Below are 446,878 nucleotides of genomic sequence, written 5' to 3'. Positions count from 1 at the left end.
CGTCTCGACGGGCGCGGAGGACGCCGAAGTCGAGCTGTGGTTCGCCCACGACGGCGCGGAGTACCGGATCGAGCGCCGCGTCCGCGCGACCGGTGAGCGCGCGACGACCGCGACTTGCGTCCTCGAGACGCCCGAGCACACGATCGAGGGTGCGCGCGACGTCGAGAGCGCGGTCGTCGATCTCCTGCGCATGGACGCCGAGGCGTTCGTCAACTGTGCGTACGTCCGGCAGGGCGAGGTCAACAAGCTAATCCACGCGACGCCGAGCGAGCGCCAGGACACGATCGACGAGCTGCTCCAGCTCGGGGCCCTCGAAGAGTACCGCGACCGGGCCGGCGATGCACGGCTCGCCGTCGAGGACGAACTCGGCGAGCTCCAGGGCGCCGTCACCGACGTCGAGAAGCAGATCGAGGAGAAGGAGGCGGCCGACCTCCACGCTCAGCTCAACGAGCTCGAGACGGATTTGGGGGAAGTCGAAGAGCAAATCGAACACGTCGAGTCCCAGATCGAGCAGGCCGAGGAGACGAAAGCCAACGCGGACGACGTCCTCGAGTCGTTCGCAGAGAAACGCGAGGAACTCGAGGAGCTCCGGGAGGGGATCGAGGATCTCGAAGACCGGATCGCCGACACCGCCGAGGAACGCGAGGAGCTCCAGGAACGGCTCTCGGCGTGTCGCGATCGGCGGGAGGAGCTGCAGGACGAGCGCGACGAACTGCTCGCGGAGAGCGAGCTCGACGTCGACGGTGGCGAGCCGGACGCGGCGACCGTCGAGGACGCACTCGAGGAGGTAGCCGAACGCGACGACGAACTCCGTGACGAACTCGAGGAACAGCGACTTGCCATTCAGGAGCTCTCGAGCGACGCCGAAGACGCTGAGGCCGACGCGGCGGAGTTCGAGGAGGAAGCCGAGTCCACGCGCGAGCGGGCCGAGGAGCTCGACACGGAGATCGAGGACGACGAGGCGACGCTCGCCGAGCGCCGAAAGAGTCTCGAAGATCTGGAAGCCGAGCGCGCAGAGTTGCTGGAGCGCTTCGAGGACGCGCCCGCGGACCCGGACGGGGCCGAGTCCCATCGCGACGAGATCGAGGACGAACTCGACGACGTCGAGGGGTCGATCGCTGATCTGCGCGCGGATCGCGAGGCCGTCGTCGACCGCATCGAGCGTGGCGAAGAACTCCTCGAGGAGGGGAAATGTCCCGAATGCGGGCAGCCCGTCGAGGACTCGCCACACGTCGACGCGCTGGGCGAGGATCGCGAGCGACGCGAGGAGATCGAAACCGAACTCGACGAGCTCGAGGAGCAGCGGGAGACCCTCGAGGAGCGACTCGATCGCGCCGAGTCGCTGGTCGAGGCCGCGAGCGAGATCGACCGCATCGAGGAGCGACGGGAGTCCGTGACCGAGCTGCTCTCCGAGCGCGAGGCGACGATCGAGGACAAGCGCGAGCGCGTCGAGACGCTCTGCGAAGAGGCCGCGGAGCTCGAGACCGAGGCCGAGGAAGCACGGGAGACTGCCGAGGAGAACCGCGAGGCAGCCGAGGAGGAGCGCGAAGCGATCGCGGCCCTCAACGCCGAGCGGAAGGAACTCCGCGAGCGCGAGGAGCGACTCGACGCGCTCGCCGACGCGATCGAGAACCTGGCGGACATCGACGACGAGATGGACTCGATCCGCGAGCGACGGGAGCTGCTCGCCGACCAGAACGAAGAGCGCCGCGACGCCCTCCGGGAGCGTCGCGAGCGCGTCCAGGACATCGAGGACACGTACGACGAGGACCGGATCGAGGACGCCCGGGAGGACAGGGACCGCGCCGAGTCGTACCTCGACGACGCGACGGAGGAACTGGGGACGCTGCAAGAAAACCGGGACGAGCTACAGAGCCGGATCGGCAGCGTCGAGGCCCAGATCGAGGAGCTGGAGGCGCTCCGGGAGCGGCAGGCGGCGCTCGCGGAGGAACGGGACGCTCTGGAATCCCTGAAAGCCGAAGCCGAGGAGCTGGAAGCGACGTACGGCGAGCTTCGCGCCGAACTGCGCCAGCGCAACGTCGCCCACCTCGAGCGACTGCTCAACGAGACGTTCGAGCTGGTCTACCGCAACGACGCCTACGACCGGATCGAACTCTCCGGCGACTACGAACTCACCGTCTACCAGCGCGACGGCGAGCCGCTCGCGCCGACGCAGCTCTCCGGCGGCGAGCGCGCGCTGTTCAACCTCAGCCTCCGGTGTGCGATCTACCGACTGCTCGCGGAGGGGATCGAGGGCGCCGCGCCGATGCCGCCGCTGATCCTCGACGAACCGACCGTGTTCCTCGACTCAGGCCACGTCGGCCAGCTCGTCGAGCTGGTCGACGCGATGACGGAGCTGGGCGTCGAGCAGATCCTCGTCGTGAGTCACGACGACGAACTGCTGGACGCCGCGGACGCACACGTTCGCGTACGGAAGGACCCCAGCACCAATCGGGCATCAGTGGAACGGGGCCCGATCGACCTCGCCGCACTGGACGACTGACCCGATTGCCGGTCGACCTGACCACTCGGCGGGCGTTCAGGCCGTGCGCAGTTGCTCGACGGCCTGGATCGCGAGTTCCGTCGCTTCGTATCCTCGCTCGCCAGCGACTGTCGTCTCGGCGAGCAGTCCCGCGGCGACCAGCTCCGCGATCGCACCGTGGAGATCCGACTCGCAGAGCGTCGTTTCGTCGAGGAGCGTCCGCACGCCGACGGCCTCGCGATCGACGATCGTGACGACGAGCCCGAGCACGCGGTCGTTCGGCACAGCGGTGAGGAGCGTCCGTACCGATGGCGAGATGCCCTGGGCTGCGGTCGCCAGGGAGTCGGCGTCGGCGACGATCGAGAGGTCGGCCGGATCGCGGTAGTTCTCCTCGCCAGTCTCGGGATCTCGGACGAGCCACGCGTCGCTCGAGCGCTTCCGGAGGACGAACCGCCGTCCGCGCTCGTCCTCGACGGTTTCCATGGGCGGACTCGGCGCTACAGCTGGGTACTCTTTTCGAAGCACGCCGAGGCGATGGTCGCGAGGAAGCGCACCTGTGGCCGTTCCACGCGATCAGCCGTCCGCTCCATCGCCGTCGAACGATCGCACCCGCCACAGCAGGCGAACGCTCGCGACGGCTGTCACGAGCCCGAGCCCAGCGGCGAGGGCGATCCTGCCCTGGAAGTAGGCGAGCATGATCCCCAGACTGAGCGAGAGCAGTGCGATCTTGAGGAGGACGACCATCTCCCAGAAGGAACGACGGACGTCGCTGGATACCTCCGACCCGGAGGGCAGGTCGTCGACGAGGTCCTCGCCGGTCGTGACGTCGAAGCTCGGCGGGTCCGGTTCGTGCGGGCTCGCTTCGAACCGTCCCTCGACGAAGTCGGCCGACTGCCCGTCGGCAGTATCGTCGGCGTCATCGCTGACGGCCGAGTCGTTCGCTTCGTCGCGATCGTCCTCGAGCACGCTGGTCGCGTCGAGGTCCGCTCGAAGAATAAGCGCACCGCCTCGGACGTGCCAGCCGCCAGTATTCCCACTGGAACGGCTTCCTGCGTGGTCGTCTGTCCTGGTCCTCAGAGCGTCTCGTCGAGTGGCACCACTCGATCGGACTCGAGCCACGCGAGCGGGTTGTCGACGTCGTAGAACACGATCCCGTCGTCAGTGTCGTACGTTTCCACGAAGTCGACCGTCTCCTCCGGCGGCCGCTCCTCGGGCTCGATCTCGGCGCCGTCGGACGGCGGGGTTTCTGGCATCGTCGTCACCTACAGGTGGAGATGGTGGTATCGAATAAAGCCCTTACCGCCGCGCCCTCTGGTGGTGTTTAACCCTTCGGGCCGTTCGACCGATCGGGTGGTATATGGGTTTCGGCCCCGCGCCGGCTTGCGATTCGATTCTCTCGCGTGATAGGCACGTTCGACCCGAGTGATAGCTGCGGCGGTGAGACGGCAATACGAGGCGTTCTCTCTGCTCGACAACGATCCTCGACGGATTTCAGGGAGTAATCGCGAGCTTCCCGAGGAACGACTCGTCCAGCACGGCGTTCTGGGCAGCGGCAGCCTCGTCGAGTGCGTAGGTCTCGGCGACCTCGATCTGGAGGTCGTCCTCGCCGAGCAGCGCTGCGACGCGGGCGAGGGGATCGGCGAGCCGCGGCGTGTTGAACATGCTCATGAACTGGACCTGGAGGTCCTTGGACCGGGCGGCGCCGTCGTTCTCGAGGCCGATCGCCGGATCGTTCTCGCCGATCCCGACGACGCGCCCCTCGTGGGCTGCGACGTCGGCGTCGAACTGGAAGTAGTCGTCCAGTCGGTGGTCCACGGTGAGATCCACGCCACCATCGGCAGCCTCGACGACGGCGTCCGCGAGGTCGTCGCGTTTGTAGTCGAGCACGACGTCGGCGCCGAGTGCCGCGAGCCTGTCGTGGTACTCTGGAGCCGCCGTGGTGATGACGGTCGCCCCGGCCGCTGCTGCGATCTGGACCGCAGCGTGACCGACGCCGCCACTGCCGCCGTGGATCAGGCAGTGTTCCGTGGGTCGGAGCCCGCCGTGATCGATCAGTGCCCGCCAGGCGGTGACCGCGACGACGCCGGCAGCTCCTGCTTCGATAAGGTCGACGCCGTCGGGCAGGTGCGCGAGACGATCGGTCGGGACGGCGACCCGCTCGGCGTAGCCGCCGAACTGGTCCTTGCCGAGCCCGGTTGCGATCACGCGGTCGCCGTTTTCGTACGCTTCGACGCCCTCGCCGACCGATTCGACAGTGCCCGCGGCGTCGACGCCGGGGATCATCGGAAGCGTGAACGGCTCGTACGCACCGCTCCGGAAGTAGGTGTCGACGGGGTTGACGCCCGCGGACTCGACGGCAATCACGACCTCGTCGGCCGCCGGGGTGGGGTCGGGTATCTCGTCGACCTGGAGCACGGACGCGTCGCCGTGTTCGTGGAATCTGACTGCCTGCATGGCCCGACCTTCGGCCAGCGCGGTGTTAAAGCCGCGTGACGGGGAAGCACCGGCGTGCGTCGGCGTCGTATCGATCGGCGATCGGGGTCGCGACGGCTGTCGATCCCCCGAGGCAGGGACGAAATGCACGGGGCGCTGCACGGAGCCCCGCCGGAATCCCCGGTGTTTTTGTCGGGGCTCACCTAGTCACTGATCATGACTGACGCGGGCCAGCAGGACCTCTCGTCGTGGGCCGAATCGGGCGAGGACGCCCGGCCCGCCGCCGAGGCCGAGTACGTCGCCGGCGCGGACGGCGGCGGGACCGAGGACGTCGTCGATCCGATGGTCGAGACGCTCCCCGACGCCGACGGAACGGTCGATCTCCGCGTGATGCAGGTCGACTACACGATCGAGGGCACCGGGAGCGACGAGCACCCGATCGTGCACGTCTTCGGCAGGACGAGCGAGGGCGCACGCGAGCACGTTCGCGTCCGCGGCTTCCAGCCGTACTTCTACGTCCCCGTCGACTCCGTCGATCCGTCCGAGTTCGCGAGCCACGACGGGATCGTCGATTACGAGGAAGGCTACGAGTCGATCCGCGGCGACGAGCTGTACAAGGTGTTCGGACAGACGCCGCGCGACGTCGGGCAGGTCCGGGACGAGTTCGATCACTACGAGGCCGACGTGCTGTTCCCGAATCGCCTCCTGATCGACAAGGGCATCGAGAGCGGGATCCGGGCGCCGACGCGGCGGGAGAACGGTGGTGCCAGCGAAACTGGTGGGGCCGAGGGGACCCCCCGCGAGCCGATCACGATCCACCACGGGGAGATCGAGCCGGTCGACGTCGTCGCCGAGCCCCGCGTGCACACGCTCGACATCGAGGTCGACGACCGCCACGGCTTCCCGGAGGACGGCGAGGAGCCGATCGTCTGTCTCACGACGCACGACTCCGTCCGCGACGAGTACGTCGGGTGGATCTTCCCGGGCGAGGACGCCGAGTGGAGCGGCGACGTGGACGAGCTCGAGTACGACCCGATCACCGACGATGCGGCGATCGAGATTCGTGCGTTCGAGAGCGAGGCCGCAATGCTGGACTCGTACCTGCAGTACGTCGAGGACACCGACCCCGACATCCTGACCGGCTGGAACTTCGACGACTTCGACATGCCGTACGTCCTTGACCGGCTGGAGGAACTCGACGGACGCTTCGACGTCGACGCCGATCTCTCGATCGAGCGCCTCTCCCGGGTCGACGAGGTCTGGCGCTCGAACTGGGGCGCGCCGGACGTGAAGGGGCGCGTGGTGTTCGACCTCCTCTACGCCTACCAGCGAACGCAGTTCTCCGAACTGGATTCCTACCGCCTCGACGCCGTTGCGGAAGAAGAGCTCGGCGTTGGGAAGGAACGCTACACCGGCGATCTCGGTGACCTCTGGGAGCAGGATCCCGAGCGCCTGCTCGAGTACAACGTTCGCGACGTCGAACTCTGCGTCGAACTCGACCGCAAGCAGGACGTGATCGCGTTCTGGGACGAGGTCCGCACGTTCGTCGGCTGCAAGCTCGAGGACGCGACGACGCCGGGCGACGCCGTCGACATGTACGTCCTCCACAAGGTCAACGGCGAGTTCGTGCTGCCCTCGAAGGGCCAGCAGGAGAGTGAGGACTACGAGGGCGGTGCGGTCTTCGATCCGATCACGGGCGTGCGCGAGATGGTGAGCGTGCTCGACCTCAAGAGCCTGTACCCGATGTGCATGGTGACGACGAACGCGTCACCGGAGACGAAGGTCGATCCGTCCGGGTACGACGGCGAGACGTTCGTCGCGCCGAATGGGACCCACTTCCGGAAGGAGCCCGACGGCATCATCCGCGAGATGGTCGACGAGCTCCTCTCCGAACGCGAATCGAAGAAGGGAGCGCGCAACGAGCACGATCCGTCCTCGGCGGACTACCAGCGCTACGATCGCCAGCAGCAGGCCGTGAAGGTGATCATGAATTCGCTGTACGGTGTGCTGGGCTGGGAGCGGTTCCGGCTCTACGACAAGGAGATGGGCGCGGCGGTCACGGCGACTGGCCGCGAGGTCATCGAGTTCACGGAGGAGGCGGCCAACGAGATCGGCCACGACGTCGTCTACGGCGACACCGACTCCGTAATGCTGGAGCTCGGTGGTGACGTTTCCACGGAGGCAGCCATCGAGCAGTCCTTCGAGATCGAGGAGCACATCAACGACGCCTACGACGAGTTCGCGGCGGAGGAGCTCAACGCCGACGAACACCGGTTCCAGATCGAGTTCGAGAAGCTCTACCGACGGTTCTTCCAGGCGGGCAAGAAGAAGCGCTACGCCGGTCACATCGTCTGGAAGGAGGGGAAGGAAGTCGACGACGTGGACATCACCGGCTTCGAGTACCAGCGCTCGGACATCGCACCGGTCACGAAGGAGGTCCAACTGGAGGTGATCGACATGATCGTGCGCGGGGAGGAGATCGACGACGTCACGGACTACGTCCACGAGCGCATCGAGGAGTTCAAATCCGGCAACGCGGATCCCGCCGAAATCGGCATCCCTGGCGGCATCGGCAAGCGGCTGGACAACTACGACACCGACACGGCGCAGGTCCGCGGCGCGAAGTTCGCGAACATGCTGCTGGGGACGAACTTCGATCGCGGCAGCAAGCCGAAGCGGCTCTACCTCGAGGACGTCCACCCCGAGTTCTTCCGCCGGATGGAGAACGAGCGGGGGTTCAACCCGCAGGAGAACGACATGTATCTCCAGTTCAAGCGGGACGTCGAGGCCGGCGACGGCGTCATCTGTATCGAGTACGCAGACCAGCTTCCCGACGAGTTCGAGATCGACTGGGAGAAGATGCTCGACAAGACGTTGAAGGGGCCGATCGAGCGCATCCTCGAGGCGCTCGACGTCTCCTGGGAGGAAGTCGAGAGCGGGCAGGAACAGACCGGGCTGTCCGGGTTCATGTAGCGCCCGTCGCGTCGATACGAGCGACCCACAGGCAAAGGATTGCCATCGGCAATAACCTTTAGTATTTTTCGTGAAAAATTCACCTCTGTGGTCTGGAATCATTCCGGCGATGGCCCCTCCCGACGCCAACTGATCGCGACTGCCGGTGCCTCGATCGGTGCCATCGGCCTCGGCGGCGTCGCACTGTCTGGCGCCGACGCAGAGTGCACGGGCGTCACGTATCAGTCCGCGTCCCTCCACGCTGGCGAGGTGATCGGTACGGTGCCCGGCGAACGCTACTGCAACGTCGAGCGCGACCTCGCCGAGAGTCTCGGCGTTACTGCCGGTGACCAGCTCCGGATCGGTGCCCAGTCTCCCGAACTGGAGCCGGAGCTTCCGGAGATGCTGTTCACCGTCGCGTCCCTGTTCGACTGCGGACCGACGGGCATCGTGGCACGGCAGGCGGATCTGTCGGTGCTCGGCGTCGACGACTCCGGAACCGGCGACGTGTCGGCGACGATCCCCCATCCCTGCTACGACACCGAGGCGGCGGCGAAGGAACACCACGAACTCGTCGAGCGAACGTGCAACGACGGCGGGAGCGGCGCCTCGCTCGCAGTGCTCGCACCCCACGGCGACTTCATCGAACTGGGGACCGGCCAGCAGGCCGCCTACGCCGCTTCCGAGTACCAGCTTCCGGCGTGGATTTGCTACGCCGCCAACGACGGCGGTGGCACGTACGACCGGTGGCACGTTTCCTCCGTCGCATTGAGCAGGGACTCCTTCCCGAAACTCGACACCTTCGCCACCGGTGGCTACGAGGCCGCGGTCGCGTTTCACGGCCGGTCGTTCGACGCGGACGAGACGCCGGCCGTCGGCATCGGGGGTCGCGCGACCGCTTACAAGGTCGCTGTCAGGGATGCCCTCCAGACTGCCTATGCGGAGGCAGGTGTGGACGTCCCCGTCGAACTCTACGATCCGGCCCAGCGTGCCTATGGCGGGACGGATCCGGACAACGTCGTCAACTGGATCACGAAGACCGGGAACGGAGGCGTCCAGCTCGAACAGCCACAGACGATCAGAACCGATCACTGGCAGTTGACGGCGAGGACGGCCGTCGAGGCCGTCATCGACCAGCTCGGAGCGGGCTAACGGCTACCGTCAACGCCAATCCTGTGACGGCGTCGAATGCAGAGTTGCAAAAATATTTTTCCGATTCTGAAAGCGATGTGCCGTCGATTACGAAAGCATTATGGGCCGCTCGGACTTCTAGTCGACCGACAAGATGGCACGACTCGAACTCAGCAACCTCCAGGCCGAAGTGGCCGAAGAGGACGGCGAAGTGATCCTCGAAGGCGTCGATCTCGAGGTCGAGGCCGGCGAGATTCACGCACTGATGGGCCCCAACGGGAGCGGGAAGTCCACGACGGCGAAGGTCATCGCTGGCCATCCCGCCTACGAGGTCACGGGCGGTGAGGTCCTCCTGCACCTCGACGACGGTGACTTCGGCGGCGACGTGGAGATCCCCGACGACAAGCAGACGTGGAACCTGCTCGAGCTCGAACCCAACGAACGCGCCGCACTCGGCGTGTTCCTCGCCTTCCAGTACCCTGCGGAGATCGAGGGCGTCACGATGGCGAACTTCCTCCGCACCGCGCTGAACGCCAAACTCGGGGAGCGCGAGGAGTTGTTCGAAGACGAGGAGGGCGAGGAAGCCGAAGCCGACGAGGACCAGGCGGACGACGAGGACGCGGGGTACGACACCTCCCCGATGGAGGGTCCCGCCGACGAGGGCGAGGTCGGCGTCGCCGAGTTCCAGCAGATCCTCCAGGAGAAGATGGAGCTGCTGGACATGGACGAGTCCTTCGCCCAGCGCTACCTGAACGCCGGCTTCTCCGGCGGGGAGAAGAAGCAAAACGAGGTGCTCCAGGCCGCGATCCTCGAGCCCGAGATCGCCGTACTCGACGAGATCGACTCCGGGCTGGACATCGACCGCCTGCAGGACGTCTCCGACGGCATCAACGCGCTCCGCGACGAGCAGGGCACCGGCGTCCTCCAGATCACCCACTACCAGCGCATCCTCGACTACGTCGAGCCTGACCGCGTTCACGTCATGCTCGACGGCAAGATCGCGATGAGCGGCGGTCCCGAGCTCGCAGAGAAGCTCGAGGACCGCGGCTACGACTGGGTGCGCGAGGAAGTCTACGAGACTGCGTAACCGATGATGGTTTCGAACAGTCAGCACCGTGAACAGGACTATACCCCCAGCGACCCCATGATCGATCAATGAGCTCAGAAGACGACGAACTCCAGCAGACGAACACCGAGGAACGGTTCGACTTCCGCAAAGAGGAGGCCTCCGCGGTCACCTCCGGGAAGGGTCTCGACGAGGAGACCATCCACCTCATCTCCGAGGACAAGGACGAGCCCGACTGGATGCTCGAGCGTCGCCTCCGCGCCCTCGAGCAGTACCACGAACTCCCGATGCCCGACGACTGGCCGGGCGCGCCCGACCTCTCGGGGCTCGACATCGAGGAGATCGTCCCGTACATCCGACCGGACGTCGAGGCACGCGACGCCACCGACGACTGGGACGACCTCCCCGAGGACATCCAGGACACCTTCGACAAGCTGGGCATCCCCGAGGCCGAGAAGAAGGCCCTCTCCGGCGTCGGCGCCCAGTACGAATCGGAGGTCGTCTACCAGAACATGCAGGAGCAGTGGGAGGAGAAGGGCGTCGTCTTCTGCAACATGGACGAGGCCGTCCAGGAGCACGAGGAGATCGTCAAGGAGTACTTCATGACGAAGTGCGTCCCGCCGAGCGACAACAAGTTCGCGGCGCTCCACGGCGCGGTCTGGTCCGGCGGCTCGTTCGTCTACGTCCCCGAGGACGTCACGGTCCAGATGCCCGTCCAGGCCTACTTCCGGATGAACTCCGAGGGGATGGGCCAGTTCGAGCACACGCTGATCATCGCCGAGGAGGGCTCCGAGGTCCACTACATCGAGGGCTGCTCGGCACCGAAGTACGCCGCACACAACCTCCACTCCGGCGGCGTCGAGGTGTTCGTGAAGGAGGACGCCCACGTGCAGTACTCGACCGTGCAGAACTGGTCGAAGAACACGTACAACCTCAACACCAAGCGCGCGATCGCCGAGAAGGGCGCTCGCATGGAGTGGGTCTCCGGATCGATGGGATCCAAGGCCACGATGCTCTACCCCTCGACGATCCTCAAGGGGCGGGGCGCCAGCGACAACCACATCACCATCGCCTTCGCGGGCGAGGGCCAGGACATCGACACCGGCGCGAAGGTCTACCACAACGCACCGGACACCCGCTCGACCGTCGAGTCCAAGTCCATCTCCAAGGACGGCGGCCGCACGAACTACCGCGGACTCGTCCACATCGCCGACGGCGCCGAGGACTCCTCGACCGCCGTCGAGTGCGACGCGCTGATGTTCGACAACGAGTCGACCAGCGACACCATGCCCTACATGGAGATCGAGGAGTCGAAGGTCGACGTCGCCCACGAGGCGACCGTCGGCAAGATCGGCGACGAGGACGTGTTCTATCTCCAGAGTCGCGGGCTGGACGACGACGACGCCAAGCAGATGATCGTCTCGGGGTTCATCGAGCCGATCACGGAGGAACTGCCGATCGAGTACGCCGTCGAGCTCAACCGCCTCATCGAGCTCGAGATGGAGGGGAGCCTCGGGTAAGATGTCCGCCATGAGCACGCAGGTACACACCGCGGTCGACGAAAGCACAGTCCGCCAGATTTCCGAGGAGCTGGGGGAGCCCGAGTGGCTCCTCGAGACCCGTCTCGAGGCACTCGACGCGCTGTCGGAGCTCGAGATGCCCGACGTCATCCGGACGCCGGGCCGGACCTGGACGAACCTCTACGATCTGGACTACGAGTCCTTCGTCGACCCGCTGAACGCTGCCGAGGAGAAGGACCAGGAGGGTCCCGGCGACGTCGAGGTGCTCTCGATGGCCGAAGCCGTCGAGCAGCTGCCCGACGTGCTGGAGGAGCACTTCGGCTCCGTCGTCGATCCCGAGGAGAACTACCTCACGGCGCTTTCCACGGCGTTGTTCTCCACGGGCACAGTGATCTACGTCCCCGAAGAAGTCGACGCCGAGGACGTCGCGATCCGAACGCGGATGAACTCCTCGTCGCTGTTCAACTACACGCTGGTCGTGACGGAGAAATCGTCCTCGGTGACGATCCTCGAGCGGCAGTCCACCGGCGAGGCGGACGTTTCCGGCGAGCGATTCTACAGCGGAATCGTGGAGGTCGCTGCCGGTGAGAACTCCCACGTCCAGTACGGGGCGCTGCAGAACCTCGACGACGACACCTACAACTACACGCTCAAGCGCGCGGACGCCGGCACCTACTCGACGGTGTCGTTCGTCGACGGCAACCTCGGCTCCCGCCTCACGAAGACGGAGGTCTCGACGGAGCTCAACGGCGACGGCGCCGAGACGAAGATCGTCGGTGCCTTCTTCGGCAACGACGACCAGCACTTCGACCTCGACTCGAAGGTCTGGCACCGCGCCGAGCACACCACCGCCGACCTCGTCATGCGCGGCGTCGTCGACGACGTCGCCCGCTCCGTCTACGAGGGCGTCCAGGACGTCGGCTCGATGGCCTGGGACACGAACTCCTACCAGCGTGAGAACACGCTAATGCTCTCCGACGAATCGGAGGCAGACGCGTCCCCGAAGCTGATCATCAACAACCACGACACGGAGGCCTCCCACTCCGCGACGGTCGGCCAGGTCGACCAGGAGGACCTCTTCTACATGATCTCCCGCGGCGTCGACCCGAAGGCAGCCCGCGACATGCTCGTCGAGGGCTTCTTCGTTCCCGTCCTCGAGGAAATCGAGGTCGAGGAGCTCCGGGACGACATCCAGAAGCTCATCGCACAGCGGCTCGACGAATAGCGGCGCTTTCGGCAGTTCGGTCGGTTTCGATTCCGCGATCGAATTTCCTGTGATTGCTTCGACTACTGGGTATTGCAAATCGCTAACCGCGGAGTGAGCTGGACGGCAACCCGCTTGGAAGCCCCCTCCCGCTCGACGATCCTACCTCGCTGTCGTCCGAGAGAGCAGAGCTCTCTCGTGATCAGACGGGAGCAAAGCTCCCGTCGACCTCGCGGGATCGAAGATCCCGCTCAGTCACGAAAGACGCTTTGCGTCTTTCGAACGACGGTCCTCAGTCGCTGCGCTCCTTGCGGTCCTTACGTCGGTACGATCGCCGAGCGGTCGGCCCCTTCCAGTCCCGCCCGATGAATTTTGGGTCGGGCTACGCTCCGGTGGATCGCCACCGAGCGGAGACCGCCGGGCGATCTGACGGGGATCTCGATCGGGACGGCCAAGCTCATGAAGCGGTTCGCGGACAGGAACATCGAGAACGTCAGGCACGGGCTCGTCTCGGTCTCGACGCTACTGCAGTATCTCGACGTGGAGACCGTGTTCAAGTTCCTTCACATCTACACCAACAGGGTGCAATCGAGCGAAGGCATCGCCGTCTTCACGCTCGACGACGACAGCCACGACCCCCAGACCGTGAACACGCTGACCGGCGAGTTCGACGGGGTCGTCCAGCTACGCGAGACCGACGACGGCACCGTCGAGTATCGCGTCCGCGGGTTTGGGCAGTCGCCGTCGGGCTGGAAACCCCTACAGTGAGAACGTCCGCAGGTTAGCCGTCCATGCGCTCGGCGGCCCGCTCGAGTGCCTCGACGCCGACCAGCCCCTCGCCGGTCAGCGCGCGCAGATACGCACCGCCGGCGATCGAGAGGTGGTCGAAACCGTTCTCGTCGAGGCCGTACATCGACACCGTTCGCGAGGTATCGCCACCGCCGACGACGCAGAAGGCGTCCGACTCGCCTGCGGCCCGCAGCACCTCCACGGTTCCGTAGCTGAAGCGCTCGTCCTCGAACACGCCAAGTGCGCCCTTGACGAGGACGGCCGCGGAATCCTCGACGATCGGCTGGTACAGGTCGACGGTCTCGTGGCCGATGTCCATGTAGGAGACCGTCTTCTCCTCGATGTCCTCGACCGCGTGCTCGGCGCGCTCGCCGTGCTCGTCCTCGAAGGCGAGATCGACGGGCGTCTCGATGCGGTCGCCGAAGCGATCGAGGACGTCCTCGATGAGGTCGGCGTTCTTCTCGTAGTTCTCGTCGTAGAGGTCCGGGCCGTCTTCGAGGTCGTGCCCGACGGGATACCCCTTCGCACGGAGGAACAGTTCGCCGACGACGCCGCCCAGCAAGAAGGTGTCCACCGTGTCTTCGAGGTTGTCAATCGCGGCGATGACGTCCTCGGCCTTCGTGCCGCCGAGCACCATCGTCACGTCGCCGTCGAACTCCCGGCGCTCGATCGAGGTGTTGTACTCGTACTCGTCGGTCATGACGGGGCCGGCGTAGGCGTCCATGACTTCCGGGAAGCCGACGATCGAGGCGTGCGAGCGATGGGCGACGGAGTAGCCGTCGTTGACGTACGCGTCGAAAGCGTTCGCGAGCGTCCGGACGAAATCGGTCTGGGCCTTGACCTCCGGAGGCTCCTCGGGCAGCTCGCCGTCGGTCATCCGGACGTTTTCGAGGAGGATCGCATCGCCAGTCGTATCGACATCGTCGCCATCGGCGTCCGCCGCAGCTGTGCCTCCGGATCCCGTCTCGAGCCCGGTGATCGCCTCCACGGCCGCCTCGCCGAACGTCGAGGGGACATACGTGATCTCCTCGCCCACGAGGTCCGAGAGGATGTCCGCGTGCTGTTCGAGCGTGACGAAGGAGTCCCGTCCAGGCCGGCCCTGGTGGGCCATGATCGCGAGGGCGTGGCCCGCGTCGAGGAGTTCGCGGATCGATTCGGCGTGCCGCTCGAACCGGCGCGTGGACTGCACGCTACCGTCTTCGATCGGCGCGTTGACGTCGATCCGGACCAGCAGCCGCTGGCCGGCGTCGAGGTCGTCGGTGGTGTGGAAGCCTGCCATACTCGTTACTCCACCCGAACGGGGCAAAAAAGCGCCGGATCCGTGGACCGGGCGGTCGGTTCGCTGGCGGCGACGCAGCTCGAGACGGGGCCGCGATCAGGCCTCGGCAGTAGCTTCGGCGGTGACGTAGGCGGCGAGGTCGAGCATCCGGTTCGCGAAGCCGAACTCGTTGTCGTACCAGGCCAGCACCTTCACCTGATCGCCCATGACCATGGTCGACTCGGCGTCGACGATCGAAGAGTAGGGCTCACCGACGATGTCCGAGGAGACGACCTCGTCCTCGGTGTAGCCGAGGACGCCCTCGAGGTCGCCAGCGGCGGCCTGCTCGAGCGCAGCGTTGACCTCGGCTTCGGTCACGTCCGCCTCCAAGTTGACGACGAAGTCCGTGATCGAGCCGTCGGGAACGGGGACGCGCATCGCCATCCCGTCGAGCTTGCCCTCGAGCTGGGGCAGGACCTCGGTCGTCGCCTGTGCGGCGCCGGTCGAGGTCGGAACGATGTTCTCCGCGGCTGCGCGGCCGCGGCGGCGCTTGGCCTTCGGGCCGTCGATGAGGTTCTGGGAGCCCGTGTATGCGTGCGTCGTCGTGAGGACGCCCGACTCGATGCCGAACTCGTCGTCGAGCACCTTCGCGACCGGCGAGATGGAGTTCGTCGTGCAGGAGGCGTTCGAGACGACGTCCTCGCCGTCGTACTCGTCGTGGTTGACGCCGTAGACGATCGTCAGGACGTCCGTCTCGCCCTTGGGCGGCGCGGAGATGATCGTCTTGTCCGCGCCGGCCTCGACGTGCTTGTACGCGTCCTCGTGGGTCCGGAAGAGTCCCGTCGCCTCGAACGCGACGTCGACGTCCAGGTCGTCCCAGGGGAGTGCTGCCGGGTCTTTCTCGGAGAACGTCGGGTACGTCGTCCCGTCGACGACGACGTCCTCGCCGTCGACCTCGACGCCCTCGGTGGTCCCGTGGACGGTGTCGTACTCGAGGAGATAGGCCATGTCGTCGACGTCCATGACGTCGTTGATGCCCACGATCTCGACGGTGTCGTCGTCCAGTGCTGCACGGAAAACGTTGCGTCCGATGCGTCCGAAGCCGTTCAGTCCGACGCGCACGGAATCGCTCGACGTGCTCATGGTCGATGGTTCGTGCAGTGCGGGTAAAGTATTTGTCTAATGGACTGGCGCGTACGCCACTGGGCGACTGTGGCGGCTGCGCTGCTCGTCGAGATCCCGCCAGCCCCGTCCCGGCGTCGATCGCGCAGGAACGCGCTGGACCCCTTCGCCCTCTCCCGGGTACTCTATTCCGAGTAGGAATCTATAATGATTTTTAGGAATATTTATGGGGCCGGCTGCCGGACTGTGTCCCATGGTAGGCGTCGGCGTCAACGGCTACGGCACCATCGGCAAACGCGTCGCGGACGCGATTGCAGCACAGCCCGACATGGACGTGGCGGGCGTCGCGAAACGGTCGCCGGACGCCGGAGCCCGGAGCGCGCTGTCGAAGGGGTTCTCCCTGTACGCGCCGGCCGACCGAACCGATCGCTTCGGGGACGCTTCGCTCCCGCTCGCCGGAACCGTCGACGACCTGATCGCTCGCAGCGACGTCGTCGTCGACGCGACGCCCGGCGGCGTCGGTGCGACGAACGCACCGCGCTACGGAGCCCGGGACACGCCAGCGATCTTCCAGGGCGCCGAAGACGCCTCCGTCGCGGAGACGAGCTTCGTCGCCCGGGCGAACTTCGAGGCCGCCACGGGAGCAGACCGGGTGCGGGTCGTTTCCTGTAACACGACCGGGCTGGCGCGACTGCTCGCCCCGCTCGACGACGCCTGGGGGATCGAGCGCGCCCGCGTTACACTGATCCGCCGGGGCGGGGATCCGGCCCAGCCAGATCGGGGCCCGATCGACGACATCCTTCCCGATCCGATCGAGGTGCCGTCCCACCACGGCCCCGACGTGCAGACCGTCCTTCCCGACGTCCCGATCGAGACGATGGGGGTGACGGTCCCCGCGACGCGGATGCACCTCCACGCGGTCTCGATCACGCTCGAGGACGACGGAGCTGTGGAGGCCGGCGAGGGCTCGACGGGCATCGACGCGGCGACCGTCAGCGAGCGTCTCGCGGCCGAGCCACGCATCTTCCTGATCCCCGGCGACCTCGGCGTCGAAAGCTGCGGCGGGCTGAAGGAGGTCGCGAAGGACGCCGGACGCCCCCGCGGCGACGTCTGGGAGAACTGCGTCTGGGCGGACTCGATCTCCGTCGACGACGGCGAGATCAGCTGTTTCCAGGCGATCCACCAGGAGGCCGACGTCGTGCCCGAGAACGTCGACGCCGTACGGGCGGTCGCTGGACTCGCCGGCCCCGAACGCAGTCGGCGGCTCACGAACGCCGCACTGGGACTGGACGACCGTCCGGTCGAGACTGGCCGCGGCGTTGCGGGCGTGAGCGCCGCCGACGACTGACGCGCCGGATCGATGGGCTGGCGACCTGCGTCTCGACGTCGTGCGCTTGCCAGTCTCGACGTCGTGCACTGGCCCGTCTGGCTGTCGTACGATGACCCGTCTCGACGCGGCTCCTCCTGGTGGCTGGACACCCACCGGCTCTTCCCCTGAGTATCGATGAACTCACGCTCGTTATTCGTGACAATACGAATGCTATCCGGCGATTGTCGAACTCAGTTCTACTGGATGAGAACGAAGCGATAACACTTTTTAGCACTCGTTGACACGAAGTTCACATGAGCGCATCCCTCGGTGACGACTCCAACGGCGACGATCCCGAGGAGGCCGAGCGACCCGGGGATGCGCCCGCTATCTCGCCACCCACGGTCCTGATCGCCGACGGCCCCCACCGTGCCGATCGCTACGCGTCCTGGCTCGAGGCTCCGTTCCCCGTCGAGACGGCGAACTCGCCCGCCGCCGCCCAGCAAAAGATCGCGCCGAAAGTCGGCGTCATCGTCCTCGGCGCGGGCGTCTCCGACGACAGCAAGCGGAAGCTCCTCGAGACCCTCGACGTCCGCAACCCCTTCGCGCGCTCGATCCTCGTCCAGGGCGACGACGAGCCGCCGATGCTCGACGGCGCCGGCTACGACGTCTGCCTGTTCACGCCGCTCGAGAAGGACGACCTGCAGGAGGCCGTCGCTCGGCTCGCACGCATCGCGACCTACGAGCGAGCCGTCTCCGCCTTCTTCGAGTACACGACCCACGCCGCGAACATGCAGGTCGGGCGCGATGACGGGGCGCTCGACGGCGACGAACAGTATCAGGACATCCAGCAGCGGATCGACCAGACGAAGGCCGCACTCGAGCGAATCCGCGCGTCGATGGACGAGACGGACCGACGGATCCTGGTGGAGTCCCTGGAGGCCGATCCCGGAGCGGGCTTCGCTGACGAGGCCGGCTCGGGTGGCGGTCGTCACCCGGACAAGTGCACGGAGTGCGGGGCAGAGTGGGGGAGCGAGAGCAGCCAGGGAACGGGCTACGAACAGCTCGGTGCGTTCGTCTGGAAGTGCACCCACTGCGGTGGCGTCCAGCAAGCCGCGAGTGCGAGCCACCGCTGGCTCGCGCGCAGGTGAGCTGCTTCCTCCTCGCTTTCCTCGGCTCCCCGATTCGCGTGTGAAACGATTGCACGGGACAGAAGGCTTTTGCCGGGTGCGCTACCACCCACGCCTATGCGCCGCGACGATCGGGACGATCCCTTCGACGACATTTTCCGCGAGATCGAGCGGTTGATGGACGACGTCATGGCTGGCGGCGCCTCCACGATCGACGAGACGGGCTTCGGCGCCGACGCGCACGTGGACGTCCACGAGACCGAGGACGAGGTGCGCCTGATCGCCGACCTGCCCGGCGTCGAGCGCGACGACCTCTCACTGCGCTGTGACGGCGAGGTCCTCACTCTCGACGTCGAGAGCGAACAACGCACCATGCAAGAGCACGTGACGCTCCCGGCGACGGTCGACGAGCACTCCGCGGAGGCATCGTTCAACAACGGCGTCCTCGAGGTCACCTTCGAGCGCACCGACGACTCCGCGTCGATCAGTCTCTAGGCTGGGCTTCGGGCCCGTTCGACCCGAGATCCGTCTCCGTGCACGTTCAGGACTGGTCAGCCGTTCGCTCGATCGCCGCCGCGAGCCGATCGAAAAAGTCAGGCTCGTACTTGCTCGCGTCGTCGACCGTCGGGCGCGCGTTCGTCTCGGAGACGACGGCGCCGTCGTCGGTGACGAGGAGATCGACGCCGAGCAGGTCGATATCGAGCAGCGCTGCGACCGACTCGGCGAGCGCGCTGTACTCGGGATCGAGGTCGATACCTGTCGCTTCGGCACCGCGGTGGACGTTGTGTCGCCAGCCGTCGTCGCCGCGACTCCGCTCGACGGCACCGACGTACTCCCCGTCGATGGTCATGGCGCGAACGTCCCGCGCCTTCGGCACGAACGACTGGACGAGATAGGACTTGTCGCCCGTGGCGGGGAACTCGTGGACGAGTTCGAGGTAGTCCGCGACGCCCAGTGCCGAGTCCGCGTCGCCGACCTTCGCGACGCCGACGCCGCGAGTCGTCGACGTGGGCTTGATCACCGCGGGGGTGCCGACCCGCTCGACCGCGTCGCGGATCGCCGCTTCGTCGACGGGATTCGACACGAGCACGGTGTCGGGTACCGGGAGTCCGGCGTCGGCACAGCGAGCGAGCACCGCCGCTTTGTTCCGCGACGTCTGGACGTCGTCCCGGCCGTTGAGCCAGGGGACGTCGAGGAGTGCGTCCGCGACGGCGCCCTCGACGTCCCGCGGCGGATAGACGTAGCCGACGTCCGGATCCACGTCGCCGAACGCTCCAGTGGCGGGGTTCGACCCGTCGTCGGCGGTGAGCGGGATGGTCCGCTCCCTGGTCTGCAGGTGGCGGACCTCGATCCCCCGATCGGCGAGTGGCTCGACCAGCCGCTCGTAGGTCTCCGCCTGCGTCGTGAGGGCGAGACGTAGCACGTCCGCTCGCTGGTCCCGGGCCGGCAAATGAATTCCGCTCGGGCGGGGCTCTCCGAGCCGTCGGGGGTTGGATTCTCGTAGTTCACTCGGTCGCGCCTCGCAGTCCACTCGGTCGGACGTCGGTCTCCCCGCCACTCTCAGGGATCGGGAACGAACGGGACGGTTTTTGTATCTCTCACCACTACTCGATCCCAGTGCCAGCATCGATGTACGGCGATTTACCCACCGACCGACGCAGCGTCCTGACGGCGGCGGGCGGCGCTATTGCCGCCGCTCTCGCCGGCTGTCTGGGCGGCAACCCCGCCAGCGCGACCAGCGACGACTGGGAGTACCTCGAGGACGGCCCGGACTACGACGGCTGGTTCGACAGTACGAGCAACTTCGAAGGGACCGTGGACTGGACCGGGCGGGACGAGGTGACCGTCGACGTGGGCGCCGGCGACAAGGGCCGACTGTTCGCGCCCCCGGCTACCCGCGTCGATGTGGGCACGACCGTCGTCTGGAAGTGGTCCGGCGCCGGCGGTCCCCACAACGTCGTCGCCCAGAACGGGACGTTCGACTCCGGCACGACGACGGCCAGCGGCGACGCCACCTTCGAGTTCACGTTCGAGTCGACCGGGACGTACCGCTACGTCTGTACGCCACACCAGAACAACGGCATGGTCGGTGCGATCGACGTCGTCTGAGCTGGCGGCGTCGACCTGCTCGCGACACGGCTCGGTCATCGTCGGCCTCCCGGCAGAGTTCGGAGTCACGTGGATGGTCCAGGACGGCTGTGGCCGCACACTTCTGGTCCGTCTGACCCGAACTGGTTCCCCTCTCTTCTCACGGTGCGGGAACGGACGACGACCCCTTTCGGCGCGGCCGAATAGTTTCGGCCGCACATGCCTGATCCGAAGACATCGACGCGACCGATCGGTCGTCGCGGCTTCCTGACTGCAGCCGGCGGCGTCGCACTGAGTGCGACGCTCGCGGGCTGTTCGGGCGGCGGAGACGGCGGCGATAGCGACGGAGACAGCGACGGCGGTGATGGCGGCGGCGACAACGGTGGCGGCGGCAACGGCGGCTACGAGTACCTCGACGAGGAGCCGGACTACGGTGACTGGTTCGCCGACACGGACCTCTACGAAGGGACCGTGGACTGGACCGGCGAAAGCGCGGTCTCCGTCGACGTCGGTGCCGGATCGAACGGCTACCAGTTCGGCCCGCCCGCGATCGCCGTCGACAGCGGGACGACCGTCACCTGGGAATGGACTGGCGAGGGCCAGGCCCACAACGTCGTCGCGGAGGACGGGCCGTTCGACTCTGGGGATCCCCAGGCAGGCGACGACGTCACTTTCGAGTACACCTTCGAGTCGACGGGCACCTACCGGTACATCTGCGTTCCCCACCAGACAACCGGGATGGTCGGCGCCGTTCACGTCGTCTGATCCGGACCGAGGTTCTCTCGCCGGCATCCGCTCTCTCCGCTTCTCTCACTCCTCCATAGTCGCTCACTCACTCTTGCTCTCGCACACACTTTCTCTTGCTCTCATACACTCACTCTTCCTCCGCTCTTTCATTCTCTCACTCACACTCTCGCAGATACTCTCACTCTTCCTCTCGGTGGGGAAATCGATCCGCCCGCTCCTCGCCCGCGACCCCACCGGCTTTGTACGGCCTGTTCGTACCCCGATCCATGACCCTTCGGCTCCCCGAGGAGATCGTCGCCGAGCGGTTCGTCCCGACGGCCCGGGCGATGCTCGCATGTGAGCTCGACGATCGGGGACTGACCCAGCAGGCGATCGCGGACCGGCTCGGGATCACCCAGGCAGCAGTTAGCAACCAGCTCAACGGCAAGGTCGAGATCGCCGAGCCGATCGCCGAGCATCCGCGGATGGTGGCGACCGTCGAGCGGATCGCCGACGGGTTCGCCGACGGCTCGATGGACGAGGTCGACGCGCTCGCGGAGCTGATCGCCACCGTGCGCGAGTTCGAGGACCGCGGGCCGATCTGTGAGCTCCACGAAGCGGAGATGCCCGCGCTCGCGGGCCTGGGCTGTGATCTCTGCGTGCGTGGCACCGACGACGCCGTCGCAGCGGAGCGGGAGGCGCTCGCTGCCGTCCGGCGCGGCGCTCGCCGACTCGGTGCCACCCCGGAGATGGCACCGCTCGTTCCGAACGTCGGCACGAACGTCGCGAACGCGGTCCCCGGCGCGGCCGAGCCGGCGGACGTCGCCGCTGTGCCGGGCCGGCTCATCAGGATGCGCGGCGGGATCGAGGTGCCGGCGAACCCCGAGTTCGGCGCGTCGCGGAACGTCGCGGCTGCCGTGCTCGCGGCGATGGCCGTCGATCCCGACGTTCGGGGCGCGATCAACCTCGCCCTCGACGACGCTTTCCTCGACGCCGCGCGCGACCGCGGAATCGAGCCGTTGGAGTTCGATCCGGAGTACGACGACCGCCGCGAGCGGCTCACCGCGCTGTTCGAGGAGCGGGGTTCGGTGCCTGCAGTCTGCTACCACGGCGGCGCGTTCGGCGTCGAACCGATCTGTTACGTGTTCGGTGAGACCGCCGAGGACGCGATCGAGCTCGCGATCGAACTGCACGATTCGGCCCAGTGACCGCGTGCGTCGGCACCGCGGTCGAGTGAGCGGGCGCTGCTGTAGCGGTAGCCAGCCCGGTTGCCGTCGGTTCGGTCACTCCGCGCCGTAGGAGCGCCCGAGCAGGAGCGCGAGCACGTGGGCGAACAGGAGGGTCGCGAAGATCCACGCTCGCCGTCTGGTGTCCAGGCCGAGCAGGAGCAGGGGGACGTACACGAAAGGGAGGAGGGTTGCACTCCAGAATGCGATCGCCCTGACCGGGCCACCGACTGCAGCGGTCGCGTGTCTGGCCGACCGTGCCCACGAACTGTGGGGCGGTGACGCTACGTCGTCCTGGGAGGGGTCTGGTGAACCGTTCGACATGGAGGGCCTGTGCAGTGGCTACGCATGCCACTCGCAAATACGTTCGTACCTCTCCAGAACTCGAAACGAGCGAGGCTCGATGGCTCCGGGGTCGCCGGCGCGCTCCTCAGCTCAGCCCCAGCTTCTCCCCCATCGCACTGGAGAGGTCGGTGAGGTAGATCCCGCCCCATATCGCGACGATGAGGCCACCGACGGTGTTGAAGGTGAGGTCTTTGAGCGTGTCCTCGATGCCGTACTGTGTGAGGATACCCTGGATCCCGAGCAGGTCTGCGCTGATCCCGATCGCGAACTCCAGTAGCTCCCAGAGCACGCCGAAGGCGAGCACGAAGATCAGGATGACCACGGCGGCGAACCGCGGAGGGATCTGCACGTCGTCGGAGTGAATGTCGACGGCCCGGACCGTCGCGTAGCCCGCCGCCGCGACGACCGACGCCGACAGGGAGTGGGTGACGTGATCCCACCACCACAGCCCCTTGTAGAAGGTCCAGCCCATGCCGGGGATTCCGACGACGCCGACGGCGTGGAGGAAGGCTGCAGTAGAGATCCACAGCGTGAGTCGGGCGTCCATCGGGAGTCCGTAGTCCCGCTGGAGGATCGCCGGCAGCTGCATGACGGCCAGCGCGACGCCGGTGTTGACGATGATGCCCGGGTTGCCCCGCTCGAGCCCGATGAACAGCAGCCCGATCAGGGCGATCTCCATCGCCCGCGTGAGCTGGCGTTGCCGGTGCTCGGAAGGGAGAACCTTCGCGACCCTAGACATCGTCGTTCACCTCCGCTGCGTCCTCGCCGCCGTTCGCTCCGCTGTTCTGGGTGCTCCCCGCCGAACCGTCGCCAGCTCGGGATTGCTCGACCTGGTCCTGAACCTCGACGGGCACGCGCTCCCCGAGCGAAACCCGGCGGAAGTAGGCCCAGAACAGTCCGCCGGCCCCGAACCCGGCGAGCGTGGCGTAGACGAACTCGATCATGAGCTCGTCATTGGTGGTGTCGTAGCTCCGATCGAGCAGCATCGACGCGTACCACTGGAGCAGCTCCCAGGTCGCGGAGGCTGCCATGGTCGCCGCGACCACGAGCACGAGCGCGAAAGCGGGCGACATGCGGACCGACGTGAACGAATCGAGCTCGACGACGATCACGAGCCCGACCGCAGCGATCGCGAGATACGCGAACAGCGGCCCCGTGAGCTGGTGTGCGCCGATGGCGAGGCCGATCAGCGGCAGCACCGCCATCGCCAGCACCTCCCAGGGGAGCATGACGTAGCGGGACCGGTAGACGATCGGCGGAAGCACTGCCAGCGCGACGATCGCCAGCGCGAACACGGACCAGAGCGGCCCGGCGACGATCACGCCACCGAACCAGGCGGCTGCCGCGATGCCGACGAGCAGCCACGACGCGGCGGCGTTCCGACGCCCGTCCGCGAGCAGCTCTCCGAGGCCGCTTGTTGCCATGGATTCCCTTATGGAAGTGTTCGTTATAACGTTGTGTGAACTGACTGGGGTACCTGCGGCAAGGAGGATCGGACGCTGGGAGGCCTGGGACGGAGTCGTCCAGCACCGGGAACCGACGGCACCGAGGAAGGTGGATCAGTCACCGACGAGATGGATCGGCCAACGGCGAGAGAAGCAGTCGATGACGCGAGAATCAGCCGACGACGAGATAGACCACCGCGTAGCTCCCGAGCGCGACGGCGATGCCGGCCAGCGCGGTGAACGTGGTCCGGAGGGCCGCCTCGGGATCCCCGATCAGCCGGTGGTAGAGCGAGCGCAGGGAGTACGGCGCTCGCCGGGATCGACGGATTCCGCCACAAACGATCCCGACCGTCAGGATCGAGAACACGAACTGGTAGGAGACGTGGATCGTCGGCGGGACCATCAGCACCGCCGCCCCGCCGTAGAGGGCACCGACGGCGGCCCGGCGATCGACGAGGCGGCGCGGTGCCAGCCCGGCGTGGTGGGCGACGACGGCCGCTGCGAGGGCGACGACGGCGAGTTCGATGGCGAACGCGCCCAGCAGGTGGAGCGTGGGATCGGCACTGAGTACGATCCGGCTGGTCAGCACGTCGAAGTCCAGCGGGTAGAACAGTGCGGGCGGCTCGCCGGTCACGAGGTCGCCCCAGGGGTGGGACGCGATCCCAGCGACTGCGGCGATGGCGACCACGCGCGGTGAGAGGCCGAGATACCGTCGCGAGGCCGCCGCGATCGCGAGGCCGCCCAGCACGAAGGCTGTCATGACGAACCCGCCGACGAACCCGCTCGCGAGGACGGCAGCACCGACGAGCGCGGCCAGCGCCACGATCGCGACAGCGGCGCCCGCGAGGCGTCGGCGGTCGAGCGATGCGATGCTCCGGGTGGCGTTCTTGGTCTCCTCTCCCTCACTAGCAGCAGTCTGTCGGCCGGCGTTCCGAAGCGTCCAGAGCCCGAATGCCGGTCCGGCGATCGCCGCCGCGACGAGCGAGTGCGTCATCGAGCGGTGGACGCCGTGTGCACTGCCCCAGAACTCGCCCGGCCGGATCTGCGTTCCGGCGACGAGCTCGCTGGGGTTCATCGCGACGACGGCCCAGAGCACGTCGACGTCCGGGAGCGCGGCGAAGAGTCCGGCCGCGACGCCCAGCGCCAGCGCTCGGTGGGCTGGCCAGCCTCGCCACTCCGCGACCAGCGCCGCGAGGGCGAACGCCAGGAGTGCGTGGCCGATGAACAACGTATCGAAATTTCGTGGTCAGCACGCTTAAGCGTCGCGCCCGATCGTGTGACGTGCCAACAGCGGGGGTGCGTGTGGGTGACAGCCAGGGGCTATCGACGAGGTGGCTATCCGCAAGAAAGCTATCCGCGAACTCTTTGCAAGGAGACTATCTGTGCTAGGTCGACTGTCGGGAGCAACGCGAATCGAGCGGCTGGTCGGTCCGATTCAGGCGTAGCGCTCGAGCTCCGGGCGGTCGAGGTCCTCGAGGACCTCGTCGGCGGTCTCGTCCAGCAGCGCACGGCCGTCGTCGGAGACGATGCGACCCTCGGAGCCGGCCTGCTCGACGAGGCCCTCCTCCTCGAGGTCCTGGAGGATCGTCCGAATCACGTTCTTGGAGCCGTCCTCGCGGCTCGCGGGGGAGACGACGTAGCGGTTGGAGCCGCGCTTGGTGCCGCCGTAGGCCGTCGAGAGGCGCTCGACGCCGACGGGGCCGTCGGTGGCGACCTTTCGCAGGACGCTGGCGGCGCGTCGGGACCAGAAGTCCTCCTGTTCGGGGGGCAGCTCGTTGTCGTTGCCGGTCTTCGCGAACTGTGCCCACTCCGGTTCCTCGAGTCGGTCCGCGAGGTCCTCGGCGACAGCGTCGATGAGGTCCTCGGCGGGGACGTCGTAGAGCGTCGTCATGGCGTCAGCTTCCCCGGCGCGGCATTAAAGGGCATCGGATTCCGGGTGGGGCTCGGCTCGCACTGCATCGGGGCACTGGATACGGCGGCTCGAGTGGCAGGCACACAGTTTTGTGGGTTCGGGCCGTCTACGCGGAAACGAGACGACCGATGCCATCCGAGCCCACGGAACCCCAGCCCACCGCAGACCGAGCGAGCACGCTCGACCACGTGAGGGACGTCTACGCCGACCAGGCGTCGACGATGGCCCGGTTCGCCGTCCTGAACCGGTTCTTCACGGGGCGGTACCGGCGTCGAGCGTTCGCGGACGCGGAGGGACGCGTGCTCGACGTCGCATGCGGATTGGCCGCGAATCGACGGTACCTGCCCGACGACACGGAGTACGTCGGAATCGACGTCAGTCCCGACATGCTCGCGCAGGCCGCGGACGCCCACGACGACCTCGAGCTGGGCGAGGATCTGCTGGAGATGGACGCACAGGACCTCGCCTTCGAGAACGACAGCTTCGACACCGTGCTCTCCTCGCTCTCGACGTGTACGTTTCCCGATCCCGGCGCCGCGCTGGCGGAGATGAATCGAGTGTGTCGGCCCGACGGCACGGTGCTCCTGCTCGAACACGGCCGGAGTAGCGTCGGCCCGATCGCCAGATTCCAGGACTGGCGTGCGGACGCTCACTTCGAGAAGCACGCCTGTCGCTGGAATCAGGAGCCACTGGCGGTCGTTGCGGACTCGCCACTGGAGGTCCAGCGCCACTGGACCGCACTCGTTGGAATCCTGACCGGGATCGAAGCTACCCCGGAGTGAGGCGAGGACTCCCGCGGCCGAGACTCGACCCTCGACGAGGAGACTGGGTGGTTGCACAGGTGTGAGAGGACGTATCCCTTCACAAGGTAGATGCCTCCCCACGCCGTCGATTGGACCGTGAACGCTATCGACGCCCAGCACCTCGAGGTGACCTACAGCGACGGGACCGAGGCCGTTCGCGACGTGACGTTGGAGATCCCCGAGGGCGAGTTCTTCGGCTTCCTCGGTGCGAACGGAGCGGGGAAGACGACCACGATCAAGGCGCTCGTCACGCTGCTCAGTCCGACGAGCGGGACCGTGACCGTCAACGGGTTCGACGTGGTCGAGGAGCCCCGGGCCGTCCGCGAGTCGATCGGCTACATGGCCCAGGAGACGAGCATCGATCCGGAGCTCACCGCCCGCGAGAACGTTCGATTCGCGTGCGAGGCCTACGGCGTCGCCGCCAGCGAACGCAAGGGTCGCATCGACGACCTGCTCGATCTCGTCGATCTCGTCGATGTCGCGGACAAGGTCGCGAAGGACTTCTCCGGCGGGATGAAGAAGCGACTCGACGTCGCGACCGCGCTCGTCCACGAGCCGCCGGTCGTCTTCCTCGACGAGCCGACGACGGGACTGGATCCCAAGGCCAGGAACCGCCTGTGGGAGTACTTCGAGCGCATCAACGACCGCGGAACCACTGTCTTCCTGACCACCCAGTATCTCGAGGAGGCGGACCAGCTCTGCGAGCGGATCAGCGTCATCCGCGAGGGGACGATCGTCGTCTCCGGCTCGCCCGCGGAGCTCAAACAGCGGGTCGGCGGCTCGGTGCTGGAGATCGAACTCGCCAATCCGGACGAGGCGACGCTCGATCGCGCCCGGGAGATCGTCACCCAGGCCGACTACTTCGCGGACGCCGACGTCGACGTCTCCGGGGACGGCATCGCCGTGCGCTCGCCCGACGCGCGCCAGCGCGGGACCGACCTTCTGGTTGCCCTCGCCGAGGCGGAGCTGACCGTCGTCGGCTTCAACGTCCGGGACCCGACGCTCGACGACGTCTTCCTCGAGATCACTGGGGAGCCCGCCGACGATGGCGATGCGAGCGACGGCGTGATGGACGGTAGCGACGGTGAGACTGAAAGTCCGGTCACCGCGTCGGAGGTGGAGCGATGAGCACCGACCGGACGGGAGCCGGCCAGGGAAGCGCCGGCAAATCGAGTAGCGACCGTAGCGCGTCCGAGCGGGACGCGCGCAAGACGGCGGGCAACGGGTTCGCGAGGGACACCTGGATCAATCTCAAGCGGTGGCTGTTGAAGACGGTGCGAAACCCGTTCGTGGTCACCTCCTCGCTGTTGAACCCGATCATCTTCCTCGTCCTCTTCACCGAGGTCTTCGGCGGGATCGCCGAGGGCGCCATCGGCCAGAGTCTCGGCACGGAGGTCAGCTACGTCGTCTTCCTCGTGCCCGCGATCGTGATTCAGACGGCGCTGATCGCCGCGACGACCTCCGGCATCGGCCTCGTCGACGACATCGAGAACGGCATGTTCGAGAAGGTCCTCGTCTCGCCGATGCACCGGGGCGCCGTGTTCCTCGGGAAGTCGCTCTCGGAGGTCCTGCGGATCGTGGTGCAGGTCGCGATCGTCCTCACGCTCGGCTACGTGCTCCTCTATCTCGACACCGGTGCCGCGCCGACCGAGTTCGTTGCGACGGGCGCGCTCGGGGTTCTCGGGATCGTCGCCGTCGCGATCGTCTTCTCGATCTGGTTCACGGCGTTCTCGAACGTCATGGCGCTGTGGACTCGCGACCAGGAGTCGACGATCATCGCCGTGAACCTCCTCCAGTTCCCACTACTCTTCCTCTCGAGTGCGTTCCTGCCGCTGGAATCTCTCCCGAACTGGGTGCAGACGGTCGCCGCGCTCAACCCGATCACGTACGGCGTCGACGCGACGCGAGCGCTGATGCTCGGCGAGGACGTGATGACCGTGATCGAGATCTCCGCCTTCGGCGGGATCTGGAACACCCTCGTTCCCGCGCTCGCGGTGCTCGTCGCGCTCGACGTGATCCTGGGCGGGATCGCCGTCTACTTCCTGAACAGCGCGTCGAGTTCGGACGTCCGCTGATCGGAGCGGCCGTCGGGAGAGTAGACGGCCGGCGTCCGTTGCCGACCGCCCCTTTTAGGAGACGGCCCGCCCAGTTCACATCCAGAGAACCATGGACGAGCGATCGGCCCTCCGGATGCTCGGGGAGACGCTGCCCCACGCGGGGGACGACGCGGCAGTCGTGGACGGCCAGGTCGTGACGACGGACATGCTCCACGATACGACGGACTTCCCCGACGGAACGACCCGCTACACCGCGGGCTGGCGCGCCGTCGGCGCCTCGCTCTCGGACGTCGCGGCGATGGGCGCGGCCGCGACCTCCGCCGTCGCCGTCTACGCCGCGCCGACGTTCGAAGACGAGGAACTCCGGGCGTTCGTCGCGGGGGCCAGCGACGTCTGCGAATCCGTCGACGCCGCGTACGTCGGCGGCGATCTCGACCAGCACGTCGAGTTCACCGTCGCGACGACGGCACTCGGCGAGACGGACGATCCGGTCCGCAGGAGCGGCGCCGAACCTGACGACGCGATCTGCGTGACCGGGGGGCTGGGCCGTTCGGCTGCCGGATTCCGGTACTTCCAGCGCGGTCGACCGGACGGCGCCGAGCGGACGAGCGAGGACGAGCGAGCCATCGAACGAGCAAACGAACTGTTCCAGTTCCCGCCACGCGTCGGTGCCGGCCAGGCACTCGCCGCGTACGCGACCTCGATGATGGACAGCAGCGACGGGCTCGCACGGTCGCTCCACCAGCTCGCGGAGGCGAGTGGCTGCGGCGCGACGATCGAGTCCGAACGGCTGCCGATTCACGACGCCGTCGACGCGGTCGCCGCGGACGCCGACGATCGCCTCGAACTCGGCGCGTTCTTCGGCGAGGACTTCGAGCTGGTCTGTACGATCCCCGCCGCGGAGATCGACGCCGCGCGCGAGGCCTGTCCGGTGTCGCTCACGCGGATCGGAACCGTCGTCGAGGCGAGCGATGGATCTGGGCCCGGGCTCACGATGGACGGGGAGGAACTTCCGGATCGCGGCTACACCCACGGGGACGGCTGATCGGACGCGCCGGCTGATCGGACGCGCCGGCTGATCGAACGTCACGGTGCTCGATCGCCGCGGCCGCTCGACGGACGCGACAGCTCGGTCGGGGCGATCGTCACACGATCGCGATCGGAACCGGCGCGAAGCAGGTCAGTCCGACGGCGAACGTCGCGATCCCGACGAGCCGCCGCTTGCCGTCGAGGGTCGTGTCGTCGTCCATCGGCGTCGCCGGGCCGAGGAAGGCCAGTCCGAGCGCGATCGTCCCCCAGACCACCCACAGGAGGACGTTGCGCGGCGCGACGTTCCGGACCACCAGGAGGTAGGCAGCGAGCCCGTAGAGCAGCGGCGGGATCGCGAGCGAAACTGCCTGCTGATAGGCCGGTGCGAGCGAGCGGACGACGTGGCCGCCGTCGAGCTGTCCGACGGGGATGAGATTCAGGAACGTGACGAACATCCCGACCCAGCCGGCGATGACCAGCGGGTGAACGCTCGTCATCGGGTCGCCGGAGTAGAGCGGCTGCCCCGTGGCCCACGCGAGGAACTGGAGCAGTGGCGGGAAGCCGATCGCGATCTCCTGGGTACCCTCCGCGTTCGCGAGCGAGGCCGGTGCAGTCACCGGATCGAGGTGCAGTCCGATCACCGTGACGACGATCGTCGCGACGATCCCGGCGATCGGGCCGGCGACGCCGATGTCGAACAGCGCCTTGCGGTTCGGCATCCGTCCCTTCATCCGGATCACCGCGCCCATCGTTCCGATGAGCGTCGGCACGGGGATGAAGTACGGGAGCGTCGCGTCCACGTCGTGTCTGCGCGTCATCGCGTAGTGGCCGAGCTCGTGGACGCCCAGGACGGTCATGATCCCGACCGAAAACGGCCAGCCGCGCCAGATCTGGCCGGGCTCCTGCACCGGATCGACGTAGAACCAGTAGGAGCCGGCGATCAGCGTCGAGCCGATCGTCAGCAGGAAGAGCAGCAGGTGCGTCCAGGGGACGCCGCCGTCGGTCGTCTGCGGCCTGGCAACGACGACGTCCTCGCCGGCGCGTTCGACGTGTGAGATCTCGTAGCCCGCGCGCTCGAACGTCGAACCGAGCGCTCGCGCGAGCCCCTCGTCGACGAGCGCGTGGCCGAAGTAGTACACCCGATCGCCTTCGGATCGGACCTCCGTCACGTGGAACGCGTGTTCGATATCGCGGGGGGACGGTGGCGGCGCCGTCGCGTCGCCGGATCGATCGCGCTGCCCCGCGGCCCATTCGTCACCGGTTCCGTAGTCCGTCCCGTCGACCGTCCCGCCGTTGGCCGCGGCGTCGCTGGAAACGGCGTGGCGATCCCGCGAGCGCGAGGCACGATCCCCCTGATCGGGTGGACCGCCGGACTCGCCGTCGTCACCGCCCGACGGATCCGATCCGCGCCGGGGGTCCTCGGGAGGCATCGACGGATCGTAGCGCCTCACACCTGATAAACCCTGTACGCCGTCCAGGGCGAGAAGGGGCGTCGATTGCCGCAAGAGTTCTGTGAACCCCTCTCCCGCAGAGCAACCGAACGAGGTCACCGGACGGGGGCAGTGGCGGCGGAGCGCCGGAGCCCGCGACCGCTCAGGGCTCGAGCGTGAACGACTCGTCGCCGTCGAGCACGTGAACTTCGGCGTCGCTGCCGGTGCCCTTCACCTCGTTGACGAAATCCTGCGTGTCGATCTCGATCGGCGGGAAGGAGTCGTAGTGCATCGGGAAGGCGTGGTCGACGTCGAGCCAGTCCACGGCGATCGCTGCCTGCTGGGGGCCCATCGTGAAGTGGTCGCCACAGGGGACCGCCGCGGCGTCGGGCTGGAGGAAGGGCCCGATCACGTCCCGCATCTCGGTCATCAGCGCGGTGTCGCCGGCGTGATAGAACGTCTCGCTCTCCTCGTCGTCGAGCTGCGTGGGTTTCGTGTCGCTGATCACGTAGCCCGCGGGGACGCCGGCCTCGTGCTCGTAGCCCGTGTTGATCCCGTTCGTGTGCATCGCCTGGACCATCGTGACGTAGGCGTCGCCGCACTCGATCGTCCCGCCGAGGTTCATGCCGATCGCGTCGTCGACGCCGTGCTCGTCCTCGAGATAGCCGGTGAGCTCGGGCGTCCCGACGATCGTCGCGTCCGTGAACTCGCCAGCGTGGGCGATGTGGTCGGCGTGACCGTGGGTCAACAGGAGGTAGTCCGGTGCGTCGATGTCGCCCGGACTCGCGTCGGTGTGGGGGTTGTCGAAGAACGGGTCGATCAAGAGGTCTGTGCCGCCGACGGAGACGTGCCACGTCGAGTGGCCGTGCCAGGTAAGCTCCATAATACAGCCACAGATACGGTCGAGACGCCCTTAACCGTGGGTGGTCGTGGCAGGGAAAACTGGCGTCGCGTCGGTCGACGCCGGGCCTTCGATCAGCTGCTGCCCGGAATGCCGAGCCGGAGCAGAATCGTCTCGTTCGCGGTTCCGGCGGCCCAGACGAGATCGAGCACCGTTCCCGGATCCGGCGTCGAGTCGGTCTCGAAGCGATCGCCCGAGGAGACGGGTCCCGACCAGGCTTCGGTCGTCTCCTCGCCGTCGACGACGTACTCCACAGTGACGTTCTCGACCGCCGGCCCGCCGTCGTGAACGATCTCGACGGTTCCGTCGTCGAGCAGTGAGGCCGACCAGCTCACGCGCGGCGGCGCCTCCCGCCCCAGATCCGCCGGATCGATCGGGGACGTGAGGTCGGCGTACGCCGGGACTGGGACCGCCCGGCGGAGGAGCACAGGTCGGTCCTGCAACGTCGCCGTCGACACCGCGCCTTCGATGCGGACCGACCGGCCACTCCGGCTGACCGTCCACTCGCCTTCGGCGAAGTGGCCGTCCGCTACGGCCGCCTCCGTGGCGGACTGCACGGCGTCGACGGCAGCCGGCCGGCCCCGCCGATACCGCAGGACGCGGGTCACGGTCGTCGTCTCGCCCCCGACGTTCGCTGCGATGCCCGCTGCGAGGAGCGATGCCGCGGTGTCGTCGTAGGCCTGGGTTCCGGTGTCGGGCCGTTCCGCGACGAGGTCGAACGCAGCCGCCAGGGTTGCGGTCGTCTCGGACTCGTCGCTGCTCGTCGCGTCCGTCAACGCTCTCACGGTCGCGTGGAGGTTCGGCGAAGGGTACTGGTTCGCGTCGAACCCGTCGTTCAGGCCGTCGATCGCCGCGTTCGCGAGCGCGGTCGCGTCGATCTCGGTCACCTGCCGATTGCCGAAGGTAAGCGTCGCGTCGCTGGCCGTGAACGCTTCGACGGCCTGTCCGCCGTTACCGAACCGGCGGTAGCCCCGGGCGTCGCCGAGATCCGAGAGCTGGTCCTGGGCCGCCAGCCAGCTCGCTGCACCCTCGACGTCGATGGCGCCCTCGATCACGAGGTCGTTGCCCTTCGGCGACGCGAGGGAGAGGTTGCCAGTGTGGCCGACCTGGCGAACGTTCTGACCGACGAGTCGATCGACGTCCGCGACGGCAGTCCCGTCCATCTCGCCGACGATCGCGAGGAACTCGCCGGCGAGCGCGGGCATCGGATCGGCACCGAGCTCGTTCCGCAGCACGACCGGGTCGTAGCTGTACGCTGCGTGGAAGCTCGGCGAGACGTGCGGTTGCGGATCGGCGAGCTGGGCGAGGAACCCGCCGTCGTCACCGGCGTCGCCCCCGTCGCCACCGGCTCCGGGAAGCGAACAGCCCGCCGCACTCGCCAGCGTCGCTGCTCCCAGTGCGCCAGCGCCACGACGCAAAACGGCTCTGCGATCGATCACTGTCGAAACAGGTAGCGCCAGCGCAATACGTCCACCGGCCAGTTCGGGGAGTTCAGCTGGCCGAGTGGAGCCGTGGAGTTCCGGGGTTCCAGGGCGAATGGAGATACAGGGTGGCCGCAATCGGCAAATCCGGTCGATTCGACCCGATCTCATCCACCGATTTCCGTCGCCGGTGTGCGACAGCGTTTTGGCCGATGCCGATCCGAATTCGCACGTGCTTCGCGGCAGGGTACTCGAGGTCGGCGACGTCCGGGAGGTCACCACCCAGCGCGGGACCAGCGACCTCGTCGAGGTGACGCTTCGGAGCGACGAGTACGGGCCCGTCGACGTGACCCTCTGGAACAGCTGGGCGGAAACGGCCGCCTACCTCGAACCCGGGATGGAACTCGGCGTGACCGACCCCGACTGGGAGGAGTCGCCCGAGCCCGACGCCGCGACGAGTTCGACCGATTCGAACCCTGCCGACGATCCGGAACCGACGACGGACGGCGGAACTGCCACCAGCTCAGCCACTGGAACCGTCCACTCCGCGTCGACGGCGCCCGACTCCCTCGTGGTCGTCGAGCCGGACTTCCTGGTCGACGTCACCGACGTCCGCGAGTGGGTGCAGTGCCCGCGCCAGTACTACCTCTCGAAGATCGACGACGCGGAGCTCGCCGAGCCGCTCGTACTGGGGACGATCGTCCACGAGGTGTTCGGCGACCTCCTCCGTGGCGTCGACGTCTCCACGGCTGTCGAGGATCGCATCGAGGAGTCCGGGCTCCAGATCGGGCTGCTCGACCTCGACGTCGACGCCGTGACCGACACCGTGACCCAGCACGCCGAGGCGATCCAGGGCTGGCTGGACCAGGGGACCCTGACCGAGGGCGACGACTGGCGCAGCGAGCAGCTGCTCATCTCCCGCCGGCTGGGCCTCAAGGGGCGCGCCGACGCCGTCCGCCGCGGGATGCCCGTCGAGCTGAAGACCGGGAAGAACACCCGATCCGATCCCCGCTTCCACGACAAGATCCAGGCCGCGATGTACGCGCTCGTGCTGCGCGAGCGCGGCGTTCCCGTCGACACCGGTATCTTGCTCTATACGAAGAACGCGACCCTCGACCGTGCCGAGACCGGCGGCGACCTCTCGCCGGCCAAGGAGTTCAGCCTCTCCGACGGCCTGCTGGATTTCGCGCTCCGCGCACGGAACGAGCTCGCCGCGATGGAGCACGACGTCGACGTGCCGACCGGTCACGAGGCCGACGCGAACTGCGATCGCTGCTTCGTCCAGGACACCTGCATGGTCGTCGCGGGCCGGCTCGGCCAGGAGTCGAAGGCCGGCGCGATCGGCCGACAGGTCCCCGACGCCGAGCGGGACTACTTCGACGCGTTCTACCGCGCGATCGAACTGGAACGGCGCGCAATCCACGACGAGTACCGCAAGCTCTGGGAGCAGACGCCCGCCGAGCGCGCCGAGGACGACCGCGCGCTCGTCGATCTGGAGTTCGAGGGCAAGGAGCCCCTGCCGGGCGGCCGGTGGCGCCTCACTGCCCGGCGACCGAGCGCCGCCGTCTCGAAGCTCCGCGAGGGCGACTTCGCGCTCGCGAGCGACGACGACCCGATCGAGGGCCACGCCGAGTTCTGCCGGATCCAGACGCTGGATCCCGAACTGGTCGTGGTGACGGCGGACGAGCCGGTCGAACTGACGCGGCTGGATCAGTACCCCTCCGAGATCACCGCGGATCGACTCGTCTCCGCGCTGATGGAGGGGATCCTCAAGGGCGACGAGCGCCGGAAAGACGTGCTCTTCGAGCGCGCGGAGCCCGAGTTCGACGAGGCGATCCTCGGCGACGAGTCCGACGACGCCGGCGAGACCTTCGTCCCAAACAACGACGCCCAGAACGCCGCCGTCCAGCGAGCCGTCGCCGCGGAGGACTTCTCCTTGATCCACGGGCCGCCGGGGACCGGCAAGACCTACACGATCGCCAGACTTGTCCGCGCGTTCGTCGATCGCGGCGACCGCGTCCTCCTCTCGGCGTTCACCAACCGCGCCGTCGACAACGCGCTCGAAGCCCTCCAGGACCAGGGGTTCGACGACGCGATTCGCGTCGGCTCCGCCAATGGCGTTCGCGAGGACATGCAGGACGTCAGGCTGGAACGCCGCGGTGATCCCGACGAGCTGGTCGAGGCGCTGGAATCGGCGCCGGTCGTCGCCGCCACTGCGGCCTCCTGCGGATCGACGATCATGAGCGAGCAGTCTTTCGACGTCGCCGTCGTCGACGAAGCCTCACAGCTCACGGAGCCCGGTACGCTCGCCGCGATCGAGCGGGCGGACCGGTTCGTGCTCGTCGGCGATCACGAGCAGCTCCCGCCGGTCGTCCAGGCCGAATCCGGACCACAGGAGGCCCCGAGCACGCCCTTCGAAGTCGATCTCTCGACCTCGCTCTTTCAGCGCCTCCTCGAGACCTACCCCGAGGCGGGCGTCTCTCTGGAGGAGCAGTATCGGATGGCCCAGGCGATCCAGGCCTTCTCCTCCCGGGAGTTCTACGACGGCGCGCTTCGCCCCGCGACGCCGGCGGTCGCCGGGCACGCGCTGGCCGATCTCGACGGCGTCGAGACCGACGGACTTCCCGCCGACGTCGCCGATCGCGTCAGCTTCCTCGACGTCGGCGGCGACGACGCCGGACGCACCGACGCCGTCGAGGCCGACCGTATCGCCGACCTGATCGATCGGTATCTCGACGCCGGGATGGATCCGAGTGACGTCGGCGTCATCGCGCCCTACCGAGCGCAGGTCGCGACGATCGGCGACCGACTGGAGGATCGGTTCGGCGACGACGAGCGCGTCAGCGAGAACTCCATTGCCGTCGACACCGTCGATCGCTTCCAGGGCTCCAGCAAGGAGGTGATCGTCGTCTCCTTCGTCGCGACCGGGGATCTCGACAGCCCGATCTTCGAGGACTACCGGCGCGTCAACGTCGCGCTCACGCGAGCGAAACGCCAGCTCGTCCTCGTCGGCGATGCCGAGGCACTGGCAACGGATCCGGTGTACGCCCGGATGGTCGAGTGGGCGAGCAGCTAGGGACCGTCGTCGCCCGGGCCGGCCCTGGGTGATCGGTGCGCACCGTTTTTGCCCACGCCCCGCGGAGAGCGAGCCATGCAGCTTCCGCTCGGCGAGGGGACGATCGACGTCGAGCTACCGGACTGCGACGTTACGGTCGCGGAGCCTGCTGGCGGCGAGCCGGTCGACGTCGCCGCCGCTGCCGAGCGGGCGCTCGACCGACCCCTCGGTCCACCGATCGCCGACCGCGTCGATGCCGTCGACGAGGTCGCGATCGTCGTCACCGACGTCACGCGGGCGACGCCCGACGACGTACTCCTCGACGCGCTGTTCGGTCGCCTCGATGCGGCCGGTGTCGACCGCGAGGACGTGACGATCGTCGTCGGCCTCGGCCTCCACCGGCCGCTCACGGACGCGGAGCTTGCCGACGCCTACGGCGAGTTCGCCGACCTCGCGATCAACCACGATCCCGACGCAGCGGTACAGGTGGGCGCCGTGGACGGGGTTTCGGTCGAGGTCCACCCCGCCGTGGCGTCGGCCGATCTCGTCCTCGCGACGGGGATGGTCGAGCCCCACCAGTACGCGGGCTTCTCCGGCGGCGCGAAGACCGTCGCGGTGGGAGCGGGCGGCGAGCCGCTCATTCGGCACACCCACGGCCCGGAGCTGCTGGGCCAGGACGGCGTCCGGCTCGGCCGCGTCGAGGACAATCCGTTCCGGGCGTTCGTCGACCGCGCTGGGCAGCTCGTCGGCCCCGATTTCTGTGTAAACGTCACGCACGGGCCGAGTGGAATCCTCGACGTCGCTGCGGGATCGCCACGCGCCGTCGTTCGCGAGCTGGCAGCGTCCGCGCGCGAGGCGCTCGCAGTGCCGATCGACCGGGCATACGACGCCGTCGTCGCGGGCGTCGGCGCGCCCAAGGACGCGAACCTCTACCAGGCGAGCCGGGCGGCGACCTACGTCGCGCTCGGGGATCGAAACCCCCTGCGCGATGGTGGGCGGATCGTAATCCCTGCCGCGCTCCCCGAGGGCGCAGGCGAGGGGACGGGCGAGCAGCGATTCGAACGCTGGCTCTCGAACGCCGCCGATCCCGCGAGCCTCTACGCGACGATGTCGAAGGGGTACGAGCCGGGCGCACAACGAGCATTCGTGCTCGCACGCGTCCTTCGAACGCACGACGTGTTCGTGACGAACTGCACCAGCCCCGACGCGTCAGCGACCGTCGAGGCGTGTCTCATGCAGGCGCGCGAGACCGTGGCCGACGCCGTCGAGCCGGGCAGCGACGTGCTCGTCGTACCCGACGCGATCGACACACTGCTGGTCGAGGCCGACTCCTCGCGGTGACGACTGCTGACGCGAATCCCGCAGGGCGGCGGAATCGGGCCGTACAGATTGCCCGCCCACATCAACAGATAGAAAAACCGCGCTGGAGTAGCCCAGATAAGACCATGCGCGTTCCAACCGACCTCAGCTCGTACGTTCGGGTGCTCAAGATGGCGAGCACCCCGTCCTGGGAGGAGTTCTCCCAGGTCGCCAAGATCGCAGGAGCTGGCATCTTGCTGATCGGTACGCTCGGCTTCGCAATCTACCTCCTCATGAGCGTCCTTCCCTCCTGACAATGGCAATCTTCCACGTCAAAACCACGGCCAGTCAGGAGCAGACAGTCGCCGACATGATCATCAACCGTGAGGAGGAGACGATCCACGCCGTCCTCGCGCCGGACTCCGTCACGAGCTACGTGATGGTCGAGGCCGACAGCGCGGCGGTGTTCGAGCGCATCCTCGACGAGATTCCCCACGCTCGCGGCGTCGTCCAGCGCGACGGCGAAGCGGCGGGTAGCGGGTTCTCCGAGGTCGAGCACTTCCTCTCGCCCAAGCCCGACGTCGAGGGGATCGCCGAGGGCGACATCGTCGAACTCGTCGCCGGACCGTTCAAGGGCGAGAAGGCGCAGGTCCAGCGCCTCGACGAGGGCAAGGACCAGGTCACCGTCGAGCTCTACGAGGCGACGGTTCCGATTCCGGTCACCGTCCGCGGGGACCAGATTCGCGTGCTGGACTCGGAGGAACGCTGAGGCGTTCCGCAGCCTCCAAGGTCGGTGTGGTTGCTGTGGAGTAGTTGTTTTTCCCGACACCATCAGCGCACGCTCTCACGAGCCGTGCCTCGTTGCACTCTGCACGACCACGTTTTGCGGCGAGCGGGTGCGCCAGCACCCGCGAGCAGGAAACGGTGGTTGTCACTCCTCAGGGACGGCGCCACCGCTGACTGTATCGCGATCGACGACCGAATCGCGCCAGGTGCCACGCAGGAACCACGGTACCGCGACGATCGCGCCGACGATGTCGCCGACCGACATGCCGATCCAGATCCCGAGCGCGCCCCAGTCGAGCACCATGGCGAGCCCGTAGGTCGCGGGGATGCGGGCACCCCACAGGATCAAGAGTGCGATCGCGAGGGCGTGTTTGGTGTTGCCAGCGCCGCGGAATCCGCCGAGGATGACCTGGAGAACGCCCATGAACGCGAACTCGACGGACCGGATCCGGAGGTACTGACTGCCGAGCCGGATCGACTCCTCGGTGTGCTCGGAGTCGGCGCCGAGGATCGACGCCACGATCGGCTCGGGGAACGCCGCCGCTATGACGGCGACGACGACCATCGTCCCGCCGACGACCGCCGCGCCGAGCCACACCGCCCGCTCGGCACGGTCCGGCTTCTTCGCACCGAGGTTCTGCCCCACGACGGTCTCGGTCGCCTGCCCGACGCCGATCGCCGGGAGGACCACGAGTGAGACCAGCCGGTTGACGACGCCGTAGGCCGCCGCGACAGGCGGTGCGAACAGCGCGACGAGTGCCGTAAGGAGCACCATCGCGAACGCGACCATCGACTGCTCGAGCGCGGTCGGCGTGCCGATCCGGACGATCTCCGAAACTGTCTCGCGCTCCAGCCGGAGATCCGGGAGAGCGATGTCCGGCCCGCGGTTCGTCCGGAAGAGCACGTACATCCCCGCCACCGTCGCGAGGCCCCGGGAGAACACCGACGCCATCGCGGCCCCCTCGATACCGAGTTCGGGGACGGGACCGAGCCCGAAGATCGCGATCGGATCGAGGACGACGTTGATGGCGACGCTGATCGCCATGATCCGCATCGGCGTGTAGGTGTCGCCGTACCCCCGCATGAGCGCCGTGAACACGTAGAACCCAAAGATGAAGGGTGTCCCGAGGAAGGTGATCGTCAGGTAGTCGCCCATCAGCGGGAGCACGGTCGCGCCCGTTTCGGCGTCGGCCGGGAGGAATGCGAGGAGCGGATCGGTCACCAGCACGCCCAGGAGTCCGAGCCCCAGCGAGAGGAGGCCGACGAACGCCAGCGACTGTCCGGCGATCCGCCCGGCGTCTTCCGTGCCCTCCGCACCGGTGTACTGCGCGACGAGGATCGCCGCTGCCGTCGTGAACCCGCCCGCGACGGAGAGCAACAGAAAGAGGATGGGAAACGCGAGGCTGATCGCCGCGACAGCCGTCGGGTCGTACCAGCCGAGGTAGATGGTGTCGGCGAGGTTGTAGGTCACCTGGAGGAGCTGGATCGTGACGATGGGCCAGGCGAGGTGGAACAGCGGACGAGCCAGGCTCCCCTCCGTAAGATTTCGCCGACGTTGCGATCCGGGCACTGCACCCGTCTCCGGAGCCCCACCGTATCAATCTTCCAGTCGCCGACGGTTCGGCCGGGAACTGCTCGATCTCGGTGCCAGATCGGTCGCTCCTGCGCAGTCATGGTGACCGTCGCAGATGGGCGGTGTCGTTGACGACGGCAATGCCAGCGCGGCACAGCGCCGCCGAACCGGTGGGCTGACGGTCCACGCTCACGAACCTGGTGCCGATGGTCGATCGGGTATCACTCTACCCAGCGCCGACGACGGTCGCCGACGCCGAACCGCTCGCCGAGTGGCTCGACGCGCGCGTCGATGCAGCGGTCGACGTTCGCGACCGGTTTCTCGACGAGCACCGGAGCGAGCCCCTCCCCGAGCGGTTCGCGGAAGCACGGGTCGCCGATCCCCACGATCCGTCCACCGGGAACACGATGCTCGGGATCGTTCGGTACGAGGAGCGGGCGCTCGAGGACCCCGAGCGCGAGGGCGGCGTCCTCTACGACGGCAACGCCGTCCAGTCCGCACTGAACGCCGCGATTCCAGCCGAGGAAGCGGGGCTGGACCACCTCCACGTCGCGCTGCTCGATCGCGCGATCGGCACCTGGGGCGACCACGACGGCCGGTGGCACAAGCGCGTGGCGGTCCTCGGCCAGCCCGCGGTGCTCTCCGTACCCGGGCTCTACGAGGCGCCGGCGAAACCAGAGGCGTACTACAAGGAGAAGCAACGACACGCGCTCGTCTCCGGAGATTCGCCGCCACGAGAGGTCCTCGAGAACCAGGTCGAGGGCGACTTTCTGGTCGAAGACGATCCACGGACGACGGAGGCGCTCCGTGGCTACGTGCTCGCCGCAGTGCATCTCCTCGAGACCGGCGAGGCGTTCTGTGCGAGCGAGGGCTGTCGGCTCTTCGACGCCCACTACCAGGCGGACCTGATCGAGGCCCAGCTCCGCGACCCCGAGTTCTGCGAACGCCACCGCGAGCGCTACGGCGAGTAGCCGATCGGTGGTGGGCGAAGGAGTTGTCGACGCCACCGGCGAGACGCTCGCCCACCGCCGGCTTGATGGCCCAGGCAGTCGAGGTCGACCCATGGCCGTCACAAAGGAGATCGACGTTCGGTTCCGCGACCTCGACGTCGTCGGACACGTCAACAACGCAGTGATCTCGACCTACGTCGAGGAGGCCCGATTGCAGTACCTAGAGGACGTGTTCGAGGTCGGCTTCGACGAGTACACGTTCGTGATCGCACGCATCGAGATCGACTTCGAGCGCCCGATCCAGACCGAGGGCTCTGTCGAGGTCACCGCCGAGGTCCCGGAGCTCGGGACGAGCAGCGTGCCGATGCGCTACGAGATCGTCGCCGACGGCGAGCGCGCGGCGACGGCCGAGACGACCCTGGTGTTCCTCGACCAGCAGGGGGAGAACACCGTCCCCATCCCCGACGACGTCCGAGAGCGGATCGAGACCCACGAGGGATTGTAGCCCCCAGAGCGCAGCACCTCTCCAGACACGGTAGCTCCCCGCCGCTTCAGCCCCGCCGTCCAGCGGTCAGCTCCACGAGGTCGAACAGGTGTGACTCCGTGAGCGTGGGCGCAGTCCGATCGCGAACTGCGTCGCCGGCCGCCCGCACCCGCTGGTCGAGCACTCCTGAGAGGTCTCGTTCGTAGCGGAGTTTCCCGGTGGGCGGCGTCGAGCAGATCGTGAACAGTCGCAGTGCCCGGTTCGCGATCGGCGCGATGGCGTGCTCGCTCCGCCGGAGGTGGAGGAGCGCGACGTGCCCGCCGGGCGCGAGGTGGTCGATCCAGTCCTCGACCGCGGCTGCCGGATCCTCGAGCATGCCGACGACGAACGTCGCGAGGACGCCGTCGACGCCGGTGTCCCCCGCGTCTCTCTCGCCGCTGATCGCCACGCGGTCGCTGCCGAGTGGAAGCTTCGTGCCGTCGGCACGGAGAACCTCGATCTGGGGGTAGCTGCGGGCCCTACGCCGGGCGCGTTCGAGTACGCCCCGGGAGCGATCGATCCCGATCACGGTGCCCGTGGGACCGACGACTCGGGCGAGCAGCGGCAGGTTCGCGCCGGTGCCACAGCCGACCTCGATCACGGTGTCGCCGCGTTCGAGGCGGAGCGCGTCGATCGCGCGACGGCGGAGTCGACCGACGCAGGGGGCGTGACTGGCGACCGGGTCGTAGAGCCCCGCCCAGCGGTCGTAGAACGCGGTCGCGTCGTCGCGACCGTCACGTCCGGACGCCGATCGGGTGGCCGCGGTCGCGTCCGCGGAGGGCTTCGAACCGGGGGTCGATTCCGACGGCACCGTCACGCTCCACAGAGCTCTCTGACGGTCCGGGCGAGCGATTCGGGATCCTCGCCGAGCAGGTAGACGTTCGGTTCGACGCCGAACCCGCCGGTCTGGTAGGCGACGGTGGCGTCGGGAGCGGTCTCGATGACGGTGCCGACTGCCTCGGCAGTGTCCTCCTCTGCCGGGAACTCGATCGTCTCGTGGCCGAGCGATTCGAGCGTCGCGACGATCTCGGGATCGTAGCGGACGTTGATCGCGGCGCGGGCTTCGCTCCCGGCTGCCCGCGCGGCGAGCAGGACGCCGGCGACGTGCTCGCTGACGCCGAACTCCGGATCGCCCGCGCCCGTGGCGCGCCCCTTCACGTCCACGATGCGGCCCGGCACCGCCGCGACGTCGTCGATCGTGGTCGCGCCGGGGACGCAGGCGACGAGGTTCGAGCCGACGTTCGGCAGGAGCCCGGCGAAGCCGGACGTCGATTCGAGCGTGCGCAGTCCGCGCCGGAGCGAGGCGAGCGTGCGCTCGCTCGTTCGCAGTTCGCTGTCCGGATCGTGGACGCGGAAGCCGCCGCCGTGCTCTGCGAGTTCGGGAACCGCAGCCTCGTGCATCGTGGCGAGCAGATCGCCGTCCTCCAGCTCGCGGATCAGTACCTCCAGCTCGATCAGCGCCTGGACGCGGGTGATTTCGCCGCTCGCGAGCCCCTCCGCGAGGTCGTCGACGATCTCGCGGACCCGTTCGTCGGATTCGATCCGCTCGGTACGCTCGACGCCGCCACCGGCGTACTTCGAGACGGCGCTCTGGCTGATTCCGAGCAGCTCCGCGACCTCGCGCTGGGTGCGCCCGGCCTCGAGCAGCCGTTCGGCGAGCATCGCGCGAACCGTCGGCAGGAAGGCGTCGGCGACGATCTCTTCGACGAATCGCATACTATCCGGAGCATCGTCCCCGCTGGCATTAACTCCACGGCACCGGGCGTGGGCGAACGGCATCCCTGGGGTGGTGCGCGGCCGACCGACCCCACCGCTTACGTCGGCGGCGGGCCGTAGATGCCGCTCGTGTTCGCCGGCTCGGAGGAGTACTGGCTGGTTCGCTTCGTCCTCCAGCGCGGGCTGGCGCTGCTCTACCTGCTGGCATTCCTCGTCGTCGCGAACCAGTTCCGGCCGCTCGCTGGCGAAGACGGGATCCTCCCGCTCGATCGATACGTCGAGAAGGCAGAGTTCGCGGATCGCCCAAGCCTCTTCTACTACGTTCCGAGCGACCGCGCGATCGCGATCGTCGCCTGGAGCGGCGTGGTCCTGTCGGCGATCGCGCTGCTCGCTGGGCCGTACTGGCTCGCGATCTGGCTTCCGGGCTGGGTCGCGATCGGGGCGTCGATGGCGCTCTGGCTGGCACTCTGGGGGCTCTACCTCTCCTTCGTCAACGCCGGCCAGCTGTTCTACGGCTACGGCTGGGAGTCGATGCTGCTCGAGACGGGGTTCCTCGCGGTCTTCCTGGGTGCGGGACCCGCGGGACCGCCCGTCGTCGTGATCTGGCTCGTGAAGTGGGTCTGCTTCCGCAACATGTTCGGAGCGGGGCTGATCAAGCTCCGCGGCGACGACTGCTGGCGCGATCTGACGGCGATGGATTATCATTACGAGACCCAGCCCATCCCGAACCCCGGCTCGTGGTTCGCCCATCACCTGCCGGATCGGTTCCACCGGCTGGAGGTGCTCGGCAACCACGTCGTCGAGCTCGCGATCCCGTTCCTGCTGTTCGCACCACAGCCGTGGTCCTCGGTCGGCGGCGCGGCGATCGTCGGATTCCAGGCCTGGCTCATGCTCACAGGGAACTTCTCCTGGCTGAACGCGCTGACGATCGTGCAGGCGATCGCGGCGTTCAGCGATCGGGTGCTCGCCGCTGCGTTCGTCCCGGTCGGTGCGATCACGAGCGTGCTCCCAGCCGGGCCGTCCGCCGTCGGTATCGCGCCGGCCCCACCGATCCCGCTCCAGATCGCGGCGGTCGCACTGGCGCTGGTCGTCGCTGCGCTGAGCGTCCGTCCGGTCCGGAATATGCTCTCCGAACGCCAGGTGATGAACACGGCCTACGATCCGCTCAGTCTGGTGAACACTTACGGCGCGTTCGGCTCGATCACGCGCGATCGCTACGAGCTGGTGATCCAGGGAACGACGGACGAGCAGCTCACCGAGGACACTGAATGGCGGACCTACCGGTTCAAAGGCAAACCGACCGATCCGGAGCGGCGTCCCCGCCAGATCGCCCCCTATCACCTCCGGCTGGACTGGCAGCTGTGGTTCGCCGCGATGCGACGGACCCCGCGCAGGATTCCGTGGTTCTCGCGGTTCCTCGGGAAGCTCCTCGAAGCTGACGACGCGACGCTCGCGCTGCTCGCCGAGGACCCCTTCGACGGCGAGGCGCCGACGTACGTCCGCGTCGAGCGCTATCGCTACCGGTTCACGACGCCGGCGGAGCGCGCCGAGACGGGGGGACTGGTGGGTCCGCAAACGCGAGAACACCTACGTCCCGCCGGTCTCGGCAGCGGACCTCCCGTCGAGACGGTCGGGGCGTCGGTGAGGGAAGCAGCGGGGAAGGAAGCGGAGGAGAGGAAGTGGAGGGGAGGAAGCGGGAGCGCGAGGCGGCGGCGTTGGCCCGACCGATCAGCTTCGGTCCCGCGCCGGCGGCGGCCGCGAGACGACCTTTCCGAGCAGGTCCCGGTTGTCCGCCACCCAGCGATAGGCTGCCTCGCGGAGCCGGTCGTACTCCTCGAAGCCGCGCCCGAACCGCGCGACGTCCGCGAGCGGACCGCCCATCTCCGCGCGGAGAAACGCCTCCTCCATCGCCGCGCCACAGGAGTAGATCTCTCCGTCCGCGAGGAGGTGAGCGCACTCCTCGTAGTCCTCGGGGAGCTGCTCCCGGAGCTCCCCGGAGAGTTCCGAGAACCCGACGATCGCGAGGTCGGATCGCTCGGCGACGAGCTCGACCCAGTAGGTGCAGAATCCGCAGTCGTCGTCGAAGACCAGCGTCGGCGTATCCATGATTCGTGGATTCCGCTACGTGGCCGGGCCTCAAATGCGTGTTCCGGGCCAACACCGAAGTGCGCCGGCGACCGACCGGTCGGTATGGAGCGTTCGGTCCAGCTGATCGTCGCCGGCGGGCTGGCGATCCTCGCGGGGTTGTGGCTGCTGGCTGCCGGCGATCGGATCGGCCAGTGGTACGTCGGCGGGATCCCGGTCGCGCTCGCCGGTGCTGTCCTGCTGGCGGTCGGCATCGCCCGCGATCTGACGCATGGACCGTTCGCGGAGTGAGCTGGCTACAAATGAGGGGACGGTGGGCCTCACACGTTCCCGCAACCCCGCTCCTCGCAAGCGCAACACATAGGGGTACCCTGCACGGACACACGCACAATGGAGATCAGCTCGCGCCACCACCTGCGCAGCGACGAGGTGTCGGAGGTCGAGGCGGCGATGGCCGACCAGCTCGGCGTCGACGTCGACGGCGACAGCTACGAACTCGTCGAGCTCGCCGACAGCGAGTTCGACCTCGTACTCGTCGACGGCGAGCCCGACGTACTCTACGTCGAGGACGCGGACGGCGAGCCGGAGCCGTTCCTGACCGTTCGCGGTGCGAACAACCATCCGCCGGAAACCCACGTGGTGACCGTGGACGCTGGTGCCGTGTCGTTCGTCTCCGACGGCGCCGACGTCATGCGCCCGGGGATCGTCGAGGCCGACGAGACGATCAGCGAGGGCGACCTCGTCGCGATCGCCGAGGAGTCCCACGGCAAGGTGCTGGGGATCGGGCGCGCGATGGTCGGCGGCGAGGAGATGGTCGGCGACAGCGGGAAGGTCGTGAAGTCCGTCCACCACGTCGGCGACGACCTCTACGAGTTCGTGGTGTAGGGATCGTCCTCGCTGCCGGTACTCGAATCGCTGCAGTAGGGATCAGTCCGGAACTCCACCAGCCCCTCGCAGTTGGTGCAGGCGCATCGACTGGCGGCTCACCGGGAGCACGCGGCGGCGTCGACCTCGACGAGATCGCCGATTCACGCGGTCACTCGCCGTTCGCTGCGTCCATATCGTCCTCCTCGTAGGCGTCCGCGTACCGTTCCAGGGTCGCCTCGTAGCTCTCGCGGGCCAGCTCGTAGGTCTCGCGGAGGTCTTCTATCGGGGTCTCGCTCGCGTCGACCCGGAGGTCGTCGTAGGACGGTTCGACGGCTCGGTCCTCGGTGCTGGTGACGAGCAGGGCGGCCGACTGGACGTGCAGATCCTCGCGCTTGTCGCCGCCCTCGGCGTGGCCAGCGGCGAGTGCTTCGATCAGTCGCTCGGCGAGCGGGGCGTGGTCGCCGTCGCGATCCGGGCCAGCGGGCTCGTGGTGGCGAGCGTCGGCGTACGCCTCCGCGGTCGCGTCGACGACCGCCTCGCCGGTGAGGAGGTTCCCCGCGACGGTGAAGCCGTCCTCTTCGCGGTGGCCGTACCAGGGGTTGCACTCCTCGCCGGAGAACGCGAAGGTGTCGTCCCGGTCGACGCCGTGGAGCTGCCGTTGTGGGGCACCGTCGTCCGCGGCGAGGAGGCCACCGAGCGCGTCCTCGACGCCGAGCCCGTCCGCGAGATACTCGATCCCACGTTCGCCGAGTTCGACGTTGACGAGGCTCTGCGTGGCGACCGCGCCGTGATCGTTCGCGAACGGACAGAGCGTCCCCACCGCCGCGAGGCGGGTCGTGACTGCGACGCCGAAGCGGTACTGCTCCTCGCCGTCGGGATCGGTGTAGCGCTCCCGGACGCAGATGCTGAACGTCACGACCCGGCTTCGTCGTGCAGCACCGTCAGCGCTGTGCAGCCAAACGGTACTGCCGGCTGTCGCCCGGGCCGTGGCGCCGAAGGCGTTGGCCGCGAATCTCCGATCGGGTACCGTCGCGTCGATCCGTCGGACTCCGTCTGACGTAAGACCTTTACCGGTTCCGGCGGTCCTGACGCCTATGGGATTGATGAGCAAGATCCTCGGCGGACGGGGCTCCCGGGAGCTCGACGACTACGCCGAGCTCGACGTCGGGGGCGTCGACACCACGGTCGAGGAGGCCTCCATGCAAGTCTACGTCGCGGAGATCGCCGACCAGCAAGACGCTCTGGAAATCAAGGACGCCGTCTACGACGGTCACCTCGTCGTCGCGGACATCACGCGCCTCCGGACCGAGGACCAGACCACCGAACACATCGTCGAGGACCTCCGGCAGGTCGCCGACGAGGTCAGCGGCGACATCGTCAAGAAGGGTGACGACCAGCTGATCGTTACCCCCGCGGGCGTGAAGATCAGCCGCGAGAAGCTCGGGACGCAGTAGCTTCCCGAGGGTCGTAGCGCACGGATCGACACGACGATTCGCATAGCAGATCGCAGGCCTGTTATCCAGCGATTCCTCCCGCTCTACGACCAGCGACCGCCCTTTACGTCGCCGCGGCCGCCCTCCGTCCGGTCGATGCCCATGATCGACTCCTCCTGATCGACGCCGAAGGACTCGCCGCTCTCGGGGACCCGGACGGTGATCTCGTCGATCTCCTCCCAGGTGATCAGCTCCTCCTCGATGTTCCCGGAGGTGATGTCGCCGACGTCACAGCCCGCACAGCCGCCGCCGAGTTCGATGACGACCTCGCCGGTCTCCGGATCCGCCTTGCGGACGTTGGAGGTCCCACCGTGCATCTGGATGATCGGCATCTGGCGAGCGAGCCACTCTTCGACACGCTCGGCCAGTTCCTCGTCGCGGACCTCGCTCATATCACGATGGTAGGCGTTCGCGCTCCAAAGGGGTTCTGTTTGGAGAACGGTCGCGAATGAACGGTTGGCACCTACGCTTCTGGGACTCGACCGCTTCCGCGTGTTTGGAAGCCCCCTCCCGCTCGACCGGCCGCGGCTCGCTGCGCTCCTCGCTCACTCCGTTCGCTGCGGTGCTTGCGTCGCCGGGGCCGGGTCGACCGGTCGGCCCCTTCCAGTTCCGGAAGAGCAAGCTCTTCCGACCTTCGCAGAATCGAAGATTCTTCTCAGTCCCACCCTCTCGAGGTGTCGGGGGAGCGAAAACTCTGTGGACGGCGTCGTCGAGTGTCGTTTCGGTGGTGGTCGGAGTGCTCAACAGTCCGGAAGCGACTCGCCGTCCGCGGAGGTGGCGGTCAGGTCCGGCGGATTGGACTGCTGGCCAGCTCGGTCCGGGAAGACGTAGACGCGGCCCTGGATCGAGTCGTCGAAGCCGCCGGCGTTCCCCGCGCTGCTGGCGACGAAGTGCTCCCCAGGAACGGCGCTCTGTGCCGTCCAGAATGAGGCTTCGTCGGGATCCCGCCACCACGCGAGCTCCTCGGGCGATCGCGGGTCGCTCACGTCGTGGATCTTGACGCCGCCGAAGTACCACGAGGAGTAGCACCTGCCGTTCCGGAGGTCGAAGTTGTGCGCAGTGGTGAACTGCCCCTGTCGGGAGCTGTCGCCTGGTTGGGGCGGGTCGATTGTCGCGAGGAGCGTGATGTTCGCGGGATCGCTGGCGTCGTAGAGGTCGATGCCGCCCGGACCGCCGCGTACACACGCGTCCTCGCCCCGCACGGTCCAGGCCTCCCGTCCGACCGCGAGCAGGTCACCGGACTCGTCGGGCTGGGCGAAGTGGTCGTTTCCGGGCAGCGCCAGGAGCTCTCGCTGGAAGCTCGGAACGTCACTGGCGTCGATCTCGTCCGGATCGAGGCCGCCCGTCTGTCCGATGTGAGTCGGGTCGGACGGGTCGCTCACGTCGAGGAGGTAGGTACCGGCGTCCCAGTAGGGAAGGTAGGCGACGTCGTCCTGTACGACCACGTCGTGAAGCTGCCAGAGGCCGTTGGGGACGTCAGCCCAGGCGGGCTCCACGTCGAGGAGCGACCAGCGGCCGACCTCGGTCAGTTGGTCCCCGCTCGCGTCGAGGAGCAGGAGTGGATTTCCGCCCTCGCCGTAGGACGTGAGGTACGCGGTGCCGTCCTCGAAATCGCAGTTGTGAATCTGGGACTCGGTACGGGCAGTGTCGAGAAGCCGTGGATCGGCGGGATCGGTGACGTCGTAGAGCAGGGCCGCGTGGAGTGAGGACCCGGCGACCCTGTTCGCGGGCCCGGCCGCGAGCAGCCGATCGCCGTCGACGGAGACGTCCCACAGGAATCGGAGCGGGCCGTCCGGATCGTCGGCGAGCAGCCCGCGACGTTCGGCGAGCACCGCCGGCGCCGCCGGGTCCGAGAGATCGACGGTCGCGATGCCGTCGTCCACGGCGAGGTAGCCGACGGTGCCGTCGTCGCTGGTCACGAGCTCCCGGGCGCCGTCGACGTCGACGGAGCCGGTCGGTTCGTAGGACCCGGATTCGCCGCCGAGGAGGAGTGATCCGGCTCCCAGCACTCCGATCGCCCCGACGGTTCCTGCGATCCCGGCCAGGGCGTCACGTCGTCGCATCGCGAATCCGTACCCACCGACGACGCCTAAAGCTGTCCGTCGGTGCGATGGGCTGCTGGACGACCGTCGGTCGGCGCGAACCGGCAGGCGCCCGTCCACGGCGGTCCGTTGCCGTCGACGGTCGACCGCGGATGCGTGGCCTTTTGGGCACTCGCCGGGTATCCTGGCCCATGATCTTCGAGGGGCTCCCCGGAACGCCCACTGCCGAGGAGCTCGAGGACCAGGCGTTCTCCCGGGCGGCCAGGGCCGGCCGTGCGAAATCCGGTGTGGACGCCCAGCTCTCGATGCTCCAGACTTCGGCGAACGTGATCGGGGACAACCTTCAGAACGTCGTCAAGGGCTGGCCCGACTTCGAGGAGATGGACCCCTTCTACTACGAGCTGGCCGACGCGGTCCTCGCGGGGGAAGGGATCGCTCGACGGGGGACGGACGAGGACGGCGAACCGACGGAGACGACCGGTATCGACGCGCTACGACAGGCCCTCTCCCAGGTCGGGTGGGCGAGCCGGAAGGCGACCGAGCTCCGCGACGAGTACCAGTCACGGGTCGCCAAAGGGGGCGACGCGTCGCGCAAACACCGCAAGCAGGCGTTCGCTCGGCTCGCGGACGTCGTCGAGCAGGTCGACGACGACCTCACGCTGATCCGCGACGCTCGCGAGCACCTCCGGACACTTCCCGAACTGAACCCCGAGGAGCCCGCGATCGTCGTCGCCGGCTACCCCAACGTCGGCAAGTCTTCCTTCGTCAACGCCGTCACGCGAGCGCGCAACGAGACCGCGTCATACCCGTTCACCACGACCGGGATCGGCGTCGGCCACTTCGAGCGCGACCACGCCCGCTACCAGCTCGTCGACACGCCCGGACTGCTCGATCGACCGGCAGAGGACCGCAACGAGATCGAGTCCCAGGCGGTCAGCGCACTCGAGCACCTCGCGGACTGCGTCCTCGTGTTCGTCGACGCCTCCGAGTCATGTGGCTACCCGCTCGAGGACCAGCTCGCGCTGCGGGACGACCTCGCAGAGTCCTTCGCCGTGCCGGTCCTGACGATCTGCAACAAGGCGGATCTCTCCGAGGACGTCGACGCGGACCACTACGTCAGCGTCACCGAAAACGAGGGGCTCGAGGAGCTGATCGACGACGCCGTCGAGCGGATCGGCTTCGAGCCGGAGCTTCCCTACGACGGATAGATCCGGGAACGAGCAGCTCTCGCGCTATCGTCGCGTCTCCGGCCCGCTGTCACCACCTAGCGCTCCTCGCCTGCAGTCTGGAACTCCAGATACCGTACCTCTACGGCCACGTCCTCACCGAGCCGCTCTCGGATGCGTTCCCGTAGTATCTCCGCGATGTCCGGTGGCTGTGTGTCCGCCGGTTTCCCGATCGTGACGACTGCCCGATCCGGCGTCCCGCGGAGTGGATGCTGATTCCCCTCGACCTCGACGCTCAACAGCGAGAGCTGCTCGTACTCGGCGACCGTCGAATCGGCGGTGTCGGTGATCTGCTGCTCGGCGACCGCACCCTGGTAGCCGGCGAAGGTGACGGCGCCGAGGAACACCGAAAGGACGACGATGACGCCAGCGAGCACCGCGATCCGGGTGAGCGTCATCGTGCGGACGTCGCGTGCCCGGAACCAGCGGTCGGGCCGGTAGCCCTGGTACCACAGGACCGCCAGCGCCGCGAGATTGATCGAGAGCACGTTGACGAGCACGAGCACCGCCGATCCCATCGCGAGCGTGGGCTCTCCCCAGGCGAGGCCGATGCCGACGACCGCCGCTGGCGGGATCAACGCCACGGCGATCATGACGCCGACGAGCGCCGCCGAGACGCCCGTCGAGAGCGAGAGCGCGCCCGCGACGCCGGCGCCGAGCGCGATCGCCAGTGAGAGGAAGTCCGGCGCGAGCCGCTCGCGGATCTCTTCGACCGCGAGGACGTCCAGCCCTGGCGGTACGAGGTTCGTCGCCTGGACGAAGAAGGCGAAGACTGCCGCGCTGACGACGGCAGCCAGCACGCCCGTCACCTGATAGATCACGCCGCGCGTCCGCATCTCGGGATCGTCGATCACGGTGCCGACGCTCGCCGCGAGCGCAGGCCCGACGAGCGGAGCGATCACCATCGAGCCGACGACGGTCGCTGGCGAGTCCAACAGGAGTCCCGCGGTCGCGACGATCGCGCTCACGATCGTCAACACGAGGTAGTTCCGTCTCGCCGGAATCAGGCCGTTCGCGGCGGACTGGAGCTCCTGTCTCGCGATGCGATCCTCGTCCGCGTCCTCGGCGTACTCGGCTTCGAGTTCGTCGAAGCGTCGGGAGATAACCGTGTTCGCTTCGACGACGATCGTGTAGGAATCCTCGTCCAGACCCTCCGAACGCAGCCGCTCGAGAATCGGCTCGACGGCGTTGGGTGGCAGCGGAAAGTGAGCGACGGCCGCGTACTCGCGCCCGCTGGTCTCGTCGGACAGCACGTAGTCGACGCCCTCGTCCTCGAGGGCGTCGGTGACGGCCTGTCGCTTGCCCGTCGGGATCGTGACCTGGACGAGTCGCACAGCGCTGGCATCGGACTGGGGAGCGAAAAACCCCCTGCATCGTGGCGAAGTTCCGGCTCTCTCGATGGTCCGCTGTCCCGCACCCCGCCGCTGTTCCCGGCGAGCAGGTGGCTATCCGGCGGCACGACGAGGGGGAACCGCGGAGGCTATCCGATTCGACTCCCTCTCCACGGCTATGATCGAGGAGCGGCCCGACCGATCGGCCGAAGTCGTCCTGCTCGGGCGCTCGAACGTCGGGAAATCGACGCTCATGCGCGAGCTGACCGGGCACAGCTTCGACACCGGCCGACGACCTGGCGTCACGCAGGCCGCGAACCACTACGACTGGGCCGGCCCCGACTTCGTGCTCACCGACCTCCCAGGCTTCGGGTTCATGGAGGGCGTCGAGGAGTCCCGCCGCGAGGAGATCAAGACCGCGATCGTCCAGTATCTCGAGGAATACGCCGACGAGATTCTCGTCGGTATCCTCGTGCTCGACGCCAACAGCGCCGTGGAGATCATCGACCGCCACGAGGACCGGGGTGAGATTCCCCACGACGTCGAGCTGTTCGGCTTCCTCCAGGAGCTGGGGATCCCGACCGTCGTCGCCGTCAACAAGATGGACAAGGCCGAGGACCGCGACGAGACGCTCGACGCGATCGCCGAACGGCTCGGACTCCATCCGCCCTGGAAGCAGTGGCAGGACACGATCGCACCGATCACCGCCAAACGCGGCTCGATCGATCCGCTGACCGAGGCCGTCGGCAACCACCTCCGCGAGCAAAAACGCGAGGAGCTGCTCCAGTTCTTCAGCTGAGTGGACAACGGCTGCGCCAGGCTGACTGAAAAACTGCCCGTCGAACGAAAAACAGCTTCCATGGACCGCCTAACGGAACATTAGTGAACTGTCCAGGGAAACCGGGCAGTCAGTTCGCTGGATTCTCGTCGTCGCGTTGGTCGGCCGCGTTCTCCCTTGCTTCCTCGGCTCGACCGACATCTTCCGCCTCGTCGTCTGCCGATTGCTCTTCGCCAGCGGTTTCGGGCTCCGGGATCGCCGTGTTCTCCTCGTCGGCGTCGACCGTCGACGCGTCGGGAGCCGCCGATCGCGACGTGCTCGGAGCGGTGATCGGCTCCTCACGGCCGGGGATGACCTCCTTGGGATCGGGGCCACTCGGCGTCGTGTCGGTCGTTCCGAGCCGTTCGGCCCACGAATCCGAGTACGCCGGGAGCACCGACACGAGGAGCATCGCGAGCACGGCGAGGCCCATCGCGATGCCACCGGCGATCCCCGCGTTCGCGATCAGCTCCTGTCGGCCGAACCCGAAGACGAGCGGCAGCGCGTCGATCATGCGAGAGGCTGGGGAGGCTGCACCACTAAGCGTTTCGGACCGCCCCCACGGTCGGGAGCCCGCAGTGTCGGGGGACGATCGTCGTGAACGTCGTCCGGTCGTGCACGCCGACAGTCGTTCAGCGTCAGCGTTTTTCCGTGCAGGCACGTATCCCCGATCGATGAGCAACACGGAAGACGGCGAAATCGAGTCGATCCGGGAGGAGAACCGCGAGGAACTCGTCGAATCTGGGGCCAGCGCCGACGACGCTGAGAGCGCACCCGGCGCGCCGATCCACGTCGAGGACGAGGCGCACTTCGAGGAGCTGCTGGGGAGCAACGACGTGGTCCTCGTCGACTTCTACGCCGACTGGTGTGGTCCCTGCGACATGCTCGAGCCGATCGTCGAGGACGTCGCCGCCGAGAGCGACGCCACAGTCGCGAAGCTCGACATCGATCAGCACCAGCAGATCGCGCAATCCTACGGCGTCCGGAGCGTCCCGACGCTGATCGTCTTCGCCGACGGCGAGCAGGCCGAACAGCTCGTCGGCGTCCAGGAGAAGGGCACGATCCTCGACCTGATCGGGCGCGTCTCCTGAAGCCCGGTTCGTCTCACTCCGTCCGGCGTACCGACGACCGGTCCCCGAGCGCGAACGATCGGGTCCACCAGCGTGGCCGATTTTCACGACGGAGATCCGAGTACCGCCCCCAGCGACCGTTTTCGATCGTTCAATCCGGCTAAACTGGCGTTAAGCGTCCTGAATTCGGTGCGTCGGCCGTCCCGGTTCATGTATCGCTGGTGCCTGGGACGGTGTACATGCAACAGAACGACGCGACCCCCGACTCGCTACTCGACCGGCGTGCGTACCTCCGCCTCGCTGGCACGCTCGCGGCAGGGGCGACGGCCGGGCTCGCTGGCTGCGCGGAAACGCTGCCAGGGAGCGACTCCGAGAACTCCAACGGCGACGGATCGTCGAGCACCGGGCTCCTCTCGACGGCGGTCTCGGACGATCCCGGCGACATCGGTGATTTCGAGTCCTGCATCGTGACCCTGGACGGCATCTGGGTCGGCCCGAAAACTGACGGCAGCGGCGAGAACGCTGACGAAGAAGATGAGGAGGAGGAGGAGGACGATACTGAGGATTCTGACGACGAGGAATCCGGGGTGGAGTCGGGGACGGGCGACGGCGAGGCTGGACAGGGCGACGGCGGGAACGGTTCGCCCGAGCAGGCCGGGAGCACCGGGAACAGTGCCACGGACGACACCGCGTCTGGCTCACAGGACGACGAGACGGACGGTACGAACGGAACCGATCCCGACGGCGACGTCGATGACGACGGCAGCGACTCGACGGATGACGATGGAAGCGACTCCGCGGAGGACGAAACGGAGGGGTCCGACGACGAAGGCGATGGAGACGACGCCGACGACGCGGACGACGGCTCCGGCGGTCGGACCTACTACGAGTTCGAGGAGCCCCAGAAGGCCGACCTCACGGAGCTCCAGGGCGACGCCCAGCAGCTCGTCGGCGAGCACGAACTCCCGGTCGGCACGTACCAGTTCCTCCAGCTCGACATCGGTGGGATCAGCGGCACCCTCACCGACGGCAGCGAGGCGTCGGTCGAAACGCCCGGGAACGCGCCGCTCAAATTCAACCAGTCGTTCGACGTCCGCGAGGGCTACCGCACGACGTTCCTCGCCGACTTCACGCCCGTGAAGCGGGGGAACGGCTCCTACCTGTTCAAACCCGTCGCCACCGAAACGGAGGTCAGCTACGTGAAGATCGAGTCCGACGACTCGACGAACGACGACGGCAACGTCACGGACGGGAGCGGAAACACTACCGATGGAAGCGGAAACACCACCGACGGGAGCGGGAACACGACGGACGCCGGTGACGCCACTGGGTCCGGGAACACGACAAATTCCACGAACACCACCAGCTCCGGTGGCAACGAGTCGACGAGCAGCGGCAACGATACCTCCGTCTGAGCGGGACGCGGTCGCCGTCGAACGCGCTAATCGTTCTCAGTCGGTCGGTTCCGTTTCGGTCACGGTCACGCTTTCCGTTCCGGGCCGTAGGGATCCAGTCTCGACGTAGACGCCAGTGAGCAACACGAGTCCCGCGATTGCAGGCAACAGCGCACACGCCGCGTAGATCCCGCCGAACCCGACGGCGTCGACTAGCGGCAGCGAGACGAGCGGTCCGAGTCCCCCGCCGACGTCGCCGAAGACGTTGTTCGTCCCCATCGCTCGGCCGGTCCGCTCCGCTGGCGTGAGGTCCGCGAGGAGCGCGGTCATGGGGCCGCTGACGCCGCCCTGGCCGGCTCCGACGAGCACGCACGCGACGCCGAGCGCGATCGCCGGGTGGACGAGTCCGTCCGTCGCACCGGCGTCGACCGCCGCGAGCAGGAGGAACCCGACGACGGAGACGCCGAGAAAGCCGAGCAAGATCGGCACGCGGGAGTCGAGGACGTCGCTGGCCTTGCCGCCGCCGAGCATGCACACCGCGGCGGCGAGCACGGTGATAGCCATGTAGACGCCCGAGGAGCCCTGTGCGTCGAGCCCGAGCACGCCCACGTCGATCGCGTCGAGGAAGAGCACGAGCGTCGCGAACAGGGCGCCGATGTAGGCGAAGAGGACGGCGAAGTTCACCACGCCGACGGTCAGCGTCGGGATCGCAGTGTCGACGTCCCAGGGTTTGACGGCGTCCCGTTCGGTCTCGACGTGGGTCTCGGGGACGGTGATCCAGGCGAGGACGCTCGCGAACAGCGCGAACGCCGCGGCGATCCAGAACGCTGCCTGGACGCTCGCCAGTTCGCTGACGACGCCCCCGAGAACGAGTCCAGCGGGGAAGCCGAGCAGGATGCCGCCGCGAACGATTCCCATGTCCAGCCCGCGGGAGCCGTCGGACGAGACGTCCGTCGCGATGGTGTAGGCGGTCGCGAAGACGAGCGCGCTGCCCAGGCCCCAGCAGATCCGCGCGAGGATGAACCACCACTCAGCGGCCGTGAGATCGACGCCAGCGACGAAAATTGGCCCCGCTGGATCCATCCGGAGCGCGAGGACGTAGCCTGTCGTCGCGATCCCTTCGATCGCCAGTCCGACCACGAACGGCGTTCTGGTGCCGATCCGGTCGACGACCGCGCCAGCGGGCGCGTTGGCGACGAGGCGAACGAACCGGTTGGTGCTCAGAATGATCCCGACCAGAAACGGCGAGATCCCCAGCACGGCACCGAGATTCGGCAGTATCGGAAAGACCACGCCACCGCCGAAGCCGACGAAGAAGGTGCTCGCGACCACGGCTGCGAGGACCCGCCGGTCGCTACCCACCGGCGAACACCCCAGCGCTCACTGATTGGCGTCCACTGCCGAGGGAGTGCGTCGCCGTGAACGCCGCCGGGACCATCACGATCACACGTCCGGCCAGTTCGCGAAAGTCGGTTTCGGTTCGAAGTATCGACGACCGTCTGTAGTCCTGGAACGCGAGTACGTGGGAGAACAGGCCGCCGGCTGGCGGTCAGTGGGCGCAGACGCTTCTGGAATCTGACGGTCCTGGCCGCAGCCGGTCACGGGTCGCCTCAGACGTCCCGATCGACGACGAACTCGGTGAACGACCGGAGATCCGCCTCGGGGCCGTCCGCGAGCTCCAGCCCGTCGAGCTGTTCCCGTGCGTCCGCGGCGAGTTCGAGCGCGGTTTCCCGCGCGAACGCGACGCTGCCTGCGGACTGGAGAATCTCGATCGCCTCGCGGATCTCCTCGTCGGTGTTGCTGTCGGCGGCGAGGATGGCTGCCAGCCGGTCCGCTTCGGCCGCGGGCGCGTGCTCGATGGCGTGGATCGCCATCAGCGTCTTCTTGCCCTCGCGAACGTCGTTGCCGAACTCCTTGCCGAACTCTCCGGCCTCGCCCAGGGAGTGTTCGACGTCGAGGATGTCGTCGCCGATCTGGAAGGCGACGGAAACCTGCTCGGCGTACTGGGCCACCGCTCGCTCGACCCGTTCGTCCTGGCCGGTCACGATCGCCGCGAGGCGGGCGACGATCCGACCGAGACAGCCGGTCTTGCACGCGCACATCTCGAGGTACTCCGCCTCGTCGATGCGGATCTCCTGTTCGTTGTGCCAGCAGATGTCCATCCCCTGGCCGAGATGCGTGCGGTTGAGCTCGTGCATCAGCATCTCGTAGGCCTGGAGGCGGGTGTCGCCGTCGAGATCGCCCGGATCGTGGGTGACGATCTTCAGCGGGATGAAGTACATCGCGTTGCCAGCGTTGAGCGCGACGTCCTGTCCGAACTCGTGGTGGAGTGCTGGCGCACCGCGGCGCATCGAGGCGCCGTCCTCGACGTCGTCGACGATGATCGTGCCGTTGTGGAGGATTTCCGGAATCGTCGCGTAGGGCAGGTACTCCTCGGGATCCTCCCCGAAGGCGTCGACGAACACCAGGAAGAGCACAGCACGCCAGCGCTTGCCGCCCCGATCGAGCAGTTCCCAGATCGGGTCGGCGAGCGCGGTCTGGATCGCGTGGGGGTCGTAGCTGTAGGTGGGTTCGCCGAAGTACTCCTCAAGGTATGCTTCGTCGATCTCTCGTGGGAGGACCTCCTCGATGGCCTCGTCCACGACGGGCCGCCACTCGGCGAGGGTCTCCCGCATACTCCGCAGTGGATCGGGGAGGTGCAAAAAGGTTCAGACACGCGGGCGCGAGGCTCGATCGGCCCGGATCGATGCCCTGCGCTCCCGACAGCCGGTCTCGCCCCTCTGCACGAACGAGCGTAGGAGGCGCGCGCCGCGGAGACGAGCGCCTCGACGGCCGGTCCACGTCGCATATAACCGGGGAGTGCAAAGCGAGCGCCATGACGGACGACGCTCCCGTGATCGGCGTGGTGGCGGCAGACGACGCGCCCGATCGGGAGCACCTCGCTGTCGCGATCGAGGCCGCCGGCGCGACATCGGAGGTTCTGGAACGCAGCGATCCGATGGCCGACCAGGCGGAAGCAGCCGAGTTCCTGGCGATCGTCGCGGTCGGTCCGTCGGCACTCCGTGCCGTCGTCGATCGCGGTCCGACCACACCGGTCCTTCCGGTCGACGTGGACTGTGGTCTGCCGAGCGTCTCGGCCGCCGATCTCGAGCCGGCGATCCGGCGCGTCGTCGAGGGCGGCGCGCAGCGTTGGGACGCCCCGCTGCTCGACGTCGCCGTCGACGGCGAGGTGCTCGCCACGGCGTTCCGCGAGGTGACGACGATCACTGCGGAGCCGGCGCGCATCTCCGAGTTCGCCATCGAGCACGACCGCGTCGGGACGATCGACACGGTACGGGCCGACGGCGTCGTCGTCGCGACGCCTGCCGGCAGTTACAGCTACGCTGCCGCCGGGGACGGGCCACTGCTCGAGCCCGATACCGGGCTCGCGATCGTCCCGGTCGCGCCGTTTCGCACCGACAGGGACCGCTGGGTCGTCCCCGACGGCCGGATTAGCGTCTGCGTTCAGCGCGACGAGGCCGCCGTCACCGTCGAGGCCGACGGTGCCGTCGTCGCGACGGTCGGCCGCGACGCCGAAGTGTCGCTCAGCCCGGCCGGCAAACTGGGGGTTCTCGCTGTCGAGGAGAGCGCCCGCGATCCCCGGTGACCGATCGAACCCCGCTTCGGGCCGCGTTCTGGCCCCGGAGCCGTCGACGAGGCTCCCGTTCCCACCCGAGATTGGAAAGACACTAATGGGTCGCCCGTCCTTTGCTCGAACATGGATCCGACCTCGATCTTCGGGCCGCTGGATCTCCTCTATCCGCACGTGGCGTACGTGCTCCTGGCGCTCGTGCTCCTCAACGCGATCACGCGGTGGATCGCCCACCGGCGACACGTCAGCCAGTACGAGGAGGACGGCGCGGAGGCCGTCGAGCGGTTCGCGCCCCACACTGTCTCGAACGTCCTGTTGCTCCTCGCTGCCGTCTACTACACGACGGTGAAGCTGGAGGCAGGCACCATCGTGCTCGTCCTCGTCGTCGGCATCGTCATCACCGACTACTTCGAGTTCGAGTCGCGGCTCGCGGAGGCACGAACCGATCGCTCGCTCGAGCTCCCCAAGGGCGCGCTGGCAGCGTGGGCGGTCGCCGCCATCTACATCGGCTACAAGTCCCTCCGGTTCATCGTCGAGCCGCTCTGGGGCGTCATCGGCGCCTAGTCGGTCGGTTTCACAGCAAATTCGTTCTCACTCGTCGTCGCCGCCGTCGTAGCTTCTGCTCGACCGGTCCTGTCGTCGTCATCGGCAGCACCGCCCGCTGGTCCGGCCCGACCCTGTGCATTCAAGGGCTCGCGGCACTCCCAATCAGCCAATGCGTCACGACCACGTGCTCACCGCCAGGCAGCTCTCGCGGGGGGACGTCGAGGAGGTCCTCGACCGCGCCGCGGAGATCGCCGAGGACCCTTCGGCCGTCGCGGACCGCCACGCCGGCGCACTGCTGGGCCTCTGTTTCTTCGAGCCGAGTACGCGTACGAAGATGAGCTTCGAGGCCGCGATCAAGCGCCTCGGGGGCGACGTCGTCGACATGGGCTCCGTCGAGTCCTCGAGCGTGAAGAAAGGGGAGAGCCTCGCGGACACCATCCGCGTGATCGAGGGGTACGCCGACGCGCTGGTCCTCCGGCACCCCCGGCAGGGCGCCGCGAAGATGGCGTCGGAGTTCGTCGACGTCCCGCTGCTCAACGCGGGTGACGGCGCGGGCCACCACCCGACGCAGACGCTGCTCGACCTCTTCACCATCCGGGAGGCCCACGGCCTCGACGACCTGACGATCGGCATCATGGGCGACCTGAAGTACGGCCGAACGGTCCACTCGCTGGCCCACGCGCTGACGACGTTCGACGCGCGCCAGCACTTCATCAGTCCGGAGAGCCTCCAGCTCCCTCGCGGCGTTCGGTACGACCTCCACGAGGCCGGCGCGCAGGTCCGCGAGCACACCGAACTCGAGGACGTGTTGCCGTCGCTCGACGTGCTCTACGTCACGCGGATTCAGCGCGAGCGGTTCCCCGACGAGAACGAGTACCGTCAGGTCGCGGGCGAGTACCGGATCGATTCGGAGACGCTGGATGCTGCCAGCGACGATCTCGCGGTGCTGCACCCGCTGCCCCGCGTGGACGAGATCGCCCCGGAGATCGACGACACCGAGCACGCACAGTACTTCCAGCAGGCTCACAACGGCGTGCCCGTCCGGATGGCACTGCTCGATCTGCTGCTCTCGGAGGCAGACGCAAGCGATGCCGACGACGCCGTCGCGACGGACGGCGGATTCACCGCTCCGTCCGGAGGTGATTCAGCGTGAGCGACCGCGAACTCCGCATCTCGAAGATCCAGAACGGCACCGTCATCGATCACGTCCCCGGCGGCGAGGCGTTGAACGTCCTCGCGGTGCTCGGGATCGACGGCACCGGCGGCGAGACGGTCTCGATCGGGATGAACGTCGAGAGCGACGCGCTCGGGCGCAAGGACGTCGTAAAGGTCGAGGATCGCGAACTCAGCCAGGACGAGGTCGACGTCATCAGCCTGATCGCCCCCGACGCGACGATCAACATCATCCGGGACTACGAGGTCATCGAGAAGAAGCGTCTCGACAGGCCCGAGTCCGTGACGGGCGTGCTCGCCTGTCCGAACCACGATTGTATCACGGCCGACGACGAACCGGTCGCGACGACGTTCGAGGTGCTCGACGACGGCGTCCGCTGCGTCTACTGCGAGACGATCATTCGCGAGGACATCACCGATCACATCGTGCGGTAGCCGGGACTGTCCGCTTCGCCAACGCGAGAGTGTTCTGCGGGACTCGCCGACCACGAACCTATTTCCCGCTGCCGACCGCCATACGCAGTATGTTCGTCCTCGTCAATCTCAAGGCCTACGACTGCGACCCAGTCGAGATCGCGACGGCCGCGGCGGACGTCGCCGACGACGCCGACGCTCGCATTGCCGTGGCTCCACAGGCCGCGGACCTCCGAGCAGTCGCCGAGACTGGCGTCGAGACCTGGGCCCAGCACGTCAGCCCCGTCGAGTACGGCTCGAACACCGGCTCGACGCTCGCGGAGTCGGTCGCGGCCGCCGGTGCAGCGGGAACGCTCCTCAACCACTCCGAGCGGCGACTGACGCTCGCCGACCTCGACGCCGGGATCGACGCCGCGGAGCGCGCCGACCTGGACGTCGTCGCCTGTGCGAACAACCCCGAGCAGGTCGCGGCCGTCGCGGCGCTGGGCCCCGACGCCGTCGCAGTCGAACCGCCCGCGCTCATCGGCACCGGAACCCCGGTCAATCAGGCCGACCCGGACGTCGTGGAGGGTGCGGTCGCCGCTGCTGCAGACGTCGATCCGGACGTCGAGGTGTACTGCGGCGCTGGGATCTCGACCGGCGACGACGTCGTCGCTGCGGGGGAGCTTGGTGCCGAGGGCGTGCTGCTGGCCAGCGGCGTTGCCAAGGCGGCGGACCCCGCGGCGGCGCTCCGGGATCTCGTCTCCGGGCTGTGAACTGAGCACTCTTCTGTGCGGACGGTCGGGCTTCCGGTCGGTGCAGGAACGGGATTCGGGCGCTCCTCCCTCGAACTGTGAGCAACTGCTGTCGACGGAATCGATCGATTGGCCGGGGCAGGCTCCGTCGTTACAGCCGGGCCGGTTCCGGTATCAATCCACGGTGAGCGCTCCGGTTCGAGACGTCCCCGAACCGCTCGTTCCGATTATCTTCAGCAGAAAAACGGGGGTCGACGGACCTCAGTAGCCCCGCTCGATCAGGTAGTCGGCCGTCTGCTCCAGCAGCTTTCGCGCGTCGTTGTCGGGCAGCACGTCCAGATGTGACTTCCCGGAATCGACGAGCGTTTCCGCACGATCGCGGGCGAACTCGATGCTGCCGGCGTCCTCGAGCGTCGCGACGGCCTCGTCGATCTCGGCCTCGGTCACCGCTTCGACCGAGTCCGTCTCTACGAGGTTCGCGATGTCGACGCCCTGTTCGCGGGCGTGCAGCGTGATGAGCGTCCGCTTGTTCTCGACGAGGTCCGAGCCGCGCTGTTTCCCGAGCTTTTCAGAGGGCACCGTCAGATCGAGGACGTCGTCCTGGATCTGGAACCCCCGTCCGACGTCGAGCCCGTACTGGTAGAGCGCGTCGATCGTCTCGTCGTCAGCACCCATCAGGACCGCAGGGAGACTCGCCGCCGCGCCGTAGAGCACCGCCGTCTTCTGCTCGATCATGTGGAGGTACTCCTCGATGGCGACGTCCTCGCGATCCTCGAACTCGACGTCGAGCGCCTGGCCCTCACAGATCTCGGTGCAGGTCTTGGCAAGGACGTCCAGCGCGCGGACGCTCCGGTCGTCGGCAGCACCGGTGCCGAGCATGATCTCGAAGGCCTTCGAGTAGAGCGTGTCGCCAGCGAGAATCGCGGTCTCGAGGTCGAACTCGCGGTGGACCGCCGGAACGCCACGCCGGAGGTCGTCGTCGTCCATGATGTCGTCGTGAATCAACGTGAACGACTGGATGACCTCGACGGAGACGGCCGCGGAGAGCACGTCGATCTCGGGATACTCCGCGGAGAGCGTGGGGAACTCCCGATATCCGGTCGAACCCGGTTCGACGTCGGCGAGTGACTCCGCGACGAGCAGGGAGATCGTCGGACGGAGTCGCTTGCCACCGGCGTCCAGCAGGTAGCGTGAGGCCTGGTAGAGTCGCTCGGGCGCAGCGATGGGGATCTCCTCGGGAATGGCGTCGTTGACGATCTCGCGTCGCTCGCGGATCGTCGCGAGCACGGTCGCTTCCCGGGCCTCCTGGTCGGTCATCGCTACTCGACGAGCTGGATGAGGTTTCCGTTGCGCGTGACGTGGAGGTCACGACCCATCTTGTAGCCCTGGTCCTCGGCGAGGTTGACGTAGTCCGAGTAGCCGCTCATGTCCTGGTGGGCGGGGATGACGTGCTGGGGCTGGAGCGCGTCGAGCATCTCGTAGTGGCCCTCCTTGTTCAGGTGGCCGGAGACGTGGATCTCGTCGTAGATCCGTGCGCCCTGCATGCCCAGGAGCTTCTCGGCCTGGTAGCGCTGGCCCTCGTTGGTCGGCTCGGGGATGACCCGCGCCGAGAAGACGACCTTGTCGCCAGCGTCCAGCTCGTAGGGGGTCTGGCCGCGGGCCATGCGGGTGAGCATCGCGCGGGGCTCGCCCTGGTGACCGGTGACGACGGGCAGGTAGTCTTCCTTGCCCTCGTTCATGATCCGCTTGAACGTGCGGTCGACGGACTTCCGGTGGCCGAACATCCCGAGGTCCTCGGGGAAGTCGACGAAGTCGAGTCGCTCGGCGGTGCCCGAGTACTTCTCCATCGAGCGGCCCAGCAGCACTGGCTGGCGCCCGATGTCCTTCGCGAACTCGACGAGGGAGCTAACCCGCGCGATGTGGGACGAGAAGGTCGTGGCGACGATGCCGCCGTCGTAGTCCTCCATCGAGTAGAGTGCGTCCTTGAGGTGGCGGCGAGCGACGGACTCGCTCGGGGTTCGCCCTTTCTTCCCGGCGTTCGTACAGTCCTCGATGTAACAGAGGACGCCGTTGTCCTCGCGCCCGATCTCCCGGAACCGCTTCATGTCGATCGGATCGCCGATGACCGGCGTGTGGTCCATGCGCTTGTCGAGTCCGTAGACGATCGACCCCTCCGGCGTGTGGAGGACCGGATTGATCGCGTCGATGATGGAGTGGGTGACGTTGACGAACTCGAGTTCGACACCCGAATCGCCGATGGACATCGTTCCGCCGGCCTCCATCTTCACGAGGTCGTTCTCGGAGCCGAACTTCTGCTCGCTCTCGAACTCCTGCTTGACGAGCTCGATCGTGAAGGGCGTCGCGACGACGGGTGCGTCGTAGCGATGGGCCAGCTTCGAGATAGCGCCGATGTGGTCGAGGTGGCCGTGCGTCGGTACGATGGCCTGCACGTCGCCCTCGAGCTCGCTCATGATCCGATCGTCCGGGATCGCTCCCATGTCGATCAGATCGAGGCTGTGCATCCGCTCGGTTTCGACGTTGTCGTGGATCAGGACCTTCGAGAGGTTCAGACCCATGTCGAAGACGACGACGTCGTCGCCCGCTCGCACCGCAGTCATCTGGCGGCCGACTTCCTCGTAGCCGCCGATCGTGGCAATTTCGATTTCCATAGTTGGTGTCCGAGGCGGACACCCCGTTCGCGAGGACCGGCGCCCACAGCACGGTTGGCTACGCCAACCGGCCGCAGGATCCCGACTGCGTCGAGACGTCCGCCGTCGGGCGACGTGGGCACGTGCCCAGCAGTCGCCGTCGACCGGCGAAGCGCCGGTCGCCCGCGTCGTCCCGGGGCGACCGTTTGCTCGGTTGTCTCGGACTATTCGGGCGAGCGTGATAAAGGGCGTGGGTACGGCGTCCGTCGCGGCTGTGTGCCCGAATGGGCCATACCTGACGCACGTTTGGCTAGGGGCGACCGTCGCTGACCGGTGGCCACTCTCGTCGTCGTGAGCGCCGCCGAACTACAGCTCTACGTCGGTGTCGTATTTGACGTAGTTGCCGAGCCAGCCACCGAGCGCACCGCCCCCGACGAAGTAAACGAAGCTCAGCACCACGAACAGGACCAGGAAGAGCGCACCGACGAATCCGGCGATGCCCAGGCCTGGACCGCCCGGCCCGAAGACGCCGAGCCCGAAGCCGAGTCCCAGCACGCCGAAGATACTCGAGATCACGAAGGCGAGCACCAGTAGTGGCACGAACGCGACGAACCCGGAGTACGCACCGACGCGCATCCCGTCACGGCGGCTTCCACCTTCGAGATAGCCTGCGACGGCGCCGCCGAGAACCGGCGCGAGCGGTACGAAGTTCCCGGTGAAGAACGTGATCGCGCCGCCGACCAGGGCGTTCGCCAGCGTATCGCCTTCCTCCATAGCAGCGTCGTCGTCGCGGCCACTGTTAGGTGTTTTCCTCGCGCACGTGGCCGTCCGTCTGCCCGACGGCGCCCCGGCGATCGACGAGCGGTGGGCCGGAGCCGGCGTGTCGGGCAGGATCAGGCCGATTCGCCCACGGTGGTCCCCGGCCGCTCGCCGGCGAGAAACGCCGGCAGGTCGTCGAGTCCGAAGATCGACGCCTGTCCACCGAGCGCGAGCAGCTCCCGGACCTTCGCCGCCATGCCACCGCTGACGTCCGTGGCATCGCTCGCTCCGAGCAGCGATTCCACGTCCTCGAAGACGCCGATCGAATCGACGACGTCTCCATCGTCGTCCAGCACCCCAGGAACCGTCGAGCAGACGCCGACCCGATCGGCAGCGAGCGATTCCGCCAGCGAAACGACGATCTCGTCGCCGCTGAGGACGGAGACGCCTTCGCCGGCGTGGGCGACGCCGTCGCCGTGGAGCACCGGAACGAACCCCTCCTCGAGCAGCGTCGCGACCTGTCCCGTGGGGAGCGTCAGCGCCCCGCTGGCGTCGCGGTCGGCGACCGACAGCGGATGGACCGGCACTGCCGGGACCTCGTGCTCGCGGAGACGCTGGACGACGAACCGGTTCAGCGTCGTCATCGCGCCGTGGATCGCGAGCACTGCCTCGGGATCGTGGGTGCCGTCGGTCGTCGACACGCCGTGGGCCTCCGCGTGGTGGTGACCGAAGCTGCCGCCGCCATGGACGACGACGAGGTCCGCAGGGTCGATGCCGGCTGCGCTCGCGTCGTCAGCACTGCCGGGACGGACCGACGCGGCGACCTCGCCGATCGCAGCCCCTGCCGTATCCAGCGCTGGACCGTCCAGCGTCTCCGGCCGGTCCTTCTCCGTGATGACGCTCCCGCCGAGCTTCAGGACGGTCGTCACGACGACCGCCTCCGCGGACGACGGTCATGGTCTCGAGCCCGTCGCGACCGCTGGTCGCTCGGGCTCACTCCCGACGCACCCCGTCCTCGGCGAGTTCGGCCCGGAACGCCTCCTCACAGCCCGGCGTGTACTCGAGCGCGGTCTGACTCTCGTCGGTGTCGTCGAGCGCGACGATACAGCCACCGCCGCCGGCGCCGACGAGCTTCGCGCCCTTCGCGCCGGCGTCCCGGGCCGCCCAGACCATCGCGTCGAGCGATCTGGAGGAGACGCCGAGCGCGGAGAGCAGCCCGTGGTTCACGTCCATCAGCTGACCGAGCTCGTCGAGATCGCCGTCGGCGAGGACCGTTTCACCCTCCCGGACGAGCTCGCCGATCGACTCGACGGTGTCCGCCGCGAACTCGTAGCGATCGCGGAGCTCACGGACACCCGACACGAGCTTCCCCGTGTCGCCAGCGCCCCCGTCGTAGCCGACCACCAGCGGGAGGTCCGGGGCCGGGATAGATTCGCCGCCGTCGCCCTCGACGCGGACCGCTCCACCCATCGCGGACGTGAACGTGTCCGCGCGGGAGGCCTGGCCGTCCTGCACCGTGTGCTCGACCTGGTAGGCCCGGTCGGCGATCTCCTCGCGATCGAGTTCGACGCCGAGCTCCCGGGTCGCCGCGTCGATCGCCGCCACCACGACCGCCGCCGAGGAGCCGAGTCCCGCACCCAGCGGAATGTCGCTGTGGATCGTGACTTCGAAGCCGGCGTCGGGCGCGTCCGCCGCGTCGCGGGCCTGCGCGACTGCCTCGTCGACGTAGCCCGTCGCCGCCTCCAGGAGGTGTTCGGGGACATCGACGTTCGTGTCCTCGCCAGCGGTCGCGCCGTACTCGATCGTGAAGCCGTCGAGTGTCAGGTCCTCCGAGTCCACCCGGAGGCCGCCGTCGGATCGCTCCTCGACGGTCACGCGGGCCCGTCGCTCGACCGCACAGAGGACCGCCGGCTCGCCGTAGACGACTGCGTGCTCTCCCATGACGTAGATCTTCCCGGGAGCGCTCGAGGTTGCCATGGACGCTCGTTGTGAGGGCTAGGGTATCAGGCTTTGCGAAAGGGGCTGGGGAAATTAATCGGTGGTAGAAAAGCTAGAGCTCTCCTCCACGTTATCCGGGCGCCGCAACCGCCTACGGAAGCCCCCTCCCGCTCGTCGATTCTAACTCGCTGCGCTCCTCGCTCCCTTCAATCGCTGCGGTGCTTGCTTCGTTACGATCGACGACCGGTCGGCCCCTTCCGGAGCCCTGTCCGGGGTAATTTCCTCAATATCGCGATACTCCGCTGGGGTCACTCTGGCGCGCGCTGGCGGGGCTGCGAGCCACGAAGCGGGCGAGCAGCCCTCGCAAGCCAGCGTGCGAGGGCCGAGCGATGCTGGATCGGAGATCCAGCAAGTCTGAGGCTTCGCCTCGGCAGCGCAGCGGTGAGCGAAGCGATCCCGAGCAGCGCAGAAGGCTGGGGAGGAATGAGGCGGGTGGACATCGAAAGGGGCCGATCGCTCGACGGTGCGTGGCGAAGTAAGGACCGCAGAGAGCGAAAGCGACCGAGGACCGCAGCGAGCCGCAGCCCTCGAGCGATCGGGGCTTTCGGATCGGACAGGTCGCTGTCCATCATCACGATCCGCCTCAATTGCCAATACATTATTGCCAGATTACATCCAACCATGGTTCATGGCTATTGGAGGAGTCGGACCGGATGTCCTACGCCTCGTCGAGGAATGGGTCCCCAGCGAGGTCCAAAGTCACGAACGAGAGTATCAGGCGGAACTCCAATCGTATCTCGACGAACAGTTGAACGGAAATCAATCTGGTCCGGTTGGGGGTTTCGGTGGGCCATCTGGTGGCTATGCTGTTTCGACTGAACACGGAACCAGCTATGGAGATGTTGTGGTAGACGATACTGTGGGTATCGAACTGAAGCGGAACTTCACAAACTCCCAGAAGAAGAAGCTTCGGGGCCAGTTAGAGGACTATGCAGACAACTATAGCTACGTGATCGCCTGTGCGTGTGGAATTGAGGATAGAGATGGTTGGAGAGAACTGGAGAACCGATACTCCGGGGGAGGTGGTCTCGGGATGAATCAGACCCAGTTTGCGTTCGTTATTAAGGAACGTGATCGGATGGGGTCGGGGGGAAGGCCAGGACAACAGGGAGGTTTCCTAGATGGAGTATTCGGAGGTAACGACGACAGCGGATTCTTTTGAGTACTACCGAATTCCTGCTACGGCACACATTTCATCGACCGCGCCAAAAGCACCAATATGCCACTCCCGATCGACCCCACGCAGATCGACCCCGAGGACTACGGCGAACACCAGACGACACTCGCAATGCCCCACGACGAGGCGATCGAGCACGTTCGCGAGGTCTGTCTCGACGTCGGCTTCGGCATCCCCGTCGAGTTCTCGCCGTCGGAGCTGCTCAACGAGAAGGTCGACGCCGACCGCGATCCCTACTACGTCCTCGGCGCGTGCAACCCCGCCGTCGCCGATCGGGTCCTCGACGTGACCCCGAAGCTGGGCGGCCTCTTCCCCTGTAACGTGGTGATCTGGGAGGAGGAACCGGGCGTCCAGCGAGTCTACCACGTCTCCATCATGCGGATCGCCCGACTGGTCGGGATCGCGCCCGACGACGAGGAGATGCAGGCCGTCGTCGACCAGACTGGCGACCTCGTCGCGGAGACGTTCGACCGGCTCGAGGACGCCTGAGTCGAGACTTCGCTTCGTCGACGGCCCCGTCGACTCAGAATCGGCCGTCGACGTCGATCGCGAGCCACTCCTTGAGCAGGAACTCTACCGCGTTGACGACGTAGTGGGCTATCACGACGAGCAGGAGGCTGTTCGTCAGGACGAACGCCACGCCGAGCGCCCCACCGAGCAGTCCGGTCACGGCGATCCCGCCCTTGCCCTGGAGCCCGTGGCCGAGCGCGAACGCGACCGTCGCCGGAACAACGAACAGCCAGGGCGACGCGCCGATCGCCGTCGCGGCCACGCCGATCAGTACGGCACGGAAGAGCAGCTCCTCGAACCCCGCGACGAGCGGCAGGATGACGCCCAGCAGGACGAGCCAGCCAACGGCCGACTCCGGCGCGAGCGCGCTCCGGAGGTTCTCGCTGTACTCGACGCCGATCCGATCGAGTGAGGCGGCGAGTCCGACGTTCGTCGCGGCGAGTGCCAGCCCGGATCCGAGGCCACCCAGCACGGCGAGATATCCGGTGCTCAACGTGGTCCCGGCGACGCCGAGCGCGGCGGCGGGGATTCCAGTCAGCGCAGCAGCGCCCAGCAGGAGGACGCCGAGCCCCCCGTGGGTCAGCGCGACGTTGGCGAGCAGCGCCGTCGTCGGGATGGACTCGACGCCGCCCGTAGTGCCCGTCGTGAGACGATCTGAAGCGGGATCGGTGACCGCCTCCGGGTCGCGGTCGCTCCCGAAACGCCCGTCTGGAGAATCGGCGTTGCGCTCGACAGTTCCGGAATCCGCTGGCGGTGGGGCACGCTGGGAACCGTCCCCGGATGATTCTCGGCGCCCGCCGAGCGCACCGCTCGTGATCCAGGCGAGTCCGAGAACGAGAAACAGTACGAGCCCGGCGACGGCCCCGAAGGCCGTCCAGTCGGGCACGTTACTGCGGGCTCGGCGATCCGCTGCCGATCTGTTGATCCAGCGTGCTGCCTGTGATCGACTTGAGGCGCTCGACCAGACCGTCCTTCTCGGTCTCACCGATCAGCGCCACGTCGAGAACCTCACTGATGTGCGAGACGGGAATGATCTCGATCATGTCCTCGTACTCGTCCTCGATCATCACGTCCTGCTCGTTGGCCTTCGGGATGATCACGCGATCCATGCCGGCCTTCGCGGCGGCCTCGATCTTGTGCGTGACGCCGCCGACGGGGAGCACGTCGCCCCGGACCGACAGCGAGCCGGTCATCGCGAGCGACTGGTCGATCGGGACGTTCTCCAGCGCGGAGATCACCGCCGTCGCGACGGTGATCGACGCGGAGTCGCCGTCGACGCCCTGGCGACCGGCCTGGACGAACTGGATGTGAACGTCCTTCTCCGAGAGGTCCTCGTCGGAGAACTTCTTGATGATCGCGGAGACGTTCTGGACGGCCTCCTGGGCCATCTCCTTGAGCTGGCCCGTCGCGATCGTCTCGCCCGCTCCGTGTGCGGGCGTGACCTCGGCCATGACGGGGAGGACGATCCCCGAGTCGCCGCCCATGACCGCGAGGCCGTTGACGCGGCCGACGACCGAGCCCTCGGAGACGCTGAGCTCGTAGTCCTTCCGGCGCTGGATGAACTCGTCGGCGAGCTGTTGCTCGATCGACCGAGAGCGCTTCTTGGCACGAAGCACGTGCTCGCGGCTCACCACGTCGGCGTCCTCGGCGCGGGCGATATCGCCCGCCACGCGAATGAGCCCGCCGACGTTCCGCAGCTTCAGCGTCAGGTGATCCTTCCGGCCCGACCGCCGCTTGGCCTCGAGGATGACCTCCTCGGCGGCCTCGCGAGTGTAGTGTGGAAGGCGGCCGTCCTTCTCGACCTCCTGGGCGATGAAGCGGGCGTACTTCCGGCGCATCTCGGGCGTGTCGTCGATGGTGTCCTCGAAGTACACCTCGTAGCCGTATCCCTTGATGCGGGAGCGCAGCGCGGGGTGCATGTTCTCCATCGCGTCCATGTTCCCGGCCGCGACCATGACGAAGTCCGTCGGGACGGGCTCGGTCTGGACCATCGCACCCGAGGAGCGCTCGGACTGGCCCGTGATCGCGAACTCGCCCTCCTGGATCGCCGTCATCAGCTTCTGCTGGGTCCGGATGTCGAGCGTGTTGATCTCGTCGACGAACAGGACGCCCTTGTTCGCCTTGTGGATCGACCCAGGCTCGACGCGGTCGTGGCTGGGCGTCTCCATCCCGCCGGACTGGAACGGGTCGTGGCGGACGTCGCCCAGCAGCGCGCCGGCGTGGGCGCCGGTCGCGTCCTCGAACGGCGCGACCGTCTGGTCGGCGTTGTTGACGATCATGTTCGGGATGTTCGCGTCCGACCCCCGCTGCATGTAGCGGAAGACGAAGTAGACCGCGATGGCCGCGATCAGCCCGAGGAGGATGTTCGTCGGCGTCAGGATGGTGTACCCGAGGATGATCGCGACGATGATCAGCATCAGGAACATCCGCATCTGGTTGCGCTTGTTGGCCTCCTCCTTGTGGGCCTCTATGATCTGATCGCCCTTCCCCGCCGGGACCGTCCGGACCTTCGGCTCGTTGCCGTCGTCGGGGTTGTGGTAGACGAGGACGTCCTGGAGCTCCTCCTTGGGGAGCAGCTGACTCATCGCCTTGGCCAGCATGGACTTCCCGGTACCGGGCGGCCCGATCATCATCACGTGGCGGCGCTGCTTGGCCGCCTTGATGACGATGTCGCGGGCGTCGTCCTGCCCGATCACCTGATCGACCAGGCGGTCGGGAATCGGGATATCCTCGGTCGAGTCGATGTCGAGGCCACCGAGCAGGTCGTCGTCGGTCTCCGGGTCGTAGTCCTCGTCGATGAGTTCTTCCTGAACGTCCTCGCCGAGCACGTCGCCGTCGGCTTCGGAGAGCTGTTCGGGCCCTTCCTCCTGCGGGAAGGCAGCACCTTCCCCGTGGTCGGTGCTGTCGTCGTCCCCGAACCGCTCGTCCCAGGACTGACCGTCCGAGTCTCCAGTTCCGTCGCTGGGGCCGTCGGACGCGGTCTGCTCGTCATCGTTCGTCTCCTCGTGGGGTGCTGTCGGACGGCGAGCGTCGCCGTCGCTTCCCGCGGGGCCGCCGCTCTCGCCGTCGCGGGAGCCGTCTCCTGATCGACGGGCGTCGTTCCCGTCGTCACTCGGAGCGTCGGCCTCGTCGGCGCGGTGCTCGTCACCACCTCCGTCGGGTGCGTCGGGCGGGGGTGCGTCGCCCTCGCCGCCGGCCCCGGAATCGGAGGGCTCGTCGTCGGGTTCCGTATCCTTGCTCATAGACCGTTGTCGCTAGATCGGGAGAGGGTAGCGCGACTGATATACTTTCTCCCCCGATGTACCGCTCGTGACCGAACGCTATCGACAGGAAGAGGTGCTCTACCGGCAATATCGGTGAATCGGCCCCACTCGCCATACTTATAAATGAAGCGTACAGACGGGGACACATGTCCCGGGGATTCTACGTGGGTCGGTTCCAGCCCCTCCACGAGGGCCACGAAGCCGTACTCCGCGAGATCGCCACCGAGCGCGACGAACTCGTCGTCGGGATCGGCAGCGCCGACAAGTCACACAGCGTCGACAACCCGTTCACCGCCGGCGAACGCCACGTGATGCTCACGCGAACGCTCGACGAACTCGACGTCGACGCGTACGTCGTTCCGATCGTCGACGTCGATCGGAACGCGCTCTGGACGAGTCACGTGGAGAGTCTCTGTCCGCCCTTCGACGTCGTCTACTCCAACAATCCGCTCGTGACGCGGCTGTTCGAAGAGGTGGGCGTCGAGGTCCGTGAGCTGCCGATGTTCAACCGGCAGGAGTACGAGGGCACCGGTATCCGCGAGCGGATGCTCTCCGGCGATCCCTGGGAACACCTCGTTCCCGATTCCGTCGTCGACGCGATCGAGGAGGTCGACGGCGTCGGCCGGCTGCAGGAAGTCGCCTCCGACGACGGTGCGGAGGCGTAGCTACCTGATAGCTGAACTCACTCACTGCACCGATGCTCACGCTCGCCTCCGACTTCGGCTCGCCGTATCCGGCGGCGATGCGCGCTGCGATCCGCCAGCACTGCGACGCCGAGATCCTCGACGTCGCGCACGACTTCCCGCGACAGGACGTGCGGACCGCGGCCTTCTGGCTGCGCGAGGTGTTGCCGTACGCGCCGCCCGCAGTTCACTGCGCCGTCGTCGATCCGGGCGTCGGCTCCGACCGCTCGGCGATCGCCGTTCGGGTCGGCGAGCACGCGCTGGTCGCGCCGGACAACGGGCTGGCACTCCCGGCCGCCCGGGGACTGCTGGATCCGCCACCCGTCGCCGGCAGTGGGCTGCGCGGCGTGGCTGGCCGAAATTCGGCGACAGACGCTGGCACCGTCGAACCGGGCGGGCCAGGCGAGTCGCCGGTGATCGAGGTGTTCGAGATCCTCGTCGACGACGCGGCGAGTTCGACGTTCCACGGCCGGGACGTGTTCGCGCCCGCTGCGGCGCTGATCCACGAACGCGGCGTCGACCAGATGGAGACGTGCCCGTTCCTCGAACCGACGGAGTCGTTCGTCGATCTCCGGTTTCCTGACCCAGTGATCGGCGGCGACGCTGGGGGTACCGGGAGTGAGGCGGAACGGATCGGGGGCGAGGTGCTCGTCGTCGACGGCTTCGGCAACGCCATCACGAACGTGCCGGGGGACGTGCTCGCCGGCCGCGATCGCGTCGATATCGATGGCAGGACCTGGCCCGTCGCGGACCACTACGCGGCAGAAAGCGTCGGCGACGGCCTGGTCACGGTCGGCAGTCACGGCAACGTGGAACTCGCCGTCAACCGTGGCCGTGGTGCCGATCGCTTCGGGGTCGCCGTCGGTGATTCGATTACCCTTCGCTAGGGGTGGCTGTGGCCGACGCGATCCTCCTCGTCGTCGCCGCTGGCGAGCTCCTTGCCCAGCAGCGCCAGCGCGAACAGGATCGGCACGAGGAACACGCCAGTCACCGCGGCGAAGGTGCTGGAGCCGATGGCTCCGTCGCCGCCTGCGCCACTTCCCCCGCCGCCCGCGCCGCTCCCGCTGCCCACGACGACAGCACCCTTCATGCCAGCTCCCTGGTGGGGTTCGCAGACGTAGCGGGCGACCCCTGCCTCCTCGAACGTCTGCTCGAAGGTCGTGCCCGCTTCCGGCGTGGCGTCGCCCGAGCGGAACGCGCCGTCGACTTCTGAGACGTTGTGCGGGCCGCCGTTGCCGGTCCACTCCCAGGTGACCGTCGTTCCGGGATCGACGTGGATCGCAGCGGGGCCGAAGGCCAGCCCGTTGCCGGCGCCGACGTCGACGGTTACGGCGTCCTCACCGCGGAGGTCCGCGACGCCGTCGTAGTTGTTCGCGCCCGCGAGGAACTCCTCGACCTGCGCCGCCGGATCGACGCCCCCACCGCCGCCACCGACGACGACTGCACCCTTCATGCCCGCTCCCTGGTGGGGCTCGCAGACGTACCGGAACTCTCCGGCTTCCTCGAACGTTCGCTCGTAAGTCGTGCCCGCTTCCGGCGTGGTGTCGCCCGACCTGAACGAACCGTCGACGGCGGAGACGTTGTGTGGGCCGCCGTTACCGGTCCACTCCCACGTCACCGTCGTCCCCGGGTCCACGCGGATCGCCGCCGGACCGAACGCGAGGCCGTTACCGGCGCCGACGTCGACGGTCACCTGCTCCTGGCCGGTGAAGTCCTGAATCCCGTCGTAGTTGTTCGCGCCCGAGAGCCACGACTCGAGATCGTCGGACTGGGCCGTCGCTGCACCGGGAACAGCGGCAGCGGCCGCCAGCCCCGCGCCCGCTGCAAGTACCGCACGGCGGTCCATGGAAGGATCGACCTGTGACATTACAGGTGGAGGTTCCGGCTACACCCAAGAAAGGGGGTCGTCGATCCCCATTTGCGGGGAATCGGCCCAAACATGTTCGGGTACGTGTGGAGCAATCGCTCACGATTCGGGGTCGCCGACTCGACGGTCTGGCCACGTAGACCGTCGGTTCACGTCGAATTACTGTCGCGAGAACGGAAGTATCGTCGCCGAACAGGTTCGGAACGGGAGCTGAACCGCTCCTGGCGACGGTTACTCGGCGGAGATGACGTCGTCGATGCGGACGATCATCGTCGAGGCTTCGGTCGCGCTCTCGACGGCCTCCTGCTTGACCGTCGCGGGGTCGAGGACGCCGTGCTCGACGGGATCGCCGACCTCGGCCTCGCGGTCCTCGGCGATCAGACCCGCTCGACCCTTGGACTCGTGACGTGCGCGCAGGTCGACGAGCGTGTCGATCGGGTCAGCGCCGGCGTTCTCGGCGAGCGTTCGCGGGATCGCGTCCATCGCGTCGGCGAAGGCGTCGACGGCGAGCTGCTTGCGCCCCTCGACGCTGGCGGACTCCTCGCGCACGCGGTCGGCGATCGCGATCTCGGTCGCACCGGCACCGGGAACGACCTCGCCGGTCTCGGCGGCCGCGGTGACGACGTCCAGCGCGTCCTCGATGGCACGCTCGACCTCGTCGACGACGTGCTCGGTGCCACCCCGGCAGAAGATGGTGACGGCCTTGGCTGCCGCGCCACCTTCGACGAAGGCCAGGTCGTCGTCCTCGTAGGACTCCGTGCGGACGGTTTCGACGTGACCGAGGTCGGACTCCTCGAGGTCGTCGAGGTCACCGACGCGCGTCGCGCCGGTGGCGTTGGCGACCGCGGTTGCGTCGGAGCCGCCGAGGCTCTCGAAGGCGAGGATGCCCGCGCGGCCCAGCTGGGCGGCGACGCGGTCGTCGATGTCCTCCGTCGTGAACACGACGTCCACGCCAGCGTTCTGCAGCGTCTCGACGTGTCGCTTGAGCTCGCCCTCCTCGGCCTCCATCGCCGCGGTGAGCTGATCGACGCTCTCGACGGTGTACTCCGCGTCGACGTCGCCGCTCCGGACGCCGAGCTCGACGTCGAGCACGGCGACGCTGGCGTCCTCGACGGTCTTTGGCATCTGCGGGTTGGCGGCCTCCTCGTCGAGGACGATGCCCTCGACGAGCTCCGTCGCTGCGGAGGAGGCGCCGGCCTGCGTGTGGACCGTGATGTTCTCTCGTGCGACGTCCTCGCCGTCGCGGACCTGGGTGACGGCGTCGACGACGACCTCGGCGAGGGACTCGGCGGTGACCCCGCCCGTGCCCTTGCCCGTCATGGAGGACTCCGCGACGGTGCGGAGGACCTCCTCGTCGACGGCCGCGTCGATCGCGATGTCCTCGATGGCTTCCGCGGCGATCTCGGCGGCGCGGTGGTAGCCCTCGACGATCGTCGTCGGGTGGACGTCGTCGTCGAAGAGGTCCTCGGCCTGCGCGAGCAGGCGCCCGGTCAGGATCGCGGCGGTCGTCGTACCGTCGCCGACCTCCTCCTGCTGGGTCTGGGAGACCTCGACGATCATGTCCGCCGCGGGGTGCTCGATGTCCATCTCCTCGAGGATGGTGGCCCCGTCGTTCGTGATGACGACGTCGCCGTCGCTGACGAGCATCTTGTCCATGCCGCGCGGGCCCAGTGTCGTCCGGACGGCCTCGGCGATGGCCTTCCCCGCGGAGATGTTGGCCTGGCGGGCGTCCCGGCCACTCGTTCGAGAACTGTCCTCGTTGAGCACGAACATGGGCTGTCCGCCCATGCGTCGCTGCTGTGATTCGGACATTGTAGTCGATAGGACCTACTTAGCAATTCTATATAAATCTTTCTCGTTCGGTAGACGATAGTGGGTCCCTGCCGCGATCGAGCTCCGGTCAGTGGACGCCTACAAGAGTATCGAAACGGCCGACAGCGTGACGCGGCTCACAGCAGTGGCCAATCCCACAGTGCAACGTCGATCGAGACGTTCCCGTGAGGCTTCCGTTGGCGATCGGTACGACGGCTCTCGAAGCCTCCGGAACTGTTGTATGGGGCGACGAACAACTGCCGAGCAATGCTGCTGGTCCTCTGCGTCGACCTCGACGACGACATCGGCCGGAAGACCGGCATCGAGACGCCGGTCGTCGGGCGCGATGGCGTCGAGGAGGCCGCCGTGGCGCTCGCGACGGCCGATCCCGAGGACTCCGACGTGAACGTCCTGTTCAAGGGCGTCAACGTCGCGACGGAGGTCACCGACGAGACCGTCGTCGTGGCGGCCGTCGCCGGCGAGAACGGCGACGACGTCCGGGCGAATCGCCGGGTCGGCGAGGAGGTCGACGAGATCCTCGCGGGCCTGGAGACCGGCGAGGAGGTGCGGGCGCTCGTCGTCACCGACGGCGCACAGGACGAGAGCGTCATGCCGGTGATCCGCTCGCGTATCTCCGTCGACGGCGTCCGGCGCGTCGTCGTTCGCCAGGCCCAGGACCTCGAGTCGATGTACTACACGATCAAGCAGGTGCTCGACGATCCGGAGACGCGCGGGACGCTCCTCGTTCCGCTGGGAATCCTGCTGATGATCTATCCGCTGGCAGTCATCGCGAGCTACTTCGACATGCCGGGCGTGGTTCTGGGCCTGACGTCGGGACTCATCGGCCTCTATCTCCTGGGTCGCGGACTCGGGTTGGGGTCGACGCTCGACAGGACCGTCGATCGCCTTCGCAACGGGCTCTACGACGGGCGCGTGACGATCGTGACCACGCTCGTCGCGGCGGTCATCCTCCTCGTCGGCGGGATCAACGGCCTCGACCAGCTCGAATCAGTACGTGCAGACGCGAACACGGCACTGGGCGCTATCGAGGTCGGTGCCGCGATCCTCTACGGCGCGATCGGCTGGTTCGCTGCCGCCGGACTCACCACGAGCTTCGGGCAGATCACCGACGAGTATCTCGCCGGCACCCTCGAGTGGCGCTATCTGAACGCTCCGTTCTACGTCGGTGCGATCGCACTCGTGCTCTACGCCGCCAGCGGCTACGTCCTCGGCGAGGTGGAACTCTCGGCGCTCGCGGTCGCGCTCGCTGGCGCCTTCCTCCTCGGCGTCTCGAGTACGCTCGCCTTCGCGATCGCGGAGTCCCGGTTCCCACGCGACGCCGATCCAACGTCCTGAGAGCATACAGCGTCCTGAGAGCATACAGCGTCCCGAGAGGATACAGCGTCACGATAGGATACAGCGTCACGAGGAGACCCCTCCGCGCGGCGCCGCGATCGCGACGAACCGCTATCGCTCTCTCACGACGACGAACTCCGCGAGATCCCGCAGATACCCTTCCGCGGTGTCGTTCGCGAGCTCGAGGCGGTCGAGCGCGGCGAGCGCGCGGTCGGCCTCCTCGCGTGCTCTCGCGTTCGCGGCGTCGGGGTCGAGGTCCGTGACGTGGACGACGGACGGCCGATCCATCGCGGCGTCCTGGCCGGTCGGTTTGCCCAGGTCGTCGGCCTCCGCGGTCGCGTCCAGCACGTCGTCCCGGATCTGGAACGCCACACCGACGCGCTCGGCGTACTCGCCGAAGGCGTCGATCGTCTCCTGGTCCGCTTCGGCTGCGATAGCACCCAGTTCGGCAGCCGCCCGGAACAGTGCGCCCGTCTTCCGGCGCGCGAGTTCGAGGTACTCGGCTTCTCCGTCGGGGATCGCCTGCAGCTCCGTCGCTTCGCCTTCGCCGAGTTCGACCATCGCGGCAGTGACGACCGAGGTCGCCTGTCCGTCGGCGGCGAAGAGGTGGAACGCCTCGCCGAGCAGCCCGTCGCTTGCGACGATTGCCGGGCCGTGTCCGAACGCGAGCCACGCGCTATCCGTGCCGCGGCGAACCTCCGAGCGATCGATGATGTCGTCGATGACCAGCGAGGCGTTGTGGACGAGTTCGACGCCGACGCCGAAGTCGACGGCGTCCTCTGGCTCGCCGCCGGCCGCCTCGCAGGCGAGGATCGTCACCATCGGACGGACCCGCTTTCCGCCGGCGAGGGCGACGTGTTCCATCTCGGCGGAGAGCTCCGCCGGATCCACCGATTCGACGACCTCGGTGAGGCGGTCTTCCACCAGTGATCGACGACGCTGGAGGAACTCCATCTACCGGACGTTCGGACAATTCAGCCAAGAGGGTGTCGAAAGCGGTCCGTGGGCGGTCCGGGGGCTCCGTGCTGATCCGGCGAGTTCACGCAGCACTCGGCAGTGGGGGTACCCGTCAGTCGGATCGGCCGATCGATCCTGAACGAACGACCAGGAGTCCTGGCTCGCCGATGGGCTCACCGGAGATCGTCGTATGCGGCGGGTTCGAGTTCGTCGGGATCGGTGGCTGCGGCGCGCGCTTCGGTCATCGTCATCTCGCCGAGGACTTCCTGGAAGGAGCGCTCGTCCGGAATGGCGTAGAGGTCGCAGTTGATCTCCCGGCCCGCGGCGCGAACGGTCGCGTCGAGGAGGAAGGCGTGCTCCTGGCTGGCGTCGAGACGGTCGACGAGCGAGGAGAGCGTCGCGGCGGCCGTGTCTTCGACGAGCTCCGGTGGGTCGTGCTGGATCTTCCGGTCGAGCGCGTTCGCCCAGCCGTCGATGAACCCGCTGGTCATGATATTCCCGATCTCCTCGATCGCCGATCGGTGCTGATCGGTGAGACCGTCCTCCTCGGATTCGATCGGGAGCAGTGCGTCTCCGACGGTGATCGCCGAGTGCAGATCGAAGAGGATCACGATGAATCCTCCGGGAGCTGCCTGGAGCGTCGCAACCGAGCCGATCCGCGGCTCGTCGGCAGCCTGTCGCGACACGTCGTCGATCGGGACGAACGTCGTCCGTCCGACTTCCACGTCGATCTGGATCCCCGTCATGCCGCTAATCTTGTCGGCTGCCCGGCCCGCTCCCCGTTTGGTCATCTCGGTAAACGCCGAGAGCTTCTCGATCGAGATCGGGAACTCCTGGTCGGGCACGGCTTCGCCGACGACGGCTGCGAAGGAGCTCCGCTCGGGGAACATGTAGATGTGAAAGTCGATGTCGGCGTCGGGATCTGTGTCGTCGGCTGCGGCTGGAGTACCGTCCGTTCCAGCCACCCCAGCCCCGGCTCCTGGGGCGCCCGCTCCCACTCCTGGCGTCTGAAGCTGGCTCGTGAACGTGAGCGCGGTTCGGCGTTCGTCCCAGGTCGGGACGCTGCCGGGGATGACGTCCGCAGCCGCGCCCGCGATGTACGTCGGCGGACCGAGCTGCAGGCGCGTGCCGAAGTGGTTCGCCCAGGCGTCGACGAATCCGCCGACCATGATGTTCGAGACCTCGCTGACGGTGCTCCGATCGAGCGTCGCGTCGACGTCGTCCCAGTGCTGGGGTACGATCCGTTCGAGGAGCCGTCCTGCGCTCTCCCTGTCGAACACCAGCACGATCGAGCCCTCCATGCCGCCCTCGAATCCGATCTCGACGCCGACGAACGTCGCGCCGTCGTCGAAGCGATCGGCGATGTCACCGACCGGAACGAGGTCGGCGCTCGTGGCACCGACCGTCGTCTCGGTGTCGCTGAGCTGGGCGAGCGAGCTGGCCGCGCTGCTGGCCCCGCGGTTCGCGAGCTCGTTGAACGTGCCGAGCGTCTTGAGGTCGACGCGCATGATCAGGCGTTGACGGCGTCGTCTATCGCCTCGAGGACGTTGGGTTTCTGGAAGGGCTTGGTGATGTAGCCGTCCGCGCCGGCCTTGATCGCCTCTTTCATCATCTCCTCCTGCTCGACGGACGTGCACATGATGACGCTCGTGCCTGGGGCCTCCTCCTTGATCTCGGCCGTCGCGTCGATGCCGTCACGGATCGGCATCGCGATGTCCATCATGACCACGTTCGGCTGTGACTCCTTGTAGCGCTCGACCGCCTCGACGCCGTTCTCGGCTTCGCCGACGATCTGGTGTTCTTCATCGAGAATTTCCCGCAGGAGGTTTCGCATGAAGTCCGAATCGTCGACGATCAACACGTTCTCTGCCATCGGTTACCGGTCCTTTCGCGGACCGGGTGATAAGGGTATCCGCCCCGTTATCACGCGCTAAAATCTCGGCGGGCAATCGAGACCGCTCCGCGGAGCTGGGTGAGTGTGGAGCGGGTGCGCCAGGGAGTGAGTCAGTCGTGAGGGACGACCGGACAGCTGCGTCTCAAAACGAGGAAGCCGGCCAGTGAGGCAGCGGAGCGACCCGTCAGCGCTGCAGCCAGCGGTTGTCGCCGTCGTCCCACGACGCGAGGACGTTCTCCTGGACGTCGCCGGTGATCCGGGCCACGTACCGGAGGCTCGTGGTGTGGTGGTCCATGGTCAGCGCGCCGGCGTCCTCGGCGTCGTTCCCGGCGCCGCCTTCGGGGTGGCCGTCGACGAACTCCCGGAGCTGGTCGGCGGCGCGGTGGCCGACCCAGCCGACGTTCTCGTAGTAGGTGATCGCGCGGTGGGCGCCCGACGGGCTGCTCTCGGTCACGAGGAACTCGACCCACTCCATGACGAGGAGGTCCGAGACGTACCCGGAGGGGAGCTGTCGGAGGTACGGCTTCTCGCCACCGGCCCCAGCGACGGGCTGGCGAGCACCGTCCCGTGGCGGCGTCTGCGGGCTCGGTTGGGCTGCGGGCTGTGGGGCGGGCTGCTGGGCGACGGCGTCGTCAGGGTCGGCGGCCTGCTGATCGGCCTCGTCGAAGAGCCCGTCGACGCGCCCGTCGTCGACCGTCTCCTCGTCGTCCTCGGATCCGGCCTCCGCTTCGTCGTCGAGGTCGGAGCCATCCTCCTCGAGCGTTTCGTCCTCCGTCTCGGCAGCGTCGGCGTCGTCCTCCTCGTCTTCTTCGCTCCACTCGGCGCCGTCCTCGTACTCCTCGCGGAGTTCGTCGAAGCTCTTTGCTCCGCCCTCTTCGTCAGTCGGTGCGTCGTCGCTCTGTGCCATGGGTTCCTCGGATGCTTCCGCATCGGCCTCCGCCTGGTCCTCCTCGTCAGCTTCCGCGTCGATCTCTTCCTCGTCCTCGAAGTCGTCGTCGAAGAACTCCTCGGCGTCGGCGTCGGTGACGTCCGGGTCGAGGTCCTCGGCCTCTTCTTCGTCATCGTCGTCCTGGTCGAAGAGCCCGAGCGACGATCCGTCGGCCCCAGCGAACCCGCCGCCACCGTCCTCGTCGACGAACGGGTTGACGCCCTTGGTCACCATCTTGTAGATGTCCAGCAGCTTGCGAACGTTCTCCTCGATGTCGTCGACGGACTCGCTGATCTGTTCGTTCTCGGTCCTGACCGTCGAGACGGTCGAGGAGATGCTCGAGACCTCGTCCTCCAGCTCGTCCATACGAGACTCGAGCTCTCGGACCTGCGCGCCACCACCGCCACCGCCTTCCTCGTCCATGCCCCCCACGTCGAACTCGTCGAACGCGTCGTCGCCACCGTCGTCGTCGAATGCGAACTCGTCACCGCCGTCGTCGCCCGCGATACCACCGTCGCCCGCAGTCTCGGGCTCGTCGAACATCCCGCTCCCACCGTCGCCCGGGGGCTGCTCGGTCGACTCCGGTGGCTCGTCGTCACCGAGGATCCAGTCGGTGACGCCGAGCAAACCGAGCGCCGCGAGCGAGCCGACGGCGAGCGTCGGGCTCGCAATCGCGACTTCACCGATCGGTGCGGGATCGAGCGCCAGCATTGTACTCTAAAGCGGGCCGATTATCACTTCAATATTTCGGCTGTTTTTCCGACATTCAGTTGCTCTCTCGCCGGATTCCGGAACGATATACGCGATCAGTGCCCTCCTCGATCACCAAATCGACTCCTCGCAGTCCTGCGATTTCATCCGTTCTCGCCCTCGAACTCGGCGATCGTTCCGGCAAGCGATCGCCCGGTTCGAATCGGCCGAAATTATCTGCAGAGATAATTCTGCTCGCCGACAGATCGCGATCGGGCCTCTCGGCAGTCCGAGCGACAGAAACGCCGATCCGGCATCGGGCGCCGGGCTGGCCGGGGGACGGCGCGGCGATGGTGCCGGAACTGATATGTGACGCCGTGTCGAATCCGCAACGAACGTCGATGTCCGGATCCGTGGTCGCGGACTTCGTCGCCGAGGCGCTGTACGACGGTGCCGCCGGTGACGAGCCGTTGCAAGCCAGAGTGCTCCTCTCGGAGGATCAGCTCGTGCTCGCGAGCGACAGCGGCCGGACCGTCGTCGACCTCGACGACGTGTTCGACGTCGTCGTGAGCAAGATTCCGGAGGATCTGGGCAGCTTCTTCGACCAGTCCGTACTCGTCGCGTACGCGGACGGTGCCGACCGACGGACAGCGCTGATCCGGGGCGAACACGATCGCATCGATCGGTTCGCGCTGTTCCTCTACAAGGCGATCCTCCGTGGACATCCGGGCGAGATTCGACATCCAGCTCGTGAGGGCGGGCGCGTCCTCGATACGGGGCTCGAATCGGTGGCCGTCGTTCCGAAGGACGACTCGCTTCGGTTCCGGGGCCAGGAAACCGACCTGACGATTTCGCTCGACGACGTCGTGGGGGTCGAGTATCGCCGGGACGGCGAGGACGGTGGCCGACCGCTCCTGGCGGTGACTCACCGGGACGGAGACGCCGTCGTCACGACGGAGATCTACCACGACGCGTCGAATCGACTGAACGTCCTCGCACGGATCCTCCGATCCGAGTTCTATCGAGCGGACGAGGTCCTCGAGGACGTTGAACTGGGCGAGATCGAGAAACGGGCGCTCGTCGCTCTCTACGCGGGCGTCCCGGTCGAATCGCTGCCGCGAGTGCTCGCAGAATCCGACCGCGCCGTCGGTGCCGACCGGCGAGCCAGTGAGGCGGATCCAGAGCAGTCGATCGACGCCGAGGCGATACTCGAGAAGCTCGCTGGCGAGGGGCTCGTCGCCGACGTCGATACCGGGAGTCTCTCACACGACGGTGCGCTGGTCGCAATCCACCGTATCGACGACGTGGAGTCCTGAGGTCCAGCTCCCGACGCTCGGAACGCTCCTTCGCTTACCCCTCCGACAGTCTACGCATTCCGAAGCACCACCGCGCCCGATCAACCGGGTCGCTGTCCGGCTCACTCGTCGCTCATCGCGCCGCCAGCGATCTTGCGTCCGCGTGCGGTGAGTTCGACTTCGCGCCGCATGCGGACTTCGTTGAGCGCGTCGAGGTCGACGAGGCGCTCGTAGATCTCCTCGACGCGGTCGACCTTCATGTCGACGAACTCCGGGATTTCGAACGGGGAGACGCCGGAATGCAGCGCCATCAACACCTGCTTCTCGTCGACGGTGAGATCGACGCCGATCGCAGAGCGGGCTTCGCCCTCGCGGAGCAGCGATTCGAGGAATCGGACCTGCCGTGCGGTGCCAGAGAGGTACGTCTGGACGCTCGTCCCGTCCGGTTTCGAGTGCTCGACCTTCAGCACGCGTCGCTCTTCCGCGTCGAGATTGCCGACGGAGAGCGTCTGTTCGGCGGCCGTCAGCTCGGAAATGTCGTCGAGTTCGACTTCGGCGAGCGTCCCGTTGGTCAGGGCGACGTTGAGGACGTCCGACTCGGTCTTGAGCTGGGCGGTGTGCCACTCCGTTCCCTGGAGGACGCCTCCTTCGACGGCGGGGTGACGAGCGAAGACGCGTTCGTGGTCGAGGAGTGCGCTGTAGAGCTTCTCCTCGAGTTGCTCGGGATCGGCTGCAGTGGTGACGAGGAGCACCTGATCGCCCACGCGGACGCTCGTGTAGTGTGGAACCCTGGTGATCGCCTGATTGACGTCGTGTCGGCCGCCGAACTCGTCGACGTCCTCGAGCTGGATCGTCCGCGTCCCCTCGTTGCCCGCGAGCACGAGTCGCTCGCTCGAGAGGAGGATGCGGCCCTCGATCCAGTTCGCGTCGTCGATGGTCCGGCCGTCCTTGACGACCTGGAGAAATCGGCCGGTTCCATCCAGCAAGATGCGCTCAGTTCGACTCATGCAGCCGCTCGCTCGGAAGGTTGATCCACTGCGATAATAGCGCTTGCGGCAGTGGCCGGCCACACACCCCACCACCGGCCCGCCGCGGCGGTCCGTCAGATCCCACAGTGGATCGGTGTGTCAGGATACGACAACTGCGTGCCAGCAGCTACGTCACCGACGAGCCGTCGCCGCGGCCGGTAATCCGAAGTAGCTGTTTCGCCCGATCGCGCTTCGCGAGGAGCACTTCCGTCAGCGCCGGCGGGTTCTCGATCCGCGTCTCGTCGACGACGGACTCGGGGAGCAACAGTGTGTCCCGTGGCACGCCGTCCTCGCCGTGTACGGGCACGTGTTGCTCGTGAATCTTCATGACCAGCGGCGCGTCGAGGCGTTCGAGCCCCTCGCCGGTCGCGTAGAGGTCGCGATTGACCTGCTCGTGCTGGTCACGGTCGATCACTGCTGCGCTGGCGTCGGTCGGCTGTACGTACAGCCGGCCGAGGTAGTAGCCGCTCGAGAACTCCTCGAACATGTGGTCCAACTGTGTGAAAGAATCACATACACATGAACGTGTCCGCCAAGGTTTATGTAGTATCTCAATGCCATGGACGTGGATTCGGTGCTCGCCGAGTTTCTCCCGGTCGCGTGACTCGCCTCCGTCCCCGTTCTCCTCTCTCCGCTCTCCCTTCTCCGTCTCCGTTCTCCTCCTCCGCCCCCGCTCTCCCCTTTCCGCACCAGCTCAGCGCCGCGACCTTCTCCCGCCTGCTCTGCTCGGCTTCTCTTCTCTTCGTCGAGGGCCTCACGCGAAGTCCCGGTCGTCACCTGCCGAAACCGGTGCAGATTCGTTCGTGAACGCTCTCCGGACCGTAGCGGCGCGCGTTAGTCTCTCGTGAACGATCGGAACGAACGCAGCTATTTTTCTTGGTCGGGCCACAGTATCGGATACATGCGAACTCGCGTCGCCCTCGTCCTCTGTCTCCTGGCGGTGGCCTCACTCGCGGTTGCACTGCCCGTCGTCGCCCAGGACGACGCCACGAGCGACGGAAACGACAGCGTCGAGAACGTCACCCTCGGACAGTCGATCTCCGGCTTCATGCAGTCGACCGAAGCCAACGCGGAGGGCGACGTCGAGCAAGGCGTCTACGAGGCCAAGTACGCGGCTGCGAACGAGAGCGAGCAGGCCGCGCTCGTCGAGGCACAGACGCAAGATCTCGCCGATCGGCTCGCCGCCGTCGAGGAGCGCGTCGCGGAGCTCCAGGCCCAGCGCGACGGGATGAATCCGACCGCCTACCGGGCCCAGATGAGCGCCGCTGCCGCCCGGCTCCAGGCGATCGAGACGAGTGCGAACGTGACCGAGGCAGACGCCGTCGCCTCCGGAGTGAACACGACGCAGCTGGAGAGGCTCCGGGAGAACGCCAGCGAACTCTCCGGCCAGGAAGTCGCTGCGATCGCACGCAGCCTCGCGGGCGCTTCCTCACAGAATCCTGGCAACGGACCGCCGGAGAACCCGGGCAACGGAAACGGTCAGGGACCACCCAACGGCACCCCCGGCGATTCGGGAAACGGTCCCCCTGACGGTCCTGGTGCCGGAGCGGGCAACGGAACTGCTGGCAACGGGAACGGGACGGGTCCCGGGAACGGCGCCGGTAACGCTGGCGGAGCGGGGAACGGCGCCGGTAACGGAAACGGCGCAGGCAACGGGAACGGAGCGGGAGACGGTGCGGGGAACGGCAACGGTGCAGGTAATGGAAACAGCGCTGGCAACGGGAGTGGAGCAGGGGACGGCGCTGGCAACGGGAACGGTGGAGAAAATGGCGCTGGCAACGGCAACGGCGCCCCTACGAACGGGACGGGCGGCGCATCGTCTGGCCCGGGACAGGGGCCGAACGGTGGCGGTCAAGGGCCGGGAAACGCTGAGAGCTCCGGTGGCCCCGGGAACGGCGTGGTCGGAGCGATCGTCGCCTCGGTCGCGGTCCCCGTTTGAACGTCGCACCGGACCGATCGCCTCCCGCGGTTCAGACGGCCGTTTCGACGCCCGCTCTCACTCCGTGCAGACACCCTTTTGCCGTCAGGGTCGTAAGCTACGCGTAGATGGACTCCGCCGCGCTGCTGGACCTGCTGGGCAACGAGAATCGGCGCCGGATCCTCCGCCTGCTCGCCCGCAAGCCCTGCTACGTGACGGAGATCAGCGAGTATCTCGGCGTCAGTCCGAAAGCCGTCATCGACCACCTCCGGAAGCTCGAGGACGCCGGGCTCGTCGAGAGCCGCATGGACGAGCGGCGCCGGAAGTACTTCCACATCTCGCGGAACCTTAGGCTGGAGGTCAACGTCTCTCCCTACGAGTTCGGCGCCAAGAGCGCCTATCCCGCGAGCCGTAGCTTCGACATCACGGCCTGGCGGTATCTCACAGTCGACGTCTCCCTCGACGAGGACGGCCACGCTCCAGGCGAACTCGCGACGGAACTCAGCCAGCTGCAGGCCCTCGAGAACGAACTGTCGATGGCCCAGCGCTGGGTCCAGGGCCGCATCACCGAGACCGTCGAGGAGCTGTGCGACGCGGTCGACGGCGACGCCGACGGCGACGGCCGGCTGCACGCAGATCTGCTCGTGCGACTCGCCGACGGCCCCATGGACACGACCGAGCTATCGGAGGCCGTCGACGCCCCTCCGGCCGTCGTCGAGGACGGGCTCGTCGCGCTCGCAGAGCAGGGGATCGTCGACCGCGACGAGGACGGCTGGTATCTCCGCGAGGACTGAGAATTTTCGACGGGTTCGTCTGCGCGCACGCACCTCTTGTCGGCTTCCGGTAGGAACCGTACCTCCCATAGGGACTCTACCTCGTGGAGGGAGCGCGGCGGCGCGCGATTCACGACCGTCGACACTGCTACGGCGCGTAGGTGTTCTTCAGGAGCGACGCGAACGGCGGCTCGGAGCGAACCGACGTGCGTGGTCAGGCCGTTTCGCCACCGAATTCCTCGATCAGCGCGGGGACGACCTCGAAGAGGTCGCCGACGATGCCGTAGTCCGCGATGTCGAAGATCGGCGCGTCGGGATCGGTGTTGATCGCGACGATCGTGTCCGCGCCCTTCATCCCGGCGACGTGCTGGACTGCGCCGGAGATCCCGATGGCGATGTAGACGTCCGGGGTCACGGTCTTGCCCGACTGGCCGACCTGCCGGTTCTTCGGGAGCCACTCGTTGTCGACGACTGGCCGGGAGGCCGCGAGCGTCGCGCCGGTCGCGTCCACCAGCCGTTCGATGAGTTCGAGGTTCTCCTCTTCCTCGATCCCACGGCCGATCGAGACGACGAAGTCGGCTTCGGAGATGTCGACGTCGCCGGCGCCGACCTCCTGGAAGCCGGTGACGGTGCTGTGGATCGCCGACTCGTCGATGCCGGGATCGAAGGACTCGACGGTCGCGTCGCCGACGCCATCCGCGGGCGGCCATTCGCCGTCCCGGATCGAGACGACGGCGCCGTTCTCGTCGTCGACGGCCACCGTCGTCTCGACCTTCGAGCCGTACCGCTCGCGAGTGACCTCGAGCTGCCCGTCAACCGAGCAGTCGATCGCGTCGGTGACGAGCGGGAGGTCGAGGCGCTGGGCGATCGCGGGGACGTAGTCGAGCCCGTTGACCGAGTTCGGAGCGAGCAAGTAGCTCGCGTCGATCGCCGACCAGAGCGCGTCGAGGCTCTCGACGGTGACGTCGTGGTTGAACTCCTCCCCGTCGGAGATCGTGTGGATCACGTCGACGCCCTCGCGGTCCAGCGAATCGGCGTAGGACTCGACGTCGCCGCTGATCACTGCGACGTGGAGGTCCCCGCCGGATGCGTCCGCCAGCTCTCGACCGACCGTGAGCAGTTCGTGACTGACCGGCCGGAGGTCGCCGCGTCGGTGTTCCGCGACTGCAAGTACGTCGCTCATCCCTCGATCACCCCCGAATCACGCAGGAAATCGGCGAGCTGCCCGGCGGTTGTCGCCGCGTCACCCTCCCAGATCTCCGCGTCGCTGGTCGTCTCCGGCTCGTAGAGACCGGTCGTCTCGAGGTCGCCGGTGACGGTCTCGGGCGACACCCCGAGTGCTCCGAGGTCGAGCACCTCGAGCTCTTTCGACTGCGCCTGTCGGATCCCCCGCAGGCTCGCGTAGCGCGGCTCGTTGATCCCGGTCTGGATCGTGAGGACGGCGGGCAGTGGCACGTCGGTCAGCTCCTCGAGTCCCCCCTCGAGTTCCCGGTGAACCGAGGCGGTCCCCGCGTCGGGATCGATCTCGAGGTCGTTGACGACGGCTGCCCATGCGTCGTCGATTTCCTCGGCCAGCGCGACGCCGGTCGAGGCAAAGGCCGCGTCCGCGGACTGGACGCCTGTCAGGACGAGATCCGGCTCCTCGCGATCGACGATGGCCGAGAGGAGTTCCACGCGGACTCGCGTGTCCATGAGCCCGTCTGCGGGGGTGGCGTCGGATCCCTCGGCCGCGAGTGCGTCGTCCCAGACCCGAACGGCGCGATCGGCGCCTTTGGCCAGCGCCATCCTGATGGTTTCCTCGCTGCGCTCGGGACCGATCGTCGCCGTGACGACCTCGACGTCGTCGAACGTCTCCGACAGCTGCACGGCGGATTCGAGCGCGTACTCGTCCCACTCGTTGAGGTCGTATTCGAGTGCCGACTCGGCGATTTCGCCGTCTTCGATGACGACTTCGTCGCCTAGCTGGCCGACCTCCTTGACCGTGACCAGAATCTGCATACGCGAACGGTGGGCCGGTCGGGAGATAAATCCTTGCGGAACTGGAAGCAACGCTCCCGGCGTTGCTGTCGTGGTTGGAAATCGCCGATTTCGTTCAAAACCGACCGTTATCGTCGATCGACCGACTAAGTAAACCGATCGGCGGTTCTTCCGTTCCCGGATCGATCAGACGACGTCCGGTCCGTGCGGTGCCGTCGGGCTCACTCCTGGTCCGTCACGTCGACGTCCGGGAGTGTGATGAGGTTCTCCCGACCGATTCTGAGCTTGTCGATCTGCTCGTCTTCGTCCATGCGGGAGAGCAACTGGGAGACCTTGGCGTTCGACCAGCCGGTCTCGGTCACGATGTTCGCCTGCTTCATTCGACCGCCGTTTTCATCGAGGAGCTGGAGGACCCGTTCCTCGTCGGAGAGGAGCTCAGGGTCGACCGACTCGGTTTGGGATTCAGTCTCGGGTGCGCCCTGCGTTGCCGTTCCGCCGGAATCGGCGGCAGGCGAGGGCTGGGCATCGGCGACGGCCGTGGTCCCGTCCACCGCATCCGCCGTCGTCCCGTCCGATTCGGATCCGCCGTTTGACTGCCCGCCGCGGGTCGACTCGTCCCCGACGGCGGGGAGCGTCGCAACGTACTCCCGCACTCTGTCTCCGAAATCTCCGGTGGAATCGTCGTCAGAACTGTCGTTGGCGGCTTGCCAGCCGACGATCAGCAGCGTCAGAACGACGAGCCCGCCGACGAGACCGAGCAGGAACGTCGATCCGAACGACGAGCTACCGGACGACTCCTCGAACGTCGCTCTGAGGTCGTCCTCGCCGAAGGTGACCGGCCCCTCCCAGACGAGCGCGTCGTCGTCGATCTGGGGGCCGGAGGGGCTCTCCGTGACCGAGTATCCCTCTGGGGCCTGGATTCGAAGTTGCTGGTTGCTGGAGAGTCCACCCAGCCAGTGCCCCTGGCCCGTCTGGAAGGCGTCACCAACGGTGAGATTCCCCTCGTTGACGTTCGCGAAGTTCGTCCAGGTGAACCGATACTCGAGGGTACCGACGCCCTCGCCACGGCTCGTTTCCGGTCCATTCTCTATCAGGTCCATGTCCCGTCCCGTCTCTTGGGCCACCTCGTCGACGATCGACTGGTAGGCGCCGTAGCCGAGGCGGCCGTGGTCGCCGTTCTCGTACTCGGCCGCGAGTTGCTCGAAGGCGGCACTCTGGTTGGCCGTTTCCGTCGGGAACTCCTTCGAGAGCACGAACCGGGCGTCCCCATCGGACTGGACCGCGATCTCGATCGTCTCCGGACTCGTGAGGTTGGCGTTCCCGTCCGACTGGGCAAGCGAGCCGTCTGCGGTGGCTATCACATTGGCTCCACCTGCCAGAGTGGCTCCACCGTCGCTCGTGGCTGTGGAGGCGGCGGGTGACCCGGTGACGACCGCCGCGCCAGCCAGGGCGGCGATCAGGAGGCAGCAGATCAGGGCGGCCGCGGTGGTCCGCATACCTCCGCATCCACGATCCGGGGGCAAAATGCTTTCTATGGCCGATAAAACGTCTCAGGCCGTTTGAAACCGTCTCGTGGCCTCTGCACCGTCCTCCTGGGCGGATAACCGCCGTCTAGTGCCGGCAGCATCTGCAGGATCCTCACCGATCGTCGTCGGCCGCCGTCCGTGCCGAGCGTCGCTCGTCGCGGAGCGTCTGCTGTCGTCCCCGTCGCTGGTCGTCTCCCGTCGGTTAGCTTATATGGAACGTGCGTATATCCAGTCCCATATGCAGCCCTCCACGCGGCCGCGGGTCGCAGTTGCAACCTGTCTGGTGTTGCTGCTGGCTCTCGCGGCACCCGGTGCTGCCGGTCCCCAGCTCGCGGCGGATTCGGCGTCTGTTGGGGCCACGACGGATCACACGGTACAACCCCAGCCAGCAGGGGACCTCGCGCTTCCCGAGCGAGTCGTTCTCCCGGGGGACGCGAGTCACGGGTCGGTGGTCATCGGCGCCGAGGCGGGCGCAGCGCTCGACAGCGGTGGCGCGGGCCTCGAAGGGGCCTACGAGCGAAACCTTCTGCTGGAGCGATTCGAGAGCGCGGAGAGCGACGCTGCCAAGCGTTCCGTCCTGCAGAATGCAGTGAACGCTCTCGAAACTGACGCCGATCAGCTTCGATCTCGCGAACGATCCGCCCGGATCGCCTACACGAACGGGGAGCTGAGCGAACGCGGCTTCCTGATCGAACTCGTCAGCATCCACGAGCGTGCCCAGGAACTAGAACAGACTGCCGACCTGATCGCGCCCACCGCCGAGGACGGGCTCGCCGACGAGGTGTCGGCAACCGACGTCGCTGCGCAGGTCAGGGCGCTTCAGGGGAGCCTCCTCGCCCGACAGGGACCTGTTCGCTCGCACGTGAGCGACGCGATGACTGGTGATAGTCCACCACAGCGCGTTTATCTGTCCGTCTCCACCAACGGCACCGTCCTCTCGATGATCGAGGATGGCAATTACCACCGCGAGGCCAGCAGGGACGACTTGCTCGTCGACGGGCCGGAGCAGGGAATCAGCTATTCCGAGGCGTTCGATCTCACCCAGAACGAACTCTATTCACAGTACGCCTCGAACTACGACTTCACGACGGTAGGACGGGGTTCGGACGGCGTTATCGGGCAATTCTACCTCGTCCTCGGCGAGGGTGACGCCAGCTACGAGCACGGAACGCTCCGGAGCTACATCGACGCCGTCTCGGAGAACGTGTTCTGGGAGTACCAGCGGATGGAGCTCGACGAGGACCTGCCGATCGCGGAACCGTCCGAGACGACCGCAGGGAACCTCACGCTTGCCGTCCAGCCGACGTATCCGAGCGGGCCCGCTGCCGTGACCGTGACCGAAGGCGGCGAGCCCGTGTCGAACGTCTCGGTGACGGTCGGGGGCACGCCGGTCGCACAGACCGACGAGAACGGGAAGGCCTGGGTCGTCCTGCCGTACGATTCGCCGGTGGTGTCCGTCGCGTCGAACGGGGCTGCTGTGAGTACGTCCGTCGAGTGGACTGCTCAGTACGCGACCGGAACTGACTGATCGGCACGCCCCAAGGCGATGATTCACGCTTCGAAACGATAGATCCCGCTCTAGAACGACTGATCCGCACGGCCCGAACCACCATCCGTTCGCTTCGAATCGAACGATCCTCGATACTCTGAACGGACTGACGCTCGTCGCGTCGCGCCGACTGGCAGGTGCGTTATTCGGGGACCTGGGCCATCGAAATCACCGCGACGTCCGGTTTGTGCGAGGGACCGTCAGTCCAGTGTTCGACTGCCTCGAATCCAGCTGCCTCGAACATCCTGTCGGCCTCCTCCTCGCTATAGAACAGCATGATCGCGTTCGCGAGGGCGCGCCCGACCCGAGATTTCGGCTCGTTCGGGCCGACGATCAGCACCGTTCCACCCGGTCGGCAGACGCGACGAATTTCGCGGAGCGTCTGGACCGGCTCGGGCCAGTATTCGATCGATCCGGAGGACCAGACCGCGTCGAAGCTGTCGGTCTCGTAGGGGAGTCGCTCGGCGTCGCCCATGTGGAACTCCACTCGCTCGTCGTCGCCGAGCTTGCCGAGCGCACGTTCGAGCTGGTGTGGGCTCTGGTCGAGCCCGTAGACGTCGTCGGTCTCCTCGACCAGGGCCTGCGTCGCGAAGCCGGTTCCACAGCCGACGTCGAGGACGCGATCGCCAGCGCCGACGTCGAAGCGGTCGATCGCCTCGTCGCGCATCGACTCCGTCCAGATGAACGGGTTGATCCGGTCGTAGATCCGCGAGAGGTACTTGTAGAACAGCCGGGCCCGGCCCTTGTCCTCGAGGAATCCCATCGCCCCCGGATTCGAGGAGGGGCGGCATAACGCTGGCTATGCGTTTCTCCCGATAGCGCCAGTCTCGAGTCCGTGCTGCCGGTTCCCACGCCGAGCGGATTCGCAACCGGTATAAGCTGGTCCTGACAAATCACGGCTGCGTATCGCATATGCCGAGGCCAGAAGTCCTGGAACGAGTCAAGGAGGCCGAGCGGGAGGCCGACGAGATCGTCGCAGAGGCCGAGGCTGATCGCGAGGAGCGCCTCGCGGAAGCCCGCGAGCGCGCCGAGGAGATCCGCGAGGAAGCGGAGGCGGAGGCGCGCGATCTGCGCGAGCGACGACTCGAGGCTGCCCGCGAGGAGATCGAACAGGAGCGAGACCAAATTCTCGAGGACGGCCGCGACGACCGGGAGGAGCTCGAAGCCGCTGCGGAAGAGCGCCTGGACGACGTGGTCGACGATGTCCTCGACCTTGTAGAGACGGCGGTGCATGCTCAGACCTGAGCGGATGAGCAAGGTCGCGGTGACCGGCTCCAAGTCCGTCATGGACGAGGTCATCGAGGCCATGCACGAACTCAACCGGGTCCACCTCACGGACTACGACGGGTCCTGGGAGGCCTTCGACAACGGCGACCCCATCGAGGGCGCCGACGAAGCCTCCGAACAGCTCGTCACGGTCCGCGGACTCGAGAGTACGCTCGATCTCGACGCGGACGAGGTGCGTCCCGAGCGCGGGTTCGATCCCTCGACGCTCGGCGAGCGACTCGCCTCGGTCCGGTCCGAGGTCAACGAACTCGACGACCGCCGGCAGGAGCTCCGCCAGGAGCTCCGGGAGGTCGAAGAACGGATCGGTGCACTTGAGCCGTTCGCGCGGCTCGGCATCGATCTGGATCTCCTCTCCGGCTACGACGAAATCGAAGTCGTCGTCGGTGAGGGCGACGAGACGACCGTCCACGAGGCCTATCGGGCCTCCGAGGACGTTCGAGCCGTCGACGTCTTCGGCGGCGACGGCGTCGTCGCGGCTGCCGTTGCGCCAGCGGAGGGCGTCGACCTCGAGGACGCAGCGAGCGAGCCGCTGGTCGGCGTCGACTTCACGCGGCTCGAGGTCCCCGAGACGGACGGGGCACCCGAAGACGCCGTCGAAGAGCTCCGGCACGAGAAACGACAGCTCGAGGCGGAACTCGAGAGCCTGGACGCCGACCTCGAGGAGCTAAAAATCGAGGTCGGTGGGTTCCTCCTCGCCGCGGAGAGGCACCTCTCGACTCAGGTCCAGAAGGCGGAGGCGCCGCTGCGTTTCGCGACGACGGAGAACAGCTTCGTCGCCGAGGGGTGGATCCCGACGGACGATCTCACGTCCGTCGAGGCTGCCCTGCGGGACGCAGTCGGCGATCGGATCGAGTTCGAGGAGCTCGAACGCGCCGAGTACGACCGTCACGGCGGCGTCGCCAACCACGACGACGTCTCCGGCGACGGCGACGCCAAATCGAGCGCCGGCGCGGCTGCAGGCGGTGCAGCCGGTACCGAGGCAGCCGACGACGCGTCGGAAGAGGTCGCGGCCGACGGCGGTGTCGTCACCGTTCGTGACGATCCGCCGTCGGTCCAGAACAACCCGGAGCCAACGACCTCGTTCGAGGTCCTCGTTCAGGCGGTCGGTCGCCCGAACTACTCCGAGCTCGACCCGACGATCGTCCTCTTCCTGACGTTCCCCGTCTTCTTCGGCTTCATGATCGGGGACGTCGGGTACGGCGTGATCTACGCGCTGATCGGGCTCTTCGCCATGCGCCGGTTCGACAGCGACGCCATCAAGCAGTTCGGGATGGTCGTCGTGTGGGCCGGCGTCTTCACGATCGCCTTCGGCGTGTTGTACGGCGAGATATTCGGGCTTCACATGCTCGGCGACTGGATCTGGGGCGGACATCCACCGCTCCGGAAAGGACTTAGCTACGGCGAGTGGGCAACGGGCTGGCTCGTCGTCGCGGTCCTGGCCGGGTGGATCCACCTCACGATCGGCTGGCTCTTCGACTTCGTCGACAACTACACGCTGCACGGCCTGAAAGACGCCGTGCTGGAGTCGGGTTCGTGGCTCGCGATGCTGACCGGCATCTGGGTGTGGGTGTTCAGCACCCACCTCGAGGGCACGAAGCCCGAACTCCTCTTCACGACCTTCGACGGCCACCCGTTCGCGTTCGGGTTCACCGGCTTTCCCCCCGTCGTGGGGTACGTGGGCATCGGCCTGCTCGTACTCGGGATCGGCCTGCTGATCGTGGGTCCGGTCCACGAGCTGCCGGAGGTCGCCCAACCGTTCGCGCACACGCTGTCGTACACCCGACTGACGGCAGTGTTGCTCTCGAAGGCAGGGATGGCGCTGGTCGTGAACATGCTGTACTTCGGCGCCTACCAGGACGAGAAGGGAGCGTATCACTACATGATTGACCACGGCCCTCACTACGCTGAGACCCACGAGGGCGCGGAGATCGTGTTCTCCGGGCTCTGGCACGCAGGCCCAGCCGGCCAGATCGGCGGGCTGCTGGTGTTGCTGATTGGCCACCTCGTCGTACTCGCGATCGGCGTAAGCGCCATGATTCAGGCGATTCGCCTGGAGTACGTCGAGTTCTTTGGGAAGTTTTATGAGGGCAGTGGGGAGAACTACGATCCGTTCGGTTCCGATCGAGATTCGACTGAGAGGCCTACGTAAACTCAATCCATGATCGACACAATCGACGCCGCGAGCATCGTACTGCAGCAGGAAAGCGTCCAGAAGCTGTTCCTGAACAACAAGGGTGCGGCCGCTATCGCGGTCGGACTCGCCGCGATCGGTACGGGCTACGCCCAGCGTGGGATCGGTTCGGCTGCCGTCGGCGCCGTCGCCGAGGACAGCGACAACCTGGTCCCCGGGCTGATCTTCACCGCACTCCCGGAGACGCTCATCATTATCGCGCTCGTGACCATCTTCGTCGTCCCGTAACGAGGACGGTTTTCCACAATGAGTCTTGACACGGTCGTCGAAGACATCAAGGGGCAAGCCCACGCGCGCGCCGACGAAATCGGCGAGGACGCCGAGGAGCGCGCTGAGGAGCTCCTCGAGGCGGCCCGCGAGGACGCCGAACGCATCCGCGAGGAGGCCGAGGAATCGGTCGAGCGCGAGATCGAGCAGGAGCGCGAGCAGCGCCTCTCCGCCGCCGAACTCGAGGCCAAGCAGGAGCGCCTCGAGGCCCGTCGAGAGCTTCTCGAGCGGGTACACGACCGCGTCGAGGCGGAGCTGGTTGCGCTCGAGGGCGAACGCCGCGAGGAACTGACCGCAGCGCTGCTGGAGGACGCAGCCGAGGAGTTCGACGACGGCGCCGACGTGTCGGTCTACTGCCGACCCGACGACGCCGAACTCGTCTCGTCGCTGTGTGAGGACTACGACGGCTTCGAACAGGCCGGGGAGTACGACTGCCTCGGCGGCGTAGTCGTCGAGAGCGACGCCTCCAGGGTTCGCATCAACAACACCTTCGACTCGATCCTCGAGGACGTCTGGGAGGACAACTTACAGACCGTCAGCGAGCGACTGTTCGAGCAATGACATCCACCAGCACGACTCGCGACTCGACGGGAAGTTCGAACCCCGAGTTCGTCAACGCCCGCGTCCGGTCGCGTCGTGCGGCGCTGTTCGACGACGAGGACTATCGGAAGCTCGTTCGCATGGGTCCGGGCGGCATCGCCCGGTTCATGGAGGAGTCCGAGTACGAGGCGGAGATCAACGCACTGGCGTCACGTCACGACGGCGTGGACCTGATCGAGTACGCGCTCAACAGGAATCTCGCCAAGCACTTCGACGATCTCCTTCGCTGGTCGGAGGGCGATCTCAACGAGCAGATCGCGAAGTACCTTCGACGGTACGACGCCTGGAACGTGAAGACGGCGATTCGCGGCGTCTACTCGGGCTCCTCACCCGAGGAGATCCGTGACGATCTGATCCTGGCCGGCGAACTCGACGACGCCGTTCTCGATCGGATCGTCGAAGCTGATTCGATCGAGGCGATCGTCGAGGCCCTCGAGGCCACTATGTTCGGGGAACCACTCGAGGGGTCCTACGATCAGTTCGAGAGCCAGAACGTTCTCGTGCCCCTCGAGAACGCCGTCGATCGTGCGTTCTACTCGGAGCTACTGGCCGACGTCGATACCGCAGGCCACAGCGAGGGTCCTCTCGCGCTGTACGAGGAGTTCCTCGTCGCCGAGATCGACTTCCTGAACGCGCGGAACGCACTCCGGGTTGCTCGAAGCGGTGCAGAAATCGATCCGGAGGACTACGTCATCGAGGGCGGCGAGCTGTTCAGCGCCGACGAACTGCGAGGTGTCGGGAGCGATCCGGACCAGCTCGTCGAGCTCCTTCGCGACAGCGAGTACGGCGAGGAGCTCTCTGCGCCGCTCGACCAGCTCCGCGAGGCCGACAGTCTCATCGAGTTCGAACACGCGCTCGACGCCGCGCTGCTCGAGTACACCGACCACCTCTCGAACGTCTACCCCGTCTCGATCACCGCAGTGATGTCCTACGTCCTCGCGAAGACTCGCGAGGTCGAGAACATCCGGGCGATCGCACGAGGGAAGGAGGTCGGGCTCGACCAGCAACAGATCGAAGAGGAGCTGGTGATCCTATGAGCCAGGAGATCGCAGTCATCGGCAGTCCCGAGTTCACGACCGGCTTCCGGCTCGCCGGCGTCCGACGGTTCGCGAACGTTCCCGACGACGACAAGGAGGCGGAGCTCGACGACGCGGTCGAGGACACCCTGGCCGACGACGGCGTCGGTATCGTCGTCATGCACCAGGACGACCTCGAGTATCTCTCGCGTGGGGTTCGTGAGGCCGTCGAGACGAGCGTCGAACCGGTCGTCGTCACCATCGGCGGTGACGCGGGTGGCGGCGCGCTGCGCGACCAGATCAAGCGAGCCATCGGTATCGACCTGATGGACTAACACACTATGAGCACGACAACTGACACTGACACCGTTCGCGAGGACGGGCAGATCGAGAGCGTCAGCGGACCGGTCGTCACCGCGACCGGCCTCGGGGCCCGGATGAACGACGTCGTCTACGTCGGTACCGAGGGCCTCATGGGCGAGGTCATCGAGATCGAGGGCGACGTCACGACGATCCAGGTCTACGAAGAGACCTCCGGCGTCTCCCCCGGCGAACCCGTCGAGAACACGGGTGCGCCACTCTCCGTCGACCTCGGCCCCGGCCTGCTGGACACCATCTACGACGGCGTCCAGCGACCGCTCGACGAGCTCGAGGAGCTGATGGGCTCTGCCTTCCTCGACCGCGGCGTCGACGCACCCGGGATCGATCTCGATCGAACCTGGGAGTTCACGCCGACGGTCGAGGAGGGCGATACGGTCGAGCCCGGCGACGTCCTCGGAACGGTTCCCGAAACCGAGAGCATCGAACACAAGGTACTGGTGCCGCCCCGATCGGAGGGCGGCGAGGTCGTTGCGGCCGAGTCCGGTTCCTTCGACGTCGAGGAGACGGTCGTCGAGCTGGACTCCGGCGAGGAGATCTCCATGCGTCAGGAGTGGCCGGTTCGCCGGCAGCGTCCCGCGGAGGAGAAGCGGACGCCGCGTGAACCCCTGGTCTCTGGACAGCGCATCCAGGACGGCCTGTTCCCGCTCGCGAAGGGCGGGACGGCGGCGATTCCCGGGCCCTTCGGCTCGGGGAAGACCGTCACCCAGCAGCAGCTCGCCAAGTGGGCCGACGCGGACATCGTCGTCTACATCGGCTGTGGCGAGCGCGGTAACGAGATGACCGAGGTCATCGAGGACTTCCCGGACCTGCAGGACCCGAAGACCGGCAAGCCCCTGATGGCCCGGACGTGTCTCATCGCCAACACCTCGAACATGCCCGTCGCAGCCCGTGAGTCCTGTATCTACACGGGGATCACGATCGCGGAGTACTACCGCGACATGGGCTACGACGTCGCGCTGATGGCCGACTCCACCTCTCGGTGGGCAGAGGCCATGCGCGAGATCTCCTCCCGACTGGAGGAGATGCCCGGCGAGGAGGGCTACCCGGCCTACCTCGCCGCGCGTCTCGCGGAGTTCTACGAGCGCGCCGGCAAGTTCGAGACGATCAACGGCGACGAGGGGTCGATCTCCGCGATCGGCGCCGTCTCGCCGCCGGGCGGTGACTTCTCCGAGCCGGTCACCCAGAACACGCTGCGCATCGTGAAGACGTTCTGGGCGCTCGACGCCGACCTCGCAGAGCGCCGCCACTTCCCGGCGATCAACTGGAACGAGTCCTACTCGCTCTACCGGAGCCAGCTCGACCCCTGGTTCGAGGAGAACGTCGACGAGGACTGGCCCGAGATCCGACAGTGGGCCATCGACACGCTCGACGAGGAGGACGAACTCCAGGAGATCGTTCAGCTCGTCGGACGCGACGCGCTCCCGGCCGACCAGCAGCTCACGCTCGAGGTCGCCCGGTACCTGCGCGAGGCGTTCCTCCAGCAGAACGCGCTCCACGACGTGGACACGTTCTGCCCGCCGGAGAAGTCGTTCCGCATCCTCGAGGGGATCAAGACGTTCAACGACGAGGCGTTCGAGGCACTCGACAACGGCGTCCCGATCGACGAGATCACGGACATCGACGCCGCGAACCGCCTCAACCGCATCGGTACGACCCCCGACGACGAGGCCGACGAGTTCGTCTCCGACATCGAGGACGACATCGCCGCGGAACTCCAGGAGCTGTACTAACCATGAAGGAATACCAGACGATCACCGAGGTCAGCGGACCGCTGGTGTTCGCCGAAGTCGACGAGCCGATCGGCTACGACGAGATCGTCGAGATCGAGACGCCCAACGGCGAGACAAAGCGCGGCCAGGTCCTCGAGAGTTCGAGTGGCGTCGTCGCAATCCAGGTCTTCGAGGGGACGGAAGGCATCAACCGCGAGGCCTCCGTCCGCTTCCTGGGCGAGACGATGAAGATGCCCGTCACCGAGGACCTCCTCGGGCGGGTGCTCGACGGTTCCGGCCGGCCGATCGACGGCGGTCCGGACATCGTCCCCGAGGAGCGCCGCGACATCGTCGGCGAGGCGATCAACCCCTACTCCCGGGAGTACCCCGAGGAGTTCATCCAGACCGGCGTGTCCGCCATCGACGGCATGAACACGCTGGTGCGCGGCCAGAAGCTCCCGATCTTCTCCAGCTCCGGCCAGCCTCACAGCGACCTGGCCCTCCAGATCGCACGGCAGGCGAGCGTCCCGGAGGACGCGTCCGACGAGGGCGAGGAGGACTCGGAGTTCGCGGTGATCTTCGGTGCGATGGGGATCACCCAGGAGGAGGCCAACGAGTTCATGCAGGACTTCGAGCGCACCGGCGCGCTCGAGCGCTCGGTCGTCTTCATGAACCTCGCGGACGATCCCGCAGTCGAGCGGACTGTCACGCCGCGGATGGCGCTGACGACGGCCGAGTACCTGGCCTTCGACAAGGACTACCACGTCCTGGTCATCCTCACGGACATGACCAACTACTGCGAGGCGCTGCGAGAGATCGGCGCCGCGCGGGAGGAGGTCCCCGGTCGCCGGGGCTACCCAGGGTACATGTACACCGACCTGGCACAGCTCTACGAGCGTGCCGGCCGGATCGAGGGCGAGGAGGGATCGGTGACGCAGATTCCGATCCTCACGATGCCGAGCGACGACATCACCCACCCGATCCCGGACCTGACCGGCTACATTACGGAGGGCCAGATCATCGTCGACCCCGACCTGAACTCCCAGGGCATCGAGCCCCCGATCAACGTGCTTCCCAGCCTCTCACGGCTGATGGACGACGGGATCGGCGAGGGGCTCACGCGCGAGGACCACGGCGACGTCTCCGACCAGCTCTACGCAGCGTACGCGGAGGGTGAGGACCTGCGCGACCTCGTGAACATCGTCGGTCGCGAGGCACTCAGCGAGCGGGACAACCGCTTCCTCGACTTCGCGGACCGCTTCGAGGAGGAGTTCGTCCAGCAGGGCTTTACCACCGACCGCGAGATCGAAGAGACGCTCGACGTCGGCTGGGATCTGCTCTCGATGCTCCCTCGCGACGAGCTCAACCGGATCGACGAGGAGCTCATCGACGAGCACTACGAAGACGAAGCCGCCGAAGAAGTCACCGCGGACTAGCGGTCTTCTACTTCCATCACTCGGTTTCGGTCGTTCGGTCGTTACAGCGTTCGGCGCCGATGGTATCTGAGTCGTTGCCCTGTCCCTCGTGATCGATTTCTTCACACCCTGGCTGGCGCTGTTGCAGGGGTACCAGTGAGTAAACTATTTGGTGGTCCGTGTGAATTGTACTCGTGATGCGAAGCCGACTCGACGCGTTTCGGGAGTACGCCACCTACACGCTACTCCTGTGGGTGGTGATCAACTTCGTCGTGTTCCGGTTCGTCGCTGGAACCGACCTCTTCCTCGAGTCGGTGCTGTCGCTCGCGCTCGCGGGTCCACTGGGCTATCTCGTCTTCGGGTACAGCACGTCGCGACTACCCGGGACGGAGCCGGTCGAACGTCGCTAGGCCGGGGCGGACTGCCCCCGTGACCGAGATCGCCCGTGCTCGCCGGTGGCCAATCGTAAGGACTACCCCCCTCCGTCGGCAACTCTCCGCCAATGGCCAAGGACGTCAAACCCACCCGGAAGAACCTCATGGAGATCGAGGACCGGATCGAGCTCTCCGAGCGTGGGCACGACACCCTGGAGAAGAAGCGAGACGGGCTGATCATGGAGTTCAAGGAGATTCTCGATCAGGCCCAGTCCGTTCGGGAGAACGTCGAGGCCGACTACGAGGAGGCCCAGCAGACCATCGACATGGCCCGCGCGATGGAAGGAGACGTGGCCGTCCGCGGCGCGGCGACCGCGCTCAAGGACCACCCCGAGATCTCCACCGAGGCGAAGAACATCATGGGCGTCGTGGTCCCTCAGATCGAGTCGACCAGCGTCCAGAAGAGCCTCGACCAGCGCGGCTACGGCGTCCTCGGCACCAGCGCGCGCATCGACGAGACCGCCGCAGCGTACGAGCAGCTCCTCGAATCCATCATCCTCGCCGCCGAGGTCGAGACGGCGATGAAGAAGATGCTCGACGAAATCGAGAAGACGAAGCGTCGGGTCAACGCGCTGGAGTTCAAACTCCTCCCCGAGCTCCACGACAACAAGGAGTACATCGAGCAGAAGCTCGAGGAGCAAGAGCGCGAGGAGATCTTCCGGATGAAGAAGATCAAGGACAAGAAAGAGGAGGCCGAGAAGGCCGAGCGCGAGGAAGCGGAGGCTACCGAGCACGAAGAGGCGGTTGCGGCCGGCACCTCGAAGTAAACTGCTACAGTTCGTTTTACAGTCTCGTCGAGCGTCCCGAGCCGATACTGCGTCGTCCGGGATTCCTTGCCCATTTACCGCCTCGTCCCACAGACACCGAGTATGCCATGCTCTCGATGCGAGGCGGCGACGGTCGGCTGTTCCGTGCCCGATTCGCTCCAGCTCTACGCTCCCGATGCGACGATCTCGATCTGCACGAACTGCCTGACGATCGAACCCGGTGAGGGCGATTCCACTGCCGACGATCTCGACGCAGTCAGCGAGGAACTCCCCGACGGCGACGCTGGCGTTGGTGTCGTGCTCCTCGTCGATCTCCTCGATTCCCTGGCGACCAACCGTGCAGACATCGAGGCGTTGATCGACGACCTCGAGGACGACGGAAGCGACCCGATGCTGGCGCTCGATCGACTGGCGGAGGACTCGGAACTCGATCCTGCCGTGGACATCTCTCGGCGATCGACGCAGCTGGAGCAGCTGGTGCTGTAGGGCGAAGGTTTCTGGCCCGTCCCGTGACGTTCGGTGCAGGAATCGAACCGAAACGAGACGTGCTCACTCGCTACGCTCGTTGCGCTCGACTCGTAGGGTTCGATTCTCGCCTTCCGGCTTCACCGCTCGTCACTACATTCCTCGCGGAGAAGTCCGGGTGCGAGAATCGAACCCGCGTCTCAGCCTCCACAAGGCTGAAGGATAACCACTACCCCAACCCGGACACGCATTCGATTGTACCCCGTGGCGCGGTGTTATAGGTTACGACTGGTCCCGGCGCGTGCCACGGATTCCCGCCCGTTCTCGGTCGATCGAGCTCCACCGACGTGACGTGGCGCTTTTGCCCCTCCTCTGCCTACCCGGTGCCAACGTGGCGATCACCGACAAGATCTACGTGAAGAACCACCGCCAGCTCTCGAGTCAGCTCGAGACCTCGATCCCGCGTGGTGCCTTCTCCGGTGCGACCCTCGATCTCCTCTTCCAGGGGGACGGCATGGAGAAGCTCGACGAGGCCACGCGAGAGAAGGTGCTGGACTTCGCGGAGGACTTCCTCGACTGCGACTGCGACGCGAACCCCTACTGTGGCTGTCCGGAGGAGAAGTTCCTGGTCTACCTGCTCGAACTGCGAGAGGAGGGCCACTCGCCCGAGGCCATCGTCGACGTCATGTCCGCCGAATACATGGTCTACGCGTACTCCGGCGACGTGCTGTCCTTTCTCGATCGCGCGGTTCGGACCCTCGAGGCCGTCGAAGATCTGGCCGCCGTCGAGAGCGACGACGAGGCCCGCCGTCGGGCAGCAGCCGCGATGCGTCGTCTCGAGGGGTAGTCCCGGCGGGAGTCACGCCCGCTTCAGCCGAGACGAAAGGGTTCGTCCGTCTCACCTCGGTCCTCGTCCAGCTCCTCGAGGTGGATGACGTCCTCGCCGTCCTCGGTGGATTCGAGCTCCTCACGCAGTGCCGTGACGTACTGCTTGTGCTCGTCGAGCTGCTCGCGAAGGTGCTCGGCTTCGAGTTCGAGACGCTCGTGCTCGCGGACGAAGCTCTTCGGCACGGTGACTTTCGGCGGGAACTCCGACGTCGCTTCCTCGGCGCTGTCCCGCACTTCGTGCTCGGGGACGACCTCGACCTGCCCGTCGTGAGCGACCAGCATGTCGACGTAATCCCGGAACACGGCGGAGAGGGAGATGTCCCGCTCCTCCGCGATCTCCCGGAGGGTCTCGAAGGAGTCCTCGTTGACCCGGAAAGAGATCGTCTTGTTCTTGTTGCCCATGGTGTCGTCTATATGGGATGTCCTCGTACTTAGTCGTTCGTCAGACGTGCGTCTAGCGTTTGAAAGAAAAATCTTCGATGGGTGCTGATCTTGAACAGGTACCACAGCAACTACAGCCGCCTTGGAAGCCCCCTCCCGCTCGCGTCCGCTCGCTCGTTGCGCGCTTCGGCTCTCTCACTTCGTTCGCTCGCCTGCAGTGCTTGACTTCGCGAGCGGACGCGACCGGTCGGCCCCTTCCAGTCCCACCCGATGGTGATCGTGGCCTCGAGTGTAGCGGCCTGGTGAGGTTCGCTGCGTTCGTTGGGTTGACCGTTCGCTGTCGCTGTGCGAAAGGAAGGGGAGCGTCGCCGGGATATCTCCCGGCGGAGCGTGAGAATCGCGGGGACCTAGGGCGTCGGTGCCGCTTCGCCCTCGATGGTCTCGAGCGCCTCGATGGCGGCCTCGAGGTACTCCGACGCGTCGTCGCCGTACTCCTCGCGAGCCATCGTGGCGTACTCGCTGGTCTCGTCGTCGAAGGCCTCGACGCGCTCGATGGTGCGCTCGGCGGCTTCGACGACCCAGCGGTCACGGGTGGGCTGGTCGACGACGGTGATCGACTCCGGTCGCACGGAGACGTTCACCTGGCCCTCCTCGGTCTCGTAGGTCCGTGGCTTGCCAGCGACGGCGACGTACTCGGGGGCTTCGAGCTCTCGGAGCATCGACGCGGCGTCGGGCTGGTACTGCCCGGCGTAGACGAAGAACGTGCCGGAGGGGTCGACGATGCGGCCACGCCAGTACTCGCTATCGTCGCCGACGTCCTCCTTCTCGGTGAGGGTGCCGACGAAGAACACGCGATTTGCGCGTTCTCCCGTCGGGAGCAGCGCGTAGTTGGGCGCGCGCTCGTCGTCGGACTCCTTGAACGTGTAGCTGGCGTCGTTGAACTCTCGTGCGAAGACGCGCCGCGCGACCTCGCGGGTGGGTGCACTGGACATGTCAGATCGACCTCGCCTTGATGAGGGTGTCCTCGATGGAATCCGGCGCGCCGAGGCGCTCCATCTCGTCGACGAGCAGGTAGCGCCCGAACGTCGGGCCGGAGACGCGGTAGTACCGCCCGAGCACGTCGGTCGTCATCTCTTCGGCGACGACCTCCGTGTCGAGGGCGTCCATCGCCATGTCCTTGGCCTCCTCGAGCTCGATGCCCGTGAGCGCCTCGGTGGCGTCCTGGTCGAAGATGACCTCGCGGGCCTCACGGCCGTCGTCGAGGACTGCCTTGATCCGGAGGTCGAACTCGCCCTCCACGTCGCCGTGTTCGGAGCACCGCCCGTTCTGGAGGACGCGGGTGCACTCCTCCTCGGGGCAGCGTTTGATCAGTCCGGAACCGGACTGGACGTCGATGAGCGCGCCGTCGATCTCCTCGGAATCGTCGCCGACTTCGATCTCTTCGTCCAGCTCCTCGATGGTAGTCGTGCGGTTGAGCTTCACCGAGAACTGGCCCTCGTACTCGTCGGTGACGACGTTACCGAGGCGATAGGCCTGGCCCTCCTCGAGTTCGTCGAGGTCGGAGGTCGCCCACTTGGTGAACTTCACCGTGCCAGTGGGGTCGCCCAGCAGGCCGACCTGGGCGATCGAATCGCTGCGGGGTTCCCAGAGCTCGACCACGACGGCCTCGACGGTCACCCACTCCTCGGGTGCGTCGATCGTCGTGATCTCGACGAGGTCGCTGGAGCCGCCAGCGACCTCCTCGCGCTCGATCCCTGCTTCCTCGCGGTAGCTGCTCTCGACGCTACGCCGGGCCTCCTCGACGGGGACCGTGTACTGCTCGACGAGCGTCTCGAGTTTCTCCTGTACCTCCTCGACGTCGACGTCGAGGTGATCGTCAAACCGGTCGCGGATTTCCTCCGCGTGTTCGCGTAGGTCTGCCATAGTTTGCTCTGCCTCCTCGTGTGTTTGGGTGGGAGGCAGGCAGGGCTAGGTCGCTATCGCATATAAACCAGTGGAAGCCGTGGTGAAAGTGAAAAAGTAGAGGAGAAGGCCGGTGCTCCGCGTTCGGTACGGTGAGGCGGCGAAATGCGGAAGTGACGAGCCCGATCGATAGTGCCGGGTGCAGCGAGATTAGTAGTCGCTCTCGACGGCCAGCTCGGCGTCGAGATCGTCCACGCGGAGGACGAAAGATCCGTCCTCGACGTTGTGGGGCGGTTCGGGGTCGGTGACGCCGAGCTCCTCGGCGGCGAGCTCGAGGGTGACGGTCGTCGTCTCGTCGGCGTCGACCTCGACGCGCTCGAATCCTTTGAGTTCGCGAATCGGAGTGACGCGCGTGCTCCACTCGTCGGTCACGTACAGCTGGACGACCTCGCTGCTCGTGCGGTCGCCGGTGTTCTCGACGGTGACGTCGACCTCGACGGTGCCGCCGGGACCGATCGTCGTCTCGGAGAGTTCGAGACCTGTCGTTTCGATTTCGGCGTAACCCAGCCCGTGGCCGAACTCGAACAGCGGGTCGTAGGAGTCGGTGTGCTCGTCGCCGCCGATCGGGCGCGGGTGCCGGAGGTAGTTGAAGTAGCTCGGCAGGTGGCCCGTGGACTTGGGGATCGACATCGGGAGTCGCCCCGCGGGCTCGATCTCGCCTGTGAGTGCTTCGGCGAGTACCTCGCCGCCTTCGCTGCCGGGGAAGTAGGCCATCATGAGCGCGTCGAGGTGCTCGGCCATCCAGGGCGTCGCGAGCGGGCGACCGGTGACGAGCACGCCGACGGTCGGCGTGCCGGTCTCCTGGATCGCCTTCACCAGCTCGATCTGGGGATCGGGCAGCTCGAGCTCCGTGCGCGTCGGGAACTCGCCGGTCGGGTGACCGGCGTCCTGCTGTGGCCCGAACTCGTGGATGTACCAGTCCTCACCGACGGCGACGACGGCGGCGTCAGCCTCGGCGGCCTTCTCCGCTGCGGCCTCGACGTCGTCGTACTCCGCGATACCCGCACCTCTCTCGTAGGTAACGGTCGCGTCGGAGACCGTTTCGAGTCCCTCGCGGATCGTCTTCCCGGGGACGCCGTCCTCGTCCATGACCGACCAGCCGCCGATCTGTGCGATCAGGTCGTCGGCGTTGGGACCGCCAACGAAGATCTCGTCGGGATCGTCGAGCGGCAGCACGTCGCCGTCGTTCTGGAGCAGCGTGAGCGATTTGCGGATGCTCTCGCGGGACGCTTCGACGTGCTCCTCGTCGCGGAGCGTCGATTCGGCGTGGTCGGGATCGGCCGATCCGCCCTCGAAGAGCCCGAGTTCGAACTTCGCGCGGAGCACGCGCCGGACGCTCTCGTCGATCTGGGCCTCGGAGAGCTCTTCGGACTCGACGAGCTCGACCGTGTGCTCGGCGTGCCGGCCCATCCCCACGGAGATGACGTCGAGACCGGCATTCCGTGTGAGCCGGGAGCTCGCCTCGCTGTCGGGCGTCACCTTGTGGTCGTTTTGGAGGTGGTCGACACCGCCCCAGTCAGAGACGACGTGGCCGTCGAAGCCGAGTTCCTCCCGGAGCAGCTCGGTGAGGAACCGACGCGAGCCGTGGACGGCCTCGCCGTCGATCGAGTTGTAACACGGCATGACGGAGCCGACGCCGGCGTCGACGGCGGCTTCGAAGGACGGCAGGAAGACCCGACGGAGCGTGGAGTTCGAGACCTCGACGGGCGCGGCGTCCTCGCCGCGTCGTGGCTCGCCGTAGGCCGGGAAGTGCTTCGCCGTCGCGATGACCGAGTCGTCGTCGACGTCGCCGTACTCTCCCTGGAGGCCCGTGACCTCCGCACCGACGAGCTCCTTCACGAGATAGGGGCTCTCGCCGTAGGTCTCGTGTGCCCGACCCCAGCGTGGGTCGCGACCGACGTCGCAGGTCGGGCCGTAGTTCTGGTGGATCCCGGTCGCGCGGAGTTCGCTCCCGGTGACCTGGCCGACGCGCTCGGTGAGGTCGGTGTCCCACGTCGCTGCCATCCCCAGTCCGTTCGGGAAGGTTGTAGCGCCCTTCACGTAGGCGTGGCCGTGGACGGCGTCGGCGGTGAACAACAGCGGGATCCCGAGGCGGGTGTTCTCGCGGGCGTACTCCTGGAGTTCGCGGGCGGTCTCGGCGCACTCTTCGGGCGTCCAGTAGAAGGCGCCGCCCCACCCGAACGGTGCGACCGAGCCGAGGTTGTGGTCGTCGATGAGGTCCTTGGCCTCGTCGACGTCGCGTCCCCGGTCGAAGTCGCCCAGGGGCATCCCCACGAGCTGGCCTGCTTTCTCCTCGAGCGTCATCCGGTCGAGGAGGTCGTCGATCCGCTCCTCCGTCGGCAGGGAGGGATCCTCGAAGGGCCTCCTGGCCTCGGATTCTGACATGGGTGTGAGGAGATACCACTGGGTAAAAAGGCTTTCTTGCTGTCGCGAGCGGACGTGTATTGCCGGTATTCTCCCATCCGTTGGATCGGCGGTCTATGCAGCGAATTCGCTCCCTGGAGCAGTACGTTCGTGCGTCAGACCCGCCACCATGAGGACGATTCGACCCGATCACTTCCCTGTCCCTCTCCTTTTTCACGACCGATCTGCAAGGGAGAGCAATGGCTGGGTGGTCCGCGTGAGCGAGGACGACGACACGAACCGGACCAGGGAGAGCGAGGACGATTCGAGCGGCTTCCTGGGTAACATCAAGAACGCCCGGGGCCAGCTCGGCGACGCGAAGGACGCCTTCTCGAATGCACGCGGCGCTGGCTCGCTTCCCACGGACGAAGAGGGTCGCGTTCGACTCGTCTGCAGGCGGTACGAGGAACAACGACTCGCACCCCTTGACGACAAGGGGCGACCGTCGTGCTACGAGGCAGGAAACGAGGATTGCGAGGAATGCGTCGAGGCCGTCCGCGATGGAGACGTCGAGACCTGGTGAAGGAGATCGCTGGTTTCCGGTTTCGAGCGATTCCCGACTTGCACCGCTTCAGCTCCGCGTCCGGCCGCCGTCGATCGGGATCGTCGCCCCTGTGACGAAGCTCGCCCGCTCGCTGGCGAGAAATGCGACGAAGTCCCCGAGTTCCATCGGATCGCCGATGCGATCCAGCGGGATCGGCGCCGCCCAGTCTTCGAGCCCCGCCTCGTAGCTGTCGTACTCGCCGCGCTCCATCGCCTGCTCGATGAGCTCTTCGATCCGCGGCGTTTCGTGCGCACCGGGCATCACGACGTTCGCGCGGACGCCAGGCGCCCACTCGCGCGCGATCGTGTCCATCGTCCCGACGACGGCCCGCCGGACCGCGTTCGAGAGCACGAGGCCGTCGATCGCCTCCCGGACGCTCGTCGACGTGATCGAAACGACCGATCCCGCGTCACTCTCCACGAGGTGGGGATGGGCCGCCCTGAGCGTCCAGACGTGACTCATGACGAGCATGTCGTAGGCGCGATACCAGTCGCGATCGTCGGTGTCGAGGAAGGCGCCGCTGGGCACGCCGCCGGCGGAGGTGACGACGTGGTCGATGCCGCCGTACGCCTCCGCCGTGGTGTCGACGAGATCCTCCACGTCGTCGGGGTCTGTGATGTCGGCCTGTCGGGCCATGACGTCGCCACGCGCTTCGGCTTCGATCGTCTCCTTGGCAGCTTCGAGGTCCGACTTCGTGCGTCCACAGATGGTGACGTTCACGCCTTCGCGTGCGAGTGCCCGTGCGCTTGCGAGGCCGAGGCCGCTCGTGCTCGCCGTGACCAGTGCCGCGTTGCCGTCGAGTCCAAGATCCATGCGCGAGACGACGGGTTCCTTGCGCATATCTCCCGGGGTCGAAACGGCGTCTGCACCGCGCGCCGCGGCAAGCCGACGCTGGTCCGGAACGTCAGCCTTACCGAACGGCGGTCCCGAGACGGGTGCATGCAGTCGCCTTGCGTCCGCGCTCCGCGCACCGATGGGGAGGCCGTCCGCCAGCAGCTGGAGGACGCGGAGCTCCTCGATCGGGATCGTCGGATCGCCGTCGAGGGCGAAGACATCTTCGTGCCGATCGTGGATCCCGACGCCGTCCCCGCGGATCTCGAGGTCGTCGATCACGCCACGGGCGAGCGCGAGACCCAGACGATGCCTGCGGATCTGCTCGCGTTCGAGCCGAGCTACGAACGCGTCGGCGAGGTCGTCGTGATCGACGAAGACGATCCCGAGCGGGCACGGGCGCTGGCGGACGCGATCGTCGCATCGGACGTCCCCGTCGCGTCGGTGCTCAACCGCGCCTCGAAAATCGAGGGCGAGCTCCGCGTGCGCGAGTGGGAGGTCCTCTATGGCGACTCGACGGAGACGGTCCACCGCGAGTACGGTTGTGAGTACGCGGTCGATCTCGCGCAAGTGTTCTTCTCGCCGCGGCTCGCAACGGAGCGCCACCGCGTCACCGAGCAGGTCGAGTCCGGCGAGCAGGTCTTCGACATGTTCGCAGGCGTCGGTCCGTTCGTGATCCCCGCAGCGAAGCGCGGCGCGGAGTCCGTCGGCGTCGACAAGAACCCCGTCGCGATCGAGTACCTCGACGCCAACGCCGAGCGCAACGGCGTCGCCGAGCAGGTGACTGGAATCACCGCCGACGTTCGCGAGACGACCAACGAGTACGCAGATTGGGCGGATCGGCTTGTGATGAATCTCCCCCATAGCGCGGACGAGTTCCTCGACGCGGCAATGGTGCTGGCTGGCGAGGAGTGCGTGCTCCACTACTACGACATCCAGCACGAGGACGATCCGTTCGGACCTGGAATCGAGGCGATCGAGGCTGCTGCGGACGCTGCCGGTGAGGAGGATACCCCCGGCTATGACGTCACGGTCGAGACCGAGCGCGTGGTGCGCTCCTACGCGCCTCACGAGGTGAACGTGTGTCTCGACGTCCGCCTCTCCCGTCGGTGAGCCCGCACGGACTTTCGGAACCCTTATTTCCCGAACTTGGGTACGGAGGAGTGCACGCCGGTGTAGCTCAGACTGGCTAGAGCGAATCCTTCGTAAGGATTAGGCCGAGGGTTCAAATCCCTCCACCGGCTTCTCGCTCTGAACGACAGTGAAGAGCGGAAGCCACGGGAGGGATTTGAATCAGGGAACACGCAGCGTCGAGCGATAGCGAGACGATCGTGTGACCGTGGTTCAAATCCCTCCACCCGAGAATTGCAGTTGGCTGAGGCTTTGGACAACTGAAGCAGCCGTCGCCCCGTCACTCCACAGCCTCGAGCCGCCAGACCCCACCACCGCCATCACCGGAGCCGAGCACGTACAGCTCCCCGTCCCCGTCCCGCCCAAACGCGAAGATCGACTGTAACTCGCCGCCATCGACCCCGATCGTCTCGATCGGCCAGAGTCCCTCACCGTCGCCCTCGGCGGTGACGAAGAGCCGACTCTGCGCACTCAGATCGCCGAAGACGTAGGTCCCCTCGAGTCCGGGAATCGCGTCGCCGGTGTAGACGTGGCCGCCGATGACGGAGCTGCCGGTGATTCCATCGCCTTCGTGGGGATACTCGACGATCGGATCGAGAAGCGGCTCGCCGCCGCGGACGTCTGCCGGCGTCGCGTCGGGACACTCCTCGGCCTGGAAGCAGTGCGTGCCCTCCCGCACGTTCCAGCCGTAGTTCCCGCCGGCTTCGACGAGGTTCACCTCTTCGTAGCTGTTCTGGCCGACGTCCGCGACGTAGAACTCCGTCCCGTCGCCGTGCTCGTGGAAGGAGATGCCCCACGGATTGCGCAGCCCCCACGCGTAGTGCTCGTCGAGGCCGTCGGTGCCGACGAGCGGATTGTCATCGGGGATGGCGTAGGCCTGGGTGCCGCTGGCGCCACCGTTGTCCGATCCGTCGCCGTCCGGTTCGCTATCGACGTCGATCCGAAGGATGCTCCCGAGCAGATTCTCGGTGACGTCCTGGCCGTTGCCGCCGTCGACGGCGTCGTACCAGTCCTCGACGTGCCCCGCTCCCTGGTCGTTGCCGGCGCCGCCGTCGCCCACCGGCACATAGAGGTAGCCGTCGGGACCGAACGCGATGTCGCCGGCGTTGTGGTTGGCCTGCGGTTCGGGAATTTCGAGGATCGTGCGCTCGCTGTCGGGCAGGAACTGCGTGCCGTCGTCGGTGGCTTCGAACTCCGCGAGGACGAACGTGTGGCTGTAGCCATCGGGCGTCCCCTCCCGCACTGGCGCGCTGTAGCGCAGGAAAGCGCGGCGATTGCTCGCGAACTCGGGGTGGAGCGCGATCCCGAGCAGCCCCTGTTCGTATCCGTCCGATTCGACGGAATCGCCGAGGTCGAGCACCGGCGAGTCGAGCCGGCCGTCGGCGTCGACGCCCACGACGCGTCCGGACTGGAGGACGACGTACTGTAGCGATCCCTCGGGGGCGAACGCCGTCCCGACGGGCTGGTCGACGTCCTCGAGGACCGGCTCGAGCGAGACGCTGTCGGGTACGTCGGCGAGGGCGTCGCTCTGGCCGCCGCCGGTCCCGTCGTCGGAGCCGTCGTCTGCGCCGTCGCCGTCGTCGCTACTGTCTCCGAGGCAGCCGGCAGTCCCGACGCCGATGCCGATTCCCGTCATTCGCAGTGCTCGTCTGCGCGTCACGGAGGCCGTGGAGGGCGTCATCCCGTGGTCGTAGGCCGTCCCGGTCCCTAAGGGCTCGGCCGCTGACGCCCGCTGGCGAGAAGTGTCCGGAACGACGGCTCCCCGTCGTCCGAACGGGAGGGTTCAAGAGCCGCGGGCCGGAACGCGGAGGCATGAACGCAGGCGACCGGGTCCGCGTCGATCGAGCGGACCAGACCTACGAGGGCGTCGTGTTGCCCTCTTCGACGCGCGAGCACATCGTCGTGAAGCTCGAGGGCGGCTACAACGTGGGCATCGACCGCGAGGACGCGAGCGTGGAGGTCCTCGAGTCCGGCGTCCACGAGATCGAGGACGCACAGACGGACGACGGAGCCGCGGGCCGCACCGAGGTCTCCTTCGATTCCGACCTGCCGACGATCGCGCTCATCTCGACGGGCGGGACCATCGCCTCGACGGTAGACTACCGGACGGGTGCGGTGACCGCTCGGTTCGACGCCGAGGACGTGCTCCGGGCAGTGCCGGATCTCGCGGGTCGCGCGAACTACCGCGGCCGCGTCGTGGCGAACATCCTCTCGGAGAACATGACGCCCGACGTCTGGCAGGAGCTCGCCCGTGCCGTCCACGAGGAGATCGAGGCCGGCGCCGACGGCGTCGTCGTCATGCACGGCACGGACACGATGCAGTACTCCGCCGCCGCGCTCGCCTTCATGCTCGACACGCCGGTCCCGATCGTCTTCACGGGGAGCCAGCGCTCCGCGGACCGGCCCTCCTCCGATAACGTCATGAACGCGGTCTGTGCGGTCGAGGCTGCGAAATCCGACTGTGCGGAGGTGCTCGTCTGCATGCACGCCTCCGAGTCCGACGACGTCTGTGCGCTCCATCGCGGCACGCGCGCACGGAAGAACCACACCTCCCGCCGCGACGCCTTCGAGACGATCGGCGCGAAACCGCTGGGGGAGGTCGAGTACGCCGACGCCGGAGCTGCCGATCCCGGTGGTGACGAGACGGTCGACCCGACGGGCGCGGGCGTCAACTTCCGTCGCGAGCACGCCCAGCGCGACGAGATTGAGCTCGCGCTCCACGACGAGATCGAGTCGAACGTCGACCTCGTGAAGTTCGCTCCGGGGATGAACGAGCGGATCGTCGAGACCGCCGCCGAGGACGCCAGCGGGCTCGTGATCGAGGGGACCGGCCTCGGTCACGTCAACACGGACATCGTGCCGATTCTCGAGGACGCGGTCGACGACGACACGCCCGTCGTCATGACCAGCCAGTGCATCGACGGTCGCGTCTGCGATCGGGTCTACGACACCGGGCGGGATCTCCTCGACGCCGGCGTGATCGAGGGCGAGGACCTCCTCCCCGGTACTGCGACGGTGAAGCTGATGTGGACGCTGGCGAACCGCCCCGACGCCGTCGCCGAGACGATGCGGACGCCGATCGGCGGCGAGTTGACCGAGCGATCGACGCCCTGGGAATGAGCCCGCGTTTCGAGGTACGCGACGCGAGGATCGACGACGCCGACGCAGTCGCGGCGATCGGCGCCGAGTCGTGGCCGGATCGGGAGGGCCTCGAGTATCTGCCGCAAGTATTCGAGTCCTGGCTGGAGAAGGAGCACGCCCGCACGCTCGTCGCCGAAGTCACGGACGCCGACGCGGTGCCCGACGACGCCCCAGCCGTCGCCGGGATCGCACAGGTCGTGTTGCTCTCCGAGGAAGAGGCCTGGGCACAGGGCATGCGCGTCCATCCGGCCTACCGCGGCGAAGGCGTCGGCAGCCGGATCGTCGAAACTGGCTTCGACTGGGCACGCGAGCAGGGCGCGACCGTCGCCCGGAACATGGTTTTCTCCTGGAACAGCGCCGGTCTCGGCCAGTCTCGCGCGACAGGGTTCGAGCCCGCGACGGAGCTGCGCTTCGCCAGTCCCGAGCCAGCTGCCGGCGCCGACCCGTCCGATCACGGTCCCGCCGACGCCGAGGGCGTCGTCGATCCCGCGGCCGCCTGGCGCTACTGGACCCACAGCGACGCTCGACAGCAGCTCTCGGGACTCGCCGCGGACGACGAGGAACGCTGGGCGGTTCGCGAGCTGACCCGGGAGGATCTGGACCGCGTCGCCGAGGACGACGGTGCGATCGCGATTCGGACCGGCGAGGGGATCGTCGCGATGGCCGTCCGGTCGCGAATCGACCGACGAAGCGGCGACGAGGACGATCACGAGGATCAGGAGGGCGAAGGAGACGATGCAACCGGGACCACTGCAGTCTACGGTGCCGCGGCCTGGGACGACCAGGACGCCTGCGCCGCACTGCTCTCCGCGATCGCCGCCGACGCGGCTGCGGTCGGAGCCGACGATACGAGGCTCCTGCTCCCCGAGACTGCTCGCCACGTCAGCGACGTTGCGGCCTGCCGGGCCGAGATCGGCGACGAGCCGGACTTCGTGCTCGCTGCGGATCTCACCGCCCAGTGATTCGAGCGGGGGACCGATTGTACCCGCACAATTTGCGGGCGTGACACAGCCTCGTTCGACGATTGCCGGGCGGACCAGAACCCCTACTTCCCGGATTCGAGTCGTCCCAGTCGCTGCTCGACGGAGGGGAGTAACAGTAGGTACCGCGATACGCGATCGATCTCCTCGCCCCCGGAGCGCTCGAACTGTCGCTCCATCGCCGTTCGGAGCTGTTGGCTACCGACGACGTCTGCGACGCGCTGGTCTGCCCGGTAGATCAGCCGGTGGCCGACCACGAACCCGAACGCTTCGCTGCAGAGTATCACGACCGTCAGGGCCATGACGGCCCCCGAGAGCTCGTTCGAGGTGTAGAGTGCGAGCGCATCGAAGTGAACGAACATCGTTACGAGACTGCCAACGAGCAGGGAGCGCACGACGATACGGAGCGCTCGAAAGCCCGATGGCGTCGTGAGCTGGACCAGCGTCGTTTCGAACACGTCGGGGTCCATCGTCTCGAGGCTGTCCTCGGGGACGAACACGTGCGAGCGCGACCGAAGGCCTCGGGCGAAGGGTCGCGGAAGTTCGACTTCCGGCTGGTCGGCGATCAGATGCACGCGTTCCATCGGGAATCCCGTTTGCTCGAGCGCCCGCGCGATGCGCTCTCGTTCCGCGTCCGTCGGCTCACGGATCGGCTGTCCCCACAGCACGCCGTACGCGAGCAGCTGTGCGCCGACGAACGTGGCCACGATCGGGACGAGGATCGCGACGGCTGGATGTGGCGCTGCGACCACGCCGACGAACACGAGCACGGCGAGTGCGAGGATCGCTGTGACGAAGAACGAATCCTTGACGGCGAGCGTAACGACCCTCGCGGTGGACTCCTCGTCGTCCAGGTTCACCTGTTGGAACGCCGTGATCAGGTGCGAGCAGACGATCCCCGGCACTGCGACGACGGATCCGAGCACGAAGACGCCGATCCCGGCGACGCTGGGATCGAGCGGCGGCGCGTCGTACACGATCGCCTCCAGCACCGGTTCCCAGACGCCGGTCGCGACGAGGCCCGCGATCCCGACGACGTGTGCGAGCCCGATCACGAGTCGCTTGACGATCGACCGCCGCGCGACCGAGGCGTCCGCTGGCAGCCTGTAGACCACGAGTAGCGTTGCGAACCCTGTGACGAGTCCGGTGACTGCAAGCAGTCCCGCGAGGACGAGTAGCTGACTCAACATCGATAGCGCAGCCTTCTGGGCGATCCCTTTTCGTTGTTTTCGTTACCTTCTTGAAGAAATACTGTCGGATGGCGACGAAACCAACGCGACCACGAGGACGGGTTCGCCCGGGAGGTCACGGGTCGCTGTCTGTTCGAGTGGGTCGAGTGCGTGAAACCATCACCCGCCGCTGACCGGCGGAAACAGCGCCAGTTCGTCGCCGTCGTCCAGCTCGGTAGCCAGCCCGGCCTCGGTCGCGGTCACGTCGGTTCCGTTCCGGAGGACGTTGACGTGTGCGTAGACGCTCCCGTCGTCGTCGTCGTCCCGCACCCGATCGGCGAGGGCCGGCCGATCAGCGAGCAGCGCGTCGAGTGCGTCGTCGACGGTGGCGAGCTCGCCGTCCGCCCCTGGCTCGCCGTCGATCTCGACGACGTCGCTGCCGGCGACCTCTGCGAGATCCGCGAAGAGCTTCCACTGCATGTGCCAGGATCGGCGGTGCCGGCCCAAAGGAATGTCGGGTCGAACCGATGCTCAGTCGTCCCGGTCCGGTGAGGCGGCGGTCGCCCTCGTCCCGTCCGACTGGCCAGCACCCTCCGGTCCGTCGGAGCCGCCGGACTCCCCGGTGGCCGGATCCCCGTCGCCGGCTTTGCCTCGCGTCTCCAGCCGACGGATGCCATCTGGGCGCCCGACGACGTAGACCGTCTCGCCAGCGTCGAGCACTCGGTCGCCCGGGGGGATCGCGGAGACGTCACCGTTGCTCTGGAGTGCCACGACGGTCAGGTCGATCGATTCGACGGACGAGCCGTCGAGGTCGCTCCCCGCTTCGACGGTGATCGATCCCATCGTCTCGTCGGCGCTCCGGAGCAAGGAGGCGAACTCCCGCTCGGTCTGCACGGACGCGGGGAGCGTGACGAGCCGGTATCGAACGTCGTCGTCCAGCAGGTCGGCGTCGCTCTCGTCGACGGCGATCGTCACTACTTCACCGACGGTTGCGCGGAGCTCGCCGGTGGTGACCTGCGTCGGCTCGCTGGCCGGCGCGTCGGCTCCGTTCGCTACACCCGAATCGTGGACCGATTCGTCGTCGGCCTCCTCGAGTTTTTCTTCGGGCATCTCTGCCGACACTGCCTGTGCTGACTCGGGCGGTCGCCAGATCTGCACCCGATCGCCGGGGGTCGCGGTGAACGCAGGATCGGCCCGGATCGCGACTGCGACAGTTCCCGGCGCGAGCGTCTGTCCCACGCCCGCGAGACGGCGACCCAGGGCGAGATACTCGACGCTGCCGTCCTCGGCGAGTTCGACGTCGACGTGACCGACCTCGTAGTCGCGCTTGAGGCGTTCGACGAGGCGCTCTCGTAGCTCGCCGACGGTCATGCGACGTGGGAAGAGGAACGTCGTACCCGCGAGGTCGGCCTTGACCTCCTTCGGGACGGGCTCGTACCCGTCGATGTCCTCGATCGTCTCGGGAACGCGGACGCGGATCACCCGCCCCGCAGCGCGGACGAGCGAGCCGACGTCCGATTCCATCGTCCGGACGGACTCCACGCTCGGGAGGTCGCCGGCGAGGTGCTCACCGGCCCGCCGCCCTGCGTCCGCGGCGATCGTACCGACGGCGAACGCCGCGAGCGTGTACCCCGCCGCAGAGCCACCGACGAGTTCGTCAGCGACGAGGCTCTTCTGGAGGGTCGCGGTCGTGTTGAGCGCCGTCGCGACGATCGAGACGCCGAGGAGGATCGGGACTCCCTCCGGTATCGAACCGCCGCTGTACCAGCGATAGGCCAGCGAGGCCGCCGCGGCGACGCTCGCCGATCCGATCGCCATCGCGAGAATCCGTGCGGCTGCGGGAACCACGTCGATCGACTCGTGGATCACGAGGCCTCACCCCGTATCGCGTCGATCGCGCTGCGCGAGCCGACGACGAACAGCTCGTCTCCAGCCGTCAGCAACGTCGAGCCGTCCGGGGAGAACGACCAGGATCGCTTGCCGGTGTCGGCGCGAACGCTCCGGACAGCGAGGACGGCGACGTCCTGGGTATCCCGGATCGCTGCCGCACCGATCGAGGTTCCGTCGAGCGGCCCGCCGCCCTGGACGGTGAGCTTCGCGATTCGCTTGCCGGAACGCCGGAACAGCGAGAGGAGCTCGAACTCACGTCGCGTTCCTCGCGATCGAACCACGACGCGTCCTCGATCGCAGGCCAGCAGCTCCAGCGCTCTCGCTCTGGGGAGTGCGACCGTTACGCGACCGTCGCCGCCGGTGGTCGTCGGTGCGCTGCTTGACGCCGGCACGCTGGAGGTAACGGTGGGGGTTCCGCCGTCGGTTGCGGGAGTGCTCCCGCCGTCCGTCGCGACTGGCTCACCGGATCCGAGTGGTGACGATCGTGCAGAAACGACCACGCCCTCGAACCGATCGTCGCCGGCCTCGATCCGCACCAGCTCGCCGCGGGCGATCCCGGTCGGGACGAGTGCTGCCACGGAGACTGCGCGGTGGCCGGACGGCACACGCCGAGAGAGTCCGCCCATCGGGGGTGCTGCCGCGATCGAGGCTCGCCCCCGGTCGTCCATCGAGACGGTCACGTCCGCGAGGTCGTAGTCGGTACGGAGCCGATCCTCGAGTCGCAGTTCGAGTTCGGCGATCGGGAGGTCCGCGGGGAGATCCCAGGAGCCCTCGGAGAGCTCGGCGCGGAGCTCCGGGCCGAGCGGTGGGTAGCCTTCCACGTCGTCCACCTCGCCGACGGGCGTGACCGTTACCTGGCCGATTCCACCCACGACGCTGATTACGTCCGTCGAGAGCGTCTGCTTGCGAAGCGTCCGCAACGAGAACCGTCTGGGCATCGTCGCGCCGAGCTTGTCGCCCTGGCTGTGCGCGTAGAGCGCGAGCATCATGATGACGACGAGGGCGACGAGCAGTCGCGGCGACTGGGAGACCGTCGGATCGACCAGTCCGAGCAGGCCACCGTTGACGCCAGCGATTGCGACCGCGAGCACGACGACACCGAGGCCCGGGAGCGTCACGCCGGTGAAGTACTTGAACACGAACCCCAGGACGCCGGAGACCAGCGCCGGGATGATCCCCGTCAGCAGGCCGATGTAGAGGCCGAGCACGAACTCGGCGGGGAGGCTCATGCGACCACAGACCGACGCCACGGATAAACCAGTACCGGCAGCGGCCGGCTCCTCGGGGATCCCGACGGATCCGAGCCAGTCTCGGCCCGAACGCCAGGCTCCGCTCGCTCAGGGCCGTCCGGCGTGGACGACCAGCAGGTCGGTATCGACGGTGTGGACGCGCTCGTAGGTCGGCGGAGAGAGCATCCGCGAGACCGGGCTGCGGTCCGTGCTGGCGCCGAGGACGATCAGGTCGTTCGCCGGCGCGTGGTCGCCAAGGAACGCCTCGACGTCCGCCCGCGCCACCAGCGTCTCGAATCGGCCGTCGTACGCGTCGACGACGTTGGCACACATCGCTTCGGCCTTCCGACGCTCCTTCTCCGAGTCGATGCAGTGGGCCACCGTGACCCGTCCGGCTGGGCCGGCGATCCGCCGAGCGAGATCGACCTTCCGATGGGCCAGGTCGCCAGCGGATCGGATCGGGACGAGCACCTGCAGCCAGCGCTGGCGCTCGACCCGGGCCGCCGCGACGTCGAGCTCACTGGCGAACAGCGAGGTGACGAACCCGTCTTCGTCGGGGCCGTGGAACGGAGCCAGGATCAGGTCACAACCCGTTTCCCGGGCGGTTTCTCGGGTGACCGTGGCGGGGTCGGACCCCCGGGCGACGACGACTTCGCAATTGGCGCCGGTGGCCTCCCTGAGTTCGTCAGCCTGCGCTTCGAGCCGCTCCACGATGGCGTGTTCGGCGGACGCCTGCGACGCTGCTCGGGACGGTTCGGGGTCGTCTCCCGCCCGGGACTCGTCGGCACGATCGCCGACGCCCCCGTCGGTCCCGTCTTCGGCTCCGCTGGCGTCGACGGCCGGATCGGTCTCGTCAACGGCACCGCTGACGTCGACGGCCGGATCGATTCCGTCTTCGGCTTCGCTCGCGTCGGCAGCCGACGACTGGTCCACGTCCCCGGACGTGCTTCCGCCCTTGGCGTTCGGTGACGGTACCTCGCCGCCGCCGGTGCGTTCCTCTGGTCCGTTCGCGAACCCCAGCAGTACGAGCCGCCCCTGCTCGTGCCCACTCGCGATGCGGGCGCCGAGGCGAGCGATCGAATCGGAGCCGTCGAGCATCGGCACGAGCACGTCGTCGTCGCGGCCGGTCGTCGCGTAGAGGAACTCGGCTCGGCGCTCGTAGATCGTGTCGTGCCACGTGACGTACACGACGGCGACGATGGTACTGGCGACGGCCACGCTCAGGACGTAGAGCGTCGGCGGTGCCTCCTGGACGAGCAAGAGGAGCGCCGCGGAGTAGCCGCTCGGCTCTTCGACGTCGAGCGCCCACGTGGCGGTGCCGGTCAGGAGCACCGCGAGCATCGCCGCCCAGGCGTTGACATCGCCGCTGCCGGGGCTCCCGAGGGTCACCAGCGCGATCCAGCCACAGACCGAACCGATGGTCAGCCCCGCGACGAACCGGATCGGCGAGGCGTACCGACCCTCCGGATCCGCAAAGAGCGTGTATGCGCCCGAGGCCAGCGGGGGAAAGAGCAGGAAGGATAGCGAGGGGATCGAGTTCGCGAGCGCCGTGACCCCGGCGATCGTGAGCGGCACGAAAAGGAGGACCGAGGCGTGGATCAGGTTGTCCGTGTCCTCGATCCACCGACGGAGTGCGGACTGCTCGCGCCGTTCGATCCGGCGAAGCCGTCGTCGCAGCCGTCGGAGCCGCTCGCGTGCGTCGAACATCGTTCGCTTCGTCTCCGATCCGTACCCCGTCACCTTGTCCCGTTCGGTCTGGGAGTCCTTCCGGGAGACCCGGGGTCGCTCGCCGCTACTATCGATCTGTTGCTACCGAGCAGCCGCTCGCCGATTCGACTTCGCCGCTCGCGGGGCTCGGTCTACAGCTCCGCCGTCGCTTCCAGTGCGATGTGGATCGCCCGATCGACGTTGTCGCGGGCCTTCGGCGGCAGCTCCTCGTCGTCTGTCTCGCCTTTCTGGGTCCCTTCGACGAGGTTCCCGTCGACGGTACAGATCGCGCCCGCTCGCACGTCGTGGCGCCGTGCGAGCGTGAACAGCGCAGCGGCTTCCATCTCGACGGCGAGCAGCCCCGCAGCCTCCCACGCCTCGACGTACTCCTCAGTCTCGGCGTAGAACGCGTCGTCGGTGGCAATGGGGCCAACGTGTACGTCCTCGTCGTTGGCTCGGGCCGCCGCGACGAGCTCGGTCAGGACGTCGTAGTCGGGGACGGCCGGGACGGTCTCGGACTCGTAGCGCTTCGTCGTCCCCTCGTCTTTCGCCGCGCCCGTCGCGACGACCATGTCGCCGATCTCGATGCCGGACTGCAACGCACCCGTCGTCCCGACCCGAAGGAGGGTGTCGACGCCGACTTCGGCGAGCTCTTCGGCCGCGATCGCCGCGGACGGGCTGCCGATCCCGGTCGAGCAGATCGTCAGCGGGCGGTCCTCGTAGACCGCGTTCGCGACGGTGTACTCACGGTTCGAGGCGACCCACTCGACGTCCGTGCAGTGCTCGGCGATCCGCTCGACGCGATCGGGATCCCCGGGCACCAGCGCGACGTCGGTGACGTCGCCCTCCTCGATCATGAGGTGGGGCTGCTTGGCCATGTCGCCGGCTTCGGCGGGTCGGGAGAAAAACCCCACCACTCCGTCGTGGCGGACGCAGTCGCTACACCGTCACTCCAGAAACGACGCCAGCACGTCGGGATCGAGGTCGCTCCGGGCGCCGACCTGGCGGCTCGCGATCGCGCCGCAGGCGTTCCCCACTTTGAGCGCGCGGCCGTACGCCTCGCTGTCGAGCCAGACGGAGAGGAAGCCGGCGACGAAGGCGTCGCCGGCACCGGTGGTGTCGACGACGTCGACCTCGAAGCCGGGATGGGACTGCTCGCCGCCACCGGGGACGGCACACGCCGCACCCCCGGCGCCGCTGGTCTCGACGACGAGCAGCTCGTCCATGTGGGCGTTCGCGCCAGTCCCATCGAACAGCGCAGCGATCTCCCGGTCCGTTCCGAACGCCAGGTCGACGTGCTCGAGCACGTCAGCGTAGTCCCGCTCGTCGGCACGTCGCCCAGGATCGAGGCTCACGGTGCAGCCGGCCGCCGTGGCGAGTTCCGCGAGCCGCTCGGCCGTCGCCACGCGCTGGCCGGTGAGGTGGACGTGTTCGACGTCGGCGACGTCGTCGGGTCCGACGTCGTCGGGCCGGAGCGCTTCGTTGACGCCGTCGAGGCCGAGGACGCCGACGTCCTCGCCAGCGACGAGGAGATACTTGGTGCTCGTTTCACCGCGGGTGATCCGGACGTCCTCGACGTCGACGCCGCGCTCGGCGAGCGCCTCGCGTGCGAGCCGTCCGGGCTCGTCGTCGCCGACGCTCCCCAGCAGGGAGGGCTCCACCGAGAGCGCTGTCAGTCCGGCGGCGACGTTCGCGGCGCTGCCGCCACCGCCCCGGTGGCGCTCGCGGATCGGCGACTCCTCGTCGGCTGCCGGGAGTCGATCGACGACCAGCGTCACGTCCCAGTTGACGTGGCCGGCGACGAGGACGTCGGGCATTGGCTACTCCTCAGCGTGGCCCGACAAAAAATCGGCCGGTCCGATCCGGCCCTGCAGGGGGAAGGCACTGTCGTCGGGCGACGGCTCAGCCCGAGACGGCGAACAGGATCACGTTGTTCATCCCGGGACCGAGGCCGAGCGCAGCGACGGCGGCGAGCGCGAGGCGGGCTTCCTGTGGTTCCTCCCGGAGCCACTCTCGAAAGAGGACGACGATCACCGACGCGACGAGGAGTTTCACCAGCACGAACAGCCAGCCGGCGCCGATGAACTCCGCGGTCGGGAGCGCCGAACCGGCCTCGAGGATCGCCTCGGAGGCTGGCGATCGCTCGTGCACGTCGAGCATGTCGTAGCCGACCGCCGTCGAGACGCCGTCGAGGGCGTGTGCCGCGACGACGACCATGCCGGTCCACGACGCGAGTGCGGCGGAGTCGGTGAACCGCACCCCGATGATCGCCCAGGTGATCGCGGCTGCGATCCCGGTCGCGGCGATCGTGACGGCCACTGGCAGCGCGTCGAGCGTCCCGTTCTGGAACGCCTCGATGAGGCCGAGCATCGTGAACGTCACCACGACGCCCGTCCCGATCACGCCGAGGTGCCGGTTCGGCGATCCCTGTGTCATCGCGGAGTACAGCGTCGTCATCACCCAGATAAATCCAGCGACGACGGCGACCGTCGCGTAGACCGCCGGCGTTCCGAAGAGCGGCGCTGCCCAGTCGGGAAACTCCCTGACCTGGTGGAGCGCGTGGAGCACACCGCCGGTCATCATCCACGGGGTCAGCGCGACGACGGTGGCGTTCGTTACTGGGGGCGACAGCGTCCAGAGCAGCGCCCCCACCGTGAGCAATCCGAGGAGCAGTGCCGCGACGTACGGTAGCGGCGGCAGCCCGAACCCGTCGGGGAGCACACCACCCAGCTGCAGGACCGTTCCCCCGAACGTTCCGGGCCCGACTGCTCCAACCACGACAGACGGGTTCATTCTTCTCAAGGCAACACGGGGGAGATATATAACGAACGGGGTTCGGCGACGCTATGGTGTGGCAATGCACGGTGCTGTGATCCTCGGGTTCGGAAACGCGAAACTGGGCTCCCGGTGGTCGGCTGGCGCTGCCCCCTCAACGCGTTCCAGGAAGGACTATTGGACCCGCTGCCGAGCGAACCGATATGACGGACTCCGCTTCCGATCCCACCGACGGTCGTCGGAACGACCCGGCGAGCGTCCCCGACCTTCCATCGCGGATCGACCACACGATCCTCGGGCCGACGACCACGCCTGACGACGTCGATCGCGCCGCCGGGACGGCCCGACGCCTCGGGACCAACGTCTGCGTCCCTCCCTGCTACGTCGATCGAGCCAGCGAGACGATGCACTCCGGCGGTGCCGACGCCGATGCCGGTGCGGTCGTTACCGTCGTCGGATTTCCTCACGGCCAGTACGCCACGGCGACCGTCGTCGCGGAAGCGAGAGCCGCAGCGGCCGACGGTGCGGACGAGCTCGACGCCGTCGTGAACGCGGGTCGCATCACAGCGGGCGAGTCCGCGGCCGTGCGCGAGGATATCGCGGCGATAGTGGCTGCGACTACACTGCCCGTGAAGGCGATCGTCTGCGCGCCGCTCCTCGACCGGGACGAACTGGAACTTGCCTGCGAGATCGCAGTCGACGCCGGCTGTTCGCACGTCAAGACTGCGACGGGGTTCAACGGCGGCGGGGCCACCGTCGAGGACGTCCGAGTCATGGCCGACTATCTGCCGGTCAAAGCGAGCGGCGGGATCGGTTCGTGGACGGAGGCCGCGGCGATGTTCGAGGCTGGTGCAGTCCGGATCGGCGCCTCCAGCGGCGACGCGATCGTCGCGGAGTGGCGCGAGGCGATCGAGACCTCGGACTGAGAGGAGTCACCTGTCGCGAACCGCTCCGGCCCGTCACCGATACCGGTGGTAGACGATCGCGAAGAGGAGTCCGGCGTAGGCGAGCGCACCGAGCACCGCGAGCCCGCGTCCCCCGTCGATGGCGAGGCTCGCGAGGCTCCCCGGCTGTCCGTTCCCAGCCAGCACGCCGATCAGCTCGAGTGCGAGGCCGCCGCCGAGCAACAGTAGTGACGCAGCAGCGACGTCGTCTCCGTACTCGCCAGCGACTGCCGGCGGGTAGAAGTGGTAGACGACGCCGACGATCGTCAGTCCGAGGAAGCCCAGCACGCCGAGGCGCGGGTGGACTCCGTAGAGCTCGGGATACCTGCCGAGCCCAAGCAGGCCCCCGGCGCCGACGGTCAGGACGCCGCCGATCGCTCCCGCGAGGACTCCGTACACGCCGAGTCGCGGTGCCGGTGCCCGTCGAACCAGCACACCGACGAGTGCGGCGTGTCCGAGCACTGCGATCGCGAGCAGCGCGATCGCACCGTGAAGGACGCCGTTGGCGGAGCGGCCACCGATCCCCGGATCGAACCACGCGACCAGCAGCGCTGGACCGAGCACGCCGGCTACGAGCACGACAGTCGCCAGTGCGTCCGGCGTTTCGGCACGGAGCAGTCGCGGGAGCAAGCGGGCGCCGATGGCGAAGACGAGCAGCGCAGCGGTGCCGACGGCCAGCAGGTGCGAGATCGCGATCGTGCTCTCGATCGGCGTCGGAAGCGCGCTCGCGACCGGCGCCGCGTCGACCGTCGCGAAGATCGCGTAGGTGGCGAGTGCGAGATAACCAAGCGCGAACGGCATCGCGGCGTTGGCGACGCGATCGAGCCGCGCGCGGTCGGCCTTCGCCTCGGACGTCCCCGTCTCGGCACCTGTGGGATTGTCCCGGATCGTGACCGCGATCGTCGCGAGGAACACGGTCGCACCGAGCGCCCATAGAATAGCACCGAGATCGCCTGCGGCAGCCGGGTCCACGGGGAGTCGGTCGGCCGCCGTGCTACCGGGCGTCACCGCGAGACAGAACGCTCCGACCGCCGAGAAGGGTAGCTGGAGGAGCGGCGCACGCGGAACGGCGAGATCGCGATCGAAGTAGGCAGGAAGCAAGCCGTACGCCTTTCCGAAGACGGTGTGGAGGACGAAGCCGTAGAGCCCGAACGCGACGACCGTGCTCCGGGGCTCCCCCGCGAACGCTGCGAGCGTGCAGGCGACCAGGAAGCCTCCTCCCGCGAGCACGAACCCGCGTGCACCCCGGGAGATCGTCGCTGCACTGGACACGGGTGGACATCGGACGCCGCGCACCTAATGGTCCGGGACGAATCTGTTCGGTCGGCACGTCGTGTCAGGCCCGGTCCACGTGGTAGTGGCTCGACCGATCGGTAGCGGAGAGATCACGGGGTCCACGCTCGATCCGTCGAGACGTGCTACCCGTCGATCCGGGCGACAGCGCGAGCCCCGCGGGGGATCCACGGATATATTCCAGCCCGCACCGTGGTCTCGCGCGTGCTATCACTCCAGCTCGAGGAGTTCGCGATCGAACTGAAGGAGGGCTCGATCAAGAACGTCGGCGCACCCAACAAGGCCGGTACTGCGAAGCTCTACGACGTCGAAACCGTCGAAGCGCGACCGTTCGGCGACGAGCGGATCAAACTCGCGTTTTCCGACGCGGACGGCAACGAGATCGAAGTCGCGCTCGCGCCCGACCACGCCGACGCAATCGGCGAGCAGCTCGCGTCGCTCGCGGTCGAGGACGACTCTGGTGAGTAGATCCGTCGCCGGGGAACACCGGCCGCTGCGAGCGGTCTCTCGGTCGATGCGGTCCGGAAAGGATGTGGGAGTGTCGACGCGCTCCCCTGGTGCACTCTGTAGGGGTCAGTGTCGGCGTGGCCGTTCCGGGCACCCGTCAGTACGTCGGGTGCTCAGGCGTTGTTCATCCGCTGACTGTCGCGTTCGCCACACCGCTGGCATTCGGCGACCCGATAGGGCTCTCGGGAGAACTCCACGTTCTCCGGGTTTCTACTCTCGGCGAGGATCTGCACTGACACCTGGTGGAGGGTGTCACTCTCGCACGTCTCGCAGTACTCCGTGAGCCCGTCGAACGCGCCGTCGGTCGTCGCCATGCCACCCGATCGGAAGCGAACTCGGAGTATAAGTACCCCCGGCCGTTCTGGGAGTTTTTGACCGTTCATCGCACGAGGGCGACGGTATTTTTCGAACGACGAGTCCTGACGCGCTCTAATCGTTCAGGAAGCGATCTCGTGGCTTGTTTCACCATCGCGGTCCGTCGCAGCAGAAACTTTTATAAGGGGATTGGGCCGTCGGGTGCCGGCGCCACCCCGGTCGTTACTGCGGCGCCACCAGCGCTACGCCGGTCGCCGAGACGCCGATCAACAGAGGCGGCGTTCGCCCACGTCGCCGGACGGCAAACTCCTTGGTTCCGGCTCGTGAGGTAGCGCGCATGGACCAGGTGTTCGCGCCGTGGCGCATCGAGTGGATCGAGCGCGAGGAGCCCAACGACGCGATCGACGACTGCGTCTTCTGTGAGTTGCCAGCTATGGACGATGATCGCGAGAACCTGATCGTCGCCCGGAGCGAGCACGCCTTCGTCATGCTGAACAACTATCCCTACAGCCCGGGGCACGTGATGGTCATCCCCAGCGCCCACGGCGGCGATCTTCGCGATCTCGACGACGAGACCATGCTCGACCACGCAAAGCTGCGGGCGAGCACGATCGACGCCCTCGAAACCGCGTTCGATCCCGTCGGCTTCAACGTCGGGCTCAATCTCGGCGGCGACGCGGCGGGTGGCTCGATCGACGACCACGTGCACACCCACGTCGTCCCGCGCTGGACCGGCGACACGAACTTCATGCCGGTCATCGCGGATACGACCGTGATCGTCGAGGCCCTGGATGCGACCTATGATCGACTCCACGCGGCGTTCCAGACACAGGCGGTGGCGGTCGAGGACGGCGATAGCACCGACGCCGTCCGGATCCGCTTCGAGTAACGCTGGGGATCGGTCGGTTCGTTCGGACCGGTGGTCGTCACCCAGTGAACCACGTTCGCGTCGTTTTGTGGCGCACTGCGAGCGACGTAGTTCGATCAGGAGAGCGTGATTCGGACGACGGTTCCACGCGGCTCGTTCTCGACGATCGAGATCTCGCCGTCGGCCTGCACGACGACCGACCGCGCGATCCAGAGCCCGAGCCCCTCCGAGTGGAACATCGGGCTCTCCATTCCCTCCTCGAGCACTGCTCGCTCCATCTCCGGCATCCCGGGGCCGTCGTCGGCGACGTCGAGGTGGATCGTCCCGTCCGGTTGCTGGTTCAGGTCGACGCGCACCGACGGCGAGTCGTGATCGCTGTGCTCGACTGCGTTCTCGAGGAGTTCGTCGAGGGCCTTGTGGAGTCGAGGATCGGTTTCGGCGGTGACGGAGTTGCCGATCGAGTCCGCGACGGTGACCGTGAAGGACGCCTCTGGATACCGTTCGCGGGCCACGTCGACGCGGTCGGAGACGAGCGTCGTGAGGTCGATCCGTTCCTCGTCTGGTTCCTCGAGCACGAGGTCCCGTAGCAGTCGCGTCTTCTCGGTGATCGTCACGAGCTGTTCGGTCTGCTCCCGGATGATCTCGAGATGCTCCTCGGATTCGGGATCGGGTCCACGACCGTCTTCGTCGACGTGGGAGGCGACGAGTTCGGTGTTACCGGCGATCACGTTGCAGCTGTTCCGGAGATTGTGCCGGAGAATCCGATGGAGCACGGTCGTCTGCTGGAGCGCACGATCGAGGCGCTCGTTCGTCTGTTGCCGGGATCGCTGGCCGTGTCTGACGAGCCCGAACAACAGCACGGACGAGCCAGCCACGAACAGCCATCCCTTCGCCGTCTGGACCGTGCTGGCTAGCTCGGGATCGTCGATCAGGACGGCCACGAGTTGATCCGAGAGGAGTATCCACCCGGCGCTCACCACGCCGTAGACGACGGCGATATCGAGCGCCGAACCGGAGTACGGCAGGGAATCGACCACACCAATCTCTGTTGTACCGATTCGTATCACGAGCCTAATGCCTTGTGGGCGGTTATCGCCGACGGTATTCGACAGCTGTCGGGATGGCTCGCCGTCGGCGCTGCAGGGGTCACGATCGCGTTTCGGATCGGTACTCCCTTGACGTGGGTTCACCAAGCCTGCAGCGTGTCGAGTCGTCAGGCGCTCCGGCGGGCAGGGGCCGTCGTGCTCGCCGTCAACGTCGCCCTCGTGCTCGCGAAGGGGTCTGCGTGGTATCTCTCCGGATCGCTCGCCGTCGGCTCCGAGGCGATCAACAGTCTCGCCGACGCGTCCTACAGCCTCGTCATTCTCGGCGGGCTCTACCTGACGACCCAGCCGCCGGATCTCGAACATCCCCACGGCCACGAGCGGATCGAACCGTTCGTCTCGCTGTTCGTTGCTGGAGCGATCGTGCTCGCTGGCGTGGCAATCTTCTACGGTGCTGCTACGGCCGCTCTCGCGGGCGACCTCGAACCGCCGGCGGGTGCCAGCGCGGTCGCCGTGCTCGTCGTCGCCGTGGCCGCGAAACTCTGGCTTTACCGGTACTGTAAACGCGTCGCGGAACGCGAGGGGTCTCCTGCGGTCGCTGCGACTGCCGTCGACAACCGGAACGACGTGCTCGCCTCCGGCGCCGCGCTATTCGGGGTCGCTGGCGCGCAGGCAGGCTACCCGCTCCTCGATCCGATCGCGGCCGCGGTCGTCGCCGTCTTCGTCTGCTACTCGGGGATCGACATCGTTCGGGACAACCTCAACTACCTGCTGGGCGCGGCGCCGCCGGAGCACCTGCGCGAGGAGATCGTCGATCGCGCGCTCGCCCATCCGGACGTCGAGGGCGTCCACGACGTGATCGCTCACTACGTCGGCCCCGAGATCGACGTCTCCCTGCACATCGAGGTCGAGGGCGATCGCACGCTCGCGGAAGCACACGACATCGAGTCCGCAGTCGTCGAAGCGATCCGCGACCTCGGCCCCGTCGACGACGTGTTCGTCCACGTCGATCCGAAGGAGCTGGGCGAGTGGAAGGCGGCCTCCGACGACCCTGACGAATCGGGGGAGTAGCGCCCGTCGTGGTCGGCTACGGCTCGCGAACGACGTTACGGAGCGTCCCGACGCCCTCGTAGGTGATCTCGACGTCGTCGCCCGGCTCGACGAGTCCCGGGTTCTCGGGACTGCCGAAGGCCACGACGTCGCCGGGACGGAGCGTGAACCGCTCGGAGAGATAGGCGACGATCTCCTCGACCCCGAAGAGCATCGTCTCCGTGTTCGCCGACTGGCGACGTTCGCCCGCGACGTCGGTGTGGACGTCGATCGCCGAGGGATCGAGCTCCGTTTCGATCCACGGCCCGAGCGGGGCGGAGCCGTCGAACGCCTTCCGTGCGGTCCGGCCCTGTTGATCGAGTGCGTCGACGTCGTTCATGATCGTGTAGCCGCGGACGACGGACGCGACCTCGGTTTCGTCGACGTTCCTGCAGCGTTCGCCGATCACCGCTGCGAGCTCGCCGGCGTAGGTGAGTTCGTCCGTGAACGAGGGGTAGGGAATCGGCTGTTCGTGGGCGAGCAGTGCAGCCGGGGGCTTGATGAAGAAATCCGGCTCGTCGGGCCGTTCGTAGTCCATCTGGTCGAGCGTCGCCGCGTAGTTGCGACCGACGCAGTACAGCGCTGACGGCTCGCACGGCGGGAGCAGGCGGCCGTCGCGGCCCACCTCGTAGCGACCGTCCTCGGCGTGGACGACGCCGTCGACGTACTCGCCGGCGACGGGGCCATTCGTCGTCAGCAATCGAGCGATGCGCATGCTCACTGGAGCGGACGCCGGCGAGAAAGGCCTGACGCTCGGGCCGTGGCTGGCCGGAGTCGCAGTACTGCGAGCTACTCGAGGTCCTCGACCTCGTCGACCAGCTCGTCGGCGACGCCGGTGTAGCCCGCCGGCGTCAGTGCCTTCAGCTCCTCCCGTACGTCCCCGGGCACGTCGAGGTCCTCGAACAGCTCGTGGAAGTCCTCGATCGTGACGGATTTGCCCCGAGTCAGCTCCTTGACCCGCTCGTAGGCGTCGCCGTGGCCTTCGCGGCGGAGGATCGTCTGTACTGCTTCGCCGATGACCTCCGGCGTGGCCTCCAGCTCCTCGCGCATGACCTGCTCGTTCGGGACGACCTTTCCGAGCCCGTCGAGCGTCTTGGAGTAGCCGATCAGACAGTGCGCGAAGGCGGCGCCGACGTTGCGCTTGACCGTCGAGTCCGAGAGGTCCCGCTGGAGTCGCGATGTCGTCACGTACTCCGCGAGGAACTCGAGATCGGCGTTCGCCTTCGAGAGGTTCCCCTCCGCGTTCTCGAAGTCGATCGGGTTGACCTTGTGGGGCATCGTCGAGGAGCCCGTCTCGCCGGCTGCCGCCTCCTGGCCGAGGTAGCGATCGGAGACGTAGAGCCAGGCGTCCAGCTCCAGGTCCAGCAGGCAGTTGTTGACGCGTACGAGCGCGTGGAAGGCCCGGGCGAGGTCGTCACAAGGGTTGACCTGCGTCGTGAGCGGGGTGAATTCGAGGCCGAGCCCCTCGACGAACTCGCGGGCGAAGGATCGCCAGTCGACGTCGGGGTAGGCCGCGACGTGGGCCGCGTAGGTGCCCGAGGCACCGCCGAGCTTCCCCGAGAGTTGCTGTCGGGCTTGCCGCACGTCCGCGTGGAGATCCGCGAGTCGGCCGGCGTAGACGGCCATCTCCTTGCCGAAGGTAGTAGGCGTCGCGGGCTGGCCGTGGGTCCTGGCGAGCATCGGTACTGACCGGTACTCGCGGGCGAGGTCGGCGAGCTCGTTCCGAACCTCGACGATCGTCGGCTCGACCACCTCGGCCAGCGCGTCGCGGACCAGGAGGCGGTGAGCGAGATTGTTGACGTCCTCGCTCGTCAGCCCGAAGTGGATCCAGTTCGCGGCGTCGAGATCCGCTGGCAGTCCCTCGCGGACGAAGTACTCGATGGCCTTCACGTCGTGATTGGTGGCGCTGTAGCCGCGGGCGCCTTCGGTTTCGATACGCTTGACCAGGTCAGCGTCGTCGGCGTCGAAATCTTCGTAGCACGAGCGGAGCGTCTCCCGCTGTTCGTCGTCGATCGACAGCGGCGTCGCGTCGAGGTCGGCCAGCGCGAGCAGGTACTCGACCTCGACCTGCACGCGGGCTCGCATGAGCGCGGCTTCGCTGGCGTACTCCCGCAACGGCTCGGTGCGGCCGGCGTACCGGCCGTCGAGCGGCGAGACGGCGTAGAGCGGATCTGTCATGGCCGAAGCGTCGCGTGGCCGCGTCAAAGTGCTGTCGAAGGCTGACGATCGCTGCCGCCGGGCCGAAAGCGGCGTATCCCCACCGATGGCGGGCCGTCTCCGATGGATTGATTCCAGCAGGCGAGGTACCGACCCCGTGGCCCGCAGGGACCTCCTCGCGACCGCAGTGGGACTCGCGGTAGCGGCAGCCGTGTTTGCGGTCATGTTCTGGATCGTCGACGCCGGGGCCGTCTTCGGTGAGATGCGAAACGCGGACCTCCGGCTCCTCCTCGTCGTTGCAGGGCTCATTCTGCTCTGGAACGTCTCCTGGGGGATCGCGCTCTGGAACGTCCTCCGCGGGCTCGACGTCCACGTTCCGATCCAGCTTGCGATGTTGATCCACGCGGCGGCTGCCTTCGCAAACCACGTCACGCCGTTCGGCCAGGCTGGCGGTGAACCGGTCACGGCGTTGCTCCTCACGCGCACGACAGACACGGAGTACGAGGTCAGCCTGGCGTCGATCGCCAGCCTCGACGCGATCAACGTCGTCCCGTCGCTCGTCTTCGCCGCCGTCGGTGCCCTCTACTTCCTCCTCGCGGAGGGGCAGGGCACCGAACTCGGCACGTTGCCGATCGTCGTCCTGGGTGCGGCGATTCTCCTTCCGACGATCTCGCTCGCGACCTGGCGGTACCGTCGCCGGCTCGGCGGGATCGTCCGCGGTCCCGCACGCGCCGTCGCCGAGCGACTCGTCGGTCCGGTCCCGCGCCTGACGCCGACCCACCTCGACGGCGTCGGCGAGCGCGTTACGGGATTCGTCGCCGCGATCGAACGTCTCGCCGGGAACCGAGGGCGGCTCGCGGCTGCGCTTTCCTTCTCCGCGCTCGGCTGGGCGCTGCAGTCCGTCGGCCTCTGGGTGACGTTCCTCGCGCTCGACGTGCACGTACCGCTGTACGTAGCCTTCTTCGTGATCCCGCTCGGTCGGGTCGGGAGCGCGTTCCCAACACCCGGTGGCCTCGGCGGGACCGAGGCGATCAACGTGGCGCTACTCGCAGTGTTGACCAGTGCCGGCGCCGCGACGATCACCGCAGCCGTCACCATCCACAGCGTCGGTGGCTATCTGCTCACGACGAGCGTCGGCGGTGCCGCGGCCAGCGCGTTGCTCGTCCGCGAGTAATCGCGGGCGTCGATCGGTCACACCAGGTCGATACCGAACGACCGACCGCCGCTCAAATCTGCCCTCCACAGCTTGAAGTACGATCGGGCGGCGACCCCGTGGCGTGACAGTCGTCATCGGTCGCGAAGCGCCCGCGGACGCCGGTCCGACGGGTCGCGTCGGCTCCTACAGGGCGCTCGACGGGAGTAGCGGCGCGCCGGTCGAACTCGACCTCGACGGCCCCCACGCCGCTCTGATCGTCGGGAAGCGTGGCTACGGGAAGTCCTACACGCTCGGCGTGCTCGCCGAAGAGCTGGCGCGAACGGCAGGTCTGGCGCCCGTCGTGATCGATCCGATGGGCGTCTTCGACACTCTCGCCGTGGAGCGCGAGGGCGCACCGAACGCCGAGTCGTCTGTGGAAACGCGGGTCGTCACGTCGCCTCGCGTCGCGCCCTCGGCGCTCGATCCCCGATCCTGGTGTGCGCTGCTCGGACTCTCACCGGAAAGTGGCGCTGGCGGGCTGGTCTGGCAGGCCGCCCGCCGAGCCGACTCCGTCGAGGCGATGCGTGCGGTCGTCGAGGCGGCCGACGCCCCGGGGAGCGATCGCCGGGCAGCCAGCAATCACCTCGCACTCGCAGCGGACTGGAACGTCTTCGATCCGGGAGGACTCGACGCCGCCGCGCTCGGCGGCGGCGAAGCGACCGTCGTCGACGTGTCCGGGCTCGACGACGCGCCGATGAACGCGGTCGTCCGCGGGATCGCCGAGGGGCTCTATCGTGCCCGCGTCGACGAGCGCATCCCTCGCCTGCCGTGGCTGGCGATCGACGAGGCACACACATTCTTCGACGGCGTGGCGGCGCCGGCACTCGAGACGGTGCTCACGCGCGGGCGGGCTCCCGGCGTGAGCCTCGTCATGGCGACCCAGCGGCCAGGCGTCGTCCCCGACGTCGCGATCTCACAGTCGGACCTCCTGCTGGCGCACCGGCTCACCGACGAACGCGGGATCGAGGCGCTCGAAGCCGCCCAGCCGACCTACCTCTCGGGAAGTCTCGTGGAGCGGCTCCCGAACGAGCCGGGCGAGGTGCTCGCGATCGACGACGCGACGGAGAGCGTCCACGCGCTGGGGATTCGACAGCGCCACACCGTCCACGGTGGGGACTCGCCCGCCGCCAGCGAGGTGACCGTCGACGAGCGATCCGCAGCCGGGGCGGCCGATCCGGGAACCGACTGACCGTTCCATCAGGAAACGGTACCGTTATACACCTCTGTGTGTATGATCGTACTAACAGCATGTCGGAACAGACCGACGGGAGGCGTGATTGATGTCGGCGATCGAGCAGTTCGTCGACGTCGTGACGAATCGTAGCAAGAGCGTCATCGTCGCGATTCTCCTGCTAACCGCGGTGATGGGTGGGGGAATGGCGATGGTCAGCCAGGAATCCGGGTTGAATCAGTTCGGCTTCGGCTCCGATGCCGAGAAAGCCCAAGAATACGTCACCGAGAACTTCCAGGCGACCGACGAGAACACCACGAACGCACAGATCATTTTCCGAGGCGGTGAGGACGGCAATGCCCTCTCACAGGACGCACTGATCCGGGAGATCGAACTCCAGCAGAGCTTCCGCGAAGACGAGGAGGTCAACTCGACGTTGGGCCAGAATGCGTTCAATGGCTTGTCGAACGCCGTCGCCCAGGCCGTGATCACCCAACAGCAGGGTGAGGCTGCGGCACGATCCGCGACGCTCGAAGAGCAGCGCGCGGCGCTGCAGGGGATGAACGGGACGACGTTCAACCAGACCATCGCCACCCTGCTCGCCGAGAACGGAGGTCAAACCGCGCTGTTCGCTTTCGTTCCGAACGGCTACGAACCCGGATCGACCACAGCGGAGGCCCGGATGATGCTCGTGACCCAGCAGGTCCCACCCGGTGAGAGCACCGGACAGGGCGCTGCACCGCCGAGCATCGTCGACGCGCAGCTTGCGATGGACGAGATCGTCGAACAGCGCTACGACGGTAACGCGTTCACCTTCGGCGCCGGCATCGTGAGCGACGAACTCAGTGGCTCGATGAACGACAGTTTGGCGATCGTCATGCCGCTGGCGCTGTTGTTCGTCGTGGTGGTGCTGACGATCGCGTACCGCGACCTGTTCGACATCTTGATCGGCGTGGTCGGTATCGCACTGGTCCTGATCTGGACGTTCGGCTTCATGGGCTGGTCGGGGATCGCGTTCAGTCAGCTGATGATCACCGTCCCCGTGTTGTTGATCGGGCTATCTATCGACTACGCGATCCACGTGCTGATGCGTCACCGCGAGCAGCGCGAAGAAGCCGACAACGGCGGTGCCAGGAAGGCGATGCGACCGGCGCTGCTCGGCGTCGGCGGTGCGCTCATCTGGGTGACCATCACCGCGGTGATCGGCTTCCTCTCGAACCTGACGAGTCCGCTCCCGCCGCTCCAGAACTTCGGAATCGTGAGCGCGTTCGGGATCGCATCGACGCTGTTGATCTACGGGACGTTCGTCCCGGCAGTCAAAATCGAGGTCGACGAGTTCCTCGAAGGCCGCGGCTGGGATCGAAAGAAGCGAGCCTTCGGTACGGGCGGCGGCGCCTTCTCGTCGTTCCTTTCCGGTGGCAAGACGTTCGCCCAGCGTGCACCCTGGGCCGTCGTCGCGGTTGCACTCCTGTTGACCGTCGGCGGTGCCTACGGCGCCACGCAGATCGACACGAGCTTCCAGACGGAGGACTTCATCGCGGAGGATCCGCCGGACTACCTCGACAATCTGCCAGAGCCGTTCGCGCCCGGCGACTACCAGATCAAGAGTCAGCTCGAGTACGTCGGCCAGCACTTCAGCCAGGATCAGACGTCGACGATACTGATACGGGGAGAGGTAGCCACGCCAGAGGCGTTAGCGGAGATGGATGCGGCGGAGCAACTGGCTGCTGAATCCAGCGCGTTCAACACGTTCCCGAACGGTCAGGCAGAGCTGAAGAGTCCGCTCCGTGGGATGCAGACGTACGCGGCCGAGAACCCCAACTCGTCGTTTGCCGGTGAGTTCGCAGACGCAGACACTGACGGCGACAACGTCCCCGATCAGAACGTCGAGGCGTTGTACGCTGCCTACTACGATGCCGCACCAGCCCAGGCCTCTAGCACGATCTACGTCAACGAGGACGGCGAGTACGAGGCGGTGCAGATGGTCGTCACGAAGGCTGGCCAGGCGAGCAGAGGTGAGACCACCTCTGCGACCTACGATCTCGCGGATAGCTTCGGCGAGACCGGTGCCACGGCGACGGCCACCGGCGACCTCGTCGTGTTCAGCGTCATCGAAGAGGAGCTGCTGAACACGGTGATCCAGACCCTGATCGTCACGATCGTGGCCGTGATCGCGTTCCTGATGATCGCCTACTGGTACGTCCACGACAGTGCGATCCTTGGAGCCGTCACGCTCCTCCCGATCGTGTTGAGCGTCGCCTGGATCCTCGGCACGATGTGGCTCATGGACATCGGGTTCAACATCATCACCGGGACGATCACGAGCCTGACGATCGGGCTCGGCGTGGCCTACAACATCCACATCGCCGAGCGCTACATGCTCGAACTGGGCCGTGGCAAGGGCACCTGGGACGCGATTCAGGACGCCGTCACCGGGACTGGTGGCGCGCTGCTCGGCAGCGCCGGCACCACGGTCGGTGGCTTCGGCGTGCTCGCGTTCGCGATCGTCCCGCCGATCCAGCAGTTCGGCATCATCACCGGGATTACGATCATCTACGCGTTCCTCGGGAGCGTGTTCGTGCTCCCGAGCTTCCTGGTGCTCTGGACGAAGTACCTCGGACCGTCCGAGGCTTTCGAGGAGAATACGGACGAGGTCGGGACCGGCGAGGTGGCTCCAGCAAATGAGTGAGCCGGCCGTCGCGAACGAATCGGGCCGAAACCGTGCAGGACCCGCGGTAGGGAGCACGATCAGATGACGGAGCCGACTGCGGCGCTCCAGCGGCTCGGCCTCTCGAAGTATGAAGCCGAGGTGTTCGTCGCGCTCCAGCAGATCGATAGCGGGACCGCGAGCGAGGTCGCGGATCTGGCCGACGTCCCTCGATCCCAGGTCTACGGCGCTGCGGAGGATCTGGAGGATCGCGGGCTCGTCGACGTCCAGCACGCCTCGCCCAAGCGCTACCGCGCCGTCACGCTGGAGGAGGCGCGCGAGCAGCTCCGTCGGGACTTCGAGCGCGAGCACGAGCGGGCGTTCGACGCGCTCGAATCCATCGAGGATCGGTTCGGCGACACTCAGGAGCGCCAGGAGGCAATCTGGACGCTCCGGGGCAGCGAGACCATCGACGCTCGCATCCAGACCCTGCTCGACGACGCCGAATCGTCCATCACGTTCGGCGGTGACGCGTCGCTCGCCTCGGAGTCGTTGATCGCCGCGCTGATCGAGGCTGCCGAGGACGTCGACGTGCTGGTCGTGAGTGAGGACGCCACGTTCCTCGAGTCCTTCGCGGACACCGACGTCGAGACGGCCGTTCCGCCGGACAAGATCGACTCCGACGAGACGCCGAACGGTCGGTTCGTAATCATCGACCGCCGGACGGTGCTGTTCGCGGTCGTCGGCCCAGACGACGAGGAGTCGGCGTTCTGGAGCAGCGGCACGACGTTCGCCAAGTGGCACGTCCGGATGCTGGACGGATTCTTCTCACATCACATCGACCTCTGATCCGGTCGGTGAGTGCGGGCCGTCCGGATCCTCTCCTGTCTGTGGAACCGTTCGATCGGCGTGGATCGTGCAATCGGCTGTCGCCTGTGACAGGCCAGATCGACCGACTCGCTCCGTCTACCGATCGGTCGGAGGATCGCAGTTCCTTTGTACCGACGCAGCGGTTCCACAGATATGACGCGCATCGCGGGTCTCGCGAGCAACCGGGGGCGCAATCTGATCAACGTACACGAGCGGTCACCGGGCGGCGCAGAGTTGGGTGTCGTCCTCACCAACGACGCCGACGCGCCGGTTCTCGAGAAGGCAGCCGATCGCGGGATTCCGACGGCAGTCGTCGAGCGTGAGGAAGGGGAGAGCCGCGCGAGCCACGAGCAGCGGATCAACGAGGCACTCGCCGACCACGAGTTCGACCTCGTCTGCCTCGACGGCTACATGCGGATTCTCACCGACGCGTTCCTCGACGCCCAGCCGGCGACGCTCAACGTGCACCCGTCGCTGCTCCCCTCCTTCCCGGGGATGGACGCGTGGGGCGACGCACTGGACGCCGGCGTGGATCTGACGGGCTGTACGGTCCACGTCGTCACGGACGCGACCGACGACGAGGGCAACGTCGTCGAGGACCTCGTCGACGCCGGCCCGGTGGTTACCCAGGAGCCGGTGCCGGTCTACGACGGCGACGACGCCGACGACCTCGCGGATCGCGTCCTCTACGAGGGCGAGTTCGCCGCGTACCCCCGCGCAGTCAAGTGGTTCGCCGAGGATCGCGTGGACGTCGATCGCGAGGCCGGCACCGTCTCGACGCCCGGGAACAGCGACGAGCAGCTGCCACTGCGATTCCTCGCGACCGGCGACCGCGCCGCGGACCTCCGTTACGGCGAGAACCCCCACCAGGACGCCGCACTCTATGCCGATTACACCTGCGAGGAGGCGACCGTCGTGGGAGCTCCGCAGCTCAACGAGGGTGCAAAGGCCTGTTCGTACAACAACTACAACGACGCCGACGCGGCGCTCGGCCTGGTCAAGGAGTTCGACGAGCCAGCGGCGGCGGTCATCAAACACACCAACCCTGCCGGCGCAGCCGTCGCCGACTCGCTCGCCGACGCGTACCGCGACGCGCTCTCGACGGACGCCAAGAGCGCGTTTGGGGGGATCGTCGCGTTGAATCGTGAGTGCGACGCCGAGACCGCCGCCGAGATCACGGACTCGTTCAAGGAGGTCGTCGTCGCACCGGGGTACACCGACGACGCCCTCGAGGCGCTGTTCGAGAAGGACAATCTCCGCGTGCTCGACGTCGGCTCGCTCGACTCGCCAACGGAGCAGTTCACGGAGAAGCGCCTCGCCGGCGGGCGACTGATCCAGGAGCGAGACACGCAGGCACCGACGCCGGAGGATCTCGAGGTGGTGACCGAGGCCGAGCCCACCGACGAGCAGATCGCCTCGATGCGGTTCGCCTGGCAGACGATCAAACACGTCAAATCCAACGCGATCCTCTTCGCGACAGGCACGGAGACCGTCGGCGTCGGCGCCGGCCAGGTTTCCCGCGTCGACGCCGTCGAGATCGCGAAGATGAAAGCCGAGAGCGACGCCGAGGGAAAGTCTGCCGACGGCGCCGTGATGGCCTCCGACGCGTTCTTCCCCTTCCCGGACGCCGTCGAGGCCGCCGCCGAAGCGGGCATCGAGGCGATCGTCCAGCCCGGCGGCTCGGTCAACGACGACGACGTGATCGAAGCGGCCGACGAGCACGGCATCGCGATGGTGTTTACCGGGAGCCGGGCGTTCCGTCACGACTGAGCTGGCAACCGGGTCGGCGCCGCCACCTTCGATCGATCCCGAACTGGGCGCGGCCCGGTTTCCACTTCCGGCAGCACTAACTCCCTCTGTTGCCAATTCTCCGTAGATGCGACGGCAGTTGACGATCGTGGGCGCCGCCCTCGGCGTCGCGACGGTGACGATTCTCCTGCTCGCTGCAGTCGCGCCGCCGACGCCGGCCCCGCCGGAGCCCCTCACAGAAGAACATCGAGACCGCCGGATCAGCTTCGACGGCTACGAGAGCGGCGCCTGGCCGTATCTCAGCTCCGAGCAGAGCTTCCGACGCACGAGCCCGATCAACGTCGTCGTCCGCGGCGAGACAGACGCCGTGCTTCGAATGCTCCGCGACGGTGACGGCGGCGACTTCGAGGACCTCCCGCCCGAAGAGGAGGCCGAAGGGCCGGGTCCACCCGGGACGGGCGCCAGCGGTCCGCTCAACGGAACGAGGGGAGAGAATCTCGCGATCGACTGGGAGTCCACCGAGGGCGCCACCCGGTACGCGTACGTCGACGACGGGAGCGAGGACGGTGGCCAGTGGATCGACGAGACCGCCCAGCTCCAGGACGGCACGTACTACGGCCACCGCTACCACGTTCGGATGTACGAGTCGCCCAACGACGACGAGCCCTGGGTCGCGATGCAGGCCCACAGCGAACATTTCGACTGGTTCACGCTCCGCCACGAGGTCCACGGCAGCGACTCCGCGCAGGATCGCGTCGAGAGCGTCTTCCTCGGCGACGCCCGCGTCGACGACATCTGGCGATCCTACGTCGGTAACGACGACAGCTCCGACTCCGACGGCTGGGCGTCGATAGTGGTACTGTTCCTGGGGCTCTCTGTCGCCGGCGGCCTCGCCGTCGACGTGGATCGGTTCCTCCAGCGCAGCCTGACGCCCGTCGACCGACGGCGGCTCCGTGCGGTCAGGGACAGACTCTCCACGCGCCTGGGGCTGCTCGTCGCGGTCAACGTCGCCATCGTGCTCGGCGTCCGCTTCGGGGGGATCGCACTCGAGCGACACGCCACTTTCCTCACGATGCACCAGATCGCGGGACTGCTCTACCCCGTGCTGGCACTGGGGCTGCCGATCGCGACCTACGCGCTCGCGAGCGGAATCGAACGTCGGATCGACGCGTCCGTCGCCGCCTCGGCGGGCCTCGCGATCGGCATCGTCGCCGACTACACCTACCTCGGCGTCGAGATGATCTCGATCCCGGTGTTGCTCCAGCGCCTCGCGATCATCCTCGCACTCGGACTCATCGCGGCCGGGGCCGCGCGACGGGCGGCTCGCAAGGGCCGGATCAACGGCCTCGTCACGGCCGGCCTCGTCATCTGGGTGACGCTGCTCGCGGCGACGCTCCTCGAGATCATCTGAAGCCCGATCGCTCGGCGCCACCGATCCCGGCACGTCACGGGTTCCGACAGGATAAAGCGCGACGCGAAAGTGACCGTTCGTATGGAGTATCCAGAGGCCTCGAACTTCCTCTTTGGCCTCCGGCGGTTCGGCCCCAAGACCGGGACCGAGTCGACCGCGGACCTGCTCGCCGAGCTCGACGATCCTCACGAGACCGTCGACTTCGTCCAGGTCGCTGGTTCGAACGGCAAGGGGTCGACGGCCCGCATGACCGAGCGCGTGCTGCGGGAGGCCGGCTGTTCGGTCGGCCTGTTCACGTCGCCACATCTCGAGGACTTTCGTGAGCGGATCCGCGTCGACGGGCGAACGATCCCCCAGCGGGCCGTGACGCGGTTCGTCGAACGAACGCGGGAGTACGTCGTCGACCGGGGCGTCGAGGGCGCGTCGCCGACCTTCTTCGAGACGACGACGGCGATGGCGCTGTGGCACTTCGCTCAGCAGGACGTCGACGTAGCGATTCTCGAGGTCGGCATCGGCGGGAGGCTCGACGCGACGAGCGTCGTCGATCCGATTGCGAGCGCGGTCACCAACGTCAGTCTGGAGCACACGGAGCTGCTCGGCGAGTCCGTCGAGGAGATCGCCCGGGACAAAGCCCACGTCGCACCCGCAGATCGGCCGCTCGTGACTGCTGCGGAGGGAGCCGCGCTCGAGACACTTCAGGAGGCGGCCGGCGATCTCGTGACCGTTGGACTCGAAGACGACCGGACAGACGCGAGCGACTGGACGCCCCCAGAGGCGTGGCCCGACGTCGTCGCGAGCTACGGCGGTCGCGTCAACCACACGGAGGCGGCGATCGAACTCTCCGGTGCGTTGCATCGGGATGGCCGTCGCGAGTGGCCTCTCGACGTGGAGACTCGACTGCCTGTCCTCGGCGCACACCAGGCCGAAAACGCCGGCGTCGCGGCGGTCCTGGCCGGACAGGTGCTCGCTGCCCGCGACGAGTCACTCGAGGACGCGGACCTCGCTCGCGGGCTCCGCCAGGCCCACTGGCCTGCGCGCTTCGAAGTGCTCTCGCAGGAGCCACTGGTCGTCCTCGACGGCGCGCACAACGCCAGTGCGTGCGAGCGTCTCGCGGAGGTGCTCGCGGAGTTCGAGTACGAGGAGCTTCACCTTGCGACCGGGATCATGCACGACAAGCCCCAGAGCGAGATGGCCGCGGCCCTCCCACACTGCGATCGGGTCGTGACCTGCCGGCCCGACCTGGACAGGGCCGAGGATCCGGCCGTCCTCGCAGGCGTCTTCGAGGAGGCCGGCGCCGATCGAGTCGAGGTCGGCGGCTCCGTCCAGGGTGCGGTCGACACCGTCCTCGAGGGAGCCGATTCCAAGGACTGTGTCCTCGTCACCGGCTCGCTGTTCACCGTGGCCGAGGCGCGAGCCAGGTGGACCCGGCTCCAGACGCCGAAACAGGTCGATAGCCTCGGCGAGGCTCGGACGACGCTCGAGAAAGCGGGCGTCACCGACGCCGGCGTCTGGCGCATGCGCGGCAAGGCCGTTCACCGCGTGGTCGAGACGCGCCTCCAGCGCCGACAGGCCGAGTACGTCAAGCAGGAGCTGCTCGCCCTCGGCGGCGAATGTGCGGTCTCGGACGTGACCCACGACGGCGAGTTGCTCCGGGTCGTCCTCATGGGGACGCTCTCGCAGTTCCGCCAGCTCGGCAAAGCCCTCGCCGAACAGCCATACGGTCTCCCGCAGATCGGAGAGGAACTCCACCGCCAGCTCGGCATCCAGGTCCCCGAACCGGAGCCGAACTACCCCTGGCAGGAGGGAACGGCGGTGATGGGGATCTGCAATGTCACGCCCGACAGTTTCCACGACGGCGGGGAGTACGACCGCGTCGAGGTGGCCGTCGAGCGCGCCGAGGCGATGGTCGAGGCCGGCGCCGACGTCGTCGACGTCGGCGGCGAGTCCACGCGCCCCGGCGCGGATCCGGTGTCGAACGACGAGGAGATCGACCGGGTCGTCCCGGTGATCGAGCGGATCGCCGACCTCGACGCGATGATCTCGATCGACACGCGGAAGGCCGAGGTCGCGGCTGCCGCGCTCGAGGCTGGTGCGGACATCGTCAACGACGTTTCGGGGCTGGAGGATCCGGCGATGCGCTTCGTCGCCGCCGAGCACGACGCGCCGCTGGTCCTGATGCACAGCATCGACGCACCCGTGGATCCGGACCGGGACGTCGAGTACGACGACGTCGTCCGGGACGTGATCGAGTCACTCCACGAGCGGGTGCTCCTCGCCCAGCAGGCCGGACTGGATCGCGAGCAGATTCTCGTCGATCCCGGCCTCGGCTTTGGCAAGTCAGCCGAGGAGAGCTTCGAGCTGCTCGATCGACTGCCGGAGCTACAGGCGTTGCAGTGCCCGGTTCTCGTCGGCCACTCCCACAAGTCTCTGTTCGAGACGGCGGGCTACGAGCACGGCGACCGACTGGAGCCGACGATCGCCGGCACTGCCCTGGCCGCCGAACGCGGTGCAGACGTCGTCCGCGTCCACGACGTGCCCGAGAACGTCGCTGCCGTGCGCACGGTCGAAGCAGCCCATTCTACGGGCGGTCAGTAAGGGAAATTTGGTGGTTTTGTACGTTCGAGCGTCCGTTGCGCCGGTCCAGCGCCCCGCGACGCCGGTCAATTCAGGAATCCTTATAGGGGAGAGCGGAAAACGCCAATCTGTATGGCAGATCTGATTGTCAAAGCCGCCGTGAAGGAAGCGCTCGCTGACAAGAACGTCGCCTCCGACTTCTACGACGAGCTCGACGCCGAGGTCGAGGAGCTCCTCGAGGAGGCCGCCGCACGCGCAGAGGCCAACGACCGGAAGACGGTCCAGCCCCGCGACCTGTAAACCGGGGTCTTCCTCCGATTCCTCCCCGATCGCGAGCGGCTGCACTGGCTCTCTCGTCCGCCGATCTGCTGTCCATCTCGGATAGCCCCCGGTCGGCGTCACCGGCGAATCATCGCGGTGTGCCCGTTTCACACGGTGCGGAACCCTTTTCCTCCGCGTCTCCCTACGACGGTTCAACGATGAGCATGGGCTCGGACATGTACCGTCAGCAGATCCTCGATCACTACAAGAATCCCCGCAACTACGGGGAACTCGAGGATCCCACCTACACGCACGTCGGGGAGAACCCGATGTGCGGCGACGAGATCACGGTCGACGTCGAGCTCGTCGACGGCCAGATCGAGCGGATCGCCTTCCGCGGCGACGGCTGTGCGATCAGCCAGGCGTCTGCGTCGATGCTCTCCGAGCGTCTCACGGGCGCGAGCGTCGAGGAACTCGTCGACATGGACCGCGACGACGTCATCGACATGCTCGGCGTCGACATCTCGCCGATGCGCGTGAAGTGTGCCGTACTGGCTGAGAAGGTCGCTCAGGACGGGTACGAGATCTACGAGGGGGAGAAGGACGCCGATCGCACGACGACGGAGTAGCCCTTTCGCCGTCGTTTCGCTCGTTCTCTCGCTATCGCTTTCGTCCGCTCCCGGATCAGCGCGTACCTTTTTGCGCATTCCGCCCGACAGTTCCACACATAGCCCGGAACGGCAGTGCCAGCACGCGCCGGATGCCGCCGGGAATGACTCAGCCACTATGTCCCGAACGACGCAGACCAGACGCGAACTGCTCGGACGACTCGGCACCACGGGCGCCGCTACGCTCGGCGTCGCAGTCGCCGGCTGCATGGGCGGCGGCGACGACGGCGGAGGCGGAGACGGCAACACGATCGGCATGGATTCTCGCGAGTTCCAACCAGCCAGTCTCACCGTGGCAACGGGAACGACGGTGACCTGGGAGAACGAGAGCAACATCGGCCACACTGTCACCGCCTACGGCGACGAGATTCCCGACGGAGCGGCCTACTTCGCGTCCGGAGACTTCGAGTCCGAACAAGACGCGAGGGACGGGTACACCACGGGCGGCCTGATCGAGCGGGGCGAGTCCTTCGAGCACACGTTCGAGATCGCCGGCACGTACGAGTACTTCTGCATCCCACACGAGGGACAGGGAATGACGGGGACGATCACCGTCGAGGCGGCTTCAGAGGAGTAGGAGCCAGCGGTAGATCCAGCGAGGCGGGTAGCATCGTTCCGGTCGCGGTGCCGGCGGTTGAAGTGCGGAACGGAAGCCGTTGCGGTGCGGTGGTTAGCGCGGCTTTTTCATGAACGTTTTTGCGCCGAGCGGTCGCGCGCAGCGCGACCGCGACGGCGCAAAAAGGTTCTCAGTAGAACTCCCGAACGAGATCCATCGCGCCCTCGGGCGCGCCATCGGGGATCTCGGCCATGTTCTCGTCGACGCCGTGGAGCTCGTTGAACGGAACTGAGTCCTCGTCCTGGTAGATGATGCCCATGTGCTCGGTCTCGCCGTCCATGATGACCTCCTTGGCCTGCTGTTCGTCGGTCGGGTCGTGGTCGGTCTCACCGAGGTCGACGAGCGAGTCGCGGAAGTAGTCGTACGTGTCGACGTCGTTGAACGTGACACACGGCGAGAACACGTTGACGAAGCCGAAGCCGTCGTGTTCGATGGCCTCCTGAACGATCTCGGTGTGTCGCTGTGCGTCCGAGGAGAAGGACTGTGCGATGAACGTCGCGCCCGCGGCGTGGGCGAGCGCGAGGGGGTTGACCGGGGGCTGCTTCGGTCCCTCGGGCGAGGTCGACGTCTCGAAGTCCTCGCGGGAGGTCGGTGACGCCTGGCCCTTCGTCAGGCCGTAGATCCGGTTGTCCATGACGACGTAGGTCATGTCGACGTTCCGGCGTACGGCGTGGACGAAGTGGCCCGCGCCGATGGAGTAGCCGTCGCCGTCGCCGCCGGCGACCATGACCTCGAGGTCGGGGTTGGCGATCTTGACGCCGCTCCCGACGGGCAACGCCCGGCCGTGGACGCCGTGGAGCGCGTAGCTGTGCATGTACGTCCCAATCTTGCCCGAACAGCCGATGCCGGCGACGACGAACGTGTTGTCGGGGTCGTTCCCGGTGTTCGCCAGCGCCTTCATCATGCCGTTCATCGTCCCGAAGTCGCCGCAGCCGGGACACCAGGTGGGCTGCTTGTCGGATTTGAAGTCGGTGAATCGAACGTCGGAGCTCATGCTGTCACCTCGTCGGTCTCGGCGGAACCATCGGTCGCGTCGCGGATCGCCGCCGCCAGCTCGTCGGCGTCGAACCGAACGCCGTCGAACTTCGTGACGCGCTGGACGCGCTCGAGCACGTCGTGCTCGATCAGGTCGGCGAACTGCCCCTCGGCGTTACACTCGACCACGATGGTGCGCCCGGCTGCCTCGATCTCCTCGCTGAGGTCCGGCCGCGGGAAGATGTAGGGGACGGACAGGAAGCGGACGCCGATGCCCTCGTCCTCCAGCGCATCCATCGCTTCCACGATGGCGCCCTCGTTCGAGCCCCAGGAGATGACCAGCGTATCCGCGTTGGCGTCGCCGAACTCGCGGTAGGACCAGTCCTCCTCTCGCTTCGCGGTCTCGACCTTCCGCTGGCGCTTCTCGACCTGGTCGATGCGCTCGTCGGTGTCCTCGGTTCGGCGACCGAGCTCGTCGTGTTCGAGGCCGGTGGACATGTGCGCGCCGCCGTCGGTCCCGGGGAGCGCTCGCGGGCTGACGCCGTCGGCGGCGTCGTAGTGGGGCTGGAAGCGTTCCTGCTCGTCGAGATATTCGTCGATGGAGTCCTCGTCGACGATCTTGCCGCGGTCGATCTCGACCTCGTCCATGTCGAACTCCTCGGGGGCGAACGTCTGCTCGGTGACCGCCATCGCGAGGTCGGAGACGAGGTAGACCGGCGTCTGGTACTGCTCGGCGAGGTTGAACGCCTCGATCGTCTTGTGGAAACACTCCGAGATCGTCGTCGGCGCGACGACGAACCGCGGGATTTCGCCGTGACCGCCGTACAGCAGCATGTTGAGGTCGCCCTGCTCCTGCTTCGTCGGCATCCCCGTCGAGGGGCCTGCTCGCATGACGTCGCAGATGACGAGTGGCGTCTCAGACGTCGCCACGAGACCGAACGTCTCGGTCATCAGGTCGATCCCGGGGCCGGACGTCGCGGTCATGGACCGGGCACCCGCGCGCGCCGCGCCCAGCGCCATGTTGATCGCGGAGAGCTCGTCCTCGGCCTGGACGACGTGGCCGCCGAACTGGTCGATCCGTCCGGTGAGATACTCCATCACGTCCGTCGCGGGCGTGATCGGGTAGCCGGCGTAAAACCGACAGCCTGCAGCGATGGCGCCCATGCCGATCGCCTCGTCGCCGTTCAGCAGGACGTAGTCCGAGTCGGTCGTCTCGAGAGAGTAGTCGAACCCGTCGTACTCCTCTTCGACGTAGTCCGCGCCCTTCCGGGCGGCCGTCTTGTTGTTCTCGACGATCTTCTCGCCCTTGCCGCCGAAGCGCTTCTCGAGGGCCTCGTCGAGCTTTTCGACGGGAAAGTCCACGATCGAGCAGACGGCCCCCAGCGCGACGACGTTGCGCATGATCGCGCCGCCGGCGTCCTCCGCGAGGGATTTGAGCGGCACGTCGACGCCCGTGATTTCGTCGGGGATCTCGGCTTCCCATGATCGCTCGCCGTCGTAGACCACGACGCTTCCGTCGTGGAGTTCGTCCAGGTTCTCGTCGATCGTCCGCTGTGTCAGTGCGACGAGCACGTCCAGCCGGTTCACCACGCTCTGGACTCGCTCCGTCGAGGAGCGGATCTTGTAGGCGGTGTAGCCGCCGCGGATCCGCGACGCGAAGTCCTTGGAGGTGAACACGTGCCGGCCGGCCCGCGACTGCGCCTGGGCGAAGATCTTCCCGGTGGAGTCGATGCCATCGCCGGCCTCGCCACCGATTGCCCAGTTCAGGTCCTCGGCCATTTGTGAGCGGGCGTAGCTATCGCCGGGAGAAAAGACTTCTGAACGTGGAGTGTGCAGACACAGCGTCGTCGAGAGTTACAGTTCTCGGGCGGCTGCTCGTAGTATTTGCCCCAATCGGTAGCAACGGGTTCGGCACACGGCCACTCCACCGCCGATTCGGCGGACGACCGTCCCCTTCGCTGGACTCCCCGGAGAGCCCGATTCCCGGCAGATCTGTCCGTCTTCGATCGCGCGCTGACGCTCGCCGGGGCAGCTCTGCTGCTCCTGTTCGGTCGTTCGTCCAGTTCTCGACCATCTAGTATCGCCCGTCTGGTCGGATCTCGCCAGTCTCGTTTCGGCACGCCCCCGCCGATTCCACCCGCCAGTCTCGCCAGTCGGCTGGTCCGTTTTCGATCGTCGGTCCTCGTCGTCGCTCCTCATCGGTCCCCGTCGTTGCCATCCTCGTCGCTTCTCGGAGCGGGCGAAGCCAACCCTCAAGAGTCCGCTGGGACTACCGTTCTTCATGGACGCGACGCAGGTAACGGTACGCGACGTGGCCGACGTCGGAGCGGATACGATCGCCATCACGCTCGCCACGCCATCGAAGTTCGACGCCGATCCTGGCGAGTTCGTCCTCGTCCGCGCGACGGTCGACGGCGAGGAGCTCGCCCGCCACTACACGCTCTCCTCGCCGACGGTCGGAGACACGTTCGAGATCACCGTCGGAATCGATCCCGACGGCGACCTGACGCCGTGGCTCTCCGACCTGGAGGCCGGCGACGCGATCACGATCGAGGGGCCCTTCGGCAACGTGACGTACGAGGGCGAGGGCGACGTCGTCGTGCTCGCTGGCGGTCCGGGCGTCGGCCCCGCCGTCGGGATCGCAGAGCGTGCCCACGGCGCTGGTCACGACGCCTCGCTCGTCTACCTCGACGAGACGCCCGCCCACGAGGCCCGTCTCTCCGCGCTCTCGGAGGGCGGGGCGTCCGTCGCGATCACGAGCGACGACGCAGCCTTCGTATCGGCGGTCGCCGACGTCGCGACGGCCGGGCAGGTCTACGTGTTCGGCTTCGAATCGTTCTGCGAGCTGTCGCTCGACGCGCTCGAGGACGCCGGCGTCGATTCCGACGACGCACTCGTCGAGAGCTTCGGGTAACCCTGCGGATCGCCCTGGAACGCCTGCGGTACGGACACCTCGACGGGCCGGAGGCGCTTCACTCCGAGACGAACTCGACGAGCACGCCAGCGGTATCGCTGGGATGGAGGAAAGCGACGTCGTGGCCCGCGGCGCCGGGCCGTGGCTCCTCGTCGATCGGCTCGATGCCGAGGGAGCGCGCGCGGTCGATGGCTCCGCGCAGGTCGTCCGTCGCGAAGGCGAGGTGGTGGATCCCCGGGCCGTCGTGGTCGAGGTACCGCGAAATCGGTCCGTCGTCGGTCGGTTCCAGCACCTCGAGTAGCCCACCGTCGGCGTCGAGAAAGACGACGTTGAGGTCGTCGAGGGACTCCTCGTGGACGATCTCCGTCTCGAGGAGATCGGCGAACAGCGCCGCCGTCGCAGCACCGTCCTCCGTGGCGATCCCCGCGTGGTGGAACTCCATGGGCGCACTGTGGCCCGCCGGTACCGAGTGGGTTTCGGTGATCGTTTCGATCAACAGCGCGACGATCGAGGCCATTCAGTCCGCCTCGACCTGATCGACGCGGTCACGGACATACCGAAACGCACCCGAGATGAATGCGGGTGAATATAAGGTGGATCCCGCCGACCCCTCGCGCATGGACGAACCGGTAGCCGTCATCGGCGCGTCGATGACGCAGTTCGGCGAGCGCGACGCCTGGATCCAGGAACTGCTCGCACAGGCGGGCGCGGAGTGTCTGGAGGACGCTGGCGTCGCGCCGAGCGAGGTAGAGCACGTCTACGCGGCGAACATGTCCAGCGGCGAGTTCGAGGGACAGGGCGGCGTGATGAACGCCCTCGCGCACGACCTCGACCTTATGCCAGCTTACAGTCAGCGGGTCGACCAGACCTCTTCCTCCGGCGGTGCGGGGATCTACGCCGCGTGGCAGTCCGTCGCTTCCGGCGCCAGCGAGATGACGCTGCTCGTCGGCGGCGAGAAGATGACCCACCGGACGACGGGCGAGGCGACGGACGTGATCGCCTCGATCACGCATCCGGCGGAGTACAAACACGGCGTCACGCTCCCCTCGTTCGCGGGCATGACTGCCCGGCACTACCTCGAGAAGTACGACGCACCCCGGGAGAGCCTCGCGAAGGTCGCGGTCAAGAACCACAAGAACGGCGTGGATAACCCGCACGCCCAGTTCCGGAAGGAGGTCGACCTCGAGACGGTGCTCGAGTCGCCGATCGTCGCCGACCCGCTCCGCCTCTACGACTTCTGCCCGATCACCGACGGCTCCGCGGCGCTCGTGCTCTGTCCGGAGTCCGTCGCGCAGGAGTACACCGACGAGTACGCGATCGTCTCCGGGATCGCCGGCGCGACGGACACCCACGTCGTCCACGAACGTGAGGACCCGACGACGATGGGTGGCGTCGTCGACAGCAGCGACGAGGCCTACGAGATGGCGGGGATCGGTCCGGACGACGTCGACGTCGCCGAACTCCACGACATGTTCACGATCCTCGAGTTCCTCCAGATGGAGGGCCTCGGATTCGCCGAGCCCGGGGAGGCCTGGGAGCACGTCGAGGACGGCCGCACCGAACGGGACGGCGAACTCCCGATCAACACCTCCGGCGGCCTCAAGTCCAAGGGCCATCCGCTGGGCGCCAGCGGCGTCGCGCAGGGCGTGGAGATCTACGAGCAGGTTATCGGCGAGGCCGGTCCCCGGCAGGTCGACGCCGACGTCGGGCTGGCCTGCAACGTCGGCGGCTTCGGGAACTGCGTGATTACGACGATCCTCGAGTCCGGAGGTGAGGCGGCATGAGCGACGACGCTCCCGGTCTGCTGGCCACCCGCTACGAGAGCGGCGCGATCACCTATCCCGGCCACCCGATCGGCCCGGAGGGAACCGAGCCCGTGGAGGAGGTCGACCTCTCGGAGTACACCGCGGAGGTCGTCACATGGACGACGAGCACCGCGACCCCGCCGGGCGTTCGCCAGCCGAACCACCTCGCGATCGTCGAGTTCGCGGTGCCCGACCCCGATGGCGACGGCGTGCAGACGGTCCGCGCGCTCGGCCAGCTGACGACCGACGACGTGGTCTCCGGCGACGAGGTCCGACCCGTCTACGCGGAAGAACTCCGCGAGCCAGGCGTCGGCATCAAGGACGAAGACAGCGCCCAGGACTGGGACGGCTACCGGTTCGAGCCGATCTGAACCGCTCGGTCACGCCCACTGTTTCTGCTACTGGATCGCACGTCGGGAGACTTACGACCCGGACTCGCCTGGAGCGACGCGGGGACCTCCCCGGACGATCCGGATATACCTTTCTTCGCACGAAGATACTTTGTAATGGGAGACAACCACACGCACATGTCGTTCGCCCTTTCCGACGAGCACGAAGCGATCCGCGCCGCCGTCCGCGAGTTCGGCGAGAACGAGATCGAGCCGGTCGCCGCGGAGCACGACCAGAACAAGGAGTACCCGGAGGAGATCCGGCGCAAGGCGGCGGAGTACGACTTCGTCGGCGCGAGCATTCCGACGGAGTACGGCGGTGCCGGCATGGACAAGCTGTCCTCGATCATCGTCACCGAGGAGCTCTGGCGTGCGGATCCGGGCATCGGGTCCGCCGTCGGGAGTGCCTCCTTCGGGACGAACATGATCGTCCGCTTCGGCGACGAGTGGATGAAGGAGGAGTGGCTGCCGAAAATCGCCAGCGGCGAGACGGCCTCGGCGTCGGCGATCTCCGAACCAGCGCACGGCTCCGACGTCGCCGGCATGGAGACGACCGCCGAGAAGGACGGCGACGAGTTCGTCATCGACGGCAACAAGACGTGGATCACGAACGGCACTGTCGCCGACGTCGCCGTGATCATGGCGAAGACGACCCCCGGCGCGGGCCACAAGGGGATCACTGCCTTCCTCGTGCCGACGGATATCGAGGGGTTCACCGCGGAGAAGATCGACAACAAGCTCGGGATTCGAGCCTCTGACCTCGGTGAGCTCTTCCTCGACGACGTCCGCGTCCCCGAAGAGAACGTCATCGGCGAGGTCGACCGTGGTTTCTACCAGCTCATGGAGTTCTTCGCCGTCGGGCGTACTGGCGTCGCGGCCCAGGCGGTCGGCTGCGCGCAGGGCGCGCTCGACGCGGCGATGGAGTACGCGGACGAGCGCGAGCAGTTCGGGCAGAAAATCAGGGAGTTCCAGGCGATCGAACACAAGATCGCGGACATGGCGACGAAGGTCGAGGCCGCGCGATCGCTCACCTACCGGGCAGCCAGCCAGATCGAGCAAGGCAACCAGGACGTCGCCGCGAAGTACTCCAGCATGGCGAAGCTCTTCGCCAGCGAGATCTCCGTCGAGGTCGCCGACGAGGGCGTCCAGGTCCACGGCGGTGCCGGCTTCGTCACGGACTTCCCAGCCGAGCGCTACTACCGCGACGCCCGGATCACGAAGATCTACGAGGGGACTTCCGAGATCCAGAAGAACATCATCTCGGATCAGCTCTTCTGAGCGAGCCGTCGTCGTGGTCGGGATTCCCTCGCGCCGCATCCGAATTTCACCTCGCAGACTGTGGCACTCTCGCTGCCGATTTCGAGGGCCGAGTCCTGCCGAGTCGGTCGCCAGTACGCTCTGACAGCCGGAAGGATTACCCGGGTGGACCGGGGTTTTCTACAGCATGTCTCGGGCAGTTCGGGTCCTCCACGTCGACGAGGAGGAGCCGCTGCTCGACCGGACCGCGAGGGCGCTCGAGCGCGAGCACGATCGGTTCGACGTCGTCTCCGAAACCAGTCCTCGGGACGCGCTGGACCGCATCGAGGACGAAGCGTTCGACTGCGTCGTCAGCGGCTATCAGTTGCCTGAACTCGACGGGCTGGCGTTCCTCGAACGAGTCCGAGAGTCCCATCCCGACCTGCCGTTCGTCCTCTTTACGGGCCAGGGCTCCGAGGAAATCGCGAGCGACGCGATCACCCTGGGCGCGACGGACTATCTGCGGAAGCAGCCCGAAACTGACCAGTACCAGTCGCTGGCCGACCGGATCGAGCGCGCCGTAGCGAGCAACCGTGCACGGCGGGAGCTGTCCAGATACGAGGCCCTCGTGGAGACCGTCGGCGATCCGATGTTCGTCCTCGAGGAAGACGGCGTGGTCTCGACCGCGAACGGTGCGATGGCCGGAATGCTCGGTACCGGTGACGTGGCGTCGGTCGAGGGCACCCACGCCAGCGAGTTTCTCGCAGACGGAGATTACGAGCGCGGGACCGAGATCATCGTCGAGCTGTTGGGTGATCCCGACCGCGACAGTGCCACCTACGAGGTGACCGTCCAGACGGCGGCGGGAGCGGACGTCCTCGCTGAGATCAACGTCGCTCCGCTGTGCACCGAGACCGGGGAGTACCAGGCGACCGTCGGCGTGGTCCGTGACATCTCGGAGCGGAAGCGACGCGAACGGCGGCTCCTCGAACGGAAGGAGGAGCTGGAACGCTACGAGGCGATCGTCAAGGCGTTCCCGGACGAAGTGATCACGCTCGACACGGACGGCAAGTTCACGGCGCTCGAGGCGCCAACCGGCCAGGAGCGCACGAACTCGGGCTACTACCCCGAGGAGCTCCTCGGCGAACCGGTGTCCACCGTGCTCGACGAGGACGACCTCGCGACCGGCGAAGAGCGCATCACGGAGCTACTCCAGTCGGCCGACCGCGAGACGGCATCCTTCGAGATGGACGTCGTCACGAAGAACGGGGATCGGCTCCCCCACGAGAACCACCTCGCGCTGTTGCAGGACTCCGAAGACGGCTCGATCCGCGGCACGGTCGGCGTCCTCCGGGACATCTCCCACCGGAAGCAACGCGAGAAGGAGCTCGAACGCCAGAACGAGCGCCTCGAGGAGTTCGCGCACATCGCGTCCCACGACCTGCGGAACCCGCTCAACGTCGCGTCCGGGCGGCTGGAGCTCGCCAGGGAGGACTGCGACAGCGAACACCTCGACGCCATCGACTCTGCGCTGGCGCGGATGGAGACGCTCATCGAAGACACCCTCGCGATGGCGCCAGGGCGAGCCCGTCACCGATCCCGAGCCGATCGAGCTCGCGACGGTTGCCACCCAGTGCTGGGAGGCGGTCGCGTGCAACGAGTCTCGACTCGACGTCACCGGCGACGCGACGATCGAGGCAGACCCCGATCGGTTCCGCCAGGTCCTCGAGAACCTCTTTCGAAACGCCGTCGAACACGGTTCGACGACCCCCCGTTCGCCGGTGCCTCACGAGGACGCAGTCGAGCATAGCTCGACGAGTCGTCGCTCACCAGCAACTCGCGACGACGCCGTCGAACACGGTTCGACGAGCCCTCGTTCGCCGGTGCCTCACGAGGACGCAGTCGAGCATAGCTCGACGAGTCGTCGCTCACCAGCAACTCGCGACGACGCCGTCGAACACGGTTCGACGAGCCCTCGTTCGCCGGTGCCTCACGAGGACGCAGTCGAGCATAGCTCGACGAGTCGTCGCTCACCAGCAACTCGCGACGACGCCGTCGAACACGGTTCGACGAGCCCTCGTTCGCCGGTGCCTCACGAGGACGCCGTCGAGCACGGCTCGACGGGCAGTCGTTCGCCAGAATCTCACGACGCCACAGACGGGCACGACAGCGACGGCGTCACCGTTCGGATCGGTCCCACAGGTGACGGCGGGCTCTTCGTCGAGGACGACGGTGCCGGCATCTCCGAGGAAGTGCGCGAGGACCTGTTCACGCCGGGATTCACGACGGCCGAGGACGGTACCGGATTCGGCCTGGCGATCGTCCAGCAGATCGTCGAGGCACACGGTTGGGAGATCCGGGCGATGGAGAGCGAGGCTGGCGGTGCGCGATTCGAGATCACCGGGGCGACGATCGGTACGGACAGCTAACGCCGGCACCCCCGCGCCACCTCGTCGGTCCTGTCTCGGGATCGGGATCCCCGCCCGTTTCGAGCCCCTCGTCCCAATCGAGCTTCCTCGTCAGTCCTGCAGTGGCTGGAACTTCACGCCGTACCGCGTCACGCCCTCCTGCGTGTAGATTCGCCGGATCGTCGCTTCGACGCGGTCCTCGATTTCCACGGACTCGTCACCGACGGTGACGACCTGGGCAGGCGTGGAGACGGCATCGGTCCGATCGTCGTCGGCTCCGTCAGGCCCGTCGAGCGCGACGACGGCGCTGACGTAGGATCCGCTCCGGGCCTGCTGCTCGACGAACTCCGGCGGCGCACCGCCCTGTCCGATCTCGGTCGCAGCCTCGACGGTCCCCGTGCCGGGGAGGCGGACCTCGTCGTACTCGTCGAGCGTGCCGCAGTCCGTGCAGGCTCCGGTGGGCGGGAAGACGAGTTCGCCACAGTTCCGACAGCGTCCCGCGACGAGTCGATGGCGCTGTGGAATCGTGCGTTTCCAGCTCGGAACGCTGACGTAGGCGCCGCCGCCCGCGGGCTCGCCGGACGTGAGCTCGCCGCGGATTCGGAGGTACGCGGAATACGAGAGCGACTCTTCGGCTGCCAGTGACGTCTCGACCGGAACGTCGGCCGCGTCGATACTGAGCGCGATCGCACCGCCGCCGGAGCCGTACCCGATCACTCCGATGTCGTCGTAACCGTCCGCGCGAGCACTCGCGAACCCCAGCAGCGGACTGGCGGTGCCGGTGTCTCCGAGGTCGTGGACGGTCGTTCCCGCACGGATGGCGTCGGTCTCGACGCCGAGTGGGCCAGCGGCACGGTAGGGGAGTTTTCCGTCGGGCGACTGGAGGGCGACGGTGTCGGCGCTCCCGAGATCGTCCTCGAGTCGACCGGCAGCTGTCTCGACGGTCTCGCGGAATGCCTGCCGGTCGTACCCGGTGACGCCGAGGCCGGTCGTCTCTGCGGAGCCGGCAGGCCGGAATCGGGTGCCGGGGAACGGACTGACCTGTTCGGCCCGATCGAGCACGGTCCCTGGGCCGCCAGGCCCCACCACGATCGCCGCCGAGCCCGCTCCGGCGGCGTGTTCGATCGCGTCGTCGGGTGCTCCTCGGGGCGCGTCGCTGGCGACGACGAGATAGGGCGCCTCGGAAGTCCCATCCCCTGTCTCTTCGCCGCCGGCAGTCCTGCCCTCGTCCGTCGAATCCAGGGCTGCGACGAGCGCTGCCACTCCGGCGCGCGTGCTTCCGGTTAACTGCCGCGTCTCGATGTCGTCGCCGAGTCCGAGCGTGCTCGCGAGCCGTGGAGTGAGCGCCTCCTCTTCGACGGACGGGGTCGTCGTCGCGAGATACAGTCCAGCGATTTCACTCCCGTCGCGCTCGGCTGCTGTGAGCGCGAGCGCCCCTGCCTCGTGGGCCATCGTCAGCGCGTCCTCGTCGGCGTCGGGGACAGCGGTCCGTTCGACCCCGGCGGCCTGGAACTGTCCGAGGGCTGCCTCGACGGCGTCTGCGTCGACGCGATAGGCCGGGGCGTAGGCGCCGACGCCTTCGATCCCCGTCATCGAACCACCCCTTCCTGTTCGAAGACGTGGACGACCGCTGCGCCGCCGCTTCCACCGACGTTGTGAGTCAGCCCGAGCCCGGGGATCGTCGAGCTGGCGCTCGCCGGCAGCGTCGGTCAGCTGGTCGAAGACCTCGACGACCTGTCCGGTCCCGGTTGCGCCGATCGGGTGGCCCTTGGACTTGAGCCCGCCGGAGGTGTTGACGGGGAGATCGCTGTCGGGATCGGTGACGCCCGCTCGGAGCAGCTCGGCGGCCTCGCCGCGTTCACAGAACCCGAGATCCTCGTACGCCAGCAGCTCCGCGATGGCGAAGCAGTCGTGGACTTCGGCGAAATCGAGCGCCTCGGCCGTGACGTCCGCTCGCCGGTACGCAGTCTCGGCGGCACTCGCGCTCGCCGGGATCGAGGTGTAGCTGTCGCGGTCGGCCAGCCCCACACTATCGCTCGCTGCGCCGACGCCGGCGATCCGCACACGCTCGTCGGTGTACTCGTCGACGACCTCCTCGCTGGCGAGCAGTGCGACCGCCGCGCCATCCGAGGTCGGACAGCAGTGATAGAGGTTGAGCGGCGCGGCCACCTCCGGGGCGTCGACGGCGTCCTCGAGCGAGCACGCGAAATCGAGGTGCGCTTTCGGGTTGTTCGCGCCGTTGGCGTGGTTCTTCACTGCCACCCGCGAGAGGTCCTCCGTCGTCGCGTCGTAGGCGTCGAGATACGCGTCCGCCATCTGGGCGTAGACGCCGGAGAACGTCGTGCCGGTCAGGCGCTCCCACTCCGTCTCGCCGCTGACGCCGAGCCAGTAGTTCGTCACGTCGTCGGAGAGGTCGGTCATCACCTCGAAGCCGCCCGCGAGGACGACGTCGGCGAACCCGCTCCGGATCGCCTGCACGCCCTGCCGGACGGCGGAGCCGCCGGCTGCGCAGGCGTTCTCGATCCGGGAACAGGGGACGCCGTGCAGCCCGACGTGCTCGGTCACGGCCGGTCCCGGGAGTCCCAACTGTCGCCCGCCGACGCCGAGGTTCCCGACGACCGCCTCGTCGACGTCCTCGGCGTCGACGCCGTGGTCGACCGACGCCCGTGCTGCCTCGTAGGCCTCCGCGAACAGGTCCCGGTAGCTCCGGTCCGGGAACGCACCGAACGGCGTCTGTCCCGCGCCGACGACGTAGACGTCGCGCATGTCCCTGGCGTCGTCGCGGCGGAGTATATAGATTCGGCCGGGTGACTGGTGATGACGGGACGGACTGTGAGGATACGCGGCCGGTCCGCGGACGCCGCGTGTCGGCCCCGGGTTCGCCGATCGCCGATCGACCAGCGTGGCGACGCGCCAGTTGAACCGCCGATCCCGCTCAGTGGATGCCGATGTACGCGTCGCGGACGTACTCGTTGTCCCGGAACTCGGCGGACGATCCTTCGAGTTCGATCTCTCCGTTCTCGATCAGGGAGAGCCGATCGGCGTGCCGGAGCGCGAACGTCGAGTTCTGCTCGGCGAGCAGGATCGTCAGCCCCTCGTCCTGGAGCCGTTCGATGCTGTCGCTGATGTCGTCGACGATCACCGGCGCGAGCCCGAGCGTCGGCTCGTCGAGCATGAGCAGCTCCGGATCGCCCATGAGCGCGCGTCCGATCGCCAGCATCTGCTGTTCGCCCCCGCTCATGGTCTCTGCCTCCTGCTCGCGACGCTCCTCGAGCCGCGGGAACAGGTCGTAGACCATCTCGAGGTCGTCCTCGACGTTCTCCTGGTCGTCGCGTGCCTGCGCTCCCATCTGCAGATTCTCGTGGACGCTGAAGTACGGGAAGAGGTCGCGGTCCTCGGTGCAGTAGATCAGGCCTTCGCCGACGGCGGCCTGTGTCCCGAGCGCGGCCACGTCTTTGCCGTCGAACGTGATGGTCCCGTCGTAGGCTTTGAACCCGGCGATCGCGTCCAGCAGCGTCGTCTTGCCCGCACCGTTCGGGCCAATCAGTCCCACGATCTCGCCACGGTCGACGGACAGGGAGACGTCGGATAGCGCCTGGGTCTTGCCGTAGAAGACGTCGACGTCCTCGACGGCGAGGAGGGGATCGTCTGCCATCGCTAGATCCCCCCGTGTTCGCCCGCGAGATAGGCGTCCTGGACGTCCTGGTTCTCGACGATCTCTTCGGGCGGGCCCTCGGCGAGCTTCTGTCCGCTCGAGAGCACGACGACGCGGTCGACGAGCTGCATCAGCCCGCGCATGTTGTGGTCGACGACGACCATCGAGATGCCCTCGTCGCGGAACCCCTCGATCTGCTCGGAGAGCTCGCGGATCTCCGCCTGGTTCATCCCGGCGAACGGCTCGTCGAGCAAGAGGAGGTCCGGATCGGTGGCGAGCGCCTTCGCGATCCCGAGGCGGCGCACGTCCGCGTGGGCCAGCGAGTCGGGCGTCTCTTCGATCTTGTCGCCGAGGCCGACGCGCTCGGCGTACTCGACCACGCCCGGGCCGTCGTCGGTCATCCGTGCCATGACCGTGTCCGGAAGCGCACAGAGCAGGAAGCTGTTCGGCAGCATGAACAGCTTGATGTTGCCACCGACGGGGAGGAGATCGATCGGATTCGACTCCTGTGAGACCCGGGAGAGCCCGTCGTTGACGATCTCGTGGGTCCTGTCGTGGGTGATGTCCGTTCCTTCGAAGCGGATCTCGCCGTCGCTCGCGGAGTACGTGCTCATGATGCAGTTGAACACCGTCGTCTTGCCGGAGCCGTTCGGGCCGATCAGCCCCACGATCTCGCCGTCGTCGACGTCGAAGGAGAGGTCGTCGACCGCGAGCAGGCCGCCGAAACGTTTCGTCAGACCGTCGACCTCGAGGAGCGTCACTCCGAATCACCCCGTACGGAGCCGAGCCCGTGCCAGATGGCGCGGAAGATGCCGTTCCGAGTGAACACGAGCACCGCCAATACGAACGTCCAGAGCACCAGCGCCCGGACGGACGATTCGTCGAAGAACTGTCTGAGCAGCTCCTCTTCGAGGAAGAAGAAGAGAAAGGAGCCAAACAGCGGTCCGAGGATCGACCCCATCCCGCCGATCACGGCGATGGCGATGATCTCGATGCTGTTCTGCAGGTCGACGAAGCTGGTCGGGGTGATGGCCCGGCCGTAGTAGACCAGCAGGGCCCCTCCGATCCCCATCGGCACGGAGCTGAGCACGAACGACGAAATCTTGAACTTGGTCGGGTCGAGGCCGGCGTCCGACACGGCGGGCTCGTTCTCGCGGATCGCCAGCAGCACCGTTCCCACGTTCGACCGGGCGACGTAGGTTAGCCCGATGGCGATCAGCAGCATCGGGATCGCCATGTAGTAGTACCTGATCCACGGCTCGTAAGTGAACGGCTCCACCTTGTTGATCCCGAGCTCGCCGTTGGTCCAGTCGCTGAACGCGAAGATGAGGTTCGTGAACAGGAGCACGCCCACGAGCGTGATGAGCGAGAAGTAGGGGCCCCTGAGCCTGAGCGCCGGTACCGCGATCACGAGGCCGAGCAGCAACGACGCCAGTACCGCGAGTGGGATCGCCACCGCGGGTCCCATAGAGGGATCGTAGTGCAGGATGAGCAGCCCGATCGTGTAGCCGGCCGCCCCCGAGAGCGCGGAGTGGCCGAAGCTGATGTAGCCGGTGTAGCCGCTCTGGATGTCCCAGCTCATCGCGAAGATCGCCCAGATCGAGGCCATCGCGAACGTGATGTTCAACGTCTCCGTGTACAGTGGGCTCCAGAACGGGACCGTCGCGATCAGCCCGAAGCCCAGCGAGATGACGCCGAACTGGAGCCCGGTCATCGTTCCGAAGTGATGTCCGAGCAGCCGGTTGTACGCGTTCGCGATCGGCTGCAGCCCCCGGTCGATCGGCGCGAGCAGTTTGCAAACGACGTTCCACAGCGGCAACAGCAGTGTGTGGAGCGCTGCTCTCGCGCGCTCGACCACGCGGACGAACGACGAGTCGTTACTCATGGTGGAACTCCCTCCCGAACAGTCCCTGTGGTAGCAGGAACAGGACGATCACGAGCAACACGAGCGAGAGGATCCCCCGGAAGTTCTGGCCCAGGTACTCCCCCACGCCCGTCTGCAAGAATCCGATCAGATACGCGGCGACGATGGATCCCTTGATCGAGCCGATCCCGCCGATGACGACGATGATGAACGCCAGCGACAGCGGATGAAGCCACATCTGCGGCGTCGCCTGGGAGGATGCGCCGAGGAAGACGCCGCCGATGCCGGCGAGCGCGCCGGCGATGAGCCAGGTGCGTGCGCGCACCGAGTGGATGTTCACGCCGGTGAGCTGCGCCCCGCGTTCGCTCATCGACGCCGCGCGGATCGCGCGTCCGCTGTTCGTCTTCGTGACGTAGAGCCACAGCGCAGCGATCGTGATCCAGGAGACGACGAAGCCGACGACGCTGACGGTTCGGATGCCCGTGACCGGTCCGAGGTCGATCGTCGACGGAAGGAGCCCGTCCGGGATGGGCGTGTAGGTGTGGGACGCCGATCCGGCGTAGTGCAGGGTTAGCTCCGTGGCCGCGATGGCGACGACGATCGTCGTGAGGAAAGTCGTGACCGGATTGTCCTCGACGAACTGAACGATCACGATGTACAGCAAGTAGGATAGTACTGCGACCGTCGCGACGGCCAACAGGAACGCGGGAAACGGGTGGAGCGTGACCGACTCCAGGACCGGGACGGAGATCGTGTCGCGCGCCAGGAGCAGGTATGCGTAGGCGCCTGCCATGAGCAGGGCTCCGTGGGCGAGGTTGAGTACGCCGCCGACGCCGAAGATCATCGTGAAGCCGATCGCGATCAGCGCGTAGAGCGCACTGATCAGTGCCGCGTTGACGAGTACCGTTGGAAGTCCGCTGAGCATCGATACCTACCAGACTGTCGGCATGTGGTCTGCAGTGGCGTGTTGCTCGGGGTAGACGCATTCGAGGTCCCCCTCCGGCTGCCACTGGGTGATCGGGAAGTTCGAGATGACGCCCTGGTCGTTCCGCGTCTCGACGGCGTCGTGTGGGTAGTCGGCGTCCTCCCCGTACAGCTGGATGTTCCCGGCGACGCCAGTGTGATCGGTCGCCAGCATCGCGTCAACGATGCTGTCGAGATCGCTCCCGTAGTTCCAGGTTCCGCCCCGCTCCACGGCCTCGGCGTACACGTTGACCGCGTCGTAGGTGTTGAACCCCATGTACATCGGGTGTCCGACGGGTGGATCGCTGTTCGCGAACCGTTCGCGATAGGACTCGACGAACGGAATCGTGTTCTCCGTGATGGCGGTCGTACCGCCGGCACCGGACTGCGAGGTCGTTTCGTAGGTCGCTGCACCCTCTGTCAACTGCGCGTAGGCGGGGTGCATCCCGGTGACGTGAATCCCCTCGACTCCGAAGGTGAGCTCGCGCTGCGCCCGTTCGACCAGGAACGCCGACGCGTCGATGTGGGCGAAGAATCGGAAGACGGCGTCGGCACCGGAGTCGACCACGTCGTTGATGACCGGGCTGAAGTCGTCGATGCTGATGTTGAGCCGCTCCTGGTGGACCAGATCGAATCCCTCCTCGTCGAACGCGTCGGGGAGGTAGTTTACGAACGGTTCACACCAGGCAGCGTTGTCCGCCAGGAGGGCGAAAGTGTCCCAGCCGTGGAGCTCGTTGAGGTGATTGGCGTAGTTGACCATCCCCTCGGCCTGGAAGTCCGAGTTGATCGGTCCCGTCCGGAAGAAGTTCCTGTACTGGTCGTAGTCCTGTCCGATGTATTCGGTGACGGTGCTCGGGGCAGCCGATCCGGTGACGATGAAGGGGATGTTCTCGTTCGCGACGTAGGGGAGGATCGCCTGCGTTACTTCGCTGACGAACGTCCCGATGATGACGTCGACGTTGTCCTGGGTAACCAGTCGCTGTACCTCCGTGTCGGCCGTTCCGGGGTCGCCCCTGGTGTCGGCGTGGACGATGTCGACTTCCTCGTCCATGATGCCCCCGTTCTCCGATAGCTGATCGACGGCCATGTTTGCGGTTCGGCGAGACCCGACCCCGAGCGGGTTCTCCAGCGGCGCGAGATGCCCGATCGTGATCGGCCCTCCCGAGCCACCGTCGTCACCGCCGCCCGGGACGCAGCCTGCGAGTGCCGACATGCCGGCCGTCGCCCCTGCCGCCTGCAGGAACCGCCGTCGACCGACGAAACTCGTCGACGTCGTTCCGCCGTTTTCCGCGTTCTGCGCCTTCCCGTTCGTGGCTGTGTTGTCCGTCATGGAGTCACCCGGTGGATACCGAGCTTTCCTTCATGGTCTTTCTAAATAAATATGTGGGCCTGTATACCTCGTCACACGGTAAACTATAACACACGAACTCGGCGTTTCTTCTCCGTTCGTTCGCTTCGACGTAGTTGCCCCTCACGCGGGCGAACGTCGCCACCTCGACGTGCGGGCGGTGACCTGGTCAGTATCGATCAAGCGGTCCCTGAACTGGTACCGACGACGTACTGGCGCGTTTCGCTGGCGTTACTCGCGACCGTCACACCATCGCCCGGCAACGGCTCCGTCGTCGAATCTGGCTCTATTGTCGGAGCTAGCCCTATGGCCGATGCTGGCCTCGTGATCGAAGACGACCCCGCGTCGGCGAGATCCGTGACCGTCACCGAAGCAGCGAGAGGAACTTGCAGGCGAGTACGGTCTCGTCGCGCTGATTCTGGACAGAGACCTCGTACCGGACGACACCCGTCGCGACTGGGTGGTCCCGCGGTTCCTTTTCCACGACCTCGTGTTCCACGTGGATCGTGTCCCCGATGAAACACGGTCGGACGAACCGCAGGTGATCGACGCCGTAGAAGGCGACGACGTGTTCGCGTTCCGCGTCGTCGCGCTCCTGCCACAGCAGCCCCGTTGCCACCGAGAACACGAGCGCCCCGTGAGCGATTCGTTCCCCGTACTCGGTCTCGGCCATCACCTCGGCGTCGGTGTGGAGGTGGTTGAAATCGCCGCTGACGCCCGCGAAGTTCGTCACGTCGGCCTCGGTGATCGTACGTCCACCGGTCGTCGTGCGATCGCCGACCTCGATGGCGTCGTAGCCACCACTCATTCGTCTCCACCCCTGAAGAGGCGGTAGGTTGTGCTGCCGACGGCGACGGTGTCTTCACCGTCCGGCGTGGGTGCCGTTACCTCGACGTCCGTGACGCCCATCGACCCGCCGGCCCGGACGACGTCGGCCGTCGCGCGGAGATCCCCCGTTGCCGGCCGTAGGTAGGACACGTCCAGGTTCGTGGTGGTGAGGCTGGCCGCCGTCGGGTCCTCGAACGTCGTGCGTAACGCGAACGCGCTGGCCGAGTCGATCAGCGTCGCGAGGACCCCGCCGTGGATCGGTGTTGCCTCGTTCTGGCCCACGTTCCGTAGCTTCTCGTGATCGGGGACGACCAGAACCGCCCTGTCCGTCTCGAGGTGCTCGACTCGCAGATCAAGCCACGAGAGGAAGCCGTGGTCGGCGATCTCCCCAGTGAGTGCAGCGAGCTCGGCGTCGGTCACGGGGCGTCCACCCCCCGGCGCTGGCCGCACGGCGACACCCATTGACGACTCGTCGGCCGATCCCCCGGGTGCTGCTCGTGGTCCCGAACGCCCTGGGGAACCACCTCGGTTCGTGCCATACACGTCTGGGGTGTATCCACCTCGTCTTAACTCCATGGACCACGGTACCGAGTCACAGGTGTCGATCCACGTTCTGGGCTGGTGTTCTCCCGGTTTTTCGCCTGGTTTTATGCCGCCCCACGTCGAGTACATCGGTAGCTTTTCACATGACTGATGATGCCACTGAGCGGTTCGAGATCGACGGAAAGCGTGCGATCGTGACGGGCGCGTCCAGCGGAATCGGGCGGGCGATCGCCGAGCAGTTCGCTGCCGGCGGCGCAGACGTCGCGATCTGTTCTCGGGAGCAGGAGAACGTCGATCCCGTCGCGGAGGAGATCGCCGAGAGCGACCGTCCGGGAGAGGCGCTCGCGGTCGAGTGTGACGTGACCGACCGCGACGCGGTCGACGCGCTCGTCGAGGCGACCGTCGAAACGTTCGGTGGGCTCGACGTCCTCGTCAACAACGCCGGCGCGAGTTTCATGGCCGAGTTCGACGACATCAGTCCGAACGGCTGGCAGACGATCGTCGACATCAATCTCACCGGCACGTATCACTGCACGCACGCAGCTGCGGACGCGCTCGCGGACGGCGGCGGCAGCGTCATCAACCTCGCCAGCATCGCCGGGCAGGACGGCTCGCCGCTGATGAGTCCCTACGGTGCTGCCAAGGCCGGCGTGATCAATCTCACGACGTCGCTCGCTGCGGAGTGGGCTGACAAGGGCGTGCGCGTCAACTGCATCGCGCCTGGGCTGGTCGCCACGCCCGGCGTAGCGTCACAGATGGGGATCACCGCCGACGAGGTCGACCGATCGGAGGTCGATCGGGAGATCGGCCGAAGCGAGGAGATCGCCGACCTCGCGCAGTTCCTCGCGAGCCCGGCGTCTTCGTACATGGTCGGCGAGACAATCAGCGCGGCCGGCGTTCCCAGGGTGCAGGAAGGCGTCGTCTAATCGAGCACTCGGCGACCGACGCTGCCGCTACTGCGGATCCGCGCGAATCGAGCGCTAGGCCGGATCAGTCCCCAACGCCGAGCAGCGCGGGAACGTCGTGGAGGGCCTCGACCCGGTAATCGACTGCGGGGCCGTCTTCGGCACCGTAGGCGATCGTTCCGAGACCACAGTCCGCGGCGCCTTCGACGTCGTGCTCGTAGCGATCGCCGATCATCACGGCTGCCGCCGGTTCGACGCCCGCTTTCTCCAGTGCGGTCTCGAACATCGCCGGGTCCGGCTTGGTCCGTCCGACTTCCTCCGACGTCGTCACCGAGTCGAACAGCTCGAGGACGCCGAACTGTTCGATGAGCCACCTACCCTCCTTCTCGTCGACGTCGCTGACTACCCCGACGTGGAGCGGCGACGCCGCGAGGCGCTCGATCGCGTCCACCGCGCCGGGGTTGGCCCGCGCGTGGGTCTCGAGAACAGTGCGGAACGTGGATCGCCAGCGCTCCTCCGGAACAGGTTCGTCGAGGATCTCGGCGACGGCGAGCCGGTACCCCTCCCGTGCCGACCGGAACTCCGTCCCGTCGCGTTCCCGGAAGTGGTCCCCGACCGTCGTCCGCCACGTCTCGATCGCCTGCTCGGCAGTCTGGGTCGTCTCGTGCTCGGCGACGAGTTGCTCGACGAACTCGCGATGGGCCGCTTGCACCGAGTCGAGCGAGAGAATCACGCCGCCGATGTCCCAGAAGACGGCCTCGACGGTCGGATTGCCGGTCGCGTCGTCGGTCATGGACCTGCGTTCGTCCCTCGCTTGTGTGAATCTATCGCACCGGACGGCTCGCCCAGATCGCGGTATCTCCAGCCACGTGCCGCTTTCGCGGCCGAGAACGGAGCCAACGCTTTTGGTCCGGCCCGTGGGACGTTCACACAATGTTCTCCTTCGACGACTCCGAAACGGCCGAAGAACTCGCCGATCGCGCGGAGCGCCTGATGGACGAGGTCGTCATCCCGGCCGAGCGAGAACTCGCCGGCGGGATGGGCGTCTCGGACGCGACGATCCGCGAACTCCGGGAGGCGGCCAGGGAGTACGGCGTCTACGCGCCCCAGATCGGCGAGGAGCACGGCGGGATGGGCTACGACTTCCGCGACGTGCTGCCGACCTTCGAGCAGGCAGGGCGGAGCATCCTCGGCCCGACCGCGATGCGGGTCGACGCTCCCGATGAAGGGAACATGCACCTCCTCGAGATGCAGGGAACCGAGCTCCAGCAGGAGCAGTACCTCGAGCCACTCGTCGACGGCGAGATCAGGTCCGGTTTCTCGATGACCGAACCGATGCAGGGCGCGGGATCCGATCCCAAGATGATCCGGACGACCGCGGAGAAGGACGGCGACGACTGGATCATCGACGGCCACAAGTGGTGGACGACGCAGGGGATCGAGGCCGACGTCCTTCTGGTGCTCGCCCGCACGGACCCGGACGCCCATCCCTACGAGGGCTGTTCGGTGTTCGTCGTTCCAGCGGACGCAGATGGCGTCGAGGTGGTTCGCGACATCCCCCATCTCGGCGGGAACTCGATCGGCGTCGGCCACGCCGAGATCAAGTACGACAACGTCCGCGTCCCGGAGGAGCACCTCGTCGGCCAGGAGGGCGAGGGGTTCACCCACGTTCAGGAGCGACTCGGTCCCGCGCGATTGACCCACTGTATGCGGTTCTCGGGGATGGCAGAGCGCGCGCTCTCGATCGCACGAGCCTACACGGCCGAGCGGGAGGCGTTCGGCTCGACGCTCGCCGAGAAACAGCGGGCTCGCTTCGAAATCGCCGAGCGAGAAACCCAGGTGCAGGCTGCGCGGTCGATGGTCCGCGCCGCTGCCGACGCGATCGACGCCGGGCACGAAGCCAGGACCGAAGTCTCGGCGAGCAAGGTGTTCGCAGCGCGAGCGACAGGCCAGGCCATCGACACCGCCGTCCAGTACTGCGGCGCGAACGGCATCGGTCGCGACCTGCCGCTGGCGGACTTCTACGAGAGCGTCCGCACCTTCCGCATCGTCGACGGCGCCGACGAGGTTCACCTCCGGACGATCGCCCGCGAACTCTTCGAGGACGTCGACGAGGACGAACTCGAGCCCGTCCTCCGATACGGGGAGTGAGAGGACGATATTGAGACTGAGAGCGACTCGACAGTCACGCTCCCGCCCGTTTCTATCGTCGAACCGAATGCAGGACGCTCACTCGCCGGTGAACTCGGGGTCGCGATCCTCCGCAAACGCCGCGGTTCCCTCCGTCGCGTCGTCAGTCGTCAACAGGAGCGCGAACGCCTGGCTCTCGAGGTCGAGTCCGGCGTCGAGGTCCTCGTCGCGTCCCTCGTTCATGACGCGCTTGGCTTTCCGGAGCGCGATCGGCGGCCCGGACACGAGGTCGTCGGTGAACTCCTCGGCGACGTCGTCGTAGGAGTCGGGATCGACCGCGCGGTTGATCAGCCCCCAGTTCTCGGCGCGCTCGGCGGAGATGTGTTCGCCCCGGAAGACGAGCTCCTTGGCGCGAGCGTCGCTGAGCATCCGGATCGCGCGCTGGGTGCCGCCGCCGCCCGGCAGCAGGCCGAGGTTGATCTCTGGGAAGCCGAACTCGGAGCCGGTGGTGGCGATGCGGAGGTCACAGGCCAGCGCGATCTCGAGGCCGCCGCCCAGGCAGTAGCCGTCGATCTTCGCGAGCGTCGGTCGCGGGAACGAGGCGACCACGTCGAAGACCTCCGTCGGCTCGGAAGACTTGGCCGGCTGGATGGAGGCAAAGCCCGAGACGTCTGCGCCGGCACAGAACGCCCGATCGCCAGCGCCCTCGAAGGTCACCGCGCGGACCGCCTCCTCGTCGACGCTGGTGAGGAGGTCGACGATCGCGTCGCTCATGTCGTCGTTGAGGGCGTTCAGTCGCTCGGGGCGGTCGAGTTCGATCTCGAGGAGCCCGTCGTCGTGGAGCTCCCAGTTGAGGGCTCGGTACTCGCTGGGCCCCGATCCGGTGTCGTACTCGTAGAACCCCTGGCCTGCCTCTTCGCCGGTGTGGCCCGCCTCCACGAGCTCGACGAGGTACTCTGCGGGCTCGTAGCGTGCCTCGTCGTATGTCTCGTAGAGCTCGCGGAGTTTCGAGACGATCCGGTCGAGGCCCAGCTTGTCCGCACGCCTGCAGGTGCCCTCGGGGAACCCCGCGCCGAGGCGCATGCCGGTGTCCACGGCATCCGGGGTCGCGACGTCGTTCCCGACGAGCTTGGCGGCTTCGTTGGCCATCGTCGCCTCGACGCGGAACCAGTCGAAATCGTCGACGTCGTCGGGGCCGTAGTCGGCACCGTCGCCGTCCTCGTAGTCGTAGTACCCCTTGCCGGTCTTCCGCCCGAGGTCGTTCGCGTCCACCTTCTCCTGCATCAGCGGCGGGATCGGGATGCCCGCCTCCGTCCGGACGTGGTAGCCGATGTCGATCCCGTTCATGTCGCCCAGCTCGAAGGGACCCATCGGATAACCTCGCTCGTGGACCATCGTGGCGTCCGCCTCGCGGATAGTGGCCTCGTCCCGGGAGACCATCCACGCGGGCTCGCTCGAGAACGGTCCGAGGACGGAGTTGACGACGAACCCCTGGACGTCCTTCCGCACGCGGATCGGGGTCTTGTCGATCGACTCGACGAACTCGTAGCCCGCGTCGGCGGTCTCGTCGCTGGTCTCCTCGCCGTAGATGACCTCGACGAGATCCATCTTGACCGGTGGATTGAAGAAGTGCAGCCCGAGCACCTGCTCTGGCCGGTCGGTCCCCTCGGCGATCTTCGTGATCGACAGCGATGAGGTGTTCGAGGCGAGGATCGCGTCCTCGGGCGCCGCCGCGTCGAGTTCGCCGAAGATATCGTGTTTCAGGTCGAGCCGCTCGGGCGCGGCCTCGATGACGAGGTCGGCGCCCGTGGCTGCAGCCTCGAGGTCCGTCGTGGTGTCGATGCGGTCGAGCACGTCCTCGGGCGCCTGATCGATCAGTCCCTTCTCGGAGAGCTTCTCCAGGGACCATTCGATGTTCTCGTACCCGTCCTGGACGAGCTCCGTCTCGATGTCGCGCATCACCACCTCGTACCCGGCGAGGGCGACGACCTCCGTGATGCCGTGCCCCATGTTCCCCGCACCGATCACTCCGACTCGCTCGATCGCGTCACTGTCGACGACCATGTGAACGTCTTCTAATCCACCACAATCAACCATTAAGATTGCCCCGCGATCGCGGCAACGAACGAGCGCGGCTCACTGGGGTTACTCGGCGGGGAAGCGCCGAACGAAGACGTTGGACGTCCAGGAGAGGACGAGCGTTCCGTCCGCGGTGCGCGTCTCGACCTCGGACGTGACCAGGCCGCGCTCGGGATCGCTCTCCAGGGGACGCTTGCCGATCACCTCGACCCGCACGCTGAGCACGTCGCCGGGCCGCACGGGCTCGTGCCAGCGCAGTTCGTCGAGGCCCGGTGAGCCGAGATTGTCGCCGTCTCGGAACTGGTTCTCGACGAGCATGCGCATGGTCGCCGCGCAGGTGTGCCACCCCGAGGCGATCAGCCCGCCGTAGGGGTACTCCGCGGCAGCCTCCGGATCGACGTGGAAGGGCTGGGGATCGTACTGCTCGGCGAAGTCGATCATCTCGGCTTCGGTCATCTCGTAGCTGCCGAACTCGTCGACGTCCCCGACCTCCACGGCGTCGTATCTCACCGGTCTCGCCCCCGTCGCGGTATCGAGCGGTCGGTCATAGCGGCTCCTCCCCCTCGATGATGCGGACCGCGCGATCGGCCAACGCTGGGACGCGATCCTCCATCTTCGGGTACATCGGGTTGTCGGAGTTCCCTTCGAGGTACCGTCGGTAGAACATCTCACCCAGGCCTGCCAGCTTGTAGACCGCAAGCGTGCGGTAGAACCGGTCGTGTTCCTCGGCGTACTCCAGGCCGGTCCGTTCCTCCCAGCGCTCGACCAGTTCCCGGCGCGTGGGGTAGTCCGAACGTGCCATGAAGTCGGTCACGAGCTCCTCGATCACTGGATCGGGGTCCTTCGCGTCCCGCCAGTAGGAGAGCATCCAGCCGACGTCACAGCGCGGGTCGCCCCGCGTCGCCATCTCCCAGTCGAAGACAGCCACGAGTTCGACGGGCCGCTGGGGGCCGAACATCACGTTGTCGAGTTTGTAGTCGCCGTGGACGAGCGTCTGGGGGTGGTCGGTCGGACAGTGGTCCGCGAGCCAGTCGCCGACGCGGTCCAGTTCGGGGACCTCACGCTCCTCGGCAGTGACCTCGAACGCCCAGGCGAGCTGCTTGCCCCAGCGCTCGACCTGCCGTTGCGTGTACCCCTCCGGATGCCCGTACTCGTCGAGGCCGACGGACGCCGCGTCGACGCCGTGGATCTCCGCGAGCGAGTCGACGAGCTGGGTGCCGACGCGCTCCCTCGCGTCCGCGTCAGCGAACGCCTCCGGCTCGCGCTCCCGGAGGACCGTCCCGTCGACCCGCTCCATGACGTAGAAGTCGCTGCCGATGACGGAATGATCCTCGCACGCCGTCACCGTCGGCGGCACCGGAACGTCGGTGTCCTGGAGCGCGTCGATGAAGGCGTACTCTCTGAGCACGTCGTGTGCGGTGTCAGCTGTCGAGCCGGGCGGTGGTCGCCGAAGGACGAGCTCGGCGTCGCCCCAGTCGACGAAGAGCGTCTCGTTGGAGTGGCCCTGCTCGTGACGCTCCACCTCGTAGTGGTCTACTGCGCCGAGCTCCGCTTCGAGAAACGCCTCGAGTGCGTCCAGGTCGACGAGGCGGTCGAAGTACTCTCGTTGCTGGTCGGCCATGCCAGCGGTTTCGCGGGCCCGGTAGGAAAGTGTGCGGGTCGGTACCGTAGCGTTCGTATCGTCCAGTTCGGTGCCGGGACGGCCCGTCGTCGACGACTTACCGCCCCTCGAACTCCGGATCGCGATCCTCGAGGAACGCGTTCACGCCTTCCTCGTGGTCGTGCGTGTCGAAGACGATGCCCTGCGCCGTCGCCTCGTCCTGCAGGGCCCGGGGCAGCGACTTCTCGAGCCCGTCCTGGATGAGCCGCTTGGTGTGCCGGAACGCGACGGTGGGACCGCTCGCGATCTGTTCGGTCTTCGCCGCAACCGCGTCGTCGAACTCGTCCTCGTCGTAGACGTGGTTGAAGAGCCCGAGTCGCTTTGCTCGCTCGGCGTCGCAGATCTCGCCGGTGAACACCAGCTCCTTGGCGACGTTCACGCCGACCACGCGCGGCAGGAGATACGACGTTCCGCCGTCGACGCTGAGGCCGACCTGATTGAACGTGAAGCCGATCGACGCGGACTCGCTGGCGAGGACGACGTCGCAGGCGATGGCGAGGTTGGCACCGGCACCGACGGCCGGCCCGTCGACTTTCGCCACTGTCGGGTACGAACAGCCGACGAGGTTGACCATCGTGTCGCTCAGCCCCCGTTCGAGGCTGGCGGCGGACCGATCGAGCGACAGGTCGGACTCGAGGCGGTCCTTCATGCCCTGGATGTCGCCGCCGGCCGAGAACGCCCTGCCGCTCCCCTCGAGAACCACGCAGCGAACGTCCTCGCGCTCCTCGAGGTCGTCGATCCGATCGCCGAGGGCCTCCGATATGGGCCCCGTCAGCGGGTTCATTCGCTTTGGTCGGTTCAGCGTCAGCGTGGCAATCCCGTCCTCGACCTCCAGCAGTACCGCGTCATTCATCGCCAGTCACCTGGGTGTGTGGCATGGTAGCGTGGTCGGCCGGCCCCAGAATAAAGCTTCGCCACCTGGGGGTGACACGCGTTTCCGCAACGGAGACTGGCCGCGACGGTGGACACTACCCTCATCGGCGATCGAGGGGGTCAGACGTCGAACAGTTGGGATCGGGTCGGGCGTCGCTAGACCCTCTCAGGCGGATCAACGAAACAAACATCAGATATCCGACTGAAGAGTAGATTAATCTACATTGAGGATCGTTATCAATCCGTATGCCAGGCGGAGCCAACCTCAACCTTCGATCGTTCCTGTGGCGTGGTGAGCGAATCTACCCCGACCAGGAGATCGTCTCGCGAACGCATCAGGGAATGCACCGATACACGTTCGACGAGTACGCCGACCGCTGCCGTCAGCTCGCGTCTGCGCTCGAGCAGGCGGGGATCGAGCGCGGCGACCGCGTCGCGACGTTCGCGTGGAACAACCACTGGCACCACGAGTGCTACTACGGGATCCCCTGCATGGGCGCACAGATCCACATGATCAACCTGCTATTGCCGGATTCGCACATCCAGCACATCGTGGCGGATGCCGAGGATCGAATGCTCGTCGTCGATCCCGTGATGCTCGAACGGCTCGAGGAGGCCTACGACGAGGACGCGTTCGCGTCGGTGGAGCAGTACGTCGTGATGGGCGATCAGGTGCCCGAGACGTCGCTGGAGCCGGTGGTCGACTACGAGTCGTTCATCGCCGACGGCGACCCGAACTACGAGTTCCCGGAACTGCCCGAGGACCAGCCCGCGGGCATGTGCTACACGTCGGGGACAACGGGAAAACCGAAGGGCGTCGAGTACACGCAGAAGATGTACTGGACCCAGGTGATGGCGATCATGACCGGCGAGGTGGGCATCGGTTCGGAGGACGTGGAGCTGACCTACGTCCCGATGTTCCACGTGAGCGGCTGGTCGCGACCGTTCGCGACGATCGCCGCCGGCGCGAAGACGGTCCTGCCCGGTACCGCGCCCGAGCCCGGGGACCTCGCCCGGATGATCGATGAGGAGGACGTGACTCTCTCGGCGGCGGTCCCGACGGTATTCATGGACCTCCTCGAGTACGCCCGTGAGAACGAGGTCGACTTCTCCACTATCCGCTACTTCACGAGCGGCGGCTCCTCGACGCCGGAGTCCCTCATCCGCGAGTACCGCGAGGAGTTCGACGTGGATCTCGTCTCGGGCTACGGCATGACGGAGACAACGCCTGTCACTCACGCCTACGAGCCCAAGCCAGGCCGAGACCCTTCGGGCGACGAACTCGACGAGATCCGGTCGTACTCCGCGGGCGTCTCGCTTCCCGGGGTCGAGTTCAAGGTCGTCGACGACGACGGCGAGGAGGTTCCCTGGGACGGCGAGAGTCTCGGGGAGCTCTGGATGCGCGGGCCGTGGATCAGCACCGAGTACTTCAACGCCCCGGAGGCGACCGAGGCGTCCGTCACCGAGGACGGCTACCTGAAGACGGGCGACATCGTGCGCGTCTCGGAGGAGGGCTACGTCGACGTGGTCGATCGCCTCGACGACCTCGTCAAGAGCGGCGGCGAGTGGATCGCCAGCGTCGAGGTCGAGAACCGCATCATGGGCCACGAGGACGTCGTAGAGGCAGCCGTCGTGCCCGTTCCCCACGAGCGATGGGACGAACGTCCGGCCGCCTTCGTCGTTCCGCGCGAGGGCGTTGACGAGGACGCGCTCCGCGAGGACGTCCGGGCGATCGTCGCCGAAGAGTACCCCCGCTGGTGGGCACCCGACGCAGTCCGGTTCATCGACGAGATTCCGAAGGGATCGACCGGGAAATTCTCGAAACGGACGCTGCGTGACGAGTACGTCGACGACGAACTCGCCGAAAGCGTGGCGGCAAACGCGCCATCGTCGTCCTGAGCGTACCGACCAGAATCCAATCTGGGCGACTCATTTCTGGGAACTCGACGCGACGAGTGTCGATCGTCTCGATGGGAACGGCCATCCTCCGGGTCGCATCCGCCATCGCACCGTCGGCCTCGTGCGTGCATTTTTGTCACACCTCGCCGAAGTGACGGCTACATGCGCGCAGCTGTCCTCGAGGAACACGGCGAACCGCTCTCGGTGCAGGAGGTCGACTATCCGGAGCCCGGCCCGGATCAGGTCGTCGTCGAGACCGAGGCCTGTGGCATCTGCCGGAGCGACTGGCACGCCTGGCGCGGCGACTGGGAGTGGATGGGAATATCGCCCTCTCCGGGGCAGATCCTCGGCCACGAGCCGGCAGGAGTGGTTTCCTCGGTCGGGGGCGATGTCGAGACGCTTTCCGAAGGCGATCGCGTCACCGTCCCGTTCCACCTCGGCGACGGCACCTGTCCCTACTGTCAGAACGGCCACTCGAACGTCTGCGAAACGTCGATGCCGCTCGGCTTCCTCGACGCCGCACCGGGTGCCTTCGCCGAGGCGTTCCCCGTTCGTGAGGCGGATTTCAACGCGACGAAGCTCCCCGAGGGCGTCGCGTTCGAGGAGATGGCTGCCCTGGGCTGTCGGTTCATGACTGCCTACCACGGTCTGGTGGATCGTGCCGAGATCAGGCCCGGTGATTCGGTCGCCATCCACGGCTGCGGCGGGGTGGGTCTCTCGGCGGTCCATATCGCGGACGCCCTCGGCGCCGTCCCGATCGCCGTCGACGTCCAGGACGAGAAGCTCGATCGCGCCCGCGAGCTCGGCGCCGCGGCCACCGTCAACGGCGCGGAGGTCGACAACGTCCCCGGCGAGGTCCAGATCGCCAACGACGGGCAGGGCGTCGACGTCGCCGTCGACGCGCTGGGAATCCAGGAGACCTGCAGCAACGCCGTCAAGTCACTCGGCAAGACCGGAACGCACGTCCAGATCGGACTCACGGAGGGCGACACCGGCGGCGAGCTGTCGTTGCCCGTCGATCAGATGACGCTCCAGGAGATCGACTTCCACGGCAGCTACGGCATGCCGCTCGTCCGTTACGACGAACTGTTCCGGCTCATCGAGCGCGGGACGCTCGAACCCCAGAAGATCATCGGCGAGACGCTCTCCCTCGACGAGGCGCCCCAGACGCTCGCGTCGATGGACGACTTCGAGACGATCGGGATCCCAGTCATCAACGAGTTCTAACGCCCACCTTTTTTCGTGGAGGGTTTCCTCGCTCGCTCCCCACGGTCGCTCGCTGTGGGAACCCTCCTCGAAAAAATCTGGACCAAAAAAGGCCGGACGCTCGGCTTTCAGCCTCGCGTCCGGTGAACCGCGCTCGCTCCCTTCGGTCGCTCGCCCGGATGCTAATCGACCAGGTCGTAGTCGCGCTCCTCGTGCTGGACCGAGATCCACTTCGTCTCGAGCAGTTCGTCGACGATCCACTCGCCGTTGTACCGGCCAAGACCGGACTGTTTCATCCCGCCGAAGGGCGCGTTCGGCTCGTCCTGGATCGGGTGGTCGTTGATATGGACCATCCCTGCGTCGATCTGATCTGCGAGCCTGCGAGCGCGCTCAACGTCGTCGCACTGGATCGCCGCGGAGAGACCGTATTCGGTGTCGTTGGCCAGTTCGACCGCCTCCTCGTCGTCCGAGATGGGAATCACCGGTGCGACCGGACCGAAATGCTCGTTGCACGCTGCGGCCATGTCGTTGGTCGCGTCCGAGAGCACAGTCGGCCGGAAGAACAGCTCCTCGTCGTGGCCGCCGGTCTCGAGCGTCGCGCCCTGCTCGACCGATCGCTCGACGAACTCGATCAGGTCGCCGCGCTGGCTCTCGTTGACGACGGGGCCGAAGTCGACGGACGGGTCCGCGGACGGATCGCCGATCTTCAGGGATTCGGCGTGCTCGACGAGCAGGTCGACGTACTCGTCGTAGACGTCCTCGTGGACGAGGTGGCGGTTGACCGAGATGCAGACCTGTCCCTGGTGGGTGAACGATCCGACCGCGCCGATTTTGGCGGCTCGCTCGACGTCGACGTCCTCCGTCACGACGTTCGGTGCGTTCCCGCCCAGTTCGAGCGCCGGCAGTGTGATCGAGCTGCCGGCCTGGCTGGCGACGGACCTGCCAACGTCCGTCGAGCCGGTGAAGGAGAGCACCCGCGGAATCGGGTGGCCCGCCATCTGATCCCCGATCTCCGAACCGCGGCCCGTGACGACGTTGACGACGCCGTCGGGGAACCCCGCTTCCTCAGCGATCTCGGCGAGGAGGAGGCCGCCGGTGATCGGCGTGTCCGATGCGGGCTTGAGCACCACCGTGTTCCCGAGTGCCAGCGCGGGCGCAAGTGCTCTCGTGGAGAGGTGGAGGGGGTAGTTCCAGGGCGAAATGATCCCGACCACGCCGACCGGTTCGCGGACGATGTGGTGGGTCTTGCTCTCCCCGAAGAACGCCGAATCTCGTTCCTCGTCGGCGGGCGGTTCTTCCGTAAGTGCGGTGCGGAAGTCCGATACCGATATCGCGACCTCGCCGCCAGCCTTCCCGGCAGCGCTCCCTCCCTCCTGGGCGAGGAGGCCGACGACCTCGTCGTAGCGTTCCTGCAGCGCGTCTTTGGCCGCCTCGACGTACTCGAGGCGTTCCTCCCGTTCCAGCGCCGCCCACTCTGGCTGGGCCGCAGCTGCAGCCTCGTACGCCGCGTCGACGTCCGCCTCGGTCCCCGCCGGAACGTCAGCGAATGCCTCCCGCGTGGCCGGGTTCTCGACGGGGATCGTTTCGCCGCTCGATGCCTCGCGCCACTCGCCGTCGACGTAGATCCGGTCCCACCCGGTCTCGGTCTCGTGTTCGGGTGTCGCCATCACGACTAGGGACGGTCCAATCGGTGAAAGACCTTTGGCAACCGTGAACACACTGCCAGCGGTTGACGCGTCCCGCTCACCCTTTCTTGAGCGCCGAGCCCCACTGCCGACTTGAAGATCGAACCCGAACCAGAAGACCGAACCCGGACCTGAAGACCGCGGCCTAGCGCTCCCCACGCCACTCCGCGCGGAACCGTTCTGCGAACGTCTCCAAAAATTCGATCCGGTCCGCCGCGATCTCGCGGGCGGTCTCGGTGTTGCACTCGTCCTCGAGTTTGAACAGTTTCTCGTCGAAGTGACCGAGGACGCAGGGGTCGTCTCCCTCGCCCGGCCGCCACAGCGGCAGCCCGCGATCGCCGCCGAAGGCGAAGCAGCGGCCGACGCCGACGGCGCCGAGCGCGTCGAGGTTGTCGGCGTCCTGCAACACTGCGGCTTCGACGGTCTCCGGCGTTCGTGGATCGTCACGGTACTCGTAGTCGTCGTGGACGGCGACGCAGTGCTGGACGGGCTCGATCGTCGACTCGTCGGTCACGCCGGCCGACGTCAGGATGGCCTCGACGTCCTCCAGCGTCGCCTCGGGATGGACGAACTCGTGCCCGTTCACGACCCGGTGGTGGTCGTGGACGAGCGCGGCGAGGCCGACGACGTGGGGATCGGCGTCCTCTTCGGCGGCGATGGACTGGCCGAGACTGAACACGCGCCAGGCGTGTGCGAGGTCGTGGCCGGAGGAGTCACCTGCGAGGGTCGTCTGCATCTCGGCCGCGACGGCCGGATTGGGCTGCTCCGTCGCACCGGGCACGTCCCAGTCCGGGAGCACGTCGATCGATTCGGACATGGCACATAGCGCGGCGAGATTCCACTTCAACGGTTCGGGACCGGACGGTGAATGTGAATCTGAACCCGACCCTGCACCCTGGGTCGGTCGTCAGATTCTCGGCACTGGCAGACGGAGCGACCGTTCATGGCCGCGATCGGTGACCACGTCCGATCGGATGGGACCGCAGTATCGCCTGGAGTCTACCGCGTCGTCGGGACGGGGGACGAGGTGACGCTCCTGCGAGTCGCGGACCCCGATGGGCGTCGACGGCATACTGGCGAGCTGATTCACGTGTCCGTGGCGGCGCTCGACACCGACTTTGAACCAACAGCTGACCCGGACGCCGGTATCGCCCCACGGGCACGGATCCGAAACGCAGTCCAGGGGCTCTACTGGTCGGTACGCAGATTTTTCTAGGGTGCTGGGAACATCTGGGCCACTCGATCGCCAATTTTGATCGATCTGCGGCGGCAACACGGCGGTTTTCCGGTTCCACATTTATGCCGGAGGCTGCCGAATTGCCAGGCAGGATGGCCCACACTGATCTACAGGAGGACGGCGCTGGCTCCGGCGTCGTCGCCGCGCGCAACGTCAGCCGGACGTACTTCCTCGGGGAGCCGGTCCACGCCCTTCGAGACGTGTCTCTGACGCTCGAGGAGGGATCTTTCACGGCGGTCATGGGGCCGAGCGGCTCCGGCAAGAGCACGCTGATGAATCTCCTCGGCTGTCTGGACACGCCCGACGAGGGGACAATCGAGATCGACGGCCGCTCCGTCGGCGAGCTGTCGGGTGCCGAGCGAGCGAAGCTGCGCGGCACGAAGATCGGCTTCGTCTTCCAGACGTTCAATCTGATGCCGCGGCTCTCCGCCGCCGAGAACGTCACGCTCCCGATGGTGTTCAACAACGTTGCCGACGCGGATCGCCGCCAGCGTGCAGAGACGCTCCTTGATCGCGTCGGGCTCGGCGACCGTCTCGACCACGCGCCGAACGAACTCTCCGGCGGGCAGCGCCAGCGCGTCGCCATCGCCCGCGCGCTCGCCAACGAACCGACGCTACTCCTCGCCGACGAGCCGACGGGAAACCTCGACAGCGAGACCGGCGCCGAGATCATGGACCTCTTCGACGAGCTCCACGCCGAGGGCCGGACGATTCTCATGGTGACCCACGAGCGCCACATCGCCGAGCGCGCCGAGCGCATCGTCACCCTCGTCGACGGGCGGATCGAGCGGATCGAAGACGTGTCCGACGTCGTTCCCTCGGGGCCGTCTGTGCTTCACGAACGCGACGATGCTACCGGCTCTACCGAACCGGATGGCGAGGGTGAGAGCGCGTGAACCTTCGCGAGAGCCTCAGGATCAGCTGGCGCGCGATCACCGGTCACAAGCTCCGGTCGACGCTCACGACGATCGGGATCGTGATCGGCATCGGGAGTATCATCGCGTTCATGGTGCTCGGTGGCGCGTTCGAGGAGGAGGCCCTCGGCGGGTTCGACACCGACGACCAGTCGTTCGTGCTCGTCCAGACCCAGGGGAACGTCGAGGGCGGTTTCGGCTTCCAGACGTTCCAGGACCCGATCTACACCCAGCACGACGTCGAACAGATCGAGGCGATGGACGGCGTGGAGTACGTCGACCCCGACGGAACGATACCAGCGTCGCAGGTCCGGCACGCGAACGGGAGCACGGTGTCGTTCACCGTTCGAATCTCCAGACCGGAGAGCTTCCGGAAGAACGTCACGGGGAGCTTCGTCGCCGGCGAGGCGTTCGCCGGGCCCGGCGAGGCCGTGATCGACACCGAACTCGCCGAATCGCTCGGCGGCAACGTGTCCGTCGGGGACGAAATCCAGGTGTCCTTCACCGACGGCACGCGAGAGACGTTCACGGTCTCGGGCATCTTCGCGCTCGACAACCAGGCGCCGGGCACCGATACGGCGATCTACGTACCCGCGGATCCCTACTACAACCAGACCGTCGAGACGTCGCGCGGGACCGAAGAACTCGCCTACACCTCGCTGACCATCTGGGTCGAGAGCATCGAAGACATCGAAGACGTCCGGTCGTCCGTCGACGCGTACTTCAGCTCCGGCGAGTCCGACGCCGAGCAGCTCGTCGACGACGACAAGCGCATCGCCGTCCAGACGCTGGACGACCTTCTGAGCCAGGTCGGCGAGATCTTCGATCAGGTGACGATCTTGATCGCCGGGATCGCCGGCATCGCGCTGATCGTCGGGGCGATCGGGATCGCGAACATCATGATCGTGAGCGTCACCGAGCGGACGCGAGAGATCGGGATCATGAAAGCCGTCGGCGCGCGACAGCGCGACATCGTCCAGCTGTTCCTCGTCGAGTCGCTGATACTGGGAATCTTCGGGGCGATCGGCGGGGTCGCCCTCGGCATCGGGGGCGGCTATCTCCTCGTCACGCTCGCTGGATTCCCGATGATCTACCCGCTCGACTGGGTCGTGATCGCCGTGTTCGTCGGCATCGGCGTCGGGATCGTCTCCGGTCTGTACCCGGCCTGGCGCGCGGCACGGGTGGATCCGATCGAGGCGCTCCGGCGGGAGTAGTCGCTCCCGCCTGGGGGTTCGTTCGCGGTTCGGTCGCCGAAAGATCCGGCTCCCCGCGTCTCAGAGGTCCATCCCGCCGTTGACGTCGAGCACTTCGCCGGTAATGTAGGAAGAGTCCTCGCTCGCGAGGAACTCCACGACGCAGGCGACGTCGTCGATCGTGCCGAACCGGTCCAGTGGGATGTCCTCGAGGATCACGTCCCGCACGCGATCGGGCACCGTCTCGAGCATGGAGGTCTCTGTGAAGCCCGGCGCGACGCAGTTCGCGGTCGATCCCGATTCGGCCAGTTCGAGCGCGAGCGTGCGAACGAACCCGAACAGTCCGCTCTTGGCGGCGGCGTAGTTCGCCTGCCCGAAGTTGCCCTGCTTGCCGACGATCGAGGAGATGCAGATGAGTCGGCCCTCCTCGGCCTGTTTGACGTCCTCGAAGAACGTCTGCGTGCAGTTGAACGCGCCGCCGAGGTGGACGTCGATCACCTGGTCCCACTCGTCGCGGGTCATCTCCTCGAACTTCGTGTCCTGGGTGATCCCGGCGTTGTTGACGAGCACGTCGATCGGGCCGAACGCGTCGTGGATCTCCTCCTTCATCGATTCGACCTCGCGCCGGCCGGTCACGTCGGCCCGCGTGGCGATCGCCGAGCCGCCAGCGGCCTCGATCGCGTCGACGACTGTCTCGGCTTCGTCGACGGACGAACGGTAGTTGACGGCGACGTTCGCGCCGGACTCGCCCAGGTGTTCGGCGATGCCGCGGCCGATCCCTCTCGATGCGCCGGTGACCAGACAGGTGCGTCCTTCCATGATGTAGCCTCGTTAGTGCCCGACCGGGGACTCCGGGTCCCCGCTGTCACTGGTCCAACAAAGGACGATACCGGCAATAAAAGGTGGCCTCCAGTTCGCTGCCGTCGGCGTCCACATGCCACTCTCCCCACTGCAGCTCGGTCCTGGCCCGGATCAGCTGCTGGTCAGCTGTTCGGCCTGTTCGATCCAGGAGAGGATCCGATTGGGCGCGACCTCGGTGTCGGCGGCGAGTGCGGCCGCGTCGGCCGCGGCGAGCTCGGCGAGCGTGGTGACGCCAGCGTCCTCGAGCCGGTCCTCGTAGGCTGGCCCGATGCCGTCAACGTCCTGGAGGGTCGCATCGACAGCAGCGTCGTCGGCTGCGTCGGCGTCCGACCCGCCGGCAGCGGCGGCGTCCGCGGCTGCAGTCTCGGACTCGCCGTCGTCAGCTTCGCTGCTCTCGGCGGTCTCGGAGGCTGCGTCGCTCGCAGCTGCCTGCTGTTCGGCCTCGTCCGTGGCTGCCGGTCGGGCTTCCGCGTCGTCTTCGACCTGTGAACGATCCTCGAACCACTCGCAGACGTCCGGCCAGAGCTTCGCGTGGGACCGCGAGGAGACGCTCATCCCGATGTGGCCGGTCGGGAACTCCATCGTCGTCACGTCGTCGGTGCCGACGACGTCGTTGAACGGCTTGGAGGCGCTCGGCGGGATGAGGTGGTCGTACTCGGCGACGATCTGCAGGACGGACACGTCGATATTCTCGACGTCAACGTGGCGGTCGCCGAGGTAGAGCTCGTTTTCGTAGAGCTTGTTCTCCTGGTAGATGTCCTCGATGAACTCCTCGAAGGCGTCGCCAGCGACGTCGATCCCGTCGCCGAGCCACTCCTCCATGCGCGCGAAGTTCTCCACGAACTCCTCGTCCTCCATGTTCTCGTAGAACCGGACGTACTTCGTCACGTAGTTCTCGACGGGGTCCATCAGCGCGAACCCGGTGTCGAGGAACTCCGCGGGGACGTTCCCGAACGTGTCGGTGACTGCGTCGGGATCGAAGTAGTCTTCGTCGCCCCACAGCTCGAGGATGCCGCCGCTGCCGGCGAAGCAGAGGCCGGCGGCCATGAGCCCGAGGTTGCGGACCTTCTCCGGGTAGAGCGCGGTGTACATGGAGGACATCGTCCCACCCATGCAGTAGCCCAGGACGTTGATCGAGTCCTGCCCGGATCGCTCGCGGACCTCGTCCACGCAGTTGTCGACGTACCGGACGACGTAGTCCTCGAGCGTGAGGGAGGTGTCGAGGAGCGACGGCTCGCCCCAGTCGATCATGTAGACGTCGAACCCGTTCTCCAGCAGCGTGCGGACCACGGAGCGGTCGGGCTGGAGGTCGAGAATGTACGGCCGATTGATCAGCGCGTAGACGATGAGGATCGGAACGTCGTGTTGTTCCTCGGTCTGGGACTCGTAGTGGAGGAGCTGGAGCTTGTTCTCCTCGTAGACGACCTCGCTAGGCGTCTCGCCGACGTCGACCTCGGCGATCGCCTCGTTGGCGTCGGGGGCTGCACCGAGCTTCTCGGCTGCCTCCGTTGCCTGCTCCCAGGCCGAACGCTGTGCGTCCAGGAAGCCGGCGTAGGGGTTCTGCATCGTTGTCACCTGCAATTACTCCTCGTCCTCGACGGCGTCGAGCACGCGGTCGAGTTTCTCCTCGATGGCGTGCTGGCGCCGCTCCAGTTCGACGAGCCGGTCGCCGACCTCGCGAATGTCGCGTTCGGTCGCCATGCCGAGCGCGTGGAGCGTCTCCTGGGCGTTTTCGTCGGCGGTCTGGCGGAGCTCGAGGGCGTCCTCGACCGTCTCGCCGGTCACTGCCGCGAACGCGCTCGTGGACATGACCTCCTTGAACGCTTCGTTTGCGCTGGACAGCCAGAGGTCGCGGGCGTCCTCGGGAGCGACCTGTCCGCCCTCCTCGGAGACCTGGTCGGCCATCTCCTCGGCGGCGTCCATCCAGACCTGATAGGCGCGGGCGTAGCCTTCGACGCCCTCACCGAAGCGTTCGTCGTCTGTGCCTTCTGCCAGCGTCTCTGCCCAGGTCTCGACGAACTGGGACTGGGCCTCGACGTTCGCCTCGAACGCGTCGACCATCTGCTCGTTCATGTTCTCGACGAACTCGGTCCAGTTCTCCTGTGCGGGCGGGGTGGTGGATTGTTCACTCATGGTGGGATCGGTCGCTCGTGGTGGGATAACGGGCCGCAGGTAGTTCAAAAGGGGGCTCAGTCGGCGGAGACGTCGATCTCCTCGAACTCCTCGGCGCTCTCCTCGACCTGCTCGTGGGCCGAGAGGAACGTGTCGAAGGAGCTGTCGACGAACTCGCCGTAGTTGTCGGCCGCGGTCTCGAAGCTCTCGACGCTCTCGTCGGCTGCCTCGTGGATCGCGGACCAGGACTCGGCCTGGATCTCCTCGGCGTTCTCGAAGCCGTCGTCGACGAGCGCGCGGAGGTCCTCGAGGTCGGCCTCGGGGACGGACTGCTCGATGGCGTCCAGGTAGGCGTGGGCGGCCTCCTGGCTGAGCTGTGCGCTCTGTTCGCTGACCTGCTCGAGCGTGTCGAGCCCGTCGGCGAAGGCGTTGACGGCGGTCTTCTGGGCCTCGAGCGTCTCGACGGTCAGCTGGTGGGACTGTTCGATCGCACTGCGCTGGAAGTCGAACGCGGTCGTCAGGGGGTTGGTGTCGGTCATGGTAGGGTCACTCGCTGTCTCGATCACGTTTGACGGGGACGACGATCGTCTGGACGATGTCACCCTCCTCGATGTCGAGGGCCTCGCGCTCGGCGTCCGGGATCGAGATCCGGCCGCCGCTCTGGACGCGAGATTTGAACGTCGCGGTTCCGGTGCTCAACGCGCTGAGGTCGGAGAGCCCGCCACTGGCGCCGTTGGCGCCCGCGGAGAGCCACTGCTCGTACAGCTCCTGCTGCCGTTCAACGGCGTCTTCGCTTGCTTCCTGGAACTGCTCGGCGAACATCGCCGGCGGCCAGGGGAACCCAGCGTTGTCGTCCGTCATCACTCACGTATAGACCGGCGGGATGCATAAGGCTTCCCCTCAGATGGTATTCAGTGGTATTGAGTGGTATAGCGGGGATCGGTTCGGTTCAGTACGTCGGTTTCGGCTGCTGGCACTCCCCCAGCCGCTGGCAACGCACTCGTTCGACGCAACGATTCTGCAATTTGGCAACTCGCCCGCCGGAGCCTCCGGACACTGTCGCTGAGCGACGAAAATAGCCGCGTCGTTGACACGAGCCAATGCACACAAGTACCCGGACACTCCTACGGATCGTATGTCCGACACGAGCAGGGCGAGTGGCTTTGCGGGCGTTGCCGACGCCTGGATGGACCTGACGAACACTGTCGTACGGAGTACTGCGGCCGCGAACCGTGCTGCCTTCTCTGCGTTCGTCACGGAGGACGGTGCGACCGAGGAGGAGTTCGCGGACTCCACGATCCCCTCCGTCGCTGGCGAGGAGTCCGACTGGACGTTCGAACGCTCCGTCGATCGGCGCGAGGATATCGGCGTCGGCGACACGGTCACCTTCTCGAAGCGACTTACCGACGAGGACGTTCACGCGTTCGCCCGAGCGAGCGGTGACACGAACCGGCTTCACCTCGACGACGACTTCGCCCAGCAGACCCGCTTCGGGGGCCGCATCGTCCACGGAACGCTCGCCTCCGGGCTGATCAGTGCCGCACTCGCCCGCCTCCCCGGTCTCACGATCTACCTCTCACAGGACCTCAAGTTCAGTGCACCCGTCGGCATCGGCGACCGGGTCAGTGCGAACGTCGAGGTCGTCGAGGATCTCGGCGAGAACCAGTATCGCCTCACGACGGAGATCCACGACGAGGACGAGGACACGACGATCATCGACGGCGAGGCGGTCGTCCTCATCGACGACCTTCCCGAGGAGTAGCGTCGCCGGCCGTTCCCAGGGCAACTGTTTCTCCGAGCGAGTCGATCGAGCCAGTTCGGCCAGCCTGGGGGTTTAGGAAAGCCTAAAGCCCTTCGCACGAAATCGGTGTCACAAGAGAGCTGCAACCGATCGGTTCCGGAATCGTTCCGGCCGACGCCGGTGCAGTGAGCAATGGATACACATGGCTGCCGACGATCACCCAGCAGATGGCCGGCGGATCGACGCGACGTCACGGGCCGCGACCACCGGGCTGGAGCGGCAGGCCACGACGGACGCCGACCGCGACGGCGTCGGCGCACCCGACCCGGCCGACGACCGGGAGGAGGCCGACGCCGAGGGCGAGCGAATCCTCGAAATAGAGGGGCTGCGCAAAGAGTTCGGCCCCGAGTGTGCCGTGGACGGCCTCTCCCTCTCTGTCAGGGACGGCGAGCTCGTCACGCTGCTTGGCCCCTCGGGTTGTGGTAAGACGACGACGCTGCGAACGATCGCCGGCCTCGAACGCCCGGACTCCGGCTCGATCACGATCGACGGCGACTGCGTCGCCGACGGCGACGGTGCGACGGCGCCCGAGGCTCGCGACGTCGGACTCGTGTTCCAGGACTTCGCACTCTTTCCACACCTCACCGCCGCGGAGAACGTCGCGTTCGGCATCAAGGGCTGGGCCAGCGAGGAGCGCTCCCAGCGCGTCGACGAACTCCTCGAACTGGTCGGCCTGAGCGATCAGCGCGACAGTCAGCCGGCGGAGCTCTCCGGCGGCCAGCAACAGCGGATCGCGCTCGCCCGAGCGCTCGCGCCCGAACCGGACCTCCTGTTGCTCGACGAACCATTCTCGAACCTCGACAAGGACCTCCGGGTTCGCACGCGCGAAGAAGTCCGCCGAATCCTGATCGAGGCCGGCGTTACCGCGGTGTTCGTCACGCACGACCAGGAGGAGGCGCTCTCGATCTCCGACCGCGTCGCGGTGATGCACCAGGGATCGATCGAGCAGGTTGGACACCCCGAGCAGGTGTTCCAGCATCCGACATCGCGGTTCGTCGCGGGCTTCCTCGGCCACGCCTCCTTCCTCTCCGCGTACGTCCACGACGACGTCGTCGAGACCGAAATCGGCGAGCTGTCCCGGGACCGGATCCACGGACTCGCGCCGGCCTACGACCGAACGACCGTCGACGTGCTCGTCCGTCCGGACGACGTCGTCGCCCGACCGTGTCCGGACGCGGTCGAGCCCGACGGGAGGGTCACCTACCGTCGGTATCTCGGCCCGACGGTGCTCTATCGGGTCGAACTCCACAACGGCGACACCGTCGAGTGTATGCACAACCACTCCGCGAACGTCGACCTCGAGCAGGACGTCTGCGTGGACCTCACGGCGACCCACGACCTCGCGTGGTTCCCCCGGGAAGCCCACACCGAGTGAGCGGGCGCTGCGTCGGTCGCAAGGCAGTCAGCCGAAAGCAACTGCGTTGGTCCCTCGGGATCTGGAACACGTAACTTGAAGGCGCGGGCCCCGTCACCACCAGCTATGAACCGCCGTGCAACGGCGATCCGAGCAGGGATCGTCGCGCCGCCGATCGCGCTCGTCGGCATTCTGCTCGCGACGATCGTAGATCCCTCGTTCTCGTGGCTCGACAGTGCGCTCTCACACACCGGCGAGATGCCGCCAGGCCGTACGATCTCGGTCGACCTCCTCGTCGACCGGCCGTCCTTCTTCCTGTTCAACGGGAGCCTGCTTCTCGCGGGGCTCGGCGGGCTGCCGTTCGCAGCGCTTCTCTACCGCGAGGCCGAGCATCCGCTGAAGCGGTCGGGAATCGTCACGCTCGTTGTCGCGTTGCTCTCCCTCGCCGCAGTCGGCGTCTTCCACCTTCCACACAGCTGGCACGCTCCAGCTGCGATCGTCCACTTCATCGCGACGATGGGGTTTCTGTTGATCTACGGTCTCGGGCTCGCCGAGACCGGCGAGGTGCGCCGCGGGGCGGTGACGGCCGGACTCGGCGTGCTCGTGCTCGGGACCTGGCTGCTCTGGACGCTCGTGCTGACCGACGCCGGCATCGCGATCCCGGAGATGGTCGGTGCACTGGCTCTCGGCGGCTGGGTCGTCACCGAGGCATTCAGAGCGCTGGAGGCCACCGAGCGATCCACTGTGCGCGACGGGCTCGGTTCCTGAACTGCGCCGCGGCGACTTGTGACTCCGGTCACCGGGGCACGGGACGATGCCGCCTTCGCGTCGCTGCTTCGGATACCGTTCGCTCCGCGTGCGCGTCCGTTACTTCTCGTAGGTCCAGACCTGGCCGCTGTTCACCGCGTCGACCTGTTTGAGCGACTCGCGAACGCACCGCCACCAGCCGGCGGCGCTTTCGTAGCCCGCCGGCCAGTCCTCGTACAGTTCGTCGACGAAGTCCTGCTTTCTGGCGCGACCCTCGTCGTGGAGGTACGCGAGCGCGCGGCCGACGACGACGCGACGTGCATCGACCAGCCCCTGGGTCCGTCCGGGGACGTCGATCCGGTCGAGGTCGGCGAGATCTTCACCGGGCCGGACGTCCGAGTCGTCGAGCGTCGTCGCCGAGGAGTAATCGAGTCCGGTCTCGACCTCGCGATCGAGCTGTTTCCGGGTCTCCGCGACCGCACGCCGGCTCATCTCGTCCAGGCGATCCGTCTCGACGGTTTTGAGCGACCCGGCGTCCTCGGTCACGGGATCCTCCCGGACGCGCTGGACGCGCTCGGGCTGGAGGTGCATCGACGTGATCTCCGACTCCGTGCTGACGCCGCCGTCGGAAGCGGCCCGAGGCTCGTCGGCCGTCGACTCCTCGGCTGCGGATCCGGGGCTCCCACCGGCCGAGGCGTCGGATGCCGTCCCGCCAGTATCGACGGAGGAGCCCCGATCTGCACTCGTCTGAATGGTATCGACGTTCGATCTGGATTTCGAGGTCTGGGACAGCGTCGAGGCGGCGCGTTCGGTCGAGGCCGCTCCGTCGGTGTCTTTCGCGCTCCGCGGGCTCGCACCGCTACCTGCAGTCCCGCCGTCTGCCGTCCCGCCACTGCTCGCTGTGGAATGATCCGCGGTCGCGCCGCGTGAACTGCTGGCGTCGGTTCTCCGTGAACTGCCGCCACTGGCCGAAGCTGCGTCCGCCGGCGTGGCGTTCGAAATCGGATCTGAATCTGCGTCGACGGCCGCAGGATCGACGCCTTCGGCCGCGAGTCGCTCTTCGAGGGCGACCAGCCGGTCGCGGTAGGATTCGAGGAGCTCCGCGGACTCGGTTCCCTGTTCGATCGCGGCGCGGTTGTCGACGATCCACGCGAGATAGTTCTCGGAGTCCCGAAATCCGAGGAGATCGGTCTCGGTCTGGAGGGCGTCCGCGGTCTCGTCGTCGACCGCGACGCGGAACTCGGGCATTAGAAATCACTACGGAATGGAGGTACAAAAACTATCGTCAGACGCTCCGCGGGCTGGCGGTGGCGATCCGTCGACCGCCATCGAGCGGCCCCGGCTCCAGCGGACTTCGGTGTTCGTCGAATCGAACTTCTACGGACGACGATCGGATTGCCGTTCGATCGCCATGTGGCATGCTACCGCGTATGAAACAACCCTTAACTGCCGAACCTGCATATCGGGCTTCAACATGCACAAGGACGAGCTTCTGGAGCTTCACGAACAGATGGTGACGATCATGCGCCACTTCAGAGAACGCGAGGACGTCGACCCCGAGCTGTTCGAGCCCTACGCGCAGCTCGACATCGAGCCCGACCACGTCCACAAGTCCAAGAACGAGCACAAGCACGCCGTGTTCGTCCTCGGTAACGCGCTCGCCTCGGCGATGAGTGAAGACGAGTTCTCCTCGGCTGGCCGGATCGGCAAGCGGATGGAGGAGCTCGCTGACGACGCCGAACGGAAGATCTGAGTCGGCACGCTGCGCGACGAACGCGTTCGTTTTGCATCCCTCATCTCGCATTCTCTCCACGTTTCTTCCCCCACCTGCTCTCATCTCCCCACCCGCCCACTCACCAACTCGTCCACTCACCAACTCGTCCACTCACCCACTCACCAACTCATCCACTCACCCATTCACCAACTCATCCACTCACCCATTCACCCACTCACCCACTCACCAACTCATCCACTCACCCATTCACCCACTCACCCACTCACCAACTCATCCACTCACCCATTCACCCACTCACCCACTCACCAACTCATCCACTCACCCACCCACTTCCGCCCTCGTCGTGCTTCGAGTGAACTGCTCGATTTGCCGTAGCTGAACCGCGTTGCTCGGTTCCACGAACCGGAGGGGCTTCCTGGTTGCCGGATCCCGGTTGGCGGAAAGTATTTGGGTGGACTCCGGCTTGTCGTGGGTATGGAGCGACGCATCGAATCGGACGTCGAGGGCTGGCCAACCCGGCCGTTCGAGGACGGGTACGACGGCCTCCGGCAGCTCGCGTCCGCGGACTTCTCGGGTGTCGTGCGCGCCGGCGGCACCTGGTTGTTCTTCGTCAACGGCAAGATCGTGGGCGTGTTCGAAGGCGAACTTGAGGACGTTGAGGACGCCCAGGGCACCGCGCACAAAGCACCACACCCCTCCTTACCACTCCTCTACGCGATGCAGGTGACGGGTGGCGACACCCGGGCGAAGTACTACACGAACGACACGCCGATCTCCGAGGTCCACGAGACCCTCTCTTCGGGCTCGTTCACTGGCTACGTCGAACTCAGTGAGAACGTGCTCAGCGGCGACTACTACCAGCTCTACCACGGCGGCGCCTCGATGAGCGTCGCGTTCGTCGGCAACAGCGGGAAGATGATCACCGGCGACGACGCGTTCGAACGAGCCGACGACGAGGTCGGAATCTACGAGGTCGTCGACGTCGACTTCGAGGTCACCGAGGTACCGGAGCCGGAGCCAGCCGAATCGAGCGATTCCGCCGATTCGTCCGACTCCACTGGTTCTACCGACTCCGCCGACGCAGTCGACGCCGCCGGCGCAGCCGCAGTAGGGGCCGCCGATGGAGACGCAGCTGCCGATCAGCCGGCCGCCGGCGACGCAGGCGGCGACGTTACGGACGACGCTGCTGCCACGGACGAAGCGAGCTCGACTGCAACCCGGTCGGAAGCAGCAAATTCGGAGTCAGCTCATACGGAGGCAGCTGGTTCGGACGCAGCCAGTTCGAACGCGACGCGATCCGACGCAGCCGACTCGCCGGACGACGGTGCTTCGGCAAGCCGGAGCGACGGCCCCGACGATCCCAACGGCGCCGACACTGCTGGGTCGTCTCCCGACTCCCCGCCGTCGACTTCCTCGGGGGCGACGCCGGCCCCGCCGGCCACCGACGCAGACGTCGCGGACTCGCCGGAAGCAGAGCCCACCCGCGATGCCGACGCCAGCGACGACGCGACGGAGACTCCAGACGCGGAGACACCGGGCGCCTCGAACGAGAGCGGCGACGAGACCCGAGCACGCGCTCCAGGCAGTCGAGCCGAGCGCGAGCGATCTGCTGCCACGGAAGACGACGCCTCCTCGCCCGGCGCCGAGACGACTGCGCCCCTTTCGCGAGGCTCCGCCACCGACGGTACGGGGAGTCGAACTGCCGGAACGGATTCCGGCCGAGGGTCCGACGCGGCGGGACAGTCTCCCAGTGCATCCCCAGACGCCGGCTCGCCCCGAGGTGACGATCCTCAGCGATCCGAGAGCGCGTGGCGCGAGGCGACGACGGTACCGTCGCTCGATCCCGAAAATAGCGACGAGCCGGAACCGCCGGTGGCCACCCAGAGCACCGGGTCAGAGGGGCGGACGCGTTCGGCACAGCAGTCGAAGGCTCGGTCCGATGCGAACGCGCAGTCTCGGTCCCAACGACAGTCCCGTTCGAACCAACAGCGCGGCACTGCCCAGCAATCGGGGTCGGCTCAGGAGTCCTCCGCTGCTGGACAGCGCGGGGCGACGAACGCGCAGTCCTCGACAGGCCGGTCCGGTGACGTCGACGATACGCTCGAACAGGAGGTGCTCGAGCGCGAGGACCGGATCGATCGACTCCAGCAGCGCGTCGAGAACCTCGAGGAGGATCGCGACGAGATCGCGGACGAACGCGATCGGCTCTCCGAACGCGTCGACTCGCTGACCGAGGAGAACGAGTCGCTCCGGGGGGAGATCCGATCCCTCGAGGAGGAAATCGAGGAGCTCGAGGCCGCGGCCGAGCGGGCGGAGGCGGCTGGCGGTGCAGGCGACGCTGCAAGCGGTTCCGGTGGCAGCGCCGGCGGTGCGATGACTCCGCGAGCAGCGCTCGAAGGCACCGATCTGTTCGTTCGCTACGATTCCAAGAGCGCACCGACGCTCGAAGCCGCACACGACGGGAGCGCAGACGCTGGCGAGGTCAATCAGAACCTCCGCCTCGACGTGCACACGCAGTTCGAGAACGAGGGCACGACCGTCGAGGGCGAGCCCTTCGAGGCGTTCCTCGAGGAAACGATGGCCTACCGGTTCGTCGAGTGGCTCGTGCGGACGCTTCCCTACGAGATCAGGGAGACGGACTCCGCCTCGGAGCTCCGCGACCTCTACGACGCGCTCCCCGAGGTCGACCGGGTCGAGTTCCACGGGGAGGTCGCCCGCGATACCGTCGACGACGAAGAGGGCGCCCCGAGCGAGACGTTCGATGTCGTCGTCCGGGACAAGATGGGCGAAGCGCTGTTCGTCGCGAACATGAACGACGCCCGGGATCCGGCGACGGGTCGGATGATCGTCGACCTGCAGGAGGCGGCGAGTCGCGTCAAGGAACACTCGATGGCGCTCTCGAGTGCCTTCTTCGTCACGCGAAGCTTCTTCGAGCCCGCGGCCCTGGAAACGGCCTCGGAGGCGACGAGCGGGAGTTTGCTAAGCCGCGATTCACGCAAGAGCTACGTCAAACTCTCCCGCAAGCAGGGGTACCACCTCTGCCTGGTCGAGGCTCGTGGCGACGACCTGCATCTCAACGCTCCGGAGCTGTGAGGCGGTGACGGCGGCTGGAGCGTGCCGCCGGTTCGCTCTGGATCACACGTTTTACTCACGTCACAAGTCGGTAGCAAGCGTCCTCGGATTGGCCGGCTGAGCGGTCGCAAGCTGCTGTCCTTGGACGTCGTGTGAGAATAGGTATCCGATCGTACTCCGTCGACGGAGCTCGCGGGGCAGGGCGGGTTCGAGCGACGATCGGCGACGTGAATCGCGTTCGACTCTCGGAATCCGCGTTCGATCAGGACTCGAGTTCGGCGGCGTCCTCGAGTTTCATTCCTTCGAGCGTATCGACGGTCTCGTCGATCTTGCCGTCGAGTTCGTCGATGAACTCGGCGGTTCGCTCGGTCGTGATCGCACCCTGACTCGAGGGCTCGATGAGGTTCTCCTCTTCGAGGACCCGGAGCGAGTAGCGTACCTTGTGATGCGGGTAGCCCGTCTCGTTGGACATCTTCACGATGCCGATGGGCTCGTTCTCGATGACCATCCGCAGCACCTGCAGATGGCGTTCCAGCATGTCTACCTCCTTTTCGAGCCGATCTATCATGGCACGTGTTAACTTGTCGTTGGGGGCTTTAAATGTTGTCGTCAGGAACGGGGACGCTCGGTCGACGCACCGCGGTAGTGATTCGAATCTCTCCCGTGGGAGTGGTTAACGGTTCCGATCCTGGAGGCCCGTCCCGTACCGGAACCGTGGCGTGCATCCGGTTACAGCCCCTGGAACGTGCCTGTCCGTTCGGTTACGCGAGCGCCGTTTACTGGCCTGGTCCCATGGGCGGCCCCCAGAAACGCTCCGTGCCGGGTACATCGTAATTCGTTTATCCGGCGACGCGAAATCTCGCCTCGTAATGACTGTCACCATCGTCGGCGCGCAGCTCGGCGACGAGGGGAAGGGCGGCATCGTTGACGTGTTCGGCGAGTCTGCCGACGTGGTCGCGCGGTATCAGGGCGGTGACAACGCTGGTCACACCGTCGTACACGGCGGGGAGACGTACAAGCTCTCGCTGGTTCCGAGCGGTGCGGTACGGGGCAAGGTAGGTGTGCTCGGGAACGGCTGCGTCGTCAACCCGGCAACGCTGTTCGACGAGCTCGACGATCTCCGGGAGCAGGGGCTCGATCCCGCCGTTCGCGTCGCGGAGCGGGCGCACGTGATCATGCCCTACCACCGGATCCTCGATAACCTCGAGGAGGACGTTCGCAGCGACGACGACCTGAAGGTCGGCACCACGGGCCGGGGTATCGGCCCGACGTACGAGGACAAGGCGGGTCGCCGCGGCGTCCGCGTTGGCGACCTGCTCGATCCCGAGGTCCTTCGCGACCGCCTGGAGTACGTGATTCCACAGAAGCGTCGGCTGATCGAGGACGTCTACGAGATCGACCTCGGATCCGTCGACCTCGCGTTCGACGGCTTCTCTGCAACGGACGCGTTCGACGTCGACGCCGTCTTCGAGCGATACCGGGCCTACGGCGAGCGCCTCGCGGAGGAAGGGATGCCGGTCGTCGCTGGCGAGTTCCTCTCCGATTCGATCGCGGACGGCGAGCAGGTCATGCTGGAGGGCGCACAGGGAACGCTGCTCGACGTCGATCACGGCAATTTCCCCTACGTCACGTCCTCGAACCCCACTGCGGGCTACGCTGCCACCGGCTCCGGACTGGGCGTGACGACCGTCGGCGACGGCGAAGTCGTCGGCGTCGTCAAGGGCTACCTCTCCCGCGTTGGCACCGGGCCGATGCCGACCGAACTGGGCCCGAGCGAGGGCGGGCACGGCGTGGACGCCGGTGACGAGGCGGCTGCGACCGGCGCCGACCCATCCGCCGAAGACCTGGCGTCCTACATCCGCGAGGAGGGCGGCGAGTACGGGACGGTCACTGGCCGCCCCCGCCGCGTCGGATGGATCGACCTTCCGATGCTCCGCCACGCGGCCCGCGCGAGTGGGTTCACCGGATTCGCCGTCAACCACGTCGACGTGCTCGCTGGCCTCGAGACCGTGAAGGTCGGCGATAGCTACGAACTCGACGGCGAGACGGTCGAGACGATCCCGTCGACGACCGAGCGCTGGGCGGCCTGCGAGCCGAACCTCCGCTCCTTCGACGGCTGGCCAGAGGTCGACTGGACCGACGTAGCGGCGGAGGGGTACGAGGCGCTCCCCGAGAACGCCCGGACCTATCTCGAGTACGTCGCCGACGAGATCGACACGCCGCTGTACGCCGTGGGCCTGGGTCCCGAGCGCGAACAGACCGTCGTGCTCGAGCATCCGTTCGAGTAATCGTCGCTCGTTCGGGATCTCGATTTTCCGCACGCGGTCTGGCTCCCAAGCGTTGAACACGCTGCCGCTCGAGCACCAAGTATGATCTTCGTTCCCGGCGCTTTCGTCTCGGACGTCGCCGACACCACCGTCGATCGCTTCGCGACGTGGGTCGAGACGTCGGTCCCGACGTTGCTCCGCGTGCTGCTCGTCCTGTTTCTAGCGTACCTCGGGATCAAACTCGCTTTATTCGTCCTCCGGCGGGTGCTCGGTCGGCTCTACGGCGAGCGAGAGGCGCTGGTCGTCGACCTCGCCGTGACGATCGTCGGGATCTTCCTCTGGTTCAGCGTCGCGCTCTCGATCCTGTCGATGCTGGGGATGGGCGAGATCGCGGCGAGCATGGGCACGACGACCGGGTTCGTTGCGTTGGGCGTCGCCTACGCGCTCTCGGAGATGATCGAGGACACCGTCGCAGGTGTCTACTTGTTGCGGGATCCCGACTTCGAGGTCGGGGACCGCGTCGTGACCGAGAAGGGCGAGGGCCTCGTCCGCTCCATCGAGCTCCGGAAGTGCAGGCTCGAGCAGGACGACGGATCGATGCTGGTCGTCGCGAACGGCGACGTGGAGAAGAAGTGGACGCGGAAGGAGGCCGAGGGAACGGCGGGGTCGGCCGCCGAGCCCTAATTCGCGGGAACCGTAACCTGAAAGCGGCCACGGTGCCAGCGTCGTCGTAATGAGCGATCTGGACGCGGAGGTGCAGGACCCTGCCGACGTCGGCGACGAGGGACCGCCGATCGCCGAGAAGCCCTACAAGATCATCTTCGAGGCCAACGCCTGCTTCGGCGCGGGCAAGTGCGCGGAGGTCGCGGACAACTGGGAGATGGACATTCTGAGCGGGATGGCCAAGCCGAACTCGTACTTCATTGGTGAGGACGAACTCGACGAAAACGTCAGGGCCGCCGTGGTCTGCCCTGCGAAGAAAGGCGACGGGTGCATCCACGTGGTGGACCGCCGGACCGACGAAGAGATCGCGCCGGATCCCCACGGTGACGGCACGATCAGCGTCGACTGGTAGCGCGATATCGCCGTGCCGTAGGCGAAACCGACTTGTCCGGGTGTGTGAAATGGCCGGACGCGCGAGGGTGGCCGAGCCTGGCCAAAGGCGGCGGGCTTAAGACCCGCTCTCGTAGGAGTTCGTGGGTTCGAATCCCATCCCTCGCATTCGAGCCGCGACCGAAGGGAGCGGCTCGGAGACGCGAACGGCGAACGGAGTGAGCCGTGAGGGACTGTCGCGAGCACTTTCGCGAGCGACAGCAATCGTTCAGATGGGTTCGAACCCTGGAAGTCGCAGTGCGCGCAGCGAGCTACGCGAGCGAGCACAACCGTCTTCCTCCGGTTCGAATCCCATCCCTCGCATTCGAGCCGCGACCGGCGGGAGCGGCTCGTCTAGGCGAACGGCGTCCTGCGCGAGCCCCAGCGAGCGCAGGGCTCGGGAGGCGACCGAAGGAAGCCTCCCGGCGAACGGAGTGAGCCGTGATTGCTGTGTCTGTTCTACCACCATCACCGGTTCCGCTGATCGCCCGTTCCCCCCAGCAGGCTGCATGCCAATCCCTGACAATGGGCAAGTAGATACACTACAGTGCACTAAGATACATTATCCATGTCGTCGGACGAGTTCGTCGTCGAGGAGGGCACTGCATTCTACGGGCGCACGTTCGAGGAGTACTGCGAACTGTTCGATCTCGATGGCCGCGATCTGGTCGGTCGACGGATCCTCGACTGCCCGGGTGGTCCCGGATCGTTCACGGCAGCTGCAGCACGGATCGGTTCCGATGCCGTCGCTGCCGATCCGGTGTACGGGCCACCTGTCGAGAAACTCGACCGACGGTGCTCGGGAGCGATCGACGAGATCGTCGAGCAGGTTCGCGGGAAGACCGACTTCTTCGACTGGTCGTTCTACGGGGACGTCGACACGCGAGAGCGCTACGCCCGGGCCGCTGCCACGCGCTTCCTCGCCGATTACGCCAGATCACCGGATCGATACGTGGACGCCGCGCTGCCGTCGCTCCCCTTCGAGGACGGCGCGTTCGATCTCGTCTGCTCGGCGAACCTCCTCTTCCTCTACGACGACCGGTTCGACCGCGACTTCCACCGGGATGCAGCGCTCGAGTTGGCACGCGTCACCGCTGCGGAGTGTCGAATCGCAGGGCTGCAGTCCCTCGACGCCGAGCGCTCAGTTTTCGTCGAGCCCGTGGTGGAAGCGCTCCGCGGGGCGGGCTGTTCAGTCGAGTGCCGAGATGTCGAGTACCGGTTCCAGCCCGGGCCGACGGAGGTGCTCGTCGTGACAGACGTCGAAGACGTCCGCTCCTGATCCGTTGCGGTGATCTCGCGGCGAACAGCCGAGGAATCGTGAGACTATCCGGCTCGCATGAGGTGGCTCCGGAGCACGTCCGAATCCAGCGATCCCGCGCCGGTGTTGAGCAAGACCACGGTGTCGTCGAGGTCGAACGCGCCGTCGATGCAGAGCTCCCACGCACCTGCTGCGGCGGCACCGCCCGCGACGCTCGCCTCGAGCCCCTCGGCCGCGGCGATCCGGCAGGCCGAGGCGAGGATGCCTTCGTCGTCGACGGCGATCGCGCTTCCGCCGGTGTCCCGAACCGCCTGGAGCGCTCGATCGCCGAGCGCGGGGGCGGAGACCTCCAGCGCCCCGCAGATCGTGTCCGGGGCCTCCCACGTCGCGACGGAATCTGCCCCCGTTCCTGCGGCGTCGACGATCGGTGCACAGCCCTCCGCCTGCACCGCGTGGAGTGCTGGAATCTCCTCGACGACGCCGAGATCGGCCAGTAGGCTCGCCGCAGCGTGCAGCCCCACGATCGCTTCGCCGTGGCCAGTGGGAACGACGACGTGGTCGGGCGTCGCGCCGTCCAGTGTCGCGACGATCTCGGGGTAGGCCGTCGCCACACCGGCCGTCCGGAGCGGTGCGTTGGCGGGATCGATCGCCACCCAGTCTTCCTCGGCCAGGGCCGACTGGAACGCGTCGTCTGCGTCCGGGAGCCGTCCCTCGACGACGGACATGTCGCCGCCGTGGACGTTGATCATCGCCTTGGTGGTGTGCGTGGACCGGGTCGGAACGAACGCGTGCGCGTCGAGGTCGGCACGCGCGGCGTACGCCGCTGCCGCGACGCCATCGGCACCAGTCGTCGGAAGCGCGACGTCCGCCGCACCGGTTTCGCGAGCGATCGATACCGCGACCGAGCACGCGCGGTCGGCGAGGGTGCCCGTCGGGTTGTGCCCCTCGTCCTTGATCGCCAGCGTTCCGACCTCGAGTTCGTCCGCGAGCGTCGGGCAGTCCACCAGGGGCGTCGCGCCCTCGCCGAGCGTCGCTGCCGCCACGACGTCGTCAGGGAGCAGTTCGCTGTCCCACTGGGAGTCGATCCGATCGCCCGCCCCCAGCTTCTCGGCGTCGATGGCATCGGCGTGGTACTGTGGAGCGAGCTGGCCGTCGCACTCTGGACAGCGTGAGTGCGCGATGTCGTCGCCGCGCCAGGCACAGTCTCCACAGGCGAGTGACAGTCCATCGGCAGCGTCCATGGCCGTGGCTGGGGAGGCGTCGCACAAAGCGCTGTTCTTCCCGGTCCGGAGTTGGCCGGTCGTGTACGCCGCTCGTGTACGCCGACCGAATCCCCTCGTCTACAGCGTGTAGTCGGCGTCCTCGGGATCGTCGACGACTTCGATCCCGCGATTGTTCACGGCGTCGGCGTCGAGCCCGACTTCGCCGAGGAACTGCCGGTACTCGCGCTCGCACTGTTCAGCGTCGCGTTCCTTGTCCGAGGCACGATCGCACAGCGCCACGAGGTCCTCGGGCACGTCGTTGGTGTGGACGATCCAGTGGTTGATCAGGTCCGAGAGGCGCCGGATGGGGCTCGTGAAGTGGCCGTAGATCTCGAAGTTCAACGCGTGGTGGCCGCCGAAGGGATCGTTCATGTACTTCGCCGCGGGCATGACCTTCATCACTGCCCACTGGATGTCCGAGAGCTGGCGCTCGGGTGCGGACTCGAGGGTAGCGTTGACGGCCTTTCGCGGCTCGTCCCACTTGTCGCCGGGGACCGAGACGCCGTCGAGCTCCTGGATCTCCTGGAGGGCTTCGCCCCACTCGTCGGGACTCGGCTGGGGATGCACGCGATACATCGCCTCGACGCCGCGGTCCCACATGAGTTCGTGCGTGACCGCCTTGTTGGCCTTGAGCATGCACTCTTCGACGATCGTGTGTGCGCGATCGCGCCGCGGGTTCAACACGAGCGAGCCGTCCTCCTTGCGCTGCTCGTGCATCCGGTCGGCGAGCTCGAAGGCGAGTTCGATGCGCTCCCCGAGGTCGACCTCCGGGTCCTCGAGATAGTCACCGGCGGTTTCGGGCTCGTCGAGGAGCGCCTCACACTCCGTGTACGTGAGCCGGGAGTCGCTCCGGACGACGGACTTGTAGATCTCGATGTTTTCGTAGGAGAGCGTCTCCCCGTCGAGTTCCATCTCCACGGTGTGGGCAAGTCGATCCTCGTTTGGGACGATCGAGCAGACGGTCTCGGCGAGCACCGGCGGGAGCATGTGGACGGTGTAGCCGGGGAGATAGACCGTGTTCGCGCGCTCGACGGCCGAATCCCACATCGCCGAGTCTGGGTGGACGTAGTGGGTGACGTCCGCGATGTGGACCCAGAGCCGGAAGTCGTCGCCCTCGCGCTGGATCGAGATCGCGTCGTCGAAGTCCTGGGCGTCCACGGGGTCGACGGTCCAGGTCGTGAGGTCCCGGAGATCCTGGCGCTCCTCGACCTCCGCTTCGATCTCGGAGCCGACGTCCTCCGTGCGGGCCTCCGCCTCTTCGAGGACTTCCGGCGGGAAGCCGTCGGGAATCTCGAACTTCTCCAGGAGCTCCTCGCGCTTGTTCTCGACGTGGCGCATGAACGCCTCGTCGATGCGGACGGGTCCCTGGTCGTCGGGGTCGGTCGTGGACTCGGCCTGCGCGTCTGACTCCCCGTCGCCCCCGGTCTCGGTCTCCGCGTCCGCTTCCGCGTCGGTCATGGTCCGCGATACGGCGGAGCCACCCATATGCGTGTCGGGGCGCGCCGAGCGTCGGCATCGGACCAGTATCGCCGTTGGAACCGGATCAACTAAACGCGGAGCGCTGGCATCGTGTACTGATGCCCGCGATCGAACTCGACGGCGTCTCGAAGGCGTTCGGGAACGTCGTCGCCCTCCGCGACGTCGATCTCACGGTCGAACGCGGCGAGGTGTTCGGCTTCCTCGGCCCCAACGGTGCCGGGAAGTCGACCACCATCGACCTCCTGATCGACTACGCCAGACCGACGCACGGCGAGGTGTCGGTTCTCGGCCACGACGCACAGCGCGAGCCAGTAACCGTCCGTCAGAAGACGGGGATTCTCCCGGAAGGCTACCGACCGATGCGGGAGACGACCGGCCGCGAACACGTCGAGTTCGCGATCGACGCCCGCGACGCCGACGCCGATCCAGACGAGATCCTCGAGCGAGTCGGCCTCACCGGCGAGGGCCACCGCGAGGCGACCGGCTACTCGAAGGGGATGGCCCAGCGGCTCGCCCTCGGAATGGCGCTCGTCGACGACCCCGAGCTGCTCATCCTCGACGAGCCATCGACCGGGCTCGACCCACACGGCGTCCGGCGCATGCGCGAGATCGTGCAGGACGCGGCCGACCGCGGCGCGACGGTCTTCTTCTCGAGTCACATCCTCGAGCAGGTCGAGGCCGTCGCCGACAGGGTCGGCATCCTCCGTGACGGCGAACTGATCACGGTGAACTCGATCGAGGGCCTCCGCCAGAGCGTCGGGGCACAGGCCCAGCTCTCGATCACGCTCGACCGGCCCGCCGACGGCGCGGTCGAGAGCGTCAGGGCGCTGGAGGGGATCACCGTCGTCGGCGTCACGGACGCGACCATCACCGTCTCCTGTCCGGACGCGCGGAAGGTCGAGGTGCTCGACGCAGTGCGACGGGACGGAGCCAGCGTCGTCGACTTCGAGACCAAAGAGCGCTCGCTCGAGGACCTCTTCGTCGCGACGACGGGTGAGGCCGCGTGAGCTGGCGTCTCGTCGCCCGCCAGGGAGTTCGCGAGTCCTGGCGGAACTGGGAGCTTCGCGGGACGATCACCGCGTACCTCCTCATCTTCGGCCTCGTGGGATACTGGACGGGGCCGCAAGCGCTGGACTCCGGGAGCGACGTCTCCGCCCTGTTCGGACTGCTGACCGGTCTGATGCTCGTGTTGATCCCGGCGACCGCGGTCGCGATCGCCCACGACGACGTGGCGGGGCGTCGCGAAGACGGTCGGCTTCGACTGCTCCTCGGCCAGCCGCTCTCCCGCCGATCGATCGTGATCGGCCAGTACCTCGCGACCGGCGTGACCGTCGCCTCCTCGGTGCTGGTTGGCGTCTGCACGGTCCTCCTCGTCGCCAGCGTCCGCGCTGGTACGCTCGCCCCGCCGCAGCTGGCGTCGTCGCTGCTCGGCGTCGGCCTCCTCCTCGGCGCCGCTTACCTCGGGATCGGCATCGCGATCTCGACGGCGCTGAAGACGACGAACTTCAGCGGTACGATCGCCTTCGGTGCCTTCCTCGTGTTCACCTTCGTCTGGTCGCTGGTCCCACGCTCCGTGATCTGGACGATTAACCGGGTCGTCGAGATCGACTCGAGTCCGTGGTGGCTCGTTTACGTGGACACTATCTCGCCCGTCATGGCGACCGGACGCGTGATGGCTCCGGGAACCTCCTACGAAGCACTCGCCGGGACCGATCAGGTCTCGGTGATGATCTTCGCCGGGGTCGTGCTCTGCTGGTGGATCGTCCTGCTGCCAGCGCTGGCGCTCAAGCGCTTCGAAGTGACGGATCTCTGAGCGAGTCGAAACGACTCAGGGCTCCTCCGTTGCTCGCTCTTCGAGCTGTCCGCAGAGCCGGCCCAGGAACTCCTCGTCGTCGCACTCGCCAGCGCCGCTGGCGACGAGATCCGCCTCGAGACCGCGCCGTGGTTGGTGTGAGCGGTCGCGGTCACAGGATTTGCAGAAGTACTCGAAGGTCTTTGCCTCGCGGTCCCAGCGGTCGCCCTGCTTGTCGTACTCCCGGGCGGCCGACCGGGGCAGCTCCGCCCCGCAGGCGATGCAGGTGACGGCCTCGTCGTCCCCGTCGCCAAACATACTCCTACTTGGGAGGTGTGGATACTTAGCTATTCACCCGCTCTGGAGCGGCCGATTGCGCCGATCCGGCGTGCTCGATCCGTCGGGCTTTTGCCCGCGTCCCGGCTAGACCGACCAACCTACCGATGGCCCGCTACCACATCGAAACCTACGGCTGCACCTCGAACCGCGGGGAGAGCCGCAGGATCGAGCGGGCCCTCCGCGACGGCGGACACAACCCGGCACCCGGGCCACAGGACGCTGACGTTGCGATTCTCAACACCTGCACCGTCGTCGAGAAGACCGAACGCAACATGCTCGCCAGGGCACAGGAGCTCGACGATGAGACGCCCGCGGACCTCGTGGTTACTGGCTGCATGGCGCTGGCCCAGGGCGAGGCGTTCCGCGACGCTGGCGTCGACGCCGAGGTGCTCCACTGGGACGAGGTGCCCGAGCACGTGCGCAACGGCGAGTGCCCGACGACGACGCCCGACGCCGAGCCGATCCTCGACGGCGTCGTCGGTATCCTCCCGATCGCTCGCGGCTGCATGAGCGACTGCTCGTACTGCATCACGAAGCAGGCGACGGGGAAGATCGACTCGCCGCCGATCCAGGAGAACGTCGATCACGCACGGGCGCTGGTCCACGCCGGTGCGAAGGAGCTCCGGATCACCGGCCAGGACACCGGCGTCTACGGCTGGGACAATGGCGAGCGGAGCCTCCACCGTCTCCTCGATCGCATTTGTACCGAGATCGACGGCGACTTTCGCGTCCGCGTCGGGATGGCGAACCCCAAGGGCGTCCACGGAATCCGCGAGGAGCTCGCCGACGTCTTTGCCGCGCACGACGAGCTCTACAACTTCCTGCACGCGCCGGTGCAGTCCGGTTCGGACGACGTGCTGGGGGACATGCGCCGCCAGCACCAGGTCTCGGAGTTCCTCGAGGTCGTCGAGACGTTCGACGAAACGCTCGGGGAGTGGACGCTCTCGACGGACTTCATCTGTGGCTTCCCGACGGAGACCGACGCCGATCACGAGCAGTCGATGGCGCTCCTGCGGGAGGTCCGCCCGGAGAAGGTCAACGTCACGCGCTTCTCGAAGCGTCCTGGGACCGACGCGGCCGACATGAAGGGGCTCGGCGGGACGGTGAAGAAGGAACGCTCGAAGGAGATGAGCGCGGTCAAGCGCGAGCTCGTCGGCAATGTCTACGAGGAGATGGTCGGGGAACGACGATCGGTCCTCGTCGTCGAGGAGGGAACCGCCGACTCCGTGAAGTGCCGGGACGGCGCCTACCGACAGATCATCGTCCAGAACGCGGGCGAGCGTGGCATCGAGCCCGGCGACTGGCTCACCGTCGAGGTGACCGGTCACCAGACGATGTACGCCTTCGGCGAGCCGGTCTGACGTCTGCGCGGGTGCGGACGCTGGCGGGAATCAGCTCTGGCGAACAGGCGGCGGGGCTCCAGCCGATCGGTGTGCCGCACTATCGCGTGGCCGATCGGGTCGCTCGTCAGTACACGACCCTGGTTCGTCGCGGTTCCGGCCTTGAACCTGTGGACGCCACGTCGAATCGGGGCCAGCAGCTTCACGGCGGTCAGACGGGGCTGTCGGTCGCCGGTGTTCGCCGTGGCCAGGAGTCCGCCGCAGGCCGGCTCCGTCGAAAACGTTCTTGCCTGGACCGACCGATCACTACGTCATGTACGCCGTAGTCGGTTGCACGGAATGTTCGTCGCTGTGGGTGCTCGAGGTCGGGGCGGATTCGGCCACTTGCCCGCGATGTGGGAAGCGTCACCGGACCGAGCGACTCCGACACTTCGCGGAGACGGAAGACGCCGACGACGCCCGGGACGCCCGCGCAGCGCTGGTCGCGAACCGCCGCGACGCTGGCGACGACGCTCCCGCTTTCAGCGAGCTGGAAGCGTCGATCGACGAGGATGTCGTAGACGATGCCGAACGCCTCGAAGCCGCGGGGATCGATCCGGACGCCGTCGCGGCGGCGGGCGAACGAGCCAGTGAGAGCAACCGCGACGATCGGAGTCAACGCGAGATCGTGCTCGACGCGTTCGAGGTTCACGACCAGCCCTCGGCGGACGCGATCCGGAGCTACGCCGACGACCACGGCGTTTCGCGGGACTACGTCGATCGGATGCTCCGGAAGCTCGAACGTAGTGGAGAGGTCGTGGAGACGACGAACGGCTATCGGAGAATCTGATCCGGGATCGGGGTCCGTCACGGGATCGCATCCGGACTCAGAAGCCACTTACCCGACGCCGGACAAGCGCGACCATGACCGATGATCCGGACGCGGGCGAGTCGCCCGACGCCGGGAGTCGCGCGGCCGAGCGTTCGGCAGCGGCAGCGTCACAGCCGGGAGTGCCCTCCTGGCCACCAGGTGGGCACGTCGAGTGGCGACCGTGGGGACAGGACGCCTTCGACGCGGCCGCCGACGCCGAACAGCCAGTTTTGCTCTCGCTGACTGCCACGTGGTCCGAGGAGTGCCGCAGAATGGACGCGGAGACCTACGGCGAGCCCCGGGTAGCCGCGGCGATCGACGACGGGTTCGTCCCGGTGCGTGTGGACGTCGATCGACACCCACGCGTCGCGAACCGCTACGCGATGGGCGGCGTGCCGTCGACGGCGTTCCTGACGCCCGACGGCGAGGTGCTCAACGCGGCCGGGCCGCTGACGTCCTCGGGGATGCGCGGTGCGATCGAGGGCGTGCGACGAACGTGGACGGAACAGGGAGCTGTTGCGGGGCGGATTCCCCGCGCGCTCGCCGACGAGGAGCCGCCGGGCGGCACACTCGACGCGTCGATCGAGGGGCATCTCCTCGAGACGCTCCGGGAGAACTTCGACGAGCAGGCCGGCGGCTGGGGGACGGGAGCGAAGTTCCCGATGCCACGCGCCGTGGAGTTCGCACTCAAGCGCGATCGCGAGATGGCGCTCCGGACGCTCGACGCGGTGGCTGCGAACCTCGAAGACGAACACGACGGCGGCTTCCACCGGAGCGCCGCCGAGCGCAACTGGAGCGGAGTCAGTTACGAGAAGCTCCTCGACGCCAACGCGGGGTTGATCCGAGCGTTCGCCGCGGCGTATCGCTACACCGGCGACGAGGCGTACCGTCGCTCGGCCGAGCGCGGCGTCGAGTTTCTGACGACGACGCTGTGGACCGACGCCGGGCCCGGGGATCGCGGGGCGTTCGCCGCGAGTCAGGCGGCGGGAAGCGGCGCGGACTACTACGCGCTGGAATCCGGTGAGCGCGAGCGGGCGGAGGCTCCGCACGTCGACGACACCGTCCTCGCGGACTGGAACGCACTCGCGATCGACGCGCTGCTCTCCGTCGCGGCCGTCACCGACGACGAGACGGCGAGTGCATTCGCCGAGCGTGCGCTCGCGACACTGACCGTGGAGCTTCTCGAGGACGGCGAGACGATCCACTTCCGCGATCCCGAAGGCGACGGGCCGTCGGCGTCCGTCGAGGGCGAACGCGGACTCCTCCTCGACGCCGCGCGAACGATTCGAACGCTGGTGACCGCTCGCGCGGTGCTGGGTCCCGGCGCCGACGTCGGCGAGCCAGCAGTTTCGGGAGCCGCGACGACCGGTTCCGGGCCGATCGCGCTCGCGCGGACGCTCGCCGATGCGGCCATCGAACGGCGTCGACCAGGCGAGACGTTCGTCGACGGCCCGGCGACCGGCGCTGGCCTGCTCGACCGCCCGTTGCGACCGCTCGACGCCAACGTCGAACTCGCCGGCGCCCTCCTCGACCTCGCGGAGGTCACGGGCGAGGAGCGATACCGAGCCGTGGCTCGCGAGACGACCGAGGCCTTCGCAGGCGCCCACGAGCGCTTCGGCCCGCAGGCCGCCGCCTTCGGTACGGTCGCCGGGCGGCTGTTGCGCGGCACCGTTCGGATCGACCTGACTGCTCCCGTCGGCAGCGATCTCCACCGGGCTGCGCTCCGTCTCGCCGACCACGAGGCGATCGTCGTGCCCGGGATCGGTTCGAGCGGCGAACCGGTGGAACGCGATCCGGATCTGGCGGCCGACGCCGCGTACGTCGTTACCGACGGGGAGCGGTCTGCACCTGCCTACGATCCGGAAGCGCTGAGCGATCGGGTCGCCGAGCAGCTCTGAAGGGTCGGCGTTTCGGGCGGACGCCACGGCGGTCGCCTCCGCCGTAAACAACCAACGCAGTGTTTATGTTCCACCGTCGCTCACTCCGTGATATGGCGAGTCTCAGGGATCTCGGCCTCTCCGAGTACGAAGCTCGCGCCTACCGTGCCCTCCTCAACACCGGTCCCGCAACGGCGAAGGAGTTGTCACGGGCGAGCGACGTCCCGATGGGCCGGATCTACGACGTGTTGAACAGCCTCGAACAGTACAACCTCGTCCGGAGCCAGACGGCCAGCCGACCGAAGAAGTACGTCGCGGTCGAACCCGCCACTGCGCTCGATCGGCTCCTCGAGGACAAGAAGCGGGAACTCGACGCGCAGGCCGAACAGTACGAGGAGATCGTCGATGACCTCTCCGCGGAGCTCGACGCTGCCGAACCAGTCGAAGAGCAGTTCTGGACGGCTGCAGTCGGCGCCGAGAACGCCGTCGACCTCCTCATCGAACGCCTCGCTGCGGCCGAGGAGCGGATCGTCGTCGTCGCCTCGGATCGCTCGGCGCTGTTCGACGTGTCGGAGCTGGGGATCCTCGCGGTCGACGAGCTGGAGTCGGCACTGGACCGCGGCGTCGACGTCGAAGTCCTGCTGACGCCAGGCCTCGTCGACTCCCTCCCGGAGGCCGTCGGCGAGCGACACCGGACGACGCTCTCGGAGCATCCCAGCTACGAGGTCCGGACGACGCCCGACGTGGTCGGCACGTTCAACCTGATCGACGCGGCTGAGGTGACGATCCACGTGCCCCATCCGCTGGAGCCCGACGAACCCTTCGGCGTCATCGACCTCAAGGACCCCGAGTTCGCGGCGGATGTCCAGGAGCTCTACGCCCCGCGCTGGGACTCGGCACGTCCGCTCTCCTTCTGAGGAGCTGATTCGCGGCGGTCCGGCGGCTTCCTTCGAACGCGTCAGCTGCTATCGAGCGTCTAAAAGAAGTGATCCGCCGGGGGTCGAGAAATGCGATCTACGCGCCGGCCTGCTCGAGCGCGTCCTCGAGGTCCTCGCGCTGGGTGACGCCGACGAAGCGCTCGACGACGCCCTCGTCGTTCTCCACGATCAGCGTGGGCAGCGAGCGTACCTGGTACTCGTTGGCAATCTCCTGTTCCTCGTCGACGTTGACTTTCTCGACTGCGAAGCGGTCTCCCCACTCCTCGGAGAGCTCCTCGAGGATCGGATCCTGCGTCTTACACGGCCCGCACCAGTCCGCGTAGAAGTCTTTCAGCGTGACGCTCATGATACGGAGTCGGCTTTCGGCGCAGGTCGCAAAAGGGTTTCCCACGCGGCAGTGTCGATCGGGATCGGAGTAACGTGGGCGCAGGTGCGAGTAGCCTTCCGTTACCCGGCGTCTGGCTTCGAACGCACCGATTCCGAACGGCTCAGCGGTCAGTCCCAGAAGGACTTCGTCCGGGCGTACTGGCGCTCCTCTTCGAGAATGTCGCGATAGAAGTCGGCCTCCTCTTCGCGGTGTTTGTTGATGATCCGGGCTGCGGTGTCGGGACCGACGCCGCGTGCGGCCATCGCGATCACGGCGACCTTGCCGTGGTGCTGAACGAGGCTCGCAGAGCGGTAGGCACGCTCGGTCCGCTTCTCCTGTTCGTCGTCCTTCTCGTCGGTTCGGATCGCCGCGACGGCGTCGTCGGCCCACGGGTGGAGCGCGGCGATCATCGTCGAGTCGCAGTGGGGGCAGGAGGGTTCCTCGCGGACGCGCTCGACTGGCTTCACGCGATCGTAGTCCTGGCAGTGCACACAGAAGAGCCGTACGTCGTCGCCGTGGATGCGATCCTTGACCTGCTCGACGACGCCGGCGTCGGCGTTCTCGGGAACGAGCAGCTCCATGTTCGAGCTCCGCCCGGCAGTGCCGATCGGCGTGCGCCCGCCGACGAGTTCGATCTCGATCTCGCCGGACTGGATCGATCGCAGCACGTCGGCCGCAGCTTCGACGTCGAGGTCCTCGTGGAACACCTCTCGCTTGGCCTCGTCGTAGGCGGGCGTGTCGGCGAGGTACTGTCGGAGTCTGCTCGCTGGCGGGCTCGAGTCCCCCTGCCAGGATTTGATCGCTCCGAAGTGTTCGGCGACCTGCGAGAGCCGGAACGCGAGCGCCTCCGAGCGATCGAGCGACAGTTCCAGCAACGGTTCGACGTGGTCGGGGTCGGTCTCCTCGAGGACGGCGATCACGTCACTGCCGTCGACGACGCCGGGGACCTCGAGGTCGATGCGGTAGGGATCGACGTCCAGTCCGACCGAGGAGCCGGTGCGCTGGCCCAGCAGTGCGGAGAGCATCCGCCCCAGCGTCTCGTTGGCGTCGTGCCCGAAGGGTGCGTTCAGGACGATCTTGCCACCCTCGCGCTCGATCAGGATTCGCCGATCCGTCGGGAACGGAGCCGCGCCAGCGTGACGTTCGATTGGATCGAGCGCCCGCGCGACGTGCTCGGCCTCGATCGGATAGCGACTCGCGAGGTCCCGGGCGACCGCAGCGCGATCGGCACCGCGCTCGAACTGCTCACCGTCGGACTCGCCGTGCTCGTCCGACGAGGCCAGCTTCGCTCCGCTCAGCTGACCGCCCGCGACGCCACGGAGTTCCCCCACCTCCTCGGCGACCGCTCTGGGGACCGGGATCTCCTCGCCGATCCAGGAAGGAATCTCCCCGGAGGGGTCCTCGATCGGCGAGACAGTCAGCGAGCCATCGTCGTCGTCCACGTTCGTCACGCGCCACATCTGGCCGCCCTGGATGAACGCCGCGCCGGGCTCGGCGAACGTCGCGACGAACCGTTCGTCGAGCGTGCCGATCTGGGAGCCGGAGGCGACGTCCTCGACGGCGTAGGTCTCCTCGTCGGGGATCATCGAGAGGTTCTCGTAGACGTAGCGCCAGGTCCCGGAGGACTCGATGCGGTCGGCGTCTTCGTCGAGGTAGACGATCCGGTTCTTCGACAGCTCGCGAACGACGTCCTTGAACGTCTCCTGGTCGAGGTCGCGGAACGGGTAGGCGCCGGTGACGATTTCGAAGGCCCGCCGGGCGTGGACGCCGCCCTGTCCCTCGACGATGCCGCCGATCTGGTTCGCGACGACGTCGAGACTCCCGTCGTGGATCGGCGCCGGCTCGACCTCGCCGTCGAGCGAGCGCCGCGCGATCGCCATCGCCTCCAGCGCGTCGTCCGATCTGGTCGCAACGACAGTTCCCGCGGACACCTTGTCGCTCCGGTGACCGGCCCGCCCGACCCGCTGGAGCAATCGGGTGACCTGCCGCGGGCTCTGGTACTGGACGACGTGGTCGACGTGGCCGACGTCGATCCCCAGTTCCATCGAGGAGGTACAGAGCAGCCCGTCGAGCTCGCCGTTCTTGAACGACTCCTCGATCTCGATCCGGGCGGACTTCGCGAGCGATCCGTGGTGGACGCCGACGTCGACCGTCTCACTGCCCCCGGCCGTCGGATCTGCCTCGTCGGCAGCGGCGTCGCCGTCGCTGTCCGCAGCGAGCTGCGTGAATCGCGAGCCCATCGCCTCGGCGGTCTGGCGGGTGTTCACGAAGATCAGCGTGGACTCGTTGGCAGCGACGACGTCACGAATCGCCCGGACGTGGCTCGCGAACTCCTCCTCGATCATGAGCTCGCTCGCGAGCGCCTCGTCCTCGTCACGGACCGCCGGCACTTGCACGTCGAGGGAGAGACGACTGCCCACGTCGACCTCACGGATCGCACAGCCCCGGTCGCCACTGAGAAAGGCGCCGACGGTCTCGGGATCACCGACGGTCGCGGAGAGGCCGACTCGCTGGAACGGCCCGGCAAGCGCGCGGAGCCGTTCGAGCGCAACGGCGAGCTGTGCCCCACGTTTCGAGGCCGCGAGCTCGTGGATCTCGTCGATGACGACGTGCTCGACGTCTTCGAGCGCGCGCCGGAGCTTTTTGCCCGTGAACATCGCCTGGAGGGTCTCCGGCGTCGTCACGAGCACGTCCGGCGGGTCGTCTGCCTGTTTGCTGCGCTGGTAGTCCGAGGTGTCGCCGTGACGGACGTCGATGTCGAGGTCGAGTTGGTCGCCCCACCAGTCCAGGCGGTCGCGCATGTCGCGGTTGAGTGCCCTCAGCGGGGTGACGTACAGCGCCGAGATCCCGAAGCTGTGCTCGGCCTCGGCGACGGCGTCGAATACGGGCAACATCGCGGTCTCTGTCTTGCCGGTCCCCGTCGGCGCGACGACGAGCGTGTGACGACCGTCCGCAATCGGTGGAATCGCGAGACGCTGTGGCTCGGTGGGCGTCGAGAACCCGCGCTGGGAGAGCGCAGCGCGGACTGCCGGCCCGAGCTCCGAAAATGCGTCAGCCCCCGACTCCCGACTCATCGGGCGGTCTAGCGGTGCAGCGCCGTTAAGGACAGCGGTCGCCCTCGGCGATTCCGGCCGAGACGTCTGCTACCAGTGCCCTCCCGTCGGTCTGTGCCGGGCCGTTACTCGCGCGGGACGGAGATGTTCCGGAGGGTCTTCGAGCAGTCCTCGCACTCGCCGCGGTCGCTCGATCGGCTGCCACACGACGGACATTCGAAGGTGGGATCGGTCGGCTCGTAGGGGTCGATGCCGTGCATGGACGAGAACGTTCGTCGAGGATAGATAACTTCGGCCCTAATACTGTATTCTGCTCCTCTAATCTGTCAGTATTTTGGACGAATGTGGGATACTGTCGCAGATGGCCCGCTGTCGGTCCACTTCGTGACGGGAATGGGCACTCGTCCACGGTTCAGCTCGAGGGGCGACCGAAGAATTGAGATTACATTGTTATCTCTTCTAAAGAACCACGTCTGTTTTTGTATTCTAGAATATAGTGAAGAATCTGCCGCAATAACGATTTATAGGTGACCGTCTGCCCTATCTTTATTTGTCGACGGAGTCCCGTCGACCGTGAACAGGACTGTCCAAACAACCAGCGCACCTGCCTCCTGCTTCGGGTCGGGATTTCGTGGCTGGGGTCCCGACCCCGTACTTCTGTCGCACTGCCGATCGACGCCGTGGAAGCAGCCGATCCGTTGCAATCCCCGATCCGCCCCGACTGTTCGATCGGTCCCGACCGCCCGACCACTCAGACCGATCGATAGTCTCCCAGGCGCGTGCCGTCGAGCAAGAACGCCTCCCCGCTGGCGAGTCCGGCCGGAAGAAACGGGGCGAGGAACTCCTGCCCCTCGACGTTGACCCACGTCCCGCCGGCGAGCTCGTTGAATGCCGGCAGTACGACCAGCTCCGGTGTTGACCACTCGAGATCCGGATCTCGCTCGACGAAGGGCTCCCGTGCCATCGGACCGCGAAGCCAGATCCGCTCGACCCGGCTACCGCCGACCTCGTCCGCGAGCCGGACCTGTGGATGCTCGTGGCCGACGCAGACGACGTCGGCCTCGACGACCTCGGGGGCGGGCCACGTGTGCCCGTGTGCGAAACCGAACTCGCCGAGACGAACGCCAGTACCGTCGGTCACCTCGACCCGCGGAACCCAGTCTTCGATCGCCCCGTCGTGGTTGCCCTTGACCAGCGTGATCGGAACGTCCGGGAGCGCCTCGACGAGCGCCTCGATTTCGTCGCGCTCGCGACCGCCCGGGTCGCCGATCGAGTGCATGAGATCGCCGAGGACGAGCAGCCGATCCGGCACAGTCCGTTCGACGAGCTCGACGAGCCGCTCGCGGCGCTGGTCGGCGCGAGACTCGATCTCGATCCCGCGCTCGATCGCGAGCGCAACCTCGATGCCGGCGTGGTAGTCCGCGACCACGAGAGTACGCTCGTCGCCGATTCGCGCGGTCGCAGCGGGCGCGTCGGGCACCGGCTCGAGCGTCGCCATCAGATCGGCTTGAGCGTCCCTTCGCTGGGCTCGTAACACTGTCCGCTCATCAGCAGGTCGTCGATCGCGTCGTCGATCGCGTCGGCATCGGCACCGGTCTCCTCGGCGACGGCGTCGATCAGTGCGGCGCGATCCGCGCCGTCGCCGTCGTCGAGTGCGTCCATCTCCTCGACGAGAATTGCTTCCAGATCGACGTCGCTATCGGCGTCGTCCGATTCGTCCCCTGAGCCGTCGTCGCCGTCGGCGGCTGCTTCCTCCTCGTCGCCAGCGCCGTCGGCTTCGTCGGCTCCACCTTCGGATTCGTCGCTCGCATCGGGTGACGCCTCGTCGCTATCGTCCGCTCCCGGCGGCGCGTCCTCCGTGTCGATGTCGGCTTCGCCGGCAGGGTCGACCTCGGTGCCGCTCTGGAACTCGACGCCGTGTTCTTCCTCGATCTGCTCGCGTTCCTCCTCGTCGAACTCGTAGATCTCGTCGCCGGCAGCTTGCTCTGCGTTCTCGGCGGGTTCCTCGGCCGCAGTCTCGCTGGTCTCCGGTTCCGGTTCGGACGGCGTTTCGTCCGATACAGACGCCGCTGTGTCGGATTCCTCTGCTTCGGATTCCTCCACTTCGGATTCCTTCGTATCGGCGGCCTCCTCGGCCTCGGCAGCGGTTTCAGCCACGGCGGTCTCGCTCGTCTCCGGCTCCGGATCTGCCGATTCCTCTCCGTCGTCGGCGGAGTGTGCTTCGGTACCGTCGGTACCGGATTCGGCTGCTTCGTCGGCCGGTGATGCTGTCGTCTCGCTCGAATCGACGTCGGAGTCCGCCGTCTCCTGGGTTGCCGGCTCTTCGTCCACCGACTCGGTGGCCTCGGAATCGGCGTCGGTCGATTCGGCAGCTGTCGGTTCGGGACCGTCGTCCCCCACGAGCGCGTCCACGTCGACGTCGCCGGCTGCCCGCGTGACTGCGCGGCGATCGTCGCCGAGCAGCTCCGCGAGATCGGCGGCGGTCACCGCTCCGTCGCCGGCGTCGGGCTCGTGCTCGAGGGCCTCCACCTCGGAGCGCTCCCCGGCGACGACCTCCAGCGACTGCACCGCGAGGTCGCGGAGCGCGCCGAGGTAGTCCGCCGTCGTGTCGTAGTGGTCGATCGCTCTCGCGATGCCCTCCGCGAAGCCGGGATCGACGTCGTCGCGGAGGAGGGCGACACGCAGTGCATCGCCCCGCTCGTCCTTCCCGAGCGCACCGGCTGCGGTCTGGATCCTCGCGAGCGTGTGCTCGGCGGTCGCAGTCACCCAGCGGTCGCGCGTCTCCGCGTCGACCTCGGTGACGCTCTCGGGGCGGACGGAGGTCAGCACGCGGTCGGAGCCTTCCGGCGAGAACGTGTTCGCCTTCCCGGTCACTGCGACGAATGCCGGTGCTTCGAGGGACTGCAGTGCGGCGAGTTCGTCCGGCTGGTACTGGCCGGCGTAGACGACGAACGCGCCGGTGGGGTCGGCGATCCGTGCCCGGATGGTGTCGTCGTTGACCTGTTCGACGGCAGTCAGCACACCGACGACGAACAGGCGGTTGATCCGCGTGCCGCTCGGGGTGACCACGTAGTTCGGCGCGCGCTCCTCGTCGCTCTCGGCGTACTCGAGGGTTGCGTCGTCGTACTCCGCCGCGAAGACCCGGTGGGCGACCTCGCGGCGGCCCGGTCCGGCGCTGCTCATCGGCCCACCTCCGCGAGGAGGTCGGCAGCGCGATCGGCTGGCTCGTCGTCGGACTCCTCGAACTCGGATGCGTCGAGGGTCGCGCCGTAGTCGTCGACGGAGAGGTGGCCGCGGACGCGGTACTCCCGGCCGACGATCTCCTCGGCGATCTGCTCGCCGACGACGGTCTGGTCCATCGCGTCGCGAGCGGCTTCTCTGGCCTTCTCCAGCCCGCCGCCGTAGATCTCCTCGGTCTTGTCGGGCCCGAGGACGATGGTGACGGTGTCGGTACCGTCGTCGAGGATCGCACGCACGCGCAAATCGTCTTCGCCCTCGACCTCGCCGTGGGAGCGACACTGGCCGTTCTGGATGACGCGTCCGCACTCGGGGCAGCGCTCGATCAACCCAGAGCCGTCCCGGACGTCGACGACGTTGCCGATCACCTCGACGTCGTAGATGCCGCCGGTCGCGACGGCCTCGCGGATCGATCGACGGGTGACCTCCTCGCCGACCTCGATTTCGCGATCGACGATGTCGACGGTCGCGCGCTCGGAGAGACTCACTTCGGGCACGCCGCGGAACTCCCGGACGTGGACGTTCTCCGCGCGGATCGCGACGCCAGCTTCCAGTTCGTCGCGGTTGCCCCAGTCCGTGAACGGCAGCCGTCCGGACTCGTCGCCGAACACGCCGGACTTGATCGTCGTCTCGCCGTCCCGGCCGTCGATCTCTCTGGTCTCGACCTCCTCGACGAGCACCTCGACCGTTCGGCCGGCATCGCCGACCTGCAGGTCCGTAAGCGAGCGCTCGGGCCCGATCTCGTAGGGAACCTCGAGGTCCTCCTCTTCGAAGGTGACTGTCGTCGAGGAGCCGAGATTCACCTGTGCGTTCCCGCGGAACTCCCTGATGCCGGCGTTGCCGACGGTGATCGTGTCCCCGGCCTCGAGGCCGAAGTCCTCCCAGGCGGTGTACTCGATGATCCCCGAGTCGTCGGCCAGGTCACCCTCGCGGATGACCTGCTGCTCGCCGTCGATCGAGATCTCGCGGGAGCCGACGGTGAGCACGCGGGCGGTGAGGTTGACACTGCCCGTGTCCGTGTCGATCTCCGCGATCGAATCGACGGAGGGCGTGGAGCTACCGCCGCCTCCGCCGCCACCGCCGTACTTCCGGCGGAGGCTCTCTTTGGCCTCGTCGACGGGGACGCTGTACTCTACGAGGTTCTCCAGGTCCGCTTTGACCTCCTCTTTGTCGACACCGAGGTCGGAGGCGAGCTCCTCGGCGTGATCGTCGAGCGACATGGTCGCGCTTCGGTGGGGGTGTGCAAAAAGGTGTCTTACCGACGGGCGGCCCTCCGGACCGACGTTTCCTCCACCGACGCATCGGCGATCGCACGGACGGACGACGCGTTCGTGAGGACCGCGTTGGGGCCGCGTGGGGGGAACGGCTTTCACTCGGACGTGCGTGACATCGGATAGATGGACACCGTCACCGCTGGCGACGCCGAGATCCCGGCCCTTGGTCTCGGCACGTGGCAGAACACCGGGCCTGGCTGTGCCGAAACGGTCGAAACGGCGCTCGAACTGGGCTACCGCCACGTCGACACCGCCCAGATGTACGACAACGAGGCGCAAGTCGGCGAGGGGATCGCGCGTTCGAACGTCGATCGCGACGACGTCTTCCTGACGACGAAGCTCGATCGCGGGAATCTCCGCGCGGACGACGCACGCGAATCGTTCGAGCAGAGCCTCGAGAAGCTCGACACCGACTACGTCGACCTCCTCCTGATCCACTGGCCACATCCTCGCGTGCCCTTCGAGGAGACGCTCGGCGTGATGGACGACCTGTACCAGGAGGGCAACGTCCGCCAGCTCGGCGTGAGCAACTTCACGACCGACCAGCTACGGGAGGCCCGCGAGATCGCCGACGCGCCGATCGCGACCGACCAGGTGCTCTACAATCCCTACAAGGACCAGTCGAACCTGCTCGACTACTGTCAGCGGGAGGGCGTCGCCCTGACAGCCTACAGCCCGCTGGGTCGCGGCGAGGCGATCACGGACGGTACCCTCGCCGAAATCGGCGATACGTACGACAAATCCGCTGCGCAGGTCGCGCTCCGGTGGCTCGTCCAGCAGGAGAACGTCGTTGCGATCCCGAAGGCGAGCAGTAGGGACCATCTCGAGGCGAACCTCGCAGTGTTCGACTTCGAGCTAACTGGCGCCGAGATGGAACGGATCGCCGGACTCGACGGTAGCATTCGACGACGGCTCTGGAACCGACTCCCCGGGCTGATGCGCAAGGTGCCGTTCTGAGAGTGGCGATTCGACGGATCCCTCTCCCAGGGTCGCTGGAAGCGAGCTGTTTCACGGCTCGATCCGGACGAACGACCATTGGGGCGCGGCTGGTTCGCAATAATTGCACGATCGAACGTCGATCACGCCCTCCGATTCCACGAACTCGTGGAACGACAGGGACAGGCTTATGTAGGCAGGTTCGTTCTGTAACGAACACAATGTCGCATTCCGACGACTCGTCTGGCACCAGCCAGGCGGATCGAGTTCTTCCAGGGCACACTGGATTCAACTGACGAGATCGAGACGGCGCGCGTTTTCGACACGACGCTCAGAGACGGGGAACAGTCGCCTCGCACGTCCTTCTCATACGAGGACAAACGCGAGATAGCGGCGATCCTCGACGAGATGGGCACCCACGTCATCGAGGCCGGGTTCCCGGTGAACTCCGACGCGGAGTTCGAGGCAGTCAGAGATATCGCGAAGAGCACCAGCAACGACGTCTGTGGGCTGGCGCGAGTCGTCGACAAGGACATCGAAGCCGCCCTCGATACGGGCGCGGAGATGGTCCACGTCTTCGTCTCGACCAGCGACGTCCAGATCGAGGACTCCATGCACGCGACGCGCGAGGAAGTCCGCGCGAACGCCGTCGAGGCGGTCGAACGGGTCGTCGATGCGGGCGCGACCTGCATGTTCTCCCCGATGGACGCCACGCGGACAGACGAGGAGTTCCTGCTCGACGTGATCGAAGCCGTCACCGAGGCGGGCACCGACTGGATCAACATTCCCGACACGTGCGGGGTCGCCGCGCCGCGGCGGTTCTACGACCTGATCGACACGGTCACGGACCACACCGACGCGCGGATCGACGTGCACACGCACGACGACTTCGGGATGGCGACCGCCAACGCGATCTCCGGGATCGAGGCCGGTGCCGAGCAGGCGCAGGTCTCGGTGAACTCCATCGGCGAGCGCGCCGGCAACGCCGCCTACGAGGAGTACGTCATGTCCCTGGAGTCGCTGTTCCAGGTCGACACGGGGATCGACACGACGCGGATCACCGAGCTGTCCCGCGTCGTCGAGGAGAAGTCGGACATGCCGGTCCCGGCCAACAAGCCGGTCGTCGGCGCGAACGCCTTCTCTCACGAGAGCGGCATCCACGCTGCCGGCGTGATCGAGAACTCCGACACGTTCGAGCCCGGCGTCATGACCCCCGAGATGGTGGGCGCGCAGCGCGAACTGGTGCTGGGCAAGCACACGGGGACGCACTCCGTCCGGGAGCGCCTGGAGGGCGCGGGCTTTGCCCCCTCCGAAGAGGAAGTCCGGGCGGTCACCCGACGGGTCAAGGACTACGGTGCCGAGGGCGACCGGGTCACCGAGGCGGAGCTGGAGCGCTTCGCCCGCGAGGTCGGCGTATCCCTCGAGGAAGAGGAGGTCCGGGCGTAGGTGATTCCAATGTCCCGGGCCGCACACCACACCCCCAGTAGCGAGCAGCGGAGTTCCAGCGGCCGCAGTGCTGCGGGCCGCTCCCGTTCGTTCGGATGGCAGTCTCCGAAAGGAACATATACACCGAGGTCTCATCTGGGTTCACGAAATGACGCGACGCGCTCGCTCCCGGTCCGCACTCCCGGCGAGCAGCGACGTCGTCGCGATTATTGTAGGGGCTTCCTAGCCCCTGTACTCACCCTTTCCTCCGGCTGTCGCCCAGTGTTCGACCAGCAGCGTCGTCCGTCCACGCGTCCATCCATGACCCCAACACCACGTCCACCAATCACACGCCAACGTCGACCGCATCGCCCGCCGACCAGTCGACGACAGTCCACTACCCGAGGGTGTCGTCCGCATGCGCCCACGCATTCGAGACCGACGGGCCAGCACCGATCGACAGGTGAGTACCGATGACCGGGCACGAATCGACCGACTCCACCGACGATGCCGGCGGAAGTGCCACCGACGCAGTCCCCGATGGCGGCGAGGCGACCGCCAGCCAGACCGGTACGAGCGCGCCCGGGTCCGCCGCCGAGCGCGGCGCTGGCGACGAGGGATCCGAGCCTGACCTCGGCGACGAGGAGCCACCGGCCGAGGAGCCCAACGCGGAGACGGGCCAGCGTCCCGTCACCAGTGGCGCCCAGTCGGTCGTCCGCGCGCTCGAGAACGCGGGCATCGAGTACCTCTTCGGCGTCCAGGGCGGCGCGATCATGCCGGTCTACGACGCGCTCTATGACTCCGAGCAGCTGAATCACGTCACGATGGCCCACGAGCAGGGCGCGTCCCACGCCGCGGACGCCTACGGGATCGTCTCCGGCGAGCCTGGCGTCTGTCTCGCCACTTCCGGGCCAGGCGCGACGAATCTCGTGACGGGGATCGCCGACGCGGACATGGACTCGGATCCGATGATCGCGCTGACCGGTCAGGTTTCCACGGAGATGGTCGGCAACGACGCGTTCCAGGAGACCGACACCACCGGCGTCACCGACCCGATCACGAAGCACAACAGCTTCGCGACGGACGCCGATTCCGTCGGCGACGACGTCGGCGAGGCGCTCGCGCTGGCCGGAACTGGCCGTCCCGGTCCGACGCTGGTCGACTTACCGAAGGACGTCACCAACGGCGAGACCGACCGTGAGCCCGGCGCGCCCCAGACGCCCGAGACGTACACCGTTCAGGAGTCCGCGGATCGAACGAACGTCGTCGAGGCAGCACGGGCGATCGAGGACGCCGAGCGCCCCGCGATCCTGGCCGGCGGCGGGATCATCAAGGGCGAGGCCAGCGAGGCGCTCTACGAGTTCGCGACCGAGTACGAAATTCCGGTCGTGACGACGATGCCCGCGCTGGGTTCCTTCCCGGAGGACCACGAGCTGTCGATGTCGATGGCCGGCATGCACGGCACCGGGTTCGCCAACATGGCGATCACCCACACCGACCTGCTGATCGGCATCGGCACCCGGTTCGACGACCGGCTGACCGGCGGCATCGAGACGTTTGCACCCGACGCCGAGGTCGTCCACGTGGACATCGACCCCGCGGAGATTAGCAAGAACATCCACGCGGACTATCCGCTGATCGGCGACGCTGGCACGGTGATCGAGCAGCTCCACGACCAGATCGACCGGAAACCCGACGCCGACGAGTGGCGCGAGCAATGCCGGACCTGGAAGGAGGAGTACCCGATGGACTACCCGATCCCGGAGGACCGCCCGCTCCAGCCGGAGTTCGTCGTCGAAGCGCTCGACGAAGCAACTGGCGACGACGCGATCGTCGCGACCGGCGTCGGCCAACACCAGATGTGGGCCTGCCAGTACTGGGAGTTCACCGAGCCCCGGACGTGGGTCTCCAGTCACGGACTGGGGACGATGGGCTACGGCATGCCCGCCGCGATCGGTGCGCGACTGGCAGCCGACGACGACCAGGACGTCGTCTGCTTCGAGGGCGACGGCTCCTTCCTGATGACGATGCAGGAGTTGTCCGTCGCCGTCCGCGAGGAGCTCGACGTCACCGTCGCCGTGCTCAACAACGAGTACGTCGGCATGGTCCGCCAGTGGCAGGACGCCTTCTTCGAGGGCCGCCACGCGGCTTCGGAGTACGGCTGGTGTCCCGAGTTCGACAAGCTGGCGGAGGCGTTCGGCGCGCGCGGCTGGGCGGTCGACGAGTACGACGAGGTCGCCGACGCCGTCGAGGACGCCGTCGCGTACGACGGTCCGAGCGTGATCGACTTCCGGATCGACCCACAGGCGAACGTCTACCCGATGGTCCCCAGCGGCGGAGACAACGGGAAGTTCGCACTGTCGGAGGGGCAGCTCTGAGGTGATTCGATATGAGCAACGAATCCACCACGAACGCCGACGGCGACTCGAAGGCGCTGGAGGGACCGCGACCCGAGGAACGACCCGAACCCAAGGGGAAGCGCAACCCGCAGGGGATCCGCATCGACCCCGAGGCGGAGGCCGAGCTCAAACCCGAGCACGTGACGCTCTCGGCGCTGGTGCTCCACGAGCCCGGCGTGCTCGCGCAGGTCTCCTCGCTGTTCAGCCGGCGGCAGTTCAACATCGAGAGCTTGACCGTCGGTCCGACGGAGAACCCCGACCGCGCGCGGATCACGCTGGCCATCGAGGAGACGCGACCGGGAATCGAGCAGGCCAAGAAGCAGCTCGCGAAACTCGTGCCCGTCGCAGCGGTTCGCGAGCTCGAACGCGACGCGACGCTCCGCGAGCTCGCACTCATCAAGGTGAGCGGCGAGCACCCCGACAAGGTGCAGGCGCTGGCCGAGATGTACGGCGGCCAGGCCGTCGACGCGGGCGCGGAGACCATCACGGTCGAGATCACGGGGCAGCGCCCGCAGATCGAGAACGCAGTCGAGGCGTTCCAACGCTTCGGCGTCCGGGAGGTCACACGCACCGGCACCGCGGCGCTGGCGCGGGGAACCACCGAGACCGCGGACGAGGGCCACCCGCCGAACGCGCCGATGAACGACGATTAGATCGCCCGGACGATCACATCCACACCCACAGACACCAATCCGATCACACCACGATTTCAGATCCCAACAATGGCAGACGAATTCACCACGACGGTATACTACGACGACGACGCGGACAGCTCGCACATCGACGACAAGACAGTGGCCGTGCTTGGCTTCGGGAGCCAGGGCCACGCGCACGCGCTGAACCTCCACGAGTCGGGGGTCGACGTGGTCGTCGGACTCCGTGAGGACTCCTCTTCGCGAGCCGACGCCGAGGACGCTGGCCTGACGGTCACGACGCCCGCTGACGCGGCCGCGCAGGCTGACGTCGTCTCAGTGCTCGTCCCCGACACGGTCCAGCCCGACGTCTACGAGAATGCGATCGAGCCGAACCTCGACGCCGGCGACACGCTCCAGTTCGCCCACGGGTTCAACATCCACTACAACCAGATCGAGCCTCCGGAGGACGTCGACGTGACGATGGTCGCCCCGAAGAGTCCGGGCCACCTCGTGCGCCGGAACTACGAGCGCGACCAGGGGACGCCCGCGCTGCTCGCGGTCTACCAGGACGCGACCGACGACGCCCACGACACCGGGCTGGCCTACGCCCAGGGCATCGGCTGTGCCCGCGCGGGCGTCATCGAGACCAGCTTCCAGGAGGAGGTCGAGTCCGACCTCTTCGGCGAGCAGGCCGTCCTCTGTGGCGGCGTCACCTCGCTGGTCAAGCACGGCTACGAGACGCTCGTCGACAACGGCTACTCTCCCGAGATCGCCTACTTCGAGTGCCTGAACGAGCTGAAGCTCATCGTCGACCTGATGTACGAAGGTGGGCACGCCGAGATGTGGAACTCCGTCTCGGACACCGCCGAGTACGGCGGGCTCGTCCGCGGCGACGAGATCGTCGACGACCACGTTCGCGAGAACATGGAGGAGACCCTCGAAGCCGTCCAGGACGGCACCTTCGCACGCGAGTGGATCGCGGAGAACCAGGCCGGCCGGCCCAGCTACACCCAGCTGCGCCGCGCCGAGATGAACCACGAGATCGAGGACGTCGGCGAGCGCCTCCGCGCCCTCTTCGCCTGGGCCGACGAGAACGAGCCCGAGGCCGCCGAAGCGCCCGCGGACGACTGAGCCCGACACTGTCACCCACCACTGACACCCCACCGAACCCCGACACAGACCGATGACACCCGACACACCAACCGAGAACCGACCGACCGACTCCGAGGACAGCACCGACCGCCCCAGGATGGGCGGCGTCGACCACACCCACCCCGAGCGGAACACCACGTTCGGTTCCATCTTCGGCCGCGGCCCGAGCGTCGCGGCGGATGGAGGCGAGCCTGCCCCGGCCCCAGAGGCTGGGGACGATGACGACGCCGCGATGGAGGACGTCGACCACGACGCACCCAGTGAGACCGGGCCGAACGCGACGTTCGAGCGTGGCGCAGAGCACGCGGCGGAGTCCGATCCAGCGGACGCCGCCGATCCCGCCGACGTAACCGATCCCGTAGACGAGGCTCCGACGGATGAGTGAGGGAACGCTCTACGACAAGGTCTGGGATCAGCACAAGGTCACGACGCTGCCCAACGGCCAGGACCAGCTGTTCGTCGGGCTCCACCTCATCCACGAGGTCACGAGCCCGCAGGCGTTCGGGATGCTCCAGGAGCGCGGCCTCGAGGTCGCGCGACCGGACCTGACTCACGCGACGGTCGACCACATCGTTCCGACGGCCGACCAGTCCCGTCCCTACGGCGACGACGCGGCCGAGCGCATGATGGCCGAGCTCGAGGAGAACGTCCGCGACGCGGGGATCCAGTTCTCGGACCCCACCACCGGCGATCAGGGGATCGTCCACGTCATCGGCCCGGAGCAGGGGATCACCCAGCCCGGCAAGACGATCGTCTGTGGCGACTCCCACACCTCGACCCACGGCGCCTTCGGCGCGCTGGCGTTCGGGATCGGCACGTCCCAGATCCGGGACGTGCTCGCGACCCAGACCATCGCGATGGAGAAACAGAAGGTCCGTCGTATCGAGGTCACCGGTGAACTCGAGGAGGGCGTCGAGGCCAAGGACATTATCCTCGAGATCATCCGCCGACTCGGCACCGAGGGTGGCGTCGGCTACGTCTACGAGTACGCTGGCGAGACGATCGAGAATCTCGGCATGGAGGGTCGGATGTCCATCTGCAACATGTCCATCGAGGGCGGCGCTCGTGCGGGCTACGTACAGCCCGACGAGACCACGGCGGCCTGGATGAAGGAGACCGACTACTTCCAGGAACACCCCGAGGAGTTCGAGCAGCTGAAGCCGTACTGGGAATCGATCCGTTCGGACGAAGACGCCGAGTACGATGACGTGGTCGAGATCGACGCGGGCTCGCTCGACCCCGTCGTCACCTGGGGCACCACGCCCGGCCAGGGCGTCGGCATCGACGACCCGATCCCAGCGCCGGAGGACCTGCCCGAAGCGAAGCAGGACACGGCACGTCGCGCCCAGGAACACATGCGCGTCGAGCCCGGCGAGACGATGAACGGATACGAGATCGACGTCGCGTTCCTGGGATCCTGCACGAACGCACGCTTGCCAGACCTGCGCCGCGCGGCGCGGATCGTCAAGGGCCGCGAGGTCGACGATGACGTTCGCGCGTTCGTCGTCCCCGGCAGCCAGCGCGTCCAGGAGGCCGCGAGGAAGGAAGGGCTGAAGGACGTCTTCGAGGAGGCCGGCTTCGAGTGGCGCAACGCGGGCTGCTCGATGTGTCTCGGCATGAACGAGGATCAGCTCGAGGGCGACGAGGCCTGTGCCTCCTCCTCGAACCGCAACTTCGTCGGCCGCCAGGGCTCGAAGGATGGGCGGACCGTCCTGATGAACCCGCGGATGGTCGCCGCGGCGGCGATCACCGGAGAAGTGAGTGACGTACGCGACGTGACGGAGGTGTCCCTGGCATGAGCCCCGACGAATCCAGCGGCGACGCCACCGAGGACATTCCCTCCGTCGAGCACGTTTCGGGCTCCGGCGTCCCGATCCGTGGCAACGACATCGACACCGACCAGATCATCCCGGCGCGCTTCATGAAGGTCGTCACCTTCGACGGGCTCGGTCAGTTCTCCTTCTTCGACCTACGCTTCGACGATGACGACGAGCCCAAAGAGCATCCGATGAACGAGGAGCGGTTCCAGGACGCCTCGGTCATGGTCGTCAACGACAATTTCGGCTGTGGCTCCTCGCGCGAGCACGCGCCCCAAGCCCTGATGCGCTGGGGCATCGACGCCTTCGTCGGCGAAGGGTTCGCGGAGATCTTCGCGGGCAACTGTCTCGCGTTGGGCATGCCGACCGTGACGGCCGATCACGAGTCGATCAATCACCTCCAGCAGTGGGTGGAGGACAACCCCGACGGCGACATCGACGTCGACGTCGCAGCCGAGACCGTCACCTACGGCGGCAACGAGATCAGCGTCAGCGTCGACGACGCTCAGCGACAGGCCCTCGTCGAGGGCATCTGGGACACGACGGCGCTGATGAAGGCCAACGGGAACGCGATCGAGGAGACCGCGGCGTCGCTGCCGTACCTCTGAGGTCACTGTCGACTCGTCGCGCAGTTCTCACTCGTACTCACCGACGCCCGGTGCTATCTTCGCGCAGCCTGGCCCAAACCCAGCCGATGGTACGTACCACTCGTCCTTCGCCCATGCTTGCGAGTACCATCAGTCCGATCCATAGCGAGAGAAGTCCCAGAAAGCCAGCGAATGGATTGCCGGGGCCGCCCTGGTTCGCTTCGGCGACGATCCAGAGGTACGTGGCGAGTCCCAGGACGATCGCGGGCGTGATGCGACGGCGCCTGGCGAGCAGGTAGGTCGGGACGGCTCCTGCCGCTACGAGCAACAGGATTGGATAGAGCTCCATCGGGTGATCAATGCCGAACTCCGGGTGACCCCGTCCGTTTGCGTACCAGACGGCAGCAACGCAGTACGCCGCTCCCGATAGCGCGCTCAGCACGACCGACGTGGAAGTCAGATCGGGAAGTTCGGTCGAGTTCGACACGGTTCGTCGTAGCGTCTCCATCGACGAAAAATCGGGTGTATTCGGACAGGTCGGTCGAGCCGCTGACGGCAAACCGTTTCTGGTGGAAGCATTAATTGATATACCGAGTTACCGATTAGTCATGACCGCGTCAGTCAAGGTCGACGATGAGGCGAAAGATCGCCTCGAGGAACTCCAGGCTGAGATCCGGCTCGAGACCGGGACCGACGTCACGCAACAGGAGTTGCTGAGTCGACTGATCGACGACGCCTACTCCTCGCAAGCCGAGATCGTGGATTCGTTTCGCTCGTCTGGCGTGCCGCTCTCCTCGAAGGAGAAAGAAGCGATGGCTCGCAGACGGTTCGCCTCTGGCACCGAGACCGACGAAGAGGACATCGACGAGATCCTGTACAGATGAGCGTCCTCGTCGACCGCACGGCGCCGTCCGATCGATAACCGTTAGCACGAACATAGCCAGCGGCTGTCCGATGCCGAGTTCCGGCGATATCGAGCAGTAAATCTCTGTGAGCGTGATCGGACCGATGGTCGTCGCGGACCGTCCGACGGTAGGATCTCGTTACTCGACGTGACGTGCTCCAGTTCCTGTATTGGCTACAATGGAGGGTGCGAAACGCGAGGCCAGTATGTGAATATTATTGGGAGACGAGTCGTGGGCAACTGGCGTTCACGTGGATCGGAGACGTACCCAATCTGCCGTCGAAGTTAACTCAGGTAGTCGTTGATTACGGGCAGAAATGGGAGCGTACCGGCGCCGATGGATGGTCGCTGCTGGGGTAATCGTTGCCTTACTCACTCTCCCAGTGCTCGGTGCCAGTTTCGGTGGAGTGGGTATCGGCGGCTGGCAGGACGCCGGATCAGCATCGGAATCTACAGGCCAGGCGGCCGGTTCATCGACAAGCTTTGCCACGCTGGGCCCGCCGAACTGGCCCTCCGAGCCGCTCGATCCAACGGACGTACCAGGGCGCTTCGACGTGAGCAATACGAGCGAGTATCCGTACGCTACCATCGGTACGGTCGGTAGCGCGACCGGTGTGCTCGTCTCGGAGTATCACGTTCTCACGGCGGCACACGTCGTGACTGACGACGACGGCGACCCGTACGACACCGGATCGATGACGTTCACGCCTGGCTACCGAGACGCTCCTGAGGAGCCCGCGGGGGCTCCCTTCGGTCGCGCGAACGTCACCGACGTCTACGTGCACCCCGACTGGAACGGTGACCCACCGGTGAACGACCTCGCGTTGCTGGTGCTGGATCGGCCCATCGGCGCGGAGGCCGGATCGATGGCGCTGCCCGACGGAGCACTTGGAGACCTCCACTCGCGGGACCTGAATCAGGCGGGCTACGTTCACAACGTCACCGGAACGCGCCAAATCGGCTCGACGCCGACGCCCCAGCCCTCCGCCCGCGGCACGAACGACGGCTACCTCTACTACTGCGGGCCGCTCTCCCACGGGGACAGTGGCGCACCGGTCTGGACGTACGTCGACGGGCGCGCGACGCTCGTCACGATCAACTCCGCGTGGCACTCCTCGAACGACTGCGACGACGCGGCGGTCGGGGTTCGCCTGGACGAGCAGCGACTCGATCGGATTCGGGACTGGATGGAACGGGACGAGCGACCGGCGTCGAAGGACGGCGTCGCTCCCGATAGCGGGTCGTGAGAATCGAAGCAGCGTCTCGAAGCGGGCCCCGTGGATGGAATCGCTCGGCCTGCTGTCTCTGTCAAAAGGATCTGACAGTCTCTGTCGAAGCGATCGCGGCGTGCCCTCGGCGTTGGGAGCAACCTCTCCAGACCGATGGCCCCGAACCGAACCACTTTCCCCCTCGCTTTCCGTCCGACCAGGCATGACTCACGAGATCGCCGTGATCCCTGGCGACGGGATCGGCCAGGAGGTCACGCCCGCCGCCGTCGAGGTACTGGAGGCACTGCCGGTCGACTTCGAGTTCGTCGAGGGTGAGGCGGGCGACGCCGTCGCCGAACGGACGGGCGAGGCGCTCCCACAGGAGACGCGCGCGCTCGCTGCTGACGCCGACGCGACGCTGTTCGGGGCTGCCGGCGAGACGGCAGCGGACGTCATCCTCCCGCTCCGTTCGGTCGTCGATTCGTTTGCGAACGTCCGTCCCGCGCGATCCTACCCCGGGCTGGACGCGATCCAGCCGGAGACGGACATCGTCTTCATCCGGGAGAACACCGAGGGCGTCTACACCGGCATCGAGAGCGAGATCACCGACGGCGTGCGGACGCTGACCCGCGTCGTCACGGAGGAGGCGTCCCGCGACATCGCGGAGTACGGCTTCGAGTACGCCCGCAAGAACGACTTCGAAAACGTGACGATCGCCCACAAGGCCAACGTGATGCGAGAGACGGACGGCCTGTTCCTCGAGGTCGCGAAATCGGTCGGTGACGAGTTCGACGTCGAGTACGACACCGCGCTCATGGACGCGCTCGCGATGCACCTCGTCCAGCGCCCGGAGGAGTACGGCGTCGTCATCTGCCCGAACCTCGCCGGCGACATGCTCTCGGACCTCTCGGCGGGCCTGGTCGGCGGGCTCGGTCTGCTGCCCTCCGCCAACGTCGGCGAGGAGAACGCTCTCTTCGAGCCGGTCCACGGCTCTGCACCCGACATCGCCGGTGACGGTATCGCGAACCCCGCGGCGATGATCCTCTCCGCAGCGATGCTCCTCGAACACCTCGAGTTTGGCGAGGAGGCAGCGAACGTGCGATCTGCAGTCGAGGGCGTCCTCGCCGAGGGGCCGCGGACGCCGGATCTTGGTGGCGACGCCGGCACGGAAGACGTGACGGCGGCCGTCGTCGACCGTCTCTGATTCAGCGAACGATCGGTTTCGCGGAATCGCCGACTGCAGCCGTCAGCGACGCCGATCGGCGTCGTCAGTCGTCGCCGGACGCGGCCATCGGCCGGAGCGACTCGGCAGCGGCGTCCGCCGACTCGCCCTCGTAGACGACCTGTTCCAGTGCGTCGAGCATCCGTTCGGGTCGCTCGCGCTGCCAGACGTTGCGGCCGACCGCCAGTCCAGCGACGCCAGCGTCGATCGCGCCCTCGACGGTCTCGAGGAACCCCACGTCGTCGGTCTTCGAGCCGCCGCTCATCAGCACGTTCACGTCCGCAGCTGCGTCGACCGCGCGTGAAAGCGCGTCCGCGCTGCCGGGGTACTTGACCTTCGTGAAGTCGGCTCCGAGTTCGAGTCCGATGCGGGCGGCGTAGGCCACCGTTTCGGGCGTTCGCGTCCGCTTTATCGGCTGCCCCCGAGCGTAGGACCAGAGTGCGACGGGCAGGTCGTGCTCGCGGGCGGCTTCCTGGACGGCAGTGAACTCCTCGATCATCTCACACTCTCGGTTACTGCCGGGATAGACGGTGTAACCGATCGCCGCAGCACCGAGTTCTGCCGCGTAGTCCACCGAGCAGGTCTGGGGCGAGTACGGCTCGCCGCTCCAGAGGTTGCTCGTGCCGTTGCACTTCAGGAGGACGTCGACCTCGGGGTAGGAGGGGCAGTACGTCTCGGCGAGGCCTTTCTGGACGGCCAGGCAACCGACCGCGTCGTGGGTAGCGAGCTCGAAGATCGTCTCGGGATCGAGCCGCTCGGGTACCTCCGTGAACCCCTCGGGCCCGTGCTCGAGCCCGTGGTCGTGGGCGAGGACGATCGTGCGGCCGTCGCGGGTGAGTTGGGTTGCCGTTCCGGGGCGCATGTACGCACCGATACAACTCTATTCGTTAAATGAGTTGTGTATCTCATTCTCAAATTGGGTAGTAAACGTGAGCAGGTACCAAGCAGCTGTCGGTCGAGGAGCAGTCGGTCGCCACAGCGACACCCGACGGCGATCGCCCGATCAGTGGCTCCGGACGCGAACCCTCCGACAGCTACCGGTCTTCGACGATCGAACTGCGCCAGGAAGCAACGACCTCGACCCGCTTGACAGTTACTCGTCGTTCACGTCGTCGGAGTCGGTCGTGGTCTCGGAGGGCTCCTGGTCGGCTCCCGCGCCGACGTTCTCACCGCGTTCTGCGTCGTCGATCGAGGCAGCGACCTCACACGCCCGTTCCCACTTCCCCTGCTTCTCGAGGTGGTCCTGAAACTGCTGGGCGTACTCGTCGGCGAGTGCGGCCGCAGCCTCGGCTCGGTGTTCGCTCTCGTCGTCGCCGCCCATGCCCAACGACTTCTTGATCGAACCGAACAGGCCGCTGCCACCGCGCTTCGAGTCGTCGTCTGCTCCGGCACTCCCGCCACCAGACCCGGGCGCACCGCCCATTCCCATCCCGCCCTGCATCTGCTCGATAGCAGGAAGGACCTGGTCGATCTTGCTGGTGTCGGCAACCACTCTCGCGTCCTCGGGCGAGGATGGATTCTCGACGTGGAACTCGACCGCGGTCATGATCGTTCCCCACTCCTGGCTCGAGAACTCGGACGCTGCGACGCGCTGAGAGAACTCGCGGTCGACAGCCATCCGATCGCCCACGAACTGGTCCGTCCATGCGCTCATGCGAGCAACTCCGGCTGGCAGTCGTTTTAGCGTTGCGCACCGTTCTCCGGATGCGCGGACTGAGCGGCGGCGTCGACCGGCGGCGCTCCCGTGAACTCGAATCGAGCGCCGCCCGACGCCGCGTCCGTCGCCCGCACCGACCAGCCGTGGGCCTCGGCGATGCCCTGGACGATCGAGAGCCCGAGGCCGGTGCCTTTGTTCGAGGAGGTGTGTCCCGGTTCGAAGATCTCCTCCAGCCGATCCGCGGGGATCCCGACGCCGTCGTCCTCGACGAAGAACCCCCACTCGTCTCGAGCGGGGACGTGATCGCCGTCCGGACTGATCGGACCGACCCGAACCGTCAGGTGGCTCGCGTCGGGTGCCCCGTTCCGCTGACGGTCGCCGTCGGCACGATTTCCACCATCCGCACCCGCTTCGGAGACGTCCGGCTCGGGGTGGCCAGCAGGATTCGTGGCTCCGTGTTCCACCGCGTTTCGAAAGAGGTTCTCGAGGAGTCGCTGGAGGCGTTGCACGTCCGCGCCGAACGTAACGTCCGCGTCGCACCGGAGCGTGGCGCCGTGTGTGTCGACCTGTTCCCAGGCAGTGGCGGCGACCTCTTCCAGCGACACCGGTTCCCGATGTTCGATGTGGGACCCCTCGCGAGCTAGCGTCAACACGTCCTCGATGATCGTGTTCATCCGCTCCAGCGACTCTTCGACGGCCTCGAAGTACTCTTCGTCGCCGGTATCCCGCGCCATCGGGAGGTATCCTTCCGCGACGCTCAACGGGTTCCGGAGGTCGTGCGAGACGACGCTCGCGAACTGCTCGAGCTGTTCGTTCTGGCGCTCGAGCTCCTGTCGGCTCTGTTCCCGTTCGGTCACGTCGTGGAAGACGAGGACGCGTCCGTGTTTCGTTCCCCGCTGGTCCTGGACGGGCGTCACGCGAATCTCGTAGACGCGTACGTCGTCACCGACGGGAAGCCGGACGATCCGCTTCGTCTGGATCGCGTTCCTGACGACCTCGACGACGTCGTCGTTGTCGAACGCGTCAGCGAACTCGGTTCCGATCACCCCACCTTCCGGACTCCCGAGCAAACTGGCACCGGCTTCGTTCAGGTCCGTGATCCTGTCCTCGTCGTCGAGCACGATCACGGGGTCGGGGAGCGTGTCGACGACTTGATCGCGCGCGATGGGTACGAGGTCAATCAGCCGGTTCTGCGTGATCGCCCACGCAACCGCGGCGCCGGTGATCGCGAACGCGATCGGCGTGAAGTCCCTCGCCGTCGCGCCGAGGAGCCAGAGCACTTGCGCAACGAATGGGGCCGTCACGCCCAGCAGAATGAACCCCGCCTGGCGACGGTATATCGCCTTGGTCCGGAACGTCTGCTGGACGAGGAGACCGATACCGATCAGGAGGAGACCGAACGAGTAGATGGTGTGTCCCACGAACGCTGGGCCCAACTGGCCGGCCTCTTCGACGGAGGACCACATGAGCCCGTGCCAGGGGTTCGTCGCAGTCAGCGCCACGACCAACACTGGCTCGACTGCCAACAGGGCTATCGACCGGTGGGTCAGGAGATGGCTTCGGCCGGTAAACTCGAGGACGAGGGTCAGGAAGCCGGTGACACACCCCGCGACGCCGAGATACGTCGTCACCTGTGTGGCCCACAGGAGGGTGCGATCTGTGCTGACGATCTGCAGGCCGTGGGAGGCGTTCCAGATCGCGACACCGAGCAAGAGCACCGCCAGGGACGTCGCGCCAGGAGTCCCCCGGCGCTCCCAGGCGTAGTGGCTCAACACGGCCGACCCCGCGCCGATCGCGATGATACTGGTAGCGAATGCGATCTCGATCGTCGAGGTGTGCTCCAGCGCCACCTGTATTCCCCGGCGGTTCGCGCGCCTGCCCTATATGTGCACTGGCGGTGGTATCGGGTTCGGTGGGGTGAAAGAAACGACGGGCTGCTTCGGTCGCGTGGCCGGCTCCGTTGCTCCAGCGACTACAGCTCGACCTCGGCGTAGAGCGAGGACTTCAGCGCGTCGTGGACCTTGCAGAGTTCGTTGGCGCGCTCGACGATCGCGTCTGCCGTCCCGGCGTCGAGGTCGGCGTCGGTCTCGACGTCAAACTCGATGGCGTCGAGCTTGTCGTCGTCGTTGAGCTCGCCGGTGACGTCGATGGCGACCTCGCCGAGGTCGCCTGCGTCGCGCTGTTCGGCCGCAACGCGCAGTGCGGGGACGTAGCAGGACGCATAATCCGCGATGAGCACCTCGAGCGTGTCCGGTGCGGATTCGCCGGTCGCGTCGATCGTGAGCTCGAAGTCGCGGATGTGGTTCTCGGAGCTGAACCCTTCGGTCGAGACGGTGTGAGCGGTTTTTGCCATTGCAACTGTGGAGTTGCTCCGCCCGGACCGTAAGTGTAGGCGATCCCGGAACGCTCACCGTCGGGTTCGACCGGCTCCTTTGGCGTCGAGAAACGGAGGCTACTGGATCGATCGCACGTCGGCTTCGACGTGGATCTGGTCGGGGAACTCCCGCGTCGCGATCGAACTCGCGAGTTCGTCGTGGCCGACGATCTCGACCGTGCGCGTGTAGACCGTGTAGGACCAGGATTCGTACTGACCGCCCCGCTCGAGGCTCCCGTAGAGTGGAACCGAGAGATCCTCCGGCGGGGGCGTGTGCGGTCCCTTGAACTCCGCGCCCTTGCGCTCGACGGTCTCCTTGATGTCCGCGACGACGGAGTCGAGTGCCCGCCGATCGCCGCTCTCGAGTTCGAGGGTCGTCACGAACGTCATCTGTACGTCGATGCGTCACTCGACGCTAAAAGGGCTGCTAATCTCCGATCGGTTCGGCTCCTCGGTAGACGTGGCTCTGTCACCGCGTGCTCCCCCCGCTCGCGGTTCCGGCGCCGACACCGACTTGTGAGCGTGCAGTGTACATTATTCTCATGGGGTCGCTCTCGGCGCGCACGCTCGAGCGGCAGTTGCTGGCGCTCGACGGCGACGCGTTCGTCGAGTTCGTCGCCGCGCTCTGGCGGGCGTCCGGTTGGACAGTCCGGCGTGACGGCTCGGTCCTCCACGCGTCGCGTCACGGAGCGTCCAAGCGGCTTCTCGTGCTACCGCCACAGCGGATCGCGCCCAGTCTGCGACGGGGCCCCACGACGACCGCCCCGGTCGACGTGGTGGTCGCTCCGTTCTCGGTGGCGAGTACCTCGGAACTGCCGCGGGGGACGCCCGACGCGGAGATCGTCGACGTAGCGGGACTCCGCGACCGACTCTATTACGCGCTCAACGACGAGACGCGAACACGGTTGCTCGCGTCGCACCTTGGAGTCACGTCGAACGAGGACGGCCCGTCCGGGAGGTTCGGACCGTTCCCCGTCCTCAGAGCGCCAGCGCCCGGGCGGGCGACCGTAGCGAGCGTTGGAACGATTCTTTTGCTCGCGGGTGCGCTCTTGCTGGTCGTCGCGACCGGCGTTCCCTTCGGCGGATCGAGTTCGTCGGGCATGGTCGACGCGACCGAGCCCGCGACGGCGGGAGGCTACTCGACGGCTGCTGCATCGGTGTACGATGCCCACCGAACCTGCGAACGCGGTCCCGGCGAAGTGGTCCGGATCTCGACGGAGGCGGTGCGTGGATCGAGCCTCAGCCGCGGGCTGGTCGTGATGGGTGACTTCTGGAACCCGCGACTCGTCCAGGCGATGCCGACTGGCGTCTGGTACGAACGGATGCAAAGCGAGGATCGCCAGCCCTTCTACGCCGCAAGCGAGGTCACGCTCGCGGCACCGACGATCGACGGCGACGACGCCGTCGTCAACGCGACGGCGACCGTCGACGGTCAACAGCGAGCGTACGCGTTCTCCCTCAGCAAGACCTCGACGGCGTCTGGGGAGTCCTGCTGGGTGATCGATCAGTTCGCCCCCGCGTGAGCGCGGCGTGCTCCTACTTCTCTCCGTTGCGAGCGCAGTCGGCATCTTCCCGGACACCGGGCCCACCCGGCGAAAGCGATAACCCCTGGGGCTGAGAACGCTCGGGCAGATGCTCGAGGGAGTCTCGGTCGCGCTCGGCGTCACTGGCAGCATCGCAGCGGTGCGTACCGTCGAACTCGCACACGAGCTGCGACGCCGGGGCGCCGAGGTGCGCGCAGTGTGTACCGACGCCTCCCGTGGGATCGTCCACCCGAACGCGCTGGAGTACGCGACGGGCCACGAGCCCGTCACGGAGCTGACCGGGGCGGTCGAACACGTCGAACTCTGCGGTCGCGACGGCTGGGCGGACGTCCTCCTGATCGCACCGGCGACGGCCAACACGATCGGGAAGATGGCGGCGACGATCGACGACTCGCCGGTCACGACCTGTGCGACGACGGCATTGGGCGCGGACGTACCCGTGGTGCTCGCCCCCGCGATGCACGAGCCGATGTACGACCACCCTGGCGTCCCACAGGCGATCGGGACGCTGGAATCCTGGGGCGTCGAGTTCGTCGATCCGCGGATCGAGGAAGGCAAGGCCAAGATCGCGACCGAAGACGCGATCGCGCTCGCGACGGCCCGTGCCGCCCGGGCAGCGGTGGGGGACGACGACCTCGCGGGCGAGTCCATCGTCGTGACGACAGGGGCGACCGCCGAGCCGATCGACCCGGTCCGGGTGCTGACGAATCGCTCCTCCGGGAAGATGGGCCGTGCCGTCGCACGATCCTGCTACGTCCTGGGTGCAGACGTCACCGTCATCCACGGCCCGGTCGGGCCGCGAGCGTTCTCCGACGCCGGCGCCGACCCGAAGGCCGACGACCCGGGCGTTCCCTACGCCGCCCTCGTCGAGGTCGAGGACTCCGAGGCGATGCTCGAGGCGCTCCAGGACGCGATCGTCGACGCCGACGCGCTCGTCGCCGCGGCAGCGGTCGGCGACTACACGACGCCCGAACACGCGGACAAACTCCGGTCGGGGGAGTCGCGTTCGCTCGACCTCGAGCCGACGCCGAAGCTCGTCGACGGCGCTCGCGACGCCCGGCCCGACCTGCCGATCGTCGGGTTCAAGACCGAGACCAGCGGGGACGACGACGCGATGGTCGCGGCAGCGCGGGCGATCATGGAGCGAGCCGACCTCGACCTCGTCGTGGCCAACGACGCCAGCGTCATGGGCGCGGATTCGACGCGCGCACTGTTCGTCGACGCCGTCGAAGACGCGGACGGGTCGCCGGTCGAGAGCGCCTCCGGGTCGAAGGCCGCGGTCGGCGACGTGGTCGCGGAGTGGGTCGCGCGCCTGCTGGGGTAGCAACTGCAGATCGATCGAGGTGCCGATCCGCCGGCGCCGTCGTGTTGCCTCTCGACGTTCCTGGAGACTGGCGGCGAAACGAGCGTCCAACCGCTCCGGTCCTCGCTGAACGTCCGTCGAACTGCGTCCGTCCGAATCCGGCGACGGGCGCGGGAGAACGAAACCGTTTTCGGCGGATCACATGAAGGGCGAGCAACGGAGGACTCCCAGGAGCATGCGCCAGACTATCGGCGACGACGGTCGGGGGGACACGCCAGCGGCGGAACGGTCCGTGCTGGTCCCAGTCGCCCCATCGGCGACGCTCCGAGAGACCATCGAGTACGTCGTGGAATCGACGTTCGACGACGGCGTCGAGGCCACCGATTCGACCGACGCGACGGCAGCCACGGACCAGCCAGCGGTGCAGGGAACAGACGAGTCCGGTCCAGACGTCGACGCCGGTCGTCCCACCGTCCACTTCGTCTACGTCCACGCGCCGGAGGAGTTCGATCCCGACGACGAGGCGCCCGAACTCGACGACGCCGAGGAGCTCCTCGACCGCGTCAGGGTGTGGGCAACGGAGGACGCCGGGGGCGAGGGCCGCATCGAGATCCACACTGGACACGTCGGCACCGACCGGTACCTGTTCAGTCCGGCAGACGTCGCAGCCTCACTGATCGACGCCGCGCGCGACGCCGGTGCAGACAGGATCGTCCTCGATCCCGAGTACGATCCCGGTATCGGCGCGCCGTTGCTCCGGCCACTCGCCTACGAACTCTCCCGTGACGCCACGTTGTCGATCGAGGAGGCACCGGTCCAGCAGCGGGTTCGACGCGCGCCGCTCGTCGGCCGTTCGAGTGCGCGACGCATCGGGGCGCTCGCCGGGCTATCCTTCCTGTTCTATCAGATGCTCGCGGGTGCGTTGACGCCGTTCGACGTCGTCACCGGTTCGATCACGGCGATCGTCGTCGCGGGGACGCTCTCGCGGATCTCGTTCAGTCGCGATCCGACGCCGACACAGACGCCGCTGCGGCTCGCGCGATTCGTGCTCTACGTGCCGTATCTCCTCTGGGAGATCGTCGTGGCGAATCTCGTCGTCGCGGCGGTCATCCTGGATCCGCGCAAGGAGATCGACCCGAAGATGGCACGCATCGAGCCTGCCGTCTACGGTGCGCTCCCCGTGACGTCGCTCGCGAACTCGATCACGCTCACGCCGGGAACGCTGACGGTCCGCGTCCAGGGGCGGGAGCTGTTGATTCACACCCTGCTCCCCGCCTCGCGCGAGGACCTCTTCGACGGCTCACTCGAGCGGGCGATCAGGTTCGTGTTCTACGGCCGTCGCGCGATGCGCATCGACAGCCTGCGGGAGCGTGGCGTCGCCGAAATCGTTCCCAGCAGCAACGAGGATGCGGCCGCCACCGAGGGAGGTGAGGGCTCGTGACCGTTCCGTTGCTGCTCGGGAGCGATCCCGACGCGTTCGTCGCAGACGCGTTCCTCGCCGCCGCAGCACTGTTCGTCGTCCTCGCGATCGCACTGCTCTACCGCGTGGTTCGCGGCCCGACGATGCAGGATCGCGTGCTCGCGGTGAACGTCCTCGGGACGAACACCGTCGTCGTGCTCGCCCTGCTCTCCGTCGGGCTCGGCGAGGAGTCGCTGCTCGACGTCGCGCTGATCTACGCACTGTTGAACTTCCTGATGGCGGTCGCCATCTCGAAGTTCACAGTCGATCGCGGGGGTGTCATCTGATGCACGAACTCCGCGCCGTCGCGATCCTCGTGTGCGTGGCCGTCGGCCTGTTCTTCACGCTCGTGTCGACGGTCGGCGTGCTCAGGCTCCCCGACATCTACACGCGAGCCCACACCGCGTCGCAGGCGGACACGCTCGGTGCTGGGTTCGCCCTCGCTGGCGTCGCGCTCGCGATTGGGGTGGATTCCACGGCGATCAAGACCGTCCTGCTCCTGTTTTTCATCTTCGTGACGAACCCGACCGCCGCGCACGCGATCGCGCGGGCTGCCCACGAGGAGGGATTCGTCCCCTGGACTGCCGACGACGGATCGGACGGGGCGGGCGCTGGCACCGGGGGCGGCGTTGCAGGTGCCGGCGCTGAAGGGGCCGCCGAGGCTTCTGGCGGGTCGACCGACACCGGAGGTGACCAGTAGTGACGCCGGGCGCCATCGAGCTGGCGCTGTTCGCGTTCGTCCTCCTGACCGCACTGGCGACCGCCGCGTTCCGGGACGTGCTGGCCGCGATCATCGTCTTCGCGGCCTACAGTCTCGGGATGGCGATCTACTACGCCGTGTTGCTCGCGCCCGACGTCGCGATGACCGAGGCAGCCATCGGGGCGGGCGTGACGACGCTGTTGCTCCTCTTGACGATCGCCAAGACCGTGCGTCCCGGTCGCGACGAGCTGTTCGAGTCGGTCCACTGGCCGGGGCTGCTCGTCGTCGGCGCATTCACGACCGTGATCCTCGTGACGGTGACCTCCTTCCCCGAGATCGGGGCCCCCGACGCGCCGATCGTTTCCAATCCCGAGGTCTCGCAGTACTACGTCGAGGAGGCCTACCACGACACCGGGGTCGAGAACGCCGTCACGGCCGTCCTCGCCGGCTACCGTGGGTTCGACACGTTCGGCGAGGCGGTCGTCGTGTTCGCCGCAGGCGTCGCGACGATGGTGGTGCTCCACGCGGAGGTGTTCACTCGTGAGTGACGAGACCGACGAAGCGACGGACGACGTGGAATCGAGTTCCAACGGCGGACCTGCGTCGACCACCGACGCACAGCGACCGACGGAAACGGACGCGATGGGTGAGGGTGGCACCTACGTCGAGAGCCAGGTGATCATGACCACCGTCCGCGTCGTCGCGCCGTTCGCCTTCACCTACGGACTGTTCCTCACCTTCCACGGCGGCGGTTCGCCGGGTGGCGGGTTCCAGGGCGGTGCGATCGTCGGGACGACGATCCTCATGATCGCGTTCGCGTTCGGGATCGAACCGACCCGGGACTGGCTCGCGAACCGCGTGGTCGTCGGACTGGCCAGTGGCGGCGTGCTCGCGTTCGCACTGATCGGACTGCTTCCGCTGCTCGTCGACGGTCGGTTTCTCGAACACGCCGTCTACAGCGACGAGTTCGGCCTCTACCACGGGAAGAAGTACGCGCTCGAAGGCGTCGAGATCGTCGGGATCGCACCGATCGTCTCCGCGATCGTGATCGGCCTGTTCTTCACGATCGCCGCGGGCTTCGTCGACCAGGGCGCCGCCTGGCAGAGTTCCGGCCCTGGCTCGTATCCCGAGCACGACCTCGACGGAGGTGACGAGGAGTGAGTCCGATCGTCGAAATGCTCACCAGTCGGTACGCGTACGTCCTCTTTGCCCTGCTGCTGGGCATCGGTCTCTACATGATCGTCTCCAGCCAGAACCTCGTCAAGAAAGTGATCGGACTCAACCTCTTCCAGACTGCCCTCTTCCTGTTCTTCATTGCCAGCGCGTACCTCGCCGGGGGGGAGGCGCCGATCATCAACGAGGGCAGCGAAGCGACCTACGTCAGCCCGCTCCCCCACGTGATCGTGCTGACCGCGATCGTCGTCGGGATCGCGGTGACCGCCGTCGCGCTCGCGTTGCTCGTCCGGATCTACGCGGAGTACGGCACGCTCGAAGAGGACGTCCTCCAGGAGGTGCGTTCGGATGACTGATCCGACGATCGCCCCGGTCCTGCTCATCGCGCTCCCGATCGTCGCGGCCGCGATCGTCCTGCTCGCTGGCCTGCGCTGGTCCCGTGCCGGCTGGCCGATCGCGCTCGTGGCGCTCCTCGCCGAAGCGGGGCTCGCGGCGTGGCTCGCCAGCGCTGTCTTCGGCGATACGGGTCGGCTGGTCCACGAACTCGGCGCGTACGGGCGTCCGGGTCCGAACGAGTTCGCGGTCGGTATCGAACTCGTCGCCGACGCGCTCTCTGCCACGATGGTCGCCCTCGTCGCCCTCGTCGCCGTTGCCGTGCTCGCGGTGACCCGTCGCGGTGGCCCGCGGGGCGTGCCGTTCTACGCAGCCTATCTCATGCTGATCGGTGGGCTGATGGGCGTCTCGCTGACCGGCGACGTGTTCAACCTGTTCGTGTTCCTCGAGATCACCGGGATCGCGACGTACACGCTGGTCGCGTCGAACCGGAGCGCGCCGGCGGCGGTCGCCTCGCTCAAGTACCTCATCGTCGGCACCACCGGCGCGTCGATGTATCTCCTCGGCGTCGGCTACCTGCTGATGGCCACCGGGACGCTCAACATGGCCGACCTCGCCGCGACGCTCGCCGGCGAGCCGTCGTTCGTCGACGGCCCGATGTACACCGACCCGCTCGTGCTCGCGAGCTTCGCGTTCATCGCCACTGGACTGTTCGTGAAGGCCGCGATCTTTCCGCTCCACACCTGGCAGCCGGACGCTTACGCGGAGGCGCCAGACGGCGTGACAGTGCTGATCTCCGCGCTCGTCTCGACGATCGGCGCTTACGCCTTCCTTCGGCTCTCGCTGTCGGTGTTCACGCCGGCCTTTTTCGAGGCGACCCCGATCGTCGCGACCGTCGTCGTGACGGTGGCGTCGGTGAGCGTCGTCGCGGGCAGTGCGCTCGCGGTGATGCAATCCCGGATCAAGCGGATGTTCGCGTACTCCTCGGTTTCGCAGTTCGGTCTGGTCGTGGTCGCCGTCGGGATCGCGGTCCACCCCGCCGCGGGTGCCGACGCCGCGGAGGCGGCGCTGATCGGAGCGGTGATCCACCTCGTCGGCCACGCCGTCATCAAGGGCGGGCTGTTCACGGCGGCGATGGGCCTCTCGCTCGATTCCGGCGCTCGCAGGGTCGACGAGCTCGCCGGTCTCGGCCGACGCTCCCCGGTACTGTCCGCGTCGATGGCGCTCCTGGGACTGACGCTCGTCGGCGTCCCGCCGGCGGTCGGCTTCCTGGGGAAGTGGCACATCGCAGTCGGCGCGATGGACGCCGGCGTCTGGCCGGTCGCAGTCGTCGTCCTCCTCTCTACCGTGCTCACACTCGCCTACGTCGCTCGACTCCTGGAACAGCTGTACTTCACGCCCGCGCCGAGCGGTGACGCGACGGACCTCGACGTCGGATCGCCGACCGACGCCGCCGGCGGCCACGCCGTCGCCGCGGACGGCGGCGACGGTGCGTCGGACGAATCGACCGGGGCGGACCAGTCTGGATCCGGCACCGAGTCCGACGAGTCGGGTGGCGCAGGTACGATCGAGGCACCACTCGGCGTGGTCGCTGTTGCGGTCAGCGCCGCCATCCTCGCGATCCTGCTTGGGTTCGCCGGCAGCGAGTTCGCCGAAGCGCTCGAGCCGTTCGTCACGGAGGTGCTCGGCCAGTGAGCACCGTCGAGTCGATTCGCCCGTTGCTCGCCGTGGCGATCTCGACGGTCGCGATTCCGCTGATCGTCGCGAGCTACCGCCGCCCGAACGTCCGCGACTCCATCTCCGTGCTCACGGCGCTGGGGAAGTTCGCGATCGTCGCGAGCATGCTCCCCGCCGTACTGAATGGCGACGAGTTCCGGTGGTCGCTGGGGACGTACGCACCGGGGGTCGAGTTCGCGCTGCGTGCCGATCCGCTCGGCATGCTGTTCGCGCTGCTCTCGAGTCTGCTCTGGGTGTTCACCGCCTTCTACGCGATCGGCTACATGCGCGGGCTCGACGAGCACTCACAGACGCGCTTTTTCGCCGCGTTCGCAGGAAGCCTCGCGGCGGCCGTCGGGATCGCGTTCGCGGAGAACCTCCTGACGATCTTCGTGTTCTACGAGCTGCTCTCCGTGGCGACCTACCCGCTGGTCGCCCACGACGAGACCGACGAGGCGCGGGCCGCCGGCCGGAAATATCTCCTCTACACGTTCTTCGGCGGTGGCGTGCTCGTGCTCGGTGGCGCCGCGCTCGTCTACGTGCTGGCCGGAACGACGACCTTCGGTGCGACGGCCGAGGGACTTTCGACGGCCGATCCCACGCTCGCCAAGGCAGCGTTCGCGATGCTCGCCGCCGGCTTCGGGATCAAGGCCGGGTTGATGCCCGCTCACTCGTGGCTCCCCGACGCGATGGTCGCGCCGACGCCGGTGTCGGGACTCCTCCACGCAGTGGCGGTCGTCAAGGCCGGCGCGTTCGGTGTCGCGCGGGTGATACTGGACGTCTACGGTCCCGACCTGGTCGGTGATCTGGGGGTGGGACTACCGCTCGCGGCGGTGGCGGCGTTCACCTTGCTCGCGGCGAGCGTGATCGCCCTCCGGCAGGACCACCTCAAGCGCAGACTGGCATACTCGACGATCAGTCAGCTCTCCTACATCGTGCTCGGTCTGGCACTACTTGGACCGACGGCGATCACGGGCGGGCTGCTCCACATCCCCGCTCACGCGTTCATGAAGCTCACGCTGTTCTTCTGTGCGGGGATCATCCACGTCGAGACGCACACCGACTACATCCCGGAGATGGACGGGATCGGAAAACGGATGCCGCTGACGATGACGGCGTTCGCCGTCGCGGCTGCGGGGATGGCGGGTATCCCGCTCGTCGCCGGGTTCGTCAGCAAGTGGTACATCCTGATCGGGGCGATCGAGGTGAACGAGGCGATCTTCGCCGTCGCGCTGCTCGTCTCGGGCGTTCTCAACATCGCGTACTTCTGGCCGATCGTTTACGGCGCGTTCTTCGAGTCGCCTGACGCCGCGGACGAGAAGCCACTCGTCTCCGGACCGCTCGGCGGACGCGAGGGGCCGCGATCGGTCCAGCTCCTGAAGCCCGCCGGTTCGCACGGCTCTCTCGGCGAGGGCTCCGCTAGCGGCGTGGGCGGGCCGCTCGCGGGATCGACGGACGGGCGCGACGACCCCGCACCGCTGGAAGACGGCGACTACGCCGTGGATCGCCATCCGAGCGATCACGCCGGCGACACCGAATCCCACAGCCCCGAGGATAGCGCAAGTATCGACGATCACGACGACCACGCCGATCACGGTCACCACGGTGGCCCTGGCCCCGACGGCTGGGAGCACCGCCGCTGGACTGGCGAGGAGAGCACCTGGCTGATGCTCGGGCCGATCCTCGCCGTCGCCGCCGGGGCGGTCGTGTTGGGGATCGTGCCCTACGAGGCGCAGTTCCTGGAGCTCGTCGAGGTCATCGTCGAGGGGGTGAGCGCCTGATGGTGCTCGAGAGCATCCATCCGGCGGCGCTCGTGCTGGTGGCCGCGCTGTTGACCTGGAAGCTACCGCGGACGATCGGGCACGCGCTGGGGGTCCTTGCGACGGCCAGCGCCGCAGCGATCGCGTGGTTCGCGCCGAAGGGAACGCACTACTCCGTCGAGCTGTTCGGGGCTGTCGGCGGTTCGACGGGCTTCGAGGCCGTGCTGTTCAACGTCGACCAGTTCTCGGCGCTGATGGGCCTGATCTTCGGCTTTATCGGCGCAGTGGCGGTGCTGTACTCCTGGGCCAGCGGCGCGGATCGCGTGCAGACGGCCTTCGCGCTCTCCTACGTCGGGACCAGCCTCGGCACCGTGTTCGCCGGCGACTGGCTAACCCTGATCTTCTGCTGGGAGCTGATGGCAGTCACCTCGACGCTGCTCGTCTGGCACTACGGCGGCGCGGCGGTCCGGGCCGGCTTCCGCTATGCGCTGCTCCACGGCATCGGCGGCAGCCTGCTGCTCGGCGCGATCGTCTGGCACTACGCCGAGGTCGGGAGTCTGCTGTTCTCGGCGAGTTCGGGCATGGAGGGCACCGTCGCGCAGGTTCTAGCCGCGATCGGCATCGGCGTCAACGTCGGGTTCGTCGGGCTCCACGCGTGGCTGCCGGACACCTACCCGCGCCCCCACGTCGCGGCGAGCGTGTTCCTTTGCGTCTTCACGACGAAGACCGGCGTCTACGGCATGTACCGGGCGTTCCCGGACGGCCACCTCTGGATCGCGTACATGGGCGGTGCGATGGCGGTGTTCGGCGCGTTTGCGGCGCTACTCCAGTCGGACATGCGCCGGCTCCTCTCCTACCACATCCAGTCCCAGGTAGGATACATGATCGCCGGCGTCGGGATCGGCTCGACGCTCGCGGTCGCGGGCGCGTTCGGCCACGTGTTCAACCACATTCTCTACAAGAGCCTGCTGTTCATGGCGGTCGGCGTCGTGATCTACCGGACCGGCGAGGAGTCACTCGATCACGTCGGTGGGCTCGGCCGCAAGATGCCGTTCACGGCGATCGTGTTCACCGTCGCAGCGCTGTCGATCGCCGGCTTCCCCGGGTTCAACGGGTTCGTCTCGAAGGGGATCGTGATCGCGGAGGCCCATCACTACGAGAAGTACGAGGCGCTCTGGTATCTGCTCCTCATTGGCGGCGTCGGGACCTTCCTCTCGTTCATCAAACTCGGCTATTTCGCGTTCGTCGAGGGGAGCTACGACGGCGAGGTCCGCGACGCGAACCTCGGCCAGCGCGTCGGAATGGGGCTCGTCGCCGTGCTCTGTATCGTGTTCGGGATCTACCCCGCCGCCCTCTACCGGGTCCTGCCCGGTGGGGAGATCCTGGGCTGGCAGACGTTCGAGGCCGGCCACTACCAGTTCGAGGTGTTCACCACGGGCCACCTCGTCGAAGGCTTTGGCCTGGCCCTGGCGGGGCTCGTCGGCTTCGCGATCCTGCGTGCGCCGCTCCACCGGATCGGCCAGGTTCCCGACGTCGACGCACTCTACAACCGCGTCGGGTTCTACGGCGGCCGGTGGCTCGTGATCGGCGTCACAGAACTGTACGCGCTGGTCGATCGCGGTGCCGTCCTGCTCGCCGACACCTCGATGGCGGTCGCGCGCGATCCGGAGGGCTACGTCCGCCGGGTCCCCGGCAGCGAAGCGATGCTCGGCGACCCCGGCGAACGGTACGAGCCACTGCGATCGGACATCGGCCGGAGTATTCTCCTCGTCGTCCTCGTGGTAACGGCCGTCCTCGTGGCTGTGCTGAGTGGCTGAGGACTGCGCGAGCGCCCGGGCAGGCTAGCGGCGACGTAGTTTGGGGCGGCCGTCCGCCGCCCAGCTTCACCCCTCGACGCACCGGGATGGTAAGACATTACAGTCCGTTCGAGCAAGTACAGCCATGGCCGACTCCGACGTCGCGCGCGGACTTGAGGGAATCACAGTCGCCGGGACGCGCCTGAGTGACATCGACGGCGAGCAGGGCGAGCTCGTCATCGGCGGCTTCCCGCTCGCCGAGCTGGCGGGCAACGCGACCTACGAGGAAACCGTCTTCCTGCTGTTCGAGGACAGGCTGCCGGACGCCGACGAGCTCGATGCGTTCCGATCCGACCTCGCCGGGCGCCGCGAGATCGGCGACGAGGTACGGAGCGTCCTCGAGCAGGCAGCAGCGGAGGACAAGCCCGCGATGGACGCGCTCCGGATGGGTGCCGCGGCAGCGAACCTCGGTAGCGGCGAGGAGGATCCCGAGACCGACGCACGTCGCGTGATCGCCGTCTTCCCGACGATCGTTGCGACCTACTGGCGTTATCGACAGAGTGAGGAGCCCATCGAGCCTCGCGAGGACCTCCGCCACGCCGCGAACTACCTCTGGATGCTGAACGGCGAGGAGCCCGCGGACGCCGAAGCGCGCGGGCTCGAAACGTACCTCAACACCGTCGTCGATCACGGCCTGAACGCCTCGACGTTCTCTGCGCGGGTCGTCGTCTCGACGGAGTCCGACGTCGTCTCCGCTGCTACAGCCGCCGTCGGCACGCTCAAGGGGCCGCTCCACGGCGGCGCGCCCGGACCTGTCCTGCAGGATCTCCAGGCCGTCTACGAGTCTGGCGATCCGGAGGGCTACGTGCAGGACAAACTCGACGCTGGCGAGCGCATAATGGGCTTCGGCCACCGCGTCTACCGCGTCCGGGACCCCCGCGCTGCCGTCCTCTCCGAAGCCGCCGAGCAGTTCTACCGCGAGGGTGGGGCTGGCGACCCGGCATTCTTCGACGCCGCCGAGCGCTACGAGGAGGTGGCGGTCGAGGCGCTGGAAGAACACAAGCCCGACCGCCGACTCGAGACGAACGTCGAGTTCTACACCGCCGCGCTCCTCCACGGCGTCGGCATCCCCCGCCAGCTCTTCACCGCGACCTTCGGCATCTCTCGTTCCGGCGGCTGGATGGCCCACGCTCTCGAACAGCTGGAGGACAACCGGCTGATTCGCCCGACCTCGAACTACGTCGGCGAGAACGGCCGAAGCTGGACGCCCGTCGACGAGCGATAGCTGTTTTCCTCCGTCTGTCGCTACGCTGATTGCAGTTCCTTCCGGAGCTCGCTGGCCGTTTCCTCGACGTAATCCGCGAGCCCCCGGGCTCGCCGTGCGACGTCATGTGGAAGGTCGCGGTCGCCACGCTGGAGATGCAATGCCCGGAGGTAGAACACACCGTTGACGACGCTGAGCCGCCGCAGCTTCGCGTCCAGGTCTGCCGGGACCGATCGTACCGAGGCGTAGCCGTCAAGGAACGTCGATCGACCGTCGGGATTGTGGACTGCGTTCGGCGGCCCGAACATCGGGCCGATAGTCCGCAAGAGGTCGAACACCGGCGGCCCCACGACCGAGTGTTCGAAATCGAGGACGCGGACGACCGTCGCGGGCTCGACAGATCTGTCGACTCCGACGTGCTCGGGGAGCGCGTTTCCGTGGAGCAGGGATGGGGAGCCGACGTCGTCGAACGCTTCGGGAACGGCATCGACGAGGCCGAGGACCTCAGTCGCCACGTCGCCATACCCGCGAGGTTCGAGGAAGCGGCGGCGATCCTCGAGGAGTGCGCGGAGCGTGTCGCTCCAATGGTCATCGGTTCGGACCGCCAGCGCGTCGCCCTGGACCGCAAGGCGGCCCGGCACGTCAAAGCGATCGCTGGCCGCCTCGTGAAGCCGTGCGAGGCTCGTGCCCATCGCCTGACACCTCGTCGCGTCGACGGTCGGATCCGCCGGCAGGTCCTGGCACCAACCGGCAAGGAAGTGTTCTTCGCCGACCGCTATGACAGGCGGGACGGGTACGGGGGTCTCCTCACCGACGTACTCAAGGATCCGTCCTTCGAGTTCCGGATCGCCAATGGGATGCTGGGCGATCTTGCAGACAGCCCGGCGCCCGTCGAAGGTCACTTCATAGACCTCGTGCGGGCGCACGTCGTGCAGCCGTCGATGCACCGTAGTCTCGACGGGATACGATGCGAGCGCGTCGTGGACTGATCTCGTCATAGTCGTGCCGCGTTCGTGCGGCCGTCGGCCGTATCGCTGCTGCTCCGGCCTCAAAGAAGGACAGTGGTCGATATTTTGCCAACCTACTTCCTTCTTTCCGTCGCCGACGACGGATCCGCGCTATTTTTTCCCGGTGGCGAACAAGCACCGTCGATGGACTGCCGGCGTTGTGCCGAACCCCTCGACCGACCAGGCGATTACTGCCTGGTCTGTAATACCGCCAACGCCGACGCAGTCGTGATCGATGCCGACCGAGAGCGCGCGACGTTGACGATGCTCGACGAGGACGCCGTCGTCGGATCCAGCGTCGTCCGGACGACCGAGGAGGACGGCGAGAACGCGATCAAGGAGTTACGCAACTACGCCGGCCAGATCGCCGACGAGCTCCACCGCAAGCGGCCCGAGACCGTCTACGCCGCCGGCGAGCGCGAGGTGCTCCGGGAGATCCAGGGCGAGAGCCAGTACGAGCTGCTTCGCGTCGTCGGTGACGATCCAGTCGAGACCGCGATCGGGCGGAGGGGCGACCGCAGTCTCGACGTCGTCGATCGGCCGCCGATGGAGAAGATCGGTGGCTCGCACTCGACGCTCATCGGCGACCGCGAGGGGATGCGCGCGATCCGAACCGTCGCCGGTCATCCCCACGTCAAGAAGGTCATCCCGGGCCCGATCGACGCGGGCGGAAAGGGCTCGCAGTCAGGACTGCGCGCCAAGGCCACCCGCGCGGACGCTGGCGGAAACGTTCGCATGCTGCTGCGCGACGGGTCCTCCGTCCAGGAGAACCGCGTCGTCACCACCGCTCGCGACGCCGAGGGTGGGGAGCTCGTTCGCGAGGATCTCAACGTAGCTCTCGAAGAGGCCGACCTCCAGTGAGCGATTCGCGACTCGGCCGTCCGCCGTTCGGCGTGGACGGACCCGAGCGGGAGGGCTTCCAAGGCGTTTGCCCCGCTGGACCGGCGGCTACTGACTCGAACGTTCCACAGGTGGGTTCGCAGCCTTTATCAGCGCGCCACGGATACCAGAATTCACTATGGCCAGTAATTCGAGTCGGACCGGCAGCGCCGGCCGATTCGGCGCTCGCTACGGGCGCGTCGCCCGCAAGCGCGTCGCCGAGATCGAGGCGGACACGAACGCCGATCACGAGTGTCCCGAGTGTGGAGAAGAGCGCGTCGTTCGGACCGATACCGGCATCTGGGCGTGCGAGGCGTGTGACCACACGTTCACCGGCGGTGCCTACCGCCCCCAGACTCCTGCAGGGGAGACAGTGCGACGGTCGATCCGTGCAGCGCTCGCCGAGGACGAGGAAGACGACGCTGCCGAAGCATGAGCGCGTACAAGTGCTCCCGGTGCAAGCGTGACGTCTCCCTCGACGAGTACGGTGGCGTTCGCTGCCCGTACTGTGGTCACCGCGTCCTGCTGAAGGAACGCGGCGCCGACGTCAAGGAGATCAGCGTCCAGTAACGCCGTGGCGATCGAAGCCACGCTCGAATTTTCGTATGCGGATTCCGCAGTTGCTGAGATCGTCGAGCGTGCCGTGCGTCTCGACGCCGGAGCGATCGACGGCGACCGCTCAGGGGCCGTCGTCGCACGCACCGATGCAACGGTGATCGTCGAGATCGAAGCTGCGGATCCGGCCGCGCTGCGCGCAGCAAAGCGGACCTGGTGCTCGCTGGTCGGCGCGGCGGAGGAGACGGCGGTCACAGCCCGGTAAGCCGCGCGGTTGCGGCTCCCATTCGATTCCCGAAATCGCCCTCTGTCCAGCGTTTCTGTACCGGCCTACGGGAGTCGCGCCTCCTGATCGATAATGCGGGGGTTTTTCAGTGCACGGACCGATTTCCGATCCATGCAGGGTAGTCTGCCGCCGGAGGCACAGGAGAAAGTCGAGGAACTGCAGGATCTCCAGGAGACGGCACAGGAAGTCGCCGTCCAGAAGAACGAGGCCGAGACCTCGCTCACGGAGTCCCAGTCAGCTCTCGAGGAGCTCGAGGACGTGGACCCCGATACCGTCATGTACCGGGAGGTCGGTGAGCTCCTCCTCGAGACGGACTACGAGACCGCGAAGGACGAACTCGAGGAGAAGGTCGATAGCCTCGAGATCCGCGTCGAGACGCTCCAGAAGCAGGAGGAGCGCGTCCAGGAGCAGTTCGAAGAGCTCCAGGAGGAGCTCCAGGAGATGCTCCAGGGCGGCGGTGGCCCGATGGGCGGCATGGGCGGCGGTCCCGGCGCTGGCGGCGACTAAACATGAACGCCTCGGACGGCACGGACGACGGTTCGGCGGACGGAACCGCCGAGATCTCCGACGACGAGGTCGTCCAGACGGCCGCCGAGGCAGCCGAGCGGGTCGTCTTCTCGCGGTTCAGTCGTAGCGAGGTACAGGACGTCGACATCTCCGTGAGCTTCGAGGACGGTGTGCTCGAGGTCGACGTCTACATCGAGGCCGACGGCGACGCCGATCCCGAGCAGGTCGCCGACGACGCGGCGCTGGCGGCGCAGGGCGCAGTAGACGACCTCTTCGACGAGCCCTAGCTCCCGCTGCGATCGCCGTTCGGTCAGTACGACGGATCGTAGTGGCGTCGCTCTGACGAGCGAGGACCACTGGCAGTCAGTGCGACTGCCGATTCACTCGGCCACGGGCGGCCGATTACTCACAGATCGCGACGAAGTTCTCGAACAGCGCTTGCCCCTCCTCTGTGTGCGCGACCTCGGGATGCCACTGGACGCCGTAAAGGTCCCGCTCGGGGTCGCTCATCGATTCCACGTCACAGACGTCGCTCTCGCCGGTAAGCGTGAACCCGTCGGGGAGCACTTTGACCTCGTCGGCGTGACTCGCCCAGACTCGTGTCTCGGGGTAGAGTGAACCGGTGAGCGGGTCGTCTTCCTCGAGGACGTCGACGGTGACGTCGGCGTAGCCGCCGTAGTCGCCACCACCGATCTCGCCGCCGAGTTCGAGCGCCATCGCCTGCATGCCCAGGCAGATGCCGAGCACTGGAACGTCGAGGTCGAGGTACTCGCCGCAGCGACCCCGCTCGTCCATGTCGGGGCCACCGGAGAGCACGAGTCCGTCCGCGTCGATCTCCGACGGCGGGGTGTCGTTGTCGATGATCTCACAGTCGATCCCCAGATCGCGAAGCGCTCGCTGTTCTAGGTGGGTGAACTGGCCGTGGTTGTCCACCACGTCGATCCGCGTCATTGGTGACGGGTAGACGGACGGGGGAGAAAAGGGGTCCGATAGCTGCAGCGACGTATCTCGGTGCCGGGGCAAAGCCTAATTGGGTGTCCACGGAATCCTGGGTATGGAGCTATCTGCAGTTCGCGAGCGAATCGATCATCCGGCGTTCGCGACGACTGTCGGAGCCCTTGCGGGGTACGCCTTGATCCTGCTCGTCGTGTTCGGCGTACTGTTCGTCCTGCCGTGGCTACTGCTGGCCTTCCTCTGAGTAGCACAGCCAGGCGGCGAACGGCACGAATCGAGCACGTCCGAGAGTGAGAGAAAGAGAGAGAGTGGGTGAGAGTTCAGACTCGGGAGTGCCGTTCAGGGAAACAGCCAGAAACTAAAGCCGACGGCGTAGGCGTGCGAACGATCGGGAAAACGGTTCGATCAGGCGAAGGTCTTCGAGACGTCGTCCTCGGACTCGTCGGCCTGCACTTTGTCCCAGGCGTTCCGGAAGTCGGCTTCGCGGACCTCGGTCCGGTCGTCGCGGATCGCAAACATCCCCGCTTCCGTACAGATCGCCTTGATGTCGGCACCGGAGGCGTCCTCGGTCATCGCCGCCAGCTGCTCGAAGGCGACGTCGTCGGCCACGTTCATGTCGCGGGTGTGGATCTCGAAGATCTTCCGGCGGCCCTCTTCGTTGGGTTTGGGGACTTCGATGAGCCGGTCGAAGCGGCCGGGCCGGAGGATCGCGCGATCGAGCATGTCGAAGCGGTTCGTGGCCGCGATGATCCGGATCTCGCCACGGTCTTCGAAGCCGTCCATCTCCGAGAGGAGCTGCATCATCGTCCGCTGGACCTCCGCGTCACCGGAGGTCTTCGAGTCCGTCCGCTTGGCCGCGATGGCGTCGATCTCGTCGATGAAGATGACGGCGGGCTCGTGCTCGCGGGCGACCTGGAAGAGGTCGCGGACGAGCTTGGCACCCTCGCCGATGAACTTGTGGACGAGCTCGGAGCCGGCCATCTTGATGAAGGTCGCGTCGGTCTCTTCGGCGACGGCCTTCGCGAGCATCGTCTTCCCGGTCCCGGGTGGGCCGTGGAGCAGGACGCCGCTCGGGGGCTCGATGCCGACGGTCTCGAAGTCCTGGGGTTTGATGAGCGGCATCTCGACGGTCTCGCGAACTTCGAGGAGCTGTTCTTCGAGCCCGCCGATGTCGCTGTAGGTGACGCCGGGCGACTCCTCGACCTGCATCACGCGAGCCCGGACGTCGGTCTCGTCCTCCAGCGCCTTGACGATCGACCGGGAGTTGTTGAGGGCGACGCGGCTGTCGGGATCGAGCCGGTCGCGAAGCTCCTCGGTGACCTCCGTGAGCATCTCCTGGTTGTTGCCGTGTTGTTTGACGATCACGCCCTCGTCGGTGACCTCCTGGACCGTCGCGACGAACAGTGGCGACTGCTTGAGCTTCTTGTTCTCGTGGGTCAGCCGCTCGAGTTTCTGCTGGTACTTGTTGTTCTCGGCGTTCGCGTCCAGCAGCTTGTCCCGCATCTCCTCGTTCTGAGACTCCAGCACCTCCAGACGTTCTTGCAGCGCCTCGATCTTGTCGGACAGGGAGGCCTCCTGCTCGTCGTAGGGGAACTCGACCTCCTCCGCGGTGTCACTCATTGATGGCGAAGTAGGCGGTTGGTTCATAAGAGACTTCGGGTGACGACAGTTGCAACCACCGTCCTGGCAGGAGCATCACGGGGACCTGCGCAGGAACGTCGGGCAACTCGAACTCGAATGAATGTCTGAAGGTAATATTTCGAAAGAGGAAATATTATTAGACGGCATCCAGTATTCAGGAGTACGATGAGTGCATCCGAGTCCGCGCTGGCCGACGCAGACGGGTCGACAGCGTCCTGGGACGACGTCCGCGATCTGCCCCCGAGCGCCAAACTCGTCGCCAAGGTGCTCGAGTACAACGATACGCTGACCCAGAGTCAGCTCGCCGACGAGACGCTGCTTCCCCCGCGAACGGTTCGGTACGCCCTGAACCGACTCGAGGAGGAGGGCGCCGTCGACTCGCGATTCTCCTTCTCCGACGCCCGCAAACGTCTCTACACGCTCTCGATCGAGGAGTAAGTACCTCGTTGCGGTCGTTCGTTCCCGATTTCCCCTTTCTGCTCCTTTCGCTCCGTTCATCACACAAAGGCACACGCATACGCACACACCTCTCTCCATTTCTCTATCTCTCCATCTCTCTCGGCTCTCAGCTGCCCCGTTCGATCGGCAGTGGTGTATCGGGTCGGACGGGACGGCCACTGTCCCGATCTGGCAGCGCAGGGTCGCTGCTTGATCCCTACCCCTTCGCCGCGGTTCCGACCGGCCCGGTCGCCGCTCGCTTCATCACTGCGGCCTCTGCTTTGCGGAGGTGCTCGGCTGCAGTGCTCGGTGCACACCCGAGCTGGGATGCGATCGCTTCGATCGACGCTTCGCTGGGCTCCTCGTAGTAGCCCGCGTCGACCGCCGTCGCGACCACTTCTCGCTGGCGTTCGGTCAGTTCTCCGGCGGCCCGGAACGATCGCTGGGCGTACGGCTGGAGCGCGAGCACTTCGGGATCGAACGTCGCTGGGATCGCGTCGACCGTCGCGGAGAGTGCCTCGGCGGGGCCGACCAGCGATGCTGCCATCGTCCCGTCCATGCGGTACTCGAGCGGCGGTACCAGGATGACGCCGGGGCGGTCCACGGCGCCCGCGAGTCCGCGGTCGACGTCGCGGAGTTCGGCGTGGGTGTAGAGGTAGAATCCGTCGCCAGCGGCCTCCGTGACCGAGTGCGTGGCGTCGGTGGCGTGTTCTTCGAGCGCCGCGAGGTACGGATCGACCGGCCCCTCGACGTAGAAGAGGATCGTCATCCCCTCCTCGGGTCGCCCTTGCCAGTGAAGCTGCCAGTAGGCGCCGTAGCCACCGTGCTCGATCGCGAACTGGTGCATGGGGTGTCTGTCGGCAGGTGGGACGCTGAGGGAGAGGCGCACGTGCCGCATCGCACGGTGGAACAAGTCCTGTATGTATAAATGGACCACTCTGGACCGGCAGCAGATCCAGCGCCGCGCCCACCGTGGGCACTACCGTGAGCAGACAACGCCAGCAGCGACGACCGGACCCCGGGGAGGGGCGCTCTGAGGCTACAGACTCCCGTTCCACGGGAGCCGGGAAGAGGCTCCCTTCGTGGCTCCCCGCCTCCGTGGCCGAGCGAGTCCTCGACACAGACGACCACGCGAACGCGCCGGCGATCGTCGTCCGCCCCGACGACGTAGAGTCCGTACTCACGGCGCTCCGGACCGAGGCCGGGTTCGATCACTGCGCGTGCGTCACTGCCCAGCAGTACGACGACCGGTACGAGACGATCTACCACCTCAGGCGGTACGCCGATCCCACCGACGAGCTGAGCGTGGTCGTTCCGACGACGGCCGAATCGCCGACGAGCGAGTCCGGCGCAGCCGCCTTCGACACCGTACGCTGGCACGAGCGGGAGGCCTACGACCTCCTCGGCGTCGAGTACCAGGCCCATTCGAATCTCGAGCGGATCCTGCTCCCCGAAACGTGGCAGGGCCACCCGCTTCGGGAGGACTACGACCAGGATCGACCGCAGATCGTCACGCTTCGGGAGCACGCGAACCCGCTCGCGGAGGACCACCGGCAAAGATCGGATGCGGACGGCTCGGACACGATGTTCCTCAACGTCGGCCCGCACCACCCGGCGACCCACGGCGTGCTCCACCTGGAGGTCGCACTCGACGGCGAGCAGGTCCTCGACGTCGAGCCCGACATCGGCTACATCCACCGCTGTGAGGAGCAGATGTGCCAACAGGGCACCTACCGTCACCAGATCATGCCGTACCCGGATCGCTGGGACTGGTCCGGCGCCGGGCTTTGCAACGAGTGGGCCTACGCTCGGGTTGCCGAGGACCTCGCCGACCTCGACGTGCCGGAGTACGCCCAGGTCATCCGGACGATGTCCGCGGAACTCTCCCGGATGCTCGGCCACCTCCTCGCCGCGGGCACGTACGCGCTGGACATCGTCGGCGACTTCACGGCGCTGTTCATGTGGTCGATGCGCGAGCGCGAGCGGGTCCAGTCCGTCCTCGAGGAGCTCACCGGCCAGCGACTGATGTTCAACTACTTTCGGCTCGGTGGCGTCGCCTGGGACCTCCCCGAGCCTCGCGAAGCGTTCTTCGAACGGACCCGCGAGGTGCTCGAGGGCATCCCCGACGCGATCGAGGAGTACCACTCCCTGCTGACGAACAACGAGGTGATGCAGCTCCGGACGATCGACACCGGGCGGCTGGAACCGTCGGTCGCCAAGTCCTACGGCTGCACCGGTCCCGTCGCCCGGGGATCGGGCATCGACTACGACCTCCGTCGCGACGACCCCTACGGCTACTACGACGAGCTCGACTGGGAAGTCTGCGTCGAGGAGGGGTGTGACAACTACGCCCGGGTGCTGGTCCGGCTCCGCGAACTCGAGCAGTCCGCGAGGATCGTCGAGCAGTGCATCGATCTCCTCGAGGCCTGGCCCGACGCCGATCGGGAGATCCAGTCGAACGTACCCCGGACGATCAAACCCGAACGCGACGCGGAGCTCTACCGTGCCGTCGAAGGCGCGAAAGGGGAACTCGGCATCTACCTCCGCTCCGACGGCACCGACACGCCCGCCCGCTTCAAGATTCGCGGCCCGTCTTTCTCGAACCTCCAGGCGTTGCCGGAGATGGCCGAGGGCGGCTATCTCGCAGACCTCGTCGCGACGCTCGGTAGTCTCGACCCCATCATGGGCGACGTCGATCGGTGAGCCCGCCGATCCGTTCGACGGCCGGGTCGTTCGCCAGCTCGATTCTACGGGCCCGGCGCTCCACACCCTCAAGGGGAATACCGCAGCCAACCCTGTTCAATGCCGCTGCCCTCCGTGGCGCCCGTCGCCGACCTCCAGCTGACCTGCTTCTTGCTCGCCGCGATCTCCGCGGGAACGGTGCTGGGCACACTGACCGGGCTCGTTCCGGGACTCCACGCCAACAACGTCGCGCTCGTGCTCGCGAGCGTGGCCGTGGGGCTTCCCGGGCCGCCACTCGCCATCGCAGCGGCGATGCTCGCTGCCGGCGTCGCCCACACGTTCTTGAACGCGATTCCGGCCCTGGCGATCGGCGTCCCCGACGCGGAGATGGCCGTCTCGGCGCTTCCTGGCCATCGACTCGTTCGGAACGGACGCGGGCGGGAGGCCATCCGGCTCTCCGTGCTCGGGAGCGCCCTCGCGGTCGTGGTCGCCGTTCCGCTCGCGATTCCGATCACCGGCATCATGCTTCGTGGCTACCCCCTGATCATTGCGAACCTGCAGGTCGTCCTGGCGGTCGTCGTGGTCGGAATGCTGGCGATGGAGCACTCGCGACGCTCGCGCATTGGCGGCGCGTTGACTTTCCTCGGCTCGGCAGCGCTGGGATGGGGGTTTCTCGACGCCGATCCCGCCGCGCCGCTCGCCGCGGGTGGCGTGCTCGCACCGCTGTTCGCCGGGCTGTTCGGCGCGCCGATCCTGCTGGAGGCGATGCGCGGCGGGGGTGTGCCGCCGCAAGGTGACGCGGCGATCTGCTCGTCGCCGGGTGGCGTCGGCGCGACGGCACTCGCCGGAACGCTGGCGGGCGCGATCGTCGGCTATCTCCCCGGAATCTCGGCGGCGATCGCGGCCGTCGCAGTCCTCGTCGCGATGCCCGGCGACATTTCCGACCGCGGCTACCTCGTCGCGACGAGCGGCGTGGACACTGCCAACAGCATCTTCGCGCTGTTCGCGCTCTGGGCGATCGGCAGCCCGCGGACCGGCGTTCTGGTGGGCGTCGATCGCCTCGGTGCCCCGCTCAACGTTCCGGTGCTGACCGCCAGCGTCCTGCTGGCCGGCGGGCTCTCCGCGGCAGTCACACTCACCGTTGGCGACCGGTATCTGGCCGTCGTTGGCGGGCTGGACCACCGCGTCGTCGCTGGCGGCGTACTGGCGCTGCTCGTCGGCATCTCGTTCCTGTTTGCCGGTCCGCTGGGTGTCGGCCTCTTCGTCGCTGCGACGCTCGTCGGGATGGTCCCCGTCCGCGCCAGTGCGTTTCGCGTGCACTGCATGGGCGTGCTGATCGGGCCGTTGTTGCTAGCGGCGTGAATGGAGCGGTCTCCGTGTGAGTTCGTCACAGTCCGTTCGGCCCGCTTGCGGGCGGAAAGACAACCCTTAACCCCGATGCTGTGGAATCGGTTTCTATGAGCGAGTCCCAACAGAAGCGAGCGCAGAAGTGCGTCTCGTGTGGGATCAACGTCGCTGGCACGAACGCCGCGTCGTTCGACTGCCCCGACTGTGGCACCGGGATCCACCGGTGCGCGAAGTGCCGCAAGCAGAGCAACCTCTACAAGTGCCCGTCCTGCGGGTTCACGGGGCCCTAATCATGGGGAAGGTCGCCGCGCAGATCAAGGTCATGCCCCAGAGCCCCGACGTCGACCTCGACGACCTCGAGGAACGACTGGCCGACGCTCTTCCGGAGGGCGCGGAGATCAACGGTTTCGGCCGCGACGACGTCGCCTTCGGCCTCGTCGCCCTGCTCCCGACCGTCATCGTCGCCGACGGCGCCGGTGGCACCGAGCCCGTCGAGGAGGCCTTCGCGAGCGTCGACGGCGTCGAGTCCGTCGAAGTGCAGGAGACCGGCCGGCTGTAACGCCGGCGCCCGCTCCGCGGTTTTTCGGTTCACTGCCCTCGTAGCCGAAGCTGGATCGGTCGCTGGGGAACACTACGAGCGAGCGGCTGGGAATCGTCTCTGGCGGCTGCAGGCGGAGAACCCGGACCCGCGGGCCGTCCGCTCTATTCGGACCGCGTCGTCACTTCACAGCCGTCCTCGGTGACGATGACGGTGTGTTCCTTCTGGCTGACCATCGTCCCCTCCGCTTCCTGGAGCACGGGGTAGCCGTGTACGATGTCCTGTTGCTGGAGCCGTCGGAGCGCCATCTCCGGGCGGCGGACGTCGAGCCAGCGCGTCGCGAATGGCAGGGTTCGGAACTCCTCGGTGATCTGCTCGAGAGCCTTCCGGGCGTCGCGGTTCCGGATCGACCCCTCGTGTTCCAGTGCGAAAATCTCCTCGTGGGTGCCCTCCGAAACCTTGCCGCGCCCGTCCGTCGCGAACGGTTCGATTGCGACCACGTCGCCGGCCTCGAGCGTCGTGCCCTGTGAGACCTCGCGGTTGGGAATGTTCGGGGCGGCGTGTTGCTCCCAGCGTCCCAGCCCGTGCCCGGTGAGGTTGACGACGGGATTGTAGCCGCGGTCGTCGATGGCGGCCTCGATAGCGGCGCCGATCTCGCCGGTCTCGACGCCGGCCTCGATCTCGTCGATTGCGGCGTCGAGGGCCTCCGCGCTCGCGGCGACGAGGTCATCCCACTCGCCGGTGAGATCGACCGTCACCGCGGAGTCGGCCAGCCAGCCGTCGACGTGAACGCCGATGTCGATGTTGACGAGCTCCTCGCCGATCGTCCGGTCGTCGTCGACCGTGGCGGTCGCGTGGGCCGCCTCGTGATCGATCGAGATGTTGAGCGGGAAGGCGGGCTCGCCGCCCAGCTCGCGAATCCGGTCCTCCGCGAACGCCGCGATCTCGGCGTGGGATGCACCGACCTCGAGACGATCCACGGTGTCCGCACGTGCCTCTGCGAGAATTTCTCCGGCCTCGCGGTGTTTCTCGTACTGCTCGGCGTCCAGATCCGGATCGCTGTCCGTCATTGGCCGCGTTTCGACGGACGGCTGCAAAGGCGTTCCGACTCGGGGGGTCCCGACGGTGGCCAGGGGGCGCTACGGACGGCAGTCTCACCGATCGCTGGCGAACCGGACGCCCACGAACTCGAATCGCGCGCCGCCGCGGTCGCTCCCGGTGAGAGAGACGCCCCAGCCGTGTCCGCTCGCGATCGAGCGCACGATCGCCAGTCCAAGCCCCGTCCCGCTGCTGGAGGTCGTGTACCCCGACTCGAAGACGTCGGCGGCCTCCGAGTCGGAGATCCCGACGCCGTCGTCCTCGAGGTAGAAGCCGCCCCGATCGGCGAGCCGCCCGACGGTGACGGTGAGCGCCGGCCCCGCGGCCACGTCGCTGTCGCCGTCGGTTTCGATCGTTTCAGGGCCCGTGTCGCCGTCCGTCACTCCGACCGGCTGGGTCTCCAGCTCGTCCTCGTCGGGTGCCCCGTGTTCGACCGCGTTCCGGAAGAGATTCCCGAGGAGCTCCTGGAACCGATCCGGATCGGCGTAACACTCGAAGTCGGCGTCGTCGGCGACCTCGAGGGTCGCGCCGGCAGTCGGCGCCTCGTCCCAGGCCGCCTGGACGACGTCGAGGAAGGAGACCAGCTCGACTTCGTCGACGGTCTGCCCTTCGCGAGCGAGCGTCAGGAGGTCCTCGATGAGAGCTTCCATGTCGTCCATCGCTTCGATCGACCGTTCGAGCGCGTCGAAGTCCCGTTCGTCCCGGGCGAGCTCGGCGAACCCCTGGGCGACGTTCAGCGGGTTCCGGAGGTCGTGGGAGACCACGCTCGTGAACTGCTCGAGCTGTGCGTTCTTGCGCTCGAGCTCTGCGCGGTGCTCCTCGAGCTCCGTGACGTCCCGGAGGACGAGCATCGAGCCGCGGACTCGCTCGTGTCTGTCCCGGATGACAGTGTCGGTGAGGTCGAACGTCGCCACGCCGCCGTCCGTCGAGAGCTCGACGGTTCCCCCGTCTTCCCCCATCGCACTCGCGAGTGCAGGGCTGATCTCGCGGACGTGGGCGCGGTCGTCGGCCTCGTCGAGCCCCAGCGCCGCAGCGGCCGATTCGTTGTAATCGACCAGGCGGTCCCGCTCGTCGAGCACCACGAGAGGGTCCGCCATCTGCTGGATGTAGAGCTCGGTCGCGATCGGGGAGACGCTGAGGAAGTCGTATCTGAAGAGCGCCCACCCGACGACGATCGACTGGAGGACGAAGGCGACGGGGGTGAGATCCATCGCCTGGTGTGGTGCGAACTCCGTCCAGAAGAGGACGTACGCTGCGGTCGGCAACAGCGCCCCCAGGAAGATCGTCGCGGTCTGCTTGCGGTGGACGTTGCGCGTCCGGAGGAACAGGTGGCCCAGCAACGCGAAGCTGAAGATCACGAGCAGGACGATGTAGACGAGTTCGAATTGTCCGATCGGATGGTAGGTCACCGATACCAGCGTCAAACCGCCGTAACTGACGGTCTCGGTGCTGACGATGGCGCCGTGCCAGGGGTTGGTGATGACGCCGAGACTGTAGACCGCGGGCTGGCCCCAGAGCAAGGCGTGTCCCCACCACCGTAGCCGATCCCAGTACCCGGCGTACTCGATAGTGAAGAGGACCCACGTGACGCCGACAGCCACCGCCGCCACGCTCGCGAAGAGGTAGAGCCCGGTCGCGAAGCGCGGTCCGGGACTGAGAAACACGCCGAGCGTCCCCAGCAGATAGAGGAGCTGCGCGCCGAGGAACAGGTGGAACGTCTTCGTCCCCGGGGTGTTGCGTCGGCGCCACGCGACCAGAGCGAGCCCGAACGTGGTGATGCCGCCGGCGACGAGGAGGGCGATGACCGCGACGGCGATCGACGAGCTACTTGCCACGCATGAAATGGAGGGCGATTGCTGATTGAAGGTTTCGGCCAACGGTGTCTCTCAGGCTGCCGACAGACGTGCGCTCCCCGGCAACGGACGCCGTCTCCGGCGTCGTTATCGACGCCGGGTCGATTCGATCCAGGAACAGTTCGGACAGTCCCTCAAGCCGTGGACGTAGATCGACGTGGCGCCACACCGCGGACATCGCTCCGCACTGTCGGGGTCGATCCGGCGGGATTCGCCGGCACCGGTCCCGGTGTTCTCGGGCTGGACGGGCTCGGGCATCGTACGTCGCGATGGATACGACGACAATAAAACTGTGCTACGACGATCGTCGAATCCCGGGATCTACGGTGTCGACGCGCCGGTCCTGTTCCGGCCGGATACGTACCGATCAATAGTCGTCAACACCCCTATTATAAACCCTTTCAGCGGTAGCTGGCCCTCCATCGCGTAGATGGCGACAGCGCCCCTCACGTTCGGTTCAGACGTCGATCACCGACGGTTCGACCTCGACGCGTACGAGGACTGCTACGTCGTCGGTGACGTGCACGGTTGCATCGACCGGCTCGAGGCTCTGATCGAGCGTCTCGACCCTGCTCCGGCGGACCTGCTCGTGTTCGTCGGCGATCTCGTTCGAAAGGGCCCCGACAGCGCAGCAGTCCTCGAGTGGGTTCGCGAACGTCCCAACGCGCACACGGTTCTCGGCAATAACGAGGCGAAAGTCCTGGATGGCGTGACGACCCAGCCACCGATCCCCGAGTCCGGGCGATCGTATCTCCGGGACCTCCCGGACGTGATTACGTTCGACGACGCGATCGTCGCCCACGGGGGAATCGATCCCGGGACGCCGCTCACCGAACAGGACGCGGAAACGCTCAAGGAGATTCGTTCCGTCCCCGCCGGAGCGGGGTACGACGGCCCGTTCTGGTTCGAGCAGTACGACGGTCCCTACCGGGTCTACTTCGGACACACCGTTCTCGAAGCGCCCTTCGTGACCGAGCATGCGGTCGGACTCGACACCGGTTGCGTGTACGGGGGCCGCCTCACTGCGATGCGACACGGCGACGGCCAGGTGACGAGCGTCGACGGGCAGTTCGAGGAGTGGAACCGAGCGGCCGATCAGATCGTCTCGCAACCCAGCGAGCTCGCATGACCGAGGAGGGGGAGCGGGACGACCGGGCTGCACGGACGCCGCCGCTGAAGCGAGACGTTCCGGCTGTTCGGGGGTGTGGAGAGGGTAGCTCTGCCGACGTGGCCGGGCTGGCGTCCGGCCCCGCTGGAGAGGACGGCGATTCTATCGACCTCTCGAATCCGGATTTGTACTTCAATCGCGAGCGAAGCGAGCTCGCGTTCCAGCGTCGCGTGCTTCACGAGGCCGAGGACGAGCGTACGCCGTTGCTCGATCGGGTGAAGTTCTGCTCGATACTGACCACGAACCTCGACGAGTTCGTGATGAAGCGCGTCGGCGGACTCAAACAGCAGATCGCCGCCGACGTCACGCAGCGGACGGCAGACGGCCTGACGCCACAGGAGCAGTGGGAGGCCGTTCTTCCCGAGTGTCACGAGCTGCTCGAACGGCAGTGGGAGTGTTTCCACGAGGAACTCGTTCCGCGGCTCGCCGAGGAGGGGATCCACATCGTCGGTCGCGAGGACCTCACGGAGGCGACGCGCTCGGAGCTCCGCGACCACTTCGAGGAGTCGATACTGCCGACCCTGACGCCGCTCACCTTCGACCCGGCACATCCGTTCCCATTCATCTCGAATCGGAGTCTCTCCCTGGGGGTGCTCACTCGCGAGCCGCACGACTCTGGAGGTGCCGAGGCCGACGGCTCGGCGATCGATGGGGAGGAACCGCCGACGTTCTCCAGAGTCAAGATCCCCCGAAACCGACCGCGGTTCGTCGAGGTCGGCGACGGCCGCTATCTACCGATCGAGGAGCTGATCGTAGCGAACCTCGACCTGCTCTTCCCCGACGTCGAGATCGTCGATCACACGCTCTTCCGGGTCACGCGGAACGCCGAAGTTCGTCGCAACGAGGAGGTCGCCGAGGATCTCATCGAGCGCATCGAAGCGGTCCTGCGCGAGCGCCGGTTCGCGACGGTCGTGCGCCTCGAAATCGACGCGGACGCTCCAGCGGCGGTTCGTGAACTCCTCGTCGAGCAGCTCGATCTCGACGAGCGCGAGGTCGTCGACGTCGATGGCCTCCACGACGGCAGGGACCTCATGGAGCTGGCCAACCTCGAACGGCCCGATCTCTCTCGCGAGCCGTGGACGCCAAAACCGCATCCCCGGTTCTCCGACGGCCGTCACGACGACGTCTTCGACGCCATCCGCGACGACGACGTGCTCGTCCACCATCCCTACCACTCCTTCGACGAGACCGTTCACCGGTTCCTCGACGAGGCCGCAAACGATCCGGACGTCCTCGCGATCAAGGCCGCGATATACAGGACGGCGGCGGATTCGAAGATCATCGATAGCCTGATCGAGGCTGCACACAACGGAAAACAGGTCGCGGTGATGGTCGAACTGAAGGCGCGCTTCGACGAGGCCGCGAATCTCGAGTGGGTCGAGACCCTCGAAGAGGAGGGGATCCACGTTGCCTACGGAACGGTCGACTACAAGGCGCACACGAAGACGACGCTCGTGGTGCGCGAGGAGGACGACGGCGTCCAGCTCTACTCCCACGTCGGGACCGGGAACTACCACTCCGAGACCGCCAAGACCTACACCGATCTCGGACTGCTCACTGCTGACGACGACGTCGGCCAGGATCTCGTCAAGCTGTTCAACTACTTCACCGGTCACTCGCTGCCCGACGACTACCGCGAGCTGCTGGTCGCTCCGGAGAACCTCCGCGACCGACTCGTCGAGAAGATCCGCCGGGAGACGGCGATCGCGGCGGAGGGCGGCGACGCGCGGATCGTCGCCAAGCTCAACCGCCTCGAGGATCCCGCCCTCGTCCGCGAACTGTACCGCGCGTCGATGGCAGGTGTCGACGTCGACCTGATCGTCAGGGACATCTGTCGGCTCCGTCCCGGGATCGAGGGACTCAGCGAGAACGTCTCGGTTCGCTCCATCGTCGGGCGATTCCTCGAACACTCACGCGTCTATTACTTCCGAAACGCTGGCGATCCGGAGTACTACGTCGGTTCCGCGGACTGGATGGTCCGAAATCTCGACAACCGCGTCGAGGCGGTGGCGCCGATCGAGGACGAGTCCCTCCGCGCGGAGCTCGACGAGATCCTCCGGATCAACCTCGCCGACAACAGGCTGGCCTGGGAGCTACGGCCAGACGGCACCTACGTCCAGTGCCGTCCAGGTGACGACGCCGTCCGCAACACCCACCGGCGCCTGATGGATCGAACCCGGGAACAGGCCAGGGCCGCGGCTGCGACGCGGAACCGGTCCGACGGAGACGCCGATCCCGAGACCACCGACGAGGCTGCACCGAGCACACCCGGCGACTCGAACCGCGAGACTGGTGGTGCAGTGGCCGACACGGCGGCGACAGGCGATCGCGACGACGGGGGATCGTCCGCTTTCACCGCCGATACTGCTACCGAGTCCTCGAGTTCTCGAGAGAGCGATAGCCTGTCCGATGGTGAGCCCTCCTCTGGGGACGCGTCCGAACGCTCCGAATCCGACTGACTTCGTGCGGACCGAGCCGCGCGAATCGAGCCGCTCGGCAGGCTCGCTGGCGGGCCGACGCCGGGGTGACCGTTACCGCCGTGCAGTTGCGGTCTGCATCGCCTCGCTGTCGAACGCGCTGCCGAGCCCGCCCGCCGCGTCGGCGACGATGACGCCGGCGGTGCCATTTGCGTGTTCGGCGAACGCGTCGATCGCCCGCTCGGCAGCCGCGTCCGCGTCCTCACCGTCCTCGACTGCAGTGACGGCGTCCTTCGCGACCGTCGTCCGGACGATGTCTTCGCCGGACCCGGTCGCGCTCGCACCCGCCGCGTCGGTCGCGAAGAAGCCGGAGCCGACCTGTGGCACGTCGCCAACGCGTCCTGCTAGTGCGGCCCAGCGACCGCCGGTCGACGTCGCTGCCGCGATCTCCTCGCCGTCGCGAGCGACGGCACCGACGGTGTCGAGCGGGCCAGCGGCTCCGTCACCCTCGCCGTAGTTCGCGTTCACCCAGTCGAGCTGGACTTCTGGGTGGTTCGGCGGCGCGTCGAGGTCCTCCCAGCGCTCGCGCGTGCGGTCGCTCCAGAGATCCACCTCGACCGGAACGTCGAACGCTTCCGCGAGGTCGACGGCGTGGACACCCGCCACCTGGACGTGGGGAGTCTCCTCCATGACGACGCGAGCCGCGGTGACCGCGTGTTCGACGCCAGGCATCGACGCGACTGAGCCGATGGAACGGTCGGCGGTCATCAGTCCTGCGTCGGTCCGTGGGATACCGTCGGCCTGGACGCTGGCACCGACGCCGGCGTTGAACCGCGGATCGTGTTCGAGCCCGCGGATCGCGACCTCGACGGCGTCGAGCGGCGTCGTCTCTGCGACGCCAGCCGTCGCGGCGGCTTCGAGCGACCGCTGGCGTCTGGCTGGTTCGTCGGGCGCGCTGCCTGCGCCGCCGTGGACGATCAGATCCATCCTCGCCTCCCGGTGGGAGGCACACCTCCGTGCATGATTCGATCGTCGGGGGCGACCGTGAAATACGCCGCGGCTCGGCGAGGCGAGTGTCGATCCGTTCGGTCGAATCTCAGGGCGGCTCAGAAGTCGTCGAGCGTCGCCTGGTTCCGTCGAAGCGAGCGACCGCGATACCCCCGTCCGGTGAGCGCTTCGGCGAGCTCGTCCGCGAAGCCGTGCTGGGTGTAGACGGCGTCGGGATCGACCGCTTCGACGAGTGCGAGGAGCTCCTCGAAGTCGCAGTGGTCGGAGAGCGGGAACGTCTCGTCGTAGCCGGTGCGATAGCGAAACGACGAGCCGGCCGCCCACCCGGAAAAGCCGGCGGTGAGCGCGTCGGTCTCCGCCGCGAGCTCCCGAATGCGGTCGCTCCGGGCGACGCTCGCGGGCACGACGAGGGCGTCGCCAGCTTCGAGCGTCGTTTCGAGGGACGCCCGTTGGTCCGTGGCCGTCTCGTCCAGCAGCTCGACGTCGAAGGACGCGTCGCTCGCCGATTCGATCGGTTCGTTGACTGCCGCGACGCTCTCCGAGACGAGACAGCGGGTCCGGTCGGACCGCGCGACGACGTCCTGGAGTTTCTGGGCGCGCCCGAGCGCGTAGCCGACGCAGATCACGGGCCGGTCCATCGTCTCATCCAGCCACGAGAAGATCTCCCGCTCGATCTCGTCGTGGTCCGGGAAGACGTAGCCCGGTTTGCCGTACGTCGCCTCGACGATCAGGACGTCGGCGTCGGGCGGGTCGAACCCATCGAGGTGACAGCGATCGCGCGTGCAGACGTCCCCGGTGTAGCAGTACCGGGTCTCGCCGTCGTCGATCAGCGCGGCACGGGAGCCCGCAACGTGCCCCGCGGGAAGCAGGGTGACGGCGGGGTGATCGGCGACTGAGAGCTCGCTGCTTTGCCGAACGCCAGCGAGCGTTGCGGTCAGTGCTGAGCAGACGGTCGGGCTGTCGGCGGCTGTGTGCCCACTCGGCAGGTGATCGGTGTGGGCGTGTGAACAGACGGCGACGTCGCCGTCCGGCCGCTTGCCGTCGGCGACGACCGTCCCGATCTCGGTCTCGATTCGGACGCCGTCGCCGAGTGACACGGACCCGCGCACTGGAGCGTGTTGGCGTCCAGGGCGTATGACGGTTCCGTCGGTCGCGTGGCGTTCGAGTCACACGATGCTCACGTCAGTCGAGGAATGACACACCCTGGCACGGGGCCGCCGAAACGGCATCCCTTTAGGCGCGAGTCAAGAAGCGCGCGACATGGCATACGACAAGATCGAGGTTCCCGCCGAGGGCGAGCAGATTTCGGCTGGATCCGACGGACTCGAGGTTCCCGACAACCCCATCATCCCGATCATCCACGGCGACGGCATCGGGCAGGACGTCGGCCCCGCGGCGCAGCGAGTGCTCGAGGCCGCAGCGAACGCGACTGGCCGCGAGATCAGCTGGATGCGCCTCTACGCCGGCCAGAGCGCTCGCGACAAATACGGCGAGGACGTCAACCTCCCCGACGAGACCGTCGACGCGATCCGGGAGCACCGCGTCGCCATCAAGGGTCCGCTGACGACGCCCGTCGGCGCCGGCTACCGCTCGCTGAACGTCGCGCTACGCCAGACGCTCGATCTCTTCGCGAACGTTCGCCCAACGTACTACCTCGACGGCGTCCCCTCACCGATGAAGGCGCCCGAGGAGATGGACATGGTGACGTTCCGGGAGAACACCGAGGACGTCTACGCCGGCATCGAGTGGGAGCAGGGAACCGAGGAGGTCGAGCAGGTCCGGGAGTTCGTCGAGGAGGAGATGGGCTTCGATTCGACCATGCACGAGGGGCCGATCGGGCTCGGCCTCAAGCCGATCTCGGAGAAGGGCTCCAAGCGCCTCGTCCGCGAGGCGATCGACTACGCCATCGAGAACGACCGCGACAAGGTCACCCTCGTCCACAAGGGGAACATCATGAAGTTCACCGAGGGCCAGTTCGGCACCTGGGGGATGGAAGTCGCCGAGGAGGAGTACCCCGACGAGGAGGTCTTTGCCGCACCCGACTCCCTCTGGGAAGAGCAGGACGAGGTCGACATTCCCGAGGACGCCGTCATGGTCGAGGAGCGCCTCGCCGACGCCATGCTCCAGTGGATGCAACTGCGCACCGACGAGTTCGAGGTCCTCGCGATGCCGAACCTCAACGGTGACTACCTCTCCGACGCCGCAGGCGCCCAGATCGGCGGCCTCGGCATCGCACCCGGCGGGAACTTCGGCGAACAGCGCATGCTCGCCGAGCCCGTCCACGGCTCCGCACCCAAGCGCGCTGGCCAGAACATGGCGAACCCGACCGCACTCATCCTCTCCGGCCGCCTGATGTTCGAGTACATCGGCTGGCAGGAGGCCGCGGATCTCATCCACGACGCCGTCGAGCAGACGATCTCCAACGGCAAGGTCACCTACGACCTCGAACGCCAGCTTGAGGGCGCCGAGAAGCTCGGCACCGACGAGTACGCCGACGAGATCGTGCAGACGATCGAGGAGCTCGCCTGAACGGCACGCTCCGCGCTCCGGATTCGAGTCGTTCGTTCTACGTCGAACGTCGCCGATCCGTTCGCTGCTGCGTTCGACTGCTGGAGATTACGGCGGTCAGTTGCCTGACCGAGTGGCAATCAGGTACGCACCGGAACGGTCGAGCGTCCGCCCTCGGTCGAGCCTCACGAACGACGATATCGCCGGCTCACTGGATGTAGGAGGGATCCTCCGAGTCGCAGTTTTCCTCGTGTTGCCCCGCGTCGTCCCGATCGTCGAACAGCAGTCCACACTTCTCGCACTCGTACCACGTCATGTCGTCCCGCTCCGTTTGGACTACCATGTGTGAGTATGGCACGTTGACGACCAAAGGCGTTTCTCCGGTGAGGGTCGGCCCGGAGAAATCTCGTGTCGCCCGGGAACCGTCGCCGTCGCTGCTCAGATGGACGTGTACCGGTTCCAGAAGATCTCTGTCACGCGGTGGCGGTCGTTGTAGGCTTCGACGCCCTCGCCCATGAGCCAGCGGAGGTGGAGGTCGTCGTAGAGCGTCGAGTGCGTGTAATCGACGAAGGTGGCGGGGAGCACCAGCTTGCCGTCCTCGCGGATCGCGCTCGCGAGCACGGTGTAGGAGTGTTTGTGTCGCTGGTCGTAGACGCTGCCGGCGACGACGGGCGGCGACTGCTCGACCGCTGGCACCGCGTGAAACGCCTCGATGGAACGGTTGACCAGCTCGGTGCAGAACAGCCCCGAGTTCTCGCCGTTGGCGAGGGCTTCGAAGTCCGTCGGCGATTCGAAGTACTGGCGGAGATCGTGTGCGCCGAGGATGACGTTGTCCTGGATCGAGCCAGCCAGATAGCGAGGAATGTCGTAGGAGCTGTACGTCCGAAAGCCGTGTTTCAGCCCGCCGATCAGTCCCCCGGCGTCGGCGGGGTGGACGTCCGCGAAATCGGCAACGAAGGGGGCCTCGGGGCTGTCGAACACCGGTCCGCGAAGCGCGTCGACGGTGAACGGACGGGCGTCCGCGCCTTCGATTCGATCGAGGAACCCGGCGGTCTTCGAGAACTCGAAGGTGGCATCTCCGGCCGCGAGTGCGCCCATATCTGCGTGGAGCTGTGCGAACGGTTCGCCCGCCAGCTCGTACTCCTGGTCGATCTGCTCGGCGGCCGTCGGTTCGTCGTCGATCCCGACGCCGTCGATCCGCTCCTCGCCGTCGTAAAGTCCCGCGGAGTCACCATCTGCACGAACCACGAAATCGCCGACGGCGGTGACGCCCGAGCGGACGCCGAAGTGTTCGCTTGCGAGCGCGTCGAGGTCCTGTTCGAGGACGTTCGTTCCGGCGACGATACCGTAGCCGAGCACGACGTTGTGGAGTCCTTTCCAGCCGCCCAGTCCGGCGCCCGTGCCGGCACCGTACGCCAACGCCTCGCGTCTGCTGAGTCGAATCTCGCCGTTCTCGTCGCGAAGGTCGTCCAGCGCGTCGGCCAGCCTGTCCACGGCGCCCGGAGCGGATCCCTCCTCCCGGCCCTCGACCGGACGGGCAGGCTCGGCGGCGTCGACGGGCGAATTCGAACCGGCTTCCGACCGCTCTGCCATGCTCGAACAGTCCGCGTGCGGGCCCAAATCGCTTGCGCTCGATCGGATTCATCAGGCCCCGTCGTCGGGCCGTTTCTCCGAGAGCACTGTGCGTTCGAACGAGCAGACGAGCACCTCGCCGTCCTCGGTGGTCTCTCGTCCGTCGGCGGGGTCGTCCTCCGCCGGGTCCACGACGAACGCTTCGACGCGCATCGTCACGACGCCCCGTTCCCCGTCACTGGTCTCTCGGGCGTCGGTGACGGTGGACTGAGCGCGGAGCGTGTCGCCGTGGAACACCGGCGCGGGATGCTCGACGTCGTCGTAGGACAGGTTCGCGACGATCGTCCCGTCGGTCGTCTCCGGAATCGAGAGTCCGACGGCGAGGGACTGCGTGTAGAGGCCGTTGACGAGTCGCTGGCCGAACTGCGTCTCGGCGGCGAACGCCGCGTCGAGGTGGAGGGGCTGCTGGTTCATCGTGAGATCGCAGAACTGCTGGTTGTCAGCCTCGCTGATCGTGCGGCGCTTGTCGTGGCGGATCGTCTCGCCGACCGTGAACTCCTCGTAGTAGCGCCCTGGCATGGACGGGGCGACGGACGGATGGGAGAAATCGGTTCCGGTGGGTGCAGTGAGCCGACCTCGCTCCAGCTGCGCCGGGGTCCGGAAGCGCCGAAATCAAGCCTTCGCGGCACGTACCGATCGTATGTCCAGCGAGTCAAAGCCCGTCCGCGTCACCGTTCCAGAGCTCCGCGAACTCGTTGCCGAGGAGCAGCTCGTTCTCGCCGAATTCTACTCGCGCAGCTGTCCGGCCTGCGACGCCCAGGAGCCCATCCTCGGGGGCGTCGCTCGCGAGTTCGAGGGCGTCGTCGCGATGGTCGATCCCGGCGAGGACCTGTCCGCGCTCGAGACCTTCGACGTCCGGAGCACACCGGGATTCGTCCGGTTCGAAGACGGAGCGCAGACCGCGACGCTCGCCGACGGCGTGGTCGGCGCGGATCGGCTGCTAGCGTTCGCCCGCGGCAAGCCGGCGGACGCTGCCTGAGGCTGACAGCGTACCACTGCGGACGGCCGACCTGGGACGAGTCCCGGCCGCTGGGGTGGACTTACGGTCCTTCCGTGCGACCGATCGAGTATGGCTCGTCGTAGCGTTCTCTTCACGCCAGGCGATCGCAAGGGGATGCTCGAAGGCGCGACGGAGACCGACGCCGACGTGATCGTCTTCGACCTCGAGGACGGCGTCGCACCCAGTCGCAAAGCCGAGGCTCGCGAGACGGTTCGGACCGTGCTCGCTGCGGACCCCTTCGATCCCGACGCGGAGTGTCTCGTACGCGTCAATCCGATCGCGGGGGCACCCGCCGGCGGCGAGGATGACGGTCCCGAGTACAGAGCGGACGTGCGAGCGCTGGCTCCGGTCGCCGATGCCATCGACGGGATCGTCCTCCCGAAGACCCGGTCCGGTGCGGACGTCCGGCGACTCGGCGGAGAGCTCCAGGCCCACGGGCTCCCACGGGTCGTCTTCGCGCTCGTCGAGACCGCGGCGGGCGTCCAGACAGCACCGGAGATCGCCGCCGCTGGTGCGACGGATGCGCTCGTCCTCGGCACGGAGGATCTCGCTGCAGACGTGGGGGCGTCTCCGGGCGACGATCGACGCGAGAGTTCGTACGCGCGCCAGCGCGTGGTGACTGCCGCCGCGGCCGCGAACGTGGACGCGATCGACACCCTCTGGACGGAGTTCGACGACGAGGCCGGGCTCCGAGCGGACGCGACCGACGCAGCGGCGCTGGGGTTCGATGGGAAGCTCGCCATTCATCCGGCACAGGTTCCGGTCATCAATGACGCGTTCACGCCAGACGAGTCCGAGCGAGCGTGGGCGCGTCGGGTGCTCGAAGCACGCGAAAATAGCGGCGACGGTGGCGCGTTCGCGGTCGACGGGCAGATGATCGACGCCCCGCTGGTCGCACGAGCCGAGCGGATCGCCGACAGGGCACGAGCAGCCGGAATCGAGTTTCCATACGCGACGGAGACGCACTGACCTGTGGAGGGGCGATTCCCCCGAAACTACGGGTTTTCCATCGAATCCAGACGATCGGGGATTATATTCTTATTACAGTATAAGGCCATAAACGTCCAGTCAATCTGGAGAATGTGCGGAGATTTTGGACGAAGTAGCACTGATCCGCCACACTTATCAGTGTCTTCCGAGACCCTCCGCGTATGTCGAGTGAGGTCAACCCATTCGAGAGCCTCCAGGAACAGATCGACGACGCGGCAGTGCACCTCGACGTCGAGGACGGACTGATCGAGCGCCTGAAGAACCCCGAACGAATCCTCGAGACGAACCTCACCTTCGAGCGCGACGACGGGAGTCTCGACACCGTTCGCGCGTATCGCTCGCAGTTCAACGGCGATCGAGGTCCCTACAAGGGCGGCATCCGCTACCACCCGGGCGTCACGCGGGACGAGGTCAAGGCCCTCTCCGGCTGGATGGTCTACAAGTGTGCGACCGTCGGGATCCCCTACGGCGGCGGCAAGGGTGGCATCTCGATCGATCCGGGCGAGTACAGCGAGGACGAACTCGAGCGGCTCACGCGATCCTTTGCCAAAGAGCTCCGCCCGATCATCGGCGAGGATCGAGACGTTCCCGCACCGGACGTCAACACCGGCCAGCGGGAGATGAACTGGATCAAGGACACGTACGAGACGCTCGAGAACACGACCGAACCGGGCGTCATCACGGGCAAGAACATCGACAGCGGTGGGAGCGAGGGGCGCGTCGAAGCGACGGGCCGGTCCACGGTCCTCGCGGCCCGCGAGGCCTTCGAGTATCTCGGTCGCGACATCGCCGACGCCACCGTCGCCGTCCAGGGCTACGGGAACGCCGGCTGGATCACCGCGAAACTCGCCGACGAGATGGGGGCGACGGTCGTCGCTGTCTCGGACTCCTCGGGTGGCGTGTACGACGAATCGGGACTCGATCCGGTCGCCGCGAAGGACCACAAGCGCGAGACCGGGAGCGTCGTCGGATTCGCCGGCGCCGACGAGGAGATCTCCAACGACGAACTCCTCACGCTCGACGTCGACCTGCTCGTTCCGGCGGCCCTCGAGAACGCGATCGACGAGGAGCTCGCGGCCGACGTCTCCGCCGACGTCATCTCCGAGGCCGCGAACGGCCCGCTCACTCCCGACGCGGACGACGTGCTCGCGGACGCCGACGTGCTCGTGGTCCCTGACATTCTCGCCAACGCCGGCGGCGTCACCGTCTCCTACTTCGAGTGGGTCCAGAACCGACAGCGGTTCTACTGGTCCGAGGAGCGAGTCAACGACGAGCTAGAGACGATCGTCGTCGACGCGTTCGACGACCTGATCGAGGCCTACGAGGAGAACGACCTTTCGAACCTCCGAACCGCGGCCTACGTCGTCGCAATCGGTCGCGTCGTCGACGCCTACGACCAGGCAGGCACCTGGCCCTGAAACCAGCTTTCCGCTGCCTCGCGGAGAAGCTGACTTCGGAACGAATTCTCGCTGATTCCGCGTCCGCTACAGCCCCAGCTCCCGGCCCAGCACGAGGTGCTGGATCTCACTGGTCCCTTCGCCGATCTCCATGAGCTTCGCGTCGCGGTAGAACCGCTGGGGCGCGAACTCCTCGGTGTAGCCGTAGCCGCCGAGCACCTGGACGGCGTCCTCGGCGACTTCTCTCGCGGCCTCGGAGGCGTCGAGCTTCGCGAGGGCGGACTCCTCGACGACGCGCTCGCCCTGGTCGTACCGCCACGCGGCGTCGTGGGTGAGCAAGCGAGCTCGCTGCGTTTTGCGATACATCGCGACGATCATGTCCCGGACGGCGTCGAACTTCGAGATCGGCTGACCGAACTGCTCGCGTTCGCCGGCGTACGCCTTCGCTGCGTCGAAGGCGCCCTGCGCCAGCCCGACCGAGAGCGCAGCGATCGAGATTCGGCCGCCCTGGAGCGTCTTCATCGTCTGCGTCCAGCCCTCGCCTTCCTCGCCGAGCAGGCGCTCCTCGGGGAGCCGGACGCCGTCGAGCTGTACCTCGCAGGTCGGTGAGGCGTTGAGCCCCATCTTGTCCCAGACCGTCGAGATCGAGAAGCCGTCGTCCTCGGGCGAGACGATGAACGTCGAGATGCCGTCGTAGCCGGCGTCGGGATCGGTGACCGCCTTCACGAGCACCGAGTTCGCGACGCTGGCGTTGGTGATGAACTGCTTCGTGCCGTCGAGGACGTACTCGTCGCCCTCCTTGCTGGCCGTCGTGTCCATGTCGGAGGCGTCGGAGCCGCTTCCAGGTTCGGTGAGGGCCCACGCGCCCATTTCCTCGCCCGTCGCGAGCGGTTCGAGCCACTCCTCTTTCTGGGCCGCTGTGCCGAACAGCTCGATCGGTTTCGAACCCAGCGACACGTGTGCTGCGTAGGAGAGGCCCACGGAGCCGGAGACGCGGCCCAGCTCTTCACAGACCAGCGCGTAGGTGAGCTGGTCGCCGCCGAGCCCGCCGTGCTCCTCCGCGATCGGAACGCCCATCACGTCGAGCGCTGCGAGCTCGTCGAAAATCTCCTCCGGAAACCGGTGTTCGTCCTCGATCTCCTGGGCGATCGGTTCGATCTCCGCCTTACAGAAGTCCCGGACGCTGTCGCGGATCATGCGATCCTCGTCGGAGAGGGAGAAGTTCATGAACGATCGTTATCGGGGGCGAGCAAAAAGGCAGCGACGGGGGATAGCTCGATTCGCCACATCTTTTATTATCCACCCTGGCCACTGGCAATTCGTTGTATGGTGGTTGGAACGAGAATGGTATCAAACACGAATGCGAGTGCTAGCTAGACTTTCAGCAAGGGCGGATTGCGTTTATGACAATCAATACCACACGAAACTGCGGGGTAGAATCTGGTCGGCACTAGCGGGATCAGAGTACGAAGAATCACACGACAGCAACGACCCTCCGGGATTCACATACTCCAATCCATTCCCGCCAGGCGACATGGCGGAAGGTGATGAGCGAACGCTGATCGTTGCGTCACCTCACGAGGGGTTGCTCGCGAAGTTTGCCCACGATCTGCAAGACGATCGAGAACTCAATATCGGCGAGATGCCGTTCAACGTCGACGATCTCTCGATGCTCGATCCCGACGTGGGCGAGCCTGGGACGTCCGGCACCATCGAAACTGGGACTGGCTTGCTCGTCCGAATTCCCCCGTGGCGATGCGAGGAGTACGGCATCGAACCCGAGGGCGATTCAGCGACGTTCTGGCAACCAGAACACGGCATGGCACCGCTCCGGAATCAGCTCGAATCGAATCTCGACAAAAAGCACGGAGTGTTTGCTCCCGAGTACGAGCCCGGGCCGAGTGAAACGTCTGGCGATCTGTTCGACTCCTACGAGTTGATCAAGACGTTCGCGCTCCCGCTCGAAGTGACCCAGGGCCAGGAGATGACCTACGTTTTGAGCAAGTGGCGCTTTGGCTATACGGTTCGGGATGATCTGCATCGACAGCATCTGAATCTCGCCCTCGACGTAGGACTCGGCGAGCGGAACTCGCTGGGACTCGGGTTCGTCAACGTCACTGAAAAGTCGGCGCCACAAGTGTCGGAGGTGACCGATGCTTACAGTCGATAAGTTCGAGGAGAAGTATCCGCCAGAGACGCTCGAAGCGGAGCTCCCCGACGAGCCGATCACGTCGCTTCGGGACATCCAGTACCTCTACGGGCGGCTCTACACGCTCGCGACGACGGGAAGTGGTCAGTACGCGGCGTACTTGACGCCGGACGCCGCGGGCGATCTGATCGACGAATCGGAGAGTCTGATCGTCGTTCGCATCGACGCGTCCGGTGACGAGCCACGGATCGATTCGGAGACGCCAGTCCTATTCACCCGATACGTGGATGAACTCGTCGAGTCCGTCGCTCACTGCAAGTACGACGCGGCGAGAGGAATCGACCACAGCGTCACGCACCAGTCGGGTGCAGACAGCGACCCCGAGAAGCTCGCTCGCTATGCGAAGGAGCGACTTACGAAGTGGGCGACCGACGACGTTGTACAGGAAGCTGCCGAGAATCACGAGGACGGTTGGATCGTCGACGCGCTTGCAACGCTCGGCGAGGACGACGACGTGCTCGAACGGATCGACGAATCCGCCCAGCGATCACTCGGCGGTTCGACGACCGCGCTCTTGACGGTTCAAGTCAAAACCGATCCCGGCGGAGACTACCAGTGGCCCGGCGAACTCGACGTGTTCAACGAGGCGATGCGTCAGCGGAAGCTCTCGAAGCTCGTTTCCAAGAATGACGCCGAGGAATCTGCTGGCCAAGCTGTCGACCTGATCGACGGGTCCGAGTCACGGACAGTCGGGACGGCCGAGGATCCGCTCAACTACTTCCTCGGCAAGCAGCTGGAGTCCTTCCCTGGCTTCGATGCCGACGAAGCCTGGCGGTCGCACCCGATCTCGGAGGACAACGCCGTCACGGTCATGAACGCGGGAACGTTCGTCCACGCTTGCACGTACAGGAGCTTCGGCGCGACGGTCTACTATCTCCCGTACTTCGTCGGTGACCTCTCACCGGAAGACGCATACTGGCTCTACAGCTCGCTATACGAAATTGTAAACGCCGGTGGCGACGAGACGCCGCTGAAGGAACTCTACGATGATCTCAGCCCGAACGGGATCGAAGAGTATCCAGAGAAGCTTCGATTTTACGTCGCTGCAGTGCAGAAACACCAGATGTCGCGCTACGATGTCTTCGGTGACACGCTCAACGGATCGCTGCTGTATCCATGGGAACTGAGCAAAGCACACAACGCCGTGCTCAGTAGCTGGGCGTACGACGCGTTCGACGAATCGGACGACCGCTGGAATGCGCCGGTCCCGAGCCACGAGAACTGGCCGTTGCTCCACGCGGAGGGGAGCTTCGAGGCAATCGCGTCCGGCCTCTATTTCTACGTGACGCTCCCGGAGGGCGACGACGATCAGAACGCGAGCGCTGACGACGTGCGCATCGACGCACACGTCTCGGTGCTCGCGGGAGATTCCATTCCAGTCGAGACGTTGCTTCCGGCCTATGTCGATCGATTGCTCGACGCCGAATCGGGGGACGATTCGTTCCCCACCTTCGTCGTTGCCTCGCAGTTTGCGCAGTTGCAGGCGCTTGCAGTGTCGAATCTCTTGACGACCAACGATCGCGAGGCGTACAGCTCGATTGCCGACGCAGACGGCTACGAGAACCTACTCACGATGGAATCACAGCAGACTGCGGCACGAACAGATGGGGGTATCGCACGAGCCGAACTCAGAGACCAGAAGCTTGAGAAGTTCCTCGACGAGACGGACGCACTCCAGGACAACGCCGAGCGACGGGGAGCATTCCTCCTCGGCGTGCTGATCGGACAGATCGGCGGCTACCAGCAGGGCTCGGAAGGACGTTCGACGACAGTCGTCGACCAGTACTCGATCAAGTCGATGACCCAGTCGAAGGTCAAGCGCGTCACCGGCGAGGTGCTCGATCGAGACGTCGTCTACTCGCGGGACAACGGGATGTCCTCGACGATGTACGCCGAAGTCGTCGACCGCCTCAACGAGACGCTCGCAAAACGTGATCCCGACGACTGGAATCTCAGCACCGCCGATCTCCGATTCTACTACGCGCTCGGCGTATCGTACGGCCTGAACAACTGGATCGAACCGGAGGACGACGAAGCTGTGGACACCGAGGAGGCCGCCTGATATGCCCGAATCCAACGACGATATCGACACCGTCTCGAATCGCTCGGAAATAGTCTTCGCGTACGACGCCGTGGACGCGAACCCGAACGGCAATCCACTCAGCGGGGCGAACCGACCACGAATCGATCCCCAGACCGAGCAGGCGATCGTGACGGACGTGCGGCTCAAGCGATACCTCCGCGACCAGCTTGACGATGACGGCCACGGCGTCTATGTGAGAAACGTCAAGGACGACGGGACCGCGGCCACCCGTAGTGAACTGCTCGGTGATCGGATACGGGACGTCGATGCCGACGATTATGACGACGAGGAGGAACTCGAAACCGCCGTTTTCGGCGATTTCCTCGACAACAGTTCCGACGTTCGCTACTTCGGTGCAACGATGAGCGTCGACGGAACGGAAGAAGAACTGGTCGAGAAGCTCCCCGATCACTTCACTGGTCCAGTCCAGTTCTCCCCCGGAAAGTCGCTCCATCCGGTCAACGAGAACGAGAACTACGACAGCCTCACGAGCGTCATCGCGACGCAGGAAGGGAAGGAGCAGGGCGGCTTCGACCTCGACGACCATCGCATCCAGTACGGCTTCATCGGCTTCCACGGTCTCGTGGACGAACACGGTGCGGAAGACACGCGGCTCAGGAACGCCGACGTCGAGCGTCTCGACACGCTATGCTGGCGTGCTCTCAAGAATCAGACGATCAGTCGGAGCAAGGTCGGCCAGGAGCCTCGTCTCTACATTCGCGTCGAGTACTCCGAAGAGAGCTTCCACCTCGGAGGACTCACGCACGATCTCGCTATCGACGAGGAGCGATCGGACCCCGCCGAGGAACTTCGAACGGTTCGAGACCTCTGGCTGGACGTGACCGATATCGTTGAGCGACTCAGTGGCGCCTCGGAACAGATCGAGGCGGTGCACGTCGTCGCCAGCGACGTCCTGCAGGTCACCCACGAAGACGAATCGGGCGACGCTGACCTCCTCTACAGCGCCCTCAGGGACGCCGTCGGCGAGGATGCAGTCCACGAAATCGACGTGTACGACGAGCACCTTAAGACGCTCCCAGACGACGGAGACTGACCCGTGAGCACGACATCGAGCGGTGCGGACGGAGGCAACTCGGTCCCGGAACGGTGTCTCTCGTTTACCGTCAGCGGACCGTGGGGCCACTTCCGCCGGATCGACGGCAACATCGTCAAGCAGACCTACCGGATCATCCCACGCACGACGGTCGCAGGGCTCGTCGCCGCGATACTTGGAATCGGTCGCGACGAGTACTACGACTACTTTGCGCGAGGAAGTTCCGCGATCGCGATCGAACCGACAGCGGAGCTCCGCACCATGAACGTCCCCGTGAACACGTTCTCGACGGCCGCAAGCGACATCAAAACGGTTCCGAAGGGAGCGCGCAAGCTCAAAGTCGGTCTCCCGGACCCAACCAAGCTCCGCCAGCAGCACAACTACGAGGTGCTCGTGGATCCGGCCTACCGGATCGACTGCTGGCTCGCCGACGAGGAGATCTACAATCGCCTTCACGATGCGCTTCGCGAAGGGAAGAGTCACTACGTGCCCAGCCTGGGTCTCTCGGAGTACCTCGCCAAGATCGAATTCCACGGCGAACAGTCCGTTGAACATGGCGAGTTCGACGATCCCGTCGAAGTCGACTCGGCGGTTCCGGACGCCGTCGACAATATCGTTCCGGAAACAGGTGTGAACTACGGCGTGGAACGCTCACCTGCGTTCATGACCGCAACCGACGGTGGACGGACGACCACGGGCTTCACTGCGTACGGCTACAACTTCGATGGGAAGTCATTGCGAGTCAAGGGCGTGAACCCAGCAGTCGTCGACGACCGGAACGTGCTCTTCGTCTAAACTGATGGCCGAACGCTACTCACATCCAGAAATCGACGATCACGACGCCGTTGCGCTGGTCGACCATCTGGAAGACGTTGCAAACCGGATCGGGAAGATCGTTCCACAGGACAAAGAGACGCCGTACGGAACCCCGATGACGGAGTTTGCCGAGACACTCGGCTGGGTGCACGACATCGGAAAGGCCACGACGTGGTTCCAGCAGTACATCGGCGTTAAACCGGGCGACCCAGACGGGCCAAAGCACCACGGTCCAATCGGTGCACTCGCAGCATACTACGCACTGCAGGCGTCGGGGTACGAGTCCGGAGAGTGTCTGGCCGGCTACGTCGCGGTCGCGAATCATCACGGCGATCTCCCCGACGTGCCCGAGTACGTCTTCAAACGGACGAATGTTTCCAGCGACCCCAGCCAGAACGTTCGACAGGGAGAAGTCCGACGACAGGTCGAGAATATCGATCGAAACGCTGCGGAGCTGGCCGACGAAGTGATCGAGGAAGCGACCGACGAGAGCGGTTCGTGGAGCGATTTCAGAGCGCGCATTGACAACTGCGACCTGTTCGAACAGGTAAAGGACGGTGTCACCGAAAGATACGGGAGCACGCCAAGCTCCGACGCGTTGTCGGACCAATGTTATCCGACGGTCCTGCAGTGCTGGAGCGCACTCACGCTCGCCGACAAGACGAGCGCCGCTCACGCGGACCCATCGAAATACGAGGGATCCAAACCGGAGATCAAGGATCTCTCGTCCCACATCGACGAGCTAGGTGGCGATGCACCCCAGGATACCAGGGCAGCCAGACTCGACGAACTCCGTTCCGAGGCGCGGACCGAGGTCGTCGATGCTGCAACCGAGTTTGCCGAATCAGGTGGTGGGGTCGGAACGATCACACTCCCGACCGGATTGGGTAAGACGCTGACTGGACTCGAGGCGGCACTGTCGGTTCGCGAGGAGCTCGACGGCAGTCGGGTGATCTATGCGCTGCCGTTCACTTCGATCGTCGATCAGGTGGCGGACGAGATTGAAGACGTGTTCGACGCTGATCCGTCCAAAGACCTACTCACGATTCACCACCATCTGGCTGAGACGTTGATCGAGTTAGACGGTGTTGACGACGAAGAACGGGACCAGAATGCCAGAATCGAGGAGATGCTCGGCGAGAGCTGGCGATCGGGACTCGTCGTGACGACCTTCGTCCAGCTCTTTGAGAGTCTCGTCGGCCCGAAGAACTCCCAGTCACTCAAGCTGCCTGCACTCTACGACAGCGTGATCGTTGTCGACGAGCCCCAGGGGCTTCCACACAACTGGTGGAAGCTTGTCAGGCGGCTCGGCGAGATCCTGACCGAAGAGTACGACGCGACGCTCGTTGCGATGACCGCGACGCAGCCACGCATCTTCGAGGACGATGCGACCCCCTTGGTTCGAGACCGGTCGAAGTACTATGAGGGGGTCGAACGAGTGGAGTACGAGTTTGACGAATCGGTCGCCACGCACGTCACCGACGAACCGGATCCACTCGATCACGAGGAGGCAGCGGATCGTCTCGAACGACGTGCCAAAGACGAGTCGAGCGTCCTGGCAGTGTGCAACACGATCGACAGCGCCCGGGAGATAACGAACGCACTTGAGGGTCGGCTCGACGCGCCCGATCTTGGAGCAGTGTACGCAGAGTTGCTTGAAGATCGTGACGCGCCGACGGGTACCGATCTTGCTGAGGAGATCGAAGACAGAACTGACGGGCCAGCGATTGGCCACCTCTCAACCCGACTTCGTCCGATCGACCGCCAGCGCTTGATCGAGGCGATCAAGCTGCTTCGCGAACGCGAGGTACCGCTCGTGGTTGCGTCGACACAGCTCATCGAGGCGGGAGTGGACGTGAGCTTCGACCGGGTCTACCGAGACCTCGCACCGATCGACAGCCTCGTCCAGGCAGCAGGTCGGTGCAATCGCTCGTTCGAACGCGATCGCGGGACAGTCACGATCTGGTGGCTTGAATCACCCGACGATTCCGAGACGACGCCCGCAGAAGCGGTTTACGAGATGTGGGGCGATAGTCTCATTTCGCTCACCGTGAACGTACTCGATTCGGAGGGCATTCTGACTGCTGAATCCTCGGTTCCAGAAGCGTCGGTTTCGTCGGACGCTGTAGAAGCGTACTACGAGACGCTCGCGACGGATCGCAATGCCGGGAAAGCCGAGTACGTAGAGCACCTCGACAAGGCAATGTGCGCCCAAGCGGGGCAGTTGTCACTGATCGACCAGCGAAACGCAGTGGACGTGGTCGTATGTCGAACACAGACGGAACGAGAACAGATCGAGACGATCAACCACGAATGGAACAAGAGACAGTTCAAATCCGTGCGGAATCGCCTCGACGATCTACGGGCCACGCAGGTATCTGTGCCGGTATACGAGCGTAGCTCGATCGTGGTGGATGCGCTGAATAGCCTCGAAACAGTGCACCCCGAAACCGAATTGCGCTGGATTGCACCGGGGACGCCCGGCTATGACGATTACTTCCAAGCAACCACAGGATTCGTAGTGCCCGACAGCACCGTGGAGCGGCGGTTCCTGTGAGCGAAACTGCCGATCCGGTCGAGTTGCTCCTCGAATCCGTCGGCGACGAAGCCGCCGTCGACGAGTTCCGCGTCACCGGCGTGATGATGCAGTACTATCACGTCTGCAAGCGAGAACTCTGGTTCGAGAGCCGAAACCTGGAAATCGACCGCGAGAACGCGAACGTCGTCCGTGGAGCGCGGGTCGACGACACCGCATATTCAGAGAGCCGGCGCAGTCTTTCAATCGCCGGTACGATCGCAATTGATCTACTGGATGACGGACGCGTCGTCGAGGTCAAGCCGTCGTCGACACTCGTCGAGCCCGCCAAGATGCAGCTGGCGTACTATCTTTGGTTCCTCAAGCACGTTGCAGACGTCGAGAAATCGGGCGTGCTGGCTCATCCTACCGAGCGAAATCGAGAGACGGTACAATTGACAGACGATCTCGCAGATAACGTCGAGGAATCGATTCGTGGAATACACTCGATCGTGACCGCAGACGAGCCACCGGCTGCCGAGGAGAAGCCGTTCTGTGACTCGTGTGCCTACCACGACTTCTGCTGGAGCTGTTAGCATGGACAGGAACTACCACGTCTTTTCCGACGGACGACTCGAACGACACAATGACACCCTGCGCGTCGTCACCGAGGACGGCGAGAAGAAGCACGTTCCCGTGGAGCACGCCGAGGCGATCTACCTCCACGGACAGATCGACTTCAACACGCGACTCGTCGGGTTCGTTAACGACGAAGGCATCGCCGTTCACGTATTTGGCTGGAACGACTACTACTCGGGATCGATCATGCCCGAGCGTGGCCAGACATCTGGCCGTACCCTCGTCGCACAGGTGGACGCCTATCAGGATCCGGACCACCGCGTGGATCTCGCTCGATCTTTCGTCGTCGGGAGCATCCACAACATGCGTTCGAATCTGGTCTACTACGACAGTCGTTCGGAGGATTTCGAACGCCAGATCGGCGATCTCGAACGAGCGCGGTCCAGAACGCATGACGTCAACAATGTGGAGGAACTCCTCGGCGTCGAAGCGACGGCGCGACGGGCCTATTACAGCGCGTTTGACGCAATCCTTTCAGACGAGTTCACGATGGGCAGCCGAGAGTACAATCCGCCACCGAACGAGGTCAACAGCCTGATTTCGTTCGGGAACTCGCTCGTGTACGCCAACGTCGTCTCGGCCATACGAGCGACTGCACTCGATCCCGCTATCAGCTTCCTCCACGAACCGGGGGAACGACGATATTCGCTTGCCCTCGATATCGCAGAACTGTTCAAACCGCTGTTGGCAGACCGCGTGCTCTTCCGGCTGGTGAACCGCTCACAGCTCACCCGAGACGATTTTGAAGCGGAACTCAATGCCTGCATGCTTACCGAGGACGGCAGAAAAACGTTCTCGAAGGCATTCGAGGAAACGCTCGAACAGACCGTAGAGCATCCAAATCTCAACAGACACGTCAGCTACCAGTATCTGATGCGCCTCGAAGCGTACAAGCTGAAGAAGCACCTCTTGACCGGGGAGACCTACGAACAGTTCGAGCGGTGGTGGTGAGCGATGGTGTACGTGATCGTCGTCTACGATATGGAGGCAGATCGCACTCAGAAGATGTTGAAACTCCTTCGTCGGTATCTCACTCACGTGCAGTTCTCGGTGTTCGAAGGAGAGATCACCGAAGGTACGCTCAAGGAACTCGATGGGAAAATCGATGACCTCCTCAAAGACTGCGAGTCTACAATCGTCTACGAACTTGGTACGGAATCCGTCCTCAATCGAACCGTCCACGGGGAGGATCCGACCGAGGACGATCGCTTCCTCTGAGTGGTTGGTGTCGACCCCCTGGGGGGAGCCGATTATTGACGGTCGACGGGAACAACTATGCGTGAGTAGGCAATAGCGGCCTATATGCCGACGAATTCGGCATGGTTTCAGCAGGACTCTAGTGAGGTTGAAGCGTCGCGAGGACGGCATGGGGATGGCCGACGAGGCCGTTTCAGCAGGACTCTAGTGAGGTTGAAGCAGCAACAGCCACAGCCCGGAGGAAGTCCAGAGAGGTGTTTCAGCAGGACTCTAGTGAGGTTGAAGCACTACTGAACTCCTGAGCCGAGTGTATTCGTTCCGTCGTTTCAGCAGGACTCTAGTGAGGTTGAAGCCTTTGAGCAATCCTGGAACGTCGTCGAGGCCTCCGCGTTTCAGCAGGACTCTAGTGAGGTTGAAGCGCGTCGACGTTCGCGAAACCCGCCTTTAGACCCATGGTTTCAGCAGGACTCTAGTGAGGTTGAAGCCAATTGGCGACCTGCTCTCGTCCGTCAGCGCGGCGCGTTTCAGCAGGACTCTAGTGAGGTTGAAGCTGCTTGTAGCCGTCGTCGGAAACGGGAGTGCCCGAGTTTCAGCAGGACTCTAGTGAGGTTGAAGCCACCATCTATGGTGAAAGGAGTGCCCCCAGACAGAGTTTCAGCAGGACTCTAGTGAGGTTGAAGCGACCTCTCCCGACGTTGCCGTGAACGAATCGAACGGTTTCAGCAGGACTCTAGTGAGGTTGAAGCCGTCCCTTGTCCACCGTGCCGGTGATCCGGTCGCACGTTTCAGCAGGACTCTAGTGAGGTTGAAGCGTGGGTTGATCCAGCGACGCCGTGACGTGATCGACGGTTTCAGCAGGACTCTAGTGAGGTTGAAGCCTTGGGTCCACGATTGCGGTGCTGGCGAGTTACCCAGTTTCAGCAGGACTCTAGTGAGGTTGAAGCTACCGGCGCGCGTAGCGGCGTGCATGGCCGACGCGTTTCAGCAGGACTCTAGTGAGGTTGAAGCTACTATCTACCAATAGCCACGGGCTACGGGATATTGTTTCAGCAGGACTCTAGTGAGGTTGAAGCACGACGCGCTACGGAACGATCGCGACGGCGCGCGTGTTTCAGCAGGACTCTAGTGAGGTTGAAGCGAGTTGACGACGCGCCTCACGTTCGGCCAAGCGCACGGTTTCAGCAGGACTCTAGTGAGGTTGAAGCGCGAATCACGACGGCACGAACGATACGGTGGACGTGGTTTCAGCAGGACTCTAGTGAGGTTGAAGCGGTCGGGAAGGAGGCAGGCGGACAGTTGACGCTTTGTTTCAGCAGGACTCTAGTGAGGTTGAAGCGCGTGAGTCCCACAGGACCGGCCCGAGTGTCCGGGTTTCAGCAGGACTCTAGTGAGGTTGAAGCGCATCAGCGAGGACCAGTGGCGGGAGTTGAGTGCGCGTTTCAGCAGGACTCTAGTGAGGTTGAAGCATGCCTCGCTCGCCTCCCGCCGCAGCTCGGAGTCGTTTCAGCAGGACTCTAGTGAGGTTGAAGCATCTCGATGTCGATCCCGATCTCGGCCATGAACTCGTTTCAGCAGGACTCTAGTGAGGTTGAAGCTAATGCTCGGCCGATCCAATCCCAACCAGCAGGTCGTTTCAGCAGGACTCTAGTGAGGTTGAAGCGAGGAAGCGAACGAACTCGCCCTGCGATCGAGACACGTTTCAGCAGGACTCTAGTGAGGTTGAAGCCCGTTAGGGCATGACTGTCCTCAAGTGCCATACCCTGTTTCAGCAGGACTCTAGTGAGGTTGAAGCTCCGGCAGTACGAACACGTCCTGCTGTTCGTAGAGGTTTCAGCAGGACTCTAGTGAGGTTGAAGCGTCCTCTTCGGCCTGCCCCAGCCCCGATCCAAGGAGTTTCAGCAGGACTCTAGTGAGGTTGAAGCGAGGACCCAGTAGTCGGGTGCCAGCGCGTGGATGAGTTTCAGCAGGACTCTAGTGAGGTTGAAGCAGTTTCTTGAGCTTCATCGTCCCCGTTTCGACGCTGGTTTCAGCAGGACTCTAGTGAGGTTGAAGCGCGTTCGATCCCACGCTACTCGAAGGGAGTGCCGAGTTTCAGCAGGACTCTAGTGAGGTTGAAGCGGGAACGTCACCCGATTCAAGAACCAGGCCAAGGCGTTTCAGCAGGACTCTAGTGAGGTTGAAGCAACACGGACCAGGAGAACGGGGGCCAGGACAACGCGTTTCAGCAGGACTCTAGTGAGGTTGAAGCGACGTGACGGTGAGTTACGAGGCGCAGCTGCGCGCTGTTTCAGCAGGACTCTAGTGAGGTTGAAGCCACCCGCGATGTACGGACGCCAGCGACATGACGAGTTTCAGCAGGACTCTAGTGAGGTTGAAGCGACGCCCGCCAACCTCGACCCGTTCTGGAAGAACGGTTTCAGCAGGACTCTAGTGAGGTTGAAGCGCTCGTGTGGCCCGATTTCTGCCCGCCGTCCCACGTTTCAGCAGGACTCTAGTGAGGTTGAAGCCTGGTCGCGCCGGTAGACGAAGCATACGAGACGATCGTTTCAGCAGGACTCTAGTGAGGTTGAAGCTTCCAGAGCAGCTCGCCGTCGGCCTGGACGAGGATCGTTTCAGCAGGACTCTAGTGAGGTTGAAGCCCGAAGGCCGTGCAGTGGGAGGTGCGGACCGAAACCGTTTCAGCAGGACTCTAGTGAGGTTGAAGCGAGTTTGTCGCGATCCATCACGTCGGGCCCGAAGCTGTTTCAGCAGGACTCTAGTGAGGTTGAAGCGCCCACTCGTCTTGCTTCTTGGCGGTCACTTCGAGGGTTTCAGCAGGACTCTAGTGAGGTTGAAGCGGGTAATATGACTACGAAAGTATTGAACTTGTACGCGTTTCAGCAGGACTCTAGTGAGGTTGAAGCCAGATCTTTCGCCGGATCACTTCGGACTCGACTGTCCCGGTTTCAGCAGGACTCTAGTGAGGTTGAAGCCAGTCGTACCGGTATCGGATGTCGGGATCGCTCCCGGTTTCAGCAGGACTCTAGTGAGGTTGAAGCCTCGCCGCGGAGCTACGACGCGCTAACCCTCTCCCCGTTTCAGCAGGACTCTAGTGAGGTTGAAGCACCCCCGAAACCGACCGAGAATCCCACTGCCACCGCGTTTCAGCAGGACTCTAGTGAGGTTGAAGCGCGAAGCGGGGTCGCGGTCGCGGACGGCCAAGAAGCGTTTCAGCAGGACTCTAGTGAGGTTGAAGCTTGTCACTATCCGAACTCGGCAACGGGTCGAGCAAGGTTTCAGCAGGACTCTAGTGAGGTTGAAGCACCGTGATCGACCACGACCGCGACAACGAACGCACGTTTCAGCAGGACTCTAGTGAGGTTGAAGCTAATTGTCCGCAATTGTTAAGGCAATTGCAGCCAATGTTTCAGCAGGACTCTAGTGAGGTTGAAGCCGGTTCTCGGTAGTACCCCGGCGACTGCTCGAAGTAGTTTCAGCAGGACTCTAGTGAGGTTGAAGCATGCCGCGAACCCTCCGTACACGATCGCCACGGCGAGTTTCAGCAGGACTCTAGTGAGGTTGAAGCAGATTGTACTGGGTGTCGGGAATAGTGATTTGAGAGTTTCAGCAGGACTCTAGTGAGGTTGAAGCTAACGCTATCGGGGTCTATCGCCGCTATGTTGACGCGTTTCAGCAGGACTCTAGTGAGGTTGAAGCCGTGACCCTGCGAGATCGTTCAGGGCCGCCTTGGGGTGTTTCAGCAGGACTCTAGTGAGGTTGAAGCGGGAACGGCGCGGGCATCGACACGACGTGGGTCACGGTTTCAGCAGGACTCTAGTGAGGTTGAAGCATGGAGGCCATTCCCTACGACGCTCGCGAGACGATCGTTTCAGCAGGACTCTAGTGAGGTTGAAGCGCGAACCGAGCACTCCGCCAGGTCGGCCAATCGCGTTTCAGCAGGACTCTAGTGAGGTTGAAGCTCCCCTGCATCCAGAGCGAGTTGTCTCCGATCTCGTTTCAGCAGGACTCTAGTGAGGTTGAAGCATGCGGCGCGCGGTCCGCGACGATCGCCTCCTCCTGGTTTCAGCAGGACTCTAGTGAGGTTGAAGCGTGTAGATCCCATAGGCGACTGCGACGAACAGGTAGTTTCAGCAGGACTCTAGTGAGGTTGAAGCTTCTCCGTCATGCCGCACCGACCTCCGCGACGATCGTTTCAGCAGGACTCTAGTGAGGTTGAAGCGGAGCCGTTCGAACTCCCCGCGGAGATCGCCGGTGTTTCAGCAGGACTCTAGTGAGGTTGAAGCTGTCAGCCTGGCTGTTCGCCGGGAGTGTGTTTCTGCGTTTCAGCAGGACTCTAGTGAGGTTGAAGCCTGTAGTTCGTAGCCTTCGGCGGTCTCAACGACGGTTTCAGCAGGACTCTAGTGAGGTTGAAGCCACCACTGGGTATCGGTGATATGGCCGTCGAACTCGTTTCAGCAGGACTCTAGTGAGGTTGAAGCACACATTTCCGTCACCTTCTGGCTGGAACGCGACGTGTTTCAGCAGGACTCTAGTGAGGTTGAAGCTCGGTCACGCAGCACCAGGCGACGAAGCGCCTGAAGTTTCAGCAGGACTCTAGTGAGGTTGAAGCCGCCACATGCTCCGCGAGGGAGAGATCGAGATCGAGTTTCAGCAGGACTCTAGTGAGGTTGAAGCCAGAGCAACAAGATCCGCGAGTGGGTCGAGCACCGGGTTTCAGCAGGACTCTAGTGAGGTTGAAGCGAGGATGAGGGGGCCGTCAATGTCGAACCCGACTAGTTTCAGCAGGACTCTAGTGAGGTTGAAGCGCCTACGTGACCGGTCTCTCGATGATGTCGTTCGCGTTTCAGCAGGACTCTAGTGAGGTTGAAGCGGCATCCGGTCCCGGACACCGGTCCGCGATCAGGCCGTTTCAGCAGGACTCTAGTGAGGTTGAAGCGTTGCGTTGGACGTTGAGTGTGAGCGCATCGCGGCGTTTCAGCAGGACTCTAGTGAGGTTGAAGCACGTCCTGGGGCGTCACCGCGCCGCCGGAAGATTCGTTTCAGCAGGACTCTAGTGAGGTTGAAGCGAGTCTGTCGGGCCACCACTCGGCGACGGCAAACGGGTTTCAGCAGGACTCTAGTGAGGTTGAAGCTTGTCCTCGCTCTCCTCGTCGTCAGCGTCGTCGGCGTGTTTCAGCAGGACTCTAGTGAGGTTGAAGCCTCCAGCGCCGCCTTGTCGAAGCGGTCGCCCTCGCGGTTTCAGCAGGACTCTAGTGAGGTTGAAGCCGCCGACGCCGCGCAGCACCGTCCGGGCGTCGCCGGTTTCAGCAGGACTCTAGTGAGGTTGAAGCCGGAACTGCTCGTCGTCCCAGCGATCGTCACGCGGGGTTTCAGCAGGACTCTAGTGAGGTTGAAGCGAGAAGGGGACCACCGCCCACGAGATCGAGGCCAGTTTCAGCAGGACTCTAGTGAGTCTGCAGGGAGGACAACGCGCTGCTATGCTTGATTGGTCGAGTCAACCTCTTCCTAGTAACAATTTTACAGCCACCCCCCGTTCTCCCTGTGTGAACTTCCGCCAGTTCGTCCGGGGCACCGTCGAGTGGTCGGACCTCGAGTCCATCGGCGCCGCGCTCGCCGAGCGGTCCGACGGTGACGTCGTCCGGATCGAGTTCATGGACGCCGACAACTGGCTCTCGACGCCGCTGGTGGTGGACGGGGAGTGGTTCGTGAAGGTGATCACGCCACAGAACGCCCGCGTCCACGGCGTCCTCACCGGGGCGAGGAATCTGGGGATGCTCTCGAGCGGGACGGAGGGGTTCTTCTCGCGGTTCGACGGGCCGCTCGAGATGGGCGAACACGAGATCGAGGCGACGCGAACGATGCGACGGATCGGCCTTCACGCGCCTGAGCCCGTCGAGGTGTTCGAGGAAGCGGGGCTCGGCGTGGTCGTGCTCGAGTATCTCCCCGACTACCGAACGCTCGACGAGCTGTCCGCCGACGAGCTGGATCCCGTTGCGGCTGCGACCTGCGCAGCGCTCGCGACGATGCACGACAACGGGCTCGCGCACGGCGACTTCCGAGCGGAGAACGTGCTCGTCGTTGACGGGGATCCGTACTTCATCGACGCGACCCTGGTCGACGAGGCCGGGCTGGAGGACGCGAGGGCGTACGATCTGGCCTGCCTGCTCGCCGTGCTCGCACCTCGGATCGGTGCGCCTCGCACCGTCGAGATCGCGTTGGACTGCTACGACGTCGAGACGGTCGTCGACGCGAGCCGGTATCTGGACTTCGTCAATCTCCGTCCGGACCACGAGTTTGACGCCGCGCTCTTGAAAGGAGAGATCGACAAAGTGGCCGACGCGTAAGCCGCTCGCGACCGTCGTTCACGGTCCAAACGGCAGCTGCAACCGTCGAACCTCGGCCGGAACCGTTCGGACGCCGTTGCCGGCGGGAACGTCGTTCCAGACCACCGTCGCGCCGCGCTATCCGTCGTGCTGAACGCCGCCGAGGAGCGTAAAGTAGTTCTCCCGCTCGGAATCCGCGATCTGCTGTGGGTAGGCACCGTACGCGAGGGCGTAGTCGCCGTTGGAGCCGACTGCCTCGGCGACCTGTAGCTCGATCTCGATCTCCGCTCCCGAGGCTGCGTGTTCGGCGCTGCCGGTGAACCGCGTGACGGTCGTGGACTTCCCGAGGAGCGTCGAGGACTGGCTATCCCGCTCCTGCAGGTTTCCGAACCCCTGGTAGCGATCCTGGACGGTCTGGACGAGCTCGGCCGTACTCATGTCGCCGACGGGATTGAACGTCTGGCCGAGCACCTTCGCCTTCGGGGTGGTGATCGCGCTGAACGTGGAGGCACGCTGGTCGCCGCCGAGAATGGAGAGGTCGATCGTCCGGTCGTACTCGGCGTACCAGTTCGTGACCGAAACGGTCCGGCTGCTCCCGCCGGCTTCGAACTCGCGTTCGAGCGTTTCCTCCCTGACTCGCCGCTGCTGATAGCCGCTCTCGGCGAGTGCCGACTCGGAGACGCTGGGCTGCGTCGCCGAGAAGGAGAGGTCGTCGTTCCCGAGAATGAAGTCGAGACAGCCGGCCGTCGCTACCGCTCCCGCAGACGCACCTGCGGCGAGTACAGATCGGCGTGTGGGCATTGCCTGGAGTAGTCGCCCGATGCATGAATACTCTGTGGGTGCCGGGATCGCCTGCCACGGCCTCGCAATCGCCACGCTCCGTGGCGATTTCGGGGGACGATACCGTGGAGCGAACGACGGCGGGACGCCCAGCCGCGCTCCGTGGCGCTTTTCTCCCTGTGGCGGGTATCGACTGTCGAATGATCTCCGAGGGCTGCGAGCAGTGCGCCAAAGGCGGGAAGATGGTGCTCTTCGTCTACGGCTACTGCGACGAGCGCGATTGCTTCTACTGCCCGCTCGGAGAGAACCGGAAGAACGTCACCGACGTCTACGCCAACGAGCGGAAGGTCGAGTCCGACGAGGACGTCCTCGAGGAGGCCCACCGGATGGACGCGCTGGGCTCTTCGATCACCGGGGGCGAACCCCAGGAAGCACTCGGGCGGACCTGCCACTACCTCGAACTCCTCAAGGACGAGTTCGGCGATGACCACCACACCCACCTCTACACCGGGATCACGGGCGGTCGCGAGAACATGCGCCGGCTCGCCGAGGCCGGCCTCGACGAGATCCGCTTCCACCCGCCGTTCGAGCAGTGGGGCGACCTCCACGGCACCGAGTGGGAGGAGATCCTCTACGTCGCCCGCGAGGAAGGGCTCACGCCCGCCTTCGAAATTCCTGGTATCCGCGCCGAGCAGGAGTTCCTCGACTTCCTCGACGAAGGTGCTGCGGACTTCTGCAACGTCAACGAGTTCGAACTCAGCGACGGCAACTACCGTCGGATGCAGGAGAAGGGGTTCGAGCGCAAGGAGGACCACATGAGTGCCGTCGCGGACACTCGCGACGAAATCCTCGAGGAGATGGGTGACCACGAGAAGGTGTACTTCTGCACCTCCGTCTTCAAGGACGCTGCCCAGCATCGCCGTCGGCTCAAGCGGATCGCCCGAAACGTCCGCCGTCCGTTCGACGACGTGACCGACGACGGCACACTCGTCTACGGCAAGGCGTGGGCCGAGCCGGCTCGACTCGAAGCGCTCGGCGTCCCCGAGGAGTACTACACGATCAAGTCCGACCACGTCGAGGTCGCGTGGTGGCTCCTCGAGGAGATGGTCGACGACGGCGACCTCGAGGAAGGCGAGATCGTCGAGCAGTATCCGACGGTGAAAGGGACGGTCGTGGAGCGGACGCCGGTGGCGTGATTTTCGAAGGAGTTCGCTGGGGCGAGCGGAACGAAGCGGCGTTTTTTGGTGCAGATTTTTTCGCCGAGGCGTGCGCGAAGCGCAGCCGAGGCGAAAAAAGGTGCAAATGGGACGGTCGTGGAGCGGACGCCGGTGGCGTAACGTTCCAGCCCGCCATCGAGCGCGGGGTTCGAGGTCGAACCGCTCCGGAACCACCGTCGCTGACCGCAGGCTCTTTGTCGGTGCTACTCGGATCGCTGGTATGTTCGAAGTACTCCTTCACTCCGGTACCGGCCATCCCGAACTCACCTGGATCCTGGTCGCTGGCGTCGCAGCGCTGTCGGTCGGCGTCGCAATCGGCCTGTTCTCCGATCGCGTTCGTTCCTGGTTCGTCGCCGACCGCGAGGACTCACCGAGCCGAGAGTAGCTCTTCGTAGAGCGCCACCAGCCGATCACCGACGGTCTCCAGGGCGAACTGATCGCTCGACTCCGCTGCCGCCGTGCCGATCTCCTCGCGGAGCTCCGGATCGTCACAGAGCCGTCGCAGTGGCTCCTCGAACGCCGAATCGGCTTTGAGACAGTCCTCGCCGTCTTCGAGCCACTCGTAGGTCGGAATCGAGCGGATGACCGGCGGCTTCCCGCAGTGCATCGCCTCCAGCAGCGCCATCCCCTCGTTCTCGTTCTTCGAGGGCCAGAAGAAGACGTCGCCGGCGGCAGGGGCGCCTCGGGGATCCTCGACGTAGCCGGTGAAGGTGCAGTTCTCCGGGGAGTTCGCGATCAGCTTCCGCGTCTCGCGGGGCTGGAGGTACTTGTCGAGCGTCCCGCCGGTCGGATTGACGTAGCCGAACCACACGAAGTCGAGGTCGGGCATCGCCCTGGCCGTCTCGACGAACGTTCGGAGCCCCTTGCGCTTGATCACGTGGCCAAACATGAACACGACGGGCGGCTCGAGGTCGTACCGATCCAGGTACTCCTCGCGCAGCTCGGGATCGTCCCAGCCCTCGAAGCGCTCGGCGTCGAACCCGTTCGAGATCACGGTCGAGGGCGTGTCCGTGTACTCGGCAATCACGTCCTGGTTGTGAGCCGAGGGGCAGATCAGGTGGTCGGCCTGGGAGTAACCGTAGGCGAGGTAGGGGCGGAGCGGCTTCGCGAGTGCGTTCGAGAACACGAAGCTCTCCCGGAAGTCCGCGGCCGTGTTGTGGGTGTGCGCGACGACTGGGACGCCAGCCCGTTGGGCTCGCTTGGCGTAGTAGATCGACCGCGGCCCCATATTGTTGAGGTGCAGGAGGTCCGCGTCGAGCGTCGGATCAGTGGTGTACTCGATGCCGCGACGATCGAAGATCTTCCGCTGGTTGTTGACCGACTGGGCGAACCCGCCGGTGATCGCGTTCTCCCACTCGAAGTAGTGGCTGATCTTCATGGGAACTGGACCGCAGATCGGTGCCGTCCGGCGAGTGGTCCCCCGGTGACGGACGTTCGAGGGAGCGACCGCGGCTACTTCTCGATGATCGACTCTTCGACGGCCTCGCCGAAGTGCCGGGCGGTGTCCTCGTAGTAGAGCAGGACCTCGTCGCCCTCCTCGACGTCGGTGATCGCGGTTCGGCCGTCGCTCGTCGGCACCTTGATCGTCTCGGCGTTCTGGAGCAGCGTCTCGACGCGATCGATACCGTCGTCGGTCTCGACCTCGACCTCGAGCCGGAACATCGGGCGCTGCTCGATCTTCGCGCGACCGACCACTGCCTCGCGGGTGTTGCCGTTCGTGTCGGCGATCTGGACCTCGTCGCCGCTCTCGAGTTCGGAGAGGTACTTCGTCCCGCCGTCGGGCGTCCGGACGTAGGCGTGGACGGCGCCGGCGTTGACGCGGAACGGTCGCGATGCGACGTAGGGCGACTCGGCGGTTTCTGCGTGAACGAAGAAGAGCCCGCGACTCATCGAGCCGACGAGCATCCCCTCGTCGTGTTCGAGGAGCTGGCCGGTGTCCACGCAGACCCGGTCGGCGGAGCCGGCGCGCTCGATGCCGGTGACCTCCGCCCACTGCAGGTCGAGCGTCTCGCGTTCGGCTTCGTCGCGGACGGCGACCGTCTCGCGAATCTCGTCAGGATCGGAGCTGTCCAGCAGAACGGCGTCGGCACCGATTTCGAGCGTTTCGTACGCAGTCCTGGCCTCTTCGGCTTCGGTGACGCCAGCGACCAGCGTCGTCTCGTCACCGATGCGGGCGATGAGATTTTCCAGCGGGATGATCTGCCAGTTCTCGCCGACGACGATGGTGTACTCCGCATCTTTGGCAGCCGCTTCGGCGAACGCCTCGTAATCGGAGTCGAAGATCCGGACGTAGGAGCCGGTAGCGGATTCGTCCTCGCGCCGGAGCGTCGAGAGGTCAGCGGAGCCCGAGAGGTCGTTCGGGAGGTCGACGGTGCCGTCGCCCTCGCCGTCCTTGCCGACGACGTAGGCGTCCGCGGCCACGCCGGCCTCGCCGTCGCCTTCGGCGTCGTCGATCATCGCTGCGTCGCCGCCCGTGGCGAAGGCAGCGACGTTCACGTCGCCGAGTTCTTTCACGCGACCGACGTCCTCCTCGTCGACGAGGACCCAGTCGACGCCGGACTCGAGGCCGGCCGTGATCCGTCGCTTTCGCTCGTCCCAGTCGCCGACGTCGGCGTCGGCCTTCAGCCAGACAGATCGCGTCATGTGGCCGACTCCGCAGGCGGGTGGCTTGAACGTGGCGGAACCGTCAGGCGTGGCCAGTCAGCCAGAACGTCGCGGTACACGATACCGAGAAACCGTACAGCGTGCCGTTGGAAAACCAGCGGTTACTCCTGTCGATCGACGTCGACTCGCTCGCGGATGGCCTCCAGCGTGTCGGCCTCGGCGAGTTCCTCGATGCGAGTCTGGAAGTGATCCTCGCAGAGCCCGACTTTCACCCCTTCAGACTCCGCCGCGTAGGCGGCGGTTTCCTCGCAGTAGTGGCACTGCATATCCGACCGTAAGCGACCAGGTGGTTTCAAGGCTACGTTGTCGAACGTTCGTGCACCTGCAGCGCCAATCGACTGGGATTTCGGTCCGGCACTGACGGCGCCGAAGTGTCCGTTGCTGACCGATCCGAACGGCACTCGAACGCCATTCGTCGCATGCGATGCCGCTCAGGATCGAAGTTCGGCAGCCACCCGCTCCCACGCCGTCGCGTCGAGTCCGGCGGCGCCCAGCGTCGTTTCGTGGGCGTCCGAGCCACCCGTCGGGAGGAGACCGTGGCGTTCGATCGCGCGCTCGACCAGATCGATCCCGGCGTCGTCCAGGTCGGTGGGGTCGACGGGCCGATCGTACGGATACCACAGCTCGACGGCGTCGAGCGTGCTCGTCAGCGCCAGTGCAGCCGCCGGATCGTCGTACCTGAGCGGGTGTGCGAGCCCGACGAGCCGGCAGGCGTCCGCGAGGAGTTCGCGTCCTCGCTCGAAGCTGGGGATCTGTCGCGCGACGTAGCACGGGCCGCCGTCTCCGATCAGCTCGTCGAAGACGTCCTGCACGCCGAGATCGAGATCGGGGTGGTCGGCCACGGCGCGCGCGACGTGGGGACGGCCAAATCCGGGGCCGGGATCTACGTCGAGGTCGACGCCGAGGTGGTCCTCGACTCGCTCGACGATGCGAGCTCCTCGCTCGGCACGATCGCGTTGAATCCGGTCGCACTCGGCCCGCAGGTCGGGCGTCGGTTCCAGTCCGTACCCAAGAAGATCGACGCGCTGGCCCCGGGATGCCCCGTCGATAGCTGTCGCCGTCTCGCCGACCTGCACCCGCAGTTCGATTCCGTGAACGACGGTGACTCCATTGCGGTCGGTGACTGGCTCTTCGAGGCCCGGATGGGGCCGGTCGTGATCGGTCACCGCGATCGCGTCAAGTGCTGCAGCAGTGGCTGCGGTGGGAACGTCCTCGATGGACAGTTCGCCGTCGGAGTTCGTCGTGTGTACGTGCAGATCCGCGACGACCATGCGATCGCTGGGGCCGCTCCCGGCAAGGTCGTTCCGGCTCGGCTCGGACCCTGGGCTACGAACTGCGTTTCGAGCTGGCGGAAATCCGGCTATGGCGAGGGATCATCGTGGGATAGCGCACCAAACTATAATTAAGGACCATTAAGGAATATGCACACTCGAAGGTGCCTAGCAGACAAGGTTTATCATTATCGTTCATGTTCTATTTGACGATGATCCCAACTGGCACAGATACGGCGATGGACGACGAGCAGTACCCGCTGACGACCGAGGAGTTCCTCGAACGGTTCGGCGACGTCGAACTGGAGCTCCAGAACGGCACCGAGCGCATTTCCGAGGCCCTCGAACGACTCGACGACGAAGTCTACGACTCCCCGGAGGAGGCCCGCTTCGCAGTGTACTCTGCCGTCTCTCACCGGGCCATCGGCCGCCGGTTCTACAGCGACCGCGATCCGACCCCGCCGGGCGCTCCGAACGCACCGGACCAGGTCTCCTTCTAGGATCGGCGCACCGGACGTATCCGCTTCCCCGCCCGCTTACGCAGCTTCACACTCACGAGGGAACCACTTTTGCCGCGGCCCGTCGAAGCAACCGTCGATGCACGTGCTGCTCGGTGTCGAGGGGAGCGACGAGTCGGGCCGGGCGCTGGAGGCTGTTCTCGAGCGCGCAGCGGACGCTGGCGACGAGCTCACCGTCGCGGTGTTCGCGCTGGGCGAGCAGTCGCTGGACGACGTCGAAGCGTCGGTCCGCGAGCGGCTCGCAGACGTCGCCGTGCCGTGGTCGATCGAGCGCGTCGAGGCCGATCATCCGGCGAGTGCACTCGTCGAACTCGCCGAGGAAGGGCCGTACGACCAGCTCGCGATCGGCGGCGGTCAGCAGAGTCCGATGGGGAAGATCGAACTGGGAACGACGACGGAGTTCGTCCTCCTGAACGCCCAGCTCACGGTGAGGCTCGTACGATGAGCGGACGTATCTACCCGGACGAACCCGCCGGACCGTTTCCGGGGCCGCCCCGCGAAGTCGAGGACGCAGAGGGGCGGGAGATCGTGTACGAGGTCGCTGACGACGCGGATCCGGAACCGATCGTCGAGATGTACGTCGCGTTCGATCCCGCCGACCGCGCCCAGGGGATCCCGCCGTCCCAGGAGGAGCGGATTCGCTCGTGGCTCGGCACGCTGCTCGAGGAGGGCCGCAACGTCCTCGCCTGGCACGACGACGCCGTCGTCGGCCACGCGGTCCTCATGCCCGACACGGACGGCTGGGAGCTCGCGATCTTCGTCAATCAGCCCTACCAGGGCGCTGGGATCGGGACGGAGCTGATCCAGACGTTGCTCGGCTACGGGGCCGAGGCGGGGATCGACCACGTCTGGCTGACCGTCGAGCGCTGGAACCGTCCGGCGATCGCGCTGTACAAGTCCGTCGGCTTCGAGCCCAGCGACGCCGAGAGCTTCGAGATGGAGATGTCGCTCGTGCTCGGTGACGTCGAGGCCTGAGGGACGGAGCACACTCCTCCGTTTTCGAGACGACCGTCTGCGCCGCCTTTCAGACCGATAGAACGGGCTGACTCGCGTAGAGCAGGACGTACTCCGCGGCTTTCGCCAGCGTGTCGCGTTCGTCCTCGCGCTGGGGCTCCCGTGGTATGACGAGGAAGTCAGCACCGATCTCGTCGGCTGTGTCGAGAATCACGCTCCCCGGATGCTGACTCTTCCGCGTCTGGGAGAAGCCGTACGCGACCGTCGCGTCGAGTTGCACGCCAGCGGCGCTCGCGGTCTCGGCGAGCCCGTCGACGTAGGACTGGGTTTCCTCCGCGACGGCGTCGTGGTCGACGGCGTCGCGTTCGATAGCCCGGGTGACGGCCTCGGCGAGCACGTAGACGGCTGCGACGTCTGCGTCGTACCGGTCGGCGACGGCGATCGCGTACTCCGCGGCCTCGGTGGCCTCTTCGGTCCCGTCGACCGGAACCAGAACCGTCTCGACCGACAGCGGGTCGTCCTCGGGCGCCATGTCTCCTCCCTCACTCGCGGCAGGCAAAAAACTACCCGACCGACGGTCGCGTGGTCTCGTCGGTCGGACCTGGCCACGTGGCGTCTCATCGGCCGGCCGTTCGACGACTGCGCGGCAACATTCACCGCAGTCGTCGTCCCCCGCCGTTTCCCGAGGCAGAACGACTTTGATCCCCCCTCACGAACCGTGCTTCCATGGAACGCGCACTCGTCGTGGTCGAAGCTACGGAAGCAACGAAGAACCTGGTCGCCGAGGCAGCCGAACTCGCACACGGCGTCGGTGCCGAGCTCCGTCTCCTCTACGTCACCTCCGACGAGGAGTTCGAGGAGCGCCAGGGCGAACTCCACTCGATCCCCGGCATCAACGTCGATTACGGCGTTGCGAAGGGCGTCGAGCAGGCAGAAGGGTTCGCTCGCGCCGTTGGCGAGGAGGTGCTCGGTGAGGACGGCGAGTTCACCGCCGTCGGTCGGATCGGTGACGACGAGGAGGAGATTCTCGCCGAAGCTCGCTCCAGCAACGCAGATCACATCTTCGTGCACGGCCGCCAGCGCTCGCCCGCGGGCAAGGCCGTCTTCGGCGACCTCGCTCAGGCAATCATCCTCGGCTTCGACGGCCCCGTCACCGTCACGACGAGCTGATCGGGCTCCCCGGCCCTCGAAACTCCGGTTTTGCGGACGCCAACTTCTGCTCGGTAGCCACCGTTTTCGGAGCACCGTCGTCTCGCATAGTCGGTCCGCGGCCCGACCGGTGGCTTTTCCACCACTCCCCCGCAACTGACGGCGTATGATCGAGACCGTCGCTATCGCGACCGACGGCTCCGAGAGCGTCTCCCGCTGCGTCGACGTGGCACTCGACCTCGCGGACCGCTTCGAGGCCGACGTCCACGCGCTCTCCGTCGTCGACGAGACCGAGGTCGATTCCTCGCCGGAACGGCTTCGCGACGAACTGCGCGGTGCACTGGCCTCCGACGCCGAACGCGCCGTCGACACCGTCGCTGACCGGACCGATCGGTCGATCACGACCGCGGTGATCGAGGGCCGACCGTCGGACGCGATCGCCGACTACGCCCGCGAGCACGACGTCGACGTGGTCGCGACAGGGACGCGCGGTCGCCACGGCGAGCACCGCTTCTTGATCGGTAGCGTCGCCGAGCGGGTCGTGCGGACCTGTCCGGTGCCGGTGCTCTCCGTTCGACAGCTCGGCGCTGAGGAGTAGTTGCGGATTCGTTCCGTTCGGTTCGATTTTTCCCGCCGTAGAGACGTCCAACGGGTGAGGATCGACGACGCCCGTTACCAGCGGTGGTGGACGTGCTCGGCGACGTACTCCTCGTAGACGTCCCGGATCGCGCCGTGGACCTGATTCGTGAGCTCGGACTGTCCCGAGACGGCCGCGTTGGCCTCGACGTGGGAGGGGGAGGTCGTCCCCGGAATAACCGTCGAGACCTGTCGGTGGTCGAGGATCCAGCGGAGCGTCGCTTGCGCTGTCGTCCGGTCGTCGGGAAGTGCGGGCTCCATCGCCTCGAGCGCGTCGTGGCCGACTTCGTAGGGAACGCCCGCGAACGTCTCGCCGACGTCGAAGGCCTCTCCGTCGCGGTTGAAGTTCCGGTGGTCGTTCTCGTCGAACTCCGCGTCCCGGTCGAGCGCGCCGGTCAGCAGCCCCGAGGCGTAGGGAACGCGGACGACGATACCGACGTCGTACCGGTTGGCTGCCTCGAAGAACCGCTCTCGCGGTCGCTGTCGGAACGGGTTGAAGATGATCTGGACGGTGTCGACGACCTCGTACTCGATGGCCTTCTGGGCCTCCTCGACCCGTTCGACGCTGACGCCTGCGTGCTCGATCAGCCCGTCGTCCTCGAAGCGCTCCAGCGCCTCGAAGGTGTCTGGCTGGTAGTACGCGTCCGTCGGCGGACAGTGGAGCTGCAGGAGGTCGATCGTGTCGACGCCCAGGTTCTCCAGGCTGCGCTCGACGTGGGGACGGAGCGTCTCGTAGTCGTACCGATCTGCCTCGTGTGGATCGAGCCGTCGGCCCGCTTTGGTCGCGACGAACACGTCGTCGTGCGCGTCGCGCTCCGCGAGCACGTCGCCGATGTACGACTCGCTCGCGCCGTCGCCGTAGACGTCGGCGGTGTCGAGGAAGTCGATACCGGCGTCGAGCGCCGCGCGGATCACGTCCCGTGCGGTCTCGTCGGGAACGTCGCCCCACGCGCCGCCGCCGACGTTCCACGTTCCGAGGCCGACTTCCGAGACGTCGCGATCGGTCGAACCGAGTCGTCGATGGTGCACGTCCGGCCCATCGGTGCCCCGGGTTCTCAAGGTTCCTGTCTCGGTCAGCACGTGGGTCTACTCCGGCATGTACTCCGGCATGTACTCCGGGCCTGATTTCGGGCCTGATTTCGGGGAACGGCGGTCGGCTCACTACGGGATAGGCATTATCACGAAATATGGGAATCTTATTCTGAAGTAGGAAACTATCATTCTAGTAGGATAATACCTAAATACTCCCATTATGAAGTATAGCGTGGGCATGGGAGTCGAGCGGAGCACTGACAAGCGAGGGAGAATCACGATTCCCAGCGATCTCCGCGAGCGGTTCGGCGATCGGTACCGCGTCGTGGAACTCGACGACGGGATCAAGCTCGTCCCCATCCCACGGAATCCGATCGAATCGCTACGGGAGTCGGCCAGCGACGAACTACGCGAGACCTCCGCGGCAGAGCTACGCGCAGTCGCGCGCGAGCGGGGAGACGCGGAGGCCGAAGAGCATGTACGCTGACCGCTCGATCTGGCTCGCCCTCTTCACGGAGGACGAGGCCAGCGCCGACCGGGCGGCGTCACTGCTCGCCGAGCACGAAGCCGACCTCCAGGTGTCGCTGATCACGTTCGTGGAGCTGTTTCTCATCGAGGAGTCGTATCCCTTCGACCGCGAGCGCGCAGTAACCGCAATTCTGGACCTCGCCGAGTTCGACGACGATCCGGCGATCCTCTACCGTGCCTCGCACTACCTCGAGGAGGGCCTGGAGCCCTTCGAGGCGTTCCACGCTGCGATCGCCGACGTGCGTGGCGAGCCGGCCGAGGTCGACGGCGAGGAGCGGACGTGGCTACGGCTGGATCCTGCCGACGAAGCCGAGTGAGGTCGTATCCGGCCTGAGCCGAGTAAAGGTGTATCGGCGCGAGCAATTTGCGGTGTGAGGCGCCCGAGCGGAGTGACGGGATCGACAGCTCAGAGCAGATACAGCGTCGTCCGCCAGAAGTCCTCGAACGCGTCCTCGAGCGCGGCTTCGGGTTTTCCCGAGGCGTCGACGGCTGCCGTCGCCCTCGCGTCGACCTCGTCCTCCAGCGCGTCCAGTGCGCCACGATCGCCAGTCAGGTAGAGCGTCTCGGCGTCACGGTCGTCGAGTGCCGCTTCGGCCGCCTCGAGGTGTTCGTCGATCTGTGCGTCTCGGCGGCGCTCGAAGCGCCCCTGCGAGAACCCACCCTTCGAGTGATCGCCCTTGACGTCGCTCTGGAACCCCTCGAAGGCGAGGCGTTCCTCCTCGCGGTACTCGCCGAGCGCGAACACGTCCGAGCGCACGAGTGCGAAGGCGAAGGACCCCGTCGGGAGGAACGCAGCGCGGTCGAGTTCGAATCCTTCGGCCCAGGTCACGCTCGGCTCGGGCAGGACCGGGGGTCGGAGCGCGGCGCTGACCATCCGGTCCTCGTCCGCGAGCGCGATGCACGGGGCTGCTCGCTCGATCAGGGCTGTGCGGTCCTCGAAGTGCTCGCGAACGTCCTCCGGAACGCGGTCGTGAACGACCGCGGTCAGCGCGCCGTCGGGCGGTGCCTCGATGGAACCGAGCCGGTCGAGGACGCGTTCCGTGGCCCGGCGTTCCAGCGTGCGCCGACCGCGGAAGGCCAGCTCCGCCTCGTCGTCGCGGAGTCGCTCGACGGTCCCCTCGAGCTGTGCGACCTTGTCCTCGAGGTCGTTGACTCGCTCCTCGGCCGCCTGCCGATCTGTGGCGGCGTCGGCACGGCGGCGCTGCTCGGCCTCGAGCTGTTCCTCGAGGCGGTCGCGCTCCTCGCGGACGGCCTCGAGTTCGGCCTCCAGCTCCGAGACGGTCCCGCCACGGAGCAGCCGGTCCAGCATGGCAGACTGGCGGACCGCGAGTCACTTCCCTGTTCCGGGCGCGACCGGGCCGGCCGATGTACGATTTGCCGCGTCAGTGCACACTCGTTCCCGACGCCAGCGGCCGATCGACGGGTGGATTTTTCACGGTCAGCCGAAAATATTGCCAGTATGTCGTCCCCTCAGGATTCCTTTGGACACTACGTCGACGGCGAGTGGATCGACGGTGCGGGAACGGAGACGTTCGAGAGCGAGAATCCGGCGACCGGCGACTCGCTGGCGACGTTCCAGCGCGGGACGCCCGAGGACGTCCAGCGGGCAGTCGGCGCCGCGGAGGAGGCCTTCGAGGAGTGGCGGGCGCTCTCCTACATCGACCGTGCCGAGTACCTCTGGGAGATCTACCACGAGCTCCGGGATCGCCACGAGGAGCTCGGCGAGATCGTCACCCAGGAGTGCGGCAAGGAGATTTCGGAGGGTAAAGCCGACGTCACCGAGGCCTGGCACATGGTCGAGTGGGCGGCGGGGAACGCCCGCCACCCCCACGGCGACGTCGTGCCCAGCGAGATCGCCGCGAAGGACTCCTACATGCGACGGAAGCCACGTGGCGTCGTGGGCTGCATCACGCCCTGGAACTTCCCGGTCGCGATTCCCTTCTGGCACATGGCTGTCAGTCTCGTTGAGGGCAACACCGTCGTCTGGAAGCCGGCCGAGCAGACGCCGTGGTGTGGGCAGGTCATCGCGGAGATGTTCGACGACGCGGACATCCCCAACGGCGTCTTCAACCTTGTCCAGGGCTTCGGCGACGCCGGGAACGCCATCGTCCAGGACGAGCGCGTGCCCACCGTCCTCTTCACGGGCTCCGCGGAAGTCGGCCACCAGATTGCCGACGAGATCGGTGGGCAGCCGGGCCGCGACGCCGCGCTCGAAATGGGTGGGAAGAACGCGATCGTCGTGACCGAGGAGGCGGACCTCGACATCGCCGTCCACTCCGCAGTCATGTCGTCGTTCAAGACCACGGGACAGCGCTGCGTCTCCGCCGAGCGCCTGATCGTCCACGCCGACGTCTACGACGAGTTCAAGCGGCGCTTCGTCGACCTCGCGGAGTCCGTCGCGGTCGGCAATCCCCTCGAGGAGGACACGTTCATGGGTCCCGCGATCGACGAGCGGCAGGTCGAGAAGGTCCACGAGTACAACGAACTCGCCAGGGAGGAGGGCGCCGACGTCCTCGTCGATCGCGCGGACCTCGACGCCGCGGAGATTCCCGACGGTCACGCCGACGGCAGCTGGGTCGGCCCGTTCGTCTACGAGATCGACTACGATCCGACGCTGCGATGCCTGAAGGAGGAGGTCTTCGGCCCCCACGTCGCGCTCGTCGAGTACGAGGGCGGCATCGAGCGTGCCGTCGAAATCCACAACGACGTGCCCTACGGACTCGCCGGCGCCGTGATCTCCGAGGACTACCGACAGCTGAACTACTACCGCGACCACGCGGAGGTCGGGCTCGCGTACGCGAATCTCCCCTGCATCGGCGCGGAGGTCCACCTGCCCTTCGGCGGCGTGAAAAAGTCCGGCAAGGGCGCGCCGAGCGCGCGCGAAGTCATCGAGTCCGTGACGGATCGGACGGCCTGGACGCTGAACAACGACGAGGACATCGCGATGGCGCAGGGACTCTCGGCGGAGATCACGACCGAGGACGACTAGGCGTCCCGGGCCCCCTCGTCCGTGTCCGATCGGCCGACCGTCCAGTTCACGGTCGTTGTGCTGGGGGTATGCAGTTTCCCCAACGTTTATTTTTGATCCGTTTTCGCTTAGTGATATGCCCTCCATCCGCGACTATCCGGCTACCGCGCTCGCAGCCGTGCTCTCGGTACTGTGGTTCACCTACGCGCTACTCACTCCGACCAACATCGTCCTCCTCGGTCTCGTCCCCATACTCTTGCTCTTGGGACTCGGTCTGCTCGTGGACAGACTGCTGGACGACTCCAGTGACTGAGTGCACAAGGGGCGCTTCGAACCAGTTTCGACGACCACGGTTACGTTGCGAACGAAGGGCCTCCTCCCGCCCACACCGCCATTGACACTATATTGTCATACAGCAGTGTTAACACGTTATTTCTCCATATCTGACTCATGAGCGACGACCGGACCGGTGCCGATCTGTTCGTCGACGCCCTCGAACGCTACGGCGTCACGCACGTCTTCGGAAACCCCGGAACGACGGAGCTCCCCGTGGTTCACGCGCTCGCCGACAGCGACGTCGAGTATGTCCTGGGTGCCCACGAGGACGTGGCGACGGGCATGGCTGCAGGCTACGCGAGCACGCGGCGATACCACGCTCACGACGAAATCCGGGGAAATTCCGATGAGAGCGACGGCGCGGAGAAGCCGGCGGAGGATAACGACGTCCTCCCGCTTGGCGTCGCGAACCTCCACCTCGCGCCCGGCCTCGCCCACGGCCTCGGGAACGTCTACGGCGCCGCGATCGCCGGCGCGCCAGTACTGGTGACGGCGGGGAACCACGAGCAGCGGTTCCAGCACGAGGAGCCGATCCTCTCGGGTGACCTCGTGGAGCTGGTTGATCAGTTCACGAAGTGGTCGGCGGAGGTCACGGACGTCGAGGCGCTCCCGACGATGGTCCGGCGGGCAGTCCGCGTCGCGCTGACGCCGCCGACAGGGCCGGTGTTCCTTGGCCTGCCACTCGACGTCGTGCTAGCCGAGACCGACGCCGAACCGGAACGGCTCGGTCCGATTCCCTCCGCGGGTCGGGGGGACGAGGTACAGGTGGAACGGGCCGCGGACCTGCTCGTGGAGGCCGAGGACGTGGTGCTGGTGGTCGGGGACGGCGTCGCCCGCTCGGGGCGGGACGCCGTCGGCGCGGCCGTCGATCTCGCGGAGGCCGGGGGCGCTCGCGTCCACGGCGAGATCCTCGCCTGCGAGGTCGACTTCCCCACCGATCACGAGCAGTGGGTCTCCTACGTTCCACCCGACGAGGACCTCGCCCGGAACCTCATGAGCGCGGACGTCGTCTGTTTCGTCGGCTGCTCGACCAACACCACCCTGGTCGCCCACGACGGGCCGCTCGTCCCGGAGTCGACGACCTGCATCCACGTGAGTGACGACGCCTGGCAGGTCGGCAAGAACCAGCCGGCAGACGCCGCGGTCATCGGCGACCCCGGCGAAGTGATGGACCAGCTCGCCGAGAGCGTCGGCGACAGACTCGATCGGACGACGCTGGAGGAACGGCTGGAGGACGTCGCTGCACAGCGGGAGTTCGTGGGCGCGAAGATGGCGAGCATGGGCAAGAGTGAGGCGCCCGACGATCCCCGGCCCTCGAAGGCCGAGCTCGTCGACGAGATGGAGAGCGTCGCGGGCGACGCCTACGTCGTCGACGAGGGCGTCACTGCGAAGTACGCGATGTTGACGCGCTGGGAGCTGGCGCCCGAGCAGTACGTCTCGAACAAAGGGGGTGGCCTCGGCTACGGGCTCCCCGCCGCCGTCGGTGCCGCCGTCGCGGAGAGCCAGCGCGAGGAGCCCCGCGACGTCCTCGGGTTCGTCGGCGACGGATCCTACCTCTACTACCCGCAATCGATCTACACCGCGGTCCGCCAGGGCGTAGACCTGACGGTCGTGATCCCAGACAACCGGAACTACCGGATTCTCAAGGACAACACGCTCGCGATGCTGGGCGGCGACGAGGACGACTACGACTGGGAGGACATGGAGTTCGATCCGCCGGTGGACATCCCGGCGAACGCCGAGAGCCACGGCGCCCGCGGAGAACTGATCGAGACGCCGGACGCGGTCGGGCCCGCGCTCGAGGCGGCCATCGAACGAGACGGCACCGACGTCCTCGACGTGCTGGTCCACGACTGACCCGGGTCCGATCGCGCTGTGGGGTTCGTTTGCGTTGGCTACGTTTCCTCGGAGGTCCCTGTGTCACTAAGGGCGCCCGCTCCGTCGTCGCCAGGATCGATCGCCCGAACGCGGTCGCCGTCGGCTGTCTCCGGGAAAATTTTCCCGGGATTCAGCGTGTCGGTCGGATCGAGCGCACGCTTGATCGCCCGCATCGCCTCGACCGTCGCCTCGCCGTGTTCGCGAACGAGGTACTCGCGCTTGCCCTGGGCGATCCCGTGCTCTCCCGTCGCGGTCCCACCGACGTCGATCGCGCGCTCGACGATCTCGGCGTGCAGGGCTTCGCCCCGTTCGACCTGATCCGGGTCGTCGGGATCGACGAGCACCGAGTAGTGGACGTTCCCGTCGCCGGCGTGGCCGAAGCAGGGAACCAGCAGTTCCTCCTCGGCAGCGCGTTCCTTGGCGTACCGGATCAGCGGTCCGTACTCGCTGATCGGGACCGTCACGTCGCCGGGGTGAAGCGGTTCGAGGGCAGGATCGAACGACCGGATCGCGAACGCGAGATCCTTTCGTGCGCGCCAGAGCTCCTCCATTCGTTCCTCCTCGGCGATCTCGAACGCCTCGACCCCGTGGGCTTCGAAAATCGACTCGCAGAAGGCGATCTCCTCCTCGACGCCGTGATCCGCGTGGAACTCGACGAACACCATCGGCTCGTCGGGCAGGTCGGCCCCGGTGTAGTCGTTGGACATCCGGGCGGAAGTGGCGTCGATCAGCTCGATTTTGGCGACGTCGACGCCCGACTGGACCGCGTCGGTGACTGCTGCCGTGGCATCGGCGAGCGTCGGGAAGAGCGCGCGGCCACCGCGAATCTGCTCGGGTCGCCCCGCGAGCTCGAGCGTCGCGCGGGTCACCACGGCGAGCGTCCCCTCGCTCCCAACGAGGAGGTCCCGGAGGTTGTAGCCCGAGGAGGTCTTGACGGCCTTGCTTCCCGCGGTGATTACGGAGCCGTCGGCCAGGACGGCTTCCAGTTCGAGCACCCAGTCGCTCACCTCGCCGTACTTCACCGTCTGCATCCCGCTGGCGGCGTTGGCGATCATCCCGCCGATCGTCGAGATGTCGCCCGAGGAGGGGAGCGGCGGGAAGAACAGTCCGTGTTCCGCAGCTGCCTCCTCGATCGCGGGCCCCATTACACCGGGCTGGACGTCGAGCTGGTGATCCTCGGGCCGGACGTCGAGCACCTCGCCCATCCGGGTGAGATCGAGACTGATCCCGCCGTGGGCCGGGACCGGATTCCCCTCGAGACTCGTCCCTGCGGCATAGGGCGTGACGGGGATCCCACGCTCCGTTGCGCCCGCGAGCACGGCGGCGATCTCCTCGGTCGTCGTCGGCCAGACGACGGCGTCGGGCGTCGTTCCGTCGTCCGTTCCCCAGTCCGTCGCGTGGGCGTCGCGGACGTCGTCGCTCGTCGTGACGCGATCCTCGGCGAGTGCCTCCGTGAGAAATGCGTGGTCGTCTGGCGTGCCATCGATTGTCATACGCTACCGCACGTACTCCGGGACCAAGTGCGTTCGGCGCGCGGCGGATCTGGCCCGCCGCGAGCGTATCGGACGGGGCAGTCGATTAGGCCCAGTACGCGTCGCCGGGCTCGGTCTCGAACACCGCGCGGTCGAGGACGTCGACGGCCTTCTCGAGGCCCTCCCGTCCCGAGGTGAGCGAGTCCTCGTGTTCGATCGAGAGTGCGCCCTCGTAGCCGACCATCCGGAGCGTCGAGACGACGTCCTTCCAGTGTTCCTCGCCGTGGCCGTAGCCGATCGAGCGGAACAGCCAGGAGCGGTTCGGCTCGTCGGTGTAGGCGTTCGTGTCGAGCACTCCTTTCTCCCGGGCGTTGGCGTCGTAGACCTTCGTGTCCTTGGCGTGGAAGTGGTGGATGGCGTCCTCCTCGCCGAGCAGTCGGATCGCGTCCGTCACGTCGATGCCCTGCCAGTAGAGGTGCGAGGGGTCGAAGTTCGCGCCGATCCAGTCGTTGGTGGCTTCGCGTAGCTCCAGCATGCCGTGGGGCTCGTAGACGAGCATGTTGGGGTGCATCTCGATGGCGACCTGCACGTCGTGCTCGGCGGCGTGGTCGGCGAGGTCGTCCCAGTACGGAATGGCCACCTCCTCCCACTGGTACTCGTGGGCCTCGGCGTGCTCCTCGGGCCACGGCGCGGTGATCCAGTTCGGCGTCGAGTCGCCGGGCGCGCCGGCGGGCAGCCCGGAGAAGCAAGTGACGGCGCCGACGTCGAGCTCGTCCGCGAGTTCGATCGCCTCGCGGAGCTCCCGGTCGGCCTCGTTCGCCCGCTCGTCGTCGGGGTGGAGCGGGTTGTTGTGCGTCGCGAGTGCGCTGATCGAGAGGTCGTACTCGGCGACGTCAGCCAGCAGCTCCTCGCGTTTCTCCTCGTTTTCCAGCAGCGCCGCCCGATTCAGGTGGTCCTGCCCCGGGTACCCCCCGGCACCGAGTTCCACCGCGCCGACGCCGAGGTCCGCGAGATATTCGAAGGCGTCCGTACGATCCTGGCCGCCGAGTGGGACGGTGAGTACGCCGATCTCCATGGTCTGGAGTTCACCGAGTGCTGGGTTAAAGCTCACGGGGCCGGCAGTCCCGAACCCCTTTTCTCCGGGCAGTACGATTCCGGCTCCATGCATCGGGTTCCGCGCCGTCGAACGCTGGTAGCCGGTGCGGGCGTGGCCGCCAGTCTCCTCGCGGGCTGTTCCGAGAGCGACGGCGGCAGTCCCGACGACGCCGATCCGGCCGCCCGGGGCCCTATCGCCATCGCGGAGCTTGCGTTCGCCGCCGAGCGCCCGGACGATCGCGACGATTTCCGACGGCAGCCGGAGTCGACCTACGCACCCGACCGGCCGATCTGGCTCTACGCGGACTATTCGGGACTCGCCGGCGAACAGGTCGATTCGAGTACCGGTGGCGGCGACGGGACCGACGGCACCGATGACGCCGATGGCGGCGGCAGCGACGCGGGTGGTGACGACAGCGGCGACGGCGAGTCTGGTGCTGTCGCGATCGATCTCCGCCAGACCGTCACGGTCGCGGATCCCGAAGGGAATCTGGTGGTCGAGTCCCAGCAAACGTTCCAGGAGGAACTCGCACCCGGCCAGCTCGAGGGGTACTTCACCGGCACCGAGATCCTCCTGGCTGGTCGCGCCGCCGAGGGCGAGTACGCGACGACGCTGTCGGTCACGGATCGCGTGTCGGCGACGCAAGCGAGCGAGACTGCGACGTTCCGCATCGAAGAATAGCGCTCCGTTTGCGATCGCGACGGTTCGTCGCAGGTCGCGCTACTCGTCGAGCTGTACCGCTCGACCGGCCTCGCTCGAACGGTAGACGCCGTCGATGACCTGCTGCACCGTCAGCGCCTGCTCGATCGTGTTCCGCTCGGGCTGCTCGCCGGTGCGCAGCGCTTCGAGGAACGTCCGCTGACAGGCGGCGTGTGCGTCGCGGCTCTCGGTTTCGATCTCCGTCGTCGCGACGTGGTCGACGCCGTCGACGCCGTCCTCGTAGATCGTCGTCTCGCCGGCACCGAGATCGAGCGTCGCGCCGCCGTTCTCGCCCCGGAGCGTGACTTCCTGGTTCGGCTCGCGGTTGGCCGCCCACGCGCACTCCAGGGAGAACGTCGTCCCGTCCTCGGCGCGGAAGAACGCGCTCGCGGAGTCGTCGACGTCGAAGACCCCGTCGGGATCCGGCGTCCCCCAGACGTCCATGTCCGCGGTATCGTCGCGGTCGCCGAACTCGCTGCGCGCCGAGCCAGTGACCTCGACGACGTCGGGGTGGCCCGCGAGGTGCAGGCCGAGGTCGATCGCGTGAACGCCGATGTCGATCAGCGAGCCGCCACCCGCCGTCGACTTGTCGGTGAACCACGTGCCAATCGCGGGGATCCCCCGCCTGCGGACGTACTCGATCTCGACGTGGCTGACGTCGCCGAAGCGGCCCTGCTGACGGTAGGCGTCGAGGACTTCGGCGCCGCCGGCGAAGCGGTTGTGGAGGCCGACCATCGCGATCGCGTCCGAGTCCGCGGCCGCGTTTGCGATGCGCTCTGCGCTCTCGAGGGAGTGTGCGAGCGGCTTCTCGAGGTAGAGCCCGACGTCGTTCTCGAGGATCGTCAAAGCGGCGTCCTCGTGGAAGCGGTTCGGCGTGGTGACGAACGCCGCGTCGACGACCTCGCACATCTCGCCGACGTCCTCGAACGTCTCGGCGCCGAAGTCGGCAGCGAACGACTCGCGCGCTTCCGGGACGACGTCCGCACCGGCCGCGATTTCGGCGTCTGTTTCGAGGAGGTTCTCGACGTGATGGCGTGCCATGTTGCCCAGGCCGACGAAGCCGATCCTGGGTGAATCGTTGACCATGTCCGGGCGTGAACGACCACCCGATTAACGGTTCCGACGGCGGAAGTCCGGTGGGGGAAGTTGGTGTCCGCTCTGTCTCCGACTACCACCTCGGTCTCCGCTGACCACCAAGAATTACCCCGCGGCGTCCGACGGTCCGGTATGGACAGATTCGAGACGCGAACGATCCACGCGGGCCAATCTCCCGACGCCGACACCGGCGCCGTCATGCCGTCGATCCAGCTCAGTACGACCTTCGAGCAGGACGCCCCCGGCGAGGAAAGGGGCTATGAGTACGCACGCACGGGAAATCCCACGCGCGCCGCGCTCGAACAGAACCTCGCCAGTCTCGAAGGCGGCGAGTACGGCCGCGCGTTCGCTTCCGGGATGGCCGCGATCGACGCGGTCCTGCACACGCTCGAGGCTGGCGACCGGGTCGTCGCCGGCAACGACGTCTACGGTGGCACCCACCGGCTGCTGACGCAGGTCTACGACCGCCACGATCTGGAGGTCGAGTTCGTCGACGTCACCGACATCGACGCGCTCGACGCTGCGATGTCGACTGACACCGAACTGCTCTGGCTGGAATCGCCGACGAACCCGCTGCTCTCCGTGGTGGATCTGGACGCCGCGGCCGGCGTCGCCCACGCGTACGACGCAGTCTGCGCAGTGGACAACACGTTCGCGACGCCATACCTCCAGCGCCCGCTCGAGCTCGGCGCCGACGTGGTCTGTCACTCCCTGACCAAGTATCTCGGCGGACACTCAGATGTCGTCGGTGGGGCGCTGCTCACGGACGACTCCGATCTCGACGAGGCGTTCGGCTTCGTCCAGAACGCCGCTGGGGGGACGCCGGGTCCCTTCGAGTCGTTCCTCGTCCTGCGCGGGACGAAGACGCTCCCCGTGCGGATGGACCGGCACTGCGAGAACGCACGAGCGATCGCGGAGTTGCTCGCGGAGCACGATGCCGTCGAGCGCGTCTACTATCCGGGGCTCGCGTCGCATCCCGATCACGACGTCGCCGCCGAGCAGATGGACGACTTCGGCGGCATGGTCTCCGTCGAGCTCGACGCGAGTCTCGAGGAGACGTCCGAGATGGTCGCGGCGACGGAGGTGTTCACCCTCGCCGAGTCGCTCGGCGGCGTCGAGAGTCTCATCGAACAGCCCGCGGCCATGACGCATCAGGCGATCCCACGGGAGGATCGGCTTGACGCTGGTCTCCGGGACGGCCTCGTTCGGCTTTCCGTGGGACTCGAGCACGTCGAGGACCTCGAGGCGGATCTCGAACGGGCGATCGAGGAAACGGTCGCGTAGGTACCGTCTGCGTCCGTGAACGGGGGCGCTGCCCACAGGAGTAGACTGCAGGAGGAGCCGCGATTTCGGCGCCAGCACCGAACGTGAGGAACGGGCCTGCGCCGGCAGAAACAGTTGCTTACGCGTTGTTCATCCGCTGGCTGGAGCGCTCGCCGCACTGCTGGCACTCCTTCACCCGGTAGGGCTCGCGGGAGTAGTGGGCGTTCTCGGAACTCGAGCTCTCGGTCTTGATCTGGACGTTGACCTGGTGTAGAGTGTCCATATCGCAGGCGTCACAGCGCTCGGTCATGCCATCGATTGAACTGTCGGTCGTGGCCATACCCTAACTAATTCGTACATCGCACATAAGCGTATGCTCGGGATTTCATCAGTTGAGAATCGCAGATACGAGCCGATTACCAATGGTAGCGTAGCTCTGCTACCGTGCGTCGTAGCACAGTGTCGAAGCACTCTCGAGCTCCTCAACCGACGGTTTCAGTTGGCGATAATTTGATGTTCGATGCCGGACAGACGAACGGTTCCGTGCTCTGGCTGCCGCCGGACTCTGCCTGCTACCCGACAGTGCGAGCCACCGACCGCGACCGATCTCCCGATCGCAATTACCGTACCGGCTGCAACCACCGTACTGACTGCAACTACCGTACCGACTGCACCATCGACCTGATTGCGCCCGTCGGATCGCTCGATCGGTACCAATGCGAATCGCGACGGGAACGGTGTCGACGACGAGCGTTTCGACAACCGTTTTAGGCCGGGGTGATTCTCGTACAGCAATGGGTTCTTGCATCATCTGTGGGACGGCCACCGATGGCGAGGTCTGCGACGTCCATCAGGAGGACGTCGGCTTCGTCTTCGAGGGCACTTCCCCCGACCAGCTGACCCCGAATCGATACTACAGAGGCACCGTCGACGGCTACGCTGACTTCGGCGTCTTCGTCGACATCGGCGACTCCGTCACCGGCCTCCTCCACCAGAGTGAACTCGACCAGCGACTCGAGAGTCTCACCTGGGAGCCCGGCGACGACGTCTTCGTCCAGGTCACCGGCGTGCGCGACAACGGCAACGTCGACCTCGCGTGGTCGATCCGTCAGGCCGAACGGGAGTTCCGTGGCATGCTCGTGGACAGCCCCGACGGCGAACGGGTCTACGATTCCGGTGACGACGGTGCTGCTGACGAAGGTACGACGACCGACGCCACCGCCAGCGGAGGCGAGTCGTCGGGAAATGAGCACGTCCGTCAGCGCCAGAGCGACGGCGGCGAGACGCCGGCGCCCGCTCGGGAGCACCCCAGCGGCGGTGCTGACGGAGCCAACGACGAGAGCGAGGACGGTGACGCGTCGGAGCCGACCGACGCAGACGATAGCGAATCCGTCGAAACGGCCACCGAGACGGCCACCGACCGATCGACGGACGACGAGTCTGACGACGAAGTAGCGAACGACGTAGCGGGCGACACCGAGACCGCTGCCGTCGACGCCGCCGTCTCCGGATCTGGGTCCGCGAGCGATTCCCACTCCGAGTCGCCCGACGAGCCCGAATCCGCTTCCATCGAGTCGCTCGACGACGCGGTGGGCGATCTGGTCCGGCTCGAAGCGGAAGTGACGAGCATTCACCAGACTGGCGGTCCGACGATCTTCGAACTGCGCGACGGCTCCGGTACCGTCGACTGCGCAGCGTTCGACGGCGCCGGCATCCGCGCCTACCCCGAGGTCGAGGTCGGTGACGTCCTCCGACTCGACGGAACGGTCGAGCGTCGACGCGGCGACCTCCAGGTCGAGACGGAGACGTTGACCGTGCTCGGCGCCGACGAAGCGAGCGCGATCGCGGCACGCGTCGACGAGGCGATGGCCGAGGCGGTCCGCCCCGACGCCGCACAGTTCGTCGCGGAGTCGGATCCCGCCGAACCGCTCGCCGAGGGAATCGTCGAAGCCGCGACGGCGATCCGCCGCGCGCTCGCGGAGGACCGCCCCGTCGTCCTTCGGCATCCCGCCACCGCTGACGGTTACGCTGCTGGTGCAGCGATCGAGCGCGGCGCGTTCGCCCGTGCTCGCTCGGACGCTGGCGGCGCCGAACCCGACTACCACGTCGTTCACCGCCGACCGCTCGACGATCCGCTCTACGGTATGGACGCAGCGACCTCCGACCTGACGCGGATGCTCCAGGACCGCGAGCGTCACGGGGAGCAGCTTCCCCTGATCGTGCTCGTCGGCGTCGGGAGCTCCGTCGAAGCACAGGACGCTGTCGAGCTGCTGGACGTCTACGGCGTCGATCGCGTCGTACTGGACGTCGCCCAGCCCGACGACGGCGTGGAGGTCGTCGGCGACCCCGTCGTCAACCCACATCTCGCCGGGATCGAGACCGAGCTCTCGAACGCGGTGCTCGGTAGCGCACTCGGTGCGACGATCGCGCCCGACGTCACCGACGAACTCGCGCACGTGCCCTCGATTGGCTACTGGGAGGACGTGCCCGGTGCCTATCTCGCCGCCGCGGAGGACGCTGGCGTCGACGAGGACGAGCGCCGTGCCATCCGGGAAGCGCTCGCACTCGAGGCCCACTACCAGCATTACAACGACAAACGAGAGCTCGTCGCCGACCTCCTGTTCGAGGGCGCACCCGGCCTCGCAGAGCACGTCGCCGAGCAGTTCCGCGAGAAGCTCGACACCGAGGTCGCCACCGCGCGAGACAACCTTGTGGTCCGCGAGACTGGCGGCGTCCGCTTCGCCGTCCTCGACACCGACGCGTTCACCCACCGTTTCGACTTCCCGCCGACGGCGCTCCTCATCGACGAGGTCCACCGCCGCGAGCGCGAGGAAGCAGTCGGCGCGGTCGTGACGATCGGCGCTGGCGAGGACGAGCTGCTCGTCCGCTCGACCCAGCCCGTCGACGTCCGGGAGATCGCGGCGTCGGCCGACGACACGGCCCCGGGCATCGAGGCGGTCGGCGGTGCCGACGGCCACCTCGAGTACCTCCCCGGCGACCGCGACGCCGCCATCGAGGCCGTCGTGGGCGTGCTGGCGAGTTCGATCGAGGCCTGAGTCCGTTCGCTTCCCTGCTTCCGTCTCGTTTCTTCCCTGTCCGCGTTCCGCTGCCGTCGCTCCACTTTCTCGACGGCCGTCCAGGAAACGACCCGCTCGCGCCGAGACGAGAGCGTTGCGGACTCGACGATCGGTCAGCGCCGCGAGGAGAGATGCTGGTGGAGCTTGATCGTGACCGTCAGCAGCGACGTTGCGGTCACGACGACGAAGACGCCTGCGACAGCGCTGGCGACGGTCGGGGAAGCAGTACCGAGAGCGAGCACCGGAGCGACGAGCGCGCCGCCTGCGAACACGATCACCGGGACCGTCTGGCGGAGGAGCGTGTCGATGAGCGTCCCGCGAGTGGCTGGGCGTCGACTTCTCCGAAGCTGGAAGTAGAGGCCGTAACCGACGATCGCGACGGCACCGGCGGCGGTCGGGACGGCGAACAGCTCGGCTGCCCCAAGCCGCGGGCCCACCGCGACGACGAGCACCACCGCAACGAACGCCATTTCGAGCGTGCGACGGACGCGGTACTCGCCGAGCCGATCGAGCTCGGAGTTCGCGAGCGCCGCGTTGAAATACGCCTCTCGCATCGCCAGCGCGAAGCAGAGGACGAACGCCAGCAGGAGTCCATCGACGAACGGGAGCCGGGCGTCGATCCAAAGCCCGAGGAGGACGAACGCCGCGTAGAGAGCGCCGACGACCCCGGCGATCCCGAAGTACTCCCAGAGCGCCGCCTGGGGGCGCGCGACCCTGGTTCGGGTCACCACCGCGAGATACGTGAGTCGCAGGGAGAGCAGGCCGAGCAGGGTGGCACCGACGATCGTGACCACGGCCGTGCCGACGTCGGGTGCCGGCGTCGCCTGCAGCTGCACGAACGCTGGTCCAGTCGGTAGTCGACCCAGCGGCGTGACCGTCGCCGCTCCCGCCGCCGTCATGCGCCGTCCCTGACCTCCGCGAGCGCGCTCTTGAGGTCGCGAGCGAACTCGTCGGCGCTTTCGTACCGAGCGATCTTGTGGGTCGCCATCGCCTTGGCCACGATGCGATCCGCAGCGACCGGAACGCCGTCGGTCACGCTCGATGGGGGTTCGTAGGAGAGGCCGACCGGTCCACCTCGCTGGACCAGCGATTCCTGGTACGGTGGCCGGCCGGTGAACGCGGTGTAGAGGACGGCCCCGAGGTGGTAGACGTCGGTCAGCCAGTCCACGGCGCCGTGCTCGGAATCGAACAGTTCCGGCGCGGCGTAGCGGGAGTCGAGCGGCAGCGGTCCGTCGACGGCCCGGAACGCGTCGACGATCCCGAGGTTCGCGAGCCGGCCGATCGGCCGGCCGTCCTCGCTGTCGAGTGCGATGGCTCGTGGGTCGAGCGATCGGTGGGTGACGCCACGTTCGTGGGCGTGTCCGAGCCCGGTAGCGGCGTCGAGCCCGACGGTGAGCGCTGCATCGACGGGGAGCTGGCCGATCGAGCGGAGGGTCCGCGGCGCGTACTGGGTGACGATCCAGGGATGGGGCCGTCGCCCGTAGTCGTGGACGCTCAGCACGTTCTCGTGGTCGTCGACGCCGTCCCAGTCGCTGGCGGCGGTCTCGAACGCACCGGAGAACGTGGAGAGACGCGCGCCCTGTGGCGGTCGGTAGGTCCGGACCAGCACGGCGTGGCGTGAGGCGTTCACCGTCGCGATACCGGCGTAGGTCCAGGAGCTGCGGTCCGACGCGATTCGCTCGACGATCTCGAGGGAGTCGAGCGACGTACGGTCGAGTTCGATGGTGAACTGCCCGTTCTGGACGACCTCGTCCGCCCGCTCTTGGACCGGGCTGCCGGGCCCCGCCGGTTCGTCGTCCTCGTGCGAGTCGGCTTCCGACGACTCGGTCGGATCCGACGAATCGCTTCGTGGCTCGTCGCTGGTGGACGCGTCCGCCGGACGCTGAGGGATCTGTGATTCGGTTCCACTGGCGACTGGTTCATTGGTACGGTTGCCGGTAGTTTCGTCTGCACGTTCGCCGCTGACTTCACTCTCGGCGTCAGCCGTCTTTCTGCTGCCAGCACCGGGAAGGGGTGACCGGTCGCTGGCACGATCACTGCCACCGTCCAGATCGACCTCTCGACGGATCCAGTTCGCGGCCATCGTGGCCGTGTGGCCGTGCCGCCCCTCGAGACGCCGGACGACGTCGGCGGCGTCCGCGGGGTTGGCCGACGCGACCGCGCAGATGCCCCAGGCGACGCCGACGCGAACCACCGGATCCTCGTGGTCGAGCGATCCGAAGAGCGCCGGGAGCGCCTCGCGGGCGTCCTCCGGCGCGTCGAGCGTCCGCCGGACGAGGTCCCGGACGCTCGGGTGGTTCTCGATTGCCATGGCTGGCCGTTGGACGGTGCTACGAGCCCGATCGTTAAACCGTTGGTTGCTCTCTGGGGCGTTTCTGGCACGTATCGGCCCGGCAATGAGGTTCGACAGCGGCGCGGCCGCGTGCTTTGCCGGAGCTCGTGGCTCACCGTAGCGTCACGCTTATTCCCGGACCTCCCCGAATTTGCCCCGATGAGCACCGACGACGGCTTCGAGCAGGCCTGTGAGGAGCTGGTGGACAGAGTCCTCGCCGGCGACCTCGAGCGCGAGGACGTCGAGTCCGCGAAGCTGGAGGTCTGTTCGAAGTACTCCGCGTCGAAGGTGCCAAAGCACACCGAGCTACTGGATCGCGCCCCGGACGGCCGTCGCGACGAGCTGGCGCAGGTGCTTCATCGCAAGCCAGTGCGTACGGCCTCCGGCGTCTCGCCGGTAGCAATCATGACGAGTCCGCACTCGTGCCCGCACGGGAAGTGTCTCTACTGTCCCGGCGGGCCGGATTCGGAGTTCGACTCCGCCCAGAGCTACACCGGGCTGGAACCCGCCGCAGCCCGTGGCGAGCAAAACGACTACGATCCCTACGGGCAGGTGACGCTCCGGCTCAATCAGCTCCGGGAGATCGGTCATCCGGTGGACAAGGCCGAGCTAATCTTGATGGGCGGGACGATGACCGCGCGGAGTCACGACTACCAGGAGTGGTTCGTTCGGGAGGCACTCCGGGCGATGAACGACTTCGATCCCGACGCAGAACCGAACCCTTCAGAGACGGAGAGCTTCGCGCCCGATCGGACGTTCGAGCGCAACGGATCGGGCGTGGGAGCTCCCGGCGACGCGACGGCCGCAGGTGCCCCCGGCGAGTACCACTACACGGAGGACGTGATCGCCGAGAACGAGACCGGCGACGTCCGCGCGATCGGGATCACGTTCGAGACCAAGCCCGACTGGTGTGACCCCGAGCAGGTGAACCGGATGCTCCGCCTCGGCGGCACGAAGGTCGAGGTCGGCGTCCAGACGACCTTCGAGCGGATCAACCGCGAGATGCACCGCGGCCACGGGAACGAAGCATCGATCTCCGCGAACCGTCGGCTGCGGGATTCCGGGTTCAAGGTTGGCTTCCACATGATGCCGGGCCAGCCCGGTGCGTCGAAGGAGATGGTCCTCGAGGACTTCCGCCGGCTCGTCGAGCGATCCGAGTGGCGGCCGGACTACCTCAAGATCTACCCGACGCTGATCGTCGAGGACACGGTCACCTACGACATGTATCGTCGCGGGCAGTTCGAACCGCTGGGCAACGACGAGGCCGCCGAACTGGTCGCGGAGATCATGTCGATGCTTCCCCGCTACACCCGTCTCCAGCGCGTCCAGCGGGACATCCCCGCCACCGTCATCGAGGGCGGCGTCTGGAAGTCGAACCTCCGGCAGCTCGCCTGGCAGCGGCTGGACGAGCACGGCTGGTCGTGTGAGTGTATCCGGTGTCGGGAGGTCGGGATGAACGACGCCGAGCCGGTCGATCCCGAACTTCGCGTCGACACCTACGAGGCAGCGGGCGGCACCGAACACTTCGTCTCGATCGAGGACTTCGATCAAGATCTCCTGATCGGCTTCTGTCGGCTCCGCGAACCGGGCGATCCGATCCGCAGGGAGCTCGAGGACGCCGCCGTGATCCGCGAACTCCACGTCTACGGGAGCGAGCTTGGCATCGGCGATTCCGGCGGCGACGCCGGCGGCGGTGGGACGGACAGCCACGGGAACGAGGGCGACGGGCCAGCCGAAGACGGCTTCCAGCACCAGGGCCACGGCCGGCGACTCGTCGAGCGCGCAGAGACCATCGCGCGGGATCGGGGCTACTCGAAGCTCGCAGTGATCGCCGGAATCGGGGCACGCGAGTACTACCGGGAGCAACTCGACTACCGACAGGACGGTCCGTACGTCTCGAAACAGCTCTGAGGTCTCGAACGTCCCGTCGATTTCGTTATCGCGTGGCGATCGATCCCGCTGGCGATCGATCGCGCGACCGTCGACCGGCACGACCGGACGGTTCGCGAGCGAATTCGAACGCTCCGTTCGAACGTCGCGGAGGGCACCGCTCGCTCGTTTGTTCTGTGCGATCCGAACCGGTAATTTTGGCCACAACGCTTATTGGAACTTGAACGGACAGTAACGCAAGAATGCGGTCCGAACAGGGCGGCGAGACGCCCGACGGTTCGACGTTCTCCGAGGCCCTCGCGACGCTCAAACGCACGGGCTCGAACGTGGTCGTCGTCGGTACCGCGGACCGGACTGCACACGCCGCCGTCTGTCGACGGTTGCTCGGGACCGACGCCCCTCGGGCTCGCCTCGTCGTCCGAACGGCGCCGGGTGGCACCTGCGGGTGGCTTCCCCCCGAAGACGCGGCAGGGGAGACCAATCTCATCACCTACGGCGACCCGGGAGCAGAGCGGAACGCAACGATCGTCGACAGCGACCTCCTGGGACCGCTCGGGCAGGCCGTCGCGGACAAGATCGACGGCCTCACCGCCGACGCCGGACTCGAGCCCGCGGAGTTCCGCGTCTGCGTCGACGCGCTCGGCCCGCTGTTCGCCGAGTACGACCCCGAGACGGTGTTCCGGCTGGTGCACGTCGTCACCGCCCGCGTTCGCGACGTCAACGGGATGGGCCACTTCCACCTGCGACTCGCTCCCGACGACGATCACGTCAAACTCCTCGAGCCGCTGTTCGACGCCGTCGTCGAGGTCCGTGCGACGGCGGACGGCGCCGAACATCGCTGGCGGCTCCTCGACCAGGACGTCGACAGCCAGTGGATCGAGCTGTAGCACGACCTGGGACGCGACGCGGCCCTTTTTGACGTTCCGGGGCAGATTGATCAACGTATGCGAGGAGCTTCCGGCGACGATCCGGACGGGAGGGACGGACCGGGCGGCGCCGACGAGTCTGCCGATCCGGCGACGGGGGACGGGTCCGGGGACCGGGATCCGGTGGCCGGAGACAGTACCGACGCGGCAGATGAGACCGGTGCTGACGCCCCGGCGAGCGACGGCTCCTCCGCGCCTGAACCAGCGGACCCTGCCGCGATCGATCCGTCCGAACTGACCGTCTCCGAACGGTCGCTCCATCCGCGGATTCGGATCATCTGGATCGCCCGCGCAGTGGTGTGGTCGCTCGTGCTCGGCGCGATCGGGTTCGTCGCCGTCTGGCAGTGGCTCGAGATCTCCCTGCTCGTCCCTGCGGGAATCACGCTTGCGCTACTCGTGCTGTTCGTTACCCACGCCGTGATGCGGTATCGCGCCTGGCAGTACGAGTTCCGCGAGGACGCCATCTACCTCGAGCGGGGCGTCCTGACGCGAGTCCGGACCGTCGTTCCCTTCGTCCGCATCCAGCACGTCGACACCGCCAGGGGGCCGATCGCGCGCGTGGCAGGACTCTCGTCACTGGTGGTCTACACCGCTGGATCCCGTGGCGCGGACGTCACGATCCCCGGCATCGAGGCCGACCGCGCGACCGAGCACCAGCGCCGGCTCAAACAGCTGGCGATCGCTGCCGAGGACGACACCGCAGTATGAAGCTCCACCCGCTCTCGATCCCCTATCGCGCGGCCCGAGCCGTGGGCAACGTCGTCGTGATCGTCTTCTTCGCCTTCTTCGGGATTCCGCAGTTTCTCGACGGCGCACTCGCCTACGCCGTCGCCGGTTTGGTCGTCATCGTCGGTCTGCTCGCGATCCTCGGCTGGCAGTACGCCTACTACCGACGCTACGAGTACGAGCTGACCGAGAACACGCTCGACATCGACGCCGGCGTGCTCTCCCGGCGCTCCCGCGAGATCCCCTACGGCCGCGTCCAGAACGTCTCCATCGAGCGAACGGTCGTACAGCGTGCACTGGGGCTCGCGGAGGTCCGCGTCGAGACGGCCGGCGGAAGTGGGACCGAGGCGCACCTCCAGTACGTCGGCAAAGCGGAGGCAGATCGGTTACAGAACGAGATCAGCGAGCGCAAACGGCGGAGCGTCGCTGCCGAACGGGACGGCGAAGCAATCGAGGGAGAAGCGACGGCTGGCGAGGCGACGCCGGCGGAGCGGCGCGAACTCCTCTTCGAGATGACGCCACGCGAACTGGGCGTGCTCGGGATCGTCTCGCTGGACTCCCGGATCCTGCCGCTCGTCTTCTTCGCGATCACGCCGTTCGTTCCCCAGATCAGGGATCTCGCTGGCGGCAGCGCGGGGCTCGCGGTCCTGTTCGTGCCGGCGATCGTCCTCGCGATCTACCTCGCGACGGCGGTGCTCAGTGCTGCCTACGCGGTGACGAACTACTACGGCTTCCAGCTCTTCGAGGTCGGTGACGAACTGCGCTACGAACGCGGCCTCCTCCAGAAGTTCTCGGGGACGATCCCGCTCGCGAAGGTGCAGGCGGTGACGATCACGGAGAACGTGCTCGCACGGCTCGTGGGCTACGCTTCGCTGACTGCGGAGACAGCCGGCTTCTCGCCAGGTCAGGAAGGCGGCTCCCAGGCCGCGGTGCCGATCGCACGGCGCGATCGCGTCGTGGAGCTGGCGAAAGAGATCGAGCCAGTGGACCTCCCCGCGTTCGAGCGCCCCCCGAAACGAGCGAGAACCCGCTACGTCGCTCGGTACTCGATCGTGCTTGGCGTCCTCACCGCGATCGCGTACGGCGCCGTAGCGGGCGACGTCTGGGGCGGCCCCTGGTGGATCGTTCCGCTCGCGTTTCCGCTGGTGCCCATCGCGGCCCACCTGAAGTGGCGGAACCTCGGTTACGCACTCACCGACGATCACGTCCTCACGCGCCACGGGTTCTGGAGTCGCACCACGAAGATCGTCCCCTACCACCGCGTCCAGACGGTCGCCGATTCGCAGACGGTCTTCCAGCGCCGCCGTGGCCTCGCGACGGTGCACGTCGACATCGCGGGCTCGCAGAGCCTCGTGAGCGACGACAGCAGGATGGTCGACGTCGATCGAGCGGTGGCCGACGAGCTCCGCGAGACGATCGCCGAACGACTGCTCGACGCGCTCGCCGAACAGGACGAGCGACCGGCGGACCGCTTCCGGGACGGTCCGGTCGATCCCGCCGGGATCGTACAGCAGTCGAGCGCTTCGGGCGAGGAGTCCGCGACGGGCAGCGAACGCCCGGAGTGATCGAGCGAGCAGCGGCCGGTCACCCGCCAGCGATCCGTGCTCAGAGGATCCCGAGGACGAATCCGAGCCCCATCACGATCAGCACTGCCGCCGAGAACGCAGGCAGGTACGGGGTCAGTCGCTCGACTCGCTCCTCGAAGTGCTGGTAGCCAGCGACCAGCGCCATCGTGAGCCCGACGATGCCCAGAATGACGGTGATCGCGTAGGCGAGCATGAGCTCGAGGCAGTGCGACGACCCGGTACACAGCGCGATGATCTCGAACTCCTCCTCGTGGGCGAATCCCAGTACGAAGGCGACCCACGCGATGCCGAGCAGGCCCCGATTCTCCGCGGTCGCCGTATCCATGTGTTCGTGCCCACCGACGAACGGCAGGGCCGATCGGAGACGAGCGCGCCAGCCGTCGCCGTCCGTAGCGCCGTGCCGGTGATTGGCGTCGTGTTCGTGAGGCGCATGCGAGTGTCCTTCGTCGAGACTGTGGCCGGCAACGTGCCCGTCGTCGTGCTCTCCGTGTTCGTGTTCCCGCCCGTCGCCGACGCCGTGCTCGTGCCCCTCCTCGTGGTCATGGCCGTCCTGGTCGTGCCCCTCCTCGTGCGCGTGCTCCACGTCGTGCCCTTCGTCGTGAGCGTTATCGTGCGCGTCTTCGTGAGTGTCGTCGTGCACTTCGGCGTCGTCGAGGCCGTGGCCGTGTCCGCCGTAGTACTCCCTGATGCCGAGTCCGATCAACAGCAGTCCGGCGACGACGCCGAGCGGACCGCCGATCGCGACGCCAGCGACGACGATCGGTTCGTCGAGTCCGGTGAGATCGAAGTAGGCGATGGCGTAGAAGTACGCTACGACGACCGCAATCGAGCTGATCAGGTGGCCGATCCCGATGATGAGGCTCGCCGCGAACCCCGCCGCCCAGGTGTTTCGTCGGTCCATAGCGTACGCGGCAGCGACTGGCCAGCCGTGTCCTGGTTCGACGCCGTGGACCGCTCCGAGCAAGATTGCACCCGCGAGCACGCCGGGTGCCTCCGCGTGAATCATCGTGACCGGAAATCACAACTCGATGCCGTTTAGCGATTGTTACTACGCGAATGCCCGTGCGTACATACGCCTGCGACCGAGACGGGGGACTCTTGGTCGAGGGACTCCTCGATCCACCCGTGCGTACGAGCCTGAACGTCCCCGACGAGCTGCTCGCCGAGTTCGATCGCGTCTGGCAAGAGCAGGGCATCGAGAGCCGCTCTCGTGCCGTGCGGGAAGCGATGCTGGAGTACGTCGAGGCACACACTCGCCTCGAGGAGGCCGGTGAGGACCTCGTCGCGCTGGTGGGGTTCGATTATCGCCACCACGACGTCATCCAGGAGCTCCACGGCGTCCAGCACGACTACCAGGACGTTATTCTGAACACGAGCCACTCCCATCAGGGAGATCTCTGCCTGGAGTCCCTGTTCTGTCGGGGACGCGGCGATCGCATCCACGCGCTCGTCAACGAGCTGCGGGACTTCGACGCCGTTCGCCGGGTGAAGGTGATGGTGATCCGGGACGCCGTCGACCACGATCATCCGCATCCACACGATCACGTGCACGAAGCCGGCCAGGCACACGATCACGGTGCGACGGAGCACGGCGATCACGACCACAGCCACTGACTGCCGCCCCGCTGTGCCAGCGAGACGCCGTTTCCACTGCGAGATTCGCGTCGGTTACCTGCTCTCCCGCTGTTCGACCTTGTCCGGATAGACGAAATCCGGCATACGAATCCACGAAACGAATGCGTGGGTAATAGTGGGCAAGTCTTATCCAGCAATGGGCTATAGTGGGTATCACGATGAAAGTAGACGCTCGTGACCTCCGAACAAACGAGACGGACGACAGAGGCCGAGTGTACCTTGGCACAGAGTACGCCAACAAACGCGTGACTGTCGCCGTCGTGGAGGTCGAATCCGACCGCCCTGACGAAGACGAACTCGCCACCGCGTATCGAGATGCAACCGACAGTTCCGATGCTCTCGCCGAGGAGTGGGACGACGCCTCCGACGAAGCGTGGAACGGGCTGGATGAATGAGCGAGGGTCCTGACGTCCGACGCGGCGACGTCGTAATCGTCCGGCTCGATCCGGCAGAGGGTCACGAAATGAAAAAGACACGACCCGCCGTGGTCGTACAGAACGACGTTGGGAATAGAAACGCCAGTACTACTCTCGTCGCTCCAGCGACTGGCACGCACCGTGGCTACCCGTTCGAGGTGCTGGTAAAGGCAGCGGATTCGCCATTCGAGACGGATTCGTCGGTTCGGCTCGACCAACTCCGCGTCGTCTCCATCGAGAAACGGATTCACTCGGTCGTCGGAAACCTCGACGAGACCACGATGTCGGACGTGGACGATGCCCTGGAACTGAGTCTTGGGCTCGGCTAGTTTATCGGGATTCGCGCTGTTCGACCTTGTTCAAGTCTCTGGATACTGTAACATAGTCATGGGTTGGCTCGGTTCTCGGGAGCTGCTGGAACCGACCCAGCTCCGCCCCGTTACTCGATTAGCTCGTTGGGTTCGACGGCCCCATGTTCCAGCAACTCGGTGTCGAACGTCACGAGGGTTGCGTCGATGTCCTCGGCGAGTGCGAGAAGCAGGCAATCGATCGTGTAGAGCAAATTGTCGCGCTGTCAATTGTACGCTGCAATCTGGTCACTGATTTCGGGTGCGTAAACGTCAATTTCCTCGAAGAGGTCGTCCAGGACCTCCTCTACTCGGTCCTGTTCACTTTGCTTCTTCTTGGTCATCACCGACCGCAACTCCATCAGGTTCAGTAGCGACGTGCAGTACTCGTACTCTCCATTGAGAAAATCCGTAGCGACAGTTCCACGGGACGGTTCGTCCGTGAGACTGGCAACGAGAACGTTTGTATCGACCAGAACCCTCATCGTCGCTCACGGAGCTCCCGCACGGCCTCGACGGAGTCGACATCGACGTCGGACAGGCGGCCAGCGAGCAAGTCACCGAGCTTCCGCTGCCCGTCCTCGATGTCCTCGGTTGGATTGGAGACTGGTGGGCTCCCAACTCGGTTTCCCATAGTGGATGTACGAGCACGCACGAGTAAAAGAACTTGCTACGAAGGATTTCGACCGCTCTCCGCTTTGCATCCAGGTAGATGTTATCGGTTTTCCCGCTGCTCGACCTTGTTCAGCTCGATCAGCAGCCGGAAGATCGCCTTGACGAGGTTCGCGTCGACGTCGAACTGCTCGGCGTTCGTGCCGGCCCGGTCCATCACGCGCTGCTCTTGTTGTTCGTCGGTCGTCGGCAGGTCGCGCTCGTCTTTGACCGCGGCGATCGTGTCCGCGACGTAGGTCCGGCGGGCGATCAGTTCGACGAGTTCGCGGTCGATGGACTCGATCTCCTCGCGGAGTTCGTCGAGAGACATGTCCTGCATGCCCTCGGGGTCGCCCCCGTCCGCCAGCAGTCGTGCCATCGATTCGGTCGAGCCGTCGGTGTGGGTCTCCTCGTGGTCTGTCATTGGATGGTCGCTCCGTCGGTTTGCGTCGTCGTCAATCGGATGGTTCCAGGTCGCTCCGCCCACGCCGCTCGCACGTCCGCCAGCGCCTCGCGGTCGCCGACGGCGGTGACGCTCGGTCCCGTCCCGGAGAGCGAAACGCCCGCTGCCTCGGGCAGCGCCTCGAGCAGTGGCTCCGTGGGAAACTCGAGCGCCGCGGAGAACGCGAAGCCGTTGACGGTCATCGCGCGAGCGAAGTCGCCATCGAGGGCGTGCTCGATCACGACGTCGGCCGTGGAGGCGATGCGCTCGCAGCGTTCGACGTCCGCGTCGGCGGAGAACGCCCGCTCCGGTGGCGTCCAGACGAGCACTGCCCAGTCCCGCTCCTTGCGGGCGAGCAGCTCGTCCTCGGCGTTGTCCGTGACCGTGACGCCGCCGAGCATGCTCGCCGAGGCGTCGTCGAACGCCCCCGTCACCGTCACGCCGGCGTCGCGGGCGGCTTCGACGCCGAGTCGGCAGGCGTCCTCGCGATCGATCTCGCCGGTCGCTGCGAGCGTCGGATCTCCAGCGTCTGCGACGCCGAGCGCGTCGAGCGTCGCGAGTACCGTCGCGTTCGCCGCCGCGCTGGAGGACTTCAACCCCGCGGCCATCGGCACCTCACTGTCGGTGCGGACCTCGCCGCCCTCGCCGTCGCCGAAGCGCTCGATCGTCAGCTCGACGCAGCGCTCGATCAGGGCGGTGTCCGCGTCGGGTGCGTCCGCGATTTCTCCGTCGACGTCGTCGCGCCCCGGATCGAGCGAGACGCTCGCGGTGGTGTACGCGTCGATGGCGAACGCGGATCCCTGCCCGGTCGCAAGGGCGTTGCAGATCGTGCCCGCGCCGGGTGCTCTCGCCCGACCGTCCATATCCGTCCCTCCGCACGCCGTCACATACCGTTGACGGTGTGGTCGCGGCGGCGGATCGACGGTCGGGCGGTCTCACCGGCCGTTCGGATCTGACGATCGCCACCTTATACGTCTATCAGGTGATTGCATATCGGTCGTTCGAGCAGGATTTCCGTGGATACTCGCCGATTCGGAACGAGTACGATTATGTTCGTTCAGTAGTTCTTGTGATCCATGATCGATCGTCAGGGCATGGAGGCGATTCCCGGCCGAACGGCCAGCTGTTCTGGTAACGCTTCGCTCCACGGCGGCCCCGCTCCAGCGGGGTGTCGAGCGTGACGGAGCTCGTCCCCACGACCTGCATGCGGTGTGCGGTCGGCTGTGGCCACGTGCAACGCGCCGTCGAAACAGGCTACGGGCTCGACGTCGTCCGCGGCGATCCCGCCCATCCAGTGAATCGCGGGCTCGGGTGCCAGCGAGGCGTCAGCGAAACCGCCGATCCCGAAGGCGAGTGGCTCACCCAGCCACTCGTTCGCCGCGACGGGGAACTCGTGCCCACGACCTGGGACACTGCGTTGACCCACGCGGCCGAACACATCGACCGGGCCGCGTCGGCCAATCCAGACGCTGTCGCCGTACTCGGTAGCGGCCAGCAGACGAACGAAGCGGCGTACCTGCTGGGGAAGGTCGCACGCGCGGGGATCGGGACCCGCCACTACGACGCGAACACGACGCTCTGCATGGCCAGCGCCGTCACGGCGTACTACGACGCGTTCGGGAGCGACGCGCCGCCGCCGACGTACGACGACATTCCGGAGGCCGACACGCACCTGATCTGGGGAGCGAACCCCGCGGTCGCACATCCGGTCATGTTCCGCTGGATTCGCGAGAGTGCCGCCGAGCAGGGGTCGCGGCTGATCGTGGTCGATCCGGTCGAGACGGACACCGCCGAGCTGGCCGACGAGCACGTCCAGCTCGAGCCTGGATCGGATCTCGCGCTGGCCAGGGGCGTCCTCGCTGCGATCGTCGATCGGGACGGCGTCGACGAGGAGTTCGTTGCGGCGCATACCGAGGGGTTCGACGAACTGGTGGACGAGCTGCCGTCACCCGCGGAGGCTGCCGAGACTGCGGTCGTCGGCGAGAACGTCCCCGCCTCGCTCGCGGACGCGTTGTCGGACGACACCCTGATCTACTGGGGGATGGGCGTCAACCAGAGCGTCCAGGGAACCGCCACGGCCGGCGCACTGATCGACTGCTGTCTCGCGACCGGAAATCTCGGTCCCGGCGCCGGCCCCTTCTCGCTCACCGGGCAGGCGAACTCGATGGGGACCCGCGTCTGCTCCTCGAAGGGGAGTTGGCCCGGCCACAGGGAGTTCGACGATCCGGCGGAGCGCGAGACCGTCGCCGATGCGTGGGACGTTCCGGTCGCACGGCTGGCGGACGACACCGGCCCCGGGCCCGTCGGTATCGTCGAAGCGATGGAGGAGAGTGGCCCCGTCGACGTCTGCTGGACGGTCGCGACCAACCCGGCGGCTGGCGTTCCGGACGCCAGCGCGGCACGGGAGCGCCTCGAGGACACGTTCCTGATCGTCCAGGACGCGTTCCGGACCGAGACCGTCGAACTCGCGGACGTGGTCCTTCCCGCGGCGACCTGGGGTGAGTCGGAGGGCACGGCGATCAACATGGAACGACGGATCTCGCGGGTACGTGCTGCGACCGAGACGCCGACCGGCGTCAAGACCGATCTCGAGCTGATCGCCGCCATCGGCGAGCGGGTCTGTCCGTGGCTGCTCGAGGGCCCTTCGCTGGAGCCCGCCGACGTCTTTCGCGAGTTCGCCGAGCTGACCGCCGGCACCGACGCGGACTGCTCGGGCGTCAGCTACGAGCGTCTGACCGGCGACCGGGCGGTCCGCTGGCCGGCGCCGACGCCGACCAGCGAGAGCGGCTACCGGTACTACGACCCACCATTGGAGGAAATCGATGCGTCGGCTGACGCTGACGGCGAGGAGGTGGAGGAGGACGACCGGGTGATCGGCACCGCGTACGATCTGGAGGGGACCTGGGAGTTCCCCACGCCCTCCGGCAAGGCACGTTTCTCGAGCGAGACCCATCAGGGGCTCCCGGAACCACCGGACGAGGAGTTCCCACTCACGCTGACCACGGCTCGCCAGGACGACGGCTACAACACCGGGGTTCGGACCCGAGACGACGAGCTGGCCGTGGCACGCGTGAGTCCAGCGACGGCTGCGGCACACGACGATCGACTCGCCGGCCCGGACGATCGACTCCGGATCGAGTCCCGGCGGGGATCGCTCACCGCGGTCGTGGAGGCAGACGACGCCGTCCCGGACGGGCTGGTCTGGCTCCCGATCCACCACCCCGCAGTCAACGACCTCACTCTCCCCGATCGCGATCCGCGCTCCGACGAACCGAACCTCAAACAGTGTGCCGTGCGACTCGTCGCGCCGAAGCAGCGCGACGCCGTTCCAGAACCCGCCGACTGAGGGGCGCTTCCTCCGATTGGCGAGCACGCAGACGGTCCGTTTCACGATCGGACGTGGTGCGTATCCGACGCCAACTGTCGTTCGACGGCTGCTACACACCCGGACGGTCGACGATCTGCACAGTTGCGTCGGCGCCGTCCGACGGATGCCAGATTCTCGCCAGCTGTCGTTGGGAAGGCGTGACGCTGTCGGACGACAGCGCTGCGCGCGAGTCCTCGCGGCGAATTCGTCGGCGCACCTGCCTCACGAACGGCCGCTTCCAGGGCGTGTCGCCGGGATCGCTCCGACCGCATGACGACCTTATATGCGTAATATCACGTTCCATATCGGCTGTGCGGCTACGGATGCTCCTATTTCTGGTAGAATGCAAACGCGGGTGCTTATTATAGACTATCCGCAGAGGTTGAACTGGATTCGAACAATGTTCCGCAAGGAAAATGGAGAAATTGTGCATGGTCGTTCAGACATAGGACGCCACGTGCGGGCGGGTGATCGCTCGTGATCAAGATGACCAAGTGGCGAACGCTCGTGCTGGCCACCGTCGGGTTCAACTTCTCCTTTCTCATCTGGTTCAGCTTCGCGCCCTTCACCGGCCCGATGGCCGACGAGTTCGGGCTCTCGAACGGCGAGATCGGGATTCTCGCGAGCTCCGCGATCTGGCTCGCGCCCTTCGGACGGATGCTCACGGGCTGGCTCTCGGACAAGTACGGCGCGCCAACGGTGTTCGCCATCGTGCTCGCCTACGTGGGCGTGTTCTCGATCGCGAGCGCGTTCGCCGAGAGCTACGGCGTGTTCTTCGTCACGCGACTCATCGTCGCGACGGCCGGGATCACGTTCGTCATCGGGATCCAGCACGTCGCCGAGTGGTTCGACGAGGAGAACCTCGGGATGGCCGAAGGCATCTACGCGGGCGTCGGAAACGCCGGTGCCGCCGGCGGCGCACTGATCCTTCCGCGCGTGTTCGGCACGGGCTGGAGCGGCCCGATCTTCGAGACGAACTGGCGAGCAGCCTTCTTCTACACCGGGATCGTCTCGATTCTGCTCGCCGTCGTCTACTACTCGATCGGCGAGGCCGCGAAGTCCGCCGAGAAACGCGCAGCGACGAAGGACAGCGCGTCGCTCAAGCAGTGGGTCTACACCGCGACGCGCTACGGCACGGTCGTCCTCGCGCTCGCGTACGTCATGAGCTTCGGCCTCGAGCTGTCGATGAACGGCTGGCTCTCGACGTACTACCGCGAGGGGTTCAACCAGGACAATCTCGTCGTCGCGAGCACGTTCGCCGCGACCTTCTCGGTTGCCGCCGGGCTGCTGCGGCCGATCGGCGGGTACACGAGCGACTACCTCGCGAAGAACGAGCGCAATATCCTGCCGGTGTTTACGGGCCGGTACCGCGAGCAGTGGACGTTCGTCTCGCTGTGTTTCATCGTCGTCGCGATGTTCACGATGACGCTCGCCGGGCTCTCCGGGATGGTGATGGCCGCCGTCGTTGCCGGCTTCGTCGTCGGCATGTCGTGTGCGTTCGCCGAGGGCGCGATCTTCGCGCAGGTCCCGGCGATGTTCCCGAACAGCTCCGGGCAGGTCGCTGGCGTCGTCGGTGGCGTCGGCACCGTCGGCGGCATCGTCTACCCGCTCGTCTACGGCGAGACGCTGTTCCCGCTGCCGAACATGCACGTCGGCTACGCCATCGTCGCGGCGTCGATGATCCCGATCGTGCTGTTGACGGCGTGGGTCTTCCAGCCACAGATCGCTGCAGTCGCCAACGACGAGGGCTTCCTCGACCGTGGCGAATCGACGGCGAGCGCGACGTCGGGCGACGACTGATGCCGATCGCACTCGTCGTCGCCGGGGGCTACTCGTCGCGCTTCGGGCTCGCCGAGAAGGGGCTCGTCGAGATCGGCGGGGAGCCGATGCTCGCACACGTCGTCGGGGCGCTCGAGTCCGTGGCCGAGGACGTCGTGATCGACTGCCGCGACGACCAGGCCGAGCCCTTCGAAAGCGCGCTCGCGTCGTCGGCCCACGTCGACGGTCGACCGACCTTCGTGACCGACGAAGAGCCGGACGCCGGCCCGATCGCCGGGATCGAAAACGGACTCTCCACAGTCCACACGGATCGATGCGCGCGTATCGACGACGGAGAGCAGAACGAGGAGATTCACGCCGAGGAAATTCTGCTCGTGAGCTGCGATCGGCCGGGCATCACGCCAGCAGTGCTCGGGCGTCTGCTCGATCGTCGTCGTCAGCGTGACGCCGACGTCGCGCTTCCAGCCGTCGACGGCTATCTCCAGCCGCTCTGTGGCGCTTATCGGACCGATGCGCTCGAACGGGCAGTAGCGGACGCCCGGACCAGCGGCGAGCGCCAGCTCTGCTCGGTTCCGGCGTCGCTCTCGAAGTACGTAGTGGCCGAACGGTCACTCGCAGACATCGTCTCACCCGGAGCGATCGCGAGTGTCGACACCCCGCTCGAGCTATGGGTACGGTCGCACCCAGCCCGGCCCCGCTCTACTCGGGACGATAACGCCGTGAGCGCCAGGCTCCCCGACGGTTCCGCCCTGCTCGCCGGGGACTGAGGGTCTGCCTGGTGGGTACTCCCTCTCGGTCGCTTTCCTCCGATCTCTCCCCGGGCCGTCCGCACGGGATTGCTTTCTCGTAGTTTGTTCTCACCAGCGTTGCCCTTGCCGCGTCTCGATTCCGCCACGCCATGCGACACACCGGATATCGATGCTGTCACGGATTCGGTCGTCTCGAGTCCGGGCGAACCGGTTCGCCATCGCAAAATAGTCTAGAATCTGCCATTCGCGAACGTGGGAATTCGGACCGCTGGGCACCGCGAAACCGTCCGTCCGATAGCCTAATACACATTATACACGCTACCGTTCGGGAGATCGTCCGGATAGACTCCACAATTTCAATCATTTGTAATTGATTAGTCTTAATAGCTGCAAACCTGTTTCGTTCTCCCGTGAGAACTATGGATTCGTCCGCAGTTTCCGCGCGATCGCCGTTCGATCGGTCGGCATCCGAACGCGAGGTGGTTCGCGGTGGGGCATAAAAAGGAGGACTGGAAGGCGGAGTGCTACGGCGACGAGCTTCGCGAGCACATCGAGCGCTTCGCCGAGGAGGGGTACGATTCGATCCCCGAAGACGAGCGCGACGAGTGGTTCTCGCGGTTCAAGTTCTGGGGGCTCTTCCACCATCGCGACGGCCAGGAAGGGTACTTCATGCTCCGACTGACCAACTGTGGCGGCGTCCTTGAGCCGGGCGCACTCCATGCGATCGGCGAGGTCGCCCGGGACTACGCCGACGGCCCGGTCGAGAACCCGGAGTTCGGCCGCTCCTGGATCGATCTGACGACTCGACAATCGATCCAGCTCCACTGGCTCCGGCTCGAGGACATCCCGGAGATCTGGGAGAAGCTCGAGGCCGCCGGGGTCAGCTCTCGGTCCGCGGGCGGCGACACGATGCGGAACATCTCCGGCTGCCCGCTCGCCGGGAAAGCCGAGGAATACGTCGAGTCCCGCGAACTGCTCGACGAGATTCAGGAGGGCATCCGCGGCGACGACGCCCTCTGCAACATGCCCCGTAAGTTCAACATCTCGGTAACGGGCTGTCGCCAGGGCTGCGCCCAGGACTCGATCAACGACATCGGCCTCGAGCCCGCTCACAAGTACATCTCCGGCGAAGAGGTCAAGGGATTCAACGTCCGCGTCGGCGGCGGCCTCGGCGGACGGGAACCTCGGCCCGCACGGCCGCTCGATCTCTTCGTCCGCCGGGAGCAGGCCTACGACACCGTCCGTGAGTTCGTCGAACTCTACCACGAGGAAGGCAACCGCCAGAACCGTTCGAAGAACCGTGCGCGGTTCTTCGTCGACGAGTGGGGTACGGACGAGATCCGCGAGGAGCTCGACGAGCGCCTCGACTTCGAGCTCGAACCCGCTGGAACGGACTTCCGCGGCGAGTACACCTACAACGCCGGCAAGCCGACCGAGCGCGGCTCACACGACCACGTGGGCGTCTACGACCAGGCCGACGACCTGAACTACGTCGGCCTCTCCGTCCCCGTCGGTCGGCTCCCTGCCGAGGAGGCGATCGAGCTGGCCGACCTCGCGGAGACGTACGGCTCCGGCGAGGTCCGACTCACCCGGCGGCAGAACCCCGTCATTACGGACGTCCCCGACGGCAATCTCGACGACCTTCTGGCGGAGCCGTTCCTCGAGAAGCACAAGCCGGAGCCCAACGCCTTCGAGCGAGGGACGATGGCCTGCACCGGGACCGAGTTCTGCAATCTCGCGCTGACCGAGACGAAGGCCCGAACCGCACGAATGCTTCGCTGGCTCGGCGAGAACGTCGAACTCCCCGACGACGTCCAGCGGATCAAGATCCACTATTCGGGCTGCACTGCCGACTGCGGTCAGGCGATGACTGCCGACATCGGGCTCCAGGGGATGCGTGCCCGCAAGGACGGCCAGATGGTCGAAGCGCTGGACGTCGGCGTCGGCGGGGGGATCGGCGAGGAGCCCTCCTTTATCGAGTGGGTCCGCCAGCGCGTGCCCGCCGACGAAGTGCCTGGCATGCTCGCGAACCTCGTCGAGGCGTACGCGGCGCTCCGCGAAGACGGCCAGACGTTCCGCGAGTGGGTCGACGCGACCGGTCACGAGACGATCATCGAACTGGCCGAGCCCGAGGAGGTCGAGGGATACACGGATCCCTGTCTCGCCGACGGCAAGCAGGCCTGGTACCCCTTCTCCGAGGACGCCGACGCGGAAACGATGCCGGGGGTAGCGGATGACTGACTGTACCACAGAGCGCCGGCACGTCGAGACGGCCCCGCTGGACGCCGCACCGGAGCTCGCCGACGCGGCCGAGTGTAGCGACGTGACGTCGGAATAGCTGGGGAGGGCAACGCTGTCGCGGTTCGGTAGTCCATTCGAGGGTCGCACCGACACGACTGGCGCTGACAGACCTTCACCGTTCGATCCGCGAACGGGGTTCTTTTCCGGACAACCCTCCTACCCGTGGGTATGTCCCACCGTTCCACCGTCTCGCCCTCGACCCTCCCGGTCGATCTCCGGGAGGAGGGCGTCGTCGTGGAGTATCTCGACGAGCGGGAGGCCTTCTACAACGGGGTGCCCGAGAAACGGGACGGCTCCGTCCGCACCCGCCCCGGCGTGCTCGTGCAGGTCCTCGTCACTGACCCGACCGACACCGAGGGCGTGCTCACGTACGTCAACGACCGGTCGACGCACGACGACATCCTCGAGGAAACCGGCGTCGGGCGTGTGTTCGTCGAACCCAACGAGGAGACCGAACTGTTCCCTGGCGTCACGGCCCGTGCCGACGGCCATGCCATCGTCATCGAGGGCGACCCCGAGGTCGCCCGCGGTCGGATCTTCGTCTTCGCCGAGGACGAACTCGGCGAGGCGTCCTACGAGATCGTCAGCGAGGAGACGGACGGCGATTCCACGGCCACCGATCCACGGGAGGACTGATCGATGCCGCTCCGGAAGGCCTGGGAGGAGCTCACGCGCACGACCGTGGGGAAGGCACCGGAGCGCTACGGCGTCTACGAAGTCGGCGACGGTGACGGCGAGGTCGTCGAGATCGGTGCCGGGGTCCTGAAAGACGAACTGAAGGAGGCGTTGGCTTACGGCGTCGGTGAACAGGTTCGCTGGGAGGCCACGCCATCGATCGAACGCGCAGAGGAGCTTGCGGACGAGCATCGGAACCGACGCTGACGGTTGGCTGCGGGAGGGAGGAGCGCTCCATCTCCCATCGACCGAGGTACGCGTTTCACGACGTCGATGTCTCCGGGGGAGCAGAACGTGCGGGAAAACAGCGAGAGAGAACAGAGTGTAGAGAGAGGAGACGTTTTCGCGGCCGGCGTCAGTCGGCCACTGCAGCGACCATCCCCTGCTTGTAGTACCGCTGCAACACGACGAAGAGGACGACCGGAACGATCATCGTCAGGACCGATCCAGCGGCGACGAGTCCCCAGTCGATCTGCAGCCGACCCTTCATCAGCGGGAGCACCTGCGGAGCGAGCTTGTTCTCCTGGGATCGCATGAACACCTTCGGGAAGAAGAAGGAGTTCCAGACCCAGGTGAACTGGATGACGGCGACGGAGACGAGCGCCGGCGCCGAGTACGGCAGCACGATCGACTTGAAGATCTGGTAGCGCGACGCACCGTCGACGCGAGCCGCCTCCTCCAGCTCCTTGGGCAGTCCGAGCAAGTAGTTCCGGAGGAACATGACGACCCAGCCCAGTCCCCAGCCGATGTGGACCAGGATGAGTCCCATGTAGGTGTCGAACAGCCCGGTCTCCTGCAGCGTGTTGTAGTTGCCCATCGCGACGAGCTCGGGCGGCGCTGCCATCACGATGATCAGCAGGAAGAACAGGAACGTCTTCAGCGGGAACTCAAAGCGCGCGAACGGGTAGGCGACCATCGTTCCCAGCAGCGTCACGGCGAGCACGGACGGGATCGTGACGATCGCGGTGTTCACGAGCGCCTGGCTCATCGGCCCGGACTCGTAGTTCCAGGCCTGCTCGTAGTTCTGCAACGTGAACGTGAACGGATCGATCGACCACCAGCCCTGGACGATCTCGCCGAGTGGACGGACGGACGCCATGAATAGCCCGATCAGGGGGACGAGCCAGAGCAGCGCGATCACGATCGCGATCACGTATCTGGCGGCCCGGGGCACGGTCGGTGCCGAGGCCACGAGTCTGGTCAGGAGGTCTCGATCGTCTGTTGGCGCAGTATCGGGAACCTCGTAGCGGACCTGCGTTCCGCCGTCGGTGCGTTCCGGCTGAGAAGCCGACTCGGACGACCGCTCGGAGTGTGGTGTGTCAGTCATGGTTGGTTAGTCCATTCGTGCGATGTAGTAGGCCATCGGCAGCGCGATGAACAGCTCGACGAGGGCGACCACCATCGCCTCGCCGTACTCGATCGGACTGGAGAACGCCGACTGGTAGACCTCCAATCCGAGCACGGAGTACACCCCGTTGGGTCCGCCCGACGGACCGCCGGCAGCGTACACGATGGCGAAGATGCGCAGCACCCAGATCATCCCCATGATCACCACGACCGCGGTGACGGGTTTGACCAGCGGCCAGATGATGTCCTTGAAGCGACGGTACCGGCCGGCACCGTCGATTCGCGCGGATTCGAGCAACGACGGGTCGATCCCGGCGAGCGCGGAGCTATAGAGGAGCATGCTGAAACCGGTCTGGACCCAGACGCCACCGACGACGAGCGCGTACATCGCGAGCTGGGGCTCCTGGAGCCAGTTCCGGACCTGGCCTTCGAGGCCGACGGTTCGGAGCAGCTCGTTGAAGACGCCAGCCTGCGGATCGTAGACGAACAGGAGGACGAGCCCGATGACGACGGTCGGCGTCGTGAACGCGAGAAAGACCATCGAACGGAGGATCCGCCTGCCGCGGAGATCCGCGAAGAGCAGGGCGAGCCCGAGTCCGAGGAGGGTACTCAGCGGGACGTGGAGCATCATCCAGATGAGATTCTGGGGAAGCGCCCCCATCGGATACTCCAGATCCTTGATGTTCTCCCAGTTGATGATCGCGTCGTCCTGGAACGTCTCGACCCAGGTGTCGAAGTAGATCAGCTTCTGGGCGTCGAAGGCGTCCCAGGCGAAGAAGCTCCCGCCGACGGAGTAGACCATGGGGCCTACGGAGAAGATCGCGAAGAGCGTCAGTCCGGGCACCATGAAGACGACGATCGCCTTCACCTTCTGCCAGTCGACGCCCGCGTCGGGAGCGTCCTCGAGTGAGTGGTCGGTACTCATTGTATCACGCGACGAGCATGCCGTCTCCGTCGTAGAGGTACGCGTCGTCGGGCTCGAAGGTGAGGAACACCGTCTGCCCGGCCCGGACGTCCGCCGTCGGGACCTTGACGCTCACGAGCGAGCCGGCGACGTCGACGTTGACGAGCGTGTACTCGCCGAGTGGCTCGACCGTCTCGACGGATCCGCGAACCGACCACTCCGTCCCGGGGTCGTCGAGCGACACGGTGAGGTCCTCCGGACGGATCCCGAGCGAGACGGTCTCTGAAGATGTCTCGCCTTTCATCGGGAGCGTGTTGTTCTCCCGCAGGTCGATCGTGCCGTTCTGCTGGGTCCCCTCGAAGAGGTTCATCGGCGGCGAACCGATGAAGTTCGCGATCCAGGTCGTCTGCGGGCGGCGATAGAGTTCCTGGGGTTCCGCGACCTGCCGGATCGTCCCCTCGTTCATGACGGCGATTCTGTCCGCCATGCTCATCGCCTCCTCCTGGTTGTGCGTGACGTAGACGGTCGTGATGTCGAGCTCGTTCTGGAGCCGCTTGAGCTCGGAGCGCATCTCCAGCCTGAGCTTCGCGTCGAGGTTCGAGAGCGGTTCGTCGAGCAAGAACACGGACGGTTCCCGGACGATCGCGCGTGCGAGCGAGGTACGCTGGCGTTGTCCGCCGGAAATCTCGGCGGGATCGCTCTCGAGCTGGTCCTCGATGTGGAGGAGTTCCGCGGTTTCGGCGACGCGCTCGTCGCGTTCTTCCGGTGGAATGCCACGCACTTTGAGGGGATACTCGATGTTCTCCCGCACGTTCATGTGCGGATAGAGCGCGTAGTTCTGGAACACCATCGCGACGTTGCGGTCGGCGGGCGGCATCCCGTCGACCCGGTCGTCGTCGAAGTAGATCTTGCCTTCCGATGGCGTCTCGAGTCCGGCGATCATCCGGAGTGCAGTCGTCTTGCCACAGCCAGACGGCCCGAGGAAGACGAGGAACTCCCCGTCTTCGACCTCGAGATCGAGCTTGTAGTTCGCGACTGTCTCACCCCCGTCGAAATACTTGCTGACCGACCGCATGGAGATGCGGGTCATCGGCGTACCGGCACAGTATTCGTTTACGGCACTTATAATTAATCATTGTTAAAGGACTTGTAAGACGTGGGGTACATCGCTTCAGCCACGCGATATTCGGGATTGACCCAACAATTATTTATGAATACTGGGAGAAATTACGGCCGATGACCACCCGCGGATTCGACTACAGCAGTTACCCGCAGGTCTCCGGTGAACTGTTCCGGGCCGTCCAGGGGCGCAAGCTGTTCGACGACGCGAAACAGTTCGTCGACGCCGAAACCCGCGTGCCCGCGGATCTCCTCCTCGAACGCTACTTCGCCTGCAGAGACCAGCCGGCGTTCGACCTCGAGGTGTTTGTCGAGGAGCACTTCCGATTGCCGGAACCGGTGGCAGCGAACCCCCGACTGGATCCCGCTCGGACGATGGACGAGCACGTGGCTTCCCTCTGGGAACCGCTCACTCGTTCCTTCGAGATCGATCCAGACGCCGGCACGACGCTGGTCCCACTGCCGAACGAGCACGTCGTCCCCGGCGGACGGTTTCGAGAAATGTACTACTGGGACAGCTACTTCACGGCCGAGGGGCTCGCCGGCTCGGATCGGATTCAGCTCGTCGAGGCGATGGTCGACAACGTCGCGTCACTACTGGATCGGTTCGAGTTCGTTCCACTCGGCAACCGCGTCTACTACGACAGCCGATCGCAGGTCCCGCTGTTCTACCGGATGCTCCGGATCCTCGAGCGCGAGCGCGGCGTCGAGGCTGTGTACCCGTATCTCGATGACCTTCGGACGGAGCACGCCTTCTGGATGGACGGGCGTGACAGGGTAGATGGGTCCCGCAGCCTCGAGAGCGATCGGTCCCATCGACGAGTGGTGGCGCTTCCCGACGGTACCGTCGCCAACCGGTACTGGGACGACAGGGCACGCCCTCGCCCCGAATCCCACTGGCAGGACCGCTCGCTCGCGAGCAGCGTTCCGACGGACGAGCGGCCACAACTGTTCCGAAACCTCCGGGCGGCCTGCGAGTCCGGCTGGGACTTCAGCACGCGATGGCTGACGGATCCGACCGATCTCGCGACGATACGGACGACCGAACTGCTCCCCGTCGACCTCAACGCCGTCCTCTTCGGCATGGAGTCCGCGCTCGCCGAATGGCTTCCGGCGGTCGGCGAAGCCGAGGCCGCCGATCGGTACGCCTCGGCGGCCACCCGTCGCCGCGACGTGATCGAACAGTACTGCTGGGACGAGGACGCGTCGTTTTACGTGGACTACTGCTGGACGCAGGGCGAGCCCGTCGACCGCATGACGCTCGCGGGCGTCGCACCGCTGTTCACGGGTGCGGCCCGTGAGGACCGAGCGAACGCGGTGGCCGATCGCCTCGAGGAGGAGTTCCTCCGGGACGGTGGCCTCGTCACCACGCTCGTCGACTCCGGCGAACAGTGGGACGCGCCGAACGGCTGGGCACCGCTACAGTGGATGGCGATCGTCGGGCTACGGCGATACGGCCACGACGAGCTCGCTGACGAGATCGCCGACCGGTGGCTGGCGATGAACAGTTCGGCGTTCGCGGACACGGGGCGGATGGCGGAGAAGTACGACGTCGAGGCGGCTTCGATGGCGGCGGACAGCGGAGAGTACCGACTCCAGTACGGGTTCGGCTGGACGAACGGGATCGCGGCGGCGCTAGGATCGTCGGCATCGCCGCCGACGTAATCGCCGGCGTGGCGCGGCTACACCTGGGTGGTCACTTCCGTTTCGACGACGTCGAGGTCGTGATCGATCGTCACCCGTAGCTCGTCCCCGTCGATCACTGCGGTCAGTTCGATGCGGATCGGATCCTCGCCGATCAGCTCCGTGTGCCCGTTGCCGACGCACCAGGGGAGCGTCCAGTACGGCTGCTCGTCCAGGTGGACGCCGCGTTCGCGGTGGAAACTCACCACGGCGGAGTGATCGAGCAACCGGAGCCCAGGCGCTGAGCAGAGTTCGTGCCCACACTGCTGGCACTCGTGCTCGACGCGGACGGGGACGCCCAGACAGCAGTCGCCGTCCTCCTCGATCGTGTGCTCGATCCGCCCGCTGCACTCCGGGCAGACGCCGTCGGCTGCGAGACAGTGCAGGTGGCGGACGCGCTGGTCGAACGCCTCGGCGATCTCGGCCGGCGTTCGATCGGTCAGCCCGCCGGGCGGGAAGTCGTACTCGCCGTGTTTGTGCTCGCATTCGACGCACTCGATCGCGAGGCGTTCGTCCTCGTAGACGGCCTGGAGCTCCCCGCCGCAGGTGAAACACTCGCCCTCGACGGGAAACGGCTCGACGTCTGGCTTCTCGGTGATCGAGCCGGCGACGACGGCGGTCACCACCTTCTCGCCGGCGTGCTGGAGCTCGTACCCCTCCTCGGCTTTACGAACGAAGTGGTCTGTCAGCTCGCCGAGGTGGTAGTTGAACTGGGCGCTGTCACCCATCCCGACCTCGCGGCGCAGCTCCGAGAAACTCACCGGCGTCGCGTCGGTCTGCCAGAGTGCTTCGAGGATCGACAGCCGCGTCTCGTTTCCGATGACGGAGAACGCCTCCGCAGGCGGCACGCAGTCGACGCACTGGAGCATGCTCTCCTCTGCGTCGACGGCGTCGTGCTGGCTCATGTATCGTCGTTGCACCGACGCCAGGAAAAACGTTCGCCGAAGCGAGCTTATGTATTGGAACCGATAGAATGTCCCATTCAGCAGCGGGCCGACCGGTACGCGAGCCTTGGAACGCGAGGGCTACTCGTGGGCGAAGTACGCCACCGTCTCCTCCTCGTCGTGGCGGTCGATGCGGGCGAACCCGACGCGCTCGAACTGCACCACGTCGTCGGGATCGAGATCAGCCACCCCGGGCTCCGTGCGTCCCTGTTCGTCGCCGTCGGGCGTCCGAAGTCGGCACGGGATCGATTCCTTGCCGGGTACCCAGTGAATCACGTCCACGTCACCCGATTTGACGACGTCGATCGAGTCGCCGGTGAACTGGAAGGCGTCGCGGATATTCTCGACGCAGCCCAGTCCCTTCAGCCAGACGCGCTCGCCGTGACCGGGGAGGTCGTTCGATTCGACGAGCACCGTCTCGCCGACGGGGATCGAACGCTCGCCGCGCTCGTCGTTATCGGGATGGAGCGGCGGGTTCGCCTCGTCCGGGCCGCCGGTGAGCGGGACCTCGAGACCGTCCCGGACGAGGAAGTACCGATCGGACGCGTCGTCGATCAGTTCGCGGTTGTTCGCGTAGATCGTGCTCATCGCGAGGTCGACGTTCGAGGTCGACGTGCCGAGGCCGGCCATCGCCTCGACGATGGCCTCGCCGCGGATCCCGCGACGGCGGAGGCTCTTGAGCGTCGGCGCGCGGGGGTCGTCCCAGCCGTCGAGTTCGCCGTCGTCGATCAGTTCGGCGATCGAGGAGGTGCTCATCGGCACGTCGTAGGCGTCGACCTGGACGTGGCCCCAGTGGACCACCTCGGGGTACTCCCAGCCGAAGTAGTCGTAGACGAACCCCTGGCGCTTCGCGGAGTCCTGCAGGTCAATGCCACGGATGACGTGGGTAATCCCGAGTTCGTGGTCGTCGATGCCCGACTGGAAGTCGAGCATCGGCCAGCAGCGGTACTCCGCCGCCTCCTCCCTCGGGTGCGGGGTGTCCACCATCCGGAAGGCGACGAAGTCTCGCAATGCCGGATTTTTGTGCTCGATGTCGGTGCGCACGCGGAGTACCTTCTCACCCGATTCGTACTCGCCGTCGATCATCTGCTCGAACTCCGCGAGCGTCTCCTCGGGCTCCTGCTCGCGGTGGGGACATGCCTCGCCGTCGTTTTTCAGCTCGCTGAACGTCTCGCCCGAACACGAGCAGGTGTAGGCGCCGCCGGCCTCGATCAGCTCCCGGGCGTGGCCGTAGTAGGTCTCCATCCGGTCGGAGGCGCGATAGACGGCGTCGGGCTCGAATCCGAGATACTCGACGTCTTCGAGGATCGCGTCGTAGGCCTCGAGATCCGGCCGCTTGGTCTCGGGATCGGTGTCGTCGAAGCGCACGCAGAACCAGCCGTCGTAACGCTCGGCGTACTCGCCGATGACCGCCGGCATCCGTGCGTGGCCGATGTGCCACGGCCCGTTGGGGTTGGGAGCCGCACGCATCCGGACCTGGTCGTAGTCCTCGGCGTTCGGGAGATCCGGAAGTGCGTGCTCCTCCCCCTCGTCTTCGGCTTCGATCTCGTCGAGTGCGTCGGGATCCAGTTCCGCGAGTCGATCGCGGCGCTCGTCGTGATCGAGCTGGGCGATCTCGCCGACGACCTGGCCGACGATTCCGGGCACCTCGTCGCCGTGCTCCCGGAACTCGGGATGATCGCCCATGAGGGGCCCCATGATCGGACCCACCTCGGGATCGTTCTCGTGCTTGACCGCGTTGATCAGGGCGTGCGTTTCCGCCGCCGCACGCACCCGATCGCGAAGGTCCTCGTTCATTGTGATCGAGTTCACCCGGCGGGTTCAAAACGCCGCCGGTGTCAGCCAGTCGGGCGGCCTCGACGCCGGCCCAGCCACACGTTCAAATACCAGTTCGCGGCCAGAGCCGGTATGATCGCCATCGTCGGTGGCAAAGGTGGCTGTGGCAAGACGACGACCACGCTCGCACTTGCCCGCGTACTCACGAAACGTGGGACGCGGGCTCGTGCGATCGACCTCGACGCTGGGATGCCCAACCTCCACCGCATGGCCGACGTCGATCGAGAGCCGTCGCTGACCGATCTGCCAACGGACGCCAACGACGCGGAAGCGCCGACGATCCTGCGGGACGAACGCGGCGTCGAGATCGTCCCGGCGCCACGCGCGCTCGACGACCTCGACTTGCCAGCAGCGATCGACGCCGTTCGTCCCCATAGGGGCGTCGCACTGCTGGACTGTCCGGCCGGGGCCGGCCCGGCGGCGACCGCTCCGCTCCGCGAAGCCGACGCAGCGATCGTCGTCACCACGGCCCGCACTGAAAGTCTCGAAGACGCGAGCAAGACAGTTCGCATGGCCCGGAGTCTCGGCGTGCCGATTCTCGGAGCGATCGTCACGCGGACGGAACGCGTGAGCGCGAGCGCCGAAGCGGAACTTGGCGTTGGGACCTCGATCGCGGTTCCACACAGTCGTGATCCGCTGGGGGACGATCGAGTGCTCGATCGCTACGGTCGGGTCGCCGAGTCCATCGGGTCCTGGCGGCAACACCGACGAGAGACGGCCTGTCCGACCTGCGGCGGGGTTCGTGCTTCCGATTCCCGGCCTACACGTCGACGCGATCGCCGATCTCGACGATCTCGAGATCGCGGGGATACGCGAAGCTCTTCGCGTGGTGGTGGAGCACTTTCGGATCGGACGTGAGTCCGCGCCACATGTCCCAGTGGCTCGGAAGGAGCCGGTCGAACTGGAGGTCGCTGGCAGCCTCGACGATCTCGTTCTCGGTGTTGTACCATTTCGTGCGGTTGGGTGCGCCCGTCTCCTTGTCGTCGATATTGCCGATGGTGCCGAAAGCGAGGATCCCCAGGTCGACGTCGTACGTCTCGCCGATCTCGGTGAAGCGCTCGGATGGCTTCGTGTCGCCGCCGTGGAACAACGTCGCGTCGCCGAATTCGACGACGTACGCCACCGGATGCGTCGCGTCGGCGTCGTTAGCGTGCTCGACGTGGACGGTCACGTCGCCGATCTCGAACTCGTCGCCTTCCTCGATCTCGACGAACTGCTGGTCCTCGACGTCGTAGTCTGTCTGCCAGTTCTCCTCCTCGCGGGCGACCGCGAGGCTATCGTCGGGCGCGTACATCGCTGCGTCGGTCTGTTCGAGGATCGGTGCCTGGCTCGGCCCGTGGACGTGGTCGGTGTGCTCGTGGGTCGCGAGGATCGCGTCTGCCGCCTCGACGTCCCCGGGATCGAACGGGACCGGGATCATCCGGACCGTTCGCGGCGGATCGCCGAGGCCCACGTAGGGGTCGATCCAGATCGTCGTTCCGTCGCCGGCCTTGACGACGAAGCCGTTACAGCCGAGATACCAGGCGGCGAGACCGTCGGGATCGGCGGCCTCGATTTCCCGGACGAGCCAGTCGCCCCAGTCGCTCGTTGACATACCCGTTGCTGGCGCCGGGGATCGCCTAAGCGTTCCGTTCGTGGCGATCGTCTCACTCGTCCCGAGATCAACCCGCTCGCTACGGAGGATCGATCCGCTTGCTACGAAGGGTCGACTCGCTCGTGCAGGGATCGTTGCCTGCGATCGTTCGAGAACACGTGAATCCTCCGTAGCGAATCAGATTGCCTTGCCAAGTGATTTGTACCAGCGAAGAGTAGCTCAACGTATGACACGTGAGCAGCTCCAGTCCGCCAGTGATCGCCTGCGCGACGCCGCGAACGACGCACCCGAGGAACTCGCCGCACGGATCGAGGGCCAGGCTGATCGGCTCCACGACCTCGCAGAGCGAGACCACTCCGTGGATCACGGTACGCTCGCGCGCGTCGAGACGAAGCTCGGGAATCTGAAGGAGGACGCACCGCCGTCGGTCGAGGAGGCGGTCGATGCAGCGCTCGAAGACGTTCGAGCTTTCCGAAGCACCGTCGAGGGCGTCTGAGAAAGGATAACCTCCGGCCGGGACAGATAAGTACGTTTGTGGTACTTTCACACAATAGGCCGTCGTCTGGTGATTTACTGGCCCGAAATCCCCACGATTCAAGAGGCGGGTGGGAGTCGGTTGGACCATGATTCGGCTGCAACACCGTCTCCGTCACGCTGCGGGCGGCTTCGCTGACGCGATCCTCCCCGGCCGGTGTTACGGCGTCTTCACGCTGAAGCCCAGCGAGTTCGTCGGCTCCCTCGACGTCAGTCTCGCCGAAGTCAAATCGCTTCTGGAGGCGCGTTCGTACTCCTACAGCCCGATTTCTGCGAAAAAACTCCACCCTGAACGTCGTACCTCCGACGATGGTTCGTACCGACGGCTCGATCCGCAGGACCGCTCCAAGCAATGGCACGTCCACCTCTGGGAGCGGCCCAACGGCATCGAGGTGTACAGCCACTACGAGTACCGGCCCGAACCGTGGGATCCGATCGACGTCCGTCGGCCAATCGACCACTACTGGCCGGAGTGGGGTGAGAGCTGCTTGCTCGGCCAGCACTGTCCGGCGCTCAAGTCCCTGCTCGAAACGTACGGAAACTACGAGGGCGATCGCTCGGCACTCGGGTCGGCAACGCTGCACCGACACGGCGGCGCGGAGGAGCCCACGCCAGCTGCCGAGGAAGCTCCCTCGCTGGATTGAGGCGACGTAGTTCTCGACATTGTTCGTGGTTTTTTCTCTCCCTCTCCCTCTCGCGGCGACGATTTCGTCGCTATTCCCGTGTGGGTTGGTACCGCGACTTCCGCGTCACTTTAAACGGCTCCGGGCCCTATGGACGTGCATGAGTGAGGAACAAGAAGGACGACGCAATCTTCGGATGCCGTCGGAGGACGAGGTCTTCGCGGTCGTCACAGAGCACAACGGCGGTAACCACGTTCGCGTCCAGTGCGCGGACGGAGAGGATCGAATGGGCCGGATCCCCGGCCGCATGAAGTACCGGACCTGGATCAGTGAGGGGGACGTCGTCCTCGTGGAGCCGTGGGACTGGCAGGACGAGAAGGCCAACATCGAGTGGCGCTACTCCGAGCAGGACGCGGACCAGCTTCGCGACGAAGGCCACATTCAGTAACGCTTCTGCGACGACTCGCGGATTCTACTTTCTTTAGTCAGTAGCGGTGCGTCGCGGACGAATCCTGGCGTCCATCGATCGGTTCGGGCGTATTCGCGAGCGAGTGCGGCGTACCGGCCGCCCAGTCCCGACTCGCATCGCTCGTCCGCTCGGCGTTCTCTCCACGTCGTTCGTCTAAATCCGCGTGGAACGCTCTGTGGAGGCCCACTCGTCGACCGCCCACCGACCCACCATCGACAGACATATTAAATCAGGGTTCAGAATTAATAACAAGATGGAGGTCGCTCTTTCCCGCGACGGCGCCGTTCCTGAAACGTATCTCGGCATCGTCTCGGTGGTGGTCTTTCTGGCCCTCTCCGGCGTCGTTACGACGGTCGCCCCGACGCCGAAGCTGCTCGTCATCAGCTGGTTCGCGTTCGGGGCGATGGCCGGCGGTGCAGTCCTCGGTATTCGCGCGAACACCGAGCATCCGCGTGGGATGGTCTGGAGCTACGGACTCGCCGCCGGCGCGATGGTCACCAGCGCCGCGCTGTTCCTGATTCCGCAGGCGACGAACGCCGATCCCCGGTACGGTGGCCTCGGCGTCGCTATCGGCCTGCTGGTCGGCTTCGCGGGCCACACCGTCGGCCACCGTCTCACACACCTCGAGTTGCCACTCGACCGAACTGTCGCCGAACTCACGGCCCACGCGCTCTCCGCGGGGCTCATCATCGGCGTCGTCTACGCTGCGATGCCGGATCTCGGGCCGCTGCTCGGCCTCGCGATCGTCTCTCACAAGGGCCCCGCCGGCTACGCTGCCGCGCGTCGGCTGGTCCGAAACGACCGATCCGTCGCACCAATCCTCCTGCCAGCCGCCGGCGTCGGCATCGCTGCGCTCGCCGTGAGTCTGCTCGGCGGGCCGACCAGTGGGACTGTCCAGGCGGTCGTTTTCGGGTTTGCGGCCGGCATGTTCCTCCACGTCGCGATGGACTTCTTGCCACGGTGTGAGACGGGGAGCGAGATCCACGATCAGGTCGTCCACCAGCACGAGGACGACCACGCACTCCTCGATCGGCTCCGGATCCACGCCGTCGTGAGTACGGGGATCGGCGCTCTCGTGGTCTATCTCGCCTGGGTCTCTGTCTAACGATCCGAGCGTGTCGCTCCTCCGCATGCATACTCCTCTCCATGATCGGATAGGACAGTAGTACGGTTAGATTAGGACGCCACGGCCCCGAATCAGCTGTCTTCGAAGTTCGAATTCGCGTTCTCATTCGCACCGTTCACGGATCGACAACGGTCGATCCTGGAACCGGCTACGATCGGCGTACCCGGCAGACGCGCTTCATAACAAAGGGCCGAAGGCCCACCAGAAGGAAACGCATGTCACGTACCAATACGTCGCGTCGGCGGTTCGGAGCACTCGTCGCGAGTGCGATCACAGTCGGACTGGCGGGCTGTGGCGGTGGTGGTGACGGGAACGAAACTGACGACGGAGGCGCGGGCACGGACGACGGCGGGATGACGGACGACGGTACCGGCACTGACGACGGCACTGGAACCGACGACGGGACGGACGACGGCACTGGAACTGATGACGGGACCGACGATGGAACAGGAACCGACGACGGAACGGACGACGGCACTGGAACTGATGACGGGACCGACGACGGAACCGACGGGAACACGACCGACGGCAACGCCACCGACGGTGACGACACGACTGACGGCAACACCACGGACGGCGGCAATATGACTGACGGCGGTAACGCGACCGACGGAGGCAACGCCACGGACGGCGGCAACGCGACGGATGGCGGTGGAGGCAACACGACCGACGACGCCTGATACGTGTCGGAGGTCGCTGACGAACGTCACTCGTCTCGTCCGGCCTGAAACCGGTGGGGAATCGTCCGGTTCCGCGTCGACTCCGACCTGGGCGGATTCGGACGAAGCAGATCCGCCGGTGACGCCCACGCCGACGGACCTTTCCGTGCGCGGTTGCCAGTTCCGGTGTGGATTCTCACGAGGTCCGTCGACAGTGGGCGGAACGTTCCGGTGAGTACTCGCCGGACTACTACGCGTACTACGGACCTGACGACACCAGCGAGTCCGTTCGCAGTATTCTCGATCGGACGCTCGATCGGACGCTCGATCACGACGCGAGGATCCTCGAACTGGGCTGTAGCTCCGGCCGTCACCTCGCTCACTTGCGGGAGGGTGGCTACCACGATCTCGCGGGTATCGAAGTCAACGACGACGCGTTCGACGTCATGGCGGAGACGTATCCGGAGCTCGCCGAGACGGGAACGTTCTATCACGACGCGATCGAAGCCGTGGTCGAGGGGTTCCCCGACGGCCATTTCGACGCGGTCTACTCGGTCGAAACGCTCCAGCACATTCACCCCGACGCGGAGTGGGTGTTCGACGAACTCGTCAGGATCACCGACGATCTCCTGATCACCATTGAGAACGAAGGTGAAGGGTCGGAGACCACCGTGAACTACGTCGACGACGGCGTGCCACTCTACTATCGCGACTGGAGTGCAGTGTTCGACGACGATCGACTCTCCGCGCTCGACCTGACGGAAGCAGAGCAGACGACCGTCCACGAAGGAGACACGGTCCGGGCGTTCCGGAAGAATTCGAGCGAGTAGCGCGGAGACGGGCCGATCTCAGTCGTCGTCGGCAGCGATGGGTTGCTTCTGTGCAGTGGCGTCGCCGGCGCGGGGGAAGTTGCCGATCGTCGCGTCGCGGAAGGCCTCCTCGTCGAATTCGTAGTCACCGTCGAGGAACTCGAGTACCTGGTGCGTGTCCCGCATCGCGTTCTTCAGACAGGTCGAGGCACCCGGTGAGGGCGTCACGTTGAACACGATACCGTCGCCGGTGATCTTCGCCTCACCCATGTCGAGGGATCGCTCGGAGGTGTCCACGATCTGTGGCCGAATACCACCGAAGCCGTCGGCGCGCTCGATGTCGCCGGACTCGACAGTCGGAACGACCTTCTGGACGTGCGGAAGGAAGGATCGCTCGCCAACGGCTGGCAGGTCGTAGACGAGATTCTTGACGACGTAGGGGAGCAGCACGCGGTCGGCGAGGATCGACGTGTAGCTCGCGAACGAATCGAGATTGAGCGCGAACACGTCGAAGAAATCCCGGATCGTGTCGTACTCGCCACGCTCGAGCGTCGGGACGACTTTGGCAGTCGGGCCAAAACGCGTCAGATTGCCGTCGTGAACCTCCGCGTCCCCGTGGACCGCGGCGAAGGGCAGTTTCTTCATCTGGAGGGTGTAGACCTTGCCGTTGAGGAGCCCCTCGTTCGCGACGAAGAAGCTCCCGGCGACGGGGAGCAGTGAGAGGTCCTCGCCGTAGCCCATTTCCTGGGCGAACTGGAGGCTGTGACAGCCGGCGGCGACGACCGCGGCGTCGCTCTCGAGCTTGTCTCCGTCCTCGGTGGTGACGAGGAACCCGTCGACGGTCTCGCGGACGTCCTCGACGGCGGTCCCGAGGTGAACGTCGACCCCGGTCTCGTCGGCGACCGCGTCGACGAACGACTGCGCCGTCGCGCCGTAGTCGACGGTGTAGCCGTCGGGCGTCTGCAGCGCGAGCATCTCCTCGCCGGGATCGCGCCCCTCGACGACTTTCGGTTCGAGGTCGGCGATCTCCTCGCGGCCGATCGCGTCGAGTTTGGGGTAGAGGTCGCCGAAGCCCTCGTCGTCGTATCGGGCCTCGAGCTCCTCGACTTCGTCGTCGCCGACGGCGAGCACCATCTTCGAGCGCTTGCTGTGGAGCTCCCGATCCGGATCGACGTCTTCGAGGTAGCCGGCGAGCATCTCCGCACCCTCCTTCACCTCCTCGGCCTTCTCGAGGGTGTAGTTCGTTTCGATGTCGCCGAAGTGAAGCGTCTGTGAGTTGTTCGTGTGGTGTGAGTTGATCGCCGCGATCTCGGATTCCTTCTCGATCAGTGCGACCGACTCGACGTCCGTGTACGATGCGACGGTGTAGAGCAAGGACGCACCGCTGATCCCCCCGCCGACGATGATGAGGTCGTAGGTGTCTTTCATGCGTAGATCCCAGTTGCTCGCGATAGACTGCGTCGGTGAGACGGTGGCATCGCGCGTACTAAGGTTCTGCTATCTGTTCCCGTCGATCGCCCATTTCTTCACGATTATTGGCCAAAATCGTGTGTTTCCACGACTCTACCGTTTGAAACCGTTTGGTTTGGTACGTCGTGACAACCCAAACCCAGGTGTTTCTCCTCGGCCGATTGCATTACCACTCTCTGGGGGGTCGAGGGTGAGAGAGCGGATCTTCGATTCTGATCGACGACTGCAGTCGTCCCGAACTGTGACTGTGAGTTACAGCTCGCAGGAGTTCAGCAGGAACTCCTGGAAGTTGTGTACGAAAGAACGCTTCCGTCGTCGGAGACCGACGACTGAGAACCGTTAGTTACTGCCGAACGACGTTGGTCGCGCGGGGGCCCTTGGGGGCCTGTTCGATGTCAAACTCGAGCTCGGTACCTTCAGTGAGATCCTCGCCGCCAACGTCCTCCATGTGGAAGAACACGTCGTCGTCCGCGTCGTCGGTCTCGATGAAGCCGTAGCCGCCTGTGTCGTTGAAGAAGTCAACCTTACCGTTTGCCATTGCATCCATTCAGATGGCCGAGTTACGGATAAGGGTTCCGCATCTGTCTGCTATAGTCACTGTTTCGCATACGAATTTCCGAAGAAATCTGTCTCAGATGGATATTTATCCACAGCCGTCGTGCAACGGCGGACAGTTTCCTCCGGCCCACCAGAAGCCGCGACGTCCAGCGACCAACTGCGAGGCGATCCCCCGCCCCACGGACGACGTCACCTCTGTCTCTATCGGTCGGTCGAATCGCGACCCTGCATTCGCAGGCTGCGAGCCTATTCTCGGCGGGAACCAACCGGCAGGTATGGATCGAGACGGGTCGACGGCTGGTGGCGACGAACCGGGTGCAAAGTCCACGGCGTACGGCGACGGCGATGGGGACGACGCGACGACAGGGTTCGAGGGCGACGGCGGCTACGGAAACGAAGCGACCGATTCGGGCGAGTCGTCGAGTGCCACGACCGAGCTGTCCGGTAGGAGCGAAAGCGGCCAGTCCCGGTCGATCGACGTCACCGTAGAGGACGGCGGCGAGCGGACTGGGGTGACTCCTGACGAGCGAGCCGCGCTCGAACGCGTCGACGCGTTCTCGAAACTCCTCGACGAGGCCGTCCGAGTTCCCGGAACCGACGTCCAGTTCGGGCTCGATCCGGTCCTCGGGGTCTTGCCAGGCGGCGGTGACGCGGTCGCGGCCGCGCTCTCGCTCTATCCGATCGTCGAGGCGTACCGTCTCGACGCGCCGCGAAGCACGATCGCAAAGATGCTCTCCCTCGTCGCCGTCGACGCGATCCTCGGCTCGGTGCCGGTGCTGGGCGTGCTGTTCGACGCTTACTGGAAGGCGAACGTGTGGAACGCCCGGGCGCTCGAACGGCACGTCGACGGATCCTGAACGCGAGCACGGTTCGAACACCTTCGGCCACAATCTCGCAGCCAACGAGTGCCTACCCCGGAAGTCGATTCTTGCATCGGGACCCTGTAGCAGCAGTCGTGGCGATCATCATCCGAGGAACGATCCCCGCCGAGGAGTTCGCGCTCAGTCACACCCTCGAGCAGCTACCAGACGTGGAGATCGAGTGTGAGCGCATCGTACAGAGCGGCGAGCGATCGATCCTTCCGCTGCTGTGGGTGCGCTCCGCCGACGGCGACGAGGTCGAAGCGGCCCTTCGGGCTGATCCCACGGTGGACGCCGTGAACTGCCTCTCGGCGTTCGACGAGGAGCTGCTCTACCAGATGCAGTGGGTCGATCACGTTCGCCTGCTGCTCCACATGATCACGAACGGGGAAGCGACGATCCTCGACGCGCACGGCCGCGACGGCACCTGGCAGCTACGGGCACTCTACCCGGACCGGGAGTACTTCGCACAGACTCACGAGTTCGTCGCCGACCACGGACTGACTTTCGACGTCGAATCGATCCGGGAGATGGACGGAGATCCCGCCGGTCGCTTCGGACTCACGGACGACCAGTACGAGGCGCTCGTCGAGGCTGCCAGGCGAGGCTACTACGACGTTCCACGATCGGTGACGCTGGAGGAGCTCTCCGACGAACTCTCCGTCTCCCACCAGGCGCTGTCCGAACAGCTGCGGCGCGGAACGGGATCGCTCATGGAGGATACGCTGTTGATCGGCGCCACTGAGGACGATCGAGAGTAGTCGGCAGCTGGTGTGAATGTCGAATCCAGCAAGCGAGGAAGGCGGGATCGGCAAATCTCCCGTGCGTTTTCCCGATCCCGTTTTCGTAGCCGGTGTCAGTCGCTCGCGATCTCCTGCTGGTCGAAGCTCTCACTCGACTGGGTGACCGCTTCGAGTGCCTCCTCTTCCTCCTGGAGCGTCTGCGCAAGGAGGTCGGCCGCTTCGTCGTGGCCAAGCTTCTCGGCGAGCGACGTGAGATTGCCGTAGGCTGCGATCTCGTAGTGCTCGGTCTTCTGCCCGACGGCCATGTTGTACCGGTCGAGGACCTCGCCGTCGTTCTCGCCCGAGAACTCCTCGTGTTCCTGGATCAGGGCGTCGATGACCGGCTCCGGTCGCGTCTGGGCCTCTACGTCCATGTCCTCGAAGATCCGTTCGAGTCTGTGGATCTGTCCCTTGGTCTCTTCGCGATGGTCGGCGAACGCCTGGCTCGTCTCCTCGTCGCTGGTCTGTTCGGCAAGGGTGTCGAGCGCGTCGAGGAGTCGTTTTTCGGCGTAGTACAGTTCCTGGACGCCGTCGACGAGGAGCTGCTCGGTGGAGTCTGTCGTCATTGGGATCGCCATTCGTCTCTCCAGCGGCCGGCGCATTGAGTCACCGCGCTGTGTGTGCAGGCCGTTGAAGTCTCGATCGAGCTCCCAACGCTCGGCTACCGACAGCGCGGTCGACGCCCGTCGTGAGCCGGTACGGTCGCCTTGTGGCTCAGGGGCGAAGCTTGCTCCGCTGTCGATCAGCCGAACAGGAACGGCTGGGTCCCCGTCTCGCTTCCACTTCCGGCGACGAGCCGTGCCCGAACGTACTCGCCGATTCCTTCGACCTCGCGGTACTCCAGCTGCGGCCCGTTCGCGACGACCTCCCCGCCGGACGCCCACTGGATCTCCTCCCAGCCACGAGCGTCGACGCCGATGGTACCGCGTTCGGGATCGTGTTCGATGGCCTGGACGGTTGGGGGTTCGAGTCGGCCGTCGTCGGCGTCGCCCTCGACGACGTGCTGGTAGACGAATCGGCCCTCGACGAGTGCTGCCCGGACCGCCGCCTCGGAGAGTTCCTCCAGAAACAGGACGTTCCGCGACCGATCGAAGGAGTAGCCGGCGTCCCGCCCGTGGTAGTCGTCATTCGCGAACCCCCAGACTGGGCGCTCGTTCCCCAGTAGCCCCTGGAGGGCGTCCCAGACGTCGCGGTCGGTCGGATACCGGTTCGCGGCGTTGACGACCTCGACGCCGAGGAGGTGTGGATGAGCGCGGAAGTGCTCGACGTACCAGTCGGCGGACTCGGGGTATCGGCTCGGGTGTGGAAAGCACGCCAGCCCGTTTCGATCGCCGATGGCAGCGAGGGCGTCCGCGATCGGCATCCCCGACGTGTCTGCGAGATCGGAGCAGTAGCTCAGCAGGTCGCGATCGAGCCCCTCTTCGCTCCCGCCCAGTTCGGCGGCCTGGATCGCGAGCATCCCGAGTTCGGTGGGGTCGCGATCCCACTCGCTCCAGGGCCACGTCGTCCCGTCAGTTGCGTACTCGTGGCCGGTCAGCGCGAGAACGGAGTAACCAGCCTCGGCGTAGTCGTCGATGACGGTCGCCGGCGGATCGGTCCCGCTGTGATTCTCCGTCGGTGGATGGGACGTGTGGGCGTGAAGTTGGGCTTTGTGCCCGTCGACGGACTCCCAGGAAACGTCCTCGTAGGGGTTCAGCTGGAGGGCTCGCATTCGGTCGAATCCAGGCGCTCGGGACGGGTAAGTCGTCGGGACCCGGCTGGCCAGACGGAGTGTGTCCAGTCTGCGGACCCACCGGGGAGAGACACCGCCGAGCGGCTCCGCCGCGAACGACGCATACAACCGGAACCGGTCCGGAACGGGCGCATGGAACTACCACCGCTCGGGCTGGGGACGATGGGGATCGACGATCCCAGGGCAATCGAGACGGCGATCGAGGTCGGCTACCGACATCTCGACACGGCACAGATCTACGACAACGAGGAGGTCGTCGGCGACGCGATCGCCGCGAGTGGCGTCGATCGCGAGGAGTTGCTCGTCGCCACCAAGCTCTGGATCGATCAGCTCGACCGCGTCCGGGAGAGCACGGTCGAGAGTCTCGACCGCCTCGGCCTGGAGTCTGCGGACCTGCTCTACGTGCATCGGCCGAAAGGCGACTACGACCCGGAGACGACGCTGCCAGCGATGGAGACGCTCCTGGCGGACGGACTGATCGACGGAATCGCCGTGAGCAACTTCGAGCTTCCGGACCTCCGTCGCTTCGAGGCGGTTTTGGGTCGGCCGCCTGCAGCGAACCAGGTCGAGTACCACCCGCTCTATCAGCCCGAGGATCGCCTCGAGCATGCACGGGACAACGGGTATCCGCTGGTCGCCTACTCTCCGCTGTCCGGTGGCGAAGTCCACACGGTCGACGCGGTCGTCGACGTCGCCGATCGGCACGGTATCAGCCCTGCACAGGCCAGTCTCGCGTGGCTGCTCGCAAAGGGGATTCGGCCGATCCCGAAGGCCTCGAGCCAGTCGCACCTGCAGTCGAACTGGGACGCACTCGACGTGGAGCTGACCGAGGCCGACGTCGCAGCCATCGACGGCGTGGAGCGAGAGCACGAGCTCTATCCGGAGTGACGCGTTGGCTGAAGCGACGGAGCAGCGGGCCGATCAGCGGAACGTCGGGAGTCTGGACGCGAGCGCGGTCGCATCGACTCGATAGACCCTGATGAACGAGTCGTCGACGTGGGCGTACAGGAGACCGGTCTTGGGGCCGATCTGACGGAACTCGCTGGCGAAGGTGATCGTGTGTGCGTCGGGATCTTTGATCAGGGGCTCCGCCGAAATCCACTCGACGGTGGCGTTCTCGTAGTCGTAGCACATGAGTCCGATCGTGAACGCGCCGAACCCGAGCGTATCGCCGTGCCACTGATCCGTCTCCCTGCCGTTGAGCAGGCCGATCCGGAGCCCGTCGCCGACGTCGACGAACGTCGAGGGGAGAAACGGCCCCGGCGAGGCGTGGCCGGCACACCACTCGTGCCCGTCGCGGGCGGGATGAAAGACCAGGTCGCCATACTCCCACGGCCCGCTGGGACCGCGTGCGATCGCCGATCGCAAGACGGAGTAGGTCGTGTCCTCGAGCGTATCGGTCGACTCGACGAGGTTGTACCGGCAACCGTCGCTGGCGACCGGGGCGATCGCGGGCTCCTTGGCTCCGTGGTGGACGCCGGGCTCGTGGGCGAGGACTGGCTCCTCCATCTCGAGTGAGTACAGATCTGGGCCGCTGGCGTGGCCGAGATAGAGGATCGCTCCATCCGCATCGGGATCGTAGAACGGGATCGTACAGTAGAGGTGGAGCCGTGCTTCCGCTTCGGGAAATCGGTGGAGGATCGGATCTTCGTAGCCGAGAAACTCCGTCTCCTCGAACTCGTCGAGACCGGACACGACGTCTCGGCTCCCCTCGATCTGCAGTTGCCCCTCGAGGGTTGCGGTCTGCTGTGACTCCATCTCGACGATCCGGAGCAGACTCCGATCGACGAACCCGGGAATGTGCACGCGGCCACTCCTGCTGTCGATACATCGTAGGACGCCGAGATCGTTCGACTCTCTTGGGTCGAGGTGGAGCGCCATGATGTGCGTGCAGTCGCTACCGGGGCGGAGGACGGGCTCTTGGACCATCTCGACGGCATCGTTCAGGCGAGTACGGGGGACGTTCATGGGGCAGTGGTGAATTCGGTCGAGGGGGTCAGTCGCTCGCGCCGTGAAACCGGGTACCCGCAACGCCGACGCCCGACGACCCTTCCGTTCGGTTGCCTCGGTCTGCCGGGGAGCGAGCGCTCACGGGCGGCAACGGACGGACACGGGTGCGATGGAGGGAAGGGAGACTCGACAGTGACGTGCCGGGATTCCCCGGCGAGGATCGCTCACGTCTCGCCGTCATTTTCGTCGCCGTAGTCGTCTTCGTCGTGTCGCTCGCCGTCGGCGTCAACGTCCCTGTCGGTCGCGGATCCGTCCTGAAGATCGCTGCCGGACTGCTCCTCCGCGTCCTCAGCGGCCTCCGTCTCTGTAGGCGTCGCACCGCCACGGTCCGAGTAGTTCGAGCGCCCCACGCTCTCGCGTGGCATCTGGCTCATGATCATCTGGCGGACTTCCTCGGGGGACTCGAACGTGTCGTCGCCCATGAAGTCGAAGAGCTCCTCGAGCGTGATCGGATCGGCGTTTGTCCGCTCGATCTCGGTGGCGCCGTGACGGTCGATCAGCTCCTCGGCCGTGACTGGATAGGAGACCTCCTCCAGGATGGGACCGATCTCCGCGAACTCGACGCCTTCCGCTCGTTCGTTCTCGTCTGGAACCATACGCTCCGATTCGTTCGCCAACGGGAAATCGTTTGTCCGGATCAGCGCCGACGGAACGCGCATCGCCCCTATCCGGGCGTATCAGTCACTGCTAAACACGGAGCAACCCTCGTCGGGTTGCCACCCGTGCTCCGTCGATCAGCTTTCGTCCGTGGCGGCCGCCTCGTCGTCGGCAGCCTCTTCCGATTCGGCCGCCGCTTCGCTGACTTTCTTCTCGACCTGATCGCTGACCGTCTCCTCGACGGTCTTGCTCACGTCTTCGCTGACGGTCTCGCCGACCGTCTCCGCGACGTTGTCGACTTCCTTGCTGACCGTCTCTTCGACCTCCTTGCTGACGGTGTCTTCGACCTCTTTGCTCACTGTCTCCTCGACGGTCTCCTCGACTTCTTTGCTGACCGTCTCTTCCATCTCCTTGCTGACGGTGTCCTCGACTTCCTTGCTCACCGTGTCGCTGACCGTCGCTTCGACCTCCTTGCTGACCGTCTCTGCCATCTCCTTGCTGACGGTGTCGTGAACTTCCTTGCTCACCGTGTCGCTGACCGTCGCCTCGACTTCCTCGCTGACCGTGCCGCTCACGGTCTCCTCGACCTCCTTGCTGACAGTGTCCTCGACCTCTTTGCTCACCGTCTCCTCGACGGTCTGCTCGACGCGTTCGGCGACTTCCCGCGTCATCCAGTTGGGGTCGAACCGGGCCATCTTCCAGGCGACGTGGATGACGTACGACGCTAGCACGCCGAGCCCGAACGCGACCCCGATTCCGGTCCCCACGACGACGAGCAGGACGATCGCCGTGAAGATCATCACGCCGTAGGCCAGGTCGACGACGAAGTCGACGCGCGTCGGATTCATCGATTCCAGGCCCCCGTTGCGTCGGTTGCATCCGATTTGAACGTCATTACCGGAAGGACACACTCCAGACGAAAATACCCACCTACACGGCGTTCGTCCAGACTCCCCGATCGATCCCCCGGTGACGACGCGCGGTAGTCCGGCCGCGTCGGGCAACTATGGCCGATCAGAGACAACATTCAACTGAAAATCCGGTGAATTTATATGTCGGTCACGGAACACTCACGCTGCAATGGCATCGACATCGTCGGGGAGTCCAGCACAGGGATCGAACGTCAACGACTACGCACGGCTCGGTATCGCACTGTATCTCGCACTCGCGGTCGGGAACTTCGTTTACAAGCTCCTGGAGTACATGTTCGTGGATTCGAACTCCTAGCTCTTCTTCCAGCGAGACAACGACGTCGTCTACTTCGCGCTGGAATCGTCGTTCTACCTCGTGGAGGCTGGCTCCGGCTTCCTGCTGGCGCTCGCCATCGGCGCGTACTGTTACCGGAACGCTGCGGCCGACGAGACAGCGTTCCGCACCGCCGCGATCGCCGCTGGCGCCGGTGCCTGCGTCGTCCTCACGGTGCTGTTCGTTAGCATGGTCGTCCTGGCGCCCGGGAGTGCGAACGTCGAGTTCGGCAACGAGGTCGTCGGGGTGGTCCTCGCAATTCTCGGGACGGCAATCGTGGGCGCCATCGGGGCGCTGTCGCTCGAGAAGCTCCAGACGCTCGCGTGAGGACCGGACCCTGAAACCGCCTCACACACGCCGGATGGCTTAGCAATCCGTATACGCACCGGGGCCATCTCGCCCGTCAATGAGCTATCGGATCGGCCTCGTCGGCAAGCCCTCTGTAGGGAAGTCGACGCTGTTCAACGCGGCGACGATGAACGACGTGCCCGAGGGCGCGTATCCGTTCACGACGATCGACCCCAGTATCGGCGAGGCGTACGTTCGCACCGACTGCGCCGCACCGGAGTTCGAGGAGTCCTGTGAGCCGTCCGTCGGCGCCTGCGAGGACGGCACGCGATTCGTCCCCGTAAAGCTCGTCGACGTCGCAGGGCTCGTTCCCGGCGCACACGAGGGCAAGGGGCTCGGCAATCAGTTTCTCACGGACCTGAACGAGACCGACGTACTCGTCCACGTCGTGGATTTCTCGGGAACGACCGATCTGGAGGGCGAGTCCACCGAGGGGCACGATCCCCGCAAGGACATCGACTTTCTGGAGGAGGAGCTCGACGCCTGGTATCTCGACATCCTCGAGAAGGGGATCCAGCGCTACGCGGATCGACACATGGCGGACGACGACCCCGAGAACGTGCTCGCCACACAGCTCTCCGCGTTCGGCATCTCTGCGGCCGAAGTGAAGCAGGTAATCCTCGCCCAGGGTCTCGACGTCGCTCCCCTGGAGTGGGGTCCCGAGCAGCGAGCGGCCCTCGCCAGCGCAATCCGCAAGCGAACGAAGCCCATGGTGATCGCAGCGAACAAGATGGACACGCCCGAGGCCCAGGCAAACTGGGCGGCGATCACCGACGATCCCGAGTACGACCATCTCGAATTCGTCCCGGTCTCCGCGCACGCGGAGAAGGCACTGAAGAACGCGAAGGAGCAGGGCGTACTCGAGTACACGCCCGGCGACGCCGCGTTCGAGATCACCGCTGATCTTCCCGAGGAGAAAGCCGCCGGCCTCGAGCAGATCCGCGAGTTCGTCGAGGAGTACGACGGCACCGGCGTCCAGCGCGCACTCGAAGCCGCAGCGTTCGACGTGCTCGATCTCAAGGCGGTGTTCCCGGGCTCGGATTCCGGCAACTGGACGAAGGGCCCCTTCCGGGACTGCTTCCTCCTCCCCGCCGACGCGACGGCCGAGGAGTTCGCCTACCACCTCCACTCCGACATCGGCGACGGGTTCCTCCACGCCATCGACTGCCGAAACAGCAGGCAGGTGAGCGCAGATACGGTGCTCGAACACCGGGACGTCGTCGAGGTCATCTCGACGAATCAGTAACGAGTACGTCTCGTCTCGAAACGGCCTCGGCACTCATAGGGATCGTCATCGCCGGCTGCCGAGGCCGGCTCGGAGCGGTGCCGTCGTCATCGGCCAGGCGAGGGTAGGAAACCCCGGACCATGAACGCACCGCAGATGGGCCCACTCGAATCCACGTACGCAGCCATCCACTTCCACATTCACTCCGCACGCCCGACCGACGGAAACGCCTATCAGGTGTGACAGCAGTCACCTGTGTAGATGGAAGTCGCCGAGGTCCTGCCGAACTTCGCCGACGCGTTCGCGTTCGAGGAGTTCAACGCGATGCAGCGAGCGGCGATTCCGGGCATCCTCGAAACCGACGAGAACGTCGTCGCGAGCGCGCCGACGGCCAGCGGCAAGACGGCGATCGCCGAGCTGGCGATCTGCAAGACGCTGGATTCCGGCGGCACCGCACTGTTCGTCGCGCCGATGCGCGCGCTGACCAACGAAAAGGAGCGCGACTGGGAGCGCTTCGAGGAGCTGGGCTACTCGGTCTACGTCGTCACTGGCGAGCGGGACCTGAATCCACGACGTGCCCGCCGGGCGGACATTCTCGTGATGACACCGGAGAAAGTCGACTCCGCGACGCGAAAACACGACACGCGACGCTACGACTTCGTCACGGAGGTCGAGACCGTGGTGGTCGACGAAGTACATCTGCTCGATTCCGAGCGCCGCGGGAGCGCACTCGAGGTAACGGTCTCACGGCTGCGCCGGCTCTGCGATCCCCGGATCGTCGCGCTCTCAGCGACGATGCCCAACGTCGAGGAGGTCGCGGCGTGGCTCGACGCGCCCGAAGCGACTACCTTCGACTTCGACGAGGAGCACCGTCCCGTCGAACTCAACGCCGACGTCAAGACGTACAGCCACGGCGAGAACTCCTTCGCGGACAAGTACCGGCGGCTGTATCGCGCGCTGGATCTTGCCCAGCCCCACTTCGAGGAGGACGGGCAGGCCCTCGTCTTCGTCGCGTCGCGCCAGGACACCCAGCGCGCGGCAGCCAAGGCCCGCGACGAGCTGGCCGAGCGCGACGTTCGGATCGGCGCCCGCGGCGACTACGACTTCCACACCGAAACGGAACGACTGGAGAACGACGAACTCCGACAGGGCGTCCTCGACGGCGTCGCCTTCCACCACGCCGGCCTCTCGAAGTCCGATCGCGACCTGATCGAGCAGTGGTTCCGCGAAGGACAGATCGAGTTGCTCTTCTCGACCTCGACGCTCGCCTGGGGGGTCAATCTCCCGGCACGCTGCGTGATCATCAGGGACACGAAGTACCACGATCCCCTCGAGGGCGAAGTCGAGATGAGCCCGCTGGACGTCCTCCAGATGCTCGGCCGCGCGGGCCGGCCCGGCTACGACGACGTGGGGTATGGCTGGGTCGTCACGGACCGCTCCGACGCCGACCGCTATCGGCGACTCCTCCGGGAAGGGACCGAGATCCACTCGAACCTCTCGGACGACCTTCCCGAGCACCTCCTTGCGGAGGTCTGCGTCGGAACGATCGAGTCACGCGCCGACGCGCTCGACTGGCTCGACACCACGTTCTACGCCGTCCGGGCGAACGGCGACGACACCGTCGACCTGGCGTCGGACGTCGACGACACGCTGGCATCCCTGGCCGGCGACGGCTTCCTCGATCTCGACGGCCCGGGCGGTACGGACGGCGTGGCACCCACGGCGCTGGGCCGCCTCGCCTCCCGGTACTACCTCCGGCTCGAAACCGCGCGTGGATTCCACGGATTGGCGACCAGGGATCAGGTCGACGAAGCGGGTATCCTCCGTGCGGTCGCAACCGCCGTCGAGTTCGACGACGTCGCCGCGCGGAGCGACGAGGCCGACGCCGTCGACGCCGTGCTCGGCGAACGTGGCACCGACCTCCCCGACGGCCAGCGCAAAGTGCTTGCGATCCTCCGGGCGGCCGTGTCTGGAACGACGCCCGCGTCGTTGCGCTCCGACGCGTGGATCATCCGCCAGAACGCACTCCGGATGCTCGCCGCGCTCGGCGCCGTGCTGGCCGAGTTCGCGGGGCCAGCGGCCGCAAACGAGTGCTGTCGCCTCGAGGCGCGCATCGAACACGGCGTCGGTCCCGATGCCGCTGCGATGACGGCGATCGACGGCGTCGGCGAAGGACGCGCGCGGTCACTCGCCAAGGCCGGTTTCGATTCTCCCGCGGAGGTCGCAGCCGCCTCTCCAGCGACGATCGCCGCGGCTGGCGTCGGCGACGGCGTCGCCGAGCGGATCGTCGACGCCGCAGCGGAGCTCCCCCAAATCGAGATCGAGTGGGGAGACCTTCCCGACTCGATTGCAGCCGGAGATCGGGACTTCTGCGAGGCGACGGTCCACAACCGCGGTGGCGGGGCTCAGGCCGGGATTCGCGTGACCGTCAACGGCGTCGAGATGACCGCCGACGAGACCTATCTGAACGACGCGAAAATCGTGCCGATCGCCTGCTTCGGCGCCGACGCGGACGAACTCGAGCTCTGCGTCGAGGTCGTCTTCCCGGAGCTCCCGCTCGATCCGATCACCGAGATACGAACCGTCTCGGTCGAGTGAGGCGTCGCCCTCGCTGTGGTCGGAGGTCCCAGCCCCCGGTAGCAGCCGAACCCGCCGCGGCTCGCCGCCACCCGACGCCCTTTGTGGCCGGATCACCTGTCTTCCCCAATGAGCGATCCTCACAGAGACGCCGACGTCGTCACTGCGGGCGCAAGCCTCGACGATGCTAGCGCAGCCGTCATCGCGATTCACGGTCGCGGCGCGACGGCCCGGAGCGTCGTCCAGCTCGTCGAACAGGCAGTCCAGCGTCGCTCCACGGGTGACGCAGATTCGACCGCCGCCGAGCCCGCGATCCTCGCGCCGCAGGCAACCAGAAACACCTGGTACCCGAACTCATTCCTCGCGCCGATCGACGCCAACGAACCCCACCTCTCGAGTGCGCTCGACCTCGTCGGCCGCGTCGTCGATCGCGCGGCCGACGCCGTCGGCCGCGAGAACGTCCTCCTGTTGGGATTTTCGCAGGGCGCGTGTCTCTCGAGTGAGTTCGTCGCGCGAACGCCGACGCGCTACGGTGGACTCGCCGCACTCTCTGGTGGCCGAATCGGCCCCAAGGGGATCGAGTGGGACGAGGAAGCAGCCCTGGCAGACGCAGAGGGCGATCTCGCGGGGACGCCCGCCTTCCTTGGCTGTAGCGACACCGATCCCCACATTCCCGAGGAACGCGTCCACGAGACCGCCGAGTCCCTGGCAGCGCTCGGGGCGGACGTCGACGTCGAGATCTACCCGGGCATGGCCCACACGGTGAACGAGGACGAGCTCGATCGCGTCGGCGATCTGCTGGCGGGTCTCGGCACCGAGTAAGCTGGTCGGCCTCCCCGGCGTTCCCGGCGTGGACTGCGTTCAGAGAAAGCCACGACGAGAACGTCACCCGCGATTCTGCTTGCTGTCCACGACTGCTCTACAGAGACATTCCCCGGACGGTAGCGGTGCCACTACTGCTCGCCGCCAAACTCTCGGTCGTTCTGAATTTTCGAGGCCTGGGGTCCGCTCTGGCCCTGATATTTGGAGCCGCGCTCCTCACCGTATGGCCGCTCGGCAGCAGAGCTGAGCTTGGTGAACGTGAGCTGTGAGATGCGCATGTCGGGGGTGAGCGCGACCGGTGCGGTGCCGAGATTCGAGAGCTCGAGCGTGATCTGCCCCTCGTAGCCGGGGTCGACGATGCCCGCCGTTGCGTGGACGACGATGGCGAGCCGTCCCAGCGAGGACCGTCCTTCGACGTGTGCGATGAGGTCGTCCGGAATCGCGACCCGCTCCTTCGTCGTCGCGAGGACGAAGTCGCCGGGATGGAGGATGAACTCCTCGTCGATGGTCTCGGTCTGTTCGTCGGTCTCGTCGGCGACGTCCTGGAGCGTCTTCTGCCCGGAGCCACTGGAGCCCGGAATCGTCGTCCGTTCTGTGTAGTCAGCCGCGACGGAGCCCTGATCCGGACGGATACACGGAATGTTCGACTGCCTGAACGTCAGGAACTCCCGGCCGAGACGCATGTCGACGCTCGCCGGCTGAATCTGCATCTCGGGGTCGTCGAGCGGCTCGATCAGGAGTTCGCCGTCCTGCAACCGACGGCGGATGTCCCGGTCCGAGAGGATCATATCTGTCGTCTGCGTGGCGGCCGGCGTAAATGGTCCGGTCTGGTGCAGTGGGCGGGCCGTCGAGGACCGGATCAGAGCGTCATCGCGAACGAGATCGCCCAGAACAGGCCTGCGATCACTGCGGCAGCCCCGACCTGTAGCCTGTGGCGCCCGCGGAGACCGCCGTACCAGATCGCGGCCTGCCACGTCGTTCCTATGAGCGTGAAGACGAGGAGCAGCGGTTCGACCTGTGCGATCGCCGCTTCGATCGCCTGGATCGTCGCGTCGGGATCCTCGAGCGTCAGCTCGGCGGACTCCAGGGCCCGCGAGATGACGAGGATTGCCGGCATCGACGTTACCACAGACGGAACGCCGCTCCAGGCCGCGATCGCGAACGTCTCTCCCATCGACCCTTCGCCGTCGGCCACTTTCGCGGCGACGTGCAGCAGAATCGCGCCGACCGCCCACGCGATCAGCCAGCCGATGAAGAGGTAGACGGACGCCTCGCGGAAGGCGTCCCGTACGATCGGCTCCGGGTCGCGTTCGACCTGTGCTGGCTCGTCACAGGCCTCGCCCGGCCAGGACGTCCCCGTCTCGCTCCCGGAATGCGATTCACAGAAGAGATCGCCGGGGTATGCGGGGTTGTCGACGGTCACCGTCCCGGTGAACTGTTCGGCGATCTCGAGCCCCAGTGCGTAGAACCCGACCGCAAGGACGAGCCCCGACGCGAATGCGACGCCGACCGCGACTGCGGGACTGGTCGCCCATGGCGGTGGATCAGAGAAGAATTCGACGGGTCTGTGGAGCGGGGAGGGCGGGACCATATCGATAGCAATCGTGCCCACACCGTAAGCTTTGATGCTGGCAGCAATCAGTGAAAGTAACAGACGCCGTTTCGGATCCGAACTCACTGCGAGAGCTCCCGCCTGGGGCGCGTCGTCACTCTGGTCGTCGTTCGATTACCGCGGCACGGCGAGCACTGGGACGTCGACCCGCTCGAGGACGGCGGCCGTGACACTCCCGATCACCTGCCCGGTCGCGTTTCGGGCGCCAGACGTGCTCATGACGACGAGGTCGATGCCCTCCCGATCGACGTACTCGGCGATCCCGGCGTCGGGCTCGTCCCGGAGGATCGCACGCTCGACGGACAGATCCGGGTCGGTTTCGCGGAGCGCGTCCGCGAGCCGATCGACGTGCTCGTCGCGATCTGCGGCCATCCGGTCGATCTCCGTCTCGCTGAGGCCACCGGCGCTGAAGAGCCCACCCTCTCTCGCGAGGTCGAGCACGTAGCAAGTATGCGCGGACGAGCCGTGGAGGCTCGCAAGGTGTGCGCCCCAGTGTGCAGCGCGCTCGGCGGCATCGCTCCCGTCAGTCGGCACCAGCAGGTCCCGCAGTTCGAAGGACTCGCCGACCGGCACCGTCAGTACCGGGCGGTCTGCCTTCCGGAGCACCGCGTGGACCACGCTGCCGAGCAGTCTGTCGCCGAGACCATCGAGGCCGCGACGCCCCAGAATTAGCAAGTCGGCGTCCCGCTCCGCAGCGAAGTCGGCGATCGCGTCTGCCGGCGATCCCTCGATCGCGTGGCCGCGAACGTCCAGTCCGTCGAGCGTCGACGGATCGACCGCCTCCTCGAGCTCATCGAGGACGCGGTCGCCGTTCCAGGCGTCGTCGGCGTCGGGACTTTCCGCGTCGGTCAGCACGCGAACGACGTCGACGCTCGCATCGGTTCGGTCGGCGATCGCGAGCCCGACGGCCGCGGCGTGCCACGAACACGCCGATCCGTCGACGCCGACGCAGATTCGATCGATCATTCTGTCAACGCCTCTATCTTCGCCACGTCGAGCGATAAAGCTTGGTCCGGCATCGATGAAACCGCTGTTCCCGCCGGGCGAGTAGCCAGAGGTTTAGTCAGGCGGCCCGGACCGACGACCATGAAACAGGCCATCGTCGCCCGCGCAGATCTGAACATGGGCGAGGGGAAGCTCGCTGCGCAGGTCGCTCACGCCTCGCTGTCCGCGGTCGAAGACGCCGACGGCACCGCGAAGCGCGAGTGGCAGGGCAGCGGCCAGAAGAAGATCGTCCTCCAGGCCGACGGCGAGGACCAGCTCTTCGAGCTCGCCGACCGCGCTGAACGGGCGGGGCTTCCCAACGCGATCGTCCGCGACGCGGGCCACACGCAGCTCGAACCCGGAACTGTGACCGCGCTCGCCGTGGGGCCCGGCAGCGACCGCGCCGTCGATGAAATCACCGGCGACCTCTCCCTCTACTGATGGCCGAAGACGCCGACGCGTCGGAGGGGGACCGTTCACTCCGTGCTGCTCATCCGACAGAGCAGGCCGTCGGCATCGACCACTACGTCAGCGACGTTGACGGGATCGGCGGGCGGCTTCGACGAGCGCCCGAGGACTTCCGCGTCCGGGAGATCGAGCGGATCGAGCCCGAGCCCACCAACGCCGATCCCGGTGCCTACGGCCACGTCGTGATCCGGGCCACCCTCCGTGGCTGGGACACCAACGACTTCACGAGCACGCTCTCCGACCGCATGGGCATCAGCCGGAAGCGCGTCCGCTGGGCCGGCACGAAAGACAAGCGTGCGGTGACGACACAGCTATTCTCGATCGACGGCGTCGATCCGAGCGACGTTCCCGGGGCAGGAAACGGCGGCGACGAAACCGATTCCGACGGGATCGACGAGGCCGATATCGAGGTGCTTGGCCGGCTCGGCCGCTCGATCGAGCTCGGCGATCTCGCCGGCAACGAGTTCGAGATCCGGATCGCCGACCCCGACCGTCCGGAGCAGGTCGGCCCGATCACGGAGTCCCTGGCTGCGTTCGCTACCGGCGGATCCGCGGCCGACGCCCGGGAGCACGAACCGATCACGGTCGCCGTTCCCAACTACTTCGGACAGCAGCGGTTCGGGAGCCGTCGACCGATCACCCACGCTGTCGGGCTGGCGATCGTCCGCGGCGAGTGGCGAGAGGCCGTTCGGACCTACGTCGCCGACGACTACGACTCGGAGCCCGAGTCGACGCAACGGGCCCGCCGCACTGCGGGGGAGTGCATGGCAGCCGACGACTGGGCGGGCGCGCTCGACGCTATGCCGAACCGGCTCGGGTACGAGCGGACGCTCCTACACGCGCTCCAGCGACAGGAGTCCGGTAGCGATGGCGATCTGGATTCGGCCGCGTTCCGGGAGGCGCTGGGTGACTTCCCAGAGAACCTCCAGCGCATGTTCGTCCACGCGGCCCAGTCCTACGCCTTCAACCGGATCCTCTCCGAACGGCTCGCTGCGGGGCTCCCCTTCCACGAGCCGGTCGCCGGCGACGTCGTCTGTTTCACCGACGCCGACGCACCGGATGGCGTAGCGTTGCCGGACACCGACCGCCTCCAGCGCGTGACAGCTGACCGCGTCGACACCGTCGCGCGCCACTGCGAACGTGGCCGGGCGTTCGTGACGGCTCCGCTGCTCGGAACGGCGAGCGAACTCGGCGACGGCGAGCCCGGTAAAATCGAGCGGTCGGTGTTCGACGACCTCGGTCTCGCACCCGGGGATTTCGACCTACCGGAGCCCTTCGGCTCGACGGGAACCCGACGAGCGATCACCGTCCGAACCGAGCTATCGGTCGATCCCGGAGACGAGCCCGTGTTCACGTTCTCGCTGCCCAAGGGCTCCTACGCGACGGTCCTCCTGCGCGAGTACCTGAAGGTCGATCCCGTGGTACTGGGCTGAGCGTCGTCCTGACCGAGTATCGGTCGTTCGTGAAGTGACTCGGTGGAGCTGAGTATCTCGACGACTCGTCGAACCGTTCAGAAACCGAGAGACCGGGACGTCGACACCAACGCTAGCCGTCGGCGCGAATGGGTAGAGAGCGCCACCACCAGGGCTCGAACCTGGGACAACCACGTTAACAGCGTGGTGCTCTACCAACTGAGCTATGGCGGCCCGTTGCAGTTCCAAATAACCCGGAAGCGTTTGATTAGGCTTTCGCTTTCGGGGGATTACGCCACTGGCTGACACGCCGACCGGAACCCTTTCGGCCCGGACCGTGGAAACCACGACCGAATGAGCGACGACCTCGACGCGGTCCTCGAACGGGCTCGCGAGCTGGTCACGCCCGACGACGCCGAACGAGCGGCACTCCGGGCTGCCACCGAGCGGCTGCGCGAGCGCGCCGAAGCCGCGATCGAGGAGCTGTCCGTCGACGCCGAGGTCGTCCTCGTCGGCTCGACCGCACGGAGCACCTGGCTTCCGGGCGAGCGCGACGTCGATATCTTCCTCCAGTTTCCGGCGGATCTCGACCGCGAAGCGCTCGAAACCCACGGGCTCGCCGTCGGGCACGCCGTCCTCGGCAACGGGCACGAGGAGTACGCCGAGCATCCCTACGTCACCGGGACCGTCGACGAAGGCGATCTAGAGGACGTCGACGTCGACGTCGTCCCCTGTTACGATCTCGCGGCCGCCACCGACATTCGCTCCGCCGTAGATCGCACCCCCTTCCACACCGAGTACGTTCGCGAGCACCTCGGCGACGAGCTCGCCACCGAGGTCCGCCTCGCGAAGGGGTTCGCGACCGGTATCGGCATCTACGGCAGCGACCTCCGCACCCGGGGGCTCTCGGGCTATCTCACCGAACTGCTCGTGCTCGAGTACGGCGGATTCCGCGAACTGCTGGCGGCCGCCGCGGACTGGAATCCCCCGATCAGACTCGATCCGAACGGGCACGGGACGGCGACGTTCGACGATCCGCTCGTGGTCATCGACCCGACGGACCCAGAACGCAACGTCGCAGCGGTGTGCTCGGCTGCCAACGTCACCCGGCTCCAGCACCACGCCAGGACCTTTCTGGAGGCCCCCGATGAGGGCGTCTTCGAGACCAGGGCGCGACCGGCGACGGAGGAGCCGGCGATCACGGCCGAGGAACTACGCGCCCACGTCGAACGGCGCGACACCACGCCGGTCGCCATCGTCTTTGACGCACCCGATCTCGTCGAGGACGACCTCTATCCGCAGCTCCGAGCGTCTCTCGGTGGCGTCGTGGGGCTCCTCGAACGCACGGGCTTCGACGTTCTCCGTTCGACGACCGCGGTCGCCGACGGCGACGCCATCCTGCTGGTCGAACTCGAGGTCGTCGAGCGGCCGACCGTCGAACGCCACGAGGGGCCGCCCGTCCAGGTCCGGAAGCACGCCGAGAACTTCTACGAGACCTACGCGGACGACGAGGCCGTCTACGGTCCGTTCATCGACGGCGATCGCTACGTGGTCGAGCGACCGCGGACCGCGACGCACGCCGTGGAGCTCCTCGACGGCGACGCGCTGTTCGACGTCCGCCACGGTGCGGGCGTCGAGCGGCGGCTCGAGAGTGGCTACAAACTGCGGACGGGCGAAGAACTCGCAGAGCTCCTGCCCGCCTTCGCCGACCCACTCGCAGCGTACTTCGATCCCGCGCCGTGAGCGACGGGTGGTTTCCACTTGCGCGGCCGGTCCACGTGCGAGCTGTCGAGAATACGTCCGACGCCGTGACGGTCAGTCCGCACCGATCGCCTGATGGCTCGTCGCGATCGCGTCGATCCGCGAACGCACTTGCTCGCTCGGTTCGTCGTCGGGCTCCATCGGTTCGTAGCCCGAACACACCTCGTGGACTTTGGTCACGGACTCGGCGAGCACGTCGAGGCCGTAGCCGCCCTCGAGCACGTAGCCGAGACCGGCGTCGACGTCGTCAGCGATCGATCGTGCGAGCGCGGCCAGCCACCCGTAGCCTTCCGTCGAAACGCGCATCCGTGAGATCGGATCGTGGCGGTGTGCGTCGAACCCGGCACTGATCAGCAGACAGTCCGGGTCCATTCCGCGGATCGCTGGACGGACGAGTTCTTCGACGGCGAGGGCGTACGCGGCGTCGCCGGCGCCCGGGGGCATCGGGACGTTGAGCGTCGCTCCGGCACCCGCGCCGGTTCCCGTCTCGTCGCTCTCGCCAGTCCCGGGATAGATGCCGTCCTCGTGGATCGAGACGACGAAGACGTCGCCGCGGTCGTAGAAGATGTCCTGAGTGCCGTTGCCGTGATGGACGTCCCAGTCGAGCACTGCCACGCCGTCGGCGCCCCGGTCCAGCGCCGTCTGCGCCGCGACGCCGACGTTGTTGACGAAGCAAAAGCCCATGGCGTCGTCCGCGACCGCGTGGTGGCCCGGAGGGCGACCGATCGAGAACGGCGTCTCGCGGCCCGCTGCACCGGCCATCGCCCGCTCTGCGGCCCACTGGGCGAGTCCAGCGCTCGTCAGGATCGCCTCCCAGGTACCCTCGCCGACCACGGTGTCGGGATCCCACTCGCCTCCGCCGCTGTCACAGAACTCCCGGAGTTCCTCGACGTAGTCGGGGTCGTGCACCGACCGGACGACGTCGAGATCGATCGGCTCCGCGTCGACGTATTCGACGCTGTGCTCGCGCTTTAGCCCCTCGCGGATCGCCCGAAGGCGGTCCGGCGACTCCGGGTGTCTGCGCCCTGGATCGTGCCCGAGACAGCGGTCGCTGTACCCGAAGTGCATTTCACGTGGCGTCGAACAGCGCGAAGTAGGTCTCGACGTCCTCGGCCTTCACCGTCCGGCGGTCGGCGTGCCGGGCGAGGGTCGCCGCCGCACTGGCGACGTTGTCGGCGTAGTCCTCGAGGATGTCTGCGAGTGCGATACGTGCGTCCATCGAAACGCGGTACTGTCCATCGATCTTGAGTCGTGCGATCCGGTCCACTGGGGCGACCGGGAGATCGAGTCCCTGTTTGTCGATCGACGCTTCGACGCCGAAGTCCTCTGCCATCAGCGTCTTCCGGCCGTCGGCGGTTGCCCGTTCCGCCGCGTCCACGGCGAGGTCGGCGCCGCGTTCCTCGACTCGTCTCGCGAGCTCCTCGGCGGCCTCCGCGCTGACGCGGAGGTCACCGGCGTTCCGTCGAATGATCGTATCGATCGGTGCAAAGGGGAGCTCGACGCTCATACGTTCCTTCGGGGGAGCGCTGCCGTTAACGTTTTGCTCTCCGTGCCGCTCCGCCGCGCTCGAAGCGGCAAACCGGACGAACCCGGTCGGATCGCTTCCTCGTGGAGCAGTCAGAAGACGTCATCGGCCGCGATCCGGTCGTCCTCGATTCCTTCGCCGCGGACCGTGATCTCGTCACCGAGGTGGACGTCGGTGTCGGCCTCCACGCGAACGGTGCGTTCGCCGTTGTCGAGGATGATCGGATCGCCCGCCTGGACGACCACGCCCGTGAACTCCACAGTCTCGCCGACGGCGACGACCGCGTCGTCGGTGGTCGCACTGGCCGACGCGTCCTCGGTACTCGTCTCGGTCGCCTCCTCTGTCTCCGCCGTCCCGCCCGTGGCAGTGACGGCCGCTGCTTCGGTAGCGGGTCGATCGTCGCCAGCGTCGTCGCTTCCTGAATCGTCCGGCGTCCCTGACTGATCCTGGGTCGTCGATCCATCCCGTGTCGAAGACGAATCCTGTCCGTCGTCTTCACCACCGAACGCAGAGAGATCGGCGTCGCCGTCCTCGGTGCCACCGCCACCGGTCGGGGGCCCCTCGTCGCGTTCGAGGACGGTCACCGCTGCCTGCCAGCCTGCAGAGGCCTCGAGGTCGTCTTGCCAGCCGTCCTGGATCTCGACGTCGGCCAGTGCGACCTCGTCGCCTGGTGACAGTTCGAGATCCGCCTTGTCGCCCCAGAGCGCGACGCGGATGTCGCCGGAATCGTCCTGCACGCGAATATTTCTCACCTGGCCTTCGGAACCGTCGTCGCGATCGAACGTCCGCTTGGGGTCGGCAGAGCGAACGACGCCGACGAGGTCCACCTGCTGGTCGATCTCGACCTCGTCGATCGGCGTCGAGTCGGGTTCGTACTCGACCGACGCCTCGAGTTCCTCGATCGCGCCGCGCTCGCCCACGTGGAGTTCGAGGTCGCCGTCGCGTTCGCGAACGTAGCCGTCCACGACCTCGACGGAGGTGCCGGGGTCGATCTCCTCGGCACGGTCGGCCATCCCGTCCCAGAGCGTGGCACGGATCCGCCCCGACGGATCGCCGAGCGCGAGGTTCGCGACCTTCCCCTCCGAGCCGTCGTCGCGACCGAACGTGCGGACGGACTCCGTGTCGAGCACGAGCGCCTCGACGTTGACGTCCGAGCGACCGAGCGTGAGGTCGTCGATCGCCGTGGTTCCCTCCAGATCGACCGCGACATCGACGTCGGGCGCGGGCTCGGCCTTGTCGACGTTGACCTCGAGCCCGCGGTAGCCCTCCGCGGGGCGCCCCGCGATCTTGATCACGTCTCCGGGTTCCATCCGCTCTGCGGCGTCGGCGGCGAGTGCGTCCCAGAACGCGATTCGGAGCTGGCCCGACTCGTCGGCGACCTCCGCGTTGAGGACTCGCCCTTCGTCGGGTCCGTCGGCGTCCGACTGTTCGGCCCCGGCCCGGTCGGATGGATCGACGTCCGCCTCGGCAGCGTTCGCGTTGTCGTCGCCGTCGGCTTCAGCTTCCCCGGACTCGTCGAGCGTGCCCTGGTTCTCGTCCCCGCCGCTATCGCGCTCGAACGTCTTCAGTTCGCCGAGCGAGACGACCTTCGCCGCGAACTTGACCTCCTCCATCCCCGCCTCGATCTCCGCGACTCCCTCGACTTCGCCGCCGTCCTCGTCGAGCTCGTGGGCGACGAGCATGGCCGCGGTCTCGTCGTCGGCGAGCCCGCCCATCCGCTCGACCCGCTCCTCGACGCGCTCACGGAACTCCTCGAGTTCCACGTCGGCCTCGAGGTCTTCGTGAATCTCCTCGATGACGCCCATTCTATCGCTCAGCATGGCTGGGCGCCGTTTAAGCGTTGTCGTTGGCGCGGAATCGCCGCGCTGGCTGGCGGTTTTCGACTCGCGTCGATCGACCGACGTCGGCCGTCGTGGCAGGCATCACGCACCCACTTCGCCCCGTCATGCTACAAGAAAGTGTGGCGGACGAGGGATCCTGCGTCGCCTGTAGTTCGACCGGGCTGTCCGTTGGCCGATTCAGGGAGCGCCGTCACCTGTCTCCGCCCAGTTCGTCACGTGCTCGTCGCTGCCGACGTGTTCGACGGTCGTTCCGTGGAGCTGATCGACGTTCGAGACGTAGACCGTCGCCGTGTAGTCGACGGCACCGAGACACTGCTCGCAGACGGAGCCGACCGATTCGACGTCCACTCGCAGGACGAGCTGTCGGTTCCGGATCTCGGTGCCGACGATCACTGCTTCGTGACAGGGGGTCGGCGCACCGATCGTCCCCTCGACGGTCACCGTTCCCTCGGCGCGCTTGGCCGTGGCGGTGCCGACGTCCGCGGTGCCGCAATCGGCTCCAGTCGTCTCGATAGTGCTCGCATCGACGGAAGGGGGTGCCTCACTATTGCCGTCGCTCGATCCGGGCGGCTGGTCGTCCGCTGACGACCCGTTCCCGTCGCCGCCCCCGGTTCCGCGCGCCAGACATCCCGCGAGGACGGCCGTTCCAGTCGCAAGCCCACTCAGCAGAGCGCGTCGGTTCATACCTGTGAGAACGGTCTCCGGAGACAAGGAACCCCCGTTGGCTCAAAGGGGCCTTTCACTCACCGCCCGCTCCGCATCGTAACCCCTTTAGTGCGGTCGAGTCGTATCGATGAATGAGTCCTGGTAGGGTAGTGGACTATCCTCCTGGCCTGCGGAGCCGGGGACCTGAGTTCAAATCTCAGCCAGGACGTTCACTTCACTCGCTTCGCTCGTTACGTTCACGTCCTCGTGAGCGAGTGCAGCGAGCAAACGAGGGCTCGGAAGACGAGTGGAACGAGTCTTCCGGTGTCCTGGCGAGCCCGTACTCACTTCGTTCGTGCGGACGCCACCAGAACTGCTCCAGATATTCAGAACAGGTCCAGTTTTCCGACAGCAGAGCTTCCCAGCCGTACGAATCGTAATTGCGAGAACGAATACGTTCGTTGACTACTGCGTCGCGCGATACTCGCCGAATTTGACGCCGATCGCGAGGCAGATCAGTCCGAAGATGGCCATCGACGGTGCGACCATCATCAGGGTAGTCTGGACGGCCATGAACCCCATCGCGAGGAGGCTTCCGACGCCAACGACGATCACGGCGAGGAACGCGACGACTGTCGTGACTGGGTCGAACTCGACCATGCGCGGTCGTTACCGCTCCGCCGTGAAAATACCGGACGTTTCGGTCGGGGCTGCCGGTAGCCATCGAAGCGACGAGACGCGGTCGGGAACGACGGAATCAGGCCGATTCGCCGCTCGGTCGGATGACCCCTGCGAGCGAGACGACGAGTCCGAGGAGCCAGCCCAGCGGCACGGAGATGCCGAGCCACATCAGGACGTAGGCGAACCCCTCGAGGTCGAAGGCGTCGCGGATCGACTCGTTGAGCCCGCCGACGTAGAGGACGTTGTCGAGGAGCCAGATCGCGAGGTCTTCACTGCGCGGGAAGATCGCGTCACCGACGACGCCGGAGAACAGCGCCGCGACGACTGGCGGGAGGAAGATCGCCGTCATCGCCGCCGGATAGGCGATCGCGATCGTGAGACCGCGGCCGCCGTACCGCGTGCAGAGCGCGGCGAGCCCCGCGGAGAAGGTCGCGACCGTTCCCGCGGCCGCGACGGCAAGGAACCCCTCCCAGGACAGTTGGAAGTGGGCGACGATCGTGAGCGCGCCCCACGCGACTGCGGCGACGACGACCACGCCGAGAATGCCGATGCCAGCGATCAACGTGTCGATACGACGGGTGTAGAAGCGGGTGACGACGCCGAAGAGGGCGAGCGGGTAGAGGATCCCGACCATCAGGAAACCCACCACGCTCCACGCGCGGTAGGCGATCTTTCCGGAGGTCGTGTTCGGGGTCCACCGACCGAGGACCGAGTGGGCCTGCCGCTGCCGGGGGAAGACGAGCTCCATCCACGTGTCGTGGAGTCGCCGGAGGTCGATCTTGACCCCGTCGAGGACGCCGCCGCGCGCAGAGCCGGCTGCCATACACGATCCGTGCGCGCCGCCGGGAATTGAATGTTGGGGAACGGTCGCGAAGGATAGTCGAAGGTTCGGACGAACCTTCGGACGAACGGAGGAGGTGCTCGAACGCTATCGACCGGGGCGCTCGGCTGCCATACCGGGACCTGCTCTGGAACGGTTCCTGCGCTGGGAGGGTGCCGGTGCTTCAGTTCCAGGGACCGAAGCTCGGATCGACGCAGCGCTCCCGGCGGTCGATCGCGTCGATCCGTTCGACGTCGTCATCGTCGAGTTCGAGATCGAGACTCCGCCAGTTGTCGTGCACGTGCTCGGTACTGGTCGCCTTCGGGATGGTCACGACGTCGCGCTGACGGAGCCACGCGAGCGACACCTGGGCTTCGCTAACGCCGTGCTTCTCGGCGATTTCGCCGATCGTCGGATCGTCGAGCACGCCCCCGCGCGCGAGCGGTGAATACCCGACGACGGTCACGTCGCGATCCTGGCAGTGACCGACGAGCTCGCGCTGGGACAGGAACGGATGGATCTCGAACTGGTGGAACTCGATCGGCGCCTCGGAGACCTCGATCGCCTCGTCGACCTGCTCGGGGAGGAAGTTACTGATGCCGACGTGGTCGATCAGTCCACGCTCCCGGAGTTCGGCGAACGCCGAGAACGTCTCCTCGGGCTCGTACGTGCGCGCCGGCCAGTGGACGTAGAGGAGGTCCACCCGATCGACGCCGAGTTTCTCGAGGCTCTCCTCCGTCGTGGCGATCACGTCGTCGTGGGCGAGGTTATCGATCCAGACCTTCGTCGCGAGGAAGATCTCGTCGCGGTCGACCTCGGCCGCTGCGATACCGTCGCCGACAGCCGCCTCGTTGCCGTAGATCTGCGCGGTGTCGACGTGGCGGTAGCCGGCCTCGAGCGCGGTCCGGACGCTTTCGGCACACTGCGCCGGGTCCTCGTTCTGCCAGGTGCCGACGCCGAGCGCCGGGGCGCCATCGATCGACGGGCAGTCGGCAGCCGCTGGGAGTTGTTGGCTCATACACTCGCGTTCCCGCTGTTCGATCAAAGGCGTTGGGAAGCCGGCCAGCCGAGTGAGTTTGGCGTCGGAATCGACGCGCGGGATGGAGTGCGCAGATCACCTTTCTGACCCGCGCGAGGCGGCTGAAATCCGTTGCACCGTGCGCAGTATTCAGCAATATTCATAACCGTCAGGGCGGACGTTCGCCTATGGACGACCACTACGACGTGGTAATCGCCGGTGCGGGGCCGGCAGGCGCGCAGTGTGCGCGGGACGTCGCCGCGCGAGGATACGACGTGGTCGTTCTCGAGACCGAAGGTGAAGACGAGTTCCCGGCCCAGTCGAACAAGTCGACTGGCGGGACCTTCCCCTCGATGATGGCGGCGTTCGGGATTCCCGACGACGTGGTGATGCAGTTCACCGACTCCGTCGTCCTCGAATCGCCGAACGATCACTACGTGCAGGAGCAGCCCGGTGCCGTCCTCGAGTTCGGGGATTTCAAGCGGTATCTCGTCGAAGACAGCCGGGAGGAGGGTGCGGAGTACATCTTCGACGCACGGGTGACGGCGCCAATGACGGAGGACGGCGAGCTCGTCGGCGTGACGTACAACGGTGACGAGGAGGTCCACGGCGACATCGTAATCGACGCCACTGGTCCGAGCGCTCCACTCGCCAAGAAACTCGGCGTGAGCGATCTGGAGCGACGAAACCAGGCGATCGGCATCGAGTACGAGTTCGAGGGCGTCGATCTCGACGTCGAGGGCTACGCCGATCTCACCGACGCGATGATGCTCCGGCTGGATCACGACCTCGCACCAGGGGGCTACTCCTGGATCTTCCACACCGGCGGCGACACCGCGAAGGTCGGGCTCTGCTACATCCAGAACGAGAGCTATCAACGGTACGCGCCCGCCGACCGCACGATCGACGGCTACCTCGATCACTGGCTCGAGAACGACCCACGGTTCGAGGACGCCGAACGCATCGCTGGCAAGCAACACCGTGGATCGGCCCACATCCAGCCACCCAGCTCGATGTCGACCGAGTCGTTCATGGCGATCGGTGACACCGTCCCGACGGTCGACCCGCTCTGGGGCGAAGGGATCCACAAGTGTATGAAATCCGCGCGGGCGGCCGCGATCGTCGCCGACCACGCACTCACCGGCGAGGTCAACACCTCCGCGGAGAAAATGGCGATCTACGACGATCTCTGGCACGAGGAGGTGGCACCCAACGCGGACAAACGCCTGTTGCTTACGAAGCTGCTCTACCTCGCCCCGAACGACAGGTACGACCAGCTCATGGGCGACCTGCGAAGCTCGACCAAGGACACGCTCGCGGAGGCCAACGAGGGGAACAAGCGAGCGATCGCCAAGCTGCTCCACCTGCGTGACGTGCCGACGCTCGCTCGCCTCGCCCGATTGCACTACGGCGGGTAATTCCGTACTGCGCGTCGTGGCATTCGAGCGTTGCAACTCCGCCGGCCGAGACGGGATTGTTCGGATAGCTCGGACGTCTGCTGTCTCTCGAAGCAGCCTGCCCTGCAGCAGGGCTCGGTGACCCCCGGAAGCCCTTTATCCGGTGCTGCCAATTGACGCCCCATGAAGCGGCAGGGGTTGCTCCTCCTCGCGACGCTGGCGCTAATCGTCACGGGTGGGTGCGTCGGCCTCGTCGTCGGCGACGGCGTCGAAATGGACGGCGAGCCCGCTGCAGTCGACGAGGACGCGCTGGCTGAGACCGGGTACACGTTCTCGGAGTATCGAACGATCTACCTCAACGAGTCCTTCGACGTCCTCGGGCAGGAACGCCACGTCAACACCACGAATCACGCGGTGATCTACAATCGAACGTCGACCCTCGAGCAGTTCGACCAGGACACCGGCGGGTTCGTCGTGATCTCGACGCCAGACGTCTCCATCGCCGGGAAATCCGTCAATCCCGCGGCGCGGATGTCGAACCGCGAACTCGTCGAGCAGTTCCAGGGCGAACTGGAGTCCCAGGTAGGGGAGCTCGGATCGCTACGTGCAGTTTCCGAACGGACCGAGCCGATGCTCGGATACGCCGCCACCGTCAGCGTGTTCGAGACGGAGACCACGATCGGCGATCGCAACGTCACGCTGTACGTCCACGTCACGAAGGTCAAACACCGGAACGATATCGTCGCCGCGATCGGCGTCCATCCCGAAGCGCTACAGCAGCAGGCACCCGAAATCAGCCGATTGATCCGCAACGTCGAGCATCCGGTCGCTTCGCCTGGCGCGTAATTGCTCGGGTAATCGTTGGGGCACTGTCGGCGGCGGGACGAGCCGATTTCGGCACTCGCTCGACTCCGCAAGCGAATCGCTCCGGATCTGGTGACGTACGCCGAGTGCCAGATTCAGCATCGTCGGATCGCGAGCCAGGGCACCAGCGAAGGAAAAAACCGGGCCGTTACCGCGGGCCAAACGGCATGTCGAGCGTCTGGTTCTGCTCCTCGTCGATTTCGGGCCGCTCGGTCTTGAACGAGCGGTAGTTCCTGTCCAGCCCCCAGGCGAACAGGTACGTCGCTACGATGAATACGCCACACGCCGCGAGCAGATACTCTGCTGGCGGAACGGGGTAGCCGAAGAACGGTCCTCTGACGACGTACCACCCCGACGCGGCCGTGATGACGAAGCCAAGTGCGCCCACGAGCACACCAACGATGTCAGTCATGATTTGTGGTGACCGGTGGTGGCCACTTGCCACCGACCAGTGGCCAGAAGGTATTAAAAGGATCGTAATATCTGGCCCAGTAACCAATACATATTAATAAATTCTGGAATGCATATAAAATGCCAGGCGACTGCGGATTCGAGAACGTTCGATAGAGGTGCTGTCAGCCTATTTAGTGGCTACTTGGCACCGTCACGACTGCAGGAGATCGAAAAACCGTCGAGAGACGACGGCTGTCGCTTCCCAGCCAATGAAGTCGAATCGGTCGGAAACCCCGTGTGTTCTCAGGCCTCGCCGCGGAGCGTTCGCGCGCGATCGACGTTCCACTCGAAGCTCTTCCCGTCCTCTGTCGGCGTCTCGAGAACGAACGGGAGGTCGCGAAGCTCGGGGTGGTTCAGCACTGCAGCCATCCCCTCCTCGCCGATCTCGCCCTCGCCGACGTGGGCGTGTTCGTCTTTGTTCGTGCCGCGGGCGTGTTTCGAGTCGTTGAGGTGGAACGCCTTCAGGTGCTCCAGTCCGACGACGTCGTCGAACTCGTCGACGGCCGCCTCGACGCCGGATTCGGTCGTGAGATCGTAGCCGGCGACGAAGCTGTGAGCGGTGTCGAGACAGACGCCGAGCTCCTGATCGCTGCGGTCGAGAACGCCGGCGAGATGCTCGAACTCGCCACCGAGCTTCGTCCCCGACCCTGCGTCGGACTCGACGAGAATCTGGACGCCATCGGGCACGTCGAGAGCATCGAGCGTCGCTGCAGCGTTGTCCAGTCCCTGCTCGACGCCCGCGCCCGTGTGGGCGCCGAGGTGGACGTTGACGTACTCGACGCCGAGCGTCTCGGCGGCGTCGAGCTCCGCCTGCATGCTCTCGATAGACTTCTCACGGAGATCCTCCTTGGGCGTGGCGAGATTCACGAGATAGGCGGAGTGGATGAGCCAGGGTCCTTCGAGCTGCTCGGCCGTCTGCTCGCGAAACGCCTCGGCCTCCTCGTCGTCGATGGAGGGGCCCTTCCAGACTTGCGGGGACGTCGTGAATATCTGTCCGCAGTTCCCCCCGACGTCGAGCTGGCGCTCGACGGCGTTGTCGACGCCGCCAGCGATCGAGACGTGCGCTCCGATCTTCATGCGAAACTGGAGCCATCCGACGAGCAAAGGCACTTCGATTGCAGCCAGCTGGACCGCCGATGGTGACTGCGGGACAGGAGGCGGATGACTGTAGAGGGTGGATGACTGTAGAGGAGTCTGGCGCCTGTGCGGCGGTCGAATCAGGCGTCGGTCACGGTCCGATCGTGGAGCCAGGAGTCGCTGTCGTACTTTCGGTCCGCGAGCGCTCGTGCTCTCTCGAGTTCGGCGTCCGTCCAGCTGCCGACCGCCGCGTCGGCCCAGTCGAGCAGCGCCGCCTCGAGGTGATCGACCGCGTCCGCACGGGAGATCCCCGACTGCTCGCGGATCGACGTCACCCGTTCTCGAAAGCCCGCTTCGTCGATTCCAGGGGCGCGAAACGCACCGAGGTGGTGGTCGGGAGCCAGCGAGTACGACAGCGAACCGTGCTGGATGACTGCCTCGCGCTGGCGGTACTGTGCGTTGCCGCTGAGTTTCTTCGGCGTCCCCGCGGCGTCGCCCGTGCCGTCGATACCGGCCTCGGCTGGCGAAGTCACGATATCGTGGGCGGGGTTGATCGCCCGGAGATAGCAGGTCGGCTCGTGGATCGCTGGCTGCTCGGCGTCGGCGAAGGCAGCGTCGACGCCCATCCGATCGAACGCGTCGAGGATCGGTGTACAGAGCAGCGAGTAGGTCTCCATGAGGTCTCCCGGTAGCTCCTCGGCGGGAGCGATCACGCTGTAGGAGACGTCCGCGTCGTGATCGTGGTAGATCCCGCCGCCACCGGTCTGCCGCCGGGTGACGCCGATCCCTTCGGCGTCGCAGTACTCCCAGTCGACGGTCCCCGGGTCCTGGCGATAGCCCAGCGAGAGCGTGCTCGGCTCCCAGCGGAACGCGCGGACGGTCCTTGGACCGCCGGCGACCGCCGTTTCGGCGGCGACCTCCTCCAGCGCCATGTGCATCGGGCCAGAGCGGGACGTTTCGGGAATCAGCCGCCAGTCCCGGTCGGCGAGCGGTCCAGACGAACTCGTCATAGTGGGCGTGTACTCGGAGTCGGATCAAATCGGTTGCGCTCCGCTGACAGTCGAGCGATCGTTGCCGGACTGACCGCCGATTCAGGAGCGGAGAAGTCCAGCCGAGCAGACGCGCTCCGGCACTGATATCTCGGCAAATCTATATAGCAGTATGGTTGTTTGTATATGTGAAAGGCAGCATATATACGTGAAATAGCACGGTATTAGTGTACCCTGTCGATACGTACTGCCAATGCCAGGCGGCACAGCGTCGGACCGCCGAACCGTCTCGCGTCGTCAAACACTCGCTGCGATCGCAGGGATTGGCGGCGCAGCGCTGTCGGGTTGTGTCGAGTTCCGGAGTGCTCGATCGGAGACGTCGGGCCTTTCTGGAACCATCACCGTCCGTGGGAGTTCGACCGTGTATCCGCTGATGAACCTCTTCGGTCAGCGTTTCTCGCTGGATCACGAGGACGTTGAGATCAACACGGCTCCGACCGGAACTGGTGCGGGGTTCGCCGACCACTTCTGTACTGGAAACGCCGCATTCAACAACGCCAGCCGACAGATTCGCCAACCGGAGGTCGAGCAGTGTCAGAGCAACGGCGTCGAGTTCGTCGAGCTGACGATAGCGACTGACGCGATCACCGTCATCGTCAACAAGAATGCCGACTTCGTCGACTGCCTCACCGTCGACGAACTCGCGTCGATCTGGCAGGACGGTGGTGCCAAACGCTGGAGTGACGTCCGACCGTCGTTCCCTGATCGGAAAATCGCCAGGTTCGGAGCAGCCGACACCTCGGGGACGTACGATTACTTCTCGACGCACATCCTCGGCGAAGACGTACAACACACTACCGATTACCAGGCCACGGAACAGGACAACAGCATCGTGTCGGGCGTCAACGGGAACGAGTTTGCGATCGGCTATCTGGGTTTTTCCTACTACTACAACAACTCGGACGCCGTCAAAGCCCTCGGCGTGGACAGCGGCGATGGATGCGTCGTTCCCAGTCTGGAGACGGCATCGTCAGGCGCGTACGACGTGCTCTCCCGTCGCCTCTACACGTACGCGGCGAAGTCCGCGTTACGGAACGATCACGTCGCCGAGTTCGCCAGATACGTCGTCCAGTCGAGTACGGACCGATCTCTCGTCGCGGATCGGGTTGGGTACGTACCGAACTCGCCCGAGCGGATGGGCATCGAACTCGACGAACTTAACGCGGCGATCGAGGAGGCACGTCAATGAGTACGGAACCCGACGTGCCGGATCTGACCCGTGATGATCGGCTCTCGGACCTCACGGAGTCCGGCTGGTCTTCCTTCTTCGTGGCCTGTGCAGCAGTAACGCTGCTGACGACGATCACGATCTCTGCGATGTTGCTCTATCGATCCGGGCAGTTCTTCGCCGAGTACTCGATCGTCGAGTTCTTGACGGGAACGACGTTCCGGGCGAGTGCGGAACTGTTCGGTATCGTCCCACTCGTGATCGCGACGCTGGCGGTCACGATCACGGCCGGGCTGATCGCGCTTCCCGTAGGTACGCTGACTGCGATCTATCTGAGTGAGTACGCGAGACCGCGAACGAGGGCGATTCTCAAGCCGCTCCTCGAGATACTCGCTGGCGTCCCGACCATCGTCTATGGGATTTTCGCCCTCATCTACGTCACTCCGGCGCTGCAGCTCCTGTTCCCGTCGCTTCCGACCTTCAACCTGCTATCTGCGTCGTTGATGATCGGGATCATGACGATCCCGATGGTTTCCTCGATCAGCGAGGACGCGATGAGCGCGGTTCCCGACGATCTCCGACGAGCAGGCTACGGACTCGGCGCGACGAAGTACGAGGTATCGACGGGCATCGTGCTCCCAGCGTCGTTATCCGGAATTGCCTCCTCCTACATTCTCGCGGTTTCCCGAGCGATCGGCGAGACGATGATCATCGCCGTCGCCGCCGGAACACTGGCGACGATGCCCCCGGTTCGCGAAGCAGGCGGCGTCGTTCCCTACGTGCATCCGGGCGACGTGTTGCTCGAACCTGGGATGACGATCACCAGTGCCATGGTTCATACGCGTGGCGGGGAACTCACTGGCGGTTCGCTCGCGTACGACGCACTGTTCGCTCTCGGTATCACACTGTTCGTCGTGACGCTGACGCTGAACGTCGTTAGCGACGTGATCGCTGAACGTTACAGGGAGGAGTACTGACGATGTCGAACGAGAAACCATCGGAATTCGGACACGTTAGCCGGCTCCGGGGGAACGTCTTCGAGGCAGTTGCCTTTGGCTCGTCGGTGCTGGGTATCGTGCTACTGGGCGTGCTCCTCGCGTTCGTCTCTGTCGACGCGTTCGGCCTCGATGCGGCCGATGGCGGCTGGATCGTTACGGTCGTCGGACTGGTCGTCGTCCCGCCGCTCGCGCTGACTACCTACGGTCTGGACGAACCAGGCCTCCGACGCCGGGCAGGACTGGCGTTCCTGTTCGGTATTCCACTCGCCTTCGCTACAGACCTGGGCCTCTCGACGATCGGCGTCGACATCGCACTGTTCGACTGGTTCCTTCTCTATCTGTTCGCTGTCGTGCTGCCGACCTCCGGTTACGTCCTCTCTGGAGCCTCTGGAGGTGCCGTCGGTGCAACGGCAATGGGCTTTCTCGGTCGCGTCGTTGCGGGACTCGTTCTCGGCGCCGCAATCCTCATCCTGTTCGTCGTGGTCGAACCACAGCTCTGGTTTCTGCTGTACACGTTCTCGGTGCTGCCATTCGTCGCGATCACGTGGTACACGCGACGCAACGTCGAGACACCACTCAGCGTTGCCCGGCTTCCAGTCGCGGCAGTGGGTGCACTCCTCGCCCTCGGGCTCCACCAGCTCCTGATATTTTACACCCCATACTGGGCGTTCCACGTCTGGTCACTCGCAGTTCCGACCGCAATCGGCGTCTTGCTGTTCTATCGCCGCAACCGATCCAGCGAGCAGGCACGACTCGCTGGCATCGTCACTGCACTCGCGTTGATTCTGGGGAGTCTCGCGATCGGTACGCTTGGCGTTCCTCCGAGCTACGCGCTGTTTGCCCTTCTCGGGTTGGTCCCGGCAGGACTGTTTGCCGAGCGCACGCTGGGTAAGCACCCGAGCCGACTCGGTCTGCTCGTACCGCTGCTCGCGATCGTCGGTGCGGCCGTTGCGATAGTCGTCACGGACGTTGCCGGGTTGGCCGGTCCACAACCGTGGCTCGACTGGGGATTCGTGACGAGCGTGAAGGGGAGTCCGGCAGCCGAGGCGGGGTTCTATCCCGCGATCGTCGGCTCCATCATCGTCATCGCACTCGTTGCGGTCCTTTCATTCGCCCTCGGTGTTGGCACCGCCGTATTGCTCGAGGAGTACACCGCTGACGAAGGTCGCGTCGGTACGATCACCCGACTCGTCCAGATCAACATCGCGAATCTGGCGGCCGTTCCGTCGGTCGTGTACGGGCTCCTGGGTCTCGCTGTGTTCGCCAATCTCTTCGGTCTCGGTCTGGGTACGGTCATCACTGCGAGTCTCACACTGTCGCTGTTGATCCTCCCGATTACCATCATCTCCGCACAGGAGGCGATCCGATCGGTTCCGGACGACCTCCGCCGTGGCTCCGATGCGATGGGCGCAACGCGCTGGCAGACGACGAAGAACGTCGTGATCCCGGAAGCGATCCCGGGGATTCTGACGGGGACGATTCTCGCGCTGGGCCGTGCGATCGGTGAGACTGCACCGCTGCTGCTGATCGGAGCGGCGTCGTCCCGTACCGGCGTCAATACTGGGGTCTTCCAACGCGTGATCACGATGCCGACCCAGTTGTTCGCCTGGTACAACGCCCCGAACGACTTCCAGACTGGCGTAGTTCCCGCTGGAGTCGTCACGCTGCTGGCCGTCCTCCTCATTATGAACGGGACCGCGATCGTCCTCCGGAACCGGTACGAACGGACCGATAGCTAACCCGGCAATCCCGTCGTATTCATCGCCGTTCGCCTGAGAGCATCCAGAGGACACTTTGGGCTCTACTGCGGTCGTCAACCCATGACGGAGTGGATCGGCGAGACGTTCACGAGCGACGCCGGCTGGAACCACCTGGAGACGCTGGTCGACATCGGGAACCGAATGGCCGGGAGCGAGGGCGAACGGCGGGCAGCGGAGGCTACTCGGGATGCACTGGCCGACGTCGGCGCACGCGATGCCAGGCTCGACGAGTTCGAGGTCCAGGGCTGGACGCGAGGTTCGTCCGCCATCACGGTCGACGGAACCAGCCAGGACTGCATCGCACTTCCGCGCAGTCCCGCTGACAGCGCCACGGGTGAACTGGTCGACGTCGGCTACGGTCTGCCCGAGGACTTCGATCGAGATCCCGAGGGGAAGATCGTTCTCGCAGCGAGCAACGTCCCCGACTGGTACGACCGCTTTCTCCATCGTCGCGAGAAGTACTACCACGCGGTAGAGGCTGGCGCAGCAGCGTTCGTGTTCCGGAACCACGTCGAGGGCTGTCTCGCACCGACAGGCAGCGTCGGGACCGAGGACGACCCGATCGGTGACGTTCCAGCCGTCGGCGTCTCCAAAGAAGTCGGCGCACGACTTACCCGCAGATGGGAGGGCGAGGACGTGACCGTCTCGGTCGACGCCGAGATCGAGGACGCGACGAGTCAGAACGTCCACGCAGAGCTCGGTCCGGAGACGGAGGAGTCGATCCTGGTGACGAGCCACGTCGACGCCCACGATATCGCCGAAGGTGCGAGCGACAACGGCGCCGGAACTGCTGTCGTGGTCGAGATCGCGAAAGCGCTCGCTGCCCGCGAGGCCGAGCTGGACACGCGGGTCCACCTGCTCGTCTACGGCGCCGAGGAAGTCGGCCTCTGCGGATCGGCCTACGACGCCGCACGGCGCGACCACGATACCGTCGCCGGCATCGTCAACAACGACGGCGTGCTGCGGGGACGGACCTTGCGGTTGTACAGCCACGGGTTCGACGACCTCGACGCCGCCGCGGAGACTGTCGCCGATCGGTTCGACCATCCGATCGAGGCCACGCCCCGTCTCAACCCGCACAGCGATCACTGGCCGTACGTCCAGTGGGGCGTCCCCGGTGTTCACGTGATGGCCGAGACCGACTACGAGGGTCGAGGCTGGGGCCATACCCGCGCCGACACGCTCGACAAACTCGAGGTACGAAACCTCCGGGAGCAGACCGTTCTCCTGACCGAGATCGTGGTGCAGCTCGCCGACGAAGAATCGGAGATCGATCACCGACCTCCAGAGGCAATCGCCGAACAGCTCGAGGACGAGGATCTCGCAGAGGGAATGCGGATCATCGGGGACTGGCCCTACTAGTCGCCGGCTCAGCCGGTCTCGCTCGACGGGGAGACTGGTCGTTCCTCGATCCGCTCAGACGTGCTCGTCGAGGAACGCCGCGATCCGCTCGGTGGACTCGATCCGGTTCTCGAGCTTGCTGAAGCCGTGTCCCTCGTCGTCGAAGACGAGTAACTCCACGGGAACGCCCTGTTCGCGGGCAGCCTCGGCGACCTGCTCGGCTTCTCCCAGTGGGACCCGTGGATCGTTCGCGCCGTGGGCGACGAACAGCGGCGCGTCGACGGCCTCGATCGAGTTGATCGGGCTGATCCGCTCGAGGAGCTCGCGGTCGTCATCGAGGCTGCCGTACTCGGCCTCGCGGAGTTCGCGGCGCCAGTCGCCGGTGTTCTCCAGAAACGTCACGAAGTTCGCGATGCCGACGACGTCGACGCCAGCGGCCCACAGATCAGGGTACTCCGTCATCGCAGCGAGGACCATGAAACCGCCATAGGAGCCGCCTTTGACGGCGATTCGATCGGCGTCGATCGCGGACTGGCCCCCGAGCCAGTTCCGGCCCGCAACGAGGTCCGCGACCGAGTCCATCCGCTTTTCCACGTCGTCGAGGTGCGTGTAGTCGCGGCCGTAGCCCGTCGATCCCCGGACGTTCGGCTCGAAGAGCGCGTAGCCCCGCGCGAGGAAGTACTGCTGGACAGCGCTGAAGGAGGGGCGGCGCTGGCTCTCGGGACCGCCGTGGACGTCGACGATCACGGGAATCTCGCCGCTCTGACCGGCACGCCGCTTCGCAGCGGCCTCGTCGGGCATCGTGAACAGCGCCGGAATCTCCCTGTCGTCGAACGTCTCGTACCGGATCAGCTCCGGCTCGCGGAAGGTTTCGCGGGGGATACCGGCTGTCGGCGCGTCGGTCCAGCGCTCCGCCGGGAGTTCGGGACCGCCGACGTCCCCGAAGGAGCCGCCAGCGACGGCCGTGGTTTCGCCGCTGCCCACGTCCACGACCCAGACGTTCGCGTTCTGGCTCCGCCCCGTGGTCGTGATCGAGAAGCGCTCGCCGTCAGGCCCGACGTCGACGCCCCCAGCGACGCGGCCGGGGAGGTCGGGCGTCGGGAGCGGGTCGAGCTCGGTTCCCCCGACAAGCGATCCCACGGCGAGGTCGGTCTCGCCGTCGACGTTCCGCGAGGCGACGACCAGTCCACTGTCCTCGTCGACGACCACGCCACCGACCTCCCAGTCGCCGCCGGTCCAGACCGGCTCGATCTCGCCGGTGGCAAGATCGAGGTAGGCGAGCGATCGGGTGTCGGCGTCCACGTCCGTCGCGAGATAGATTCCCTCGCCGTCGGGTGCCCACTCCGGGCTGGAGTAGCGGATCGCATCCTCGTGGTCGGTCACCTGCTGGAGATCGCCACTCGCGAGATCGAGGACGTGCAGTTCGTGGTCGAAGCTCGACCGGGCCTCGTGGACGAGCAGCCGATCGTCGCTCGGGCTCCAGCCCGCCAGCGAGAGCCAGCCGTCGCCCTCGGCGATCAGCTCTGCGTCGTCGCCGCGGGCGTCGCGGTCCTGAACGTAGACGTCGAAGACGGCCTCATTCCTGCGGTTGGAAGCGAAGGCGAACCGGTCGCCGTCGCTGTCCCAGCCGCCCCAGCGGTGTTTGGCGTCGGGATGGCGCGTGCAGTTCTCGATCGTGCCGTCCTCCAGATCGAGGCGATGGAGCTGTGCGCGCTCGTTGCCTCCCTCGTCCATGCCGAAGACGAGTTCGGCTCGCGTGGACGAGTAGTCCACGAACGTCACTCGCTCCTCGAAGGTCGTCCGCTGGACCGGCCAGGCGCCGGGTTCGTCGATCGTCCAGACCTGCGGGACGCCGGTCGTGTCGAGCAGGAAGGCCAGGGATTCGCCGTCCGGCGCCCAGGAGCCGCCGTAGGCACTGCGAACGTTGAGGTACCGTTCGAGGTCGTACGACATGGACGGAGTTTCCCTGCAGCGGGCAAAAACCCCGCGGCGGGCGAACGTGGAGACGCGTCGTTCGTGGATCCACACGACCCCGATCGCCGTCGTGGGCCGGTGGGATTTTTACCGGGGCTGTGCATCCAGCCGAGTATGCGCGTCGCCGTCGTGTCACCAGAGACGATTCACCACCGTGACGCCGACGACACGCGGCGACTCCAGCGGCTCATCCACGCCCTCACTGATCGCGGCCACGACGTAACCGTCTGCTGTGGCCGCTGGTGGGGCGGGCACGGTGCGACTACTGACGGCGCTCAGCGCTCGGCCACTGACCCCGAGTCCAGCGAGTCCGTCGAACCGACCGCTGCCGCTCCCGAGGAGCCCCAGACCGCGGATCCCGACGAGCTACCGACAGCGAACCCGGACGATCTCCCACCGGCAGGAACGCCTGCAGCCGGCGAGGCGGCCGAGCGCGCAGCCGATGAGTCCGGCGTGGCCGCGCCGAACGATGCCGCCGGCAGTACCGACGACGAAACGAAACCGTCGGGAACGGGTGCCGAAGACGAGGTCGCCTCGACGCTCACCGTCGACGGCGTCACGTATCGTGCGGTGATCGCCGACGCCAGCGAGCAGCGATCGTTCGCGACCTGGGCGCCGCTGGCAATCCGGAAGTCGAAACCGGACGTGATTCACGCGATCGCGACCCGTCCCTCCACCGTCGTCGCCGCCAGGGCCGGAGCGACGCTCGCTCGCGCCCCCGTGCTCGCGGAGTGGTACGATCCGTCGCTCGCGTCGGCGAGTGACTGGTCGACGAGACAGGCGCTCAAGCGGGCCGGCCGGATCGTCACGCCCTCGCGACTGACCCGCCGACAGCTCCTCGAGCTCGGTGCCGACGACGCGCGGCTCCAGGTGATCCCGAACGCCATCGACGTCTCCCAGATCGAGTCGATCGAGCCGGCCGACGACGGAGACGTCGTCTACGCGCGGCGACTCGACGAGGACGCGAATCTCGAGAGCCTGTTCCTCGGGCTCGCAGAGCTTCGCGACCGCGGCTGGTCGGCGACGATCGTCGGTGACGGCCCCGCCCGCGAGGAGTACGAACAGCAGGCGAAGGATCTCCGGATCGACGACCGCGTCACGTTCGCTGGCGCCTGCGACCGCGAAGAGCGCGTCGCGATCTACCGGGGCGCCCACGCGTTCGTCCAGACCGCTCGCCGGTGCGTCTTCGCCACGGAGCTCCTGTGGGCGCTCGCGTGTGGCTGCGTCGGAATCGTCGAGTACCACGCCGATTCGAGCGCCCACGAGCTCGTCGAAGGGCGGGACCGAGGGTTCCGGACGACCAACCCCCGCGAAACCGCGCAGGCGATCCGGGACGCCGGCGGGCTCGAACAGCTCGCGATCGACGACTCCTTCGCGAACTTCGACGAGTCGACGGTGTTCGAGCAGTACGAGTCGTGCTACGACGATCTACGGGAGCAGTGGGGGATCCTCTGAAGGGACGGCTCGGCCGCTCGGCGTCGTGAGGGCCGCTGAACTGGCCAGGGATCGCTACGGCTCGCGAATCCGGATCTCGCCCTCGGCGGTCACTGCGACGGTGACCGGATCGACGAGTCTGCGGCCGTCGAAGGACGCCGCGCCCCGGTCGGTGATCGCCGAGATGAGCTCGGGGGTGGAGGCCTCGACCTTCACCTCCGCCTCGTCGCAGGCTGCGTAGATGCGATCGGGAACGTCGTAGAGGTCGGTGCCGGGCTCGATCTGCAGGCTGACGGGCGCCTCGAGCGCCTCCGCCACCGCCACGGTCGCCGTCGCCTTCTCGACGTTGCTCCGTGCGCTGGATTCCACGCTGGAGACGTTCGCCCGTGACGTGCCGAGCCGATCTGCGATGTCGGTCTGCGTGAGCCCTCGCTCGCGGAGCGCCAGCACCTCGGCCTGTCGCGGCGTGAGGACGTTCTCTGCCGCTGTGTACCCTGCCCGATCGAGGATCTCGGCCGCTTCCGGATCGGCGACGCCGTTGCGCTGGCCGTCCGTCTCGTCGACGAGATGCTTCTCGGAATCGTCAGCGGCCCCGTCTTGCTCCGTCATCGGGACCCTCCGGGAGAAATCATGACTGTGCTTCGAAGCGGTCCGTTCAGCTACCCCAGAAGTCCTCGCGACTGCCGAGGTGGGGACGCCGTTCGTCGGCTTCCTCGCGATCGTCGCTCTCGGCCGAATCGTCGTCGTCCTCTCCGTCCTCGTCCTCGGGCTCCATCGGGAGCCGCTCGAGCTCGTCGGCCTTGGCGTGGTTCGAGTGGACCTTCGTGATCTCGACTTTCGCGCGAGCGTCCGGCAACACGCCGTCGACGAGGACGACGAACCCGTCGTCGGTGCGACCGACGCCCGCGCCGCTCTCGTGGATGTCCTCGACGTCGACGACGACCTCCTCGCCCTGCTTCACGGGCTGGGTCTTCAGGTCGTCGATGGGCTGGCTGTAGTGGTTGCACCACTCCTTCCCACCCCGATCCCCATAGTGCGTACATCCCATGCCCTCGATGCGTTCCGAGAAGCTGGGACAGTCGTCCGCCAGCGGACAGTTGGCCATAGCGAACCTTCGTCGGGCGGCAGTGTAAACGCTTGCGGCTTCGTCGCCACTGTCGCGTGGCGAGAATCGATCACCGGCATCCCACGGTCTGAACGTCTCGAATCGATCCCCTGATCGCCGGTACGAACGCCGGGAGTCGGCCACTGAAACGCCCTGGACTGCTCCTACGAATCGAACGACGAGGTGGGGATCCCAACGACCCCGACGAGTACCTCCGCTCGCTCTGCGAAGAGGCAGGACCGTTATGTAGGCGGGGATGGTACCACTGCTCAATGCTGGAGCTGGAGCACGGTTTCCGGGTCGTCGACGTCCACGCACGCCTCTCCGTCGACGAGGACGTCGCCGCGCGCGGACGCATGATCTCCCCGGATCGGCTCGAGCGCGAGATGCGCCAGGCCGGCGTCGTCCGTGCGGTCGTCGTTCCCGAGACCAACCCGGAGAGCCGCTATCTGCAGTACAACAACGCGGTCGCGAGGCTGAGCGTCGAGCGGCCGTTCGTCGCGTTCGCGCGACTCAGCGGCCCGCGATCGGTCTCGGACTCGGCGACGAACCGACTCCGCGACGCCGTCGCACGAGGCAACGACGAGCACACGGATCCCGGAGAGATCGAACAGTACGCGTACGACGATCGCTTCCACGGCTTCGTGCTGGATCCTGCCCGCGATGGCCTCCCGGATCGGGAGACGCTCGACGAGCTGGAGGCCGTCGATCTCCCGGTGTTGGTGCCCGGCGGCGAGGCATTCCCGCCGGAGCGCATCGCCGAAACGCTGCTCGATCGGTCGTTCCCGACGATCCTCGGCCACTTCGGCGGCCACCCGCTCCAGCGGGAGCTGATGGATCGAGCCATCGACCTGCTCGACCGGTACGACGAAACGTATCTGGACACGAGCCTCGTTCGCTACCGCGAGCCACTGGAGCGCGCCCTGCTCGAGCATCCCGATCGAGTCCTCTTCGGCAGTGGTGCGCCGGCGAGTCATCCAAACGTCGGCGTGATGGAGCTCCTGACGCTGGACGTCTCCGAGGACAAGCTCCGTCGAGCGTTCGATCGTAATCCCGGCCGCGTGATCGAGGCGCTGGCGCCACAGGAGGAGGGGACGCCAACCAGCTGAAGCCCGGTTCGGTGTGGACCGTCGCGTCTTATCGTGTCCCACGTATCCCGTCGATTGCTCCCGTTACCGTCGCATCGCTGAACGTCGTGCGTACGCTCGACACACCCGAGCAACTGCTTTGGTGTCCGTCGGGCGACGTTAAATCGTGACCGACGTGGTCGACCTCACTCCGGCGGACGCCCAGGCACTGACCGATCTCTACGAGGAGTACGACTGGTGGGCCGACCGCGAGGTCGACGGGGTCCGGCGAGCGCTGGCGTCGACGCCGGTCGCCGTCGGCGTCGTCGAGGACGATCGACTGGTCGCGGCAGCGCGAGTCGTGACCGATCACACCTACTACGCGACGGTCTACGACGTCATCGTGGCCGCCGACCGCCGCGGCGACGGCGTCGGCGAGACGCTCCTGGCAGCGGTGCTCGACCATCCCGACCTCCGAGCGCTGCCGAGGCTCTCGTTACTCAGTCGTCGGGGGCTGGTTCCCTTCTACGAGTCCGTCGGCTTCGAAGTGTTCGACGCGGAGGTCGACGTGCCGGAAGGCGGGACCGAGGAACTCGTCCGGATGACCTACGAGTTCGACGAGTGAGTCCAACGGAGGAGCGGGAGGAAGAGGAGGGGAGATTACCGCCAGTCGTAGCGCTGCACGACGCGATCGGCCCGGGCGGAGATGCCGTTGGGATTCCGGCGACGGCTCCGGTCGCGTCGGCGCGCTCGCCAGCCGTCTTTCGCACCGACGACGAGGCCGGCCGTCGCCGCGCGGCCGTGGCCGAACCAGCTGGTGAACTGTCCCTCGCCGTCCAGCACGGAGCGAGCAGCACCGACGGCGTCACTCGCCGCGTCGCCGAGGGATCGCAGCACGACGGACGGGCGAAGCCCGTAGTTCTTGACGAGCTGGTACGCCAGGGAGCGGTACCGCGTCCGGCGGTCGGTGTCGAGCTCGCCACCGTCGGCGCCGAACTGGCTGTGGACGCTCATCTCGGGAATCCACTCGACGGCGAAGTCGAGCCCGGCGAGCCGGTGTGACGCGTCGCGGGAACCACCGACCTCGAGATACTCGTCGAACCCGTCGAGTGCGTCGATCGCAGCGCGTGAGAAGACGACGTTTTCGCCGTTGCAGAAGGTGACGGAGCGGCCGGCGATCGATCGAGACGATTCTTCGACGCCCTCCAGCGTCGTCCTCGTCGGCCCGGTGACCACGTCGGCGTCACCGGCGAGCCCCGCCTGGACCGCGTCGAGCCAGCCGTCGTCGACGACGCGGTCGAATCGGAGGAGTGCGATCGTATCGCAGTCCGCTGCTTCGAACCCCGCGTTTCGTGCCGCGTTGACGTTCCGGTCGGCGATCTCGACGAGCGTGTCGACGTCGCCACGCTCGGAGACCATTCCGGTAGTGCCGTCGGCGGAGGGCCCGTTGACCACGACGACCTCCGCGTCGGGGACGTGCTCGGCGAGAGCGTCGAGGCAGCCACCGAGCTGGTCCCGCCCGTTGAGCGTTGGGACCACTACCGAGAGCTCCATATATCGCCGCAATCCGTCTCGCTGAGGCATAAGCCCTTGGGATTCCCACGAACGTGCAAAAATGAGATCTGTTCACGACGAGAACGCCTAAAGATACGAGACGCTGGCGCCGTCGGGTCCGGTGAGAAACTCGCACGCAACGAGGACACTTCTCGTTACCACGTGACAGCGTCTGACGACGCTGGCGTCGGCCGAACTGTCCGTTCTTGCTCCACTTTGGGGCTCGAATACGCCGTCCAGTCGTCCCTGGCGCGTGACACGGACGCATGCACACGTGTTCACCGACCGTCTACGCACTCACTGCTGCAACTCCGCGCACCGATTCCCCCGTCGATCTGTGGGCTTGGAACTGCTGCACGGAGCCAGCGACCGGAAGACCGTCCAAACTCCCCCGGAACCTTTGTCCTCTCACGACGAACGAGGCCGCATGATCACCAGCGACCGGATGGCCGCCGTCGACGCGAACGCCGCGGCGCTCGGCGTCCCCCGGAAGCAGCTCATGGAATCCAGCGGGAACGCCGTCGCCCACGCCGTCCGAGAGCGGACCGCGCCCGACGATCGGGTCGCGATCGTGGCTGGTCGAGGCAACAACGGCGGCGACGCCTTCGTCGCCGCGCGATTTCTCGAGGATCGCGACGTGACCACGCTCCTCCTCGGCAGGGCATCCACCATCTCGACCGAGATCGCTCGCGAGAACTGGACGGCGCTCAGTGCGGCCGAACACGACGTGCAGGAGGTCCGCGACTCCACGGCACTCTCAGGGAGGGGGACCGATCCGGGGCCAGCGACGGTCCTCGCGGAGGCAGATCTCGTCGTCGACGCCATGCTCGGCACCGGCGTCACTGGGGCGCTCCGGGAACCGGCCGCGACCGCCGCCGAGGCCATCAACGCCGCCGACGCGCCCGTCGTCGCCGTCGACGTCCCCTCCGGCATCGACGCCGATTCCGGCGACGCACCCGGGGCTGCAGTGGAGGCCGATCACGTGGTCACGTTCCACGACGAGAAGCCCGGGCTCGGGGACCTCGACGCGTCGATCGAGGTCGCCGACATCGGCATCCCCGGGGCTGCTGAACTGTTCGTCGAACGTGGCGACCTCCAGCTCCTCGACAGGGCTTCGGACAGTCACAAGGGCGATCACGGCCACGTCCTCGTGATCGGCGGCGGGCCCTACACTGGCGCGCCGGCGCTCACCGGGCAGGCAGCCCTGCGGGCCGGCGCCGACCTCGTGACGGTCGCCTGCCCGGAGTCCGTCGCCGACGAGGTGCAGAGCTACTCGGAGAGCCTCATTACGGAGCCGCTGCCGGGCGATCGAGTTCGGCCGGGCCACGTCGACGCGTTGCTCGACCTCGAAGCCGACCGCACGGCGACGGTGATCGGTCCCGGCCTGGGTCGGGATGCTGACACGCTCGATGCAGCCAGAGAGTTTCTCGCCTCCGCGACCGGGACGGTCGTCGTCGACGCCGATCCGCTCCGGGTCGTGCCCGACGTGGACCCGGCCGAACGCGACGCGACGTTACTTTGTACGCCACACCGCGGCGAACTGGCGGCGATGGGCGGCCCCGAGAACGACGAGTGGCGCGAGCGAGCCGATGCCGTCGAGGACTTTGCGGAGCGTCTCGACGCGACGCTCCTCGTCAAGGCCCCCTACGACGTGATCAGTGACGGCGACGAGACGCGCGTGAACCGAACCGGGAATCCGGGAATGACCGCCGGCGGAACGGGCGACGTGCTCGCCGGAATCTGTGGGGCGCTGTCCTCGACACAGTCTCCGGTGCAGGCAGGTGCGATCGCAGCGTTCGTCAACGGTCGCGCGGGCGATTCGGTCGTGGACGAGCGGGGGTACGGACTGCTCGCTGCGGACCTCCTTCCCGAGATCCCGCTCGCGATGTGGGGTGACCGAGATGACTGAGGATGACGAATTCTCCGACGGGGACGACTCACAGTCCGACGCGGCGCTGACCCATACCGACGACGATGGCTCCGTCGACATGGTAGACGTCGGCGACAAGCCCGACACGGCACGCCGGGCAGTCGCGCAAGGCCAGCTCCGCCTCCAGCCGTCGACGATCCGGTCCATCGACGCCAGCGGGGCCGAGACGAACGATATCGAGAAGGGCGACGTGCTCGCGACGGCGCGCGTCGGCGCGATCCAGGCGGTCAAGCACACCTGGGAGACGATCCCGCTGTGTCATCAGATCCCGATCACGAACGTCGAGACCGAGTTCGACCTCGGCGACGAGGCGGTGACGCTGTCCGTCGCCGTCGAGACGACCGGCAAGACCGGCTGCGAGATGGAGGCCCTCGAGGGCGTGACGACCGGCCTCAACGTCGTCTGGGACATGGTGAAGTCGGCGGAGAAGGACGCCGACGGAGGGTATCCGGAAACGAGTATCGAGGACGTCGGGGTCGTGGAGAAGACGAAACGTCCGATCGAGTGACGGCACGGAACCGTCCGTGCATCGCGAACGCTCTTGCACCGGTTCACGGTGAAGAAGCGCCGGTGCTGACCCCGAAGTTAGATCGGGGCAAGCCGGAAGCAGGTCGCCGTCACCCCGAACCAGACGACGATCCCCACGAGGAAGGCGAGGTCGTTGGCGATCACAGCCGTGAGGGCGACGGCACTTCCGAGTCCGACGGCGAAGCCCAGACCGATCGAGAGCACGACGCCGACCGCTTTCAGGAGGAGTTTCCCGGGCTCCAGCCGCGGCGTCCCGACCGCGCCGCCGTTCGATCGGAGCTCCGGGGGCAGGTCCCCCGGCGACGCGGTCGCTTCAGTATCGCCGCCCGGATCGTCATCGGCACCCGACGTCGCGTCTGCGATCGCTTCCTCGATGGCCGACCCGACCGACCCTCCGTCGTCTCCGTGGTCGCTGTTCCACCCCTCGTCGGCAGCCGTCGCCGAACCGGTGTCCTTCTCGGTGAGATCGGCAGAGCAGTGCATGCAGTACGCCGACGTCACGCCGATCGGTTCGCCACACTCCGGACAGACGAGGTTCTCATCGGACACGCGTAATCACCAGAAACGTGGTGCTGGATGGCATCGGTCGGACGCTATCGAACAGCGATACGCCGCGCACTTCGTTCTTTGCACCGGTCGACTGCGAAACGATCCGTCGGATTCGCCGACTCACTCCTCGGCGATCCGGCTCGTGCCCGGCGGGAGGAAATGCTGGATCAGGTCGGGGCTCGCCACCTTTCGTACGAAACTGGTGTCGGCGAAGCGGTCGCGGAACTCGCGGTAGATCCGCTTGCCGACGTCGCCCTGGGCGAACTTTCCCGGCTCGACGCGGATGGTGGTCACCGATCGGTCTGCAATCGACTCCGGTGGCCCGCCGATCACGCGGGTCTCGGGTTCGCACTGGATGCCGACCGAGCAAGCGACCTCCACGTCGTCGTAGTAGGTGCGGTCGCCGCGGATCGCGAAGCCGCCTTTCTCGAGGAACTCGCCGCTTTCCGGCGTCTTCGAGACCTGATCGTGGTCGACGGCGTAGACGTCGCCGGCGAACTTCCCCTCCTTCCAGATCGAACTGTGGGTTACGGCGAAGCGCGCCGCCTCGCGCTCGGCGGCCTCCGGAATCTCGACGTCCGCCCCGGACTCGCTGGGATCTGCGGCTTTCAGGATCGTGACTGGGCCGCCGTGGGCCTGGGCGTGCAGGAAGCGATCGCCCGGTTCGAGGTACTTCTGGACGAGTTCCTCGTTCTGGTCGGCGTCGCGGCCACCGATGACGAGGAAGCCCTGCGAGGTCCGGACCCAGCGGAAGCGGTCGTACCACCAGTCGCGGCTCCGGACCGGAATCGAGGGCATGTCGAGCCACTCCTGGTCCGAGCGACCGTCGTCTTCCTCCGCCTCCTCGTCACCCTCGTCGGATCGTTCGTCGTCCTCCGCTTCGTCACGAGCTTCCCACTCCTCGCGGCGGTCCTCGATCTCCGCGAGCCGCTCGCGGGTGTCCTCGATCGCAGACTCCGCGCCGGCCTTCTTCTCCTCGACGGCCTTCGCTTCGGTGTAGAGCCGGTCGGCGTTGTGCTCGACGCCTTCCTCGGCCTCGATCCAGGCGGTGTGTTGCTCGGTGTCGTCGCCGTCGTCCTCGCCGTCGCTGGCGTCGGTCGCGTCGGTCTCGAGCGTCACCCGGATCCGTGCGTTTTGCGGGTCGACGTCGTCGACGATTGCGGCGGCATCGAACCCTCGTTCGGCGCCCTCCGCGAGGCGTTCCTCGACCGCGTCCCAGTCGTGACCTTCTTCGCGAGCCGCGCTGACGGTCCGGAGGAGTTCGTCGACGAGGTCGTAGTTCGCGTACAGCGCCTCCGCAGCGGCCCGCAGGTCTTCGGCTTCGGCTTCGAAGCCGACGATCGCCTCCTCCTGCTGGGCGATGATCCGCTCCTGGGTCTCGATTTCGCCCTCGAAGTCCGGACGATCGGGCTTGCCTGCGCTCTCGCCGGCGTCGGATTCCGCTCGCTGGAGTTCGTGGAAGTACGCGTCGACCGCCGCGTTGAACGTGTCGTGGGGTTCGCTGGCGAGGGTCTCGTGGTCCGCGAGCGGAACCGGCGTGACGTCGACCGGTGGGCCACGTTCGGGTGCGTTCCCGTCCGAGCCGCCTCCGCCCGTTCCGTCGGCTCCCCCGTCTTCGGGCGGATCGTCGTAGTAGACGCGCGGGTCGAGGTCCGCCGTCGAGAGCGCCTCTGCAAGCCACTGGAGGGCGTCGTAGAGCGGCTCGTAGTCCTCGTCGTCGGCCTCCTCGATCGGCAGTTCCTTCTCGACGCCGGCGCGGGCGCACAGCTCCTCGGCGTACTCGCCGCCCAGATCGAGCTGTGTCGCGAGCGTCCGGACGACGTCGGTGTCCGAGTCGTTCATGTGCTGGACGAACCCGTCGTAAGACAGCGAGAGCGGATCGACGCGCGCGTCGGGATACTCGTACTGCGACCCCGGGGCGACGGTCCGGGAGTGTAGCCGAACCGTGTCGAGGCTATCCACGACGCTCCCGTTGTCGTCGAGGACGGCGATGTTGCCGTCGCCGAACAGCTCCGCGACGATCGAGGTATCCGAGTCGGTGCGTTCGAAGTCGAGTTTGACGATGCGGTCGAAGCCGTGCTGCTCGATGCCCTCGAACGTCGCGCCGGACATCCGGTTCCGGATCATCTTCGCGAAGTTCGGCGGGCGATCGGGCGCGTCGGGTACGAGGTCGGGGTCCGCGACGTGGATCCGTTTCTGCTCGCCGACCTGAATCAGCAGCTCCAGCCGACCGCGGTCGTGATCGCGTAGCCGCAAGCGGAGGAGGCCGTCGTCGTAGAGGTACGCCTTGTCGACGATCGCGCCCTCGTAGCTACCCAGCTCTCCGATCAGGGCGCGGAGGTCGACGCTGGCGAGTTCCCGCTTGGGCTCCATGTTCGATGGGTCCCCGTGGTCCCGGAAAGGCGTTCCGTTCCAGTCGGTAGCTCACCGTCGCCGATTCGAGGTGGTGCGTCTCGCCCGCGAGCTCACGTGCCCCGGTAGATCGCCCAGTAGGCCGTCCCGTTCCATCGGACTACCCACATCGTGAGCCCGTCCCCGTCCTCGGTCTTGATCGGCTCGTCGTCCAGTAGTGTGTGAACGATGGCGTCGAAGGCGTCGCGGTCGGCGTCGGCCCGTTTGCTCTTGCCGTCGATCGCCGCTTGCACGACGTCACGCTCCGAGTCCGTGAGGTTCCGGAGTGCGGTAGCACGCTCGCGGCCGAGCCACTCGCCTAGAGCTTCGGCGGAGCCCCACGAATTCTCGATCGAGTACTCCTTCCGCCTGGTTGCGACGGTCCGGTCCCGCACGTGGATTCTGTACCGCTCGCCCGCTCTCGTGAGAAATTCGCCGTCGGCGTCTCCGAGCATCGAGGACGAACCCTGGTCCGTGCGGCTCACTCGGCTCCCGACGCCCGCAATGGTGACTCCGTCACCGAAGGGGTCACTGTCGACTGATCCGTCGCCCGAGGACTCTTCGCCGGGCGATCCGTCGCCGGACGACTCGAACGCCTCCTCCAGCACGGCGCGATCGGTTGCGGGCAGCTCCGTCGCCGCTATCGTCGAACCGCCGACAGATCCGGCAACTGGTTCGAACCCGAACGCACGCCCGATCCACCGCTCCGATGCCTGTGCGACCGAGAGTTCGTGGTAGCTGTCGTCGTCGGTCGCGACGAAATCCCCATCAACGAAGGCAGAATCCGGCTCGGTCCCGGAGACGGATCCGTACGATTCCAGCGCGTCGATGAGTGGGCCGCGGTCGTGATCGGTAACCGCGGCCCTGTCCGCGAGCGCTGCCGGGTCGAGGGCCTGGAAGTCGAGATACTCGTACGCCATTCCCCAGCAGCCAGCGAGAGCGGCGACGCCGGCGGCACCCGCAACGCCCAGCAGGGATCGCCGACGTGGTCCGTCCTCGGTGTCTGCAGGCACCCGTTCAGTATCGGCAACGCTGACTGAACGTCCGTCTTCACCGTCAGTCATCGCTGCTCACTTCCGTAGTGTTCCAGCCCGTCGATGGCGGCGAAATACGTCTCACCCTCGAACTGGACGACGAGCGTGTCGCTGCGGTCGTCGAGTTGCCACTCGGCGTCCAGCCGCTGGTAGAGGGCTGCGAACCCGCTGTCGTCGGTTCCGGTCTCGTACTCGCCGTCGATCGCCGCCTCGACGACCTCGCGTTCCGCTGTCGAGAGATCGGTCAGCGGAACCGCTCGTTCCGAGCGGAGGTAGCCCCCAAAGCGCTCGGCGTCCGCCGCGACCTGCTCGGCCGCGATCGTCGCGATTCCGGGAATGACGTGGGTGCGCTCGGTGTGGACCCTGTAGATCGATCCCTGCTGCGAGATCGCCGCGTCGTCTCCGCCGACGAACGTCGACCGGGTTCGGTCCGTCTCGTCGTAGATACGTGTCGTGGAGACGGCGAATGAGCTCTCTCCGTCGGACGATTCCCCGGACGCTGCTTCGGAGTTTATGTCGAACGCGTCGTCGACGACGGCCTGGTCGATCGCCGGCAACTCCGCGATCGGCGTCGGATCGCCCACGGTCTCGCCGTCACTGCTGGGCTCGAACCCGATCGCGTACTCGATCCAGGTCGGTCCCGACGGCTGCACGTCGAGTACGTAGTACGAACCGTCGTCGTGTCGCTCGACGCTTCCTTCGGGATAGGCAGCGGGCGCAGTCGTCATTGCCCGGTCCGCGGCGAGGGCGTCGTCGAGAATCTCGCCGGGAACGTCGTAGGGGTCGTACACCGATTCGGCGAGTTCGCGGTCCGAAACCGTGCGGAGATCGAGGCTCGCGTCTCGAGGGGTGCGCCCGGTGCTGAAGGACACACAGCCCGCGAGGGAGCCGCCGACCGCCACGCTACCGGCGAGTACTGCTCTTCTGGAGGGCACGACCTCGCCTCGTCGGAGTTATGGAATAAGTTTTCTGTTTGTCAAATCGAACGAAACGTCACACCGTGCGGCCGACCATCGATCACACTGGGCAGTACGAATCCTCCAGCGAGTCACTCGTACGCTGGGATTCCGGTCAGGTCTTCGCCGAGAATCAGCGTGTGGATGTCGTCGGTCCCCTCGTAGGTGTACACCGTCTCCATGTTCGCGGCGTGGCGCATCGGCGGATAGTCCGTCGTGATCCCGTTCGCGCCGAGCATCTCGCGGGCCACCCTGGCCTGATCCCGCGCGACCCGGACGTTGTGTCGCTTCGCCATCGAAACGTGCTGGGGCCGCAGCTCGCCGCGTTCTTTGAGCTCCGCGAGTCTGAACGCCATCTGCTGGGCAGTCGTGTGCTGGGTCGCCATCTCCGCGAGCTTCGACTGCTGGAGCTGAAACCGTGCGATCGGGCCGCCGAACTGCTCGCGATCGGTGGCGTACTCCCGCGCGGTCTCGAAGCAGTCCCGCGTCGCACCGACCGCGCCCCACGCGATGCCGTAGCGGGCCTGCGTGAGACAGGAGAGCGGCCCCTTCATCCCCGAGACGCCGGGCAATACCGCGTCCTCGGGGACTCGAACGTCGGAGAGTGAAAGCTCGCCGGTACAGGAGGCACGCATCGAGAGCTTGCCCTCCTGCTCGCTCGTGTTGAGCCCGTCTCGATCGGCGTCCACGAGGAATCCGCGGACCGTCCCAGCGTCCCCGAGGTCGCAATCTTCTGCGAGTTTCGCCCAGACCAGCGCGACGTCGGCGATCGGCGCGTTCGTGATCCAGGTCTTGGTTCCCGAGAGGACGTATCCCTCTCCGTCGTCTGCTGGTTCCGCACTCGTCTCCATCGCCGAAGGGTTGGAGCCGTGTTCGGGCTCGGTCAGGCCGAAACAGCCGACGGCGTCGCCGCTGGCGAGATCCGGAAGCCACCGATCCCGCTGGGCTTCGCTTCCGTAGTTCGCGATCGGCCACATCACGAGCGCGCCCTGGACGCTCGCCATCGAACGGATGCCGGAGTCGCCGGCTTCGAGTTCCTGCATGAGGAGGCCGTACGCGCGCTCACCGACGCCGGGCAGCTCGCCGACGTCGAGGTTGGGCGCGAAGAAATCCAGCTCGCCCATCTCGGAGATCAGGTGCTCGGGAAACTCCCCGGCCTCGTACCAGTCGCCGACGTCCGGTCGGACTCTATCGTCGACGAACTCGCGGGCGGTGTCGCGGACGAGGCGCTCCTCCTCGGTCAGCTCCGCCGCCAGATCGAGGTAATCCAGCATGCTGTCCCGGTGGGCCCCCGGTACCAAAAAGTACCCGTCGCCGTTCGTGGGCAGCGACCGCCAGTATCGACCGTCGGTGGATCGCCGAAACCATCATGCCAGTGGCGGGCATCCGCGCAGTCGATGGACGTTGACCTCCACGACGAGCTGGACGCCGACGCCTACGACGAGCTGGTCGAGAGCCTCGCAACCGACGCGGCCGCGGAGCTTCCGATGCGAAACCGGTCCGACGCCGTCTGGGATACCGTCGGCGCCGTCGTCCCGCAGATGACCGACGCGGTCTGTGAGCGCGTGCTGGCGCTCGCTGACAGCGAGCCCCGGGCTGAGCTCGTCGAGCAGGTGACCGCCGAGCGTGGCTCCGACGACGCGGAGACGCTTCGCGCGGAGGCGCTGACGGCACTCGTTGCCGACGTGGAGGCCCGACTCGCCGAGATCGACGACGAGTAGCGGCCGCCGCGTCGACTCCGTCGCCTGTGTCCGCCCTGGTGACACAAGACCCTTGTACCGATCTCGTCGTTGTATTCGACAGATGGCGCTCCCGGGATCGGATCGACCGCTCGTCGCCCAGCTATATCCGGTGCCCTGGCTGCTCCTGCTCGTCCCCGTGTTCTTCGGGCTCCACGACGTTCAATCGTACTTCGGGGCGACCGTAGCACCGCCAGGGATCGATCCCGAGAGCGCCGTCGGCGTGAACTACGAAGTGTACTACTACGCCGTGGACGAGCTCTTCGCCGGCGGGAACTTCTACGACGTCTCACCGCCCGGTGAGAGCGATTTCTACGAGTACCTCTACCCGCCGATCACGATCCTCCTCTTCGTTCCTACCCAACTCGTCTCACCCACAGCGGGCTACTGGCTCTTCCTCGGCCTGAACGCACTCGCTGCCGTCGCACTGACGGTGTTCGCCGTTCGGTACGTCGAGGACCTCGGCCGGCCGCTGGGATGGATCGACGTCGCACTCGTCTTCGCTTTCTGCTATCTCGGCTCGCAGATGGTGGTGAACTTCTTCTACGGCAACGTCAATCTCCTGCTCGGTGCGGGCGTCGCCGCCGGAATCTACCTGCTCGAAGTGGGAGACGATTCGGCGCGACGGCAATCCGTCGCCGGTGGACTGTTCGCGACCGTCGCGCTGATCAAGGTCTTCCCCGCACTGCTCGGGCTCTACCTCCTGCGGATTCGAGCGTGGTGGGCCACTGCATCGGCGCTCGCCGTCGGGATCGGCGGATTGCTCGCTGGCGAGTTGCTCTTCGCACTGGGACCATTTGGCTGGGACACTGGCGATCGCGCTTTCGGATTCGGAATGACCGAACGGTGGCTCAGGGAGGCAGTGATTCCACGGAGCGACACGAAGCTGTTCATGGGCGGGTTCCCTGCAGACGAGACGTTCTACGTGACGATCCAGCGTCCGCTTTCCCACGTCCTCTGGGGCGTCGTCCCCGGTTCCCCGGAGTGGCTCACCACTGCGCTCGTCCTGGGGTCGTTCGCGATCGGGCTCCTCGTTGCGGGCCTCGCGCTCCGTCGGCTTCCCACCCGCCTGGACCGGCTGGTCGGCGCGTTCGCGGCTGCGGCGGTCGCCGTCACGGTCGTGCCCTCTCTCCAGTACTACGTCGCCCTGACCTTCCTGCCGGTGATCGTCCTCGCGTACGTTCTGGATCGACACCCCGCCCGGATCGTCTTCCTCGTCGGCGGGTTGCTCCTGGCGTACGCCGTCTGGCCACCCGGTGTGTTGGAGGATCTCTCGAGCTACCCGGCCCCGATCCAGTTCGTCCTCGATCCGATCGCTACGACCGCTACGACACAGCTCCTCGGACTGGCGGTCATGCTCCTCGCCTGTGGGATCGTGAAGCTCGGCTACTTCGACGACGATTCCCTTCCCGAGGGGGCGACCGACGCGCGGCCCGCCGGGCCGCCGCTACGCGAGTGGCTCGAAGCGCGCGGGCTGGACCTCCCGGGCACCTGGGATCCGACGGAGCGATGGACCGCCGGCACGGGAGAATCCGCCAACGAGTAGGGGCGCCCCCAAACCCACGCTCGCGGACGGAAAGACAGTTGACCCCCGGCCCGGAACGAACGATCATGCGAATCGCCGTGCCGAACAAGGGGCGCCTCCACGAGCCGACGATCGAGCTGCTCGAACGCGCGGGGCTGCACCTTCGCGACGGTGCCGATCGGAAGCTCTACGCCGACACCGTCGATCCCGACGTCTCCGTCCTGTTCGCCCGTGCGGCGGACATCCCGGAGTACGTCGCCGACGGCGCTGCAGAGGTCGGGATCACCGGCCGCGATCAGATCGCGGAGGCCGATCCCGACAACGTGGCCGAACTCCTCGATCTTGGCTTTGGCGAGTGCCGGCTCGTGCTCGCTGCGCCGGAAGAGGGCGGCATCGAGCAGCCCGAGGACGTCGCCGGCGGCAAGGTCGCGACGGAGTTCCCGACGATTACCCGGAACTACCTCGACGAGGAAGGGATCGACGCGAAGGTCGTCGAGGTCACCGGCGCGACGGAGCTGACGCCCCACGCCGGGATGGCCGACGCCATCGTCGACATCACGTCGACCGGGACGACGCTGCAGGTCAACCGTCTCGCGATCGTCGACGAGGTGCTCCAGAGCTCCGTCCGGCTGTTCGCTCGAAACGACGCCGCGGACGACGAGAAGGTCGAGCAGATCGCCACCGCGATGGAGTCCGTACTCGACGCGGAGGGCAAGCGCTACCTCATGATGAACGTCCCGCGCGACAAACTCGATGACGTTCGCGAGCAGATTCCCGGACTGGGTGGGCCGACTGTGATGGACGTCGCCGAGGGCGACGGTGCCGACGCTGGAAGCAGCGCGGGGGCCGAATCCGCCGGTGCCCAGGAGGACATGCTCGCCGTCCACGTCGTCGTCGACGAACGGAACGTCTTCGAGACGATCACGAACCTGAAGGCCGCCGGAGCGAGCGGGATCCTCGTGACCGAGATCGAACGGCTCGTCGAGTAGACCGCCAGTAGTTTCGCGAATCGTGCGTGCGTTCGGCCGTTATACCGTGAAGAGGCTGATAAGGCTCGCTGCGAGCAAGACGCTCACGACGAAATGGCCGAGCGTGACCAGCGCCGCCATGCGGCGGTCGAGTTCGTAGCTCCACCCGATGACCAGATAGTCCGCTGGGATCGCGACGAGCGGAACCGCGAGCGGAGCGAGGACCGGCATGGTCGACTCGGCGGCGAAGCCGACCACGACGCTGATCGCTGCCGGAACCGGTCCGACGAGGAGCGCCTCGAAGACCGAGGCGTCCTCGAGGACGTACGTCGCCGAGAGGTGGACGGTCAGCGTGTAGAACACGGTCGCAACCAGAAACGTTCCGACCGCCTGCGCCGCGACGTCCGCGAGTGCCATGACCGGATATGGCGCCACCGCGGCCTTGGCACTGACGATCGGCGACGGCCCGACACGACCGAGACAGCACCGGCTCGGGTTCGACACGCGAGCACGGAAAAGTTACGGCGAAAACGGGTCCAGAGCGTCGGTGCGAAGCAGACTGGACAGTTTCGGAAGCGATCGGATGCGCTGTCGGGTCGTTACTCCAGCAGGCCGAGGTCCTCGAGCCGGTTGACGATTTCGTCGACGGCGTGCTCGGCGTCTTCGGGCTGCTTGCCGCCGGTGATGACGAGTTTGCCGGAGCCGAACAGGAGCGCGACGACTTCGGGCTCGTCGAGCCGGTAGACGAGGCCGGGGAACTGCTCGGGCTCGTACTCGATGTTCTCGAGACCGAGGCCGATCGCGATCGCGTTGAGGTTGAGATTGCGACCGAGGTCGGCGCTCGTAACGATGTTCTGGACGACGATCTCGGGGTCGTCGTTGACGTCGATCTCGAGCTCGCGGAGTTTGTCGAAGACGATCCGCAGGCTCTCGTGGACGTCGTCCGTGCTCTTCGCGCCGGTGCAGACGATCTTCCCGGAGCGGAAGATCAGCGCGGCGGACTTGGGCTCCTGGGTGCGATACACGAGGCCCGGGAACTGCTCGGGATCGTAATCGGCGCCCTCGAGGTCCATTGCGACGCTCTGGAGGTCGAGCTCCTGGCCGATCCCCGTGGAGGCGACGACGTTCTCGATATTGATAGTATCCTTCGGGTCGGTCATAGCCACACTTTAAGAAGCGTATTTAAGGCTTATAAAGGTTGGTGCCACGGAGCCATCTGCCACTGGACGACCTCGTTGCTGCCGAATGCGCGGGGATCCAGAACGGGGTCGAAATCCGACGAAAGCGTCGGATTCAGCCGGCACGGTGATGCGCCGTCGCGTCTCAGTCTGCGCTCGGATTCACAGTGGCGACGGCGCGGGGCAGCCCCGGCCATCCGTCCGCCCGCCAGCGCACGAAGGCCAGACCAGCCAGCACGAACTCAGCCCAGAAGTACGGGGCGTCGAGCGAATCCTCGAACATCGCGACGATGGACGGCGGCGTGTCGTACCCCTCGACCTCTAACACTGGCCAGAGGACGTATCGCCAGGTGCCGTTGCCCCAGAGTACGGGCAGCACGTCCAGCGCGAGGTGGGAACAGAGCGCGAGGGCGACAGCAAGGCCGAGCCCGGTCCGACCCAGCCGTCGCGCGAGGAGGACGGCGAGCACGCAGAGCGGCAGGATCACGAACAGCGAGTGACCGAGCGAGCGACCGGCGGGCAGGACCGGCACGAACCACGCGAAGGGCTTGTCGACGAGATCGGGGAGCTGCGACGCGACCAGCACGACCACTACGAACACCGCGTCAGGTTGCGGGAGCCACTCGCGTTCGGCACCGATGCTGGCGAGGAGGTAGGCGCCCGCAGCGTGTCCCAGCGGCCACATACCAACACGATCGGCTGAGAACAGGAAGTACGTGACGGTCCCGTGATTGAAACGGGCGGCCGATGGCGTGGTTCCGGAGGCCGTGGACCAAATCGGATCCCGCCGAACACCGCCACGCTCAAATTCGACCCGGGCCACTCTCGGGCGTGTACTGGCTGGAGTTCGCTGGCGAGGACGACCCCTTCGCCGCGCTGGAGGCGACGGCAGCCGCCAGCGACGTGTCGATTCTCGCCCCCGGGATCGCCACGGCGAGGGCGATCGTCGCCGATCGCGCCGCAGGACTCGCAATGACGCGGGCGGTCGGGTCGGTCGTCGGCCACACCGATGCCAGCGTCGAGAGCGCACGGGCCCTGCTCGAAACCGCGGCGATCGACCGCGAGGGGACGGTCGCGGTGCGAGCACGGGACGTCCGGGGCTCCGCCTCGATCGATACCCAGCGTGCAGAGCGCGAGCTTGGCGGTGTGCTCACCGATCGCGGGTTCGCCGTCGATCTCGACGACCCGGATCACGTCCTTCGCGCGCTGTTCGCGAACGGGGAGCTAGCACGGGATCCGGCCAACAGGGACGCGGGCGAGGATCCTCTCAGCGTCGAAGCGGCGGGCCGGATCGGCCTCGCCGGTAGCGCCGACGACGCGGACGTCTGTCTGCTCGGCTGGGTCGACGTCGAGCGCGACGCGACGTTCGGCGATCGCGCGCCGACGGACCGCCCGTTCTTCCAGCCCGGCAGCATGGATCCCGCGCTGGCGAGAGCGCTGGTGAATCTCGCGGGCGCTCGGCCGGGCGCGACGATCGTCGATCCGATGTGTGGCACAGGTGGGATCGTCCTCGAGGCGTCGCTGGTCGGATCGCGGGTCGTGGGCGTCGACGCCCAGCAGAAGATGGTTCGCGGGACGCGGGAAAATCTGGGGGAACTGGCTCCGGCCGACGGGGATTGGGAAGTTGTTCGGGGTGACGCGCGGCGGCTTCCGCTCGCCGCCGACGCTGCGGACGGGCTCGTCGTCGACGTTCCGTACGAACGTCAGTCCGCTGTGGCGGCGGACGATCTGGACGATCTGGTCGAAGGTGCGCTCTCGGCTGCGAGCGGTGTCGCTCCGCGGGCGATCGTCGTCGCCGATCGATCGTGGGTCGACGCCGCGGAGTCTGCCGGCTGGACCGTCGAGTGTGTCCATCGACGGCGCGTGCATCGGTCGCTGGTTCGGTCGATTCATCTTCTGAAACGGGAAGAGCGTCTGTCGGGTCCGTAACCGGAACAGTTCACGGAAGCCCCCTCCCACTCGACCGGCCGCGGCTCGCTGTGCTCCTCGCTCGGTCGCTTCGCTCCCTCACTGTGGTGCTTACGTCGCCGGGGCCGGATCGACCGGTCGGCCCCTTCCGGAGCCCCACCCGAGTGAATCTGAACAGGTCTTAGTGCGATGGACTGTCGGTCGAACCTCGCTGTGAGCGACTTTCCATGCTACACTCTGTTGACCGTCCCACGGAGCTACACTTGGCTCGACAGTCCGCGGGTGGGACTGGAAGGGGCCGACCGCTCGGCGATACCTGACGACGTAAGCACCGCAGCCGACCGTAGGGAGGCGAGGCGCGCAGCGAGTCAGGATCGTCGAGCGGGAGGGGGCTTCCAAGGTGGTCTTTGTAATGGCGGATCATTCTCTGTTCAGCTCCACTTTCGGGACGCGCTGAACAGACTTTTCTCCCCCGGGAGCAAGTGACCGCGCATGCAGCAGTATCTCGATCTCGTCGCGGACGTCCTCGGTGAGGGTACCTACAAGCCCAACCGGACCGGGGTCGACACGATCGCCGGCTTCTCACAGCACTACGAGGTCGACCTTCAGGACGGGTATCCGCTCCTCACGACCAAGCAGATGGACGGCTTCCGCTGGAACTCGATGCTCCACGAGGTGCTCTGGTACCTCTCCGGGCAGGAGCACATCCGCGAGCTTCGCGAGGAGACCGGCATCTGGAACGACTGGGCCGACGAGGAGGGCCACCTCGATACGGCCTACGGCCGATTCTGGCGACGATACCCGATTCCGGAGGACGACCAGCAGCTCGCGGGGGAGTCATGGCCCGACGACGCCCACCGTTGGGTGACGGTGGAGGAATCCGACGGCGGTGAGGAGCGCCGCGTCTTCGACCAGATCCAGTACGTGCTGGATTCCCTCGAAGAGAAGCCCAACACCCGCCGGCTCGTCGTCAACGCCTGGCACCCCGCCAATGCGGCGGTCTCGACGCTCCCGCCGTGTCACTACACTTTCGTCTTCAACGTTCAGGGCGATCGGCTGAACTGCCACCTGACCCAGCGCTCGGGCGACGTCGCGCTCGGTATTCCGTTCAACGTCGCCGCCTACTCGTTGCTCACTGAAGCCATCGCCCAGCGCACCGGCTTCGAACCAGGCACCTTCTCGCACACGATCGTCGACGCTCACGTCTACTGCGGCAGCGGCGATCGCGGCGAGTGGTACGAGGAGAATCTCGAGGAGCTCCAAGAGCGTCTGGCCGAGGTCGGGGAGCGCGGCGATCCCGAGAGCGCCCGCGGAGAGGATCGTCTCGTCAGCGAGGGCTACCGCGAGGTCCGGGAGTGGATCGTCCGGAATGCGCCCCCGGAGGTCGAAGATGACGCCGGTTCGGACCACGTGCCCGAGCTACTGACCCAGCTGACCCGCGAGCCGCGCGAGCGGCCCGAGATCGAGATCGCGAACAAGTCCCTGGACGAGCTGGAGTTCGAGGACATCCAGCTCAAGGGCTACAGCGCTCACCCGGGCCTCTCCTTCGCGGTCGCCGAGTGAGATGGCGGACGAACCCACAGCTGACGCCGGTTCCACCGATTCGGCGGATTCCACGAGCGACGAGCTCGAGATCTATCTCATCGCCGCGGTCGCCGCAAACGGCGTGATCGGCAGCGACGGCGAGCTCCCCTGGGACATCCCCGAGGACATGGCCCACTTCAAGGCGACCACGATGGGCCACCCGGTGATCGTCGGTCGCAAGACCTTCGAGAACGTCCTCGCGGGGCTCGGCGGACCGCTCCCGGGGCGGACCAACGTCGTGCTGAGCCGGTCCGATCCAGATCTTCCCGATGACGACTCGATCGTCGTCGCGGAATCGATCGACGCCGGTCTCGATGCCGCCAGGGACGCGGCGACGGAACTGGGCGTGGATCGTGCGTACGTCATGGGTGGCGCCGCCGTCTACGACGCCCTCCTCGAACGTGCCGACGGGATGGTGCTCACCGAGATCGAAGCGCCCTACGGGGGCGAGACGACGTTTCCGGGATGGCCGCTTGACGAGGAGGAGTGGACCGAGATCGAGCGCGACGCGCGCGACGGCTTCGCGTTCGTCACCTACGAACGGATGGGCGAGTGAGCGTCGACGATCGGCGTACGAATGGGGCCGTCAGCTAACCGCTGGGCTTCTCAGTCCGCAGTCGTTTTCGATCCCTAGGGCCGGCCGAGTTCGGCGAGGAAGTGCCCCAGTTGGATCCGTTCGTTCGAGCCTTCCGTCAGGTCGAGATCCACGTCGCCGGCGAGCCGGTGGAGCTCCGCGAGTCGATCGCCGTCGTAGCGGCTCCGACCGACGTCGAGGACCTCCTCGAGGACCTCTCGACCGGATAGCCCCTCGTCGACGAGCAGATCGTCGAGTTCGCTCCGGGCGTCCGTGAACTCGCCGGCCTCGGCGGCGTCGAGCATCGTCTCGATCCGGTCTTCGAGACCGACGTCCTCCAGCGCCTCGAACACGGCGTTCATCGTGATTTCTCCCTCCGACTCCGCGGTAGTCTGGGCGATCAGGATCGCCTCGCGGAGGTCGCCGTCGGCGGTGCCGGCAACGAACTCGAGGCCGTCGCGTTCGTAGGCGGCATCCTCGGCGCTGGCGATTTCCTCGAGAATATTTGCGATCTCGTCGGTCGTCGGCGCGGGCATCGGCACCGCGAAACACCGGGAGCGTAGCGGCGGAATGAGCTTCGTCGGCTGGCGCGTCGCGATGACGAACTGCGTGTTGCGGTGATACTGTTCCATCACGCGGCGCAGCGCCTGCTGGAAGTCCTCGCGGATGCCCTCGGCGTTGTCCAGCAGCACGGTCTTGTACTCGCCGGTGACGGGCGCGTAGCTCGCGGACTCCTTGAGGACGTGGTTGATCATGTCCCGCTTCGAGAAGTCCGATTTGCCCTGAAGGAAGGATGCGAACCGGTCGTCGTTCTTGATCTCGGTCTTCGTGCGGGCGAAGAAGTCCGCTACGTTGATCTCGATCAGGTCCGAGTCGGGCTGCTCGTGGGCCTCGTCGGCCATAGCGCGGACCGCAGCGGTCTTTCCAACGCCGGGCGGGCCGTGGACGAGGAGGTTGACGGGATCCTCGACCGCGCGGTCGAACTGATCGCGCGCGAGCTCCTGTCGCAGGTCCTCGATCGCAGGGGCGTGGCGCTCCGTCCACAGCGGCGAATCCATCGCTCAGGGGTAGTCGGTGGGTGCCCAAGTATCGGTCGGTCCAGGGCGGTGTCCGTTCGGCGGTACGCCCGCAAATCGACGTGAACGCTGGATCCACTGAATCGCCCGACGGAGCCGTTTTGCGCGCGCCAAACGGCGAGGCGCCGCCGTCGTTCGGCGGTTCGCGTGCGCCAAAACTGGCTGGGGGTTTAGGAGCCTGCTCGCAGTAGGACTGCCCACGATGTCGACCCTCCAACCGTGGATCGAGGAACGGCTCGATCCGAACCTCGACCACAAGCTCACCCAACGACACGTCGTCGAGACGATGCTCGAGGCCGAGCGCCCGTTCTTCTCGGTCACGCAGCTCAAGGCGCGTTGCAAGCCCGACGTGAGCGTTGAAACCGTGCGGAACCGGCTCGACGAACTCCGCGAGATCGACGTCGTCGCCGCCGAGACGTATCCGGACTCGATCGTGCTGTACTACGTCAACCACCCCGAATCGAACTGGCCGCTCTCCCCGGAGGGGCACGCTGCGTTGACCACGACGAATCCGCTCGATCGGCTCTCACTGCGCGACTTCCTGACGCTGCGCGACCCGGCAGGAATCAGGACGCTGGTGCTCGCCGGGCTCCAGCTCAGCCTCCTCACGTTCTGTCTGGGCGTGGTGTTCAGTATCCTCGGCGTGAGCGATCTCGTCACCAGCTCGCAGTCGTTCTGGACGACGGCGGGCTCGCTGTTCCTCGTTTCGGTGGCGTTGCTCGTCGCCGAGCGCGTGGCGCGCTGGCTGCGTGGCTGGAGCGGCGGATCGGGCGGCCTGTCAGAAGACGGTCGCTCGACGATTCGATGACGGTCCGAAGGCGCATCGATTTCCAACGGAATCAGCATCGATCTAACGAATCAGCATACGACGCATCCAACTGAGATTCAATCACCATGGCAACGACGACTCACACCGAGACGCCCGGACCGGAACTCCTCGAACAGCGCTCGATCCTCGGCATCTTCGTCCACCTGTTCGCACTGATACCGTTCGGCGTCGTCTTCGTCCTCGGCACGTACGCGTTCTCGAACCACCCCTACACGACCGAAAACGCCCGGAACGCACTCAACTGGCACCTGACGATCACCGGGCTGTTCGTGGTCCTGTTCCCGCTGGCGCTGTTCGTGTGGGACGTCTTCGTGATTCCGGCAGCGCTCGTGTTCATCTTCGGGGGCATGCTGTCGTGGCTCTTCGGTCTCGTGGCACTGGGCAAGGCGATCTTCGGCACGGCCTGGAAGTATCCGATGGCACCCGAACTGCTCTGAAACCCTACAACGGAACGGGTACCGTTGGACGCTCGGTCGGGTCGTTCGATCGAGTCTACTCCCGCCGGACGCCGGTCACGATCGTCTGATCGTGATCCGGGAAGACGTCGCGGACTGCGGCGTCGCCGTCGCGCTCGGCGAGCAGCGCCCGGAGTTCGCCCTCGTAGTCCGCCCGCTGGATCTCCTCGCTCGGGCCGACGGTGACCTCGAGCGTCGCGTCGACGAGCCGATCGACAGCACTGCGACCGAACCCCGAGAGCGGGGCGACGTAGTCGATCCCGCGACGATCTTCGAGGCTCTGGGCGAACGCCCGGGAGACGGTCGGGACCCGATCGTCGCGACGAGTTCCGTCCGCGATCGCGTCGTAGTCGAGTTCGGCGACGGACTCGAGGGCGTGTTCGTGGACGGTCTGGATGGCGTTGCGGGGGAACCCGTCCTCGCGGAGCTGGTCGACGGCGTCGTCGGCGACCTCGCGGTCCATCTCGACGCGCTCGAACTCGTGGCCGATCCGATCGGCGGCCTCGGCGGCGTGCTCCCAGTCGTCCGTGACGCCGAAGTGGGCGGTGACGAGCGTGAGGTCGTAGAAGTCCTCGAGGAGCAACGCCGCGAGGGTGGAGTCCTTGCCGCCGCTGTAGAGCAGTGCCAGCGAGCCAGCCGTCATGATCCCACCCCCATCTGTTGCCAGCCTATCGGCGCTTGACGTCGAAGCTCTTCGAATCGGGCTTGAGTTCGGAGAGTAGCTCCTTCATCTGGTCCTCGTCGATGCGCCCCTGCACGCGGCCGCTCCGGGCCAGCGCGAGCACCTGCTGCTCGACCTGTTCGCCGAACTCCGGCTTGGACATCTTCACGGTGTTGAGCCGCTTGCGCGCACCGTCGGTGAGGTGCTGGCGCAACATTGCCTTCTTCTGGGCCTCGGCGGACTCCTGGCGAGCCTGCTGGGCCTCGGCCTGGTCCTCGCCCTCGGCCTGGTCTTGCAGCTCCTGAAGCTTCTTCTCTCGAAGATCGTCGATGTCCTCCTCGTTGCTCATACACGTCCGTACCCGGGGCGAGCGGAAAATCATTACGGGACGCGAACACGGTTCGCCGGCCGCGGCGGTCCCGATCGCCGCCGACTGCGACGTTACCCGGACTGCCACGCTACTCGATCCGAACGCGGACCTCGTCGCCGACGGAGAGTGACAGGTCGGGACAGATCAGTTTCGCACCGAGGGCCTCCCGGGCCGCGGCCAGCGAGAGCCCCTCGATCGGCGTTCCGTTCGCAGTCACGGTCGGATCGTGCCACTCCACCGTCCGGCCGTCGGTGAGCGCTCCAATAGGGGTGCCAAGGAGCGAAACCGTGGCACCGTCGCGAGCGCGTTCGTCGGGAGCCACACCACCGCGATCGTAGTGGGGAAGGCCGCCGTCGAGCGGAGCGAGGACCGATGAGCCGTCTGTTACCGCGACGTTCGCGCGGATCCCGGCGAAACAGTTGCCGGGATCCGGGTGTCGCGGCCGATCCAGTACTGCGTACGTGGCTCCGGTCTCGACGACGGTTCCGGTCCCGTCCCACGCGACGGACGTAACGTCGACGGCCGTCTCGACGCGGAGCGATCCAGCGGCTCGTAGCAGCCCGTCGTCCGGACGGCGAAACCCCAGGTGGAGATGCCGACCGACCCACGGTGCGAAGAATCCGGCACGGATCGGCTCGCCGAGATCGTCGCCGACGGCCACGCGATCCCCGACCGAGACCGCCGGATCGACGTGGAGAATCCGAGCGATGGGTGGCGTGCCGTCGTCACATCGGACCGTGGGCGCTGCCGTAGCGCCGGTGTCGATCCCGAGAACGTAGTCGTGTTCGGCCGCGTAGGGTTTCGACGGCGCGCGGACTCGATCGATCGCGACCACTTCTCCCGCGACCGGTGATGGAGCGCTCGTAGCAACGTCCTCCCGCTGGTCATCCCCGCGATCCGTGGCATTCGACGTCGAATCGGTCGGCGTGCGTGCCGCAGGGTAGAGATCGATCGCACGCCCATCGTCGTGGGCGCGAAACGGGGAGTTGTACAGCGAGAACGCCCGGAATCGCTCGAGGACGGACTCCGGGACGGTGAGCATCGGCGTGGCGTTGGTGGCCGTCCGCCAAAGGAATCGCGGTTGCAGAGCGTGGACGTCGCTCACGACGGAGGACTGGATCGATGCCTACCGGGTGGCTAATGGTACCGAAGCGAACGACTCTGGCAGCGAAGCGGCCTACTCGCCCGTGTCAGCCCACAACACGCTTATGCTCCGTGCGTGGCTATCTCCAGGTCCATGCGAGTCGTCCGTGGGAGAGGGGCAACGATCGAGGCCGATCGCGCGCTCACCGCGGAGCTCCGGGACCACGTAGCAGAGCACGGGGGACCAGCCGTTCGCGTCTGGCGACCACACCAACAGGTGGCCTTCGGCCGCCGTGATTCCGGTGCCCTCGGCTACGACCGTGCACGCCGTCTCGCCCGCGAACAGGGGTACACACCAGTCGGGCGGTCAGTGGGTGGTCGCGCCGTCGCCTATCAGGGAACCACGGTGGCGTTCGCTCGCGTCGAGCCGGTCGAGGATCCCCGCACAGGACTCCAGGATCGCTACGAGGCTGCGACCGACGCGCTCGATGCAGCGCTCGAGACCGTGGGCGTCGAGTCTGCCTCCGCCGGCGAGCCCGACGACGCGTTCTGTCCGGGATCGCACTCCCTGTCCGTCGGCGACGGGAAGATCGTCGGTATCGCCCAGCGGGTGACGACCGACGCCGCGCTCGTCGCGGGCGTAGCGATCCCCCGGGACCGCTGGCCGATCGCGGAAGTCCTCGATGACGTCTACGACGCCCTCGAGGTATCCTTCGACCCCTGCACGGTCGGGAGCGTACAGGCCGCTGGGGGCGACGGCGATCCGGAGGCGCTCGTGACTGCGATCGAGGATGCGCTCGTCGGCCAGCACGAGCCCGAAATCGAACGCGTGGAGGGTGCCTAACAGGGACGCCGGACCCGGATCGACTCGAATCGAGATCGCGTAGCGGTGCACTCGCCGGCAAGTGACCCGCGAGTCGGGACGTTTAGGGACTCCGACAGCCGAGAAGTGCCCATGTTGATCGTCGACGCGACGCTGCCCGACGGGCACCAGTGTGACGTTCGGATCGACGGCGAGCGGATCGCTGCCGTCGAGGAGTGCGACGACGGTGGACTCGACGCCAGTCCCGACGAGCAGGTCCTCGACGCGTCGGGCACTCACCTCTTCCCGGGCGCTATCGACGTTCACGTCCACTTCCGCGAGCCCGGCGGGAGCCACAAGGAGACCTGGACGACGGGCGCACAGAGTGCGGCTGCGGGTGGCGTCACCACCGTCGTCGACCAGCCGAATACCGACCCGCCGACGGTGACCGGTGACGCGCTCCGCGAAAAGCGGACGCTCGCTACCGAGCAGTCGATCGTCGACTTCGGCATCAACGGCGGCGTCACCGCCGACTGGGACCCCGACTCGCTGTTCGCCGCCGATCCCTTCGCCCTCGGTGAGGTGTTCCTCGCCGATTCGACGGGCGAGATGGGGATCGACGGCGATCTGTTCGCCGACGCAGTCGAGCGCGCTGCCCGGGCGGACTGCACCGTCACCGTTCACGCCGAGGATGCGACGCTGTTCGACGAGGACGCACTCGCGAACGCTGCTGACGGCGAGGGGCGCGACGCGGACGCCAACGCGTGGTCTGCGTACCGAACCGCGGAAGCCGAGGCCGCGGCCGTCGAACGCGCACTATCGGTCGCGGGCGAGTTCGACGCGGCGGTGCACGTCGCGCACACCTCGACGCCGGAGGGCATCGAGCTCGCTGCGGAGGCCGGCGCGACCTGCGAGGTCACGCCCCACCACGCGTTCCTCTCGCGGAACGATCTCGACGAACTGGGCACGTTCGGCCGGATGAATCCGCCGCTGCGGTCGGAGAAACGGCGCGAGGCCGTCTTCGAGCGGATCGTCGACGGCACCGTCGATGTGATCGCGACGGACCACGCGCCCCACACCCGAGCGGAGAAGCAGGCGACGATCACCGACGCGCCCAGCGGCGTGCCGGGGGTCGAGACCATGCTGCCGCTGTTGCTCGCCAACGCGGGGCCCCACGGACCGCTCTCGCTCGAACGCGTCCGGGATCTGACCGCTGCGAATCCTGCCGAGGTCTTCGGCGTCCCACGGAAAGGTCGGATCGAAGCCGGGCGGGACGCGGATCTGGTACTCGTCGATCTCGACCGGGTCGAACCGATCCGCGCCGAGGACCTCCACACCAACTGCGACTGGACGCCGTTCGAGGGGCTTGACGGCGTGTTCCCGTCCCTGACGATCCGCAGGGGAGCGCTCGTCTACGCCGATCAGGAGGCGACGGGAACGGCCGGTATCGAATCGGTCGCCCCCGCAGAGCAGTTCCCCGAGGAGGCAGGTGGGGAAGACGTTCGGTTGTAGTGAGCGGTGCGTAGTGGGGTGCGGGCTGTTCCAGTCGAGCTTTCCCCCCATTCCGTTTCTCGGTCATTCGACGTTTCCTTTCCGAGGGACGTAATCGAGGGGCGTGAGAGTGCCAGTCTTCCGATTCGGTTGCCGACCGCGAACTGGATTCGGCAATCAAACTTTTTGGTATTGGTTACCAAACGAAGCCCGTCATGGGTGGAAAAGTTCGGGGGGGTAGAGCGGTTATTGCGGTGGATTAGCCGTCTCGGCATGGGCTTGTTACTGGTCGGCGCAGTCGCCGTCGGCGTGGGTGGACTCAAGGCCGCTGCAGAGGCCGGCATCAGTCCCATGTCGATTCCGATCACGATAGACGAAATGTACATTGTCCTCCTCGGAGGCGGTGGGCTCGTCGTCGGCGGTGCGCTGTTGAACGTGATCAGCGGGATCCTCGCCAACGTCGTCGCGACGACCCAGGAGGACGTGGCGAGCGAGAACATGGACGACGGACGAGTGGTGACCGAGCAGGCGCCCGTCAGCGAACGTCACCGCCGGAAGCTCGGGCGGTCGTACTTCTACATCGGTGCGCTCGTGCTCCTGGTCGTCTCGGTCGCTGCCCGTGGCGACGCGATCCCGGGCCAGGCGGGGAGCGTCGCCGCGGCCGTCGCCGAGATCGCACTGATCATCCTCTTTGGCTCGGCCACGGTCGCCCTCGTCTTCGCGTTCTTTTTCTTTGGCCTGTGGTACGGAATCAAGCGCCGGTCCGCCGAGGCGCTCCTGCTCGGATCGCTGATCGCCGTGTTGCTGATTCTGTCCGCGATCCAGTACCGTGCGGCCGGGCTCGTCCTCTCGGGCCTGTGGTTCCTGTACTACTCGTTCATGTCGCGCAAGGCAGTGCGATTCCGACTCCTCGAGGTATCCTCCGTCCCTGTGCAGATTCGCCAGTACGTCGGCCAGGGCGACGAGACCGGCGGCGACTCGTCGACGAGCCGGTGACGGGGATTCGCGCCGTTCCTCGAACACGCTTAAGCCGCGAGGTCACTCAGGATCTATCATGTTCGACGAGGAGGACCTCGCCGAGATCCGCGAGGGCAAGGACGCGTGGGAAGCCGAACACGTAGAGCCCACCGTCGAACGATTCGGCGAGCGGACGGAGCAGTTCCGAACGGACACCGGCGGCCAGCCCGTCGATCGGCTGTACACCCCGGCGGACGTCGCGGACCTCGATTACCAGGACGACCTCGGATTCCCTGGCGCGGAACCCTACACCCGCGGCGTCTACTCGACGGGCTATCGCGGCCGGCTCTGGACGATGCGCCAGTACGCCGGGATGGGGACCGCCGACGAGACCAACGATCGGTTTCACTATCTACTCGACGAGGGGCAGACGGGACTCTCGCTGGCGTTCGACCTCCCGACGCAGATGGGCTACGACTCCGACGACGCGATGGCAGCGGGGGAGGTCGGCCGATCCGGCGTCGCGATCGACACGCTCCGGGACTTCGAGTCGGTGTTCGAAGGAATTCCGCTCTCGGACGTCTCGACGTCGATGACGATCAACGCGCCGGCGTCGGTGCTCCTCGCGATGTACGTCGCGCTGGGCGATCGGCAGGACGTGGCCCGATCGGAACTGCGCGGGACGATCCAGAACGACGTGCTGAAGGAGTATATCGCGCGGAACACCTACATCCACCCGCCGGAGCCGTCGATGCGGATCGTCACCGACGTCTTCGAGTTCGCCGCCGCGGAGATCCCCAACTTCAACACGATCTCGATCTCGGGCTACCACATCAGGGAGGCCGGCTCGACCGCGGCCCAGGAGATCGCGTTCACGCTCGCCAACGGTATCGAGTACGTCGAGGCGGCCATCGACGCCGGGCAGGACGTCGACGAGTTCGCGCCACAGCTGTCCTTCTTCTTCGCGTCCTACAACAACGTCCTCGAAGAAGTCGCGAAGTTCCGGGCCGCTCGGCGCCTCTGGCATTCGATCATGGACGAACGGTTCGACGCAGAAAAGCCCGCCTCGAAGCAGCTCAAATTCCACACGCAGACGGCGGGCTCGACGCTCACCGCCCAGCAGGTCGAGAACAACGTCGTGCGGGTCGCCTACCAGGCGCTGGCCGCGGTGCTCGGCGGAACGCAGAGCCTCCATACGAACGGGAAGGACGAAGCCCTGGCGCTGCCGACGGAGGAGTCCGTTCGCACCGCGTTGCGGACCCAGCAGATTCTCGCTCACGAGTCTGGCGCAGCGGACACGATCGACCCGCTCGGGGGCAGCTACTACGTCGAATCGTTGACCGACGACGTCGAGGCGGAGGCCCGGGCAATCATCGACGAGATCGACGACCGTGGCGGCATGTTACGGGCGATCGACGACGGCTACGTACAGCGTCAGATCCAGGACGTCGCCTACGATCGCCAGCAGGAGGTCGAGTCGGGCGATCGGATCGTCGTCGGGGTCAACGAGTTCACCGTCGAAGAGGGCGGCCAGGAGATGGATCTCGAGGAAGTCACCGAGGAAGACGAGCAGCGCCAGATCGAGCGGCTGGAGGGAGTCCGCGAAGAGCGCGACGCCGAGACTGTCGACGCGGCGCTGGCGGCCGTTCGCGAGACGGCGCGATCGGACGCGAACCTCATGCCGCCGCTGATCGAGGCCGTGAAAGCGGAGGCGACCGTCGGCGAGATTTGCGGCGTACTCCGCGAGGAGTTCGGGGAGTACGGCGGCGGTGGCGTCTGACCCCGTTTGATCGGCGACCTCGTCGAGCACCGATTCACGACCGCGAGTGATGGCCGGAGCGAAACGTTTAGGATGGGATGTAAAGTATACTTTACTGTAAAGCATGTTCGACATTCGTACGTCCCTCTTCGGTAGTCCCCAGCGCGTTCGACGGGTGTACACCTGGTCGGTGCAGGGGAGTTACGTCGTCGCAATCGCCGCACTGCTCGCCGGAATTGCACTCGGGCTGGAACTCGCCGGCACGGCAGTGTACGCAGCCGGCGTCTGGCTCGGACTTGGGCTCTCGGTGGTGATACCGAGGGTGAGCTCCGTCACGCTCCAGGACGAACGCGATCTCGAGCAGTTCCATCGAGCGAGTGGTCTCGTGATGTCTCTGCTCGTGTTCGTCGGACTGGCGATCGTTCCGGCAGCCTACGTCCTCGACGCCGCAGGGGAGATCACCATCGGCGCACGGGGGTGGGGTGCGATCTACCTCTATGGGGCCATAGGTCTACTCTGGGGCGCTTGCTACGTCGTCGTGCGGTACTGGGACTGAGCGACCGATGAACAACGACCTCCGCGAACGTCGGGATGCCGAGGGGCTGAGTCAGGCAGAGCTGGCGGTGGCGGTCGACGTCACCCGCCAGACGATCAACGCTATCGAGCGCGAACGATACGATCCGTCACTGGAGCTGGCCTTCGAGCTGGCCGATCACTTCGGCTGCCATATCGAGGACATCTTCGAGCCTGACGGGGAGTAGGTCGGTGCGGAGGTAGTGTTCACGACGCAGCGCACATGCCGTTGCAGTTGCGCCGTAGCGCCCGAGCCGCAGTGGCCATTCGGTGTGGCCGTGTCCGTAGTGGCTCGATCAGAGCAGTTCCTGGAGTGCACCGATCCGTGAGAGCACGTGGTCCGGGCTGGGATCGACCGCCGGATGCCCGACGGTGACGCGTTCCGGGTCAGTGACGTCCTCGGGGAGATCGTGCGCCGCCGGCGTCCAGACCGTCTGGAGTCCACTCGCGCGTGCTCCCGCGACGTCACTCGAGAGCGAATTGCCGACGTGGACCATCCGATCCGGGGCGACGTCGAGTTCCTCCAGCACCCGTTCGAACGGCGCGGTCTCGGGTTTCGGCGCGACCTCGTCGCCCGCAAACACGGTGACGTCGAACGCGTCCACGAGGCCGATCCCCTCTATCTTCTCGGACTGGTAGGCAGCCTCCCCGTTGGTGATCAACGCGATGGGATACGCCGCTCCGACGGCGCGAACCGTCTCGATCGCACCCTCCAGTGGTCGGACGTTCGACGGATCGCGGATCGATGCGTATGCCGACGCAACGTCGCGACCGAGCAAGGGATCCTTCCCCACGTCGCGTGCGATCTCGGTGAAGCAGTGCTCCCGGAGCTCGTCGACGTCCTCGAAGTCGTCGAGGAACCGGTCGAAGTAGGAACGATACCTGACGCCGTCGAAGAACGGTTCGACGTCGGCGCGCTCGAAGGAGCGGGCCAGCACCTCCTCGACCGTCTCTTCGTACGCACAGAGCGTGTCGTCGAGGTCGAAACAGACCGCATCGACGTCGAGGGGCACGCGTGGGAGTGTGACCGTTCACAGGAAAAGCGTATCGTCGTTCGTCGCCGATTCAGTACGGCAACATGTAGGTGTAGGTCGCGACGATCGCGAGCGCGATAGCCAAGAGTTGGGAGACGAAGAAGGCCCTCGAGGAGGCCCAGCCGAAGTAGAGCAACGTTCCGACCGGGACCAACGCGATCAGCGAGGCCCAGAGCCCCTTCGTGAACAAGATCGCGAGGAAGCCGGTGGTGACGAGGATGAGCACGTCCATCCCGAGTGCGACGAGATTTCGTCGCCGGAGCTCCTCCGGGTCGAACATCCCCCCGAGGAATCGGGAGGTGTCGTCCTCTGTCGCGCGGCCGGTGTTCGAAGCGGGCGTCACGAGTCGTTACTCAGGGTTTCCTGGTGTGCGTCGTCGAGCGACGACGTGATCTCGTCGACGTTAGTCCCCGGCGACGCCCAGAGGCCCTTGAGCACCGACCAGAACTCGTTCTGGAACGGGTTGCCGAGCGCGTCGTCGAGGTCCGGGACCACGGTCACTTCGTTCGCGAGCTGTGGGAGCTGCGCCATGACTTCGACCTGGTACGCGTCGCTCGGAACCTGGGTGTTGGTGGCGATGAACCCTCCCCGCTCCGCCCAGACCTGCTGGCCCTCCGCGGAGACGATCGCACTCACGGCTTCCTTCGCGTCTTCGGTGTTCTCGGAGTAGGTGGGGATCGTCAGCCAGTTGATGCTGGACGTGATGCCGTTTCCGCCGGGCATCCGGAAGACGCCGAGGTCGGAGGGGTCCTGCACCGCTTCCTGCGCGGGCGTGAACGAGCCCATGAAGTACAGCGGACAGGAGCCGTCCCAGAAGTACTCGTACTGGACGCCGAAGTCGCGGGTGGTGCTGAAATGCCCCTGGTCGTGGAGCATCTTGATCTCCTCGAAGGCGGTCGCGATGCGTTCGTCGGTGAACGACGCGTCGCCGTCGATGAGGCCCTGCTGGAGCTCCGCGCCGTTCTCCTGGCGCATGAAGAACCCTTCCGTAATGTCGCTGAGTGGCCATCCGGTACCGTTTCCCGAGGCAATGGGTGCGTCGACGCCCTCGATCTGGGAGATGTCGTCCAGCAGCGTCATGAACTCGTCCCAGTTCTCGGGTTCGGAGAGGTCGTTCTCCTCGAAGAAGGACTCCCTGTACCAGAAGCCTGGTTTGATGTCCATCTTGAACGGTGCCGCGTAGACGCCACCATCGACGCTGACGCGATCTGGTTCGACCGCGAAGTTCTCCGCGTCCCAGGTGTCGCCCACGTCTGCCAGGTGACCGTTCCCGGCGTCGGCAGTGACTCGAGCGGGTGACGGCATGACGACGACGTCCGCCGTCGCAGTCCCGTTCTCGTAGTCGACGAGGGTGTTCGAAAGGAGGGCGTCGGTCGTCCGGGAGGAGTAGCTGAGACTGAGGTCGGTCTGCTCTTCGGCGTAGTCCATGACGGCAGAGAAGTCCTCCTGCTCTGCGTCCGCCCAGACGCCGATGACCTCGACGTCCGCATCGCTTCCCCCCGAATCGTTGAAACAGCCCGCCAGGCCGGCCGTCGCTACCACTGACGCCGCACCTGTCGTCTTGAGCACGTCTCGTCGCGTTCGAAGCGATCGTGGCTGATCGTCAGGCATCTCATTAATAACCATGGCAATCCCATTACTTCAAATTTATTGATTAATTACGGACATAGTTACCGATAAGTGTCCCGGAGTCGGCGAAGGTGACCGCCGTGATCGGCCGTTAAGTGTCCGGGCGGTACCTGTTCGATTATGGAAAACGACGCTCGGGCCCGGTCGATCGACCAGCCAAACCTGGTGCTCGTCCACTGCCACGACCTCGGACAGCATCTCGGCTGCTACGGAGCATCGGTCGAGACCCCCAACCTCGATCGGCTCGCCGAAGACGGCGTTCGCATGGAGAACAGCTTCTGTACCGCCCCACAGTGTTCGCCCAGCCGGGCCAGCATGATCACCGGCGCCTACCCGCACGAGAACGGCGTCATGGGGCTCGCACACATGGGCTGGGCGCTGGACGACGACTGGATGACACTCCCGAAGTTCTTGCGGGAGGAGGGCTACTCGACACACCTCCTCGGCTTCCAGCACGAGGTCCCCGACGATCCCACACGGCTCGGGTACGACGAGGTCGACGACGACACCAAGCGCGCGCTCGACCTCGTCGACGTCGTCGACGATTTCTTCGCCTCGCGTGCGGCCGAGGGCGGTCACGCAGGTGCGGGCGAGCCGTTCTTCGTCTCGATCGGGATCGAGGAACCCCACCGGCCGTTCCGCCGCGAGTACCTCCCCGACGACGTCTACGACGACGCCGATCTCGAGCCGACCGACGCCGACTCCGGGGCGGGCGACGCTGATCCCGAGCCGAGCGACGGCGACACCGAGGCGAGCGACGGCGACTTTCCGTTTCTCCCGGACGCACCTGGCGTGCGCGAAGACGCTGCAGATCTCGGGTCGTTGATCGAAGGCACGCTGGATCCCGCGATCGGGCAGTACCGAGACGCACTTGAGGACGCCGGACTCGCCGAGGAGACGTTGTTCGTCTTCACGACCGATCACGGCCTCGCGATGCCTCGGGCGAAGGGGACCTGTTACGATGCGGGGCTCGAGACTGCTCTCCTGCTCTACCAACCGGACGTCCTCGATGGCGGTGACGTCCACGACGACCTCGTCAGCAACGTCGACGTCACGCCGACGTTGCTGGACCTCTTCGGCGTCGAACCTCCCGAGGACGTCGCGGGCCAGTCCTTCGCGCCGCTCCTCAGGGGCGAGTCCTACGAGCCGCGGGACCGGATCTTCGGCGAGATGACCTGGCACGATCGGTACAATCCGGTTCGTGCGATCCGCACCGACCGCTACAAGTACGTCCGCAACTTCTCGGTGCTTCCCCGCGTCTTCGTTCCGATGGACGTGGTGCCGACGCCCGCTGGCCGGGCGGTCCACGAGGAGTTCTACGTCGAACAGCGCCCCGTCGAGGAACTCTACGATCTCGAGGCCGATCCGCACGAGCAAACGAATCTCGCGTCGGATCGCGCACCCTTCGAGCAGCGGTCCGCTGCCTCGAATCCCGAGCCCGAGTACGTCGACGTGATCGACCGCCTCCGGGAGGAGCTCCTCGAGTGGATGGCGAGAACGGAGGATCCGCTCCTCGACGGCCCCGTCGAGTACCCGACGGTCGAGTAACAGCCGGCGGTCGAGCAACAGTCGACGGTCGAGTACCCGATTTCAACCCCCATCGATCGCTTGTGAGCGGTCGAGGGGAAATGTCCGAAGACGATCACCGAACGGCCGGACTGATTGGCCCCCAGGGAGATCGATCCGCGGGCTGAAGTTTCGCCACTCTCGATACTTTTTACCTACTGGAATGGTCAGTGATGGTAATGGATACCGAGGAACTGTCGGAGGTCCTCCAGGCAGCGGACCTCTCCTTCTACCAGGCCGACGCCTACGTCACGCTCCTCGAGCTGGGAACGGCGTCCGCGACCGAGGTCGCCAGATCGAGCGAGGTCCCCGACGCACGAATTTACGACGTCCTCCGCGATCTCGACGAGCTCGGCTACGTCGAGCTCTACGAGCAGGATACGTTCCAGGCGCGGGCGACGGACCCGGAGACGGTCGTCGAGAATCTCACTCGCCGGGCGAACCGCTTCGAGGACGCGGCCGAAGAGATCACAGACCGCTACGAGCAGCCGACGCTCGATAGCCACACCGTCAGTATCGTCAAGCGCTTCGACACCGTGCTCGAGGCCGCTCGAATGTTCGTCACGGAGGCCGAGACCCAGATTCACGCCACGCTCACGCCCGAACAGTACGACGAGCTCCGCGACGAGCTGGCCGAGGCGAAACGCCGCGGCGTGTCGGTCAATCTGACGCTCCTCTACCGGGACGACGACGAGGAGCTCGGCCAGTCGGACTTCGAAGGCGTCTGTTCCGCCGTTCACCGACGGCCGCGGCCCTCCCCGTTCATCGTCACCACTGACCTGCAGCGGACCGCGTTCGCATCGAATCCAGCCGCGATCGAGGATTACGGGATGATCCTCGAGAACCGCTCGTTCACGTACGTCTTCTTCTGGCACTTTCTCATCTTCATGTGGCTCCCCTGGCCGGTGCTTTACGCCGAGGAGCCCGACAGTACGCCGCGACGCTACGCCGACGTCCGCCAGTTCCTCCTCGAGTATATCCAGCCGATTCGAGAGGGCGCCACCGTCCACGTGGAGATCGAGGGGCGCGACACCGAGAGCGACCAGGACGTGACGATCACCGGTACCGTCGTCGACACCGAGTACGTTTCCGAGGCAGCTGCCGCGCTCGATTCGGAGCTGCTGGAGCTGGCGGGAACCGCCAGGATCGTCGTCGACGACGGCGAGGAGCGCCACACCGTCGGCGGCTGGAGCGCGACGTTCGAAGACGTCGAGGCGAAACGGATCGTCGTGACGAGCGTGGAGACCGCAGCCGACGCGCCAGCCTCCGAGTAAGCCGTCGTCGGGGTGATTCGACTGGATCGAGCAGGCGGCGGGTTGACGGGTCGCCTCGATGGATTCACAGTCGGTCCCAGTCGGCCCGTACTCACTCGTCGGACTGGTAACAACGTGGCAGCGTACTCCAGTAGAAGCATCGCCTACTCCTACCAGCCCGTAACTACACTGAAGGGCGTTTCAGATGTGGCCGCACGTATGGCGGCCAACACCACGACGGAGCAAGATCCTGGTCCCGTTCGCTGGGTCCGGGTGCTCGTTGCTCTCGGATTCCTCCTCCTGTTCTTCGGCGTTGCCGGGTACACGCTGTGGAGTGGAAATCTCGGCACAGGTCCCTCCGATAGTACCGCCGTGCCGAGTGGCGTCGATGCACCACCGGAGGCAACGAATCAAACCGGAGAAACCGACGGGGACGCTCCTGCAGCCGACGACCAGGATGGCGGGATGGCTGGTGAGGGAGAGAATAGCGCTGTGAATCGAACGACGAACGAGACGGGCACTGCCGGGGATACGGACGCCGTCGACGACGTCGGTGAGGGCGTTTTCCGAGCAGACTGATCCGGAACAGGGCGACGCAGAGCAGGACGACGCGAAACTGGACGATACAGAACAAGGCGACACCAACGACGAGAACGGGGTCGGTGTGCCGGGGGATGCTAAAGAGGAGCCAGTGAACGACGACGGCAGTTCCGAAGAAACAGATGGCAGCTCCGGAGGAGACAGCGGTGGGTACGGCGAAGCGCCCGAGGGAACTGAAAAGGATGGCGAAGAGGGGGATTCGGACGAGTCGGGGCTTACGGAAGACAGATCTGGGAACGAGGGCGGTGATGCCTCGAACGGCGAGGACGGTTCGTCAGAGTCCGGTACAGACGGCGACGGGTCCACCACCGACGGTGACGGAGACACCAGCACCGAAGCTGGAAACGGGGACGGCGGGCAGATCGACGGCGAAAACAATGACAGTGATCAGGCCGGGCAAGGCGACGATCCAGGGACGTCGAACGACGGTGACGGCGCTGGTGGTTCCGAAGAGACACCGAACGACGCCACCAACGCGATCGAGGAATGCACCGTCATCGACGAGCCTGGAACGTACCAGCTTTCACAGGACCTCGATGGGGCGTACGGGTCCCCCGTCGACCTCGGGGGCGGTCTCGTCCGATCCGTCTGCATCGCGATCCAGAGTAGCGACGTCGTGCTCGAAGGCAACGGTCACGTCGTCAGTGGATACGGGATCTCGCTGAGCGTCGGCGTGCACGTCTACGATCCCGAGGGGTCTGCAGTCGATGGCGTCACCGTGCGAAACCTGCGAGTCGAGGAGTGGTCGAACGGTGTCCAGGTCGGCGTCGACACCCTGGCCCTCAACCCGGCCGGTCCCGCTTCTGCGACCTTCGAGAACGTCGTTTCGAACGAGAACGGCCACCACGGGATATTCGTTTCCGGAGGGAGCGCCCAGCTGTCCACCGTCACCGCCAATGGGAACGGAGCGAGTGGCATCGGCGTCCTCGATTCGAGCGGCGTTTCGATCCAGGATGCGACCGCCTCCGGGAACGCGGAAGACGGACTCGCGCTGTTCGAAGGCGTGTTCGATAGCACCGTCAGCGGATTCACGTCCACCGACAACGGCGAGACCGGCGCCTCGGCCGGAATCGGCGTCGCTGGAAACGTGTTCACCGATCTCACCGTCAGTGACAACGGGGAGTCGAATTTCGAGGGGTTCGACGGGACCGACAACGAGTTCGACGATCCCAGCGTCCTCCAGCGCACCGATCAGGCACCCGACGACACTACTAAAGAGACAGACACTACTGAGCAGAATGACACTGCCGAGGAGAACGAGAGCGAAGGCGAGTCCGATACCAGCAACGCCACGGACCAGCCCCAGCAGCCGGACGACAATACAAACGATACCGAGCAGCCCGACGAAACCGACGACGGCGTCACAGCGAGCAACGGGAACGATTCCGTCGACGAAGGGGAAACCGTCGAGCAAGGGAGTCAGAACGATACCGGATCGACCGAAAGCGACGACCTCGAGGCCGGAGAGAACGGCACTGCTACCGACGGCAGTGGCGGAGCCAATGCGACCGAAGGCACTACCGACGGCGAGGAAACTGACGAGGAGGGAGATGATTCAGAGAGCGACGACGGTGACGAGGAAGAAGCGGGGGAAGGAACAGCGGAGGAAGACGATGAAACTGAGGAAGCCCAGGAGGACGAAGCGGACGCAGAAACCGGTGACGGAGAAGACGCAGCGCCTGGAGACGGCGCAGGCGAAGATTCTGAAGGCGGTGCACAAACCGAAACGGATGACGAATCGGACGCAGAAACGGACGACGAAGCGCCCGCCGAAGGCGACGAAGACCAGGACGACGAAGACGAATCTGACGAAGTTAGCGAGCAGGCAACCGAGACAGCGACCGACATTGTGACGCAGACGTCGCTACCGGGATGAAGGCGCGGATCCGTCGAGTGCCGTCGGATCCAATCTCTGTTCGAGCTTTCCGCGAACCCCGTCCAGTTTGGAGAAGGGTGGAGTAGAATCAACCGTCGTTCGAGCGGATGTATCGCCTCGCGAAGAGCACGCCACCAACCGCTCCGACGACGGCGTCAGGGACCATGAACATCGAGAACGTCTGCAACAGGATCAGGACCGACGTCGCTCCGATGAACGCGCCTTCGGACGCTGCGAAGAGATAGACTGCGGCCGCTCCGTCGATCGAAACGCGGGAGGGCTCCATGCCGCACTCGTCGCCGATCGGTCCGATAAAAAGTGCAATTCCGTGCCGGTCTCGCCCGTGTGAACCACGATCCTGGCAGCGGATATTCGAGCTATCTGTCGGGGAGTCCCACAGTCTGCAATCGTCCGCGACGCCGAGTGGGTTCGGGCGGATTTGAACCACCGATTTCGGCCTTGTAAGGGCCGCGTCATAACCAACTAGACCACGAACCCGTAGCCGAAACGTCGCCGAGCCGCGCAGATAACCCTTTCTGTCCCGGGCACGAACCCGTCGCCGTGCAGCGACGCTACGTGCTGGCGCTGGTCGTCGGGTTGGTGTTCGTCACCGGTCTGGTCGCGGCTGGCGCGACGCTCTACGAGCCGAGCGATCCAGACGGAACTGCAGTCCTCTACGACGAGGAGGAACGCGTCGCGACGATCGACCTCGAGATTGCCGACGACGGCGACGAACGGTATCTCGGATTGAGTAACCACGACTCGCTGGCCGACGACGAAGGAATGCTGTTCGTCTACGACCAGGCTACGAACCACACCTTCGTGATGCGAGGGATGGACTTCGGGATCGACATTATCTACGTCGACTCCGAGGGCTGCGTGACGTCAGTCAATCCAGCTCCGAAACCGGGGCCAAACGAGGACGGATCCGAGCAGGAGTATCCGGGGTACGGACAGTACGTGATCGAAGTCCCGATCGGCATTGCCTCCGACGCAGGTATCGAAGCAGGCGATCCCGTTCGCATCGAGTACGGCTCGACGACGGTCGATGGCACCGAGTCGACCTGTTTCGAATCGTAGGTCTAAAACGCCTCCACTGCAGAGGGGGGTTACGAATGAGCGCCGGCTCGGTACCCGCGGACGACGACCCGTTCGAGGAGCAACGCGAACGGGTCGAGAACCCGATGAAGCGCCTCTTCCGCGACTACGGGTTCCCGAATCTCCGCTATCTTCTCGCGGGCATCGTCTCCTCGATCGGCGCTCGACTCCTCGACCTCGTTCCGCCAATCCTCCTCGGATTCGCCGTCGACGCGATCTTTAGCCAGGAGAAGTCCTACGCTGCGATCTGGCTCGTGCCGGACGGCTGGATTCCTGCAACCCAGGAGGGGCAGGTCTGGTTCACGGTCGGACTGATCGCTGCGACCTTCTCCTTCGGTGCGATCTTTCACTGGACGCGGAACTGGGGGTTCAACGCGTTCTCACAGAACATCCAGCACGCGATACGGACCGACACCTACGACGCGATGCAGGGGCTGGACATGGACTTCTTCGCCGACAAGCAGACCGGCGAACTGCTCTCGATCCTCTCGAACGACGTCAATCGGCTCGAACGGTTCCTCAACGACGGACTGAACTCGCTCTTTCGCCTCTCGGTGATGGTCCTCGGGATCGCCGGCGTCCTCTTCTACTACAACTGGCAGCTCGCGCTGGTCGCACTTCTGCCTGTGCCGCTCATCGCCGGATTCACCTACCTGTTCATCCAGATCATCCAGCCAAAGTACGCCGAGGTCCGATCGACCGTCGGGAACGTCAACTCCCGACTCGAGAACAACCTGGGCGGAATCTCGGTGATCAAGGCCTCGACGACGGAGTCCTACGAATCCGATCGCGTCGACGACGTCTCCCAGGACTACTTCGACGCGAACTGGGACGCGATCGACACGCGGATCAAGTTCTTCCCCGGCCTCAGAGTCCTCGCCGGCTTTGGCTTCGTCGTCACCTTCCTCGTCGGCGGGCTGTGGGTCGTCTCCGAGCCAGGGCAGGGGCCGTGGTTCTTCACGGAGCCCATCTCGACCGGCGAGTTCGTCACGTTCATCCTGCTCACCCAGCGGTTCATCTGGCCGATGGCGCAGTTCGGGCAGATCATCAACATGTACCAGCGGGCCCGCGCCTCCAGCGCCCGCGTCTTCGGGCTGATGGACGAGCGTGGCCGCGTCGAGGAGTCTCTCGATGCAAAGGAACTCGAAGTCACCGAGGGCTCCGTCGCGTACGAAAACGTGAGTTTCAGCTACGACGATCCCAAGACGCTCGATGACGACGAGTCGGTCGACCTGATCCTCGACTCGGTCGACTTCGACGTCGAGGGCGGGGAGACCGTCGCGCTCGTCGGACCGACGGGTGCAGGGAAGTCGACGGTCCTGAAACTCCTCCTCCGTCTCTACGACGTCGACGACGGCGCCGTCCGGATCGACGGAACCGACGTCAGAGACGTCACCCTCCCGAGTCTCCGCCGACAGCTCGCCTACGTCCAGCAGGACACCTACCTCTTCTACGGCAGCGTCGAGGACAACATCCGATACGGTACGTTCGACGCCTCGCGCGAGGAGGTCGTCGAGGCCGCCAAGGCTGCGGAGGCACACGACTTCATCACGAACCTGCCGGAGGGCTACGACACGGAGGTCGGCGAACGCGGCGTCAAACTCTCCGGCGGCCAGCGCCAGCGGATCGCCATCGCACGCGCCGTGCTCAAGGATCCGAAGATCCTGGTCCTCGACGAGGCCACGAGCGACGTCGACACCGAGACGGAGATGCTGATCCAGCGGTCGCTCGACGATCTCACGGCGGAACGGACGACGTTCGCGATCGCACACCGCCTCTCGACGATCAAGGACGCAGACCAGATTCTCGTCTTCGAGGACGGCGGTATCGTCGAGCGGGGAACTCACGAGGATCTGCTCGCACGCGACGGGCTCTACGCCCACCTGTGGGCCGTGCAGGCAGGCGAGATCGACGAACTGCCGGACTCCTTCGTCCAGCGTGCTGCCGAACGACGGGCACGGACGGACGTGGAAACGGACGACGACGATTGAGGACCGACGGCGATCGAACGCCGAGTGCGCCGGTCGATTTTCTGCGAAGGACGCTCGAGCTCTGCCGGCGGGGAGTGGATACGGACGGTGACGATCGACCGACTGGATCGAACGGTCCAGAACGGATACTGCAGCTGCTGGTGCTCGAACCGAGAGAGTTAGTGAGTGAGGGGTGGGCGGTGAGTGGGTGGTGAGTGGGTGGTGAGTAGGTTAGAGTGTGGGCAGTGAGTGGGCGGTTGAGTAGGTTAGAGGCTGGGCGAGCGGTGGGTGTGGGTGCCCCGACTGGCAGCGGCCCGCTCCCCTCGTCGGTTCCTCAGTCGTCCTCGGCGGCGTCGATCGCACGATTCGCTCGCTCCGGTAGTCGGTCACGGATGACGTCGCCGATGTCCGGAACGAACTCGTCGTCGCTGGGCAGCAGCTCGTACAGCGCTCCGAGCAGGAGTCCCCACACGGTGTGGCTCAGCAGGCCGACCGCCGTGAGGTGGGGAATCGTCGCGTCGAGCCCCACCGCCATCATCCAGATCGGCATGACGATCCCCGCTGCGACGAGCCACAGCAGGAGTCCCCAGCCGAGCCCAACGAGCGTCGAGCCACGGAACGAGGCGGTCAGATCGTCCAGCGGTGCGACCGTACAGCCGGCGGCGAACAACAGCGCGAACAGGACGCTGTGGAACAGGTGGGTGACCCAGCCCACGAGCGAGTGCTCGACGCCGTAGAGCGCGCCGAGGACCGGCATGACGTCGGCAATCTGGTCCATGAACGCGCCCATCGCGAGCCCGGCGACGAGTGCCGCGACGGAGACGCGGACGAGGTCGGCGATGGGCACGCCAAGCGCGAGCGCGGGCGTCGAATGTTCGCGCGTTCGCTGGAACGAAACGGTCACCGCGGCGCCGTCCTCGTCCACAGCGTCGATCGCGCCGTCGTACTGTTCGACGAGGAGTCGCACCATCTGGAGGCCGTATCCCCGGGAGGGATCGTCGTACTCGGGGAGGGAACGTGCGGCGAGGACCGCCTCCGCGGACTCGGGCAGTCCTGGACCGTCGTCACGAACGGTGAGCTCGACCGTTCGCGCGTTCTGTGCGACGTCGAGCACGACACTCGCGTTCGGACCGGCGTGTTCGATCGCGTTCTCGAGGAGTTCAGCCACGAGCAACTCGACGCGATCGTCGGCACGAACGAGGGCGTCGTCCGGAATCGTACCGTCGACGGTCACGTCCGCATCCGCTGGCAGTTGCTCCAGTACGGCCGTTACCGCGTCGCCGAGGTCTGTCGCGATCACGTCACCGGTGGTCGCGGCGAACTCGGTGACGTGATCGACGGTGCGCTCTATCTGCTCGGTGGATTCACGGAGTGCGTCGCTGGCGCCGTCGACGTCGTCGTCCTCCAGCCCGTCGGCGTACCCCCTGACAATCGAGGCAGTGTTGAGGATCTCGTGGCGGAGCAGCCTGTTGACGAGCATCGCACGTTCGGCGTACTGGATGAGCTGTTCGTTGGTCCGTCTGTTCTTGGCGCTCCGATCGCCGACGATCGCGCCGAGGATCGCTCCGCCCAGCAGTACGTTCGCGATCACGATCCCGGACTGCTCCCAGAGCTGGTCGAGCGGTTCGCCCTGGAGCACGGTGTTCAGCGCGGTCGAGAAGAGCACGAGGACCATCGCGAACGTTCCCAGGGCCGTCCAGCGCCAGACCGTCCTGGCGTAGGCGTGCGAGACTGCACCGACGCCGATAGCGACGCCGAAGACGGTGAGGCCCAGCCCCGCGGAGAGTGGGACCAGGATGGCGAACACGAACGTGTCGACCTCGGCCTGGATTGCACCGGCGACGAGGAAGCGAGTCAGCCCGAACGCCAGCAGCGCGAGCCCGAACCCACTGAGGCGTATCCCGGGTCGGGAATCGCTCATGACAGACGGCTCGAACGAGCCACACAATAAGTGTCGGGGAACCGTCCCGCACACTGCAGTTCCGGGCGATCGCGCTATCGCGACCGTCGGGGTTGAAGGCGATCGGGATCGATCCGTCGGCCATGCACCTCGCGGAGGCAGCCTGGACAGACGTCAGGGCCCTCGAGACGGAGCTCGCCGTCCTTCCCGTCGGTAGCACCGAGCAGCACGGCCCGCACGCCCCGCTCTCGACGGACACGCTCGCCGCGGAAGCCGTCGCGGCTGCGGGCGCCGAACGCTTCGGCCAGGAGGAAAACGGTGAGGATACAGCTGGTGGAAACGAGATCGTCGTCGCTCCCGCGATACCGTTCGGTGTCGCTGAGGAGCACCGTCAGTTCGACGGGACGATGTGGGTCGGCGAAGACACCTTTCGGTCCTACGTTCGCGACGCCGCCAAGAGTCTCGCCCACCACGGCTTCGATCGGATCGTCTTCGTCAACGGCCACGGCGGGAACGTCGACGCGTTGCGGGAAGTCGCGGGGCGACTCTCTCGTGACGGCGACGCCTACGCGGTCCCGTTCACCTGGTTCGACTCCGTCGACGCGCCCGACATGGGTCACGCTGGACCGGTGGAGACGTCCATGCTCCGGCACGTCGCACCGGAGCTGGTTCGCGACGACCGCCTCGACGAAGCCGTCGCCGGCGCGAGCGACGGCTGGGGCGAGTGGGTTGCTGGCGTCAATCTCGCATTCGACAGCGCGGAGTTCTCCGAGAGTGGCGTCGTTGGCGATCCGATGGATGCCGACGCCGATCGAGGCGACGCGCTCCTTTCGGCCGCGGCCGAGGCGCTCGTGGTGCTTCTCGAAGCAGTCGGGCAGCGCGATCCGCCGGGCCAGGCCGACGACTGACCCGCAGTCACCTGACGAGACGGTTCGTCGATCGAAATCCGTTTTCCCTCTGACACCGGATGCACAGTCATGCGACCGGTTCCGGCCACTGTCTACACGCGCGAGGATTGCGAGCTGTGCGACGACGCGATCGACACGCTCCAGTCGGTGGCCGATTCGGAAGGCATCGACCTCTCGCTGTCGGTCGTGGACGTCGACGAGGATCCGGAGCTCAGGGAGGAGTACGGGGAGCGAGTCCCCTACGTGCTCCTCGACGATCGGCCCGCGTTCAAGTACGGCGTCGACGCCGTCGCAGCGCGGAGCAAGCTCCGCGCGCTCGCCGAGGAGCAGACGTAGCCAATCGTCGTCTCTCGGAGGCTCACTCGCATCGTATCAGCTGCAGCCGCCCTCCCGATCGGCCGACGTCGCTGAACGACCGAATCGGTTCGGGAGAAGTCGAAGGACGTCCGCGAACCGACGCACAATCGTATGCCACGACTGGATATCCGCGAGGTGCCACCGCCCGAACGACATCCACTGATCCACGAGGCGTTCGACGAGATGGACTCGGGTGAGACGCTGACGATCGTCAACGATCACGAGCCCAAGCCCCTCTTCTACGAGTTCCAGGCCGAGGTCGATGGGTTCGACGCGGACGAGTACGCCGTCGAGAAGACGGGGCCGAACGAGTTCGAGGCCGAACTGCCGAAGGAATGACGCCGGAGGTGGTGGCCCTCGACGAGCTCGACGCCGAGCCACACGCGGTGCTGTTCGAGGACGAACCGAAGACCATCCGCCTTTCGCTCGCGGCGGGTGACGAGATCGCGGCGCACAGTCACCCGGATCGACAGATCGTCTTCCACCTGCTCAGCGGCTCGATTGACGTTACGCTGGACGACACGACTCACGTACTGGAGCCGGGGGACGTCGCCAGGTTCGACGGGAAGCGGGATATCGCACCGCTGGCGAAGGAAGACAGCACCGCATTGCTCGTGCTCGCTCCCCGGGCGGAATCGTAGTTTCTTCCACGGAGTCGGAGTCCCCTCGGGCGGAATCGTTTCGCCGTTCGGCTGCGTTACTCGGTCGCCGTTTCGATCGCCTGATCGAGGTCGGCGATCACGTCGTCGACGTCCTCGAGTCCGACGGAGAGCCGGACGAGGTCGTCGGTGACGCCGCTCGCGAGTTGCTCTTCGTCCGTCAGCTGCTGGTGCGTCGTCGAGGCGGGGTGGATGATCAGCGTCTTCGCGTCGCCGACGTTGGCGAGGAGGCTCGCCAGCTCCGTCGACTCGACTGTCGTCCGTGCGGCGTCGTACCCGCCCTCGAGCCCGAAGCAGATCATGCCGCCGTAACCGCCGTCGAGATACTCCGAGGCCGCGTCGTGCGTCTCGTGATCCTCGAGACCGGGATAGGTGACCCACTCGACCGCGGGATGGTCGGCGAGGTGCTCGGCGACGGCCATCGCGTTCTCGCAGTGGCGTTCCATCCGGAGTGGCAGCGTCTCGAGCTTCTGTGTCGTCACCCACGCGTCGAAGGGAGCCTGCTGATTGCCGAGGTCTCGGAGCGCGCGGGCCCGGGCGGTCATGCTGAAAGCGAGTTCGCCGAATCGCTCGTTGAAGTTCACGCCGTGATAGGCCGGATTGTCGCCCGCGATCTCCGGGTAGTCCTCGGCGGTCCAGTCGAAGCTCCCGCCGTCGATCAGGACGCCGCCGATCGTCGAGCCGGCGCCGTGGATCCACTTCGTGGTCGAGTGCCAGACGAGGTCGGCGCCGTGATCGAGCGGGTTGCAGAGATAGGGCGTCGCGAACGTGTTGTCGACGAACAGCGGCGCGCCGTTCTCGTGGGCGATGTCGGCGATCCGCTCGAGGTCGGGCGTGACGAGCGCCGGATTGCCGATCGTCTCGAGGTGGACGTAGGCGGTGTCCTCGTCGATCGCCTCCTCGTAGGCGTCGTAGTCCAGGGTGTCCACGAACCGCGTCTCGATGCCGCGACGCGGTGCGGTGTGGGTGAAGTACGTGTACGTGCCGCCGTACAGCGCCGAGGCGGTGACGACGTTGTCGCCCTCGCTGGCGAGCGTGAACGTCGCGAGGTCGAGCGCCGCCATGCCACTTGACGTGGCGATCGCGCCGACACCTCCCTCGAGCGACGCGAGGCGTTGCTCGAGGACGCCGTTGGTCGGGTTCATGATCCGGCTGTAGATGTTGCCGGGCTCCTCCAGTGCGAACAGCGACGCGGCGTGTTCGGCGTCGTCGAACTCGTAGGAGGTGGTCTGGTAGATCGGCGGCGCACGGGCGCCAGTCGTCGGGTCCGCCTCCTGTCCGGCGTGCAGGCTTCGCGTGTGGAAGCCCAGATCGTCGTCTGACATACCGAGTAGTGGTTCTCGGGGGCTGTGCAAGAAGGTTGTGCGGAACGAGCCGACGAACCACCCTTTCCGGTAGCCCGGGACTCCCCGGAGTCAGTCCGTGGTCGAGGAGACGATCGTCGCGCTCTGTGCGCGTTCGACGAACAGCGAGTAGGCGAGGACGACGAATCCGAGCGCCGTGAAGGTGCTCTGGACGGCGATACTCTGGAGGAGCGACGCGGCGGTCAGCTGGTGGAGCGATCCGCCGAACAGCGTCCCCAGGGTCACGAGCCCGAGACCTGCGCTGAGCGCACGCAGCGCGCGTGAGCCGGTTCTCGTGTACGCTCGATAGGCCAGGAAAACGATGGCACTCCCGAAGACGAGCGTCACGGTGTTCGCGGCGACGACTGCGCTAGTGAGGGCGTCCATTCGTACTACCTCCTGCTGCTGGTTGCGGTGGACCGATCGTGCATGGCGACTCTACCGGAGAGACGGGGCAATCGGTAATCAATCGACCGCTCGATTCTCGGCTGGCTGGAACCGGCCGTGGAGTGAGACCGAATCATGGTCACTGCGTCTCGACCGTGGCCGGCGTCGGCGACCGCAGTTGCTCGTCGGCGAAGCGCTTGATCACTTTCTCCTCGGCGCGGTGGAGCGTCTCCGAGCAGGTGGACTTCGCGATGTCGAGCGCGTCAGCGAGCTCCGTCATGGAGGACTCTCGCGGCGTGTCGTAGTAGCCCATCTCGATCGCCGTCGTGATGAGTTCGCGCTGCCGATCTGTCAGGAGCCGCTCGGAGTCTGCTCGGGGGCTGACGTACTCGACGTCGAACTCGAGGCCGAACGCGTCGAACTGCCGTCCGAGCTCGGAGAGGCGGTCCCGGGAGGCCGTCAGCTCGAGCGTCGTGGTACCGTCGACGATCTCGATCGGGAGCTCGATCGGCATTCTGGACTCACGCGCCGAGAAGAGCAACAGCGGCTGCGTGGTCTCGAACTGGATCATCGCACGGTCCTCGCCAGCCTGGAGCAGTTCGAGGCGGCTGATCGCCTCGTGGTCCTCCATGTCGGCGAGGACCGGTCTGGGGTCGTCTGCCGTGAGTTCGACGAGACCGAACCCTGCGTCGCCTCCCGGAAGGGCAGCGAGGACCCGGAACTGGGCGTCCGGATGGGCCGTGGACACGTCCTTGATCCACGTCCCGTCCGGGAGCGTAACGGTGAGTTCTGCGTGCGTCATGGAGCGATCTCTGTGAGATAGTACGACGTACAGCCTTGTATGATCGGGTGCGATTCCCACGGCCTGAGAAATCGACTCCGTCGAACGACGGCCAGCGGACCGAGCACCACTCCGGGGATCTGGCAACGATCGGGGAATAGCAACGCCGACGGACAGAGCAACGGTCCGGGAGAGGCGAGGACGCAACTGTGAGCGATCCCCACGCTTGGGTTCCCGCATTGAACACTTCAATTTATTAGGGTGGAGTCCCGATACCACACCATGAACGGGGAGGACCCAGCGGCAGCGACCGAGTACTCCGAGCCACGGGTCCCCGCCCCACTGCGCGACCGCGTCGAACGACTGTTCGTCGCCGAGCGCGGCTACGAACCCGCGAGTTTCCAGGAAGCCCTCAGCGTGGTCCTCGACGTCGCGGACGAGGCACGAGACCCGTTGGCGGCCGCTCCCGAGCAGCGTATGGACGAGGATCCCGGCGAATCGGCCGCGTCCAGTTCGTCGGCGCCGCCAGTCACCGATACCCCAACGGATACCGACGACGAGCCGCCCGCCGATCGGTCGATCGACGTCGGCGTCGACGAGGCGTCTCTGGAGCGCTCCGGGGACGATTCCGTCAGTTTCGACGAGTACGTCGACGGCCTCGAGGAGACGCGACAGGACCCCTCGCCTGCCGTCGAGTCGATCCTCGACACCGAACACGCCGACAGCGTCGTGCGAGATCTCGCCGCGGAGGTGCTCGAGGAGATGACCCAGGACGCCTTCCAGGAACTCGAACACGGCGTGGACCACGGCGTCGCCGGGGTCACCGACGGCATGGGGTCCACTGCGACTGCCGACGGGTCCGGGACTGCACCCTCGGAGAGCACCGGCGACGGCGTCCCCGAGTCGCTCACCGCGGACCCCACGAGCGACTGCGCCGTCTGTGGCCGTTCTCATCCGGTCAGCGTTCTCCACACCACGATCCTCGAAGACGAGGGGAGCGTCGCGCTCGTGTGTCCGTCCTGCGCCGAGTGAGCCAAGCGCGGCACGTCCGTTGCCGTCGGCTTCCGTTCAACATTTCAGTAACTACTTGATCGTCAGTTCGAGTCCCGATCGTCACTGCTTTGCTGCATCGCCAGCCAGTCCCGCGCATGTCGACACTGGACTCGGTTGCGACTGTCCTGCACGTACTCTTCGGTGGGCTCTGGATCGGTAGCGTCGTCTTCGTCGCGCTCGGCGTGCTTCCACTCGGCCGCGACGCCGAGATCGATCCACAACCGCTGGCGACGATCGTCGATCGAGTGCTGACGCTTTCGCGAGTGGCAGCGCTGGTGATGCTCGCGACCGGCGGACACGTCCTCTATCACGTCACGCTGGGCGGGGAGATCAGTGCGGAACCCCTGACCAGTAGCGGTCGCGGCCACCTGCTACTCACGATGATCGTCCTCTGGCTCGGCGTGATCGCGACCGTCGAGATCGGGTCCAGCAAGCTCTCCGACGGCCTCGAGGCCGGGAAGCTCCGGGAACCGTCTCGCGATGCGCTGCCGTGGTTCCGCGTCGGGGCACTCTGTGGCGTCGCGGTCCTGACGATCGGCGGCATGCTCTCGGCTGGTATCGGCGTCTGAGTGGCTGGCGTGCTCGGCGGGGCGGGAACCTGGACATCGCCTCGAAGTCTCCACGCCCGACCTCGTCGAACACCGCGTAATCGATCCCGTCTTCGTCGAGCGCATCGAGTACGTTCGAACGCTGGCCCTCGGGAATCAGGACTTGAACGAAGCGCATTGTCTCGGATGGTCTCTGACAGCGTCGCCCGCGTATGACGCCACTTCCTGTGTCGGCCGTGGCTGGTCAGCGATTCGACGACGGACGGCACACGCGTCCGTTACTGTCCGGCGGACCGATCGCAGTCGCGAATATCCCGACGACCCGCACTGACCGACTTAGCCTGCGACCTGCTGGGCCGCGAGTGCTTCGCGGAGCTGCGTCTCGTCCTCGGGTGAGAGGTTCGTCTCGATGATCTCGAAGTCGACGTCGTCGAGCTCCTGTTCGATGCGCTCGAGTCGGACGTCACGCGCGAGCAGGAAGAGCGCGGAGGTGCCCGGCTCGACCTTCTCCTCCACTTCCTCGATGAACTCGTCGTCGATCCCGATGTCGGTGAACTTCCCAGAGAGGGCACCGGTCACTGCGCCGATCGCCATTCCCAGCCAGGGCATCCAGAAGATGATTCCGATGAGTAGTCCCCAGAAACCCCCGCCGAGTGCACCTGATCCGACGAGGCTGTGGGCCTGTTTCACGTGCGTCTTTCCGTCTTCGTTCCGAACGACCACCGCGGCGTCCTCCAGCGTGATGAGCTCGCGCTTCTGGAAGTCGAACATGCGTTCGCGCATGGCTTCGGCGCCGGTCTCGTCTTCGAACGCGAGTACTACGAGTGAACTCATGCAGGACCGTCGTTCGCGGCTTGTGGTCTTTGTTAGCCACTCTCGTGCCCCAGTAATCCGACGCACAACGCCACGGTACGCCGGACGTATCTCGCGGACCGAGCGGAACGTCGAGCGTTGGATCGCCGACGTGATCGATATGCCCGTGGTACTGAGAACGCTCCGGACCGTCACTCGAACGATCGATGGCCGAGACGTACTATCTCGTCAGCGACCTCCACATTGGCGGCGACGAGCAACTCGAAATGGTTGACTTCCTCGAGGAGTTCCTGACCTTCCTGCGCGAGCTGGAGCGGAGCGACGAAGACGCCGAGCTGATCGTCAACGGCGACGCGTTCGGGCTCTGGGAGTTCACCGAAGTCGAGGGACTCGCGAAGTTCGACGAGCTGGTCGATCGCTATCCCGAACTGTTCGAGCAGCTTCGAGCGACGGGCGAGGAGGTGCAGATCACCCTCATCCCGGGCAATCACGACTACGAACTGGCAGCGTATCCCGAGTACGTCGATCTCCTCGCCGAGTACAACGTCACCCTGGAGCAGACGACGGCGATCGAGCGCGACGTCGGCGAGTACGCGATCCACGTCGAGCACGGGATGCAGGAAGATCCAAACAACCGCATCCCCGACTTCGGGAACCCGTACGCGAACCCGCCGGGGTACTTCGTGAACCGCCAGATAACGAGCCGTGCGGGACGGATCTCCGGTCGCGGGAAGTACAACTGGCTCAAGGACATCCAGGCGGTGACACCGATGACGCAGATCCCCGACTGGATGATCTCGAACTACTTCTACCGCGAGATGAGTCCGTGGCTCCGATACGCGTCGGTGCCGTTCCTCCTGCTGTTCAACCTCGGACTGGCGTACGTAGTGGTCTACTTGCTCGACTCCCTGGGGCTCTGGTCGTTCCCACTGGATACCTTCCAGTCACTCCTCGCGGATTTCGGCCCCATCGGACGGCTGGTGGACCTCTTCTTCGCTGCGAACCTGGTCCTCGTCGGACTGTTGATCGCCGTCTCGATCCCGCTGTACTTGTTCGCTCGCGACGTTCGTACGACGCTCCGACGCTTCGGCCTGGTCCGTCCTCCGCGCGACCGCGATCCGGTGGCGAAGTATCACGACCGGGCCAGGGAAGTGTTCGCAGAGGATTCCGCGGTTGCCGTGTACGTCTACGGGCACACGCACCGCCCCGCCGTGACCGAGATCGACGATCGGCTCGTCGTCAACACGGGGACGTGGCTCAAACGCCTCCACCGGGTCGAGGTGCTCGTCGGCATCCTCCCGCCGGTCTACTACACTTCGTACCAGCTCAACTACGTCCGGGTCACGGCGGCGAACGACGGCGTTCGCGTCGAGTACGACGTGATCGACAAGCCCGATCCGGACGATGAGACGCTCCTCCAGCGTCTCATCACGCGATCCCCGAAACGCCGGTCGGCGATCCCCCGAGAAACGATCGTCAGCCCGTCCCGGGAGCAAGCCTCGGACCTGGAGGAATCCGACGCCGCGGATCGGTAGCGGATCGGAATCCAGTGAAACGGCGCCTTCCCGGAAGATCGGCGACAAGTGAACAGGGGTGATGGGATGTTGCAAGCAGCTCGGAAGCGATCCGCTCCTGCAGATCGTCTCTCGGTCGCTCGATGGACCCGATCCGCGTCCTCGCGACCGGCTATCTGTCGGGGGCGCGTTCTCGACGAACGTCGGATGCTGAGACGGCCTCCCTCACCGCTACCGAGCGGACCCCGGGCTGCGGGGAACCGGAACCACTACCTGCCGGCACGCCGCAGCCCGGGACATGCACGTAGGCGTTATCGGCCTTGGGCGAATGGGGCGGATCGTCGTCGATCGGCTGCAGGACGCCGGTCACGACGTCGTCGCGTTCGACATCGACGAGGAGGCAGTCGCCGACGCAGCCGACGCCGGGGCCACGCCCGCGGCGTCGATTCCAGACGTCGCAGAGTCACTCGGCGAGGACGCCCGAATCTGGCTGATGGTCCCCGCCGGCGACCCCGTCGACGCCGCGCTCGCCGAACTCGAGGGGCACGTCGACGGTGACGACGTGATCGTCGACGGGGGCAACTCACACTTCGAGGCCTCCGTTCGGCGGGCGGACGCCACCGAGGCAGCGTACCTCGACTGCGGAACGAGCGGCGGACCCGCGGGGGCAGAGCTCGGATTCTCGCTGATGATCGGCGGTCCGGAGTGGGCGTACGAGGCGATGGTGCCGGCGTTCGACGCCGTAGCGACCGGGCCAGACGGCCACGATCGGATGGGCCCCGTCGGATCGGGCCACTACGTGAAGATGGTACACAACGGCATCGAGTACGCGCTGATGCAGGCCTACGGAGAGGGGTTCGAACTCCTCGCGCGTGGCCGGTACGATCTGGACCTCGAGTCCGTGGCCCGCACCTGGACCAACGGCGCCGTGATCCGGTCCTGGCTCCTCGACCTCTGTGAGGAGGCGTTCCGCGAGGAAGGATCGAACCTCGGCGACGTCGCCGATCACGTCCAGGGGGGCTCTACCGGTACGTGGACTGTGCAGGAGGCCCTCGAACAGGAGGTTCCGGTCCCACTGATATACCAGGCGCTCGCGGAGCGCTTCGACAGTCGGGAGGATCGATTCGCCAGGAAGCTCACGAACCGGCTGCGCTACGGCTTCGGGCGTCACGAGGTCGTGCGAAACGACTGACGGAGCGACAGGATCACTCTCCTACTCTTTCTCTCTCCCTCTCTCCCTCTCTCGCTCTTCTCTCGTCCTTCCCTCTCTCTTTTCCACTCACATATTCCCCCTCTTTCTCTCGATCCTCCCTCACCCTCTCACCCTCTTCCTCTCACACGTTCCCCTCCTTCTCTCGATCCTCCCGCTCCCTTGCTCGCTCCATCTGTCTTCTCCCCACGTCGTCCCTTCTCCACTTCACCTCGATTCGCAGTCGTCAATCGGCGATCACGACATCGTCGGAGCGATCGAACTCCATCTCCGTCGCGATATCGTCGGCGAGTGAGGCGCCCCAGAACCGCTCGACGAGCCGGAACCCAAGATCGATGCCAGCAGTGACGCCGCCGGCGGTGAGGACGTTGCCCTCGTCGACGACCCGGGCGTCGACGGCCTCCGCGCCCGACTCGCGGAGATCCTCGATCGCTCCCTGGTGAGTCGTCGCCCGTTTTCCGTCGAGCAATCCACCGGCTTCGAGAATCATCGCACCAGTGCAGACGGCCGCCACGATCGCACCGCCCTCGTGGGCCCTGCGAACCGCCTCCGGCAGATCACCGGACTGGACTTCGGCCCACGCCCCGGCGACGGCTCGGTCGTTCCACCCACCGCCCGGGACCACCAGCACGTCCGCTCGATCGGTGAGCGCCCCCTGCGAGGCGACGCTGAGATCGTGGGCCCCTGCGATGCTTGTCGCGTCGCCGAGCGTGACCAGTTCGACGTTCGCAGCAGCACCACGCTCCACCGCATTCTCCAGCACCTCGTAGGGCCCGATCGCGTCGAGTTCGTCGAACCCATCGAACGCGACGATCTGGATGGAGCGGCGGTCGGTCGAATTCATGGCAGTCATCTCGTGCGGACGCGACAAAAGAACTGGTTTCGACGGGGCTCCGCGTCGCGCGCCGATCCAGCGTTCGATCCGAACAGCTTCGGGGCGATGCGGTCACCGGATCACAATGTAGATAAAGCACCGTTTCGAACCCCCATGCAAATGGAACTCGGTCTGCCCCTTGCGGTCGCGGTCGGTCTCACGGTGCTCACCGTCCTGGTGCACTTCTCCCGCGGGACCGGCTGGTCGCCCAACGAGGACATCTCGCAGGCGGTGCTCGAACAGCGCGCGCAGTCCGTTCCCGAGACTGACTTCCCCGAGCCGTCGAATCGAACCTTCGGTGCGGGCGGCGGTGGTGCCGTCGCAGTCGGCGAGGGTGAGGAAGGAGCAGAACTCGAAGAGGGCGGCGAGGAGGACGCGGCCGGTCCCGGCGACATCCCGGAAGACGAAGTCGAGTACTTCGACGTCGAGTTCGTCAAGGAAGGTGAGATGATCGAGGTTTCCAACGACGAACCGCTGCTCGATCAGGGCGAAGACGAGGGCTGGGACCTACCCTACGCCTGTCGTGAGGGCCAGTGCGTCTCCTGTGCCGGCCACATTCCCGACGGCGACGCGCGCGACTTCGTCGAGCACGACGATCAGGAGATGCTCGACGACCCCGAACTCGAAGACGGCTACGTCCTGACCTGCGTCGCGTATCCGCGAGCGGACTTTTCGCTCGAGACCAGCGAATCGCCCTGAACAGGTCTCCGGCAGTTCGGTTCCTTCGCGTTCGCTCAGTCCCGTCGAGCGGAGCGATTACCACGACGTCTGTGACCTGAACCCGTCGCATCGCAACACTCAACCGACCGAACCACGTCACGTCCGACGATGCCGGCAGCTCCCGGGAGCGACTCTCACGTGATTCTCTTCGACGGAGTCTGCAATCTCTGTAGCGGCTTCGTCCAGTTCGTCGTCCCGCGAGACACCGACGGGCAGTTCGCCTTTGCCTCCCTCCAGTCCGACGTCGCCGACGAGCTGCTGGCGGATCACGACGTCGATCCGGACGCACTCGAATCGATCGTGCTGCTGGAGGGTGACCGGGTGTACGTCAAGTCGGACGCGATCTTGCGGATCGGGTACCACCTCGGCCTGCCCTATCGGCTGGGCTGGCCGCTTCGGCACCTGCCGCGGCGATTCCGGAACTGGTGGTACGACTTCGTCGCCGCGCGGCGGTACCGGTGGTTCGGCAAGAAGGACCGCTGTATGGTGCCCGACGGCGACCTCGAAGCGCGGTTTCTGGAGTAACTGGGTGGAGTAATTGGAGCGTATCGGCCGCGTGAGGGGCCGAGATGGGCATTGCTATCGGTTCGATACTACGAACCGAACGACGAAGTGGGATCGATCGGACCGCCGTTCGGTCCGGAGAGAACGGATCGGCTCAGTCCGACGAATTCGAGGCGGAGCGCAGGCCGCTGACGCGGCTCGAACTCCGCTCTTTCACGTCGTCGATTCGCTCGCGTGCGGAGAGTCTCGTCTCGCCGAAGGCGGCGCCGACCATCGCACCGAGGGCCGCACCGGAACTCGCCGCGTTCCGGCTAAACAGGCCACCGAGGCCGCCACCGATCGCCGCGCCCATTGCCGCGTACCGTGCTCGACTCAACGCCCGCTTGATTCTACTCGGGGACATTACCAGATAGTTAGTGCGAGAACGGAATAAAGGTATGGTTGCGCTGTCGTCGTCCACAGCGCAGCGGGCCGTACCAGCGTCGTCGGATCTCGTACCCGATGGTCGGGCGAGGGCGGTCCTGGCTCCTCAGAGCGTTCGCTCGACGTATCGTTCGATCCGCTGCACTCGCACGGGATCGTACGTCCAGAAGCCCCGCCACGTCCGCGGCTCGACCTCGTAGGCGACGAGCGCGATCGAACCCTCGGTGCCGTTCGGCGGATCGAACACGACGAACCAGCTTCGCAGGAAGTCCTCGGTGTCGCCGGCGTGGACGATTCCCCGGAGGCTCTCGGGTGGCAGCGACTCCGCGGACCCATAGAGGTGGACGTCGACGTCCGTATCGACGAGCGTCTCGTAGACGTCGCGCGTTCCCTGCTCGTCCTGGATTCGCTCGAGTTTCTGGAACGAGGCCCGGAGCGTGCCGTCGCCTACCTCCCACGCTCGTCGTTCGATGAGTCTGGAAATAGCGATCAGGACGAGCTTCTCCCGATCGGACTCCGGATACCCTCGCAGCCGGAACGGCTGTTCGTCCATCGCGGCGAGCACGTCCGGGACGACGACCTCGTCGAGTTCCCTCGTCCCGGTTCGATAGATGTCGGAGTTGACGTAGAGGAGCTGATCGCCGAGCTCTGCCATCGGAGACCTGGCGATCACTTCGCCGTCTTCGATGAGACACACCAGGTCGTCTTCAGCGTCAGCCGCTGACCGTTCGATCGTCGGCACGTCCGCCTCGGGAAACGTCGCCTCGAGTAGCGCAGTCACTTGCTCGGGCTCCGTTCTGTTGAGAACGACGAGAGATCGGTCGGTTTCGGGGAGTTCGTCGACGAAAGACTCCAGCGGCACGACTCATCGTTGGTGATTTCACCGCCTAAACGTTCTGGCCACCGTATCGGATCTTCCGCCAGCGTCGCCGAGAAGGTCGCCGCCGGATACGAATCCCTTTAGTGACCCTGCTCCAAACCGAAGGCCAATGGTCGATACGGACGATGACCTCCCAGCACAGCGATTTCTCGAACGCGACTGGGACTACTGCATCGTCCTCGACGCGTGCCGGTTCGATCGCTTCGAAGCCCAGTACGAGGACTACTTCGAGGGGAAGCTACAGAAGTTCGTCAGCCCCGGTTCGTCGACGCCGGAGTGGGCCTACAGAACGTTCACTGACGAGCACGACATCGCGTACTTCTCGAGCAATCCGTTCATCAACGGGCTGGGGATCCCGCTCAACGAGCTGAAGTGGGGTGCGAGCTGCGATTACCCCTGGACAGCTATCGATCACATCGACACGGTCATCGACGTCTGGCAGGACGGCTGGGACGACCAGCTCGGAACGGTGCCGCCGGACGCGCTCGCCGCGTCGCTGTCCGACCACCGCGAGACGGCCGACGACGCGGATCGCGTCGTCCTCCACTACATGCAGCCACACGCGCCCTATTTGGATCGTGGCACCGGTGGCAAGCTCTCGACGATCAAGGAAGCCTTTGAGGCCCAGGGCGAGCAGTCCGAGGAGGACCCCGGGTTCGTCGAGCGTCTCGGCGATAGAGTCCGTCCCAAGGTCGAGTCCGCCCTGGATGGCAACTCCTTCGCACAAAAGGCCGGGATGTGGCTGGAGCTGGACAAGGGGAATCTCCTCCGCTCGGGCACGCGCGACGCAGCGTTCGAACACTACGACCGCAATCTCGAGATCGCACTCGATTCGGTCGTCGAGCTGATCCCCGAGCTCGACGGCGACGTCGTCGTCACCGCCGATCACGGCGAGGCGTTCGGTGAACAGGGCGTCTGGGAGCACCACATCGAGACGCACATCCCGCCGCTCGTCGAGGTTCCCTGGATCGAAGTCGAGGACGTCGTCTAATCCAGATCACCGGCCGATCCGGTATCGGTTCTCCGTCGATAGCTGTACGCGGGTTCGGCGTGGCAAACGTCTATAGGACCGGCAACCGTTTTCCGAGCCATGACGCACGTACTGGTCGTCGGCGGGGGACCCGCCGGACTCACGGCCGCACTGTTCGCGGAGAAGAACGGTCTCGACGCCACGGTCTTCGACACCGACGAGACCTGGATGCACAAGGCGCACCTGTTCAACTACCCGGGCGTCGGCTCGGTCGACGGCTCCGCCTTCCTCGAGACGCTGCGCACCCAGGTCGATAGCTTCGGCGTCGATCGCGAACAGGACACGGAGATCTCGGCCGTCAGCGAATCCGACGGCGGGTTCGTGGTCGAGACTGGCGACGGCGAGGAGAACGAGGGAGATTACGTCGTGCTCGCGACCGGTGCGAACCGCGATCTCGCCGAATCGCTCGGCTGTGCGTTCGACGGCGACGTCGTCGACGTCGACGTGACGATGGAGACGAGCGTCGAGGGGGCCTACGCGACGGGGGCGATGGTTCGCGCCGAAGAGTGGCAGGCAGTCATCTCCGCGGGGGACGGCGCCGCGGCCGCACTCAACGTCCTCTCCGAGGAGAAGGGCGAGCACTACCACGACTTCGACGTGCCGGCAGACGCCGAGGAGACGTTCGGTGCTTTCGGCGAGGAGTGACGCCGACGAGAAGCGCAACCGTAGCGGCGGCAACCGTATCGAAGCGCGTTACCGGAGCGTCGATCGATGACCTGCCCACATCTCGACTATCGGTCCGCGTCGGACGAGCGACAGTTCGACGAACCGCGGGCCTACTGTACGATCGCCGATCGGTTCGTCCAGCCGATGCGCGCCGCCGTCTGCAACGATCGGTACGCGCTCGATCACGCCAAGCACTGTGAGATCTTCATCGCCAACGCCGACGGCGACGACACCGATCCGGCGGAGTCCGACGGAGGCGACGCGTCGTGAGCTACGAGCGGTTCCTCTCCGGCGAACCGGTGATCGTCACGGCGGCACTCACCGGGGGCGTACACGGGAAGGAGGCGAACCCGAACCTGCCCGAGACGCCCGAGGAAATCGGTCGTGCGGCCGTTGCGGCCGCAGATGCCGGCGCCGCCGTCGTTCACCTCCACGCACGCGAGTCGAACGGCGAGCGGTCGTTCTCGACGGAGCGGTTCCAGGCGATCGACGACGCAATCTACGAGCAGCTCGACGCCGACGGGCGGCGACCGTCGGATCTCGTGATCCAGCACTCGACTGGCGGAACTGCAGCGCCGAACGAGGTCCGCCACCAGCCGCTTCGCACCGATCCGCCGCCGGAGATGGCCTCCCTCGACATGGGCCCGCTCAACCGCTACGACCACCTCACGAGCGAGAACACCCGCGCCATGGTCGACGCGCTCCACGAGGAGATGGTCCAGCGCGGAATCAAACCCGAGCTCGAGGTGTTCAACGACGGCCACCTGAACGAGGTCCACGGGCTCCTGGAGCGACGCGAGCTCGCCGAACCGGTGTACGCGACCTTGCTGTTCGGTGGCGGTACGCTCAGCCGCCCCAGACCGCGGAACTTCCTGAACGCGATCTCGAACCTTCCGGACGGCGCGCTGTTCAACACGATCGGGACCGGACGCCACCAGCTCGCGTTCGCGACGATGGGAATTCTCTTCGGCGGGCACGTTCGGGTCGGGCTCGAGGATTCCGTCTACTACGAAGAAGGGGCGCTCGCGGAGAGCAACGCTCAGCTGGTCCAGCGCGTCGTCGACGTCGCGGAGACGCTCGACCGCCCAGTCGCGTCGGCTGCCCAGGCACGGTCGATTCTCGGCATCGAATAGCACGTCGAACACCCGACAGCACGCCGATCACCCCGGCGGACTGCCCGGGCCGGTGTGAGCCTTGGATTGCCGTCCGTTCGGGCGCACTGATCGAAGGAAGCGGCAACGGCCACACCGTTAACGTCATCGAGTGCCTAGTCCAGGTATGCCAAGCGACGTTTCTGGAGTACACCACGTCACGGCGATCGCCGGCGACCCCGGCAGGAACCTCGAGTTCTACACGGAAACGCTGGGCCTCCGCCTCGTCAAGCGGAGCGTCAATCAAGACGACGTCGGCACGTACCACCTCTTCTACGGCGACCACGGCGGCTCGCCGGGCACGAGCATGACGTTCTTCCCGCACCCGAACGCTCGCTCCGGGCAGGTCGGGAACGGGCAGGTATCGACGACGCAGTTCCTGATCCCCGGAGAGTCCGTCGAGTTCTGGACCGACCGGCTCGAGGACGAGGGCGTCGACGTCACCGGACCGACCGACCGCTTCGGCGACACCGTCATCGCCTTCGAGGATCCGGATGGGCTCCCACTGGAGCTGGTGGCGCGCGAGGACGCGATCGCCGGCGATCCGCCGGACGGACCGGTCCCGGCCGACCACGCGATCCGAGGCTTCTTCGGCGTCACGCTCGCACTCGCGCGGGGCAAAGCGACGAAGAATCTCCTCGACGAGATGGGGTTCGACCCCACGGAGAGCGCGGGTAACCGACAGCGGTTCGAAGCCGATGGCGATCTCGGCTACGTGGTCGACGTCGTGGAGGACGAGTCGCTGCCCGCGGGGACGCAGGGGGCGGGCACCGTCCACCACGTCGCGTTCCAGGTGACCAGTGCGGAACACGAGGAGTGGCGCGAGATCCTGCAGGAACACGGCCTGCGCCCCACGGAAGTCATCGACCGCAAGTGGTTCGAATCGGTCTACGCCCGCACGGCCGGAGGCGTCCTCTTCGAGTTCGCGACGAAGGAACCCGGCTACACCGTCGACGAACCCCTCGAATCGCTGGGCGAGACGCTCGTCCTGCCCGAGTGGCTCGAGGACCGCCGCGAGGAGATCGAAGCCCAGCTCCCGCCGCTGGACGTCTCGCAGAGCGCCGACTGATCGACCGCGGTCGCTCGAACCGAACGATTCTTTCGGATCGAAGCGAATGCTGCTGTCATTCTTTGCCAATGAAGCTCCACAGCCACAGGTCTATGTGGGACGCGGCGCAAGCTGGGAGTATGCACGAACTCGACGACACCGACCTCGAGATCTTGGAGCTGCTCGGCGAAGACGCCCGCCGTCCCTACAGCGACATCGCAGAGCAGGTCGGCATGTCCGGACCCGGCGTCTCCGACCGCGTGGACCGACTCCGCGAGGCGGGCGTCATCGAGCGCTTCACCGTGGACGTCGATCGATCGCAGCTCCGGGGCGGTTCGCCGGTGCTGGTCACCGTATCGGGACTCGGTGACTCCGTAGACGCGCTGCGGGACGATCTGTCGAGTGCAGACGCCGTCGGGCACGTGTTCGTGAGCGCGGCCGGTGATCTCACGTTCCTCGCCAGGCCACCGGAAGGCTCAGTTCGGGGGTGGATCGACCAGCACGTGGACGCTCCCGCGGCGACGGTCGACGTGACGCTCCTCGACGAGGCGAGCTGGACGCCGTCGATCGGCGGGACCGCCTTCGCGCTCTCCTGTGCGGAGTGTGGTAACACCGTCGACAGCGAGGGTGAGCGTGAGAGCCTCGACGGCGAGCGCTACCACTTCTGTTGTTCGTCGTGTCGCGACCAGTTCGTCGAGCGCCACGAGACGCTCGCAGAATCGGCCTGAGTTCGCGGTCGAACGGACACTTCGAAAACGAAATACCGGACCCCTGGACGTTTGGATTTCGAGGGACAACGTGCCTAAAGGTGGAGCCCCTAGTAGCTACCAATGAGTTCCAGAACCGCCCACCT

General features: G+C 66.4%; 435 protein-coding genes, 6 tRNA genes, 4 pseudogenes and 1 CRISPR repeat array (2 of these 446 cut by a window edge). Of the genes and pseudogenes, 250 read left to right on the top strand and 195 right to left on the bottom strand.

Annotated elements, in window-relative coordinates; translation table 11 throughout:
* On the top strand, positions 1-2,503 hold the 3' portion of the coding sequence (rad50, locus tag ACZ5KP_RS02770; protein ID WP_460919666.1) for a DNA double-strand break repair ATPase Rad50. The gene continues 179 nt to the left of window position 1, outside the view; 2,503 of the gene's 2,682 nt are visible here — the last part of the coding sequence; its start codon lies beyond the left edge, outside the window; the stop codon is at positions 2,501-2,503.
* 36 nt (positions 2,504-2,539) lie between these two features.
* On the opposite strand, the gene ACZ5KP_RS02765 is transcribed toward rad50, so the two are convergent.
* The 4 genes from ACZ5KP_RS02765 to ACZ5KP_RS02750 form a co-directional block, all read right to left on the bottom strand.
* Positions 2,540-2,965 carry a DUF7346 family protein gene (locus ACZ5KP_RS02765; protein WP_460919664.1) on the bottom strand — a complete coding sequence of 142 codons (426 nt, stop codon included), beginning with the start codon at positions 2,963-2,965 and terminating at the stop codon, positions 2,540-2,542.
* A 90-nt stretch (positions 2,966-3,055) separates the two neighbouring features.
* Entirely contained in the window at positions 3,056-3,448 is a 393-nt protein-coding gene (locus ACZ5KP_RS02760) for a DUF7322 domain-containing protein (protein WP_460919662.1), read from the bottom strand.
* A gap of 107 nt (positions 3,449-3,555) precedes the next feature.
* Complete coding sequence (locus ACZ5KP_RS02755) at positions 3,556-3,735, bottom strand: DUF7331 family protein (protein WP_460921110.1); 180 nt, start codon at positions 3,733-3,735, stop codon at positions 3,556-3,558.
* 238 nt (positions 3,736-3,973) lie between these two features.
* The gene (locus ACZ5KP_RS02750) at positions 3,974-4,936 is read right to left on the bottom strand and encodes an NADPH:quinone reductase (protein WP_460919660.1); all 963 of its coding nucleotides are present in this window, start codon (positions 4,934-4,936) and stop codon (positions 3,974-3,976) included.
* A gap of 195 nt (positions 4,937-5,131) precedes the next feature.
* Here ACZ5KP_RS02750 and ACZ5KP_RS02745 point away from each other — a divergent pair, with 195 nt between their 5' ends.
* The 6 genes from ACZ5KP_RS02745 (at position 5,132) to ACZ5KP_RS02720 (ending at position 13,556) form a co-directional block, all read left to right on the top strand.
* The gene (locus tag ACZ5KP_RS02745; protein ID WP_460919658.1) at positions 5,132-7,888 is read left to right on the top strand and encodes a DNA-directed DNA polymerase; all 2,757 of its coding nucleotides are present in this window, start codon (positions 5,132-5,134) and stop codon (positions 7,886-7,888) included.
* An 87-nt stretch (positions 7,889-7,975) separates the two neighbouring features.
* Positions 7,976-9,019, top strand: a complete 1,044-nt coding sequence (locus ACZ5KP_RS02740; protein ID WP_460919656.1) for a poly-gamma-glutamate hydrolase family protein — start codon at positions 7,976-7,978, stop codon at positions 9,017-9,019.
* A 133-nt stretch (positions 9,020-9,152) separates the two neighbouring features.
* The gene (locus tag ACZ5KP_RS02735) at positions 9,153-10,085 is read left to right on the top strand and encodes an ABC transporter ATP-binding protein (RefSeq protein WP_460919654.1); all 933 of its coding nucleotides are present in this window, start codon (positions 9,153-9,155) and stop codon (positions 10,083-10,085) included.
* 68 nt (positions 10,086-10,153) lie between these two features.
* Positions 10,154-11,584, top strand: coding sequence for a Fe-S cluster assembly protein SufB (gene sufB, locus ACZ5KP_RS02730; RefSeq protein WP_460919652.1), 1,431 nt, complete (start codon positions 10,154-10,156; stop codon positions 11,582-11,584).
* Positions 11,585-11,594: 10 nt separating this feature from the next.
* Entirely contained in the window at positions 11,595-12,809 is a 1,215-nt protein-coding gene (gene sufD / locus ACZ5KP_RS02725; RefSeq protein WP_460919650.1) for a Fe-S cluster assembly protein SufD, read from the top strand.
* 351 nt (positions 12,810-13,160) lie between these two features.
* Positions 13,161-13,556 carry a DUF7504 family protein gene (locus tag ACZ5KP_RS02720; protein ID WP_460919648.1) on the top strand — a complete coding sequence of 132 codons (396 nt, stop codon included), beginning with the start codon at positions 13,161-13,163 and terminating at the stop codon, positions 13,554-13,556.
* 13 nt (positions 13,557-13,569) lie between these two features.
* Here the strand turns inward: ACZ5KP_RS02720 and ACZ5KP_RS02715 are convergent, their stop codons facing one another.
* Positions 13,570-14,856 (bottom strand): phosphoglycerate kinase, encoded by a 1,287-nt coding sequence (locus ACZ5KP_RS02715; protein ID WP_460919646.1) that lies wholly within the window; start codon positions 14,854-14,856, stop codon positions 13,570-13,572.
* A 96-nt stretch (positions 14,857-14,952) separates the two neighbouring features.
* A complete protein-coding gene (gene gap, locus ACZ5KP_RS02710; protein WP_460919644.1) occupies positions 14,953-15,978 on the bottom strand; it encodes a type I glyceraldehyde-3-phosphate dehydrogenase in 1,026 nt (341 codons plus the stop codon).
* Positions 15,979-16,210: 232 nt separating this feature from the next.
* On the opposite strand from gap, the gene ACZ5KP_RS02705 reads away from it, so the two are divergent.
* The 3 genes from ACZ5KP_RS02705 (at position 16,211) to ACZ5KP_RS02695 (ending at position 18,891) form a co-directional block, all read left to right on the top strand.
* Positions 16,211-17,305 carry a type II glyceraldehyde-3-phosphate dehydrogenase gene (locus tag ACZ5KP_RS02705; protein WP_460919642.1) on the top strand — a complete coding sequence of 365 codons (1,095 nt, stop codon included), beginning with the start codon at positions 16,211-16,213 and terminating at the stop codon, positions 17,303-17,305.
* Positions 17,306-17,580: 275 nt separating this feature from the next.
* Positions 17,581-18,417, top strand: a complete 837-nt coding sequence (locus tag ACZ5KP_RS02700; protein WP_460919640.1) for a HalX domain-containing protein — start codon at positions 17,581-17,583, stop codon at positions 18,415-18,417.
* Positions 18,418-18,513: 96 nt separating this feature from the next.
* Positions 18,514-18,891, top strand: coding sequence for an Hsp20/alpha crystallin family protein (locus tag ACZ5KP_RS02695; RefSeq protein WP_460919638.1), 378 nt, complete (start codon positions 18,514-18,516; stop codon positions 18,889-18,891).
* Positions 18,892-18,937: 46 nt separating this feature from the next.
* On the opposite strand, the gene ACZ5KP_RS02690 is transcribed toward ACZ5KP_RS02695, so the two are convergent.
* Positions 18,938-19,819 carry an ATP-grasp domain-containing protein gene (locus tag ACZ5KP_RS02690; RefSeq protein WP_460919636.1) on the bottom strand — a complete coding sequence of 294 codons (882 nt, stop codon included), beginning with the start codon at positions 19,817-19,819 and terminating at the stop codon, positions 18,938-18,940.
* A 194-nt stretch (positions 19,820-20,013) separates the two neighbouring features.
* On the opposite strand from ACZ5KP_RS02690, the gene ACZ5KP_RS02685 reads away from it, so the two are divergent.
* The 3 genes from ACZ5KP_RS02685 (at position 20,014) to ACZ5KP_RS02675 (ending at position 22,418) form a co-directional block, all read left to right on the top strand.
* Positions 20,014-20,505 (top strand): halocyanin domain-containing protein, encoded by a 492-nt coding sequence (locus ACZ5KP_RS02685; RefSeq protein ID WP_460919634.1) that lies wholly within the window; start codon positions 20,014-20,016, stop codon positions 20,503-20,505.
* A gap of 198 nt (positions 20,506-20,703) precedes the next feature.
* Positions 20,704-21,249, top strand: a complete 546-nt coding sequence (locus ACZ5KP_RS02680) for a halocyanin domain-containing protein (protein WP_460919632.1) — start codon at positions 20,704-20,706, stop codon at positions 21,247-21,249.
* A 248-nt stretch (positions 21,250-21,497) separates the two neighbouring features.
* Positions 21,498-22,418, top strand: coding sequence for a thiamine-phosphate synthase family protein (locus ACZ5KP_RS02675; RefSeq protein WP_460919630.1), 921 nt, complete (start codon positions 21,498-21,500; stop codon positions 22,416-22,418).
* Between the two features lie 75 nt (positions 22,419-22,493).
* Here ACZ5KP_RS02675 and ACZ5KP_RS02670 read toward each other — a convergent pair whose 3' ends face one another.
* The 5 genes from ACZ5KP_RS02670 to ACZ5KP_RS02650 all read right to left on the bottom strand — a co-directional run bounded on the left by ACZ5KP_RS02670 (position 22,494) and on the right by ACZ5KP_RS02650 (position 26,117).
* Positions 22,494-22,760 (bottom strand): DUF8028 family protein, encoded by a 267-nt coding sequence (locus ACZ5KP_RS02670; protein WP_464761869.1) that lies wholly within the window; start codon positions 22,758-22,760, stop codon positions 22,494-22,496.
* Positions 22,761-22,866: 106 nt separating this feature from the next.
* Positions 22,867-23,520, bottom strand: a complete 654-nt coding sequence (locus ACZ5KP_RS02665; RefSeq protein WP_460919628.1) for a DUF2238 domain-containing protein — start codon at positions 23,518-23,520, stop codon at positions 22,867-22,869.
* The gene (locus ACZ5KP_RS02660; RefSeq protein ID WP_460919626.1) at positions 23,513-24,205 is read right to left on the bottom strand and encodes a hypothetical protein; all 693 of its coding nucleotides are present in this window, start codon (positions 24,203-24,205) and stop codon (positions 23,513-23,515) included. The genes ACZ5KP_RS02665 and ACZ5KP_RS02660 overlap by 8 nt, the downstream gene beginning before the upstream one ends.
* 193 nt (positions 24,206-24,398) lie before the next feature.
* Complete coding sequence (locus ACZ5KP_RS02655) at positions 24,399-25,454, bottom strand: metal-dependent hydrolase (RefSeq protein ID WP_460919624.1); 1,056 nt, start codon at positions 25,452-25,454, stop codon at positions 24,399-24,401.
* Between the two features lie 207 nt (positions 25,455-25,661).
* The gene (locus tag ACZ5KP_RS02650) at positions 25,662-26,117 is read right to left on the bottom strand and encodes a 30S ribosomal protein S19e (RefSeq protein WP_460919622.1); all 456 of its coding nucleotides are present in this window, start codon (positions 26,115-26,117) and stop codon (positions 25,662-25,664) included.
* 149 nt (positions 26,118-26,266) lie between these two features.
* Here ACZ5KP_RS02650 and ACZ5KP_RS02645 point away from each other — a divergent pair, with 149 nt between their 5' ends.
* The 4 genes from ACZ5KP_RS02645 (at position 26,267) to thiL (ending at position 30,043) form a co-directional block, all read left to right on the top strand.
* Positions 26,267-26,920, top strand: coding sequence for a class I SAM-dependent methyltransferase (locus tag ACZ5KP_RS02645; RefSeq protein ID WP_460919620.1), 654 nt, complete (start codon positions 26,267-26,269; stop codon positions 26,918-26,920).
* A 117-nt stretch (positions 26,921-27,037) separates the two neighbouring features.
* Positions 27,038-28,069 carry an ATP-binding cassette domain-containing protein gene (locus tag ACZ5KP_RS02640; protein ID WP_460919618.1) on the top strand — a complete coding sequence of 344 codons (1,032 nt, stop codon included), beginning with the start codon at positions 27,038-27,040 and terminating at the stop codon, positions 28,067-28,069.
* Positions 28,066-29,016, top strand: a complete 951-nt coding sequence (locus ACZ5KP_RS02635; RefSeq protein WP_460919616.1) for an ABC transporter permease — start codon at positions 28,066-28,068, stop codon at positions 29,014-29,016. Before ACZ5KP_RS02640 ends, ACZ5KP_RS02635 begins: the two co-directional genes overlap by 4 nt.
* Positions 29,017-29,107: 91 nt before the next feature.
* Complete coding sequence (thiL, locus tag ACZ5KP_RS02630; protein WP_460919614.1) at positions 29,108-30,043, top strand: thiamine-phosphate kinase; 936 nt, start codon at positions 29,108-29,110, stop codon at positions 30,041-30,043.
* Positions 30,044-30,143: 100 nt separating this feature from the next.
* Here thiL and ACZ5KP_RS02625 read toward each other — a convergent pair whose 3' ends face one another.
* The 3 genes from ACZ5KP_RS02625 to ACZ5KP_RS02615 form a co-directional block, all read right to left on the bottom strand.
* Positions 30,144-31,457 carry a site-2 protease family protein gene (locus ACZ5KP_RS02625; protein ID WP_460919612.1) on the bottom strand — a complete coding sequence of 438 codons (1,314 nt, stop codon included), beginning with the start codon at positions 31,455-31,457 and terminating at the stop codon, positions 30,144-30,146.
* 163 nt (positions 31,458-31,620) lie between these two features.
* Positions 31,621-32,340, bottom strand: coding sequence for a metal-dependent hydrolase (locus ACZ5KP_RS02620; RefSeq protein ID WP_460919610.1), 720 nt, complete (start codon positions 32,338-32,340; stop codon positions 31,621-31,623).
* A 92-nt stretch (positions 32,341-32,432) separates the two neighbouring features.
* On the bottom strand, positions 32,433-33,797 hold the full coding sequence (locus ACZ5KP_RS02615) for a hypothetical protein (protein WP_460919608.1): 1,365 nt from the start codon (positions 33,795-33,797) through the stop codon (positions 32,433-32,435).
* A gap of 214 nt (positions 33,798-34,011) precedes the next feature.
* On the opposite strand from ACZ5KP_RS02615, the gene ACZ5KP_RS02610 reads away from it, so the two are divergent.
* The 4 genes from ACZ5KP_RS02610 (at position 34,012) to ACZ5KP_RS02595 (ending at position 38,902) form a co-directional block, all read left to right on the top strand.
* The gene (locus tag ACZ5KP_RS02610) at positions 34,012-36,855 is read left to right on the top strand and encodes an AAA domain-containing protein (RefSeq protein WP_460919606.1); all 2,844 of its coding nucleotides are present in this window, start codon (positions 34,012-34,014) and stop codon (positions 36,853-36,855) included.
* Positions 36,856-36,930: 75 nt separating this feature from the next.
* Complete coding sequence (locus ACZ5KP_RS02605; RefSeq protein WP_460919604.1) at positions 36,931-38,175, top strand: lactate racemase domain-containing protein; 1,245 nt, start codon at positions 36,931-36,933, stop codon at positions 38,173-38,175.
* A gap of 104 nt (positions 38,176-38,279) precedes the next feature.
* Entirely contained in the window at positions 38,280-38,447 is a 168-nt protein-coding gene (locus ACZ5KP_RS02600; protein ID WP_460919602.1) for a protein translocase SEC61 complex subunit gamma, read from the top strand.
* 2 nt (positions 38,448-38,449) lie between these two features.
* Positions 38,450-38,902, top strand: coding sequence for a transcription elongation factor Spt5 (locus ACZ5KP_RS02595; RefSeq protein ID WP_460919600.1), 453 nt, complete (start codon positions 38,450-38,452; stop codon positions 38,900-38,902).
* Positions 38,903-39,064: 162 nt separating this feature from the next.
* Here ACZ5KP_RS02595 and ACZ5KP_RS02590 read toward each other — a convergent pair whose 3' ends face one another.
* A complete protein-coding gene (locus ACZ5KP_RS02590) occupies positions 39,065-40,489 on the bottom strand; it encodes an MATE family efflux transporter (RefSeq protein WP_460919598.1) in 1,425 nt (474 codons plus the stop codon).
* Between the two features lie 209 nt (positions 40,490-40,698).
* Here ACZ5KP_RS02590 and ACZ5KP_RS02585 point away from each other — a divergent pair, with 209 nt between their 5' ends.
* Both ACZ5KP_RS02585 and ACZ5KP_RS02580 read left to right on the top strand, forming a co-directional pair.
* A complete protein-coding gene (locus ACZ5KP_RS02585) occupies positions 40,699-41,463 on the top strand; it encodes a DUF7001 family protein (protein ID WP_460919596.1) in 765 nt (254 codons plus the stop codon).
* Between the two features lie 91 nt (positions 41,464-41,554).
* Positions 41,555-41,947, top strand: a complete 393-nt coding sequence (locus ACZ5KP_RS02580) for an acyl-CoA thioesterase (protein ID WP_460919594.1) — start codon at positions 41,555-41,557, stop codon at positions 41,945-41,947.
* A 46-nt stretch (positions 41,948-41,993) separates the two neighbouring features.
* Here the strand turns inward: ACZ5KP_RS02580 and ACZ5KP_RS02575 are convergent, their stop codons facing one another.
* Both ACZ5KP_RS02575 and ACZ5KP_RS02570 read right to left on the bottom strand, forming a co-directional pair.
* Complete coding sequence (locus tag ACZ5KP_RS02575) at positions 41,994-42,782, bottom strand: class I SAM-dependent methyltransferase (RefSeq protein ID WP_460919592.1); 789 nt, start codon at positions 42,780-42,782, stop codon at positions 41,994-41,996.
* Positions 42,779-43,681: a thiamine-phosphate synthase family protein gene (locus ACZ5KP_RS02570; RefSeq protein WP_460919590.1), complete on the bottom strand. Its 903-nt coding sequence runs from the start codon at positions 43,679-43,681 to the stop codon at positions 42,779-42,781. Before ACZ5KP_RS02570 ends, ACZ5KP_RS02575 begins: the two co-directional genes overlap by 4 nt.
* Positions 43,682-43,801: 120 nt before the next feature.
* Between ACZ5KP_RS02570 and ACZ5KP_RS02565 the strand changes: the two are divergent.
* Positions 43,802-45,326 (top strand): annotated as a pseudogene (locus ACZ5KP_RS02565) (lipase maturation factor family protein).
* A gap of 83 nt (positions 45,327-45,409) precedes the next feature.
* Here the strand turns inward: ACZ5KP_RS02565 and ACZ5KP_RS02560 are convergent.
* Positions 45,410-45,787, bottom strand: coding sequence for a DCC1-like thiol-disulfide oxidoreductase family protein (locus ACZ5KP_RS02560; RefSeq protein WP_460919588.1), 378 nt, complete (start codon positions 45,785-45,787; stop codon positions 45,410-45,412).
* 84 nt (positions 45,788-45,871) lie between these two features.
* Between ACZ5KP_RS02560 and ACZ5KP_RS02555 the strand changes: the two genes are divergently transcribed.
* Together ACZ5KP_RS02555 and ACZ5KP_RS02550 are read left to right on the top strand one after the other, a co-directional pair.
* Positions 45,872-46,057, top strand: coding sequence for a hypothetical protein (locus ACZ5KP_RS02555; RefSeq protein WP_460919586.1), 186 nt, complete (start codon positions 45,872-45,874; stop codon positions 46,055-46,057).
* 99 nt (positions 46,058-46,156) lie between these two features.
* Positions 46,157-46,651, top strand: coding sequence for an RNA-binding protein (locus tag ACZ5KP_RS02550; RefSeq protein ID WP_460919584.1), 495 nt, complete (start codon positions 46,157-46,159; stop codon positions 46,649-46,651).
* A 151-nt stretch (positions 46,652-46,802) separates the two neighbouring features.
* Here ACZ5KP_RS02550 and ACZ5KP_RS02545 read toward each other — a convergent pair whose 3' ends face one another.
* Positions 46,803-47,549, bottom strand: a complete 747-nt coding sequence (locus ACZ5KP_RS02545; protein ID WP_460919582.1) for a DUF1028 domain-containing protein — start codon at positions 47,547-47,549, stop codon at positions 46,803-46,805.
* A 178-nt stretch (positions 47,550-47,727) separates the two neighbouring features.
* On the opposite strand from ACZ5KP_RS02545, the gene ACZ5KP_RS02540 reads away from it, so the two are divergent.
* On the top strand, positions 47,728-48,087 hold the full coding sequence (locus tag ACZ5KP_RS02540; RefSeq protein WP_460919580.1) for a cell division protein SepF: 360 nt from the start codon (positions 47,728-47,730) through the stop codon (positions 48,085-48,087).
* An 83-nt stretch (positions 48,088-48,170) separates the two neighbouring features.
* Here the strand turns inward: ACZ5KP_RS02540 and ACZ5KP_RS02535 are convergent, their stop codons facing one another.
* Entirely contained in the window at positions 48,171-48,518 is a 348-nt protein-coding gene (locus ACZ5KP_RS02535) for a NifU family protein (RefSeq protein WP_460919578.1), read from the bottom strand.
* 348 nt (positions 48,519-48,866) lie between these two features.
* The gene (locus ACZ5KP_RS02530; protein ID WP_460919576.1) at positions 48,867-50,189 is read right to left on the bottom strand and encodes an LVIVD repeat-containing protein; all 1,323 of its coding nucleotides are present in this window, start codon (positions 50,187-50,189) and stop codon (positions 48,867-48,869) included.
* 170 nt (positions 50,190-50,359) lie between these two features.
* Here ACZ5KP_RS02530 and ACZ5KP_RS02525 point away from each other — a divergent pair, with 170 nt between their 5' ends.
* A complete protein-coding gene (locus ACZ5KP_RS02525) occupies positions 50,360-51,376 on the top strand; it encodes an NOG1 family protein (RefSeq protein ID WP_460919574.1) in 1,017 nt (338 codons plus the stop codon).
* Positions 51,377-51,432: 56 nt separating this feature from the next.
* Here the strand turns inward: ACZ5KP_RS02525 and ACZ5KP_RS02520 are convergent, their stop codons facing one another.
* Positions 51,433-52,728, bottom strand: coding sequence for a TIGR00341 family protein (locus tag ACZ5KP_RS02520; RefSeq protein ID WP_460919572.1), 1,296 nt, complete (start codon positions 52,726-52,728; stop codon positions 51,433-51,435).
* Positions 52,729-52,903: 175 nt separating this feature from the next.
* On the opposite strand from ACZ5KP_RS02520, the gene engB reads away from it, so the two are divergent.
* Positions 52,904-53,524, top strand: a complete 621-nt coding sequence (engB, locus tag ACZ5KP_RS02515) for a GTP-binding protein EngB (protein ID WP_460919570.1) — start codon at positions 52,904-52,906, stop codon at positions 53,522-53,524.
* A 109-nt stretch (positions 53,525-53,633) separates the two neighbouring features.
* Here the strand turns inward: engB and ACZ5KP_RS02510 are convergent, their stop codons facing one another.
* Complete coding sequence (locus tag ACZ5KP_RS02510) at positions 53,634-54,056, bottom strand: hypothetical protein (RefSeq protein WP_460919569.1); 423 nt, start codon at positions 54,054-54,056, stop codon at positions 53,634-53,636.
* A gap of 160 nt (positions 54,057-54,216) precedes the next feature.
* On the opposite strand from ACZ5KP_RS02510, the gene trxA (ACZ5KP_RS02505) reads away from it, so the two are divergent.
* Together trxA (ACZ5KP_RS02505) and ACZ5KP_RS02500 are read left to right on the top strand one after the other, a co-directional pair.
* Positions 54,217-54,633 (top strand): thioredoxin, encoded by a 417-nt coding sequence (trxA, locus tag ACZ5KP_RS02505; RefSeq protein ID WP_460919567.1) that lies wholly within the window; start codon positions 54,217-54,219, stop codon positions 54,631-54,633.
* 218 nt (positions 54,634-54,851) lie between these two features.
* Positions 54,852-56,027 (top strand): DUF4382 domain-containing protein, encoded by a 1,176-nt coding sequence (locus ACZ5KP_RS02500; protein WP_460919565.1) that lies wholly within the window; start codon positions 54,852-54,854, stop codon positions 56,025-56,027.
* Positions 56,028-56,063: 36 nt separating this feature from the next.
* On the opposite strand, the gene ACZ5KP_RS02495 is transcribed toward ACZ5KP_RS02500, so the two are convergent.
* Both ACZ5KP_RS02495 and ACZ5KP_RS02490 read right to left on the bottom strand, forming a co-directional pair.
* Positions 56,064-57,368: an MFS transporter gene (locus ACZ5KP_RS02495; RefSeq protein ID WP_460919563.1), complete on the bottom strand. Its 1,305-nt coding sequence runs from the start codon at positions 57,366-57,368 to the stop codon at positions 56,064-56,066.
* 248 nt (positions 57,369-57,616) lie between these two features.
* Positions 57,617-58,681, bottom strand: a complete 1,065-nt coding sequence (locus ACZ5KP_RS02490; protein ID WP_460919561.1) for a polyprenyl synthetase family protein — start codon at positions 58,679-58,681, stop codon at positions 57,617-57,619.
* Positions 58,682-58,881: 200 nt separating this feature from the next.
* Here ACZ5KP_RS02490 and ACZ5KP_RS02485 point away from each other — a divergent pair, with 200 nt between their 5' ends.
* From ACZ5KP_RS02485 to tpiA, 5 genes are all read left to right on the top strand, one after another.
* Complete coding sequence (locus tag ACZ5KP_RS02485) at positions 58,882-59,652, top strand: NAD(+)/NADH kinase (protein ID WP_460919559.1); 771 nt, start codon at positions 58,882-58,884, stop codon at positions 59,650-59,652.
* Between the two features lie 111 nt (positions 59,653-59,763).
* On the top strand, positions 59,764-60,201 hold the full coding sequence (locus tag ACZ5KP_RS02480; protein WP_460919557.1) for a DUF7313 family protein: 438 nt from the start codon (positions 59,764-59,766) through the stop codon (positions 60,199-60,201).
* 151 nt (positions 60,202-60,352) lie between these two features.
* Positions 60,353-61,336, top strand: coding sequence for an aspartate carbamoyltransferase (gene pyrB, locus ACZ5KP_RS02475; RefSeq protein WP_460919555.1), 984 nt, complete (start codon positions 60,353-60,355; stop codon positions 61,334-61,336).
* Positions 61,333-61,791, top strand: a complete 459-nt coding sequence (pyrI, locus tag ACZ5KP_RS02470) for an aspartate carbamoyltransferase regulatory subunit (RefSeq protein WP_460919553.1) — start codon at positions 61,333-61,335, stop codon at positions 61,789-61,791. The genes pyrB and pyrI overlap by 4 nt, the downstream gene beginning before the upstream one ends.
* Positions 61,792-61,880: 89 nt before the next feature.
* Entirely contained in the window at positions 61,881-62,525 is a 645-nt protein-coding gene (gene tpiA / locus ACZ5KP_RS02465) for a triose-phosphate isomerase (protein ID WP_460919551.1), read from the top strand.
* Between the two features lie 240 nt (positions 62,526-62,765).
* Here the strand turns inward: tpiA and idsA3 are convergent, their stop codons facing one another.
* From idsA3 to mvk, 5 genes are all read right to left on the bottom strand, one after another.
* Positions 62,766-63,821, bottom strand: coding sequence for a geranylfarnesyl diphosphate synthase (idsA3, locus tag ACZ5KP_RS02460; RefSeq protein WP_460919549.1), 1,056 nt, complete (start codon positions 63,819-63,821; stop codon positions 62,766-62,768).
* Positions 63,822-63,823: 2 nt separating this feature from the next.
* Complete coding sequence (locus ACZ5KP_RS02455; protein ID WP_460919547.1) at positions 63,824-65,173, bottom strand: RNase J family beta-CASP ribonuclease; 1,350 nt, start codon at positions 65,171-65,173, stop codon at positions 63,824-63,826.
* Positions 65,174-65,518: 345 nt separating this feature from the next.
* Positions 65,519-65,926 (bottom strand): DUF5518 domain-containing protein, encoded by a 408-nt coding sequence (locus ACZ5KP_RS02450; RefSeq protein ID WP_460919545.1) that lies wholly within the window; start codon positions 65,924-65,926, stop codon positions 65,519-65,521.
* A gap of 119 nt (positions 65,927-66,045) precedes the next feature.
* The gene (locus ACZ5KP_RS02445; RefSeq protein WP_460919543.1) at positions 66,046-66,840 is read right to left on the bottom strand and encodes an isopentenyl phosphate kinase; all 795 of its coding nucleotides are present in this window, start codon (positions 66,838-66,840) and stop codon (positions 66,046-66,048) included.
* Between the two features lie 64 nt (positions 66,841-66,904).
* Positions 66,905-67,888, bottom strand: a complete 984-nt coding sequence (mvk, locus tag ACZ5KP_RS02440; RefSeq protein ID WP_460919541.1) for a mevalonate kinase — start codon at positions 67,886-67,888, stop codon at positions 66,905-66,907.
* A 649-nt stretch (positions 67,889-68,537) separates the two neighbouring features.
* Between mvk and ACZ5KP_RS02435 the strand changes: the two genes are divergently transcribed.
* Positions 68,538-69,071: a hypothetical protein gene (locus ACZ5KP_RS02435; protein ID WP_460919539.1), complete on the top strand. Its 534-nt coding sequence runs from the start codon at positions 68,538-68,540 to the stop codon at positions 69,069-69,071.
* A gap of 57 nt (positions 69,072-69,128) precedes the next feature.
* On the top strand, positions 69,129-69,575 hold the full coding sequence (locus ACZ5KP_RS02430) for a DUF302 domain-containing protein (RefSeq protein ID WP_460919537.1): 447 nt from the start codon (positions 69,129-69,131) through the stop codon (positions 69,573-69,575).
* Between the two features lie 34 nt (positions 69,576-69,609).
* Here the strand turns inward: ACZ5KP_RS02430 and ACZ5KP_RS02425 are convergent, their stop codons facing one another.
* Both ACZ5KP_RS02425 and lonB read right to left on the bottom strand, forming a co-directional pair.
* Entirely contained in the window at positions 69,610-70,482 is an 873-nt protein-coding gene (locus ACZ5KP_RS02425; RefSeq protein WP_460919535.1) for a CPBP family intramembrane glutamic endopeptidase, read from the bottom strand.
* Between the two features lies 1 nt (position 70,483).
* Positions 70,484-72,838, bottom strand: a complete 2,355-nt coding sequence (gene lonB / locus ACZ5KP_RS02420) for an ATP-dependent protease LonB (protein WP_460919533.1) — start codon at positions 72,836-72,838, stop codon at positions 70,484-70,486.
* 167 nt (positions 72,839-73,005) lie between these two features.
* On the opposite strand from lonB, the gene ACZ5KP_RS02415 reads away from it, so the two are divergent.
* Together ACZ5KP_RS02415 and ACZ5KP_RS02410 are read left to right on the top strand one after the other, a co-directional pair.
* On the top strand, positions 73,006-73,524 hold the full coding sequence (locus tag ACZ5KP_RS02415) for a nicotinamide-nucleotide adenylyltransferase (RefSeq protein WP_460919531.1): 519 nt from the start codon (positions 73,006-73,008) through the stop codon (positions 73,522-73,524).
* A 32-nt stretch (positions 73,525-73,556) separates the two neighbouring features.
* A complete protein-coding gene (locus tag ACZ5KP_RS02410) occupies positions 73,557-74,429 on the top strand; it encodes an SAM hydrolase/SAM-dependent halogenase family protein (RefSeq protein WP_460919529.1) in 873 nt (290 codons plus the stop codon).
* Here ACZ5KP_RS02410 and ACZ5KP_RS02405 read toward each other — a convergent pair.
* Positions 74,426-75,409, bottom strand: a complete 984-nt coding sequence (locus ACZ5KP_RS02405; protein WP_460919527.1) for a halocyanin domain-containing protein — start codon at positions 75,407-75,409, stop codon at positions 74,426-74,428. The two genes, ACZ5KP_RS02410 and ACZ5KP_RS02405, sit on opposite strands and share 4 nt — an antisense overlap.
* 231 nt (positions 75,410-75,640) lie before the next feature.
* Positions 75,641-77,182 carry a thermosome subunit alpha gene (thsA, locus tag ACZ5KP_RS02400; RefSeq protein WP_460921108.1) on the bottom strand — a complete coding sequence of 514 codons (1,542 nt, stop codon included), beginning with the start codon at positions 77,180-77,182 and terminating at the stop codon, positions 75,641-75,643.
* A 306-nt stretch (positions 77,183-77,488) separates the two neighbouring features.
* Here thsA and ACZ5KP_RS02395 point away from each other — a divergent pair, with 306 nt between their 5' ends.
* On the top strand, positions 77,489-78,577 hold the full coding sequence (locus tag ACZ5KP_RS02395; RefSeq protein WP_460919525.1) for a DUF373 family protein: 1,089 nt from the start codon (positions 77,489-77,491) through the stop codon (positions 78,575-78,577).
* Positions 78,578-78,688: 111 nt separating this feature from the next.
* Here the strand turns inward: ACZ5KP_RS02395 and ACZ5KP_RS02390 are convergent, their stop codons facing one another.
* From ACZ5KP_RS02390 to ACZ5KP_RS02375, 4 genes are all read right to left on the bottom strand, one after another.
* A complete protein-coding gene (locus tag ACZ5KP_RS02390) occupies positions 78,689-79,531 on the bottom strand; it encodes a polyprenyl synthetase family protein (protein ID WP_460919523.1) in 843 nt (280 codons plus the stop codon).
* Between the two features lie 176 nt (positions 79,532-79,707).
* Positions 79,708-81,042 (bottom strand): chemotaxis protein CheC, encoded by a 1,335-nt coding sequence (locus ACZ5KP_RS02385; protein ID WP_460919521.1) that lies wholly within the window; start codon positions 81,040-81,042, stop codon positions 79,708-79,710.
* A 2-nt stretch (positions 81,043-81,044) separates the two neighbouring features.
* Positions 81,045-81,407 carry a chemotaxis protein CheY gene (gene cheY, locus ACZ5KP_RS02380; protein WP_460919519.1) on the bottom strand — a complete coding sequence of 121 codons (363 nt, stop codon included), beginning with the start codon at positions 81,405-81,407 and terminating at the stop codon, positions 81,045-81,047.
* Between the two features lie 205 nt (positions 81,408-81,612).
* Complete coding sequence (locus ACZ5KP_RS02375) at positions 81,613-83,067, bottom strand: FlaD/FlaE family flagellar protein (protein WP_460919517.1); 1,455 nt, start codon at positions 83,065-83,067, stop codon at positions 81,613-81,615.
* Between the two features lie 380 nt (positions 83,068-83,447).
* Here ACZ5KP_RS02375 and ACZ5KP_RS02370 point away from each other — a divergent pair, with 380 nt between their 5' ends.
* Complete coding sequence (locus tag ACZ5KP_RS02370) at positions 83,448-84,362, top strand: CheF family chemotaxis protein (RefSeq protein ID WP_460919515.1); 915 nt, start codon at positions 83,448-83,450, stop codon at positions 84,360-84,362.
* Positions 84,363-84,463: 101 nt separating this feature from the next.
* Here the strand turns inward: ACZ5KP_RS02370 and ACZ5KP_RS02365 are convergent, their stop codons facing one another.
* Together ACZ5KP_RS02365 and ACZ5KP_RS02360 are read right to left on the bottom strand one after the other, a co-directional pair.
* The gene (locus tag ACZ5KP_RS02365) at positions 84,464-85,348 is read right to left on the bottom strand and encodes a CheF family chemotaxis protein (RefSeq protein WP_460919513.1); all 885 of its coding nucleotides are present in this window, start codon (positions 85,346-85,348) and stop codon (positions 84,464-84,466) included.
* A 148-nt stretch (positions 85,349-85,496) separates the two neighbouring features.
* Entirely contained in the window at positions 85,497-85,856 is a 360-nt protein-coding gene (locus tag ACZ5KP_RS02360; protein WP_460919511.1) for a DUF5802 family protein, read from the bottom strand.
* Positions 85,857-86,270: 414 nt separating this feature from the next.
* On the opposite strand from ACZ5KP_RS02360, the gene ACZ5KP_RS02355 reads away from it, so the two are divergent.
* Positions 86,271-87,308: a hypothetical protein gene (locus ACZ5KP_RS02355; protein WP_460919509.1), complete on the top strand. Its 1,038-nt coding sequence runs from the start codon at positions 86,271-86,273 to the stop codon at positions 87,306-87,308.
* Between the two features lie 107 nt (positions 87,309-87,415).
* Positions 87,416-88,081: an ArsR/SmtB family transcription factor gene (locus ACZ5KP_RS02350; protein WP_460919507.1), complete on the top strand. Its 666-nt coding sequence runs from the start codon at positions 87,416-87,418 to the stop codon at positions 88,079-88,081.
* Positions 88,082-88,274: 193 nt separating this feature from the next.
* Here ACZ5KP_RS02350 and ACZ5KP_RS02345 read toward each other — a convergent pair whose 3' ends face one another.
* From ACZ5KP_RS02345 to ACZ5KP_RS02335, 3 genes are all read right to left on the bottom strand, one after another.
* Entirely contained in the window at positions 88,275-89,243 is a 969-nt protein-coding gene (locus tag ACZ5KP_RS02345) for an electron transfer flavoprotein subunit alpha/FixB family protein (RefSeq protein WP_460919505.1), read from the bottom strand.
* A complete protein-coding gene (locus tag ACZ5KP_RS02340; protein WP_460919503.1) occupies positions 89,240-90,058 on the bottom strand; it encodes an electron transfer flavoprotein subunit beta/FixA family protein in 819 nt (272 codons plus the stop codon). The genes ACZ5KP_RS02345 and ACZ5KP_RS02340 overlap by 4 nt, the downstream gene beginning before the upstream one ends.
* A gap of 200 nt (positions 90,059-90,258) precedes the next feature.
* Positions 90,259-91,533, bottom strand: coding sequence for a helix-turn-helix transcriptional regulator (locus ACZ5KP_RS02335; protein WP_460919501.1), 1,275 nt, complete (start codon positions 91,531-91,533; stop codon positions 90,259-90,261).
* 268 nt (positions 91,534-91,801) lie between these two features.
* Here ACZ5KP_RS02335 and ACZ5KP_RS02330 point away from each other — a divergent pair, with 268 nt between their 5' ends.
* On the top strand, positions 91,802-93,091 hold the full coding sequence (locus ACZ5KP_RS02330) for a DUF7096 domain-containing protein (RefSeq protein ID WP_460919499.1): 1,290 nt from the start codon (positions 91,802-91,804) through the stop codon (positions 93,089-93,091).
* 163 nt (positions 93,092-93,254) lie between these two features.
* Here the strand turns inward: ACZ5KP_RS02330 and ACZ5KP_RS02325 are convergent, their stop codons facing one another.
* A complete protein-coding gene (locus ACZ5KP_RS02325) occupies positions 93,255-93,875 on the bottom strand; it encodes a methyltransferase domain-containing protein (protein WP_460919497.1) in 621 nt (206 codons plus the stop codon).
* Between the two features lie 149 nt (positions 93,876-94,024).
* Here ACZ5KP_RS02325 and ahaH point away from each other — a divergent pair, with 149 nt between their 5' ends.
* The 11 genes from ahaH to ACZ5KP_RS02270 all read left to right on the top strand — a co-directional run bounded on the left by ahaH (position 94,025) and on the right by ACZ5KP_RS02270 (position 103,665).
* A complete protein-coding gene (gene ahaH, locus ACZ5KP_RS02320; RefSeq protein WP_460919495.1) occupies positions 94,025-94,357 on the top strand; it encodes an ATP synthase archaeal subunit H in 333 nt (110 codons plus the stop codon).
* Positions 94,344-96,548 carry a V-type ATP synthase subunit I gene (locus ACZ5KP_RS02315; RefSeq protein WP_460919493.1) on the top strand — a complete coding sequence of 735 codons (2,205 nt, stop codon included), beginning with the start codon at positions 94,344-94,346 and terminating at the stop codon, positions 96,546-96,548. The genes ahaH and ACZ5KP_RS02315 overlap by 14 nt, the downstream gene beginning before the upstream one ends.
* Before the next feature lie 9 nt (positions 96,549-96,557).
* Complete coding sequence (locus ACZ5KP_RS02310) at positions 96,558-96,818, top strand: hypothetical protein (RefSeq protein WP_248515423.1); 261 nt, start codon at positions 96,558-96,560, stop codon at positions 96,816-96,818.
* Positions 96,819-96,836: 18 nt separating this feature from the next.
* Positions 96,837-97,418 carry a V-type ATP synthase subunit E gene (locus ACZ5KP_RS02305; RefSeq protein WP_460919491.1) on the top strand — a complete coding sequence of 194 codons (582 nt, stop codon included), beginning with the start codon at positions 96,837-96,839 and terminating at the stop codon, positions 97,416-97,418.
* Positions 97,415-98,494, top strand: coding sequence for a V-type ATP synthase subunit C (locus ACZ5KP_RS02300; protein ID WP_460919489.1), 1,080 nt, complete (start codon positions 97,415-97,417; stop codon positions 98,492-98,494). The genes ACZ5KP_RS02305 and ACZ5KP_RS02300 overlap by 4 nt, the downstream gene beginning before the upstream one ends.
* Positions 98,491-98,808 (top strand): V-type ATP synthase subunit F, encoded by a 318-nt coding sequence (locus ACZ5KP_RS02295; RefSeq protein ID WP_460919487.1) that lies wholly within the window; start codon positions 98,491-98,493, stop codon positions 98,806-98,808. The genes ACZ5KP_RS02300 and ACZ5KP_RS02295 overlap by 4 nt, the downstream gene beginning before the upstream one ends.
* Before the next feature lie 6 nt (positions 98,809-98,814).
* On the top strand, positions 98,815-100,584 hold the full coding sequence (locus tag ACZ5KP_RS02290; protein ID WP_460919485.1) for an ATP synthase subunit A: 1,770 nt from the start codon (positions 98,815-98,817) through the stop codon (positions 100,582-100,584).
* 2 nt (positions 100,585-100,586) lie between these two features.
* Positions 100,587-101,999 (top strand): ATP synthase subunit B, encoded by a 1,413-nt coding sequence (locus ACZ5KP_RS02285; protein ID WP_460919483.1) that lies wholly within the window; start codon positions 100,587-100,589, stop codon positions 101,997-101,999.
* 176 nt (positions 102,000-102,175) lie between these two features.
* Positions 102,176-102,388: a hypothetical protein gene (locus ACZ5KP_RS02280; RefSeq protein WP_460919481.1), complete on the top strand. Its 213-nt coding sequence runs from the start codon at positions 102,176-102,178 to the stop codon at positions 102,386-102,388.
* Between the two features lie 92 nt (positions 102,389-102,480).
* Positions 102,481-103,179 carry a V-type ATP synthase subunit D gene (locus tag ACZ5KP_RS02275; RefSeq protein WP_460919479.1) on the top strand — a complete coding sequence of 233 codons (699 nt, stop codon included), beginning with the start codon at positions 102,481-102,483 and terminating at the stop codon, positions 103,177-103,179.
* 102 nt (positions 103,180-103,281) lie between these two features.
* On the top strand, positions 103,282-103,665 hold the full coding sequence (locus ACZ5KP_RS02270; RefSeq protein WP_460919477.1) for a DUF6276 family protein: 384 nt from the start codon (positions 103,282-103,284) through the stop codon (positions 103,663-103,665).
* Between the two features lie 151 nt (positions 103,666-103,816).
* Here the strand turns inward: ACZ5KP_RS02270 and ACZ5KP_RS02265 are convergent.
* A tRNA-His gene (locus ACZ5KP_RS02265) sits at positions 103,817-103,888 on the bottom strand.
* A gap of 147 nt (positions 103,889-104,035) precedes the next feature.
* Between ACZ5KP_RS02265 and ACZ5KP_RS02260 the strand changes: the two genes are divergently transcribed.
* Entirely contained in the window at positions 104,036-104,491 is a 456-nt protein-coding gene (locus tag ACZ5KP_RS02260; protein WP_460919475.1) for a DUF5814 domain-containing protein, read from the top strand.
* A gap of 23 nt (positions 104,492-104,514) precedes the next feature.
* On the opposite strand, the gene ACZ5KP_RS02255 is transcribed toward ACZ5KP_RS02260, so the two are convergent.
* From ACZ5KP_RS02255 to ACZ5KP_RS02240, 4 genes are all read right to left on the bottom strand, one after another.
* Entirely contained in the window at positions 104,515-104,934 is a 420-nt protein-coding gene (locus ACZ5KP_RS02255) for a DUF8146 domain-containing protein (protein ID WP_460919473.1), read from the bottom strand.
* A 386-nt stretch (positions 104,935-105,320) separates the two neighbouring features.
* Positions 105,321-105,905: an RPA family protein gene (locus ACZ5KP_RS02250; protein ID WP_460919471.1), complete on the bottom strand. Its 585-nt coding sequence runs from the start codon at positions 105,903-105,905 to the stop codon at positions 105,321-105,323.
* Position 105,906: 1 nt separating this feature from the next.
* Complete coding sequence (locus tag ACZ5KP_RS02245; RefSeq protein ID WP_460919469.1) at positions 105,907-106,836, bottom strand: replication factor A; 930 nt, start codon at positions 106,834-106,836, stop codon at positions 105,907-105,909.
* Positions 106,837-107,025: 189 nt separating this feature from the next.
* Entirely contained in the window at positions 107,026-109,260 is a 2,235-nt protein-coding gene (locus ACZ5KP_RS02240) for a glycoside hydrolase family 3 N-terminal domain-containing protein (RefSeq protein ID WP_460919467.1), read from the bottom strand.
* Positions 109,261-109,495: 235 nt separating this feature from the next.
* Here ACZ5KP_RS02240 and ACZ5KP_RS02235 point away from each other — a divergent pair, with 235 nt between their 5' ends.
* On the top strand, positions 109,496-109,801 hold the full coding sequence (locus tag ACZ5KP_RS02235; RefSeq protein WP_460919465.1) for a DUF7091 family protein: 306 nt from the start codon (positions 109,496-109,498) through the stop codon (positions 109,799-109,801).
* 48 nt (positions 109,802-109,849) lie between these two features.
* On the opposite strand, the gene ACZ5KP_RS02230 is transcribed toward ACZ5KP_RS02235, so the two are convergent.
* Positions 109,850-110,635 carry an SDR family oxidoreductase gene (locus ACZ5KP_RS02230; protein WP_460919463.1) on the bottom strand — a complete coding sequence of 262 codons (786 nt, stop codon included), beginning with the start codon at positions 110,633-110,635 and terminating at the stop codon, positions 109,850-109,852.
* Positions 110,636-110,761: 126 nt separating this feature from the next.
* Between ACZ5KP_RS02230 and ACZ5KP_RS02225 the strand changes: the two genes are divergently transcribed.
* On the top strand, positions 110,762-111,766 hold the full coding sequence (locus ACZ5KP_RS02225) for a class I SAM-dependent methyltransferase (RefSeq protein ID WP_460919462.1): 1,005 nt from the start codon (positions 110,762-110,764) through the stop codon (positions 111,764-111,766).
* A 56-nt stretch (positions 111,767-111,822) separates the two neighbouring features.
* Positions 111,823-111,897 (top strand) — tRNA-Thr (locus ACZ5KP_RS02220).
* 167 nt (positions 111,898-112,064) lie between these two features.
* On the opposite strand, the gene ACZ5KP_RS02215 is transcribed toward ACZ5KP_RS02220, so the two are convergent.
* Positions 112,065-113,420: a PQQ-dependent sugar dehydrogenase gene (locus tag ACZ5KP_RS02215; RefSeq protein WP_460919460.1), complete on the bottom strand. Its 1,356-nt coding sequence runs from the start codon at positions 113,418-113,420 to the stop codon at positions 112,065-112,067.
* A 176-nt stretch (positions 113,421-113,596) separates the two neighbouring features.
* On the opposite strand from ACZ5KP_RS02215, the gene gatD reads away from it, so the two are divergent.
* Together gatD and ACZ5KP_RS02205 are read left to right on the top strand one after the other, a co-directional pair.
* Entirely contained in the window at positions 113,597-114,904 is a 1,308-nt protein-coding gene (gene gatD, locus ACZ5KP_RS02210) for a Glu-tRNA(Gln) amidotransferase subunit GatD (RefSeq protein ID WP_460919458.1), read from the top strand.
* The gene (locus ACZ5KP_RS02205; protein ID WP_460919456.1) at positions 114,901-115,887 is read left to right on the top strand and encodes a GNAT family N-acetyltransferase; all 987 of its coding nucleotides are present in this window, start codon (positions 114,901-114,903) and stop codon (positions 115,885-115,887) included. Before gatD ends, ACZ5KP_RS02205 begins: the two co-directional genes overlap by 4 nt.
* Before the next feature lie 83 nt (positions 115,888-115,970).
* Here the strand turns inward: ACZ5KP_RS02205 and ACZ5KP_RS02200 are convergent, their stop codons facing one another.
* The 8 genes from ACZ5KP_RS02200 to ACZ5KP_RS02165 all read right to left on the bottom strand — a co-directional run bounded on the left by ACZ5KP_RS02200 (position 115,971) and on the right by ACZ5KP_RS02165 (position 124,693).
* The gene (locus ACZ5KP_RS02200; RefSeq protein ID WP_460919454.1) at positions 115,971-117,095 is read right to left on the bottom strand and encodes a hypothetical protein; all 1,125 of its coding nucleotides are present in this window, start codon (positions 117,093-117,095) and stop codon (positions 115,971-115,973) included.
* A 159-nt stretch (positions 117,096-117,254) separates the two neighbouring features.
* Entirely contained in the window at positions 117,255-117,554 is a 300-nt protein-coding gene (locus ACZ5KP_RS02195) for a ubiquitin-like small modifier protein 1 (RefSeq protein WP_460919452.1), read from the bottom strand.
* A gap of 51 nt (positions 117,555-117,605) precedes the next feature.
* Positions 117,606-118,943, bottom strand: a complete 1,338-nt coding sequence (locus ACZ5KP_RS02190) for a cation:proton antiporter regulatory subunit (protein ID WP_460919450.1) — start codon at positions 118,941-118,943, stop codon at positions 117,606-117,608.
* Positions 118,940-120,193 carry a DUF8167 domain-containing protein gene (locus ACZ5KP_RS02185; RefSeq protein ID WP_460919448.1) on the bottom strand — a complete coding sequence of 418 codons (1,254 nt, stop codon included), beginning with the start codon at positions 120,191-120,193 and terminating at the stop codon, positions 118,940-118,942. Before ACZ5KP_RS02185 ends, ACZ5KP_RS02190 begins: the two co-directional genes overlap by 4 nt.
* A gap of 108 nt (positions 120,194-120,301) precedes the next feature.
* Positions 120,302-121,900, bottom strand: a complete 1,599-nt coding sequence (locus ACZ5KP_RS02180; RefSeq protein WP_460919446.1) for an HPP family protein — start codon at positions 121,898-121,900, stop codon at positions 120,302-120,304.
* A 152-nt stretch (positions 121,901-122,052) separates the two neighbouring features.
* Positions 122,053-122,778 (bottom strand): nucleoside phosphorylase, encoded by a 726-nt coding sequence (locus ACZ5KP_RS02175; protein WP_460919444.1) that lies wholly within the window; start codon positions 122,776-122,778, stop codon positions 122,053-122,055.
* Between the two features lie 69 nt (positions 122,779-122,847).
* On the bottom strand, positions 122,848-123,717 hold the full coding sequence (locus ACZ5KP_RS02170; protein WP_460919442.1) for an ATP-dependent ribose-1-phosphate kinase: 870 nt from the start codon (positions 123,715-123,717) through the stop codon (positions 122,848-122,850).
* An 85-nt stretch (positions 123,718-123,802) separates the two neighbouring features.
* Positions 123,803-124,693 (bottom strand): DUF63 family protein, encoded by an 891-nt coding sequence (locus tag ACZ5KP_RS02165; RefSeq protein WP_460919440.1) that lies wholly within the window; start codon positions 124,691-124,693, stop codon positions 123,803-123,805.
* A gap of 185 nt (positions 124,694-124,878) precedes the next feature.
* Between ACZ5KP_RS02165 and deoC the strand changes: the two genes are divergently transcribed.
* Positions 124,879-125,601, top strand: coding sequence for a deoxyribose-phosphate aldolase (gene deoC, locus ACZ5KP_RS02160; RefSeq protein ID WP_460919438.1), 723 nt, complete (start codon positions 124,879-124,881; stop codon positions 125,599-125,601).
* 33 nt (positions 125,602-125,634) lie between these two features.
* Here deoC and ACZ5KP_RS02155 read toward each other — a convergent pair whose 3' ends face one another.
* The gene (locus ACZ5KP_RS02155; protein WP_460919436.1) at positions 125,635-126,891 is read right to left on the bottom strand and encodes a hypothetical protein; all 1,257 of its coding nucleotides are present in this window, start codon (positions 126,889-126,891) and stop codon (positions 125,635-125,637) included.
* Positions 126,892-127,116: 225 nt separating this feature from the next.
* Between ACZ5KP_RS02155 and ACZ5KP_RS02150 the strand changes: the two genes are divergently transcribed.
* Positions 127,117-127,380, top strand: coding sequence for a hypothetical protein (locus ACZ5KP_RS02150; protein WP_460919434.1), 264 nt, complete (start codon positions 127,117-127,119; stop codon positions 127,378-127,380).
* A gap of 152 nt (positions 127,381-127,532) precedes the next feature.
* On the opposite strand, the gene ACZ5KP_RS02145 is transcribed toward ACZ5KP_RS02150, so the two are convergent.
* The gene (locus ACZ5KP_RS02145; RefSeq protein WP_460919432.1) at positions 127,533-127,733 is read right to left on the bottom strand and encodes a DUF7835 family putative zinc beta-ribbon protein; all 201 of its coding nucleotides are present in this window, start codon (positions 127,731-127,733) and stop codon (positions 127,533-127,535) included.
* Between the two features lie 338 nt (positions 127,734-128,071).
* Between ACZ5KP_RS02145 and ACZ5KP_RS02140 the strand changes: the two genes are divergently transcribed.
* Complete coding sequence (locus tag ACZ5KP_RS02140) at positions 128,072-128,623, top strand: HIT family protein (RefSeq protein WP_460919430.1); 552 nt, start codon at positions 128,072-128,074, stop codon at positions 128,621-128,623.
* A 95-nt stretch (positions 128,624-128,718) separates the two neighbouring features.
* Here the strand turns inward: ACZ5KP_RS02140 and ACZ5KP_RS02135 are convergent, their stop codons facing one another.
* A complete protein-coding gene (locus ACZ5KP_RS02135; RefSeq protein ID WP_460919428.1) occupies positions 128,719-129,639 on the bottom strand; it encodes a sensor histidine kinase in 921 nt (306 codons plus the stop codon).
* Between the two features lie 165 nt (positions 129,640-129,804).
* Between ACZ5KP_RS02135 and ACZ5KP_RS02130 the strand changes: the two genes are divergently transcribed.
* Complete coding sequence (locus tag ACZ5KP_RS02130; protein ID WP_460919426.1) at positions 129,805-130,716, top strand: cation diffusion facilitator family transporter; 912 nt, start codon at positions 129,805-129,807, stop codon at positions 130,714-130,716.
* Between the two features lie 16 nt (positions 130,717-130,732).
* On the opposite strand, the gene ACZ5KP_RS02125 is transcribed toward ACZ5KP_RS02130, so the two are convergent.
* Positions 130,733-131,449 carry a fumarylacetoacetate hydrolase family protein gene (locus ACZ5KP_RS02125; protein ID WP_460919424.1) on the bottom strand — a complete coding sequence of 239 codons (717 nt, stop codon included), beginning with the start codon at positions 131,447-131,449 and terminating at the stop codon, positions 130,733-130,735.
* Between the two features lie 74 nt (positions 131,450-131,523).
* Positions 131,524-132,912: an adenylosuccinate lyase gene (gene purB / locus ACZ5KP_RS02120; RefSeq protein WP_460919422.1), complete on the bottom strand. Its 1,389-nt coding sequence runs from the start codon at positions 132,910-132,912 to the stop codon at positions 131,524-131,526.
* Positions 132,913-133,048: 136 nt separating this feature from the next.
* Here purB and ACZ5KP_RS02115 point away from each other — a divergent pair, with 136 nt between their 5' ends.
* From ACZ5KP_RS02115 to ACZ5KP_RS02070, 10 genes are all read left to right on the top strand, one after another.
* Positions 133,049-134,065: a lysylphosphatidylglycerol synthase transmembrane domain-containing protein gene (locus ACZ5KP_RS02115; RefSeq protein ID WP_460919420.1), complete on the top strand. Its 1,017-nt coding sequence runs from the start codon at positions 133,049-133,051 to the stop codon at positions 134,063-134,065.
* A 103-nt stretch (positions 134,066-134,168) separates the two neighbouring features.
* Entirely contained in the window at positions 134,169-135,275 is a 1,107-nt protein-coding gene (locus ACZ5KP_RS02110) for an ATP-binding protein (protein ID WP_460919418.1), read from the top strand.
* Between the two features lie 91 nt (positions 135,276-135,366).
* A complete protein-coding gene (locus ACZ5KP_RS02105; protein ID WP_460919416.1) occupies positions 135,367-137,946 on the top strand; it encodes an efflux RND transporter permease subunit in 2,580 nt (859 codons plus the stop codon).
* Positions 137,947-138,009: 63 nt separating this feature from the next.
* Entirely contained in the window at positions 138,010-138,753 is a 744-nt protein-coding gene (locus tag ACZ5KP_RS02100; RefSeq protein ID WP_460919414.1) for a TrmB family transcriptional regulator, read from the top strand.
* Between the two features lie 174 nt (positions 138,754-138,927).
* Positions 138,928-140,544, top strand: coding sequence for a bifunctional phosphoribosylaminoimidazolecarboxamide formyltransferase/IMP cyclohydrolase (purH, locus tag ACZ5KP_RS02095; RefSeq protein ID WP_460919412.1), 1,617 nt, complete (start codon positions 138,928-138,930; stop codon positions 140,542-140,544).
* A gap of 106 nt (positions 140,545-140,650) precedes the next feature.
* Positions 140,651-141,934, top strand: a complete 1,284-nt coding sequence (locus ACZ5KP_RS02090) for a hypothetical protein (protein WP_460919410.1) — start codon at positions 140,651-140,653, stop codon at positions 141,932-141,934.
* An 81-nt stretch (positions 141,935-142,015) separates the two neighbouring features.
* Positions 142,016-144,529, top strand: a complete 2,514-nt coding sequence (gene folP, locus ACZ5KP_RS02085; protein WP_460919408.1) for a dihydropteroate synthase — start codon at positions 142,016-142,018, stop codon at positions 144,527-144,529.
* Positions 144,530-144,640: 111 nt separating this feature from the next.
* On the top strand, positions 144,641-144,808 hold the full coding sequence (locus ACZ5KP_RS02080) for a DUF1931 family protein (RefSeq protein WP_248515465.1): 168 nt from the start codon (positions 144,641-144,643) through the stop codon (positions 144,806-144,808).
* Positions 144,809-144,987: 179 nt separating this feature from the next.
* The gene (gene sufU, locus ACZ5KP_RS02075) at positions 144,988-145,398 is read left to right on the top strand and encodes a Fe-S cluster assembly sulfur transfer protein SufU (RefSeq protein WP_460919405.1); all 411 of its coding nucleotides are present in this window, start codon (positions 144,988-144,990) and stop codon (positions 145,396-145,398) included.
* Positions 145,399-145,555: 157 nt separating this feature from the next.
* Positions 145,556-146,014 (top strand): cupredoxin domain-containing protein, encoded by a 459-nt coding sequence (locus ACZ5KP_RS02070; RefSeq protein ID WP_460919403.1) that lies wholly within the window; start codon positions 145,556-145,558, stop codon positions 146,012-146,014.
* 169 nt (positions 146,015-146,183) lie between these two features.
* On the opposite strand, the gene ACZ5KP_RS02065 is transcribed toward ACZ5KP_RS02070, so the two are convergent.
* Entirely contained in the window at positions 146,184-147,047 is an 864-nt protein-coding gene (locus ACZ5KP_RS02065; protein WP_460919401.1) for a 2-oxoacid:ferredoxin oxidoreductase subunit beta, read from the bottom strand.
* Positions 147,044-148,807, bottom strand: coding sequence for a 2-oxoacid:acceptor oxidoreductase subunit alpha (locus tag ACZ5KP_RS02060; protein WP_460919399.1), 1,764 nt, complete (start codon positions 148,805-148,807; stop codon positions 147,044-147,046). The genes ACZ5KP_RS02065 and ACZ5KP_RS02060 overlap by 4 nt, the downstream gene beginning before the upstream one ends.
* Positions 148,808-149,309: 502 nt before the next feature.
* Here ACZ5KP_RS02060 and ACZ5KP_RS02055 point away from each other — a divergent pair.
* Entirely contained in the window at positions 149,310-149,942 is a 633-nt protein-coding gene (locus ACZ5KP_RS02055; RefSeq protein WP_460919397.1) for an FAD-dependent oxidoreductase, read from the top strand.
* 58 nt (positions 149,943-150,000) lie between these two features.
* Here ACZ5KP_RS02055 and mce read toward each other — a convergent pair whose 3' ends face one another.
* Positions 150,001-150,384: a methylmalonyl-CoA epimerase gene (gene mce / locus ACZ5KP_RS02050; protein WP_460921106.1), complete on the bottom strand. Its 384-nt coding sequence runs from the start codon at positions 150,382-150,384 to the stop codon at positions 150,001-150,003.
* 175 nt (positions 150,385-150,559) lie between these two features.
* On the opposite strand from mce, the gene ACZ5KP_RS02045 reads away from it, so the two are divergent.
* The 5 genes from ACZ5KP_RS02045 to ACZ5KP_RS02025 all read left to right on the top strand — a co-directional run bounded on the left by ACZ5KP_RS02045 (position 150,560) and on the right by ACZ5KP_RS02025 (position 155,801).
* Entirely contained in the window at positions 150,560-151,726 is a 1,167-nt protein-coding gene (locus tag ACZ5KP_RS02045) for a thiolase family protein (RefSeq protein ID WP_460919395.1), read from the top strand.
* On the top strand, positions 151,723-152,118 hold the full coding sequence (locus ACZ5KP_RS02040; protein WP_460919393.1) for a nucleic acid-binding protein: 396 nt from the start codon (positions 151,723-151,725) through the stop codon (positions 152,116-152,118). Before ACZ5KP_RS02045 ends, ACZ5KP_RS02040 begins: the two co-directional genes overlap by 4 nt.
* Positions 152,119-152,274: 156 nt before the next feature.
* On the top strand, positions 152,275-153,414 hold the full coding sequence (locus tag ACZ5KP_RS02035; RefSeq protein WP_460921104.1) for an acyl-CoA dehydrogenase family protein: 1,140 nt from the start codon (positions 152,275-152,277) through the stop codon (positions 153,412-153,414).
* Positions 153,415-153,580: 166 nt separating this feature from the next.
* On the top strand, positions 153,581-155,182 hold the full coding sequence (locus tag ACZ5KP_RS02030) for a PAS domain S-box protein (RefSeq protein WP_460919391.1): 1,602 nt from the start codon (positions 153,581-153,583) through the stop codon (positions 155,180-155,182).
* Positions 155,183-155,459: 277 nt separating this feature from the next.
* Entirely contained in the window at positions 155,460-155,801 is a 342-nt protein-coding gene (locus ACZ5KP_RS02025; protein WP_464761854.1) for an ATP-binding protein, read from the top strand.
* 90 nt (positions 155,802-155,891) lie between these two features.
* Here the strand turns inward: ACZ5KP_RS02025 and ACZ5KP_RS02020 are convergent, their stop codons facing one another.
* From ACZ5KP_RS02020 to ACZ5KP_RS01980, 9 genes and pseudogenes are all read right to left on the bottom strand, one after another.
* Positions 155,892-157,373 carry a zinc ribbon domain-containing protein gene (locus ACZ5KP_RS02020; RefSeq protein ID WP_460919387.1) on the bottom strand — a complete coding sequence of 494 codons (1,482 nt, stop codon included), beginning with the start codon at positions 157,371-157,373 and terminating at the stop codon, positions 155,892-155,894.
* Positions 157,370-158,546 (bottom strand): annotated as a pseudogene (locus ACZ5KP_RS02015) (thiolase domain-containing protein). Before ACZ5KP_RS02015 ends, ACZ5KP_RS02020 begins: the two are co-directional and overlap by 4 nt.
* Positions 158,547-158,715: 169 nt before the next feature.
* Positions 158,716-159,435, bottom strand: a complete 720-nt coding sequence (locus tag ACZ5KP_RS02010) for an ABC transporter ATP-binding protein (RefSeq protein WP_460919385.1) — start codon at positions 159,433-159,435, stop codon at positions 158,716-158,718.
* 2 nt (positions 159,436-159,437) lie between these two features.
* Positions 159,438-160,196 carry an ABC transporter ATP-binding protein gene (locus ACZ5KP_RS02005; RefSeq protein ID WP_460919383.1) on the bottom strand — a complete coding sequence of 253 codons (759 nt, stop codon included), beginning with the start codon at positions 160,194-160,196 and terminating at the stop codon, positions 159,438-159,440.
* On the bottom strand, positions 160,193-161,320 hold the full coding sequence (locus ACZ5KP_RS02000) for a branched-chain amino acid ABC transporter permease (protein WP_460919381.1): 1,128 nt from the start codon (positions 161,318-161,320) through the stop codon (positions 160,193-160,195). Before ACZ5KP_RS02000 ends, ACZ5KP_RS02005 begins: the two co-directional genes overlap by 4 nt.
* Positions 161,313-162,224, bottom strand: a complete 912-nt coding sequence (locus tag ACZ5KP_RS01995; RefSeq protein WP_460919379.1) for a branched-chain amino acid ABC transporter permease — start codon at positions 162,222-162,224, stop codon at positions 161,313-161,315. The genes ACZ5KP_RS02000 and ACZ5KP_RS01995 overlap by 8 nt, the downstream gene beginning before the upstream one ends.
* A 6-nt stretch (positions 162,225-162,230) precedes the next feature.
* Positions 162,231-163,592: an ABC transporter substrate-binding protein gene (locus ACZ5KP_RS01990; RefSeq protein ID WP_460919377.1), complete on the bottom strand. Its 1,362-nt coding sequence runs from the start codon at positions 163,590-163,592 to the stop codon at positions 162,231-162,233.
* 382 nt (positions 163,593-163,974) lie between these two features.
* Positions 163,975-164,418: a MaoC/PaaZ C-terminal domain-containing protein gene (locus ACZ5KP_RS01985; RefSeq protein ID WP_460919375.1), complete on the bottom strand. Its 444-nt coding sequence runs from the start codon at positions 164,416-164,418 to the stop codon at positions 163,975-163,977.
* On the bottom strand, positions 164,415-164,858 hold the full coding sequence (locus tag ACZ5KP_RS01980) for a PaaI family thioesterase (protein WP_460919373.1): 444 nt from the start codon (positions 164,856-164,858) through the stop codon (positions 164,415-164,417). The genes ACZ5KP_RS01985 and ACZ5KP_RS01980 overlap by 4 nt, the downstream gene beginning before the upstream one ends.
* Before the next feature lie 266 nt (positions 164,859-165,124).
* Here ACZ5KP_RS01980 and ACZ5KP_RS01975 point away from each other — a divergent pair, with 266 nt between their 5' ends.
* On the top strand, positions 165,125-165,907 hold the full coding sequence (locus ACZ5KP_RS01975) for an SDR family NAD(P)-dependent oxidoreductase (protein WP_460919370.1): 783 nt from the start codon (positions 165,125-165,127) through the stop codon (positions 165,905-165,907).
* Between the two features lie 64 nt (positions 165,908-165,971).
* Here ACZ5KP_RS01975 and ACZ5KP_RS01970 read toward each other — a convergent pair whose 3' ends face one another.
* Positions 165,972-166,679 carry an HAD family hydrolase gene (locus tag ACZ5KP_RS01970; RefSeq protein ID WP_460919367.1) on the bottom strand — a complete coding sequence of 236 codons (708 nt, stop codon included), beginning with the start codon at positions 166,677-166,679 and terminating at the stop codon, positions 165,972-165,974.
* A 140-nt stretch (positions 166,680-166,819) separates the two neighbouring features.
* On the opposite strand from ACZ5KP_RS01970, the gene ACZ5KP_RS01965 reads away from it, so the two are divergent.
* On the top strand, positions 166,820-168,037 hold the full coding sequence (locus ACZ5KP_RS01965) for an acyl-CoA dehydrogenase family protein (protein WP_460919364.1): 1,218 nt from the start codon (positions 166,820-166,822) through the stop codon (positions 168,035-168,037).
* 78 nt (positions 168,038-168,115) lie between these two features.
* Here ACZ5KP_RS01965 and ACZ5KP_RS01960 read toward each other — a convergent pair whose 3' ends face one another.
* The 4 genes from ACZ5KP_RS01960 to ACZ5KP_RS01945 form a co-directional block, all read right to left on the bottom strand.
* Positions 168,116-170,080, bottom strand: coding sequence for a 3-hydroxyacyl-CoA dehydrogenase/enoyl-CoA hydratase family protein (locus ACZ5KP_RS01960; protein WP_460919361.1), 1,965 nt, complete (start codon positions 170,078-170,080; stop codon positions 168,116-168,118).
* Between the two features lie 81 nt (positions 170,081-170,161).
* On the bottom strand, positions 170,162-170,605 hold the full coding sequence (locus ACZ5KP_RS01955; RefSeq protein ID WP_460919358.1) for a MaoC family dehydratase: 444 nt from the start codon (positions 170,603-170,605) through the stop codon (positions 170,162-170,164).
* A 34-nt stretch (positions 170,606-170,639) separates the two neighbouring features.
* Positions 170,640-171,716, bottom strand: a complete 1,077-nt coding sequence (locus tag ACZ5KP_RS01950; protein ID WP_460919355.1) for a phosphotransferase family protein — start codon at positions 171,714-171,716, stop codon at positions 170,640-170,642.
* Positions 171,717-171,813: 97 nt separating this feature from the next.
* On the bottom strand, positions 171,814-172,614 hold the full coding sequence (locus tag ACZ5KP_RS01945) for an enoyl-CoA hydratase/isomerase family protein (protein WP_460921102.1): 801 nt from the start codon (positions 172,612-172,614) through the stop codon (positions 171,814-171,816).
* Between the two features lie 260 nt (positions 172,615-172,874).
* Here ACZ5KP_RS01945 and ACZ5KP_RS01940 point away from each other — a divergent pair, with 260 nt between their 5' ends.
* Together ACZ5KP_RS01940 and ACZ5KP_RS01935 are read left to right on the top strand one after the other, a co-directional pair.
* Positions 172,875-174,527 (top strand): long-chain-fatty-acid--CoA ligase, encoded by a 1,653-nt coding sequence (locus ACZ5KP_RS01940; RefSeq protein ID WP_460919352.1) that lies wholly within the window; start codon positions 172,875-172,877, stop codon positions 174,525-174,527.
* A gap of 162 nt (positions 174,528-174,689) precedes the next feature.
* Positions 174,690-175,754 carry a zinc-dependent alcohol dehydrogenase family protein gene (locus ACZ5KP_RS01935; RefSeq protein ID WP_460919349.1) on the top strand — a complete coding sequence of 355 codons (1,065 nt, stop codon included), beginning with the start codon at positions 174,690-174,692 and terminating at the stop codon, positions 175,752-175,754.
* Between the two features lie 161 nt (positions 175,755-175,915).
* On the opposite strand, the gene ACZ5KP_RS01930 is transcribed toward ACZ5KP_RS01935, so the two are convergent.
* Together ACZ5KP_RS01930 and ACZ5KP_RS01925 are read right to left on the bottom strand one after the other, a co-directional pair.
* Positions 175,916-177,400 (bottom strand): aldehyde dehydrogenase family protein, encoded by a 1,485-nt coding sequence (locus tag ACZ5KP_RS01930; RefSeq protein WP_460919347.1) that lies wholly within the window; start codon positions 177,398-177,400, stop codon positions 175,916-175,918.
* Between the two features lie 163 nt (positions 177,401-177,563).
* Positions 177,564-178,235 carry an HD domain-containing protein gene (locus ACZ5KP_RS01925; RefSeq protein ID WP_460919344.1) on the bottom strand — a complete coding sequence of 224 codons (672 nt, stop codon included), beginning with the start codon at positions 178,233-178,235 and terminating at the stop codon, positions 177,564-177,566.
* Between the two features lie 512 nt (positions 178,236-178,747).
* Here ACZ5KP_RS01925 and ACZ5KP_RS01920 point away from each other — a divergent pair.
* A complete protein-coding gene (locus ACZ5KP_RS01920) occupies positions 178,748-179,551 on the top strand; it encodes an ABC transporter ATP-binding protein (protein ID WP_460919341.1) in 804 nt (267 codons plus the stop codon).
* Positions 179,548-180,783 (top strand): ABC transporter permease, encoded by a 1,236-nt coding sequence (locus ACZ5KP_RS01915; protein WP_460919338.1) that lies wholly within the window; start codon positions 179,548-179,550, stop codon positions 180,781-180,783. Before ACZ5KP_RS01920 ends, ACZ5KP_RS01915 begins: the two co-directional genes overlap by 4 nt.
* A gap of 60 nt (positions 180,784-180,843) precedes the next feature.
* On the opposite strand, the gene ACZ5KP_RS01910 is transcribed toward ACZ5KP_RS01915, so the two are convergent.
* From ACZ5KP_RS01910 to ACZ5KP_RS01890, 5 genes are all read right to left on the bottom strand, one after another.
* Positions 180,844-181,581, bottom strand: a complete 738-nt coding sequence (locus tag ACZ5KP_RS01910; protein WP_460919335.1) for a beta-ketoacyl-ACP reductase — start codon at positions 181,579-181,581, stop codon at positions 180,844-180,846.
* 153 nt (positions 181,582-181,734) lie between these two features.
* Complete coding sequence (gene phaC / locus ACZ5KP_RS01905; protein WP_460921100.1) at positions 181,735-183,189, bottom strand: class III poly(R)-hydroxyalkanoic acid synthase subunit PhaC; 1,455 nt, start codon at positions 183,187-183,189, stop codon at positions 181,735-181,737.
* Positions 183,190-183,204: 15 nt separating this feature from the next.
* Complete coding sequence (locus ACZ5KP_RS01900; RefSeq protein ID WP_460919332.1) at positions 183,205-183,756, bottom strand: poly(R)-hydroxyalkanoic acid synthase subunit PhaE; 552 nt, start codon at positions 183,754-183,756, stop codon at positions 183,205-183,207.
* 56 nt (positions 183,757-183,812) lie between these two features.
* Positions 183,813-184,274, bottom strand: coding sequence for a hypothetical protein (locus ACZ5KP_RS01895; protein ID WP_460919329.1), 462 nt, complete (start codon positions 184,272-184,274; stop codon positions 183,813-183,815).
* Between the two features lie 7 nt (positions 184,275-184,281).
* Entirely contained in the window at positions 184,282-184,596 is a 315-nt protein-coding gene (locus ACZ5KP_RS01890; RefSeq protein ID WP_460919326.1) for an AbrB/MazE/SpoVT family DNA-binding domain-containing protein, read from the bottom strand.
* A gap of 274 nt (positions 184,597-184,870) precedes the next feature.
* On the opposite strand from ACZ5KP_RS01890, the gene ACZ5KP_RS01885 reads away from it, so the two are divergent.
* The 3 genes from ACZ5KP_RS01885 to ACZ5KP_RS01875 all read left to right on the top strand — a co-directional run bounded on the left by ACZ5KP_RS01885 (position 184,871) and on the right by ACZ5KP_RS01875 (position 187,658).
* The gene (locus ACZ5KP_RS01885) at positions 184,871-185,497 is read left to right on the top strand and encodes a MaoC family dehydratase (RefSeq protein ID WP_460919323.1); all 627 of its coding nucleotides are present in this window, start codon (positions 184,871-184,873) and stop codon (positions 185,495-185,497) included.
* Positions 185,498-185,678: 181 nt separating this feature from the next.
* Positions 185,679-186,911, top strand: coding sequence for an ABC transporter ATP-binding protein (locus ACZ5KP_RS01880; RefSeq protein WP_460919320.1), 1,233 nt, complete (start codon positions 185,679-185,681; stop codon positions 186,909-186,911).
* 105 nt (positions 186,912-187,016) lie between these two features.
* Positions 187,017-187,658 carry a DUF998 domain-containing protein gene (locus ACZ5KP_RS01875; RefSeq protein WP_460919317.1) on the top strand — a complete coding sequence of 214 codons (642 nt, stop codon included), beginning with the start codon at positions 187,017-187,019 and terminating at the stop codon, positions 187,656-187,658.
* A gap of 99 nt (positions 187,659-187,757) precedes the next feature.
* Here ACZ5KP_RS01875 and ACZ5KP_RS01870 read toward each other — a convergent pair whose 3' ends face one another.
* Positions 187,758-188,885 (bottom strand): hypothetical protein, encoded by a 1,128-nt coding sequence (locus ACZ5KP_RS01870; protein ID WP_460919314.1) that lies wholly within the window; start codon positions 188,883-188,885, stop codon positions 187,758-187,760.
* A 226-nt stretch (positions 188,886-189,111) separates the two neighbouring features.
* Here ACZ5KP_RS01870 and ACZ5KP_RS01865 point away from each other — a divergent pair, with 226 nt between their 5' ends.
* Positions 189,112-189,390 carry a UPF0058 family protein gene (locus ACZ5KP_RS01865; protein WP_460919311.1) on the top strand — a complete coding sequence of 93 codons (279 nt, stop codon included), beginning with the start codon at positions 189,112-189,114 and terminating at the stop codon, positions 189,388-189,390.
* Positions 189,391-189,846: 456 nt separating this feature from the next.
* Complete coding sequence (locus ACZ5KP_RS01860; RefSeq protein ID WP_460919308.1) at positions 189,847-192,465, top strand: DUF7527 domain-containing protein; 2,619 nt, start codon at positions 189,847-189,849, stop codon at positions 192,463-192,465.
* Positions 192,466-192,706: 241 nt separating this feature from the next.
* On the opposite strand, the gene ACZ5KP_RS01855 is transcribed toward ACZ5KP_RS01860, so the two are convergent.
* A complete protein-coding gene (locus ACZ5KP_RS01855; RefSeq protein WP_248515509.1) occupies positions 192,707-193,012 on the bottom strand; it encodes a hypothetical protein in 306 nt (101 codons plus the stop codon).
* Between the two features lie 301 nt (positions 193,013-193,313).
* On the opposite strand from ACZ5KP_RS01855, the gene ACZ5KP_RS01850 reads away from it, so the two are divergent.
* From ACZ5KP_RS01850 to ACZ5KP_RS01830, 5 genes are all read left to right on the top strand, one after another.
* Positions 193,314-194,732, top strand: a complete 1,419-nt coding sequence (locus tag ACZ5KP_RS01850; protein ID WP_460919304.1) for an adenylosuccinate synthase — start codon at positions 193,314-193,316, stop codon at positions 194,730-194,732.
* Between the two features lie 81 nt (positions 194,733-194,813).
* The gene (locus ACZ5KP_RS01845; protein ID WP_460919301.1) at positions 194,814-195,395 is read left to right on the top strand and encodes a mechanosensitive ion channel domain-containing protein; all 582 of its coding nucleotides are present in this window, start codon (positions 194,814-194,816) and stop codon (positions 195,393-195,395) included.
* 49 nt (positions 195,396-195,444) lie between these two features.
* On the top strand, positions 195,445-195,786 hold the full coding sequence (locus ACZ5KP_RS01840) for a ferredoxin (protein ID WP_460919298.1): 342 nt from the start codon (positions 195,445-195,447) through the stop codon (positions 195,784-195,786).
* Between the two features lie 61 nt (positions 195,787-195,847).
* Positions 195,848-195,932, top strand: a tRNA-Leu gene (locus tag ACZ5KP_RS01835).
* Between the two features lie 439 nt (positions 195,933-196,371).
* The gene (locus ACZ5KP_RS01830) at positions 196,372-197,082 is read left to right on the top strand and encodes a class I SAM-dependent methyltransferase (RefSeq protein ID WP_460919295.1); all 711 of its coding nucleotides are present in this window, start codon (positions 196,372-196,374) and stop codon (positions 197,080-197,082) included.
* Positions 197,083-197,126: 44 nt separating this feature from the next.
* Here ACZ5KP_RS01830 and ACZ5KP_RS01825 read toward each other — a convergent pair whose 3' ends face one another.
* Together ACZ5KP_RS01825 and ACZ5KP_RS01820 are read right to left on the bottom strand one after the other, a co-directional pair.
* Positions 197,127-198,302 (bottom strand): pyridoxal-phosphate dependent enzyme, encoded by a 1,176-nt coding sequence (locus ACZ5KP_RS01825; protein ID WP_460919292.1) that lies wholly within the window; start codon positions 198,300-198,302, stop codon positions 197,127-197,129.
* 99 nt (positions 198,303-198,401) lie between these two features.
* Complete coding sequence (locus ACZ5KP_RS01820; protein WP_460919289.1) at positions 198,402-199,781, bottom strand: RNB domain-containing ribonuclease; 1,380 nt, start codon at positions 199,779-199,781, stop codon at positions 198,402-198,404.
* 119 nt (positions 199,782-199,900) lie between these two features.
* On the opposite strand from ACZ5KP_RS01820, the gene ACZ5KP_RS01815 reads away from it, so the two are divergent.
* Together ACZ5KP_RS01815 and ACZ5KP_RS01810 are read left to right on the top strand one after the other, a co-directional pair.
* Positions 199,901-200,809, top strand: a complete 909-nt coding sequence (locus ACZ5KP_RS01815; RefSeq protein ID WP_460919286.1) for an ABC transporter ATP-binding protein — start codon at positions 199,901-199,903, stop codon at positions 200,807-200,809.
* Entirely contained in the window at positions 200,806-201,615 is an 810-nt protein-coding gene (locus ACZ5KP_RS01810; protein WP_460919283.1) for an ABC transporter permease, read from the top strand. The genes ACZ5KP_RS01815 and ACZ5KP_RS01810 overlap by 4 nt, the downstream gene beginning before the upstream one ends.
* A 15-nt stretch (positions 201,616-201,630) precedes the next feature.
* Here ACZ5KP_RS01810 and ACZ5KP_RS01805 read toward each other — a convergent pair whose 3' ends face one another.
* Entirely contained in the window at positions 201,631-201,912 is a 282-nt protein-coding gene (locus ACZ5KP_RS01805) for a DUF7562 family protein (RefSeq protein ID WP_460919280.1), read from the bottom strand.
* A 125-nt stretch (positions 201,913-202,037) separates the two neighbouring features.
* Between ACZ5KP_RS01805 and ACZ5KP_RS01800 the strand changes: the two genes are divergently transcribed.
* The 4 genes from ACZ5KP_RS01800 to ACZ5KP_RS01785 all read left to right on the top strand — a co-directional run bounded on the left by ACZ5KP_RS01800 (position 202,038) and on the right by ACZ5KP_RS01785 (position 206,917).
* Positions 202,038-203,294 carry a tRNA (N(6)-L-threonylcarbamoyladenosine(37)-C(2))-methylthiotransferase gene (locus ACZ5KP_RS01800; protein ID WP_460919277.1) on the top strand — a complete coding sequence of 419 codons (1,257 nt, stop codon included), beginning with the start codon at positions 202,038-202,040 and terminating at the stop codon, positions 203,292-203,294.
* A 292-nt stretch (positions 203,295-203,586) separates the two neighbouring features.
* The gene (locus ACZ5KP_RS01795) at positions 203,587-204,102 is read left to right on the top strand and encodes a DUF5817 domain-containing protein (RefSeq protein WP_460919274.1); all 516 of its coding nucleotides are present in this window, start codon (positions 203,587-203,589) and stop codon (positions 204,100-204,102) included.
* Between the two features lie 74 nt (positions 204,103-204,176).
* The gene (locus ACZ5KP_RS01790; RefSeq protein WP_460919271.1) at positions 204,177-206,021 is read left to right on the top strand and encodes a DUF255 domain-containing protein; all 1,845 of its coding nucleotides are present in this window, start codon (positions 204,177-204,179) and stop codon (positions 206,019-206,021) included.
* A gap of 92 nt (positions 206,022-206,113) precedes the next feature.
* The gene (locus ACZ5KP_RS01785; RefSeq protein ID WP_460919268.1) at positions 206,114-206,917 is read left to right on the top strand and encodes a TrmB family transcriptional regulator; all 804 of its coding nucleotides are present in this window, start codon (positions 206,114-206,116) and stop codon (positions 206,915-206,917) included.
* 97 nt (positions 206,918-207,014) lie between these two features.
* Here the strand turns inward: ACZ5KP_RS01785 and trxA (ACZ5KP_RS01780) are convergent, their stop codons facing one another.
* From trxA (ACZ5KP_RS01780) to ACZ5KP_RS01755, 6 genes are all read right to left on the bottom strand, one after another.
* The gene (gene trxA, locus ACZ5KP_RS01780) at positions 207,015-207,284 is read right to left on the bottom strand and encodes a thioredoxin (RefSeq protein WP_460919265.1); all 270 of its coding nucleotides are present in this window, start codon (positions 207,282-207,284) and stop codon (positions 207,015-207,017) included.
* 149 nt (positions 207,285-207,433) lie between these two features.
* Positions 207,434-210,379: a DEAD/DEAH box helicase gene (locus ACZ5KP_RS01775; protein ID WP_460919262.1), complete on the bottom strand. Its 2,946-nt coding sequence runs from the start codon at positions 210,377-210,379 to the stop codon at positions 207,434-207,436.
* 104 nt (positions 210,380-210,483) lie between these two features.
* Positions 210,484-210,618 carry a rubrerythrin-like domain-containing protein gene (locus ACZ5KP_RS01770; protein ID WP_460919259.1) on the bottom strand — a complete coding sequence of 45 codons (135 nt, stop codon included), beginning with the start codon at positions 210,616-210,618 and terminating at the stop codon, positions 210,484-210,486.
* Positions 210,619-211,109: 491 nt separating this feature from the next.
* Entirely contained in the window at positions 211,110-211,856 is a 747-nt protein-coding gene (locus tag ACZ5KP_RS01765) for a metallophosphoesterase (protein ID WP_460919256.1), read from the bottom strand.
* Complete coding sequence (locus ACZ5KP_RS01760) at positions 211,856-213,541, bottom strand: RPA family protein (RefSeq protein ID WP_460919253.1); 1,686 nt, start codon at positions 213,539-213,541, stop codon at positions 211,856-211,858. Before ACZ5KP_RS01760 ends, ACZ5KP_RS01765 begins: the two co-directional genes overlap by 1 nt.
* Positions 213,538-214,815 (bottom strand): Single-stranded DNA binding protein, encoded by a 1,278-nt coding sequence (locus ACZ5KP_RS01755; protein WP_460919250.1) that lies wholly within the window; start codon positions 214,813-214,815, stop codon positions 213,538-213,540. Before ACZ5KP_RS01755 ends, ACZ5KP_RS01760 begins: the two co-directional genes overlap by 4 nt.
* A 177-nt stretch (positions 214,816-214,992) precedes the next feature.
* Between ACZ5KP_RS01755 and ACZ5KP_RS01750 the strand changes: the two genes are divergently transcribed.
* The 8 genes from ACZ5KP_RS01750 to leuD all read left to right on the top strand — a co-directional run bounded on the left by ACZ5KP_RS01750 (position 214,993) and on the right by leuD (position 223,841).
* Complete coding sequence (locus tag ACZ5KP_RS01750) at positions 214,993-215,826, top strand: aldo/keto reductase (protein WP_460919248.1); 834 nt, start codon at positions 214,993-214,995, stop codon at positions 215,824-215,826.
* Positions 215,827-216,033: 207 nt separating this feature from the next.
* Positions 216,034-217,251: a LeuA family protein gene (locus tag ACZ5KP_RS01745; protein WP_460921098.1), complete on the top strand. Its 1,218-nt coding sequence runs from the start codon at positions 216,034-216,036 to the stop codon at positions 217,249-217,251.
* A 452-nt stretch (positions 217,252-217,703) separates the two neighbouring features.
* On the top strand, positions 217,704-219,608 hold the full coding sequence (ilvB, locus tag ACZ5KP_RS01740) for a biosynthetic-type acetolactate synthase large subunit (RefSeq protein ID WP_460919245.1): 1,905 nt from the start codon (positions 217,704-217,706) through the stop codon (positions 219,606-219,608).
* An 11-nt stretch (positions 219,609-219,619) separates the two neighbouring features.
* Positions 219,620-220,282, top strand: a complete 663-nt coding sequence (gene ilvN, locus ACZ5KP_RS01735) for an acetolactate synthase small subunit (protein WP_460919241.1) — start codon at positions 219,620-219,622, stop codon at positions 220,280-220,282.
* 12 nt (positions 220,283-220,294) lie between these two features.
* Positions 220,295-221,395 carry a ketol-acid reductoisomerase gene (gene ilvC, locus ACZ5KP_RS01730; protein ID WP_460921096.1) on the top strand — a complete coding sequence of 367 codons (1,101 nt, stop codon included), beginning with the start codon at positions 220,295-220,297 and terminating at the stop codon, positions 221,393-221,395.
* A gap of 52 nt (positions 221,396-221,447) precedes the next feature.
* Positions 221,448-221,801, top strand: coding sequence for a hypothetical protein (locus ACZ5KP_RS01725; RefSeq protein ID WP_460919238.1), 354 nt, complete (start codon positions 221,448-221,450; stop codon positions 221,799-221,801).
* Positions 221,794-223,215, top strand: coding sequence for a 3-isopropylmalate dehydratase large subunit (leuC, locus tag ACZ5KP_RS01720; protein ID WP_460919235.1), 1,422 nt, complete (start codon positions 221,794-221,796; stop codon positions 223,213-223,215). Before ACZ5KP_RS01725 ends, leuC begins: the two co-directional genes overlap by 8 nt.
* On the top strand, positions 223,212-223,841 hold the full coding sequence (leuD, locus tag ACZ5KP_RS01715) for a 3-isopropylmalate dehydratase small subunit (protein ID WP_460919232.1): 630 nt from the start codon (positions 223,212-223,214) through the stop codon (positions 223,839-223,841). Before leuC ends, leuD begins: the two co-directional genes overlap by 4 nt.
* 37 nt (positions 223,842-223,878) lie before the next feature.
* Here leuD and ACZ5KP_RS01710 read toward each other — a convergent pair whose 3' ends face one another.
* A complete protein-coding gene (locus ACZ5KP_RS01710; RefSeq protein WP_460919229.1) occupies positions 223,879-224,169 on the bottom strand; it encodes a hypothetical protein in 291 nt (96 codons plus the stop codon).
* 259 nt (positions 224,170-224,428) lie between these two features.
* Between ACZ5KP_RS01710 and ACZ5KP_RS01705 the strand changes: the two genes are divergently transcribed.
* The 3 genes from ACZ5KP_RS01705 to ACZ5KP_RS01695 all read left to right on the top strand — a co-directional run bounded on the left by ACZ5KP_RS01705 (position 224,429) and on the right by ACZ5KP_RS01695 (position 227,136).
* Positions 224,429-224,704 carry a hypothetical protein gene (locus tag ACZ5KP_RS01705; protein ID WP_460919227.1) on the top strand — a complete coding sequence of 92 codons (276 nt, stop codon included), beginning with the start codon at positions 224,429-224,431 and terminating at the stop codon, positions 224,702-224,704.
* Positions 224,705-225,278: 574 nt separating this feature from the next.
* The gene (locus ACZ5KP_RS01700; RefSeq protein WP_460919224.1) at positions 225,279-225,971 is read left to right on the top strand and encodes a trypsin-like serine peptidase; all 693 of its coding nucleotides are present in this window, start codon (positions 225,279-225,281) and stop codon (positions 225,969-225,971) included.
* Positions 225,972-226,155: 184 nt separating this feature from the next.
* Complete coding sequence (locus tag ACZ5KP_RS01695) at positions 226,156-227,136, top strand: isocitrate/isopropylmalate dehydrogenase family protein (protein WP_460919221.1); 981 nt, start codon at positions 226,156-226,158, stop codon at positions 227,134-227,136.
* A gap of 64 nt (positions 227,137-227,200) precedes the next feature.
* On the opposite strand, the gene ACZ5KP_RS01690 is transcribed toward ACZ5KP_RS01695, so the two are convergent.
* The 5 genes from ACZ5KP_RS01690 to ACZ5KP_RS01670 form a co-directional block, all read right to left on the bottom strand.
* Positions 227,201-228,016: a class I fructose-bisphosphate aldolase gene (locus ACZ5KP_RS01690; protein ID WP_460919218.1), complete on the bottom strand. Its 816-nt coding sequence runs from the start codon at positions 228,014-228,016 to the stop codon at positions 227,201-227,203.
* Positions 228,017-228,247: 231 nt separating this feature from the next.
* Complete coding sequence (locus ACZ5KP_RS01685) at positions 228,248-228,808, bottom strand: DUF5799 family protein (protein ID WP_460919215.1); 561 nt, start codon at positions 228,806-228,808, stop codon at positions 228,248-228,250.
* Between the two features lie 26 nt (positions 228,809-228,834).
* Positions 228,835-230,661: a histidine kinase N-terminal 7TM domain-containing protein gene (locus tag ACZ5KP_RS01680; protein WP_460919212.1), complete on the bottom strand. Its 1,827-nt coding sequence runs from the start codon at positions 230,659-230,661 to the stop codon at positions 228,835-228,837.
* Positions 230,662-230,783: 122 nt separating this feature from the next.
* Positions 230,784-231,164, bottom strand: a complete 381-nt coding sequence (locus tag ACZ5KP_RS01675; protein ID WP_460919209.1) for an OsmC family protein — start codon at positions 231,162-231,164, stop codon at positions 230,784-230,786.
* Between the two features lie 99 nt (positions 231,165-231,263).
* Complete coding sequence (locus tag ACZ5KP_RS01670) at positions 231,264-231,575, bottom strand: 30S ribosomal protein S10 (protein ID WP_460919206.1); 312 nt, start codon at positions 231,573-231,575, stop codon at positions 231,264-231,266.
* A 152-nt stretch (positions 231,576-231,727) separates the two neighbouring features.
* On the opposite strand from ACZ5KP_RS01670, the gene ACZ5KP_RS01665 reads away from it, so the two are divergent.
* From ACZ5KP_RS01665 to ACZ5KP_RS01610, 12 genes are all read left to right on the top strand, one after another.
* Positions 231,728-232,708, top strand: a complete 981-nt coding sequence (locus ACZ5KP_RS01665; protein WP_460919203.1) for a hypothetical protein — start codon at positions 231,728-231,730, stop codon at positions 232,706-232,708.
* A gap of 109 nt (positions 232,709-232,817) precedes the next feature.
* Positions 232,818-234,053 carry a bifunctional phosphopantothenoylcysteine decarboxylase/phosphopantothenate--cysteine ligase CoaBC gene (gene coaBC / locus ACZ5KP_RS01660; RefSeq protein ID WP_460919200.1) on the top strand — a complete coding sequence of 412 codons (1,236 nt, stop codon included), beginning with the start codon at positions 232,818-232,820 and terminating at the stop codon, positions 234,051-234,053.
* Positions 234,054-234,267: 214 nt separating this feature from the next.
* Entirely contained in the window at positions 234,268-235,473 is a 1,206-nt protein-coding gene (locus ACZ5KP_RS01655; protein ID WP_460919197.1) for a monovalent cation/H+ antiporter subunit E, read from the top strand.
* 11 nt (positions 235,474-235,484) lie between these two features.
* Positions 235,485-235,778, top strand: coding sequence for a cation:proton antiporter (locus ACZ5KP_RS01650; RefSeq protein ID WP_460921094.1), 294 nt, complete (start codon positions 235,485-235,487; stop codon positions 235,776-235,778).
* Positions 235,778-236,191: a monovalent cation/H(+) antiporter subunit G gene (mnhG, locus tag ACZ5KP_RS01645; protein ID WP_460919194.1), complete on the top strand. Its 414-nt coding sequence runs from the start codon at positions 235,778-235,780 to the stop codon at positions 236,189-236,191. Before ACZ5KP_RS01650 ends, mnhG begins: the two co-directional genes overlap by 1 nt.
* Positions 236,191-236,739, top strand: a complete 549-nt coding sequence (locus tag ACZ5KP_RS01640) for a DUF4040 domain-containing protein (protein ID WP_460919191.1) — start codon at positions 236,191-236,193, stop codon at positions 236,737-236,739. The genes mnhG and ACZ5KP_RS01640 overlap by 1 nt, the downstream gene beginning before the upstream one ends.
* Before the next feature lie 94 nt (positions 236,740-236,833).
* The gene (locus ACZ5KP_RS01635; RefSeq protein WP_460921092.1) at positions 236,834-237,352 is read left to right on the top strand and encodes an MnhB domain-containing protein; all 519 of its coding nucleotides are present in this window, start codon (positions 236,834-236,836) and stop codon (positions 237,350-237,352) included.
* A 5-nt stretch (positions 237,353-237,357) separates the two neighbouring features.
* Positions 237,358-237,720, top strand: a complete 363-nt coding sequence (locus tag ACZ5KP_RS01630; protein WP_460921090.1) for a cation:proton antiporter subunit C — start codon at positions 237,358-237,360, stop codon at positions 237,718-237,720.
* A complete protein-coding gene (locus ACZ5KP_RS01625) occupies positions 237,713-239,392 on the top strand; it encodes a proton-conducting transporter transmembrane domain-containing protein (protein WP_460919188.1) in 1,680 nt (559 codons plus the stop codon). Before ACZ5KP_RS01630 ends, ACZ5KP_RS01625 begins: the two co-directional genes overlap by 8 nt.
* Positions 239,389-241,194 carry a monovalent cation/H+ antiporter subunit D family protein gene (locus tag ACZ5KP_RS01620; RefSeq protein WP_460919184.1) on the top strand — a complete coding sequence of 602 codons (1,806 nt, stop codon included), beginning with the start codon at positions 239,389-239,391 and terminating at the stop codon, positions 241,192-241,194. Before ACZ5KP_RS01625 ends, ACZ5KP_RS01620 begins: the two co-directional genes overlap by 4 nt.
* Complete coding sequence (locus ACZ5KP_RS01615; RefSeq protein WP_460921088.1) at positions 241,191-242,990, top strand: Na(+)/H(+) antiporter subunit D; 1,800 nt, start codon at positions 241,191-241,193, stop codon at positions 242,988-242,990. Before ACZ5KP_RS01620 ends, ACZ5KP_RS01615 begins: the two co-directional genes overlap by 4 nt.
* Positions 242,991-243,114: 124 nt before the next feature.
* The gene (locus ACZ5KP_RS01610) at positions 243,115-244,254 is read left to right on the top strand and encodes a citrate synthase (RefSeq protein WP_460919181.1); all 1,140 of its coding nucleotides are present in this window, start codon (positions 243,115-243,117) and stop codon (positions 244,252-244,254) included.
* Positions 244,255-244,274: 20 nt separating this feature from the next.
* On the opposite strand, the gene ACZ5KP_RS01605 is transcribed toward ACZ5KP_RS01610, so the two are convergent.
* Complete coding sequence (locus tag ACZ5KP_RS01605; RefSeq protein WP_460919178.1) at positions 244,275-245,231, bottom strand: phosphotransferase; 957 nt, start codon at positions 245,229-245,231, stop codon at positions 244,275-244,277.
* 153 nt (positions 245,232-245,384) lie between these two features.
* Between ACZ5KP_RS01605 and ACZ5KP_RS01600 the strand changes: the two genes are divergently transcribed.
* From ACZ5KP_RS01600 to ACZ5KP_RS01575, 6 genes are all read left to right on the top strand, one after another.
* Positions 245,385-246,101: a DUF2103 domain-containing protein gene (locus ACZ5KP_RS01600; RefSeq protein ID WP_460919175.1), complete on the top strand. Its 717-nt coding sequence runs from the start codon at positions 245,385-245,387 to the stop codon at positions 246,099-246,101.
* A 157-nt stretch (positions 246,102-246,258) separates the two neighbouring features.
* Positions 246,259-246,555 carry a 50S ribosomal protein L37ae gene (locus ACZ5KP_RS01595; RefSeq protein WP_460919173.1) on the top strand — a complete coding sequence of 99 codons (297 nt, stop codon included), beginning with the start codon at positions 246,259-246,261 and terminating at the stop codon, positions 246,553-246,555.
* Complete coding sequence (locus ACZ5KP_RS01590; RefSeq protein WP_460919170.1) at positions 246,552-246,689, top strand: DNA-directed RNA polymerase subunit P; 138 nt, start codon at positions 246,552-246,554, stop codon at positions 246,687-246,689. The genes ACZ5KP_RS01595 and ACZ5KP_RS01590 overlap by 4 nt, the downstream gene beginning before the upstream one ends.
* A gap of 4 nt (positions 246,690-246,693) precedes the next feature.
* On the top strand, positions 246,694-246,939 hold the full coding sequence (locus ACZ5KP_RS01585) for a KEOPS complex subunit Pcc1 (protein WP_460919167.1): 246 nt from the start codon (positions 246,694-246,696) through the stop codon (positions 246,937-246,939).
* A gap of 132 nt (positions 246,940-247,071) precedes the next feature.
* The gene (locus ACZ5KP_RS01580) at positions 247,072-247,467 is read left to right on the top strand and encodes a prefoldin subunit beta (RefSeq protein WP_460919165.1); all 396 of its coding nucleotides are present in this window, start codon (positions 247,072-247,074) and stop codon (positions 247,465-247,467) included.
* Between the two features lie 2 nt (positions 247,468-247,469).
* Positions 247,470-247,754, top strand: a complete 285-nt coding sequence (locus ACZ5KP_RS01575) for a DUF3194 domain-containing protein (RefSeq protein ID WP_460919162.1) — start codon at positions 247,470-247,472, stop codon at positions 247,752-247,754.
* A gap of 115 nt (positions 247,755-247,869) precedes the next feature.
* Here ACZ5KP_RS01575 and ACZ5KP_RS01570 read toward each other — a convergent pair whose 3' ends face one another.
* Entirely contained in the window at positions 247,870-248,418 is a 549-nt protein-coding gene (locus ACZ5KP_RS01570) for a GMP synthase subunit A (RefSeq protein WP_460919160.1), read from the bottom strand.
* A gap of 103 nt (positions 248,419-248,521) precedes the next feature.
* Between ACZ5KP_RS01570 and ACZ5KP_RS01565 the strand changes: the two genes are divergently transcribed.
* Positions 248,522-248,665 (top strand): hypothetical protein, encoded by a 144-nt coding sequence (locus ACZ5KP_RS01565; protein WP_460919158.1) that lies wholly within the window; start codon positions 248,522-248,524, stop codon positions 248,663-248,665.
* A gap of 161 nt (positions 248,666-248,826) precedes the next feature.
* Here ACZ5KP_RS01565 and pan1 read toward each other — a convergent pair whose 3' ends face one another.
* On the bottom strand, positions 248,827-250,041 hold the full coding sequence (gene pan1 / locus ACZ5KP_RS01560) for a proteasome-activating nucleotidase Pan1 (protein ID WP_460919156.1): 1,215 nt from the start codon (positions 250,039-250,041) through the stop codon (positions 248,827-248,829).
* A 186-nt stretch (positions 250,042-250,227) separates the two neighbouring features.
* Between pan1 and ACZ5KP_RS01555 the strand changes: the two genes are divergently transcribed.
* Positions 250,228-250,500 carry a MarR family transcriptional regulator gene (locus ACZ5KP_RS01555; RefSeq protein ID WP_460919153.1) on the top strand — a complete coding sequence of 91 codons (273 nt, stop codon included), beginning with the start codon at positions 250,228-250,230 and terminating at the stop codon, positions 250,498-250,500.
* Between the two features lie 217 nt (positions 250,501-250,717).
* On the opposite strand, the gene ACZ5KP_RS01550 is transcribed toward ACZ5KP_RS01555, so the two are convergent.
* The gene (locus ACZ5KP_RS01550; RefSeq protein WP_460919150.1) at positions 250,718-251,398 is read right to left on the bottom strand and encodes a helix-turn-helix domain-containing protein; all 681 of its coding nucleotides are present in this window, start codon (positions 251,396-251,398) and stop codon (positions 250,718-250,720) included.
* A 200-nt stretch (positions 251,399-251,598) separates the two neighbouring features.
* On the opposite strand from ACZ5KP_RS01550, the gene ACZ5KP_RS01545 reads away from it, so the two are divergent.
* From ACZ5KP_RS01545 to ACZ5KP_RS01530, 4 genes are all read left to right on the top strand, one after another.
* Positions 251,599-253,203 (top strand): NADH-quinone oxidoreductase subunit D, encoded by a 1,605-nt coding sequence (locus ACZ5KP_RS01545; RefSeq protein WP_460919147.1) that lies wholly within the window; start codon positions 251,599-251,601, stop codon positions 253,201-253,203.
* 99 nt (positions 253,204-253,302) lie between these two features.
* Positions 253,303-254,544: a tripartite tricarboxylate transporter permease gene (locus ACZ5KP_RS01540; protein ID WP_460919145.1), complete on the top strand. Its 1,242-nt coding sequence runs from the start codon at positions 253,303-253,305 to the stop codon at positions 254,542-254,544.
* 95 nt (positions 254,545-254,639) lie between these two features.
* A complete protein-coding gene (locus tag ACZ5KP_RS01535) occupies positions 254,640-254,819 on the top strand; it encodes an HVO_2753 family zinc finger protein (RefSeq protein ID WP_460919142.1) in 180 nt (59 codons plus the stop codon).
* 2 nt (positions 254,820-254,821) lie between these two features.
* Positions 254,822-255,088 carry an elongation factor 1-beta gene (locus tag ACZ5KP_RS01530; RefSeq protein ID WP_460919140.1) on the top strand — a complete coding sequence of 89 codons (267 nt, stop codon included), beginning with the start codon at positions 254,822-254,824 and terminating at the stop codon, positions 255,086-255,088.
* Between the two features lie 143 nt (positions 255,089-255,231).
* Here the strand turns inward: ACZ5KP_RS01530 and map are convergent, their stop codons facing one another.
* Both map and ACZ5KP_RS01520 read right to left on the bottom strand, forming a co-directional pair.
* Positions 255,232-256,137 carry a type II methionyl aminopeptidase gene (gene map / locus ACZ5KP_RS01525; RefSeq protein ID WP_460919138.1) on the bottom strand — a complete coding sequence of 302 codons (906 nt, stop codon included), beginning with the start codon at positions 256,135-256,137 and terminating at the stop codon, positions 255,232-255,234.
* An 84-nt stretch (positions 256,138-256,221) separates the two neighbouring features.
* The gene (locus ACZ5KP_RS01520; RefSeq protein ID WP_460919136.1) at positions 256,222-258,000 is read right to left on the bottom strand and encodes a sensor histidine kinase; all 1,779 of its coding nucleotides are present in this window, start codon (positions 257,998-258,000) and stop codon (positions 256,222-256,224) included.
* A 448-nt stretch (positions 258,001-258,448) separates the two neighbouring features.
* On the opposite strand from ACZ5KP_RS01520, the gene ACZ5KP_RS01515 reads away from it, so the two are divergent.
* Positions 258,449-259,147: a metallophosphoesterase family protein gene (locus tag ACZ5KP_RS01515; protein ID WP_460919133.1), complete on the top strand. Its 699-nt coding sequence runs from the start codon at positions 258,449-258,451 to the stop codon at positions 259,145-259,147.
* The gene (ppk1, locus tag ACZ5KP_RS01510; protein WP_460919130.1) at positions 259,144-261,645 is read left to right on the top strand and encodes a polyphosphate kinase 1; all 2,502 of its coding nucleotides are present in this window, start codon (positions 259,144-259,146) and stop codon (positions 261,643-261,645) included. The genes ACZ5KP_RS01515 and ppk1 overlap by 4 nt, the downstream gene beginning before the upstream one ends.
* Before the next feature lie 72 nt (positions 261,646-261,717).
* Here the strand turns inward: ppk1 and ACZ5KP_RS01505 are convergent, their stop codons facing one another.
* Positions 261,718-262,590: an isoaspartyl peptidase/L-asparaginase gene (locus ACZ5KP_RS01505; protein ID WP_460919127.1), complete on the bottom strand. Its 873-nt coding sequence runs from the start codon at positions 262,588-262,590 to the stop codon at positions 261,718-261,720.
* Positions 262,591-262,709: 119 nt separating this feature from the next.
* Positions 262,710-263,720: an mRNA 3'-end processing factor gene (locus tag ACZ5KP_RS01500; protein ID WP_460919123.1), complete on the bottom strand. Its 1,011-nt coding sequence runs from the start codon at positions 263,718-263,720 to the stop codon at positions 262,710-262,712.
* A 151-nt stretch (positions 263,721-263,871) separates the two neighbouring features.
* On the opposite strand from ACZ5KP_RS01500, the gene icd reads away from it, so the two are divergent.
* The gene (gene icd / locus ACZ5KP_RS01495; RefSeq protein WP_460919120.1) at positions 263,872-265,140 is read left to right on the top strand and encodes an isocitrate dehydrogenase (NADP(+)); all 1,269 of its coding nucleotides are present in this window, start codon (positions 263,872-263,874) and stop codon (positions 265,138-265,140) included.
* A 187-nt stretch (positions 265,141-265,327) separates the two neighbouring features.
* Here icd and ACZ5KP_RS01490 read toward each other — a convergent pair whose 3' ends face one another.
* The 3 genes from ACZ5KP_RS01490 to ACZ5KP_RS01480 form a co-directional block, all read right to left on the bottom strand.
* Positions 265,328-265,462, bottom strand: coding sequence for a DUF7128 family protein (locus ACZ5KP_RS01490; RefSeq protein ID WP_460919118.1), 135 nt, complete (start codon positions 265,460-265,462; stop codon positions 265,328-265,330).
* 95 nt (positions 265,463-265,557) lie between these two features.
* The gene (locus ACZ5KP_RS01485) at positions 265,558-266,712 is read right to left on the bottom strand and encodes a hypothetical protein (protein WP_460919116.1); all 1,155 of its coding nucleotides are present in this window, start codon (positions 266,710-266,712) and stop codon (positions 265,558-265,560) included.
* A 51-nt stretch (positions 266,713-266,763) separates the two neighbouring features.
* Positions 266,764-267,270 (bottom strand): MaoC family dehydratase, encoded by a 507-nt coding sequence (locus ACZ5KP_RS01480; RefSeq protein ID WP_460919115.1) that lies wholly within the window; start codon positions 267,268-267,270, stop codon positions 266,764-266,766.
* Positions 267,271-267,391: 121 nt separating this feature from the next.
* Here ACZ5KP_RS01480 and ACZ5KP_RS01475 point away from each other — a divergent pair, with 121 nt between their 5' ends.
* From ACZ5KP_RS01475 to ACZ5KP_RS01465, 3 genes are all read left to right on the top strand, one after another.
* On the top strand, positions 267,392-267,730 hold the full coding sequence (locus ACZ5KP_RS01475; protein WP_460919113.1) for a thioredoxin family protein: 339 nt from the start codon (positions 267,392-267,394) through the stop codon (positions 267,728-267,730).
* Between the two features lie 90 nt (positions 267,731-267,820).
* Positions 267,821-268,720, top strand: coding sequence for an HpcH/HpaI aldolase/citrate lyase family protein (locus tag ACZ5KP_RS01470; protein ID WP_460919111.1), 900 nt, complete (start codon positions 267,821-267,823; stop codon positions 268,718-268,720).
* 182 nt (positions 268,721-268,902) lie between these two features.
* Entirely contained in the window at positions 268,903-270,159 is a 1,257-nt protein-coding gene (locus ACZ5KP_RS01465; RefSeq protein ID WP_460919110.1) for a Glu/Leu/Phe/Val family dehydrogenase, read from the top strand.
* A gap of 66 nt (positions 270,160-270,225) precedes the next feature.
* On the opposite strand, the gene ACZ5KP_RS01460 is transcribed toward ACZ5KP_RS01465, so the two are convergent.
* Positions 270,226-271,365, bottom strand: coding sequence for an acyl-CoA dehydrogenase family protein (locus tag ACZ5KP_RS01460; protein ID WP_460919108.1), 1,140 nt, complete (start codon positions 271,363-271,365; stop codon positions 270,226-270,228).
* 133 nt (positions 271,366-271,498) lie between these two features.
* On the opposite strand from ACZ5KP_RS01460, the gene cas6 reads away from it, so the two are divergent.
* From cas6 to ACZ5KP_RS01415, 9 genes are all read left to right on the top strand, one after another.
* Entirely contained in the window at positions 271,499-272,308 is an 810-nt protein-coding gene (gene cas6 / locus ACZ5KP_RS01455) for a CRISPR-associated endoribonuclease Cas6 (RefSeq protein ID WP_460919106.1), read from the top strand.
* The gene (gene cas8b, locus ACZ5KP_RS01450; RefSeq protein WP_460919105.1) at positions 272,292-274,409 is read left to right on the top strand and encodes a type I-B CRISPR-associated protein Cas8b/Csh1; all 2,118 of its coding nucleotides are present in this window, start codon (positions 272,292-272,294) and stop codon (positions 274,407-274,409) included. Before cas6 ends, cas8b begins: the two co-directional genes overlap by 17 nt.
* Position 274,410: 1 nt before the next feature.
* Entirely contained in the window at positions 274,411-275,484 is a 1,074-nt protein-coding gene (gene cas7b / locus ACZ5KP_RS01445) for a type I-B CRISPR-associated protein Cas7/Csh2 (RefSeq protein WP_460919103.1), read from the top strand.
* 3 nt (positions 275,485-275,487) lie between these two features.
* Positions 275,488-276,279 carry a type I-B CRISPR-associated protein Cas5b gene (gene cas5b / locus ACZ5KP_RS01440; protein ID WP_460919101.1) on the top strand — a complete coding sequence of 264 codons (792 nt, stop codon included), beginning with the start codon at positions 275,488-275,490 and terminating at the stop codon, positions 276,277-276,279.
* A 4-nt stretch (positions 276,280-276,283) separates the two neighbouring features.
* A complete protein-coding gene (locus ACZ5KP_RS01435; protein WP_460919100.1) occupies positions 276,284-278,857 on the top strand; it encodes a CRISPR-associated endonuclease Cas3'' in 2,574 nt (857 codons plus the stop codon).
* Positions 278,854-279,411, top strand: coding sequence for a CRISPR-associated protein Cas4 (gene cas4, locus ACZ5KP_RS01430; protein ID WP_460919098.1), 558 nt, complete (start codon positions 278,854-278,856; stop codon positions 279,409-279,411). The genes ACZ5KP_RS01435 and cas4 overlap by 4 nt, the downstream gene beginning before the upstream one ends.
* A 1-nt stretch (position 279,412) precedes the next feature.
* Positions 279,413-280,405 (top strand): type I-B CRISPR-associated endonuclease Cas1b, encoded by a 993-nt coding sequence (gene cas1b / locus ACZ5KP_RS01425; RefSeq protein ID WP_460919096.1) that lies wholly within the window; start codon positions 279,413-279,415, stop codon positions 280,403-280,405.
* 6 nt (positions 280,406-280,411) lie between these two features.
* Positions 280,412-280,672 carry a CRISPR-associated endonuclease Cas2 gene (gene cas2, locus ACZ5KP_RS01420; RefSeq protein ID WP_460921086.1) on the top strand — a complete coding sequence of 87 codons (261 nt, stop codon included), beginning with the start codon at positions 280,412-280,414 and terminating at the stop codon, positions 280,670-280,672.
* A 104-nt stretch (positions 280,673-280,776) separates the two neighbouring features.
* Positions 280,777-286,111: direct repeats of the CRISPR family, unit length 30 nt; unit sequence GTTTCAGCAGGACTCTAGTGAGGTTGAAGC.
* Between the two features lie 83 nt (positions 286,112-286,194).
* Positions 286,195-286,995 carry an RIO1 family regulatory kinase/ATPase domain-containing protein gene (locus ACZ5KP_RS01415; RefSeq protein WP_460919095.1) on the top strand — a complete coding sequence of 267 codons (801 nt, stop codon included), beginning with the start codon at positions 286,195-286,197 and terminating at the stop codon, positions 286,993-286,995.
* 117 nt (positions 286,996-287,112) lie between these two features.
* Here ACZ5KP_RS01415 and ACZ5KP_RS01410 read toward each other — a convergent pair whose 3' ends face one another.
* Positions 287,113-287,775, bottom strand: coding sequence for a DUF6517 family protein (locus ACZ5KP_RS01410; RefSeq protein WP_460919093.1), 663 nt, complete (start codon positions 287,773-287,775; stop codon positions 287,113-287,115).
* Between the two features lie 179 nt (positions 287,776-287,954).
* On the opposite strand from ACZ5KP_RS01410, the gene ACZ5KP_RS01405 reads away from it, so the two are divergent.
* Both ACZ5KP_RS01405 and ACZ5KP_RS01400 read left to right on the top strand, forming a co-directional pair.
* Positions 287,955-288,950, top strand: coding sequence for a radical SAM protein (locus ACZ5KP_RS01405; protein WP_460919092.1), 996 nt, complete (start codon positions 287,955-287,957; stop codon positions 288,948-288,950).
* Positions 288,951-289,191: 241 nt separating this feature from the next.
* Positions 289,192-289,356 carry a hypothetical protein gene (locus tag ACZ5KP_RS01400; protein ID WP_460919091.1) on the top strand — a complete coding sequence of 55 codons (165 nt, stop codon included), beginning with the start codon at positions 289,192-289,194 and terminating at the stop codon, positions 289,354-289,356.
* Here the strand turns inward: ACZ5KP_RS01400 and ACZ5KP_RS01395 are convergent.
* The 4 genes from ACZ5KP_RS01395 to ACZ5KP_RS01380 form a co-directional block, all read right to left on the bottom strand.
* Complete coding sequence (locus tag ACZ5KP_RS01395) at positions 289,339-290,349, bottom strand: glycosyltransferase family 4 protein (RefSeq protein ID WP_460919089.1); 1,011 nt, start codon at positions 290,347-290,349, stop codon at positions 289,339-289,341. The two genes, ACZ5KP_RS01400 and ACZ5KP_RS01395, sit on opposite strands and share 18 nt — an antisense overlap.
* 74 nt (positions 290,350-290,423) lie before the next feature.
* Positions 290,424-291,614, bottom strand: a complete 1,191-nt coding sequence (locus tag ACZ5KP_RS01390) for a 3-dehydroquinate synthase II (RefSeq protein ID WP_460919088.1) — start codon at positions 291,612-291,614, stop codon at positions 290,424-290,426.
* Positions 291,615-291,736: 122 nt separating this feature from the next.
* Complete coding sequence (locus ACZ5KP_RS01385; RefSeq protein ID WP_460919087.1) at positions 291,737-291,901, bottom strand: DUF6757 family protein; 165 nt, start codon at positions 291,899-291,901, stop codon at positions 291,737-291,739.
* A gap of 165 nt (positions 291,902-292,066) precedes the next feature.
* The gene (locus ACZ5KP_RS01380) at positions 292,067-292,906 is read right to left on the bottom strand and encodes a PHP domain-containing protein (protein ID WP_460919085.1); all 840 of its coding nucleotides are present in this window, start codon (positions 292,904-292,906) and stop codon (positions 292,067-292,069) included.
* 212 nt (positions 292,907-293,118) lie between these two features.
* On the opposite strand from ACZ5KP_RS01380, the gene ACZ5KP_RS01375 reads away from it, so the two are divergent.
* The 3 genes from ACZ5KP_RS01375 (at position 293,119) to ACZ5KP_RS01365 (ending at position 294,399) form a co-directional block, all read left to right on the top strand.
* On the top strand, positions 293,119-293,406 hold the full coding sequence (locus ACZ5KP_RS01375) for a DUF5789 family protein (protein WP_460919083.1): 288 nt from the start codon (positions 293,119-293,121) through the stop codon (positions 293,404-293,406).
* A 97-nt stretch (positions 293,407-293,503) separates the two neighbouring features.
* Complete coding sequence (locus tag ACZ5KP_RS01370) at positions 293,504-293,869, top strand: universal stress protein (protein WP_460919081.1); 366 nt, start codon at positions 293,504-293,506, stop codon at positions 293,867-293,869.
* On the top strand, positions 293,866-294,399 hold the full coding sequence (locus tag ACZ5KP_RS01365; protein ID WP_460919080.1) for a GNAT family N-acetyltransferase: 534 nt from the start codon (positions 293,866-293,868) through the stop codon (positions 294,397-294,399). The genes ACZ5KP_RS01370 and ACZ5KP_RS01365 overlap by 4 nt, the downstream gene beginning before the upstream one ends.
* Before the next feature lie 49 nt (positions 294,400-294,448).
* On the opposite strand, the gene ACZ5KP_RS01360 is transcribed toward ACZ5KP_RS01365, so the two are convergent.
* Positions 294,449-294,910 carry a universal stress protein gene (locus tag ACZ5KP_RS01360; protein ID WP_460919078.1) on the bottom strand — a complete coding sequence of 154 codons (462 nt, stop codon included), beginning with the start codon at positions 294,908-294,910 and terminating at the stop codon, positions 294,449-294,451.
* Between the two features lie 194 nt (positions 294,911-295,104).
* Between ACZ5KP_RS01360 and ACZ5KP_RS01355 the strand changes: the two genes are divergently transcribed.
* Both ACZ5KP_RS01355 and ACZ5KP_RS01350 read left to right on the top strand, forming a co-directional pair.
* Positions 295,105-295,548: a universal stress protein gene (locus ACZ5KP_RS01355; protein ID WP_460919077.1), complete on the top strand. Its 444-nt coding sequence runs from the start codon at positions 295,105-295,107 to the stop codon at positions 295,546-295,548.
* A 145-nt stretch (positions 295,549-295,693) separates the two neighbouring features.
* Positions 295,694-296,125: a universal stress protein gene (locus ACZ5KP_RS01350; RefSeq protein ID WP_460919075.1), complete on the top strand. Its 432-nt coding sequence runs from the start codon at positions 295,694-295,696 to the stop codon at positions 296,123-296,125.
* A 74-nt stretch (positions 296,126-296,199) separates the two neighbouring features.
* On the opposite strand, the gene ACZ5KP_RS01345 is transcribed toward ACZ5KP_RS01350, so the two are convergent.
* Positions 296,200-297,192 carry an aldo/keto reductase gene (locus ACZ5KP_RS01345; protein WP_460919073.1) on the bottom strand — a complete coding sequence of 331 codons (993 nt, stop codon included), beginning with the start codon at positions 297,190-297,192 and terminating at the stop codon, positions 296,200-296,202.
* A 223-nt stretch (positions 297,193-297,415) separates the two neighbouring features.
* Here ACZ5KP_RS01345 and ACZ5KP_RS01340 point away from each other — a divergent pair, with 223 nt between their 5' ends.
* Both ACZ5KP_RS01340 and ACZ5KP_RS01335 read left to right on the top strand, forming a co-directional pair.
* Complete coding sequence (locus tag ACZ5KP_RS01340; RefSeq protein ID WP_460919071.1) at positions 297,416-297,682, top strand: AbrB/MazE/SpoVT family DNA-binding domain-containing protein; 267 nt, start codon at positions 297,416-297,418, stop codon at positions 297,680-297,682.
* Positions 297,672-298,040 carry a PIN domain-containing protein gene (locus ACZ5KP_RS01335; RefSeq protein ID WP_460919070.1) on the top strand — a complete coding sequence of 123 codons (369 nt, stop codon included), beginning with the start codon at positions 297,672-297,674 and terminating at the stop codon, positions 298,038-298,040. Before ACZ5KP_RS01340 ends, ACZ5KP_RS01335 begins: the two co-directional genes overlap by 11 nt.
* Before the next feature lie 89 nt (positions 298,041-298,129).
* On the opposite strand, the gene ACZ5KP_RS01330 is transcribed toward ACZ5KP_RS01335, so the two are convergent.
* Entirely contained in the window at positions 298,130-299,032 is a 903-nt protein-coding gene (locus ACZ5KP_RS01330) for a Vms1/Ankzf1 family peptidyl-tRNA hydrolase (protein ID WP_460919068.1), read from the bottom strand.
* A gap of 150 nt (positions 299,033-299,182) precedes the next feature.
* Between ACZ5KP_RS01330 and ACZ5KP_RS01325 the strand changes: the two genes are divergently transcribed.
* The 3 genes from ACZ5KP_RS01325 to ACZ5KP_RS01315 all read left to right on the top strand — a co-directional run bounded on the left by ACZ5KP_RS01325 (position 299,183) and on the right by ACZ5KP_RS01315 (position 302,884).
* Positions 299,183-300,712, top strand: a complete 1,530-nt coding sequence (locus ACZ5KP_RS01325; RefSeq protein ID WP_460919067.1) for an aldehyde dehydrogenase family protein — start codon at positions 299,183-299,185, stop codon at positions 300,710-300,712.
* A 115-nt stretch (positions 300,713-300,827) separates the two neighbouring features.
* Positions 300,828-301,004, top strand: coding sequence for a hypothetical protein (locus tag ACZ5KP_RS01320; protein WP_460919065.1), 177 nt, complete (start codon positions 300,828-300,830; stop codon positions 301,002-301,004).
* A 137-nt stretch (positions 301,005-301,141) separates the two neighbouring features.
* The gene (locus ACZ5KP_RS01315) at positions 301,142-302,884 is read left to right on the top strand and encodes a thiamine pyrophosphate-binding protein (protein WP_460919064.1); all 1,743 of its coding nucleotides are present in this window, start codon (positions 301,142-301,144) and stop codon (positions 302,882-302,884) included.
* Positions 302,885-302,922: 38 nt separating this feature from the next.
* On the opposite strand, the gene ACZ5KP_RS01310 is transcribed toward ACZ5KP_RS01315, so the two are convergent.
* Together ACZ5KP_RS01310 and ACZ5KP_RS01305 are read right to left on the bottom strand one after the other, a co-directional pair.
* Complete coding sequence (locus ACZ5KP_RS01310) at positions 302,923-304,398, bottom strand: FAD-binding oxidoreductase (RefSeq protein WP_460919062.1); 1,476 nt, start codon at positions 304,396-304,398, stop codon at positions 302,923-302,925.
* 85 nt (positions 304,399-304,483) lie between these two features.
* On the bottom strand, positions 304,484-305,452 hold the full coding sequence (locus tag ACZ5KP_RS01305; protein ID WP_460919060.1) for a sugar phosphate isomerase/epimerase family protein: 969 nt from the start codon (positions 305,450-305,452) through the stop codon (positions 304,484-304,486).
* Between the two features lie 87 nt (positions 305,453-305,539).
* Between ACZ5KP_RS01305 and ACZ5KP_RS01300 the strand changes: the two genes are divergently transcribed.
* Complete coding sequence (locus ACZ5KP_RS01300) at positions 305,540-306,154, top strand: hypothetical protein (RefSeq protein WP_460919059.1); 615 nt, start codon at positions 305,540-305,542, stop codon at positions 306,152-306,154.
* Positions 306,155-306,193: 39 nt separating this feature from the next.
* Here ACZ5KP_RS01300 and ACZ5KP_RS01295 read toward each other — a convergent pair whose 3' ends face one another.
* Entirely contained in the window at positions 306,194-307,258 is a 1,065-nt protein-coding gene (locus tag ACZ5KP_RS01295; protein ID WP_460919058.1) for a Gfo/Idh/MocA family protein, read from the bottom strand.
* A gap of 141 nt (positions 307,259-307,399) precedes the next feature.
* Between ACZ5KP_RS01295 and ACZ5KP_RS01290 the strand changes: the two genes are divergently transcribed.
* Positions 307,400-308,551, top strand: coding sequence for a cystathionine gamma-synthase (locus ACZ5KP_RS01290; RefSeq protein ID WP_460919056.1), 1,152 nt, complete (start codon positions 307,400-307,402; stop codon positions 308,549-308,551).
* 118 nt (positions 308,552-308,669) lie between these two features.
* Here ACZ5KP_RS01290 and ACZ5KP_RS01285 read toward each other — a convergent pair whose 3' ends face one another.
* On the bottom strand, positions 308,670-308,870 hold the full coding sequence (locus ACZ5KP_RS01285) for a DUF7835 family putative zinc beta-ribbon protein (protein WP_460919054.1): 201 nt from the start codon (positions 308,868-308,870) through the stop codon (positions 308,670-308,672).
* A gap of 454 nt (positions 308,871-309,324) precedes the next feature.
* On the opposite strand from ACZ5KP_RS01285, the gene ACZ5KP_RS01280 reads away from it, so the two are divergent.
* The gene (locus ACZ5KP_RS01280) at positions 309,325-311,586 is read left to right on the top strand and encodes an OB-fold nucleic acid binding domain-containing protein (RefSeq protein WP_460919053.1); all 2,262 of its coding nucleotides are present in this window, start codon (positions 309,325-309,327) and stop codon (positions 311,584-311,586) included.
* Positions 311,587-311,720: 134 nt separating this feature from the next.
* Here the strand turns inward: ACZ5KP_RS01280 and ACZ5KP_RS01275 are convergent, their stop codons facing one another.
* A complete protein-coding gene (locus ACZ5KP_RS01275) occupies positions 311,721-312,506 on the bottom strand; it encodes a hypothetical protein (RefSeq protein ID WP_460919052.1) in 786 nt (261 codons plus the stop codon).
* The gene (locus ACZ5KP_RS01270) at positions 312,503-313,918 is read right to left on the bottom strand and encodes a protein kinase domain-containing protein (protein ID WP_460919051.1); all 1,416 of its coding nucleotides are present in this window, start codon (positions 313,916-313,918) and stop codon (positions 312,503-312,505) included. Before ACZ5KP_RS01270 ends, ACZ5KP_RS01275 begins: the two co-directional genes overlap by 4 nt.
* Before the next feature lie 180 nt (positions 313,919-314,098).
* Between ACZ5KP_RS01270 and ACZ5KP_RS01265 the strand changes: the two genes are divergently transcribed.
* From ACZ5KP_RS01265 to ACZ5KP_RS01250, 4 genes are all read left to right on the top strand, one after another.
* Positions 314,099-315,850 carry a tRNA uridine(34) 5-carboxymethylaminomethyl modification radical SAM/GNAT enzyme Elp3 gene (locus ACZ5KP_RS01265; protein WP_460919049.1) on the top strand — a complete coding sequence of 584 codons (1,752 nt, stop codon included), beginning with the start codon at positions 314,099-314,101 and terminating at the stop codon, positions 315,848-315,850.
* A gap of 221 nt (positions 315,851-316,071) precedes the next feature.
* A complete protein-coding gene (locus ACZ5KP_RS01260) occupies positions 316,072-316,716 on the top strand; it encodes a DUF7504 family protein (RefSeq protein WP_460919048.1) in 645 nt (214 codons plus the stop codon).
* A 273-nt stretch (positions 316,717-316,989) separates the two neighbouring features.
* A complete protein-coding gene (locus ACZ5KP_RS01255) occupies positions 316,990-317,463 on the top strand; it encodes a PH domain-containing protein (RefSeq protein ID WP_460921084.1) in 474 nt (157 codons plus the stop codon).
* Positions 317,460-319,046, top strand: a complete 1,587-nt coding sequence (locus ACZ5KP_RS01250; protein WP_460919046.1) for a PH domain-containing protein — start codon at positions 317,460-317,462, stop codon at positions 319,044-319,046. The genes ACZ5KP_RS01255 and ACZ5KP_RS01250 overlap by 4 nt, the downstream gene beginning before the upstream one ends.
* Before the next feature lie 40 nt (positions 319,047-319,086).
* On the opposite strand, the gene ACZ5KP_RS01245 is transcribed toward ACZ5KP_RS01250, so the two are convergent.
* Positions 319,087-320,073 (bottom strand): sulfite exporter TauE/SafE family protein, encoded by a 987-nt coding sequence (locus ACZ5KP_RS01245; RefSeq protein WP_460919045.1) that lies wholly within the window; start codon positions 320,071-320,073, stop codon positions 319,087-319,089.
* A 119-nt stretch (positions 320,074-320,192) separates the two neighbouring features.
* Between ACZ5KP_RS01245 and ACZ5KP_RS01240 the strand changes: the two are divergent.
* The 3 genes and pseudogenes from ACZ5KP_RS01240 to ACZ5KP_RS01230 form a co-directional block, all read left to right on the top strand.
* Positions 320,193-320,579: pseudogene (locus ACZ5KP_RS01240) on the top strand (CopG family ribbon-helix-helix protein); the annotation flags it as partial.
* Between the two features lie 281 nt (positions 320,580-320,860).
* Positions 320,861-321,097 carry a hypothetical protein gene (locus ACZ5KP_RS01235; RefSeq protein ID WP_460919043.1) on the top strand — a complete coding sequence of 79 codons (237 nt, stop codon included), beginning with the start codon at positions 320,861-320,863 and terminating at the stop codon, positions 321,095-321,097.
* Positions 321,094-321,447 carry a type II toxin-antitoxin system PemK/MazF family toxin gene (locus ACZ5KP_RS01230; RefSeq protein WP_460919042.1) on the top strand — a complete coding sequence of 118 codons (354 nt, stop codon included), beginning with the start codon at positions 321,094-321,096 and terminating at the stop codon, positions 321,445-321,447. The genes ACZ5KP_RS01235 and ACZ5KP_RS01230 overlap by 4 nt, the downstream gene beginning before the upstream one ends.
* Before the next feature lie 110 nt (positions 321,448-321,557).
* Here ACZ5KP_RS01230 and ACZ5KP_RS01225 read toward each other — a convergent pair whose 3' ends face one another.
* The 5 genes from ACZ5KP_RS01225 to ACZ5KP_RS01205 form a co-directional block, all read right to left on the bottom strand.
* Entirely contained in the window at positions 321,558-321,680 is a 123-nt protein-coding gene (locus ACZ5KP_RS01225) for a hypothetical protein (RefSeq protein ID WP_460919040.1), read from the bottom strand.
* 12 nt (positions 321,681-321,692) lie between these two features.
* Entirely contained in the window at positions 321,693-321,950 is a 258-nt protein-coding gene (locus tag ACZ5KP_RS01220; protein ID WP_460919038.1) for a type II toxin-antitoxin system VapC family toxin, read from the bottom strand.
* Positions 321,947-322,099: a hypothetical protein gene (locus tag ACZ5KP_RS01215; RefSeq protein ID WP_460919037.1), complete on the bottom strand. Its 153-nt coding sequence runs from the start codon at positions 322,097-322,099 to the stop codon at positions 321,947-321,949. The genes ACZ5KP_RS01220 and ACZ5KP_RS01215 overlap by 4 nt, the downstream gene beginning before the upstream one ends.
* 81 nt (positions 322,100-322,180) lie before the next feature.
* A complete protein-coding gene (locus tag ACZ5KP_RS01210; RefSeq protein WP_460921082.1) occupies positions 322,181-322,495 on the bottom strand; it encodes a chorismate mutase in 315 nt (104 codons plus the stop codon).
* 41 nt (positions 322,496-322,536) lie between these two features.
* Entirely contained in the window at positions 322,537-323,421 is an 885-nt protein-coding gene (locus ACZ5KP_RS01205; protein ID WP_460919036.1) for a shikimate kinase, read from the bottom strand.
* 314 nt (positions 323,422-323,735) lie between these two features.
* On the opposite strand from ACZ5KP_RS01205, the gene nasA reads away from it, so the two are divergent.
* The 6 genes from nasA to ACZ5KP_RS01175 all read left to right on the top strand — a co-directional run bounded on the left by nasA (position 323,736) and on the right by ACZ5KP_RS01175 (position 331,636).
* Positions 323,736-325,904, top strand: coding sequence for an assimilatory nitrate reductase NasA (gene nasA / locus ACZ5KP_RS01200; RefSeq protein WP_460919035.1), 2,169 nt, complete (start codon positions 323,736-323,738; stop codon positions 325,902-325,904).
* A gap of 507 nt (positions 325,905-326,411) precedes the next feature.
* Positions 326,412-327,725 (top strand): MFS transporter, encoded by a 1,314-nt coding sequence (locus ACZ5KP_RS01195; RefSeq protein ID WP_460921080.1) that lies wholly within the window; start codon positions 326,412-326,414, stop codon positions 327,723-327,725.
* Positions 327,725-328,471 carry a molybdenum cofactor guanylyltransferase gene (gene mobA, locus ACZ5KP_RS01190; protein WP_460919034.1) on the top strand — a complete coding sequence of 249 codons (747 nt, stop codon included), beginning with the start codon at positions 327,725-327,727 and terminating at the stop codon, positions 328,469-328,471. The genes ACZ5KP_RS01195 and mobA overlap by 1 nt, the downstream gene beginning before the upstream one ends.
* Before the next feature lie 471 nt (positions 328,472-328,942).
* Positions 328,943-330,694, top strand: a complete 1,752-nt coding sequence (locus ACZ5KP_RS01185) for a nitrite/sulfite reductase (protein WP_460919032.1) — start codon at positions 328,943-328,945, stop codon at positions 330,692-330,694.
* 228 nt (positions 330,695-330,922) lie between these two features.
* A complete protein-coding gene (locus ACZ5KP_RS01180; RefSeq protein WP_460919031.1) occupies positions 330,923-331,390 on the top strand; it encodes a DUF5796 family protein in 468 nt (155 codons plus the stop codon).
* Positions 331,391-331,393: 3 nt separating this feature from the next.
* Positions 331,394-331,636: a DUF7508 domain-containing protein gene (locus tag ACZ5KP_RS01175; protein ID WP_460919030.1), complete on the top strand. Its 243-nt coding sequence runs from the start codon at positions 331,394-331,396 to the stop codon at positions 331,634-331,636.
* A gap of 148 nt (positions 331,637-331,784) precedes the next feature.
* Here the strand turns inward: ACZ5KP_RS01175 and ACZ5KP_RS01170 are convergent, their stop codons facing one another.
* Genes ACZ5KP_RS01170 through ACZ5KP_RS01160 form a run of 3 tightly spaced genes read right to left on the bottom strand, consistent with a single transcriptional unit; the run spans position 331,785 to position 334,755 of the window.
* Positions 331,785-332,756, bottom strand: a complete 972-nt coding sequence (locus tag ACZ5KP_RS01170; RefSeq protein ID WP_460919028.1) for a carbohydrate ABC transporter permease — start codon at positions 332,754-332,756, stop codon at positions 331,785-331,787.
* Between the two features lie 6 nt (positions 332,757-332,762).
* Entirely contained in the window at positions 332,763-333,701 is a 939-nt protein-coding gene (locus ACZ5KP_RS01165; RefSeq protein WP_460919027.1) for a carbohydrate ABC transporter permease, read from the bottom strand.
* 4 nt (positions 333,702-333,705) lie between these two features.
* A complete protein-coding gene (locus tag ACZ5KP_RS01160) occupies positions 333,706-334,755 on the bottom strand; it encodes an ABC transporter ATP-binding protein (protein ID WP_460921078.1) in 1,050 nt (349 codons plus the stop codon).
* Between the two features lie 161 nt (positions 334,756-334,916).
* Between ACZ5KP_RS01160 and ACZ5KP_RS01155 the strand changes: the two genes are divergently transcribed.
* Entirely contained in the window at positions 334,917-336,464 is a 1,548-nt protein-coding gene (locus tag ACZ5KP_RS01155) for a trehalase family glycosidase (RefSeq protein ID WP_460919025.1), read from the top strand.
* A gap of 17 nt (positions 336,465-336,481) precedes the next feature.
* On the opposite strand, the gene ACZ5KP_RS01150 is transcribed toward ACZ5KP_RS01155, so the two are convergent.
* Positions 336,482-337,387, bottom strand: a complete 906-nt coding sequence (locus ACZ5KP_RS01150; RefSeq protein ID WP_460919024.1) for a DUF7351 domain-containing protein — start codon at positions 337,385-337,387, stop codon at positions 336,482-336,484.
* Between the two features lie 120 nt (positions 337,388-337,507).
* Positions 337,508-339,223 carry a glutamate--tRNA ligase gene (locus ACZ5KP_RS01145; protein ID WP_460919022.1) on the bottom strand — a complete coding sequence of 572 codons (1,716 nt, stop codon included), beginning with the start codon at positions 339,221-339,223 and terminating at the stop codon, positions 337,508-337,510.
* 111 nt (positions 339,224-339,334) lie between these two features.
* On the opposite strand from ACZ5KP_RS01145, the gene ACZ5KP_RS01140 reads away from it, so the two are divergent.
* Entirely contained in the window at positions 339,335-340,120 is a 786-nt protein-coding gene (locus ACZ5KP_RS01140; protein ID WP_460919020.1) for a MinD/ParA family ATP-binding protein, read from the top strand.
* Here ACZ5KP_RS01140 and ACZ5KP_RS01135 read toward each other — a convergent pair.
* A complete protein-coding gene (locus tag ACZ5KP_RS01135; protein WP_460919018.1) occupies positions 340,023-340,856 on the bottom strand; it encodes an MBL fold metallo-hydrolase in 834 nt (277 codons plus the stop codon). The two genes, ACZ5KP_RS01140 and ACZ5KP_RS01135, sit on opposite strands and share 98 nt — an antisense overlap.
* 226 nt (positions 340,857-341,082) lie before the next feature.
* Here ACZ5KP_RS01135 and ACZ5KP_RS01130 point away from each other — a divergent pair, with 226 nt between their 5' ends.
* From ACZ5KP_RS01130 to ACZ5KP_RS01105, 6 genes are all read left to right on the top strand, one after another.
* On the top strand, positions 341,083-341,352 hold the full coding sequence (locus ACZ5KP_RS01130) for a DUF7553 family protein (protein ID WP_460919017.1): 270 nt from the start codon (positions 341,083-341,085) through the stop codon (positions 341,350-341,352).
* A 127-nt stretch (positions 341,353-341,479) separates the two neighbouring features.
* Entirely contained in the window at positions 341,480-342,034 is a 555-nt protein-coding gene (locus tag ACZ5KP_RS01125; RefSeq protein ID WP_460919015.1) for a hypothetical protein, read from the top strand.
* A 139-nt stretch (positions 342,035-342,173) separates the two neighbouring features.
* Positions 342,174-342,461, top strand: a complete 288-nt coding sequence (gene eif1A / locus ACZ5KP_RS01120; RefSeq protein WP_460919013.1) for a translation initiation factor eIF-1A — start codon at positions 342,174-342,176, stop codon at positions 342,459-342,461.
* Between the two features lie 274 nt (positions 342,462-342,735).
* Positions 342,736-343,587, top strand: a complete 852-nt coding sequence (locus tag ACZ5KP_RS01115; RefSeq protein WP_460919012.1) for a ZIP family metal transporter — start codon at positions 342,736-342,738, stop codon at positions 343,585-343,587.
* A 236-nt stretch (positions 343,588-343,823) separates the two neighbouring features.
* A complete protein-coding gene (locus ACZ5KP_RS01110) occupies positions 343,824-344,288 on the top strand; it encodes a hypothetical protein (RefSeq protein WP_460919010.1) in 465 nt (154 codons plus the stop codon).
* Between the two features lie 167 nt (positions 344,289-344,455).
* Positions 344,456-345,097 (top strand): class I SAM-dependent methyltransferase, encoded by a 642-nt coding sequence (locus ACZ5KP_RS01105; RefSeq protein WP_460919008.1) that lies wholly within the window; start codon positions 344,456-344,458, stop codon positions 345,095-345,097.
* 18 nt (positions 345,098-345,115) lie between these two features.
* On the opposite strand, the gene ACZ5KP_RS01100 is transcribed toward ACZ5KP_RS01105, so the two are convergent.
* Together ACZ5KP_RS01100 and ACZ5KP_RS01095 are read right to left on the bottom strand one after the other, a co-directional pair.
* Positions 345,116-346,504: an FAD-dependent oxidoreductase gene (locus ACZ5KP_RS01100; protein WP_460919006.1), complete on the bottom strand. Its 1,389-nt coding sequence runs from the start codon at positions 346,502-346,504 to the stop codon at positions 345,116-345,118.
* Between the two features lie 385 nt (positions 346,505-346,889).
* The gene (locus ACZ5KP_RS01095) at positions 346,890-347,084 is read right to left on the bottom strand and encodes a cold-shock protein (protein WP_020445248.1); all 195 of its coding nucleotides are present in this window, start codon (positions 347,082-347,084) and stop codon (positions 346,890-346,892) included.
* Between the two features lie 295 nt (positions 347,085-347,379).
* Here ACZ5KP_RS01095 and ACZ5KP_RS01090 point away from each other — a divergent pair, with 295 nt between their 5' ends.
* Both ACZ5KP_RS01090 and ACZ5KP_RS01085 read left to right on the top strand, forming a co-directional pair.
* Complete coding sequence (locus ACZ5KP_RS01090) at positions 347,380-347,961, top strand: DUF4112 domain-containing protein (RefSeq protein WP_460919004.1); 582 nt, start codon at positions 347,380-347,382, stop codon at positions 347,959-347,961.
* 98 nt (positions 347,962-348,059) lie between these two features.
* Positions 348,060-348,725 carry a helix-turn-helix domain-containing protein gene (locus ACZ5KP_RS01085; RefSeq protein ID WP_460919002.1) on the top strand — a complete coding sequence of 222 codons (666 nt, stop codon included), beginning with the start codon at positions 348,060-348,062 and terminating at the stop codon, positions 348,723-348,725.
* A gap of 95 nt (positions 348,726-348,820) precedes the next feature.
* Here ACZ5KP_RS01085 and ACZ5KP_RS01080 read toward each other — a convergent pair whose 3' ends face one another.
* Both ACZ5KP_RS01080 and ACZ5KP_RS01075 read right to left on the bottom strand, forming a co-directional pair.
* Entirely contained in the window at positions 348,821-349,312 is a 492-nt protein-coding gene (locus ACZ5KP_RS01080; RefSeq protein WP_460919001.1) for a YciE/YciF ferroxidase family protein, read from the bottom strand.
* A 176-nt stretch (positions 349,313-349,488) separates the two neighbouring features.
* Positions 349,489-350,457, bottom strand: a complete 969-nt coding sequence (locus ACZ5KP_RS01075; protein WP_460919000.1) for a CehA/McbA family metallohydrolase domain-containing protein — start codon at positions 350,455-350,457, stop codon at positions 349,489-349,491.
* A gap of 153 nt (positions 350,458-350,610) precedes the next feature.
* Between ACZ5KP_RS01075 and ACZ5KP_RS01070 the strand changes: the two genes are divergently transcribed.
* Positions 350,611-351,366 carry an aldo/keto reductase gene (locus ACZ5KP_RS01070; RefSeq protein WP_460918999.1) on the top strand — a complete coding sequence of 252 codons (756 nt, stop codon included), beginning with the start codon at positions 350,611-350,613 and terminating at the stop codon, positions 351,364-351,366.
* A 33-nt stretch (positions 351,367-351,399) separates the two neighbouring features.
* Here the strand turns inward: ACZ5KP_RS01070 and ACZ5KP_RS01065 are convergent, their stop codons facing one another.
* The 3 genes from ACZ5KP_RS01065 to ACZ5KP_RS01055 all read right to left on the bottom strand — a co-directional run bounded on the left by ACZ5KP_RS01065 (position 351,400) and on the right by ACZ5KP_RS01055 (position 353,933).
* On the bottom strand, positions 351,400-352,446 hold the full coding sequence (locus tag ACZ5KP_RS01065; RefSeq protein ID WP_460918997.1) for a hypothetical protein: 1,047 nt from the start codon (positions 352,444-352,446) through the stop codon (positions 351,400-351,402).
* 206 nt (positions 352,447-352,652) lie between these two features.
* On the bottom strand, positions 352,653-353,084 hold the full coding sequence (locus ACZ5KP_RS01060) for a DUF5789 family protein (protein ID WP_460918996.1): 432 nt from the start codon (positions 353,082-353,084) through the stop codon (positions 352,653-352,655).
* A 138-nt stretch (positions 353,085-353,222) separates the two neighbouring features.
* Complete coding sequence (locus tag ACZ5KP_RS01055; protein WP_460918994.1) at positions 353,223-353,933, bottom strand: hypothetical protein; 711 nt, start codon at positions 353,931-353,933, stop codon at positions 353,223-353,225.
* A 232-nt stretch (positions 353,934-354,165) separates the two neighbouring features.
* Between ACZ5KP_RS01055 and ACZ5KP_RS01050 the strand changes: the two genes are divergently transcribed.
* The 5 genes from ACZ5KP_RS01050 to ACZ5KP_RS01030 all read left to right on the top strand — a co-directional run bounded on the left by ACZ5KP_RS01050 (position 354,166) and on the right by ACZ5KP_RS01030 (position 359,302).
* Positions 354,166-354,312: a hypothetical protein gene (locus tag ACZ5KP_RS01050; protein ID WP_460918993.1), complete on the top strand. Its 147-nt coding sequence runs from the start codon at positions 354,166-354,168 to the stop codon at positions 354,310-354,312.
* A gap of 60 nt (positions 354,313-354,372) precedes the next feature.
* Entirely contained in the window at positions 354,373-354,657 is a 285-nt protein-coding gene (locus tag ACZ5KP_RS01045; protein ID WP_460918992.1) for a hypothetical protein, read from the top strand.
* Positions 354,658-354,736: 79 nt separating this feature from the next.
* Entirely contained in the window at positions 354,737-355,924 is a 1,188-nt protein-coding gene (locus tag ACZ5KP_RS01040) for a redox-regulated ATPase YchF (RefSeq protein ID WP_460918991.1), read from the top strand.
* 240 nt (positions 355,925-356,164) lie between these two features.
* Positions 356,165-358,501 carry a DEAD/DEAH box helicase gene (locus ACZ5KP_RS01035; protein WP_460918990.1) on the top strand — a complete coding sequence of 779 codons (2,337 nt, stop codon included), beginning with the start codon at positions 356,165-356,167 and terminating at the stop codon, positions 358,499-358,501.
* 108 nt (positions 358,502-358,609) lie between these two features.
* Entirely contained in the window at positions 358,610-359,302 is a 693-nt protein-coding gene (locus tag ACZ5KP_RS01030) for an alpha/beta hydrolase (RefSeq protein WP_460918989.1), read from the top strand.
* 131 nt (positions 359,303-359,433) lie between these two features.
* On the opposite strand, the gene dcd is transcribed toward ACZ5KP_RS01030, so the two are convergent.
* From dcd to ACZ5KP_RS01015, 3 genes are all read right to left on the bottom strand, one after another.
* On the bottom strand, positions 359,434-360,090 hold the full coding sequence (dcd, locus tag ACZ5KP_RS01025; protein ID WP_460918987.1) for a dCTP deaminase: 657 nt from the start codon (positions 360,088-360,090) through the stop codon (positions 359,434-359,436).
* Positions 360,091-360,161: 71 nt separating this feature from the next.
* Positions 360,162-360,893, bottom strand: a complete 732-nt coding sequence (locus tag ACZ5KP_RS01020) for a Yip1 family protein (protein ID WP_460918986.1) — start codon at positions 360,891-360,893, stop codon at positions 360,162-360,164.
* A 135-nt stretch (positions 360,894-361,028) separates the two neighbouring features.
* Positions 361,029-361,880, bottom strand: coding sequence for a universal stress protein (locus ACZ5KP_RS01015; protein ID WP_460918985.1), 852 nt, complete (start codon positions 361,878-361,880; stop codon positions 361,029-361,031).
* A 120-nt stretch (positions 361,881-362,000) separates the two neighbouring features.
* Here ACZ5KP_RS01015 and pth2 point away from each other — a divergent pair, with 120 nt between their 5' ends.
* Positions 362,001-362,339, top strand: coding sequence for a peptidyl-tRNA hydrolase Pth2 (pth2, locus tag ACZ5KP_RS01010; RefSeq protein ID WP_460918984.1), 339 nt, complete (start codon positions 362,001-362,003; stop codon positions 362,337-362,339).
* Positions 362,339-363,799, top strand: a complete 1,461-nt coding sequence (gene truD, locus ACZ5KP_RS01005; RefSeq protein ID WP_460918983.1) for a tRNA pseudouridine(13) synthase TruD — start codon at positions 362,339-362,341, stop codon at positions 363,797-363,799. Before pth2 ends, truD begins: the two co-directional genes overlap by 1 nt.
* 140 nt (positions 363,800-363,939) lie before the next feature.
* Here the strand turns inward: truD and ACZ5KP_RS01000 are convergent.
* A tRNA-Asn gene (locus tag ACZ5KP_RS01000) sits at positions 363,940-364,012 on the bottom strand.
* Between the two features lie 120 nt (positions 364,013-364,132).
* On the opposite strand from ACZ5KP_RS01000, the gene cca reads away from it, so the two are divergent.
* Complete coding sequence (cca, locus tag ACZ5KP_RS00995; RefSeq protein ID WP_460918982.1) at positions 364,133-365,521, top strand: CCA tRNA nucleotidyltransferase; 1,389 nt, start codon at positions 364,133-364,135, stop codon at positions 365,519-365,521.
* Between the two features lie 72 nt (positions 365,522-365,593).
* On the opposite strand, the gene ACZ5KP_RS00990 is transcribed toward cca, so the two are convergent.
* The 4 genes from ACZ5KP_RS00990 to ACZ5KP_RS00975 form a co-directional block, all read right to left on the bottom strand.
* Positions 365,594-366,607 (bottom strand): histone deacetylase family protein, encoded by a 1,014-nt coding sequence (locus ACZ5KP_RS00990; protein WP_460918981.1) that lies wholly within the window; start codon positions 366,605-366,607, stop codon positions 365,594-365,596.
* A gap of 1 nt (position 366,608) precedes the next feature.
* Complete coding sequence (locus ACZ5KP_RS00985) at positions 366,609-367,046, bottom strand: histone family protein (protein ID WP_460918979.1); 438 nt, start codon at positions 367,044-367,046, stop codon at positions 366,609-366,611.
* Positions 367,047-367,156: 110 nt separating this feature from the next.
* Positions 367,157-368,869, bottom strand: coding sequence for an OB-fold nucleic acid binding domain-containing protein (locus tag ACZ5KP_RS00980; RefSeq protein ID WP_460921076.1), 1,713 nt, complete (start codon positions 368,867-368,869; stop codon positions 367,157-367,159).
* Between the two features lie 213 nt (positions 368,870-369,082).
* Positions 369,083-369,589, bottom strand: coding sequence for a hypothetical protein (locus ACZ5KP_RS00975; RefSeq protein WP_460918978.1), 507 nt, complete (start codon positions 369,587-369,589; stop codon positions 369,083-369,085).
* A 117-nt stretch (positions 369,590-369,706) separates the two neighbouring features.
* Between ACZ5KP_RS00975 and ACZ5KP_RS00970 the strand changes: the two genes are divergently transcribed.
* Positions 369,707-369,779 (top strand) — tRNA-Arg (locus ACZ5KP_RS00970).
* A gap of 236 nt (positions 369,780-370,015) precedes the next feature.
* Here the strand turns inward: ACZ5KP_RS00970 and ACZ5KP_RS00965 are convergent.
* The 3 genes from ACZ5KP_RS00965 to ACZ5KP_RS00955 form a co-directional block, all read right to left on the bottom strand.
* Positions 370,016-370,210 (bottom strand): DUF7333 family protein, encoded by a 195-nt coding sequence (locus ACZ5KP_RS00965; protein ID WP_460918977.1) that lies wholly within the window; start codon positions 370,208-370,210, stop codon positions 370,016-370,018.
* Between the two features lie 97 nt (positions 370,211-370,307).
* Complete coding sequence (locus tag ACZ5KP_RS00960; RefSeq protein WP_460918975.1) at positions 370,308-371,054, bottom strand: hypothetical protein; 747 nt, start codon at positions 371,052-371,054, stop codon at positions 370,308-370,310.
* Between the two features lie 181 nt (positions 371,055-371,235).
* Positions 371,236-372,069 (bottom strand): aldo/keto reductase, encoded by an 834-nt coding sequence (locus ACZ5KP_RS00955; RefSeq protein ID WP_460918973.1) that lies wholly within the window; start codon positions 372,067-372,069, stop codon positions 371,236-371,238.
* A 188-nt stretch (positions 372,070-372,257) separates the two neighbouring features.
* Here ACZ5KP_RS00955 and ACZ5KP_RS00950 point away from each other — a divergent pair, with 188 nt between their 5' ends.
* Positions 372,258-373,487: a digeranylgeranylglycerophospholipid reductase gene (locus ACZ5KP_RS00950; protein ID WP_460918972.1), complete on the top strand. Its 1,230-nt coding sequence runs from the start codon at positions 372,258-372,260 to the stop codon at positions 373,485-373,487.
* Positions 373,488-373,649: 162 nt separating this feature from the next.
* On the top strand, positions 373,650-374,312 hold the full coding sequence (locus ACZ5KP_RS00945; protein WP_460918971.1) for a DUF6517 family protein: 663 nt from the start codon (positions 373,650-373,652) through the stop codon (positions 374,310-374,312).
* Between the two features lie 166 nt (positions 374,313-374,478).
* On the opposite strand, the gene ACZ5KP_RS00940 is transcribed toward ACZ5KP_RS00945, so the two are convergent.
* From ACZ5KP_RS00940 to ACZ5KP_RS00930, 3 genes are all read right to left on the bottom strand, one after another.
* Positions 374,479-374,742 carry a DUF8132 family protein gene (locus ACZ5KP_RS00940; protein ID WP_460918969.1) on the bottom strand — a complete coding sequence of 88 codons (264 nt, stop codon included), beginning with the start codon at positions 374,740-374,742 and terminating at the stop codon, positions 374,479-374,481.
* Between the two features lie 284 nt (positions 374,743-375,026).
* A complete protein-coding gene (locus tag ACZ5KP_RS00935; RefSeq protein WP_460918967.1) occupies positions 375,027-375,860 on the bottom strand; it encodes a deoxyribonuclease IV in 834 nt (277 codons plus the stop codon).
* 140 nt (positions 375,861-376,000) lie between these two features.
* Complete coding sequence (locus ACZ5KP_RS00930) at positions 376,001-376,870, bottom strand: lipoate--protein ligase family protein (RefSeq protein ID WP_460918966.1); 870 nt, start codon at positions 376,868-376,870, stop codon at positions 376,001-376,003.
* Positions 376,871-377,102: 232 nt separating this feature from the next.
* Between ACZ5KP_RS00930 and ACZ5KP_RS00925 the strand changes: the two genes are divergently transcribed.
* From ACZ5KP_RS00925 to ACZ5KP_RS00910, 4 genes are all read left to right on the top strand, one after another.
* Positions 377,103-378,098, top strand: a complete 996-nt coding sequence (locus tag ACZ5KP_RS00925) for a PstS family phosphate ABC transporter substrate-binding protein (RefSeq protein WP_460918965.1) — start codon at positions 377,103-377,105, stop codon at positions 378,096-378,098.
* Entirely contained in the window at positions 378,095-379,054 is a 960-nt protein-coding gene (gene pstC, locus ACZ5KP_RS00920) for a phosphate ABC transporter permease subunit PstC (RefSeq protein ID WP_460918964.1), read from the top strand. Before ACZ5KP_RS00925 ends, pstC begins: the two co-directional genes overlap by 4 nt.
* Positions 379,055-379,056: 2 nt before the next feature.
* A complete protein-coding gene (gene pstA / locus ACZ5KP_RS00915) occupies positions 379,057-380,814 on the top strand; it encodes a phosphate ABC transporter permease PstA (RefSeq protein WP_460918963.1) in 1,758 nt (585 codons plus the stop codon).
* 81 nt (positions 380,815-380,895) lie between these two features.
* Positions 380,896-382,197, top strand: coding sequence for a M28 family peptidase (locus ACZ5KP_RS00910; protein ID WP_460918962.1), 1,302 nt, complete (start codon positions 380,896-380,898; stop codon positions 382,195-382,197).
* Between the two features lie 54 nt (positions 382,198-382,251).
* Here the strand turns inward: ACZ5KP_RS00910 and ACZ5KP_RS00905 are convergent, their stop codons facing one another.
* Entirely contained in the window at positions 382,252-384,129 is a 1,878-nt protein-coding gene (locus ACZ5KP_RS00905; RefSeq protein ID WP_460918961.1) for a S9 family peptidase, read from the bottom strand.
* A gap of 135 nt (positions 384,130-384,264) precedes the next feature.
* Here ACZ5KP_RS00905 and ACZ5KP_RS00900 point away from each other — a divergent pair, with 135 nt between their 5' ends.
* Positions 384,265-385,605, top strand: coding sequence for a glycosyltransferase (locus ACZ5KP_RS00900; RefSeq protein WP_460918960.1), 1,341 nt, complete (start codon positions 384,265-384,267; stop codon positions 385,603-385,605).
* 54 nt (positions 385,606-385,659) lie between these two features.
* On the opposite strand, the gene ACZ5KP_RS00895 is transcribed toward ACZ5KP_RS00900, so the two are convergent.
* Entirely contained in the window at positions 385,660-386,193 is a 534-nt protein-coding gene (locus ACZ5KP_RS00895) for a Tfx family DNA-binding protein (RefSeq protein WP_460918959.1), read from the bottom strand.
* A gap of 46 nt (positions 386,194-386,239) precedes the next feature.
* Positions 386,240-386,689 carry a TRAM domain-containing protein gene (locus ACZ5KP_RS00890; RefSeq protein ID WP_460918958.1) on the bottom strand — a complete coding sequence of 150 codons (450 nt, stop codon included), beginning with the start codon at positions 386,687-386,689 and terminating at the stop codon, positions 386,240-386,242.
* 272 nt (positions 386,690-386,961) lie between these two features.
* On the opposite strand from ACZ5KP_RS00890, the gene ACZ5KP_RS00885 reads away from it, so the two are divergent.
* Together ACZ5KP_RS00885 and ACZ5KP_RS00880 are read left to right on the top strand one after the other, a co-directional pair.
* Positions 386,962-387,798: an amidohydrolase family protein gene (locus ACZ5KP_RS00885; RefSeq protein ID WP_460918957.1), complete on the top strand. Its 837-nt coding sequence runs from the start codon at positions 386,962-386,964 to the stop codon at positions 387,796-387,798.
* A 145-nt stretch (positions 387,799-387,943) separates the two neighbouring features.
* Positions 387,944-388,381: a GNAT family N-acetyltransferase gene (locus tag ACZ5KP_RS00880; protein WP_460918956.1), complete on the top strand. Its 438-nt coding sequence runs from the start codon at positions 387,944-387,946 to the stop codon at positions 388,379-388,381.
* 35 nt (positions 388,382-388,416) lie between these two features.
* Here ACZ5KP_RS00880 and ACZ5KP_RS00875 read toward each other — a convergent pair whose 3' ends face one another.
* Positions 388,417-389,310, bottom strand: coding sequence for a glycosyltransferase family 2 protein (locus ACZ5KP_RS00875; protein ID WP_460918955.1), 894 nt, complete (start codon positions 389,308-389,310; stop codon positions 388,417-388,419).
* A 427-nt stretch (positions 389,311-389,737) separates the two neighbouring features.
* Between ACZ5KP_RS00875 and ACZ5KP_RS00870 the strand changes: the two genes are divergently transcribed.
* Together ACZ5KP_RS00870 and moaC are read left to right on the top strand one after the other, a co-directional pair.
* A complete protein-coding gene (locus ACZ5KP_RS00870; RefSeq protein ID WP_460918954.1) occupies positions 389,738-391,219 on the top strand; it encodes an NAD(P)H-hydrate dehydratase in 1,482 nt (493 codons plus the stop codon).
* On the top strand, positions 391,212-391,748 hold the full coding sequence (moaC, locus tag ACZ5KP_RS00865; protein WP_460918953.1) for a cyclic pyranopterin monophosphate synthase MoaC: 537 nt from the start codon (positions 391,212-391,214) through the stop codon (positions 391,746-391,748). Before ACZ5KP_RS00870 ends, moaC begins: the two co-directional genes overlap by 8 nt.
* Positions 391,749-391,825: 77 nt before the next feature.
* Here the strand turns inward: moaC and ACZ5KP_RS00860 are convergent, their stop codons facing one another.
* The 5 genes from ACZ5KP_RS00860 to ACZ5KP_RS00840 all read right to left on the bottom strand — a co-directional run bounded on the left by ACZ5KP_RS00860 (position 391,826) and on the right by ACZ5KP_RS00840 (position 397,972).
* The gene (locus ACZ5KP_RS00860; protein WP_460918952.1) at positions 391,826-392,317 is read right to left on the bottom strand and encodes a hypothetical protein; all 492 of its coding nucleotides are present in this window, start codon (positions 392,315-392,317) and stop codon (positions 391,826-391,828) included.
* Between the two features lie 120 nt (positions 392,318-392,437).
* A complete protein-coding gene (rqcH, locus tag ACZ5KP_RS00855) occupies positions 392,438-394,690 on the bottom strand; it encodes a ribosome rescue protein RqcH (protein WP_460918951.1) in 2,253 nt (750 codons plus the stop codon).
* Positions 394,691-394,782: 92 nt separating this feature from the next.
* On the bottom strand, positions 394,783-395,772 hold the full coding sequence (locus tag ACZ5KP_RS00850) for a hypothetical protein (RefSeq protein WP_460918950.1): 990 nt from the start codon (positions 395,770-395,772) through the stop codon (positions 394,783-394,785).
* Positions 395,769-396,677: a DUF7979 domain-containing protein gene (locus ACZ5KP_RS00845; RefSeq protein WP_460918949.1), complete on the bottom strand. Its 909-nt coding sequence runs from the start codon at positions 396,675-396,677 to the stop codon at positions 395,769-395,771. Before ACZ5KP_RS00845 ends, ACZ5KP_RS00850 begins: the two co-directional genes overlap by 4 nt.
* Positions 396,678-396,790: 113 nt before the next feature.
* Entirely contained in the window at positions 396,791-397,972 is a 1,182-nt protein-coding gene (locus ACZ5KP_RS00840) for an acyl-CoA dehydrogenase family protein (RefSeq protein WP_460918948.1), read from the bottom strand.
* Between the two features lie 123 nt (positions 397,973-398,095).
* Between ACZ5KP_RS00840 and ACZ5KP_RS00835 the strand changes: the two genes are divergently transcribed.
* The 3 genes from ACZ5KP_RS00835 (at position 398,096) to hisG (ending at position 400,951) form a co-directional block, all read left to right on the top strand.
* A complete protein-coding gene (locus ACZ5KP_RS00835; protein ID WP_460918947.1) occupies positions 398,096-398,419 on the top strand; it encodes a hypothetical protein in 324 nt (107 codons plus the stop codon).
* 82 nt (positions 398,420-398,501) lie between these two features.
* The gene (locus ACZ5KP_RS00830; protein WP_460918946.1) at positions 398,502-399,983 is read left to right on the top strand and encodes a glycosyltransferase family 87 protein; all 1,482 of its coding nucleotides are present in this window, start codon (positions 398,502-398,504) and stop codon (positions 399,981-399,983) included.
* A gap of 65 nt (positions 399,984-400,048) precedes the next feature.
* Positions 400,049-400,951, top strand: coding sequence for an ATP phosphoribosyltransferase (gene hisG / locus ACZ5KP_RS00825; RefSeq protein WP_460918945.1), 903 nt, complete (start codon positions 400,049-400,051; stop codon positions 400,949-400,951).
* A gap of 39 nt (positions 400,952-400,990) precedes the next feature.
* On the opposite strand, the gene ACZ5KP_RS00820 is transcribed toward hisG, so the two are convergent.
* From ACZ5KP_RS00820 to ACZ5KP_RS00810, 3 genes are all read right to left on the bottom strand, one after another.
* Positions 400,991-401,347 carry a DUF7473 family protein gene (locus tag ACZ5KP_RS00820; protein WP_460918944.1) on the bottom strand — a complete coding sequence of 119 codons (357 nt, stop codon included), beginning with the start codon at positions 401,345-401,347 and terminating at the stop codon, positions 400,991-400,993.
* Positions 401,348-401,529: 182 nt separating this feature from the next.
* Complete coding sequence (locus ACZ5KP_RS00815) at positions 401,530-402,090, bottom strand: TATA-box-binding protein (protein ID WP_460921074.1); 561 nt, start codon at positions 402,088-402,090, stop codon at positions 401,530-401,532.
* A gap of 163 nt (positions 402,091-402,253) precedes the next feature.
* Positions 402,254-402,793 carry a metal-dependent hydrolase gene (locus tag ACZ5KP_RS00810; protein ID WP_460918943.1) on the bottom strand — a complete coding sequence of 180 codons (540 nt, stop codon included), beginning with the start codon at positions 402,791-402,793 and terminating at the stop codon, positions 402,254-402,256.
* 146 nt (positions 402,794-402,939) lie between these two features.
* Between ACZ5KP_RS00810 and ACZ5KP_RS00805 the strand changes: the two genes are divergently transcribed.
* The 3 genes from ACZ5KP_RS00805 (at position 402,940) to ACZ5KP_RS00795 (ending at position 406,156) form a co-directional block, all read left to right on the top strand.
* Positions 402,940-404,037: a methyltransferase domain-containing protein gene (locus ACZ5KP_RS00805; protein ID WP_460918942.1), complete on the top strand. Its 1,098-nt coding sequence runs from the start codon at positions 402,940-402,942 to the stop codon at positions 404,035-404,037.
* A 471-nt stretch (positions 404,038-404,508) separates the two neighbouring features.
* Positions 404,509-405,579, top strand: a complete 1,071-nt coding sequence (gene thyA / locus ACZ5KP_RS00800) for a thymidylate synthase (protein ID WP_460918941.1) — start codon at positions 404,509-404,511, stop codon at positions 405,577-405,579.
* A 1-nt stretch (position 405,580) separates the two neighbouring features.
* Complete coding sequence (locus ACZ5KP_RS00795; RefSeq protein ID WP_460918940.1) at positions 405,581-406,156, top strand: dihydrofolate reductase; 576 nt, start codon at positions 405,581-405,583, stop codon at positions 406,154-406,156.
* A 74-nt stretch (positions 406,157-406,230) separates the two neighbouring features.
* Here ACZ5KP_RS00795 and ACZ5KP_RS00790 read toward each other — a convergent pair whose 3' ends face one another.
* Positions 406,231-407,232 carry an AAA family ATPase gene (locus ACZ5KP_RS00790; protein WP_460918939.1) on the bottom strand — a complete coding sequence of 334 codons (1,002 nt, stop codon included), beginning with the start codon at positions 407,230-407,232 and terminating at the stop codon, positions 406,231-406,233.
* Positions 407,233-407,452: 220 nt separating this feature from the next.
* Here ACZ5KP_RS00790 and ACZ5KP_RS00785 point away from each other — a divergent pair, with 220 nt between their 5' ends.
* Entirely contained in the window at positions 407,453-408,058 is a 606-nt protein-coding gene (locus ACZ5KP_RS00785; RefSeq protein ID WP_460918938.1) for a hypothetical protein, read from the top strand.
* Positions 408,059-408,144: 86 nt separating this feature from the next.
* Positions 408,145-408,516, top strand: coding sequence for a magnetosome magnetite crystal formation protein family (locus tag ACZ5KP_RS00780; RefSeq protein ID WP_460918937.1), 372 nt, complete (start codon positions 408,145-408,147; stop codon positions 408,514-408,516).
* Positions 408,517-408,571: 55 nt separating this feature from the next.
* On the opposite strand, the gene ACZ5KP_RS00775 is transcribed toward ACZ5KP_RS00780, so the two are convergent.
* The 3 genes from ACZ5KP_RS00775 to ACZ5KP_RS00765 form a co-directional block, all read right to left on the bottom strand.
* The gene (locus ACZ5KP_RS00775) at positions 408,572-409,177 is read right to left on the bottom strand and encodes a DUF7411 family protein (protein ID WP_460918936.1); all 606 of its coding nucleotides are present in this window, start codon (positions 409,175-409,177) and stop codon (positions 408,572-408,574) included.
* A 25-nt stretch (positions 409,178-409,202) separates the two neighbouring features.
* Complete coding sequence (locus tag ACZ5KP_RS00770; RefSeq protein WP_460918935.1) at positions 409,203-409,544, bottom strand: DNA-binding protein; 342 nt, start codon at positions 409,542-409,544, stop codon at positions 409,203-409,205.
* A gap of 109 nt (positions 409,545-409,653) precedes the next feature.
* Positions 409,654-410,607, bottom strand: coding sequence for a DUF8155 domain-containing protein (locus ACZ5KP_RS00765; RefSeq protein WP_460918934.1), 954 nt, complete (start codon positions 410,605-410,607; stop codon positions 409,654-409,656).
* A gap of 195 nt (positions 410,608-410,802) precedes the next feature.
* Here ACZ5KP_RS00765 and ACZ5KP_RS00760 point away from each other — a divergent pair, with 195 nt between their 5' ends.
* From ACZ5KP_RS00760 to ACZ5KP_RS00735, 6 genes are all read left to right on the top strand, one after another.
* Positions 410,803-411,492 carry a lipoyl protein ligase domain-containing protein gene (locus ACZ5KP_RS00760; protein WP_460918933.1) on the top strand — a complete coding sequence of 230 codons (690 nt, stop codon included), beginning with the start codon at positions 410,803-410,805 and terminating at the stop codon, positions 411,490-411,492.
* Positions 411,493-411,603: 111 nt separating this feature from the next.
* Positions 411,604-412,962 carry a dihydroorotase gene (locus ACZ5KP_RS00755; protein ID WP_460918932.1) on the top strand — a complete coding sequence of 453 codons (1,359 nt, stop codon included), beginning with the start codon at positions 411,604-411,606 and terminating at the stop codon, positions 412,960-412,962.
* Between the two features lie 252 nt (positions 412,963-413,214).
* Positions 413,215-413,937, top strand: coding sequence for a hypothetical protein (locus ACZ5KP_RS00750; protein WP_460918931.1), 723 nt, complete (start codon positions 413,215-413,217; stop codon positions 413,935-413,937).
* Between the two features lie 58 nt (positions 413,938-413,995).
* Positions 413,996-415,678: an acyl-CoA mutase large subunit family protein gene (locus tag ACZ5KP_RS00745; protein ID WP_460918930.1), complete on the top strand. Its 1,683-nt coding sequence runs from the start codon at positions 413,996-413,998 to the stop codon at positions 415,676-415,678.
* A 103-nt stretch (positions 415,679-415,781) separates the two neighbouring features.
* Positions 415,782-416,213 carry a DUF2178 domain-containing protein gene (locus ACZ5KP_RS00740; protein WP_460918929.1) on the top strand — a complete coding sequence of 144 codons (432 nt, stop codon included), beginning with the start codon at positions 415,782-415,784 and terminating at the stop codon, positions 416,211-416,213.
* Between the two features lie 7 nt (positions 416,214-416,220).
* On the top strand, positions 416,221-416,418 hold the full coding sequence (locus tag ACZ5KP_RS00735) for a helix-turn-helix transcriptional regulator (RefSeq protein ID WP_460918928.1): 198 nt from the start codon (positions 416,221-416,223) through the stop codon (positions 416,416-416,418).
* A gap of 108 nt (positions 416,419-416,526) precedes the next feature.
* Here the strand turns inward: ACZ5KP_RS00735 and ACZ5KP_RS00730 are convergent, their stop codons facing one another.
* The 3 genes from ACZ5KP_RS00730 to ACZ5KP_RS00720 are packed head-to-tail and all read right to left on the bottom strand — an operon-like array spanning position 416,527 to position 418,875.
* Positions 416,527-417,243: an HAD family hydrolase gene (locus ACZ5KP_RS00730; protein WP_460918927.1), complete on the bottom strand. Its 717-nt coding sequence runs from the start codon at positions 417,241-417,243 to the stop codon at positions 416,527-416,529.
* Between the two features lie 52 nt (positions 417,244-417,295).
* Complete coding sequence (locus ACZ5KP_RS00725) at positions 417,296-417,607, bottom strand: hypothetical protein (protein ID WP_460918926.1); 312 nt, start codon at positions 417,605-417,607, stop codon at positions 417,296-417,298.
* Positions 417,604-418,875 carry an ABC transporter substrate-binding protein gene (locus tag ACZ5KP_RS00720; protein ID WP_460918925.1) on the bottom strand — a complete coding sequence of 424 codons (1,272 nt, stop codon included), beginning with the start codon at positions 418,873-418,875 and terminating at the stop codon, positions 417,604-417,606. The genes ACZ5KP_RS00725 and ACZ5KP_RS00720 overlap by 4 nt, the downstream gene beginning before the upstream one ends.
* 138 nt (positions 418,876-419,013) lie before the next feature.
* On the opposite strand from ACZ5KP_RS00720, the gene ACZ5KP_RS00715 reads away from it, so the two are divergent.
* The 4 genes from ACZ5KP_RS00715 to ACZ5KP_RS00700 all read left to right on the top strand — a co-directional run bounded on the left by ACZ5KP_RS00715 (position 419,014) and on the right by ACZ5KP_RS00700 (position 424,188).
* Positions 419,014-420,441: a sulfatase family protein gene (locus ACZ5KP_RS00715; protein ID WP_460918924.1), complete on the top strand. Its 1,428-nt coding sequence runs from the start codon at positions 419,014-419,016 to the stop codon at positions 420,439-420,441.
* 197 nt (positions 420,442-420,638) lie between these two features.
* Positions 420,639-421,733 (top strand): TrmB family transcriptional regulator, encoded by a 1,095-nt coding sequence (locus ACZ5KP_RS00710; RefSeq protein ID WP_460918923.1) that lies wholly within the window; start codon positions 420,639-420,641, stop codon positions 421,731-421,733.
* 114 nt (positions 421,734-421,847) lie between these two features.
* Positions 421,848-422,291 (top strand): hypothetical protein, encoded by a 444-nt coding sequence (locus tag ACZ5KP_RS00705; protein ID WP_460918922.1) that lies wholly within the window; start codon positions 421,848-421,850, stop codon positions 422,289-422,291.
* The gene (locus tag ACZ5KP_RS00700; protein WP_460918921.1) at positions 422,266-424,188 is read left to right on the top strand and encodes a right-handed parallel beta-helix repeat-containing protein; all 1,923 of its coding nucleotides are present in this window, start codon (positions 422,266-422,268) and stop codon (positions 424,186-424,188) included. The genes ACZ5KP_RS00705 and ACZ5KP_RS00700 overlap by 26 nt, the downstream gene beginning before the upstream one ends.
* A gap of 88 nt (positions 424,189-424,276) precedes the next feature.
* Here the strand turns inward: ACZ5KP_RS00700 and ACZ5KP_RS00695 are convergent, their stop codons facing one another.
* Entirely contained in the window at positions 424,277-424,474 is a 198-nt protein-coding gene (locus ACZ5KP_RS00695; protein ID WP_460918920.1) for a hypothetical protein, read from the bottom strand.
* Positions 424,475-424,612: 138 nt separating this feature from the next.
* Positions 424,613-424,686 (bottom strand) — tRNA-Val (locus ACZ5KP_RS00690).
* 63 nt (positions 424,687-424,749) lie between these two features.
* On the opposite strand from ACZ5KP_RS00690, the gene ACZ5KP_RS00685 reads away from it, so the two are divergent.
* Together ACZ5KP_RS00685 and ACZ5KP_RS00680 are read left to right on the top strand one after the other, a co-directional pair.
* Positions 424,750-425,268 carry a DUF192 domain-containing protein gene (locus ACZ5KP_RS00685; RefSeq protein WP_460918919.1) on the top strand — a complete coding sequence of 173 codons (519 nt, stop codon included), beginning with the start codon at positions 424,750-424,752 and terminating at the stop codon, positions 425,266-425,268.
* Positions 425,269-425,303: 35 nt separating this feature from the next.
* Positions 425,304-427,277: an ABC transporter ATP-binding protein gene (locus ACZ5KP_RS00680; RefSeq protein ID WP_460918918.1), complete on the top strand. Its 1,974-nt coding sequence runs from the start codon at positions 425,304-425,306 to the stop codon at positions 427,275-427,277.
* A gap of 313 nt (positions 427,278-427,590) precedes the next feature.
* Here ACZ5KP_RS00680 and ACZ5KP_RS00675 read toward each other — a convergent pair whose 3' ends face one another.
* Complete coding sequence (locus tag ACZ5KP_RS00675) at positions 427,591-429,177, bottom strand: sensor histidine kinase (protein WP_460918917.1); 1,587 nt, start codon at positions 429,175-429,177, stop codon at positions 427,591-427,593.
* Between the two features lie 122 nt (positions 429,178-429,299).
* Here ACZ5KP_RS00675 and ACZ5KP_RS00670 point away from each other — a divergent pair, with 122 nt between their 5' ends.
* The 4 genes from ACZ5KP_RS00670 (at position 429,300) to ACZ5KP_RS00655 (ending at position 431,062) form a co-directional block, all read left to right on the top strand.
* A complete protein-coding gene (locus ACZ5KP_RS00670; protein ID WP_460918916.1) occupies positions 429,300-430,064 on the top strand; it encodes a creatininase family protein in 765 nt (254 codons plus the stop codon).
* Between the two features lie 69 nt (positions 430,065-430,133).
* Complete coding sequence (locus tag ACZ5KP_RS00665) at positions 430,134-430,400, top strand: glutaredoxin family protein (RefSeq protein WP_460918915.1); 267 nt, start codon at positions 430,134-430,136, stop codon at positions 430,398-430,400.
* A 132-nt stretch (positions 430,401-430,532) separates the two neighbouring features.
* A complete protein-coding gene (locus tag ACZ5KP_RS00660) occupies positions 430,533-430,760 on the top strand; it encodes a DUF2249 domain-containing protein (RefSeq protein WP_460918914.1) in 228 nt (75 codons plus the stop codon).
* Entirely contained in the window at positions 430,757-431,062 is a 306-nt protein-coding gene (locus tag ACZ5KP_RS00655; protein WP_460918913.1) for a cupin domain-containing protein, read from the top strand. Before ACZ5KP_RS00660 ends, ACZ5KP_RS00655 begins: the two co-directional genes overlap by 4 nt.
* Positions 431,063-431,118: 56 nt before the next feature.
* On the opposite strand, the gene ACZ5KP_RS00650 is transcribed toward ACZ5KP_RS00655, so the two are convergent.
* From ACZ5KP_RS00650 to ACZ5KP_RS00640, 3 genes are all read right to left on the bottom strand, one after another.
* The gene (locus ACZ5KP_RS00650) at positions 431,119-432,405 is read right to left on the bottom strand and encodes an O-acetylhomoserine aminocarboxypropyltransferase/cysteine synthase family protein (protein WP_460918912.1); all 1,287 of its coding nucleotides are present in this window, start codon (positions 432,403-432,405) and stop codon (positions 431,119-431,121) included.
* A gap of 90 nt (positions 432,406-432,495) precedes the next feature.
* Positions 432,496-432,810, bottom strand: coding sequence for a DUF7521 family protein (locus ACZ5KP_RS00645; protein ID WP_460918911.1), 315 nt, complete (start codon positions 432,808-432,810; stop codon positions 432,496-432,498).
* 139 nt (positions 432,811-432,949) lie between these two features.
* Positions 432,950-433,612, bottom strand: a complete 663-nt coding sequence (locus ACZ5KP_RS00640; RefSeq protein WP_460918910.1) for a helix-turn-helix domain-containing protein — start codon at positions 433,610-433,612, stop codon at positions 432,950-432,952.
* A gap of 261 nt (positions 433,613-433,873) precedes the next feature.
* Between ACZ5KP_RS00640 and ACZ5KP_RS00635 the strand changes: the two genes are divergently transcribed.
* Together ACZ5KP_RS00635 and ACZ5KP_RS00630 are read left to right on the top strand one after the other, a co-directional pair.
* Positions 433,874-434,623: a hypothetical protein gene (locus tag ACZ5KP_RS00635; protein WP_460918909.1), complete on the top strand. Its 750-nt coding sequence runs from the start codon at positions 433,874-433,876 to the stop codon at positions 434,621-434,623.
* Positions 434,624-434,739: 116 nt separating this feature from the next.
* Positions 434,740-435,213 (top strand): transporter, encoded by a 474-nt coding sequence (locus ACZ5KP_RS00630; protein ID WP_460918908.1) that lies wholly within the window; start codon positions 434,740-434,742, stop codon positions 435,211-435,213.
* Between the two features lie 22 nt (positions 435,214-435,235).
* Here the strand turns inward: ACZ5KP_RS00630 and ACZ5KP_RS00625 are convergent.
* Both ACZ5KP_RS00625 and ACZ5KP_RS00620 read right to left on the bottom strand, forming a co-directional pair.
* A pseudogene (locus ACZ5KP_RS00625) lies at positions 435,236-435,370 on the bottom strand (TIGR00341 family protein); the annotation flags it as partial.
* Between the two features lie 158 nt (positions 435,371-435,528).
* Entirely contained in the window at positions 435,529-436,026 is a 498-nt protein-coding gene (locus tag ACZ5KP_RS00620; RefSeq protein WP_460918907.1) for a DUF1269 domain-containing protein, read from the bottom strand.
* Positions 436,027-436,211: 185 nt separating this feature from the next.
* Here ACZ5KP_RS00620 and ACZ5KP_RS00615 point away from each other — a divergent pair, with 185 nt between their 5' ends.
* Complete coding sequence (locus ACZ5KP_RS00615; protein ID WP_460918906.1) at positions 436,212-437,540, top strand: metallophosphoesterase; 1,329 nt, start codon at positions 436,212-436,214, stop codon at positions 437,538-437,540.
* Between the two features lie 277 nt (positions 437,541-437,817).
* A complete protein-coding gene (locus ACZ5KP_RS00610) occupies positions 437,818-438,711 on the top strand; it encodes a decarboxylating 6-phosphogluconate dehydrogenase (protein WP_460918905.1) in 894 nt (297 codons plus the stop codon).
* A gap of 244 nt (positions 438,712-438,955) precedes the next feature.
* Here ACZ5KP_RS00610 and ACZ5KP_RS00605 read toward each other — a convergent pair whose 3' ends face one another.
* Entirely contained in the window at positions 438,956-439,573 is a 618-nt protein-coding gene (locus ACZ5KP_RS00605; RefSeq protein WP_460918904.1) for a DJ-1/PfpI family protein, read from the bottom strand.
* A 144-nt stretch (positions 439,574-439,717) separates the two neighbouring features.
* Between ACZ5KP_RS00605 and ACZ5KP_RS00600 the strand changes: the two genes are divergently transcribed.
* Both ACZ5KP_RS00600 and ACZ5KP_RS00595 read left to right on the top strand, forming a co-directional pair.
* On the top strand, positions 439,718-440,302 hold the full coding sequence (locus ACZ5KP_RS00600) for a 2Fe-2S iron-sulfur cluster-binding protein (RefSeq protein ID WP_460918903.1): 585 nt from the start codon (positions 439,718-439,720) through the stop codon (positions 440,300-440,302).
* A gap of 129 nt (positions 440,303-440,431) precedes the next feature.
* Positions 440,432-440,848 carry a thiol-disulfide oxidoreductase DCC family protein gene (locus tag ACZ5KP_RS00595; RefSeq protein WP_460918902.1) on the top strand — a complete coding sequence of 139 codons (417 nt, stop codon included), beginning with the start codon at positions 440,432-440,434 and terminating at the stop codon, positions 440,846-440,848.
* Positions 440,849-440,981: 133 nt separating this feature from the next.
* Here ACZ5KP_RS00595 and ACZ5KP_RS00590 read toward each other — a convergent pair whose 3' ends face one another.
* Positions 440,982-441,230, bottom strand: a complete 249-nt coding sequence (locus ACZ5KP_RS00590; protein ID WP_460918901.1) for a hypothetical protein — start codon at positions 441,228-441,230, stop codon at positions 440,982-440,984.
* Between the two features lie 126 nt (positions 441,231-441,356).
* Positions 441,357-442,112: a DICT sensory domain-containing protein gene (locus tag ACZ5KP_RS00585; RefSeq protein ID WP_460918900.1), complete on the bottom strand. Its 756-nt coding sequence runs from the start codon at positions 442,110-442,112 to the stop codon at positions 441,357-441,359.
* Positions 442,113-442,239: 127 nt separating this feature from the next.
* Between ACZ5KP_RS00585 and ACZ5KP_RS00580 the strand changes: the two genes are divergently transcribed.
* The 7 genes from ACZ5KP_RS00580 to ACZ5KP_RS00550 form a co-directional block, all read left to right on the top strand.
* Complete coding sequence (locus ACZ5KP_RS00580) at positions 442,240-443,121, top strand: hypothetical protein (RefSeq protein ID WP_460918899.1); 882 nt, start codon at positions 442,240-442,242, stop codon at positions 443,119-443,121.
* 99 nt (positions 443,122-443,220) lie between these two features.
* Positions 443,221-443,805: an NAD(P)/FAD-dependent oxidoreductase gene (locus ACZ5KP_RS00575; RefSeq protein WP_460918898.1), complete on the top strand. Its 585-nt coding sequence runs from the start codon at positions 443,221-443,223 to the stop codon at positions 443,803-443,805.
* Positions 443,806-443,871: 66 nt separating this feature from the next.
* On the top strand, positions 443,872-444,096 hold the full coding sequence (locus tag ACZ5KP_RS00570) for a hypothetical protein (protein WP_460918897.1): 225 nt from the start codon (positions 443,872-443,874) through the stop codon (positions 444,094-444,096).
* Positions 444,093-444,959 carry a beta-keto acid cleavage family enzyme gene (locus ACZ5KP_RS00565; protein ID WP_460918896.1) on the top strand — a complete coding sequence of 289 codons (867 nt, stop codon included), beginning with the start codon at positions 444,093-444,095 and terminating at the stop codon, positions 444,957-444,959. The genes ACZ5KP_RS00570 and ACZ5KP_RS00565 overlap by 4 nt, the downstream gene beginning before the upstream one ends.
* Before the next feature lie 145 nt (positions 444,960-445,104).
* Complete coding sequence (locus ACZ5KP_RS00560; protein ID WP_460918895.1) at positions 445,105-446,046, top strand: ring-cleaving dioxygenase; 942 nt, start codon at positions 445,105-445,107, stop codon at positions 446,044-446,046.
* Between the two features lie 119 nt (positions 446,047-446,165).
* On the top strand, positions 446,166-446,753 hold the full coding sequence (locus ACZ5KP_RS00555; RefSeq protein WP_460918894.1) for an AsnC family transcriptional regulator: 588 nt from the start codon (positions 446,166-446,168) through the stop codon (positions 446,751-446,753).
* A gap of 102 nt (positions 446,754-446,855) precedes the next feature.
* On the top strand, positions 446,856-446,878 hold the start of the coding sequence (locus ACZ5KP_RS00550) for a heavy metal translocating P-type ATPase (RefSeq protein ID WP_460918893.1). It continues 2,629 nt past the right edge of the window; the window shows 23 of its 2,652 coding nt (coding positions 1-23); the start codon lies at positions 446,856-446,858; the stop codon falls past the right edge of the window.

Source organism: Salinarchaeum chitinilyticum, assembly GCF_055390775.1.
This window is presented reverse-complemented; position numbering and strand designations above follow the sequence as displayed.

Excerpts from the sequence above, each read along its gene's own strand:
- ACZ5KP_RS02765 (WP_460919664.1), bottom strand. The coding sequence starts at position 2,965 with ATGGAAACCGTCGAGGACGAGCGCGGACGGCGGTTCGTCCTCCGGAAG.
- ACZ5KP_RS02755 (WP_460921110.1), bottom strand. The coding sequence starts at position 3,735 with ATGCCAGAAACCCCGCCGTCCGACGGCGCCGAGATCGAGCCCGAGGAG.
- ACZ5KP_RS02750 (WP_460919660.1), bottom strand. The coding sequence starts at position 4,936 with ATGCAGGCAGTCAGATTCCACGAACACGGCGACGCGTCCGTGCTCCAG.
- ACZ5KP_RS02745 (WP_460919658.1), top strand. The coding sequence starts at position 5,132 with ATGACTGACGCGGGCCAGCAGGACCTCTCGTCGTGGGCCGAATCGGGC.
- ACZ5KP_RS02735 (WP_460919654.1), top strand. The coding sequence starts at position 9,153 with ATGGCACGACTCGAACTCAGCAACCTCCAGGCCGAAGTGGCCGAAGAG.
- sufB (WP_460919652.1), top strand. The coding sequence starts at position 10,154 with ATGAGCTCAGAAGACGACGAACTCCAGCAGACGAACACCGAGGAACGG.
- sufD (WP_460919650.1), top strand. The coding sequence starts at position 11,595 with ATGAGCACGCAGGTACACACCGCGGTCGACGAAAGCACAGTCCGCCAG.
- ACZ5KP_RS02715 (WP_460919646.1), bottom strand. The coding sequence starts at position 14,856 with ATGGCAGGCTTCCACACCACCGACGACCTCGACGCCGGCCAGCGGCTG.
- gap (WP_460919644.1), bottom strand. The coding sequence starts at position 15,978 with ATGAGCACGTCGAGCGATTCCGTGCGCGTCGGACTGAACGGCTTCGGA.
- ACZ5KP_RS02705 (WP_460919642.1), top strand. The coding sequence starts at position 16,211 with ATGGTAGGCGTCGGCGTCAACGGCTACGGCACCATCGGCAAACGCGTC.
- ACZ5KP_RS02700 (WP_460919640.1), top strand. The coding sequence starts at position 17,581 with ATGAGCGCATCCCTCGGTGACGACTCCAACGGCGACGATCCCGAGGAG.
- ACZ5KP_RS02695 (WP_460919638.1), top strand. The coding sequence starts at position 18,514 with ATGCGCCGCGACGATCGGGACGATCCCTTCGACGACATTTTCCGCGAG.
- ACZ5KP_RS02680 (WP_460919632.1), top strand. The coding sequence starts at position 20,704 with ATGCCTGATCCGAAGACATCGACGCGACCGATCGGTCGTCGCGGCTTC.
- ACZ5KP_RS02675 (WP_460919630.1), top strand. The coding sequence starts at position 21,498 with ATGACCCTTCGGCTCCCCGAGGAGATCGTCGCCGAGCGGTTCGTCCCG.
- ACZ5KP_RS02670 (WP_464761869.1), bottom strand. The coding sequence starts at position 22,760 with ATGTCGAACGGTTCACCAGACCCCTCCCAGGACGACGTAGCGTCACCG.
- ACZ5KP_RS02665 (WP_460919628.1), bottom strand. The coding sequence starts at position 23,520 with ATGTCTAGGGTCGCGAAGGTTCTCCCTTCCGAGCACCGGCAACGCCAG.
- ACZ5KP_RS02660 (WP_460919626.1), bottom strand. The coding sequence starts at position 24,205 with ATGGCAACAAGCGGCCTCGGAGAGCTGCTCGCGGACGGGCGTCGGAAC.
- ACZ5KP_RS02650 (WP_460919622.1), bottom strand. The coding sequence starts at position 26,117 with ATGACGACGCTCTACGACGTCCCCGCCGAGGACCTCATCGACGCTGTC.
- ACZ5KP_RS02645 (WP_460919620.1), top strand. The coding sequence starts at position 26,267 with ATGCCATCCGAGCCCACGGAACCCCAGCCCACCGCAGACCGAGCGAGC.
- ACZ5KP_RS02635 (WP_460919616.1), top strand. The coding sequence starts at position 28,066 with ATGAGCACCGACCGGACGGGAGCCGGCCAGGGAAGCGCCGGCAAATCG.
- thiL (WP_460919614.1), top strand. The coding sequence starts at position 29,108 with ATGGACGAGCGATCGGCCCTCCGGATGCTCGGGGAGACGCTGCCCCAC.
- ACZ5KP_RS02625 (WP_460919612.1), bottom strand. The coding sequence starts at position 31,457 with ATGCCTCCCGAGGACCCCCGGCGCGGATCGGATCCGTCGGGCGGTGAC.
- ACZ5KP_RS02620 (WP_460919610.1), bottom strand. The coding sequence starts at position 32,340 with ATGGAGCTTACCTGGCACGGCCACTCGACGTGGCACGTCTCCGTCGGC.
- ACZ5KP_RS02605 (WP_460919604.1), top strand. The coding sequence starts at position 36,931 with ATGCAGCTTCCGCTCGGCGAGGGGACGATCGACGTCGAGCTACCGGAC.
- ACZ5KP_RS02600 (WP_460919602.1), top strand. The coding sequence starts at position 38,280 with ATGCGCGTTCCAACCGACCTCAGCTCGTACGTTCGGGTGCTCAAGATG.
- ACZ5KP_RS02595 (WP_460919600.1), top strand. The coding sequence starts at position 38,450 with ATGGCAATCTTCCACGTCAAAACCACGGCCAGTCAGGAGCAGACAGTC.
- ACZ5KP_RS02585 (WP_460919596.1), top strand. The coding sequence starts at position 40,699 with ATGGTCGATCGGGTATCACTCTACCCAGCGCCGACGACGGTCGCCGAC.
- ACZ5KP_RS02580 (WP_460919594.1), top strand. The coding sequence starts at position 41,555 with ATGGCCGTCACAAAGGAGATCGACGTTCGGTTCCGCGACCTCGACGTC.
- ACZ5KP_RS02570 (WP_460919590.1), bottom strand. The coding sequence starts at position 43,681 with ATGCGATTCGTCGAAGAGATCGTCGCCGACGCCTTCCTGCCGACGGTT.
- ACZ5KP_RS02560 (WP_460919588.1), bottom strand. The coding sequence starts at position 45,787 with ATGGATACGCCGACGCTGGTCTTCGACGACGACTGCGGATTCTGCACC.
- ACZ5KP_RS02555 (WP_460919586.1), top strand. The coding sequence starts at position 45,872 with ATGGAGCGTTCGGTCCAGCTGATCGTCGCCGGCGGGCTGGCGATCCTC.
- ACZ5KP_RS02550 (WP_460919584.1), top strand. The coding sequence starts at position 46,157 with ATGGAGATCAGCTCGCGCCACCACCTGCGCAGCGACGAGGTGTCGGAG.
- ACZ5KP_RS02540 (WP_460919580.1), top strand. The coding sequence starts at position 47,728 with ATGGGATTGATGAGCAAGATCCTCGGCGGACGGGGCTCCCGGGAGCTC.
- ACZ5KP_RS02535 (WP_460919578.1), bottom strand. The coding sequence starts at position 48,518 with ATGAGCGAGGTCCGCGACGAGGAACTGGCCGAGCGTGTCGAAGAGTGG.
- ACZ5KP_RS02530 (WP_460919576.1), bottom strand. The coding sequence starts at position 50,189 with ATGCGACGACGTGACGCCCTGGCCGGGATCGCAGGAACCGTCGGGGCG.
- ACZ5KP_RS02525 (WP_460919574.1), top strand. The coding sequence starts at position 50,360 with ATGATCTTCGAGGGGCTCCCCGGAACGCCCACTGCCGAGGAGCTCGAG.
- engB (WP_460919570.1), top strand. The coding sequence starts at position 52,904 with ATGATCGAGGAGCGGCCCGACCGATCGGCCGAAGTCGTCCTGCTCGGG.
- ACZ5KP_RS02510 (WP_460919569.1), bottom strand. The coding sequence starts at position 54,056 with ATGATCGACGCGCTGCCGCTCGTCTTCGGGTTCGGCCGACAGGAGCTG.
- trxA (WP_460919567.1), top strand. The coding sequence starts at position 54,217 with ATGAGCAACACGGAAGACGGCGAAATCGAGTCGATCCGGGAGGAGAAC.
- ACZ5KP_RS02500 (WP_460919565.1), top strand. The coding sequence starts at position 54,852 with ATGCAACAGAACGACGCGACCCCCGACTCGCTACTCGACCGGCGTGCG.
- ACZ5KP_RS02490 (WP_460919561.1), bottom strand. The coding sequence starts at position 58,681 with ATGCGGGAGACCCTCGCCGAGTGGCGGCCCGTCGTGGACGAGGCCATC.
- ACZ5KP_RS02485 (WP_460919559.1), top strand. The coding sequence starts at position 58,882 with ATGACGGACGACGCTCCCGTGATCGGCGTGGTGGCGGCAGACGACGCG.
- ACZ5KP_RS02480 (WP_460919557.1), top strand. The coding sequence starts at position 59,764 with ATGGATCCGACCTCGATCTTCGGGCCGCTGGATCTCCTCTATCCGCAC.
- pyrB (WP_460919555.1), top strand. The coding sequence starts at position 60,353 with ATGCGTCACGACCACGTGCTCACCGCCAGGCAGCTCTCGCGGGGGGAC.
- tpiA (WP_460919551.1), top strand. The coding sequence starts at position 61,881 with ATGTTCGTCCTCGTCAATCTCAAGGCCTACGACTGCGACCCAGTCGAG.
- idsA3 (WP_460919549.1), bottom strand. The coding sequence starts at position 63,821 with ATGACCGACCAGGAGGCCCGGGAAGCGACCGTGCTCGCGACGATCCGC.
- ACZ5KP_RS02455 (WP_460919547.1), bottom strand. The coding sequence starts at position 65,173 with ATGGAAATCGAAATTGCCACGATCGGCGGCTACGAGGAAGTCGGCCGC.
- ACZ5KP_RS02450 (WP_460919545.1), bottom strand. The coding sequence starts at position 65,926 with ATGGAGGAAGGCGATACGCTGGCGAACGCCCTGGTCGGCGGCGCGATC.
- mvk (WP_460919541.1), bottom strand. The coding sequence starts at position 67,888 with ATGGCAACCTCGAGCGCTCCCGGGAAGATCTACGTCATGGGAGAGCAC.
- ACZ5KP_RS02435 (WP_460919539.1), top strand. The coding sequence starts at position 68,538 with ATGGCTATTGGAGGAGTCGGACCGGATGTCCTACGCCTCGTCGAGGAA.
- ACZ5KP_RS02430 (WP_460919537.1), top strand. The coding sequence starts at position 69,129 with ATGCCACTCCCGATCGACCCCACGCAGATCGACCCCGAGGACTACGGC.
- lonB (WP_460919533.1), bottom strand. The coding sequence starts at position 72,838 with ATGAGCAAGGATACGGAACCCGACGACGAGCCCTCCGATTCCGGGGCC.
- ACZ5KP_RS02415 (WP_460919531.1), top strand. The coding sequence starts at position 73,006 with ATGTCCCGGGGATTCTACGTGGGTCGGTTCCAGCCCCTCCACGAGGGC.
- ACZ5KP_RS02410 (WP_460919529.1), top strand. The coding sequence starts at position 73,557 with ATGCTCACGCTCGCCTCCGACTTCGGCTCGCCGTATCCGGCGGCGATG.
- ACZ5KP_RS02405 (WP_460919527.1), bottom strand. The coding sequence starts at position 75,409 with ATGTCACAGGTCGATCCTTCCATGGACCGCCGTGCGGTACTTGCAGCG.
- thsA (WP_460921108.1), bottom strand. The coding sequence starts at position 77,182 with ATGTTCGTGCTCAACGAGGACAGTTCTCGAACGAGTGGCCGGGACGCC.
- ACZ5KP_RS02395 (WP_460919525.1), top strand. The coding sequence starts at position 77,489 with ATGCTGCTGGTCCTCTGCGTCGACCTCGACGACGACATCGGCCGGAAG.
- ACZ5KP_RS02390 (WP_460919523.1), bottom strand. The coding sequence starts at position 79,531 with ATGGAGTTCCTCCAGCGTCGTCGATCACTGGTGGAAGACCGCCTCACC.
- ACZ5KP_RS02385 (WP_460919521.1), bottom strand. The coding sequence starts at position 81,042 with ATGCGCGTCGACCTCAAGACGCTCGGCACGTTCAACGAGCTCGCGAAC.
- cheY (WP_460919519.1), bottom strand. The coding sequence starts at position 81,407 with ATGGCAGAGAACGTGTTGATCGTCGACGATTCGGACTTCATGCGAAAC.
- ACZ5KP_RS02375 (WP_460919517.1), bottom strand. The coding sequence starts at position 83,067 with ATGCTGGCGCTCGATCCCGCACCGATCGGTGAAGTCGCGATTGCGAGC.
- ACZ5KP_RS02370 (WP_460919515.1), top strand. The coding sequence starts at position 83,448 with ATGTCCGGATCCGTGGTCGCGGACTTCGTCGCCGAGGCGCTGTACGAC.
- ACZ5KP_RS02365 (WP_460919513.1), bottom strand. The coding sequence starts at position 85,348 with ATGAGTCGAACTGAGCGCATCTTGCTGGATGGAACCGGCCGATTTCTC.
- ACZ5KP_RS02360 (WP_460919511.1), bottom strand. The coding sequence starts at position 85,856 with ATGTTCGAGGAGTTCTCGAGCGGCTACTACCTCGGCCGGCTGTACGTA.
- ACZ5KP_RS02355 (WP_460919509.1), top strand. The coding sequence starts at position 86,271 with ATGCGAACTCGCGTCGCCCTCGTCCTCTGTCTCCTGGCGGTGGCCTCA.
- ACZ5KP_RS02350 (WP_460919507.1), top strand. The coding sequence starts at position 87,416 with ATGGACTCCGCCGCGCTGCTGGACCTGCTGGGCAACGAGAATCGGCGC.
- ACZ5KP_RS02345 (WP_460919505.1), bottom strand. The coding sequence starts at position 89,243 with ATGAGCGACGTACTTGCAGTCGCGGAACACCGACGCGGCGACCTCCGG.
- ACZ5KP_RS02340 (WP_460919503.1), bottom strand. The coding sequence starts at position 90,058 with ATGCAGATTCTGGTCACGGTCAAGGAGGTCGGCCAGCTAGGCGACGAA.
- ACZ5KP_RS02335 (WP_460919501.1), bottom strand. The coding sequence starts at position 91,533 with ATGCGGACCACCGCGGCCGCCCTGATCTGCTGCCTCCTGATCGCCGCC.
- ACZ5KP_RS02330 (WP_460919499.1), top strand. The coding sequence starts at position 91,802 with ATGCAGCCCTCCACGCGGCCGCGGGTCGCAGTTGCAACCTGTCTGGTG.
- ACZ5KP_RS02325 (WP_460919497.1), bottom strand. The coding sequence starts at position 93,875 with ATGGGATTCCTCGAGGACAAGGGCCGGGCCCGGCTGTTCTACAAGTAC.
- ahaH (WP_460919495.1), top strand. The coding sequence starts at position 94,025 with ATGCCGAGGCCAGAAGTCCTGGAACGAGTCAAGGAGGCCGAGCGGGAG.
- ACZ5KP_RS02315 (WP_460919493.1), top strand. The coding sequence starts at position 94,344 with ATGCTCAGACCTGAGCGGATGAGCAAGGTCGCGGTGACCGGCTCCAAG.
- ACZ5KP_RS02310 (WP_248515423.1), top strand. The coding sequence starts at position 96,558 with ATGATCGACACAATCGACGCCGCGAGCATCGTACTGCAGCAGGAAAGC.
- ACZ5KP_RS02305 (WP_460919491.1), top strand. The coding sequence starts at position 96,837 with ATGAGTCTTGACACGGTCGTCGAAGACATCAAGGGGCAAGCCCACGCG.
- ACZ5KP_RS02300 (WP_460919489.1), top strand. The coding sequence starts at position 97,415 with ATGACATCCACCAGCACGACTCGCGACTCGACGGGAAGTTCGAACCCC.
- ACZ5KP_RS02295 (WP_460919487.1), top strand. The coding sequence starts at position 98,491 with ATGAGCCAGGAGATCGCAGTCATCGGCAGTCCCGAGTTCACGACCGGC.
- ACZ5KP_RS02290 (WP_460919485.1), top strand. The coding sequence starts at position 98,815 with ATGAGCACGACAACTGACACTGACACCGTTCGCGAGGACGGGCAGATC.
- ACZ5KP_RS02285 (WP_460919483.1), top strand. The coding sequence starts at position 100,587 with ATGAAGGAATACCAGACGATCACCGAGGTCAGCGGACCGCTGGTGTTC.
- ACZ5KP_RS02280 (WP_460919481.1), top strand. The coding sequence starts at position 102,176 with ATGCGAAGCCGACTCGACGCGTTTCGGGAGTACGCCACCTACACGCTA.
- ACZ5KP_RS02275 (WP_460919479.1), top strand. The coding sequence starts at position 102,481 with ATGGCCAAGGACGTCAAACCCACCCGGAAGAACCTCATGGAGATCGAG.
- ACZ5KP_RS02270 (WP_460919477.1), top strand. The coding sequence starts at position 103,282 with ATGCCATGCTCTCGATGCGAGGCGGCGACGGTCGGCTGTTCCGTGCCC.
- ACZ5KP_RS02255 (WP_460919473.1), bottom strand. The coding sequence starts at position 104,934 with ATGGGCAACAAGAACAAGACGATCTCTTTCCGGGTCAACGAGGACTCC.
- ACZ5KP_RS02250 (WP_460919471.1), bottom strand. The coding sequence starts at position 105,905 with ATGTCCAGTGCACCCACCCGCGAGGTCGCGCGGCGCGTCTTCGCACGA.
- ACZ5KP_RS02245 (WP_460919469.1), bottom strand. The coding sequence starts at position 106,836 with ATGGCAGACCTACGCGAACACGCGGAGGAAATCCGCGACCGGTTTGAC.
- ACZ5KP_RS02240 (WP_460919467.1), bottom strand. The coding sequence starts at position 109,260 with ATGTCAGAATCCGAGGCCAGGAGGCCCTTCGAGGATCCCTCCCTGCCG.
- ACZ5KP_RS02230 (WP_460919463.1), bottom strand. The coding sequence starts at position 110,635 with ATGGATCTTGGACTCGACGGCAACGCGGCACTGGTCACGGCGAGCACG.
- ACZ5KP_RS02225 (WP_460919462.1), top strand. The coding sequence starts at position 110,762 with ATGCAGTCGCCTTGCGTCCGCGCTCCGCGCACCGATGGGGAGGCCGTC.
- ACZ5KP_RS02215 (WP_460919460.1), bottom strand. The coding sequence starts at position 113,420 with ATGACGGGAATCGGCATCGGCGTCGGGACTGCCGGCTGCCTCGGAGAC.
- gatD (WP_460919458.1), top strand. The coding sequence starts at position 113,597 with ATGAACGCAGGCGACCGGGTCCGCGTCGATCGAGCGGACCAGACCTAC.
- ACZ5KP_RS02205 (WP_460919456.1), top strand. The coding sequence starts at position 114,901 with ATGAGCCCGCGTTTCGAGGTACGCGACGCGAGGATCGACGACGCCGAC.
- ACZ5KP_RS02200 (WP_460919454.1), bottom strand. The coding sequence starts at position 117,095 with ATGTTGAGTCAGCTACTCGTCCTCGCGGGACTGCTTGCAGTCACCGGA.
- ACZ5KP_RS02195 (WP_460919452.1), bottom strand. The coding sequence starts at position 117,554 with ATGCAGTGGAAGCTCTTCGCGGATCTCGCAGAGGTCGCCGGCAGCGAC.
- ACZ5KP_RS02185 (WP_460919448.1), bottom strand. The coding sequence starts at position 120,193 with ATGAGCCTCCCCGCCGAGTTCGTGCTCGGCCTCTACATCGGCCTGCTG.
- ACZ5KP_RS02180 (WP_460919446.1), bottom strand. The coding sequence starts at position 121,900 with ATGTTCGACGCACGCGAGCGGCTCCGACGGCTGCGACGACGGCTTCGC.
- ACZ5KP_RS02175 (WP_460919444.1), bottom strand. The coding sequence starts at position 122,778 with ATGGCCAAGCAGCCCCACCTCATGATCGAGGAGGGCGACGTCACCGAC.
- ACZ5KP_RS02170 (WP_460919442.1), bottom strand. The coding sequence starts at position 123,717 with ATGCCCGACGTCCTCGTCGCCGGCCACGTCAACTGGGACGTGACGCTG.
- ACZ5KP_RS02165 (WP_460919440.1), bottom strand. The coding sequence starts at position 124,693 with ATGAACCCGTCTGTCGTGGTTGGAGCAGTCGGGCCCGGAACGTTCGGG.
- deoC (WP_460919438.1), top strand. The coding sequence starts at position 124,879 with ATGACGGACTCCGCTTCCGATCCCACCGACGGTCGTCGGAACGACCCG.
- ACZ5KP_RS02145 (WP_460919432.1), bottom strand. The coding sequence starts at position 127,733 with ATGGCGACGACCGACGGCGCGTTCGACGGGCTCACGGAGTACTGCGAG.
- ACZ5KP_RS02140 (WP_460919430.1), top strand. The coding sequence starts at position 128,072 with ATGGACCAGGTGTTCGCGCCGTGGCGCATCGAGTGGATCGAGCGCGAG.
- ACZ5KP_RS02125 (WP_460919424.1), bottom strand. The coding sequence starts at position 131,449 with ATGCGCATCGCTCGATTGCTGACGACGAATGGCCCCGTCGCCGGCGAG.
- purB (WP_460919422.1), bottom strand. The coding sequence starts at position 132,912 with ATGACAGATCCGCTCTACGCCGTCTCGCCGCTCGACGGCCGGTACGCC.
- ACZ5KP_RS02105 (WP_460919416.1), top strand. The coding sequence starts at position 135,367 with ATGTCGGCGATCGAGCAGTTCGTCGACGTCGTGACGAATCGTAGCAAG.
- ACZ5KP_RS02100 (WP_460919414.1), top strand. The coding sequence starts at position 138,010 with ATGACGGAGCCGACTGCGGCGCTCCAGCGGCTCGGCCTCTCGAAGTAT.
- purH (WP_460919412.1), top strand. The coding sequence starts at position 138,928 with ATGACGCGCATCGCGGGTCTCGCGAGCAACCGGGGGCGCAATCTGATC.
- ACZ5KP_RS02090 (WP_460919410.1), top strand. The coding sequence starts at position 140,651 with ATGCGACGGCAGTTGACGATCGTGGGCGCCGCCCTCGGCGTCGCGACG.
- folP (WP_460919408.1), top strand. The coding sequence starts at position 142,016 with ATGGAGTATCCAGAGGCCTCGAACTTCCTCTTTGGCCTCCGGCGGTTC.
- ACZ5KP_RS02080 (WP_248515465.1), top strand. The coding sequence starts at position 144,641 with ATGGCAGATCTGATTGTCAAAGCCGCCGTGAAGGAAGCGCTCGCTGAC.
- sufU (WP_460919405.1), top strand. The coding sequence starts at position 144,988 with ATGAGCATGGGCTCGGACATGTACCGTCAGCAGATCCTCGATCACTAC.
- ACZ5KP_RS02070 (WP_460919403.1), top strand. The coding sequence starts at position 145,556 with ATGTCCCGAACGACGCAGACCAGACGCGAACTGCTCGGACGACTCGGC.
- ACZ5KP_RS02065 (WP_460919401.1), bottom strand. The coding sequence starts at position 147,047 with ATGAGCTCCGACGTTCGATTCACCGACTTCAAATCCGACAAGCAGCCC.
- ACZ5KP_RS02060 (WP_460919399.1), bottom strand. The coding sequence starts at position 148,807 with ATGGCCGAGGACCTGAACTGGGCAATCGGTGGCGAGGCCGGCGATGGC.
- ACZ5KP_RS02055 (WP_460919397.1), top strand. The coding sequence starts at position 149,310 with ATGGACGCGACGCAGGTAACGGTACGCGACGTGGCCGACGTCGGAGCG.
- mce (WP_460921106.1), bottom strand. The coding sequence starts at position 150,384 with ATGGAGTTCCACCACGCGGGGATCGCCACGGAGGACGGTGCTGCGACG.
- ACZ5KP_RS02045 (WP_460919395.1), top strand. The coding sequence starts at position 150,560 with ATGGACGAACCGGTAGCCGTCATCGGCGCGTCGATGACGCAGTTCGGC.
- ACZ5KP_RS02040 (WP_460919393.1), top strand. The coding sequence starts at position 151,723 with ATGAGCGACGACGCTCCCGGTCTGCTGGCCACCCGCTACGAGAGCGGC.
- ACZ5KP_RS02035 (WP_460921104.1), top strand. The coding sequence starts at position 152,275 with ATGTCGTTCGCCCTTTCCGACGAGCACGAAGCGATCCGCGCCGCCGTC.
- ACZ5KP_RS02030 (WP_460919391.1), top strand. The coding sequence starts at position 153,581 with ATGTCTCGGGCAGTTCGGGTCCTCCACGTCGACGAGGAGGAGCCGCTG.
- ACZ5KP_RS02020 (WP_460919387.1), bottom strand. The coding sequence starts at position 157,373 with ATGACGGGGATCGAAGGCGTCGGCGCCTACGCCCCGGCCTATCGCGTC.
- ACZ5KP_RS02010 (WP_460919385.1), bottom strand. The coding sequence starts at position 159,435 with ATGGCAGACGATCCCCTCCTCGCCGTCGAGGACGTCGACGTCTTCTAC.
- ACZ5KP_RS02000 (WP_460919381.1), bottom strand. The coding sequence starts at position 161,320 with ATGAGTAACGACTCGTCGTTCGTCCGCGTGGTCGAGCGCGCGAGAGCA.
- ACZ5KP_RS01995 (WP_460919379.1), bottom strand. The coding sequence starts at position 162,224 with ATGCTCAGCGGACTTCCAACGGTACTCGTCAACGCGGCACTGATCAGT.
- ACZ5KP_RS01990 (WP_460919377.1), bottom strand. The coding sequence starts at position 163,592 with ATGACGGACAACACAGCCACGAACGGGAAGGCGCAGAACGCGGAAAAC.
- ACZ5KP_RS01985 (WP_460919375.1), bottom strand. The coding sequence starts at position 164,418 with ATGAGTGGTGGCTACGACGCCATCGAGGTCGGCGATCGCACGACGACC.
- ACZ5KP_RS01975 (WP_460919370.1), top strand. The coding sequence starts at position 165,125 with ATGACTGATGATGCCACTGAGCGGTTCGAGATCGACGGAAAGCGTGCG.
- ACZ5KP_RS01970 (WP_460919367.1), bottom strand. The coding sequence starts at position 166,679 with ATGACCGACGACGCGACCGGCAATCCGACCGTCGAGGCCGTCTTCTGG.
- ACZ5KP_RS01965 (WP_460919364.1), top strand. The coding sequence starts at position 166,820 with ATGTTCTCCTTCGACGACTCCGAAACGGCCGAAGAACTCGCCGATCGC.
- ACZ5KP_RS01960 (WP_460919361.1), bottom strand. The coding sequence starts at position 170,080 with ATGGTCGTCGACAGTGACGCGATCGAGCGAGTCGGAGTGATCGGTGCG.
- ACZ5KP_RS01950 (WP_460919355.1), bottom strand. The coding sequence starts at position 171,716 with ATGGCCGACCAGCAACGAGAGTACTTCGACCGCCTCGTCGACCTGGAC.
- ACZ5KP_RS01940 (WP_460919352.1), top strand. The coding sequence starts at position 172,875 with ATGCCAGGCGGAGCCAACCTCAACCTTCGATCGTTCCTGTGGCGTGGT.
- ACZ5KP_RS01935 (WP_460919349.1), top strand. The coding sequence starts at position 174,690 with ATGCGCGCAGCTGTCCTCGAGGAACACGGCGAACCGCTCTCGGTGCAG.
- ACZ5KP_RS01930 (WP_460919347.1), bottom strand. The coding sequence starts at position 177,400 with ATGGCGACACCCGAACACGAGACCGAGACCGGGTGGGACCGGATCTAC.
- ACZ5KP_RS01925 (WP_460919344.1), bottom strand. The coding sequence starts at position 178,235 with ATGTCCGAATCGATCGACGTGCTCCCGGACTGGGACGTGCCCGGTGCG.
- ACZ5KP_RS01920 (WP_460919341.1), top strand. The coding sequence starts at position 178,748 with ATGGCCCACACTGATCTACAGGAGGACGGCGCTGGCTCCGGCGTCGTC.
- ACZ5KP_RS01910 (WP_460919335.1), bottom strand. The coding sequence starts at position 181,581 with ATGGAAGGACGCACCTGTCTGGTCACCGGCGCATCGAGAGGGATCGGC.
- phaC (WP_460921100.1), bottom strand. The coding sequence starts at position 183,189 with ATGCAGAACCCCTACGCCGGCTTCCTGGACGCACAGCGTTCGGCCTGG.
- ACZ5KP_RS01900 (WP_460919332.1), bottom strand. The coding sequence starts at position 183,756 with ATGAGTGAACAATCCACCACCCCGCCCGCACAGGAGAACTGGACCGAG.
- ACZ5KP_RS01895 (WP_460919329.1), bottom strand. The coding sequence starts at position 184,274 with ATGACCGACACCAACCCCCTGACGACCGCGTTCGACTTCCAGCGCAGT.
- ACZ5KP_RS01890 (WP_460919326.1), bottom strand. The coding sequence starts at position 184,596 with ATGACGGACGACAACGCTGGGTTCCCCTGGCCGCCGGCGATGTTCGCC.
- ACZ5KP_RS01885 (WP_460919323.1), top strand. The coding sequence starts at position 184,871 with ATGTCCGACACGAGCAGGGCGAGTGGCTTTGCGGGCGTTGCCGACGCC.
- ACZ5KP_RS01880 (WP_460919320.1), top strand. The coding sequence starts at position 185,679 with ATGGCTGCCGACGATCACCCAGCAGATGGCCGGCGGATCGACGCGACG.
- ACZ5KP_RS01875 (WP_460919317.1), top strand. The coding sequence starts at position 187,017 with ATGAACCGCCGTGCAACGGCGATCCGAGCAGGGATCGTCGCGCCGCCG.
- ACZ5KP_RS01870 (WP_460919314.1), bottom strand. The coding sequence starts at position 188,885 with ATGCCCGAGTTCCGCGTCGCGGTCGACGACGAGACCGCGGACGCCCTC.
- ACZ5KP_RS01865 (WP_460919311.1), top strand. The coding sequence starts at position 189,112 with ATGCACAAGGACGAGCTTCTGGAGCTTCACGAACAGATGGTGACGATC.
- ACZ5KP_RS01860 (WP_460919308.1), top strand. The coding sequence starts at position 189,847 with ATGGAGCGACGCATCGAATCGGACGTCGAGGGCTGGCCAACCCGGCCG.
- ACZ5KP_RS01855 (WP_248515509.1), bottom strand. The coding sequence starts at position 193,012 with ATGATAGATCGGCTCGAAAAGGAGGTAGACATGCTGGAACGCCATCTG.
- ACZ5KP_RS01850 (WP_460919304.1), top strand. The coding sequence starts at position 193,314 with ATGACTGTCACCATCGTCGGCGCGCAGCTCGGCGACGAGGGGAAGGGC.
- ACZ5KP_RS01845 (WP_460919301.1), top strand. The coding sequence starts at position 194,814 with ATGATCTTCGTTCCCGGCGCTTTCGTCTCGGACGTCGCCGACACCACC.
- ACZ5KP_RS01840 (WP_460919298.1), top strand. The coding sequence starts at position 195,445 with ATGAGCGATCTGGACGCGGAGGTGCAGGACCCTGCCGACGTCGGCGAC.
- ACZ5KP_RS01830 (WP_460919295.1), top strand. The coding sequence starts at position 196,372 with ATGTCGTCGGACGAGTTCGTCGTCGAGGAGGGCACTGCATTCTACGGG.
- ACZ5KP_RS01825 (WP_460919292.1), bottom strand. The coding sequence starts at position 198,302 with ATGGACGCTGCCGATGGACTGTCACTCGCCTGTGGAGACTGTGCCTGG.
- ACZ5KP_RS01820 (WP_460919289.1), bottom strand. The coding sequence starts at position 199,781 with ATGACCGACGCGGAAGCGGACGCGGAGACCGAGACCGGGGGCGACGGG.
- ACZ5KP_RS01815 (WP_460919286.1), top strand. The coding sequence starts at position 199,901 with ATGCCCGCGATCGAACTCGACGGCGTCTCGAAGGCGTTCGGGAACGTC.
- ACZ5KP_RS01805 (WP_460919280.1), bottom strand. The coding sequence starts at position 201,912 with ATGTTTGGCGACGGGGACGACGAGGCCGTCACCTGCATCGCCTGCGGG.
- ACZ5KP_RS01800 (WP_460919277.1), top strand. The coding sequence starts at position 202,038 with ATGGCCCGCTACCACATCGAAACCTACGGCTGCACCTCGAACCGCGGG.
- ACZ5KP_RS01795 (WP_460919274.1), top strand. The coding sequence starts at position 203,587 with ATGTACGCCGTAGTCGGTTGCACGGAATGTTCGTCGCTGTGGGTGCTC.
- ACZ5KP_RS01790 (WP_460919271.1), top strand. The coding sequence starts at position 204,177 with ATGACCGATGATCCGGACGCGGGCGAGTCGCCCGACGCCGGGAGTCGC.
- ACZ5KP_RS01785 (WP_460919268.1), top strand. The coding sequence starts at position 206,114 with ATGGCGAGTCTCAGGGATCTCGGCCTCTCCGAGTACGAAGCTCGCGCC.
- trxA (WP_460919265.1), bottom strand. The coding sequence starts at position 207,284 with ATGAGCGTCACGCTGAAAGACTTCTACGCGGACTGGTGCGGGCCGTGT.
- ACZ5KP_RS01775 (WP_460919262.1), bottom strand. The coding sequence starts at position 210,379 with ATGAGTCGGGAGTCGGGGGCTGACGCATTTTCGGAGCTCGGGCCGGCA.
- ACZ5KP_RS01770 (WP_460919259.1), bottom strand. The coding sequence starts at position 210,618 with ATGCACGGCATCGACCCCTACGAGCCGACCGATCCCACCTTCGAATGT.
- ACZ5KP_RS01765 (WP_460919256.1), bottom strand. The coding sequence starts at position 211,856 with ATGGCGACGCTCGAGCCGGTGCCCGACGCGCCCGCTGCGACCGCGCGA.
- ACZ5KP_RS01760 (WP_460919253.1), bottom strand. The coding sequence starts at position 213,541 with ATGAGCAGCGCCGGACCGGGCCGCCGCGAGGTCGCCCACCGGGTCTTC.
- ACZ5KP_RS01755 (WP_460919250.1), bottom strand. The coding sequence starts at position 214,815 with ATGTCGCTCGACGATCACGCCGAGGAGCTCGCCTCCGACCTCGGTGTC.
- ACZ5KP_RS01750 (WP_460919248.1), top strand. The coding sequence starts at position 214,993 with ATGGACACCGTCACCGCTGGCGACGCCGAGATCCCGGCCCTTGGTCTC.
- ilvB (WP_460919245.1), top strand. The coding sequence starts at position 217,704 with ATGACCGGGCACGAATCGACCGACTCCACCGACGATGCCGGCGGAAGT.
- ilvN (WP_460919241.1), top strand. The coding sequence starts at position 219,620 with ATGAGCAACGAATCCACCACGAACGCCGACGGCGACTCGAAGGCGCTG.
- ACZ5KP_RS01725 (WP_460919238.1), top strand. The coding sequence starts at position 221,448 with ATGACACCCGACACACCAACCGAGAACCGACCGACCGACTCCGAGGAC.
- leuC (WP_460919235.1), top strand. The coding sequence starts at position 221,794 with ATGAGTGAGGGAACGCTCTACGACAAGGTCTGGGATCAGCACAAGGTC.
- leuD (WP_460919232.1), top strand. The coding sequence starts at position 223,212 with ATGAGCCCCGACGAATCCAGCGGCGACGCCACCGAGGACATTCCCTCC.
- ACZ5KP_RS01710 (WP_460919229.1), bottom strand. The coding sequence starts at position 224,169 with ATGGAGCTCTATCCAATCCTGTTGCTCGTAGCGGCAGGAGCCGTCCCG.
- ACZ5KP_RS01705 (WP_460919227.1), top strand. The coding sequence starts at position 224,429 with ATGACCGCGTCAGTCAAGGTCGACGATGAGGCGAAAGATCGCCTCGAG.
- ACZ5KP_RS01695 (WP_460919221.1), top strand. The coding sequence starts at position 226,156 with ATGACTCACGAGATCGCCGTGATCCCTGGCGACGGGATCGGCCAGGAG.
- ACZ5KP_RS01690 (WP_460919218.1), bottom strand. The coding sequence starts at position 228,016 with ATGCGCCCCGGAACGGCAACCCAACTCACCCGCGACGGCCGCACGATC.
- ACZ5KP_RS01685 (WP_460919215.1), bottom strand. The coding sequence starts at position 228,808 with ATGAGCGCATGGACGGACCAGTTCGTGGGCGATCGGATGGCTGTCGAC.
- ACZ5KP_RS01675 (WP_460919209.1), bottom strand. The coding sequence starts at position 231,164 with ATGGCAAAAACCGCTCACACCGTCTCGACCGAAGGGTTCAGCTCCGAG.
- ACZ5KP_RS01670 (WP_460919206.1), bottom strand. The coding sequence starts at position 231,575 with ATGACGTTCGTGACGACCCTCGAACTCGAGAGCGGCGATCGGCGGGCA.
- ACZ5KP_RS01665 (WP_460919203.1), top strand. The coding sequence starts at position 231,728 with ATGGGGTCGCTCTCGGCGCGCACGCTCGAGCGGCAGTTGCTGGCGCTC.
- coaBC (WP_460919200.1), top strand. The coding sequence starts at position 232,818 with ATGCTCGAGGGAGTCTCGGTCGCGCTCGGCGTCACTGGCAGCATCGCA.
- ACZ5KP_RS01655 (WP_460919197.1), top strand. The coding sequence starts at position 234,268 with ATGCGCCAGACTATCGGCGACGACGGTCGGGGGGACACGCCAGCGGCG.
- mnhG (WP_460919194.1), top strand. The coding sequence starts at position 235,778 with ATGCACGAACTCCGCGCCGTCGCGATCCTCGTGTGCGTGGCCGTCGGC.
- ACZ5KP_RS01635 (WP_460921092.1), top strand. The coding sequence starts at position 236,834 with ATGGGTGAGGGTGGCACCTACGTCGAGAGCCAGGTGATCATGACCACC.
- ACZ5KP_RS01625 (WP_460919188.1), top strand. The coding sequence starts at position 237,713 with ATGACTGATCCGACGATCGCCCCGGTCCTGCTCATCGCGCTCCCGATC.
- ACZ5KP_RS01610 (WP_460919181.1), top strand. The coding sequence starts at position 243,115 with ATGGCCGACTCCGACGTCGCGCGCGGACTTGAGGGAATCACAGTCGCC.
- ACZ5KP_RS01605 (WP_460919178.1), bottom strand. The coding sequence starts at position 245,231 with ATGACGAGATCAGTCCACGACGCGCTCGCATCGTATCCCGTCGAGACT.
- ACZ5KP_RS01600 (WP_460919175.1), top strand. The coding sequence starts at position 245,385 with ATGGACTGCCGGCGTTGTGCCGAACCCCTCGACCGACCAGGCGATTAC.
- ACZ5KP_RS01595 (WP_460919173.1), top strand. The coding sequence starts at position 246,259 with ATGGCCAGTAATTCGAGTCGGACCGGCAGCGCCGGCCGATTCGGCGCT.
- ACZ5KP_RS01590 (WP_460919170.1), top strand. The coding sequence starts at position 246,552 with ATGAGCGCGTACAAGTGCTCCCGGTGCAAGCGTGACGTCTCCCTCGAC.
- ACZ5KP_RS01580 (WP_460919165.1), top strand. The coding sequence starts at position 247,072 with ATGCAGGGTAGTCTGCCGCCGGAGGCACAGGAGAAAGTCGAGGAACTG.
- ACZ5KP_RS01575 (WP_460919162.1), top strand. The coding sequence starts at position 247,470 with ATGAACGCCTCGGACGGCACGGACGACGGTTCGGCGGACGGAACCGCC.
- ACZ5KP_RS01570 (WP_460919160.1), bottom strand. The coding sequence starts at position 248,418 with ATGACGCGGATCGACGTGGTGGACAACCACGGCCAGTTCACCCACCTA.
- ACZ5KP_RS01565 (WP_460919158.1), top strand. The coding sequence starts at position 248,522 with ATGGAGCTATCTGCAGTTCGCGAGCGAATCGATCATCCGGCGTTCGCG.
- pan1 (WP_460919156.1), bottom strand. The coding sequence starts at position 250,041 with ATGAGTGACACCGCGGAGGAGGTCGAGTTCCCCTACGACGAGCAGGAG.
- ACZ5KP_RS01555 (WP_460919153.1), top strand. The coding sequence starts at position 250,228 with ATGAGTGCATCCGAGTCCGCGCTGGCCGACGCAGACGGGTCGACAGCG.
- ACZ5KP_RS01550 (WP_460919150.1), bottom strand. The coding sequence starts at position 251,398 with ATGCGGCACGTGCGCCTCTCCCTCAGCGTCCCACCTGCCGACAGACAC.
- ACZ5KP_RS01540 (WP_460919145.1), top strand. The coding sequence starts at position 253,303 with ATGCCGCTGCCCTCCGTGGCGCCCGTCGCCGACCTCCAGCTGACCTGC.
- ACZ5KP_RS01535 (WP_460919142.1), top strand. The coding sequence starts at position 254,640 with ATGAGCGAGTCCCAACAGAAGCGAGCGCAGAAGTGCGTCTCGTGTGGG.
- ACZ5KP_RS01530 (WP_460919140.1), top strand. The coding sequence starts at position 254,822 with ATGGGGAAGGTCGCCGCGCAGATCAAGGTCATGCCCCAGAGCCCCGAC.
- map (WP_460919138.1), bottom strand. The coding sequence starts at position 256,137 with ATGACGGACAGCGATCCGGATCTGGACGCCGAGCAGTACGAGAAACAC.
- ACZ5KP_RS01515 (WP_460919133.1), top strand. The coding sequence starts at position 258,449 with ATGGCGACAGCGCCCCTCACGTTCGGTTCAGACGTCGATCACCGACGG.
- ppk1 (WP_460919130.1), top strand. The coding sequence starts at position 259,144 with ATGACCGAGGAGGGGGAGCGGGACGACCGGGCTGCACGGACGCCGCCG.
- ACZ5KP_RS01505 (WP_460919127.1), bottom strand. The coding sequence starts at position 262,590 with ATGGATCTGATCGTCCACGGCGGCGCAGGCAGCGCGCCCGACGAACCA.
- icd (WP_460919120.1), top strand. The coding sequence starts at position 263,872 with ATGGCATACGACAAGATCGAGGTTCCCGCCGAGGGCGAGCAGATTTCG.
- ACZ5KP_RS01490 (WP_460919118.1), bottom strand. The coding sequence starts at position 265,462 with ATGGTAGTCCAAACGGAGCGGGACGACATGACGTGGTACGAGTGCGAG.
- ACZ5KP_RS01485 (WP_460919116.1), bottom strand. The coding sequence starts at position 266,712 with ATGGCAGAGCGGTCGGAAGCCGGTTCGAATTCGCCCGTCGACGCCGCC.
- ACZ5KP_RS01480 (WP_460919115.1), bottom strand. The coding sequence starts at position 267,270 with ATGCCAGGGCGCTACTACGAGGAGTTCACGGTCGGCGAGACGATCCGC.
- ACZ5KP_RS01475 (WP_460919113.1), top strand. The coding sequence starts at position 267,392 with ATGTCCAGCGAGTCAAAGCCCGTCCGCGTCACCGTTCCAGAGCTCCGC.
- ACZ5KP_RS01470 (WP_460919111.1), top strand. The coding sequence starts at position 267,821 with ATGGCTCGTCGTAGCGTTCTCTTCACGCCAGGCGATCGCAAGGGGATG.
- ACZ5KP_RS01465 (WP_460919110.1), top strand. The coding sequence starts at position 268,903 with ATGTCGAGTGAGGTCAACCCATTCGAGAGCCTCCAGGAACAGATCGAC.
- ACZ5KP_RS01460 (WP_460919108.1), bottom strand. The coding sequence starts at position 271,365 with ATGAACTTCTCCCTCTCCGACGAGGATCGCATGATCCGCGACAGCGTC.
- cas6 (WP_460919106.1), top strand. The coding sequence starts at position 271,499 with ATGCGAGTGCTAGCTAGACTTTCAGCAAGGGCGGATTGCGTTTATGAC.
- cas8b (WP_460919105.1), top strand. The coding sequence starts at position 272,292 with ATGCTTACAGTCGATAAGTTCGAGGAGAAGTATCCGCCAGAGACGCTC.
- cas7b (WP_460919103.1), top strand. The coding sequence starts at position 274,411 with ATGCCCGAATCCAACGACGATATCGACACCGTCTCGAATCGCTCGGAA.
- ACZ5KP_RS01435 (WP_460919100.1), top strand. The coding sequence starts at position 276,284 with ATGGCCGAACGCTACTCACATCCAGAAATCGACGATCACGACGCCGTT.
- cas1b (WP_460919096.1), top strand. The coding sequence starts at position 279,413 with ATGGACAGGAACTACCACGTCTTTTCCGACGGACGACTCGAACGACAC.
- ACZ5KP_RS01410 (WP_460919093.1), bottom strand. The coding sequence starts at position 287,775 with ATGCCCACACGCCGATCTGTACTCGCCGCAGGTGCGTCTGCGGGAGCG.
- ACZ5KP_RS01405 (WP_460919092.1), top strand. The coding sequence starts at position 287,955 with ATGATCTCCGAGGGCTGCGAGCAGTGCGCCAAAGGCGGGAAGATGGTG.
- ACZ5KP_RS01400 (WP_460919091.1), top strand. The coding sequence starts at position 289,192 with ATGTTCGAAGTACTCCTTCACTCCGGTACCGGCCATCCCGAACTCACC.
- ACZ5KP_RS01395 (WP_460919089.1), bottom strand. The coding sequence starts at position 290,349 with ATGAAGATCAGCCACTACTTCGAGTGGGAGAACGCGATCACCGGCGGG.
- ACZ5KP_RS01390 (WP_460919088.1), bottom strand. The coding sequence starts at position 291,614 with ATGACGCGATCTGTCTGGCTGAAGGCCGACGCCGACGTCGGCGACTGG.
- ACZ5KP_RS01385 (WP_460919087.1), bottom strand. The coding sequence starts at position 291,901 with ATGCAGTGCCACTACTGCGAGGAAACCGCCGCCTACGCGGCGGAGTCT.
- ACZ5KP_RS01380 (WP_460919085.1), bottom strand. The coding sequence starts at position 292,906 with ATGGTCGTCGCGGATCTGCACGTACACACGACGAACTCCGACGGCGAA.
- ACZ5KP_RS01375 (WP_460919083.1), top strand. The coding sequence starts at position 293,119 with ATGATCCCAACTGGCACAGATACGGCGATGGACGACGAGCAGTACCCG.
- ACZ5KP_RS01370 (WP_460919081.1), top strand. The coding sequence starts at position 293,504 with ATGCACGTGCTGCTCGGTGTCGAGGGGAGCGACGAGTCGGGCCGGGCG.
- ACZ5KP_RS01365 (WP_460919080.1), top strand. The coding sequence starts at position 293,866 with ATGAGCGGACGTATCTACCCGGACGAACCCGCCGGACCGTTTCCGGGG.
- ACZ5KP_RS01360 (WP_460919078.1), bottom strand. The coding sequence starts at position 294,910 with ATGGCGCCCGAGGACGACCCGCTGTCGGTCGAGACGGTTCTGGTTCCG.
- ACZ5KP_RS01355 (WP_460919077.1), top strand. The coding sequence starts at position 295,105 with ATGGAACGCGCACTCGTCGTGGTCGAAGCTACGGAAGCAACGAAGAAC.
- ACZ5KP_RS01350 (WP_460919075.1), top strand. The coding sequence starts at position 295,694 with ATGATCGAGACCGTCGCTATCGCGACCGACGGCTCCGAGAGCGTCTCC.
- ACZ5KP_RS01340 (WP_460919071.1), top strand. The coding sequence starts at position 297,416 with ATGAAGTATAGCGTGGGCATGGGAGTCGAGCGGAGCACTGACAAGCGA.
- ACZ5KP_RS01335 (WP_460919070.1), top strand. The coding sequence starts at position 297,672 with ATGTACGCTGACCGCTCGATCTGGCTCGCCCTCTTCACGGAGGACGAG.
- ACZ5KP_RS01330 (WP_460919068.1), bottom strand. The coding sequence starts at position 299,032 with ATGCTGGACCGGCTGCTCCGTGGCGGGACCGTCTCGGAGCTGGAGGCC.
- ACZ5KP_RS01325 (WP_460919067.1), top strand. The coding sequence starts at position 299,183 with ATGTCGTCCCCTCAGGATTCCTTTGGACACTACGTCGACGGCGAGTGG.
- ACZ5KP_RS01320 (WP_460919065.1), top strand. The coding sequence starts at position 300,828 with ATGCCCTCCATCCGCGACTATCCGGCTACCGCGCTCGCAGCCGTGCTC.
- ACZ5KP_RS01315 (WP_460919064.1), top strand. The coding sequence starts at position 301,142 with ATGAGCGACGACCGGACCGGTGCCGATCTGTTCGTCGACGCCCTCGAA.
- ACZ5KP_RS01310 (WP_460919062.1), bottom strand. The coding sequence starts at position 304,398 with ATGACAATCGATGGCACGCCAGACGACCACGCATTTCTCACGGAGGCA.
- ACZ5KP_RS01305 (WP_460919060.1), bottom strand. The coding sequence starts at position 305,452 with ATGGAGATCGGCGTACTCACCGTCCCACTCGGCGGCCAGGATCGTACG.
- ACZ5KP_RS01300 (WP_460919059.1), top strand. The coding sequence starts at position 305,540 with ATGCATCGGGTTCCGCGCCGTCGAACGCTGGTAGCCGGTGCGGGCGTG.
- ACZ5KP_RS01295 (WP_460919058.1), bottom strand. The coding sequence starts at position 307,258 with ATGGTCAACGATTCACCCAGGATCGGCTTCGTCGGCCTGGGCAACATG.
- ACZ5KP_RS01290 (WP_460919056.1), top strand. The coding sequence starts at position 307,400 with ATGGACAGATTCGAGACGCGAACGATCCACGCGGGCCAATCTCCCGAC.
- ACZ5KP_RS01285 (WP_460919054.1), bottom strand. The coding sequence starts at position 308,870 with ATGGCCACGACCGACAGTTCAATCGATGGCATGACCGAGCGCTGTGAC.
- ACZ5KP_RS01280 (WP_460919053.1), top strand. The coding sequence starts at position 309,325 with ATGGGTTCTTGCATCATCTGTGGGACGGCCACCGATGGCGAGGTCTGC.
- ACZ5KP_RS01275 (WP_460919052.1), bottom strand. The coding sequence starts at position 312,506 with ATGACGGCGGCGGGAGCGGCGACGGTCACGCCGCTGGGTCGACTACCG.
- ACZ5KP_RS01270 (WP_460919051.1), bottom strand. The coding sequence starts at position 313,918 with ATGGCAATCGAGAACCACCCGAGCGTCCGGGACCTCGTCCGGCGGACG.
- ACZ5KP_RS01265 (WP_460919049.1), top strand. The coding sequence starts at position 314,099 with ATGAGCACCGACGACGGCTTCGAGCAGGCCTGTGAGGAGCTGGTGGAC.
- ACZ5KP_RS01260 (WP_460919048.1), top strand. The coding sequence starts at position 316,072 with ATGCGGTCCGAACAGGGCGGCGAGACGCCCGACGGTTCGACGTTCTCC.
- ACZ5KP_RS01250 (WP_460919046.1), top strand. The coding sequence starts at position 317,460 with ATGAAGCTCCACCCGCTCTCGATCCCCTATCGCGCGGCCCGAGCCGTG.
- ACZ5KP_RS01245 (WP_460919045.1), bottom strand. The coding sequence starts at position 320,073 with ATGATTCACGCGGAGGCACCCGGCGTGCTCGCGGGTGCAATCTTGCTC.
- ACZ5KP_RS01235 (WP_460919043.1), top strand. The coding sequence starts at position 320,861 with ATGAAAGTAGACGCTCGTGACCTCCGAACAAACGAGACGGACGACAGA.
- ACZ5KP_RS01230 (WP_460919042.1), top strand. The coding sequence starts at position 321,094 with ATGAGCGAGGGTCCTGACGTCCGACGCGGCGACGTCGTAATCGTCCGG.
- ACZ5KP_RS01220 (WP_460919038.1), bottom strand. The coding sequence starts at position 321,950 with ATGAGGGTTCTGGTCGATACAAACGTTCTCGTTGCCAGTCTCACGGAC.
- ACZ5KP_RS01215 (WP_460919037.1), bottom strand. The coding sequence starts at position 322,099 with ATGGGAAACCGAGTTGGGAGCCCACCAGTCTCCAATCCAACCGAGGAC.
- ACZ5KP_RS01210 (WP_460921082.1), bottom strand. The coding sequence starts at position 322,495 with ATGGCACGACTGCTGGCGGACGGGGGCGACCCCGAGGGCATGCAGGAC.
- ACZ5KP_RS01205 (WP_460919036.1), bottom strand. The coding sequence starts at position 323,421 with ATGGACGGTCGGGCGAGAGCACCCGGCGCGGGCACGATCTGCAACGCC.
- ACZ5KP_RS01195 (WP_460921080.1), top strand. The coding sequence starts at position 326,412 with ATGACCAAGTGGCGAACGCTCGTGCTGGCCACCGTCGGGTTCAACTTC.
- mobA (WP_460919034.1), top strand. The coding sequence starts at position 327,725 with ATGCCGATCGCACTCGTCGTCGCCGGGGGCTACTCGTCGCGCTTCGGG.
- ACZ5KP_RS01180 (WP_460919031.1), top strand. The coding sequence starts at position 330,923 with ATGTCCCACCGTTCCACCGTCTCGCCCTCGACCCTCCCGGTCGATCTC.
- ACZ5KP_RS01175 (WP_460919030.1), top strand. The coding sequence starts at position 331,394 with ATGCCGCTCCGGAAGGCCTGGGAGGAGCTCACGCGCACGACCGTGGGG.
- ACZ5KP_RS01170 (WP_460919028.1), bottom strand. The coding sequence starts at position 332,756 with ATGACTGACACACCACACTCCGAGCGGTCGTCCGAGTCGGCTTCTCAG.
- ACZ5KP_RS01165 (WP_460919027.1), bottom strand. The coding sequence starts at position 333,701 with ATGAGTACCGACCACTCACTCGAGGACGCTCCCGACGCGGGCGTCGAC.
- ACZ5KP_RS01160 (WP_460921078.1), bottom strand. The coding sequence starts at position 334,755 with ATGCGGTCGGTCAGCAAGTATTTCGACGGGGGTGAGACAGTCGCGAAC.
- ACZ5KP_RS01155 (WP_460919025.1), top strand. The coding sequence starts at position 334,917 with ATGACCACCCGCGGATTCGACTACAGCAGTTACCCGCAGGTCTCCGGT.
- ACZ5KP_RS01150 (WP_460919024.1), bottom strand. The coding sequence starts at position 337,387 with ATGAGCCAGCACGACGCCGTCGACGCAGAGGAGAGCATGCTCCAGTGC.
- ACZ5KP_RS01145 (WP_460919022.1), bottom strand. The coding sequence starts at position 339,223 with ATGAACGAGGACCTTCGCGATCGGGTGCGTGCGGCGGCGGAAACGCAC.
- ACZ5KP_RS01140 (WP_460919020.1), top strand. The coding sequence starts at position 339,335 with ATGATCGCCATCGTCGGTGGCAAAGGTGGCTGTGGCAAGACGACGACC.
- ACZ5KP_RS01135 (WP_460919018.1), bottom strand. The coding sequence starts at position 340,856 with ATGTCAACGAGCGACTGGGGCGACTGGCTCGTCCGGGAAATCGAGGCC.
- ACZ5KP_RS01130 (WP_460919017.1), top strand. The coding sequence starts at position 341,083 with ATGACACGTGAGCAGCTCCAGTCCGCCAGTGATCGCCTGCGCGACGCC.
- ACZ5KP_RS01125 (WP_460919015.1), top strand. The coding sequence starts at position 341,480 with ATGATTCGGCTGCAACACCGTCTCCGTCACGCTGCGGGCGGCTTCGCT.
- eif1A (WP_460919013.1), top strand. The coding sequence starts at position 342,174 with ATGAGTGAGGAACAAGAAGGACGACGCAATCTTCGGATGCCGTCGGAG.
- ACZ5KP_RS01115 (WP_460919012.1), top strand. The coding sequence starts at position 342,736 with ATGGAGGTCGCTCTTTCCCGCGACGGCGCCGTTCCTGAAACGTATCTC.
- ACZ5KP_RS01110 (WP_460919010.1), top strand. The coding sequence starts at position 343,824 with ATGTCACGTACCAATACGTCGCGTCGGCGGTTCGGAGCACTCGTCGCG.
- ACZ5KP_RS01100 (WP_460919006.1), bottom strand. The coding sequence starts at position 346,504 with ATGAAAGACACCTACGACCTCATCATCGTCGGCGGGGGGATCAGCGGT.
- ACZ5KP_RS01095 (WP_020445248.1), bottom strand. The coding sequence starts at position 347,084 with ATGGCAAACGGTAAGGTTGACTTCTTCAACGACACAGGCGGCTACGGC.
- ACZ5KP_RS01090 (WP_460919004.1), top strand. The coding sequence starts at position 347,380 with ATGGATCGAGACGGGTCGACGGCTGGTGGCGACGAACCGGGTGCAAAG.
- ACZ5KP_RS01080 (WP_460919001.1), bottom strand. The coding sequence starts at position 349,312 with ATGACGACAGACTCCACCGAGCAGCTCCTCGTCGACGGCGTCCAGGAA.
- ACZ5KP_RS01075 (WP_460919000.1), bottom strand. The coding sequence starts at position 350,457 with ATGCGAGCCCTCCAGCTGAACCCCTACGAGGACGTTTCCTGGGAGTCC.
- ACZ5KP_RS01070 (WP_460918999.1), top strand. The coding sequence starts at position 350,611 with ATGGAACTACCACCGCTCGGGCTGGGGACGATGGGGATCGACGATCCC.
- ACZ5KP_RS01065 (WP_460918997.1), bottom strand. The coding sequence starts at position 352,446 with ATGAACGTCCCCCGTACTCGCCTGAACGATGCCGTCGAGATGGTCCAA.
- ACZ5KP_RS01060 (WP_460918996.1), bottom strand. The coding sequence starts at position 353,084 with ATGGTTCCAGACGAGAACGAACGAGCGGAAGGCGTCGAGTTCGCGGAG.
- ACZ5KP_RS01055 (WP_460918994.1), bottom strand. The coding sequence starts at position 353,933 with ATGAATCCGACGCGCGTCGACTTCGTCGTCGACCTGGCCTACGGCGTG.
- ACZ5KP_RS01050 (WP_460918993.1), top strand. The coding sequence starts at position 354,166 with ATGGCATCGACATCGTCGGGGAGTCCAGCACAGGGATCGAACGTCAAC.
- ACZ5KP_RS01040 (WP_460918991.1), top strand. The coding sequence starts at position 354,737 with ATGAGCTATCGGATCGGCCTCGTCGGCAAGCCCTCTGTAGGGAAGTCG.
- ACZ5KP_RS01035 (WP_460918990.1), top strand. The coding sequence starts at position 356,165 with ATGGAAGTCGCCGAGGTCCTGCCGAACTTCGCCGACGCGTTCGCGTTC.
- ACZ5KP_RS01030 (WP_460918989.1), top strand. The coding sequence starts at position 358,610 with ATGAGCGATCCTCACAGAGACGCCGACGTCGTCACTGCGGGCGCAAGC.
- dcd (WP_460918987.1), bottom strand. The coding sequence starts at position 360,090 with ATGATCCTCTCGGACCGGGACATCCGCCGTCGGTTGCAGGACGGCGAA.
- ACZ5KP_RS01020 (WP_460918986.1), bottom strand. The coding sequence starts at position 360,893 with ATGGTCCCGCCCTCCCCGCTCCACAGACCCGTCGAATTCTTCTCTGAT.
- ACZ5KP_RS01015 (WP_460918985.1), bottom strand. The coding sequence starts at position 361,880 with ATGATCGATCGAATCTGCGTCGGCGTCGACGGATCGGCGTGTTCGTGG.
- pth2 (WP_460918984.1), top strand. The coding sequence starts at position 362,001 with ATGAAACAGGCCATCGTCGCCCGCGCAGATCTGAACATGGGCGAGGGG.
- truD (WP_460918983.1), top strand. The coding sequence starts at position 362,339 with ATGGCCGAAGACGCCGACGCGTCGGAGGGGGACCGTTCACTCCGTGCT.
- cca (WP_460918982.1), top strand. The coding sequence starts at position 364,133 with ATGAGCGACGACCTCGACGCGGTCCTCGAACGGGCTCGCGAGCTGGTC.
- ACZ5KP_RS00990 (WP_460918981.1), bottom strand. The coding sequence starts at position 366,607 with ATGCACTTCGGGTACAGCGACCGCTGTCTCGGGCACGATCCAGGGCGC.
- ACZ5KP_RS00985 (WP_460918979.1), bottom strand. The coding sequence starts at position 367,046 with ATGAGCGTCGAGCTCCCCTTTGCACCGATCGATACGATCATTCGACGG.
- ACZ5KP_RS00980 (WP_460921076.1), bottom strand. The coding sequence starts at position 368,869 with ATGGGCGTCATCGAGGAGATTCACGAAGACCTCGAGGCCGACGTGGAA.
- ACZ5KP_RS00975 (WP_460918978.1), bottom strand. The coding sequence starts at position 369,589 with ATGAACCGACGCGCTCTGCTGAGTGGGCTTGCGACTGGAACGGCCGTC.
- ACZ5KP_RS00965 (WP_460918977.1), bottom strand. The coding sequence starts at position 370,210 with ATGGTCGAGTTCGACCCAGTCACGACAGTCGTCGCGTTCCTCGCCGTG.
- ACZ5KP_RS00960 (WP_460918975.1), bottom strand. The coding sequence starts at position 371,054 with ATGGCAGCCGGCTCTGCGCGCGGCGGCGTCCTCGACGGGGTCAAGATC.
- ACZ5KP_RS00955 (WP_460918973.1), bottom strand. The coding sequence starts at position 372,069 with ATGAGCCAACAACTCCCAGCGGCTGCCGACTGCCCGTCGATCGATGGC.
- ACZ5KP_RS00950 (WP_460918972.1), top strand. The coding sequence starts at position 372,258 with ATGGACGACCACTACGACGTGGTAATCGCCGGTGCGGGGCCGGCAGGC.
- ACZ5KP_RS00945 (WP_460918971.1), top strand. The coding sequence starts at position 373,650 with ATGAAGCGGCAGGGGTTGCTCCTCCTCGCGACGCTGGCGCTAATCGTC.
- ACZ5KP_RS00940 (WP_460918969.1), bottom strand. The coding sequence starts at position 374,742 with ATGACTGACATCGTTGGTGTGCTCGTGGGCGCACTTGGCTTCGTCATC.
- ACZ5KP_RS00935 (WP_460918967.1), bottom strand. The coding sequence starts at position 375,860 with ATGAAGATCGGAGCGCACGTCTCGATCGCTGGCGGCGTCGACAACGCC.
- ACZ5KP_RS00930 (WP_460918966.1), bottom strand. The coding sequence starts at position 376,870 with ATGACGAGTTCGTCTGGACCGCTCGCCGACCGGGACTGGCGGCTGATT.
- ACZ5KP_RS00925 (WP_460918965.1), top strand. The coding sequence starts at position 377,103 with ATGCCAGGCGGCACAGCGTCGGACCGCCGAACCGTCTCGCGTCGTCAA.
- pstC (WP_460918964.1), top strand. The coding sequence starts at position 378,095 with ATGAGTACGGAACCCGACGTGCCGGATCTGACCCGTGATGATCGGCTC.
- pstA (WP_460918963.1), top strand. The coding sequence starts at position 379,057 with ATGTCGAACGAGAAACCATCGGAATTCGGACACGTTAGCCGGCTCCGG.
- ACZ5KP_RS00910 (WP_460918962.1), top strand. The coding sequence starts at position 380,896 with ATGACGGAGTGGATCGGCGAGACGTTCACGAGCGACGCCGGCTGGAAC.
- ACZ5KP_RS00905 (WP_460918961.1), bottom strand. The coding sequence starts at position 384,129 with ATGTCGTACGACCTCGAACGGTACCTCAACGTTCGCAGTGCCTACGGC.
- ACZ5KP_RS00900 (WP_460918960.1), top strand. The coding sequence starts at position 384,265 with ATGCGCGTCGCCGTCGTGTCACCAGAGACGATTCACCACCGTGACGCC.
- ACZ5KP_RS00895 (WP_460918959.1), bottom strand. The coding sequence starts at position 386,193 with ATGACGGAGCAAGACGGGGCCGCTGACGATTCCGAGAAGCATCTCGTC.
- ACZ5KP_RS00890 (WP_460918958.1), bottom strand. The coding sequence starts at position 386,689 with ATGGCCAACTGTCCGCTGGCGGACGACTGTCCCAGCTTCTCGGAACGC.
- ACZ5KP_RS00885 (WP_460918957.1), top strand. The coding sequence starts at position 386,962 with ATGCTGGAGCTGGAGCACGGTTTCCGGGTCGTCGACGTCCACGCACGC.
- ACZ5KP_RS00875 (WP_460918955.1), bottom strand. The coding sequence starts at position 389,310 with ATGGAGCTCTCGGTAGTGGTCCCAACGCTCAACGGGCGGGACCAGCTC.
- ACZ5KP_RS00870 (WP_460918954.1), top strand. The coding sequence starts at position 389,738 with ATGATCACCAGCGACCGGATGGCCGCCGTCGACGCGAACGCCGCGGCG.
- moaC (WP_460918953.1), top strand. The coding sequence starts at position 391,212 with ATGACTGAGGATGACGAATTCTCCGACGGGGACGACTCACAGTCCGAC.
- rqcH (WP_460918951.1), bottom strand. The coding sequence starts at position 394,690 with ATGGAGCCCAAGCGGGAACTCGCCAGCGTCGACCTCCGCGCCCTGATC.
- ACZ5KP_RS00850 (WP_460918950.1), bottom strand. The coding sequence starts at position 395,772 with ATGACTGACGGTGAAGACGGACGTTCAGTCAGCGTTGCCGATACTGAA.
- ACZ5KP_RS00840 (WP_460918948.1), bottom strand. The coding sequence starts at position 397,972 with ATGCTGGATTACCTCGATCTGGCGGCGGAGCTGACCGAGGAGGAGCGC.
- ACZ5KP_RS00835 (WP_460918947.1), top strand. The coding sequence starts at position 398,096 with ATGGACGTTGACCTCCACGACGAGCTGGACGCCGACGCCTACGACGAG.
- ACZ5KP_RS00830 (WP_460918946.1), top strand. The coding sequence starts at position 398,502 with ATGGCGCTCCCGGGATCGGATCGACCGCTCGTCGCCCAGCTATATCCG.
- hisG (WP_460918945.1), top strand. The coding sequence starts at position 400,049 with ATGCGAATCGCCGTGCCGAACAAGGGGCGCCTCCACGAGCCGACGATC.
- ACZ5KP_RS00820 (WP_460918944.1), bottom strand. The coding sequence starts at position 401,347 with ATGGCACTCGCGGACGTCGCGGCGCAGGCGGTCGGAACGTTTCTGGTT.
- ACZ5KP_RS00815 (WP_460921074.1), bottom strand. The coding sequence starts at position 402,090 with ATGACCGACCCGAAGGATACTATCAATATCGAGAACGTCGTCGCCTCC.
- ACZ5KP_RS00810 (WP_460918943.1), bottom strand. The coding sequence starts at position 402,793 with ATGTGGCCGCTGGGACACGCTGCGGGCGCCTACCTCCTCGCCAGCATC.
- thyA (WP_460918941.1), top strand. The coding sequence starts at position 404,509 with ATGCAGCAGTATCTCGATCTCGTCGCGGACGTCCTCGGTGAGGGTACC.
- ACZ5KP_RS00795 (WP_460918940.1), top strand. The coding sequence starts at position 405,581 with ATGGCGGACGAACCCACAGCTGACGCCGGTTCCACCGATTCGGCGGAT.
- ACZ5KP_RS00790 (WP_460918939.1), bottom strand. The coding sequence starts at position 407,232 with ATGGATTCGCCGCTGTGGACGGAGCGCCACGCCCCTGCGATCGAGGAC.
- ACZ5KP_RS00785 (WP_460918938.1), top strand. The coding sequence starts at position 407,453 with ATGTCGACCCTCCAACCGTGGATCGAGGAACGGCTCGATCCGAACCTC.
- ACZ5KP_RS00780 (WP_460918937.1), top strand. The coding sequence starts at position 408,145 with ATGGCAACGACGACTCACACCGAGACGCCCGGACCGGAACTCCTCGAA.
- ACZ5KP_RS00775 (WP_460918936.1), bottom strand. The coding sequence starts at position 409,177 with ATGACGGCTGGCTCGCTGGCACTGCTCTACAGCGGCGGCAAGGACTCC.
- ACZ5KP_RS00770 (WP_460918935.1), bottom strand. The coding sequence starts at position 409,544 with ATGAGCAACGAGGAGGACATCGACGATCTTCGAGAGAAGAAGCTTCAG.
- ACZ5KP_RS00765 (WP_460918934.1), bottom strand. The coding sequence starts at position 410,607 with ATGCTCACCGTCCCGGAGTCCGTCCTCGAGCGATTCCGGGCGTTCTCG.
- ACZ5KP_RS00760 (WP_460918933.1), top strand. The coding sequence starts at position 410,803 with ATGCGAGTCGTCCGTGGGAGAGGGGCAACGATCGAGGCCGATCGCGCG.
- ACZ5KP_RS00755 (WP_460918932.1), top strand. The coding sequence starts at position 411,604 with ATGTTGATCGTCGACGCGACGCTGCCCGACGGGCACCAGTGTGACGTT.
- ACZ5KP_RS00750 (WP_460918931.1), top strand. The coding sequence starts at position 413,215 with ATGGGCTTGTTACTGGTCGGCGCAGTCGCCGTCGGCGTGGGTGGACTC.
- ACZ5KP_RS00745 (WP_460918930.1), top strand. The coding sequence starts at position 413,996 with ATGTTCGACGAGGAGGACCTCGCCGAGATCCGCGAGGGCAAGGACGCG.
- ACZ5KP_RS00740 (WP_460918929.1), top strand. The coding sequence starts at position 415,782 with ATGTTCGACATTCGTACGTCCCTCTTCGGTAGTCCCCAGCGCGTTCGA.
- ACZ5KP_RS00735 (WP_460918928.1), top strand. The coding sequence starts at position 416,221 with ATGAACAACGACCTCCGCGAACGTCGGGATGCCGAGGGGCTGAGTCAG.
- ACZ5KP_RS00720 (WP_460918925.1), bottom strand. The coding sequence starts at position 418,875 with ATGCCTGACGATCAGCCACGATCGCTTCGAACGCGACGAGACGTGCTC.
- ACZ5KP_RS00715 (WP_460918924.1), top strand. The coding sequence starts at position 419,014 with ATGGAAAACGACGCTCGGGCCCGGTCGATCGACCAGCCAAACCTGGTG.
- ACZ5KP_RS00710 (WP_460918923.1), top strand. The coding sequence starts at position 420,639 with ATGGATACCGAGGAACTGTCGGAGGTCCTCCAGGCAGCGGACCTCTCC.
- ACZ5KP_RS00695 (WP_460918920.1), bottom strand. The coding sequence starts at position 424,474 with ATGGAGCCCTCCCGCGTTTCGATCGACGGAGCGGCCGCAGTCTATCTC.
- ACZ5KP_RS00680 (WP_460918918.1), top strand. The coding sequence starts at position 425,304 with ATGAGCGCCGGCTCGGTACCCGCGGACGACGACCCGTTCGAGGAGCAA.
- ACZ5KP_RS00675 (WP_460918917.1), bottom strand. The coding sequence starts at position 429,177 with ATGAGCGATTCCCGACCCGGGATACGCCTCAGTGGGTTCGGGCTCGCG.
- ACZ5KP_RS00670 (WP_460918916.1), top strand. The coding sequence starts at position 429,300 with ATGCACCTCGCGGAGGCAGCCTGGACAGACGTCAGGGCCCTCGAGACG.
- ACZ5KP_RS00665 (WP_460918915.1), top strand. The coding sequence starts at position 430,134 with ATGCGACCGGTTCCGGCCACTGTCTACACGCGCGAGGATTGCGAGCTG.
- ACZ5KP_RS00660 (WP_460918914.1), top strand. The coding sequence starts at position 430,533 with ATGCCACGACTGGATATCCGCGAGGTGCCACCGCCCGAACGACATCCA.
- ACZ5KP_RS00655 (WP_460918913.1), top strand. The coding sequence starts at position 430,757 with ATGACGCCGGAGGTGGTGGCCCTCGACGAGCTCGACGCCGAGCCACAC.
- ACZ5KP_RS00650 (WP_460918912.1), bottom strand. The coding sequence starts at position 432,405 with ATGTCAGACGACGATCTGGGCTTCCACACGCGAAGCCTGCACGCCGGA.
- ACZ5KP_RS00645 (WP_460918911.1), bottom strand. The coding sequence starts at position 432,810 with ATGGACGCCCTCACTAGCGCAGTCGTCGCCGCGAACACCGTGACGCTC.
- ACZ5KP_RS00640 (WP_460918910.1), bottom strand. The coding sequence starts at position 433,612 with ATGACGCACGCAGAACTCACCGTTACGCTCCCGGACGGGACGTGGATC.
- ACZ5KP_RS00635 (WP_460918909.1), top strand. The coding sequence starts at position 433,874 with ATGAACGGGGAGGACCCAGCGGCAGCGACCGAGTACTCCGAGCCACGG.
- ACZ5KP_RS00630 (WP_460918908.1), top strand. The coding sequence starts at position 434,740 with ATGTCGACACTGGACTCGGTTGCGACTGTCCTGCACGTACTCTTCGGT.
- ACZ5KP_RS00620 (WP_460918907.1), bottom strand. The coding sequence starts at position 436,026 with ATGAGTTCACTCGTAGTACTCGCGTTCGAAGACGAGACCGGCGCCGAA.
- ACZ5KP_RS00615 (WP_460918906.1), top strand. The coding sequence starts at position 436,212 with ATGGCCGAGACGTACTATCTCGTCAGCGACCTCCACATTGGCGGCGAC.
- ACZ5KP_RS00610 (WP_460918905.1), top strand. The coding sequence starts at position 437,818 with ATGCACGTAGGCGTTATCGGCCTTGGGCGAATGGGGCGGATCGTCGTC.
- ACZ5KP_RS00605 (WP_460918904.1), bottom strand. The coding sequence starts at position 439,573 with ATGAATTCGACCGACCGCCGCTCCATCCAGATCGTCGCGTTCGATGGG.
- ACZ5KP_RS00600 (WP_460918903.1), top strand. The coding sequence starts at position 439,718 with ATGCAAATGGAACTCGGTCTGCCCCTTGCGGTCGCGGTCGGTCTCACG.
- ACZ5KP_RS00595 (WP_460918902.1), top strand. The coding sequence starts at position 440,432 with ATGCCGGCAGCTCCCGGGAGCGACTCTCACGTGATTCTCTTCGACGGA.
- ACZ5KP_RS00590 (WP_460918901.1), bottom strand. The coding sequence starts at position 441,230 with ATGTCCCCGAGTAGAATCAAGCGGGCGTTGAGTCGAGCACGGTACGCG.
- ACZ5KP_RS00580 (WP_460918899.1), top strand. The coding sequence starts at position 442,240 with ATGGTCGATACGGACGATGACCTCCCAGCACAGCGATTTCTCGAACGC.
- ACZ5KP_RS00575 (WP_460918898.1), top strand. The coding sequence starts at position 443,221 with ATGACGCACGTACTGGTCGTCGGCGGGGGACCCGCCGGACTCACGGCC.
- ACZ5KP_RS00570 (WP_460918897.1), top strand. The coding sequence starts at position 443,872 with ATGACCTGCCCACATCTCGACTATCGGTCCGCGTCGGACGAGCGACAG.
- ACZ5KP_RS00560 (WP_460918895.1), top strand. The coding sequence starts at position 445,105 with ATGCCAAGCGACGTTTCTGGAGTACACCACGTCACGGCGATCGCCGGC.
- ACZ5KP_RS00555 (WP_460918894.1), top strand. The coding sequence starts at position 446,166 with ATGCACGAACTCGACGACACCGACCTCGAGATCTTGGAGCTGCTCGGC.